Annotated in this window: 448 protein-coding genes, 8 tRNA genes, 2 other RNA genes, 2 pseudogenes, 2 riboswitches and 6 other annotated features (2 of these 468 only partly in view); of the genes and pseudogenes, 345 read left to right on the forward strand and 115 right to left on the reverse strand. The window is 37.4% G+C overall.

Annotated features, from left to right (window positions below; translation table 11 throughout):
- From MHH64_RS11740 to MHH64_RS11750, 3 genes are all read left to right on the forward strand, one after another.
- Positions 1-643, forward strand: the 3' portion of a protein-coding gene (locus tag MHH64_RS11740; protein WP_095307416.1) for a bile acid:sodium symporter family protein. Its footprint begins 323 nt before the window's first position; only the last 643 of its 966 coding nucleotides appear in the window; its start codon lies off the left edge, out of view; it ends in the stop codon at positions 641-643.
- A 261-nt stretch (positions 644-904) separates the two neighbouring features.
- Positions 905-1,954, forward strand: a complete 1,050-nt coding sequence (locus MHH64_RS11745) for an aromatic acid exporter family protein (RefSeq protein WP_251659991.1) — start codon at positions 905-907, stop codon at positions 1,952-1,954.
- Positions 1,955-2,169: 215 nt separating this feature from the next.
- Positions 2,170-4,152 carry a methyl-accepting chemotaxis protein gene (locus MHH64_RS11750; RefSeq protein WP_340001813.1) on the forward strand — a complete coding sequence of 661 codons (1,983 nt, stop codon included), beginning with the start codon at positions 2,170-2,172 and terminating at the stop codon, positions 4,150-4,152.
- A 216-nt stretch (positions 4,153-4,368) separates the two neighbouring features.
- Here the strand turns inward: MHH64_RS11750 and MHH64_RS11755 are convergent, their stop codons facing one another.
- On the reverse strand, positions 4,369-5,031 hold the full coding sequence (locus tag MHH64_RS11755) for a GntR family transcriptional regulator (protein WP_340001814.1): 663 nt from the start codon (positions 5,029-5,031) through the stop codon (positions 4,369-4,371).
- A gap of 92 nt (positions 5,032-5,123) precedes the next feature.
- On the opposite strand from MHH64_RS11755, the gene MHH64_RS11760 reads away from it, so the two are divergent.
- From MHH64_RS11760 to MHH64_RS11790, 7 genes are all read left to right on the forward strand, one after another.
- The gene (locus MHH64_RS11760; protein WP_340001815.1) at positions 5,124-6,020 is read left to right on the forward strand and encodes a DMT family transporter; all 897 of its coding nucleotides are present in this window, start codon (positions 5,124-5,126) and stop codon (positions 6,018-6,020) included.
- 243 nt (positions 6,021-6,263) lie between these two features.
- Complete coding sequence (locus tag MHH64_RS11765; protein WP_095307411.1) at positions 6,264-6,494, forward strand: hypothetical protein; 231 nt, start codon at positions 6,264-6,266, stop codon at positions 6,492-6,494.
- Positions 6,495-6,822: 328 nt separating this feature from the next.
- Positions 6,823-7,140 (forward strand): hypothetical protein, encoded by a 318-nt coding sequence (locus tag MHH64_RS11770; RefSeq protein WP_118889019.1) that lies wholly within the window; start codon positions 6,823-6,825, stop codon positions 7,138-7,140.
- A gap of 161 nt (positions 7,141-7,301) precedes the next feature.
- Complete coding sequence (locus MHH64_RS11775; protein WP_340003276.1) at positions 7,302-8,141, forward strand: alpha/beta hydrolase; 840 nt, start codon at positions 7,302-7,304, stop codon at positions 8,139-8,141.
- A 36-nt stretch (positions 8,142-8,177) separates the two neighbouring features.
- Positions 8,178-8,720 carry an isochorismatase family protein gene (locus tag MHH64_RS11780; RefSeq protein ID WP_118889021.1) on the forward strand — a complete coding sequence of 181 codons (543 nt, stop codon included), beginning with the start codon at positions 8,178-8,180 and terminating at the stop codon, positions 8,718-8,720.
- A 100-nt stretch (positions 8,721-8,820) separates the two neighbouring features.
- Positions 8,821-9,315: a Cys-tRNA(Pro) deacylase gene (ybaK, locus tag MHH64_RS11785; protein ID WP_340001816.1), complete on the forward strand. Its 495-nt coding sequence runs from the start codon at positions 8,821-8,823 to the stop codon at positions 9,313-9,315.
- Between the two features lie 265 nt (positions 9,316-9,580).
- The gene (locus tag MHH64_RS11790) at positions 9,581-9,769 is read left to right on the forward strand and encodes a hypothetical protein (RefSeq protein ID WP_095307408.1); all 189 of its coding nucleotides are present in this window, start codon (positions 9,581-9,583) and stop codon (positions 9,767-9,769) included.
- 109 nt (positions 9,770-9,878) lie between these two features.
- On the opposite strand, the gene MHH64_RS11795 is transcribed toward MHH64_RS11790, so the two are convergent.
- The 6 genes from MHH64_RS11795 to MHH64_RS11820 form a co-directional block, all read right to left on the reverse strand.
- Positions 9,879-10,067, reverse strand: coding sequence for a hypothetical protein (locus MHH64_RS11795; RefSeq protein WP_303450133.1), 189 nt, complete (start codon positions 10,065-10,067; stop codon positions 9,879-9,881).
- 111 nt (positions 10,068-10,178) lie between these two features.
- Complete coding sequence (locus tag MHH64_RS11800) at positions 10,179-10,634, reverse strand: YndM family protein (protein WP_095307406.1); 456 nt, start codon at positions 10,632-10,634, stop codon at positions 10,179-10,181.
- Between the two features lie 144 nt (positions 10,635-10,778).
- The gene (locus tag MHH64_RS11805) at positions 10,779-12,248 is read right to left on the reverse strand and encodes a sodium:solute symporter family protein (protein WP_340001817.1); all 1,470 of its coding nucleotides are present in this window, start codon (positions 12,246-12,248) and stop codon (positions 10,779-10,781) included.
- Positions 12,248-12,433: a hypothetical protein gene (locus MHH64_RS11810; RefSeq protein ID WP_095307403.1), complete on the reverse strand. Its 186-nt coding sequence runs from the start codon at positions 12,431-12,433 to the stop codon at positions 12,248-12,250. Before MHH64_RS11810 ends, MHH64_RS11805 begins: the two co-directional genes overlap by 1 nt.
- Before the next feature lie 368 nt (positions 12,434-12,801).
- Positions 12,802-12,936: a BA3454 family stress response protein gene (locus MHH64_RS11815; RefSeq protein ID WP_095307402.1), complete on the reverse strand. Its 135-nt coding sequence runs from the start codon at positions 12,934-12,936 to the stop codon at positions 12,802-12,804.
- A gap of 276 nt (positions 12,937-13,212) precedes the next feature.
- A complete protein-coding gene (locus MHH64_RS11820; RefSeq protein WP_095307401.1) occupies positions 13,213-13,527 on the reverse strand; it encodes a PepSY domain-containing protein in 315 nt (104 codons plus the stop codon).
- Positions 13,528-13,721: 194 nt separating this feature from the next.
- Between MHH64_RS11820 and MHH64_RS11825 the strand changes: the two genes are divergently transcribed.
- Positions 13,722-14,786, forward strand: coding sequence for a M42 family metallopeptidase (locus tag MHH64_RS11825; RefSeq protein WP_118889025.1), 1,065 nt, complete (start codon positions 13,722-13,724; stop codon positions 14,784-14,786).
- Positions 14,787-14,831: 45 nt separating this feature from the next.
- On the forward strand, positions 14,832-15,350 hold the full coding sequence (locus tag MHH64_RS11830) for a DUF84 family protein (RefSeq protein WP_251660005.1): 519 nt from the start codon (positions 14,832-14,834) through the stop codon (positions 15,348-15,350).
- Positions 15,351-15,430: 80 nt separating this feature from the next.
- Here MHH64_RS11830 and MHH64_RS11835 read toward each other — a convergent pair whose 3' ends face one another.
- Positions 15,431-15,871, reverse strand: coding sequence for a YtoQ family protein (locus MHH64_RS11835; protein WP_095307397.1), 441 nt, complete (start codon positions 15,869-15,871; stop codon positions 15,431-15,433).
- 840 nt (positions 15,872-16,711) lie between these two features.
- On the opposite strand from MHH64_RS11835, the gene MHH64_RS11840 reads away from it, so the two are divergent.
- The 17 genes from MHH64_RS11840 (at position 16,712) to MHH64_RS11920 (ending at position 40,595) form a co-directional block, all read left to right on the forward strand.
- The gene (locus MHH64_RS11840) at positions 16,712-17,497 is read left to right on the forward strand and encodes a 2,3-dihydro-2,3-dihydroxybenzoate dehydrogenase (protein ID WP_303450116.1); all 786 of its coding nucleotides are present in this window, start codon (positions 16,712-16,714) and stop codon (positions 17,495-17,497) included.
- 54 nt (positions 17,498-17,551) lie between these two features.
- On the forward strand, positions 17,552-18,727 hold the full coding sequence (dhbC, locus tag MHH64_RS11845) for an isochorismate synthase DhbC (protein ID WP_303450239.1): 1,176 nt from the start codon (positions 17,552-17,554) through the stop codon (positions 18,725-18,727).
- A gap of 49 nt (positions 18,728-18,776) precedes the next feature.
- Positions 18,777-20,390: a (2,3-dihydroxybenzoyl)adenylate synthase gene (locus MHH64_RS11850; RefSeq protein ID WP_303450113.1), complete on the forward strand. Its 1,614-nt coding sequence runs from the start codon at positions 18,777-18,779 to the stop codon at positions 20,388-20,390.
- 28 nt (positions 20,391-20,418) lie between these two features.
- Positions 20,419-21,330 carry an isochorismatase gene (locus MHH64_RS11855; RefSeq protein ID WP_095307394.1) on the forward strand — a complete coding sequence of 304 codons (912 nt, stop codon included), beginning with the start codon at positions 20,419-20,421 and terminating at the stop codon, positions 21,328-21,330.
- Positions 21,331-21,352: 22 nt separating this feature from the next.
- Positions 21,353-28,507, forward strand: a complete 7,155-nt coding sequence (locus MHH64_RS11860; RefSeq protein WP_340001818.1) for an amino acid adenylation domain-containing protein — start codon at positions 21,353-21,355, stop codon at positions 28,505-28,507.
- A gap of 14 nt (positions 28,508-28,521) precedes the next feature.
- A complete protein-coding gene (locus MHH64_RS11865; RefSeq protein WP_095307392.1) occupies positions 28,522-28,743 on the forward strand; it encodes an MbtH family protein in 222 nt (73 codons plus the stop codon).
- A gap of 2 nt (positions 28,744-28,745) precedes the next feature.
- Positions 28,746-30,167 carry an MDR family MFS transporter gene (locus tag MHH64_RS11870; RefSeq protein ID WP_340001819.1) on the forward strand — a complete coding sequence of 474 codons (1,422 nt, stop codon included), beginning with the start codon at positions 28,746-28,748 and terminating at the stop codon, positions 30,165-30,167.
- A complete protein-coding gene (locus MHH64_RS11875; RefSeq protein ID WP_303447445.1) occupies positions 30,160-30,861 on the forward strand; it encodes a 4'-phosphopantetheinyl transferase superfamily protein in 702 nt (233 codons plus the stop codon). Before MHH64_RS11870 ends, MHH64_RS11875 begins: the two co-directional genes overlap by 8 nt.
- A gap of 335 nt (positions 30,862-31,196) precedes the next feature.
- Positions 31,197-31,721 (forward strand): hypothetical protein, encoded by a 525-nt coding sequence (locus tag MHH64_RS11880; protein WP_095307388.1) that lies wholly within the window; start codon positions 31,197-31,199, stop codon positions 31,719-31,721.
- Between the two features lie 77 nt (positions 31,722-31,798).
- Positions 31,799-32,116 carry a thioredoxin family protein gene (locus tag MHH64_RS11885; RefSeq protein ID WP_095307387.1) on the forward strand — a complete coding sequence of 106 codons (318 nt, stop codon included), beginning with the start codon at positions 31,799-31,801 and terminating at the stop codon, positions 32,114-32,116.
- Positions 32,117-32,145: 29 nt separating this feature from the next.
- Positions 32,146-32,955, forward strand: a complete 810-nt coding sequence (locus MHH64_RS11890) for a DUF1444 domain-containing protein (RefSeq protein ID WP_340001820.1) — start codon at positions 32,146-32,148, stop codon at positions 32,953-32,955.
- Positions 32,956-32,960: 5 nt separating this feature from the next.
- Positions 32,961-33,566, forward strand: coding sequence for a YtpR family tRNA-binding protein (ytpR, locus tag MHH64_RS11895; protein WP_340001821.1), 606 nt, complete (start codon positions 32,961-32,963; stop codon positions 33,564-33,566).
- A gap of 489 nt (positions 33,567-34,055) precedes the next feature.
- The gene (locus MHH64_RS11900) at positions 34,056-36,422 is read left to right on the forward strand and encodes a DNA translocase FtsK (protein ID WP_340001822.1); all 2,367 of its coding nucleotides are present in this window, start codon (positions 34,056-34,058) and stop codon (positions 36,420-36,422) included.
- A gap of 240 nt (positions 36,423-36,662) precedes the next feature.
- Positions 36,663-37,778 carry a nicotinate phosphoribosyltransferase gene (locus MHH64_RS11905; protein WP_095307382.1) on the forward strand — a complete coding sequence of 372 codons (1,116 nt, stop codon included), beginning with the start codon at positions 36,663-36,665 and terminating at the stop codon, positions 37,776-37,778.
- 136 nt (positions 37,779-37,914) lie between these two features.
- A complete protein-coding gene (murC, locus tag MHH64_RS11910; RefSeq protein WP_095307381.1) occupies positions 37,915-39,225 on the forward strand; it encodes a UDP-N-acetylmuramate--L-alanine ligase in 1,311 nt (436 codons plus the stop codon).
- A gap of 449 nt (positions 39,226-39,674) precedes the next feature.
- Entirely contained in the window at positions 39,675-40,082 is a 408-nt protein-coding gene (locus MHH64_RS11915) for a DUF948 domain-containing protein (protein ID WP_118889031.1), read from the forward strand.
- A gap of 21 nt (positions 40,083-40,103) precedes the next feature.
- Positions 40,104-40,595: a YtxH domain-containing protein gene (locus tag MHH64_RS11920; RefSeq protein WP_118889032.1), complete on the forward strand. Its 492-nt coding sequence runs from the start codon at positions 40,104-40,106 to the stop codon at positions 40,593-40,595.
- Positions 40,596-40,646: 51 nt separating this feature from the next.
- Here the strand turns inward: MHH64_RS11920 and MHH64_RS11925 are convergent, their stop codons facing one another.
- Complete coding sequence (locus MHH64_RS11925; RefSeq protein WP_340001823.1) at positions 40,647-42,779, reverse strand: cell division protein FtsA; 2,133 nt, start codon at positions 42,777-42,779, stop codon at positions 40,647-40,649.
- 233 nt (positions 42,780-43,012) lie between these two features.
- Between MHH64_RS11925 and MHH64_RS11930 the strand changes: the two genes are divergently transcribed.
- From MHH64_RS11930 to motP, 3 genes are all read left to right on the forward strand, one after another.
- Positions 43,013-44,086 carry a bifunctional 3-deoxy-7-phosphoheptulonate synthase/chorismate mutase gene (locus MHH64_RS11930; RefSeq protein ID WP_095307376.1) on the forward strand — a complete coding sequence of 358 codons (1,074 nt, stop codon included), beginning with the start codon at positions 43,013-43,015 and terminating at the stop codon, positions 44,084-44,086.
- A gap of 373 nt (positions 44,087-44,459) precedes the next feature.
- Positions 44,460-45,461, forward strand: coding sequence for a catabolite control protein A (ccpA, locus tag MHH64_RS11935; protein WP_095307375.1), 1,002 nt, complete (start codon positions 44,460-44,462; stop codon positions 45,459-45,461).
- A 132-nt stretch (positions 45,462-45,593) separates the two neighbouring features.
- A complete protein-coding gene (gene motP / locus MHH64_RS11940) occupies positions 45,594-46,418 on the forward strand; it encodes a flagellar motor protein MotP (RefSeq protein WP_118889034.1) in 825 nt (274 codons plus the stop codon).
- A 98-nt stretch (positions 46,419-46,516) separates the two neighbouring features.
- On the opposite strand, the gene MHH64_RS11945 is transcribed toward motP, so the two are convergent.
- From MHH64_RS11945 to MHH64_RS11960, 4 genes are all read right to left on the reverse strand, one after another.
- Positions 46,517-47,674 carry an acetoin utilization protein AcuC gene (locus MHH64_RS11945; protein WP_303447436.1) on the reverse strand — a complete coding sequence of 386 codons (1,158 nt, stop codon included), beginning with the start codon at positions 47,672-47,674 and terminating at the stop codon, positions 46,517-46,519.
- On the reverse strand, positions 47,674-48,321 hold the full coding sequence (locus MHH64_RS11950) for an acetoin utilization AcuB family protein (protein ID WP_340001824.1): 648 nt from the start codon (positions 48,319-48,321) through the stop codon (positions 47,674-47,676). Before MHH64_RS11950 ends, MHH64_RS11945 begins: the two co-directional genes overlap by 1 nt.
- Position 48,322: 1 nt before the next feature.
- A complete protein-coding gene (locus MHH64_RS11955) occupies positions 48,323-48,976 on the reverse strand; it encodes a GNAT family N-acetyltransferase (protein WP_340001825.1) in 654 nt (217 codons plus the stop codon).
- A 181-nt stretch (positions 48,977-49,157) separates the two neighbouring features.
- The gene (locus MHH64_RS11960; protein ID WP_340001826.1) at positions 49,158-52,067 is read right to left on the reverse strand and encodes a transglycosylase domain-containing protein; all 2,910 of its coding nucleotides are present in this window, start codon (positions 52,065-52,067) and stop codon (positions 49,158-49,160) included.
- A 190-nt stretch (positions 52,068-52,257) separates the two neighbouring features.
- Positions 52,258-52,548, forward strand: a binding site (T-box leader).
- A gap of 132 nt (positions 52,549-52,680) precedes the next feature.
- Between MHH64_RS11960 and tyrS the strand changes: the two genes are divergently transcribed.
- From tyrS to MHH64_RS11985, 5 genes are all read left to right on the forward strand, one after another.
- Positions 52,681-53,949, forward strand: a complete 1,269-nt coding sequence (tyrS, locus tag MHH64_RS11965) for a tyrosine--tRNA ligase (protein WP_340001827.1) — start codon at positions 52,681-52,683, stop codon at positions 53,947-53,949.
- Between the two features lie 110 nt (positions 53,950-54,059).
- Positions 54,060-54,635, forward strand: a complete 576-nt coding sequence (locus MHH64_RS11970) for a GNAT family protein (RefSeq protein WP_340001828.1) — start codon at positions 54,060-54,062, stop codon at positions 54,633-54,635.
- Positions 54,636-54,666: 31 nt separating this feature from the next.
- Positions 54,667-55,134, forward strand: coding sequence for an SRPBCC family protein (locus MHH64_RS11975; protein ID WP_340001829.1), 468 nt, complete (start codon positions 54,667-54,669; stop codon positions 55,132-55,134).
- 278 nt (positions 55,135-55,412) lie between these two features.
- Positions 55,413-57,116: a methyl-accepting chemotaxis protein gene (locus tag MHH64_RS11980; RefSeq protein ID WP_340001830.1), complete on the forward strand. Its 1,704-nt coding sequence runs from the start codon at positions 55,413-55,415 to the stop codon at positions 57,114-57,116.
- A gap of 416 nt (positions 57,117-57,532) precedes the next feature.
- Positions 57,533-58,243: a hypothetical protein gene (locus tag MHH64_RS11985; protein WP_095307364.1), complete on the forward strand. Its 711-nt coding sequence runs from the start codon at positions 57,533-57,535 to the stop codon at positions 58,241-58,243.
- 219 nt (positions 58,244-58,462) lie between these two features.
- Here MHH64_RS11985 and rpsD read toward each other — a convergent pair whose 3' ends face one another.
- Positions 58,463-59,065: a 30S ribosomal protein S4 gene (gene rpsD, locus MHH64_RS11990; RefSeq protein ID WP_095307362.1), complete on the reverse strand. Its 603-nt coding sequence runs from the start codon at positions 59,063-59,065 to the stop codon at positions 58,463-58,465.
- Between the two features lie 479 nt (positions 59,066-59,544).
- A complete protein-coding gene (locus tag MHH64_RS11995) occupies positions 59,545-60,027 on the reverse strand; it encodes a GAF domain-containing protein (RefSeq protein WP_095307361.1) in 483 nt (160 codons plus the stop codon).
- 427 nt (positions 60,028-60,454) lie between these two features.
- On the opposite strand from MHH64_RS11995, the gene refZ reads away from it, so the two are divergent.
- From refZ to MHH64_RS12025, 6 genes are all read left to right on the forward strand, one after another.
- Positions 60,455-61,087, forward strand: a complete 633-nt coding sequence (refZ, locus tag MHH64_RS12000; RefSeq protein WP_118889043.1) for a forespore capture DNA-binding protein RefZ — start codon at positions 60,455-60,457, stop codon at positions 61,085-61,087.
- Positions 61,088-61,417: 330 nt separating this feature from the next.
- The gene (gene ezrA / locus MHH64_RS12005) at positions 61,418-63,115 is read left to right on the forward strand and encodes a septation ring formation regulator EzrA (protein ID WP_340001831.1); all 1,698 of its coding nucleotides are present in this window, start codon (positions 61,418-61,420) and stop codon (positions 63,113-63,115) included.
- A gap of 114 nt (positions 63,116-63,229) precedes the next feature.
- Complete coding sequence (locus MHH64_RS12010; protein ID WP_340001832.1) at positions 63,230-64,369, forward strand: cysteine desulfurase family protein; 1,140 nt, start codon at positions 63,230-63,232, stop codon at positions 64,367-64,369.
- A 7-nt stretch (positions 64,370-64,376) separates the two neighbouring features.
- Positions 64,377-65,579 (forward strand): tRNA uracil 4-sulfurtransferase ThiI, encoded by a 1,203-nt coding sequence (gene thiI / locus MHH64_RS12015; RefSeq protein WP_095307355.1) that lies wholly within the window; start codon positions 64,377-64,379, stop codon positions 65,577-65,579.
- 149 nt (positions 65,580-65,728) lie between these two features.
- Complete coding sequence (locus MHH64_RS12020) at positions 65,729-65,926, forward strand: alpha/beta-type small acid-soluble spore protein (protein WP_095307354.1); 198 nt, start codon at positions 65,729-65,731, stop codon at positions 65,924-65,926.
- Between the two features lie 182 nt (positions 65,927-66,108).
- A complete protein-coding gene (locus MHH64_RS12025) occupies positions 66,109-67,698 on the forward strand; it encodes an amidohydrolase (protein ID WP_095307353.1) in 1,590 nt (529 codons plus the stop codon).
- Between the two features lie 50 nt (positions 67,699-67,748).
- Here the strand turns inward: MHH64_RS12025 and MHH64_RS12030 are convergent, their stop codons facing one another.
- Positions 67,749-68,549 carry an NAD kinase gene (locus MHH64_RS12030; RefSeq protein WP_340001833.1) on the reverse strand — a complete coding sequence of 267 codons (801 nt, stop codon included), beginning with the start codon at positions 68,547-68,549 and terminating at the stop codon, positions 67,749-67,751.
- 143 nt (positions 68,550-68,692) lie between these two features.
- Between MHH64_RS12030 and MHH64_RS12035 the strand changes: the two genes are divergently transcribed.
- The 5 genes from MHH64_RS12035 (at position 68,693) to MHH64_RS12055 (ending at position 72,926) form a co-directional block, all read left to right on the forward strand.
- Positions 68,693-69,289 (forward strand): DUF2953 domain-containing protein, encoded by a 597-nt coding sequence (locus MHH64_RS12035; RefSeq protein WP_340001834.1) that lies wholly within the window; start codon positions 68,693-68,695, stop codon positions 69,287-69,289.
- Positions 69,289-69,759 carry a GerW family sporulation protein gene (ytfJ, locus tag MHH64_RS12040; protein ID WP_095307349.1) on the forward strand — a complete coding sequence of 157 codons (471 nt, stop codon included), beginning with the start codon at positions 69,289-69,291 and terminating at the stop codon, positions 69,757-69,759. The genes MHH64_RS12035 and ytfJ overlap by 1 nt, the downstream gene beginning before the upstream one ends.
- Positions 69,760-69,909: 150 nt before the next feature.
- Positions 69,910-70,410 (forward strand): thiol peroxidase, encoded by a 501-nt coding sequence (gene tpx / locus MHH64_RS12045; protein ID WP_303447426.1) that lies wholly within the window; start codon positions 69,910-69,912, stop codon positions 70,408-70,410.
- 254 nt (positions 70,411-70,664) lie between these two features.
- Positions 70,665-71,648, forward strand: coding sequence for a class I SAM-dependent methyltransferase (locus MHH64_RS12050; protein WP_340001835.1), 984 nt, complete (start codon positions 70,665-70,667; stop codon positions 71,646-71,648).
- 93 nt (positions 71,649-71,741) lie between these two features.
- Positions 71,742-72,926 (forward strand): acetate kinase, encoded by a 1,185-nt coding sequence (locus tag MHH64_RS12055; protein WP_118889045.1) that lies wholly within the window; start codon positions 71,742-71,744, stop codon positions 72,924-72,926.
- A gap of 206 nt (positions 72,927-73,132) precedes the next feature.
- Here MHH64_RS12055 and MHH64_RS12060 read toward each other — a convergent pair whose 3' ends face one another.
- Positions 73,133-73,561 carry a universal stress protein gene (locus MHH64_RS12060; protein ID WP_095307345.1) on the reverse strand — a complete coding sequence of 143 codons (429 nt, stop codon included), beginning with the start codon at positions 73,559-73,561 and terminating at the stop codon, positions 73,133-73,135.
- A 136-nt stretch (positions 73,562-73,697) separates the two neighbouring features.
- Between MHH64_RS12060 and MHH64_RS12065 the strand changes: the two genes are divergently transcribed.
- Both MHH64_RS12065 and ald read left to right on the forward strand, forming a co-directional pair.
- Positions 73,698-73,856: a hypothetical protein gene (locus MHH64_RS12065; protein WP_168927288.1), complete on the forward strand. Its 159-nt coding sequence runs from the start codon at positions 73,698-73,700 to the stop codon at positions 73,854-73,856.
- Between the two features lie 196 nt (positions 73,857-74,052).
- Entirely contained in the window at positions 74,053-75,174 is a 1,122-nt protein-coding gene (gene ald, locus MHH64_RS12070) for an alanine dehydrogenase (RefSeq protein WP_095307343.1), read from the forward strand.
- A gap of 236 nt (positions 75,175-75,410) precedes the next feature.
- On the opposite strand, the gene MHH64_RS12075 is transcribed toward ald, so the two are convergent.
- Entirely contained in the window at positions 75,411-76,508 is a 1,098-nt protein-coding gene (locus MHH64_RS12075) for a Xaa-Pro peptidase family protein (RefSeq protein WP_340001836.1), read from the reverse strand.
- 268 nt (positions 76,509-76,776) lie between these two features.
- Between MHH64_RS12075 and MHH64_RS12080 the strand changes: the two genes are divergently transcribed.
- On the forward strand, positions 76,777-77,442 hold the full coding sequence (locus tag MHH64_RS12080; RefSeq protein ID WP_095307341.1) for a PspA/IM30 family protein: 666 nt from the start codon (positions 76,777-76,779) through the stop codon (positions 77,440-77,442).
- 335 nt (positions 77,443-77,777) lie between these two features.
- On the forward strand, positions 77,778-78,458 hold the full coding sequence (locus tag MHH64_RS12085) for a metal-dependent hydrolase (protein ID WP_095307340.1): 681 nt from the start codon (positions 77,778-77,780) through the stop codon (positions 78,456-78,458).
- A 146-nt stretch (positions 78,459-78,604) separates the two neighbouring features.
- On the opposite strand, the gene MHH64_RS12090 is transcribed toward MHH64_RS12085, so the two are convergent.
- The gene (locus MHH64_RS12090) at positions 78,605-79,435 is read right to left on the reverse strand and encodes an STAS domain-containing protein (RefSeq protein ID WP_095307339.1); all 831 of its coding nucleotides are present in this window, start codon (positions 79,433-79,435) and stop codon (positions 78,605-78,607) included.
- A gap of 180 nt (positions 79,436-79,615) precedes the next feature.
- Between MHH64_RS12090 and MHH64_RS12095 the strand changes: the two genes are divergently transcribed.
- The 6 genes from MHH64_RS12095 to MHH64_RS12120 all read left to right on the forward strand — a co-directional run bounded on the left by MHH64_RS12095 (position 79,616) and on the right by MHH64_RS12120 (position 86,656).
- A complete protein-coding gene (locus MHH64_RS12095; RefSeq protein WP_095307338.1) occupies positions 79,616-80,377 on the forward strand; it encodes an A24 family peptidase in 762 nt (253 codons plus the stop codon).
- Positions 80,378-80,699: 322 nt separating this feature from the next.
- The gene (locus tag MHH64_RS12100) at positions 80,700-81,260 is read left to right on the forward strand and encodes a glycerol-3-phosphate acyltransferase (RefSeq protein WP_340001837.1); all 561 of its coding nucleotides are present in this window, start codon (positions 80,700-80,702) and stop codon (positions 81,258-81,260) included.
- On the forward strand, positions 81,257-82,876 hold the full coding sequence (locus MHH64_RS12105; protein WP_340001838.1) for an aminotransferase class V-fold PLP-dependent enzyme: 1,620 nt from the start codon (positions 81,257-81,259) through the stop codon (positions 82,874-82,876). Before MHH64_RS12100 ends, MHH64_RS12105 begins: the two co-directional genes overlap by 4 nt.
- Positions 82,864-84,717: an LTA synthase family protein gene (locus MHH64_RS12110; protein WP_340001839.1), complete on the forward strand. Its 1,854-nt coding sequence runs from the start codon at positions 82,864-82,866 to the stop codon at positions 84,715-84,717. The genes MHH64_RS12105 and MHH64_RS12110 overlap by 13 nt, the downstream gene beginning before the upstream one ends.
- A 332-nt stretch (positions 84,718-85,049) precedes the next feature.
- Positions 85,050-85,277, forward strand: coding sequence for a hypothetical protein (locus MHH64_RS12115; RefSeq protein ID WP_095307334.1), 228 nt, complete (start codon positions 85,050-85,052; stop codon positions 85,275-85,277).
- Between the two features lie 71 nt (positions 85,278-85,348).
- Positions 85,349-86,656, forward strand: a complete 1,308-nt coding sequence (locus tag MHH64_RS12120; protein ID WP_095307333.1) for a DRTGG domain-containing protein — start codon at positions 85,349-85,351, stop codon at positions 86,654-86,656.
- A gap of 54 nt (positions 86,657-86,710) precedes the next feature.
- Here MHH64_RS12120 and MHH64_RS12125 read toward each other — a convergent pair whose 3' ends face one another.
- The gene (locus MHH64_RS12125; protein WP_095307332.1) at positions 86,711-87,007 is read right to left on the reverse strand and encodes a YtpI family protein; all 297 of its coding nucleotides are present in this window, start codon (positions 87,005-87,007) and stop codon (positions 86,711-86,713) included.
- A 118-nt stretch (positions 87,008-87,125) separates the two neighbouring features.
- On the opposite strand from MHH64_RS12125, the gene MHH64_RS12130 reads away from it, so the two are divergent.
- Positions 87,126-88,073, forward strand: a complete 948-nt coding sequence (locus MHH64_RS12130; RefSeq protein WP_095307330.1) for a bifunctional oligoribonuclease/PAP phosphatase NrnA — start codon at positions 87,126-87,128, stop codon at positions 88,071-88,073.
- 44 nt (positions 88,074-88,117) lie between these two features.
- Here the strand turns inward: MHH64_RS12130 and MHH64_RS12135 are convergent, their stop codons facing one another.
- The 3 genes from MHH64_RS12135 to MHH64_RS12145 all read right to left on the reverse strand — a co-directional run bounded on the left by MHH64_RS12135 (position 88,118) and on the right by MHH64_RS12145 (position 89,260).
- Positions 88,118-88,315, reverse strand: coding sequence for a hypothetical protein (locus MHH64_RS12135; protein WP_095307329.1), 198 nt, complete (start codon positions 88,313-88,315; stop codon positions 88,118-88,120).
- A gap of 109 nt (positions 88,316-88,424) precedes the next feature.
- A complete protein-coding gene (gene ytrI / locus MHH64_RS12140; RefSeq protein WP_095307328.1) occupies positions 88,425-88,928 on the reverse strand; it encodes a sporulation membrane protein YtrI in 504 nt (167 codons plus the stop codon).
- A complete protein-coding gene (locus MHH64_RS12145; protein WP_095307327.1) occupies positions 88,928-89,260 on the reverse strand; it encodes a YtrH family sporulation protein in 333 nt (110 codons plus the stop codon). The genes ytrI and MHH64_RS12145 overlap by 1 nt, the downstream gene beginning before the upstream one ends.
- 140 nt (positions 89,261-89,400) lie before the next feature.
- Here MHH64_RS12145 and dnaE point away from each other — a divergent pair, with 140 nt between their 5' ends.
- The 8 genes from dnaE to MHH64_RS12185 all read left to right on the forward strand — a co-directional run bounded on the left by dnaE (position 89,401) and on the right by MHH64_RS12185 (position 100,820).
- The gene (gene dnaE / locus MHH64_RS12150) at positions 89,401-92,751 is read left to right on the forward strand and encodes a DNA polymerase III subunit alpha (RefSeq protein WP_340001840.1); all 3,351 of its coding nucleotides are present in this window, start codon (positions 89,401-89,403) and stop codon (positions 92,749-92,751) included.
- Positions 92,752-93,071: 320 nt separating this feature from the next.
- Positions 93,072-94,307, forward strand: a complete 1,236-nt coding sequence (locus MHH64_RS12155; RefSeq protein WP_095307324.1) for a malic enzyme-like NAD(P)-binding protein — start codon at positions 93,072-93,074, stop codon at positions 94,305-94,307.
- A gap of 28 nt (positions 94,308-94,335) precedes the next feature.
- Positions 94,336-94,989 (forward strand): GntR family transcriptional regulator, encoded by a 654-nt coding sequence (locus tag MHH64_RS12160; RefSeq protein WP_095307323.1) that lies wholly within the window; start codon positions 94,336-94,338, stop codon positions 94,987-94,989.
- 428 nt (positions 94,990-95,417) lie between these two features.
- A complete protein-coding gene (accD, locus tag MHH64_RS12165; RefSeq protein ID WP_095307322.1) occupies positions 95,418-96,272 on the forward strand; it encodes an acetyl-CoA carboxylase, carboxyltransferase subunit beta in 855 nt (284 codons plus the stop codon).
- A gap of 2 nt (positions 96,273-96,274) precedes the next feature.
- Positions 96,275-97,231 carry an acetyl-CoA carboxylase carboxyl transferase subunit alpha gene (accA, locus tag MHH64_RS12170; protein WP_095307321.1) on the forward strand — a complete coding sequence of 319 codons (957 nt, stop codon included), beginning with the start codon at positions 96,275-96,277 and terminating at the stop codon, positions 97,229-97,231.
- Positions 97,232-97,484: 253 nt separating this feature from the next.
- The gene (gene pfkA, locus MHH64_RS12175) at positions 97,485-98,444 is read left to right on the forward strand and encodes a 6-phosphofructokinase (RefSeq protein ID WP_095307319.1); all 960 of its coding nucleotides are present in this window, start codon (positions 97,485-97,487) and stop codon (positions 98,442-98,444) included.
- Positions 98,445-98,517: 73 nt separating this feature from the next.
- Complete coding sequence (gene pyk, locus MHH64_RS12180) at positions 98,518-100,278, forward strand: pyruvate kinase (protein WP_095307318.1); 1,761 nt, start codon at positions 98,518-98,520, stop codon at positions 100,276-100,278.
- Positions 100,279-100,430: 152 nt separating this feature from the next.
- Positions 100,431-100,820, forward strand: coding sequence for an FxsA family protein (locus MHH64_RS12185; protein ID WP_303447414.1), 390 nt, complete (start codon positions 100,431-100,433; stop codon positions 100,818-100,820).
- A 5-nt stretch (positions 100,821-100,825) separates the two neighbouring features.
- Here MHH64_RS12185 and ytvI read toward each other — a convergent pair whose 3' ends face one another.
- Positions 100,826-101,932, reverse strand: a complete 1,107-nt coding sequence (gene ytvI / locus MHH64_RS12190; RefSeq protein ID WP_095307316.1) for a sporulation integral membrane protein YtvI — start codon at positions 101,930-101,932, stop codon at positions 100,826-100,828.
- Between the two features lie 407 nt (positions 101,933-102,339).
- Here ytvI and citZ point away from each other — a divergent pair, with 407 nt between their 5' ends.
- The 20 genes from citZ to MHH64_RS12290 all read left to right on the forward strand — a co-directional run bounded on the left by citZ (position 102,340) and on the right by MHH64_RS12290 (position 123,827).
- Entirely contained in the window at positions 102,340-103,461 is a 1,122-nt protein-coding gene (gene citZ / locus MHH64_RS12195; protein ID WP_095307314.1) for a citrate synthase, read from the forward strand.
- A 67-nt stretch (positions 103,462-103,528) separates the two neighbouring features.
- Positions 103,529-104,803: an NADP-dependent isocitrate dehydrogenase gene (icd, locus tag MHH64_RS12200; protein ID WP_095307313.1), complete on the forward strand. Its 1,275-nt coding sequence runs from the start codon at positions 103,529-103,531 to the stop codon at positions 104,801-104,803.
- 317 nt (positions 104,804-105,120) lie between these two features.
- Positions 105,121-106,059, forward strand: coding sequence for a malate dehydrogenase (gene mdh, locus MHH64_RS12205; protein ID WP_095307312.1), 939 nt, complete (start codon positions 105,121-105,123; stop codon positions 106,057-106,059).
- 361 nt (positions 106,060-106,420) lie between these two features.
- Positions 106,421-107,113: a response regulator transcription factor gene (locus tag MHH64_RS12210; protein WP_095307311.1), complete on the forward strand. Its 693-nt coding sequence runs from the start codon at positions 106,421-106,423 to the stop codon at positions 107,111-107,113.
- Entirely contained in the window at positions 107,113-108,477 is a 1,365-nt protein-coding gene (locus MHH64_RS12215; RefSeq protein WP_340003277.1) for an ATP-binding protein, read from the forward strand. Before MHH64_RS12210 ends, MHH64_RS12215 begins: the two co-directional genes overlap by 1 nt.
- Before the next feature lie 263 nt (positions 108,478-108,740).
- A complete protein-coding gene (polA, locus tag MHH64_RS12220) occupies positions 108,741-111,383 on the forward strand; it encodes a DNA polymerase I (RefSeq protein ID WP_303447410.1) in 2,643 nt (880 codons plus the stop codon).
- A 14-nt stretch (positions 111,384-111,397) separates the two neighbouring features.
- The gene (mutM, locus tag MHH64_RS12225; RefSeq protein ID WP_095307307.1) at positions 111,398-112,225 is read left to right on the forward strand and encodes a DNA-formamidopyrimidine glycosylase; all 828 of its coding nucleotides are present in this window, start codon (positions 111,398-111,400) and stop codon (positions 112,223-112,225) included.
- A gap of 13 nt (positions 112,226-112,238) precedes the next feature.
- On the forward strand, positions 112,239-112,838 hold the full coding sequence (gene coaE, locus MHH64_RS12230; RefSeq protein WP_095307306.1) for a dephospho-CoA kinase: 600 nt from the start codon (positions 112,239-112,241) through the stop codon (positions 112,836-112,838).
- 181 nt (positions 112,839-113,019) lie between these two features.
- The gene (locus tag MHH64_RS12235; RefSeq protein ID WP_340001841.1) at positions 113,020-114,051 is read left to right on the forward strand and encodes a glyceraldehyde-3-phosphate dehydrogenase; all 1,032 of its coding nucleotides are present in this window, start codon (positions 113,020-113,022) and stop codon (positions 114,049-114,051) included.
- A gap of 291 nt (positions 114,052-114,342) precedes the next feature.
- Complete coding sequence (locus MHH64_RS12240; protein WP_251661414.1) at positions 114,343-114,741, forward strand: cytosolic protein; 399 nt, start codon at positions 114,343-114,345, stop codon at positions 114,739-114,741.
- A gap of 28 nt (positions 114,742-114,769) precedes the next feature.
- The gene (nrdR, locus tag MHH64_RS12245) at positions 114,770-115,234 is read left to right on the forward strand and encodes a transcriptional regulator NrdR (protein WP_303447406.1); all 465 of its coding nucleotides are present in this window, start codon (positions 114,770-114,772) and stop codon (positions 115,232-115,234) included.
- 230 nt (positions 115,235-115,464) lie between these two features.
- Positions 115,465-116,805, forward strand: coding sequence for a DnaD domain protein (locus tag MHH64_RS12250; RefSeq protein WP_340001842.1), 1,341 nt, complete (start codon positions 115,465-115,467; stop codon positions 116,803-116,805).
- Positions 116,806-116,831: 26 nt separating this feature from the next.
- Positions 116,832-117,758 (forward strand): primosomal protein DnaI, encoded by a 927-nt coding sequence (gene dnaI / locus MHH64_RS12255; RefSeq protein WP_340001843.1) that lies wholly within the window; start codon positions 116,832-116,834, stop codon positions 117,756-117,758.
- Between the two features lie 206 nt (positions 117,759-117,964).
- Positions 117,965-118,813: a putative sporulation protein YtxC gene (gene ytxC / locus MHH64_RS12260; RefSeq protein ID WP_095307292.1), complete on the forward strand. Its 849-nt coding sequence runs from the start codon at positions 117,965-117,967 to the stop codon at positions 118,811-118,813.
- A 450-nt stretch (positions 118,814-119,263) separates the two neighbouring features.
- Positions 119,264-121,207, forward strand: coding sequence for a threonine--tRNA ligase (gene thrS, locus MHH64_RS12265; protein WP_340001844.1), 1,944 nt, complete (start codon positions 119,264-119,266; stop codon positions 121,205-121,207).
- A 157-nt stretch (positions 121,208-121,364) separates the two neighbouring features.
- Positions 121,365-121,493 (forward strand) — a sequence feature (ribosomal protein L20 leader region).
- A gap of 64 nt (positions 121,494-121,557) precedes the next feature.
- Complete coding sequence (gene infC / locus MHH64_RS12270) at positions 121,558-122,061, forward strand: translation initiation factor IF-3 (RefSeq protein ID WP_118889054.1); 504 nt, start codon at positions 121,558-121,560, stop codon at positions 122,059-122,061.
- Positions 122,062-122,138: 77 nt separating this feature from the next.
- Positions 122,139-122,333, forward strand: a complete 195-nt coding sequence (rpmI, locus tag MHH64_RS12275) for a 50S ribosomal protein L35 (protein ID WP_095307287.1) — start codon at positions 122,139-122,141, stop codon at positions 122,331-122,333.
- Between the two features lie 64 nt (positions 122,334-122,397).
- Entirely contained in the window at positions 122,398-122,754 is a 357-nt protein-coding gene (gene rplT, locus MHH64_RS12280) for a 50S ribosomal protein L20 (RefSeq protein ID WP_095307286.1), read from the forward strand.
- Positions 122,755-122,855: 101 nt separating this feature from the next.
- Complete coding sequence (locus MHH64_RS12285) at positions 122,856-123,134, forward strand: DUF1294 domain-containing protein (protein WP_095307284.1); 279 nt, start codon at positions 122,856-122,858, stop codon at positions 123,132-123,134.
- A 93-nt stretch (positions 123,135-123,227) separates the two neighbouring features.
- Positions 123,228-123,827, forward strand: a complete 600-nt coding sequence (locus MHH64_RS12290) for a VTT domain-containing protein (RefSeq protein ID WP_095307283.1) — start codon at positions 123,228-123,230, stop codon at positions 123,825-123,827.
- A gap of 63 nt (positions 123,828-123,890) precedes the next feature.
- Here MHH64_RS12290 and MHH64_RS12295 read toward each other — a convergent pair whose 3' ends face one another.
- A complete protein-coding gene (locus MHH64_RS12295) occupies positions 123,891-124,286 on the reverse strand; it encodes a sigma-w pathway protein ysdB (protein WP_095307282.1) in 396 nt (131 codons plus the stop codon).
- Positions 124,287-124,530: 244 nt separating this feature from the next.
- Between MHH64_RS12295 and dut the strand changes: the two genes are divergently transcribed.
- From dut to MHH64_RS12330, 7 genes are all read left to right on the forward strand, one after another.
- On the forward strand, positions 124,531-124,968 hold the full coding sequence (gene dut, locus MHH64_RS12300) for a dUTP diphosphatase (protein WP_095307280.1): 438 nt from the start codon (positions 124,531-124,533) through the stop codon (positions 124,966-124,968).
- A 169-nt stretch (positions 124,969-125,137) separates the two neighbouring features.
- On the forward strand, positions 125,138-126,223 hold the full coding sequence (locus MHH64_RS12305) for a M42 family metallopeptidase (protein ID WP_340001845.1): 1,086 nt from the start codon (positions 125,138-125,140) through the stop codon (positions 126,221-126,223).
- 209 nt (positions 126,224-126,432) lie between these two features.
- The gene (locus MHH64_RS12310) at positions 126,433-127,416 is read left to right on the forward strand and encodes a ring-cleaving dioxygenase (protein ID WP_118889055.1); all 984 of its coding nucleotides are present in this window, start codon (positions 126,433-126,435) and stop codon (positions 127,414-127,416) included.
- A 220-nt stretch (positions 127,417-127,636) separates the two neighbouring features.
- The gene (locus MHH64_RS12315; protein WP_303447399.1) at positions 127,637-128,185 is read left to right on the forward strand and encodes a hypothetical protein; all 549 of its coding nucleotides are present in this window, start codon (positions 127,637-127,639) and stop codon (positions 128,183-128,185) included.
- A 98-nt stretch (positions 128,186-128,283) separates the two neighbouring features.
- The gene (locus tag MHH64_RS12320; RefSeq protein WP_095307275.1) at positions 128,284-128,463 is read left to right on the forward strand and encodes a hypothetical protein; all 180 of its coding nucleotides are present in this window, start codon (positions 128,284-128,286) and stop codon (positions 128,461-128,463) included.
- Positions 128,464-128,762: 299 nt separating this feature from the next.
- Positions 128,763-129,716: a calcium/sodium antiporter gene (locus tag MHH64_RS12325; protein ID WP_303447397.1), complete on the forward strand. Its 954-nt coding sequence runs from the start codon at positions 128,763-128,765 to the stop codon at positions 129,714-129,716.
- Between the two features lie 294 nt (positions 129,717-130,010).
- Positions 130,011-130,205 (forward strand): hypothetical protein, encoded by a 195-nt coding sequence (locus MHH64_RS12330; RefSeq protein WP_095307273.1) that lies wholly within the window; start codon positions 130,011-130,013, stop codon positions 130,203-130,205.
- A gap of 201 nt (positions 130,206-130,406) precedes the next feature.
- Here the strand turns inward: MHH64_RS12330 and MHH64_RS12335 are convergent, their stop codons facing one another.
- The 6 genes from MHH64_RS12335 to sspI all read right to left on the reverse strand — a co-directional run bounded on the left by MHH64_RS12335 (position 130,407) and on the right by sspI (position 136,402).
- On the reverse strand, positions 130,407-131,051 hold the full coding sequence (locus tag MHH64_RS12335) for a lytic transglycosylase domain-containing protein (RefSeq protein ID WP_303447396.1): 645 nt from the start codon (positions 131,049-131,051) through the stop codon (positions 130,407-130,409).
- 65 nt (positions 131,052-131,116) lie between these two features.
- Complete coding sequence (locus tag MHH64_RS12340; RefSeq protein WP_340001846.1) at positions 131,117-131,788, reverse strand: ABC transporter ATP-binding protein; 672 nt, start codon at positions 131,786-131,788, stop codon at positions 131,117-131,119.
- Positions 131,781-132,914 (reverse strand): ABC transporter permease, encoded by a 1,134-nt coding sequence (locus tag MHH64_RS12345; protein WP_303447394.1) that lies wholly within the window; start codon positions 132,912-132,914, stop codon positions 131,781-131,783. The genes MHH64_RS12340 and MHH64_RS12345 overlap by 8 nt, the downstream gene beginning before the upstream one ends.
- Positions 132,911-134,134: an ABC transporter permease gene (locus MHH64_RS12350; RefSeq protein ID WP_340001847.1), complete on the reverse strand. Its 1,224-nt coding sequence runs from the start codon at positions 134,132-134,134 to the stop codon at positions 132,911-132,913. The genes MHH64_RS12345 and MHH64_RS12350 overlap by 4 nt, the downstream gene beginning before the upstream one ends.
- 59 nt (positions 134,135-134,193) lie before the next feature.
- Positions 134,194-135,777, reverse strand: a complete 1,584-nt coding sequence (locus tag MHH64_RS12355; RefSeq protein ID WP_340001848.1) for a DUF6583 family protein — start codon at positions 135,775-135,777, stop codon at positions 134,194-134,196.
- A 397-nt stretch (positions 135,778-136,174) separates the two neighbouring features.
- Positions 136,175-136,402 (reverse strand): small acid-soluble spore protein SspI, encoded by a 228-nt coding sequence (gene sspI / locus MHH64_RS12360; RefSeq protein ID WP_118889061.1) that lies wholly within the window; start codon positions 136,400-136,402, stop codon positions 136,175-136,177.
- A gap of 96 nt (positions 136,403-136,498) precedes the next feature.
- Here sspI and MHH64_RS12365 point away from each other — a divergent pair, with 96 nt between their 5' ends.
- The 3 genes from MHH64_RS12365 (at position 136,499) to pheT (ending at position 141,133) form a co-directional block, all read left to right on the forward strand.
- Positions 136,499-137,236 (forward strand): RNA methyltransferase, encoded by a 738-nt coding sequence (locus tag MHH64_RS12365; RefSeq protein ID WP_340001849.1) that lies wholly within the window; start codon positions 136,499-136,501, stop codon positions 137,234-137,236.
- Positions 137,237-137,642: 406 nt separating this feature from the next.
- Positions 137,643-138,677, forward strand: a complete 1,035-nt coding sequence (gene pheS, locus MHH64_RS12370; RefSeq protein WP_340001850.1) for a phenylalanine--tRNA ligase subunit alpha — start codon at positions 137,643-137,645, stop codon at positions 138,675-138,677.
- A gap of 26 nt (positions 138,678-138,703) precedes the next feature.
- Positions 138,704-141,133, forward strand: a complete 2,430-nt coding sequence (gene pheT, locus MHH64_RS12375) for a phenylalanine--tRNA ligase subunit beta (protein WP_340001851.1) — start codon at positions 138,704-138,706, stop codon at positions 141,131-141,133.
- A 207-nt stretch (positions 141,134-141,340) separates the two neighbouring features.
- Here pheT and MHH64_RS12380 read toward each other — a convergent pair whose 3' ends face one another.
- Together MHH64_RS12380 and rnhC are read right to left on the reverse strand one after the other, a co-directional pair.
- Complete coding sequence (locus MHH64_RS12380; protein ID WP_303447387.1) at positions 141,341-142,036, reverse strand: uracil-DNA glycosylase; 696 nt, start codon at positions 142,034-142,036, stop codon at positions 141,341-141,343.
- Positions 142,037-142,059: 23 nt separating this feature from the next.
- On the reverse strand, positions 142,060-143,001 hold the full coding sequence (rnhC, locus tag MHH64_RS12385; protein WP_095307260.1) for a ribonuclease HIII: 942 nt from the start codon (positions 142,999-143,001) through the stop codon (positions 142,060-142,062).
- A gap of 128 nt (positions 143,002-143,129) precedes the next feature.
- On the opposite strand from rnhC, the gene zapA reads away from it, so the two are divergent.
- The 12 genes from zapA to uvrC all read left to right on the forward strand — a co-directional run bounded on the left by zapA (position 143,130) and on the right by uvrC (position 156,816).
- Positions 143,130-143,393, forward strand: a complete 264-nt coding sequence (zapA, locus tag MHH64_RS12390) for a cell division protein ZapA (protein WP_095307258.1) — start codon at positions 143,130-143,132, stop codon at positions 143,391-143,393.
- 3 nt (positions 143,394-143,396) lie between these two features.
- Positions 143,397-143,948 (forward strand): CvpA family protein, encoded by a 552-nt coding sequence (locus tag MHH64_RS12395; RefSeq protein ID WP_251661400.1) that lies wholly within the window; start codon positions 143,397-143,399, stop codon positions 143,946-143,948.
- Between the two features lie 151 nt (positions 143,949-144,099).
- Positions 144,100-145,818: a DNA polymerase/3'-5' exonuclease PolX gene (gene polX, locus MHH64_RS12400; RefSeq protein WP_095307256.1), complete on the forward strand. Its 1,719-nt coding sequence runs from the start codon at positions 144,100-144,102 to the stop codon at positions 145,816-145,818.
- Between the two features lie 194 nt (positions 145,819-146,012).
- Entirely contained in the window at positions 146,013-148,358 is a 2,346-nt protein-coding gene (locus MHH64_RS12405; protein ID WP_340001852.1) for an endonuclease MutS2, read from the forward strand.
- Positions 148,359-148,485: 127 nt separating this feature from the next.
- Positions 148,486-148,893 (forward strand): DUF350 domain-containing protein, encoded by a 408-nt coding sequence (locus MHH64_RS12410; protein WP_095307254.1) that lies wholly within the window; start codon positions 148,486-148,488, stop codon positions 148,891-148,893.
- Between the two features lie 241 nt (positions 148,894-149,134).
- Positions 149,135-150,838 carry an AMP-binding protein gene (locus MHH64_RS12415; protein WP_340001853.1) on the forward strand — a complete coding sequence of 568 codons (1,704 nt, stop codon included), beginning with the start codon at positions 149,135-149,137 and terminating at the stop codon, positions 150,836-150,838.
- An 81-nt stretch (positions 150,839-150,919) separates the two neighbouring features.
- Positions 150,920-151,558 carry a TetR/AcrR family transcriptional regulator gene (locus MHH64_RS12420; protein ID WP_340001854.1) on the forward strand — a complete coding sequence of 213 codons (639 nt, stop codon included), beginning with the start codon at positions 150,920-150,922 and terminating at the stop codon, positions 151,556-151,558.
- A gap of 47 nt (positions 151,559-151,605) precedes the next feature.
- Positions 151,606-152,379: an enoyl-CoA hydratase gene (locus MHH64_RS12425; protein ID WP_340001855.1), complete on the forward strand. Its 774-nt coding sequence runs from the start codon at positions 151,606-151,608 to the stop codon at positions 152,377-152,379.
- A gap of 32 nt (positions 152,380-152,411) precedes the next feature.
- Positions 152,412-153,185, forward strand: coding sequence for an electron transfer flavoprotein subunit beta/FixA family protein (locus tag MHH64_RS12430; protein WP_095307246.1), 774 nt, complete (start codon positions 152,412-152,414; stop codon positions 153,183-153,185).
- Positions 153,186-153,402: 217 nt separating this feature from the next.
- Positions 153,403-154,374: an electron transfer flavoprotein subunit alpha/FixB family protein gene (locus MHH64_RS12435; protein ID WP_340001856.1), complete on the forward strand. Its 972-nt coding sequence runs from the start codon at positions 153,403-153,405 to the stop codon at positions 154,372-154,374.
- Positions 154,375-154,626: 252 nt separating this feature from the next.
- Complete coding sequence (trxA, locus tag MHH64_RS12440; protein ID WP_095307243.1) at positions 154,627-154,941, forward strand: thioredoxin; 315 nt, start codon at positions 154,627-154,629, stop codon at positions 154,939-154,941.
- 96 nt (positions 154,942-155,037) lie between these two features.
- Positions 155,038-156,816, forward strand: coding sequence for an excinuclease ABC subunit UvrC (gene uvrC / locus MHH64_RS12445; protein WP_095307242.1), 1,779 nt, complete (start codon positions 155,038-155,040; stop codon positions 156,814-156,816).
- An 85-nt stretch (positions 156,817-156,901) separates the two neighbouring features.
- Here uvrC and MHH64_RS12450 read toward each other — a convergent pair whose 3' ends face one another.
- Entirely contained in the window at positions 156,902-157,339 is a 438-nt protein-coding gene (locus MHH64_RS12450; RefSeq protein ID WP_095307241.1) for a YslB family protein, read from the reverse strand.
- A 385-nt stretch (positions 157,340-157,724) separates the two neighbouring features.
- Between MHH64_RS12450 and MHH64_RS12455 the strand changes: the two genes are divergently transcribed.
- From MHH64_RS12455 to MHH64_RS12470, 4 genes are all read left to right on the forward strand, one after another.
- Positions 157,725-158,345: a succinate dehydrogenase cytochrome b558 subunit gene (locus tag MHH64_RS12455; protein WP_095307239.1), complete on the forward strand. Its 621-nt coding sequence runs from the start codon at positions 157,725-157,727 to the stop codon at positions 158,343-158,345.
- 41 nt (positions 158,346-158,386) lie between these two features.
- Positions 158,387-160,138: a succinate dehydrogenase flavoprotein subunit gene (gene sdhA / locus MHH64_RS12460; protein WP_095307238.1), complete on the forward strand. Its 1,752-nt coding sequence runs from the start codon at positions 158,387-158,389 to the stop codon at positions 160,136-160,138.
- 16 nt (positions 160,139-160,154) lie between these two features.
- Positions 160,155-160,919 (forward strand): succinate dehydrogenase iron-sulfur subunit, encoded by a 765-nt coding sequence (gene sdhB, locus MHH64_RS12465; RefSeq protein ID WP_095307236.1) that lies wholly within the window; start codon positions 160,155-160,157, stop codon positions 160,917-160,919.
- A 705-nt stretch (positions 160,920-161,624) separates the two neighbouring features.
- Positions 161,625-162,092, forward strand: coding sequence for a thioesterase family protein (locus MHH64_RS12470; protein ID WP_251661408.1), 468 nt, complete (start codon positions 161,625-161,627; stop codon positions 162,090-162,092).
- Positions 162,093-162,151: 59 nt separating this feature from the next.
- On the opposite strand, the gene MHH64_RS12475 is transcribed toward MHH64_RS12470, so the two are convergent.
- Positions 162,152-162,376: a response regulator transcription factor gene (locus MHH64_RS12475; protein ID WP_010651078.1), complete on the reverse strand. Its 225-nt coding sequence runs from the start codon at positions 162,374-162,376 to the stop codon at positions 162,152-162,154.
- A 415-nt stretch (positions 162,377-162,791) separates the two neighbouring features.
- On the opposite strand from MHH64_RS12475, the gene MHH64_RS12480 reads away from it, so the two are divergent.
- The 17 genes from MHH64_RS12480 to MHH64_RS12560 all read left to right on the forward strand — a co-directional run bounded on the left by MHH64_RS12480 (position 162,792) and on the right by MHH64_RS12560 (position 180,584).
- Positions 162,792-163,250, forward strand: a complete 459-nt coding sequence (locus tag MHH64_RS12480; RefSeq protein ID WP_095307233.1) for a MarR family transcriptional regulator — start codon at positions 162,792-162,794, stop codon at positions 163,248-163,250.
- Between the two features lie 21 nt (positions 163,251-163,271).
- Positions 163,272-164,096 carry a glutamate racemase gene (racE, locus tag MHH64_RS12485; RefSeq protein WP_095307232.1) on the forward strand — a complete coding sequence of 275 codons (825 nt, stop codon included), beginning with the start codon at positions 163,272-163,274 and terminating at the stop codon, positions 164,094-164,096.
- A gap of 165 nt (positions 164,097-164,261) precedes the next feature.
- Positions 164,262-165,329 (forward strand): GerMN domain-containing protein, encoded by a 1,068-nt coding sequence (locus MHH64_RS12490; protein ID WP_095307230.1) that lies wholly within the window; start codon positions 164,262-164,264, stop codon positions 165,327-165,329.
- A 185-nt stretch (positions 165,330-165,514) separates the two neighbouring features.
- Positions 165,515-166,270, forward strand: a complete 756-nt coding sequence (gene rph, locus MHH64_RS12495; RefSeq protein WP_095307229.1) for a ribonuclease PH — start codon at positions 165,515-165,517, stop codon at positions 166,268-166,270.
- Positions 166,271-166,283: 13 nt separating this feature from the next.
- A complete protein-coding gene (locus MHH64_RS12500) occupies positions 166,284-166,877 on the forward strand; it encodes an XTP/dITP diphosphatase (protein WP_095307225.1) in 594 nt (197 codons plus the stop codon).
- A gap of 39 nt (positions 166,878-166,916) precedes the next feature.
- Complete coding sequence (locus MHH64_RS12505; RefSeq protein WP_303447381.1) at positions 166,917-167,426, forward strand: metallophosphoesterase; 510 nt, start codon at positions 166,917-166,919, stop codon at positions 167,424-167,426.
- Positions 167,427-167,611: 185 nt separating this feature from the next.
- Positions 167,612-167,685: transfer RNA gene (locus MHH64_RS12510), tRNA-Gly, on the forward strand.
- 10 nt (positions 167,686-167,695) lie between these two features.
- A tRNA-Arg gene (locus tag MHH64_RS12515) sits at positions 167,696-167,769 on the forward strand.
- Between the two features lie 354 nt (positions 167,770-168,123).
- Positions 168,124-169,128, forward strand: coding sequence for a metal-binding protein ZinT (locus tag MHH64_RS12520; RefSeq protein WP_251661677.1), 1,005 nt, complete (start codon positions 168,124-168,126; stop codon positions 169,126-169,128).
- 1,042 nt (positions 169,129-170,170) lie between these two features.
- On the forward strand, positions 170,171-171,151 hold the full coding sequence (locus MHH64_RS12525) for a tetratricopeptide repeat protein (protein WP_340001857.1): 981 nt from the start codon (positions 170,171-170,173) through the stop codon (positions 171,149-171,151).
- A 135-nt stretch (positions 171,152-171,286) separates the two neighbouring features.
- Entirely contained in the window at positions 171,287-172,576 is a 1,290-nt protein-coding gene (gene tig / locus MHH64_RS12530; RefSeq protein ID WP_095307220.1) for a trigger factor, read from the forward strand.
- 488 nt (positions 172,577-173,064) lie between these two features.
- Complete coding sequence (gene clpX / locus MHH64_RS12535) at positions 173,065-174,342, forward strand: ATP-dependent protease ATP-binding subunit ClpX (protein ID WP_118889074.1); 1,278 nt, start codon at positions 173,065-173,067, stop codon at positions 174,340-174,342.
- 532 nt (positions 174,343-174,874) lie between these two features.
- Complete coding sequence (lon, locus tag MHH64_RS12540; RefSeq protein ID WP_303447379.1) at positions 174,875-177,205, forward strand: endopeptidase La; 2,331 nt, start codon at positions 174,875-174,877, stop codon at positions 177,203-177,205.
- Positions 177,192-177,779 (forward strand): ribosome biogenesis GTP-binding protein YihA/YsxC, encoded by a 588-nt coding sequence (yihA, locus tag MHH64_RS12545; protein ID WP_340001858.1) that lies wholly within the window; start codon positions 177,192-177,194, stop codon positions 177,777-177,779. Before lon ends, yihA begins: the two co-directional genes overlap by 14 nt.
- 513 nt (positions 177,780-178,292) lie before the next feature.
- On the forward strand, positions 178,293-179,102 hold the full coding sequence (locus MHH64_RS12550; protein ID WP_340001859.1) for a transporter substrate-binding domain-containing protein: 810 nt from the start codon (positions 178,293-178,295) through the stop codon (positions 179,100-179,102).
- A 61-nt stretch (positions 179,103-179,163) separates the two neighbouring features.
- Positions 179,164-179,826, forward strand: a complete 663-nt coding sequence (locus tag MHH64_RS12555) for an amino acid ABC transporter permease (protein ID WP_095307208.1) — start codon at positions 179,164-179,166, stop codon at positions 179,824-179,826.
- Between the two features lie 17 nt (positions 179,827-179,843).
- Positions 179,844-180,584 (forward strand): amino acid ABC transporter ATP-binding protein, encoded by a 741-nt coding sequence (locus MHH64_RS12560; protein ID WP_303447375.1) that lies wholly within the window; start codon positions 179,844-179,846, stop codon positions 180,582-180,584.
- Between the two features lie 34 nt (positions 180,585-180,618).
- Here the strand turns inward: MHH64_RS12560 and MHH64_RS12565 are convergent, their stop codons facing one another.
- Positions 180,619-181,104, reverse strand: coding sequence for a DUF5668 domain-containing protein (locus tag MHH64_RS12565; protein WP_285844516.1), 486 nt, complete (start codon positions 181,102-181,104; stop codon positions 180,619-180,621).
- 498 nt (positions 181,105-181,602) lie between these two features.
- On the opposite strand from MHH64_RS12565, the gene hemA reads away from it, so the two are divergent.
- From hemA to MHH64_RS12605, 8 genes are all read left to right on the forward strand, one after another.
- Entirely contained in the window at positions 181,603-182,976 is a 1,374-nt protein-coding gene (gene hemA / locus MHH64_RS12570) for a glutamyl-tRNA reductase (protein WP_303447374.1), read from the forward strand.
- Positions 182,977-183,086: 110 nt separating this feature from the next.
- Positions 183,087-183,896, forward strand: a complete 810-nt coding sequence (gene ccsA, locus MHH64_RS12575) for a cytochrome c biogenesis protein CcsA (RefSeq protein WP_303447372.1) — start codon at positions 183,087-183,089, stop codon at positions 183,894-183,896.
- A gap of 32 nt (positions 183,897-183,928) precedes the next feature.
- Complete coding sequence (hemC, locus tag MHH64_RS12580) at positions 183,929-184,858, forward strand: hydroxymethylbilane synthase (protein WP_340001860.1); 930 nt, start codon at positions 183,929-183,931, stop codon at positions 184,856-184,858.
- Positions 184,858-185,613: a uroporphyrinogen-III synthase gene (locus MHH64_RS12585; protein WP_095307202.1), complete on the forward strand. Its 756-nt coding sequence runs from the start codon at positions 184,858-184,860 to the stop codon at positions 185,611-185,613. The genes hemC and MHH64_RS12585 overlap by 1 nt, the downstream gene beginning before the upstream one ends.
- Positions 185,614-185,619: 6 nt before the next feature.
- Entirely contained in the window at positions 185,620-186,606 is a 987-nt protein-coding gene (gene hemB, locus MHH64_RS12590; RefSeq protein WP_095307201.1) for a porphobilinogen synthase, read from the forward strand.
- A 15-nt stretch (positions 186,607-186,621) separates the two neighbouring features.
- A complete protein-coding gene (gene hemL, locus MHH64_RS12595) occupies positions 186,622-187,911 on the forward strand; it encodes a glutamate-1-semialdehyde 2,1-aminomutase (protein WP_340001861.1) in 1,290 nt (429 codons plus the stop codon).
- A gap of 301 nt (positions 187,912-188,212) precedes the next feature.
- Positions 188,213-189,358, forward strand: a complete 1,146-nt coding sequence (gene spoVID, locus MHH64_RS12600; RefSeq protein WP_118889081.1) for a stage VI sporulation protein D — start codon at positions 188,213-188,215, stop codon at positions 189,356-189,358.
- Positions 189,359-189,422: 64 nt separating this feature from the next.
- The gene (locus tag MHH64_RS12605) at positions 189,423-190,430 is read left to right on the forward strand and encodes a phosphotransferase (RefSeq protein ID WP_118889082.1); all 1,008 of its coding nucleotides are present in this window, start codon (positions 189,423-189,425) and stop codon (positions 190,428-190,430) included.
- Here the strand turns inward: MHH64_RS12605 and MHH64_RS12610 are convergent.
- Complete coding sequence (locus tag MHH64_RS12610; protein WP_095307196.1) at positions 190,427-190,615, reverse strand: hypothetical protein; 189 nt, start codon at positions 190,613-190,615, stop codon at positions 190,427-190,429. The genes MHH64_RS12605 and MHH64_RS12610 overlap by 4 nt on opposite strands.
- A gap of 150 nt (positions 190,616-190,765) precedes the next feature.
- Positions 190,766-191,000 (forward strand) — a binding site (T-box leader).
- Between the two features lie 60 nt (positions 191,001-191,060).
- On the opposite strand from MHH64_RS12610, the gene MHH64_RS12615 reads away from it, so the two are divergent.
- Entirely contained in the window at positions 191,061-193,706 is a 2,646-nt protein-coding gene (locus tag MHH64_RS12615; protein ID WP_118889083.1) for a valine--tRNA ligase, read from the forward strand.
- Between the two features lie 48 nt (positions 193,707-193,754).
- On the opposite strand, the gene MHH64_RS12620 is transcribed toward MHH64_RS12615, so the two are convergent.
- Together MHH64_RS12620 and MHH64_RS12625 are read right to left on the reverse strand one after the other, a co-directional pair.
- Positions 193,755-194,606, reverse strand: coding sequence for an ATP-grasp domain-containing protein (locus MHH64_RS12620; RefSeq protein ID WP_340001862.1), 852 nt, complete (start codon positions 194,604-194,606; stop codon positions 193,755-193,757).
- Positions 194,603-195,493: a RimK family alpha-L-glutamate ligase gene (locus MHH64_RS12625; RefSeq protein WP_303447363.1), complete on the reverse strand. Its 891-nt coding sequence runs from the start codon at positions 195,491-195,493 to the stop codon at positions 194,603-194,605. Before MHH64_RS12625 ends, MHH64_RS12620 begins: the two co-directional genes overlap by 4 nt.
- A 56-nt stretch (positions 195,494-195,549) precedes the next feature.
- Between MHH64_RS12625 and MHH64_RS12630 the strand changes: the two genes are divergently transcribed.
- The 26 genes from MHH64_RS12630 to yajC all read left to right on the forward strand — a co-directional run bounded on the left by MHH64_RS12630 (position 195,550) and on the right by yajC (position 216,934).
- Positions 195,550-196,821, forward strand: a complete 1,272-nt coding sequence (locus MHH64_RS12630) for a folylpolyglutamate synthase/dihydrofolate synthase family protein (RefSeq protein ID WP_303447362.1) — start codon at positions 195,550-195,552, stop codon at positions 196,819-196,821.
- 125 nt (positions 196,822-196,946) lie between these two features.
- Positions 196,947-197,813 carry an SPOR domain-containing protein gene (locus MHH64_RS12635; RefSeq protein WP_158586222.1) on the forward strand — a complete coding sequence of 289 codons (867 nt, stop codon included), beginning with the start codon at positions 196,947-196,949 and terminating at the stop codon, positions 197,811-197,813.
- A 203-nt stretch (positions 197,814-198,016) separates the two neighbouring features.
- Positions 198,017-198,700: a DNA repair protein RadC gene (gene radC / locus MHH64_RS12640; protein WP_095307212.1), complete on the forward strand. Its 684-nt coding sequence runs from the start codon at positions 198,017-198,019 to the stop codon at positions 198,698-198,700.
- A 224-nt stretch (positions 198,701-198,924) separates the two neighbouring features.
- Entirely contained in the window at positions 198,925-199,962 is a 1,038-nt protein-coding gene (locus MHH64_RS12645) for a rod shape-determining protein (RefSeq protein WP_095307189.1), read from the forward strand.
- Positions 199,963-199,978: 16 nt separating this feature from the next.
- Positions 199,979-200,860, forward strand: a complete 882-nt coding sequence (mreC, locus tag MHH64_RS12650) for a rod shape-determining protein MreC (protein WP_118889088.1) — start codon at positions 199,979-199,981, stop codon at positions 200,858-200,860.
- Positions 200,860-201,399 carry a rod shape-determining protein MreD gene (gene mreD, locus MHH64_RS12655; protein ID WP_187393142.1) on the forward strand — a complete coding sequence of 180 codons (540 nt, stop codon included), beginning with the start codon at positions 200,860-200,862 and terminating at the stop codon, positions 201,397-201,399. The genes mreC and mreD overlap by 1 nt, the downstream gene beginning before the upstream one ends.
- A gap of 70 nt (positions 201,400-201,469) precedes the next feature.
- Positions 201,470-202,156 carry a septum site-determining protein MinC gene (gene minC, locus MHH64_RS12660; protein ID WP_095307185.1) on the forward strand — a complete coding sequence of 229 codons (687 nt, stop codon included), beginning with the start codon at positions 201,470-201,472 and terminating at the stop codon, positions 202,154-202,156.
- On the forward strand, positions 202,149-202,949 hold the full coding sequence (minD, locus tag MHH64_RS12665; protein ID WP_095307184.1) for a septum site-determining protein MinD: 801 nt from the start codon (positions 202,149-202,151) through the stop codon (positions 202,947-202,949). Before minC ends, minD begins: the two co-directional genes overlap by 8 nt.
- Before the next feature lie 163 nt (positions 202,950-203,112).
- Entirely contained in the window at positions 203,113-203,883 is a 771-nt protein-coding gene (locus MHH64_RS12670) for a M23 family metallopeptidase (RefSeq protein WP_303447358.1), read from the forward strand.
- Positions 203,870-204,730 (forward strand): M50 family metallopeptidase, encoded by an 861-nt coding sequence (locus MHH64_RS12675; RefSeq protein ID WP_095307181.1) that lies wholly within the window; start codon positions 203,870-203,872, stop codon positions 204,728-204,730. The genes MHH64_RS12670 and MHH64_RS12675 overlap by 14 nt, the downstream gene beginning before the upstream one ends.
- A gap of 177 nt (positions 204,731-204,907) precedes the next feature.
- Positions 204,908-204,978, forward strand: a sequence feature (ribosomal protein L21 leader region).
- Positions 204,979-204,991: 13 nt separating this feature from the next.
- Positions 204,992-205,300, forward strand: a complete 309-nt coding sequence (gene rplU / locus MHH64_RS12680) for a 50S ribosomal protein L21 (RefSeq protein WP_095307180.1) — start codon at positions 204,992-204,994, stop codon at positions 205,298-205,300.
- Between the two features lie 11 nt (positions 205,301-205,311).
- Positions 205,312-205,641, forward strand: coding sequence for a ribosomal-processing cysteine protease Prp (locus MHH64_RS12685; RefSeq protein ID WP_118889089.1), 330 nt, complete (start codon positions 205,312-205,314; stop codon positions 205,639-205,641).
- Positions 205,642-205,654: 13 nt separating this feature from the next.
- Entirely contained in the window at positions 205,655-205,945 is a 291-nt protein-coding gene (gene rpmA, locus MHH64_RS12690) for a 50S ribosomal protein L27 (RefSeq protein ID WP_095307178.1), read from the forward strand.
- A gap of 216 nt (positions 205,946-206,161) precedes the next feature.
- Positions 206,162-206,698, forward strand: coding sequence for a Spo0B domain-containing protein (locus MHH64_RS12695; RefSeq protein ID WP_095307176.1), 537 nt, complete (start codon positions 206,162-206,164; stop codon positions 206,696-206,698).
- A 17-nt stretch (positions 206,699-206,715) separates the two neighbouring features.
- Complete coding sequence (obgE, locus tag MHH64_RS12700; protein WP_095307175.1) at positions 206,716-207,996, forward strand: GTPase ObgE; 1,281 nt, start codon at positions 206,716-206,718, stop codon at positions 207,994-207,996.
- A gap of 33 nt (positions 207,997-208,029) precedes the next feature.
- Entirely contained in the window at positions 208,030-208,881 is an 852-nt protein-coding gene (gene pheA / locus MHH64_RS12705; protein WP_095307174.1) for a prephenate dehydratase, read from the forward strand.
- A 237-nt stretch (positions 208,882-209,118) separates the two neighbouring features.
- Complete coding sequence (gene safA / locus MHH64_RS12710; RefSeq protein WP_118889091.1) at positions 209,119-210,066, forward strand: SafA/ExsA family spore coat assembly protein; 948 nt, start codon at positions 209,119-209,121, stop codon at positions 210,064-210,066.
- Positions 210,067-210,242: 176 nt separating this feature from the next.
- Complete coding sequence (gene nadE / locus MHH64_RS12715) at positions 210,243-210,983, forward strand: NAD(+) synthase (protein WP_118889092.1); 741 nt, start codon at positions 210,243-210,245, stop codon at positions 210,981-210,983.
- A 67-nt stretch (positions 210,984-211,050) separates the two neighbouring features.
- Complete coding sequence (locus tag MHH64_RS12720) at positions 211,051-211,608, forward strand: YhcN/YlaJ family sporulation lipoprotein (RefSeq protein WP_095307170.1); 558 nt, start codon at positions 211,051-211,053, stop codon at positions 211,606-211,608.
- Positions 211,609-211,723: 115 nt separating this feature from the next.
- Positions 211,724-212,455 (forward strand): YebC/PmpR family DNA-binding transcriptional regulator, encoded by a 732-nt coding sequence (locus MHH64_RS12725; protein ID WP_340001863.1) that lies wholly within the window; start codon positions 211,724-211,726, stop codon positions 212,453-212,455.
- A 161-nt stretch (positions 212,456-212,616) separates the two neighbouring features.
- Positions 212,617-213,222, forward strand: a complete 606-nt coding sequence (gene ruvA / locus MHH64_RS12730) for a Holliday junction branch migration protein RuvA (RefSeq protein ID WP_095307168.1) — start codon at positions 212,617-212,619, stop codon at positions 213,220-213,222.
- 17 nt (positions 213,223-213,239) lie between these two features.
- Positions 213,240-214,241: a Holliday junction branch migration DNA helicase RuvB gene (gene ruvB / locus MHH64_RS12735; RefSeq protein ID WP_340001864.1), complete on the forward strand. Its 1,002-nt coding sequence runs from the start codon at positions 213,240-213,242 to the stop codon at positions 214,239-214,241.
- Positions 214,238-214,438: a DUF2905 domain-containing protein gene (locus tag MHH64_RS12740; protein ID WP_168927290.1), complete on the forward strand. Its 201-nt coding sequence runs from the start codon at positions 214,238-214,240 to the stop codon at positions 214,436-214,438. The genes ruvB and MHH64_RS12740 overlap by 4 nt, the downstream gene beginning before the upstream one ends.
- 21 nt (positions 214,439-214,459) lie before the next feature.
- Positions 214,460-215,488, forward strand: a complete 1,029-nt coding sequence (gene queA, locus MHH64_RS12745; protein WP_251659050.1) for a tRNA preQ1(34) S-adenosylmethionine ribosyltransferase-isomerase QueA — start codon at positions 214,460-214,462, stop codon at positions 215,486-215,488.
- 16 nt (positions 215,489-215,504) lie between these two features.
- A complete protein-coding gene (gene tgt, locus MHH64_RS12750) occupies positions 215,505-216,644 on the forward strand; it encodes a tRNA guanosine(34) transglycosylase Tgt (RefSeq protein WP_095307163.1) in 1,140 nt (379 codons plus the stop codon).
- Positions 216,645-216,673: 29 nt separating this feature from the next.
- The gene (yajC, locus tag MHH64_RS12755) at positions 216,674-216,934 is read left to right on the forward strand and encodes a preprotein translocase subunit YajC (protein WP_095307162.1); all 261 of its coding nucleotides are present in this window, start codon (positions 216,674-216,676) and stop codon (positions 216,932-216,934) included.
- A 172-nt stretch (positions 216,935-217,106) separates the two neighbouring features.
- Here the strand turns inward: yajC and MHH64_RS12760 are convergent, their stop codons facing one another.
- Complete coding sequence (locus MHH64_RS12760; protein ID WP_095307161.1) at positions 217,107-217,487, reverse strand: TIGR04086 family membrane protein; 381 nt, start codon at positions 217,485-217,487, stop codon at positions 217,107-217,109.
- Between the two features lie 149 nt (positions 217,488-217,636).
- Between MHH64_RS12760 and MHH64_RS12765 the strand changes: the two genes are divergently transcribed.
- Positions 217,637-218,929, forward strand: coding sequence for an ArsB/NhaD family transporter (locus MHH64_RS12765; RefSeq protein ID WP_095307160.1), 1,293 nt, complete (start codon positions 217,637-217,639; stop codon positions 218,927-218,929).
- A 33-nt stretch (positions 218,930-218,962) separates the two neighbouring features.
- Here MHH64_RS12765 and spoVB read toward each other — a convergent pair whose 3' ends face one another.
- Positions 218,963-220,513 (reverse strand): stage V sporulation protein B, encoded by a 1,551-nt coding sequence (gene spoVB / locus MHH64_RS12770; protein WP_340001865.1) that lies wholly within the window; start codon positions 220,511-220,513, stop codon positions 218,963-218,965.
- Positions 220,514-220,628: 115 nt separating this feature from the next.
- On the opposite strand from spoVB, the gene MHH64_RS12775 reads away from it, so the two are divergent.
- The 7 genes from MHH64_RS12775 (at position 220,629) to dtd (ending at position 229,419) form a co-directional block, all read left to right on the forward strand.
- Positions 220,629-220,931, forward strand: coding sequence for a post-transcriptional regulator (locus MHH64_RS12775; protein ID WP_095307157.1), 303 nt, complete (start codon positions 220,629-220,631; stop codon positions 220,929-220,931).
- A 54-nt stretch (positions 220,932-220,985) separates the two neighbouring features.
- The gene (secDF, locus tag MHH64_RS12780) at positions 220,986-223,238 is read left to right on the forward strand and encodes a protein translocase subunit SecDF (protein ID WP_340001866.1); all 2,253 of its coding nucleotides are present in this window, start codon (positions 220,986-220,988) and stop codon (positions 223,236-223,238) included.
- A gap of 122 nt (positions 223,239-223,360) precedes the next feature.
- Positions 223,361-223,678, forward strand: coding sequence for a lipopolysaccharide assembly protein LapA domain-containing protein (locus MHH64_RS12785; protein WP_095307155.1), 318 nt, complete (start codon positions 223,361-223,363; stop codon positions 223,676-223,678).
- 56 nt (positions 223,679-223,734) lie between these two features.
- Complete coding sequence (gene recJ, locus MHH64_RS12790; RefSeq protein WP_340001867.1) at positions 223,735-226,050, forward strand: single-stranded-DNA-specific exonuclease RecJ; 2,316 nt, start codon at positions 223,735-223,737, stop codon at positions 226,048-226,050.
- Positions 226,040-226,552, forward strand: a complete 513-nt coding sequence (locus MHH64_RS12795; protein ID WP_095307153.1) for an adenine phosphoribosyltransferase — start codon at positions 226,040-226,042, stop codon at positions 226,550-226,552. Before recJ ends, MHH64_RS12795 begins: the two co-directional genes overlap by 11 nt.
- A 181-nt stretch (positions 226,553-226,733) precedes the next feature.
- A complete protein-coding gene (locus MHH64_RS12800) occupies positions 226,734-228,935 on the forward strand; it encodes a bifunctional (p)ppGpp synthetase/guanosine-3',5'-bis(diphosphate) 3'-pyrophosphohydrolase (protein ID WP_095307151.1) in 2,202 nt (733 codons plus the stop codon).
- A 37-nt stretch (positions 228,936-228,972) separates the two neighbouring features.
- The gene (gene dtd, locus MHH64_RS12805; protein ID WP_303447342.1) at positions 228,973-229,419 is read left to right on the forward strand and encodes a D-aminoacyl-tRNA deacylase; all 447 of its coding nucleotides are present in this window, start codon (positions 228,973-228,975) and stop codon (positions 229,417-229,419) included.
- A gap of 80 nt (positions 229,420-229,499) precedes the next feature.
- On the opposite strand, the gene MHH64_RS12810 is transcribed toward dtd, so the two are convergent.
- On the reverse strand, positions 229,500-230,555 hold the full coding sequence (locus MHH64_RS12810; protein WP_340001868.1) for an N-acetylmuramoyl-L-alanine amidase: 1,056 nt from the start codon (positions 230,553-230,555) through the stop codon (positions 229,500-229,502).
- Positions 230,556-230,669: 114 nt separating this feature from the next.
- On the opposite strand from MHH64_RS12810, the gene MHH64_RS12815 reads away from it, so the two are divergent.
- The 4 genes from MHH64_RS12815 (at position 230,670) to ssrS (ending at position 234,622) form a co-directional block, all read left to right on the forward strand.
- On the forward strand, positions 230,670-230,843 hold the full coding sequence (locus tag MHH64_RS12815) for a hypothetical protein (RefSeq protein WP_158586224.1): 174 nt from the start codon (positions 230,670-230,672) through the stop codon (positions 230,841-230,843).
- A gap of 46 nt (positions 230,844-230,889) precedes the next feature.
- Positions 230,890-231,111 (forward strand) — a binding site (T-box leader).
- A gap of 63 nt (positions 231,112-231,174) precedes the next feature.
- Complete coding sequence (hisS, locus tag MHH64_RS12820) at positions 231,175-232,458, forward strand: histidine--tRNA ligase (RefSeq protein WP_118889094.1); 1,284 nt, start codon at positions 231,175-231,177, stop codon at positions 232,456-232,458.
- A gap of 1 nt (position 232,459) precedes the next feature.
- Positions 232,460-234,235: an aspartate--tRNA ligase gene (gene aspS, locus MHH64_RS12825; RefSeq protein ID WP_303447337.1), complete on the forward strand. Its 1,776-nt coding sequence runs from the start codon at positions 232,460-232,462 to the stop codon at positions 234,233-234,235.
- A gap of 192 nt (positions 234,236-234,427) precedes the next feature.
- Positions 234,428-234,622, forward strand: a non-coding RNA gene (ssrS, locus tag MHH64_RS12830) — 6S RNA.
- A gap of 60 nt (positions 234,623-234,682) precedes the next feature.
- Here ssrS and MHH64_RS12835 read toward each other — a convergent pair.
- Both MHH64_RS12835 and MHH64_RS12840 read right to left on the reverse strand, forming a co-directional pair.
- Positions 234,683-235,348: an RsfA family transcriptional regulator gene (locus tag MHH64_RS12835; RefSeq protein ID WP_340001869.1), complete on the reverse strand. Its 666-nt coding sequence runs from the start codon at positions 235,346-235,348 to the stop codon at positions 234,683-234,685.
- A gap of 314 nt (positions 235,349-235,662) precedes the next feature.
- Positions 235,663-236,940: a replication-associated recombination protein A gene (locus MHH64_RS12840; protein WP_095307144.1), complete on the reverse strand. Its 1,278-nt coding sequence runs from the start codon at positions 236,938-236,940 to the stop codon at positions 235,663-235,665.
- Positions 236,941-237,071: 131 nt separating this feature from the next.
- Here MHH64_RS12840 and MHH64_RS12845 point away from each other — a divergent pair, with 131 nt between their 5' ends.
- The 16 genes from MHH64_RS12845 to MHH64_RS12920 all read left to right on the forward strand — a co-directional run bounded on the left by MHH64_RS12845 (position 237,072) and on the right by MHH64_RS12920 (position 253,948).
- The gene (locus MHH64_RS12845; protein ID WP_095307143.1) at positions 237,072-237,491 is read left to right on the forward strand and encodes an Rrf2 family transcriptional regulator; all 420 of its coding nucleotides are present in this window, start codon (positions 237,072-237,074) and stop codon (positions 237,489-237,491) included.
- Between the two features lie 142 nt (positions 237,492-237,633).
- Positions 237,634-238,776 carry a cysteine desulfurase family protein gene (locus MHH64_RS12850; protein WP_340001871.1) on the forward strand — a complete coding sequence of 381 codons (1,143 nt, stop codon included), beginning with the start codon at positions 237,634-237,636 and terminating at the stop codon, positions 238,774-238,776.
- A gap of 110 nt (positions 238,777-238,886) precedes the next feature.
- A complete protein-coding gene (gene mnmA / locus MHH64_RS12855; protein WP_095307141.1) occupies positions 238,887-239,999 on the forward strand; it encodes a tRNA 2-thiouridine(34) synthase MnmA in 1,113 nt (370 codons plus the stop codon).
- A 15-nt stretch (positions 240,000-240,014) separates the two neighbouring features.
- The gene (locus MHH64_RS12860) at positions 240,015-240,683 is read left to right on the forward strand and encodes a tetratricopeptide repeat protein (RefSeq protein ID WP_095307140.1); all 669 of its coding nucleotides are present in this window, start codon (positions 240,015-240,017) and stop codon (positions 240,681-240,683) included.
- A gap of 180 nt (positions 240,684-240,863) precedes the next feature.
- Entirely contained in the window at positions 240,864-243,182 is a 2,319-nt protein-coding gene (locus MHH64_RS12865) for an ATP-dependent RecD-like DNA helicase (protein ID WP_340001872.1), read from the forward strand.
- A 66-nt stretch (positions 243,183-243,248) separates the two neighbouring features.
- The gene (locus MHH64_RS12870) at positions 243,249-243,437 is read left to right on the forward strand and encodes a hypothetical protein (protein ID WP_095307137.1); all 189 of its coding nucleotides are present in this window, start codon (positions 243,249-243,251) and stop codon (positions 243,435-243,437) included.
- Between the two features lie 56 nt (positions 243,438-243,493).
- Complete coding sequence (locus MHH64_RS12875) at positions 243,494-244,561, forward strand: AI-2E family transporter (RefSeq protein ID WP_095307136.1); 1,068 nt, start codon at positions 243,494-243,496, stop codon at positions 244,559-244,561.
- Between the two features lie 42 nt (positions 244,562-244,603).
- Positions 244,604-244,812 (forward strand) — a binding site (T-box leader).
- Between the two features lie 209 nt (positions 244,813-245,021).
- The gene (alaS, locus tag MHH64_RS12880; protein ID WP_340001873.1) at positions 245,022-247,667 is read left to right on the forward strand and encodes an alanine--tRNA ligase; all 2,646 of its coding nucleotides are present in this window, start codon (positions 245,022-245,024) and stop codon (positions 247,665-247,667) included.
- A gap of 149 nt (positions 247,668-247,816) precedes the next feature.
- Positions 247,817-248,083: an IreB family regulatory phosphoprotein gene (locus MHH64_RS12885; protein ID WP_095307133.1), complete on the forward strand. Its 267-nt coding sequence runs from the start codon at positions 247,817-247,819 to the stop codon at positions 248,081-248,083.
- An 11-nt stretch (positions 248,084-248,094) separates the two neighbouring features.
- Positions 248,095-248,508 (forward strand): Holliday junction resolvase RuvX, encoded by a 414-nt coding sequence (ruvX, locus tag MHH64_RS12890; RefSeq protein WP_095307132.1) that lies wholly within the window; start codon positions 248,095-248,097, stop codon positions 248,506-248,508.
- 12 nt (positions 248,509-248,520) lie between these two features.
- The gene (locus MHH64_RS12895; protein WP_095307131.1) at positions 248,521-248,802 is read left to right on the forward strand and encodes a DUF1292 domain-containing protein; all 282 of its coding nucleotides are present in this window, start codon (positions 248,521-248,523) and stop codon (positions 248,800-248,802) included.
- A 290-nt stretch (positions 248,803-249,092) separates the two neighbouring features.
- The gene (gene mltG, locus MHH64_RS12900) at positions 249,093-250,211 is read left to right on the forward strand and encodes an endolytic transglycosylase MltG (RefSeq protein WP_340001874.1); all 1,119 of its coding nucleotides are present in this window, start codon (positions 249,093-249,095) and stop codon (positions 250,209-250,211) included.
- 84 nt (positions 250,212-250,295) lie between these two features.
- Positions 250,296-250,937, forward strand: coding sequence for an O-methyltransferase (locus MHH64_RS12905; RefSeq protein WP_340001875.1), 642 nt, complete (start codon positions 250,296-250,298; stop codon positions 250,935-250,937).
- Positions 250,938-250,953: 16 nt separating this feature from the next.
- A complete protein-coding gene (gene udk / locus MHH64_RS12910; RefSeq protein ID WP_095307127.1) occupies positions 250,954-251,580 on the forward strand; it encodes a uridine kinase in 627 nt (208 codons plus the stop codon).
- Positions 251,581-251,911: 331 nt separating this feature from the next.
- Entirely contained in the window at positions 251,912-252,388 is a 477-nt protein-coding gene (greA, locus tag MHH64_RS12915) for a transcription elongation factor GreA (protein ID WP_095307126.1), read from the forward strand.
- Positions 252,389-252,649: 261 nt separating this feature from the next.
- Positions 252,650-253,948, forward strand: coding sequence for an aminotransferase class V-fold PLP-dependent enzyme (locus tag MHH64_RS12920; RefSeq protein WP_095307125.1), 1,299 nt, complete (start codon positions 252,650-252,652; stop codon positions 253,946-253,948).
- 46 nt (positions 253,949-253,994) lie between these two features.
- On the opposite strand, the gene MHH64_RS12925 is transcribed toward MHH64_RS12920, so the two are convergent.
- Positions 253,995-254,960 (reverse strand): LysR family transcriptional regulator, encoded by a 966-nt coding sequence (locus MHH64_RS12925; RefSeq protein WP_340001876.1) that lies wholly within the window; start codon positions 254,958-254,960, stop codon positions 253,995-253,997.
- A 248-nt stretch (positions 254,961-255,208) separates the two neighbouring features.
- Here MHH64_RS12925 and MHH64_RS12930 point away from each other — a divergent pair, with 248 nt between their 5' ends.
- The gene (locus MHH64_RS12930) at positions 255,209-256,423 is read left to right on the forward strand and encodes a pyridoxal phosphate-dependent aminotransferase (RefSeq protein ID WP_340001877.1); all 1,215 of its coding nucleotides are present in this window, start codon (positions 255,209-255,211) and stop codon (positions 256,421-256,423) included.
- 264 nt (positions 256,424-256,687) lie between these two features.
- On the opposite strand, the gene MHH64_RS12935 is transcribed toward MHH64_RS12930, so the two are convergent.
- Positions 256,688-258,109 carry a hypothetical protein gene (locus tag MHH64_RS12935; RefSeq protein ID WP_303447313.1) on the reverse strand — a complete coding sequence of 474 codons (1,422 nt, stop codon included), beginning with the start codon at positions 258,107-258,109 and terminating at the stop codon, positions 256,688-256,690.
- Between the two features lie 611 nt (positions 258,110-258,720).
- Here MHH64_RS12935 and MHH64_RS12940 point away from each other — a divergent pair.
- The 18 genes from MHH64_RS12940 to mtnN all read left to right on the forward strand — a co-directional run bounded on the left by MHH64_RS12940 (position 258,721) and on the right by mtnN (position 275,561).
- On the forward strand, positions 258,721-259,848 hold the full coding sequence (locus MHH64_RS12940; RefSeq protein ID WP_340001878.1) for an AAA family ATPase: 1,128 nt from the start codon (positions 258,721-258,723) through the stop codon (positions 259,846-259,848).
- Positions 259,841-261,085, forward strand: coding sequence for a CpaF family protein (locus MHH64_RS12945; protein WP_240033757.1), 1,245 nt, complete (start codon positions 259,841-259,843; stop codon positions 261,083-261,085). The genes MHH64_RS12940 and MHH64_RS12945 overlap by 8 nt, the downstream gene beginning before the upstream one ends.
- 4 nt (positions 261,086-261,089) lie before the next feature.
- Positions 261,090-262,037: a type II secretion system F family protein gene (locus MHH64_RS12950; protein ID WP_095307119.1), complete on the forward strand. Its 948-nt coding sequence runs from the start codon at positions 261,090-261,092 to the stop codon at positions 262,035-262,037.
- Positions 262,038-262,043: 6 nt separating this feature from the next.
- Positions 262,044-262,907, forward strand: coding sequence for a type II secretion system F family protein (locus tag MHH64_RS12955; RefSeq protein ID WP_095307118.1), 864 nt, complete (start codon positions 262,044-262,046; stop codon positions 262,905-262,907).
- Between the two features lie 47 nt (positions 262,908-262,954).
- Positions 262,955-263,143, forward strand: coding sequence for a Flp1 family type IVb pilin (locus MHH64_RS12960; protein ID WP_118889101.1), 189 nt, complete (start codon positions 262,955-262,957; stop codon positions 263,141-263,143).
- Positions 263,144-263,164: 21 nt separating this feature from the next.
- Positions 263,165-263,830 (forward strand): TadE family protein, encoded by a 666-nt coding sequence (locus tag MHH64_RS12965; protein WP_095307116.1) that lies wholly within the window; start codon positions 263,165-263,167, stop codon positions 263,828-263,830.
- A 12-nt stretch (positions 263,831-263,842) separates the two neighbouring features.
- Entirely contained in the window at positions 263,843-265,987 is a 2,145-nt protein-coding gene (locus tag MHH64_RS12970; RefSeq protein ID WP_118889102.1) for a DUF5702 domain-containing protein, read from the forward strand.
- Between the two features lie 21 nt (positions 265,988-266,008).
- On the forward strand, positions 266,009-266,668 hold the full coding sequence (locus MHH64_RS12975; protein ID WP_303447306.1) for a DUF4352 domain-containing protein: 660 nt from the start codon (positions 266,009-266,011) through the stop codon (positions 266,666-266,668).
- Positions 266,669-266,753: 85 nt separating this feature from the next.
- Positions 266,754-267,329 (forward strand): TadE family protein, encoded by a 576-nt coding sequence (locus MHH64_RS12980; RefSeq protein WP_118889104.1) that lies wholly within the window; start codon positions 266,754-266,756, stop codon positions 267,327-267,329.
- Positions 267,330-267,364: 35 nt separating this feature from the next.
- Positions 267,365-267,877 (forward strand): prepilin peptidase, encoded by a 513-nt coding sequence (locus MHH64_RS12985; protein WP_118889105.1) that lies wholly within the window; start codon positions 267,365-267,367, stop codon positions 267,875-267,877.
- A 63-nt stretch (positions 267,878-267,940) separates the two neighbouring features.
- Positions 267,941-268,459, forward strand: a complete 519-nt coding sequence (locus MHH64_RS12990) for an A24 family peptidase (protein WP_340001879.1) — start codon at positions 267,941-267,943, stop codon at positions 268,457-268,459.
- A gap of 234 nt (positions 268,460-268,693) precedes the next feature.
- Positions 268,694-270,199 (forward strand): DUF6382 domain-containing protein, encoded by a 1,506-nt coding sequence (locus MHH64_RS12995; protein ID WP_340001880.1) that lies wholly within the window; start codon positions 268,694-268,696, stop codon positions 270,197-270,199.
- On the forward strand, positions 270,196-271,140 hold the full coding sequence (locus MHH64_RS13000) for a protein phosphatase 2C domain-containing protein (RefSeq protein WP_251659040.1): 945 nt from the start codon (positions 270,196-270,198) through the stop codon (positions 271,138-271,140). Before MHH64_RS12995 ends, MHH64_RS13000 begins: the two co-directional genes overlap by 4 nt.
- A gap of 18 nt (positions 271,141-271,158) precedes the next feature.
- Positions 271,159-272,067 carry a serine/threonine-protein kinase gene (locus tag MHH64_RS13005; RefSeq protein ID WP_251659039.1) on the forward strand — a complete coding sequence of 303 codons (909 nt, stop codon included), beginning with the start codon at positions 271,159-271,161 and terminating at the stop codon, positions 272,065-272,067.
- A gap of 25 nt (positions 272,068-272,092) precedes the next feature.
- Positions 272,093-273,472, forward strand: a complete 1,380-nt coding sequence (locus MHH64_RS13010) for a type VII secretion protein EssB/YukC (RefSeq protein WP_095307104.1) — start codon at positions 272,093-272,095, stop codon at positions 273,470-273,472.
- A gap of 105 nt (positions 273,473-273,577) precedes the next feature.
- Entirely contained in the window at positions 273,578-273,820 is a 243-nt protein-coding gene (locus tag MHH64_RS13015; protein ID WP_095307103.1) for a hypothetical protein, read from the forward strand.
- Positions 273,821-274,187: 367 nt separating this feature from the next.
- The gene (locus MHH64_RS13020; protein WP_095307102.1) at positions 274,188-274,847 is read left to right on the forward strand and encodes a YrrS family protein; all 660 of its coding nucleotides are present in this window, start codon (positions 274,188-274,190) and stop codon (positions 274,845-274,847) included.
- A gap of 24 nt (positions 274,848-274,871) precedes the next feature.
- Positions 274,872-275,561 (forward strand): 5'-methylthioadenosine/S-adenosylhomocysteine nucleosidase, encoded by a 690-nt coding sequence (gene mtnN / locus MHH64_RS13025; protein WP_095307101.1) that lies wholly within the window; start codon positions 274,872-274,874, stop codon positions 275,559-275,561.
- An 85-nt stretch (positions 275,562-275,646) separates the two neighbouring features.
- Here mtnN and sigK read toward each other — a convergent pair whose 3' ends face one another.
- Complete coding sequence (sigK, locus tag MHH64_RS13030; RefSeq protein ID WP_095307099.1) at positions 275,647-276,351, reverse strand: RNA polymerase sporulation sigma factor SigK; 705 nt, start codon at positions 276,349-276,351, stop codon at positions 275,647-275,649.
- Positions 276,352-276,846: 495 nt separating this feature from the next.
- Positions 276,847-276,953: riboswitch (SAM riboswitch) on the forward strand.
- Between the two features lie 120 nt (positions 276,954-277,073).
- Here sigK and MHH64_RS13035 point away from each other — a divergent pair.
- From MHH64_RS13035 to MHH64_RS13045, 3 genes are all read left to right on the forward strand, one after another.
- Positions 277,074-277,739 (forward strand): carboxymuconolactone decarboxylase family protein, encoded by a 666-nt coding sequence (locus MHH64_RS13035; RefSeq protein ID WP_095307098.1) that lies wholly within the window; start codon positions 277,074-277,076, stop codon positions 277,737-277,739.
- 68 nt (positions 277,740-277,807) lie between these two features.
- Positions 277,808-279,175 carry an LLM class flavin-dependent oxidoreductase gene (locus tag MHH64_RS13040; RefSeq protein ID WP_340001881.1) on the forward strand — a complete coding sequence of 456 codons (1,368 nt, stop codon included), beginning with the start codon at positions 277,808-277,810 and terminating at the stop codon, positions 279,173-279,175.
- Between the two features lie 104 nt (positions 279,176-279,279).
- Positions 279,280-280,776: a sodium:pantothenate symporter gene (locus MHH64_RS13045; RefSeq protein WP_118889113.1), complete on the forward strand. Its 1,497-nt coding sequence runs from the start codon at positions 279,280-279,282 to the stop codon at positions 280,774-280,776.
- A gap of 234 nt (positions 280,777-281,010) precedes the next feature.
- On the opposite strand, the gene MHH64_RS13050 is transcribed toward MHH64_RS13045, so the two are convergent.
- The 9 genes from MHH64_RS13050 to MHH64_RS13090 all read right to left on the reverse strand — a co-directional run bounded on the left by MHH64_RS13050 (position 281,011) and on the right by MHH64_RS13090 (position 288,866).
- Positions 281,011-282,489, reverse strand: a complete 1,479-nt coding sequence (locus MHH64_RS13050) for a UDP-N-acetylmuramoyl-L-alanyl-D-glutamate--2,6-diaminopimelate ligase (protein WP_340001882.1) — start codon at positions 282,487-282,489, stop codon at positions 281,011-281,013.
- Between the two features lie 191 nt (positions 282,490-282,680).
- Positions 282,681-283,022 carry a monovalent cation/H(+) antiporter subunit G gene (gene mnhG / locus MHH64_RS13055; RefSeq protein ID WP_316246654.1) on the reverse strand — a complete coding sequence of 114 codons (342 nt, stop codon included), beginning with the start codon at positions 283,020-283,022 and terminating at the stop codon, positions 282,681-282,683.
- Positions 283,015-283,290: a Na(+)/H(+) antiporter subunit F1 gene (locus MHH64_RS13060; RefSeq protein ID WP_095307093.1), complete on the reverse strand. Its 276-nt coding sequence runs from the start codon at positions 283,288-283,290 to the stop codon at positions 283,015-283,017. The genes mnhG and MHH64_RS13060 overlap by 8 nt, the downstream gene beginning before the upstream one ends.
- Positions 283,290-283,766 carry a Na+/H+ antiporter subunit E gene (locus MHH64_RS13065; RefSeq protein WP_095307092.1) on the reverse strand — a complete coding sequence of 159 codons (477 nt, stop codon included), beginning with the start codon at positions 283,764-283,766 and terminating at the stop codon, positions 283,290-283,292. Before MHH64_RS13065 ends, MHH64_RS13060 begins: the two co-directional genes overlap by 1 nt.
- A 5-nt stretch (positions 283,767-283,771) precedes the next feature.
- Complete coding sequence (locus tag MHH64_RS13070) at positions 283,772-285,256, reverse strand: Na+/H+ antiporter subunit D (protein ID WP_340001883.1); 1,485 nt, start codon at positions 285,254-285,256, stop codon at positions 283,772-283,774.
- Entirely contained in the window at positions 285,249-285,587 is a 339-nt protein-coding gene (locus MHH64_RS13075) for a Na(+)/H(+) antiporter subunit C (RefSeq protein ID WP_095307089.1), read from the reverse strand. The genes MHH64_RS13070 and MHH64_RS13075 overlap by 8 nt, the downstream gene beginning before the upstream one ends.
- Positions 285,587-286,021: a Na(+)/H(+) antiporter subunit B gene (locus MHH64_RS13080; RefSeq protein ID WP_095307088.1), complete on the reverse strand. Its 435-nt coding sequence runs from the start codon at positions 286,019-286,021 to the stop codon at positions 285,587-285,589. Before MHH64_RS13080 ends, MHH64_RS13075 begins: the two co-directional genes overlap by 1 nt.
- Positions 286,018-288,435, reverse strand: a complete 2,418-nt coding sequence (locus MHH64_RS13085) for a Na+/H+ antiporter subunit A (protein WP_095307087.1) — start codon at positions 288,433-288,435, stop codon at positions 286,018-286,020. The genes MHH64_RS13080 and MHH64_RS13085 overlap by 4 nt, the downstream gene beginning before the upstream one ends.
- Before the next feature lie 290 nt (positions 288,436-288,725).
- Positions 288,726-288,866 carry a sporulation histidine kinase inhibitor Sda gene (locus MHH64_RS13090; RefSeq protein ID WP_095307086.1) on the reverse strand — a complete coding sequence of 47 codons (141 nt, stop codon included), beginning with the start codon at positions 288,864-288,866 and terminating at the stop codon, positions 288,726-288,728.
- A gap of 445 nt (positions 288,867-289,311) precedes the next feature.
- Here MHH64_RS13090 and MHH64_RS13095 point away from each other — a divergent pair, with 445 nt between their 5' ends.
- The 11 genes from MHH64_RS13095 to MHH64_RS13145 all read left to right on the forward strand — a co-directional run bounded on the left by MHH64_RS13095 (position 289,312) and on the right by MHH64_RS13145 (position 298,338).
- Positions 289,312-289,827, forward strand: coding sequence for a YqeG family HAD IIIA-type phosphatase (locus MHH64_RS13095; RefSeq protein ID WP_095307085.1), 516 nt, complete (start codon positions 289,312-289,314; stop codon positions 289,825-289,827).
- 2 nt (positions 289,828-289,829) lie between these two features.
- On the forward strand, positions 289,830-290,930 hold the full coding sequence (gene yqeH, locus MHH64_RS13100; RefSeq protein ID WP_095307084.1) for a ribosome biogenesis GTPase YqeH: 1,101 nt from the start codon (positions 289,830-289,832) through the stop codon (positions 290,928-290,930).
- A gap of 18 nt (positions 290,931-290,948) precedes the next feature.
- Positions 290,949-291,794 carry a shikimate dehydrogenase gene (gene aroE, locus MHH64_RS13105; RefSeq protein ID WP_095307083.1) on the forward strand — a complete coding sequence of 282 codons (846 nt, stop codon included), beginning with the start codon at positions 290,949-290,951 and terminating at the stop codon, positions 291,792-291,794.
- Between the two features lie 5 nt (positions 291,795-291,799).
- Complete coding sequence (yhbY, locus tag MHH64_RS13110; protein WP_095307081.1) at positions 291,800-292,090, forward strand: ribosome assembly RNA-binding protein YhbY; 291 nt, start codon at positions 291,800-291,802, stop codon at positions 292,088-292,090.
- 57 nt (positions 292,091-292,147) lie between these two features.
- Positions 292,148-292,726: a nicotinate-nucleotide adenylyltransferase gene (locus MHH64_RS13115; protein ID WP_095307080.1), complete on the forward strand. Its 579-nt coding sequence runs from the start codon at positions 292,148-292,150 to the stop codon at positions 292,724-292,726.
- Positions 292,704-293,291, forward strand: a complete 588-nt coding sequence (gene yqeK / locus MHH64_RS13120) for a bis(5'-nucleosyl)-tetraphosphatase (symmetrical) YqeK (protein WP_095307079.1) — start codon at positions 292,704-292,706, stop codon at positions 293,289-293,291. Before MHH64_RS13115 ends, yqeK begins: the two co-directional genes overlap by 23 nt.
- Complete coding sequence (gene rsfS, locus MHH64_RS13125) at positions 293,281-293,637, forward strand: ribosome silencing factor (RefSeq protein WP_095307078.1); 357 nt, start codon at positions 293,281-293,283, stop codon at positions 293,635-293,637. The genes yqeK and rsfS overlap by 11 nt, the downstream gene beginning before the upstream one ends.
- Positions 293,638-293,639: 2 nt before the next feature.
- Positions 293,640-294,392: a class I SAM-dependent methyltransferase gene (locus MHH64_RS13130; RefSeq protein WP_095307077.1), complete on the forward strand. Its 753-nt coding sequence runs from the start codon at positions 293,640-293,642 to the stop codon at positions 294,390-294,392.
- 127 nt (positions 294,393-294,519) lie between these two features.
- Positions 294,520-295,116 carry a helix-hairpin-helix domain-containing protein gene (locus MHH64_RS13135; protein WP_303447276.1) on the forward strand — a complete coding sequence of 199 codons (597 nt, stop codon included), beginning with the start codon at positions 294,520-294,522 and terminating at the stop codon, positions 295,114-295,116.
- A 238-nt stretch (positions 295,117-295,354) separates the two neighbouring features.
- Positions 295,355-295,918, forward strand: coding sequence for a ComE operon protein 2 (locus tag MHH64_RS13140; RefSeq protein WP_095307075.1), 564 nt, complete (start codon positions 295,355-295,357; stop codon positions 295,916-295,918).
- Between the two features lie 107 nt (positions 295,919-296,025).
- On the forward strand, positions 296,026-298,338 hold the full coding sequence (locus MHH64_RS13145) for a DNA internalization-related competence protein ComEC/Rec2 (RefSeq protein ID WP_340001884.1): 2,313 nt from the start codon (positions 296,026-296,028) through the stop codon (positions 298,336-298,338).
- A gap of 80 nt (positions 298,339-298,418) precedes the next feature.
- On the opposite strand, the gene MHH64_RS13150 is transcribed toward MHH64_RS13145, so the two are convergent.
- On the reverse strand, positions 298,419-298,550 hold the full coding sequence (locus tag MHH64_RS13150; protein WP_095307072.1) for a YqzM family protein: 132 nt from the start codon (positions 298,548-298,550) through the stop codon (positions 298,419-298,421).
- Positions 298,551-298,872: 322 nt separating this feature from the next.
- Here MHH64_RS13150 and holA point away from each other — a divergent pair, with 322 nt between their 5' ends.
- Complete coding sequence (holA, locus tag MHH64_RS13155; RefSeq protein ID WP_251659033.1) at positions 298,873-299,895, forward strand: DNA polymerase III subunit delta; 1,023 nt, start codon at positions 298,873-298,875, stop codon at positions 299,893-299,895.
- Between the two features lie 141 nt (positions 299,896-300,036).
- Here the strand turns inward: holA and rpsT are convergent, their stop codons facing one another.
- A complete protein-coding gene (rpsT, locus tag MHH64_RS13160; protein WP_095307068.1) occupies positions 300,037-300,297 on the reverse strand; it encodes a 30S ribosomal protein S20 in 261 nt (86 codons plus the stop codon).
- Positions 300,298-300,538: 241 nt separating this feature from the next.
- Here rpsT and gpr point away from each other — a divergent pair, with 241 nt between their 5' ends.
- The 39 genes from gpr to MHH64_RS13355 all read left to right on the forward strand — a co-directional run bounded on the left by gpr (position 300,539) and on the right by MHH64_RS13355 (position 343,140).
- Complete coding sequence (gpr, locus tag MHH64_RS13165) at positions 300,539-301,633, forward strand: GPR endopeptidase (protein WP_340001885.1); 1,095 nt, start codon at positions 300,539-300,541, stop codon at positions 301,631-301,633.
- 127 nt (positions 301,634-301,760) lie between these two features.
- The gene (locus MHH64_RS13170) at positions 301,761-302,936 is read left to right on the forward strand and encodes a stage II sporulation protein P (RefSeq protein ID WP_340001886.1); all 1,176 of its coding nucleotides are present in this window, start codon (positions 301,761-301,763) and stop codon (positions 302,934-302,936) included.
- Positions 302,937-302,948: 12 nt separating this feature from the next.
- A complete protein-coding gene (locus tag MHH64_RS13175) occupies positions 302,949-303,260 on the forward strand; it encodes a hypothetical protein (protein ID WP_095307062.1) in 312 nt (103 codons plus the stop codon).
- 233 nt (positions 303,261-303,493) lie between these two features.
- Positions 303,494-305,302 carry a translation elongation factor 4 gene (lepA, locus tag MHH64_RS13180; RefSeq protein ID WP_095307060.1) on the forward strand — a complete coding sequence of 603 codons (1,809 nt, stop codon included), beginning with the start codon at positions 303,494-303,496 and terminating at the stop codon, positions 305,300-305,302.
- A 96-nt stretch (positions 305,303-305,398) separates the two neighbouring features.
- Positions 305,399-306,565, forward strand: coding sequence for a radical SAM family heme chaperone HemW (gene hemW / locus MHH64_RS13185; RefSeq protein ID WP_095307058.1), 1,167 nt, complete (start codon positions 305,399-305,401; stop codon positions 306,563-306,565).
- A gap of 435 nt (positions 306,566-307,000) precedes the next feature.
- Entirely contained in the window at positions 307,001-308,041 is a 1,041-nt protein-coding gene (gene hrcA, locus MHH64_RS13190; RefSeq protein ID WP_095307057.1) for a heat-inducible transcriptional repressor HrcA, read from the forward strand.
- A 207-nt stretch (positions 308,042-308,248) separates the two neighbouring features.
- Positions 308,249-308,827 (forward strand): nucleotide exchange factor GrpE, encoded by a 579-nt coding sequence (grpE, locus tag MHH64_RS13195; protein ID WP_251659031.1) that lies wholly within the window; start codon positions 308,249-308,251, stop codon positions 308,825-308,827.
- A gap of 33 nt (positions 308,828-308,860) precedes the next feature.
- Positions 308,861-310,693 carry a molecular chaperone DnaK gene (gene dnaK / locus MHH64_RS13200; RefSeq protein ID WP_095307055.1) on the forward strand — a complete coding sequence of 611 codons (1,833 nt, stop codon included), beginning with the start codon at positions 308,861-308,863 and terminating at the stop codon, positions 310,691-310,693.
- A 148-nt stretch (positions 310,694-310,841) separates the two neighbouring features.
- Positions 310,842-311,969 carry a molecular chaperone DnaJ gene (gene dnaJ, locus MHH64_RS13205; protein ID WP_095307054.1) on the forward strand — a complete coding sequence of 376 codons (1,128 nt, stop codon included), beginning with the start codon at positions 310,842-310,844 and terminating at the stop codon, positions 311,967-311,969.
- A 113-nt stretch (positions 311,970-312,082) separates the two neighbouring features.
- The gene (prmA, locus tag MHH64_RS13210) at positions 312,083-313,021 is read left to right on the forward strand and encodes a 50S ribosomal protein L11 methyltransferase (RefSeq protein WP_118889122.1); all 939 of its coding nucleotides are present in this window, start codon (positions 312,083-312,085) and stop codon (positions 313,019-313,021) included.
- Between the two features lie 31 nt (positions 313,022-313,052).
- Positions 313,053-313,823, forward strand: a complete 771-nt coding sequence (locus MHH64_RS13215; protein WP_118889123.1) for a 16S rRNA (uracil(1498)-N(3))-methyltransferase — start codon at positions 313,053-313,055, stop codon at positions 313,821-313,823.
- Entirely contained in the window at positions 313,811-315,166 is a 1,356-nt protein-coding gene (gene mtaB, locus MHH64_RS13220) for a tRNA (N(6)-L-threonylcarbamoyladenosine(37)-C(2))-methylthiotransferase MtaB (protein WP_095307050.1), read from the forward strand. The genes MHH64_RS13215 and mtaB overlap by 13 nt, the downstream gene beginning before the upstream one ends.
- A gap of 23 nt (positions 315,167-315,189) precedes the next feature.
- Positions 315,190-315,861 carry a deoxyribose-phosphate aldolase gene (gene deoC / locus MHH64_RS13225; RefSeq protein ID WP_118889124.1) on the forward strand — a complete coding sequence of 224 codons (672 nt, stop codon included), beginning with the start codon at positions 315,190-315,192 and terminating at the stop codon, positions 315,859-315,861.
- A gap of 155 nt (positions 315,862-316,016) precedes the next feature.
- A complete protein-coding gene (rpsU, locus tag MHH64_RS13230; RefSeq protein ID WP_010650937.1) occupies positions 316,017-316,193 on the forward strand; it encodes a 30S ribosomal protein S21 in 177 nt (58 codons plus the stop codon).
- Positions 316,194-316,208: 15 nt separating this feature from the next.
- Positions 316,209-316,655, forward strand: a complete 447-nt coding sequence (locus tag MHH64_RS13235) for a GatB/YqeY domain-containing protein (RefSeq protein WP_095307048.1) — start codon at positions 316,209-316,211, stop codon at positions 316,653-316,655.
- Positions 316,656-317,091: 436 nt separating this feature from the next.
- Positions 317,092-318,435: a nodulation protein NfeD gene (locus MHH64_RS13240; RefSeq protein ID WP_118889125.1), complete on the forward strand. Its 1,344-nt coding sequence runs from the start codon at positions 317,092-317,094 to the stop codon at positions 318,433-318,435.
- A gap of 34 nt (positions 318,436-318,469) precedes the next feature.
- Entirely contained in the window at positions 318,470-319,462 is a 993-nt protein-coding gene (floA, locus tag MHH64_RS13245) for a flotillin-like protein FloA (protein ID WP_340001887.1), read from the forward strand.
- 144 nt (positions 319,463-319,606) lie between these two features.
- Positions 319,607-320,128 (forward strand): hypothetical protein, encoded by a 522-nt coding sequence (locus tag MHH64_RS13250; RefSeq protein WP_095307045.1) that lies wholly within the window; start codon positions 319,607-319,609, stop codon positions 320,126-320,128.
- Between the two features lie 412 nt (positions 320,129-320,540).
- A complete protein-coding gene (yqfC, locus tag MHH64_RS13255) occupies positions 320,541-320,822 on the forward strand; it encodes a sporulation protein YqfC (protein WP_340001888.1) in 282 nt (93 codons plus the stop codon).
- Positions 320,823-320,847: 25 nt separating this feature from the next.
- Positions 320,848-322,077, forward strand: coding sequence for a sporulation protein YqfD (gene yqfD / locus MHH64_RS13260; RefSeq protein WP_118889126.1), 1,230 nt, complete (start codon positions 320,848-320,850; stop codon positions 322,075-322,077).
- 2 nt (positions 322,078-322,079) lie between these two features.
- Positions 322,080-323,039 carry a PhoH family protein gene (locus MHH64_RS13265; RefSeq protein WP_095307041.1) on the forward strand — a complete coding sequence of 320 codons (960 nt, stop codon included), beginning with the start codon at positions 322,080-322,082 and terminating at the stop codon, positions 323,037-323,039.
- A 255-nt stretch (positions 323,040-323,294) separates the two neighbouring features.
- On the forward strand, positions 323,295-325,427 hold the full coding sequence (locus MHH64_RS13270) for an HD family phosphohydrolase (RefSeq protein ID WP_095307040.1): 2,133 nt from the start codon (positions 323,295-323,297) through the stop codon (positions 325,425-325,427).
- A complete protein-coding gene (ybeY, locus tag MHH64_RS13275; protein ID WP_095307039.1) occupies positions 325,427-325,891 on the forward strand; it encodes an rRNA maturation RNase YbeY in 465 nt (154 codons plus the stop codon). Before MHH64_RS13270 ends, ybeY begins: the two co-directional genes overlap by 1 nt.
- Positions 325,881-326,243, forward strand: coding sequence for a diacylglycerol kinase family protein (locus MHH64_RS13280; RefSeq protein WP_340001889.1), 363 nt, complete (start codon positions 325,881-325,883; stop codon positions 326,241-326,243). Before ybeY ends, MHH64_RS13280 begins: the two co-directional genes overlap by 11 nt.
- Before the next feature lie 428 nt (positions 326,244-326,671).
- On the forward strand, positions 326,672-327,580 hold the full coding sequence (era, locus tag MHH64_RS13285; RefSeq protein WP_095307037.1) for a GTPase Era: 909 nt from the start codon (positions 326,672-326,674) through the stop codon (positions 327,578-327,580).
- Positions 327,581-328,039: 459 nt separating this feature from the next.
- Complete coding sequence (locus MHH64_RS13290) at positions 328,040-328,180, forward strand: YqzL family protein (protein ID WP_095307036.1); 141 nt, start codon at positions 328,040-328,042, stop codon at positions 328,178-328,180.
- A gap of 184 nt (positions 328,181-328,364) precedes the next feature.
- Entirely contained in the window at positions 328,365-329,108 is a 744-nt protein-coding gene (gene recO, locus MHH64_RS13295) for a DNA repair protein RecO (protein WP_095307034.1), read from the forward strand.
- Positions 329,109-329,568: 460 nt separating this feature from the next.
- Complete coding sequence (gene glyQ / locus MHH64_RS13300) at positions 329,569-330,447, forward strand: glycine--tRNA ligase subunit alpha (RefSeq protein ID WP_095307033.1); 879 nt, start codon at positions 329,569-329,571, stop codon at positions 330,445-330,447.
- On the forward strand, positions 330,448-332,532 hold the full coding sequence (gene glyS / locus MHH64_RS13305; RefSeq protein ID WP_340001890.1) for a glycine--tRNA ligase subunit beta: 2,085 nt from the start codon (positions 330,448-330,450) through the stop codon (positions 332,530-332,532). It abuts the gene before it with no gap.
- A gap of 378 nt (positions 332,533-332,910) precedes the next feature.
- Positions 332,911-333,540, forward strand: coding sequence for a helix-turn-helix transcriptional regulator (locus MHH64_RS13310; RefSeq protein WP_340001891.1), 630 nt, complete (start codon positions 332,911-332,913; stop codon positions 333,538-333,540).
- A gap of 35 nt (positions 333,541-333,575) precedes the next feature.
- Positions 333,576-334,379 carry a pyruvate, water dikinase regulatory protein gene (locus MHH64_RS13315; RefSeq protein ID WP_095307030.1) on the forward strand — a complete coding sequence of 268 codons (804 nt, stop codon included), beginning with the start codon at positions 333,576-333,578 and terminating at the stop codon, positions 334,377-334,379.
- A 448-nt stretch (positions 334,380-334,827) separates the two neighbouring features.
- The gene (gene dnaG, locus MHH64_RS13320) at positions 334,828-336,642 is read left to right on the forward strand and encodes a DNA primase (protein WP_340001892.1); all 1,815 of its coding nucleotides are present in this window, start codon (positions 334,828-334,830) and stop codon (positions 336,640-336,642) included.
- A 31-nt stretch (positions 336,643-336,673) separates the two neighbouring features.
- On the forward strand, positions 336,674-337,789 hold the full coding sequence (rpoD, locus tag MHH64_RS13325; protein WP_095307028.1) for an RNA polymerase sigma factor RpoD: 1,116 nt from the start codon (positions 336,674-336,676) through the stop codon (positions 337,787-337,789).
- 83 nt (positions 337,790-337,872) lie between these two features.
- Positions 337,873-338,424 carry a hypothetical protein gene (locus tag MHH64_RS13330; RefSeq protein WP_340001893.1) on the forward strand — a complete coding sequence of 184 codons (552 nt, stop codon included), beginning with the start codon at positions 337,873-337,875 and terminating at the stop codon, positions 338,422-338,424.
- Positions 338,425-338,513: 89 nt separating this feature from the next.
- Positions 338,514-338,897 carry a cytochrome c550 gene (gene cccA, locus MHH64_RS13335; RefSeq protein ID WP_095307025.1) on the forward strand — a complete coding sequence of 128 codons (384 nt, stop codon included), beginning with the start codon at positions 338,514-338,516 and terminating at the stop codon, positions 338,895-338,897.
- A gap of 140 nt (positions 338,898-339,037) precedes the next feature.
- Positions 339,038-339,775, forward strand: a complete 738-nt coding sequence (locus MHH64_RS13340; RefSeq protein WP_340001894.1) for a tRNA (adenine(22)-N(1))-methyltransferase TrmK — start codon at positions 339,038-339,040, stop codon at positions 339,773-339,775.
- Positions 339,756-340,871, forward strand: a complete 1,116-nt coding sequence (locus MHH64_RS13345) for a Nif3-like dinuclear metal center hexameric protein (protein ID WP_095307023.1) — start codon at positions 339,756-339,758, stop codon at positions 340,869-340,871. Before MHH64_RS13340 ends, MHH64_RS13345 begins: the two co-directional genes overlap by 20 nt.
- A 31-nt stretch (positions 340,872-340,902) precedes the next feature.
- On the forward strand, positions 340,903-342,216 hold the full coding sequence (locus MHH64_RS13350; protein WP_095307022.1) for a DEAD/DEAH box helicase: 1,314 nt from the start codon (positions 340,903-340,905) through the stop codon (positions 342,214-342,216).
- A 30-nt stretch (positions 342,217-342,246) separates the two neighbouring features.
- Entirely contained in the window at positions 342,247-343,140 is an 894-nt protein-coding gene (locus MHH64_RS13355) for a deoxyribonuclease IV (protein WP_340001895.1), read from the forward strand.
- 30 nt (positions 343,141-343,170) lie between these two features.
- Here the strand turns inward: MHH64_RS13355 and MHH64_RS13360 are convergent, their stop codons facing one another.
- Positions 343,171-343,455 (reverse strand): DUF2624 family protein, encoded by a 285-nt coding sequence (locus MHH64_RS13360; protein WP_095307020.1) that lies wholly within the window; start codon positions 343,453-343,455, stop codon positions 343,171-343,173.
- 275 nt (positions 343,456-343,730) lie between these two features.
- On the opposite strand from MHH64_RS13360, the gene MHH64_RS13365 reads away from it, so the two are divergent.
- Complete coding sequence (locus MHH64_RS13365) at positions 343,731-344,105, forward strand: hypothetical protein (RefSeq protein WP_340001896.1); 375 nt, start codon at positions 343,731-343,733, stop codon at positions 344,103-344,105.
- A 374-nt stretch (positions 344,106-344,479) separates the two neighbouring features.
- On the opposite strand, the gene MHH64_RS13370 is transcribed toward MHH64_RS13365, so the two are convergent.
- Complete coding sequence (locus MHH64_RS13370; RefSeq protein WP_340001898.1) at positions 344,480-344,806, reverse strand: hypothetical protein; 327 nt, start codon at positions 344,804-344,806, stop codon at positions 344,480-344,482.
- 73 nt (positions 344,807-344,879) lie between these two features.
- Here MHH64_RS13370 and MHH64_RS13375 point away from each other — a divergent pair, with 73 nt between their 5' ends.
- The 12 genes from MHH64_RS13375 to phoU all read left to right on the forward strand — a co-directional run bounded on the left by MHH64_RS13375 (position 344,880) and on the right by phoU (position 353,490).
- Entirely contained in the window at positions 344,880-345,509 is a 630-nt protein-coding gene (locus MHH64_RS13375; protein WP_340001899.1) for an NfeD family protein, read from the forward strand.
- Positions 345,510-345,733: 224 nt separating this feature from the next.
- Complete coding sequence (locus MHH64_RS13380) at positions 345,734-347,359, forward strand: Na/Pi cotransporter family protein (protein ID WP_340001900.1); 1,626 nt, start codon at positions 345,734-345,736, stop codon at positions 347,357-347,359.
- A 312-nt stretch (positions 347,360-347,671) separates the two neighbouring features.
- A tRNA-Asn gene (locus MHH64_RS13385) sits at positions 347,672-347,746 on the forward strand.
- Between the two features lie 3 nt (positions 347,747-347,749).
- Positions 347,750-347,826: transfer RNA gene (locus MHH64_RS13390), tRNA-Met, on the forward strand.
- 21 nt (positions 347,827-347,847) lie between these two features.
- Positions 347,848-347,923 (forward strand) — tRNA-His (locus tag MHH64_RS13395).
- 18 nt (positions 347,924-347,941) lie between these two features.
- Positions 347,942-348,018: transfer RNA gene (locus MHH64_RS13400), tRNA-Ile, on the forward strand.
- Positions 348,019-348,027: 9 nt separating this feature from the next.
- A tRNA-Ser gene (locus tag MHH64_RS13405) sits at positions 348,028-348,120 on the forward strand.
- 42 nt (positions 348,121-348,162) lie between these two features.
- Positions 348,163-348,235 (forward strand) — tRNA-Phe (locus tag MHH64_RS13410).
- 188 nt (positions 348,236-348,423) lie between these two features.
- Positions 348,424-349,035 carry a superoxide dismutase SodA gene (gene sodA, locus MHH64_RS13415; protein WP_095307014.1) on the forward strand — a complete coding sequence of 204 codons (612 nt, stop codon included), beginning with the start codon at positions 348,424-348,426 and terminating at the stop codon, positions 349,033-349,035.
- A gap of 95 nt (positions 349,036-349,130) precedes the next feature.
- Positions 349,131-350,402 (forward strand): MFS transporter, encoded by a 1,272-nt coding sequence (locus tag MHH64_RS13420; RefSeq protein WP_340001901.1) that lies wholly within the window; start codon positions 349,131-349,133, stop codon positions 350,400-350,402.
- A 155-nt stretch (positions 350,403-350,557) separates the two neighbouring features.
- Positions 350,558-352,684, forward strand: a complete 2,127-nt coding sequence (locus MHH64_RS13425) for a penicillin-binding protein 2 (protein ID WP_340001902.1) — start codon at positions 350,558-350,560, stop codon at positions 352,682-352,684.
- A gap of 152 nt (positions 352,685-352,836) precedes the next feature.
- The gene (gene phoU, locus MHH64_RS13430; RefSeq protein ID WP_095307010.1) at positions 352,837-353,490 is read left to right on the forward strand and encodes a phosphate signaling complex protein PhoU; all 654 of its coding nucleotides are present in this window, start codon (positions 352,837-352,839) and stop codon (positions 353,488-353,490) included.
- Positions 353,491-353,535: 45 nt separating this feature from the next.
- On the opposite strand, the gene MHH64_RS13435 is transcribed toward phoU, so the two are convergent.
- Positions 353,536-354,159 (reverse strand): hypothetical protein, encoded by a 624-nt coding sequence (locus MHH64_RS13435; RefSeq protein WP_340001903.1) that lies wholly within the window; start codon positions 354,157-354,159, stop codon positions 353,536-353,538.
- A gap of 21 nt (positions 354,160-354,180) precedes the next feature.
- Positions 354,181-354,417: a hypothetical protein gene (locus MHH64_RS13440; protein ID WP_095307008.1), complete on the reverse strand. Its 237-nt coding sequence runs from the start codon at positions 354,415-354,417 to the stop codon at positions 354,181-354,183.
- A gap of 177 nt (positions 354,418-354,594) precedes the next feature.
- Between MHH64_RS13440 and rpmG the strand changes: the two genes are divergently transcribed.
- The 4 genes from rpmG (at position 354,595) to MHH64_RS13460 (ending at position 357,430) form a co-directional block, all read left to right on the forward strand.
- The gene (gene rpmG / locus MHH64_RS13445; RefSeq protein ID WP_017797039.1) at positions 354,595-354,744 is read left to right on the forward strand and encodes a 50S ribosomal protein L33; all 150 of its coding nucleotides are present in this window, start codon (positions 354,595-354,597) and stop codon (positions 354,742-354,744) included.
- Positions 354,745-354,814: 70 nt separating this feature from the next.
- Positions 354,815-355,384, forward strand: coding sequence for a 5-formyltetrahydrofolate cyclo-ligase (locus MHH64_RS13450; RefSeq protein ID WP_340001904.1), 570 nt, complete (start codon positions 354,815-354,817; stop codon positions 355,382-355,384).
- 34 nt (positions 355,385-355,418) lie between these two features.
- Positions 355,419-355,718 carry a hypothetical protein gene (locus tag MHH64_RS13455; RefSeq protein ID WP_303447177.1) on the forward strand — a complete coding sequence of 100 codons (300 nt, stop codon included), beginning with the start codon at positions 355,419-355,421 and terminating at the stop codon, positions 355,716-355,718.
- Positions 355,719-355,882: 164 nt separating this feature from the next.
- Positions 355,883-357,430: a rhomboid family intramembrane serine protease gene (locus MHH64_RS13460; RefSeq protein ID WP_340001905.1), complete on the forward strand. Its 1,548-nt coding sequence runs from the start codon at positions 355,883-355,885 to the stop codon at positions 357,428-357,430.
- A gap of 28 nt (positions 357,431-357,458) precedes the next feature.
- Here MHH64_RS13460 and MHH64_RS13465 read toward each other — a convergent pair whose 3' ends face one another.
- On the reverse strand, positions 357,459-358,322 hold the full coding sequence (locus tag MHH64_RS13465) for a hypothetical protein (protein ID WP_340001906.1): 864 nt from the start codon (positions 358,320-358,322) through the stop codon (positions 357,459-357,461).
- Positions 358,323-358,523: 201 nt separating this feature from the next.
- On the opposite strand from MHH64_RS13465, the gene MHH64_RS13470 reads away from it, so the two are divergent.
- From MHH64_RS13470 to MHH64_RS13480, 3 genes are all read left to right on the forward strand, one after another.
- Entirely contained in the window at positions 358,524-358,730 is a 207-nt protein-coding gene (locus MHH64_RS13470; protein ID WP_095307002.1) for a YqgQ family protein, read from the forward strand.
- Positions 358,731-358,733: 3 nt separating this feature from the next.
- Positions 358,734-359,705, forward strand: a complete 972-nt coding sequence (locus MHH64_RS13475; RefSeq protein WP_251658914.1) for an ROK family glucokinase — start codon at positions 358,734-358,736, stop codon at positions 359,703-359,705.
- A 385-nt stretch (positions 359,706-360,090) separates the two neighbouring features.
- Positions 360,091-362,028 carry an LTA synthase family protein gene (locus tag MHH64_RS13480; RefSeq protein ID WP_340001907.1) on the forward strand — a complete coding sequence of 646 codons (1,938 nt, stop codon included), beginning with the start codon at positions 360,091-360,093 and terminating at the stop codon, positions 362,026-362,028.
- 175 nt (positions 362,029-362,203) lie between these two features.
- Here the strand turns inward: MHH64_RS13480 and MHH64_RS13485 are convergent, their stop codons facing one another.
- On the reverse strand, positions 362,204-362,404 hold the full coding sequence (locus tag MHH64_RS13485; RefSeq protein ID WP_095306999.1) for a DUF2759 family protein: 201 nt from the start codon (positions 362,402-362,404) through the stop codon (positions 362,204-362,206).
- Positions 362,405-362,723: 319 nt separating this feature from the next.
- On the opposite strand from MHH64_RS13485, the gene MHH64_RS13490 reads away from it, so the two are divergent.
- The gene (locus MHH64_RS13490; protein ID WP_340001908.1) at positions 362,724-363,347 is read left to right on the forward strand and encodes an MBL fold metallo-hydrolase; all 624 of its coding nucleotides are present in this window, start codon (positions 362,724-362,726) and stop codon (positions 363,345-363,347) included.
- A gap of 78 nt (positions 363,348-363,425) precedes the next feature.
- On the opposite strand, the gene MHH64_RS13495 is transcribed toward MHH64_RS13490, so the two are convergent.
- From MHH64_RS13495 to comGA, 9 genes are all read right to left on the reverse strand, one after another.
- Positions 363,426-363,668, reverse strand: a complete 243-nt coding sequence (locus MHH64_RS13495) for a DUF2626 domain-containing protein (protein ID WP_095306996.1) — start codon at positions 363,666-363,668, stop codon at positions 363,426-363,428.
- Between the two features lie 74 nt (positions 363,669-363,742).
- Positions 363,743-364,441 (reverse strand): helix-turn-helix domain-containing protein, encoded by a 699-nt coding sequence (locus MHH64_RS13500; RefSeq protein WP_303447172.1) that lies wholly within the window; start codon positions 364,439-364,441, stop codon positions 363,743-363,745.
- A 95-nt stretch (positions 364,442-364,536) separates the two neighbouring features.
- The gene (locus MHH64_RS13505; protein WP_095306994.1) at positions 364,537-364,905 is read right to left on the reverse strand and encodes a hypothetical protein; all 369 of its coding nucleotides are present in this window, start codon (positions 364,903-364,905) and stop codon (positions 364,537-364,539) included.
- Positions 364,880-365,329 carry a ComGF family competence protein gene (locus MHH64_RS13510; RefSeq protein ID WP_340001909.1) on the reverse strand — a complete coding sequence of 150 codons (450 nt, stop codon included), beginning with the start codon at positions 365,327-365,329 and terminating at the stop codon, positions 364,880-364,882. Before MHH64_RS13510 ends, MHH64_RS13505 begins: the two co-directional genes overlap by 26 nt.
- A complete protein-coding gene (locus MHH64_RS13515) occupies positions 365,277-365,621 on the reverse strand; it encodes a type II secretion system protein (protein ID WP_158586265.1) in 345 nt (114 codons plus the stop codon). Before MHH64_RS13515 ends, MHH64_RS13510 begins: the two co-directional genes overlap by 53 nt.
- Positions 365,608-366,045 (reverse strand): competence type IV pilus minor pilin ComGD, encoded by a 438-nt coding sequence (comGD, locus tag MHH64_RS13520; protein ID WP_187393157.1) that lies wholly within the window; start codon positions 366,043-366,045, stop codon positions 365,608-365,610. The genes MHH64_RS13515 and comGD overlap by 14 nt, the downstream gene beginning before the upstream one ends.
- The gene (gene comGC, locus MHH64_RS13525) at positions 366,029-366,340 is read right to left on the reverse strand and encodes a competence type IV pilus major pilin ComGC (protein WP_118889652.1); all 312 of its coding nucleotides are present in this window, start codon (positions 366,338-366,340) and stop codon (positions 366,029-366,031) included. The genes comGD and comGC overlap by 17 nt, the downstream gene beginning before the upstream one ends.
- Before the next feature lie 15 nt (positions 366,341-366,355).
- Entirely contained in the window at positions 366,356-367,405 is a 1,050-nt protein-coding gene (comGB, locus tag MHH64_RS13530) for a competence type IV pilus assembly protein ComGB (RefSeq protein ID WP_340001910.1), read from the reverse strand.
- On the reverse strand, positions 367,371-368,378 hold the full coding sequence (gene comGA, locus MHH64_RS13535; protein ID WP_340001911.1) for a competence type IV pilus ATPase ComGA: 1,008 nt from the start codon (positions 368,376-368,378) through the stop codon (positions 367,371-367,373). Before comGA ends, comGB begins: the two co-directional genes overlap by 35 nt.
- Before the next feature lie 145 nt (positions 368,379-368,523).
- Here comGA and MHH64_RS13540 point away from each other — a divergent pair, with 145 nt between their 5' ends.
- Positions 368,524-368,709 (forward strand): YqzE family protein, encoded by a 186-nt coding sequence (locus MHH64_RS13540; RefSeq protein WP_095306986.1) that lies wholly within the window; start codon positions 368,524-368,526, stop codon positions 368,707-368,709.
- A 137-nt stretch (positions 368,710-368,846) separates the two neighbouring features.
- On the opposite strand, the gene MHH64_RS13545 is transcribed toward MHH64_RS13540, so the two are convergent.
- Positions 368,847-369,626: a YqhG family protein gene (locus MHH64_RS13545; RefSeq protein ID WP_340001912.1), complete on the reverse strand. Its 780-nt coding sequence runs from the start codon at positions 369,624-369,626 to the stop codon at positions 368,847-368,849.
- Positions 369,613-371,280, reverse strand: coding sequence for an SNF2-related protein (locus MHH64_RS13550; protein ID WP_340001913.1), 1,668 nt, complete (start codon positions 371,278-371,280; stop codon positions 369,613-369,615). Before MHH64_RS13550 ends, MHH64_RS13545 begins: the two co-directional genes overlap by 14 nt.
- A 137-nt stretch (positions 371,281-371,417) precedes the next feature.
- Positions 371,418-371,505, forward strand: a riboswitch (glycine riboswitch).
- A gap of 178 nt (positions 371,506-371,683) precedes the next feature.
- Between MHH64_RS13550 and gcvT the strand changes: the two genes are divergently transcribed.
- From gcvT to gcvPB, 3 genes are read left to right on the forward strand one after another with little or no spacing between them, the layout of a single operon-like run.
- The gene (gene gcvT / locus MHH64_RS13555) at positions 371,684-372,799 is read left to right on the forward strand and encodes a glycine cleavage system aminomethyltransferase GcvT (RefSeq protein ID WP_340001914.1); all 1,116 of its coding nucleotides are present in this window, start codon (positions 371,684-371,686) and stop codon (positions 372,797-372,799) included.
- Positions 372,800-372,810: 11 nt separating this feature from the next.
- A complete protein-coding gene (gcvPA, locus tag MHH64_RS13560; RefSeq protein ID WP_303447166.1) occupies positions 372,811-374,160 on the forward strand; it encodes an aminomethyl-transferring glycine dehydrogenase subunit GcvPA in 1,350 nt (449 codons plus the stop codon).
- Positions 374,153-375,610 (forward strand): aminomethyl-transferring glycine dehydrogenase subunit GcvPB, encoded by a 1,458-nt coding sequence (gcvPB, locus tag MHH64_RS13565; RefSeq protein ID WP_095306980.1) that lies wholly within the window; start codon positions 374,153-374,155, stop codon positions 375,608-375,610. Before gcvPA ends, gcvPB begins: the two co-directional genes overlap by 8 nt.
- Before the next feature lie 46 nt (positions 375,611-375,656).
- Here gcvPB and MHH64_RS13570 read toward each other — a convergent pair whose 3' ends face one another.
- Positions 375,657-376,031, reverse strand: coding sequence for a rhodanese-like domain-containing protein (locus MHH64_RS13570; protein WP_340001915.1), 375 nt, complete (start codon positions 376,029-376,031; stop codon positions 375,657-375,659).
- A 390-nt stretch (positions 376,032-376,421) separates the two neighbouring features.
- Here MHH64_RS13570 and MHH64_RS13575 point away from each other — a divergent pair.
- From MHH64_RS13575 to MHH64_RS13585, 3 genes and pseudogenes are all read left to right on the forward strand, one after another.
- A pseudogene (locus MHH64_RS13575) lies at positions 376,422-376,646 on the forward strand (hypothetical protein); the annotation flags it as partial.
- A 149-nt stretch (positions 376,647-376,795) separates the two neighbouring features.
- Complete coding sequence (mntR, locus tag MHH64_RS13580) at positions 376,796-377,218, forward strand: transcriptional regulator MntR (protein WP_095306978.1); 423 nt, start codon at positions 376,796-376,798, stop codon at positions 377,216-377,218.
- Between the two features lie 249 nt (positions 377,219-377,467).
- Positions 377,468-378,361 carry a patatin-like phospholipase family protein gene (locus tag MHH64_RS13585; protein WP_095306977.1) on the forward strand — a complete coding sequence of 298 codons (894 nt, stop codon included), beginning with the start codon at positions 377,468-377,470 and terminating at the stop codon, positions 378,359-378,361.
- Positions 378,362-378,457: 96 nt separating this feature from the next.
- On the opposite strand, the gene MHH64_RS13590 is transcribed toward MHH64_RS13585, so the two are convergent.
- Entirely contained in the window at positions 378,458-378,835 is a 378-nt protein-coding gene (locus MHH64_RS13590) for an SA1362 family protein (RefSeq protein WP_095306976.1), read from the reverse strand.
- 277 nt (positions 378,836-379,112) lie between these two features.
- On the opposite strand from MHH64_RS13590, the gene MHH64_RS13595 reads away from it, so the two are divergent.
- The 24 genes from MHH64_RS13595 (at position 379,113) to spo0A (ending at position 399,365) form a co-directional block, all read left to right on the forward strand.
- Positions 379,113-379,622, forward strand: a complete 510-nt coding sequence (locus MHH64_RS13595; protein ID WP_095306974.1) for a YqhR family membrane protein — start codon at positions 379,113-379,115, stop codon at positions 379,620-379,622.
- Positions 379,623-380,005: 383 nt separating this feature from the next.
- On the forward strand, positions 380,006-381,067 hold the full coding sequence (locus MHH64_RS13600) for a Xaa-Pro peptidase family protein (protein ID WP_095306973.1): 1,062 nt from the start codon (positions 380,006-380,008) through the stop codon (positions 381,065-381,067).
- Between the two features lie 23 nt (positions 381,068-381,090).
- Positions 381,091-381,648, forward strand: coding sequence for an elongation factor P (efp, locus tag MHH64_RS13605; RefSeq protein ID WP_095306972.1), 558 nt, complete (start codon positions 381,091-381,093; stop codon positions 381,646-381,648).
- Between the two features lie 218 nt (positions 381,649-381,866).
- Complete coding sequence (gene spoIIIAA / locus MHH64_RS13610; protein WP_095306970.1) at positions 381,867-382,844, forward strand: stage III sporulation protein AA; 978 nt, start codon at positions 381,867-381,869, stop codon at positions 382,842-382,844.
- Positions 382,789-383,301, forward strand: coding sequence for a stage III sporulation protein SpoIIIAB (spoIIIAB, locus tag MHH64_RS13615; RefSeq protein WP_095306969.1), 513 nt, complete (start codon positions 382,789-382,791; stop codon positions 383,299-383,301). The genes spoIIIAA and spoIIIAB overlap by 56 nt, the downstream gene beginning before the upstream one ends.
- A gap of 22 nt (positions 383,302-383,323) precedes the next feature.
- Positions 383,324-383,524: a stage III sporulation protein AC gene (spoIIIAC, locus tag MHH64_RS13620; protein ID WP_095306968.1), complete on the forward strand. Its 201-nt coding sequence runs from the start codon at positions 383,324-383,326 to the stop codon at positions 383,522-383,524.
- Positions 383,525-383,536: 12 nt separating this feature from the next.
- The gene (gene spoIIIAD, locus MHH64_RS13625) at positions 383,537-383,929 is read left to right on the forward strand and encodes a stage III sporulation protein AD (protein ID WP_095306966.1); all 393 of its coding nucleotides are present in this window, start codon (positions 383,537-383,539) and stop codon (positions 383,927-383,929) included.
- Between the two features lie 36 nt (positions 383,930-383,965).
- Positions 383,966-385,144, forward strand: coding sequence for a stage III sporulation protein AE (gene spoIIIAE / locus MHH64_RS13630; protein WP_118889642.1), 1,179 nt, complete (start codon positions 383,966-383,968; stop codon positions 385,142-385,144).
- Positions 385,145-385,155: 11 nt separating this feature from the next.
- A complete protein-coding gene (spoIIIAF, locus tag MHH64_RS13635; protein ID WP_095306964.1) occupies positions 385,156-385,785 on the forward strand; it encodes a stage III sporulation protein AF in 630 nt (209 codons plus the stop codon).
- Positions 385,782-386,396, forward strand: a complete 615-nt coding sequence (spoIIIAG, locus tag MHH64_RS13640) for a stage III sporulation protein AG (RefSeq protein ID WP_095306963.1) — start codon at positions 385,782-385,784, stop codon at positions 386,394-386,396. The genes spoIIIAF and spoIIIAG overlap by 4 nt, the downstream gene beginning before the upstream one ends.
- Positions 386,397-386,408: 12 nt before the next feature.
- Entirely contained in the window at positions 386,409-386,975 is a 567-nt protein-coding gene (locus MHH64_RS13645) for a SpoIIIAH-like family protein (protein ID WP_095306961.1), read from the forward strand.
- A gap of 378 nt (positions 386,976-387,353) precedes the next feature.
- Positions 387,354-387,839, forward strand: a complete 486-nt coding sequence (gene accB, locus MHH64_RS13650; protein WP_095306960.1) for an acetyl-CoA carboxylase biotin carboxyl carrier protein — start codon at positions 387,354-387,356, stop codon at positions 387,837-387,839.
- A 13-nt stretch (positions 387,840-387,852) separates the two neighbouring features.
- Positions 387,853-389,211 carry an acetyl-CoA carboxylase biotin carboxylase subunit gene (accC, locus tag MHH64_RS13655; RefSeq protein WP_095306959.1) on the forward strand — a complete coding sequence of 453 codons (1,359 nt, stop codon included), beginning with the start codon at positions 387,853-387,855 and terminating at the stop codon, positions 389,209-389,211.
- A gap of 27 nt (positions 389,212-389,238) precedes the next feature.
- On the forward strand, positions 389,239-389,634 hold the full coding sequence (locus MHH64_RS13660; RefSeq protein WP_095306958.1) for an Asp23/Gls24 family envelope stress response protein: 396 nt from the start codon (positions 389,239-389,241) through the stop codon (positions 389,632-389,634).
- Positions 389,635-389,889: 255 nt separating this feature from the next.
- Complete coding sequence (gene nusB, locus MHH64_RS13665; RefSeq protein ID WP_095306957.1) at positions 389,890-390,270, forward strand: transcription antitermination factor NusB; 381 nt, start codon at positions 389,890-389,892, stop codon at positions 390,268-390,270.
- Positions 390,271-390,286: 16 nt separating this feature from the next.
- Positions 390,287-391,147, forward strand: a complete 861-nt coding sequence (folD, locus tag MHH64_RS13670) for a bifunctional methylenetetrahydrofolate dehydrogenase/methenyltetrahydrofolate cyclohydrolase FolD (RefSeq protein ID WP_118889640.1) — start codon at positions 390,287-390,289, stop codon at positions 391,145-391,147.
- The gene (xseA, locus tag MHH64_RS13675) at positions 391,137-392,492 is read left to right on the forward strand and encodes an exodeoxyribonuclease VII large subunit (RefSeq protein ID WP_095306954.1); all 1,356 of its coding nucleotides are present in this window, start codon (positions 391,137-391,139) and stop codon (positions 392,490-392,492) included. Before folD ends, xseA begins: the two co-directional genes overlap by 11 nt.
- The gene (locus MHH64_RS13680; protein ID WP_095306953.1) at positions 392,482-392,712 is read left to right on the forward strand and encodes an exodeoxyribonuclease VII small subunit; all 231 of its coding nucleotides are present in this window, start codon (positions 392,482-392,484) and stop codon (positions 392,710-392,712) included. The genes xseA and MHH64_RS13680 overlap by 11 nt, the downstream gene beginning before the upstream one ends.
- A 3-nt stretch (positions 392,713-392,715) precedes the next feature.
- Positions 392,716-393,600, forward strand: coding sequence for a polyprenyl synthetase family protein (locus MHH64_RS13685; protein ID WP_095306952.1), 885 nt, complete (start codon positions 392,716-392,718; stop codon positions 393,598-393,600).
- A 136-nt stretch (positions 393,601-393,736) separates the two neighbouring features.
- On the forward strand, positions 393,737-394,558 hold the full coding sequence (locus tag MHH64_RS13690; protein WP_095306951.1) for a TlyA family RNA methyltransferase: 822 nt from the start codon (positions 393,737-393,739) through the stop codon (positions 394,556-394,558).
- Positions 394,559-394,652: 94 nt separating this feature from the next.
- Positions 394,653-395,102, forward strand: coding sequence for a transcriptional regulator ArgR (gene argR / locus MHH64_RS13695; RefSeq protein WP_095306950.1), 450 nt, complete (start codon positions 394,653-394,655; stop codon positions 395,100-395,102).
- Between the two features lie 68 nt (positions 395,103-395,170).
- Positions 395,171-396,871: a DNA repair protein RecN gene (gene recN / locus MHH64_RS13700; RefSeq protein WP_095306948.1), complete on the forward strand. Its 1,701-nt coding sequence runs from the start codon at positions 395,171-395,173 to the stop codon at positions 396,869-396,871.
- A gap of 218 nt (positions 396,872-397,089) precedes the next feature.
- Positions 397,090-398,346, forward strand: coding sequence for a SpoIVB peptidase (gene spoIVB / locus MHH64_RS13705; RefSeq protein WP_118889634.1), 1,257 nt, complete (start codon positions 397,090-397,092; stop codon positions 398,344-398,346).
- Positions 398,347-398,585: 239 nt separating this feature from the next.
- Positions 398,586-399,365, forward strand: coding sequence for a sporulation transcription factor Spo0A (gene spo0A, locus MHH64_RS13710; RefSeq protein ID WP_095306945.1), 780 nt, complete (start codon positions 398,586-398,588; stop codon positions 399,363-399,365).
- Between the two features lie 132 nt (positions 399,366-399,497).
- On the opposite strand, the gene MHH64_RS13715 is transcribed toward spo0A, so the two are convergent.
- On the reverse strand, positions 399,498-400,844 hold the full coding sequence (locus MHH64_RS13715; RefSeq protein ID WP_095306944.1) for an aspartate kinase: 1,347 nt from the start codon (positions 400,842-400,844) through the stop codon (positions 399,498-399,500).
- 109 nt (positions 400,845-400,953) lie between these two features.
- Positions 400,954-401,196, reverse strand: coding sequence for a DUF2627 family protein (locus MHH64_RS13720; protein WP_118889632.1), 243 nt, complete (start codon positions 401,194-401,196; stop codon positions 400,954-400,956).
- A 141-nt stretch (positions 401,197-401,337) separates the two neighbouring features.
- On the opposite strand from MHH64_RS13720, the gene MHH64_RS13725 reads away from it, so the two are divergent.
- The 11 genes from MHH64_RS13725 to MHH64_RS13775 all read left to right on the forward strand — a co-directional run bounded on the left by MHH64_RS13725 (position 401,338) and on the right by MHH64_RS13775 (position 413,154).
- Complete coding sequence (locus MHH64_RS13725) at positions 401,338-403,389, forward strand: sigma-54-dependent Fis family transcriptional regulator (protein ID WP_095306941.1); 2,052 nt, start codon at positions 401,338-401,340, stop codon at positions 403,387-403,389.
- A gap of 176 nt (positions 403,390-403,565) precedes the next feature.
- Positions 403,566-404,660, forward strand: a complete 1,095-nt coding sequence (gene bcd, locus MHH64_RS13730) for a branched-chain amino acid dehydrogenase (RefSeq protein WP_095306940.1) — start codon at positions 403,566-403,568, stop codon at positions 404,658-404,660.
- 114 nt (positions 404,661-404,774) lie between these two features.
- Complete coding sequence (buk, locus tag MHH64_RS13735) at positions 404,775-405,860, forward strand: butyrate kinase (protein ID WP_095306939.1); 1,086 nt, start codon at positions 404,775-404,777, stop codon at positions 405,858-405,860.
- A gap of 15 nt (positions 405,861-405,875) precedes the next feature.
- Positions 405,876-407,297 (forward strand): dihydrolipoyl dehydrogenase, encoded by a 1,422-nt coding sequence (lpdA, locus tag MHH64_RS13740; RefSeq protein ID WP_340001916.1) that lies wholly within the window; start codon positions 405,876-405,878, stop codon positions 407,295-407,297.
- A 70-nt stretch (positions 407,298-407,367) separates the two neighbouring features.
- A complete protein-coding gene (locus tag MHH64_RS13745) occupies positions 407,368-408,363 on the forward strand; it encodes a thiamine pyrophosphate-dependent dehydrogenase E1 component subunit alpha (RefSeq protein WP_118889630.1) in 996 nt (331 codons plus the stop codon).
- Between the two features lie 18 nt (positions 408,364-408,381).
- Positions 408,382-409,365 carry an alpha-ketoacid dehydrogenase subunit beta gene (locus tag MHH64_RS13750; protein WP_095306935.1) on the forward strand — a complete coding sequence of 328 codons (984 nt, stop codon included), beginning with the start codon at positions 408,382-408,384 and terminating at the stop codon, positions 409,363-409,365.
- A 21-nt stretch (positions 409,366-409,386) separates the two neighbouring features.
- Positions 409,387-410,637 carry a dihydrolipoamide acetyltransferase family protein gene (locus MHH64_RS13755; protein ID WP_118889629.1) on the forward strand — a complete coding sequence of 417 codons (1,251 nt, stop codon included), beginning with the start codon at positions 409,387-409,389 and terminating at the stop codon, positions 410,635-410,637.
- A 104-nt stretch (positions 410,638-410,741) separates the two neighbouring features.
- On the forward strand, positions 410,742-411,173 hold the full coding sequence (locus tag MHH64_RS13760; protein WP_095306933.1) for a BrxA/BrxB family bacilliredoxin: 432 nt from the start codon (positions 410,742-410,744) through the stop codon (positions 411,171-411,173).
- A gap of 98 nt (positions 411,174-411,271) precedes the next feature.
- Complete coding sequence (locus tag MHH64_RS13765) at positions 411,272-412,264, forward strand: aromatic acid exporter family protein (RefSeq protein ID WP_340001918.1); 993 nt, start codon at positions 411,272-411,274, stop codon at positions 412,262-412,264.
- Positions 412,265-412,441: 177 nt separating this feature from the next.
- Positions 412,442-412,597, forward strand: a complete 156-nt coding sequence (locus tag MHH64_RS13770) for a DUF1540 domain-containing protein (protein ID WP_095306931.1) — start codon at positions 412,442-412,444, stop codon at positions 412,595-412,597.
- Positions 412,598-412,728: 131 nt separating this feature from the next.
- Positions 412,729-413,154, forward strand: a complete 426-nt coding sequence (locus MHH64_RS13775) for a YugN family protein (RefSeq protein ID WP_095306930.1) — start codon at positions 412,729-412,731, stop codon at positions 413,152-413,154.
- Between the two features lie 51 nt (positions 413,155-413,205).
- Here MHH64_RS13775 and MHH64_RS13780 read toward each other — a convergent pair whose 3' ends face one another.
- Both MHH64_RS13780 and MHH64_RS13785 read right to left on the reverse strand, forming a co-directional pair.
- Positions 413,206-413,640: a DUF2383 domain-containing protein gene (locus MHH64_RS13780; protein ID WP_118889628.1), complete on the reverse strand. Its 435-nt coding sequence runs from the start codon at positions 413,638-413,640 to the stop codon at positions 413,206-413,208.
- Between the two features lie 103 nt (positions 413,641-413,743).
- Positions 413,744-415,543, reverse strand: coding sequence for a DNA ligase D (locus MHH64_RS13785; RefSeq protein WP_340001919.1), 1,800 nt, complete (start codon positions 415,541-415,543; stop codon positions 413,744-413,746).
- 104 nt (positions 415,544-415,647) lie between these two features.
- Between MHH64_RS13785 and MHH64_RS13790 the strand changes: the two genes are divergently transcribed.
- Positions 415,648-416,484, forward strand: a complete 837-nt coding sequence (locus tag MHH64_RS13790) for a Ku protein (protein ID WP_118889626.1) — start codon at positions 415,648-415,650, stop codon at positions 416,482-416,484.
- A gap of 49 nt (positions 416,485-416,533) precedes the next feature.
- Here MHH64_RS13790 and MHH64_RS13795 read toward each other — a convergent pair whose 3' ends face one another.
- Positions 416,534-416,884, reverse strand: coding sequence for a helix-turn-helix domain-containing protein (locus MHH64_RS13795; protein ID WP_095306924.1), 351 nt, complete (start codon positions 416,882-416,884; stop codon positions 416,534-416,536).
- Between the two features lie 162 nt (positions 416,885-417,046).
- Between MHH64_RS13795 and MHH64_RS13800 the strand changes: the two genes are divergently transcribed.
- Positions 417,047-418,105, forward strand: coding sequence for an LLM class flavin-dependent oxidoreductase (locus MHH64_RS13800; RefSeq protein WP_340001920.1), 1,059 nt, complete (start codon positions 417,047-417,049; stop codon positions 418,103-418,105).
- Between the two features lie 12 nt (positions 418,106-418,117).
- Entirely contained in the window at positions 418,118-418,684 is a 567-nt protein-coding gene (locus MHH64_RS13805) for an NADPH-dependent FMN reductase (protein ID WP_095306922.1), read from the forward strand.
- 349 nt (positions 418,685-419,033) lie between these two features.
- Here the strand turns inward: MHH64_RS13805 and MHH64_RS13810 are convergent, their stop codons facing one another.
- Positions 419,034-419,732, reverse strand: a complete 699-nt coding sequence (locus MHH64_RS13810; RefSeq protein WP_118889623.1) for a Crp/Fnr family transcriptional regulator — start codon at positions 419,730-419,732, stop codon at positions 419,034-419,036.
- A gap of 86 nt (positions 419,733-419,818) precedes the next feature.
- Here MHH64_RS13810 and MHH64_RS13815 point away from each other — a divergent pair, with 86 nt between their 5' ends.
- Positions 419,819-420,589 (forward strand): HAD family hydrolase, encoded by a 771-nt coding sequence (locus MHH64_RS13815; RefSeq protein ID WP_118889622.1) that lies wholly within the window; start codon positions 419,819-419,821, stop codon positions 420,587-420,589.
- Between the two features lie 557 nt (positions 420,590-421,146).
- On the opposite strand, the gene blaI is transcribed toward MHH64_RS13815, so the two are convergent.
- Complete coding sequence (gene blaI / locus MHH64_RS13820) at positions 421,147-421,527, reverse strand: penicillinase repressor BlaI (protein WP_095306918.1); 381 nt, start codon at positions 421,525-421,527, stop codon at positions 421,147-421,149.
- 67 nt (positions 421,528-421,594) lie between these two features.
- Positions 421,595-423,364, reverse strand: coding sequence for a BlaR1 family beta-lactam sensor/signal transducer (locus MHH64_RS13825; protein WP_118889621.1), 1,770 nt, complete (start codon positions 423,362-423,364; stop codon positions 421,595-421,597).
- 315 nt (positions 423,365-423,679) lie between these two features.
- Here MHH64_RS13825 and bla point away from each other — a divergent pair, with 315 nt between their 5' ends.
- Together bla and MHH64_RS13835 are read left to right on the forward strand one after the other, a co-directional pair.
- A complete protein-coding gene (gene bla / locus MHH64_RS13830; RefSeq protein ID WP_187393160.1) occupies positions 423,680-424,597 on the forward strand; it encodes a class A beta-lactamase in 918 nt (305 codons plus the stop codon).
- A gap of 28 nt (positions 424,598-424,625) precedes the next feature.
- Positions 424,626-426,659 (forward strand): penicillin-binding transpeptidase domain-containing protein, encoded by a 2,034-nt coding sequence (locus MHH64_RS13835; protein WP_340001921.1) that lies wholly within the window; start codon positions 424,626-424,628, stop codon positions 426,657-426,659.
- A 245-nt stretch (positions 426,660-426,904) separates the two neighbouring features.
- Here the strand turns inward: MHH64_RS13835 and MHH64_RS13840 are convergent, their stop codons facing one another.
- Positions 426,905-427,768, reverse strand: coding sequence for a DUF3307 domain-containing protein (locus MHH64_RS13840; RefSeq protein WP_340001922.1), 864 nt, complete (start codon positions 427,766-427,768; stop codon positions 426,905-426,907).
- The gene (locus MHH64_RS13845) at positions 427,768-428,544 is read right to left on the reverse strand and encodes a hypothetical protein (RefSeq protein ID WP_095306912.1); all 777 of its coding nucleotides are present in this window, start codon (positions 428,542-428,544) and stop codon (positions 427,768-427,770) included. Before MHH64_RS13845 ends, MHH64_RS13840 begins: the two co-directional genes overlap by 1 nt.
- Positions 428,545-429,035: 491 nt before the next feature.
- Between MHH64_RS13845 and MHH64_RS13850 the strand changes: the two genes are divergently transcribed.
- Entirely contained in the window at positions 429,036-429,665 is a 630-nt protein-coding gene (locus MHH64_RS13850) for a LysE family transporter (RefSeq protein WP_118889618.1), read from the forward strand.
- Here the strand turns inward: MHH64_RS13850 and MHH64_RS13855 are convergent.
- Both MHH64_RS13855 and MHH64_RS13860 read right to left on the reverse strand, forming a co-directional pair.
- On the reverse strand, positions 429,662-430,981 hold the full coding sequence (locus MHH64_RS13855) for an amino acid permease (protein WP_118889617.1): 1,320 nt from the start codon (positions 430,979-430,981) through the stop codon (positions 429,662-429,664). The genes MHH64_RS13850 and MHH64_RS13855 overlap by 4 nt on opposite strands.
- Positions 430,982-431,425: 444 nt before the next feature.
- Positions 431,426-432,202, reverse strand: coding sequence for a YqcI/YcgG family protein (locus MHH64_RS13860; protein WP_118889616.1), 777 nt, complete (start codon positions 432,200-432,202; stop codon positions 431,426-431,428).
- Positions 432,203-432,473: 271 nt separating this feature from the next.
- Here MHH64_RS13860 and MHH64_RS13865 point away from each other — a divergent pair.
- Positions 432,474-432,695 (forward strand): annotated as a pseudogene (locus MHH64_RS13865) (alpha/beta hydrolase); the annotation flags it as partial.
- A 657-nt stretch (positions 432,696-433,352) separates the two neighbouring features.
- On the opposite strand, the gene MHH64_RS13870 reads toward MHH64_RS13865, so the two are convergent.
- Complete coding sequence (locus tag MHH64_RS13870; protein ID WP_118889615.1) at positions 433,353-434,417, reverse strand: citrate synthase/methylcitrate synthase; 1,065 nt, start codon at positions 434,415-434,417, stop codon at positions 433,353-433,355.
- A gap of 327 nt (positions 434,418-434,744) precedes the next feature.
- Between MHH64_RS13870 and MHH64_RS13875 the strand changes: the two genes are divergently transcribed.
- Positions 434,745-435,401 (forward strand): substrate-binding domain-containing protein, encoded by a 657-nt coding sequence (locus tag MHH64_RS13875; RefSeq protein WP_340001923.1) that lies wholly within the window; start codon positions 434,745-434,747, stop codon positions 435,399-435,401.
- Positions 435,402-435,448: 47 nt separating this feature from the next.
- On the opposite strand, the gene MHH64_RS13880 is transcribed toward MHH64_RS13875, so the two are convergent.
- Both MHH64_RS13880 and MHH64_RS13885 read right to left on the reverse strand, forming a co-directional pair.
- A complete protein-coding gene (locus tag MHH64_RS13880; protein WP_340001924.1) occupies positions 435,449-436,975 on the reverse strand; it encodes an FAD-dependent oxidoreductase in 1,527 nt (508 codons plus the stop codon).
- A gap of 171 nt (positions 436,976-437,146) precedes the next feature.
- Positions 437,147-437,386 carry a ferredoxin family protein gene (locus MHH64_RS13885; RefSeq protein WP_303449252.1) on the reverse strand — a complete coding sequence of 80 codons (240 nt, stop codon included), beginning with the start codon at positions 437,384-437,386 and terminating at the stop codon, positions 437,147-437,149.
- A gap of 143 nt (positions 437,387-437,529) precedes the next feature.
- Here MHH64_RS13885 and MHH64_RS13890 point away from each other — a divergent pair, with 143 nt between their 5' ends.
- On the forward strand, positions 437,530-438,720 hold the full coding sequence (locus MHH64_RS13890; RefSeq protein ID WP_340001925.1) for a M14 family metallopeptidase: 1,191 nt from the start codon (positions 437,530-437,532) through the stop codon (positions 438,718-438,720).
- A 94-nt stretch (positions 438,721-438,814) separates the two neighbouring features.
- Here the strand turns inward: MHH64_RS13890 and MHH64_RS13895 are convergent, their stop codons facing one another.
- The 12 genes from MHH64_RS13895 to MHH64_RS13950 form a co-directional block, all read right to left on the reverse strand.
- On the reverse strand, positions 438,815-439,375 hold the full coding sequence (locus MHH64_RS13895; protein ID WP_340001926.1) for a histidine phosphatase family protein: 561 nt from the start codon (positions 439,373-439,375) through the stop codon (positions 438,815-438,817).
- A 267-nt stretch (positions 439,376-439,642) separates the two neighbouring features.
- Entirely contained in the window at positions 439,643-439,852 is a 210-nt protein-coding gene (locus MHH64_RS13900; protein ID WP_095309084.1) for a DUF6501 family protein, read from the reverse strand.
- A gap of 40 nt (positions 439,853-439,892) precedes the next feature.
- Complete coding sequence (gene msrA / locus MHH64_RS13905; RefSeq protein WP_095309082.1) at positions 439,893-440,852, reverse strand: peptide-methionine (S)-S-oxide reductase MsrA; 960 nt, start codon at positions 440,850-440,852, stop codon at positions 439,893-439,895.
- Between the two features lie 155 nt (positions 440,853-441,007).
- Positions 441,008-441,286, reverse strand: a complete 279-nt coding sequence (locus tag MHH64_RS13910; protein ID WP_240033789.1) for a YqfQ family protein — start codon at positions 441,284-441,286, stop codon at positions 441,008-441,010.
- Positions 441,287-441,704: 418 nt separating this feature from the next.
- Entirely contained in the window at positions 441,705-441,917 is a 213-nt protein-coding gene (locus MHH64_RS13915) for a YozE family protein (RefSeq protein ID WP_095309077.1), read from the reverse strand.
- 11 nt (positions 441,918-441,928) lie between these two features.
- Positions 441,929-442,696 (reverse strand): twin-arginine translocase subunit TatC, encoded by a 768-nt coding sequence (gene tatC, locus MHH64_RS13920; RefSeq protein ID WP_095309075.1) that lies wholly within the window; start codon positions 442,694-442,696, stop codon positions 441,929-441,931.
- Positions 442,697-443,182: 486 nt separating this feature from the next.
- Positions 443,183-443,365: a twin-arginine translocase TatA/TatE family subunit gene (tatA, locus tag MHH64_RS13925; RefSeq protein WP_095309073.1), complete on the reverse strand. Its 183-nt coding sequence runs from the start codon at positions 443,363-443,365 to the stop codon at positions 443,183-443,185.
- An 18-nt stretch (positions 443,366-443,383) separates the two neighbouring features.
- Positions 443,384-443,596 carry a twin-arginine translocase TatA/TatE family subunit gene (tatA, locus tag MHH64_RS13930; RefSeq protein ID WP_095309071.1) on the reverse strand — a complete coding sequence of 71 codons (213 nt, stop codon included), beginning with the start codon at positions 443,594-443,596 and terminating at the stop codon, positions 443,384-443,386.
- 108 nt (positions 443,597-443,704) lie between these two features.
- Positions 443,705-444,193 (reverse strand): dihydrofolate reductase, encoded by a 489-nt coding sequence (locus MHH64_RS13935; RefSeq protein WP_340001927.1) that lies wholly within the window; start codon positions 444,191-444,193, stop codon positions 443,705-443,707.
- A gap of 17 nt (positions 444,194-444,210) precedes the next feature.
- The gene (locus MHH64_RS13940) at positions 444,211-445,167 is read right to left on the reverse strand and encodes a thymidylate synthase (RefSeq protein ID WP_095309067.1); all 957 of its coding nucleotides are present in this window, start codon (positions 445,165-445,167) and stop codon (positions 444,211-444,213) included.
- A gap of 299 nt (positions 445,168-445,466) precedes the next feature.
- The gene (locus MHH64_RS13945; protein ID WP_340001928.1) at positions 445,467-446,057 is read right to left on the reverse strand and encodes an HD domain-containing protein; all 591 of its coding nucleotides are present in this window, start codon (positions 446,055-446,057) and stop codon (positions 445,467-445,469) included.
- A complete protein-coding gene (locus tag MHH64_RS13950) occupies positions 446,057-447,727 on the reverse strand; it encodes a formate--tetrahydrofolate ligase (RefSeq protein WP_303449239.1) in 1,671 nt (556 codons plus the stop codon). Before MHH64_RS13950 ends, MHH64_RS13945 begins: the two co-directional genes overlap by 1 nt.
- Positions 447,728-448,038: 311 nt before the next feature.
- On the opposite strand from MHH64_RS13950, the gene MHH64_RS13955 reads away from it, so the two are divergent.
- Positions 448,039-448,239: a cold-shock protein gene (locus MHH64_RS13955; RefSeq protein ID WP_095309061.1), complete on the forward strand. Its 201-nt coding sequence runs from the start codon at positions 448,039-448,041 to the stop codon at positions 448,237-448,239.
- A gap of 378 nt (positions 448,240-448,617) precedes the next feature.
- Here MHH64_RS13955 and MHH64_RS13960 read toward each other — a convergent pair whose 3' ends face one another.
- The 3 genes from MHH64_RS13960 to MHH64_RS13970 form a co-directional block, all read right to left on the reverse strand.
- Entirely contained in the window at positions 448,618-449,079 is a 462-nt protein-coding gene (locus tag MHH64_RS13960; protein WP_095309059.1) for an SRPBCC family protein, read from the reverse strand.
- Positions 449,080-449,410: 331 nt separating this feature from the next.
- Positions 449,411-449,710 carry a helix-turn-helix transcriptional regulator gene (locus MHH64_RS13965; protein ID WP_340001929.1) on the reverse strand — a complete coding sequence of 100 codons (300 nt, stop codon included), beginning with the start codon at positions 449,708-449,710 and terminating at the stop codon, positions 449,411-449,413.
- Positions 449,697-450,128 carry an SRPBCC domain-containing protein gene (locus MHH64_RS13970; protein ID WP_340001930.1) on the reverse strand — a complete coding sequence of 144 codons (432 nt, stop codon included), beginning with the start codon at positions 450,126-450,128 and terminating at the stop codon, positions 449,697-449,699. The genes MHH64_RS13965 and MHH64_RS13970 overlap by 14 nt, the downstream gene beginning before the upstream one ends.
- A gap of 413 nt (positions 450,129-450,541) precedes the next feature.
- Between MHH64_RS13970 and MHH64_RS13975 the strand changes: the two genes are divergently transcribed.
- The 3 genes from MHH64_RS13975 (at position 450,542) to MHH64_RS13985 (ending at position 452,903) form a co-directional block, all read left to right on the forward strand.
- On the forward strand, positions 450,542-450,679 hold the full coding sequence (locus MHH64_RS13975; protein ID WP_095309051.1) for a cytochrome c oxidase subunit 2A: 138 nt from the start codon (positions 450,542-450,544) through the stop codon (positions 450,677-450,679).
- Between the two features lie 29 nt (positions 450,680-450,708).
- Positions 450,709-451,212: a cytochrome c oxidase subunit II gene (locus tag MHH64_RS13980; protein ID WP_095309049.1), complete on the forward strand. Its 504-nt coding sequence runs from the start codon at positions 450,709-450,711 to the stop codon at positions 451,210-451,212.
- A gap of 80 nt (positions 451,213-451,292) precedes the next feature.
- Positions 451,293-452,903: a b(o/a)3-type cytochrome-c oxidase subunit 1 gene (locus MHH64_RS13985; protein WP_240033790.1), complete on the forward strand. Its 1,611-nt coding sequence runs from the start codon at positions 451,293-451,295 to the stop codon at positions 452,901-452,903.
- A 50-nt stretch (positions 452,904-452,953) separates the two neighbouring features.
- Here the strand turns inward: MHH64_RS13985 and MHH64_RS13990 are convergent, their stop codons facing one another.
- The 6 genes from MHH64_RS13990 to MHH64_RS14015 all read right to left on the reverse strand — a co-directional run bounded on the left by MHH64_RS13990 (position 452,954) and on the right by MHH64_RS14015 (position 456,438).
- Positions 452,954-454,081: a class I SAM-dependent RNA methyltransferase gene (locus MHH64_RS13990; RefSeq protein ID WP_095309045.1), complete on the reverse strand. Its 1,128-nt coding sequence runs from the start codon at positions 454,079-454,081 to the stop codon at positions 452,954-452,956.
- Positions 454,082-454,389: 308 nt separating this feature from the next.
- Positions 454,390-454,763: RNase P RNA component class B (gene rnpB, locus MHH64_RS13995), an RNA gene on the reverse strand.
- A gap of 82 nt (positions 454,764-454,845) precedes the next feature.
- Positions 454,846-455,154 carry a cell division regulator GpsB gene (gene gpsB, locus MHH64_RS14000; RefSeq protein ID WP_095309043.1) on the reverse strand — a complete coding sequence of 103 codons (309 nt, stop codon included), beginning with the start codon at positions 455,152-455,154 and terminating at the stop codon, positions 454,846-454,848.
- A 195-nt stretch (positions 455,155-455,349) separates the two neighbouring features.
- Positions 455,350-455,751 carry a cytidine deaminase gene (locus tag MHH64_RS14005; protein WP_095309041.1) on the reverse strand — a complete coding sequence of 134 codons (402 nt, stop codon included), beginning with the start codon at positions 455,749-455,751 and terminating at the stop codon, positions 455,350-455,352.
- A gap of 57 nt (positions 455,752-455,808) precedes the next feature.
- Positions 455,809-456,159, reverse strand: a complete 351-nt coding sequence (locus tag MHH64_RS14010; RefSeq protein WP_095309038.1) for a DUF1798 family protein — start codon at positions 456,157-456,159, stop codon at positions 455,809-455,811.
- Between the two features lie 81 nt (positions 456,160-456,240).
- Positions 456,241-456,438, reverse strand: coding sequence for a hypothetical protein (locus MHH64_RS14015; protein WP_340001931.1), 198 nt, complete (start codon positions 456,436-456,438; stop codon positions 456,241-456,243).
- A 655-nt stretch (positions 456,439-457,093) separates the two neighbouring features.
- On the opposite strand from MHH64_RS14015, the gene recU reads away from it, so the two are divergent.
- Together recU and MHH64_RS14025 are read left to right on the forward strand one after the other, a co-directional pair.
- Entirely contained in the window at positions 457,094-457,678 is a 585-nt protein-coding gene (gene recU / locus MHH64_RS14020) for a Holliday junction resolvase RecU (protein WP_095309034.1), read from the forward strand.
- 18 nt (positions 457,679-457,696) lie between these two features.
- Positions 457,697-460,438 carry a penicillin-binding protein 1A gene (locus tag MHH64_RS14025; protein ID WP_303449223.1) on the forward strand — a complete coding sequence of 914 codons (2,742 nt, stop codon included), beginning with the start codon at positions 457,697-457,699 and terminating at the stop codon, positions 460,436-460,438.
- An 83-nt stretch (positions 460,439-460,521) separates the two neighbouring features.
- On the opposite strand, the gene nth is transcribed toward MHH64_RS14025, so the two are convergent.
- Both nth and MHH64_RS14035 read right to left on the reverse strand, forming a co-directional pair.
- The gene (nth, locus tag MHH64_RS14030; RefSeq protein ID WP_095309029.1) at positions 460,522-461,175 is read right to left on the reverse strand and encodes an endonuclease III; all 654 of its coding nucleotides are present in this window, start codon (positions 461,173-461,175) and stop codon (positions 460,522-460,524) included.
- 4 nt (positions 461,176-461,179) lie between these two features.
- Positions 461,180-461,373: the final stretch of a DnaD domain-containing protein gene (locus MHH64_RS14035; protein WP_340001933.1), read on the reverse strand. It continues 496 nt past the right edge of the window; only the last 194 of its 690 coding nucleotides appear in the window; its start codon lies off the right edge, out of view — the gene reads right to left on this strand; it ends in the stop codon at positions 461,180-461,182.

Consider the following 461,373-nt stretch of genomic DNA (forward strand, 5'->3'; position numbering starts at 1 on the left):
TCCTGGGGGAACAGCATCGAATGTTATGACATTTATGGCGAAAGGTAATACGGCATTATCGGTTACAGTTACTTCTGTTTCAACTTTGCTTGCACCGATTATGACACCCTCACTTACATTTTTACTTGCAAGTCAATGGCTTCCAGTATCGTTTGGTGATATGTTTATGTCGATTGTACAGGTCGTATTATTGCCGATTGTGCTAGGAGTAATCGTTCGTCTTTTATTTAGTAAACAAGTAGATAAAAGTGTCTCAGTTTTGCCATTAGTTTCAGTTATTGGTATTGTTGCAGTGGCTGCTGCTGTTGTCGCGGTAAACAAAGGCTCGATTGCTGAGACAGGACTGTTAATATTTGCTGTTGTAGTCTTGCATAATTGTTTGGGTCTCCTTGTGGGCTATGTTATTGCGAAGTTGTTTAAGTTAAATTTTAAAGATCAGAAAGCTGTTTCAATCGAAGTTGGAATGCAAAATTCAGGACTTGGCGCCGCATTGGCACTGACGCATTTTGCACCAATCGCTGCAGTACCAAGTGCAATTTTTAGTGTATGGCACAATATTTCTGGTCCTATTTTAGCAACATGGTGGGGAAAGCGAAGCATCGAACAATCGAATAAATCGGAACAAACGAAGGAAGCTGGTTAAATTAAGTACTTCGTATAAAGTCATTCCTGTTTGCATAAGTAAGACTATACCGTTTGCTCGAACCTCTCATAACTGATGTTACGAGAAGTTGATTCATCTACACAACTGAAGTCGCGAATATTCGCTACTAATGATAAAAGGCTTGTAAGCAATTAATTTTCATAACAATCTTTCGTAATAAAATTGTAAAAAAATTGCCGAAAACCTAATAGTGACAGTTATAGATGAAAAGGGTATACTACTGCTAGAGAGGTGCAAAGAATGGAATTTAATATTGGGCCCCGTATGGTAAAAACCGGCCTTGCGGTGGCTTTGACATTACTCGTTACCGGTTTAATTGGATTAGAGTTGGAGCTTGTAGCAGCAATTGCGGCTGTACTAGCGATGCAGCCATCTATCATGCGTTCGTTCAAGTATATTAAAGAAGTAGTTATTTCAAACAGCGTGGGAGTGGCGTTTGCTTTAGCTGGATTGGTATTGCTTGGTAATCATCCAATCTCTGTTGCCGCAGTTGTTATTATTTCCATTGCGATTAACATACGGCTCGGTTTGAATAAGACGGTTAGTTTAACAGTGCTGACTATTGTAACAATTATGCTAGTCAGTGACGCTGGAATTAACTTCATTTACATTATTGAACGTTTATCACTTGTTGCAATTGGTGTGCTATCCGCATTTATCGTTAATGTGCTTGTATATCCACCAGACCATCAGAAAATCTTGTTTTCGATGATAAAAAATGCAAGTGAGAAAACGAATTTCCTTCTCCGGGTTATTCCGAATCAAACAATGAGCGTTCCGCAAATGAAGGATGAAGATAAAGAATTAGAGAAGATGATCCAGCGTACACGAGATTATTATGAAATTATTTCCGATGAACGAAATAGCTTGTTCATTAAGAAGCGTCCGGATTTCTTACGAACAATTATTCTTTATAAGCATATGATTAAAGTTTTACGAAAAAAACATACATTGATTCAGCACCTGGAGAATAATTTTAAAAATATCGAAAATATATCGAGTGCTAAATTTCACTTAATCAAAAAGTTGGTTATTGAAATTAATGCTTACAGCGAAAATGTTTTATTAATGTATGAAGATAAGGTTATTTTGGATAAGGATTTGCAAAAAGAAACGAAAGTAGCAATGCAGGTTACCATTAACAATATCATTGATGCCCTGCAAGGATCTGACTTTGAAAAGTGGACGTACGTTTTTCCAATTGCGAATAGTATTATTGAGTTATTTTATGAGCTTGATAAATTAGAGCGTCTGGTTCGAATTAATCAACAAAGACGAAATAAGAGCTAGGGCTTTGATTCAATTTTTTTATATGAATCGAAATGGGATGTAAAAAAAGAGGCTGTGACCAAAATAAAATGGTCATAGCCTTTTTGGTTTTTACTGTTTCTAATTATATGTTTTTATGAAATGAATTAAAACAACCATTCCGCTTCAATTTTTTGTTTGTTTACCGATACTATAATGGGTGCAATATTCTAAAAGAGGTTGAGAGGGAGCATTGAATGAGAAAGTTTTTAAGGATGGACAGTTTAAAAAAGAAACTATTAACGATATTTTTGGTATTAACGATTGTACCGATGTGGATAACCATAACGGTCATCTGGATAACAACGAACAGTGGGTTCAATGATTTGATTGATGACCAGCAGCAAACGATGGAGCATATTATTCAATCAGAATTTGATAACATTGCAGAAGAGCTCCAAAAAATAACGGAAATCTATTCACAAGATTTGGAGTTCGTACAAGCTTACCATCAACGAGACCGTGAAACATTAGTAGATCTTGTAAATGACATTTATTCACGACTGTTTTCAGAGCATGGGATTGACAAAATTGAGTATGGCGATACAGATGGAATTGTATTTCTAAGGGGTCATGAACCGACTCAGTATGGGGATGACAAAAGTAATTTGGAAGCAATTCAATATGCGTTGGATGGCGAGTCTATTTCTGGTTTTGAATTTGGGACATCTGGACTTTCGGTAAGAGCCTTTGTTCCGATCTCTTATCAACAGGAAATTATCGGAACGTTGCAGATGGGTGTCGATGATCATTTTCTAGAAGCATTACAAGAAAAACTAAAGGGCGTTACCATTAATTTGTATAATACGGAAGGTACAATTGTGGAATCCTCTGAAGAAGAAAATATTGAAAGAACGATGAGCGATGCTTCTATTCTAGCTAATGTGATGAATGGTCAAAAGATTTCACACCATAATGAGGAAACATTGGAATCCTATTTACCAATGCTTAGTCCAACAGGAAATGAAATAATTGGTGTCATTGGCATCTCACAAGATATATCTACAATTGGTGCAACAAACAGTCAGCTTTCCTGGATTAGTGTAATCATGGTTGTCGGCTTTATTATTATCGCTCTATTTGTATCAATTCGCTTCAGCAAAACGATAGCGAATCCGATACGGAGAATCTCAGAGCTTATGCTAGAGTTATCGAAAGGCAATTTACGAATAGCGATTAAAGATAATCAGCAAGAAGATGAAGTTGGACAATTAACACGTGCAATGCAAACCATGCGTGACAATTTGCATGCTACTTTATCAAAGGTAGCTGAAGCATCAGAAAATGTTTCGGCAAAGAGCGAAGAAATGACACAATCATCGCAGGAGGTAAGAACTGGCTCCGAGCAAATTGCAATTACTATGCAGGAAATTGCTGAAGGTACTGAAAAACAAGCAAATAGCGCAAGTGAGCTTGCAAGTGCGATGGGAAGTTTTGCTTCTAGTGTCCAAGAAACGAATCAACAAGGAGAACAAATTCGAACTGTTTCCCTCGATATAATAGACATGACAGAAGAGGGCATGCAATTGATGGCATCCTCGGATTCTCAAATGGTGAAAATCGATGCCATTGTCCAAGAAGCGGTTACAAAGATGGAAACGTTGGATAAACAATCGCAGGAAATCACAAAGCTTGTCGAAGTAATTCAAGATATTGCCAGCCAGACAAATTTACTTGCTTTAAATGCTGCGATTGAAGCGGCAAGAGCAGGAGAATCAGGAAAAGGATTTGCCGTTGTAGCTGATGAGGTGAGAAAGCTGGCTGAGCAAGTATCAGAGTCGGTTTCTGATATCACCGGTTTTGCAACGAACATACAACGCGAATCCAGCGATGTTGCAAATGCGTTAATGACGGGATATCAAGAGGTTGAAGCTGGAACAGCGCAAATTAAGTCAACAGGAGAAACATTCCATAAAATCAGCGCTTCTGTAACGGATATGGCTGAAAATATTCAAGCAACAGCAGAAAACTTGTCTGCAGTAGTCGCAAGCAGCCAGGAGATGAATGCTTCAATCGAAGAGATTGCTTCTGTTTCAGAAGAAGTAGCTGCAGGAGTTGAAGAAGCCGCAGCAACCTCGGAGCAATCAAGCAGTTCGATGGATGAAATTGCTGCAGGATCATCCCAGCTTGCTAACCTAGCAGAAGAATTGAATGGGCTTGTACAGAAATTTAAATTATAAGTCTGTGGCTTCCAGGTGTTGTTTTGAGGAGCATTTACGAAATTACTAGACAAAGGATAATATGACAAAAGAAAGCCATCTACTTAGATGGCTTTCTTTATTAGATGTCAAGGATCTTATGTAGTATTCTTAACAAATAATAATAAAAGGTTTATCTCAATATCCTTTAAAGCGAGGTGTGTTCCGACTTATTCATAGTTTGTTTCACCTCTTAAACTACTTATCTTCAGATAATATGTTTTTAAGGCTATTCAACCAATTATTTTTAAGCGTGTCTACCGCTTCTTCTTTATATTTCTTATTTTCCAACCCATCAATAATCATATCATGCTCATTAATAGACTTTTGTTTTGGGATGGCATTATGAAAGTAGAATGATTCTATTCTTATTATTTTCTCTTTTAATTTAGTTAATAGCTTTTCAAGCTCTTTATTCTTAGACATTCTAACAATATGCCCATGAAACTCAATATCGTATTGGAGACATTTTTTGGCGTTGCTTTCTTCAATAGCACTCTTATAAAGGTTATTTATTTCTGCAAGCTGCTTCAATTGTGAAGGAGTGGTGTGAATGAATGCTTCTTGTAGTGCAAGTGATTCCAGAGCAATAACTATGCTATAAGTTTCTTTAACCTCCGTAATGTTAATAGGTGCAACCATGGTGAAACTATTCGGTTTGCTAACAATAAAACCCTCATCCTCTAACCTTAACATAGCCTCTCTTATTGGTGTCCGGCTTATACCTAATTGCTCTGATAATTCCTTATCCTTAATCTTCATCTCAGGTTTTAATTCACCAGATATAATGGCATCTTTAATGATTTCATAAGCATTATTACGCATCGATACACGATTAATTTTATTCCCTTTTAAATTCATTTTATCACCCGCAAAAAAGTATTTACTTTTTGATATTTAATATGTAATATATCAGTTATGATGAGTTTATTCAAGTCTGGAGGGGAATTTATATGAAGCCGAAAAACATAAATGTTTTACTTGTTATTACAATTGTTTGTATTTCTTTATCAGCTATTTTCGTAAAATTATCTAATGCACCTTCTACCATTATGGTTATGTATCGGATGTTTTTAGGATGTCTGTTATTATTGCCGTTTGTTCTAAAGTATAGAAAAACACTAAAACAGATTACAAGAAAAGAATGGCTTGCTATTATCTTCGCGGGTATGTTTTTAGCGGGTCATTTTGGATTGTGGTTTGAATCACTTAATCATACATCTGTTGCAAGTTCTACTTTGATATTAGCATTACAGCCAGCGATAGCACTAATTGGAGGGCTTATTTTCTTTAAAGAAAAAATACATTTACGTACACTTTTAACTTTGGGCATTGCTTTTTTTGGAGTTGCTATTGTTGGAGGAGGTAACCTTGGGTTAGGCAGAGATGTATTATTTGGAAATATATTATCACTACTATCTGTTTTTTCTGTAGTATTTTATCTGTTAATTGGTCAAAGAAACGTGAAATCAATTAATCATTGGGTTTACAGCTTTCTAGTTTTCTTTTTTGCGGGTACAACCATGATTATTTTTAATATCATTGGTGAAATTCCTCTTAACGGTTATTCAGCTAATGATTGGATGGTATTTATATTACTTGCCATTTTTCCAACTGGGGCACATATCATATATAACTTATTGTTGAATTATGTAAATACAACCACTGTATCTATGAGTACTTTAGGTGAACCTATCGGTGCTTCATTATTAGCTATTGTTTTCCTGAATGAAATGTTAACATTTGTAGAGATATTTGGCGGCTCTTTAATCATTATTGGGATTTATCTGTTCTTAAAATGGCAAAGTGGTACAAACAAGGTCTTATCAAAACAAGCAAAAAATGCTTAATGACTGATTAATCCCACAGATAAGAATTTGAATATTAAAAGAGCATAATTTAAAAGTTGATTAGACATTTTGGGTTAATAACCTTTTTTTTGGTTTTTTAAGGATTCGTATTAAGTTATTAAAATAACAGGAATCCTTATCAAGAAACTCGAGCGACTATTCAATTTACGTTGATCGGATGTTTTTACCATGGTAAAAAAGGGCAGTTTATTTGGGAGGTAATTGGAAAGGATATGATTTTACGTGAGATTATACGATAAGCCGATTAAAGCATATTTACATAACGATTTAAGTGCTGTTGAGGAACATGGTAGGCAACTCATATACTTTTTTGAAAAGGGGTACGTGACAGTTCTCGGTGAATTTGAATGTGAGAAATATATTGGAAAAACAGCTTATATTATTTTTAATCAGGAGGATGTTATATCTGTTGGTAAAGGAATGCTGCGATTTGTTGATGGCGAGGACAAATAAATCGTTCGTACTGCATGATGATAGGACTCTTCTTGAAGTCATTGGTGAAAGTGTTAAGTAAGGCGATCATTAATTTGGTCGTCCTTTTTTTAGGGTGTATTAATTGAATATTATGGTATTATTTAAGAAGGAGATATTGCTTAAACGGCAAAGTAGCTAAAGAGTCCAATTGGATTGTGTTCAACAATCGAGCCATGCTGTTAAAGACCTAGCAATAACGAATAAGCAAATATTGGGATTGACTACTAGCATCTTTTTCTTTGACGAAGGTACAGGTTTGTTCTGCGGAATTAGAAAATTAAAAAGTTTTAAACGAGGGAGTTTGAAAATGGAAAATGAAGAAGTAAAAATGTTAAAAAGGGAACTGCACAAAGAAATTATTGTTTTGAAAAACGAACAAAAATCATTCAAGCGACGTGTCAGCACTATTGCAAACATAATTATTCCTGGAATTGGATTTGTCTTCTATGGTAGCTCTTTTTTAAAAGCTCTTATCTTTTTTCTTCTTTTCTTCTCCTATAACATTATATATTTTAATAATCTTTACCCTCTAATTGGTGGTATAGGTATTGCTATTATATATTATATTCCAGCAGTAATAATTTGGTTTGTCAGTACAATAATGGTCGCCAGTCTGGACGATTGAATTTTTCACGGGTGGGTGCATTCTGATTATCTTTACAACAATCCGGCAAGATTGGTGAAGTAAATTTAGAGGTAAATTTAGAGAAGGTGCGCTTTATTAATAAGAAACTTAAAACAGAAAGTAATTGTTTGAAAACACAGACGAGAAAAGAGGTAGGTATGGTGTGGAAACAGAGCTTTATTGAGACAAGCCGAGGAAGATTTGAATATTTTCAAAAGGGAAACGGAGAGCCACTATGTGTAACTCACCTGTATAGCGAATATAATACAAATGGAAATACATTTGCCCAACCATTTACGGATCGCTATACGGTTTATTTAGTGAATTTGAAAGGATGCGGTAACTCGGTGAAAGCAGTGCATGAATCAGAGTATCGTATGTCTGAAACGGTTAAGGATTTAGAGGCAATTCGGGAAGCATTAAACATTGCGAAATGGGGATTTGCAGGGCATTCAACAGGAGGAATGCTTGCATTAATGTATGGAGCAACAGCACAGGAGAGCCTAACAAAAATAATTGGCGGAGGGCTATGCGCATCAGCTGCATATATGGATCACCCAGGAAGTATCTATTGTAAAGAGAATCCGAATAACGCTCGTATAATTGAAATTTTACGCTTGCTTGATTCACCAACAACCCCGATTGAAGAAAGAAGAGCATTAAATAAAGAGTGGTTTTTAATGTCTATCTTCGACTACGAACAGTACGAAGAAATTATAAATCGTCCAAACAGTGGAAAAGCGGTCAGTCCACGTCTCAACTATTTTTCATACCAAGAATTGAAAACCTACGACGTCAGACCCTTGTTACCTAGTATTCAAATTCCTGCATCTATTTATTGCGGGCTTTATGATGCGCAATGTCCGCATGTTTTTTCAAAAGAAGCAGCAGATTTAATGCCAAATGCAAGTATGACAACTTTTGAGAGAAGCAATCATAATCCATTTGTAGAAGAGGAAGAGTCGTTTGTTCAGTTTGTTCAAAGTACGGTAAGCAATTAGGTTAACTATTTAGAATATAAATTAGGTGGTGTAATAATGAGAGCTCTGCTCGTAATCGACGTGCAACATGCTATTGTAGAATGTAAAGATTTCCAGCAAGAACTGAACAATATAGAATCTATTATTCGTGATTTTAAAGAAAATGAGGAGCCCATAATTTTTATAAGACATTTAGAAGGTGATGAAAAAAGTCCATTTTATAGGGAATCCCCAAGCTCAGAATTGCATCATGCTTTAAAAAAATATGCAGATATTGTAATTGAAAAGAAGACGCCAAGTTCCTTTTTTCAGACAAATCTGAGTGAAAAGTTAGATCAACTCGGAGTAAATCATCTCTTTATAACAGGATTCGAAACAGAATTTTGCTGTCAATTTACTGCAATCGCTGCTTATGACAGAGGCTATCGGGTAACGTTTATTGAAGATGCAACTGGGACGGTTAATGACGAAGCTACTTATGAAATGAAAGGATTGGATATAAGAGATTTCGTTGGAACTGTATTGCATTGGTCAACTGTTATAGAAGTACTCGACCAAGAGGAGTATGTGGGGAAGTATCAATCTTCAACCAAAGCTTAAAAGATAGAACCTGTACGTGAATGGGCAGTTTCCTATAGGGAACTATCAGATTTATGATAAGATGATTGTATACAAAATCGTTAAAGAAGGTCACTACCCAATGAAGAAAAAAAAGATACAAAAAACGAATGCCATCCGCTTGTTGGATAAAGAAAAAATTGACTATACCATTTATGAATATCCGTGGAACGAGGAGCAGTTAGATGCTCGGACTGCTGCGGAAAAAGTAGGTATGCAACTTGATAAAATATATAAAACCTTAGTGACAGTCGGTGATAAGACTGGTGTGACGATAGCCTGTATCCCAGCTGAAAATGAACTCGATTTAAAAGCATTAGCAAAAGTAAGTGACAACAAAAAGATGGAAATGCTACCGATGAAGGATTTAGAAAAAACAACAGGCTATATACGTGGTGGCTGCTCACCGATTGGAATGAAAAAAAGTTTTTCAACGTATCTTGCTACTGAAGCTAAAACGATGGGAAGAATCGTTGTCTCAGCTGGAAAAAGAGGGATGCAAATCGAATTAGCACCATTTGATTTGATAACTGTAACAAAAGCAGCCTATGCAGAAATTGCTTCAAGAAATAGTTAAATAATTTATTACCTTAGGAATCAATTCACCCTATAAGTGGATTGATTTTTTTTCCTATTACCTAGTTATCTCCTTTAACTTCACTAAAAGAAAAAACATTGCATCTACATCATACACCTTTCAACACAACCTAGAAAAAATTCGTAATGAGACAACCTTGCACTTTCATACACTATAATTGGAGTTTTTTTCGTGATTCACCGGTATGATTCACCATTCTTAAGGAAAGAATAATTTAATATACACAAAGAGAGGGAAATGAGTTATGAACCAGTATTTAACACATACGGAATTAGAGAACTTACATTATTTGATAGGTGAACATCAGAAAATTGCCAATCAGTTAGAAGTGCTTGCACAAACTTCAGCAAACCCTAAAATCAAATCGAATCTGAAAATAGCTGCAGAATCTGCGAAAGCAGCACATAATCAATTGTTATCATCTTTTCGTTAATGAGCCTGAGTATAAACTACTCGGGTTTCTTTATTTACCGATTCCAATCAGGATATGATGTTATCACTTAAAAAACCTGTCTCACTGATCCGCGAGACAGGTTTCCGTATTAACGATTGTTGTTATTGTTTCTGTTACGTTTATTATTGTTATCGTTGTTGTTATTGTTGTTGTTGTTATTGTTATCTAAATCATCTAGAAATTCGTTCGCGAACTCAACGTTATTAACTTCCTGGTTATTATTGTTATGATTGTTGTTATTGTTGTTTCTATTGCGGTTGTTCTGTCTGTTATTCATGTTATTCCTCCTAGGATTTGTTTGTAAAAACAATTCACTACATCATAAAGTGGCTTTTACAATCCATATTGTGTACCATTTTATAAAAAATACTCCTACAAATACAAAATATTATTTTTCATCTTGATTTGTTGGATCATTTGGTTTATCTAACTCCGAACTAAACTCTGTTTGGAAATATCGTTTTGGAAGGTAAACAACTTTGTTCTCCGTATTTTTTAAATTTCGTAACACTTCTCGCCTCATATATTGATGGAAAAATACTTCCCCAACGGTGATGACGGCGGCAGTTATAAATGCTGCTGAACCAATTGGAACGGATGCGTTAAAGAGCATATTTCCAATAAAAAGCACAACTACCCATGCAAGGATAAAATCGCTGATTAATGCCATGCTTTTTTCAATCAATGGTATAACAAACACATCACCAAGAAAAGCCAGTCCAGTAAGAAGCACACTTGTTGTTATTACTCCTGCAAAAGAAACATTGAAAAAGAGTCCAAGGACAATGCTTACAATGACAGTTGTTAAAATAAATTTAATGATTAACGGTTTGATATATTTCATAGAATCCGCATCCTCTCTATAGTGAACATACTTTTTATAGGTTATCCCATTCTAAGAGAAGTCATTCATTGGAAAATAAACATGGTGAGTTAACTATTCATGACAATAAAAAAGACCCCTTCAAAATTGAAGGGACTCAACTTCCTAGCTTTCTTTTTTTAATGCTTGGCGGATATAGGTAAGAAATTCATTTGCTTTTGCTTCGGGAGCTTTTGTTAGTAAACTAACTTCAATAAAAAGAATCGTTGAAATTCCAATTCCCCAAAGTCCCGAGGCAAGTCCAAATGGTTTCACTTGGAAAAACTCGAGAAGAATAACAATAATCCCAGCAACTAAAACACTGGAAAGAACACCTGCTGCACTTCCTCTTTTCCAAAAGAAGGTTCCAATGATTGCTGGCACAACTACAATTAATCCAGCCGAGGAAGCTACAGAAAGCACTGCAATTAAATTCAGTTGCATTTCAGCAAAAAGATAGGCAAGGAGAGCGATGATTGGAATAACAATTTTTCCAACTCGAAGCTGTAACCTGTCACTCGTATTCTTTTTGATATTTCCATAAACATCCTTAGCAAAAAGGGATGATAACGTTAATAAAATCGAATCGATTGTTGAAATTGCCGCCGCCATGATCCCAACCATGACGATAACTCCAAGGACAGGAGGTACTAAATCTGAAGAAAGCACCAATGGTGTTGCAAGATCAGCGTTTTCTAAGTTAGGAAACATGATTGCAGCAGAGTAGCCCCAGATAATAGCAACAAAGGTATAAATAAAACCAAATACAAGAAAGCCCATCAGCATATTTTTTAAGCTTTTTAAGGATGCTGGCATATACAAACGTTGACTGACTTGTGGATTGGAAAGACTAAAGAAGAACCAAGGAATCGTTAATCCTAGAAATGTAAGAAAACTAAAAAATCCGTTACCTGGAACCGTTAATAATTCAGGTTGCGTCGTTTCAATCGTTTCAAAGAATGTAGTAAACCCACCTAATCCGTTCACAAGAATAAGTACAACCACTGTAGAGCTAACAATCATAAACAATGCTTGAAGGGAGTCTGTCCATGCTACAGAACGAATACCGGCAATGTATGTAAAAACAATCGCAAGTAGTGTAGCAATAAGGACACCTGTCGTATAAGGAATAGCATTATTCGTAACACCTTGCAATAAGTAACCGACACCTGAAAGCTGAACAGCACTGTACGGTATAAGAAACAAACAGTTTGTAACCGCAACAACAATTGCAACATATTTATTATCATAACGATCACCAAGCATTTCAGATGGTGTCACATACCCATACTTTTTCCCCACCACCCAAAATCGAGGACCAAAGAAGGCAACTAATGAAACACCCATCAAGTATATTAGTTCAAACCCGAGTGCTCCTACACCACCACTATAGGTTAGACCAGCTAGCCCCACGAGCATAAATGCACTGTAAGTGGTAGCGCTGTAGCTAAGTGCTGAGACAAATCCACCCATTTTTCGGTCGCCGAGAAAATAGCTCTCCATATTATGCTGTTTGCCCGTTCTGGATAGAAATGCAATAACGAGGGCCAGCAAGACGTAAATCGAAATAGCCCACCAAACAAGAGAAGTTGTCATTATTTTTTACCCCAATTCTTTGTCAAGAAATAATTCATGATAATTGTAATAAGTGCCAAAGCAATCCATAACAAGAAGCTTCCATACCATTTTGTAACATTCGCGAGCACGGTATAGGGAAGGATAAATGCTAGTAAAACAATAACCAAGATAAGTAATGCCCATGTTAACTCATTTGTTTTCATCAAATACCTCCGAAACATGTAATCAATAATCTATTTTGCCACTGAAAGATAAGGTCATCCGTAAATCGTTTACAAATTGTCGTTGTCTAATTAAAGCATGAATATGATATTTAATGTGAAAAAATTCACATTAAAAGGACTACTTAGTATAAATTTTGGACAAACCTCCTATATCAACATTTAAAATATATAAGAATTATCATAGCAAATAGATTTAATTTTTGCCATATTTTATTTGAATTTATAATAGGTTTTATTTAAGTGGATATTGGAGTTGGGGGGGAGAATCTTGAAATAGTTATACAATAGACGATCTATGGAGGAAATTAAAAAAAGCAGGTATCGTTAACAGATGCCTACTTATGAAATCATTCTTTCCATTGCTGTTCAATTTGTGAAATAGCTATTTGCAATATTTCTTCATCACTTGTATCGTTTGTTGTGATTACATTCGTGTTGTAGAGCTTACCGTCATAGTCGATGGTAAGATTAATTTGAATCATTTTGTGTCCTCCTGTCAAAAAAATGAAATTAATGTCGAATTGACTAAATATTATATCAATTACATTTATTATACGATAAGTTTACCTGTTTGTATAGGTAATTGCCTGCAATTTTACAAAAACTTAGTATGGAATTAATATGAACGTTTGCTGGTTAGACTGTGACTAGTCCGGGGAGGGGAATTGATGCAATGGCTTTAAGCGGTAAAGATAACTTGAAGACAATAAAAGCTACCTTAAAAGTAATTATCTTCTAAAGTAGCTTTTGTTGTCTTCTTATACAGTTTGTTTCGTGTCGATAATCCCACCAGTTTCTACATCTACATAAAATTCATATTGCTTATTTTCACCATCGATATTACGGGTAATGCCGCCGCGATAGGCATTATAAAGAAGGCCATTACGTTCGACTTCCTCTGGTTTCATATAAATCCATGATCCACTAATTGGCCCTTTGCGTTTAAACATTTCTTTTGCATGATTTAAAGCTTTCTCTGGAGTTACTTTTTGATAGTGGTTGACTTGTTCCCTTGCCAAGTATCCGATTGCAAAACCGAATGCAGCGGCAAGAATCACTTTTCTTCTGCTCAATACGTTCACCTCTTGAAAAAGATTAGTAGACTGTATATGAAGTGCGTGTTGAACACCTCTATTATGTGCAAGTATACAGGATTATCGCATAAAATGAAAACGATAGTGCGTGATAAGTGGAAAGTTTTCGACGGTTTCAGTTATACTAAAATTGGATGTTCTAAATCGTTTATACCTATTTGGAGGGAAATAAGATGAAACAAGTTACACTTGAGCTATTTAAAAATCTGACAGAGCTGCAAGGTGCGCCGGGGAATGAGCATCTTGTCCGTTCTTTTATGAAAAAAGAATTAGAAAAGTATGCAGATGAGATCATTCAGGATAACCTTGGTGGCGTTTTTGGTGTAAAGCATGGAGAAGGACCGCGCGTTATGGTGGCAGGCCATATGGATGAAGTCGGCTTTATGGTGACGCAAATAACAGACAATGGTATGCTTCGCTTTCAACCACTTGGTGGCTGGTGGAATCAAGTAATGCTTGCGCAGCGTGTCCAAGTAATGACGAAAAACGGTCCTGTAATTGGTGTGATTGGTTCAATCCCGCCACATCTTTTAACAGAGGCACAACGTAAGAAGCCGATGGAAATTAAGAATATGCTCATTGATATCGGTGCAGATGATCGGGAGGATGTAGAGAAGATTGGCGTACGTCCAGGAGATTCCATCGTCCCAATCACACCTTTTGAGCCGATGGCAAACAATAAAAAAATTCTTGCTAAAGCTTGGGACAACCGCTACGGCTGTGGGCTTGCTATCGAATTAATGAAGGAATTACAACATGACACATTGCCAAACCAATTGTATTCTGGTGCAACTGTACAAGAAGAAGTTGGGTTACGCGGAGCACAAGTAGCAGCGAATATGATTGGACCAGATATCTATTATGCACTGGATGCTTCACCAGCAAATGATGCATCAGGCGATAAAAAAGCGTTTGGTCAATTAGGCAAAGGCGCATTGCTTCGTATTTTTGACCGGACGATGATTACACATCGCGGTATGCGTGAATTTGTTTTGGATACGGCAGAGTCGAACAACATTCCATATCAATATTTTATTTCGCAAGGTGGAACAGATGCCGGGCGTGTACACCTGTCTGGTGATGGTGTGCCGTCAGCAGTTATTGGAATCTGTTCACGTTACATTCATACGTCTGCATCCATCATTCATGTAGACGATTATGCAGCAGCGAAAGAATTGTTAGTGAAGCTAGTTAAAACGACAGACCAAAACATGCTTGAAGTAATAAGAAAGGCGTAAAGGAGTTTCGAGTTTATTGTTTATACAAGCACGAGGTGAATGAGGATGAAGATTAAAATTGGTTCAAAAAACCCAACGAAAATTAATGCAGTTTCCGAAGTTTTTCCAGATGCTTCGATAACTGCTTTCAATGCAAGTTCTGGCGTATCGAAACAGCCATTTTCAGACGAAGAAACAATGCTTGGAGCAGTAAATCGAGCAACGCAATGTGCGGAAGTTGAAGACATAGCAATTGGCATCGGACTAGAGGGCGGTGTCATGTACGTCGACAGCAGGTTATATTTATGTAATTGGGGCGCACTTGTTACACCAGAGGGCCAGATATTTACGGCTAGTGGTGCTCGAGTTGCTTTACCAAAAGAACTAGAAGCTGGATTGCGTGATGGTGCAGAGCTAGGCGATCTAATGGATCGCTATGCAGAAAAGCAAGCAGTACGGACTCGAGAAGGAGCGATTGGAATTTTCACGAATGATCTGGTATCGCGACAGGAAATGTTCGTGCATGTTGTGAAGCTGTTACGCGGTCAATGGGAATACTGGAGTGAAAAAAAGAACCGAAAGTAAGGGAGACCCCTTACTTTCGGTTCTTTCGTTCGGAGCGCAGTCGGTACATCGCTAATCAGGCACTTGCGCTTTTGTTCTTCTTATTCATAAATATATGCTAATACCTCTAATGCCTGATCGACTGTTTCTACTGTAACATTCGCTTTATTGGAAAGCTCTTTCAACGGATGAATTAAAGATTCTGGACGAATAATAATAGTTGGTTTATTCATTGCAATGGCAGCACTTGCGTCCATTGCAGTGTTCCATTGCTTATACTGCTCTCCAAATAGCGCAATCACAACATCCGATTTCTGCATTAATACTTGTGTACGGAAGTTATTTACACTGGAAGCGGCGTCGTCTTTATACAACTTGCCAGGCTGTTCACCTAAAATATCCTCTCCAATATCATCCGAACGGTCATGATTGGTTTGTGGTGCAACAAATTTTAATGGAAGATCTCGTTCCTTTGCTTTTTGTTGTACCTCATCACGCCAATCTGTATGAATTTGCCCCGCTAAATATACAGTTAGTTCCATTTTTATCCCTCCCAAGATTGATTCTACTATTAATAGTAACGAATTTTAAACTGATTGCAAAGGAATCGCTGTTGAAATTTTATTTTCCAGAAGTAATTCTCCTATCGGATAAACTATTACGCGTTTCTCGCAATGCAAACCTTGAATAGCAGTGCCAGCAATGATAATTTCAGGGAATCCGAAATCAAGAACTCTGCTTCTGGGAAAGAAAATATATTCCATGCTGTTATGCCTAGTGCAATGTCATTAACAGCATCTTTCTTAAAGTGTATATATACCCTTTTTTTATGAAATAAATTCTTCACGAAAATAGTTAACAACAAAATATGGAGTCTCACAAATTTCAGGTAGTCTTTGAAAATAAGCCCTAAATTACTAAAAAAAAATTCATTCATGTCTTAAGGCTGATTTTGTTTTATTACACATAATCAATTTTACTTATCCATTAATAAATGACCTTTATAGTACTCGAAAAAATAAAGCATTACCTTAGCAATAGGAACAGAAGAGCAAATAACATAAACGATGGAAAAACACTTGATTTTTAAAATTTTCAAGCCTATCATATATCTTTAGTTGATATTGATAATCATTTTCAATTGTGTTTTATTGTAAAAGTACAATATTTTACGTTTTTAAAAAGTGATAAACAAAGAAAAAACTATGTATTTATACTTAAGAAATACAGGTGTAGTACAAAATTACCAAATGATAAAAAATTAAGAAAAATAGTTGATTTTCACGTTAATAGCGTCTATGATGGGTGTCGATAATTGATAATGAAAATCATTCTCAATTATTTTTTTCACCCAGAACCAATTATTCGAAAGGAATGGTGCTATGAATGTGAGTGAAATCAATGGGAAAATTGCTGTCGTTACTGGGGCGGCAGGAGGGATGGGACAAATTATTTCCGAGAAGCTTGCTGAGAATGGTGCAGTAATTGCGGCAATCGATACAAATAGTCAAGTACTGAAAAAGTGCGTAAAAGAATTGCAGGATAAAGGCTATCAGGCTACAGGTTTTTCAATAGATATCAGCAATTTAGATGCTGTTGAGGAAGTTGTTGCTTTTATTGAATCCGATGTCGGACCTATCGAGATCCTAGTAAATGCGGCTGGTATGCTGCGATTAGGAGAGATCGATGTGCTCGATAAAGAAGATTGGAATGCAAGCTTTGCTGTCAATGCTACCGGCGTGTTTCATGTATCAAGTACTGTTTCTAGGCGCATGATCCCTCGTAAAAGTGGAGCCATCATTACGGTAAGCTCTAATGCGGCTCATATGCCAAGAATGGCAATGGCTGCATATGGAGCTTCTAAAGCGGCCGCAACAATGTTTACAAAATGTATGGGACTAGAGCTCGCCCAGTATAACATTCGCTGTAATGTTATTTCTCCCGGTTCCACGGAAACAAGTATGCTGAAAAAACTTTGGAAAGATGAACACGGTGCCCAAAAAACGATAGAAGGCCAATCTGAGGCATACCGAGTTGGAATTCCTCTGGGTAAGCTAGGCAAACCAAAGGATATTGCTGAAACGGTACTATTTTTAGTTTCCGATCATGCATCCCATATAACCATGCACGATATGGTTATCGATGGAGGAGCTACTTTAGGCATATAACATGGAGGAGGTAATTAGAAAGTGAGTAAAACAAGTGTTGCAAAACATAAATCGATGCTAGATGAGTATGCAGCAGGAGATTTCTTCCTAGCATCGCCAAATCAAACGATGGTAGGAAAAGGTATATTTTCAGTTATTGAGAAGGCAATGGAAACTGAAAATCAATTATTTAGCCTACCATCACGTGTAGAGGCTGCTCTCAATCAAGCGAAGCAGGCTGGACACCCTTATCCTGTTGCTGTGGGAGCAGTACCTTTTGATTACTCGGAAGATTCGGAAATAATTATTCCTGAGAAAGTGGATGTTTCCGAGCCTTTAGATATAGACGAAGAACAGCAGGAATCTTTATTCGACATGTATCCATATGAAATGCAGCCTATACCAGAACCAGAGGAATATATGAATGGTGTTAACCAGGGGTTGAAGAAGATTGCAACAGGACATATCGACAAGATTGTTGTTTCCAGGGCTTTGCATTTTAGCACAGTGGAGCAGGTTGATGTTAACCAGCTTTTAAGAAATCTGGCGCTACATAATAAGCAAGGGTATACATTTGCAGTCGATTTAACGGATGAAAAACCGACCAGAAAACAAAAGGAATCTAAAGGAAAACGTACGCTAGTTGGCGCAAGCCCAGAACTGCTTGTATCCAAATGCGGACATACTGTATTTGCAAATCCCCTTGCAGGTTCCCGTCCTCGCAGTGATGATTCAGTCGAAGATCAAAGGCGGGCCAACGAGCTGCTAGATTCGGAAAAAGACTTATATGAGCATGCTGTCGTAGTTGACATGGTGAAGGAAGCACTTGCTCCTTTCTGTGAAACAATGGAAGTGCCAGAGTCACCGTCCTTAGTGAAGACAGAAGCAATGTGGCATCTCTCGACAGAGATACGTGGAACTTTAAAACAGCTCGAAACATCTTCGCTGGAACTCGCTATTGCACTGCATCCGACACCAGCTGTTTGTGGTTATCCAACAGCATTAGCTCGTGAAGCTATCTATGAGATAGAGCCATTTGACCGAGGTCTCTTTACCGGAATGGTCGGTTGGTGTGATGAAAACGGGGATGGAGAATGGATTGTAACAATACGCTGTGCCGAAGTAAAGGAACGTTCTATACGGCTGTTTGCAGGTGCGGGAGTGGTAGCTGGTTCAAAAGCAGAAGAAGAATTGAACGAGACTTCAGCCAAGTTTCGAACGATGCTCCAGGCAATGGGTATAAAAGACTGATAGAAGTTTTGCAGGAAACTATAAACGAACGAGCAGGGAGGAAACTATTTTGTTAGATGGATGTCAACCTTGGCCCCATGAAATTGCCGCATTTTACCGTGATACAGATTGCTGGCGGGGTGAAACATTTGGGCAAATATTGCGTGATAGAGCCGCTATGTATAGTGAGAATATTGCTTTAACGTATGGTGAAGAGCATGTGAGCTATAAAACATTGGATGAGAGAGTAGACCAATTAGCTGCAGGATTTCAGCGAATAGGATTAAAAAAAGAAGACCGTGTTGTCGTTCAATTACCAAATACAATTGCATTTTTTGAGGTTTGTTTTGCATTGTTTAGGCTGGGTGTATTGCCAGTGTTTTCACTTCCGACGCATCGATATAGTGAGATCCAATATTTCTGCGCATTTTCGGAAGCGAAGGCGTATATTATGCCAGATCATTTCAATGGCTATAATTATTTCGACATGGCTCGGGAAGTACGTGAAAATACACCTTCCTTGCAGCATGTTATTACACTTGGTGAATCAGAGGATTTTATGAAATTAGCCGATTTATATATCGATGATCAATATATACAGCCTGAAGTATCACCTAGTGACATTGCTTTTCTACAGCTTTCAGGAGGAAGCACAGGGCTTTCTAAACTGATACCGAGAACACATGATGAATATATTTATAGCTTGCGCAGGAGCAATGAAATATGCGACCTAAACGAGCAGAGCGTCTATTTGGCCGTTTTGCCGATTGCGCATAATTATCCGTTAAGTTCACCGGGGGTGCTTGGCGCACTTTATGCTGGTGCCAGGATTGTTCTTTCCCCTGGTCCGAGTCCAGATGAAGCCTTTCCACTGATTGAAAAAGAGAAAGTAAGTATTACAGCACTTGTTCCGCCACTAGCAATTATTTGGCTGGAAGCTGTCAAAACACGTTCTTGCGATTTCTCCAGTCTTCAGGTTATTCAAGTCGGTGGTGCACATTTCAGTTCAGAAACTGCTAAAAGAATTCAGCCAGCATTTGATTGCAAATTGCAGCAGGTTTATGGGATGGCTGAAGGTTTAGTGAATTATACCAGATTAGATGATCCCGATGAAATTGTCATCCATACCCAAGGGCGTCCGATGTCCCCTTACGATGAAATCCGGATTGTTGACGAGGAAGATCGTGAAGTAGCACAAGGAGAAGCCGGAGAATTGTTAACTCGTGGCCCATATACAATCCGGGGATATTATAAAGCAGATCACCATAATGCAAAAGCATTTACTTCAGATGGATTTTACCGTACAGGGGATTTAGTGAGTTTAAATGAAGCAGGATATATCGTTATGGAAGGCCGAGTCAAAGATCAAATTAACCGTGGTGGTGAAAAAATAGCAGCAGAAGAAGTGGAAGATCATCTGATTGCACATCGTCATGTATTAGATGTCGCGATTGTCTCCATGCCTGATAAATTTCTCGGTGAGCGGTCTTGTGCATTTATTATCCCATTTGAGCAAACACCGTCTGCCGCTGAAATAAAGGCGTTTCTGCAAAAGAGAGGGATTGCAACTTATAAAATTCCTGATCGAATCGAGATCGTTAATTCCTTTCCGCAAACACCTTTCGGGAAAGTCAGTAAAAAAGCTTTACGTAAGATGATTACAGAAAAATTAGCAAATGTATAAAATCAAAAATATGAAAGGAAGTGTTTTAATGGGTATTCCTAAGATTCCATCTTATTCAATGCCGAATGTATCGGATTTTCCAGAAAATAAAGTTTCATGGCAGGTGGACCCGGACAGGGCTGTTCTGCTTATTCATGATATGCAAGATTACTTTTTAAATTTTTATGACAGAGGTCAATCACCGGTGACGGAGCTGGTAGACCATATTGAATTACTGAAAGCACAATGTAAAAAACAATCTATTCCAGTAGTTTATACAGCACAGCCAGGTGATCAGAATCCTGAGGATAGGGCACTGCTAACAGATTTCTGGGGTGAAGGGCTTTCGGATGATCCAGCGCAGACTAGCATCATTGATGCACTCACACCCGAGGAAAATGATTTAATGCTTACGAAATGGCGGTATAGTGCATTTAAAAGATCAGACTTTCTGGATATTATACAGAAACAAGGGCGTGACCAGTTAATTATTTGTGGTGTTTATGCACATATCGGGTGTCTTCTAACTGCAGCTGAAGCATTTATGTATGATATACAGCCTTTCTTTGTTGCTGATGCAGTTGCAGACTTTTCATTGGATGAGCATAAAATGGCGATCGAATATGCAACAAAACGATGTGCAGCTACAACTTCTACTGCTGACATACTGCGAGAATTGCAAGTGATTGAGGGGAGCAATACAAAGGAAGAAACAGACATGACAGGATCATTTACTTTTGAAGCAATGCGCCAACAAGTTGCCGAACTTCTGGATTTGGAGGCTGAAGAACTTTCAGATACTGATGATCTGTTCGATTTAGGGCTTGATTCCATTCGGCTGATGAGTTTGGTTGAATCGTGGAGACAAAACGGATTAGAAGTTAATTTTATCAGGTTGGCAGAAAAAGGTAACTTATCAGCATGGTGGAATTTAATCGATAGGGTAAGTGACAAGGTATAAATGAAAAAGGAGGTTCAAAGATATGCCTAGATCGATAGTGGCGCACCATTCATTGACTGGTGCTCAGGCCGGTATTTGGTATGCACAACAACTGGAACCAGAGAATCCTATTTATAATACGGCTGAATATGTTGAGATTAACGGTAGTCTACAGCTCGAACACTTTGAAAAAGCACTACGGCAGGCAATCGAAGAGGCAGATTCGCTACATACCAGGTTTGGAGAGAGTGAAGACGGTCCATGGCAGGAAGTTCGTGAACAGAGAGATTTTTCCTTTCATTTTATAGATGTAAGTGGGGAGAAAAATCCGCGACAAGCTGCTGAAAGTTGGATGAAGGTCGACCTTGCTGAAGCAATTGATCTGACGCAAGATTTGCTGTTTAAGCAAGCCTTATTTAAGGTGAGTTCGGATCAGTATTTCTGGTATCAGCGTATTCACCATATTGCTGCGGATGCATATGGGTTTGCGCTCATCGCACAGCGAGTGGCAGATATTTATACATCACTTGTATATCGCCATCCTGCTGTAGACAAGCTGGGGTCATATCAAGATGTGTTAGAGGAAAATGAGGCATATCTAACTTCAGAGAAATACATGCATGATCGCACTTTCTGGATGAACCGTTTTAGCGATCAACCCGACGTAGTAAGTTTCGCAGATACTTCGTCGCGATTATCAAACCAGATCATCTATCAGACAGGCTATGTACCAACTGATACAGTGGATCAATTGAAACAAATGGCCAATAGAGGAAGTTTGTATGAAGTAATTGTTGCGGCTGTAGCTGTTTATATGCAGCGTTTAACGAGTGCTGAAGATGTTGTTCTCTGTTTACCGATGATGTGCCGTATGGGCACATCATCGGTAAAGGTACCTGCAATGGTAATGAATTTGCTGCCATTACGTCTTGCGGTGCGTCCAGGTATGACTTTTTCAGAATTAATGCAGCACGTGCAGCGAGAAATGCATGAAGTTCGTTTGCATCAGAATTACCGACATGAAACATTACGGCGAGACCTGAAATTGGTGGGTGGAAATCAGCGATTATTCGGTCCGCAAATTAATATGATGCCGTTTGATTATGAATTAAATTTTGCTGGAAGTATAGGGAAAACGCATAAGCTTCATACAGGACCAGTCGATGATCTTTCTCTAAATATTTATGATCAGCGTGATGGCAAAGGGCTAAGAGTCGATCTTAACGCGAATGCAGATATTTATAGTGAACAGGAAATAGAACTTCATCTCAGGCGTCTTTTACATGTAATAGAAAATATTGCAATGACAGAAGCAGATGTGAACGTTTCGAAAATGAATGTCCTTTTACCAGAGGAAAAAGATAATGTCTTATACAGATGGAATCGTACTTCGTTAGAGCAAGAGCAAGTAACTGTACAGGAAATGTTCGTAAGACAGGCGATATCTACACCGAAGTCTCAAGCGTTGATATTTAATGAAAAGACGCTTACGTATTCTGCATTGAATGAGAAAGTTAATTGTCTTGCCCACTTACTAAAAGAACATGGGCTGGGACCTGAGAAATTTGCTGTATTAGCACTGCCGCGATCAGAAGATATGGTTATTGCCATCTTAGCTGTTCTAAAAACGGGAGCAGCCTATTTACCGATTGATCCGGATTACCCATCTGATCGTATTGCTTATATGCTGGATGATGCCAAGCCTATGTGTATACTGACACATCAGTCAATACAGTATGGTTTGCCAGAAAGCGAAGTTCCGAATCTCGTGTTAGATGATTTAGTTGTTCAGGAAAGGTTAGCTGCCTATGCTAATATCGATTTTCCTTGCGTACCAATAGCACCTCATCGGCCAACATATATGATCTATACATCTGGTTCGACTGGTCGTCCGAAAGGGGTTGTTGTGACCGCGGAAGCCTTGATGAATTTCCTTCATTCGATGCAAAACAGATTTAAATTAGGGGAGGAGGATCGACTTTTAGCTGTTACAACAATCGCTTTTGATATATCGGCACTGGAAATGTTTCTCCCGCTTATTAGCGGATCAAGTTGTGTTATTGCAGAAAAGGACGTAGTTAAAGATCCCGTTTTATTAGCGCATCTGATTGAAGAAAACAGTATTTCTGTCATGCAGGCAACACCAACTCATTGGCATGCCCTCGTCTCGTCATTCCCGCAAAAATTACGGGGACTACGGGTGCTTGTCGGTGGAGAGGCGCTTACAGCTAATCTAGCAGAAGCACTTAATGAACTTGATTGTGAAGTAACAAACCTTTATGGACCGACAGAAACAACGATATGGTCTACAGCGATGACCCTTAATCAGAAGCAAACAGGTATTCCTTCCATCGGGTGCCCGATTGGAAATACTCAGGTATTTGTGCTGGATTCCAGCTTGCAGCCTGTGCCCCCTGGAATGAGCGGAGATTTATATATAGCTGGAAAAGGACTGGCACGAGGATACTTTAACAGACCTGATTTAACTGCGATAAGCTTCATTGCCAACCCATATGGGTCACCAGGAGATCGAATGTATCGGACTGGCGATGTTGTCCGCCGGAGAGCAGATGGCAGGCTTGAATATATAGGTAGATCAGATCATCAGATTAAAATAAGAGGTTTTAGAATAGAGCTTGGGGAAATTGAGGCTTTTCTTGCAAAAGACTGCACTGTTAATCAGGTAGTAGCTGTCGTTCGGGAGGATCAGTTAGGGGATAAGCGTTTAATTGCTTATCTTGTGCCAGAGACAGGGGAAGAAATTAATCTTACTGAACTTCGCCAATCTGCACGAAATAAGCTGCCCGTCCATATGGTTCCTTCCGCATTCGTTATATTAGATGACTTGCCATTAACACCTAATAAGAAAATTGATCGAAAAGCGTTACCGGAACCGGATATCATGAAAGGCGATCAAAGCCGAGAGCCAAGAACCCCACAAGAAGAAATATTATGTGATCTTTATAAACAAGTTCTAGGTGTTTCGCAAATAGGCATTGATGATAGTTTCTTTGATCTTGGTGGACATTCGCTGCTCGCTGCCCAGTTAGTTAATCGAATTCGTGAAGTGTTTGAGGTTGAGATCGGCATTGGAAAAATTTTTGAGACTCCGACTGTTGCAACTCTTGTTAAGCAGCTGGACAAGGGTAAGCAAGTAAGACCACCTATTGAGAAGGCAGAAGCTCAAGAAATGATTCCATTATCATTCGCACAACGACGTTTATGGTTCCTATACCAGCTGGAAGGACCTAGTCCAACTTATAATATCCCAGTTGTCGTTCATTTAAAAGGAATATTAAATTACGATGCATTACGGGATGCGCTCGTGGATGTGGTTGAGCGGCATCAATCTTTAAGAACAATTTTTCCGGAAGAAGCTGGGGCCTCCCAGCAACTGATATTGGATACCGAGGCGGCCAAACCTGTACTGCATGTGCATCAAATTGAAGAAGTGAAATTAAATGATCAATTGAACAAAGCTGTAAGGTATTGCTTTAACTTGGCAGAGGAGCCAGCATTTCGGGTTGAACTTTTTGAAGTAGAAGCGGATAAGTATGTGCTTCTCCTATTACTGCATCACATTGTGGGTGACGGATGGTCGCTCACACCATTAACAGAGGATCTAAAGCGGGCATATGTCAGTCGTTGTCAAGAAGAAGCCCCAAAATGGACAGCATTACCCGTGCAGTATACAGACTATGCGCTTTGGCAAGAAAAACTGCTAGATAACAAACAGGATACCAAAACTTTAGCTGATGAACAGCTCGCTTACTGGCAAGAAACATTAGCAGACTTGCCTGACTACCTAGAATTACCGACAGACTATTCCCGCCCATTGGAGTCTAGCTATCAGGGAGAGACATACCAATTTACGATTCGTCCGGAACTGCATCAGCAGTTGCTGGATATCGCTGCACAAAACGGGGTCAGTTTATTTATGACATTACAAGCAGGGCTGACAGCATTGCTGACAAGACTGGGAGCAGGAACGGATATACCTTTAGGAAGCCCTGTAGCGGGAAGAAATGATGATACGCTAACCGACCTTGTTGGTTTATTTATAAACACATTGGTATTGCGTACAGACACATCCGGTAATCCAAGTTTCCGGGAATTGCTCGACAGAGTGAGAACGGTCAATATCAATGCTTATGAAAACCAAGATCTACCGTTTGAAAGATTAGTAGAGGTACTAAATCCAGTTCGTTCGAGATCAAAGCATCCATTATTTCAAATTATGCTCGCACTACAAAATACAACTGCTCCAGACCTGAATTTACCTGATCTAGAGAGTGATCTATCGATTTATAGTGTAGGGGCAGCTAAGTTTGATTTTACGTTAGAGTTTCGTGAACGTTTTAATGACATTGGAAATGCAGATGGTTTAGATGGTTTCCTGGAATTTAGAACGGATCTTTTTACGGAAGAAACGATCGTATTGATGGTAAGACGGCTTATCCTGTTATTGGAATCAGCTGTGAAGGATCAGGGGCAACCGATTGGGCGTCTTGAAATATTGGAACAGGAAGAAAAGCAAAAGTTGCTTACACTTGGAAGTGTGAAGGAAGATATGCAAGAGCTGTCCTTGCCATCACTATTTGAAAAGCAAGCGATGCTTCATCCAGAAAACATTGCACTCGTAATTGAAAACGAAAAAATGAGTTACCAAACATTGAATCAGAAAGCGAATCAGCTTGCACATTTATTAATAGCTGAAGGTGTTGGCCCGGAGCAGTTTGTCGCACTTGCTCTACCAAGGTCATTTGAAATGATAATCGGTTTATTAGGGATATTGAAGGCTGGAGCAGGATATGTACCGCTCGATCCGAATTATCCAAGTGAACGTATCGCATTTATGCTGGAAGATGTAAAGCCGAAGTTTATTATTACAAATGAAGCATATGCTGCCAAACTTCCGGAAACGGATGTGACTCCAAGTATTGTCTTGGACAAAAAAGAAATTGTAGAAAAGTTAAATGAAAATAAGGTTACAAATCCGACAGATCAACAACGAGTCCAGCCGTTGATGCCGCTTCATCCAGCTTACATTATTTATACTTCCGGCTCAACGGGTCTTCCAAAAGGGGTTGTTATTCCTCACCAAAATGTTCATCGTTTGCTTACAGCAACTGATGAATGGTTCCAATTTAGAGCAGATGATGTATGGACGCTGTTTCACTCTTATGCATTCGACTTTTCTGTTTGGGAGATGTGGGGTGTTCTATTGTATGGAGGCCGTCTTGTCATTGTACCGCATACGATTAGCCGTTCACCTGCTGACTTTCTGCGGTTGCTTGTTCAAGAAGGAGTTACCGTATTAAATCAGACACCTTCCGCATTTTATCAGTTAATGCAGGCAGATCGTGAACAGGAAGTAATCGGGCAGAATCTAGTATTAAGGTATGTCATTTTTGGAGGGGAAGCACTCGAACTAAGTCGATTAGACGATTGGTATGAAAGACATGCTGATGATGCACCGAAACTAATCAATATGTATGGTATTACAGAAACAACTGTTCATGTTACGTACATGGAGCTTAGCAAGAGAACACTTTCAGCACGAGCAGCTAGTATCATTGGCCAAGGTATAGCGGATCTTGATGTATTTGTATTGGATAATTTTCTCCAGCCGGTTCCATTAGGTGTCGTAGGGGAATTATATGTATCCGGTCCTGGATTAGCGAGAGGTTATTTTGGGCGTCCTGAATTAACTGCAGGTCGCTTTGTCGCTAATCCCTATGGGGAAAGAGGTGCAAGAATGTATCGCACCGGGGATTTAGCTTGTTGGAAAGACTACGGGGTCCTGGATTATTTAGGCAGAGCCGACCAGCAGGTTAAAATAAGAGGATTCAGAATTGAATTAGGAGAGATTGAACATGTGCTTTCTGAACATCCTCAAGTAGAGCAAGCAACCGTGATAAGCAGGGAAGATCAACCGGGTGATCAACGGCTTATAGCTTATGTTGTCTTAAAGAGAAACGAAAATGGAGAGCATGTTGATTTACGGCATTGGGTTGCGAAACATTTGCCTGATTATATGGTTCCATCAGCGTTTGCAGTGATCGGCGAATTTCCATTAACACCTAATGGCAAACTCGATTACAAGGCATTGCCTCAACCTGACTATACAGCAGAAATGAACGGACGTGGGCCAAGAACACCACAAGAAGAAGTCCTTTGTAACCTATTTATGGAAGTACTTGAAGTGCCATATGTAGGGATCGATGATGAGTTTTTCCATCTTGGTGGTCATTCTCTGCTTGCTGTACAGTTGATGACGCGAATTAAAGAAACGTTCGGCATAGAGCTTAGTATTGGTAATCTCTTTGAATCTCCGACTGTTGCAGGGCTTGCTGAACGATTGGAAATTGGTGATGATCATAACGCACTTAACGTGTTGCTGCCACTGCGTAGAAGCGGAAGTCTTCCACCGATATTCTGCGTACATCCTGCAGGAGGGCTTAGTTGGTGCTATGCGGGGCTGATCAAAGCATTAAGGAAAGATTTTCCGATATACGGCTTACAGGCACGAGGAATTTCGGAGCCAGGCAACTATCCGAAGTCATTGGATGAAATGGCTGCAGATTATATTGAGCAGATACAAAGTGTTCAGCCTGAGGGTCCTTATCATTTGATTGGATGGTCATTAGGTGGAAATGTTGTTCAAGCAATGGCCACAAAACTTCAACAACAAGGGGAGGAGGTTGCACTTGTCGCTATGCTGGATGCATATCCAAATCATTTTCTGCCGATAAACAATATGCCTGACGAATCAGAAGCACAGATTGCTTTACTTGCCTTGGGAGGATATGATCCTGAAAGTTTTGGGGAGAAGCCATTGGAATTGGAGCATGTAATTGAGTTGCTTAAGAAAGACGGTAGTGCATTAGCAAGCCTTGATGATGCTGTGATTATGAACTTGAAGAAAACATATGTACAGTCTGTACATATTTTGAGCCAATCAGAACCGGAACTATTTGTTGGTGATATTCTCTTTTTCCGGTCGACTATTATTCCAGAGTGGTTTGAGCCGATACATGTCAACGCATGGGAATCTTATGTTCATGGGACCCTTGAAGCGTATGATATTCATTGCCGTCATAAGGATATGTGTCAGCCGGAACCGTTGGCGGAAATCGGAGAAATTATTTCTGAAAAGCTAAACAGTATGTATCGACGTATCTTAATAGATTCATAGAGGAGAGATAGATGATGAGCAATCCTTTCGAAAACCCGGATGGAATTTATGTAGTCTTAATCAATGAGGAAGGCCAGTATTCACTCTGGCCCGACTTTCTGGATATACCATCAGGATGGGAACATGTTTACGGAGCAGACAATCACGAAAAGTGCCTGGATTATATTAAATCACATTGGCATAATCAGATGCCAAATAGTTTGAGAGTATCTGAAAGCATTGGTTCCAGGGCTTAGGAATGAAGCAATATTTTAATGCTAGAGTAGCAGTTGTCATTGTTTATGTACTTGCTATGTTTATGTCTGCTCTTGATAGTACCATCGTTAATGTAGCATTACCGGCAATTGGGGAAGCGTTCGACGTTCCCCCTTCTGCTACTGGAACAATCAACATCGGCTATCTCGTTAGCTTAGCAATGTTTCTTCCAGCAGCTGGTTGGTTTGGTGACCGTTTTGGAACGAAACGTGTATTTCTAGCCGCGCTTGCACTATTTACGATTGCATCAGCATTATGCGGAATAGCTCACAATATGTTTACATTGAATCTGTATCGAATTTTGCAGGGCATAGGGGCAGGTTTTCTTACCCCTGTTGGTATGGCGATTTTATTTAGAACGTTTACCCATGAAGAACGGCCAAAGCTTTCACGTATACTAATTATACCAATCGCACTTGCACCTGCACTTGGCCCGGTAATTGGCGGATTGCTTGTAGATGTTCTTTCCTGGCGATGGATATTTTATATGAATATTCCAGTTGGCATACTAGCCTTAGTAATTGGGAAGGTATACTTGCAGGAACATCTGGAGGAAGCGGTAGGGAAATTTGATTATAAAGGTTTTTTACTGTCGCTATCAGGTTTTTCGATGTCAATTTATGCACTCACACAAGGTACGATAAAAGGTTGGACTTCTCCGGAAATTCTAATTACTGGTCTTGTCGGTATTTCTTTCATGATTGCGCTCGTTCTTGTAGAACTTCGTATCGACAAACCGATGATCAATTTAAGCCTCTTGAAAGATCCGATGTTTCGCATAATGAGTCTAATCAGTCTCTGTTCAGCGGCTGGTTTATTGGGGATGCTTTACGTATTTCCGCTCATGTACCAAAACGCATTAAATGTAAGTGCTTTACACACAGGACTAACAACATTTCTAGAAGCGCTTGGATTAATGGCAGCTTCTCAAATCATGCCTTGGACCCTGAAAAGACTTGGATTGCAGCGTCTGCTAGTCTTTTCACTATTAGGAACCATTATTGTATTTATACTCATTGCACTATCGGCATCATCAAATCCATGGTTGCTCAGAGTATTGATGTTTGGTATTGGCTTTTTCCTGGGCCAGACCGTAGGAGCTGCACAAATTTCTGCATTTAAACATATCGATTCTGCTTCTATGAGCAGAGCAACAACATTATTTAATATGCAGAACAGACTAGGCTCTGTACTTGGTGTAGCTATATTGTCCAGTGTACTCGGTGCATCGGATGCAGCAGGGGCTGAACATATTGGATTATTGAACTACCAGTATGCATTGTTCGGCGCTGCTATATTTCTAATTATCGCATGGATCATTGCAATGAGATTTAAAGAAACGGAAAATAAGCGTAAGCCACAGTTGCAATCGGAAGATGTGGAAAGGAGCAAAGGGATTGGTTGAAGTTTATATTTGTCAATTACCCGAACAAAAAAGCCAATCAGAGCTAACATCCATGCTGGCATATGTATCTGGCGAAAGGCAAAAACGATTAATGCAATTCTTTCACCTCGCAGATGCTTACCGTACACTGGTCGGTGAACTGTTGATTAAGCATGTGCTTTATAAACAGTCAGGGAAGCGAGCGAAGGATATTACAATAGAAAAAAATGCATATGGTAAGCCATATTTTCCAGATTATCCTTCTTTACAATTCAATATTTCACATTCTGGTGATTTTGTTGTCTGTGCGGTGCACGATCAGCAGGTGGGCATTGATGTAGAAGAGGTAAGGGTATTTGATTTATGTATGGCTAAGCAGCTTTTTACCGAGTTTGAATATTGGGAAATACTTGCAGCAGAGAATAAAAGCCTTGTATGCTTTGATATTTGGACAATGAAAGAAAGCTATGTGAAGGCATTAGGAAAAGGGTTGGCTATTCCTCTTGATTCTTTTCGGGTGAAAAAAATAAAGATGGACCAGGCTGTTATTATAGATATGGATAGAAATGAAGAGATTAAGGGCTTCATGCTAAAGCAATTTACAATTGCAAAAGACTACAAGCTTGCTGTATGTGCACATGGTGCAAGTGAATATAACTTTTGTAAATATCCGGATCAGATAAGTTTTCACCACTTATGTAACGATGTTATGTAGAAGTCAAAAGCTTTGGAAAAGGATAACCTATAATAGCATACAAATTGTTTTTATAAATTATAAAACGTGAGCGGTGGTCCTCTACTGCTCACGTTTATTTTGGGTGAACTGATTATAACCAAATAGACTCTAAAGTGTTATTGGTTCTTTAGCTGTTTTCATCGACTGCCTCCAGTTTTATCACCTTTCAAAAATGTTCGATTTATCGAACTCCCAAAAATATGGATGAAGTTCGTACGTTGCTAACTGGGCACAGCCGCTTTTGTTCTTTAAAAATAAATCATTTCATAGTATCATGAACAATGGCTAAAAAGTACGTACTAGGAGGAAGCGTCGTGAAAAATTTAATCGTTACGCTATCTGTAACAGCTTTAGCTATTATATTGCTTGCTGGGTGTGGATTTAAATCAGAGGAAGAAGCAGTAGCTGATGCAAAAGAAGCGGCTGAAGCGGTATTTTATAGTGATACACCGGTTGAAACAAATTATGAAATGGAAAGTAATTCTATTTATATACCTGATCGTTTAGAAGTAGAGAGCAAAGATGAAAGTAATTTGATTCTTGTTGATGGGAAGCAAACATACATCGTTTTTTATAACGAATTTGAACCCGCTTCAAGTGAGTTGAATTACGAGGCTGCTCAGTCAGATCAAGCACTGGTGCTGGATTCGTACAGTGATGGTGATAAATTTGGGTATATGCGAATTCTGCCTGACGATGGAGAGGGCTACGAATTACAAATTGGCATTGGAGGCGCTAAAATCACCACATATACCCAAAAGTCTAGAATCAAGAATGATGCAAGTGAGTTAATGAACATTGCAAAATCAATTGCTATCGAGCAGGAGAGCATAGAGTAAACACATGTTCAACCCTTGATAATTGAATCATACTTGAAACAAAGCTATGATAGTAAAGGAAAGGGAGTTGAGACGAAATGAAACAGTTAGAAACAGTTGAGCAATTTAATGATTTAAAAGATAATGAACGTGTTATTTTTATATTTTCCGCTGGCTGGTGCCCAGATTGTCGTGTTATTGAGCCGATATTACCTGAAATTGAACAAGCCTATTCACAGTATCAATTTGTCGAAGTAAATCGAGATAATTTTATTGAACTTTGTCAGGACTACGATATATACGGCATTCCAAGCTTCTTAGCTTTCGTAAACGGCAAGGAAGCTGGTCGCTTTGTTAGTAAGGACCGGAAAACAAAAGAAGAGATTGAGCAATTTATTAACGGACTATCGGTATAAGCTCAAGTGGTACAGGAGGTGACGATTGCATGAAAATGACGAGCTTTAAAATGAAAAAAGTATTGGAAGAACGTTTTGCGAATGAATATTTTAAGACTTCGTTTAATCGTGATAAAGATACATTCAGAGTAGAATGGAAGGAATCGAACCAAGGAATTACAATTACATTACCAAATGTAATCGTAAAATACAATCAGCGTGGAGAAGTGGCTATTGATGAGCTGGAGGAGCATGTGAGAGAGGCGCTCCGAATTATGAATGAGGAGCATCAGCTTGCGGGAATGGAGAAACATATATACCCTGTTATGCGTTCACCGTCCTTTCCAACGGAAACCAAAGCCGGTACAAAGCTTGTCTATAAGGATCATACAGCAGAAACGCGTGTTTTCTATGCGCTAGATTTAGGTAAATCCTATCGGCTGATAGATGAAAAGCTTCTTGAACAAGAAGGTTGGACTGCTTCACGCATTGATGAAATAGCAACATTTAATGTACGTTCCTTGAGTCTTGATTATAAGCACGACCAAGTAGCTGATAATGATTTTTATTTTGTTGCAACACAGGATGGCTATGATGCAAGCAGAATATTAAATGAAGCTTTCTTAGAAGAGATGAAGGCGAATGCCAAAGGTGATTTAACTGTAGCCGTTCCCCACCAAGATGTGTTAATCATAGCTGACATTCAAAATAAAATGGGGTATGATATTTTAGCGCAGATGACAATGAAGTTCTTCGCGGAAGGACGTATACCAATTACCTCTCTTCCATTTATTTATGAAAATAAGAAGTTAGAACCAATCTTTATACTTGCAAAAAATAGACCTGAAAAGAAAGGATGAATGTAATGGATGTTTTTTACAATCCAGATGGTATTGGTGACGTGTTACTGATTCCAATCAAGGATGGAGACCGTTATGAAATCGAACACGAAAGATTCGGTCCAATTACAAAAATCACTTCAAAAAAAGGTGAGGTGCTTGGCTACAATATATTTGAAGCTTCGAAGCATTTTGATTTAGCAGAAAAGGGAAAGATAAAGTTGACGGAATCCTTCTTACAAGAGATTAAGCAATTATTCGCGGTAAATCAACTTAGTGATCAGCTTGATTTTGACTTGAGTCCAAAATTTGTAGTTGGCTATGTAACAAGTAAGGATAGCCATGAAAATGCCGATAAATTGAGTGTTTGCCAAGTTGACGTGGGTACCGAAACATTACAAATTGTATGTGGAGCACCGAATGTGGATGCAGGTCAAAAAGTAGTCGTGGCTAAAGTTGGCGCAACAATGCCAAGTGGTTTGAAAATCAAACCTTATGAATTACGAGGAGTACCATCAAATGGTATGATTTGTTCACAAAAAGAATTAGGGCTCCCGAATGCGCCAGCGGAAAAAGGAATTTATGTATTGGATGATTCTTATTCAGTAGGAGAAGAATTTATCACGCATTAACGGGCTGGTCGACTTAGATCGCGACGTCCTGTGCGTTGTGATACCCACCCTCTTTGCGTAAGAAATACAAAAATGTGAAGGTGGGAGGGAGATAAATATCCCGTAACTCCAGATTCTGTTCAACTAACATTCAGTAAGGGAGGAAAAGAACCTCCTTTACTGAATGAAGTTTTACTTTATCGTTTAAATAAGGCAAAAGGACAACCTTTCACATGTGTGCGAGGTTGTTTTTTTCATTTACCTGCCTACTTTTAATTAAGTTTTTTCATCTTCATCAAGTTACATAGATAATCGACATTGCTTGAGACCCAGAGAAGATGATGGTAAACCAGGTAATTCAACTTATGTTTTCTTACATACGTTTCAAAAAAACCTAAAAACTGCTAGAATAGAAAATGATTAACTATAATGTTATACCATTATTGTATGGGGATAGGCAGGAAAGGTTTCTATTTTCCTGTCCGCTAAAGAAAAGAAAGAGTGATAGATATGTTTGAACAATGGAAGAAAAAATTAAAAAATATATTTACAGAAGAAGTAGAAGTGGAAGTTGAAGAAATTGTGGAGATTAAGGCAAACCCTAGCCTTCATAATAAAGAAAATAAACAAGTTGAAGCGAGAATGATGTATCAGTATCCTGAGAAAAATTCATTTCGTTTTCCTGTTATACCTGATGTGCCAACAAAAAAAACGGTAAACCGGCCAGCTGAAAGTAAAGTTGATTATGAAACGTCTGCGCCCACATTTAAAAAGGAGAAGAAGCGGGAAGAAAGAAAGTTTGAAGAACCGATAAGACATGACAGGAAAGTATACAAAAAGAATCCTGACATTCCATTCGAGCCGACAGACGTACCATCGCCAATTTATGGCTATCAAAAGAGGCAGAAAGAGAAGGAAATAGAAAATGTTCCTGCATATAAACGGAAGGATCAAATACAGGAAGAAAAACGTAATGAAGAACAGATTCCTATCTTCTCAAAGATAGAGGAACGCAAACAAAAATCTGCGTCACCAATAGAAGTGAAAAACAAGGCAGTTGAAAGTATTACAAAGGAATCTTCTCTTAATAAAGAAGAGACAAGCCCTGTAATCGAGGCAGAGAAAGAGGCTGCAGCTACAGAAGCTCCTCTAGAAAATGTAATAAAAACAGAAGATACGAGTTCCGAAGTGCAGGAAAGAAATCGAAAAGAAAAAATTAATCCGATTAGCACACAACAGAATCAGCGAGTATCGGAAAGAAGAAGTGAAAGAAAGTCGGAACCATTTAATGTTATCATGACACCTCGTGATAAAAAACGACTTTATGACCGAAAACGTAATGAAGTATGGAAGCAACAGGCAGCGACAATAGAAAAGATGGAAACAAAGGAAACGCAGCAGGAAGAAGAACCTGTAACTCAACAAGGAGCAGTGGAGCAGGAAGTTATTGATATCATACAGCAACAAGAGCTTGTACGGGAAGTCCCTGTTCACTTACTCAATGATCCGGTAGAAAAAAACAATGACGACAAGCTTTGGGTAACAGAACAACAACAGTTGCTAGAACAAACGCTAAAATATTTTAATGTACGTGCACGTGTCGTAAAAGCGACACAAGGACCATCTGTTACAAGATTTGAAGTTCATCCAGAGTTAGGCGTTAAGGTAAGCAAGATTAAAAATCTTTCCGATGATTTGAAATTGAACATGTCTGCAAGAGATATCCGTATCGAAGCCCCGATTCCGGGGAAAAATACAGTTGGAATTGAGGTGCCGAATCTGAAAGCAGAGATGGTAGGCTTGCAAGGTATTTTTGAAACGGAAGAATTTAAAGAAAGTAAATCACCGCTTAGCATTGCACTCGGCTTAACGATTGAAGGAAATCCAAAGATCACAAATATCCAAAAGATGCCACATGGTTTGATTGCAGGTGCAACAGGTTCCGGGAAGAGTGTTTGTATTAACACGATTTTAATTAGTCTCATCTACAAAGCAAATCATGAGGATGTTAAATTTTTGCTCATTGACCCGAAAATGGTCGAGCTAGCACCTTACAATGGCATTCCACATCTAGTTGCACCAGTTATAACAGATGTGAAAGCTGCAACACAAAGTTTGAAGTGGGCAGTGAATGAAATGGAAGACCGTTACGAGAAATTCGTTCAGGAAGGTGTGCGAGACATTGAACGCTACAACCAGAAGGTAATCAAACAAGGTCGTAGCAGTGTAAAAATGCCGTTCATCGTAATTGTGATTGATGAGCTTGCTGACTTAATGATGATGTCACCGCAGGATGTGGAGGATTCAATTAGCCGAATCGCCCAAAAAGCGAGAGCATGCGGGATACATTTATTATTGGCCACACAGCGTCCATCTGTTGATGTTATTACAGGACTAATTAAAGCAAATATCCCAACACGGATTGCATTTAGTGTATCGTCCCAAATTGACTCGCGGACTATTATTGATTCTAGCGGGGCGGAAAAGCTTCTTGGAAGGGGCGACATGTTATTTGTAGAGAATGGTGCTGGTCAAAGTGTCCGTCTACAAGGTCCGTATGTCTCCGACGAGGAAATCGAACGGGTAACAAGTTATGCTAGAAGCTTAGCTGAGCCGAACTATCTATTTGAACAGGAACAATTGCTGGAGCAAATTACCGTAGATGAGGATGCGGATGAATTAATGGATGAAGCAATTCAATTTGTTATGAATCACCAAAGTGCAAGCACATCGCTCTTGCAGCGTCATTTTAAAATTGGCTACAACCGGGCAGCACGCTTGATTGATGCACTAGAGGAACGAGGTATTATTTCTGGACAAAATGGAAGTAAACCGAGAGAAGTATTAATTAGTCCATCCCAACTAGATGAAATGTAATTTACCATGCATTTGCGAGCTTAACACCTCCACCTTAAGTGTGAGAAAAGCAAAAACGTGAAAGTGGGGTTAACATCCCGTAAATTCCTGATTCTATTCAAAGGCCTGCGGGTCTCCCTTGTGGTGCTACCATTTAGTGGAGAAAGGACCCCCACAAAATGAAATTTCACTTTATTTGTCTAGTTGGGGAATTTTCTATATGATAAAAGAACGAATTGTTACTGATAAGGAGAGCCTATTATGAAAGAAATTGAACAAAAGCTAGAAGGTAAAATTAAACGATTAACGAACAGAACCTTTAAATTTGACGAAAGAATCCGTGAGGGATGGTTTTCAGCCGTTTACTTTCTTAAAACGAAAAAAATTGCAGAGGAAAAATTAGCAAATAATTATGTAACGATGCAATTTTTTCAAAAGGAGCATGCTGTATTATGTGGAACTGATGAGGTAATTGCATTGTTACATACATTTGCAGACCGTCCAGAAACGCTGAAAATCCACTCGCTAAAAGATGGAGATAGAATCAGTCCGTACGAAACAGTTCTCACAATTTCTGGGTCTTATCAGCAATTTGGCTTTTTAGAAGGAATTATTGATGGAATCCTTGCAAGAAGAACATCTGTAGCGACAAATGTATACAATGTGGTAAAAGCTGCACGAACCTCCGGGGAGCAAAAACCAGTTGTTTTTATGGGAGATCGTGATGACCACTACACGACTCAGGCAGGGGACGGATATGCTGCATTTATCGGTGGGTCCACTGCACAAGCTACGCACGCCATGAATGAATGGTGGGGTAAAGAAGGAATGGGAACAATGCCGCATGCATTGATTCAAATGTTCCGTGGAGATACCGTAGCAGCTGCTAAAGCCTATCATGAACTATTTCCTGAAGATGATTTGGCTGCGCTTGTTGATTACAATAACGATGTGATAACAGATTCATTAAAGGTTGCCAGAGAATTTGGAGATGCTCTTAAATCCGTTCGTCTCGATACATCCCGTACATTAGTGGATAAGTACTTTTTAAGAAACCATCATTTAATGGGAACTTTTGATCCAAGAGGTGTGAATCCCGAATTACTTTTTGCATTAAGAGAAGCATTGGATGATGACGGCTTCCAGCATGTTAAAATAATGGTTACTGGCGGATTCACAGAAGAACGGATTACCGAATTTGAAAAAGCTGGAGTACCTGTAGATATGTATGGTGTTGGAAGAAGTTTACTACGCTTAAATGTTGGGTTTACAGGAGATTTAGTACTGCTTAATGGAAGTCCGGAAGCGAAAGAGGGACGCAGATATAGACCAAATCCACGATTGGAAAAGGTTGACTATAACGCTCCAAACGCATGATACAGCCGTGCTTTCGAAAATAAGAGAAAAGTATTTGAATCTATATCAATTTTTGCTATAATGAATCGGTGTGAATATCCTTTCATACAATTATTTGCAGATGTAACGTTTGTATGAACAAGTTGGAGGTTCGTTTATGACAACTTACCATTTTATTGGTATTAAAGGGACAGGAATGAGTGCTCTTGCGCAGATCCTTCATGATTCGGGTGAAAAGGTGCAAGGGTCTGATTATGAGAAAAAATTTTTTACGCAGGAAGCACTTGAAGAAAAGCAGATTCCAATTCTTGCTTTTTCTGAAAGTAATATTAAAAAAGAGTTTACCGTTATTGCCGGAAATGCATTTTCAGATGAGCATATAGAAATTCAGGAAGCGAAAAGATTAGGCTGTACATTTTACAGATATCATGAATTCCTTGGCGAATGGTTGAAGCAGTATACAAGCATTGCCGTCACAGGTGCACATGGGAAAACATCAACAACTGGGTTATTAGCCCATGTGTTAGATGAAACATTCCCTATTTCTTATTTAATAGGTGATGGTACAGGCAATGGTCATGTTGACAGCCAGTATTTTGTTTTTGAAGCTTGTGAGTACCGTCGTCATTTCTTAAGCTATGAGCCTGATTATGCGATTATGACAAATATTGATTTTGACCATCCAGATTACTTTACGAGTCTTGATGACGTAGTCGATGCGTTTCAATCCATGGCAGACCGAGTAAAAAAATGTATTATTGCATGTGGTGATGATGAAGAACTGCAAAAGATTCATACGAAGGTTCCGGTAATTTATTATGGGTTTGCTGCAACAAATGACTTCCAAGCTCAGAATGTGCAGGAAACAGAAAATGGAACGCAGTTTGACGTGTTTGTAAGAAATACGTACTATGAAACGTTTACGATTCCGATGTATGGAAATCATCATATTCTAAATGCGCTATCTGTCATTGCGATTTGCCATTATGAAGGTATTCAAGCAGCAGATATTAAAAATCTATCTACATTTAAAGGGGTTAAGCGCCGCTTTAGTGAAAAAGAAATTGCTGGTCAAGTAATTATTGATGATTACGCACATCATCCAAGGGAAATTACGGCTACAATTGAGTCTGCGAGAAAGAAATACCCGAATAAGCAAATTGCAGCTGTTTTTCAACCACATACATTTACAAGAACAAAAACATTCCTGCAAGAGTTTGCTGATAGCCTAAATGAAGCAGATCACGTTTATTTATGTGATATCTTCGGCTCTGCTCGAGAAGAATCGGGTCAGCTGTCAATTAATGACTTACAGCAATTAATTTCAGGAAGTGAAATCCTCGAATTAAATCAAACAGAAGTGTTACAGCAGTTTAAAGACAGTGTTCTAATTTTCATGGGTGCTGGTGATATTCAAAAATTCCAAAAGGCGTATGAAGAGACGCTAAAAAACTCAATAAAAAACTAATGCCGTAAACCATCAATTCTAGTAATTGGTGGTTTATTTTTTACTTGTAATAAAATCAAAGTATTTTAATTAGACCACGTTTATACGGTTGAGATAAAATGATAGAAATTTGCTGTTTATGTTTACGGAATAAATTATATGGGAAAATAAGCTATACAAGTAAGATATATTTTTCATATGAGTAGGCAGGAATTCTATCATATTTGTCGAAATTGTTAAAGGAAAGGGTTATACTATAAGGGCAAAGGAATGAAGTGGCAAGCCGCTATGGAATAGAAGGTTTTGTGCTTTATTGTACTTATTCAGCGCGTTTCTTCGCTCATACATAGGTTTACCCTTTATAATTTGGGGTATTATTTTAAAAAGTGTATGATTGTATTAATAAAGAAATGCTCTTATTAGAACCAACACAATAGCAATACTACACGAAAAAGGAGCTGATTTTAGAAATGGAAGTTATATTATATATTGCCGCACTTCTTGCAGTTATCGCATTTATCGTGCTGGTAGTATATGTAGTTATCACATTAAAAGCAACAAAAGAAACGCTAAACAACGTATCAAATACAATGCAAGGACTAGAAAAACAAATACAAGGTGTTACAACGGAAACAACGCAGCTTTTGAATAAAACTAATCGTTTAGCTGACGATATCAATCATAAATCTGCAAAGTTAGATGGTCTATTTGAAGGTGCTAGTGGTATTGGTGATACAGTCAAAGATTTCAACCAAACATTGCGACAACTTTCCAATACAGTTTCCCGATATTCTAAAGAAGATCAGGAAAAGGCTGCACAAGCAGTGAAATGGGGAGCTTCCATATTGGAATATTGGAATAAAAGAAAAAGAAAATAATTAACTCTAGGAGGAATAAGGATGCCAGAAAACAATATTAATACGAAAGATTTTATTATCGGATCATTAGTAGGGGCAATTATTGGTGGATCAACAGCATTGCTGTTTGCCCCAAAATCAGGAAGAGAGTTAAGAAGTGATATTAACCAAGGTGCAACACAAGTTAAGGATCGTGCCAGCGGATTCAAGGATGCAGCCCAAGAAAAAGGAATGGAATTGAAAGATAAAGCATTCGCTACAAGTGCTGACCTGACTAAGAAAGCTGTTGATACGACATCACAACTTACTAAAAATGTTGCACAAAAGTCTCAGGAATTAAGAGAGAATGTTGCTCAAAAATCACAAGAATTAAAAGAAAATGCTTCTCAAAAAGCGAATGAAGTGAAAAAAGATGCTGCAGAAAAGGCTGAGGAAGTAAAAGCAGATGCCGAGCAGAAGGCAGAAGAAGTAAAGGCAGATGCATCGAGCAAAAAAGAAGAGGTTAAAAAAACTGCAAAAGCAGCAACAAAATAAGATAAAAAGGCTGTCACAAAAAAGTGACAGCCTTTTTAAAACCTTTTTTATTTAGTCTTCCCAGCGAATCTCTAGCTTATCTCCAGTGATAATTTTCTCATCAAACGAGGTGGGGAGATTATTCTTCAACAATTTAAACTTTCCGTTTGCCTTGGTTAAATCGATGTGTACATAACGAAAAACATCCTGAAAAATGAATGGCTCTATTTTTCTTTCTTTCAGCGTAAGTACATCGTGTGGCTGAATAGGGTCCTCTATACTTAATAAATCCTCATCTCGCTTGATTCTAACAAGAGGTTGTGTCAATATAACCTTTTCATCATTAAACGTGACAGTGACCTTATTTAAAGCTTTTTTATCAAGCTGCTGTAACAGATCATGGACGGTCGGTTGCTTTGCTAGTATGACTTCTATTCGATCATTTTGTTTTAAGGTGTCATCTAACGCTGATTCTTCATTGTTGACCAAAATTCTAGTTGTCCCAGTAGTTAGCGTGATAGAATGGTTATTGAGTCGTATTGTAAATGGTTTTGTAGTGATACTCGGAACCAAATTTCGCTCTTGTAAAAATGCACGGATTGTTCTTGTTTGTTTCCAGGTGACTTTGTCGCCATCTTTTATACTATAATTTGAGTTTTTAATACTGCCATTTACATAAAAATCTGTTTGCAGCTTATAAGGCTTTTTGTTATAGAAGATAGTCATAGATGGAGCTTCACCTATAAGTTCCTTTAAGGTCGTCTGTACTGGCTTTCCATCGGCACCAGCAACAAATTCAATATCATCTCCATCTATAATTAAGTCATCAACGTGGGCGGCGTTATTGTTTAAATAGATTTGCGGTGCTTTGCCAAAGCTGCCAGGTAGTGTTATTTCTTTACCATTTACAGTAACAATAGAGGCTAACCCTGGTTTTCCATAAAGCTTATTCAATTTGATCCCAGCTTGAATCAAGCAATCGCCAATAGTAAGTTGCTTCATCTCAAATAGTCGAATGACTTGCTTGTTCACTGTTACACTCACATAGTGCACAGGATTTTGTCTGGCGGCAATTGCAATACCAATTGGCGTAACAAAGTCAGGACCCGTTGGGACACCTTCATGACGTAAATTTTGGATTGCGTCGCTTCCACGAATAGCAACCCGATTATGCGGAAGATCCATTTTATCTGCAAGATTTGTTGTTAAGTTTGGTGTTAAGCTTCCTCCACCAACAAGCATGATTGCACGCGGAGCTTTTGCATTTAACTGAAGAATTTCAGTAGCTATTGCTTCAGCCAGACGCTCGACAGATGCTGCAATATCTTTGGCAAGTGTCTCATAGGTGATGACAGATTCAAAACCTAGTATATCTGCAACCGTGTATTCCCCGTTATTCACGATTGCTCGTTTCGTTTCCTCAGCCTTAGGAAAATCAAGTAAGTAATGATCACTTATCGCTTCAGTCACTTCATCACCAGCGATAGGTACCATTCCATAGGCTACAACAGTACCTCTATCCGTGATTGCAATATCACTCGTTCCTGCACCAATATCAACAAGCGCTACATTCAGTCTGCGCATCGACTCGGGTATTAACACATGGATCGCTGCTATTGGCTCTAGTGTTAGAGCCTCCATATCCAGATCTGCACGTCGAAGGGCCGCTAGCAATGATTCGACAACTATTTTAGGAAGAAACGTAGCAATTATTTCAACTGTAGCTTCTTCACCGCTCTGGTCAATGAGCGAGCCGATTTGTTCTTGATCTAACTTATAATTTAGAACAGAATACCCAACACAGTAATAGTTATTGTAATCATTATTTTTATCTTTTTTCGCTAGCGTTTGCTGTGCGTGTTGAACAGCAGTGAGCTCTAAATGCTTGATAACATCTAAATCTGTAATTGGGTGATGATGCAATGAAATGGAAGCACTTGCTTCCACTGTTTTTAATGATCTTCCGGCTGCGGCAACACAGGTTTTGGTAAACGGGCTACCTGCTCTTTCTTCAAGTTTTTCTTTGACCTCTTGAATGACTTGAGCAACCGCTACTACATTATGTATTTGTCCATCACGCATTGAGCGTTCTGTATGTTCTTTCATATAATAATCAATAACTTTGAATTTGTTATCGAGACTCTCCAATATAATGCCAGTAACGGAACGAGTGCCAATATCGAGGGCAAAAATAGGTTCTCCCATCGCTTAAACTCCTTCCTTTTAATAGTATGATAGTTTTTTACAATCTTATCCGTCCGGTGTCATGCCAGGCAGTTGTGCTTCTTAGTGCCTGATCTCAGTCTCTCCAAAACGGGTCTCAAAAAAGAGAATAGTAAAAAGATATCTATTATATTATAAACTTATTGGTGACAAATAAAAGAATTTTAGCTATAATTGTCTCTAATTATTAAAAAATGACTTCAGGGGGACTGGAAATGAGTAATGAAATGGAACAGCTTAGAGTTCAGATGGATGATGTGAATTTAGAAATTTTGGAATTAATAAACCGTCGTGCAGAGATTGTTCAGCAAATCGGTCAGTTGAAAACAAAGCAAAGTATCAAACGATTTGATCCAGTACGTGAAAGAGAAATGTTGGATAAAATTAAGGATAACAATAATGGTCCTTTTCAAAATTCAACACTGGAGCATATTTTTAAAGAAATTTTTAAAGCGAGTTTGGAATTGCAGGAAGATGATCATAGTAAAGCATTACTCGTTTCTCGAAAAAAGAAACCTGAAAATACAGTGATTGACATTAAAGGTGCTAAAGTAGGAAATGGTAACACTAGCTATGTTTTTGGACCGTGTGCAGTTGAAAGCTATGAGCAGGTGGCTGCAGTTGCGGAATCTGTAAAAAGTAAAGGACTTAAATTACTGCGTGGGGGAGCGTTTAAGCCTAGAACTTCACCTTACGATTTCCAAGGACTTGGCGTAGAAGGACTCCAAATTTTAAAACGAGTTGCTGATGAATATGATTTAGCGGTAATTAGTGAGATTGTAAACCCAGCACATATTGAAGAAGCTGTTGATTACATTGATGTGATTCAAATTGGTGCAAGAAACATGCAAAACTTTGAATTATTGAAGGCCGCAGGGGATACAAATAAACCAGTACTATTAAAACGTGGTTTATCGGCAACGATTTCTGAATTCATCAATGCAGCAGAGTACATTATTTCCCGTGGTAATGGGAATATTATTTTATGTGAACGTGGTATCCGAACATACGAAAAAGCAACACGTAACACATTAGATATTTCAGCAGTTCCAATTTTGAAACAAGAAACACATCTTCCGGTAATGGTTGATGTTACACATTCGACAGGAAGACGTGACTTACTACTACCGACTGCAAAGGCAGCACTTGCAATTGGAGCTGATGGTGTTATGGCTGAAGTACATCCAGATCCTGCGGTGGCGTTATCCGACTCTGCACAGCAAATGGACATTCCAACATTCGATATATTCTTTGAAGAGCTTAAAGGTATCGAAAATCGATTGAAATAGATAATAGTAGAAGAAAGGCTGCAATTATGCAGCCTTTCTTTTTTTTGGAGGAGGTAATGAAAATCCTCCTTTCGTTATAATAATGAGTGCCATTAACATTGTCGACTATCACTGACGCTTATATAATGATATGCTTATGAAGCCGTATGATCGTATAGCATTTTTGGAAATGTATTTTCATAACTTTCACTTCAGTAAGTAATAGAAGTATGCTAGTATTGTTTTTTGTTAAAACTAATAGTGGATGAACTCGCATTTGTGTACATTTTAGGACAATTTCTTGGTTTTTAAGATTTTTTTTGTAATTTTTTTCATCCTAGAGTATTATATAAAGAATAGAAGTCGATTTGTAATATTAGGAGGTAGACTTTAGATGAACATAACGATATATGATGTAGCTCGTGAGGCGAATGTTTCAATGGCTACAGTGTCTCGTGTTGTTAACGGAAATCCGAATGTAAAACCAACAACACGTAAAAAAGTATTAGCAACGATTGAACGATTAGGCTATCGTCCAAATGCAGTGGCTAGAGGATTGGCAAGTAAAAAAACAACTACTGTAGGAGCGATTATTCCAGATATCTCGAATATCTTCTTTTCCGAACTTGCCCGAGGAATTGAAGACATTGCAACGATGTATAAATATAATATTATTTTGAGTAGTTCGGATCAGAACAAAGATAAAGAACTGCAACTCATCAATACGATGCTAGAAAAACAAGTGGACGGAATTTTATTTATGGGAGGCAGCATCGACGAGGATCATATCCAACAATTCAAAACGTCTTCTGTACCAGTTGTACTTGCAGCTACGTATGATCCCGCAGATCAGATTCCTTCAGTAAATATCGATTATGAACTCGCGGCATATGAAGCGACTAAACATTTGATCGATAAAGGACACAAACACCCTGCATTAGTTGCAAGTAATTTAGATTTTGGTGTTAATACATTAAAATATAATGGATACGTTCGTGCGCTCAAGGAAGCTTCTATTGAAATTAATGAAGAATTCATTTACAGAGGCGTTTATGCTTATCAAACGGGATTAGATGCAGTAGAATATTTCGCAAACTTGGATGAAAAACCGACTGCTATATTTGTAACTTATGATGAGCTTGCACTAGGTGTTATTCATGGAGCACAGGACAGGGGATTAGATGTACCAAATGATCTCGAAGTATTTGGCTTTGATAACACAAGACTTGCAACAATGGTGCGACCTACATTGACTACAGTTGTACAACCAACCTATGATATTGGTGCAGTAGCAATGCGTCTGCTTACAAAATATATGAATAAAGAAGAAGTAGAAGATAATAATGTTGTATTACCACATCGACTTGAATTAAGAAACTCAACATTAGAAAAATAATACCGATATAAATAGTAAATTAGATAGATGTTCAAAATGTTACCAACCAATTTGAAGAGCTTATGCTGCGGAAATAGGTAACCTTTTGAACTCTTCTTGTTTTAGTAAAGTAACATAGGGAGCTAAATGAATATGAGAAAACGCGATTTCCTAACTCCAATTGGTATTACTCTAGGTTTTATTATGCTTATGTTAGCAATTATGACGAATAGTGGTACGGAGGGGGTTGCATCGTTTGCTGACATACCTTCCGTATTTATTGTACTCGGAGGCTTAGTTGCTTCCATGCTGGTCACATTCAAAATGGACCAAATTAAATTAACAGGTAAGATCATGAAGGAGGCATTTCATAAAAATGATATGCAGCTTCCTGAACTAATTAAACTATTCGTGCGTCTTTCAGAGCGGGCGAGAAGGGAAGGCATTCTCGCATTGGAAAATGAGCTCGAGGAAGTTGAAGACCCATTTATTAAAAAGGGTATACTGCTTGCGGTAGATGGTATTGATCCAGAGGTTATTACTGATATTATGAATGCTGAAATTACAGCTTTGGAAGACCGACATTACAAAGGGAGAGTACTTTTTGAAAAGGCAGGAGATTATGCACCTGCATGGGGAATGATTGGAACATTAATCGGTCTTGTTCTCATGCTGAATACGTTAGAGGATCCTGGAACGTTAGGTCCGAGTATGGCAGTAGCGCTCCTTACGACCCTTTATGGAACTGTACTGGCTAATCTGTTTTTCCATCCTATGGCTAGCAAGCTTGAAGCAAAGACAGAGGAAGAGGTTTTTACAAAGCAAATTATTATTGAAGGTATTATTGGTGTTCAATCGGGACAAAATCCGCGAATTTTAGAAGAGAAGCTTAGTGCCTTTCTTTCAAATGAAGCAAAAGAAAGAAAAGATGTTGGGCATAACGAAAGCTTCGTTGGAGAGCGTATAAATGAAGCGTAAGGATATGAAGATCAGAATCTAATATCGATTCACGAGGCAAGAAGCTGTCCAGAATGGACAGCTTCTTGCCTTACTTATAGGAATCTAATTTTCGATGTCTACCGAATTGGTTTCGTATACTTTAATAGACTTTTTAATAATTGTTCATTTTTCTCTGAGATCTCAGCCTTTCTAGGAATCTCTGGAATAGCTTCTTCACTATCATGCCAGTTGGCTGGTAGCCTGACAGGAGATTCGTTTTGCCACTTCTCTATCCATTGAACTGGAATAGCTCCTGCTGCTGGTTTGCCATGCTTCATCACATTCCATATTTGTGCCCAGGCACGCGGAACAACACGCCACATATCATACCCTCCACCACCAATTGCAATCCATTTTCCATTACAGTACTCGTGTGCCAATTCATGTGCCACGAACGGTATTCGATCATAAATTGCCATTGTGCCACAAAGGTGTGTTAAAGGATCAAAACAATGCGCATCAGCCCCATTCTGGGTCACAATGACATCCGGCTTGAAAAATGCTGCAATTTCTCTTACTGCAGTTTCATAGACATGCAGAAAGGATTCATCCTGTGTAAAGGCATCAATTGGAAGGTTAAAGGAATACCCATGCCCTTCCTTAATACCACGCTCATTCACATTTCCTGTTCCAGGGAAAAGGTATCTTCCTGTTTCATGAATCGAGAAGGTACATACATTTGGATCATCATAGAACGCCCATTGTACGCCATCACCATGGTGGGCATCGGTATCAATATATAACACTCTTAATTTGTATTTTTCACGAATATATTTGATTGCAACTGCACTATCGTTGTAAATGCAAAATCCAGAAGCCTTTCGCTCAAAACCATGATGTAACCCACCTCCAAGATTAAGCACATGATCTTTGTTGCCGCTAATCACTTCATCAACAGCGGTTAATGTACCGCCAACTAAAAAGCTACTTGCCTCATGCATATTTTTAAAAATCGGTGTGTCTTCCGTTCCTAAACCATACTCCTGTCCTGCTTTTTCGTTTAACCCGCCTCGCCCAGCTCGTTTCACCGCATCGATATAATCATAATCATGAAATAGTGCAAGCTCTTCATCCGTTGCCATCCTTGCAGGAATAATATCCTGATTTGTTAAAGCACCACTCAATTCCAATAATTCCTTCGCTAATTGCACCCTTTTGTGGTTAAAGGGGTGATCTTTATGAAAATGATAGGTAAGATAATCATTGGAAAAGACAAAGGCCGAATTGTTTCGCATTATGTCAGCCCAAGCCCATCGTTTGGCCACAGCAATTCATAGCCAGCATTGCGCAAGTCTTGGATAATAGGCATTGGATTCATTGTCTGGATACGGAATACGAGAACTTTATAATCTAAATCACTTTTATACGGATAAACTAAGACCGAGGCAATATTCGTTTTTCTTTTTCCGAAAATAGCTGTAACTTCAGGCAGAATTCCAGGTCTGTCAGGAACCTTTACTTCAATTAAGGAACTTTGAACATGGGTGCCTGTTAATTGGATCAATGTATAAAGCATGTCTTTTTCTGTAACAACCCCAACTAAACGATTATTACGGACAACTGGAAGACAAGCAATTTCTTTATCATAAAAAATCGAAGCAATTTCTTCGACAAAATCCATTGGATGAATCGTAATCACGGGATGACTCATAATTGTTTGGATTTCATTTTGCAATTCACTGTTATCTGCATCTTTAATAAATGTTGATGGACTAGCATCACGTACATCGCGGTCGGAAACAATTCCAATCACCTGGTTAGCATCATCCACGATGGTAATATGACGGATGCGATGCTTTTCCAGTAGCTCTAATGCGTTTGCAATAGTTGCTCCAGGCTTGAGTATTACGACTTCCTTTTTCATAATCTCTTCAACATGCATATTACAAACCTTCTCTCATGTCTCGATATTTATTTCGTGCTAAAAAGCGAAGTTTATCGAATTGTTGAATGGACTCCTCGTGGACATTTTCCCCGATTCGAACCATTAAACAGTTTGCGGGGTGAGAAATGATTTCAGGGTCATCAGTAGGTGCTGGAAGTAACCCACCTGCGGCCATCATTTTCTCCATGATTTTACGGTAATTCCAAATGCTTAATTTCGTTCCTTCTAAATCCCAGTGCCAATAATATTCGGTAGAGATAATGATATAGTTTTCCATATATTTGTCCATCATGGAGACCTTTAAAAGGTTTGAGGCAACTCTTTCGCCGCGATATGAAGGAATCATTTCAATTGCGCCTAATTCTATTAAGTCTTCCATATTAAACGTTGACCATCTTTCCAGCGGATCGGGATGTAAGTATGTGACATAGCCGACAATTGTATCTGTTGTTCTGGCAACTATAATTCGTCCCTCTGGAAATTCAGCTATCTCAAGGAGGGCTTCGAATTGTTTTGCTGCAGGCCGGAAAGCGGTCAGTTGTTCATGGAAATAGTACTGGCTTAACTCGTTTGCAGATAATGGTCCTTCAATAATGATGGTTCCTTGAGCGGTCTCGTAGGAAATACTGTGAAAAGTCTTTACATGCTCCATTTGTTCACCACCTGTATTTAATCCGCTTTCATACATCTATTATACAGCATTTCAATTACTATTTTTAGTATTTTGTGAAAGTTTATCGAAAAGAATAGGCTGGCATTTAGAGGCATAGTAGGGGAGGTGGAGTGATAAAAAAAGAGAGAGCTAAAAAGCTCCCTCAAAAATATATCATCCATTAATCATCATCTGATTTGTTTTTATTATTGCTGTCATTTTTTTTATCTTTATTATCCGTTGCTTTTTCATCCTTGTTATCATCGTCTTTATCCTTATTGGATGTATTATCATCCTTTGGTTTGTCACCAACCGTAAATTCAGACGATGCTTTGGATTCATTTCCAGAGTAGTCGATTGCTTTTATCGTATATACAGCATTTTCATCGCCAATATTATATTCGGTTTGACTGGAGTTGCCGACCAGTTTAAAATCTCCGCCGGATGAGTTTGCGCGATAAATACGGTAACCAACAATATCGTTATTATCAGGCTTACTCCAAGTTAGCTTATTACCTGACTTTTTAACTGATGTTGGTGCCCCAGGTGCTTTGCCATCATCTTCGATCGAGCTCCCCGCAGACCCACTAGGAATGCCAATTTTCCTCCACTTCTCTCCATCCTCACCTCTAGGGTACAGGACAGAAAGATCACTGAGTTTATCAAATCCATTTCGTTTTAACCATTCAGGATTAAAGGTAACTCCATTGCCATTCGTAAATTCACTAGGTGTATTGGAACCAGCTTTTACTGATTTTCCATCGACAAGCACTTGGTTTCCAGAAATAAGACTATCATCCTTTTCGGTAGGTACGAATTTTTCATTAAATAAATCAGTTTTTACTAATCCAGCTTTTTCACATAATTCCGATGGAAGCATTCCGGAAATAGAACAGTAGCTACGCTCGACGATTCCACCAGGACGTTCGAATTTATCCTTCGGTGCAACAAGCTCTGGTTTGATATCTGATGCTGCATTAATAAATTCGGACCAAAGCTTCATATTACGCTGGCTATAGTTAAGTGGATAGCTTGGATCATAAACGGATGCTGGAGTCTTATACCCAATCCAAGTACCAAAGGTAACGTTAGGGTTGATGGCAACAAACCAGGCATCCTTATAATCGTTCGATGTTCCGGTTTTACCTGCCCAATCAACTCCACCATGTTTTAATTGTGAGTTTAGGTATGCCCCGGTACCTGATGTAATGACATCGCGCATCATATCAAGTGTTAAATAACTTGTTTGAGGCGTAAACACTTCTACCGGATCGGATTTATGTTCATATAGGATATCTCCATCTTTTGATACGATTTTTTCGATCATATAACCGTCCGAAAAATTACCGTTATTACCAAGTGTACTAAATGCATTGATATTTTCTTCTACGGTTACACCTCGATCCATTCCTCCTAAGGAAAGGGAAGGTTGGACGTAATCACCGGATGTTAATGTAGTGATCCCCATTTTCTCTAAATATTCTTTAGCAGGATTGTCCTGAATTATTTTCATATACGTATCCACTGCTGGGATGTTGTAAGAACCAGCTAATGCTCTCCGTGCAGAAACCATTCCATAGCTGGCGTTACCATAGTTGCTTACTTCATACGGTGCGCCTCCAGGGTTTGGGAATGTTCTTGGGTAATCCGCTATCGGAGTTCCAGGTTGGACGGCACCTTTTTCAAGTGCTGGTGCATAATCCAGTATAGGCTTGATCGTACTTCCGTTCGAACGGACTGCACGAGTAGCATAGTTATAATGATTATCTAAGCTTGGAGCACGATTACCAAAGAAGCTAATAATTCTGCCTGAATTGTTTTCAATCATCATTCCGGCAGCCTGTACTTCCTCTGTCCAGCTCGTTGTTTCACCCGTTTCATCATCCGTTACTGTAAACGTATGATCGCGCCCATAGTGCTCATAATTTTTACCGATTTCCTGGAAAGCATCGTAAATTTCTTTGTCAATTGTGGAATGAATTTCATAACCGTTATTTCTTAGCGCACGTGATGCAAGCTCTTCATATTCCTTGTTTAAAGCTTCATTTTTATTAAGATCCCCTGATGTATACCCATCTTCTTCAGCGAGAATTTTTTTAATGAGCTTGGTCGCTCTTTCCTCAATTTCAAAGGTTAATACTGGATATGTTTCCCTTGGAGATGGACTTTTTTCAGAGAAATCTGCGACAATATCATATTCTAATGCTTCTTCGTATTCTTCCTTTGTAATGTACTCCATATCATACATGCGATTAAGTACTGTTTTCATTCGGTTTATTCCTGGTTGGATACCTGCTTCATCCTTTAGACCACCACTATTGACAAACGGTGTGTAGGATGAAGGGCTTTGGGGTAGTCCAGCGAGATATGCGGCCTGAGGAAGATTAACTTCATCAGCATCAATACCAAAAATCCCCTTTGAAGCTGTTTGAACACCAGCAATATTTCTGCCTGAAGCATCCCTGCCATACGGCACAATGTTTAAGTAGGCTTCCAGAATCTCCTCTTTTTCAAAAAATCTTTCTAAGCGCAGCGCGAGCAACATTTCAACTGCTTTTCTTTCAAAAGAAACCTCATCAGTAAGAATTTGGTTTTTAATCAATTGCTGTGTTAATGTACTCCCACCAGTTTGGATAGAAGAATTGGTAACTTCCTGAACCATTGCACGAAGAATTGCCTTTGGTACAATTCCTTTATGCTCATTAAAATATTCATCTTCTGTAGCAATAACGGCCTGCGTTAAAATTGGTGAAATATTCTCTAATGTTGTTTCTTCACGATGTATATCGGAGTTTATATCACCAAAGTAAACATCATCAGCAAAGTATAGTTTCGATGTTTCTGAGTAATCATAAATATCCTGAGCCATCGTCTCATAGCTACGAATTGGTTCATCCTTTACAAGCGATGCGAAATAGCCCGCTCCAACAGCTCCTGCAAAAATAAATCCAATAAAACCTATAACAAGAACGAATAAAATAACATTCCACACCACATCGTAGGTAACGCGTGATGAACGCTGGATTTTCCCTGTTTTCCATAGGGTCGACAGCTTCTTCTTATATTCGAGCATTTTTTCTTTAAATTCCATTTGTGAACCCCCTAAATTTCATATATATTATAGCATATGAGTGTTTTTTGTTGTATCGTATTTAGAAATTAAATATTGCAATTGCATTACAGATGTGTTATGAATGTATATAATACATATTGCATGTTCAAGAACAAGGATAAATATGAATTTCTCAATTCTATTTAGCTGCTTGTTGAGCATCTTTTGATATGATGTGATGAAAGATCGCAGTAGCTTAGCAAATCCCTATTAAAGAGAGCTGGCGGAAGGTGCAAGCCAGTATACATTTGCAAGTGAATTACAATCTGGAGCATTTCTTTCGGTAGGAGCAGTGCATCTTTTAAAGAAGGATAAAAAGGCCCAACGAAGAAATTCGAAGTGTCATTTTACCTGACTTTGTACTTCTATACGGAAAGAACGGTGGAGACATCGTTAACAATCCCAAGTGGCTATTTTTTTAGCAACAAGGGTGGTACCGCGTGTTCAGCTCGTCCCTTTTTTTAGGGGCGAGTTTTTTGGTTTGCAGATAAGAAAGTGTGAAACTGCCTTATCTGCATAAGTGAACTAAGGTATTTGCTAAAAGGATTGCAAATGCCAGGTTTTTTAATAAAAAAGTAATGGAGTGTGGAGAATGGACATTTTACAAGATCTTGAAAACCGAGGGCTGGTCCATCAAGTAACGGACCGAGAAGGGCTAGAAAAGCATTTGAAAGAAAACCAAATTACATTATACTGTGGCTTTGACCCAACAGCCGATAGTCTGCATATTGGCCATTTAGTGCCATTAACCATGTTAAAAAGATTCCAACAAGCTGGACATAAGCCGATTGCGCTTGTAGGTGGAGGAACAGGAATGATTGGCGATCCAAGCGGAAGGTCCAGTGAACGTTCCTTGAACACGAGCGAGGTTGTCCACGGGTTTACAGAGAAAATCAGAGAGCAAATTAGTAAACTAGTTGATACTGATCAAGGTGATAATCCGGTACAGTCAAGAAATAACCATGACTGGCTTGGCAATATGACAATTATTGATTTTCTGCGGGATGCAGGAAAACATTTTGGAATCAACTACATGCTTGCAAAGGAATCTGTTTCTGCCCGAATTGAACAAGGAATTACATTTACCGAATTCAGCTATATGATTTTGCAGTCGCTTGACTACCTTAAATTGTACGAACAGGAAAATTGTACTTTACAAATTGGCGGTAGTGACCAATGGGGAAATATCACTGCAGGGATGGAACTTATCCGCCGTTCCAGAGAAGATGAAGACGAACAAATAAAAGTATTCGGACTAACAGTACCACTCATTACAAAAGCAGATGGTACAAAATTCGGCAAAACAGCTGGAAACGCGGTATGGTTAGACCCAGAAAAAACGACACCATATGAATTTTACCAGTTCTGGATTAATACAGATGATCGTGATGTTGCTAAATTCTTACGTTATTTCACATTTTTACCTGAGGAAGAAATTGCAGTCCTTGAGCAAGAAGTAGAACAGCATCCGGAAAATCGTGTTGCTCAAAAACGTCTTGCAGAAGAAATGACAAGATCGATTCATGGCGAAGCAGCGCTGAATCAGGCCATTAAGATATCAGCAGCATTATTTAGCGGTGACTTGAAGGAGTTATCCGCAAGTGATATTGAGCAAGGCTTTAAGGATGTACCAACATACGAAGCGGAAAAAGAGGATATTAACTTGGTGGACCTATTAGTGCAAGCTTCCATTTCTTCATCGAAACGCCAAGCAAGAGAAGATATTGGCAATGGAGCTGTATCTATTAATGGCGAACGACAACAAGATGTTAATTATGTGGTAACAGCGGCTGATCGTATTGAAGACCAGTTTACAATCATTCGCCGTGGAAAGAAGAAATATTTTCTTGTGCAATTTTAAAGAGAACGAATACTTGGCACGGATGTAATGACATTCGTGCCTTATTTAATTTAGCTGCTTTAATATTCGAAAAAATCCTTTATAATGAGTAGAACGAATGGAGGGTTTCGATGATTAAAGAAGACACTTATAGTGATTTGCCAAAAATTGAAACAGAACGTCTCATACTTAGAAAAATAACGAAACTAGATGTACCAGATATGTATGCATACTGTTCAGATCCAGAGGTAACAAGATTTGTTACGTGGAACCCGCATCAATCGCTAGCAGATACAGAAGCGTTCGTCGAATTCATCTTAAACAATTATAAAAAGAAAAGTTTAGCACCATGGGGGATGGAATATAAAAAGACAGGAAAGATTATAGGAACGGTTGACCTTGCATCTTGGAACCCAACTCATCAAAGTGCAGAAATTGCATATTGTATCCACCAAGACTACTGGGGATGTGGTTTAACGACAGAAGCGGCTAAGTCAGTCATAGCATTTGGATTTTCCAATATGGATTTAATCCGAATTCAAGCAAGGTGCTTTGTCGCAAATATCGGTTCCGAGCACGTAATGGAAAAGCTCGGAATGACGTTTGAAGGGATTATCCGTAAAGGGATGCTAGTAAAGGGAGAACATGAAGACTTAAAGCTGTATTCGATTTTGAAGGAAGAATTTGAATTAATAGAAATGAATTAGTTTATGAAACGATTCGAGGGAGGAAGTTCATTTGAGTATTCGATTTCAAGTGCATCGAACCATTCATGCATCACAAGAAAAAGTTTATGAAAGCCTGATCGATCTAGATGATGCAAAAGAGTGGATGCAGGGCTTTGGAGGAATTGAGCGATTAGATGAGGGCCCAGTTCAAGAGGGGAGTCAGTGGCTGGAAACAAGAAAAATGTTCGGACAAAAAGCGACAGAGCACTTTGAAGTTGTTCAGCTAGTACATCCAGAGAAAATCGTTCTTCGCTGTGATGGCACAAAAGGAACAACAGGGAAGGGAGAGTTTATTTACACGTATAATCTCTTTTCGGAAAACGATATGGATACGGATGTTACGTTATCTGGAGAAATTAATGAACTAACTGGCATGGCGAAATTCTTCGGTAAAATGATGGGTGGTACGTTTAAAAAAGCTTGTGCGAAAGATTTGGATGCGTTGAAACAATATATAGAAAATGGGTTAAATGATTAATGTGAGTCAATGTATGGAAAAAACATGAACCTCGTTATAAATAGACCTCAAATTCTTGAGAGACAAGGATTTGAGGTCTATTATTATAAGGAAATAAACAGTTATCATAATAATTAGAATGGTTAATTCTCTGTAAAATTAGGATAACCACTTAAACTATTTTTGAAGTAATACGATATAGAATAGAAAGAGCTATATATTTATCAAGTTGATTTCGGAAAAGGAGTCAATAGAAGAAATATAGTAGACTACTATTATATAGAATGGGGTATCACAGCATGAAGAAGTTTTCAAACCTATTTAGTTTTAAAACCTTACGAGCTAAAATATTATTTTGCTTTTCTGTTGTTATTGTATTAACTATCCTTTTAAGTGGCTTTACCATTTATTCGATTAATGAAATAAACAGTGATTTAGAAGGGATAATCGATACGGAGCTTGAGCTGTTAATTGTAGACGAAGGGCTAGCATATGATATGGTCGAGCGTGAGAGTTTGATTCGTGGGTATTTATTATTTGATAGCCAACAATATAAGGATGATTTTCAAAATGGAATTGAAGCAAGCATTGCTTTAGAGAATCGTGCATTGGAGTTAAGTGATTCAGATGAGCTGCAAGTATTAATCGATAAAAAAATAGAGTGGGGAACGTTAACAGATGAGGTTTTTGCTGAATTCGAAAATGGGAATGAGGAAAGCGCAACAGAAATCATGGAAAATTCCGTACAGCCACTCGGTAATGAATTAATTGCTGGTTTTAATGAATTGGCGAGCGAAAGAGAAGTCATTATACAAGAATTAGGAGATACGGTAAAAGCAAACGGAGATTTCATCATGATACTTGGGATTGTTATTTCCGCGTTAGTTATCGTTTTAGGCATTATCGTTGCCATCGCTACAGCTGCATCCATTACTAGACCTTTACGGATGGTAATGAATCGCATGCAATTAGTTGCTAATGGTAACCTGAATCAAGAGCCGCTTCAGGCAAAAACTACTGATGAGATTGGTCAGCTTGTGACAGCTACCAATGATATGAGTGAAAGCATGCGAAACATTATGGTTAAGATCAATGATGTATCTACCACTGTAACTGCCCACAGTGAGGAGCTTACACAATCAGCGAATGAAGTACGTTCAGGAACAGAGCAAATATCCACTACGATGGAGGAATTGGCATCCGGTTCAGAAACGCAAGCAAATCAGTCAGGCGAAATATCTAGCATGATGGCAATCTATACAAAGCAACTAGAGGAAGTAAATGAAAATGCAGACCAAGTACAAGGGGAGTCTAGCCAAGTAATACAGATGACTAGTGAAGGTTCTACTTTAATGGACTCATCCATGAATCAAATGGAAAGTATTGATACCATTGTGCAAGATGCAGTACAAAAAGTACAAGGTTTAGACGTTCAATCTCAAGAAATTTCGAAGCTAGTAGTTGTGATTCGGGATATTGCCGATCAAACAAATTTATTAGCTTTGAATGCAGCTATTGAAGCGGCGAGAGCTGGTGAACATGGGAGGGGCTTTGCTGTTGTTGCAGATGAAGTCCGAAAACTTGCAGAACAAGTCGCGCATTCCGTAACAGATATTTCCGGTATCGTGGATAATATCCAAAATGAATTTAGTATCGTTACGACTTCACTAAATAGTGGATACGAAGAAGTTAAACATGGAACACAGCAAATACGATTAACAGGAGAAAAATTTACAGGAATTCAAAAATCGGTAAGTGAAATGATAGACAATATAAATAACATTACTGCAAATGTTTCTGAAATAGCATCAAACAGTCAGAAAATGAATCATGCCATTCAAGAAATCGCTGCTGTATCTGAAGAATCAGCAGCAGGTATTGAGCAAACATCAGCATCTTCACAACAAACAAGCAGTTCAATGGAGGAAGTTGCAGGAAGTGCAGATGAATTAGCTAAGTTAGCAGAGGAATTGAATGGGTTGGTAGGGCAGTTTAAGCTATAGATGGTTGTTAAAACAGGGTCGTTCTACTGATGGTGAACGATCCTGTTTTCTGGTTTTAGCCCAAGGACATTTTTATTTGTAAATGAAAAATGGTTACAAAGAACACTTTCGTTTGTCATTAAAATTTTAGTTCATTTTGTAATAGTGAAAGATGATTTAATCTCAATCTGGATACCAGGATTAGCAACATTAATAATTAATATTTCAATAGGCACTGTCTTAACTACATTAGGTAACATTGCTTGAAGATATGAGGGATAATAGCAGAAAAATAGCATAAGCATCTGAATAACCTTCAATTTTAAAGGATTCAGCAGGAAAAGAGAAACATTGTTACCAAAGAATAGTTGAAATAAAAGCAAACTGGTAATTCTAAGATTGTTTGTCGAAATTTAATAGTTGAGGAGGAAGTGTATATGAATTCCGGGTGGACAAATAAAGATTGGAAATGGCTAACAAGTATTCTCGTTGCAGTTATAATACTATCTATTTCTTTTTGGCTAAGTGATTACAGTATTAATTTTAATATAATTTCCAGTTCCGTGTCTATAGCTTTAGCTATAGTTGCTATATCAATGTCCATGCAACAAAGTAAAGATAACCAGCGTACCTTAACATCTGTAGCTGATATGAGAAATGAAGTAATAAATCATATAAAAGATGTAGGTATAAAAGTAGATAAAATATCGATGACCGATATAACAGATTTGGTCCAAATTCTGGATAAAAAAATGAACGATGGTGGTGGTAAGGAAAAACAACACGAACAAGATAAACAAGAAAACGTAGTGCAAGGAGAAAAAACAAAAACATCAAAAGAGGAAGAGGAGAAGATAAAATTATACAACAAGTTTCTGGAATTTAGTACATTAGGTGAGAGTAACCGCAAATATAAATACCAATTTAAAATTCGAGTAGAGAATAGTGAAGAAACAATGGAATTCATAAGTAAAGTTATTGCTAAACATTTTAAAGGTGAAAACATCCTATACAACAAAGTGGGAAAGTATGAATATGAATTTGTTTTTGTTTCAGATATTCCAGAATTATATTTACTAGGTGATTGGATAAATACAGTATTACAACATCAAAGCACAGAAGTATTAGGAATCTTTCAAATAGGATAACTTAAGACACCTTAAAAAGAGGTGAACGTTTTAAAATTGCTCACATGTATCGTCTCATGTTATTGATTGGCGCCTTTCTACAAAATATAGGGAAAAAAACGCCCAAAAATCACCAACTTTAAATACATTAATCTACACTATAAAAAAAGAAAACCCCTAGAACACTTGATAAAACAAGGTTTCTAGGGGTTGAAACACTATTGATTATAAGCACTTGGCTTAACGAGAGTAGAACTCAACGATAAGTTGTTCGTTAATTTCAGCTGGAAGTTCAGAACGCTCAGGTAAACGAGAGTAAGTTCCTTCCATTTTCTCAGCGTCAAATGTAGTGTATTCAGGTACGAAGCTGTTCACTTCAATTGCTTCTTTAACGATATCAAGCTTTTGTGATTTTTCACGTAAGCTGATTGTTTGACCTGTTTTTACAGAGTATGACGGAATATCTACGCGCTTGCCATCAACTAACACGTGACCGTGGTTAACTAGCTGACGTGCTTGTCTGCGTGTGCGAGCAAGACCAAGACGGAAAACTAAGTTATCTAGGCGAGATTCAAGTAAGATCATGAAGTTTTCACCATGGATACCTTTCATTTTACCAGCTTTGTTGAATAGGTTGCGGAATTGACGTTCGTTTAACCCGTACATGAAGCGAAGTTTTTGCTTCTCTTGCATTTGCAAGCCATATTCAGACATTTTTTTGCGTTGAGTTGGTCCGTGTTGACCAGGTGCGTAAGGGCGTTTATCTAATTCCTTACCAGTACCAGTTAATGAAATGCCAAGACGGCGTGATTTTTTCCAGATAGATCCAGTATAACGTGACATAGGACATATCTCCTTTATGTTTTATTTGCATAAAATAAAACGAGCGTGTCCGGGTCGTTGTTCATTTTGTTTTCATGTACCATCGCTCCAGCAGCAGAGAGTTACACGATACACCTTGGGAGGCTAGTGCCACCGCGAAGGAACAAAATGAGTGCAAGCGTCGGTTCACTTAGGCTACTTAATTATTTTACACAAAGGATAGTATATAATTATTAGAGATGAAAGTCAAGGAGAAATTGCAAAATAAATGAAGGCAGGGAGTAAATCAGGCTATGAATGCTGTTTCTGGTAAAAAAGCTGATATTCAAGCAAAATTGGCTGATAATCAAGAGAGAAAAGCTGATATTCAGGTAATAAAGACTGATGTTCACTGATGTTCACAATTAGCCGTACAATAAATTGTCCCAGCACTGAGTCGATCCTTTTAGTAAAAACAAAACTAGCAGCTTGGATTTGCTGCTAGTTTTGTTATACTAAGGTTATTGTAAATGCTTTTCTAAAGTAGTAACAAATTTTTCTAAGTAAGTTTGATCGATTTCATCAAATCGATTCTTAATAGGGCTGTCAATATCAAGTACACCGTATACTTTATCATTGATTATGATTGGTACTACAATTTCCGATTGGCTCGCACTGTCACATGCGATATGCCCTGGGAATTGATGGACATCGGCAATGCGTTGTGTTTGTTTTTCTTTTACAGCAGTACCACAGACACCTTTACCGAAGCCGATGCGAATACAAGCTGGGAGTCCTTGGAATGGGCCGAGTACAAGTTCATTATCCTTCCAAACGTAAAAACCAACCCAGTTTACCTCTTTTAAGAATTGATTTAATAGTGCTGATGCATTGGATAAAATAGCAACCTCATCCTTCTCACCATCTGTTAAAGCATCTAATTGTTTAATTAATAGTTCGTAACTTTTTACTCTGTCGTCTGAATAAGTTGTAGCCTGAAACAAAATAAATTCCCCCTTTCTAAATTTAAAAAATACAAGTTCTTACGTCCAGCTCCAGCGCCCAGCGACTAGCGAGACTTCCCTCACCTCCGTACGATAAAGAAGACTTGCCGACTGGCTGTGCCAGAGGCTTAGTCGCACTTATACCCTTGTGGTGAAAGTCAACATCGGCTCTTGGTAAAGGATGGCCGACTAAAACCAGGCTGCGCCTAACGTCGGCATACCCCTAAAGGGGCATGTTTCCTTTATCTCCTGCGTAAGAATGTTCGACAAGTCGAACCACCCCAAAGTACGGGGCGCAGTCCGTACGTCGCTAACCAGGCGCTTCTGCTTTTGTGCAATTTCGACATGCATACAATTTTTGTCGAGCGAAAATTGCAGGAAAGACAAGGTTCTTTGTCGTATTACTGATGTAAGGAGATGAGAATTAATGAAAAAGAACCCAACCAAACAAAAAGTAATTGAGGCAGCGTCTTCCCTGTTTTTCCAAAAAGGTTTTCATGGAACTTCCGTACGTGATATAGCAGATAAAGCAAGTGTTAACGTGTCATTGATCAGCTATTATTTCAAAAGCAAGCAAGGTCTTTTGGAATATGCCGTTACGAATTATTATGAAGAATACCTGAAAACAGTTGAAGAATCATTGGAAAATGCTGCTAATCTATCTCCATTAGAAAAGCTGAATGGACTAATTTTTACTATTATACAGTATAAACAAACTAATCATCAATTGACATGTTTCATTCAACGCGAGCTATCTTTAGATTCTGTATTCGTTCGAGAGATGGCTGTTACGTATTTGGCAAAGGAAAACTTTTATATTAAGCAAACGTTCTTTGAAGCGTTAAATGGTAGAGTAAAAGGAGATACACGTGAGTATATGCTAATGCAATTGAAAGGACTCTTAATAACGCCTTACATTTTACACAACGATTGGAAGGAACAAGTTGTCGGGGCGTATTCACATCAAGCTTTTGTAAGGAAATATGTTAAAACAATGCAAAATTGGCTTGATTTTATAATTGAGGGAGCTTCCACGAAACGGAATCAATTTATAAAATGAAGCTTTATTCATTGGGACCCTCCATATTCAATGGCTTTAGTTCCCGCACTTTTAGATATGAGGGTATTACAGCACGCTGATGTGTGGAAAAAAACAGAACTGAACCGCTCCAGTTTTTTCATCATATTGTGATAAAATGAAAAAACGTGGCGAATCTGCAATTAATTTGTATTTTTTTAGCCAAAAATGCTCATTCCATGGTATCATATGTATTATATTTACGAAATGAATATTCCAATAAAAAAATAAGACCATTTATAAGTGATTTTTTTATAGAAATAGAACTTTTGACAGGGAAACCTCTTATTGAAACTGGTTGGGAGGCATAGTATGGGGTACATCATCGGAGCGATTTTGGCAATCATCGTATTAATTATCATTGGACTTATTTACCGGAAACGAATTTATGACAGGGTGGATCAATTAGAGAGCTGGAAGATGGATATTATGGAGAGAAATGTCGCATCCCAGCTGAGTAAAATTAAGAAGCTTAATTTATCCGGAGAAACGCAAGAGAAATTCGAATCATGGAAAGAGCGTTGGGAATACATCATTACAAAAGAACTTCCAAACATAGAAGAACATTTATTTGATGCGGAAGAAGCGGCTGATCGATTCCTTATCAAGAAGGCAAATGCGGTCTTGAGTAAATTGGAAGAGACACTTCAAGGAATAGAAAAAAGCATTGAAAGTATTTTAGGTGAGTTGGATGAATGGCTTAAAACCGAGGAATTAAGCAGGCAGGAAGTTGCTGATTTAACACCAGTGTTGAAGGCGTTACGGAAGAAACTCTCACAAAGTCGCTATCTCTATGGAAAAGCAGAGCTTCAGTTTGATAATAAGCTGGATGAGCTAGAAGACAAATTAGCTTCTTATCATGAATTGGTTGAGGCTGGTGACTATATGGAAGCGAGCCAAATTGTTCAACATGTAAAAGTTGAACTAACCGAATTAGAAGGGATTCTGAATGAATTTCCAGCAATCTACAAAAAATGTAAACACGATCTTCCTTCTCAATTCGATAATTTACTTGCAGGGATTAAGGAAATGAAAGAAGACGGTTATCGAGTCGAGCATCTTTCCTTAGAAAAAGAAATCTATACATATCAGGAAAGAATTTCGGACGTGCTGGAGCAGCTGGAAGCTGGTGACATGTCTGAAGCAGATGACCTCATCTCGGAAAGTGAAGAGAGAATTAAAGAAATGTATGAGCTTTTGGAGAATGAAGCACATGCGAAAAATTATCTCGAAGCACATATTCCTGAATATGAAAATTCCCTCGAAGAGCTTGGAGCAACTTTCGACGCGACGAAAATCGAAGTGGAAGAAATAAAAAAAGCTTATTATGTTGAAAATAATGATTTAGAACGATTTTTATCAGTTGGTAAGACAATTGCCAAGTTGAGTGAACAATTACAAAAGCTATCTGATAACATGGAAGAAGAAGGAAAGACGCATACAGAGTTACGTGAGCAGGTAGAGGATGGCTTTAAAAAAATAACAGAACTAGAAGAGAAGCATAAAGAGTTTAAGAAAAGCATCCATAATTTGCGCAAAGATGAGATGGAAGCTAGAGAAAAGCTTGCTGAGATGCGAAATCAAATTACGTACCTGAATCGCCGGTTAAAGAAAAGCAATATTCCCGGTGTACCAAACTTTATTTGGTCAAGTATAGAGACGGCTGTTGCTAAAAACGGTAAAGTTATTGAAGCGTTAGAGAAGCAGCCATTGGACATGGCGGCTGTACAGCAAGCATTAACAGAAGCGCAAAGTTCCCTGGAGCAATCTGCAGAACAAGTAGAAATTATGTTAGATCAGGCATATTTAACAGAACAGGTTATTCAGTATGCAAACAGATACCGAAGCAAGAATCCAGAACTTGCTGCTAAACTGAAAGAAGCGGAGCGTCTTTTCCGTGCGTGTGAATATGAATTATCACTTGAAAATGCAGCAAAAGCTATTGAAGAAGTAGAGCCAGGTGCTTTGAAGCGAATCGAAGCAAACCAAACGGCTGTTAATAGCAAATAACAAAGGTATTCCGCATAAGCGAATGAGGGCTGTCTTTAAGAAACGTTATTCAGTTTCTTAGGTCAGCCTTCCCTTTTTGTTTTTGTACTATCTATAAATGAGGAGTTTAATGAAATGATTTATTTAGACAACAGCGCAACAACAAAACCACATCCATCCGTGCTGGAAAGCTTTCAGCAAGTATCCAGCACGTACTTTGCTAATCCTTCGTCGATACATCAATTAGGTGGAACTGCGGAGAAACTCCTTTTGACTGCGAAAAAACAAGCAGCAGACATAATTGGAATCGGTGTGGATGAGGTTGTTTTTACTTCTGGTGGAACCGAAGGGAATAACACAGCGGTAAAAGGGATTGCCCTCGAGCATCAAGGGAGAGGAAAGCATATTATCACATCTTCTATTGAACATCCTTCGATATATGAGACATGTCAAAGCTTGGAAACATTAGGGTTTGAAGTTACCTATTTACCAGTAGATGAAAACGGAGTTGTATCTGTAACAGAATTGGAAAAAGCAATTCGTAACGATACGATTTTAATAAGTATTATGCATGTCAATAATGAAACAGGCTCAATCCAACCTATAGAAAAAATAGGTGAAATTGCAAAGAAATATCCGAAGCTATTCTTCCATGTGGACGCTGTTCAAAGTATTGGCAAGGTTCCGCTCAAGTTAAAAAATAGTGGAATTGATATATGTACCTTTTCTGGTCATAAGATTCATGGTTTGAAAGGTACTGGTATGCTCTATATAAACAATCGCACCAAACTGTTCCCGCTCCTTCACGGGGGAAATCAAGAGTACTCCATAAGATCAGGAACGGAAAACCTCGCTGGTTCTGTTTCGTTTGTAAAAGCATTACGTATGATAAAAGAACGTGAAAAAAATGAACACCATCATTTATTAAATATGAAAAACTACTTGTACGAAGAATTAAATGAGATGGATGGAGTAGAAGTAAACACTCCGGAACTTGCTGCAGCTCATATTATTAATATGTCTGTACCGGGTATTAAACCAGAAGTAATTATTCATATGCTTGGGGAACAGGAGATTTATATCTCGACGAAATCCGCTTGTTCATCTAAACTGAAGGATGAGAGTAAAGTATTAGCTGCTTGCGGTTATGGGCGTGAACGAACAACAACTGCATTACGCGTAAGCCTATCCTATGATAATACGATGGAAGAAATGAAGTTGTTCATTCAAGCACTAAGTAAAGCAATCAAACAATTTAAAGAAGCAATGGAGTAGATTATCTATGCAATATGATCATATATTAATTCGCTATGGTGAAATGTCATTAAAAGGTAAAAACATTAAGCAGTTTATTATTCGCTTGCAGGAAAATATTCAAGCGAAGCTAAAAGACTTTCCAAATGTAAAAGTTAAACGAACTCAAGGAAGAATGTTCGTTCTTTTACATGGAGAAGATCCGAAACCAATTATGGACAAGCTTCAAAAGATATTTGGCATTCACAGCTTAAGCTTGGCCATTATGGTGGACAATGATTTAGAAAAAATTAAAGAAGCAGCATTGTACGCGTTGAAAGAGAATACAGATGTAAAAAAATTCAAAGTGTCTGTTAAACGTATTAATAAAGATTTCCCTGTACGCTCACAGGAGCTTAATCAAATTCTTGGTGGACATTTATTAAAAAACACAGAAGATATTCTTGTTGATGTTCACCAGCCTGATTTGGAAATAAAGGTGGAAGTTCGATTAGAAGCAACGTATATTACTTCCAGTGTAATTCCTGGTCTAGGAGGGCTGCCTGTTGGAACATCAGGAAAATCACTTTTGCTTCTTTCGGGTGGAATTGATAGTCCGGTTGCAGGCTATCTAGCGATGAAGCGTGGTGTACAACTAGAAGCAATTCATTTTCACTCTCCACCTTTTACGAGTGAACGTGCGAAGCAAAAGGTATTGGATCTGGCAAAACAGCTGACGAAATATGGAAAAGCGATTAAAATTCATATCGTACCGTTTACGAAACTGCAGCAAGAGATTTTCCGTGAGATGCCTGACGAGTATGCGATGACCATCATGAGACGGATGATGTTCCGTATTAGTGAACGCGTATGCGAACAGGAGTCAATTCTATCACTGACAACAGGAGAAAACCTCGGCCAGGTAGCAAGTCAGACGATGGAGAGTATGCACGCAATAAACGAAGTAACGAATTATCCAATCATACGTCCGTTAGTTGCGATGGATAAGCTGGAAGTTATTTCGATTTCACAGGAGATTGGAACATACGAAACCTCAATACTGCCATATGAGGATTGTTGTACGATTTTTGTACCAAAGTCTCCAAAAACAAAACCGAAGCGGGTAAAGATCAATCATTATGAATCAAAGCATGATTTTGCAGCATCGATTGAAGAAGCAATTGAAAATATCGAGACCATAACGGTTTACGACAAAAAGGATATCGAAGAGTCCTTTAGTGATTTGTTTTAGTGTGTGTTCTCGATGTGTCATTTTCACCGGAATTTTGAACAACCGCTTTTAACAAATATTAGACAAAACTAACAGGAAATACCAATTTTATTTCTGCATGTTTTCCCTCCAGGTGACACATTCTATAAGTACCAAGGAGGTGAACTAACATGGCGACAAACAATTCAAACCAATTAGTAGTTCCTGGTGTTCAACAAGCACTAGATCAAATGAAGTATGAAATTGCTCAAGAATTTGGTGTACAACTTGGTCCAGACACAACTTCTCGTGCTAACGGTTCTGTTGGTGGAGAAATTACGAAACGTCTAGTTTCAATGGCTGAACAACAGTTTGGTGGTATGCAATAACAATAATTAAATAAAATTGGCTGGAGCTACTCTTGAATTCAAGGGTAGCTCTTTAGTATTATTCGAGGCTAACATTTTTAGGCATTTCTAAACTTGCAAGCAAAAAATGTTGCTTGCATTTTCCACTACCAATGCGTAGAGTTTTAAATAATCGAATACTTTACAGATCTAGGGGGAAAAACATGGGAGTGTTATGGTTTGGTGGACAGATTTATACGTTGGAAAATGAAGGTGAAGCTGTTGATGCAGTCTATACTGAAAAAGATGCAATTAAGGCAGTTGGTACATATGAATCGATACACAAGCAATTTGATAAACAAATTGAGCATGAAATAAATCTTCAAGGTAAAACGATGCTTCCTGGATTTGTTGATAGTCATCTGCATATCATTGGTCATGGTGAAAAGCTATTACGCCTGGATTTATCACAAATGAAGTCAGCAAGTGATGTCAAAGCTGCATTAAAGGGAAGAGTAGCGCAGCTGGCCGAGGGAGAATGGCTAATAGGAGAAGGGTGGAATGAAAATCAATGGGATGATCCAGTAATCATTCATAAATCAGAACTCGATGCAATCTGCCCAGATAACCCAATGATGCTTACTCGTGTTTGCAGACATGCATTGCTCGCTAATTCCAAGGCGATGGAGCTAGCTGGTGTTGATAATACAACCCCAGATCCAGATAGCGGAATAATAGTACGAGACGAACAAGGGGAGGCTACAGGATACTTTCATGATGCCGCACAAGACATCATAAAAGGAATGATGCCGGAAGTAACGGGGAGCTATTTAGAAAATGTAATTAAAATAGCGGTAAATGATCTCGTATCAAAAGGATTGGTTGGTGGCCATACGGAAGACCTTTTTTATTATGGAGGTTTCAAAAAAACTCTGGACGCATATTATCGTGCAATACACACTTCTAATAAATTTAAGGCGCATTTGCTTGTTCATCATGAAGTGATGGACGAATTATTTGCAGCAAATCTAGGTTTTAGGAGCGGAACTGAGTATGTTGAACTCGGAGCCATTAAGATTTTCTCTGATGGGGCTCTCGGGGGAAGAACAGCATGGCTCAGCCAAAGCTACTGTGATGATCCAGAAAATAGGGGTGTGCCAATGCATACGAAGGCAGATCTGGAAGGACTTGTTGCAAAAGCAAGATCCCGTGACCTACCAGTTGCAATCCATGCGATCGGTGATCAGGCACTAGAAGAGGTAATAGCTGTTATTGAAAAATATCCAATACAAGGGGAAAAGCGAGATCGGATTATTCATGGGCAAATTTTAAATGAATCCACATTGCAAAGGCTTAAATGTCTTCCGGTAGTGGTTGATATCCAGCCGACATTTGTTGCCTCCGATTTTCCATGGGTTATTGAACGAATTGGGTATCAACGTCTTCCACTTGCCTATGCTTGGAAAACATTACTCGATAATCACATAAGGTGTGCAGGTGGTTCAGATGCACCTGTAGAGCAGGTAGATCCCTTGCTTGGTATAGAAGCAGCAGTACGGCGTCAGTCTACATTTGATGGGAATATATACAACGGCGCTGAACAAATATCAGTCTTTGAGGCAGTACATCTATATACAACCGGCAGTTCATATGCTATCGGAAGGGAATCATCAAGAGGATTTATTAAAGAAAATTACAAAGCAGATTTCACTATTTTAGAAGAAGATATTTTTCAAGTAAAAGAAGATCAGATTCATGCGATTCAAATTGCGATGACAGTTATTGATGGGGACATTGTTTACAGTCGTATGTAGCATATCCAAAAATCCTTCTCGGGAGATAACGAGAAGGATTTTTTAAGCTTTTATAAAAATGTTCGTTTTACGCGATCCCAATAAGAGTTATTTTTCAATTTTACGGTTTTGATGACGCAATCGTCCATCGTAACCTGAATATTATCGATTTGACGAATTGGATGTGCTTCATTATCGAGACTAATAATTGGATAATCATTTCCTGTTTGAAGTACATTAAGTCTTAAATGACGATTCTTATTTAAAATGAATGAGGAACCAAGTGTACGATACTGATTATTATTCAATGACGCAACTTCAGAAATTTGAAAGCATGCTGTTAATGGGTCAATAACGGCACCGTTGGCAGATTTCGTGTAGCCGGTGCTGCCAGTAGGTGTAGCGACAACTAGACCATCACCACGGAATGTTTCAAAATGGTTTCCATCAATTTCTACATCCATTACGATTGTTTTTACAATTGTCGAACGAATGGTTACCTCGTTAAGACAATAAAAGGAATTGCCATCATTAATCTGTGCTTTAATAATCGGAAATCGTCGTACCTCTAATTCATCATGTTGAAGGGAATGGAGCATCTGATCAAAGTTATCAATGTTGAAATCACAATATAACCCAGATTGCCCTTCACGCGTGATTCCAGTATAGAGACAGTCCTGTCTGAAGCCTGTTTTTCTCACAGCTTGCAGGAACGCACCATCACCGCCAACGCTCACGATAAGATTGGCATCCTTGTGGTTATCAACGATAGTGAATCCGTTTTCAATAGCTAAATTTTGTAAGGTTTCAACTTTATCATCTGTTTCTCCGTCTCTATTATAATAAAAAAACATGTTTCTGCGATTGTCCATTACTAAACCCTCCAATTGCTACCATTTTCTTTATCATAGCACTCCTTTTTTTAATATCCTAATAATCAGGCATTAAAACGTTTAAAAATATTGTAAATGCTACAGACTAGTGACAAAAGATTGTGTAAGAAAGTTGGCACGATATGCTGCTTATCATTTTACTGGTAATTATTCTGTTTTTATGGCTAATATTCCTATCTCATGTTTACATTTCCATGCAGTACATTTATGACCAGACGAAACAGTATGTTACTGTTTCTGTATTTATTTTGCGAATCAGATTGTATAAAAAATACTACGATCTCTCCAACATCAATGAAAAATCGAATACAAGCAGTGAAACTGATTTGAATTTCTTTTCAGGAAGAATAAAATCGTATCATCAAAAACTTCAAAAGGTTGATCAGCTTTTAAATACTGTTCTAAAGCCAATTTGCTTGCGTCATTTTACATGGAGTACAGTTGGGGGTACCGGAGATGCAGCTCTTACCGGCATCATGATTGGGGGGATATGGACAATTAAAAATACTGTGAGTCTCTATTTAATAAACAAATTACAATTGAAATGTAAGCCAATTATTCATGTTGAACCTAATTTTCAACATCGATTTTTATATACAAATCTAGATTGTATGTTATCGATGCGTTTAGGGAAAGCTATGTACGTTTTTACAAAGCGGAAGAAGTATCTTCAATTGATGAAGGAAGCTTTACAAGCTGATAAAGGAGGAAATGAATAATGGAAGAGCATCCAATACAAGGTTTAATGACAACCGCCATGGAGAATCTACAGAAAATGGTGGAAGTAAATACGATTATCGGAGACCCAGTTAAGTCGTTGGATGGGAGTTTGATAATCCCTGTATCGAAAGTAGGTTTCGGTTTTGCTGCTGGAGGTAGCGAATTTAGCCCGAATCAATCTAATGGTGACGCAGAGGCTACGCTGCCGTTTGGAGGTGGAAGTGGGGGAGGAGTTTCAATTACTCCAGTCGCCTTCTTAATTGTTAACGAGAAAGGCATTAAAATGGTTCATATGGATCAGCATATTCAACTGTACGAAAAGATGATAGACTTTGCTCCTCAAGTAGTTGATAAGGTGCAACAGTTCATGAAAGAATCTGCTAGTTCAAAAAAAGATAATAATAAAGAGGAAAAAGCAAAACAAAAAGATGAGCGACATGGGGATGGCCCGCTTCAATTTGATATCTAGAATAGGTTTTATCTCAAACTATTTTGGGTAATTGTATGATGAATGCCTCGTTCACATAAATTTAACAGTTTTTCAGCTCGAATTATTGGACAGGCAAAGTGGTTATCTTCATAATAATGGTAGGTTTAAATAAAGGGAGGAATACAAACGATGGTAAATGTTACTTTTAAGCAGGAGCCTGTTACGTTAGTTGGGACTGAGGTTAAAGTAGGAGATAAAGCTCCTGATTTTAAAGTGTTATCCAATGATTTAAAAGAGGTTACGTTAAAGGATTATAGTGGAAAAGTAAAATTAATCAGTGTTGTTCCTTCTATTGATACTGGCGTTTGCTCCGAGCAGACAAGACGCTTTAATGAAGAGGCAGATAAGTTAGATAATGTTGTTGTCTTAACGATTAGCATGGATCTGCCATTTGCTCAAAGTCGCTGGTGTGCTGCTAACGGAATTAAGAAAGTTGACACACTATCAGATCATCGCGATGCAGATTTTGGCCAAAATTACGGTGTATTAATGAAGGAATTGCGACTGCTTGCAAGAGCAATCTTTGTCGTTGATTCCAATGATGATGTCAGACATGTAGAATACGTTGAGGAAGTATCTACACACCCTGACTACGAAGCAGCATTGAAAGCTGCTGGTGAAGCAGAATAAGGAAAGAAAAATCTCTCCCGTTTTACGAGGAGAGATTTTCCTGGTAAAGGCTTGCTCAACAGTTCACCAAATAGTCTTTTTTTTAGAAGGATAAAAAGTAACAGTGAGATTTTTTACATAAAAGCAATGGGGGTCAGCCCCTATGTTATTTTAAATTTTGAGGTTTTTTAAGACTGATTACAATTTAGTTTACATGTTGTTGTATAATTTGTTACACTGGAAAAGTTGTGAAAGAATAGAATGGGGGATAGTTCATGGAAAAATCAAGTGTCGAAACATTATTCGGCTGGTTGGATGAAACAACGACAATCATTCAGCAGCACCTGAATGAACCGTATCTCGATAGCCTAACAGTTGCGATGGAATACTTATTTTATGAAGGTGCACCTGAAGACATGGACGATATTTTAAATCGAAAATTACATAGCGCTTTAGCAAACATAGATTTTCATTCTTTTGAAGTTGAAGATATCCGTAAGGCAGTTCAACTCGTAATCTTAAAAGGAATGAAAGACGCAACGCAAGAGCAACATGTGATGACACCAGAGTCAGTCGGGTTAATTGTAGGGTATCTTGCCGGCAAGCTCATAAAAGATAAAGAAGAGCTGCGTATTTTTGATCCGGCTAGTGGAACGGCTAATTTACTGACAACTGTTCTTGGTCAGCTCAAGCAAAATGTAAAAGCTTATGCTAGTGAAGTTGATCCAACCTTAATTCAGTTATCTGTTATTAATGCGAACCTACAGAAAAAGGAAATTGAGTTTTTTCATCAGGACAGCTTAAGACCATTCCTGATTGATCCAGTCGACTTAATTGTTGCCGATTTGCCAATTGGATACTATCCAGACGATATCGTAGCGAATGAGTACCAGTTAAAAGCAGATACTGGTCATTCTTACGCACATCACTTGTTTATCGAGCAAAGTTTGCGTTATACAAAAGAGGCGGGTTATCTGATTCTAGTCATCCCTGAATTTCTTTTTGACAGTGACCAATCAGATAAGCTGCATGCATATCTTCAAGAACATGCTCATATAATTGGGGTTATTCGCTTACCTGAATCAGCATTTAAATCAGAAAAGAATGCAAAGAGCATTCTCTTGTTGCAGAGAAAATCCGCAACAACAAGTGCGCCAAAACAGCCGCTACTTGTACAAATGCCATCTTTTAAGAATGCAAATGCGACAGCAGACATCCTAGGCCAAATGAACAGATGGTTTGAAAATTACCAAGCATAAATGGACTGTAAAAGCCCCAACCTCTAAGTGTGGGGAGAGGGATCCCGTCAAATGATTTCACTTTATCAACATTAATTTTAGGAGTTGACAGCAATGAGTAATGTATTAGCAATTAATGCAGGTAGTTCTTCATTAAAATTTCAATTGATAAAAATGCCAGAAGAAGTGGTTACGGCGATCGGATTAGTTGAACGAATTGGAATGAGTGATTCAATTTTTACAATTGAAGTAGATGGAAATAAGAATAAAACAGTAATCGATATTCCAGATCATGGTGTTGCTGTTAAGATGCTATTGGATTCTCTGATTTCTACTGGTGTGATTCAATCATTTGATGAGATTAATGCTGTTGGACATCGAGTTGTACATGGTGGGGAATTTTTCAGTGATTCTGTATTGATTACAGATGAAGTTATTGCAAAAATTGAAGAAACATCTGAGCTTGCACCATTGCATAATCCTGCGAATTTAACAGGAATTCATGCATTTAAAGAAATTTTACCGAACATACCAATGGTTGCTGTATTTGATACGGCTTTTCATCAAACAATGCCGAAATCTTCTTATTTATATAGTTTGCCACGTGAATATTATGAGGATTTTGGTATTCGCAAATATGGTTTCCATGGCACCTCACATAAGTATGTTTCGGAACGTGCAGCTGAATTAATGGATGTTCCACTTGATAATTTACGTTTGATTTCCTGCCATATTGGAAATGGAGCAAGTATTACAGCGATCAAAGATGGTAAGTCATTGGATACCTCCATGGGCTTCACTCCACTTGCTGGTGTAACAATGGGTACCCGCTCTGGTAACATTGACCCTGCGCTTATTCCGTATATTATGGACAAGACTGGTAAGACGGCCGATGAAGTTATTAATGTGTTAAACAAAAAAAGCGGAATGCTTGCATTGTCTGGATTCTCCAGTGACTTACGCGATATCGAAGAAAAGTCAGATACGGATCCACGTGCAGAGCTAGCATTGAAGGTTTTCGCAGACCGTATTCATAAATATATCGGTTCTTATGCTGCAAAAATGAACGGGGTAGACGCAATTATCTTTACTGCCGGTGTAGGAGAAAATAGTACAACCATTCGTGAGCAAATCCTAACTGGATTAGAGTTCATGGGAATCTATTGGGATCCTAAACTCAACGATGTTCGTGGGAAAGAGCAATTTATCAATTACCCACATTCACCAGTAAAGGTTATTATTATTCCAACCAATGAAGAAATAATGATTGCGAGAGATACCGTACGTTTAAGCAAATAAACCATTGAGGGCTTTGTCAAACTATTTATGACAGGTCCTTTTTACTCTCGATGAAATTGAGTATAAATCTGTCGGAACTTGAACACAATTACTATGAAAATAAATAAACATAGATATGGAAAAATAAAGCGCCTTGGGTTACCCCAAAGCGCTTTGTTTACGTCCAATCCAACAACTAGCGAGACTCTTCCCTTCCCCGCGCGTTATTATCTTACTACTAAAACATCACAGGATGCATATCTCGTAATGCTTTCAGATACACTTCCAATTAGAAAGCGCTCAACTGCATTCATACCAGTCGCACCACAAATAATTAAATCAGCATTAAAATTTTCAGCGATATCTTTCGCAATTTTTACTTTAGGAGAACCGTATTCCACACACCTAATTAAGTCAGTTAGTCCAGCAGCATTTGCATTCGCAACATATGCGTCGAGTAATTCCTTTGCATATTCCTCTGCTCGCTCTGATAATGTACGATCATATGCCTCTGCTGTTGCAAAACTACGGGAATCAACTACATGTGCAAGGATAAGACGAGCATTGTTACGTTTTGCGATATCTAATGATTTCTGAAACGCCTTTTCAGCAGCTTCTGATCCATCAACGGCAACAATTATATTATTATATTCCATAATTTATCTCTCCCTTCTATACTTAGTATATACCCAGATTTAGCTGAATGTAAGCGTGGTAATAGTAATTTGGTAATAAAAGTTATGCGGTTGTTACAGATTTTAGAACATACTATACCTATGGAGGTGAAATGCGATGTCGAAAAAGGCAGGGAAACATGAAAAGCTTTTTGAAGATAACGAAGGAGTTGCCGCTGTTCAGAACCAATTAAATGAAAGTTATCAAAGTGGTGTTATTGAAGACCAACTGCATAATAATAAAGGGATCTACACATTTAATAATCAAAAGAAGTAATAAAGGCTAACAACTGAAGATGTTTAAAAAGTCTGGTTCATCATCGTTCTTTTTGAACTCGCACTGATAGGGGAGAACGGTGAATTATCGATTCTCCCTATTAATCGGTGCTTTTTATACATGCATTTGATACAATTAGATTAGTGATTTGTTTGGATAATTTTGACTACATATAAAAGCATAAGGGGGGGTAATCATGAAAATTGGAATACCAAAAGAATTGATGAACAATGAAAATAGGGTAGCTATGGCGCCATCCGGAGTTCTCACTTTAAAAAATGCTGGACATGAAGTCTATGTTGAAACGTCAGCTGGGATGGGGTCAGGCTTTACAGACGAAGAGTATGTTGCAGCTGGTGCAGTCATTGTGAACACTGCCAAGGAAGCTTGGTCTCAAGAAATGGTGATGAAAGTAAAGGAACCGCTCCAAGAGGAATTTGAATATTTCATTGAAGGACAAATTTTATTTACCTACCTTCATTTAGCAAATGAGCCTGAGGTAACGAAAGCGTTAATTGCTAAAAAAGTTGTGGGGGTTGCTTATGAAACGGTTCAGCTGCCGAACCGAACACTGCCACTATTAACTCCAATGAGTGAGGTGGCTGGAAGAATGGCAACGCAAATTGGTGCACAGTTCTTGGAAAAGTCTAAAGGTGGCAAAGGAATCATTTTATCCGGAATCCCTGGTGTTAGTCGCGGTAAGGTTACCATAATTGGTGGGGGCGTTGTTGGAACAAACGCGGCGAAAATTGCGATTGGATTGGGTGCTGAGGTTACAATTATTGATTTGAACCCAGATCGTTTACGGCAGCTTGATGATATCTTCGGTTCCTCAATCAATACGTTGATTTCAAATTCATTGAATGTACAAGAAGCTGTGAAAAAGTCAGATCTTGTAATAGGTTCGGTTTTAATTCCAGGCGCAAGAGCACCGAAGCTTGTAACAGAAGAAACCGTAAGTGAGATGGAAGCCGGCTCTGTTATTGTCGACGTTGCGATTGATCAAGGTGGTAATTTTGAAACAAGTGATCGAATTACTACACATGATAATCCAACATTTACAAAGCATGGTGTACTACACTATACCGTTGCCAATATGCCAGGAGCTGTACCGCGAACATCGACGATTGGGTTAACGAATGTTACCGTACCATATGCATTGCAATTAGCAAATAAAGGGGTTAAGCGTGCAAGTCTAGAAAATGAAGCACTTTTAAAAGGGATTAATACTATAGATGGTTTTGTAGCGTATGAAGCAGTTGCAGAAGCACATAACTTAGCATACGAAGATGCTCGTGTATTGCTGCAAAAAAAATAAGAGCAATAGGCTCTTAAGTCAAGCGGCCGAACGCAGAGTTGATGGTGTCTCACCTCGTGGCACCATCATCCTGTATTCGCCATTTATGCTCCAAACGCAGAACATGGAACCGCACTTCTTCTCAATAGCGCCAAATCCAGAACTATGACACCATTCCACTTCAAAACAGCGCCAAAAACAAAATGATGAAGCTATTCTACAGCCCAATAGCTTCAACTGTCCCGACTACGTTTTACTTATTCAATAATTTGCAGCTCTTTTGGATAAGCGGTTAAGATATCCGGTCCTTTTTCTGTCATGAAAATCATATCTTCAATTCGTACACCACCAGAATTGGGAACGTAAATTCCTGGTTCAATTGTGTAGCACATACCAGATTTTAAGGATAGCTCATTATTGCTGTGCATGGATGGATATTCATGTGTTTCAATTCCTAGACCATGGCCAATTCGATGTGTAAAGTAATCACCGTAGCCAGCCTTCGTAATTGTCTCCCGTGCAGCTTGATCGATTTTTCCGACTGACGTATTCAATTTAGAAGCAGCAATGGCATCCAGTTCTGCAGCAAGCACGGTTTCATATATTTTTCGTTGCTCATCGCGAACGGATTTATAGGCTACCGTTCTTGTAATATCGGAGCAATAACCTTCAAAAATAACACCGAGATCAAATAGTACAAGGTCTCCTGGTGCAACCTTCGCGGATGCAGGTGTACCATGTGGAGAGGCCGTTTTTGCTCCAGTAAGTGCCATCGTTGTAAACGACATTTCTCGCACACCTTGTTTTTTGAGCTCATACTCTATTTTAGCAACAAGTTCAAGCTCAGTTATGCCTTCAGTAATTGCCTTTACACCAGTTTCAATCCCGAAGTCAGCAAGAGCCGCCGCTTGTTTTAATAAGGTATATTCCTTTTTATTTTTGATCACACGTAAGTTAGCCATGATTTCTTTTGCATCTACAATTGTGGTGTTCGGTAAAATTTGGCTTATTGCCTGTGACCGTTCCAATGTGATGTGATCATGCTCGATTGCCATTGATTTTGGAATCTTATTGTTTTTATTTAAGTAATCGGAAAATAGTTTCCATGGATCTTCGTGGTCGTAATAGCTGATCACAACACTAGACCAGCCAGCAGCTTTAGCGTCTTCCTCCTCCATCTTAGGCACGATCAGCACAGGATCAAGCTCCGCATTAACATATACACCAATCAAACGCTCATGTGGATCGGTATAATAATTGCTTAGATAATAGAAATTTGCTTTTGAAGTTATCAGGGCACTATCGATTCCTTCACTTTTTAACTCTGCTAATAAATTACTTAATCGTTCATTCATTTTTGTTTCACCTCGAAAAATAGACTACTCTTAGTATAGCAATGTGTTCATCTGTGTTCAAATAAAGGAAGATTATAAATTAATTCCATATGATACTGAAACTTTTCATCGTTTTACTCGTATTACAAAGGGAAGAGAAGTGACAAGGCGTTGGTAGTAAGAGAGTCAATGTACAAATGCACCCTATTATGAACCTAGTGAATGCAAACTTCTCGAAAAAAATGATAAGATTGTTATAACAAGTATAAATTTAAAAGGAGGAAGACTCATGTTTAAATTTTTTAATCGAATCAAGACAGTCGTAAGCTCAGAATTAAATGCTATGCTTGATAAGGCTGAGGATCCAGTGAAAATGCTTGATCAATTTATGCGTGAAATGGCAGCAGATATTCAAGAAGTGGAAGCTGCGGTTGCCAAACAAATAGCAAGCGAAAAAATGCTAAAACGTAAAGCGAATGACGCTGAAGCAATGATTGAAAAACGCACGCAACAAGCAGAACAAGCAATTGAAGCAGATAATGATGACTTAGCCCGTCGTGCTTTGGAGGATAAAAAAGGCCATGAAGCAACATTCAAAACATTAAATGAGTCATGGGAACGTACAAGTAAAGATGTTGATGCATTAAAAGAAAAATTAACCGAAATGAAAAAAGAATATCAAGAAATGAAATTGAAAAAGGATACATTAAAAGCACGTGCAGAATCAGCGAAAACCAGAACAAAAATGAATCGTACCATGTCCTCAATTGGAAACGATGAATCAAAGCGTGGGTTTGAGAGAATGGAAGAGAAAGTAATGCAGTATGAGGCAGAAGCTGAAACATCAGAGGATTTAGCTCAATCTGCCCGTACGTTAGATGATGAATTCAAGGAGTTAGCAAACAATGACGTGGACGACGAGCTTGCAGCCTTGAAAGCAAAATTAGGGAAATAATATATAGTAGGGGAGCAGATTATTCTGCTCTTTTCTAATCGCTTAGGAAACTATAAAATTTGAATGCTGTGGATAACTTAGTTACCGGAACAGCCACGTCCAGCTCCAGCGCCCAACGACTAGCGAGACTTCCCTCACCTCCGTACGATAAGTCAACATCGGCTTCCTACGGTCGCCGTGTTTCCTTTATCTCCTACGGCTCAGTCCAGTCCGTACGTCGCTAAACGGGCGCTTGCGCTTTTGTTCTGGTGTAAGAAATGTATCAAAAGGGTAAAGGAAAAAGAGATACTCTTGTCGAATAATTAGAGTAAATGAATAAAAAAGGAGAGATATTTGTGAAGGTATCGTATCATGGACATTCTGTAGTACAAGTGGTTACAGATAGTCATACCATCTTAATTGATCCATTTATTTCAGGGAATGAAGCATGTGACCTTGATGCGAACACGGCAAAAGCTGATGTGATTTTGCTGACACACGGTCATAATGACCATGTGGGTGATACGTTTGAAATTGCTAAAAGAAATGACGCATTGGTCGTTGCTCCAAACGAGCTTGCTGTTTATCTAGGTACGAAAGGGTTGGTTACACACCCAATGCATATCGGGGGAGCGCGTGAATTTGACTTCGGCAAGGTAAAATTCACACAAGCTTTCCATGGCTCATCTTATACGGAAGAGGATGGAACCGTCATTTACGGTGGAATGCCAGCTGGAATATTGCTGACTATTGATGGGAAAACAATTTATCATGTTGGGGATACTGCGTTATTTACGGATCTAAAAATGTATGGCGAAATGCATTCCATTGATCTTGCATTTATACCAATTGGGGATAATTTCACAATGGGACCAGAAGACGCACTTGTTGCAGCGGACTGGATTAATGCCAAGATTTCCGTTCCAGTTCATTACAATACTTTCCCAGTTATTGATCAAGATGCGAAAGCGTGGGCTGAACAAGTGAAAACTGGTGAAGGACGCGCACTTAATATTGGTGATGTAATCGAATTATAAAAATATGAGTTTCATCGAGGAATACATGTGTTTATATGATTTCGGTTTATTTGGAGTACTAATAAGACCAAATAAACCGAGATCAATACCTCATAAAATGTTTGACAATAGCAAGTGCTGCGATTGAAGCATAAACAAACCGCAGTTCACTTCGAATTGACTACCAAATAATCATTCAAAGCATGTTGTAACGTTCCTTTTATTTCAATGTCCTTCTCGATGCCCCATCCTAACTGGATCATCTTATTGGCAAGTTGTGGACTTAAGCCTGTGAGAATTGATTTAGTGCCCATCAACGTTACCCCGTTTAATACCTTTTGAAAATTAGAAATCGTATATTCATCCATCTCAGGTATTCCAGAGAGATCCATAATTAATACTGATGCCCGTAGTCTTGATATTTCATTTAATATCTTTTCTTTAATAATATCCATGCGATAGGAATCAAAGCTACCAATCATCGGCAATATTGCTATCGAAGCACTAACTGGTATAATCGGAACGGATAGATGCTCAACTAAATTTCGCTGTGTCATAATTAATTCATCTTTATATTTAGAATAGCTAATAAAAAAATTATTTAAGAATTCATCAATTCCATCATTAATATTCTGTTCGAGTTCGTAAAAATCGGTAAGAGATTTAGAATTGCTGTTTAAAGGATTATTTTCACGGAGCAAATGCCATAAAGTACGTCTAAGTGCATGAATCCATTCTAATTTAAGTGCCAGGGTTAATGAATGTTTAGCCCAAGATATTCCTTCCACTTCGGCAAAATCGATGAGCTCCTCTCTTTTGTTTCCCGCAACGAAGAGGGCAATCTTTTCTGCATTTTTTAATAAATCGATATTTCCTTCTTCTAAAATAGAATTAATTTTCGTAGCTACATTACTTGCCTCTGATAATAGTAAAGACTGGAATTCTTCTCTATTATTTAAAATATATTTATCAATTTTACTAGTTGTTGTCACATTCATTACCTCCTGTTTCAGAGCGCTTTTTTATTCGATATTACTTGAAATCTCCTTCTCATACTCTAATTATATCATATTATACTAAGTGATTAATGGACTCATAAATCTGCAAAAAAGAGTTGTGATGCGTTTTATAATACAATTATACTAGTTCTATATTACTGATAATAGGGAGTTATATTCATGGAAATTCTATTGATTATTTTTTTCTTCATTCTAGGCACTACGCTAGGATCTTTTTATAATGTTGTTGGACTCCGATTACCGAATAAAGAATCTTTTTATAAAAAGGGTGATCGCTCGTATTGTCCTAATTGCAAGAAACAGTTAGCTTGGTGGGAGCTCATTCCCGTTCTTTCTTATATGGTGCAAGGTGGAAAATGCCGAGGCTGTAAACACAATATCTCCTTTATTTATCCGACCGGTGAGCTGCTAACTGGATTATTGTTTGCGCTAAGTTATATTAGATTTGGCTTAGAAGTGGAGTTATTTATGGGAGTTTCCTTTGTATCTATGCTTATGATTATTTTCATCTCTGACATAAGCTACATGCTTATCCCAAATAAGATATTACTGTTTTTCTTACCATTCTTTATTATCGTACGCATTATTCAGCCGTTAGATCCTTGGTGGTCTTCCGTTACAGGTGCCGTTACTGGATTCGGATTGATTTTTATTATTATTCTCCTATCAAGAGGTGGGATGGGAGCAGGAGATATGAAACTTTTTGGTGTTTTAGGACTTGTGTTAGGCTTTGAAAAAGTAATATTAGCTTTCTTCCTCGCTTGTTTGATTGGAGCGTTTGTAGGAATTGTCCTCATGGTGTTGAAAATTGTCAAACGTAAACAGCCAATCCCATTTGGTCCATTTATTGTCATTGCAGCATTAATTTCTTATTTCTTTGGAGATGCGATGGTTGCTTGGTATGTTAGCTTATTAATTTAATTAACGAAAAATCAACAAATCTTTCTATGGAATATATTGTCATGGTAATGCTTAGGAAGACATCTACCTTCTTTCTAAAATGCTTAACTTAAAGCATACTTCTAGTTGAAATTGCAGTACCGCATGGTAAATTACTAAATCATTAAATAGAGATTGTTTTGCGGTTAGTCTTGTAGAAGAAGTAATTGATGCTATTTATATTATTACCGGGCGAACATCCAATTAACAATGGGAATTCCCTGTTTTATTAACAATTACACTCTTTCACATGATTCGAGGAAATGATAAAATAGCAAATAGTATGAATTACGAAAAGTAAGGGGTGAAACCTCTGTTTACTTTTATATTGATATTCCTGTCTTATTTATTCGGTTGTGTGAATGGAGCATACTATGTGGGGAAGCTAGCTGTTAATCAGGATATTAGAAAACTTGGTAGCACAAATGCCGGAGCTAGAAATGCAGGAAGGGTATTGGGGCGGAGTGCTTTTATTTATACGGTAATTATAGATGCTTTAAAAACAATTATCCCATTACTCATAGCCGGTTATGTGTTTACTGTCAGCAGTTTCTTATTGGGATGTGCAGCTTTAGCTGTTTTAGTTGGACATATCTGGCCAGTGCAGCTACAATTTCGTGGTGGTAAAGGCGTCGTTGTCTATTTGGCGGCAGCTCTCGTGCTTACACCTTTGACACTGATTGCAACCGGAGTGATCTTATTAATAGGCTTGTGTCTAAAAAGAAGCTTTACATTAGCCGGTCTAGCTGCCCTTGCCATTATTCCAATCACATTGTTAATCATTTCAGAATATATACTGTTTGGAATATTTTTATTGATGCTGATCATCGTTTTACTTCTACACAGAAAAGGGGAACCAAGATGAGTCAATCAACACCTACTTTATATAAAATTGCAGAACTTGCTGATGAAATAGAGCAAATTCATCAACTGAATTATGAAACGTTTGTGGAGGAAATTCCACAGCACAATGCAAATAATCAAAAGAAATTAGTCGACCGTTTTAATGACGAGAATACATATATCATTGCAAAAAAGAATAATGAGGTCATCGGGATGATTGCTATCAGAGGAAACCGACCTTTTTCACTCGATCAAAAGCTTGATCATCTTGAAACCTATTTGCCTGAAAAAGCGATACCCTGTGAGATTAGACTGCTTTCAATAAAACCGGCTTATCGAGGTGGACGTACTTTTTATGGATTATGTGAAAAGCTTGTCTCCTATTGTCTGGAAAAAGGGTATAACATGGCTTTAATCTCCGGAACAACAAGGCAAACAAAGCTGTACAGGCATATCGGATTTGAGGCATTTGGACCACTTGTCGGTACAGAGAAAGCTCCCTATCAGCCCATGTATTTAACAAAAAAGAACTTTGAATTAGCATCCAGGCTTTTCGAAAGACTTATTCATAGAGAAGAGAAGAACTTCTATCATAATTTTCTTCCTGGCCCTGTAGAGATTTCTGAAAATGTGAAAAAAGCATGGGGTAAACCAGCAATTTCTCATCGTTCTGCTAGTTTTAAAAAGGTTATGAATGACGTGCAACAAGGCCTTTGTCAGCTCACTAATGCTAAGCACGTGGAAATAGCGGTGGGTACAGGAACACTAGCAAATGAAATGATTGCAGCACATTTGTCCAACACCCGCTCAAGGGGGCTGATATTGGCCAATGGTGAATTCGGGGAAAGGTTAATTGATCATGGAGTCAGATGGGGACTTTCTTTTGAACAAATAACAAAGAAATGGGGGACTGCTATTGAACTGGATGAAATTGAAAATGTATTAGAGCAAAGTCCCGATATTCAGTGGCTTTGGACAGTTCATTGTGATACGTCTACTGGATATGTATATCCCCTCAAAGACTTGCAGGAAATCTGTAAAAAAAATCGTGTGAAACTCTGTCTTGATGCATGCAGTACGGTCGGTGTTCTACCGGTTGACTTCGGTGGGGTGTATATGGCAAGTACTGTTAGCGGAAAGGGACTGGGATCTTATCCCGGACTTGCTATTCTTTTTCACCAGGAGGAAATCTTTCCGAATAAACAGATCCCGGCTATTTTGGATATTGGCACTTATCAGGCTTCAGCAAGTGTACCTTTCACGCATTCATCCAATGGACTGGCTGCGTTACAGGCAGCATTACGTAATCTCGAGCCAGTAAGCGAGGAATTGGCTATGGAGATTTGCCGTGTTTTCAAAGCTTCAGGTATGACAGTACTTCGAGGGAGGGAATATTCACCTGGAATTATAACAGTAAGCTTGCCAGAGAATATGGCATCAAAGGATTTTGGCGATCAGTTAAAAACACTTGGTGTACACGTAAGCTATGAAAGCAGTTATCTAGTAAAAAGAAATTGGTTCCAGATAGCTTTAATGGGAAAACAAGAACCCGCAAAAGTTTGGAAAGCTATTGAAATTATTAAGCAGCAATTTGATTATTTTTTAAAAGAAAAAGGGCAACCGCAATGCGCAAAATAAAAATATTATTATCTAATCATATAATAGCATCAGCAATTATTTTTTTATGGCTAAAAACTGTCCTTGTCATGGTGTTTGGATTTAGTCTGTCGTTCATATCCTGGCTGGATATCATCCTTTTGTTCGTCAGTCCTATAGGAACGCTCATGCTGTTCATCGGATTCAGTTTTCTATTCAGCAAAAAGGTTCACCCGTTAGGTTTAATGGTTATTTATATTCTGATCACAGGACTTTTGTATGCAAATTTACTTTATTATCGTTTTTACATTGATTTTGTAACGGTTTCTGTTTTGTTGCAATTAAATAATGTTGGCGGACTTGGGGCAAGTACGTTGGAACTGTTTTCTCCGTTCGATATTTTATTGTTTATTGACATTTTTGTGGTTGCGTTTGTATTATTTTCGAAAAGAAAAAAACAAATTAACATGCCAAACAAAAGAAAATACGGACTTGCCAGCATTGGAATAATAGTTCTTACCGTTATTATTGGCATGATGCAAAATCAATATTTATTCAAAACGGCGTATGATAGGGAAGGTCTTGTTCAATCGCTTGGATTGTATAATTATCAGGTAGTCAATATGATCTTTGGAGCAATGGCACCGATTGAAAAGGCTTTTTCAGATGAAGTTGATGCGAATACGGTGAGCAGTTATCTCAAGAAGGAGGAAAGAAAGCAAACTGAATTATTTGGAATTGCAGAAGGAAAAAATGTAATCATGATCAGTATGGAATCCACACAGAATTTTGTTGTAAATGAAAAAGTAAATGGGGAAGAAATTACACCATTTTTGAACGATCTTATTCAGGATAGCTTTTATTTTTCCAATATTTATGACCAGACAGCACAAGGGAAGACATCTGATGCAGAGTTTATGATCGATACTGGATTATATCCGCTTCCAAGTGGGTCTGTTTTTGTGCGCCGCCCTAAAAATGAATTTGAATCACTGCCTAATATTCTGCAGGAGTATTCCGGTTATAAAGCATATACCTTTCATGGAAATGATGCCAGCTTTTGGAATCGCAAACAAATGTATGATAATTTTGGCTATGAGCATTTTTTTGCCAAAGAAAACTATGACGTAACTGAGGAAAACTCGATAAATTATGGGATTAAGGATATTGCTTTTTTTGAACAATCGATGGAAGACCTCATCTCATTGCCTGAGCCGTATTTGGCAAAATTCATTACATTAACAAATCATTTCCCTTTTCTGTTAGAAGAGGAGGATCAGTTGATTGAGCTAGCTGAAACAGGAGTTGATGTTGTAAATCGGTATGTTGCTACAGTCAGATACCAGGACATGGCATTGGAACGTTTTTTTGAAATGGTTAAAGAAGAAGGATTGTATGAAAATGCAATTTTTGTGATTTTTGGCGATCATTATGGTATTTCGAAAAAATATGAAGCTGGTGTCCATGAATTGCTTGGGCAGGATAATACACCGCTTAATCATTTGGAACTGCAGCAGATACCAGTTGTCATTCATGTACCGGGACAACAGGGGGAAACAATTGAGGCAAATGGCGGTGAAATTGATATTCGGGCAACACTCCTTCATCTGCTAGGTGTTCCTACTGAAAACCGGTTATCCTTCAGCCGGGATTTATTCACAAGAGCTGCAGACATGCCAGTTGTTTTCAGGAATGGGGATATGATCGCAGAAAGTTATGCATTTACAAATAATGTTTGTTATGAGAGAGATTCTAAAAAGAAGGTAAGCAATAAAAACTGCTCTTCCTATCTGAAAACAGCACGTGAAGAACTGGAGCAATCGGATAATATCATATTTGGAGATTTATTTCGGTTCATTCCACATGCAGGGGAGGAAAGTTAGAAATATCAACACAATTCATTTTCACTGTATAAGTATTATTAATTACGTTTGAAAATATAATAGAATTGAAGTAACTCCATGTTTTGTACTGACTCACTATAAAGTATTTGGTGGAGCTGTTGACATCATAGCAAATTTTGCTGGAAATTTGGGAGCAAATATCATGGCGACACGAGACCATTATTATCTGGAAATGAATTTGCCCCATAATTTATCAAGCTGTTTCATAGGAAAAACCAGAATAAATAATAACATAATTCACTAGTCTATCTTAAGTTCTTAATCCATCCTTCCTCACATAAACTAATACAAAACCAAAAGGAGGATATCCCATGCGACACTACGCTATACTAAGACTACTATTAGCAGCTTTTTTCCTATACATTGCTTGGCCAGTAATTCCATCAGCTTCTACGAATACAGAGCTAATTTTCTGGGGAGGTTGGTTGCTATTTCTAGTGTTAGTAATTGGAGCAAATTTAGCAACGCTTTTACAAATGACAAGCCCTCCAGTTATGGAACAGGAACAATATAACGAGCTGAGACGGGATAATTATTGAGTTTCTGCACTTTCAACTGTATAATAAATAATAATAAGTGATATAGTACAGTTGAAAGCTGGTGAAATAAAATGACAACTAAACATGAGCAGATTATTCAACATATTATTTCGTTGTCGGTTGGCAGTAAAATTTCGGTGCGGCAAATAGCGAAAGATTTGAATGTAAGTGATGGAACGGCATATCGTGCGATTAAAGAAGCGGAGAATCAAGGGATTGTCAGTACAATTGAGCGTGTAGGTACGATTCGAATTGAACGTAAGAAGAAAGAGAACTTTGATCGCCTTACGTTTGCTGAGGTCGTTAATATCATTGATGGACAAGTATTGGGTGGCCACGACGGATTATATAAAACATTGAGTAAATTTGTAATCGGTGCCATGCAGTTAGAAGCTATGATGCGCTATACTCAAGCGGATTCCTTATTGATTGTCGGAAACCGAATTAAGGCTCATGAACTGGCATTGAATGCTGGTGCGGCTGTACTAATAACAGGTGGATTTGATACAGAAGATTATATTAAGAAACTAGCAGATGATAAAGAAATGCCAATCATTTCAACGAGCTATGATACGTTTACCGTTGCTGCTATGATTAACCGAGCGATCTATGACCAATTGATAAAGAAAGAAATTATTTTTGTTGGTGATATTGCTACACCTTTTGAAGAATCCCATTATTTACGTTCAAAGGATACGATTGAAGCGTGGTACAAGCTGAATAGTTTATCCTCACATACACGTTTTCCAGTTGTAGATGATAAACTGCAAGTTATTGGGATGGTCTCTTCAAAGGATATTGTTGGGAAGGACAGAAGCATTGTAATTGATCGCGTGATGAGTAAGAAACCACAAGTAGTTCTAAGCAAGACTTCGCTCGCCTCTGTAGCACATACGATGGTTTGGGAAGGCATTGAGCTTATTCCTGTTGTGGATCAGTCCTATCAGTTGCAGGGTGTTGTATCACGACAGGATGTATTAAAAGCCATGCAGCAAATTCAACGACAGCCACAGGTTGGTGAAACCATAGATGATATAGTTTCCAGAAATTTAGAAACAAGTGAAGATGATGAGAATGTTTTCGAATCGATGGTTATTCCGCAAATGACGAATCAATTAGGGACGCTATCAAATGGCGTGTTCACAACATTGATTACAGAGGCAAGCAGTCGTTTGCTGAAAAAAGTGAAAAAAGCAGATGTTACCATTGAAAATATAACCGTCTATTTCAGCAAGCCCGTTCAAATCGACAGTAAACTAATTATTAAACCGCAACTACTTGATGTTGGACGACTTTATGCAAAAATGGATGTAGAAGTATTTAATGAGCGTAATTTAGTAGGAAAAGGATTAATTATGGCTCAGCTAATTAATCGTTAATAAAAAAAGAAATCGGCCGAAACAGCCGATTTCTTTCATTCTTGCACGATTCAGTTATTCACTCGGGTTTAGGCGACGCCATTCACTGCGATAATGTTTTGCCTCCATAAGACCTCTGTAAAATTGAAGCCCTCCGAGAATAAGGAAAACAATCCCTATAAATAAAGACAGCTGTGTTTTATAGAAAATATATTGGTTAATTCCAAACACGAAAACAAATGTACCAAGACATATACGTGCTTTTGCGTTAAAATAGCGTTGAATAAGTTCATCTTTGCTTTTAAGAATGGCAACTTTATAATAGATAAAGAGAACAGCTGCGACAACAATGATGGCAGGGAAAATAAACATGGAATCTCTCCTAAATTAATTTAAAGTTTATGTAAGTAAAATTCTCATATAATTGTAACTTGTTTTTATAAATAAATCTAGAGAAACCAAACAAGATTAAAGGAGTAGGAGCAAAAATATGAAATGGACACAGATTATTGAAGCGATTAAGGAAAACGATACGATTATTATTCATCGGCACGTTAGACCGGATCCAGATGCACTTGGGTCGCAGGTTGGTTTAAAGGAAATCATCAAGCACTCCTTTCCGAACAAGCACGTTTATGCGGTAGGGGAAGATGAGCCTACATTAACGTTCTTGGCTAAGATGGACAATGTCTCCGATGATGTATATGAAAACGCGCTTGTCATCGTATGTGATACGGCTAATAGGCCGCGAATTGATGACCAGCGGTATACGTTTGGAAAGCAGCTTCTTAAAATAGATCATCATCCCAATGTAGATGAATATGGTGACGCGAGTGTTGTTGATACAGCTGCAAGTTCTGTGAGCGAGATGATTTTTGAGTTGTATGATCAGGGGAAGGAAGAAGGATTTAGCTTAAATGATGCTGCTGCACGTTTATTATATGCTGGAATTGTTGGCGATACGGGAAGGTTTATGTTTCCAAGTACAACGAAAAAGACATTTCAGTTTGCAGCTGAATTGGTAACCTATGACTTTGACAGACCAGCATTATATGCTGAATTGTATAGTGTGGAAGATAACATTTCTCGTTTGCAGGGGTACATTTTGCAAGAGTTTGAGCTTTTACCATCAGGGCTTTGTACAATCAGGCTAACAAAGGAAATATTAGAGAAGTTCCGTGTTTCTCCTGATGAATCTGGGCAGCTTGTAAATATATTAAGTAACATGAAAGGTATAAAAGCATGGGTGTTTTTCATTGAGGAGGAAGATCAGATTCGTGTCAGATTACGTTCGAAAGGTCCAGTAATTAACGAAATTGCCGCAAATTACAATGGCGGGGGACATCCATTGGCTTCAGGGGCAACGATCTATTCATGGGAAGAAGCAGATAACCTGACAAATGAACTGGAATCAGCTTGTCTTGCATTTATGCGATAAGCTAGAGATTATGCTGGAGACTGCCATCAAGACAGTCTCCAGCTTTAATTCGTTTTACTCGTTGTTAATGGGATAAACCAATAACCAGAGTCAGTTTCATCGCACTGGACAGGCATTTTCTCTTTTTCAATTGCTCGTTTCATTAAACGGACAAGTTCTTCTGATTCTGCGTATGCATTTTGCCCTTTTCTTAATTGATTCATTTTTTCATCACGTATTCTTCTTAGGTTGATAGGCAACACGGACATCGACTCCCTTCAATATATGGAGTGTAACTGCTTTCATTACTATTCTATGATTATCGACAAAGGAAATCCATACGATTGTTCGATGTGTCACGAAAAATACAAATTAATTTGACAATTGCGGGATTATCTCTATTTTTAAGTCCGTTGAAATCGTTAATTTCTTCACCTCAAAATAGTAGGTGAAATCATCAATGGTAAATCCTTTATTCTCTATTGTAGATTGAAGCAATTGATCGCTCTTATCTATAATCGAAATTTCTTGTCCAATTATATGGCTAATTTGTTCCTTAACCATCTCCTCCAGCTGATGTTCAATGAGTCGGTCCAGCTTCAGTCTCTCGCCATCAACAATCGTAACGGAAATAGAGTTAATGGTTAATGGCTCTTCGGATTTTTCACTTAAATCTTCCTTGTCTTGCAGCAATGCTGCATTCTGTTCTTTCAAGTCATTTACTTGCGATGACAGTTCGAGATTTTCCGCTAATAATTCCTCGTACATCGTGCCGTACATATAAATCAGGATGAAGTATGCAATAATACCCCCAATGAATGCACCTGCGAAAAAAAGTTGCCAGGAAGGCTTTTTATGATATGGTGGAATATGCATTACGGGCTCCCCTTTTGTAAAAACCAATCAATAATGATGATGCCAGTTTTTACACCACCCATAGCAGACAGAATAAGTAAAACTTGCTTAACGAAATCGATTGTAGATCCATCTGTTAATCCCTTTTCAAAGTTTGCAATCGCATCAAAGGTACCTCCAATTGCCGCAACAATAGCCCAAATTCGCAAGCGGTCAGCAATTCGTCCCATTGATGTAAGTGGGGCATCGCCCGTTGCGAAATCCCCGATACTGCCGATGAAAGATCCTCCAATAATTACACCGAGAGCAATAAAAAAGCACGAAATAAATGCAGCAAAAAACCGTTCTTCCATTATTTATGCACTCCTTTGAGGCATGGTCTATACATTTTATGATTGTCTCGGACGAGTTATGCTAAGAAAAGAATGCAAAAGCGTATGCATGTTCGAAAATGGTTGTTATAATAATAGTTAGAAAGAAAAGGCGGGATAGTATGTCATACACACATTTACAGGTTAAAAGCGGCTATAGTTTGATGAATAGTACAATAACGATTCCTAAATTGGTCGAGCGGGCACATAAATTAAATTTTAATGCGCTTGCATTAACGGATGAAGAAGTGCTGTATGGAATTATTCCATTCTATCGTGCATGTAAGAGCTATGGAATTAAGCCAATTATTGGAATGTCTGTACGACTACTGGACAATGAGGAAGAAGTTATTCCATGTATCTTATTAGCGAAAAATAATGCTGGTTATCACCAGTTAATCAAACTTAGTACAACTATTCAGCAGGATTCTATAAATGGCATCGACTTAGGGGCAATACAGCAGGCAGCTGGTCAATTGATTTGTATTGTACCAGTTCAACATGATAAAATAACGCAGCTTTTTCAACACCAAACACATGCAGGTATTGCCGGTTATTTCAAAAAGTGGCAAGCATTATTTGCCCAAGGTGACTTCTACCTTGGTTTGCAGGAGAGAGACGAGTCGATATTTACACTGGTAAAAGAATTTCATAAAGTATCCCGTATTCCGGTTACGGCGATTAATGATGTCATTTATCTTGATGAAAAGGATGCCATGGCTTTTGATTGTCTCCAAGCGATGAAAACGGGAAAACAGTGGGGAATGAAGATTGCGGATTCCACCATTAAAAATAGACATCTTCGTTCCGAAACGGAAATGGAAAGTTTATTTGGTTCCTTTTGGCCGGAGGTGCTTGCTGAAACAGAGGCAATCGCAGGGAAGTGTAATGTTACGATCGATTTTGAACAGCGTCTGCTGCCATCATTTCCTGTACCTGAAGAAATAAGTGCAGCTGATTATCTAGAGAAATTATGCTGGGCAAAAGTAAAAGAAAGGTACCAATCTTTAACCGATCCTATAAAAAAGCGACTTTCCTATGAGCTCCGTGTGATTCAATCCATGGAATTTAGCGATTATTTTCTGATTGTAGCGGACTTTATTGGATATGCAAAAGCAAATCAGATTGTTGTGGGACCTGGTAGGGGCTCATCAGCTGGTTCGATTGTTGCCTATATACTAGGTATTACAGACGTCGATCCAATGGAATACGGTCTATTATTTGAACGATTTTTAAACCCTGAAAGACAAACAATGCCAGATATTGATGTCGATTTTTCAGATGCGAGGCGTGATGAGGTTATCACGTATGTCCAAGAAAAATATGGCAGGGAACATGTTGCGCAAATCATTACATTCGGTACCTTTGCTGCCCGTTCATTAATTCGAGAATTAATAAAAACAATGGATGTGGACGGGCAGGATGCTAGCTTTATGCTAAGAGAAATTCCGCTGCAGTCAACAAAAAGAATCCCAGAGCTCGTAAAGGAATCGGAAGAATTGTATCGTTATGTCAAAACATCTCCTAAATTAAAGCTGTTATTTGCTGTAGCTGTGAAGCTTGAAGGACTGCCACGTCATATCTCGACCCATGCAGCAGGCGTGGTTATTAGTGAGAAACCGTTAAAGGAACATGTTCCACTAACAATAGGTGCAACCGATACACATCTTACCCAATTTCCAATGAATGATTTAGAAGCAATTGGCTTATTAAAAATGGATTTCCTTGGGCTTCGGAATTTAACCTTATTGGAGAAGGTTATTCAGTCGATAGCTTATACAGGTGCTAACCCGATTTCACTTGATGAAATTCCTGAAAACGATACCCGTACCTATGAATTATTACGAAATGGGCAAACAAATGGTGTGTTTCAGCTTGAATCCCAAGGAATGAAACAGGTACTAACTGAACTTTTGCCTAGCAGTTTTGAAGATATAGTAGCAGTCAACGCCTTGTATCGCCCAGGTCCAATGGATTTTATTCCGGTATATATAGCGCGAAAACATGGGAAGGAAGAAGTGACCTACCCACATCCTGATTTAAAGCCAATTCTTGCCCATACATTTGGTGTGCTTGTTTACCAAGAGCAAATCATGCAAATTGCTAATCGAATTGCAGGTTTTACATTTGGTGAGGCCGATATGCTGCGTCGTGCAGTAAGTAAAAAGAAGCAAGATGTTATGGATGCACAAAAAGAAGCATTTATTCAAGGTTGTCTAAACAATGGTTACGAGCGAAGTGTTGCTGAAGAGATATTTAGCTGGATTGTTAAATTTTCAAATTATGGATTCCCAAGAAGCCATGCGGTTGCCTATAGTAAGATTTCTTATCAGCTCGCCTTCTTGAAAGCACATTATCCAGCAAGCTTCTTTGCGGAATTATTAAGTGCTTCTCGAAGTCAATACGATAAACTGCATCTCTATATGCAAGAACTAAAAGCGCTTGGACTTGAACTATTACCACCTAATATTAATCGGAGCTTCGGGAAATACAGTGTGGAGAACAAAAAAGTTCGGATGGGACTTACCTCGATTAAGTCGGTAGGTAATCAAGCAATTGGCGAAATTATTCGCGCGCGAAAAGCAGGACCATTTAAAAATATATTCGATTTCTGCCTTCGTACCTCACCAAAGCTCGTTAATCGAAAAACACTCGAAAATCTTATTATTGCTGGGGCATTTGATGAAACGTATTCCAATCGCGCAAGTTTACTTGCTTCAATAGAACAAGCGATGGAGCAGGGAGAGCTTTTTAAAGAATTTTTTGGTGGGTCTAGTCTTTTTGAGGATCAAATCGAGCTAGATGCCAAATATGTTGAGATCGATGACTTTAGTCAAGTTAAGAAATTAGCAGATGAAAAAGAGCTGCTTGGCATGTATGTTTCGAGTCACCCGATAAAGGAATTTAGGAAGCAGCTGCGAGCTAATGGTCATGTCACACTTAGACAAGCAGCTAAAATGCTTGGAAAGCGAAATTTAGACGTAACGGTAATTATTCAAGCGATACGAGTTATTCGAACAAAACGAGGGGATAAAATGGCATTTCTGACGATTGATGATGAGCAGGCGGAAATGGAAGCCGTTATTTTTCCTGATGTATTCCGAGAGATAAGCTCCTGGCTGCAAGAAGAAATGCTCGTTTGTCTGGAAGGGAAAGTAGAATCTAGAAATAATAAGCTACAAATGGTAATCAATTCCGTCAAGCCATTTCATCAAGAAACATTACAGTCAGATTATAAACAGCGTCTATTTATTAAAGTGGTGAACATGACGAATCAACAAGCACTGCAACTTATCGAGAAGGTAGCGGAACGTTATCCTGGTGGCGCATCGATTATTCTTTATGATGAACAAAAAAAACAATCTTATCAGCTAGCAGAATCTTATTGCCTCTATCCCGACAAAAGTTGTTTAAATATGCTAAAACGGTATTTTGGGAATGAAAATGTTGTTTTGCAAAATCGAGAAGTGTGAAGTAGTTTGAGATTGTAAGTATTTATGGCATTGAAATGGATGCTAATTATAGGAAGCACTTAAAGCATCGTTTCAGTGCTTAGCTTGTTTAGGGTCTCACCGTAACGCATGATTATCACTTTACAGGTGAGATGCATCTGTTATAATAGAGGAGTTATTGGTGGTCTGACCACTATTGAATCAAACAAAAGCCAGCAAGCTTATTAAAGGCAATTATTCTACTTTATTTTAGCTGGTTATGTTTGTTTGGGATATTATACAACAAGACATACTGAGGATATAATACAATTTCTACATCAAAAAGGAGAGAGTAATCTAAAATGGCAAGCTTGAGAGATGAAGCGTTACATATGCATAGGGTAAAGCAAGGGAAATTGGAGATCCAATCAAAGGTTCCTGTTAATAATGCGGCAGATTTGAGTCTAGCGTATTCCCCTGGTGTAGCAGAGCCTTGTAAAGAAATTTATGAAAGTAACGATCGAGTCTACGATTACACAATGAAAGGGAATATGGTCGCCGTAGTAAGTGATGGCTCAGCCGTGTTAGGCCTTGGTAATATTGGACCTGAAGCTGCAATGCCAGTAATGGAAGGGAAAGCTGTGTTATTTAAAGGATTTGCAGGTGTAGATGCATTTCCGATTTGTCTCGCAACACATGATGTAGATCAAATTGTCCAAACTGTTAAATTGTTAGAACCAACATTTGGTGGAGTAAACTTAGAAGATATTGCAGCACCAAATTGCTTTATTATTGAAGAACGCTTAAAAGACGAAACAAATATCCCGATTTTCCATGATGACCAGCATGGAACAGCTATTGTTACAGTTGCAGGTTTAATCAATGCATTGAAGCTTGTTGAAAAGGATTTCTCTGAAATTAAAGTAGTAGCAAATGGTGCAGGTGCAGCTGGCATTGCAATAATTCGCTTATTAGAGAGCTTCGGTGTAAGGGATATGATTATGTGTGACTCAAAAGGAGCTATTTTTGAAGGTAGAACCTATGGTATGAATAGTGTGAAAGATAGAGTTGCTAAATTTACGAATATCAATAAAGTAGAGGGATCATTGGAGGAAGTTCTAGTGGGTGCTGATGTCTTTATTGGTGTATCTGTTGGCGGTGCGCTTACAAAGGAAATGGTTTCTACAATGAATAGAGATGCCATTATTTTTGCGATGGCTAATCCCGATCCAGAGATTCTGCCCGAGGATGCAAAAGCGGCCGGTGCACGCGTGGTTGGTACAGGAAGATCGGATTTTCCAAACCAGGTGAATAATGTGCTTGCGTTTCCTGGTATTTTCCGAGGTGCATTAGATGTGCGAGCAACAAGAATAAATGAACGAATGAAGGTTGCTGCTGCAAATGCAATAGCATCCCTAATTGAAGAAAATGAAATCACAGAGGATTACGTGATTCCGTCACCATTTGATGCGCGTGTTGCCCCATTAGTGGCAGCAGATGTTGCAAAGGCTGCAATGGACTCAGGTGTAGCTCGAATCAAGATAGATCCGAATGAAGTAGCTGAAAAAACGCGAAGTTTAACCGGAGTTAAGAAATAGACGGTTTTCTAGGAGTGGAGTGTTATTTTTGTCCTTTTCAATTAAACAAAAGGTATATCAGGAAGTAATCAAGGAATTACAACGATATATTGAGAGAAATAATCTAAATCCGGGGGACAAGCTTCCATCTGAACGAGAGCTTTCTGAAAGACTTAATGCTGGCAGGTCATCTGTTAGGGAGGCATTACGGGCGTTAGAGCTTATTGGTCTTGTAGAAACGAGACATGGCGAAGGCACCTACTTAAGGGAATATCGCTCCTTTCAAACTGTAGAGTTATTATCATCCTTTATTTTAAGGCAAGATAATATGAAAGATGATTTAACTTTTACGAAGAAAATTTTGGAAAAGGAAGCAGCAAAGTTAGCTTTTGCCCGAATCAGTGTATCTGATATACAGGAATTAAAAGCAATACTTGATGTAAATAGTAGTAATCCACTTACAAAACATCGTGCCTTTTTTAAATATTTATTTGAGAAAACGGAAAATCTATTGTTAATGAAAATATGGTCGCTAATGGATGAGTTTTCACATGCTGTTTGTGTATACCATTTTGAGGAATCTTTCTATAATACTTTACTTAAACACTACAGTGAAAGAGATTATGAATCCATTGATCCATTATTTTCGGGGCCAAGTGAAGGTGAACAGTTGAGAGGAATTTTTTCCCTCGACTGTTTTTGACACTCTTTTTAACTACTAGCCGTTATGATGAATAAAATGATTTAAATAGGTATGTATATGCGTGTTCAAAAAAATGATGAAATGGATCGAGGTCAGCTAAATTCGCAACGTCCAGTGGCTGCGATTGCTCTTCCCATCAAAGTGCTTTATTGCAACGCCGACACTAGCACGTCCTGTACGTCGAAGTTCAAGGCGGCGAAGCTCCCCGTACCTGGCTTGCACAGGATGTGCTGACTTCTGCGTTGTCCACAGGACTTGTACGTTCTTAGTAGAGGTGGCTCTATCGTCAACGAGCTTCTACAGGATATGGTGATTATGTTAGCCGAAAGTAAGTCGAAGATCTGCTGTTCTCAGATGTGTCATTTTTACCAGACTTTTTGGACAAACTCTACTATTATGTTGATGTAAGTTGTGAAGGGGGAATAACCTTGCTTAAAGATTTTTTTGGCAAGAGAAGAAAATATGCAACCATTCCAAGTGAACAATCAAAAATCGATGTTCCAGAGGGACTTATGCAAAAATGCCATGGTTGTAATAAAATATATTATCGAAAAGAAATGAAGAAGTCTTTAAATGTTTGTCCAAATTGCGGCTATCATCACCCAATGACTGCTTGGGAGCGGATTGATAGTTTATTTGATGAAGGAACTTTCAGGGAATGGGACAAGGGTCTAACTTCAGGAAACCCACTCGATTTTCCGGGTTATAAAGAGAAGATTGCAAAGGACCGTGAGAAAACGACGTTAAATGAAGGAGTAGTCACTGGTAAAGGAATGATAGTAAATCATCCTGTTGCCTTTGCTGTGATGGATTCTAGCTTCCGCATGGGAAGTTTGGGATCTGCGATGGGTGAGAAAATCGCACGTGCTATTGAAAATGCGAAAGAAGAATCGATTCCCTTTATTATTTTCACAGCTTCTGGTGGTGCTCGGATGCAAGAAGGCATGCTTAGTTTAATGCAAATGGCGAAAACGTCGATTGCAATTAAACGATTCAGCGATGCTGGCGGATTAATGATTTCTGTTATGACCCATCCGACAACTGGTGGGGTTTCTGCTAGTTTTGCTTCCATTGGAGATTATAATTTTGCTGAGCCAGGTGCGTTAATTGGCTTTGCTGGAAGAAGAATCATTGAACAGACCATCCGCGAAAAGCTGCCGGATGATTTCCAAACTGCAGAATTCCAATTAAAGCATGGTCAATTGGATAAAGTGATCCACCGTCATGAGATGAAAGAATTGCTTTCCAAGCTGGTTGCAATGCACAGAAGGGAAGTGGAATAAAAGTGAATCAAATACTCGAGTTTGAAAAGCCAATCGTGAATTTAAGAGAAAAAATAAACGAATTGAAAAATTTCACAGCGAATAGTGAAATTGATTTAACAGCGGAAATTGAAACGCTGGAAAAGCGGCTGGCTATTTTAGAGAATGATATTTATGGCAACCTGAAGCCATGGGATCGTGTGCAGATGGCTCGTCATCCGATGCGTCCCACAACAATGGACTACATTGATAAGTTGTTCACCGACTTTATAGAATTTCATGGCGATCGATTTTTTGGAGATGACGAGGCGATTGTAGCTGGTATTGCATATTATAATGAAATCCCAGTAACCGTAATTGGTCATCAGCGCGGAAAAGATACAAAAGAAAATATTCGCAGAAACTTTGGAATGCCACACCCAGAAGGGTATCGAAAAGCATTACGCCATATGAAGCAAGCAGAAAAGTTTAATCGTCCAATCGTTTGCTTTATTGATACGAAAGGTGCTTATCCAGGTAAAGCTGCTGAGGAACGTGGACAAAGTGAAGCAATTGCAAAAAACTTAATGGAAATGGCTGGTTTAACGGTACCAATCGTTTGTATCGTTATCGGTGAAGGTGGAAGTGGTGGTGCGCTGGGACTTGGTGTTGGTGATCGTATACTGATGCTTGAGAACTCAACATATTCCGTTATTTCACCTGAGGGGGCTGCTGCGCTTTTATGGAAGGATGCAGGCCTTGCTCAGCGTGCTGCGGAAACAATGAAAATAACATCTTATGACTTGAAAAAATTAGGTATTGTTGACCATGTTATTCCAGAGCCAAAAGGTGGCGCACATCGAAACCTAGAACAGCAGGCAGCGTATATCGATGAGGTATTAAAGCAATCCCTTACAAATCTCCAGACATTGACAGATGATGAATTAATCGAGAATAGATGGGAAAAATATAAACAAATGGGTGAATTTGAAGTGCTTTAACTTTTGCTCAAACGGAAGCTGAAAAGGAGCAAGTAATTCGATACATCCTTTTTGCGGACTTTTGAACATCCATTTCTTAACTGTATTAGTTGAGACTGATATTTTATAGTATCAGTCTCTTATTGTGGTTGTAAAAATATAAAATATCTTTAATAAACAAGATATTAATTGCTATTTGCGCTGTTTTTATTTATCTTTAAAGGGTATAGTACAGTTATAGAGCAAATTTCGTTTGACATGAGGTGAACTAAACATGAAGAAAATAGGTGTGTTGACAAGTGGCGGAGATGCCCCTGGGATGAACGCTGCAATCCGTGCGGTTGTCAGAAAAGCGATTTATCATAATTTAGAGGTGTATGGGATTAAAAATGGTTTTCAAGGTCTCATGGAAGGTAATATAGAACAGATGGATCTTGGTTCAGTGGGAGATATTATTCAACGCGGCGGTACGATTTTATTCTCGGCTCGAAGTGAAGAATTTAAAACAGAAGAAGGTCAAATGCGAGGAATTGAGCAATTAAAAAAGTTTGGAATTGAAGGTTTGATTGTTATCGGTGGCGATGGAAGCTTCCGCGGTGCCCAAAAGTTAACGGAAAAAGGGTTTCCATGTATTGGTGTGCCTGGAACGATTGATAACGATATTTCCGGTACAGACTTTACAATTGGATTTGATACATCACTAAATACGATAATTGAAGCAGTTGATAAAGTGCGTGATACCGCAACATCACATGAGCGTACGTATATCATTGAAGTAATGGGTAGAGATGCTGGTGACCTAGCACTTTGGGCCGGTCTTGCTGGAGGAGCAGAAAGCATTCTGATTCCAGAGAAGAAAGAAGACTTTGAAGAAATTGTCGACCGACTTAAACGCGGTCATGACCGTGGTAAGAAGCACAGTATTATTCTTCTGGCAGAAGGCGTTGGAAGCGGGTTTGATTTTGGAGAGCGAATTCAAGAAACAACACAGCTTGAAACCCGTGTTACCGTATTAGGTTATATTCAGCGCGGTGGGTCCCCAACGGCTACAGACCGTGTTCTAGCAAGTAGATTAGGTGCTAAAGCAGTTGAATTGCTAATGGACAACGAGGGTGGCAAGATGGTAGGAATTCAAAATAACAATTTGGTAAGTTACCCGTTTGATGAAATCTTTGCACAATCCCATACAATTAATGAAGAAATGTACAACCTTTCGAAAGAGTTATCGATCTAATTAGGAAGGCTAAAGTTAATCGCATTGTTTGGTTATTTAAACTATGTAAAACGTTCAGGGAGGAAGAAAATTAATGAGAAATACGAAAATCGTTTGTACGATTGGACCTGCTTCTGAGTCAATAGAAACTTTAGAAAGGTTAATCGATGCAGGAATGAATGTAGCTAGACTTAATTTTTCTCATGGTGATTTCCAAGAGCATGGCGCTCGAATTAAAAACATAAGAGAAGCTGCCGAAAATAAAAATAAAACTGTCGCAATTTTATTGGATACAAAAGGGCCAGAGATAAGAACAGGGAATTTTAAAGATGGCTTTGCTGATCTTGTACAAGGAAATACGGTCGTTATTTCAATGCTCGAAGTAGAAGGGACTGCTGAGAGGTTTTCCGTTACTTACGACGGTTTAGTGCATGATGTACATCCGGGTTCGAAAATTTTACTTGATGACGGACTAATTGAATTAGAAGTTATCGAAGTAAATGCGAGTGCGGGTGAAATTGTAACGAAAGCATTGAACTCTGGTGTCATCAAAAATAAAAAAGGTGTAAACGTACCAAATGTTTCGGTGAACCTACCTGGGATTACGGACAAGGATACGGCTGATATTCTGTTTGGAATTGAGCAAGACGTTGACTTTATCGCTGCTTCATTTGTACGTCGTGCATCTGATGTCCTTGAAATAAAAGAAGTTTTAGAAAAAAACAATGGGTCACACATTCAAATCATACCTAAAATTGAGAATCAAGAAGGTGTCGACAATATCGACAGTATTCTAGAGGTCAGTGAAGGGCTAATGGTTGCACGTGGAGACCTTGGTGTAGAAATCCCAGCAGAAGACGTTCCACTTGTACAAAAAGAGCTTATTAAAAAATGCAACAATGCAGGTAAGCCAGTTATTACTGCTACACAAATGCTTGATTCGATGCAACGTAATCCTCGTCCAACAAGGGCAGAAGCATCTGACGTTGCGAATGCGATTTTTGACGGCACAGATGCAATCATGCTTTCTGGAGAAACGGCTGCTGGAGCATATCCGGTTGAATCCGTACAGACGATGAGTAATATTGCATTGAAGGCAGAGTCAGCATTGGAACATAAATCTATTTTAAATGAACGCTCGAAAAATGTAGATATGACCATCACAGAAGCAATTAGTCAATCGGTGACACATACAGCGATGAATTTGGACGTTGATACGATCATTACACCAACTGAAAGTGGACATACAGCAAGAATGATTTCCAAATATCGTCCAAAGGCTTCTATTCTAGCTGTGACATTTGCTGCACACGTTACGCGTCAGCTTTCTCTAGTTTGGGGTGTACACCCGGTGATTGGTAAACAAACAAACACAACAGATGAAATGCTAGATGTTGCAATTGATAAAGCGTTAAGCACGAACATGTGTAAACGTGGTGGAAGAGTGATTATAACGGCTGGCGTTCCGGTAGGTGAGAGTGGTACAACGAACTTGTTAAAAGTTCATGTTATTGGCGATGTAATTGCCAGAGGACAAGGTATCGGGAAACGTACAGCGTATGGTAGAGTTGTATTTGCTAAGTCAAATGAAGAAGCTCTAACAAAAGTAGAAGAAGGAGATATTCTAGTTACGTATGGCACAGAACGTGAAATGATGCCGGCAATTGAAAAAGCTGCTGCAATTATTACGGAAGAAGGCGGCTTAACGTCACACGCTGCAGTTGTTGGCTTGAGCTTAGGCATTCCAGTAATCGTTGGCGTAAAAGACGTCTTTACAGCACTTGAAGAAGGTTCTGACATTACAGTAGATGGTGCAAAGGGCGATATTTATAAAGGACATGCATCCGTACTGTAAACAGTTAGATGTTTTCGGATAACTCCATTCTTGAAATAGAAGCTGGCATAATGCCGGCTTCTATTTTTCTAAAGGCTGTTCATCTGCAAATCGTTTAGAAAAGAAGATTTTATAAATTCATGATAAAATAAGCTTAGAAGGGAGTGTTCTTTATGCGTTGGCTATTCCTATTACTTCTATTCATTCCAGCGATGGAAATCGGTGTTTTTATCTGGGTAGGTGGCATGGTCGGTCCATGGTGGGTTATAAGTATCATTATTCTGACTGGAGCTTTAGGAATCCTACTTGCTAAACACCATGGAATGGAGACGTGGAAGCGAGCCCAAGTAAGAATGAGCAAGGGCCAGGCACCAACTGAAGAACTAATGGATGGCATTTGTATATTGATTGGGTCGGTATTTTTATTTGCCCCAGGATTCATTACGGACACAGTCGGACTCATTTTAGTGCTTCCCTTCTCAAGAAAGCTATTTAAAGACTCGATTCGTGCATTATTGTTAAAATTGGCAAAAGGTGGAACAATCATCTACCGAAAATGGTAGATGAATTATCCTCTAATAAAATTCCACAGAGCTTGAAAAATCCCAGCTTGGTAGATCGCATTTCCTAAAACCGTCACTATTGGTGCCACAAAGAGTCCTGCAATCCCCCAAAGCTGCATTCCAAAAAACATCGTTGTCAGTACAATAAGTGGGTGAACACCAATACTCGATGAAAGAATTTTAGGTTCAAGAATTTGCCTTGAAATAATAACGACCATATAGAGTACGGTTATCCCAATTGTGAGGGAATAGTCAGATACAGCATATAAATAGATGATCCAAGGAATGAAGATGATGCCTGTCCCAAGATAAGGAATTAAGTCAACAGCGGCAGCTATAAGCGCAATCGTTAATGCATGTTCTACACGTAAAATCATGAGCCCAGTAAGGATAATACAAGCTGAAATAAAGATAAGCAATAGCTGTGCACGTAAATAGCCGGTAATGGCAAGTTTAACATGATGAAAAAAATCGTAAGTAGACCGTCTGACTGTACCAGGAAGTATACGCGAAGCAATCCGTTTAATGTTTTCTAAGTCATTGGTCATCATAAAAGTTGCTAATAGAATAAATGTCAGTGTTGTTAATGAACCAGGAACAACCGCAAGAATTTCAGGAATTTTAGCTAAACTATTTTGGAGCATGTCTGAACCGGTTGATGTTATAAAGCCTGTGATGGAGCTTATATAGTCTTGTATTGTCGTTTGCTGTTCATTATCAAGGGAATGAAAGAAAGAAATTATTTTTTCATAGAGTGGAAGAATGTTGGTATTGAAAAAGGCTTCAAAAAATGAAACGAATGTCTGTATATAGCTCGGAATCTTTACGGCTAAATAGGCAGTACCTTGATATACCTCTGTTATAACTAATAACACGATCCCAACAAAAAACAATAATAAACCGAGCATAACGACGGTTATAGCGAGTGGCCTTGGAAACTTTAGCTTAGTTTCAATAAAAACGACTAATGGGTATATTAACAAGGACAGGATACATGTAATAAGTATTGGATAGATAAATTTGAAAGTATGCATGAAAATAAGGTAGACTGTAAATAGAGCGCCAAGTACAATCAAAAATCGGATTAGTTGCAGTAGAATAAATTTTTGCATTGGAAAGCTCCCCCAATTTAACGACTAGAAATTGCAAATAGTTGAAAGCCTGTACTATAGTTACATATGATAAATGCTGTTGAAATAGACATGCATTTTCGAAATTCAAGTAAAATATTTAATTACCGACTAAATCCCGATAAATATCGGATGATTGAAGTCAAAAAATTTAAATGTTAAACGGTTTCAATTCACTTTCTAGTCATAATACTTTATAATAGATTTTGGGCTGGACAATAATAGAATTACTTTATTCAAATAGTAGATATATGTACTGGGGTGAATATAATCTGCTATTACCATTTAGTATCACAATAACTAGATTATAAGGATGGTTATTATTGTCGTTAACATTGTACATTTCAACCAAATGCTACAATTACTTTAAAAAAAGGAGAGGGTTTACTATGACAACATCTACAAAGGGGTTAGAAGGTATTGTCGCAACTCAATCGTCCATTAGTTCCATTATAGATGATCAGCTATCTTATGTAGGCTATCGTATTGATGATTTAGCTGAGCATGCAAGTTTTGAAGAGGTCATTTATTTACTATGGAATCTGAAGCTGCCGACAAAAGCAGAGTTGGAAAACGTAAAACAGGAACTAGCTAAAAACATGGAGATTCCAGAAGAGGTTATTGATCATTTACGCTCCTATGATTTATCAACTGTTCATCCGATGGCAGCATTGCGTACTGCTGTTTCTCTACTTGGATTGTATGATGATGAATCAGATATTATGGAACCAGAAGCCAATAAACGTAAAGCTATTCGCATTCAAGCCAAAATTGCTACAATTGTAGCTGCGTTTTCGAGAATCCGTAATGGTCAAGAGCCGGTAAAGCCGAAAGCTGACCTTGGCTATGCAGAGAATTTCCTGTATATGCTTAATGGAAAAGAAGCAGATGCGATTGAAATAGAAGCTATTAACAAGGCACTCGTCCTGCATGCAGATCATGAGCTGAATGCTTCTACTTTTACAGCGAGAGTATGTGTAGCAACTTTATCCGATATCTATTCAGGTATTACTGCTGCAATTGGCGCTTTAAAAGGTCCATTGCACGGCGGAGCAAATGAAAATGTAATGAAAATGCTGAGTGAAATTGGCGAAGAAGAAAATGCCATTCCATATGTTGAGAAAAAATTAGCAAACAAAGAAAAAATTATGGGTATGGGGCATCGTGTATATCGTAACGGTGATCCGCGTGCAAAACATTTAAAAGAAATGTCTAAGCAATTAACGACATTGACCAAGCAAGAGAAATGGTACAATATGTCTGTTAAAATTGAAGATTATATAAAAGAAAATAAAGGTCTCCCAGCGAACGTAGATTTCTATAGTGCATCAGTTTATCATAGCTTAGGAATTGACCATGACTTATTCACGCCGATTTTTGCTGTAAGCCGTACATCAGGCTGGTTGGCACACATTTTAGAACAGTACGATAATAATCGTCTGATTCGCCCACGCGCGGAATATATTGGTCCTGACTTACAGGATTATGTCGAATTAAACAAGCGTGGCTAATAATTAGATTAAGAATATAGCTGGGTAATCCGGCTATTCTTATTGAATATATTTAGGAGGTTTTTTTATGGCACAAGGAGAAAAAATTATCGTAGAAAATGGGAAAATGAATGTACCAAACACTCCAATCATTCCTTTCATCGAAGGAGATGGAACTGGTCCAGATATCTGGGCAGCAGCAAGCGAAGTTATTGAAGCTGCAGTTGAAAAAGCATATGATGGTGAGAAAACAATTGAATGGCTAGAAGTGTACGCTGGCCAGAAAGCCTTCGATAAAACTGGCGAATGGCTGCCGCAGGATACACTAGATAAAATTAATGAATATAAAATTGCGATTAAAGGGCCATTAACAACTCCAATTGGTGGAGGAATTCGTTCATTGAATGTTGCACTTCGTCAAGAGCTGGATTTATTTACTTGTCTTCGTCCGGTCCGTTACTTTGAAGGTGTTCCATCACCAGTTAAACGTCCAGAAGATGTAGATATGGTTATTTTCCGTGAGAATACGGAAGACATTTATGCTGGAATCGAGTGGCAAAAAGGAACTGACGAAGTTAAAAAAGTAATTGAATTTTTAAAGTCCGAAATGGGCGTCAATAAAGTTCGTTTTCCTGAAACATCTGGAATTGGTATTAAGCCAGTTTCTGAAGAAGGCACGAAGCGTCTTGTTCGTTCAGCAATTGAATATGCGTTAACAGAAGGACGTAAAAGTGTTACTTTAGTACATAAAGGTAACATCATGAAATTTACAGAAGGTGCATTTAAAAACTGGGGCTATGAAGTAGCTGAAGAAGAGTTCGGTGATAAAGTATTTACGTGGGCTGAATACGATCGCTTAGTTGAAGCAGAAGGCAAAGATGCTGCAAATAAAGCACAAGATGATGCAATCGCTGAAGGCAAGATCCTTGTTAAAGATGCAATTGCAGATATTTTCCTTCAACAGATTCTAACTCGTCCGAAAGAGTTTGATGTTGTTGCAACAATGAACTTAAATGGCGATTACATTTCTGATGCACTTGCAGCACAGGTTGGCGGAATCGGTATTGCGCCAGGAGCGAACATTAACTATGATACGGGACATGCGATTTTCGAAGCTACACACGGTACTGCTCCGAAATATGCAGGACTAGATAAAGTGAATCCTTCATCTGTTATCCTTTCAGCAGTCTTGATGCTTGAACATCTTGGATGGAGAGAAGCAGCTGATTTAATTACAAATTCTATGGATAAAACAATTGCTTCTAAAGTAGTAACATATGACTTCGCGCGTCTGATGGATGGCGCAACAGAAGTTAAATGCTCCGAATTTGGTAAAGAATTAATCAAGAATATGGCTAAGTAATGCACAAAAGCGAAAGCGCCCGGTTAGCGACGTACGGACTGGACTTTGCCGGAGGAGATAAAGGAAACACGGCGACCGTAGGAAGCCGATGTTGACTTTCACCACAAGGGTATAAGTGCGACTAAGCCTCTGGCACAGCCAGTCGGCAAGTCTTCTTTATCGTACGGAGGTGAAGGAAGTCTCGCTAGTCGATGGGAGCTGGAGCTGAACGTGATTTTGGTGGCGAATAGGGAGATGAATTCCCTGTTCGCCAATCCGCTATGAACGGGTGAAAAGTGATTCTAATCTGTTAATCTACAATAAAGGGGATATGTACGATGGGGTTACAAAGAAAAAAGATTTCAGTTATTGGGTCTGGTTTTACAGGTGCAACAACAGCATTAATGATTGCACAAAAAGAGCTTGGTGATGTTGTCCTAGTAGACATCCCAAACATGGAAGATCCTACAAAAGGTAAAGCGCTTGATATGGCAGAGGCAGCGCCTGTTCAAGGTTTTGATGCAAAAATTATTGGTACTTCAAATTACGAGGATACAAAAGACTCGGATCTTGTTATTATTACTGCAGGTATTGCGCGTAAACCAGGGATGAGTCGTGATGATCTCGTGAATACAAATGCGAAAATCATGAAAGCCGTTGCAAAGGATATTGTGAAATATTCTCCAGATACGACCATTGTTGTATTAACAAATCCAGTTGATGCGATGACGTACACTGTATTTAAAGAGTCTGGTTTACCGAAAGAGCGTGTCATTGGGCAATCAGGTGTACTTGATACAGCACGTTTCCGTACATTTGTTGCAGAAGAATTAAATCTATCTGTTAAAGATGTAACTGGTTTTGTACTTGGTGGACATGGTGATGATATGGTTCCACTAATACGTTATTCCTATGCTGGTGGAATCCCATTAGAAAATTTAATTTCAAAGGAACGCTTGGATGAAATCGTGCAACGTACACGTACTGGCGGCGGTGAAATTGTTAACCTATTAGGAAATGGTAGTGCATACTACGCACCAGCTGCTTCTCTAACAGTTATGGCTGAAGCAATCTTAAAGGATCAACGTAGAGTTCTTCCGGCAATTGCTTATCTAGAAGGAGAATACGGCTATGACGATATTTACCTTGGCGTACCAACAATTCTAGGTGGGAAAGGTATTGAAGAAATTATCGAATTAGATCTGACTGCAGAAGAAAAAGCAGCACTAGATAAATCAGCAGATTCTGTTAAAAACGTACTAGGTGTACTAAATTAAAACGATACTTAGAAAAAAGCTTTGGTTACCATCAAGTAGCCAGAGCTTTTTTTGCGTTTGATCTGCGAACTAGTTACCGTGTTTATTGTCCAATACAACACGCAATATTCCGGCTAAATCCCCCTGCTAAAAATAAAACACATAAAATAAGCTAATTATACGGAAACTATTGTAAAATTTTGTTTACAAACCTTTATTCGTTATGTGTTTTCTATTAATAATGATAAGATAAATAAGAATGTAAATATTATGGTTGGCAGAAAAGAAAATATACAACTCTCTTTTCTCGCATAAATGCAACTAAGCTATCGTCCAAAAGTCAGGCGATACTAAGTTTACTAACAAAATGGGGGATGTTCAAATGAGTCAGAAGGTATTAATTGTAGATGACGAAAAACCAATAGTAACGCTACTGGATTATAATATAAAAAATGCTGGTTTTCAGACGGATGTTGCCTATGATGGAAAGGAAGCAGTTATTAAATGTGAAACAAATGAATACGACCTAATCGTATTGGATTTAATGCTTCCGGAAATGGATGGAATGGCAGTATGTAAGCATCTAAGAATGAATAAAATCGAAACACCAATTTTAATGCTAACAGCAAAGGATGAAGAATTTGATAAAGTTCTAGGCCTGGAATTAGGAGCCGACGATTACTTAACAAAGCCATTTAGCCCAAAAGAAGTTGTCGCACGAATTAAAGCTATTTTAAGAAGAAGTACGAGAAATGATAAACCAAATTTTAGTTCACTGAAAATTGGTGAGTTGACAATTTATCCGGAACGCTATGAAGCAGAAATGAACTCAAATGTTATTACCTTTACAAGAAAAGAGTTTGAGTTATTGTTCCATCTTGCTAAAAACAAAGGAAAAGTTATCTCCAGAGACCAGCTGTTAAGCAGTGTTTGGGATTATGACTTCGTTGGTGATACAAGGATAGTCGATGTACATATTAGCCACCTAAGGGATAAAATAGAACCTAATACAAAAAAACCTGTATATATAAAAACCGTAAGAGGGCTTGGATATAAATTGGAGGATCCTACTTGATGAAAGTATTATTTTCGGTACCTATCCGGCCTTATATGTTTGCAGTTCTGTTAACTTTTATTACGATGGGCGTTATCCTATTTCAAGCAGCAGATGAGCCGATTATAATAATCGCAGTTCTTTTCTTTGGATTTATCATCATACAGATTATTGTGTTCCTTTTATATACGAATTACGTCAAGCCAGTGCAAAAAGCCACATACACGATTGACGAATTTATTAAAGGCAATTTTAATGCTAGATTTCATAATTCATCCAATGAAGCGATAGAAGAACTGAGCTATAAGATCAATACTTTAGCAAGGAATATGAGCGCGATATCGATGCAAGAACAGATGCAGTCGGAACAATTATCGACTTTAATTGATAGTATACAAAGTGGGCTTGTACTGATTGATGAAAAAGGATTTATCCATGTGGTAAACCGAAAATTCATTACGATGTTTGGCAAAACTGAAAAGGAATATCGGGGACATCTTTATTATGAGGTACTTGAAAATGAAACGATTCATGAAACAGTTCAAAAAACGTTTTTATATGAACGAAATATCAAAGAAACTTTCACACAAACACATGGAGTAGATAAAAGCTATTTCGAAATTGTTGGAGCACCAATGTTTAATGAACGCAATCTATTAAAAGGTGCTGTTTTAGTACTGCACGATATTACGGAATTAAAGAAAATGGAGAAGACTAGAAAAGATTTCGTTGCGAATGTATCACATGAGCTGCGTACTCCAATTACCTCCATCAAAGGTTTTACCGAAACATTGTTGGATAGTGGTGAAAATAAGGATGAAACGACGAAAGAATTTCTTGGTATTATTTACCATGAAAGTCATCGTCTTCAGTTGTTAATTGAAGACTTATTATCCTTATCAAGGTTAGAGAAAGATGGATTTCGACTCGTTCTTCATACTTTTAAGGCAAAAGATCTAATTGAAGAAGTAATTCCAGCATTAAAGCATAAAGCCATGGAAAAAAAATTGCAGCTTTTGATAAATGTTGATGAAGAAACTGAAATGAAGGCTGATAAGGAACGAATTAAACAAGTTATTGTTAATTTATTAGATAATGCTATTCACTATACACCAGAAAATGGAAAGGTTGAGCTTAGTCTAGATTCAACAGCTGATTTTATTCATATTAAAATCGCTGATACTGGAATTGGTATTGACGAAAAATCAATCCCACGGATTTTTGAAAGGTTTTATCGTATTGATAAGGCACGTAGCAGAAATACAGGGGGAACTGGCTTAGGGTTAGCGATTGTAAAACATATTGTTGAAGTGCATGATGGTAAGATAGAAGTTGAAAGTGAAGTAAATCAAGGAACAATAATTCATGTGTATTTACCGAAATAAACATCCTCATGTCATTGAGGGTGTTTTTTCGTAGAGCAAGGAATCACAGTAATACAGATGATCAGTACTAACTTATTTATGACTAACGACTTAATTTTTTCCTTTCTTTATTTACAATGATAAAATGAAAACAGCGAGTTATATATCACACAATAACGCAATGTAAAATCCCATTTATAAGCGTGTGGAAATTAAAAAAAGTGAAGACGGGAGAGGAAGGAACCTCCCCACTAAATGAAGATTCACTTTATTTGGAGGTTATCATGACAAAAAAATTAGTATTAATTGATGGCAACAGTATTATTTATCGGGCATTTTTCGCATTGCCTCTTTTAAACAATGATAAGGGTGTTTATACGAATGCAGTTTATGGATTTACAACAATGCTGTTGCGCATTTTAGAAGAAGAAAAGCCGACACACTTACTTGTAGCCTTTGACGCAGGGAAAACGACATTCCGCCATACTACGTACAAAGAATATAAAGGCGGTCGTCAGAAAACGCCACCAGAGTTATCGGAGCAGTTTCCAGTCTTAAAGGAATTACTCGACGCATTTCAAATTAAGCATTATCAGCTCGAGCAATATGAAGCGGATGATATTATTGGTACGTTATCAAATCAAGGAAATGAGGAAGGGTTTGAAGTAACGGTTATTTCTGGGGATAAGGATATGCTGCAGCTTGTTTCGGATCATGTTTCCGTATATGTAACGAAAAAAGGGATTAGCGATATAGAGAAGTACACTCCAAGCTATATGCTAGAAAAAATGGAGGTTACGCCAGAGCAGATTATTGATCTGAAGTCGCTTATGGGTGACAGCTCTGACAATATTCCAGGAGTACCGGGCGTTGGGCAAAAGACCGCAACGAAGCTAATCAAGCAATACGGTACATTAGAAGCAGTTTATGAACATTTGAATGATGTAAGTGGTAAGAAATTAAAAGAAAACCTTACAAATCATCAAGAGGATGCATATATGAGTAAAGAGCTTGTCACAATTAATCGCAATTCGCCGATTGAAATAGGAGTTCATGATATTTCCTATGATGGCTTTGACCAGTCTGCTGTTCGTACTGTGTTTAAAGAGCTTGGATTTCAGTCATTGTTAAATCGGGTTTCTGATGATGAGGTAGAAGCTGGTGAGGAACTGCAATCAGAAATGAATGAGATTACGTATACTGTTGCCGATGAAATAACGGAGTCTATCTTAGCCAATGAAACGTCATTTGTAGTGGAAATGCTTCATGACAATTACCATCAGGCAGAAATTATTGGATTTGGAATGGTGAATGAACATGGCGCTTATTTTATTCGGACAGAGGTTGCATTGGCATCCGATTTGTTCAAGCAATGGGCAGAGGACAGTACTAAAAAGAAAATTGTTTTTGATGCAAAGAAAACAATGGTTGCTTTACTGAGAAATAATATTCATATTCAGGGAATAACATATGACATGCTGCTTGCCTCTTATTTGCTCAACCCAGCCGAAAATAATCATGATATTCCAGCAATCGGTAATCGAATGGGAAAAACAGATGTTTTATTTGATGAGGAAGTATACGGAAAAGGCGCGAAGCTAAAAGTACCTGAAGTGCCTGTACTTTCCGAACATGTTGTCAGAAAAACGATGACGATGCATGTGATAAAGGATGAAATGATTAAGGAATTGAAAGAAAACGAGCAATACGAGCTGTTAAAAGAATTGGAAATGCCGCTTGCCATTATTCTTGCAGAAATGGAACATGTTGGTGTCCAGGTGGATATTAGTCGCTTAGAGGAAATGGGCGTCGATTTAAAGGAAAGACTGCAAACATTAGAGAATGAAATACATGAGCTTGCTGGTGAGAATTTTAATTTGAACTCTCCAAAGCAGCTTGGACCTATTTTGTTTGAAAAATTACAGCTTCCAGTGATTAAGAAAACGAAAACTGGCTATTCTACTGCTGCCGATGTATTAGAACAGCTGCAAAACGAGCACGAAATTATTCCAAAACTGCTTCTATATCGCCAGCTCGGAAAGCTTCAATCAACCTACATTGAAGGACTATTAAAAGTAGTTAGAAAAGATACGAATAAAATTCATACACGATATAACCAAGCATTAACACAAACAGGAAGACTTAGCTCCGTTGATCCGAATTTACAAAATATCCCGATTCGACTAGAGGAAGGGCGGAAAATAAGACAGGCTTTTGTTCCTTCAAAGGGAGGCTGGATTATGTTTGCTGCTGATTATTCGCAAATAGAACTAAGAGTACTTGCACATATTGCAAATGATGAAAAGCTAGTGAAAGCTTTCCAAGAGGATGTCGATATTCATACACAGACAGCAATGGATGTGTTTCATGTAGAGATGGATGAAGTGACATCGAATATGCGAAGACAAGCAAAAGCAGTTAACTTCGGTATCGTATATGGAATTAGCGATTATGGACTATCGCAAAACCTTGGAATCTCGAGAAAGGAAGCGAAGCAGTTTATTGATCGTTATTTTGAAAGTTATCCGGGCGTGAAGCAATATATGGAAGAAATCGTCCAAGAAGCAAAGCATAAAGGCTATGTGACAACCTTAATGAAAAGAAGAAGATATCTGCCTGAAATTACGAGCCGCAACTTTAATCTAAGAAGTTTTGCAGAACGTACAGCTATGAATACACCGATTCAAGGAAGTGCAGCAGATATTATTAAAAAAGCAATGATCGATTTAGATGGTAAATTAAAGGAAGAAAAGCTGCAAGCAAAAATACTATTACAGGTGCATGATGAATTAATTTTAGAAGCACCGAAGGAAGAAATAGAAAAATTGAAAGAAATCGTACCAGAAATGATGGAACAGACTGTTTCATTAAATGTTCCATTAAAAGTGGACTATGAATATGGAGCAAACTGGTTCGATGCAAAATAAGGAGAAACAGCGAGATGCCAGAATTACCAGAAGTAGAAACAATTAAAAATACACTCAAACGATTTGTATTAGATAAAACGATTGACACGATAGATATACAATGGCCAAACATTATTAAAGAACCAAATGATACCGAGCATTTTAAAACCTTGCTGCAAGGACAAACGATTCGTGAGCTTTCAAGAAAAGGAAAGTTTTTAATGTTTTACTTTGATGATGTTGTACTTGTTTCCCATCTACGTATGGAAGGGAAATATAGTGTATACGATTCAAGTGAACCAATAAAAAAACATACCCATGTTACTTTCCGTTTTACGAATGGAGAAGAGCTCCGGTACAATGACGTACGGAAATTTGGTACGATGCATGTCTATCCTAGAGGAAAAGAGTTTTTGAATAAACCGTTGAATCAGCTCGGACCAGAACCGTTCGATGAAGCATTTTCATTGGATTATTTCTATCAAAAGTTAAAAAAAACAGATCGCTATATTAAATCAACATTATTAGATCAGACCATTGTCACCGGGCTTGGTAATATATATGTGGATGAAACCTTATTCAGAGCCGGTGTCCACCCATTAAAAAGGGCAAGCAAGCTATCGAAGAAAGAAGTAAAAGCAATTCGCGAGCAAGCAATCAATACACTTGAAGAAGCTGTTCGAGCAGGCGGCACAACTATACGTTCCTATGTAAATGGTCAGGGCGATATGGGAATGTTCCAGCAAGAATTATACGTCTATGGACAGGAAAATAAAGCTTGTAAAAATTGCAGTAACACGATTACGAAAATGAAAATTGGTGGGCGAGGAACCCATATATGTACGTCATGTCAGAAGCTGTAAGAGGTGAAAAAAAGTGGCAATGGTTATTGGTCTAACAGGAAGTATTGCAACAGGAAAGAGCACTGTCTCACAAATGTTTAAAGACTTCGAGATACCAGTAGTCGATGCGGATAAAATTGCAAGAGAGGTTGTAAATCCCGGTGAAGAAGCATATGAGCGGGTTGTAAAAGTCTTTGGAGAATCAATTTTGCTTCCCAATCAGACGCTCGACCGAAAAGCACTAGGCTCGCTTATTTTTAAAGATGAAGCAAAGCGTAAGCTCCTTAATAGCATTATTCATCCAGCAATCCGTGAAAGAATCTTCGAGCGGAAAGATGCTCATATTAAAGCGGGAGAACAATGTGTCGTGCTTGATGTACCTTTATTATTTGAAGGGGACTATTCGAAAGTTGTTGATCGTACGATTGTTGTAGCTGTGGATGAAGCTGTTCAATTGGAAAGATTAATGAAACGTAACGAGCTCACAGAGGAAGAGGCGAGAGAGCGAATTAATTCCCAGCTTTCAATAAAAGAGAAGGCTAAGTTAGCCGATGCTGTCATTGATAACAATGGAACGATAGCACAATCTCGTGAGCAGTTGAAAAACCTTTTAAGTTTGTGGAACATACGTTAACAGAGAAGCCCGGGAAATGGACAGCCATTTTCCGGGTTTTAGTGTTCAAGACAATAGCATAAATGCAGAAATATATTTAAAAAACAGGGAAATTGTGCGACACAATTGTGTTATAATGTGATATACTATTTAATATAAAATAGATTAAAAGTATAACATATATGGGAGGAATAAGTTTCTTATGAACAAAACTCGTGTGGCCATAACAGGATTTGGTAGAATCGGGCGTATGGTATTTCGTCAAGCAATTGCAGATAATCAATTGGATGTAGTCGCTATCAATGCAAGCTATCCTCCTGAGACACTCGCACATCTTATTAAGTATGACAGTATTCACGGAATTTTTGATGGGGAAGTCGAAGCGCTTCATGACGGGATTGAAGTAAACGGAAAAAAAGTAACGCTTGTAAATTCTCGAGAACCAGAAAAGCTTCCATGGAAAGCTTTGGATATTGACGTCGTCATTGAAGCAACAGGAAAGTTCAAAACAAAGGAAAGTGCTGGACTGCACTTGAAAGCAGGAGCAAGAAAGGTTGTCATAACAGCGCCAGGAAAACAGGTGGATAAAACGATTGTAATTGGTGTAAATGAGGCAGCATATATGCCTGACGAGGATGACATTATTTCCAATGCCTCTTGTACAACAAACTGTCTTGCACCAATTGTGAAAGTGTTAGACGACAAGTTTTCAATCGATAATGGATTAATGACGACTGTACATGCTTTTACAGGAGATCAGAACAACTTGGATAACCCACATAAGGATCTGCGCCGTGCACGTGCATGCACACAATCGATAATTCCAACAACTACAGGGGCAGCAAAGGCATTAAGCGAGGTGTTACCACATTTAAAGGGCAGATTACATGGTATGGCTTTACGTGTACCAACACCGAATGTATCACTTGTTGATTTGGTTGTCGATGTGCATACTGCTGTTACGGCAGAGGAAGTAAATCAAGCTTTTAAAGAAGCTGCAGAAAACGAATTAAAAGGGATTGTTCACTATTCTGAGGACCCGCTTGTATCGATAGACTATACAACTACCGATTACTCAGCAATTGTTGATGGATTATCAACAATTGTTATGGGTGAGAATAAAATAAAAATAATTGCTTGGTATGATAATGAGTGGGGATATTCGAAAAGGGTACTTGACTTAACAAAATATGTTGGAAGCTATTTATATCAACGAGAAGTTAAAATTTCATAAAAAATGTTAACACCCGCTTCTCAAGTTGAAGCGGGTTTTTTTAGGTTGAAATCATAAGCTAGGACTTGATTGTAAAGTTTCATCGTGTAAAATAAAATTTTACTAGATGTTATTTATGAGAAAATCGATTTATATACAATCTTTTATTTTCATAGCTTTAAAAAAATATCGTTAATGACTTTCTTTCCATACGCTTTTTGAGTTCAACTAGTGGAATTATATAAAACATGTTAAAATAGAATGTACTACAAACACGTTCAAATAGAAAACTTACAGGTTGGGGTGCGAAAAATGTCGATTGGCAATACGTTGAAAAAGTATTTTAGTAATCATGCGGAAACAGCTGAGGCTCATTTTGATCCAGCTTTACGAACGCATTATTATAAGACAACGAAGGAAAAAGCACTTGCGATATTAGAGAACTATTTCAGTAATCATGGAACATATGAAGTAAATGCAATTTCTCAGGAACACGGGGAAATAAGTGTAAACCGCACGAAGGGAAAAAAGGTATTTATTGTGGCAACTGTGATTATGGTAAGACCATTTCATACAGCAATTGATTTTTCAGTTACGACTGAATCGATTATGCCATTTGATTTAGGATATAGTACGAAAGTAATTGCACAGCTATATGAAAAGGTGAATACGGAATTGCCCTTAATCGACGATAAGTATCGAAGAGCGTGAATGAACGGACGAATGGGGTTGAACGAAAATGCGATGTTCGAATTGCCAAAATAAGAATACAAAGGTTTTAGATTCCCGACCAATCGAAGAGGGAAGATCCATTAGAAGACGCAGAGAATGTGAGAAATGTGGTTTTCGCTTTACTACATTTGAACGGGTCGAAGAACTTCCACTAATTGTCGTCAAAAAAGATGGAGCAAGACAGGAATTTTCCCGTGAAAAGCTAACACGAGGTCTTATTAGAGCATGTGAGAAACGACCAGTGCCATTAGAAACAATGGAGGCCTTGGCTTTAGATGTAGAAAGAGAGATGCGTAATTCAGGCATGTCCGAAGTATCCAGTCATGAAATTGGTGAACTAGTAATGGAGAGATTAGCTAAGGTTGATGAAGTTTCCTATGTTCGGTTTGCTTCGGTATATAGGCAATTTAAGGACATTACCGTCTTTTTAGATGAATTAAAGGATATTATTAATACGGATAAAAACAAATAGCCCTTGGAAGGTTGCTCAAAAAGTCCGGTGAAAATGACACATCGAGATCAGTAGACCTTCGACTAAGTACCGACACGTCCTGTGTCGAACGTCGAACGTCGAAGTCACGACATCTTGTGGAAGCCCGGTACTCAAAGCGTCGCCGCCTCGAACTTCTCGGTCCTTTTCATCCTCCTTTTTGAACAGTTATTTGTAAGTTACTTATTTGTAAGTATAGAGGTGTGTGAAACATGAATTTTATTGGACAAATCTTGCCGGTGGACGGCTATATCGTATCACAAAAAGAAACGTTGCCGGTAGACTATGCCAAATCATTGACCCATCTGTATCAGCCATTGCTTGGTATAAAGGCGATAGCACTGTACCAAACCCTTTTGCATGACATCGATTTAAATCAGGAACAAGCTCCACAGACACATCATACGTTAATGAATTACTTGGACCTTCCTTTAGATGAAATCTTTCAAGCTCGATTGAAGCTAGAGGGGATAGGTTTGCTGAAAACCTATAAGCAAAATTGGGAGTCAAGTGATTTATATACATATGAATTACAGAGCCCATTTGCGCCAAGTAATTTTTTTAAAGATGCGATGCTTTCTCAGCTATTGTATCATCATTTAGGTGATCAAAAATTCGAGCTGTTGAAAAACTATTATGGAAGGCAAACAACACCAGGATATGGTGTAAATATTACAGCTGCCTTTAGTGAAGTATTTCAAACCTTTACGCCATCTGCAGAAATATTAGAAGTGGATGATAATAGGGGAGCAGAACCTAAGGAAGATACGGAAACAACTGATTTTACTTGGATTGAACAAATGCTGAAACAACGAATGGTTCCTCATGCAAAAGTATTAACCACGGAAAATCGTCGTTTGATTTCGCAAATGATGGTTTTATACGAATTAGATACGCATGAAATCGACAAGTCTTTACTTTGGGCGCTAAACGATGAAAATCGATTGGATACAGAAGAATTTAAAACAGCTTGTCATGATTTGTTTAAGGCAAAAAATAACCAAAAACCAATCCGACTTGCCAAAAAAGTTGACGTCTCAGAAACAAAGCAGATTTCGGATAAACCGAAAACCAAAGAGGAAATCCTCGTCGAAAGATTAGAGACGATGTCACCAAAACAGCTTTTAGAAGATTTATCGAATGGAAATCATGCCTCTGAACAGGATATGAAAGCTATTCGTGATGTTATGACAACTCAGGGTCTGCCTGGTCCTGTAATGAATGTACTCATTCATTATGTACTGCTACAGACGAACATGAAATTATCAAAGGCATACCTTGAAAAGATTGCTAGCCACTGGTCGCGAGCGAATATTCAAACTGCTAAAGAGGCAATGGTTTTTGCGAAGAAGGAGCAAGCAAGCTTCCAAAATGCTGTAAAACGTAAAACTGCTTATAACAAAAAGCCGGTTTCGAAGGAAGTAATACCAGATTGGTTTAAAGATAGAAAGCATAAGCAAGAAACACAACCAGCAGCAAATCAAAACGTCGTGATGACAGAAGAACAGAAGCGAATTGCTGCCCGACTTAGACAATACTCCAATGGAAATTAAATTTATGTAGTGTTAGGATGATGGCATTGAAACCAATACAATCCACATTAAAGGCATGGATGCAAAAGAATGAAAGCTTTAAAGATAATTATGTCAAAATAAGAAATGAAGTACTGAATGACCCTGAAATCAAGGAGTTTCTCTCCCTTCATCCCAATCTGTCACAAGAAGAGATTAATAAAAGCCTTATTAAACTTTATGAATATACAACACAATCAAAACAGTGTGACCAATGTGCTTCATATGGATCATGTAAAAATATGGTTCCTGGCTATTCGCCAATTTTACATGTGGAAAAAGATGAAATTAGACTATCTTATGAAAAGTGTCATAGCAGGGTTATGTATGAGAAGGAACGGGAACAGCAAAAATTGATTCAAAGTTTGCATGTTCCTAAAGAAATACTTCAAGCTTCAATGATAGATATTATCAATGATGAGAGTAGAATTGAGGCTATTGCAGAGTTGCTTGACTTTCTAGATCAAGCAAAAACAAAGCTTCCAAGCAAAGGTCTATATTTTCACGGTCAGTTTGGTGTAGGAAAAACATATTTATTAGGTGCACTCGCCAATGAATTGAAAAAGCTTGGTTTATCGTCAACACTTATCTACATGCCAGAATTTGTTCGAGAAATAAAAGCTTCTTTTAAAGATGACTCGACAAACGAGAAAATTGATTATTTTAAGAAAGCAGATGTGCTGATGCTCGATGATATAGGTGCAGAGCTGCAATCGGCTTGGTTCCGTGATGAAATTCTCGGTTCGGTTCTTCAATACCGTATGATGGAGCGACTACCTGTATTCTTTACGTCGAATTATGACCTCGAACAATTGGAATTACAGTTAGCCACAACCAAAAGTGGAGTAGAATCGGTAAAAGCCGGCAGAATTATAGAACGTATTAGACAGGTGAGTAAACCTGTGAAAATGGATGGGCCAAATCGGCGCTTATAAAGTCTGAGGAAATAAACCCTCGGGCTTTTTGTTTTTCAAGAGAATATCTCTAGCAACTAACACTCCAAGTTAAAATAAGACCTGTTATCAAGCCAGTAAACTGTATGATTTTAAATATTCCTGTTTTAAATTTCGCACTTTATTCATTTTTTCAATTGTTTGTCCATATAATGTAACAGTTTGGTCGTGGATGAGGGTGATATTGATTGCTGGAGGTATATTTTGAATCAGACAAAGAAGTAATTAGCTTTTGTGAACATTTATTTCGCAGTCATAAACAAATTGAGTTGAATTGGAAAACAGATGATAAGTGGGGGAATCATCTGCAGTTTAAGGAGCATGTAGCTACAAAGGAATTGATGGATGCCATTACAGATACAATGGCAAATGTGTTTATGACTCACCGGTTACGTACAATGGTAAATCGAATTATTCAGGAGCACTACTATTATACGAACAATGAAGAGATTGAGCGAATTCATGATCTGACTTATTGGATTATAACTGGTGAGGATGAAGAAAGTAAGCGGCTTCGAGAGAACAAAAATCATCATGCATTTTTAAAGTCTTTATTTACTGAAAGCTTAAAAGAGAGTTTTGTTATTCACTTTGATTCCATCGTGAATTTCCGTTTGAAACCATTTAAGGATAAACTTATTTATTTTGTTGGCTTAGCAATTGATGAATTCAGGCGAGAAGAAGACCATCAAGCGTTTGTGGACATGCTTCGGGCATATGTGGAGAAGAAAGAACCAGGTTTACCAGTTATTCATATATTACAAGGAAGTGACTTTGCCTTTTTTAAACAAAATGGGAAGCAGATGACAAACATAGAGCTACGGGTTTTAATGAAACAGGAGCCACTCTATATTGTTGGCCTGCATGACAATGAATTTAATCTTGCGCCACTAATTGCAATGGCACCTGAAAAGCTAAAAATTTATGGCGATGATCCGGCAGAACCGAAAACATTAACGGTAATTAATGTTTTCCAAGAAAAAGTGGATTTCGAACCAATTAGCAATTTTCCTTTTCCTTATTATTTGAATAAATGATTTATCTAGTACTTGATTTTCCTCGAATGTAAAGCTATAATACACATTATACAATTGGAATGAATGAAAAGTATTGAGAAGGACATGATTATTTGCATTCGTATAGCTATGAAGAGAAGGAAGTCAAAGGCTGGAAGCTTCCTCTATACAAACAAATAATTACCACCTTTGAACTCTGTCAGTGAACCTAAAAGTAATTGACAGCGTAGCTTCTGCGTTAAAGAATGAATGAAGCCGTAATTAAATTACGGGAATTAGGGTGGAACCACGATGTATCCAACACTCGTCCCTTTGCATTAAGTGCAGAGGGATGGGTGTTTTTTAATTTGTATCCAAAAAGCGGAAGTTCCTTTAGTTGCTGGGTGCTAGAGTGGACGTGGCTGTTTTGGCAGCTAAATTATTCGTATCATTCAAATTTATAGGTTTAAACGAGGAAAAGGAGTGTTTCAATTGGCAGAAATTATCATTACATTTCCCGATGGAGCTGAAAAGAGCTTTCCGCAAGGCACAACAGGGGAAGAAATCGCAGCATCCATTTCATCAGGGTTAAAGAAACAAGCATTAGCAATTAAACTGGATGGTGAGCTTGTAGACTTACGCCGTGGACTAGAATCTGGCGGGAAGCTTGAAATCATTACGTACAAAGATGAAGAAGGCATCGAAGTGATGCGTCATTCAGCTGCGCATTTGCTGGCACAAGCTGTGAAACGACTTTATAAAGATGTGAAGTTAGGTGTAGGTCCTGTCATCGAAGAAGGATTCTACTATGATATTGATATGGAACATACCTTAACTCCAGAAGATCTTCCGAAGATTGAAAAAGAAATGAAGCGTATCATCGATGAAAATTTAGAAATTAAGCGCGTAGAGGTATCACGTAATGAAGCCCAAGTTCGATTCCAAGCTATCGGTGATGACCTAAAGCTAGAATTAATTGATGCGATTCCTGAAGGTGAGCAAGTAACCATTTACGAGCAGGGTGAATTTTTTGACCTATGTCGCGGAATTCATGTCCCATCTACGAGTAAAATCAAGGCATTTAAATTACTAAGCATCTCTGGAGCTTATTGGCGTGGAGATAGTAACAACAAACAATTGCAACGTATCTATGGAACTGCATTTGAAAAGCCAAAAGAGCTTGAAGAACACTTACGTATTTTAGAAGAGCGAAAAGAACGTGATCATCGTAAATTAGGAAAAGAACTCGACTTATTTACGGTATCACAAAAGGTTGGTCAAGGATTACCATTATGGTTACCAAAAGGAGCAACTATCCGTCGCAACATAGAGCGTTATATTGTTGATCTGGAGGAGCGTTTAGGATATGATCATGTCTACACTCCAGTACTGGGAAGTAAAACATTATATGAAACAAGTGGACACTGGGATCATTATCAGGATGATATTTTCCCGCCAATGGAGATGGACAATGAAACGTTAATTCTTCGTCCGATGAATTGTCCGCATCATATGATGGTATTTAAAAATAATTTATGGAGCTACCGACAACTTCCTGTTCGTATTGCAGAGCTTGGTACAATGCATCGTCACGAAATGAGTGGAGCACTTGCAGGGCTTCAGCGTGTTCGTGGAATGACGTTGAATGATGCGCATATTTTTGCCCGTCCAGATCAGTTGAAAGATGAATTTGTCCGTGTTGTTGAATTAGTTCAAAAAGTATACAAGGACTTTGGTATTGATAATTACTATTTCCGACTTTCTTATCGCGATCCGGAAGATAAAGAGAAATATATCGATAATGATGAAATGTGGGAAAAAGCACAAGCAACTTTAAAAGAAACAATGGATGATATGAACCTTGAATATGTGGAAGCAGAAGGTGAAGCAGCGTTCTATGGTCCGAAGCTTGATATCCAGGTAAAAACTGCTCTTGGAAAAGATGAAACACTATCAACGGTTCAATTGGACTTCCACTTACCAGAACGTTTTGATTTAACTTATATTGGGGAAGATGGAAAAGAACATCGTCCAGTCGTTATCCACCGTGGTGTTGTTTCTACAATGGAACGTTTTGTTGCATTCTTAATTGAGGAATATAAAGGTGCATTCCCAACTTGGCTTGCTCCTGTTCAAGTGAAGGTTATCCCAGTTTCTCCACAAGTACATCTTGATTACGCAAAAGATATTGTAGACAAACTTAGATTACAAGGTGTACGAGTCGAATTGGATGAACGCGATGAGAAAATCGGCTATAAAATCCGCGAAGCACAGACACAAAAAGTTCCATTTGCCCTCGTATTAGGCGATAAAGAAGTTGAAGGAAATGCTGTGAGCTATCGCCGTTATGGAGAACAAAAAACAGAGTCTCTTGCATACGATGATTTTGAAGCACTTATTAAAGAGGAGATTGCAGAGAAAAAATTAAGAAAGTAAGGTATTTTCAGCGTAAAAGTTCTGTAGAAAACCTATTTCTTTGTATTGTACCTGCACTATGCTATACTAGAATTAATAGAAAATGTGTATCTTCAAAAAAAGTTGACATAAATGATAGATAATGATACACTAACAAAGTTGATAAATTGAATGATCTTAAGACAAGTAGAAGCACCCGCTTCTCACCTGATTGACGCCGTTATGGTAGTTGACGGGTTCCGAACTCTTTTTTATAAAGTTATTGGAGACGTGTGGGTGCATGAAGTGCCCACACTTTTTTCATGCATAAAATCTTGTCAAGATAGATCAGTAACAAAAATATTTGGAGGTGGCTGGCTATTAGCAAGGATATGAACGTCAATGAGAAGATTCGTGCGAGAGAAGTACGACTTATCGATTCAAATGGTGATCAGCTGGGAGTTAAAACACGTCAGGAAGCATTGGAAATTGCACAAACACGCAATCTCGACTTAGTACTTGTTGCTCCAAACGCAAAACCACCAGTGTGTCGTATCATGGACTACGGGAAATATCGATTTGAGCAACAGAAGAAAGAAAAAGAAGCACGTAAGAAACAAAAAGTAATTAATATTAAAGAAGTTCGCTTTACTCCAGGAATCGGAGATCATGACTTTGAAACAAAGTTGAAAAATGCTCGTAAATTCTTGGAAAAAGGGGACAAAGTGAAAGCAGCAGTTCGTTTTCGTGGGCGTGCAATTACGCATAAAGAACTTGGTCGTGAAGTGTTAGATCGCTTTGCAGAGGAAGTTAAAGATATTGCTACAATTGAAACGAAACCGAAAATGGAAGGTCGTAACATGTTCATGATGGTTGCGCCATTAGCTGAAAAATAATCTAGCTTATAGTAAAGTGTTCAAGTTAAAATCTTTTTAAGCTGAGGTGCTTGAACCAATTCAAGGAGGAAATTATTATGCCTAAAATGAAAACTCATAGCGGAACAGCGAAACGTTTCAAACGTACAGGTTCTGGAAAATTAAAAAGATCTCATGCATATACAAGCCATATGTTTGCAAACAAATCTCAAAAACAGAAGCGTAAATTGCGTAAAAGTGCAGTGGTTTCTTCAGGAGATTTCAAACGTATCAAAGCAATGATACCTAAATAAGTTAAAAAATAAACGAAACGATTGAATATATATTGTTTTACAATTGTACTAGGAGGGAATTATTATGCCACGTGTAAAAGGTGGAACAGTAACACGCAGACGTCGTAAACGCGTCCTTAAATTAGCTAAAGGTTATTATGGAGCAAAGAGTACTTTATTTAGAGTTGCAAAACAACAAGTAATGAAATCAGGTCAATACGCTTATCGTGACCGCAGACAGAAAAAACGTGATTTCCGTAAATTATGGATCGCACGTATTAATGCTGCTGCTCGTTTGAATGATATTTCTTACAGCAAATTAATGCACGGTCTTAAATTAGCAGGAATTGAAGTAAACCGTAAAATGTTGTCAGAGCTTGCTATTAATGATGAAAAAGCATTCGCACAATTAGTAAGTCAAGCAAAAGACGCTTTAAAATAATGATATTAAAGGGGCCAAATCCGAATTATGCTTGGATTTGGCCTTTTTCTCTTTATAACAGAATACATAGACAAAAACTCGAATATCAAGGAGGAACGAGAATGGAAGAACATAGCTCGTTTATTATGTATCTAATTAGTGTCAATATCATAGGCTTTATCCTAATGTATATTGATAAACGAAAGGCGATGAAAAAGCAATATCGCATTCCAGAGCGAACGTTTTGGGCATTGGCTATTCTTGGTAGCGCACTTGGAACATATATCGGTATGAAATTATTCCGTCATAAAACAAAGCATCGCTCCTTTATGATTGGTATGCCAATTTTATTCATTGTGAATATTGTTTGCTGTATCTATATTTTCTTCTTTATGTCATAAAGGCTCGTCTCTTGTCATATACATGTACTGTAAGCGGGGATGGTGCCGGGCATGATTTGGTTTCAGGTTGGTGCAAGACCAAGGAGGTTGTTTATGGAGTTATTTGGGAACTACGTACTGGCTTTTGTTGAGATGGGAGGTTTATTCGCACCGCTTTTCTTTATTTTATTCCATTTACTTCGGCCATTGTTTTTCCTGCCAGTCGTATTTATTTGTATCTCTGGTGGTGTATTATTTGGCCCGATGGCAGGTACCGTTTACTCCATTATAGGCATTACGTTATCTAGCATGTTTTTCTATCTAATGATTGACCGCATGCCGAAATCATTAGATCGGCTAATTCGTGTCAAACAGAAGCTATTGGGAAAGCATGGAGAATTGAACACGTCACAGGTTACCTTACTTCGGCTCATACCGTTTATCCATTTCCATCTGTTGTCACTTTGCCTTATTGAGGTTTCCTCAAGTTTCAAAGGGTATATGAAATCATCCTTATTATCCAATATTCCTTTAGCAGCGATTTATACCTTTATCGGTGGTTGGTTGTCCAACCTAACTCCACTTCATCTCTTCGTATTTTTAGTAACCTTATTACCACTGCTGTATATTTTAAGGAGCAAAGAAATTATTATTAAATGGCAGGATTTCTTCCCGATATCCGAACATGAAAATCACTCATCTATTAAAATATAGGTGAGTGATTTTTTTTGCCATGCATAAACGATCTGTAATAACCCCAATGAATGAAGTTTCACTTTATTCAATCGGTGTCAAAATTAATTCATTGATTGGATGTTTCCACGTGATTTTTGCATATGGATAATGAATCAGGATTTCTTTCTCTAAAAAATATAAATCATCTCTTGTAAAACCACGTAGCTCGATTGGATCCCGTACAGTAATATGGATATCAACTACTTCAAAAGAATCTTCTGTTGTTCCAAGATATTTTTCACCATCAAATAGGCAGCCTTTATAAACAAGCTGCAAGTTTCTCTTGTTATCATACGTATCATCGTGGAAAAAGAAGTCATTGGATTCCTTAGCGATCCGCACCCTTCTTTCAGGATTACGAATATATTGAATCCACGTATAGACGAGGAGAACTAAGGCAATTACAATTAAAACGCGGAATAAAAGAACTACAACCATGTCACATCGTCTCCCTGTTTTTACTTTTAGATACATAAAAAGCCTTTTAGATGTTCATACGAACTAAGGTCGAGATAGGTTTCACTTATTTTAAAAAAACATGATACAATATGGAAGCGTACTAAATCTAGCTTGAATCAGGACTTTCTTCTTTAAAAGATCTTACCAGTATACATATATGAAATAACATAACACGTTATATATAATTGACTGGCATAAAATATGAATAAAATGGGGGATAGAAATGACACATACATTAAAAATTAAGCTAATCCATGAAGATGCGAAAATGCCATACCGCGCGAATGAAGGCGATGCGGGCTTAGATTTATTTTCAATAGAGGAAGAAATTATCAAAGCTGGAGAAGCTGCATTAATACGTACAGGAATCCAGATGGAATTGCCGAAGGGGACAGAAGCACAGGTTAGACCGAGAAGTGGGTTAGCTTTAAAACATGCTATCACGGTATTGAATAGCCCAGGAACAATTGATGAAGGATATCGAGGAGAAATCAAGATTATTTTAATTAACCATGGAAAAGAAGATTTTAAAGTAGAAAAACAAATGAGAATAGCTCAGATGGTTATTGCTCCGGTCCTAAAAGTAAAACTAGTTCAAGAGGAGGATGCATTATCTAGCTCTGATCGAGACAGCGGAGGTTTTGGTTCTTCTGGTGTATAAAAGTAAAGCTAATAAAGATACCCCTATTTGACGTTGTTCGTTTGATACATACTTTTTTAAAAAAGAGATACATTAGTAGAAGTAGATAAAACATATTCAGGTTTGTGGTTTTCTTTATGAAGCGTATAATGAGTAGTACATAAACTAAACACGGGAGGTTTTTTTACATATGACCAAGTTAGATGAAACGCTAATCATGCTTAAAGCCTTAACGGATGCAAATGGCATTCCGGGTAATGAAAAAGAAGTAAGGGACGTATTTGAATCCTATATTCGTCCACTTGCTGATGAGGTAACAGTAGATAATCTTGGAAGCTCGATTGCTAAAAAAGTTGGCAAAGCGGATGGCCCGAAAATTATGGTTGCGGGTCACTTGGATGAAATTGGCTTTATGGTTACGCGCATTGATGATAATGGTTTCGTTTACTTTCAAACGGTTGGAGGCTGGTGGAATCAAGTTATGCTAGCACAGCGTGTTACCATTATGGGAAGTAAAGGAGATATAACAGGTGTTATCGGCTCAAAACCTCCGCATATTCTAAGTGCAGAAGCACGTAAGAAGCCATACGAAATTAAAGATATGTTTATTGATATTGGGGCATCCAGCAAAGAGGAAGTAACAGAATTTGGTGTGAAGCCAGGCGATTCGGTTGTACCTTATTTTGAATTTACACCAATGAAAAATGAAAAATTATTGCTTGCAAAAGCATGGGACAATCGAATTGGACTTGCAATTGCCATCGAAGTATTGAAGCGATTAAAAGATGAAGAACATCCGAATGTTGTCTATGGTGTAGGTACGATTCAGGAAGAGGTAGGCTTACGTGGAGCAAAGACTTCAGCTCATGCAATTCAACCCGATATCGGCTTTGGTGTTGATGTAGGAATTGCCGGAGATACTCCTGGAATTAAAGAGAGTGATGCAGATAGTAAACTCGGAAAGGGTCCACAAATTGTCTTATATGATGCTTCCATGGTATCCCATAAAGGCTTGCGTGATCTTGTTGTGAAAACTGCTGATGAGAAGAATATACCATATCAATTTACATCGATGGCAGGTGGGGGCACCGATTCCGGATCCATTCATTTAACAGGAAACGGAGTACCATCCTTATCTATTACGATTGCAACACGTTATATTCATTCCCATGCTGGCATTTTACATCGAGATGACTTCGAAAACGCAGTAAAATTAATTGTGGAAGTGATTAAGAAATTAGATGCAACCACGGTTAGAGAGCTTGCATTAGCATAAATAGATGGACTTTTTTATATACACATGCTTTTTGACTTTTGTAAACTCGGAACAGGCAGATTTAAGCCAGGTTCCGGGTTTTTTATTAGCAAATTACTCGTTAGTTATAATTTGTAACTATTGACAGTAAGAAATGTACATGTTATATTTATATTGAATTAAAGATGTTTTAATTACGATATATTCTTAACTACATGGAGGAATTATAAATGAACCAGTTACAAGGGATGCACCATGTTACTGCCATTACAAGCAGTGCGGAAAAGAACTATGAATTTTTTACTTTTACATTAGGAATGCGTCTTGTTAAAAAGACAGTTAACCAGGATGACATTCAAACCTATCATTTATTCTTCGCAGATGATGAAGGAAATGCTGGAACAGATATGACGTTCTTTGATTTTCCAGGAATACCAAAAGGAGTTCATGGAACAAATGAGATAGCTAAAACATCCTTCCGCGTGCCGAGTGATGCAGCATTAGAATATTGGGTAAAACGTTTCGATCGTTTAGAAGTGAAGCACACAGGTATTAAAGAACAATTCGGTAAAAAGACATTATCATTTATTGATTTTGATGAACAGCACTACCAGTTAATTTCTGATGAACATAATGCAGGGATTGCTTCAGGTACTCCTTGGAAAAATGGGCCAATTCCATTAGAGTATGCAATTACCGGATTAGGACCAATTTTTGTCCGAATTGCTCAATTTGATTATTTTAAAGAGGTGCTTGAAAAAGTATTCGGGTTTAAAGAAATTGCACAAGAGAAAGATTTTCATCTATTTGAAGTTGGAGAGGGTGGAAATGGAGCACAAGTAGTTGTTGAACATAATACCGTGCTTCCGGTTGCTCGTCAAGGCTATGGTACAGTACACCACGCTGCCTTCGCAGTAGAAGATCGCGCTGAACTCGATGAATGGAACAAACGCATGCAGGGATTTGGCTTCCAGACGTCAGGCTTTGTTGACCGTTTCTTCTTTGGATCGCTTTATGCTCGTGTTGCACCACAAATTTTATTTGAATTTGCAACAAAGGGACCTGGATTCATGGGCGATGAGCCATATGAAACACTTGGTGAAAAATTATCATTGCCGCCATTCCTTGAGAAGAAACGTGAACAGATTGAAAAAATGGTGCGTCCAATTGATACAGTGAGAAGCACTATTCAAATTGAAAAAGAATATGAATAAGAGTTGAGCACGGCTGTGATGCAGCCGTGCTTTTTACGATCTAATTTATAATTTTTAAAGTCAGTATAGCTGATAATGAATTGTAAAGATTAACAAAAATTCCTGTTCAACTTAGCATTTTTTATTAGAAAACGAGCATTTAGTAAATCTTTTAAAGGATTTTCTTAAATAAGTAGTTTAATGTAAACTGAATTTATATAGGAATGATGTATGGAGGTGTGTGAAAAATCTACTTAAATTAACGGAGAGAAGAGTTGAACATGGAAATATATTTTTTACAGTAGTTATTGGAGGTAATAAAGAAATGTCTGGAATTACATTTTTAGCGTCATCCAAACCTTTTATAATACCAGATGAAATTCAAGATTATAATAATCAGACTATTTTTGAAAAAATGGAAGATTGGGTAAGTCTATCGGTGAATGAAGTAGATAATTCTGTATGGGAGCAATCTGTAGTAGGACTTTTTACAATGCCTTACATTTATGAGATATCTGGTGCAAATAATAAATTGTTTTTATTATATCTTGAAAAGTATATGGAAGAAGGAGATGTTTTGGAACTTATAGATATTCCAGATCAACACGCCTTCGAATACTACAAGAGAAAGTTATTAGAAGAGACTGAACCGATTATAATTAATGTTGGAAGTTTCACTTATCAAAATAAAAATGGAAAATATCAGTTAAACCCTAAAAGGTGGGTAGAGGAATTAAGTTACAAAAATTACTTAACTCAATATGGTGTCACAACAATTGTAAAATATTAGGTCAATACTATCTGTCATACCGTATTTGGTTTTGATTTTGATTTTGATTAAGTATTATTTATATAAAGTAATTAAATTTGTTCTTGGAGGGATTAGAATTGAAGAGACCAATTAGAGTTCAGATAGAGGGCAGTATTTATGCAAATAACAGTGACGATTTAACACAAGAAGAATTTTTAGATGCGTTTATTGAATTTGTTGAAAATAGAGGTTGGAGTTTTGGTGGAGGTAGTTTCCAAATCGATGAGGAGGGAAACCATATAGATGATATCGAATAGATTGTTTCACTAACGGGTGCAAGAGTGAAGCAAGACTTGGTTTTTGCTGGTGTAGCAATTTGGTTATGGGCTAATCCGATTTATTTTTAAAAAAATAGAAGTAATAATCAAGGTATTGACGCCGTTCCACTATACCAGCTAACATCAGAAAAGATTGTACTGCAATAGCCTGTGCCCCTGAATTAGTGCGTCCTTTTAGAAGTAGTTTTACATTATCATTTTTAATTCCGTAATAATAGGGTATGTATTTATAGTAATTAGAAAAAATACAAACTGAACGAGATAGGGAGAACAAATATATGGCTTATATTTTATTAATTATTGGCTTTGCATTGTTGATAAAAGGTGCTGACCTTTTTGTTGACGGATCTTCCAATATTGCTAAACTGTTACGGGTTCCGTCTATTTTAATCGGCTTAACCATTGTGGCTTTTGGAACCAGTTCACCGGAAGCAACTGTCAGTATTATTGCAGCACTGGAAGGAAATGCAGATGTTGCACTGGGGAACGTAGTTGGAAGCAATATTTTTAACATTACCCTTGTTGCTGGCGTGGCAGCTTTCTTATATCCTTTGAGAGTTGAAAATGAGACTATTAGAAAAGAAATCCCATTTACCTTACTCGCAAGTGCGGCATTGCTAATTCTTATGAGTGATATTGCATTGCAAGGATCGGGTAGCAACTTGCTGACACGCAATGATGGATTTATCTTTTTATTGTTCTTATCCATCTTTATGTACTATGTAATTGAAATTGGACTTAAAAGCCGAAAAGATACAGCAGACGAACCAGTCACTGAGGAGATCAGCTGGGGTAAAAATATATTAATTACCATATTAGGGTTGGCTGCAATTATATTTGGAGGGGATCTGGTAGTAGCTAACGGTACAGAAATTGCTTACTCTCTTGGCATGAGTGAAACATTGGTGGGGTTAACGATTATTGCAATTGGAACATCCCTTCCTGAACTTGTTACTTCCGTCTCTGCAGCACTGAAAAAAGAAAGTGAAATCGCACTCGGCAATATTGTCGGGAGTAATATTTTTAATATCTTATTTGTGCTTGGTGCCTCGGCTTCTATCTCTCCATTAGCGGCAAATGATAAAATGTTTATTGATGTCATTCTTATGATTGCACTGACTATTATATTATTGGTATTCTCAAGAACCAGCTTCAAAGTTGGAAAGCGGGAAGGATTAGTGCTTGTCGCCGCCTACATTATTTACTTAGTGTATATTATATTACGGAATTAATGAAATAGCCGTTCATTTTTTATAGGCGTAGTTCTTGATATACATGCAAGATTGTTAGCTTACCCGGATAATATACTTATATAATACAAACGGACGCAAAAGTTAAACGAAGCGAATATTAGAACAGTCGCTTTTTTCTTCGAGGGTTATTGTTTGAATAGTATGCTATTATTACAAAAGGAGTTATCTTACTAGTGGGCAGAAGAGTTGAATACGACACCGACACAAGAGGAAATCTATAGTGTTGATTAGGCTTTTTAGATAGTATAGTGATATTCAAAGGAGAGAAAGCCCTTGGATAAATTATTAGTTTTCTTAATTATTGTAATAGCAGTGGTCTTCGATTACTTTTGGTTGGATAGGGAAGGAAAACGTTGGAGTTGGACGAAGAATTGGACCAAGTTTCAAAAAGGGTTATTGTTTTCTGCTTTTTTAATTCTAGCAGCAATAACCTACATGTTATCGTACCTCACAAGTTCTACACCATAACTACTCATTTCTTATAAGTGTTAACTTACACTAATAGGAGGAGCTATGAGCGTTCTTAAAGAATGGCCACCCAACTACCATTTGAAATGCTTGCTCTACAGGGAAGGTTTGTACTCGAAAGCATCTCCCCATAATACAAACCGATTCTCGGCAACATAAAAAAGGAAACTCCAAATCATCGGAATTTCCTTTAAAATAAATCTAAGCAAGATAACTCCCCATAACTTTTCGAACGTAATTTTGTGTTTCATTAAACGGTGGAATACCTTGATATTTTTCTACATTTCCTGGACCAGCATTATAAGCTGCTAAAGCAAGTTCAATGTTTCCGTTATAACGTGTAAGCATTTGGCTTAAATACTTTGTACCACCATCAATGTTCTGGCGTGCGTCATAGGAATTCGTTACACCTAAGCCTGCTGCTGTTCCTGGCATGAGCTGCATCAATCCTTGCGCGCCAGCAGAACTTTTTGCCATCGCATTGTAATTGGACTCATGCTTAATAACAGCGTGGATCAGGTTTTCATCAACCCCATATTTTTGTGCTGCTTCGGTTATATGCGCTTGATAATTCGTAGGACCTGGCTGATCACTATAGTTTGGTGCAGCAGCCACAACGTTATAACTAATATCTGGTTTTGCATTGTATATATTATATGGCATGTTGTTTCGATAATCTGTAGGTATGCTATTCAGTCGTTGCGCTTGATTTATTTTCTCTAATAATAACTGTTGAAAGGGTATCGCCGACGTTTGGCTGGGTTCTGATAACGTTGCAGCAGAATTACCTGACATAATCGATAGTGCTTGATATTGTATCATTTGCTGTAAATCTCGTATTTCCATCGGGAATCACTCCTTTCCAATCCTTCTATCTATTATTTTACGATTAGTGGACAGGTTTAGCAATACTAAAATGTGACAATTTGTTTATTTGCTTCCTTAAGCAGATTCTTATAAAATGCATCTTCTCCAATACAAATAATGCTATCACAAAGCGTGCTGATCTCATCCATATCATGAGAAGTATACATAATCATTTTATTTTCCTTTATCGCGAGATTTTTCAGGTGATTACCAATTTCCTTTCTGGATTTCAAATCGATGCCAACGGTTGGCTCATCAAGAAGCAACAGGTCGGGATCATGGATTAAACTAATCGCCATGTTCAGCTTCCGTTTCATTCCACCGGATAACGTTTTAACAGGTTCTTTCCATTTATCCAGCTCCATATCCAGACAAAGCTGTTGTAATTCTTGTTTCGACCTTCTTTTCCATGAAAGCTTTTCAAAAAAGACCATGTTTTCTTCGACGGAAAACTCTTCCCAAATTGCAATATCCTGAGGAACATAACCAATCTGCTTACGTACCTCTTTTCGTTTTTCACGGTATGACTTTTCATAAAGTACAATATTACCGTTTGTAGGACTTGCTAGGGTAGCCAGAATGTTTAATAACGTAGACTTACCCGCGCCATTTTCTCCAACAAGACCAATAATTTCACCGGGCTGCACGGAAAAGGAGATTTGGTTTAAAATTAGTTTTTTTCCATAGGATTTTGTAATCGATTGTACTTCAAGCATTTAATTTCTCTCCTTTTGCAATCCAGATACTAACTAGGGCAAGGGGGACTAAAAGCCATGGATTCCAGAATGTTTGATCCAAGAACGGTTGAATCGGGTTAACATCTAACAACCAGGGAAAACGTTTTGTCAGTCCATCGATAGGAAGTATAGCCCCGCTTAAAATAATTAAGAATAAGACTAGAATAAATGAAACACTGTAATAGAAGTAGCTGTTTTTAAACAGTAATGCTAGTAAAAAAGCACTTGTACTGATAAGAATTCTAAATGAAATAATTGCGCCAATCAGGTTGAAATCGATACTTTCACTGAGCAATTGTTTAAAAACAACGATACTTAAACCGTCAAATAACAAGAAAGCTATTACATAAAATCCAAGATTTTGGATTGCATAATTTTTATACGTAAAACGCATAAAAGCAAAACGCGGCATAAGTCCTGGACGCCGCTCTTTAATCAGCCAATCGGTCAATAAAAGCGTGGATAAGATGCTGAAAATCGCCCACAGTCCCCATGTATTTAAAATGGAGATGTCATTCTTCATTCCTACGCCTTCATCATTATAAAAAGAAAATGTCGTGGCAAGTAAATTTTCCTGTGCTTGAATTTCATTTGTTTTCGCAATAATTTCATCAAAAGAAACCATTGCTTCAGGTTGTAACCTTTCTTGCAAATCGGTAATGGTATGAGCTGCTTTCACTTTTCCCGTGTCCTGCTGCACATAGGAAATAAGCATTTCTCGAATTGGTGTATAGGCAAAAGAAAGGTTGGATTGATAGCTCGTTATAAGGCGATTACGACTGCCGCGTAAAATCTTTGCTTCATATCCGTCTTCTATTATAAATGCACTATCCAATTCATGACTTTCGATCTGACTGCGCGCTTCTGATTCGCTCAATTCATAGACGCGTAGAAGAGGGGAAGATTTCATTGTTTCAAGTAATGAATTTGCAAGCTCGCTATCTTCTTTAACTACCATACCAATCGGGATTTTACTATCCTCCTGTACTACATTTGTAATTTGTATCATACAAACAGTCGCAAGTATTGGAAGGAGAAACCAAAATAGATGGGAAATCCAGTGTTTCTTCCAGTGCATCAATCGAGTATGGATGATTGACATCATATGGCAACACGCTCCTTCCAAATTGAAATACTAGTCAATATGAATGCTGCAGCAGCGTTCATTAGAAGGAGGGGAATATAATCTGCATAGAGTCGGTTGTTTAATAAAATATCTTGTATCCAGCTTAAAGCTTCATATGAAAATAAATAGGGCAGCAGATTTTGAATCCACAATGGATAGTAAATAACTGGAATAATCGCACCGCTTATGATAATGGACACAAACGTGAATACGGATTGTACGAGTAATCGAAGCTTATGTGACTGGGTAAGTGATTCGATAATGGCAAGACATTGCACGAAAATTCCACTATATAACAATGTGAGTAACGTAATTCGAATGTAATCCTCCAGAATAACGGTTTCCACCAAGATAGTTTCTAAAGCGATAAAAGATAGCCCAGCAAAGGATGCTGTAACGATGATGGTAATAAACATTTTTGCGATTGTCTGCTGAATTTCGAGTACACCATAAAGTCGCATCCGATTTTTTAGACGTGTTGGATTTTCTTTTGTAAAAAAAATATAAATGGCTAAGAGCCAAATCGAAACAAGAATAAACCAGCTTCCGACAGTGAAATATTGAATGGGAGACGACGTTGCTAGGTTTGTGATTTCTCGTTCCATTAAAACGCGGTCACGTCCAACTGTATAGAATAAAAACTCCTTAAATTGCTCGAAAACAAAATCATTTCGCTCTTCATCATCCATATTGAATTCCCGTGCATAGGAATTAATTGCAAGAATATTTGCTTGTGAGGCACGTATGTGACGGGAAACACTTTCAATAAGCTCGTTTACCATAAAGCTTTCTGCATGTTGCTTTGCATTTCCGGTTACAGGAATCTCCACTGATTGCCCTTGCATTAGATGGCTTGTGAAATTATCCGGAAACGTAATGTAAGCACTGATTTCATTATTTTCTATGGCTATTTTAGCTTCATTTTCAGTCATACTATGTATTTCTATAAATGATCCCAGTTGGGAAGAATGTTCGATAAGCTGGACGATCAGCTCAGTTTGTTCATTTTCATCTAAATTGACTAAGCCTACTTGAACGGTTTCATTCTCTGAAGGTATAAAATATGTAATTATAATTGCAGCAGCTAACCCGACAATAATAACCGGAAACATGAAAAGAAGAGGAAGTGATGACCACTTCCTCCTTAGCTGCATTAAATGATTTTTTATAAATAATTGTATGTGTCTCATGTAATGCATTGTGGCACGCTCGTTTCGTGTTTATAAATTAAAGGTAGTTTAAAAGCCGTTAGAACTAATTAGAATCCCATTCCGCCACTAGACATAAGGCCGAACAGCCATTGCTGGAAGCTTGGTGCTACATCGTTTTCAAAGTATTCCTGTAGTTCTGTAGTAGACATGCTACCTAAATCCTTCACATTATCTTCACTCAATGTTTCAACAGAATCAATTGTTTGGCCTTCTGTATTCATATTTAATGTGAACATATCTTGACTTAAGTCTGGAGTCTCTAAAGAAATTTGATGTGCTGCATTCATTTTATCAGCTTCATATGTTGCATCTCCTGTCCAATGCAAGCTTCCGCCGCCGCTAGCAGGGTCTTCAACAGTGAACACACGATTAAATTCACGTGTACCATCTGCAAGTGTTTCTGTTCCGTCATAGGATAGAACAAAATCTTCAACTGTTAGGTTGATAGAATCTGTAGCTTCGTTACCCTTCCAGTTCAAATCACCTGTAATATTCATTGTTCCTTCTTCGTATGCATCTGAGAATGCAACGTCATAATCAAAGAATTGATTTTCATCTGTTAACAATTGTGAACCAGTAATAGAAATTTTCGCTAGTTCCTCAGCATTCGTTCCCATTTCAAGAACGAATTCACGTTGGACAATCTTATTGTCAGCAATCCATAGTGATGATGTTAATCCATTTGGAATCTGCAATTCTTCTATACCATCTTTTGCTTCTGTGATACTAGCTTCAAAATCTTCAGTAAATGTATCCAATTCATCTTCCATATAGATACCGCCAAACTGCTGGGCAACCATTTGTTCCTTGATGATTTCTTTTAGTTTATCATCCTTTTCCATCTTATCCAATACAGTAGTTAAGATGTCTTTAAATTGCTGCTCAGTAAGGTGTAACTCAATTTTTTCGGAATTAATAGATTCGCCATTAACTTCTACCGTTTCATCGCTGCTTGTAAATGCGTCATCTGGCAATTCATCATAAATCAATTTGAAGTATTCATCTTCTATATGTGTTTTGTATTCTTCAGGGAAGATTTCTCCTGCACTTTCAAACAGCGTATCTAACCCAAGTGTTTCTTCACCAGTAAATGTTGCTGGATCTACTTCATGAAGGAGTGGACCAAAATCTTGATCATTTAATTGTAAAACTTCTTCTAAGAAAGGCACCCCAACCATAACTTTCTCATCTGTTACAAAAACTTGAAGATCATTTATCTCCATCCCAGCGATATTAGCTGAAATCCCAGTATAAACTTGTTTGTTTTCCATATCGGTTTGAGAATCAAGCTTTATACTAGAGTTGTTGATTAATGTTGCAGGATCCATGCCGTATCCCATGCTTCCTGCTGCTGGATCATTGTATTCAGCAGTTAATTCAAGTGATGAAGCAGTTTTGTCAGTTTGCGTTTTTTCATACCAGTCAAATTCCGGTTGATAACGTTCCTCCGCTCGTTCCACCATGTATTCCCACGTATCTTTTTCAGCTAGAAAATATGCATTTTTCGGAGAATCCTTAATTAGCATAAATGCTAAGGCTGTTCCTCCGGCTAATACGACAATACCGACAATAAGTGCAATTAACCCTTTGGAAATTCCTTTTTTCTGCTGTTCATTCGTTGTACCTTCCACAAACTTACCCCTTTCTTTTCCTTCCTCTTACTTAGTTTATTATGAATCTCTGAAACATATAATAACAAACTGTTTCAACTTTTTATATCATTTAAAAACAAACTAGTCAAATGGTGCTAAAAAAAATACGAAACATCGTAATCCAAAAGGCTTTTGATCGTTTTAAATTCAAGATAATTTAGTAGGTAATTCAACTTATTGAAATGGTATAAAAAGTAAAAAACAATCTGTAAAACTAGAAGTAATTATAGGAATCTTACCACTGGTTAGGTAAAAATACTTATTTTTATTTGATTTTACAGTTTAAAGAAAAAGTCACAGTTGAGGATGTTCAAGGGAATATGATGGATTTTATAAAGGAGGGGGAGGCGATTGACAACCTCCTCCGAATAGTTTCTTATTGTAAATTTTGTGTCGCGGCTTTAACACCTTGTTCTAATGCATCAACCATTTCTTTTTTATCTTGCTCTTCCGATTGATTCCAAATTAATTCAAATAGCACACCAAGACCGGGAAGCATTTTTTCTTCACCGTTTTGTATAGCGTCAACAATCGTTGACTCCAGTTGCTGCTGATCGTTGGTTGCGATATTAGACAGAATTGCTTTTCGTAAATTTAAATCCATATAGACACTCCTCCACTTTTCAAATTATGGATAGTTTGACCAACGTATATAAAAATATGTATGATGGATAAAGAAATAATAAGAAGGATGAAACCAATGATTACGTCAGTAAAAAATGAAAAAGTAAAACAATGGAAAAGACTCCATAAGCGAAAAGAAAGAACACAGGCTGGTGCGTTTCTTGTAGAGGGATTCCATTTAGTGGAGGAAGCGGTAAAGAGTAATTGGACGGTTCGTGAAGTTATTATACAGGAGGGGGTCGAGCTGCCAAGCTGGACAGACAACTATCCAGTCGTTTCAATTAGCGACAATGTGATGGCATACATCTCCCAAACTGCGGCACCACAAGGAATTATTGCTGTTATTGAAAGTCGACAACAGACACAGCGCAGTGGCAATCATTTACTCCTTATTGATTCGATACAGGATCCTGGAAATTTAGGAACAATTATTCGAACTGCAGATGCTGCAGGGATGGATGGGATTATGCTTGGAGATGGAACAGTCGATCTTTATAATGATAAGGTCATTCGTTCAACGCAAGGTTCTATTTTTCATATCCCAATTATTCATGCAAACCTGGGAGAGATGGTTTCAGCATTAAAAGAAGAAGGCTTTACAATATGGGCAACAGCTTTAGAAAATGCGTCCAATTATAATGATATAATCCCAGGTAATAAAGTGGCGATTATATTAGGTAATGAAGGGGCTGGAGTACAAGCTGATTTGATTGAGCAAGCAGACAGGTCGGTAAAGATCCCAATCTATGGCCAAGCGGAATCATTAAATGTAAGTATTGCAGCAGGAATTCTTATGTATCACCTAAAAAGATAATCTTGCAAGTGGGTTCGAAATTATTTATAATGAATGTAATCTCAATATGTAAGCAAAGAAGGAGCTCGTTCCTATTTAGAATGTGATTCAGGGAGGAAATGCCTAAGACTGGGAGCATTTCTATCGCAATAATACGAACAATTCACTCTGGAGCTGGCACTTGGACCTTCAATCTGAAGTAAAGGTGTTCCGGATATAAATCCGTTATCAAGTTTAAGTTGGGCAGCAAACGTATGCTTTTCATACATACATTCTGTCAACAAGGGTGGTACCGCGAAATAATAGCCTCGTCCCTTTTTGGGATGAAGGCTTTTTTTATTTGTACAAAAGCAACAGGTATTCCACTTAGATGGCGTGGTCGACTTGCCAAGTTTTTAAAATCACATATTCAAGGAGGTAATTATCAATGAAAGAACAATTAGAGGCTCTACAGGTTGATGCATTGCAAAGAATTGCCGCAACGGAGACAATTCGAGAATTACAAGATATTAAAGTTGCGTATCTAGGGAAAAAGGGATCCTTAACGGGAGTTCTTCGTGGAATGGGCAAGCTTTCGAAGGAAGAGCGTCCAGTTGTCGGGGAAATTGCTAACCATGTAAGAACTGCAATCACAACGGCACTTGAAGAAAAAACAGAAAAGCTAGAACAAGCGGAACTGGAGAAACAACTTGAAGAAGAGACAATTGATGTTACATTACCTGGCCGTCCAGTGAAGGTAGGTGGTCCTCACTTATTAACGAATATCGTTCAAGAGATTGAGGATTTGTTTATTGGCATGGGCTACGAAGTAAGAGAAGGCCCGGAAGTCGAGACAGACTACTTTAATTTTGAAGCATTGAATTTACCGAAGAACCATCCAGCGCGTGATATGCAGGATTCGTTCTATATTACGAATGAATTATTGCTTCGTACTCATACATCACCAGTTCAAGCACGTACGATGCAGGAATATAACGGTGAAAAGCCTTTTAAAATGATTTGTCCTGGAAAAGTGTACCGCCGGGACACAGATGATGCAACACACTCTCATCAATTTACACAAATTGAAGGGCTTTATGTAGACAAAAATGTGCGCATGAGTGATTTAAAAGGTACGTTGGATAAATTCGCTAAGAAAATGTTTGGTGAAGACCGCGAAATCCGTTTGCGTCCTAGTTTTTTCCCGTTTACAGAGCCTTCCGTAGAGATGGATATTTCTTGTAAGGTGTGTGATGGAAAAGGATGCAGTGTGTGCAAAGGTACTGGATGGATTGAGATTCTTGGTGGAGGAATGGTTCACCCTAAAGTACTTGAAATGGGCGGATATGACCCAGAAGTATACAGCGGATTTGCATTTGGAATGGGACCTGAACGAATTGCCATGCTGAAGTACGGTGTGAATGATATCCGGAACTTCTATGCAAATGATATCCGATTCTTAAAACAGTACCATAAAGCATAAGTGAGATCACGAAGGAGGTAAAACAATTGTTAGTATCATATAACTGGTTAAAAAAATACGTTGATTTAGGAAATTTAACGCCTGAAGAGCTTGCCGCAAAAATTACGAAGTCAGGGATTGAAGTAGAGGGTGTCGAATATGTGGCAGAAAAGAGTACCAATGTTGTAGTCGGCTATGTAGAGTCATGTGAAAAACATCCCGATGCAGATAAGTTGAACCTATGCCAAGTTGATGTAGGTGAAGAGAAATTACAAATTATTTGTGGAGCACCGAATGTGGCACAAGGTCAAAAGGTTGCTGTAGCAAAGCCGGGAGCAGTTCTTCCAGGTAATTTCAAAATAAAAAAAGTGAAGCTTCGTGGAATTGAATCGAATGGTATGATTTGTTCCTTAAAAGAGCTGGGTATCGAAGAAAAATATATCCCAACCGATATTGCAGATGGTATATTTGTATTTCCAGAAGAGGCAACAGTCGGAGAACCTGTTGATGAGCTGCTCAACTTAAATGACGCTGTCCTTGAATTGGATGTTTTAGCAAATCGTGCAGATGCTTTAAGCATGCTTGGTATTGCATATGAGGTTGCAGCAATACTTGATCAGCCGGTAAAACTGCCGGATGAGGCAGTTCAAGTGGAAGAATCAGCAACAGTAGCAAATTATGTTTCCGTTGAAGTCGAAGCAGCAGAATTAAATCCCTATTACGGGGCATTTATGATAAAGGATGTGGAAATCAAACCATCTCCATTATGGATGAGAAATTACTTAATGGCAGCTGGCATTCGTCCAATAAATAATGTTGTTGACATTACAAATTATGTACTCCTCGAATATGGCCAGCCATTACATGCGTTTGATTATGATAGATTTGGCTCTGAAAAAATTGTTGTACGCCGGGCGAAACATGATGAGACTCTAACAACATTGGACGGACAAGAGCGAATATTAACTGACGAGAATCTTGTAATCACAAATGGTAAGGAACCTGTAGCATTAGCTGGTGTTATGGGCGGATTGGATTCAGAGGTTGCGAGTGAGACAACGAATGTTTTACTGGAAGCTGCTTATTTTGATGCCATTACAGTTAGAAAGACGGTAAAACAAACTGGTCTGCGCAGTGAGTCCAGTACCAGGTTTGAAAAAGGAGTCGATCCAAACCGTGTCCGTAAAGCAGGAGCTCGTGCTTGCTTACTGCTGCAGCAATATGCTGGTGGTAAAGTAATAGCTGGGACTGCTGAATTTGATAGGTTAGACCGAACAGAAAAAGTCGTCGAAATTGATACACCACATATTAACAATCGACTAGGAACAGAAATGACAACAGATGATATTGCTTCTATCCTTAAGCGACTGCAATTTGACTATAAGCAAGATGACGATCATTTCACGGTTCACGTACCTACTCGTCGTGGTGATATTACACTATTTGAAGATATGCTTGAAGAGGTTGCTCGAATTTACGGGTACGATAATCTTCCATTTACATTGCCAGAAGGTGCTGGACAGTCTGGAGGCTTGACCGTAAGACAGCAATTAAAGCGCCGGGTTAAAAACTTTGTTCAAGGTGCAGGTTTAATGGAAACATTAACCTATTCTTTAACAAATGAGCGGGATGTAAAACGTCTAATCAGCCCAGAGGTTGCAAGTTCAGCTGCGTCGCCTGTTGCTTTGGCAATGCCAATGAGCGAGGATCACAAATATCTTCGTCTTAGTATTTTACCGGAACTATTAAACGTTCTATCCTATAATCGCGCCCGTAGTCAAGTAAACCTTGGCTATTATGAAATGGGAAGTATTTTTATTTCGGGACAAAATGAACTATCAGAACAGCCAGATGAACAACTTCGTATCTCCGGAGCTCTAACTGGCACATGGTCGGAGCAAGCTTGGCAGCAAGAGAAAAAAGAGGTTGATTTTTATGTTGTGAAAGGAATTGTTGAAGGATTATTTGATTTTCTGCAAATCCCAGTGACATATAGTCAAACCAAGGTGACTGATATGCATCCAGGAAGATGTGCGGTAGTAAAAATTGCTGATAAAACTGTTGGGTTCATTGGTCAGCTGCACCCAACATTTCAAAAACAACTTGACTTAAAAGAAACGTATGTATTTGATTTAAATCTGGAAGAAGTCTTTGCGGCATATGATGCTGTACCATCCTTTACTGCAATTCCGAAGTATCCTTCCATTGCTAGGGACATTGCGTTTATTTTAGACAAGAATGTACATGCTGGAGACGTGAAAAAGGTTATTGAGGAAGTTGGCGCACCACTTGTTAATCGTGTAGATATCTTTGACCTGTATCAAGGTGACAACTTGGAAGAAGGTAAGAAATCCATAGCGTACAGCCTACTTTATCAACATCCAGAAAAAACGTTGAAGGATGAGGAAGTAGAAGAATCTTACCAAAAAATAATCGCAGCCGTTAACGAAAAATTCAACGCCTATGTAAGATCTTAAACAGATAAAAGGCTTTCCTGCTACTCGTTGTAGTGGGAAAGCTTTTTTCAGGTTTAAATAGAAACAAGCACCGGGAAGTATCAAAGCGTTCGTTGCTGCTCCAACACGCTACCCAGCCAACTCAAAACACGCTACAAAAAATAGAGCATACCAGACAGCACCGGAATGCTCCAATTCATTATACTACACCAATACATGCAGTAATTATCAATCGTTATAATTCTTTTTAGGTGGTAATTCCCAACTAATTTCATCCAGTCCGTTTTCTTGCAAGATAGCGTTCGTTTTTGAAAACGGCTTGCTCCCGAAAAAGCCCCTATGTGCAGATAATGGACTAGGGTGTGGTGCACGAATAATGTAATGCTTGTTTGTATCGATTAGTTTTGTTTTACTTTGTGCTGCACTTCCCCAAAGGATATAAATAACAGGATCTTTTTTTGTGTTTAACACATCAATTACACGGTCAGTGAACGTCTCCCATCCCTTGCCTCGGTGTGAGTGGGCTTCACCAGACCTCACAGTTAGAACTGTATTTAAAAGAAGTACCCCTTGCATTGCCCATTCAACCAGATAACCGTGTGCAGGGGGTGGCAGACCAAGATCAGCGTGTAATTCCTTGAATATATTTCGTAATGATGGTGGAATTTTCACCTCAGGCTGTACAGAAAAACTAAGCCCGTGGGCTTGATTTGGCCCGTGATACGGATCTTGTCCAAGAATCACAACTTTTACCTGACTAAACGGGGTGTAATGTAATGCATTAAAAATATTTTGCATCTTTGGGTAAATCGTATGTGTTTCATATTCTGTTTTCAAAAATGCTCGTAATTGCAGATAATATGGTTTTTGGAACTCACTTGCAAGTAAGGGTTCCCAGTCGTTTTGTAAAATGTTTTGCTTCATTATAAAACCCTTCCTATATAAGTCTATAAATAACGCTGAGCTTTTTTTGTGTTGGCAAAATGTGTCTTGGCGTATTTATCTAATATGGCAGCACCTTTTGTATTGATTACCTTTGCGATTGTTTGATCCACTTTAGCAGAGGCTCCTTTAGGAAGCGGGATACCAATGGCCTCAGAAAGCTTATCCATTTCTTTCACAAAGCTTGTTCTGGCAATAATAGATGCTGTAGCAACGGCGATTGAATGGCTTTCGGCTTTTGTAATAAAATATGTCTTTTCCGGCAGCTGTTGTTGTTCTGTGCCGATATGTCTACTATAGACAGCTGGTTCACAAAATTGGTCAATCAGGATGCCATCAAGTTCAACCTTACCAATTTTATTTAATAAATTTGTAATTGCGTGATGGTGAAGCATGGCCTTCATTTTTCCTTGTGACCAGCCTTTTTTCTGTAGCCTATTGTACTTTTCATTATGTAAAACAAGCAACGAGTATGGAATTTGAAGCTTGACGATATCCTTTGCTAATTTAGAAATAATCGGATCTGTAAGGTTTTTCGAGTCCTTTACTCCAAGCTCTTTTAGAGTGGCAAACTGACTTTTGTTCACATATGCTGCAGCAACGGTTATTGGACCGAAATAGTCACCAGTTCCAGCTTCATCCGAACCAATGTGACTACTTGTAAATAAGCTGGTATCCGGCGTATATCGTGTTTTGATTTGATTTTGGCTCGTCTTTTTTACTGTTTTAGTTGCTGAGGTACTCGAGCTTGTCTGCCATTTTCCTGCCTCTAATTCAGGTGCACTCCCTTGGAATAGAACCTTGCCAGATTTATAGGCTGTTATGACAGCAGCGCTTGTTTTCGCACGAAAGACAGCTCCAGGTGGGGTTTGTGTCAAAGCGCTTTTATAATGTAATTTCATTTCATTTATTGTATCTATTGGTAATACATGTACCTCTTGTCCCATCTACATCTCTCCAATCCTTGCATATATTGACTATAGCAAAATAGCTTTCATAATGAAATACTTCTTTTTAAAAGTACTTCGTGTTAATATTAAGTGAAGAATTTTTTGTTTGCAGGAGGTAACACCACATGGACGAGGGCGAAAAGCAACGTATTACAGTTGATATATATAATAGAACATATACAATAGTGGGACCAGAGTCAGAAAGTCATGTTCGATTAGTCGCAGGTCTTGTCGATCAGAAAATGAAAGAGCTGCATGAAATGAACCGGCAATTGGATACAACAAGATTAGCAGTCTTAACTGCTGTAAATACAATGAATGATTACCAAAAACTGAAAGAAGATTACGCAACCTTATTGGGGTCGCTTAGAAAGAAAGAGGATAAGTAAGTTATGTTAGACTTTATATTATTCATTATGTTGCTTTTCGGGTTTTTCATGGGCCTGAAAAGAGGATTTATATTACAATTACTCCACTTAACTGGATATATTATCGCATTTATTGTGGCAGTGAAGTATTATGATGTATTAGGTCCAAAGCTATCACTTTGGATTCCATATCCAGAACTGTCGGAGGAAAGTGCATGGGCAGTCTTTCTGCAGTCGTTACCACTTGAGACAGCCTTTTATAATGCAATTGCGTTTGCGATTATCTTTTTCGCGGTTAAAATTGCATTGCAAATCATAGCTTCCATGCTCGACTTTGTAGCATCCATACCCATTATTAAATCCGTTAATAAAATTCTAGGCTCCGTTCTGGGGTTTTTAGAAGTATATTTAATTATATTCATCTTGCTGTATATTCTGGCATTAACACCAGTTGAGACAATCCAGAATTGGATTAGCAACTCTTCAATAGCAGTTTTCATTATTGAGAAAACACCTTATTTCTCAGAAAAGCTATTGGAGCTTTGGTTTACCTATACAGGTGGGGAAGCAAGTTAAATTTAAATCGTTATGATTTGATTACCGGAGACTGATTCATCGTATTAGGGATACGCTTGTAAGTTCGGAGCAGGTGGTATGAACTAAATAGAATCAGTCTTTTTTTAGAGGTTGCAGTTTTATATGAATACTTATGGAATAGGTGATAGTTGTGGCAATTAATAAAAAAGATGTTATTCAATTATTAGAGAGAATAGCCATTTACTTGGAGCTAAAAGGAGAAAATCCATTTAAAATATCGGCATATCGAAAGGCAGCTCAAGGCTTAGAACAAGATGATCGGTCATTAGCTGACATTGAGGATTTTACAAAAATCAAAGGAATTGGTAAAGGTACAAGCAATGTCATTGTAGAATTTATTGAGCAGGGTGAATCTCAAGCTTTGAAGGAACTAGCTGAGCAAGTACCGCCTGGATTAATTCCGCTACTAAATCTGCCAGGCCTTGGTGGCAAAAAATTGTCTAAGCTTTATCAAGAGCTTGGAGTTATTGATGCGGATACATTAAAAGAGGCTTGTCTAAGCGGGAAAGTAGAAAATCTTGCAGGATTTGGCAAAAAGTCAGCAGAGAAAATTGTCGCTGCATTAGAGGAGTCAGGGAAACGTCCAGAAAGACTGCCAATAGCGATCATGCTTCCATTAGCAGAGAGAATTGAAGCATATTTAACTGAAATTGAAGAAATTGAATCCTTTTCACGGGCTGGAAGTCTTCGCAGAATGCGGGAAACAATAAAGGACCTTGATTTCATCATTGCAACTTCCAATCCATCCGCTGTAAGAGAGGCACTACTTGTCATCCCGAATTTAAAGGAAGTCATCGCTAAAGGAGATACAAAGGTATCGGTAACATTGGAGGATGTGTATGATATCAATGTCGATTTCAGGTTAGTTTCAAAGACAGAGTTTGCAACGACCTTGCATCACTTTACTGGCTCAAAAGATCATAATGTTGCATTAAGACAGCTTGCTAAATCAAGAGGAGAGAAAATTAGCGAATATGGAGTAGAAGTAGAGGAAACAAACGAAGTACGGACATTTTCAAATGAAGCAGAGTTCTTTCGCTATTTTGGACTCCAATTTATTCCGCCAGAGGTAAGAGAGAACACGGGGGAAGTGGAAGCATTTAAAGAAGAAAAAAGATTGATTGAGCTTGCTGATATAAAAGGCGATTTACATATGCATACAACCTGGAGCGATGGTGCGCAATCACTGGAAGAAATGGCGAGCCATGTTCGTGCCATGGGGTATGCCTATATGGCAATTACCGATCATTCCAAATACCTCCGCGTAGCAAATGGGCTAGATGAATCGCGCTTGCGCAAGCAGAGAGAGGAAATTGCAGCTTTAAATGAAAAGTGGACAGATTTTCATATTTTCGCAGGGGTAGAAATGGATATTCTACCAGATGGCTCACTTGACTTCTCTGATGCGTTTCTTCGTGAAATGGATTATGTAATTGGTGCCATTCATTCTAGCTTCAACCAATCACAAGAAAAAATAATGAAGCGACTATATTCAGCATTAGAAAATCCATATGTATCATTGATCGCCCACCCTACTGGCAGGCTCATTGGAAGACGAGCAGGTTACAATGTTAATGTAGAGAAATTGATTGAGAAGGCAAAAGAAACAAATACAGCATTAGAAATCAATGCCAATCCGAACAGACTTGATTTATCTGCTGATTGGGTGCGTAAAGCTCAGGAAACGGGTGTAACAATCGCAATCAACACAGACGCTCATAGCTACCAAATGCTCGACCATATGGCATACGGAGTAGGAGTAGCTAGAAGAGGATGGCTTGAGAAGGATACCGTTATGAACACGTGGTCTAAAAAGAAACTCATGGATTATTTTAATCGTAATAAATAAAGGAATTTTGAAAAATCCTTTTAAAATGACAAGTAGGAATCAGTTCAGCTAACAGCGGCTCCGTTCTGTGGTCAATTTCGAAAACAGCGCGTCTTGTGGTTACCGGGCGCGGAGAGCTAAGCTGATTGAACTCATCGGTTCTTTTTGAACATGTGATATTTAAATAAGAAGCCTATTTAAAGGAGTAATTAAGCATGAACGAACGAATTCTCCGTGTACTCGAATTTAAAAAAATAATAGAAAATCTATCCATGCACGCAGCTACAACATTAGGAAAGGATTTTGTATCTAAGTTAAAGCCTGCGACAGAATTAAAACAGGTTATCGAGCTGCAGAATGAAACAGACGAAGCGAGCCAAATTGCTCGTTTAAACAGAACTATTCCGTTAGGGGGCGTCACAGATATTCGCCCTAGCTTGAAACGAAGTGCCATCGGTGGTGTGCTTTCAACACATGAATGTCTTGATGTTGCCAATACGATTTATGGTGGAAGGCAGGTAAAGTTGTTTTTTGATCAACTCGAGCTTGAAGAAGAAATACCAATTCTTGAAGGATTGGTGGAACGAATAACACCACTTCGTGAACTGGAGATGGAGATAAAAAATTGTATTGATGACCGCGGCCACGTAATAGACAGCGCATCAGCAAGCTTACGCAGTATTAGAAGCTCCATCCGGACGTTTGAGAATCGGATTCGAGAAAGATTAGAGAGCTACACAAGAAATAATAGCAGTATGCTTTCTGATGCAATTATAACGATCCGAAATGATCGCTATGTGCTCCCAGTTAAACAAGAATATAGAGGAGCAATTGGTGGGATTGTTCATGATCAGTCGTCATCAGGTCAAACCTTGTTTATGGAGCCTAAAGCTATTGTAGACTTAAATAATCAATTGCATGGAGCGATTACAAAGGAAAAGCAGGAAATAGATCGGATTTTAAAAGAATTAAGCCAATCCATTGCAGTAGAAGAACATGATTTGGACCAAAATGTCATGCTGCTTGGTCAAATTGATTTCATATCTGCACGTGCTAGATTAGGTCAAGAAATGAAAGCAGCCCGACCAAAAATGAATGACCGAGGGTTCATTCAAATGAAGCAAGCAAGACATCCATTAATTCCAATTGATGAAGTGGTTGCTAATGATGTGGAGATTGGAAAAACGTATACCTCGATTGTAATAACAGGTCCGAATACAGGAGGAAAGACCGTTACACTGAAAATGGTGGGTCTTTGTACATTAATGGCGCAGTCCGGTTTACAAGTTCCCGCACTAGATGGCTGCGAGCTCGCAGTGTTCAAGGAAGTGTTTGCTGATATTGGGGACGAACAATCGATTGAACAAAATTTAAGTACATTTTCTTCACACATGACAAATATAGTAGAAATCATTAAGGAAGTAAATGATCATTCACTTGTGCTTTTTGATGAGCTTGGTTCAGGCACAGATCCACAGGAAGGTGCTGCACTAGCGATGGCCATTCTTGATGAAGTTGTTTCTCGCAATGCACGGGTAATTGCAACAACACATTATCCAGAGTTAAAGGCATATGGATACAATCGCAGCAACGTTGTGAACGCATCGGTTGAATTCAATGTCGAAACCTTGCAGCCTACCTACCGGTTGCTTATCGGAGTGCCTGGTCGAAGTAATGCATTTGAAATATCGAACCGATTAGGCTTGAATAATCATATAATTGAAAGAGCTAAAGGACTTGTAGGCGTTGATTCGAAAAGCGTTGAAACAATGATCGCTTCATTGGAAAAATCGCATTTAGAGGCGGAACGGGATTATGAAAAAGCACATGCAGTATTACTTGAAAGTGAGAAATTACGTGAAGACATCACAAAAGAATGGAAGCAATTAGAGCAAAAGAAGGAAGAGCTGTATAAAAAAGCTGAAGAAAAGGCAGAAAAAGCCCTGACGAAAGCTCGAGAAGAGGCGGAACGAATTGTAAACGAAATCCGTCAAATGAAAACAAATGTCTCACTAAAGGAGCATGAGTGGATTGAGGCTAAGAAAATGCTTGAGGAAGCTCAGCCACATTTGACCCAAAAGCAAAATAGACAGCCAGACAAAAAAGCTGCTGAACAAAGAGTACTTCAACCTGGTGATGAAATTAAGTTGCTAACTGTAAATCAGAAAGGTGAAGTTTTAGAAAAAGTAAATGATAATGAATTTTTAGTGCAGGTCGGAATCATGAAGGTTAAAGTGAAACGACATGAATTACAGTTTCTTGGTAAACCAAAGCAAACAATGGAAAAACCAATAGCAACGATAAAAGGATCGAATTATCATGTAAGTACAGAGCTGGATTTGCGTGGGGAACGCTATGAGGATGCCTTACTGAAACTAGAGAAATATATTGATGATGTTTTGTTAGCTGGCTATCCAAAAGCCTATATTATTCATGGTAAAGGTACCGGTGCTTTAAGAAAAGGAGTACAGGAATTCGTGAAGCGACATTCTCAAATTAAGAATGCGCAGCCAGGAGGAAGTAGCGAAGGTGGCAGTGGTGTAACTGTTCTTGAATTTTAATAAGCGGATACCTGTGCTTGTTACTAATTTAGTTAGGAAAGTATCTTACTTTCCTAACTGCATCTACAATTGATGCGTTGCTAAATGGTATGGCAAATTTCTAGAGAAGTAGGAGAGGTCGACTGTTATGGAAGGATTTTGGGAACATATCATCGTAGTTACAGCAGCCCGCTACAGTGTATTTGTCTTATGTACACTTGTCTTCTTAGCAATTTTTGAACTTGTAACATCTTATAAAAATTGGGAAGAAATAAGAAAAGGCAATCTTGCTGTTGCGATGGCAACGGGAGGAAAGCTATTTGGGATTGCAACGATTTTTCGCTATTCAATTGAACATAATGATTCTCTTTTGCAGTCAGTTGGATGGGGTGTTTTTGGTTTTGTTTTATTATTAATGGGTTATCTCATGTTTGAATTTCTTACCCCGCTTATGAAAGTAGATGAGGAAATCGGGAATGGAAATAAGGCTGTTGGCTTCATTTCCATGATTATATCCGCGGGATTAGCATTTGTAATCGGAGCCAGCATTGGATAAAGAGAGGGGAGATCAACAGTGGTATTAGATCGTTTAGCAAAAATATTAATTGTTGTGGCAGTGATTTTTGTAGTAGTAGGTATATTTTACTTAATATAAGTGGTTATTATATGACCAGCTTCTTATTCACTCCTCTTTTATTTTGTTACATAATAAAAAATCAAAAATTAATTAAAAAGATTTCAAAAAATAGAAATTAATCGGTATAATGGTTATAGTATAGTATAAAGGGGAGTGAAAAATGAAACCTAACCGAAAATGGCATGAACATTACCCGTCTGAAATACCTACGTCACTGAAGTATGAGAAAAAAGCCTTACATGTATACTTGGAAGAAAGTGCAAAAGCGTACAAAGAAAAGAAAGCGCTTTATTTTATGGGGAAGGAACTTTCCTATCATGAATTGTTTTTGAAATCAAAGCAAATGGCGAATTATTTACAGTCTCTAGGAGTGAGGAAGGGGGATAAAGTAGCTATAATGTTACCGAACTGTCCGCAGGCTGTTATAAGCTATTATGGTATTCTGATGGCGGGCGGAACGGTGGTTCAGACAAATCCACTGTATACAGAACGTGAATTGGAATATCAGCTAAATGATTCCGGCACTTCGGTAATTGTTTGTTTAGATATCTTGCTTCCTCGAGTTACAAAAGTAAAAGGAAACACAGAATTAAAACATACAATTGTTACAGGAATTAAAGATTACTTGCCATTTCCGAAAAACCTGATTTATCCGTTTATCCAGAAACGAGAGTATAACATGGTTGTTAAAGTAGAACAAAGTATAGATACGCATGTATGGCAATTAATGATGGAAAAGACACCGGCGGAATATTTGGAGCCTGAAATAGATCCAGTTGAGGACTTAGCATTATTACAATATACAGGCGGTACAACTGGTCATCCAAAAGGTGTTATGCTTACCCATTATAACCTTACATCGAATGTCGAGATGTGTGAAAGCTGGTTATATAAAACAGAGAATGGAAGAGAAATTGTGATGGGTGTGCTTCCGTTTTTCCATGTATATGGAATGACCACCGTCATGAATCTCTCGATTAAGCAAGGTTCAAAAATGATTCTCATGCCAAAATTCAATGCATTAGACGTACTTAAAGCAATTGATAAACAAAGGCCGACCTTATTTCCCGGTGCGCCGACCATCTATGTTGCTTTACTGAACCATCCAGATTTGAAGAAATATGATCTTTCATCGATTAAAGCATGTATTAGCGGCTCAGCTCCATTACCAACTGAGGTTCAGGAACAGTTCGAGAAAATAACGAATGGGAAATTAGTTGAAGGCTATGGATTAACAGAATCGTCACCAGTAACACACGCGAACTTTGTCTGGGAAAACCGAGTGAATGGTAGTATCGGTGTACCATGGCCAGACACAGATTGTAAGATTTTTAAGATGGATGCAATCGATGAAGAAGCAGAAGTTGGGGAAGTTGGAGAGATTGCGGTAAAAGGGCCGCAGATCATGAAAGGTTACTGGAATAACGAAGAAGAGACGAATAATGTATTAAAAAACGGATGGTTATTTACAGGTGATTTAGGTTATATGAATGAACAAGGCTACTTTTATATTGTTGATCGGAAAAAGGATATGATTATTGCAGGGGGATATAATATTTATCCACGTGAAGTAGAAGAGGTTCTTTATGAGCATGAAGGCATTCAGGAAGCGGTGGTAGCTGGTATACCAGATGCTTATCGTGGAGAAACAGTCAAGGCCTATATTGTTCTTAAGCAAGATTACAGTATCACTGAAGATGCGTTAAACGAATATTGCAGAAAGCATCTCGCAGCATACAAGGTTCCGAGAATATATGAATTCCGCAAAGAACTACCTAAAACTGCAGTTGGTAAGATATTAAGAAGGAAGTTAGTTGACGAAGAGGTAGCCAGACAGACAGAAGAGTCTGTAACATCTATTTGAGCCTTGTGCTCTTCTTTCTTTATTTGATTATGGACAAGGTATATTATTGACAGAATAGTCTGTAGCAGTTAAAATGAAATTATGAATGACTATTCACTCAGTTTGCAAAGTGAAACACATCTTAGGAGAAGACGCATGAAAAATAACAAACCCAAATATAACCAAATTATAGAAGCGGCAGTAAAAGTCATTGCAGAGAACGGCTATCATGGATCGCAAGTATCTAAAATTGCTAAAGCAGCTGGTGTTGCGGATGGTACAATCTATCTTTATTTTAAGAACAAAGAAGATGTGCTTGTATCTGTTTTTGAAGAGAAGATGGGTGAATTTATTAAGCAAATCGAAGAATCAACCAATCAAAAGCAAAATGCAAATGAGAAATTATTTACACTAATTAAAATGCATTTTGAACAGCTTTCTGCCGATTATCATTTAGCGATTGTTACCCAGCTGGAACTAAGACAATCCAATTACGACCTTCGCATTCAAATCAATAATGTTTTAAAGCGATATTTAACTGTATTGGATAATATCCTGAAAGAAGGAATACAGCAACAACTATTTCGTGATGATCTAACGATTCCATTGGTACGCCAGATGATTTTTGGTACTTTAGATGAAATCGTAACGAATTGGGTTATGAATGAGCAAAAATATGACCTGAATAAACAAGTTTCAGCTGTTCATGACTTGTTAATGAAAGGGCTTTCGGTAGATTGAATCGAATCAGATTAAATCTAAGTATATAGAAGGAGGATATAATTAAATTGACGATGATTATGTATGAAGTTGAAGGAAATGTAGCGTATTTAACCATTAAAAGTCTACCCGCAAATGCATTATCACGGGGTCTTCTAAAAGACCTAAGTGAACAGCTTAACCGAATCGAACAAGAAAATCGTGTAAAAGCTGTTGTGTTAAAAGGGGATGGTAGGTTTTTCTCCGCGGGAGCTGATATTAAGGAATTTACCGATTTACAGAACGCATCCGATTATGCATCACTTGCAACAAATGGTCAGCGTGTCTTCAGTCGAATGGAACAGTTCTCTGTACCGATTATTGCTGCTATTCATGGTGCTGCATTAGGTGGAGGGTTAGAACTGGCAATGGCTTGCCATATCCGTATCGTAACAGAAAATACGAAACTTGGGTTACCTGAAGTGAACCTTGGGATTATACCTGGTTTTGCAGGTACACAGCGATTGCCTAGATATGTAGGTGCAGCAAAAGCATATGAAATGATACTTACTGGTGAACCAATTAGTGGAAGTCAGGCAGCTGCATGGGGTCTCGCGAATAGCGTTGTCGCTGAAGAAGAGCTTTTAAGTGAAGCTACGAAACTAGCAAACAAGATTGCGGCTAAAAGTAAACCAGCTATTCAGCATATCATGCATCTTGTTTCCGTAGCTAAAACAGAGGCATTTTCCAAAGGGGAAGAAGAAGAAGCTAATGCTTTTTCGCAAGTTTTTGGAAATGAGGATGCGCGAGAAGGGATTCAAGCATTTTTAGAAAAGCGTCAAGCTAATTTTAAAGATAAATAAGATAATATTTAAATTGATTAGGAGGATACTAGATGAATATTTACGTACTTTTAAAGAAGACCTTCGATACTGAAGAAAAAATTAGTGTAGCTGGCGGAACAATTGAAGATGAAGGTGCTGAATTCATTATTAACCCTTACGATGAGTATGCGGTTGAAGAGGCAATTACACAGCGTGATGCTCATGGAGGGGAAGTAACTGTTGTGACAGTCGGAGATGAAGACTCTGAAAAACAGTTACGCACAGCCTTAGCAATGGGAGCAGACAAAGCAGTACTAATTAATACAGAAGAAGACTTGGATGAAGGAGATTCTTTTACAACTGTTAAAATTTTAGAGGCGTACTTTGAAGATAAAGAAGTAGATTTAATTTTAGCAGGAAACGTGGCAATTGATGAAGCAAGTGGACAGGTTGGACCACGATTAGCTGAATTACTTGGGTTTCCATATGTTACAACCATTACTAATTTGGATATCAAAGATGAAACAGTTACGATTGAAAAAGATGTAGAGGGTGATGTAGAGATTATTGAAACAAGCTTGCCTTTATTAGTAACTTGTCAGCAAGGCTTAAACGAACCTCGCTATCCATCACTTCCAGGAATTATGAAAGCAAAGAAAAAGCCGTTGGAAGAGCTTGAAATTGATGATTTAGATTTAGATGAAGAAGATGTGGAAGCGAAAACGAAAACAATCGATATCTATTTACCACCTGAAAAGGAAGCTGGAAGAGTACTAGAAGGCGAAATCTCAGATCAAGTTAGTGAATTAGTTTCCTTACTTAAAAACGAAAAGAAAGTGTTGTAAAGAAAAAATAACGAGTTTAAAAACGATAAAATGGACCGAGGTCTGCTAAATTTGAAACGTCATTGGACTGAGATTACTCAGCCCGATTTACACTGGACGTGATGACTTCGACGTTTAACAGGGACGTATCGGTTCTTAGTCGAAAATCTCTTGTGCAGATGTGTTAATTTACAGGACTTTTTGAACAACTTCCTTTATGGATGAAAGGGGAAATGACATGAGTGATAAATATATAGTAATTAGTGAAGTGAGAGATGGAGAATTGCGTCATGTATCATTTGAAGCAATTGCGGCAGCGAAAGAAATTAATGCTGATGCTGAAATCGTTGGTGTAGTTGTTGGTGATGGAAGTTTGGAAAGTTTGGCAAAAGAACTTATTTATTATGGTGCAGATCGAGTAATAAGTGTTTCTCATGAAAAACTGAAAACGTATACATCTGAAGGCTATGGGCAGTCGATAATGGCAATTATTAATGATGAAAATCCAACCGGTATCATTATGGGGCATACTTCGATTGGGAAGGATTTATCACCGAAATTAGCGAGCAAATTAGAGACAGGACTTATTTCAGATGCTGTTGCAATTGAAAAGGACGATGATCAGCCTGTATTTATTCGTCCAATTTATTCAGGGAAAGCTTTTGAAAAGAAGATTATTACAAACGGAATTACTTTTGTGACGATTCGACCGAATAATATTTCCGCATTAGAAAAAGATGAATCCCGTTCAGGAGATATAGAGACAAAAAACGTTGATATAGCAGATATCCGAACCATCGTAAAAGATGTCGTTCGTAAAGCTTCTAAGGGAGTAGACTTATCAGAAGCAAATGTAATTATTGCTGGCGGCCGGGGTGTTAAAAGCGAAGATGGATTTAAGCCATTATATGAGCTTGCAGAGGTGTTAGGTGGAGCAGTCGGCGCATCACGTGGGGCCTGTGATGCAGAGTATTGTGATTACGCTTTACAAATTGGGCAGACTGGAAAGGTTGTAACACCAGATCTCTATATTGCAGTTGGAATTTCAGGCGCTATCCAGCATCTAGCCGGGATGTCTAACTCCAAAGTAATTGTAGCAATTAACAAAGATCCAGAAGCAAATATCTTCAATATTGCTGACTATGGAATTGTTGGTGATCTATTTGAAGTTATTCCGTTACTGATTGAGGAATTTAAGAAAGTGAAATAATCAATTGGATCTGGTGATAATATTCATCAGGTCCCTATTTTTTATCACGTATTAAGAGGCTGTAATACCCCCCATTTCTATACGTAACGGAATCCAAAAGTAGTGAAAGAGGGAGGAACCAATCCGTAAATCCCTAATGAATGAAGTTTCACGTTATAATATGAAGCAAACTATTAGGAAGTATATACATCAGGTGATATACTCATAATAAGATTTATTCAATCTTGAGTTTTTATTAGGAGGTATATAATAATGGCAATTAAAAATGTATCAGATCAGAACTTCGCACAAGAAACTTCTAAGGGGCTTGTTTTAGCTGACTTTTGGGCACCATGGTGTGGACCGTGTAAAATGATCGCTCCAGTTCTGGAAGAAATAGATGGAGAAATGGAAGAAAAAGTACAAATCGTTAAGCTTGATGTGGACGAAAACCAAGAGACTGCTGGTAAATTCGGTGTAATGAGTATCCCTACACTATTACTGTTCAAAGATGGTAACGTAGTGGACCAAGTAGTAGGTTTCCAACCAAAAGAAGCTTTAGTAGACTTAATTAACAAACACGCGTAAAACGTGTATAATGAAATTAGAACAAATCCCTTGTTACGAATGTGACAAGGGATTTGTTCTAAAGAAAAAGGGGATACTTAAAGGATTTGAATGCAGATGAATGAGACAATAAAGGGTAAATTGGCTATATTGCCAGCACAGCCGGGTTGTTATTTGATGAAGGATAGGCATGGAATCATTATTTATGTTGGAAAGTCAAAGATGTTGAAAAATCGTGTTCGCTCTTATTTCAGAGGTGCGAATGACCAGAAAACACAACGTCTTGTACAAGAAATAGAGGATTTTGAGTACTTTGTAACTTCTTCTGAGATCGAAGCACTTATACTAGAGATGAACTTGATTAAAAAATATGACCCAAAATATAATGTGATGCTAAAGGATGATAAATCTTATCCATATTTGAAAATCACATCGGAAAGACATCCGCGCTTGCTCATTACACGTAAAGTTAAAAAGGATAAAGGCAAGTATTTCGGACCGTATCCAAATGTTTTGGCAGCAAGAGAAACAAAGAAATTACTGGATCGACTTTATCCGTTAAGAAAATGTAATAACCCACCAGGACGCCCTTGTTTATATTATCATATGCACCAATGCAAGGCGTGCAGCGAGAACCCCCCGTCAAAAGAGGAATATCAGTCCATTGTTCAAGAAATTGCTTCCTTTCTGCAAGGGGGATATAAAGAAATTAAATCAAACATAATGGCGAAGATGTATGAGGCTAGTGAACAGCTTCAGTTTGAACGTGCAAAGGAACTGCGTGATCAAATTCAGCATATTGAAGTCGTAATGGAACAACAGAAAATGACAATGAATGATCAAGTTGATCGAGATGTTTTTGGATACAGCTATAACAAAGGCTGGATGTGCATTCAAGTATTTTTTGTGAGACAAGGAAAGCTGCTTGAAAGAGATGTGACGATTTTCCCATTCTTTGATGAACATGAGGAGACCTTCATTAGCTTTGTTGGTAGATTTTATCTACATGAAAACCATTTAAAACCAAAGCAAATACTAGTGCCTATTGGTACACAAGATGAACTACTGCATAAGCTACTTGAAATCGACGTGCATACCCCATTGCGTGGAAGAAAAAAAGAACTGGTGCAGCTAGCTATGAAAAATGCAGAAATTGCGCTAGAGGAAAAATTTCTATTAATTGAACAGGATGAAGAAAGAACGATTCAGGCGGTTGAGAAGTTAGGGGAGAGACTTCACATTGAAACGCCGCGTCGTATTGAAGCTTTTGATAATTCCAATATTCAAGGGACAGATCCAGTATCAGCGATGATCGTGTTTGAAGATGGAAAACCAAATAAAAAAGCGTATCGCAAATATAAAATTAGAGATGTAAAAGGTCCAGACGATTATGAAACAATGCGAGAAGTAATCCGAAGAAGGTATACAAGAGTACTGAAAGAAAACCTGCCACTGCCCGATTTGGTAATTGTTGACGGTGGAAAGGGTCAAATGTCAGCAGCTCTGGATGTACTGGAAAATGAGCTTGGTCTTGATATACCGCTTGCAGGACTAGCTAAGGATGATAAGCATAAAACAAGTGAGTTGCTTTACGGAGATCCTCCAATTATGGTACCGCTGGAACGTCAATCTCAGGAATTCTACCTTGTGCAGCGTATTCAAGATGAAGTGCACCGGTTTGCTATCACATTCCATCGCCAGCTTCGTGGTAAAAACTTATTCCAATCGGAGCTAGATAAAATACCTGGAGTTGGAGAGAAGCGAAGAAAGTTATTGCTAACGCATTTTAAATCGGTGAATGAAATTCGGAACGCGAAAATAATGGATATTACAAAACTTGGCATACCTAGCAACATAGCAGAAATCGTAATTAGTCACTTGAATAAAGAAGATTAAAAGAAAGGCAGGAGCATGTTTCGTAAATGCTCCTGCCTTTCTTTGTGGATCCACACAATGCTGGTAAAATTATATTTTATGTAGTCTAGTTCGTTATAAAAACAGAAAATTCAATTTGGTGAATACGTTTGTTAATCTCTTCCACACATTCGCACTCAATTCCTTCTACTTGTTGAATGGCTTCTGCCAAAAATCCAGCTTCAAAGCGAAAGTCCACATTGAAAGGTGCATTTAACCGTAAAACAACGGAGTCGGATAGTAAGTGGAATACAAATACTTTTTTATTTTGTTTCATGAGATCCAATGTTCCCCAGCCAAGCTTGTCGAACAAGTATACAATGTCATCAAGTGTCGTTATTTCAAACTTACGTGCGAGATTTCTTCCCATAAAATATAGTATTGGTTCTGTATCTTGTCCAAGTAAATCAGGTAAGCTTACATATCTTAGGATGTCGTAGCCAGCCCCTGGTGTGTTTAATTCTTCAAGATGTGACAAATTTAATGGTTGATGCTTGTTTGACATCCTTTTCATCCTTTCCAACAAATCCAAAATAGTTTCCTTTCTCACATAAAGTACGATCAGAAGAACTACTCATATTATCTATTTAAATTGATAAAAAAACAAGTCATGTCATTCATTTTTTTCTTATTCTCAATTAAAAAAACAAGGATCTTTCCTTTGTTTTATTAAGGGTATGTAAACTTATTTAACTAGAAGTCTGGGTTTCTATTCTATTCTAATTGAGAATCTAGTTTTCTTGACGCTTTTTGTAGTTAGAAGTACAATAAATGTGTTACGAATTTGTGCTATTTTATAAAGTCTGCCTTTTTCAAATAAAAGCGCTTCATTACTTTGTGGATAGCTACATATTATCTTATATTATTGAACGAGACTAAGGGGGGTAAACATGGCAGAGCATCGTGAGTTTTTTTACAGAAGATTGCATTCGTTATTAGGTGTTGTTCCAATCGGCCTTTTTATGGTTCAGCATTTAGTAATCAATCATTTTGCTGTGTATGGAGAAGAGAGTTTTAATCGGGCAGCAGGATTTATGGCAGGGCTTCCATTTGTATTGCTTTTGGAGATATTTGTCATTTATCTACCAATTTTGTTTCACGCAATCTTAGGGGTATATATTGTTTTTGTTGCACGAAACAATACGAGAACTTATGGCTTCTTCCGTAACTGGATGTTTAGGCTACAGCGAATCACTGGTATTGTAACACTTGTTTTCATTGCATGGCATGTATGGGAAACACGAGTGCAAATCGGCTTAGGTAATGTAGACCTTGATTACAGCTTGATGGAAGGGATTTTAACAAATCCATTCATGTTTTGGTTCTACGTTATTGGTGTAGTTTCCGCAGTATTTCACTTTGCTAATGGTTTATGGAGCTTTTTGGTTACATGGGGCATTACGCAGTCACCAAAATCGCAGAAGATTGCTACATATGCAGTAATTGTTGTCTTTTTTGCAATCAGCTATCTCGGTGTTAGAACATTGATTCAATTTGCGTACGGAGTTTAATAGAACAACCTCTAGAAAGAGAATAGGAGTGAGCTAACAAAATGAATAATCGTAAAGTCGCTGTTGTCGGCGGTGGATTAGCTGGATTAATGGCTACCATAAAAGCAGCCGAGGCAGGCGTAAAAGTAGATGTATTTTCTATCGTTCCTGTTAAACGCTCTCACTCTGTGTGTGCTCAAGGTGGTATTAATGGCGCTGTTAATACGAAGGGAGAAGGAGATTCTCCGATGATCCACTTTGACGACAGTATTTATGGTGGGGATTTTCTAGCAAACCAGCCACCAGTAAAAGCAATGTGTGAGGCAGCACCTGGAATTATACATATGCTCGATCGTATGGGAGTTATGTTTAATCGTACACCAGAGGGGTTACTAGATTTTAGACGATTCGGTGGTACACAGCATCACAGAACAGCATATGCAGGTGCAACAACAGGGCAGCAGTTATTATATGCGCTTGATGAGCAAGTTCGTCGCTTTGAAGTAGAAGGCCTTGTAACGAAATACGAAGGCTGGGAGTTCGTAAAAGCAATACTTGATGAGAACGGTGTAAGTAGAGGGCTAGTTGCTCAGGATATTAAGACACATGAAATTAAAGCGTTTCGGTCGGATGCAACGATTTTTGCTACTGGGGGACCAGGAATTATCTTTGGTAAATCAACAAATTCCATGATTAATACAGGATCTGCAGCAAGTATTTTATATCAACAAGGAGCTAAATATGCAAATGGTGAATTTATTCAAATTCATCCGACTGCAATACCTGGTGATGATAAGCTTCGCTTGATGAGTGAATCTGCCCGTGGTGAAGGTGGTCGAGTTTGGACATATAAAGATGGTGAACCATGGTATTTCCTTGAAGAAAAATATCCAGCATATGGAAACCTTGTGCCAAGAGATATTGCAACACGTGAAATATTTGATGTATGTGTAAACCAAAAACTCGGTATTAATGGCGAAAATATGGTTTATTTGGATTTATCGCATAAGGATCCAAAAGAATTGGATATTAAACTAGGCGGAATTATTGAAATCTATGAGAAGTTTGTTGGAGAGGATCCACGTAAAGTACCGATGAAAATCTTCCCAGCAGTTCATTATTCTATGGGTGGTTTATGGGTTGACTATGATCAAATGACAAGTATTCCAGGAATATTCGCTGCAGGAGAATGTGATTATTCACAGCACGGTGGAAACCGACTTGGAGCAAACTCCCTCTTGTCTGCTATCTTCGGGGGAATGGTTGCTGGACCGAAGTCAATCGAATATATTGATAAACTTGATGTCCATGTCGATGATTTATCTGAAGAAATGTATGCTTCCTATGAAAGTGAAGAAAAAGCTAATTTTGAAGAGCTTATGAATATGGAAGGCACAGAAAATGCTTATCAAATTCATAAGGAACTCGGTGAATTGATGACAGATAATGTAACAGTAGTTCGGGAAAATGCGAAGCTCGAGAAAACTGACGAGAAAATAAAAGAGCTGCTCAAGCGCTGGAATAATATTAATATCAATGATACATCTCGTTGGAGTAACCAGGGCGTTATGTTTACACGTCAGTTGAAACATATGCTTCATCTTGCTCGTGTTATTACGATCGGTGCTTTAAATCGTAATGAGAGTCGTGGTGCACACTACAAGCCGGAATTTCCGGAACGTAATGATGAGGAATGGCTAAAAACAACAATTGCTGAATTTAACGCAGAGACCAAGTCACCGGAATTCAGCTACGAGGAAGTCGATGTATCGTTGATTAAACCTCGTAAACGTGACTACACTACAAAACACTAAGGGGGAGTAAGTAGTAATGGCTGAACAAAGTACAGTTACATTTATTATAACTAGACAAGACGGCCCGGATTCTGCTCCTTATGAGGAAACGTTTGAAATACCTTACCGGAAAAATATGAACGTTATATCCGGACTCATGGAGATAAGACAAAATCCAGTGAACGCAAAAGGGGAAAAATCAACGCCTGTTATGTGGGATATGAACTGTCTGGAAGAAGTTTGCGGGGCATGTTCCATGGTTATCAATGGAACGGCCAGGCAATCGTGTGCAGCTTTAGTGGATCAGCTCGAACAACCGATTCGTCTCGAGCCGATGTCAACATTCCCAGTTATTCGTGATTTGATTGTTGACCGGGAACGGATGTTTGATGCACTAAAACAAGTAAAAGCTTGGATTCCAATTGATGGTACACATGATTTAGGTCCTGGACCAAGAATGCCTGAAAAGAAACGCCAATGGGCTTATGAGCTTTCTAAATGTATGACGTGTGGGGTTTGCTTAGAGGCTTGCCCGAATGTTAATGACAAATCAAATTTCATTGGGCCTGCTGCAATCTCTCAAGCTCGCTTATTCAATGCGCACCCAACTGGTGAAATGAATCAAAGTGATCGTTTGAATGGATTAATGGAGGATGGCGGTATTGACGGCTGTGGAAACTCACAAAACTGTGTACAGGTTTGTCCAAAAGGTATTCCATTAACAACATCTATTGCAGCAATGAACCGTGCGACAAACATTCAAGCGTTCAAAAATTTCTTTGGAAGTGACAACGCACATTAATTACTAGGTTTATAGATTATAAATGACCCTCTCCGTATTGGTGGTGAGGGTCATTTGTTTAACCACGCGGATTTGACTCTAGGTACATTTAGATGACAAGACTTTTTTACGTGTATGTTGCAGCGCAATTGAAAGAAACTCCAAACTAATGATTATTTGCTTAATCTGTGGAACAATCGCCGTCCGGGATCGCTCCGGGCGGATGCTATCCGTGGGCATGGCTTCAGCCTCTTCGGAAGAAAACCACTTCCTGCGAGACTTCAGACACGTGCTGTTCCCACACAGGACAAGGAATGCTTCGACAGCTTTTACATCGCACGAATAAAATTGGTTTTTATTATGAGGAGTCACCGCCCTGCGCTCACCCGGACTGGTAGCGCATCGATATCGTTTTTATTAATTCCACAAGTAATAATTGGTGAGCATATACTAGCGGAGGAAATATACGTAGACTCCTGTGGGAAGAAGAGCATCGGTGAGACTACGCAGTGCGGCAGCACAAGGAGGCTCACCAGCTCCCCTTTGGATGCGGGAATTATATTTCCGGAGCGGGTAGACGCACAATCCATTTAAATACACTAATCCATAGTTTATATCAATTTGTAACTAAAAATATGTGTAAGTTAAGTAACTACCTACTCAATCTTGTTTATTCTACTTATGTGTATATAGAATTTTGATAGTAACCAGCTTGGAGGGGATCGTATGAAATCGGTTAATTATATTGATAATATGGATCAATGGCGTTCTGAATTTAGCTTTTTTACACCTATAAAAGTACGTTTTTCAGAAACGGATATGTATGGACATGTAAATAATGTTTCAGCATTCATTTATTTTGAAGAAGCGCGAGTCGACTATCTTAATTCGCTGGGTATTTTTAACAATCTCAAGAGCGAAGAAGAGGCAATTATAGTAGCAGATTTGCAATGTGATTACTTGCAGCAAATGTACTTCGATGAGCGTCTTAAAATGTATGTAAAAGTAGCAACGATTGGTAATACTTCGTTCGATGTACATTACATGGCTGTAAAAGACAACGAAGAAATTGCTCTAACTGGACGAGGACGAATCGTTTACATTAATCCGCAGAAAGGTCGTCCCACTCCAATGCCTGACGAAATGAAAAAGCTTTTAGGTGAATGTCCTAATTGCGCTTATGCAAATAAGTAAGTTTTCTTTCTTATTTGCCAAACAAAATCGACTCCCCTGTAAAAGGGAAGTCGATTTTTTCAAAGCTTTAATTCCCCCATGCGAAGAAGTTCAACTACGGCTTGAGACCGCCCCTTAACTCCCAGTTTCTGCATAGCATTTGAAATATGGTTCCGGACAGTTTTTTCGGAAATAAACAATTCTTGTGCTATTTCTTTTGTTGTCTTATCCTGCACTAATAGTTCAAACACTTCTTTTTCGCGTTTGGTCAGTAATTGCTTCGGTTTATACTCGTTGTCCTTCAAATGTTACCCCCTCCTTGCTCTATAGAGCTACAGTTATGAAGGGAAATTATTTAGTCAATAATAGCTTATGAAGACCGTCAGAATCGGTGCGTACATTTAATGGAAATATCGAATTAAAATATAATGACCGGTTTTAAACAATTAAAGGCGAAAAAAGATAACGTTACCATATATATGCTTTTTTATTGAAAAAGTAATGATTAGTTCCCAATTTAGCGGATATCGTTTAATATATAATAAAGTAATCCATAAAAAGTGTTTTTTTGATTAACTGACGGTTTCTTGGACAAGTAGGGATTTTCCTATGATAGGCAAAATTATTTTGTTTTGAATATACTATGCAAAGAATATATCCCTTATTTAGGGACATCATGTGATAAACTATTCGTTAAGGAAAAATCTAGGGGGTAAAACTTTGGAAAAAGAAGTATTAGAACCAGCTGAATCGATAAAAAAAATGGAGAAGCAGCTCCGTTATATATCTGGAATGATCAAACAGAATGGTCGAAAAATCTTAAATAATTATCCAATCACATCACCACAATTCGTTGCTTTGCAATGGCTGTTAGAAGAAGGTGATTTAACGATTGGAGAGCTATCCAACAAGATTAGTCTAGCCTTTAGTACAACGACAGATTTGGTTGATCGCATGGAGAAAAATGAACTTGTTGAAAGGGTACGTGATACTAACGATAGAAGGGTAGTTCGAATACATTTATTAGAAAAAGGGAAAACAATTATTCGTGAAGTAATTCTGGAAAGGCAGGATTATTTAGGCAAAGTTCTCAATAAATTCAGCGAAGATGAGAAACATTCACTAAATCAATTGTTAGATTTCCTCTATCAGGAAATGAAAATAGTGAATGAGAAATAACAACAAAGAGGAGAAACAATTTTGGATAGAGCAATTGGTGTAATCGACTCCGGAGTTGGTGGCTTAACAGTAGTTCATGAACTCATGCGTCAGCTGCCAAAGGAGAAGTTAATTTATTTAGGGGATACGGCAAGATGCCCATATGGGCCAAGGTCTGAAAAGGAAGTAAAGCAATTCACTTGGGAAATGGTAGAATTTTTATTAACAAAAAATATTAAAATGCTGGTAATTGCATGTAATACAGCAACGGCATTTACATTGAAAGATCTTAAGGAAAAATTGGATATTCCTGTTATTGGTGTGATTAAGCCTGGTGCAAGGGCAGCAATTAAATTTACAGAAAATAATCAAGTCGGGATTATCGGAACGGAAGGCACTGTAAAAAGTGGTGCATATGAGCTAGCTTTAAAGAAAATTAAATCTGATATTCATGTAACTGCACTAGCCTGCCCTTTATTTGTCCCGATGGTAGAAAAAGGAGTTCTTGCAGGGAACCAGGCAAGAGAAGTGGTGGAAGAATCGCTGGTTCCACTAAAACATGGTAAAGAAATGGATGTATTGATTTTAGGGTGTACCCATTACCCACTATTAAAAAATACGATACAAGAAGTGATTGGAAATCATGTAACCGTTATTTCTTCAAGTGAAGAGACTGCTAGAGAAACAAGTACCATTTTAGATGTTCATCATTTGTTGAATAAAGATGAACAATCACCTGTTCATCAATTTTATGCAACTGGTGACTTGGAAATTTTTATCGAAATTTCGAAAAGTATTTTTAAGGATTCAAACTTCCAAATGCTTACAATCAAAAAAGCGAACCTTAGTAAAAATCAGGTATTCTGAAAAAATCAGAGCCTGATTTTTTTTTGAAGAAGAAAATATCATATTTTCATTTGTGTAGAATGCGATTTGTCATCTACCCGAATATATTTTTTCTGTTATTGATTGGTCTATTTTCGTTGAGGGCTCGTATATATAATAGTACAAACCATCGTAGGAGGTAATGGCATGCATAAGCGAGCAAAGCTTTTGATTGGTACGATTAGTATTTCGGTGATTCTATCTGGCTGTTTTCAGGGAGAACAATCGATGGAAGAGATGGACCCACCTCCGAATGCTGAGGCAGTTGATAATTTGGAAAATATATCTGAGGAAGACGTTATGAATGAAGAAAATGCTGAAGGAGAAGTCGATCCGGAAGAAACAGTTGCAAGACAATTATTTTTAATTGATGCAAATGGAATGGTGGCACCTCAAACAATTGAATTGCCAAACACAAAACAAGTTGCTACCCAGGTGGTTGAATACCTTGTTAAAGGTGGTCCCGTGACCGAGATGTTACCGAATGGTTTTCAAGCTGTGTTACCTGAGGGAACAGAGGTGCTGGGGATAAATCTTCAAGAAGATGGCACAATGATTGTAGATGTATCAGAAGAATTTAAGGCATATGAGGCAGCGGATGAGCTGAAAATATTAGAATCAATTACCCACACATTGACACAATTTGAAAATGTATCAAAAGTGAAGCTTTGGATAAACGGACATCCACAAACAGAAATGCCAGTAAACGGTACGCCAATTGGTGAAGGATATTCGCGGACAAATGGTATTAACATTGCAGACACAGACACATTAGATTTACTTGAAAGCAGAGCTGTTACAATGTACTATCCTTCAGAACATGGCGAGAATCGCTATTACGTACCAGTCACACAACATATCGAAGTAACGGAGGAAAATGAATATAGCTCGATCGTTCAAGCGCTTATTGATGGACCAGGATATAAGACAAATGTTGTTCATGTTTTTAACCCGGATACACTATTAACAAATTCGCCTGATTTAAATGATGGTATACTCGAGCTTGTTTTTAGCAAAGATATTTTACAGGATTCGGAACAAGCTGTAATTGCTGATGAAGTAATGGAAACGTTGGTAAGGACATTAACAGAACAGGAGAACGTCGAGGCAGTTGATGTGAAAGTGGAAGATGTGGACCAGCTCGTTAATGAAAATGGTGAAGAGTATACGGAACCAGTAACTAAGCAAGCATTTACTCCAACAGAGAAACTTTAATCGAAAGAGGCTGCAACTTTTGCAAGCCTCTTTCTTAAATGATGGGAGATTTTTAGATTCAGCATGCAAAAAGCTGAAGCTTACACATGTTTTATGATTCAATAAGAGTATGTAATATTAAGTGTATCAGCGTGTTGCTTTTGCAAAAAATATGATAAGCTATTGTTGTAAGAGGAGGAATATTTATGAGAAATGATCAACGAGAAGTGAATAATTTAAGGCCAATAAAGATTACGAAAAACTATATTAGTCATCCTGAGGGTTCTGTCTTAATAGAGGTTGGAAATACGAAGGTGATTTGTAATGCAAGTATTGAAGACCGTGTTCCTCCGTTTATGCGAGGACAAGGTAAAGGATGGATTACTGCAGAATATGCGATGCTGCCGCGAGCAACTGCCCAACGTAATATTCGTGAATCTTCAAAAGGGAAGGTAAGCGGAAGAACGATGGAAATCCAACGATTAATTGGTCGAGCGTTACGTGCAGTTGTGGATTTAGATAAAATTGGTGAACGAACAGTATGGGTAGACTGTGATGTTATTCAAGCAGATGGAGGTACACGGACGGCATCGATTACAGGAGCATTTATTGCAGTTGTGCTTGCTTTTGGAAAGCTTCTGGAAACAAAAGCAATCTCAAAAATGCCAGTACGTGACTACTTAGCAGCAATTTCTGTAGGGGTTTTACCGGATGGTAAGGAAATATTAGATTTAAATTATGAGGAAGATTTCCAAGCACATGTTGATATGAATATTGTTATGACTGGCTCTGGTGAATTTGTAGAGATCCAAGGAACTGGAGAGGAAGCAACTTTTTCAAATAAGCAGTTACAGGCGATGCTAGGACTTGCTGAAGAAGGGCTCCAGCAAATCGTTGAAGTTCAGAAAGAACTAATTGGTAATTTAGCAGATCGTATAGGAGAAACAAATCCTGCAAAATAATAGGAGATCAATGATGAAACAAATTATAATTGCGACAAAAAACCAAGGAAAAGCAAAAGAATTCAAGGATTTTTTTGCTAAGAAATCAATCGAAGCATTATCATTACTTGATTTAGACCAATCGACCCCAGATGTGGAGGAAACGGGATCAACTTTTGAGGAGAATGCTGCCTTAAAAGCGGAGCAAATTGCTACACTATTAGACATACCAGTACTTGCTGATGATTCGGGTTTAATGATTGATGCACTGGATGGGCGTCCTGGTCTTTTTTCTGCCAGATATGCTGGAGAGCCGAAAGACGACAAGGCAAACATTAATAAAGTTCTAGAAGAATTGAAAGAAGTAAGTGAAGACAAACGCACTGCGCGGTTTATTTGTGTGTTAGCTGTAGCTATTCCTGGTGAAGCAACAACCTTCCGGACCGGATATTGTGAAGGCAAAATAACCTTTTCGGAAAAGGGAGAAAATGGCTTCGGATATGACCCGATTTTCATACCAGATGGATATGAAGTAACAATGGCAGAATTGAATCCGGAAGTGAAAAATCAAATCAGTCACCGTAGAAATGCGATTATTCAGTTGGAAAAATGGATACATACGTTATAAGTAGTTTTATATGCTTGCCTTTAAACTGGAGGTGATGATTTGGCAGAAGTATTAATTTTAAGTGATAGCCATGGTTTGACAAATGAAGTTGTTGCTATAAAAGAAAGACACGATGTGAAATGGTTAATTCATTGTGGTGACTCAGAGCTGGAATTTGATTCAGAGGAACTGCAAGGATTTTACCGAGTGGGCGGTAATTGCGATTTCGATGTTCGGTACCCAGATGAACAAACAATTGAGCTTGATGGCTTAACTTTTTATATTACACATGGACATCTATATGATGTGAAAATGAACCTTATTCGTTTATCGTACCGAGCGGAAGAAGAGAGAGCGCAAGTAGTTTGCTTTGGTCATTCACATATCGCTGGAGCAGAACAAGTTGATCATAAGCTTTTTATCAATCCAGGAAGTGTCCGATTACCTAAAAATAGAATGGAAAAAACGTATGCCATTATGAAATGGGATGACCCTTCTGATATAACAATTCATTTTTATAATTTAGATGGGGAACATGTGGAAGATTTAAAACAAAGTGCATCATTATAAAATTATTTTCAGGAAGTGTCTAGACACTTCCTGAAATTTTTAGGTGGAAAGTGTTGACAAAAGATTGATTCCTGCCTATAATAATTCTTGTCCGCTAAAAACAGCGAGAACAATCTATATTATTTTACATATACAGTTAAGTAGTGCATACTTTCACAACATATTCATACTTACAGAAAAAAGATGCGGGTGTAGTTTAGTGGTAAAACCTCAGCCTTCCAAGCTGATGATGAGGGTTCGATTCCCTTCACCCGCTCCAAAACATAATTGTCCCAGTAGCTCAGCTGGATAGAGCAACAGCCTTCTAAGCTGTGGGTCGCAGGTTCGAATCCTGCCTGGGACGCTTCTTAAAAGCCTTGTAAACATTTGTTTACAAGGCTTTTTTTATTTTAAAAATTGCATAGAGAACAGTTTAAGCTACTGATTAGGTATCAATTAATATCTCCCGTAAATAATTTACGACTTTCCTATACTAAAACTTAAAAAGCAGCATTGTTCATGCTCTATCATCAGTAATATTAACTTCAACGTTTTGCTGAGAATCTACTAGATTCAATCTTCTTATCTAATAAATATTTCAATTATATTTAAATATTTATATTGACGCACCTCAATCGAACTGTGTATAATCTAAATCGTAAACATTACGAATAGTAATGATTACGAATACGTTAAGTTGAAAAGGAGCGTGTTAGGAATGAGAACTTCATTTTCAAAAGGGTTAGGTATACTAACACTCAGTCTACTAGTATTGGTTGGTTGTCAGGAAGCTGAACCGCAAGAAGGAGTTGCAGAAGGGCATATGGATACATCCTCAAGTGCATTGCATGATCATAACAGCAGTAACGATCATCAAGTAGCCGAGGATGTTGACGTCCAGGGGGGAGCAGATCATTATCATACAGGTGATATTGTTGAATTAACAGCTGTATATGAAGAAGAAAGCGAGTCTGATCATTGGCACTGGTACATAAGAGATAATCAGGATGCTGAATGGAATCTTATCACAGAACAAAAAGGCAGCAGTTTTAAAGGCGAGGCAAATCGTAATGGTCAGCAGATAAAGGCAGTTCTATATAATGATGAACATGAAGCCTATGTACAATCAGTACCGATAGAAATTGTCATTGATGACCATGGTAGTCATGGTCATCATCCACATGATGAACAAATCTACAATGGCTATTTTGAAGACAGCCAAGTTAAAGATCGAGAACTCTCTGATTGGGAAGGAGACTGGCAATCTGTATATCCATATCTAAAAGATGGTACATTAGATGAAGTGTTTACTTATAAATCAGAACATAATGGAGATAGAACTGCTGAAGAATATAAGCAATATTACGCACAAGGATACGAAACAGATGTTGATCGTATCATCATAGAAGAGGATACTGTAACATTCTTAAAAAGTGACAAAGAGTTAACAGGTGAATATGCTTACGATGGTTATGAGATTTTAACATATGAAGCAGGAAATAGAGGGGTTCGATATATTTTTAAATTAGCAGAAGATAGTGATGAGCTCCCTCAATTCATCCAATTCAGTGATCATAATATTTATCCTACAGATGCTGGACACTATCATCTGTATTGGGGAAATGATCGTGAAGCATTATTAGATGAAGTAGAAAACTGGCCCACTTACTATCCAAAAGATATGGATGGAGCTAGTATCGTGCACGAAATGATTGCGCATTAGAGGATAAAATGGAATAGAAGGATTGGTGCGTTGAATTGGAATTATACGCACCAATCCTTATTTAGTTTTATAGTTCCCGTATTAATTTAACTCCCATACCCAGTAAAATGTTCATTTATACCAGACGGTTTGTACAATCAAACAACTCCATACAGCAATATATTATTAGTATGGCCGGCCGATTTATACGTTATGAGGGAGGGAAAAGTATGTGTTTTTTCGATAATTTCTTTTTCGGAGATGTAAGAGGTCGCAGAGATCGTGACCGTAATCGCTCAAGATTTGTTTGCGAATGCCGAGAATTGAGGGGAGATCGTGATCGGAACCGTGACAGGGACCGTGATAGACGAGATGGATGCAGGCGCAATAGCCGTAGACGTTCTCGAAGATGTGGAGGATTTTAGAATCCTATCGTTATAAACGTTAGACCATACTTTCTTCACATTTGGATATTGTATAGAGCAAAACAGTCACCCCCCACATCTCTTAATGTATTTGATCGAACCCTCGCCAAACTCGGCGGGGGACTTTTACTAAAATTTATTCAAAAAGTGCTACTTCGTACGTATATACTTTTTCTGAATTTTTTCCGTATGATATAATATAAGTAAAGATAAGAGTTGAGGAATTTGAAGATGGACTAAATCTATAGTGTCTATAGGTTCAAAAAGTACGAATCGATTTTAATAACGATCCCTCTTTCACAATACGCGCTGTTCGACGAGCTTCTATAGAACAACAATGGTTATTCCACCTCAAACCTTTTCTTTGAAAATTGCAATCATTCACATATTCATTTATACTTAAATGAGTAAAATTATTAAGCTTCGGAGCTGATTTTTTAAAAATCGAGTATAATAGTAGCGCTTACAATTGGGCGTCTAGAGTTTTATTGCTTAATTAAAATGCTGCTAAAGAGAAACCTATCATTGCAATTAGGTTTCTCTTTCTATATTGTTGTGTTTAATTTCTTTCAGTTTGGGTATTTATACAAATTAAAGAAATTCATATACTATATACTATAGAGAAAAGAGGTGAATCAATGAGTTCGAGATCAGAAAATGTAATACTCTTTCCGAAGCTTCAGAAAAGACTTGAGGAAGAAAGTTTATTTGCTTTACAAGAGAAACGCTATGAAGAGGCTTTAAGTAAGCTAAATCTCCTGTTAAGCTACCATATCGATAATCACGAAATTCTAATCGGAAAGCTAATTTGTCTAATGGAGCTAGGTCGAACAGCGGAAGCACAAGATCTATGCGAAGAATTGCTTCAATTCAGGAATGAAGATTATTATCACTATGTACATATTTACTTAACGATCCTTTTTCAGACGAATCAATATGATTTGTTAATGGAGCAGGTAGAATATGAATTTGAGAGTGGCGAGATTCCTGACTTGCTTGAGGAGCAATTTAGGCAGTTGTACGATATGAGTGAAAAAATGAAAATGGATTTAGCAGTAGAGAATAAAGGATCTATCATAGAAGAATTGTATGAAGCTATTAATCAGGATAATTATTTAGAACAATGGCGTATTGTAGATCGAATGCGGACTATGAAAGTGCAGCCTGATCGGGATGTTTCATTACTTTTAACAAATGAACATGTTCATCCTGTAATTAAAACGTCTCTTCTAATATGGTTGAAGGAAAATAATGTATCTGACGAAATAGAAATACATAAATTTAGTTTAAGCATGGGTATAGTACCTTTTGATTTAGAAGACATGAAGGACAATGACATCTATAACAAAATCCTATTTATTTTACGGGATATGGAGCAGGAAAACCCGACACTTTTTCAATTATTGAAGCAGCTTCTCTACCGCTATGTTTATGTTATTTACCCGTTTATGCCGCCCTTTGAAGAAGTTGACGAAATTGCAGAAGCGATTAAGAAAATAGGAAAGCAGTATTTACATATACCTACAAATAGTGACGAAGAAGTATCAGAAGCAATAGCACGAATTATGAAAGAGATTAGTATGTGTGATTCTTTATACTTAAGTATAATCGAAGAATAGATTAACGAAGCAGTAAATGCTTGAAAGCCGTACGAATTATGTTATAATGAGATGGTTGCAAATTCGAATATAACTATCATTCACACATTAGATTATGAAAATTGATTGATACAATAGATTTTGGAGGGATTTTGAATGACAGCAAAATGGGAAAAACAAGAAGGTAACAAAGGACAGTTAACGTTTGAAGTACCTGCTGAGGAATTTAATCTAGCATTGGACAAAGCGTTTAAAAAAGTATCTAAGGATGTACAAATTCCTGGTTTCCGTAAAGGGAAAATTCCACGCGGAATGTTTGAAAAACGTTTTGGTGTAGAGTCACTTTATCAGGATGCGGTAGATATCGTATTACCTGAGGCATATTCAAAAGCAATTGACGAAACAGATATTTTCCCAATTGCACAACCAGAAGTAGACATTGAGCAAATCGAAAAAGGTAAAGATTTGGTATTCACTGCGATTGTTGAAGTGAAACCAGAAGTTACGTTAGGTGACTATAAAGGACTTGAAGTAGAAGAAGAGTCTGTAGAAGTTACAGATGAAGATGTTGAAAACGAAATTAATACGATCCGTGAGCGTCACGCTGAACTTGTTGTGAAAGAAGATGGAAAAGTAGAAGATGGCGATACAGCAGTTATCGACTTTGAAGGATTCTTAGATGGTGAAGCATTCGAAGGCGGTAAAGGTGAAAATCATTCACTAGAAATTGGTTCAGGTTCATTTATTCCAGGATTTGAAGAAAAATTAATTGGTAAAGAAGCAGGAGAAGAAACAGAAATCGAAATTACTTTCCCTGAAGAATACCATGCAGAAAACTTAGCTGGTAAAGATGCTGTATTTAAAGTTAAGATCCATGAAATAAAATCAAAAGAACTTCCAGAACTTGATGATGAGTTCGCTAAAGATGTTGATGACGAAGTGGAAACACTTGATGAATTGAAAAAGAAAAAACGTGAAGAGCTTGAATCACAAAGAAAACAGGATGCAGATAATAAAAAACGCGAAGCTTTAATCGGGCAAGCATCAGATAATACGGAAGTTGATATTCCAGATGCAATGGTTGAGACAGAACTTGATCAAATGCTGAGAGAATTTGAACAGCAATTACAAATGCAAGGTATGACACTTGAAATGTACGCTCAATTCTCTGGACAAGATAAAGATGCATTAAAAGAGCAAATGAAAGAAGATGCAGCAAAACGTGTTAAAACAAATCTTACACTAGAAGCAATCGTGAAAGCTGAAAACATTGAAGCATCTGATGAAGATGTAAATGCAGAGCTTGAAAAAATGGCATCTATGTATGGCGTTGAAGCTGATCAATTAGTACAAATGCTAGGTGGAAGCAATGAAACAATTAAAAACGACTTAAAAATTAGAGCGGCAATTGATTTCCTTGTGGACAACAGTAAGGTTGCAAAGTAATAACATCAAATTATTAGTAAAACAAGGTGCGATTCATATCGCACCTTGTTTTACATTATTAGAGATGTAATTGTACGTTTAAAAAAGGTGGATAAGTAGGTCCAGTGAGACTTTCGCATGTTGCGATGTGATTTCGAGAATCCCGCACTTTGATTGTCAGCCGTCCGTTGACATAGCAAAGTGTCATCTTCACTGAGATTTCTGTGTAACCTCTGTAAATAAGTGAAATTTATCTTGTGTCTACATCATATAGTAACAATAACCAAAATGCTGAAGTTAAATTTATTGACTTTTTCTGTTAAATATCCATAATAGATAAAACAAGGTAAATTTATTTTTAGTTTGTTGTTTTTGAAAATAGAATCGTCGATTTACCGTATTTAGCTTGATGGAAAAAGTATATTGTTTTGTTTTTTAAATTGTATCTGATATGATGACTATAAAAGTTGAAAGCTGAATTTATTTAGCTCGTTTAGGGGTGAAATGGTATGTTTAAATTTAATGAAGAAAAAGGACAATTGAAATGTTCATTTTGTGGTAAGAGTCAAGAACAAGTACGTAAATTAGTCGCCGGACCTGGTGTTTATATATGTGATGAATGTATTGAACTTTGTACAGAAATCGTTGAAGAAGAACTAGGTACAGACGAGGATATGGAAATGAATGAAATTCCAAAGCCAAAGGAAATCTGTAATATTCTTGATGATTATGTCATTGGCCAGGATAAAGCGAAACGTAACCTTGCAGTTGCAGTATATAATCATTACAAACGAATTAACTCAACCAAGAGCACAGATGATGTAGAAATATCAAAAAGTAATATTGCAATGATTGGACCAACAGGTAGTGGTAAAACATTGCTTGCTCAAACGCTTGCTCGTATTATTAATGTTCCGTTTGCGATGGCAGATGCGACTTCATTAACAGAAGCAGGATATGTTGGAGAAGATGTCGAGAATATTTTACTCAAACTCATTCAGTCTGCAGACTATGATGTTGAAAAGGCAGAAAAAGGAATTATTTATATAGACGAAATAGATAAAGTCGCTCGTAAATCGGAAAACCCTTCGATAACAAGAGATGTATCGGGTGAGGGTGTACAGCAAGCGTTGCTGAAAATCCTTGAAGGTACAGTTGCAAGTGTACCACCACAAGGAGGACGTAAGCATCCGCATCAAGAATTTATTCAAATTGATACGACAAATATTCTATTTATCGTTGGTGGAGCATTCGATGGAATTGACCAAGTAATTAAACGTCGTCTAGGTAAGAAAGTAATCGGTTTTGGCTCGAACGAGAAGCAGGAAGATCTGGATATGGGTGAGCTGCTTTCCAAAGTATTACCGGAGGATTTATTACGCTACGGCTTAATTCCAGAATTTATCGGGCGTATTCCAGTAATCGGAAGCTTGACGCCATTGGACGAGGATGCGCTAATTGAAATTTTAACTAAGCCGAAAAATGCACTCGTTAAACAATATCAAAAGTTATTTGATATGGATAATGTGAATTTAGAATTCGAAGATGATGCACTTATTGAAATTGCTAAAAAAGCAATTGAGCGCAAAACAGGTGCCCGTGGATTACGCTCCATTATCGAAGGGATTATTGTTGACGTAATGTTTGATCTGCCTTCTCGTGAAGATGTGGAAAAATGCATCATTACGAAAGAAACAGTTACTGACGAAAACGGGAGCCCTAAGTTGGTTTTCCATGATGGAACCGTTAAAGAAGGAAATGAAAAGCATCCGAAAGAAAGTGCATAAGCTGAGGCTGATTGAGCAGGTACTACATTGTTAGAAAAACTAGGGCATTCGCCAGAATTTTTGGGAGTGCCTTAGTTGCACTTATGCAGTTAGTTTTTTTACTATTACTTAACTGCCTAAAAGGAACTGACTCAGTCAGCTCCTTTTTGTTTATAATTATAAACTTAGGTAATAATAAGCACAAAAGCGGAAGCGTCCGGTTAGCGACGTACGGACTGGACTGAGCCGTAGGAGATAAAGGAAACACGGCGACCGTAGGGAGTCGATGTTGACTTATCGTACGGAGGTGAGGGAAGTCTCGCTAGTCGTTGGGCGCTGAAGCTGGATGTGGCTGTTCCGGGAGTTACGATAACCTTTGTATTCTTGTTTTATTGCCTGTAAATAACGTTGAAATAAATAGAATACAGATTTAGAAATGAAACCATTTACAAGAGGAAGATTTTTCTATAAACTGAAGAAATACATAATGAATTTTTTAACACGAATGGTTTAAGATAACTAATTAAATACATATTTTATGGAGGTACAAATAATGACGAAAGAAAACATTCAAGTCCCCCTCCTTCCTTTACGTGGACTACTCGTGTTTCCGTCAATGGTTCTACACTTGGACGTAGGTAGAGATAAATCGATTGCTGCATTGGAAAAGGCAATGATGGACAATCAGCATATTTTCCTGGCAACCCAGAAAAAAGTGAGCTTAGATGATCCGGAACCAAGCGATATTTTTAATGTTGGTACATTGGCAAAAGTAAAACAGATGTTAAAGCTTCCAAATGGTACGATGCGTGTGCTTGTTGAGGGAATTTCGCGTGGAGAAATTCTCCGATATACGGAATCTCAAGATGAATTTTTAGTTGAAATCGAAAATTTGGAGGAAACGCATGGCGAAAAGCATGAAGAAGAAGCGTTAATGCGTTCCCTGCTTGAGCAATTTAAGCAATACATAAAGCTTTCCAGGAAGTTAACAGATGAGACCTATGCAACGGTTTCTGATATCGAGGAACCAGGTAGACTCGCAGATCTCGTCGCATCTCATTTAACGTTGAAAATAAAGGACAAACAGCAAATTTTAGAGATGATAAATGTGGCTGTTCGAATGAAGCATCTCATTAAAGTTATCTCCAACGAAAAAAAGGTTTTGGATTTAGAAAAGAAAATTGGACAACGTGTAAAAAACTCCATGGAAAAAACACAAAAGGAATATTATCTTCGTGAACAACTAAAAGCGATTCAAAAGGAGCTTGGCGATAAAGACGGCAAAACGAGTGAAGTAGATCAATTAAGGGAGAAGATTGAAAACTCCGATATGCCGGAGCATATCTTGAAGGTTGCTTTAAAAGAGTTAGGAAGATATGAAAAAGTACCACAAAGTTCTGCTGAAAGCTCTGTTATTCGTAATTACTTGGAATGGCTAATTCTCTTACCTTGGACAAAAAAAACACAAGATACAATTGAAATTAAACGTGCAGAGAAAGTGTTAAATCATGATCATTATGGTCTCGAAAAAGTAAAGGAACGAATTTTAGAGTATTTAGCTGTACAAAAGCTAACCAATACAATAAAAGGACCGATTCTTTGCCTTGTAGGACCTCCGGGAGTAGGAAAAACTTCTTTAGCAAAATCAATCTCCAAGGCGATTAATCGAAATTTCGTACGTATTTCATTAGGAGGAGTTCGGGACGAAGCAGAGATACGCGGACATCGCAGAACCTATATTGGAGCAATGCCGGGTCGTATTATTCAAGGAATGAAGAAAGCTGGAACGGTTAATCCAGTATTCTTACTGGATGAAATCGATAAAATGTCAAATGATTTTCGCGGGGACCCGTCTTCTGCGATGCTTGAGGTGTTGGATCCAGAACAAAATAGTTCGTTCAGTGACCATTTTATTGAAGAAAACTATGACTTATCTAATGTGCTTTTTATTGCTACTGCAAATAACGTAAACAGTATACCTGGTCCCTTATTGGATCGTATGGAGCTTATCTCCATTGCGGGTTATACGGAGGTAGAGAAGCTGCATATTGCAAAACAGCATTTACTGCCAAAGCAATTGAAGGAAAATGGATTGAAAAAAGCTAATTTACAAATCCGGGAAAACGCAATTCTTAAGCTGATTCGCAGATATACAAGAGAAGCTGGAGTTCGTGGGTTAGAAAGACAGCTGGCAAAACTATGCAGAAAAGCAGCCAAAATTATTATTTCCAAGGAAAAGGAAAAAGTAATTGTAACCGAAAAAAGCCTGGAAGATTTACTAGGGAAGCCAGTTTTTCGCTATGGCCTAATGGAGCAAGAGGATCAAGTAGGAACAGCAACAGGCTTAGCATATACATCTGCAGGTGGTGATATTCTTTCCATTGAAGTAACCCATTATCCTGGTAAAGGCAAATTAACGCTCACAGGGAAATTGGGCGGCGTAATGCAAGAATCTGCCCAAGCTGCATTTAGCTATGTACGTTCCAGAACAAAGGAATTTAATATAGAGTCCAACTTTTACGAGAAATATGATATTCATATTCACGTACCAGCAGGCGCAACGCCAAAGGATGGACCGTCTGCTGGAATAACAATAGCAACAGCTCTTGTATCATCTTTAACAGGCAGGGCAATTAGGAAAGAAGTAGGGATGACTGGGGAAATTACACTCCGTGGACGTGTGTTGCCAATTGGAGGTTTAAAAGAGAAATCATTGAGTGCACATCGAGCTGGATTAACAACCTTGATTATCCCAGAAGAAAATGAAAAAGATATAGAAAATATACCAGAAAGTGTTCGAAATGACTTAACTTTTATCACGGTGAATCACCTTGATCAAGTACTTGAGCACGCACTCGTGGAGGAGAAAAATGAAAGTAACTAACGCCGAAATCGTCATTAGTGCCGTTAGCAAGAAGCAATATCCAGGTGATATGCTACCAGAAATAGCATTAGCAGGACGCTCAAATGTAGGGAAATCGTCATTTATAAACAAGCTAATTAATCGGAAAAATTTAGCCCGTACTTCATCAAAGCCGGGGAAGACACAAACTTTAAATTTTTATAAGATTAATGAAGCCTTTTATTTCGTGGATGTACCGGGCTATGGTTATGCGAAGGTTTCAAAAAAGGAACGTGAAAAATGGGGAGGTATGATGGAGGAGTACTTTACGACAAGAGAAACATTAAAAGCCGCTATCCTTGTCACCGACCTTCGTCATGAACCAACAAAAGATGATTTGCAAATGTATAATTTTCTTAAATATCATGAGCTTCCAGTAATTATCATCGCAACGAAGCTTGATAAAATACCAAAGAATAAACGAGCACAGCATGTAAAACGAACAAAACAAACATTCGAAGTAGCACCAGATGATATTGTCATTCCATTTTCAGCTGAAACAGGTGAAGGGAAGGACGAATCATGGTCTGTCATTACCAATTATTTGAAAAACTAATGAAAAAAAATACCTTGTCTGGGATTAATCTCTGACAAGGTTTTTTGTCGTTCAGCCTAGAACTGTATTGTTCATTATCTTTGTCATATTATCGATCAGATTTAGGAAATAAACAATCGTATTTTATCCAGATCTTATTGCCTCAACCTTGGTAACGCATCTCACACCTAGTAACCGATCACAGAATATTAACATTCTGCTGCACATTCTCGAATTGCCAACCACATATTAGTGACAGTCTTGAAAACTTCTTGATTAGAAAGATTTTTTAGAAAACAGGAGTATATTTTAGAAAAGATGGGTATATGTATGCTGAAGGGAGTTATTATGCAGTAGGATCTGTAAATGTACATATACTGATGGATATCGTATTATAGCCAGTTCGTGTGCTATTTCAATTATTGCTATACTTTAATACATGGTAAAAGTGGAATGGTGGTGGCTGATACTATTTCAACTTACAGATCAGAGATGATAGCTGTTATTTAAATGAAAAAGGGGATGTGGAGAAAGATGAAAAAACTGAAAATTGCGTTATTTTTGATGGTATCTATGATCTTACTAGCAGCTTGTGGAAATAGCGAATCTGCTAATGGAGATTCAAATGCACCTGGTGATGGTGCTGCATATAATTTAGTTGAAGATGGCAAGTTAACATTTGCAGCTTCTGGTGAATTCAAACCATTTAGCTATATGGAAGGCAGTGATATGGTTGGTTATGATGTAGCTGTTGGAGAAGCGATCGCTGAAAAACTTGGCCTTGAGCCGAATCCCCAGCGGGCAAAATTTTCAGGCATTGTTACTGGAGTAACGGAAGGTCGTTATGATATCGCAGTTGCAAGTCATACAATAACAGAAGAACGTTTGCAGCAGGTAAATTTCTCTGAGCCTTATTACTATTCCGGACCGGTTATTTATACTAGACCTGATAGTAATATACAGACAGAAGACGACTTAGAAGGAAAAGAGATTTCTGTGGCCAGAGGTACAACATATCTTGAAGTGGCAGAGCAATATACTTCAAGCATACCTCAAGTAGATAGCGATGTAGTTGCTCTTCAATCGTTAGCAAGTGGTCATCACGATGCCGTAATCACGGATGATGTGACAGGATTTACAGCCATTGATGCAGGATTAGAAATTGAAGGGAAATTTCAGCTTGATGTCGCCGAGCAAGCAGTAGCGGTAAAAAAGGATAACACTGCATTGCTTGAAGCTGTAAATGAGGCCCTTGAGGAGATGAGAGAAAGCGGCGAGCTTGCCGCCTTATCTGAAGAATGGATTGGCGGTGACATTACCGAAGAGCCTGAGATAGAAGAATAAAACATGTGAATGTGCGCATCCGAGCATGCGCACATTCTTATCTAAAGGGGAGTTGAAGCACTTGGAAGACATACTGCATTTTTTTGATGTTTTCATTGGTAGTTATGATGTATTTCTCGATGGTTTATGGATTACGGTGAAGCTATCTGTTGTATCCTTATTAATTGCCATCGTTATTGGATTATTTGTAGCATTGCTTAAAATATCAAACATAAAAATTTTTGAATGGATTGCCGACGCTTACATATGGATTGTTCGTGGAACACCATTAATCGTACAAATTTTTATCCTATATTATGGTTTAACAGATATTTTATTAATTCCGATGTTCTGGGCTGGTGCTGCAGGATTAGCTTTTCATAGTGGAGCTTATATTGCGGAGATTATTCGCGGAGCCATCCAATCAATAGATAAAGGTCAGCGAGAAGCAGGTTTATCACTTGGGATGAATAAAGGTTTGACGATGAAACGAATTATTTTGCCGCAGGCATTCCGAAGAGCGGTTCCATCATTGGGAAATCAATTTATTATTGGAATTAAGGATTCATCCTTAGTTTCCTTTATTGGCATGCAAGATTTATTTGGTGTAGCAAGCACAATGGGCTCGAACACCTTTGACTATTTGCCTTACTACATGACGGTAGCCGTTTATTATTTACTAATCGTACTTGTATTGACGTTTATCGTGAATAAGATCGAAAAACGATTAGCAGTTAGTGATTAAGAAAGAGGGGAACCTAAATGAGTGAAGAAAGAGAAATGATTCGTGTAGAGCAGTTAAACAAGTCATTTGGTGAACTGCATGTTTTAAAGGATATCGATCTAACTGTAAAAGAAAGCGATGTTGTTGTATTAATTGGAGCTAGTGGTTCTGGTAAGAGTACGTTGCTGCGCTGCCTTAACTTTTTAGAAATAAAAAATAGCGGAAGTATTACTATTGATGGAGAACAAATTGAAAAAAAATCACATGACTTAAATAAAATCAGGCAAAAAGTTGGGATGGTATTCCAGCATTTTAATTTATTTCCTCATATGACAGTGCTTGAAAACGTAATTGAAGCACCGACACAAGTTAAAGGTGTGAAAAAAAGCGAAGCAATAAAAGAAGGAAAGATATTGCTTGATAAGGTCGGACTAGGAGATAAATATGATGTGTATCCATCTAAATTATCCGGTGGGCAAAAACAGCGTGTAGCCATTGCACGTGCGTTAGCGATGAATCCCGATGTGATGCTTTTTGATGAACCAACTTCAGCGCTTGACCCAGAGCTTGTCAATGAAGTGCTTGCAACGATGAAGGGATTGGCAGAAGAGGGCATGACGATGGTTGTGGTGACACATGAAATGGGGTTCGCTCGTGAAGTTGCGGATTGGTTGGTATATATGCATGAAGGAAGAATTGTAGAGTATGGTCATCCAGATGAAATTTTTAATAAGCCGAAAGAACAGCGAACTCGGGATTTTCTGAGTTCTGTATTGTAAAAAATCCCGGGGTCTCTTCAATCCCCGGGATTTTTTATTTACGTTTTAATAAGAAAAAGCCGATTATAATTAGGAGTACTGGCCAAAAGCGTTCCAATAAATCGATAACAGTATACAGCCAATCAAAATAGATTGGTAGATTGACAGAAAAAATTAAAAATACAGCTAGCGTGATAAGAATTAGACCAGTAAATAACCCTTTCTTTGTTTTAATAAATCGGACAAGAAAGGCAATCCCGACAATCAGTATGTAAACAGCCCAATGATCAATCCAAAAGGAATAGTGCTGGACACCATGTAAATGAATGCCAATTCCAAGTACAATTGTACCTGCCAGTAAATTTTGGTAATATTTTGAGCTGTATCCATGAATCAATAATGCAAGACCTATAATAATAAGTAAGGTTTGCCATGAATAAAAATTTGTTAAGATAGGTATTTTTAATTCGCGAAGCAGAAAATAAATCCCGATACCAATTAGTAAATAAGCAAGCAATGAATGTTGTTTTTTCACTTTCATAAAACCCCTCTACACCTGTGTTGAATTCTTGATTATCTGTGTGCAGTATGGTAAAGTACACACTAGTTATAATAATTATTATGTAGAAACTATTTTAATGCTATATTTTGAAAGAAACATTTCTTTAATACCTTTCTATACTAACATATTGTTTCCTTTTCTGTTCACAATTTCAGAAAATGGAAAAGGGAATGCATGTTATAATGGTAGGTGAGTTATTATATAGCATATACAATCGTTTATTAAGGAAATTCAACAAGTCCGGTAAAAATGACACATCGAATTTCTTCGTTGGCTTACTTTTCCGTTCCTCACGTATTAAGGGATATTCAATGAACTTCTGTTAAAACCGTCCACGTCCTGTGGACAACACAGAAGTCACCACATCCTGTGGAAGCCCGTTACGGGAAGCTACGCCGCTTCGAACTTCTCGGTCTTTTTTATCCTCCTTTTTGAACTAGGATTTAAACCGTGTAAATTATTTTGGGGGTAGACAAATTGCATATTTTAAAAGTTGGCTTCAATTATAAAACAGCCCCTGTAGAAGTTAGGGAAAAGCTTACATTTTCAGAGCAATCGCTTCACGAGGCGATGACTGAATTAAAAAAACGAAAAAGCATTCTGGAAAATGTGATCGTTTCGACATGTAACCGTACAGAAATATATGCGGTTGTTGATCAATTGCATACTGGCCGTTACTATATTAAACAATTTTTGGCTGATTGGTTCCATCTTGATAAGGAAGAATTCTCCTCCTATTTACGGATAACGGAAGATGATGGCGCCATGGAGCATCTTTTCCGTGTAACTACAGGTCTTGATTCGATGGTACTGGGAGAAACCCAAATTCTCGGTCAAGTGAAACAGGCATTTTTAACATCACAAGAAATGAAAGCAACTGGAACTGTATTTAATGAATTATTTAAACAGGCAATCACTTTTGGGAAACGCGCTCATAAAGAAACGGCAATCGGTGAACATGCAGTCTCCATTAGTTATGCTGCTGTCGAACTGGCTAAAAAAATATTTGGAGACTTACAAAATAAGCACGTAGCTATTCTTGGAGCCGGTAAAATGGGCGAACTTGCCGCTAAGAACCTGCAAGGGTCTGGAGCAACTAAAATAACTGTTATTAATCGTACATTAGCAAACGCTAAAGACTTAGCTGCGAAATTCCAAGCCAAAGCAGAGAGTATGGATAATTTATTACCTGTTATCCAAGAAGCGGATATTTTAATTAGTTCTACAGGGTCAGATTCAATCGTACTAACGAAAGACATGCTTGAACCAATTCAGAAAAAGCGTAAGGGAAAAGCTTTGTTCCTTGTGGACATTGCTGTACCTAGAGATATTGATCCAGACATTAGCAATTTAGACAATGTCTTTTTATATGACATTGATAATTTAAATCATATAGTGGATGAAAATTTAGAAACAAGAAAAGCAGCTGCAGAACAAATTGAAATTTTGATGGAAGAAGAAATCGTGCTGTTCAAGGAATGGCTGAAAACGCTTGGTGTTGTTCCGGTTATTTCGGCTCTACGTCAAAAGGCGCTATCTATTCAATCTGAAACAATGAAAAGTATCGAAAGAAAAATCCCGGATTTGACGGTGAGAGAAAAGAAAGTAATCAGCAAGCATACAAAAAGTATTATTAATCAGCTGCTGAAAGAACCTGTAACACAGGCGAAAGAGCTTGCAGGAACCGATAATGCCGATCAGTCCTTACAGTTATTCATCGATATTTTTGGTATTGAAGAAGAAGTAAAAGCAGAATTTGAAAAACAGGCAAAAAAAAATGAAACAATGGAGTTAATATCAAAAGAAGAGAAGTCCTCCTTTTCGGCTCAAAATAAGTTTACAACGGCGTAGAAAATCATAGCAATCGTTCTGGCGGTTGTATAGGGATTTTATGCTTCGTGGACGTTAATCCTTCAAAATTATAAACAATTCTATCTTCGCAGAAAGGATTATTACATGAGATGAAGTGGATCTACGAAATAATTTTGATTCTATTTAGCCTTAGTTTAATTGGTTTTTTTATCGATTTTATACATCACAACCGGAAAGCAAATAAAATTGCTTTCTGGTTGATTTGTATGGTTTGGTTATTGCAAACCGTTTTTTTCTTTTATGAAGTATTTGGTGAGAAAGGCTTTCCTGTTACGAATCTAGTGGATAGTCTATTTTTCTATTCTTGGGTATTGATTACACTATCCATAATCATCAATAAGCTTTTCAAAATCCGGTTTATTGTGTTTTTCATTCAAGTATTCGGCTTTTTTATATTATTATTATATTTTGCTGCGAGCACCACGCATAACCAATTGAATGACTCGATTCAATTTGTCCATGAAATATTAATTGCACATATTACGCTTGCAATTGTTTCCTATGGTTTCTTTACGGTTGCATTTTTACTCTCTATTATGTATTTAATTCAATATCGTTTCCTAAAAAGGAAAAAAGGGTTAAAATGGATGTGGCAATTAGGAGATTTGAAGCAATTGGATCGTTATAGTTTTATAGCCATCTCGATTGGGGTACCGCTATTATTAATTGCGATTATTTTAGGGGTAGTTTGGGCTTATTTCTCTGCCTCTGAATTTTATTGGTTTGACATGAAAACAATTGGCTCACTGCTTGTTCTAATTGTGTATGTCGGATATTTGGTTTTGCGCCTCGTTGTAGGATATGTTGGAAAGCCGTTAGCAACCTACAATACTGGAGCATTTTTAATATTGTTAGTGAATTTCTTTCTATTCAGCACGTTATCGAATTTTCACTTTTAAAGAACAAGAAATGTTAAGGAGGTACACAACGAATGCGGAAAATTATCGTTGGTTCAAGAAAAAGTAATTTAGCTTTAACACAGACAAAATGGGTGATTGATCAGTTGAAGGCAGCTGGTGTTAAAAATGAATTTGAAATCAAGGAAATTGTTACAAAAGGTGATCGAATTTTGGATGTAACATTATCCAAAGTAGGTGGAAAGGGTCTTTTTGTCAAAGAGATTGAGCAAGCTATGTATGATAAAGAAATTGATTTAGCAGTACATAGCATGAAGGACATGCCATCAGAGTTACCGGAAGGCTTAATGATTTCATCAATCCCGATAAGAGAAGATCATCGAGATGCTTTTATTTCTAAAAACAATGTGAAGCTAACTGATCTACCAAAAGGCGCAATAATAGGTACAAGTAGCTTACGTCGCTCAGCCCAAATTCTTGCAGAGCGTCCAGATATTTCGATCAAGTGGATCCGAGGAAATATTGAAACGAGACTTCGCAAACTGAACGAAGAAGACTATGACGCGATTATTCTTGCTGTATCTGGATTGAAACGTGTTGGTTTAAGTGAAGAGTTGATTACAGAATACCTTGATCCGGAAATCGTTGTTCCAGCTGTTGGACAAGGGGCGCTCGCAATTGAAAGTCGAGCAGATGACGAAGAGATTCAGGGAATCCTGCAAGCTATTAATGATGATTTGACAACGAGAACGGTTACTGCTGAACGAACGTTTCTACATTTACTCGAGGGTGGCTGTCAAGTGCCTATTGGAGGCTATGCCTACCTGGAAGAAGGTGAAGTCATATTAACAGCACTCGTAGGAACACCAGACGGTAAAACGATTTTAAAAGAAACGGTGCGAGGAACAGATCCGAAAGCTGTTGGAAAAGAAGCTGCGGAGGCTTTAATCAGCCAGGGTGCTAAGGAAATTGTAAATCGCGTAAAAGAGGAGCTCGACAAGTAATGGAGCAAACCTTACATGAAAGCAAAATTCTAATAACGAGAGAAGCAAGCCAAGCAAAAGAATTCTCGAAAAAGGTACGAGAGCTTGGTGGTATACCGATTGAGGTTCCTTTGCTTGCGATTTCATGTAAAGATACAGAAGCATCCCAGCACATCTTTTCCAAAATGGGTGAATTCAAGTGGATTTTTTTTACAAGTGCAAATGGGGTCCATTGTTTTTTTACCCTTGCGAAGAAATATAATATGAAACAGCTTCAAGGGCAACGATTAGCTGCTGTTGGTCATAAGACAGATTTAGCACTTAAAAAATATGGCTATCAAGCGGAGTTTATTCCGACAACATATCATGCTGAGGCAATGGCAGAGGAGTTTCTGCAGCAGTTCCCTAAGGCGGGAAAAATTTTGCTGGTTCGAGGGAATCTTTCGCGTGATACGCTTCCAGTGGAATTTACAAAGCACAACGTGCCACATGTTTTGTTGGAGGTTTATGAAACAGGATATAATTATGCAATGAAAGGTCGATTAAACGAACTGTTAACGGAAGACTTGATCGATTTTATTACTTTTACAAGTCCTTCAACAGTTGAGGCGTTTGTCAAAATGGTTGATACGATTCCAAAGAAAAACTATATTTGTATTGGAACAACAACCGAGCAGCGTGCGACTGAACTCGGAATCCAATCTATCACACCGCCTGAGGAATTTACAATTGAAGCGATGCTGGAAACGATATGTAACTACATAAAGAAAGGATAGATTACGATGTCACAATCAATCAATTTTAAACGTCATCGACGGTTACGCTCTTCAAATGCGATGCGTTCGATGGTGCGCGAACACCATCTGAGAACAGAGGATTTTATTTACCCGATTTTTGTTATTGAAGGTGAAAATATTAAGAGCGAAGTTCCTTCCATGCCTGGAGTTTATCAGCTTTCTTTTGATTTGCTGCTTGATGAGGTAAAAGAAGTTTTTGAACTCGGTATACGTTCAGTAATTTTCTTTGGCGTAGTATCAGAGAAGGATGAGATAGGAACGGGAGCTTTTGCTGAAGATGGTATCATTCAACAGGCAACAAGACTAGTTAAAAAGGAATTTCCAGAATTGCTTGTTGTTGCAGATACATGTCTTTGTGAATATACTTCACATGGTCATTGTGGCGTTATCCATAATCATGACGTCGACAACGATGAATCCTTGCAGCTTTTAGCAAAAACAGCTGTCTCACAGGCAGAAGCGGGAGCCGATATTATCGCACCTTCTAATATGATGGATGGATTTGTAGCTGTTATTCGACAGGCGCTTGATGAAGCGGGTTATTCACACATTCCGATTATGTCCTATGCTGTCAAATATGCTTCAGCTTACTATGGTCCTTTCCGTGATGCGGCAGACAGCACACCACAATTTGGTGATCGAAAAACATATCAAATGGATCCAGCAAATCGACTGGAAGCCCTTCGAGAAGCGGAATCAGATGTCGCGGAAGGTGCGGATTTCTTAATTGTAAAACCAGCTATGTCATACCTGGATATTGTGCGCGAAGTACGTGACAATTTTAATTTGCCGGTAGTTGCATACAATGTCAGTGGTGAATATTCCATGGTCAAAGCTGCAGCTCAGAATGGCTGGATTGATGAGAAAGCATTAGTAATGGAGAAGCTAACATCCATGAAACGTGCCGGAGCAGATTTAATTATTACCTATTTTGCAAAAGATGTTGCGAAATGGCTTAAAGAAGATAACTAGAGGAGGCGGACTAAAGTGGTAAGATATAATCAATCTGTAGATGCGTACAAAGAAGCAGTTGATTTAATGCCGGGCGGGGTGAACTCTCCTGTACGTGCATTTAAGTCTGTTGGCATGTCACCAGTATTCATGGAGTCTGGTAAAGGATCTAAGATTTATGACATTGATGGCAATGAATATATTGATTATGTGTTAAGCTGGGGGCCATTAATTTTAGGCCATGCTCCCGACCATGTTGTAACAAAGCTAAAGGAAGTCGCTGAAAAAGGGACAAGCTTTGGTGCACCGACGCTGCTTGAAAACAAGCTAGCGAAATTAGTGATTGATCGTGTTCCATCAATTGAAATGGTTCGAATGGTAAACTCAGGAACGGAAGCAACAATGAGTGCGATTCGTCTTGCTAGAGGGTATACCGGCAGAAATATTATTCTTAAATTTGAAGGGAACTACCATGGGCATGGAGATTCGTTATTAATTAAAGCTGGCTCAGGTGTTGCAACACTTGGATTACCAGATAGCCCGGGAGTTCCAGCGTCCATTGCTCAGAATACGATTACGGTTCCATATAACGATGTAGAAAGTGTTAAACTTGCCTTTGAAAAGTACGGGGAAGATATTGCAGCAGTTATCGTTGAACCAGTATCAGGGAATATGGGTGTTGTACCACCTAAAAATGATTTTCTGCAAAACTTGCGACAAATCACAGAGCAAAATGGTACACTCCTTATTTTTGATGAAGTCATGACTGGATTCCGTGTTGGTTACCACTGTGCACAAGGACACTTTGATGTTACGCCAGACCTGACTTGTCTTGGTAAGGTTATTGGTGGGGGATTACCTGTTGGAGCTTATGGTGGTAAACGCGAAATTATGGAAAGCATTGCTCCTGCAGGTTCCATTTACCAAGCAGGAACCTTGTCAGGAAATCCACTTGCAATGACAGCAGGTTATGAAACCTTATCTGCATTGACAGAGGAATCATATGAGGAAATAAGCAAGAAAATAGATCGACTTGTAGAAGGATTCAAGCAAGCTGCGGCGGAATATGATATTCCTTTACATGTTAATCGAGCAGGTTCAATGTTTGGTGTGTTTTTTACAAATAAAGAAGTCATCAACTTTGAAACAGCTCAGCAATCAAACTTGGATTACTTTGCCCAATATTATCGTGCCATGATGGAAGAGGGAATTTTCCTGCCGCCATCGCAATTTGAAGGATTATTCCTATCAACTGCGCATACCGATGAAGATATTGAAAAAACAATCCAAGCAATCCGAACAGCTTTTTCTAAAATTGAAAAGTAAAAAATCAATCGTGAAAACTCCCGGCTAGTGACATGCGGACTGGACGTGGCGTTCACATTGAGAAAAAATAAGCCATTCCAATGGGGACATCCTTATATTAGGATTGTTCCAGATTGGAATGGCTTTTTTCATGCATATCTCTGTAGGTGGATTCATATAGATTATAAAGACATATCGGCATATTGGTTATATGTTGGCAGAAAAGAAAGTATAAAACTTTCCTTTTTGCAAAAGTGCAGGCGAAGGCGTTCGCTCAAGGATATTAACGAATGCCAAGTTTTTTAAAGAGGAGGGAATTCATTTGGCAGGCGATTCCAAAGCATTCACTTTTGATCTAGAGGAATCACTCTATTTTGAAAAGGGACAGGAAGTTGCGGAGTTAAGAGGAATAGCATTAGAACCTGAAATATCTATCCAGCCCTATGAGGAATATATTTCGATTCGCGGGAATATTGAGCTTCAAGGAGAATACGAAAAAGTAGAGTCTGAGCAAGATGATCGCTCACTGGATTTTGAAGACTTTCAAGCGAAACGTTATGTAGAAAAGGTAATAGATGAGGAAGGATTAGCTGCATTTTCTCATCGGTTTCCGGTAGAAATTTCTGTCCCGCCTTATCGTGTAGCAGACTTGAATGAGGTTACGGTACATGTAGATTCTTTTGATTATGAAATACCAGAACCAAGTCACTTAAAGTTGTACGCAACCATTGAAATACACGGGATTAATAGTGAAGTAGAGCACCAGCGTCAAGAAACGAAGGAAGTTAAGGATACAGAAGAAAAAGAAGTAGATACAGTGGTGGAGGGTAATTCTGTCTCTGAATTAGACTCATTCGAATTTGAATTAAGAAAACCACAAGAAGAGGAACTAGCTCTTACCGATTTATCGGAGACAGAGCTTGATGCAGGACCATTAGATGAACAAAAAACTGTTGAAAAAGAAGAAATACAAACAAGAGAAGAGAAGGATTTCGTTCAAGTAGAAGAAACAGAGGAAGCAGCAGAAACAGTGGAGAATACCGGGGACATTAGGTCAGAAGAAGCGGAACAAGAAGATCATGATCCAGATCGATGGAAAAAGAAATCACAAACATTAGCAGAATTTTTCAAACAATTGTCAGATGAAGAGGCAGAGACAACGGATATAGAAGCAGAAGAGACAGAAGAGTTGGTCACTGAAGAGGATATTGTTGCAGCTGAAGTTAATGAAACAGATAATTATGAAGAGCGTGTTCCAGAAGATGCAAGTTTATTATCGGATATTTTTAGAGAAGCAAAAGAAGAGCAGTTTACGAAAATGAGACTTTGTATTGTACAAAATCAAGACACAATAGAAACAATTGCTGAACGATTTTCCGTAAGCCCACTCCAATTGATAAAACAAAACCAGCTTGAGGATGACTTTGAGGTCCATGAGGGACAGTTGTTGTATATACCTGTCAATTAATAATCGAAAATGCCCCCTGACACTTACGAAACAAGGGGGTATCTCCTTTAGTAGGTGGTGATAAATGATGGAAGTAGTGAAAGACATACTGCAGGCTTATCGAATCTTTCCAACTGAAATCGAAAAGGTTACCGATCGTCTCTATCACATTAAAGACAGTCGTCGTGACTATGCCTTAAAGAAAAGTACATTAAAGCAAGAGGATATTGCTGCATGGGAACATGTTTATTATGTAGCAAATGAGAAAAATCTGTCAGAAATTGTGCCCGTTTATCTAACAAAAGATGGCAAGCTATATGAAGATGTAGATGGTTTCGTTTACTACCTTAGCCCTTGGCTGCTTTTTGCGCCTCGTTCAAGCAGTGAAACATCGATTGAGCGAACGATGGGACTATTAGCACATATCCATGACAGAACTCAGCAAAGTCAACGGATTTCAAAATCCAGCTTAAATAAAAACTTTCATACATACCAAACGTTCTGTGAGCAGCTTCCAAATGAATTATATTCCTATGTGCTTCGCTTTGAACAACAAGCCTACATGTCTCCGTTTGAATTGCAGGTTTGCACGCATTATCGAGATATAGAAACTGCATTAAACCGGATAAATGGAGAGGTAAGTGAATTTCTTGATCAGTCAGAAGAAGAAATAACATGGAATCTTTCCCTTTGCCATGGAAATCTCGCGCTTGATCATGTTTTGAACAACCATATTATTAATTGGGAGCAAGCGCGTTATGATCATGTCGCAGTGGATTTAACAAACTACTTCCATCAGTTAACCGGTGAATACGATCAACCAAATGAGTTAATAATGGAAGGTTTCAAAGTATATAAACGAAAGTATGATCTTGAAATGTTTGATATGAAATTACTATCCATTTATTTACTTAATCCAGCTGATTATATGACGATCATCCGAGATTATGTGAAAAGTACAAAAGAAAAACCACTGACTTATCAAGTCAGTGCATTACAGAAACAATATCGCAAGCTTATTTTTGCATTAAAATGGACAGATTTTATAAAAGAAGAATATGAAACAATAAATTTTGATGATCTGTCAAATTAAATCCATTCCAAATAAAAAGCGATTAATAGTCCAATTAATACACCTAATAAAAGCACATCAAAAGTCGTTGGGATTAACAACGTGCGGATTAACTGGAATATCGTGATCGGTAAAAGAATTCTCTCGAAGACAAAAAGGCATTGTCTTGCCCATGGTGGAAGTTTGTAACGATAAAATCTTGCCACAGGTAGCACCTCTTTCCTTTCTAAGCACATTTACGCTCTTTTTCTATACTATGTATGAATACACCAAATTGGTGCGGATAACAATAATAATAGTTGACGATACTCTAAGTAAGCTATAAAATAATATATATAATTATGTGAAATTATAACGTAAACGCGATGATAGGGAAGAGTACAAAATAAACGCCTTTAGAGAGGGAAATCATGAGCTGAAAATTTCCTAGGTAGATTGTTTTGGAAGGTCGCCCTTGATGCAGTTTCTTTGAAATTAAAATTTAAAGTAGAAGAAGCCGGTATTGACCGTTATCAATCAATGAAGTGTACAAACAATTTTGGTTTGTAAACAAAGGTGGTACCACGGAATCTAACCCTTTTCGTCCTTTATTTTTAAGGATGAAAAGGGTTTTTTGATTTTTAGTGACTGTTAAAAATAGGAGGTAAAGCAATGAGCACAAATGAACAAACGTCCCTTCCGTCGAAATACAATCCGGAGGAAGTGGAAAAAGGTCGTTATCAATTTTGGTTAGAAGGGAAATATTTTGAAGCTACTGGTGATCCAGATAAGGAGCCATTCTCGATTGTTATTCCGCCACCAAACGTTACAGGTAAGCTGCATTTAGGTCATGCATGGGATACAACAATGCAGGATACTATTTCTCGCATGAAGCGTATGCAGGGCTATGATGTATTATGGTTACCCGGTATGGACCATGCTGGAATCGCAACACAGGCGAAGGTAGAAGCGAAATTAAAGGAGCAAGGAACAAATCGTTATGAATTAGGACGTGAGAAATTCCTGGAAAAATCTTGGGAGTGGAAAGAAGAATATGCAGACTTTATCCGTTCTCAATGGGAAAAGCTAGGTCTAGGACTGGACTATTCACGTGAGCGTTTTACGCTGGATGAAGGTTTGTCTGATGCGGTAAAGGAAGTATTCATTAAACTATATGAAAAGGGTCTTATTTATCGTGGAGAATACATTATTAACTGGGATCCGCAAACAAAAACTGCCCTATCCGATATTGAAGTAATTTATGAAGAGGTCCAAGGTAAGTTTTATCATATGCGTTATCCAATTAAAGATAGTGATGAAACAATTGAAATTGCGACAACACGTCCAGAAACAATGCTTGGTGACACCGCAGTTGCTGTACATCCGAAAGATGAGCGTTATAAGCATTTAATCGGCAAAAAAGTAGTGTTGCCAATAGTTGGTCGTGAAATTGAAATTGTTGCAGACGATTATGTAGATATGGAATTTGGCTCAGGAGCGGTTAAAATTACACCGGCCCATGACCCGAATGACTTTGAAATTGGTAACCGTCATAATCTAGAACGCGTTCTCGTTATGCATGAAGATGGCTCCATGAATGAGAACGCCGGTAAATATCAAGGGTTGGATCGTTTTGAATGCCGTAAGCAAATAGTGAAAGATTTGCAGGAACAGGGCGTTCTATTTGAAATTGAGGACCATATCCATCAAGTTGGACACTCGGAGCGCAGTGGTGCAGTTGTTGAGCCATACTTGTCAACACAATGGTTCGTTAAAATGGAACCATTGGCTAAAGAGGCGCTGGATTTACAACATGAAGAAGGTAAAGTTAATTTTGTACCAGAACGCTTTGAGCGTACGTACTTTAACTGGATGGAAAATATCCGTGATTGGTGTATTTCTCGTCAGCTTTGGTGGGGACATCGCATTCCAGCTTGGTACCATAAAGAAACAAAAGAAATATATGTTGGAAAAGAAGCACCGGCTGACATCGAAAATTGGGAGCAGGACGAAGATGTACTGGATACATGGTTCTCCTCTGCATTATGGCCATTTTCAACGATGGGCTGGCCGAATGAAGAATCTGCAGAGTTTAAACGCTACTTCCCAACCGATGTACTTGTAACAGGTTATGACATTATCTTTTTCTGGGTAGCGCGGATGATTTTCCAATCGAAGGAATTTACTGGTGAAAAACCGTTCAAGGATGTACTTATTCATGGATTAATCCGCGATGCAGAAGGTCGGAAAATGAGTAAGTCACTAGGAAATGGTGTTGACCCGATGGATGTTATTGAGAAATATGGTGCCGATTCATTACGTTATTTCTTGTTAACTGGATCAACACCTGGTCAAGATTTACGCTTCCATTGGGAAAAAGTGGAGTCAACGTGGAACTTTGCGAATAAAGTATGGAATGCATCTCGCTTCTCCTTAATGAACATGGAAGGCTTCACCTATGAAGATATTGATTTAACTGGAGAGCTAACACTAGCAGATAAATGGATTTTAACGCGTTTAAATGAAACGATTGATCATGTGACGAAAAACACAGCGAAATATGAGTTTGGTGAAGCTGGTCGTCATTTATATAACTTTATTTGGGATGAGCTTTGTGATTGGTATATTGAAATGGCAAAACTTCCATTATATGGTGACGATGAAGCGAAGAAAAACACAACCAGATCTGTACTTGCACACGTTCTTGATCAGACAATGCGGATGCTGCACCCATATATGCCATTTATTACAGAAGAAATCTGGCAGCAGCTTCCACATCAAGGGGACTCAATTACGATAGCAAATTGGCCAGTAGTTGAAGAGAAGTATCATGATGAAACAGCAGCTGCTGAAATGAAACGGCTCGTAGCAATCATAAAATCGGTTCGTAATAGCCGTGCAGAGGTAGATACACCGATGTCGAAGCAAATTCAAATGCTAATCCAAGCTGAAAATGAAGCCGTAATGCAAGAATTAGAAGGAAATCGTGGTTATTTAGAGCGTTTTTGTAACCCAAGCGAACTAACAATTTCTGTTAACCTTGATGTTCCAGAAAAAGCGATGGCTTCTGTCGTAACTGGCGCTGAAATATTCCTTCCTTTAGAAGGGCTGATTGATTTCGATAAGGAAATTGAACGGTTAGAGAAAGAGCTTACAAAATGGACGAAAGAAGTGGAGCGGGTTCAGAAGAAGCTTTCCAATCAAGGATTCGTTAGCAAAGCACCAGCCGCAGTTGTGGAGGAAGAAAAGCAAAAAGAAGCAGATTATCTTGATAAACAAGCAAAAGTGAAAGCAAGACTTGAGGAGTTAAAGGGTTAAATCAAACTAATGCAAAAATCGGAAGTCCAATTTGAGGACTTTCGATTTTTATCTAATGCGCTGTTTTATATGACCAACATATGTCTCAAGGATATTTATATCACTACACGCACTTAATGTTCTCGAGCCGACAACATCCTCAATCTCGTTGAACAGAAGCTTACCATCATGTCCAATTAAAAAGTCTATCCCAACCATACCGAAGTCAAAGTGATCGATAATTTTATGGATCAGTTTTCCCTCCGAGTCATTTAGTGAATAGAGTCTCGCGTCTCCACCTAATGTAAAATTGGCTCGAAAATCGGTCGTGCTTTCGCGTAATACTGCACCAATAATTTCTTTCCCAACGACAAACACACGAAGATCTTTCCCCATCTGAACGGCTGTTGGTTGCATGATAATGTTGCCCTGGATTGACTTTCTGCATGTCAGCCAATCCTGCTTGTTCGTTATATAAAAAACCTGCTTGCCGCCTCTGCCACTCACTTCTTTCACAATAAATGGATAGTCAAGTGACGGAATGTCCTGCATTAACTCTTTTTTACTGTATATCGTATCAACCATCGGTAATCCAAGCTGATTGATATGATGATGCGTAAGCGCCTTATCATTACAGATCGTAGCTACGGTAGAGGAATTAAAAACGGTAACACCCTTTGTCTCCAAATGAAGGTTCAATAAAGGCTCGATTGTCCTAACGATAGCGAAATCCGGCAGCTGTACGGGCTCGTTATGAATAAGCGCTTGCTGTTTATTTTGCATGATTCCGATTGTCAGATCTTCTCGGTGAACAAGCTGTAACGACAATTCTTGTAAACTTGCTTCCTCGATAAACCACTCAATAAATGCTTTGTTTCGGATGGCATCTTCTTCCTGATAAATGAGCCAACCAGTTTTCATGATAATACCCCCAAAATATGTTCCATGATGTAGTCGGCTGCATTAATACCAGTACAGTCTAGTAAGTTTCGGATATGTGCATTCGAGTTAATTTCACAAACAAGCCGTTTATCATCTGGACCAATTAATAAATCGACTCCTGCAAAATCTGCATTAATTGCTTTCGTTGCGGCAACGGCTAGCACTGCTTCTTCCTTCGTAGGCGTATACATGCTCATTGCCCCTCCAGATGTCACATTCGCGCGAAAATCATTTATATTAACTCGCTCCATCGCTGCAACAACTTGGTTGCCAACGACTTGTAGGCGTAAATCCTTTCCGTAACTGGAGGGAATAAATTGTTGGAATAAATAAGGTTTGCCTTGGATGGCATCGATTTTAGTAATAATCTCTTCTAGACTATGTAATAAATAGACCTGTTCTCCAAAGGACCCAAAGGCTTCTTTAATAATTAACGGTAGACCTAATTGTTCGATAGCTTTCTCGACTAATTTATGATCAATGTTTCCGGTTGTGAAGATTTTCGGTGCAACAATTGTTTTAGGCATCGGGATGTTGTGAGTTGCCATGTATTGATAGGAAGCGATTTTATCATCGCTAATTTCAATTGCTTTTGAGCTGTTAAAAACTGTTATCCCTAGTAATTCAAGCTGTCTTGCCAAATAAATATCTTTATCAGCAAAAACGACAAAATCTGGAAGCTCTGCTTTATCTAGTTGAACAATTCCAAGCTGATCTGTAGCTAATAGACTGAGTAATGCATTGTTTTTTAAAATTTTCATGTCAATGCCTTGTTTTGTTGCAGACTCTTGAATCATTTCCGCATAATCAAGAAATTTATTTCCTGGCAGGTTTCCATTGTAAATAATCCATCCATTTGGTTTCATTTGATTTTATCCTTTCTGCTATAATAACGTTACTTCTTATCGAAAGTGGTGTAATTATGTTTACGACATTTCCAGAAATTGAAGATTTTTTCAATAGCCGAAAAGCTTTTGGTATTAAGCCTGGCTTAGATCGAATTCATCGGCTGCTTGCATTATTAAATCATCCAGAAAAGAGCGCGCCTGCTATTCATGTGGCGGGCACAAACGGGAAAGGCTCGACAATTCAATTTATAAAAAATGCTTTACAAGCAAATGGTTACAAGGTAGGTGTTTTTACATCACCAAGCTTAACTGGATTAACTGGGCATATGAAGCTAAATGATTCTGAAATAACGGAGCAGCTATTTGTTGATCTATGTAATGAACTGTATCCTCATGTAATTCAGCTTGACCAAGAAAATGATCCTCCCACGGAATTTGAAATGATTACCGCGCTGGCTTTTCTTTATTTTTCAGAACGCGTTGATATTGCTCTGATTGAGGCAGGGATGGGCGGAAGAGAGGATACAACAAACTGTTTCCAACCAATCCTGTCCATTATAACAAATGTTGCAAAAGACCATACAGCTTTTCTGGGGAATTCTATTTCTGAAATTGCCTATCAAAAAGCAGGAATCATTAAAACGGGTGCTCCTGTTGTTGTTGGCCATTTAGAAACGGAAGCATTTACAGTGATTAAAGCGGAAGCTGAGAAACATTATACACCTGTCTATCAATTGGGGAAAGATGTTATTTATAATCACAATCAAGGTCAAAGCATGACATGGTATAGTAAAGAGAGAACGGTACATTTAAAGCTGCTGATGTATGGTGACTACCAGTTCCAAAATGCGGCGCTTGCTCTAATGGCACTCGAAAAGCTCAATGATGCTGGTTATCAAATTTCCTTTTCTAAAGCATCACCAGCAATAGAACAAACTAGGCTAGCGGGAAGATTTGAGATCGTAAATAAGAACCCGCTAATAATTCTTGATGGCGCCCATAATCCTGCTGGAGTTGCTGCGTTTATAAAAACCGTTAATGAACACTTTGCGGAAAAGGATAAGCAATTATTAGTTGCTGTATTTAAAGATAAAGAGCTTGATGCCATGCTTGAGCAACTGAGTACTTCGTTTACGTCAATTACGCTAACGACCTTTCAGCATCCACGTGCAGCAAAGGCAGTGGACCTATATCGCTTAGCCCCTGCAAAACAAAAGCGCATTGCTGATGATTGGAAACAGGAAGTAAATCAAATACTACAAGGCAAGGGTAACGGCGTGTGGTTTATTACAGGTTCTCTCAACTTTATTTCGCTTGTTAGAGAATATATCTTTTCGAGAAATTAAACAAAGGAAAAAGCCAAATTATGTTGAACGATTTTTTAATTGATTGTCATTTTTCGTCTTACTTTTTAAAAATCCTGTGCTAGAGTTATAGAAACAATCCATAACCGGTCACAGGAGGGGAAATTGTGGGAAAACATAAGGCAATTCTTGTAGAAAAAAATGGTGATCAGCTTAAATACAAGCTGCATGATAAAAAACACTCTTCTACAACAACTAAACAAACAGCAGCTTCCGTCGAAGATTCTGATAAATCAATTCCTGTATTAACCGGGTCTAGTAAATCAAAAAATGCTTTTAGTAAAAAGAGACCTGGGAACTTTCACACATTTAAACCACTAATAGTTGCAATTATATCTGCACTTATTATAGGGTCTGCACTTGGATTCTTCTTGCTTCGCTTATTTGTTGATGTAGAAGGACAAATAGCAGGCGAAGCGACAGACCATGTACCTAGTGCAGCATTAGCTGAAAATAACGCTCCTGCTGCGGATTCTACCGATGTTCAACTGGACTCGTTACAAGCGCATGTTTTACAGGCTGGTATTTTTTCGGAAGAAGCCAATGCAGTTGAATGGGCGGACAGCTATCTAGCAAAAGGGGTTCCAACCATGATTTGGGAGAAGGATGATCAGTATTTTCTTCTAGCTGGAATTGCGGCTACAAAGGAAGAGGCGGCACAGCTGGCAGATAGTTTGAAAGCAAAGGGTTCAATTGAAATCTATGTGAAGGAATGGAGTACATCAACTGGAGAAGTTCGACTAACAGAAAGTGAACAAGAGTGGATTCTTAAATTTCAGGAGGTTTGGAATAACGCTTTAGCTGGTTGGACTGGAGAACAAACCTTGTCAGCGGAGACCTGGAATGAACTAGCTGGTACTGCCCCTGAGAACTCTGAAACGTTAACACCGCTATTGTCGGCTATTAAAGACCCAGATGAACAAGCAACACAACTGTTGCAGATGATGTATTATTATGAACAACTTAAACAATAATCTGAAGTCAAAAAACAGGTGGAAAATTACCTGTTTTTTATTTTTTTAATCGTATTCACTAGTGAAAGAATTGTTTTCTATTTGGGAAAATAAGATTTTGTAGGCTGCTTTCCTTATTAAAATAGATTTTTACTAAGTTGTTGGCTTGTCTAGAAGAAGATATGATAATCCTAATCATAAAGAGAGGAGGAGCCATATTGAATATGCAAGAAATTATGATAAAAGATGTACCAAAAGAAGAACGACCACGGGAACGATTGCTAAGTCATGGAGCTGAGCCACTATCCAATCAAGAATTACTATCTATTCTTATTGGCAGTGGCACGAGAGATGAATCCGTCATGTCAGTTGCCAATCGTGTACTTATGCATTTTGAAGGGTTAAAGCTATTAAGAGGAGCTACGATTGAGGAACTAACTTCAATTAAAGGTATTGGTACAGCGAAGGGATTACTGATTTTATCAGCAATCGAACTTGGTCGACGAATGCATGCATATAAGTCGATTGATAAATATGTTATTCGTTCACCAGAGGACGGTGCAGATTACATTATGGAGGAAATGCGGAGTTTAAATCAAGAGCACTTCGTAGCCTTATTTTTGAATACAAAAAATCAAATTATTCACAGGCAAACAATTTTTATAGGGAGTCTGAATGCAGCAATTGTACATCCCCGTGAGATCTATCGAGAAGCTGTTAAACGATCAGCCGCATCAATTATCGTTGCCCATAATCACCCCAGTGGAGACCCCGAACCATCTCAAGAAGACATTCATGTAACAAGACGATTAGTTGAATCAGGAAAAATGATTGGAATCGATCTTTTGGATCATTTAATTATTGGAGATCGAAAATTTGTATCATTAAAAGAAAAAGGCTACTTATAACACTATCTATTTTGTGGATTTTTTCGTATAATTATAGAAGGATTTACTAGCAGCGCCATTTTTCAAGATTAGAATGAAAGTGGCGCTTCTTATGATTACGAGATGAGTGCAAGGTATGTCAGTTTTTTAATGTGGATTGGATGATAGGTTGCAACGGATAAGATGAATCGATATAGTTAGACTACATATGTAAAGCGAAAGGTGATTCGGAGAGGAAGATTTTATTGGGCATTTTTAGTTTTTCACAGGACTTTGGAATCGATTTGGGTACAGCTAATACATTGGTTTATGTAAAAGGAAAAGGTATTGTTGTGCGTGAGCCGTCAGTTGTTGCTCGTAATACAGAAACTGGCCAGATCGAAGCAGTAGGCAGTGCAGCAAAGAACATGATTGGAAGAACACCTGGCAATATTTCTGTTATACGCCCGATGAAGGATGGTGTTATTGCAGATTACGATACGACAGCAGCGATGATGAAATATTATATTAAAAAGGCAATGAAAAATCGTTCCATGTTTGCAAAAAAGCCGAATGTTATGATTTGTGTACCATCCGGTATTACGATGGTTGAAGAGCGTGCAGTTATTGATGCTACAAAACAGGCGGGGGCAAGAGACGCTTTTCCAATCTCAGAACCGTTTGCGGCAGCGATTGGAGCAGGGTTGCCGGTTTGGGAACCGACTGGGAGTATGATAGTTGATATTGGTGGGGGTACAGCAGAAGTAGCTGTCATCTCACTAGGTGGAATTGTAACGAGTCAATCAATTCGTATTGCAGGTGACAATATGGACGAGTCCATTATAAGTCACATACGTAAAAAATACAGCTTGCTTATTGGTGAGCGTTCTGCAGAATCGATTAAGATGGATATTGGGATGGCTCGTAAAGCAGATCCCGATGTTGAAATGGATATTCGTGGGCGGGATTTATTGACAGGTTTACCGAAAACCGTTACGGTAACAGCGGAAGAAATTTCCCTCGCTTTGGATGATACAGTTGATGCCATTGTTGATGCAGTAAAAGTTACACTGGAACGAACACCACCTGAACTTGCAGCTGATGTAATGGATCGTGGCATTGTCCTATCTGGTGGAGGAGCATTACTCAAAAATTTAGATCAAGTAATAAGTGACGAGACGAAAATCCCTGTTTTTGTTACAGAGGAACCTTTGGAAAGTGTGGCAATTGGTACGGGCAAATCACTGGACTATATTCAGCAGTTCCGCTCTAGCCCAAATGTCTCATCTCGTCCTTTAAATTAATAAGTAGGTGTCTTAGGTGCAATTTTTTCGTAATAAACGACTTTTTATTCTATTAATTGGTTTTATAGTTTTGGTAGCTTTGATAGGCTATTCACTAAATAATCGGGAAAATTTAAGTACTCCCGTAAAATTTATTAATGATGCGGTTGGGTGGACACAGGAAGTGATTCATACTCCAGTCAAATTCATTACGAATATTGTTTCAAATATTAATGATTTTAAAAACACATATGAAGAAAATCAATTATTGAAAGAACAGCTGTCACAATATCAAACATTGACTTATGAAGTTCAAGAAATCAAAAAGGAAAATGAAGAGCTCATGGCTTTATTGGAAATTGAGGACTCAGCTAGAGATTATAATCCGATTCAAGCAACGGTTATCTCTAGGTCACCTGAACGTTGGGTTGAGCAGGTGACAATCAATAAAGGTAGACAGGACGGTGTAGCCAATAATATGGTTGTTATCACCGCAGAAGGTATGGTAGGCAAAATTCAAAGTGCTTCCGAATTTACTTCAACAGTGCAGCTTTTAACTGGATTTGATCAGTTTAATCGTATTTCTGCAACAATCTCTAGAGGTGACGATGAGAAAAATATCTTTGGAATGATTGAAGGATTTGAAGAAGAAACAAATTCATTGCTGTTCCGGATCATTGAAGAGTCAGACAAAAATTTAGAAGAAGGAGAACTTGTTGTTTCTTCTGAGCTAGGCGGAGAATTTCCTGCTGGGCTTCCCATTGGGAAGGTCAAGGAAGTTGTATCTGATCAATATGGATTAACCCGTATTGCGATGGTTGAGCCAGCTGCTGATTTATACGAATTAGGTCACGTCATCGTTGTTGACCGTGCTTTGGAGTCAGCAGAGGGAAGCAATGATGAGGAGGAAGTTGAGTGATGAAACGACTATACATTCCTCTCATTCTTTTTCTGTTAACTATTTTAGAGGGTGTTGCACTAGATCTCTTGCCATCTGAACTTATAATGAGCGATATGCTTATGGTACCGCATTGGGTTTTTGCGTTTCTAGTATATATGGCAGTTTTCTATGACAATGATAATACGTACCATTCTGTCGTCTATGCATTACTTTTTGGATTATTAATTGATATTGTATATACGGGAATACTCGGTATTTACATGTTTACGTATGCATTAATAATTTATATAATTCATGGCCTTAAGAAAATGCTCCAGGGGAATTTTTATGTTTTATTGTTACTCGGAGCCGTTGGATTTATTCTAGTAGATCTTTCTATTTATGTTATTTACATGGTTGTAGGATTAACAGATATGGTCTGGGAGAACTATTTAACAGGACGTCTTCTGCCAACAGGCGCTTCAAATTTAGTGTTTTTACTAATTGTTTATCCTTTCATAGCAAAACGGCTTGCTAGATGGGGAAGAGAACAGTTAACTGGAAGTAGCACACTGTGAGTGAAAAAACTTACCTGTGTGTTTACATATGAAACTACCGCAGGCTATTTTGTAACGAGGTGAACTTGCTGTGCTTGACAAGAAGCAAATAATATTAATTAAAGGTACGAGAGAAGGGTTGAGTTTATTTATAGATGAATCAGCATCCTTCCATGATGTCATAAAAGAACTAAAAGATAAGATTATGGCAAGCAAGCCAAAGGAAAATGAACCAATTGTTTCTGTAAAGGTTAAATTAGGCAATCGACTTTTAAATGAGGAACAAGAAATAGCATTAAGAAACATTATAAGTGTTGATAATCGTTTTGAAATTACTGCGATTGAATCTGATTTAATAAGTAGAGAAGATGCTTTAAAATGGCGGGAAGAAAGTGAAATAAAAGCCATTAATCGAATTGTAAGATCTGGTCAAATATTGGAAGTTGAGGGAGACCTCCTATTAGTTGGAGATGTCAATCCTGGTGGAAAGGTAGTTTCTACAGGTAATATATATATTATGGGCAATTTATATGGAATTGCTCATGCTGGTGTAATGGGAGACCGGGAAGCTTTCATAACGGCTTCTTATATGAAGCCGACACAACTTCGGATCGCTGATTATATAAGTCGAGCCCCTGATTATGAATCGGATGGTGTGTACATGGAGTGTGGAATTATCGATGAAGAACAAGATAAGATCATTATTGATTCGTTAAAGGTTCTTTCCCGTAAGCGTAAGGAAATAAGCGGATTTGAAAGGAGAATAAATAATGGGTGAGGCAATCGTTATTACATCTGGGAAAGGTGGTGTCGGTAAGACAACGACATCAGCTAATATCGGAACCGCTTTGGCACTAATGGAAAAAAAAGTTTGTTTAATAGATACAGATATTGGTTTAAGAAATTTAGATGTCATTATGGGGCTGGAAAACCGAATTATTTATGATATCGTTGATGTAATTGAAGGGCGTTGTAAGCTTAAACAAGCATTGATTAAGGACAAGCGATTTGATTATCTATCATTATTGCCTGCAGCACAAACAAGTGATAAAACGGCTGTTACTACAAGCGGAATGAAAGAAATCGTAGCTGAACTGAAGCAAGAATATGATTATATCATTATCGATTGCCCTGCTGGAATTGAGCAAGGATTTCAAAATGCTGTTTCAGGCGCGGATCGAGCAATCGTTGTAACAACTCCTGAGAAATCTAGTGTACGTGATGCCGATCGAATCGTCGGATTACTAGAAAAAGAGGATATGAGTGAATCGCCCCGTTTAATTATTAATCGAATTCGAAACCATATGATGAAGAACGGGGATATGATTGATATTGAAGATATCGTACAATTGCTATCCATTGATTTGATTGGTGTGGTTATTGATGATGATGAAGTGATAAAAGCATCAAACAAGGGAGAACCAATTGCAATGAACCCTAATTCAAAGGCGTCTATTGCCTATCGTAACATTGCTAGAAGAATACTTGGTGAGACCGTACCTTTACAATCTCTCGAGGATGAAAAAGGTGTGTTTCAGCGTTTTAAAAAGTTCTTCGGCATGCGTGCGTAAATGAGCCATCAGCATAAAATGAAGCAAATTATTATACCTAATTGACGAAATATGAAATAAAAGCTGGAATGAAAACATTAATTTTCATTCCAGCTTTTTTGTTCATACTGCATTCCTAATGTACATATACATGTACAAATGACTTTGAAGGAATGTGAGGAAAATGGACAAAGATAAAGATATCAAAAAGGTTCGCAAGGCGATTGAACAACGAAAAAAAATGCGAGGACTTCCTTCTGGAGGAACAACAAAGCAATTACTTCCATCCATTCCAGGAGAGGAAGAAAAGCATGGTTACTACTCGATGTTCACTCATCATGAAGAAGTGTCTAGTCGTAATAATCGTGTTGTGACGAGTATGGCAATGAAGGGAATATTATCAGCCATGCTTTTCTTTGGAACAGCCTTGCTGTGGCAGACTGATACAACATTACTGGAGAAGCCCAGAGAATGGACAAGCCAAGTTATGAAGAATGAATTTCCTTTTGCAAAGGTAAATGTATGGTACAAAGAAACGTTTGGAAGACCTTTATCTCTTTCACCACAACCAGTTTTAGAAACGAATGAAGATCAGTCAATGGCGCTCCCTGTAAATGGTAACATTACGGAAACATTTCAAACAAATGGGACAGGAATTATGATCACCCCTGAAGAAACAACCAATGTAACTTCCATTCAGGAAGGTGTTGTTATTTTTGCAGGGAATGACAGAGAAACCAATAAAACGATAACAATACAGCATGCGGATGGAACTGTGACCAACTATGGAAATCTTAGTTCTATTGATGTACATCTCTATCAATTTATTGCAAGTAATCAACAAATAGGGAGCTTTACTCCGGAAGCAGACAATGAGACGGTGTTTTTCTCCATTGAAAAAAATAACGATTATGTCGATCCAGTCCAGGTGATTCAGGTTGATGAGCTTCCTTAACTATCTCCCGAAAATTCATATCCATCCGATCTTATTTATATTTATTGTCATTTCTTTTTTGACAGGTACATTTCTGGAATTATTTATTATCTTTGCTTTAGTATTGTTCCATGAGCTTGGACATTATATTGCAGCAAGGATGATGAAGTGGCGAATCAGATATATTGTACTTTGGGCATTCGGAGGGGTTATGGACACGGAAGAGCATGGAAATAAAACGATGAGGGAGGAGGCGTTTGTAACACTTGCTGGTCCTTATCAACATCTTGTCGTTTATTTTCTCTGCTTTCTTGTCGAGACCTTTCAGCTTATGCCGGCATCAATACTAGAATTGATATTATACTACAATACAATACTCCTTCTTTTTAATTTAATACCAGTATGGCCATTGGACGGAGGGAAACTGCTTTTACTTGCTGTTTCATATTTTTTTCCTTACAAAAAAGCGTACCAATTTACGCTCATATTTTCAATGGTCTTTATTACAATAGTACTTATACTTCAACTTTTATTTTTCCCATTTACGTTAAGTGTATTTTTTATATGGGTCTTTCTTTTTATGGAAAATAGAAGTGATTGGAAGCAGCGTTCGTATGTCTTTATGCGCTTTTTATTAAGGCGGTATGAAGGTGATGCAGCAGTTAAAGGAGTACTCCCGCTTACAGTTCCTTCTGACATCTCCTTTCTTGACTTATTCTCACGTTTTAGAAGGGAAAAGAAACATCCGATTTATATTGTGTACGCTGAAAATAATCGAAAATCTGTTGATGAATCAGATTGTTTGCAAAGCTATTTTTATGAAAGAGAATATAACCAATCCATTGGAGATGCATTTTTATATAAATAATTGTTCTGAAACAGAAGACTCCTTGCTTTGGAGTCTTTTTATGATGTAAGATAGTGTTATTATGAATTGCGTTGTATCATAAATATAAGATGCTAAAATCTTAGTATGTAATTATAAGCAAGTTCTTGACAAACAGTGTCAATACATGATAACATCAATACGTTATTGATCGTAGCACCCGTGCTACAACCGCGCAGAACAGGTTTTAAACTTTTTGAAGTACCTGTATGGCGAGTCTGAGACTATTAAGGAGGTGCAAGTATGTACGCAATTATTGAAACAGGTGGAAAACAAGTTAAAGTTGTAGAAGGACAAGAAATCTACGTAGAAAAAGTTGCAGCTGATGCAAATGAGACTGTTACGTTTGATAAGGTTCTTTTCGTTGGTGGAGATGATGTTAAAGTTGGTGCTCCATTCGTTGAAGGTGCAACAGTTACTGCTAAAGTTGAAAAACAAGGCCGTCAAAAGAAGGTTATTGTTTATAAATACAAACGCAGAAAAAACTATCATCGTAAACAAGGTCATCGTCAGCCTTATACGAAACTAGTAATCGAAAAAATTAACGCATAAGGGTTTTGAATATGATTCATGTTACTGTATTTCAAACAGACAAGCAAATTACTGCTTTTGAATTATCTGGTCATGCGGAGAGTGGCCCATATGGTTATGATCTTGTATGTGCAGGTGTATCTGCTGTATCAATTGGTGCAGTAAATGCAGTAATGGAATTATGTGATACAAATCTGGAAATTGAACAAGGAGCAGAAGGTGGTTACTTACACGTAACATTACCGAAAAGGCTACCATTTGAACAAATGGAAAAAGTCCAGCTCTTATTCAAGGGAATGCTTATTTCACTGAAATCGATTGAACTTGAATATAGTCAATTTATAAAAATCGAGAACAAGTAAGGAGGTGCAGTCCATGATCCGTCTAGATTTACAATTTTTCGCAACGAAAAAAGGTGCAGGTAGTACGAAAAACGGTCGTGATTCTGAATCTAAACGACTTGGCGCAAAACGTGCAGATGGTCAGTTTGTAACTGGTGGTTCAATTTTATACCGTCAACGCGGTACAAAAATCTACCCAGGTGAAAACGTTGGCCGTGGTGGTGACGACACACTTTTTGCTAAAGTCGATGGCGTTGTTAAATTCGAACGCTATGGTAGAGACCGCAAAAAAGTAAGTGTATATCCGGTTGCTCAAGAAGCTTAATGAAATTCATCAAACTCCAGTCAATCATTTTGGCTGGAGTTTTTGTTTATCGATAATATTTAACATCTTTATCTCATCAATGCTATGTTGCGTAAAATATACTAAAAATTTTTGGACTGCAATTTTTCTTCTGAAAAGAAATAGGTGGAAGCTTTATTGGCTTGCTTCCGCTTTTGGTTTATTTCTGCTATACTTTCATAATAATGGGGGGAGAGCATGATGGGGGAGCGGGTTGTACAAATCTTACAGCATTATCGTCATGATTTAATGAATCATTTGCAAATTGTCCAAGGATATGTTGGGATGAGAAACATAGAGAAAGCTGAGAAGAAACTTGGCGAAATTGTAGATTATTACAATGAAGAACGGAAACTAATGAGTTTGAATATGCCAGAATTTATGATTTGGATTATCCAATTTAATGTGCGTTATGAAAATTTACGGCTAACATATAAAGTTCATTCGGAGTATAAAAACCTGCATGTATCGGATTCTATACTTGTAAAACAGTTTCAGGATTTTATGGAACGATGTGTGGATATTCTTAATCCAGAAGAGCTTTATGAGGTTACTCTAGTCATAGAAGAAAGCTCGGATACAAGCATGAAAATAATGCTTTCAATCCCTTGCAAAACGGATGAAGCAGAACAATTAATGGAAAGCATCAAGAAAATGCAAAGAGATGGAGCTGCGGAAATAGTGATTGCTAAAACGATGGTTGGACTATGCTTTGGTTTAATTATTTCGCAGTAATAATGAGGTGAATCACAATGTTTGTAGATCAAGTCAGTGTATACGTGAAAGCTGGAGACGGTGGTAATGGTCTTGTAGCTTATCGAAGAGAGAAATATGTACCGATGGGCGGTCCTGCCGGCGGCGATGGCGGTAACGGTGCAGATATTATATTTAAAGTGGATGAAGGACTTAACACGTTAATGGACTTTAGATATAACCGCCACTTTAAAGGAAAGCGCGGAGAAAATGGAATGAGTAAGACACAGCATGGCAAAAATGCTGCGCCTCTAATTCTACCTGTTCCCCCAGGCACGACAGTTCTTGATGAAGATACTGAGGAAGTAATTGCTGACTTAACGGTGCATAACCAGCAAGCTGTCATCGTTCGTGGTGGGAGAGGCGGACGTGGGAACACGCGTTTTGCAACACCGAGAAATCCAGCGCCAGATATGGCTGAAAACGGAGAGCCAGGACAGGAAAGAAACATTAAAGTGGAGTTAAAGCTAATTGCGGACGTTGGACTCGTTGGGTTTCCAAGTGTTGGAAAATCTACCTTCTTGTCAGTAGTAAGTGCAGCTAAACCTAAAATTGCGGATTATCATTTCACAACACTGTCACCAAACCTAGGTGTTGTTGACACAGGTGATCAGCGAAGCTTTGTTTTAGCGGATCTTCCAGGGTTAATTGAAGGTGCATCGGTTGGCGTTGGCCTTGGCCATCAGTTCCTTAGGCATGTGGAACGAACACGTGTAATTGTTCATGTTATTGATATGGCAAGTATTGAAGGCAGAGACCCATATGATGACTATTTGAAGATTAATCAAGAATTAGAAGCGTATGACGCGAACTTATCAAAACGACCGCAGCTTATTGCGGCTAACAAAATGGACATGCCTGGAGCAACAGAAAATCTAGAGAGATTTAAAGAACAATTAGGGGAAGGTTTACCTATTTATGAAATTTCGGCATTGACAAGAGAAGGATTAAGAGACATTCTATTTGCAATCGCTGACCTCTTGGAAACGATACCTAAAAATAAGACAGAAATAGAGGATATCGATGAAACGGTTGTTTACCGTTATCAGAAAGAAGAAGAACCATTCCATATTACAAGAGATCCAGACGGTGCCTTTGTACTTTACGGAAATAAAATTGAAAAGCTATTTAAAATGACAGATTTTCAGCGAGATGAAGCTACACAACGCTTTGCAAGACAACTGCGTGGCATGGGTGTAGACAAGGCATTAAGGGAAAAAGGTGCAAAAGATGGCGATACGATTCGCTTATTAGATTTTGAATTTGAATTCATTGAATAAGCATAGTTTTGCTTTTAGGGGGAGGAACTGTTTTTGACGGAGATAGGCTATTTAGGACCAAAAGGGACATTTACAAAATTAGCAGTTGATACTGCTTTTGGCGATGAAGTGAAGCAAAGCTTTCAAACGATACCGGAATGTATTGATGCTGTCGATAATGGCGCCATTGATATTGGTGTTGTTCCCCTGGAAAATGCGATAGAGGGAACAGTGCAGATTACGGTTGATTATTTAATTCATCAGGTAAGGCTTCCAGTGGTTGCTGAAATCGTTGTACCAATTCAACAGCATTTGTTAGTACGAAAAGATTTTAATGGAAAACTATCGGATATTCAAGAAGTGCATTCGCATAGTCATGCGATAGCGCAGTGCCATCAATTTTTACATCAAAATTTGCCACATGCCAGCACTGTTTTCTCAACTTCTACAGGGAAAGCAGCTGAGATTGTAAGCGAGCAAAACGAACCGATCGCTGCAATAGGAAATAAGCTTGCCGCTAGTGAGTATGGCTTACAAATATATAAGGCTAACATACATGATTATCCAAATAATCACACGCGCTTTTTAGTGCTTACAAAGGACAGAGATTTGGTGCAAATTAAGCATGAAGCCCATTTGGAGCGCACAAGCTTACTAATTGGATTACCAAGTGATAAGCCGGGAGCGTTACATCAAATACTATCTGCATTTTCTTGGCGTAAAATGAATCTATCAAAAATCGAATCACGTCCAACGAAAACAGGACTTGGAAATTATTTCTTTATTATAGATGTTGACCAACCGTACGATAATGTACTATTCCCAGGTGTGAAGGCAGAATTGGAAGCATTAGGTTGTGAAGTAACCATTCTCGGTACATATCCAGTTTACCATATGAATATTTAGAAAAAAGTCAGGTCGAAAAGCCTGGCTTTTTTAGTGTTTTATTTTACCGAATGACCTTGATTGATTTAATTTTAGGGAATCGCTTTTTTATCTCTTTTGTAAAAATAGCTTACTTATTTAAATGATTTCCTGCAAAAGACTGTCATAATTCATGGGCAACTTTTATTCAAGTAGTGCATATGCTGATATAGAGTAATTAGCCCAGATTCTAAAGCAATGAAAGGAGTATGGTTCATTTTGAAAATACACATTGTACAAAAAGGAGACACTTTGTGGGAACTCTCCAAAAAGTATGGCGTTGATTTTGAAGAGTTAAAAGCAATGAACTCACAGTTATCAAGTCCAGATATGATTATGCCAGGAATGAAAATAAAAATTCCAGGAGATGCAAAATCTGTTAAAAAAGAAACAGTAAAGCAAGTCAAAAAAGAAGAAGTTAAGCAGCCGTATGTCGACATGTCACCAAAGCCGATGCCAGTAATTAAAGAAGACGATACGAAATTGCACCAAGTTGTAAAACCAGAAATGCCTGTTCCATCACTGCCGCAAATGCCAATTATGGATCAGGATATAAATCAATATACGACAATAAACTTTCAGCAGATGCCTTATCCCATGAAAGCACCTGAAGGAAAACCAAAGCAGGAGATTAAACCAAAGCAAGAAATGAAACCACCTAAACAGGAAATAAAGAAGGAGGTTAAAAAAGAAGTAAAGCAACCGATTCCTGAACAGAAACCAGTTATGGAGCCGATGCATCAGCCCATGATGGAACCAATGCATTATCAAATGCCAATGTATCATCATCCCATTCAACCGTGTTGCCCTCCAATGATCCCGATTTTTATCCATCCTTGTCCGCCTTCACCTTGTCATCATCATCATCACGGGGCACATCCTCATGGAGGGTTTATGGCACCTCAATTTATGCCTCCTCATCAAGGTGGACAGTATGCAGCTGATATGTCAGATTGCGGATGTGGATCAAGGGAGTTGGTGGATTACTATCCAGCAAATACAGCTGACATTTCTGGAGAAGAACGTTTTAAGCCAATCCAACCGTTAACGACTGGCCAAACGTATCCACCACAATTTGAGAGACAGAAGACAGATGGTATTACTTACCCGAAACCACCAATGTTCCCGCAGTTTAATTCAACAAATAATAACCATGAAAGTGAATAATCATAATTATATTTTCTAACGAGACGAATGCAGTTCGTCTCTTTTATTTTGCGTCTTTTTTGCTGCAGTATTTTGAATGCTCATTTGTCTTCATGGAACAGCATCCTTTAAATTGAAAAAAGTTAAATTAGTGATAAAATAAATGATAAACAGGCAATTTGCAAGGAGAGATTAGCATGGAAAATGAAGTAAATAAAATTGTTAAGTGGTTACAGGAGCAAGTAAAACAGGCTCAAGTAGACGGATTACTTGTGGGAGTAAGTGGCGGGCTTGATTCAGCTGTGGTTGCGAATTTAATTAAGCGCGCTTGTCCAGATAACTCTCTTGGTGTAATGATGCCAATTTATACATCAGATTCAAATCTTTATGATGCGCGAGATGTTATTGAACAAGCATCCATTGATTCACTAATCGTTGATTTAACGGATACACATCACGTAATGTACGAGCAAATTCAGAACCGTCTTAAAGAAAAGGGACAGTTCAATAAAGCGAATGATCAGCTTGCGGGTGCAAACCTCAGAGCAAGACTTCGTATGAGTACATTATATACCATTGCTACTAACTATAATTATTTAGTTGTAGGTACTGATAATGCAGCGGAATGGTATACTGGTTACTTTACAAAGTATGGTGATGGTGGCGTAGATATACTGCCGATCGTTGATTTTACAAAAACAGAAGTTAGAGAAATAGCTGCATTTCTTGGTGTTCCTGAACAAGTGGTTACAAAGAAGCCAAGTGCTGATTTATGGGAAAATCAGACAGATGAGAAGGAAATGGGAGTCGCTTACGATGTCATCGACGCTTATTTGAAAGGTGAAGAAATCTCGGCTGAAGATAAAGCAACAATTGAAAGAATGCACGAGCGAAGTGAACATAAACGTACAAGCTTACCGAAATATAATCGAAACTAGTTTTCCTTAATTTAACTGTGTAAATAGACCTCCATTATACAAACTACCTGTAAGGAGGTCTATGTTTATGAATAGAAGAAAATCGATATGCTTCATTCTGCTGTTTATGCTTCTCATCGGCTGTAATGCAGAAAATGAAACATCTGAGCAGCGAAAGGATGACGTCGTTCAACCAATCCATTTTGAGCCTAAGACGGATGCAAATAATCGTTATGAATCCAAACAGCCATCCATTGGCGAGCGGGGTGGATATCCACAAAGTAAGCAGGAGGGTGTTAACGCCTCTGACTTTACTCATTACTCGGATGCCTTTACGAACGAAGAGTCAGCTCGTATAACAGAAGAGTTAAGCAAACAAAAGGATATTATACAAGCACAGGTTGCATCGACAGAAGATCGTATTGTGGTTGCCGTCATACTTCGCGAACACTTTAACCATGATGTTACACAAAATATCAAACAAGAGGTTAGAGAAATTATACCAAATACTGACAAGCAAGTTATTGTATATACTGATGATATTGAATGGGACCGTATGAAAAACCTGGACGCAAGATTACGGGCGAAGAATAATGGAGATGATCTAGAAACGTTTATTGAAGACCTTTTTCAATTAAAAGACTAACTAATGAACCGACCTATATACTAACCTTGAAATATCCTCTATATGGTTTATTCTTTTCCTGCACTGCTTTTTTTGATATAGTAAGGAAAGAATTTCTAGAGAGGAGAATATCCGAGTGGCTGGTCATTCTAAATGGAAAAATATACAGAAAAGAAAAAATGCACAGGATGCAAAAAAAGGAAAAATCTTTATGCGTCATGCTAAAGATATTTATATAGCGGCAAAACAAGGTGGATCAGACTTGGATACAAATGCCGGGCTTCGAATGGCAGTTGAAAAAGCGAAAGCTGATAATATGCCGAATGATAATATTGAGCGTAATATTAAAAAGGCTACGGGAACACTTGATGGAGCAAATTATGAAGAAATTACGTATGAGGGTTATGGTCCGGGTGGTGTAGCTGTTATTGTTCATGTATTGACGGACAATAAAAACCGTACAGCCGCAGAAGTGAGGCATGCGTTTAAAAAGAATGGCGGGAACTTAGGTGAAAGTGGAAGTGTAGCCTTTATGTTCGACCGAAAAGGCTACATTGTTATTTCTAACACAGACGGTTCCATCGAAGAAGATGAATTAACTTTAGCTGTACTTGAAGCGGGCGCAGAAGATATCGAATCCCATGAGGATGCATTTGAGATTTATACTACACCAGATGAATACCAAGAAGTGGTCGATCACCTTATGCAAAATGGTTATGAAATTGCGGATAGTGAGGTAACGTTAATTCCACAAAATTATAACAAGCTTTCAACTAAAGATGAAGAAAAGATGATGACACTTCTTGATACATTAGAAGAGAGTGAGGACGTTCAGGATATCCATCACAATTTGGAAACGTCCGATTAAATCTGTGATAAACTTCTATTTCGATTAGGAATAGAAGTTTATCTTTGTGTTATGAATTCTGCTTATGACCTTAAGTCATAGGGTGACAACATTCGATAAGTAAGAAGGTAACCTCTCCAATGAATGAACTTTTATGTTAAAATAAGTGAAGGAATGATTATATGATAGCGTATATTAAGGGGCAGCTTGTGTCTGTTTTAAATGAGTCGGTTGTCGTTGATGTACATGGGATAGGTTATGAAATAATTTGTGCCAATCCATTTGCATTTCAATCTGCATTAAACAAAGAATTACTTATACATACATACCATCATGTCCGTGAAGATAGTCAAATCTTATATGGATTTAAAAATGAAGATGAAAAATATTTGTTTATTAAACTTATATCGGTCTCTGGTATTGGCCCAAAGGGTGCCTTAGCGATTCTTGCAGGTGTCGATATTTCTGAATTTGTAGCTGCTGTTGAAAGGGAAGACGACAAATTTTTGACAAGCTTTCCTGGGGTCGGAAAAAAAACAGCCCGTCAAATGATTCTCGATTTGAAAGGAAAACTAACTTCCGTATTTTCGATTCAAGTTGAGATTGAACAAGTTACAGCTTCAGCAGACTCGAATGCTGCAGTCTACAAGGAAGCAGAAGAAGCATTGCAAGCGCTAGGCTATACAGACCGAGAATTAAAAGCTGTAATTCCATTGCTAAGAAAAGAAAATATCTCCAATACAGATGAAATTATTCGAAAAGCACTAGGGTTACTTGTTAGAAATTAGGAAAGGTGGGACGGAAGATGGAGGATCGGATGGTAACTGGTGAATTACAAGAAGATGATACGTCGATTGAATTTAGTCTTCGTCCTGAAAGTTTAAAGCAATATATTGGACAAGATAAAGTAAAAGAGAATCTGAGCATTTTTATTCAAGCTGCAAAAATGCGGAATGAACCACTTGATCATGTATTGTTATATGGACCTCCTGGTCTTGGAAAAACTACCCTTGCAGCAATTATTGCAAATGAGATGGGGGTTAATTTTCGATCGACATCAGGACCAGCGATCGAACGGGCGGGAGATTTAGCAGCAATCTTGTCTTCCCTTGAGCCTGGAGATGTTTTATTTATTGATGAGGTGCATCGCCTGCCACGTTCGGTGGAAGAAGTATTGTACTCTGCAATGGAGGATTTCTTTCTTGATATCGTAATTGGAACCGGACCTAGCGCACGATCGGTTAAAATTGATTTACCACCATTTACACTTGTCGGAGCGACAACACGAGCAGGATTGCTGACAGCACCACTCCGTGATCGTTTTGGTGTGTTAAGCAGGCTGGAATTCTATGAAGCAAAAGATTTATGCGCGATTGTGGAACGAACAGCTGAAATTTTCCATACAACCATAACAAAAAAAGGTGCAATCGAGGTTGCACGGAGATCAAGGGGCACACCCCGAATTGCAAACAGATTGCTAAAGCGAATACGAGATATTTCCCAAGTAAAAGGGGAAGAGGAAATTTCGCTTGAAACAACAGATCAGGCACTAGGCATGCTTCAAGTAGATGATGCCGGACTTGATCATATTGATCATAAGTTATTAAAAGGTATAATTGATGGGTTCCAAGGTGGGCCAGTTGGATTAGATACAATTGCTGCAACGATTGGTGAAGAACCACAAACGATTGAGGATGTCTACGAACCATATTTACTGCAAATTGGATTTATTCAACGAACACCAAGAGGAAGAATTGTAACGGCTAAAGCATACCAGCATTTTGGCATAACAAAGCATGAGGAATGATAAAATTGGGTAAGCTTTTTATCGTAATCGGTATTTTATTTGTCATTATCGGGTTAGTCTGGACGTTTATTGGGAAATTACCGGGGGACATCGTAATTAAAAAAGGGAATTTTACGATGTACTTTCCGATTGTGACATCAATCGTGATTAGTATTATTTTATCCATTATATTTTTCATCTTCGGTCGATTCCGTTAAGATACAGTAAGGAGTTTCATTATGAATATTGAAGATTTTGATTTTGATTTACCTGAATCGTTAATCGCACAAACACCGTTGAAGGATCGTACGGCATCCCGATTGCTTGTGTTGAATCCGGCGACGAAGGAAATAACACATCAGCATTTTGCAGATATCAAAAATTATTTTAAAAAAGGGGATTGCCTCGTACTAAATGATACTCGCGTACTGCCTGCAAGGCTATATGGTGTTAAAAAAGATACGGGTGCTAATATTGAGGTCCTTTTATTGCATCAAGAAGAACAGGATACATGGGAAGTACTTACCAAGCCAGCTAAAAAGGTGAAAGTAGGCACAGAGTTAATCTTTGGTGATGGAAAGCTGAAAGCGACCTGTACTGGATTAAAAGAGCATGGTGGAAGAGAAATGAAATTTTCTTATGATGGTATTTTTTATGAAGTGCTCGATGAGCTTGGTGAAATGCCGCTTCCGCCTTATATTAAAGAACAGCTTCCAGAAAAAGAACGTTATCAAACTGTTTATGCAAAGGAAGAAGGATCAGCTGCAGCACCGACGGCAGGGCTTCATTTTACAACCGAGCTTTTAGAAGAAATTAAAGAGCTTGGTGTAAACATCGCTTTTATCACGTTACATGTTGGTTTAGGTACATTCAGACCTGTTAGCGTCGATGATATTGATGAACACGAGATGCATTCTGAATTCTATCAGATGACAGAAGAAACAGCTGCAACATTGAATGAAATAAAAGTAAATGGCGGTCGAATCATATCTGTGGGTACTACATCAACAAGAACGTTAGAGACAATCGCCAGGGACAATGACGGCAAGTTTGTAGCAAGCAGTGGTTGGACAGATATCTTTATTTATCCACCTTATCAATTTAAAGCAATCAATGGATTAATAACAAATTTCCATCTCCCAAAGTCAACATTAATTATGTTAGTTAGTGCACTTGCAGATAGGGAAACAGTTTTACATGCTTATCGAGAAGCGGTTAGAGAGCAATATCGATTCTTCAGCTTTGGAGATGCGATGTTAATTTTATAAAAGAGGTAAGAATAAAATGACACCAATAACATATGAATTAATTAAAACAGATAAACAGACAGGTGCTCGGCTTGGTCGAGTTCATACCCCACATGGTTCATTTGATACACCAACATTTATGCCGGTAGGAACACTTGCAACAGTAAAAACAATGAGCCCTGAAGAGTTGCAGCAAATGAATGCGAATATTATCTTGTCAAACACATACCATCTATGGTTACGGCCTGGGGAAGATATTATCCGTGAAGCAGGTGGACTTCATAAATTCATGAACTGGGATGGAGCGATTTTAACGGATTCCGGTGGTTTCCAAGTGTTTAGTTTGAGTGATATGCGTGAAATAACGGAAGAGGGTGTCCACTTCCGAAGTCATTTAAATGGGGACAAGCTCTTTTTATCTCCAGAAAAGGCAATGCAGATCCAAAACGCACTTGGGTCTGATATTATGATGGCATTTGATGAGTGTCCACCATATCCAGCTTCTCATGAATATATGAAAGCTTCTGTTGAGCGGACATCTCGCTGGGCAGAGCGTTGCCTAGAAGCGCATGAGCGAAAAGATGTACAAGGCTTATTCGGCATTATTCAAGGTGGCGAATATGAGGATCTCCGAAAGCAAAGTGCTCAGGACCTAGTATCGTTAGATTTCCCTGGTTATGCGATCGGTGGTTTATCTGTAGGTGAGCCAAAGGATATTATGAACCGCGTGCTCGAATCAACGACACCATTAATGCCTGCAAATAAACCACGTTACTTGATGGGGGTAGGTTCACCAGACTCATTGATTGATGGAGCAATTCGTGGAATTGATATGTTTGACTGTGTGCTGCCAACCCGAATTGCACGAAATGGTACATGCATGACTTCAAATGGGCGATTAGTTGTTCGGAATGCGAAATATGCACGCGATTTTGGTCCAATTGATGAAAATTGTGATTGTCATGTATGTAAAAATTATACACGTGCATATATCCGTCATTTAATAAAATGCAATGAAACGTTCGGATTCAGACTTACGACTTATCATAACCTGCATTTTCTGTTAAAATTAATGGAGCAAGTTCGAGCTGCTATAAAAGAAGATCGTCTTGGAGACTTCAAGGAGTCCTTCTTTGAGCAATATGGTTTAAATAAACCGAATGCAAAGAACTTTTAATGCTTAAGAATAGAAAGGGGTGAATGTTCATGGAAATGCTCGTTTCATTATCACCGATTATTTTGATGTTTGTTATTTTCTATTTCCTGCTTATCAGACCACAGCAAAAGCGTCAAAAGCAAGTTAGAGAAATGCAAAGCGATTTACAAAAAGGCGATGATATCGTAACAATTGGTGGGCTTCATGCAAAGGTTCATGCACTAGATGAAGGAACAGTTGTTCTTATCACAAATGATGGTGCCAAGCTTACGTATGACCGCTCTGCAATTCGTGAAGTAAAACAAGGGTAAGTGTATCCATGTTATAAGCTAAGGAACGTTGGTCTTTGGCTTATACAGATACATGTATTATGTATGAACGTACATAGAATAAACAAAATACTCAGCAGGCAGTTAAAAATAAAAAGAAGTTAGTGCAATTTGCATTAACTTCTTTTTATATGGATTTAATTGTGTAGCGTACCTATTCAACTTGACCGCCAATAAGATTGACTCCAATAATCCCGCCTACTAATGCAGCAGCTAGAAAGCCAAGATGATGGATTGACTGCTCTAATGAAAAACCTTGCTGGTATCCTAAATATTGCACTAAAAAAATCAGTAATGTAAAGCCTAGCCCAATGGTTGTACCGATTAACCATCCTTTTGATTTCCCTTTTGCTCCTGCGGTAATTCCGCCTAGAAATAAAGCGAGTATACCAATAATTAATGTAGTCCACTTTAATCCTGGTTCATCAAAAGCTGTAAACTGTAAGACAAGTGCTAAAACTACACTAGACAATAAAATAATACCAAGTACTACAATCCAGCCATACAACAATGCAGTTAATTGATTTTTTTGCATATTCCATTCTCCTCTCTCATGATTGTCTGCTTATGTCCATTTTATTCGGACAAATTGTATTTAGAAGAAAATATTTATAATTTTCCAAGCATACAATATTAGTACCCAGATCTCCAAATGCGAACAAATTATGTTGAAAGAGGGCTAATATGGATGTCATACTAGCAATAGTAATATTTATCGTCAGCTATTTTTTTATTATGACCGAACGAATTAATCGTGCAACAGCTGCACTATTTGGTGGAACGCTCTTACTATTAACAGGGATCTATACAACAGAGGATATATTTTTCCACTATATTGATTGGAATACGATTGCATTATTGTTTTCCATGATGGTGATCATATCAATTACAGAAAAGACAGGTCTATTTACGTTTATTGCCATTCGCTTTGCGCAAAGTGTACGAGGAGACCCTATGTTCTTATTAATCGGTTCGATAGTACTCACCGCAATAGGGTCTGCTTTTTTGGATAATGTAACAACGGTTTTAATTTTTGTTCCAGTCATGCTAAAAATCACAAAGCTTCTGAAGCTTCCGGCATTTCCTTACTTATTAATGATTATTTTCAGTTCGAATATTGGAGGGACGGCAACACTGATTGGTGATCCACCGAATATCATGATTGGACAGGCGGTAGAGCATTTTACATTCTTAACCTTTCTCGCACATACTGCACCAGTAGCACTATTTTTGTTAATTCTACTCATCTTGATTAGTTATCTTTTATTCCAAAGAAGATTAAAAACGTATCAGCCAAATCTAAGCGAACTCCTCTCCATTGATGCAAAAGAAAACCTGGTAGAGTCCACTATATTATATAAATCGGTCACAGTCCTAATTATGACCGTTACAGGCTTTCTTCTACACGCTGCAGTACATGTTGAAATGACCACAATCGCTTTAACAGGAGCAATTTTATTATTATTGCTAACAGAAAAAGATGTGAAAACAGAAGAAATCTTATCTAAGGTAGAATGGGTAACGTTATTCTTTTTTATTGGTTTATTCACAATTGTTGGAGGTCTGCAGCATACAGGTGTTATTGATGAAATAGCTAGATTAATTGTTGTTTCAACAGAAGGGGATTATGTGAAAACAACATTACTCATTTTATGGATATCCGGCTTTGCTTCCGGCTTTATCGATAATATTCCATTTGTTGCCGCGATGATACCAGTTATCCAAGAGTTTGAAACATATGGCATGGTATATTTAGACCCGATTTGGTGGGCGTTAGCGCTAGGATCCTGTTTAGGGGGAAATGCAACGCTTTTAGGTGCATCAGCAAATGTAGTTGTTGCTGGATTAGCAGAAGCTGATAATCAGAGAATTTCCTTTCTGCGTTTTATGAAATATGGAATTGTGATTGTCGTATTATCTTTAATCGTTTCAACAGTGTATATATATATTCGCTATTTGATTCCTTACATGGGATAAGAAAATGACACCTGTTATTCAAGTGTCATTTTTTTATTTCTTCTTATTGAAAAATGGTATTTGTCTAAGCTCATCTTTCGTAATAAATTTTAAAGCAAACAAAAGAATGATATAGATGGCTCCAAGTATAACTAAAACAGATAGAAAAAGAATTACATGTGGTTCCATCGTTTCATAGATACGTTTCAGAAAACTACCAAACAACCAAGTGAAAGCAAGAAGAACAATCATTTTACAAATATCTAGAAAAGGGATAGAATACCCAATTACTTTTCTCAGTACTGCCAAATGTAATAATGTAACCAGGACAACCCCTGTACATAATCCAATTGCTGCCCCCATAATTCCAAAATTTGGGTTGGAGGCAAGTATAACTAATACAACGGACTTTAGTGCAACACCAAAGAGACTATTCCACATGGCAGGCTTTGCAAGGTCGAGGGCCTGCAGTGCAGCTTGAAGCGGTGACTGAATGTAATGCAGTAAAAAGAATGGAGCCATCAGCACTAAATAATGGCTTGCATCTCCTGTTCCATACATATACGTAAGTAATTGTACGGCGAATATCGAGAGGACTACAGTTGAAATACCTCCAGATGCAAATGAGATACGGATTGATTGGTGAATCCGGTAATGAATTAAGGATATATTTTTCTTTGCTTCTGCTTCCGCAATAGATGGTACGAGTGCAACAGCAAGGGAATGGGTAATAAAAGTTGGGAGAAAAAGTAATGGCATCACATAGCCAGTTAGTTCTCCATATTGCTTCGTAGCGACAGCACTTGCAACCCCGGCAATTGCCAAGCTTTGGACAACGAGTATTGGTTCTAGAAAGTTCGAAATAGACCCAATCATTCTGCTTCCCATGCTTGGAAGGGCGATGGATAGCAGTTCTCTGACAACATTTTTACTTGATTTCAAATAAGAGAAAAAACGATGTCTTAATCGTAAGGTTTTCTTTCGCTTGAATGTATAAATCATATACATTAGGGATATAAATTCTCCAATGATGACACTTATCATTGCTCCAGCAGCAGCGTATTCAATGCCATATGGAAGTAAAAGATTTACGAAAAATGCAACACAGGTAATTCTTACAAGCTGCTCAATCACTTGTGCATAGCTTTGCGGCTTCATGTTTTGCTTGCCTTGGAAATAGCCTCTTAGCACAGCTGCAATTGCAGTAATCGGGATAATTGGGCTAATTGCAAGAATAGGGAGCATTGCCCGACTATCGGTTAACAAAGTAGAAGCGATGTATGGAGCGCCAACAGCCATTACAATGGTAAATACAATACTTGAGATAAAGGTAATCATGAGAGATATTACAACAATCTTTTTTACTTTTGCTTGGTCATTAGCAGCGTCTGCCTGGGCTACTCTTTTGGATATTGCAACCGGTAAACCAAGTTGTGTTAATGTCATTACTAAAAAGAGTGTTGGGAGAGCCATCATATATAAGCCAATACCTTCTTCTCCCATTAGCCTTGCCACAACAATTCGATTAATGAACCCCATAAAACGAGTAATCATTCCAGCAACGATTAAGATGATTGCCCCTTGTAGAAATGTTTGTTTGGTCATTTTATTCGACCCGCCTTCTCAAATAATAAAAATTACTATACAATGATATATATGCTAAATAGTGGACAAAGCATGACAAGCTAAAAAAGTATACGATAGGAATTGGTGGGATAACATGGAAATTATACAGGGCGTTAACGAGTGGAAGCAGGTCGTTCAACCGGCTTTGGAAAGTAAAGCGGATGAACTGGAAATGATGGGTTATTCGCAGGCAACACCTGATGATGTTTGGAATTGTCTCGTACAAAAAGTATGGAAAGGCGAACCGGATAAACGAATTCATGAAGTTATACAGGATATTTTTCATATGGCATCCAACACGTATTTAAGCTATTTAACAATAAGCTCATACCAAAACGAAGATTTGATGGCTTCAATTGCCGCACTAACTGGAGCAGGAGAGACGATAAAAGAATAAAATTTACATATACATATCGTAATAGTTATTGGTATAAAAGGAGGCACCAAATTAATGAAAAAGAGAGGCAGAATTGTTGCCTTTTTTCTAGTAGTTATTGCTTTAGCAGTGACGATTGGAACAACGGTACCAGGAATTACAAAAAATATTAATCTTGGTTTGGATCTTCAAGGTGGATTTGAGGTCCTCTACGAAGTGGAACCTGTTGATAGCAGTCAGGAAGTAACGAGAGGCTTAATGGAAGGGACGGTTCAAACATTAAATGATCGCGTGAATCGTTTAGGAATAAGTGAAGCAGTTATCGATATTGAGGGTGATGATCGAATTCGTGTCCAGCTGGCAGGAATTGAAAACCAGTCAGAGGCAAGAGATATGCTGTCCACCTCTGCTCAACTGTCCTTTCGAGATGTGAACGATCAAGAGCTATTAGATGGTACGGATGTAAAAGAAGGCAGCGCAAAGCAGGATTTCGATCCAAATACAAATGCTCCAATTGTAACTTTAGAATTAAAAGATGCAGCAAAGTTTGGAGAAGTGACAACCCAAATCAGCCAAATGAATATCCCTGACAACAAGCTTGTCATATGGATGGATTTCCAAGAGGGGGATTCGTATGAAGAAGAAGCTTCTAAGAGTGAGCCAAAGTTTGTATCTGCACCAAATGTTAGTGAACCGTTACATACAACAAATGTAATGATCAGTGGTGATTTTACAGTTGAATCTGCGAAACAATTAGCGGATATTATTAATTCTGGTTCATTGCCAGTGCATATGACAGAAATATTCTCGACTTCAGTTGGTGCGCAATTTGGAGAGCAAGCGTTAAATCAAATGATTTTTGCTGGAGCTATAGGGATTGGTTTAATTGTATTGTTCATGTTAGTTTTCTATCGATTCTCAGGCTTCATTGCAACCATTAATTTAGCCTTCTATATTTATTTGGTTATATTAGTATTTCAGCTCTTAAATGGTGTCTTAACATTATCCGGAATTGCAGCCCTTATATTAGGGGTTGGTATGGCTGTTGATGCGAATGTTATTACATTTGAGCGTATTAAAGAGGAATTACGAATTGGAAAATCTGTTAAAGCAGCATTCAAAGCAGGAAATAAAAGTTCCTTTATGACCATCCTGGATGCAAACCTAACAACAATTATTGCTGCAGTCGTATTATTTATTTTTGGGACAAGCTCTGTTAAAGGGTTTGCAACGATGTTAATCATCAGTATTTTGATTAGCTTTTTAACGGCTGTCTTAGGAACAAGAATACTTCTTGGACTCTGGGTGCAAAGCGGATTCCTTACAAAACGAAAAACATGGTTTGGTGTGAAAAAGGATCAGATAAGGGATATTGCAGAAGAAGAAAAAGAACCTAGACTGTTCAATCGAAAAGTTAATTTCGTTCAACACCGTAATAAATTTTTCATTGGAACATCTGTGCTTGTTATCCTAGGTGCCATTTCTATCTTAATATTTCAGATTAATCCCGGAATTGATTTTACAAGTGGTTCCAGAGTTGAAGTTGTTTCGGAAAGCAGCTTGACTGCAGAAGAGGTAGAATCTGGATTTGAAGAGCTAGGACATGAGGTTAAATCAATCGTCCTGTCCGGTGAAAATAGTGAGCTTGCAGTAGCAAGATTTGATGGTGTTTTATCGGATACCGAGGTGGAAGAGGTTCGCGTTTATTTTAATGAACGATATGGACATGAGCCTAGTGTCAGTGTCGTTTCGCCAATTGTAGGGCAGGAACTCGTAAAGAATGCTATCTACGCAGTTGGAATTGCAGCGATCTTCATGATTATTTATGTCACATTCCGTTTTGAATTTTTCTTTGCAATAACGGCATTATTGACACTTCTGCATGATGTGTTTTTTATGCTGGCTATATTCAGTGTTGCACAAATTGAATTCGATATTACCATTGTTGCGGCAATCCTAACGATTGTGGGTTATTCCATTAACAATACGATCGTTATCTTCGATCGAATTCGAGAGAACATACGTAAGAAGAAACGTGTCAAATCGTTTAAGGAACTTACAACTATTGTGAATACAAGCATTATCCAATCCTTTACAAGAACAATGAATACATCAATTACTACAATTGTTGCCGTAATCGCATTCCTAATACTCGGAGCTTCTTCTATCACAAGCTTCGCATTTGCATTAACAATTGGGCTTGTTGCAGGAACTTATTCTTCCTTATTGTTAGCTTCCCAGTTATGGCTCGTATGGCGTGGTAAATCAGTAAAAGAAAAACCATTAGATTTCACGAAGAAAAAAGCGGCAGAAGGACCACAGGTATAATTAGACGGAGAATCCCTTGTCTTTAGAGTTAATAGACAAGGGATTTTTGCTTTAAGTTGATTGAAGTTTACCAAGAAAGGGTAATCTAACAAAATAGATAGACACAAGAAGGGAGAATAGTTATGACAAAAGGACAAACCTACGTTATTTTATCCATTATTTTCGTTATTATTGTAGCTGTTTTTGCTGTTACAAATGTGGATGCAGTCGAGGTGAACTATTTATTCTGGACGCAGGAATCCCCATTAATACTTGTTATTCTATTTTCGGTGTTAATGGGTGGGATTATAACAGCTTCTGTGGGCGCAATACGATTTTATCGTATACAAAGGGAACTCAAGCGATTAAAGGCCGAAAATACGAGATTGCTTGCTAAATCAGAAGAGAACGGTCAAACGGCTGAGCGCAAAAAAAGAAGTGATTTAACGAAAACAAAATAATTCTAATTGCTACCCCTGCCTGTCTCTAGTATAATAGATTAGTCAGGGGTGAAATCATGTTACAAAGTAAAGCAAATTGGAAATATACGTCACTACAAGAAGCAGCAGTAGATTGGGAAGACGATGCAGTTGCATTATCTCCAATTGTCAAACAACTATTGCAGCAAAGAGGAATAACGAGTATTGAAGAAGCAAGACAATTTTTATCACCTGATATTAAAAATTTACACAGTCCGCTTAAAATTGATTCAATTGAAAGAGCAGCAGGACGTGTACATAAAGCGATAGATAATGATGAAAAAATCTTAATTTATGGAGATTATGATGCGGACGGTGTCAGTTCAACTACAGTTTTAATAAAAGCTTTGGAAGAGCTTGAGGCGAATTGTGATTTCTATATACCAAACCGATTTACAGAAGGATACGGGCCGAACGAAGCAGCTTTTCGAGCAGCAGCAGAAAATGGATTCACATTAATTATTACAGTAGATACAGGCATTGCGTCCGTTTATGAGGCGCATGTGGCGAAGGAATTAGGAATTGATTTAATCATTACAGATCACCATGAGCCGCAAGAAGAATTACCGGATTGCTTTGCCATCATTCATCCAAAATGCTCAGAAGGTTATCCATTCCAAGAGCTTGCAGGTGTCGGTGTAGCATTTAAATTTGCCCAAAGTCTACTCGGCTATTTTCCGAAGCACTTGCTAGAGTTTGCTGCAATTGGAACAATAGCAGACCTCGTTCCACTCGTGGATGAAAATAGAGTACTCGCATTTTATGGATTGCATGCATTAACGATATCGCAAAACCCAGGAATTAAAGCCCTTAAACGGGTTTGTAAAGTTGAGGGCAATGTGACGGAAGAAGATGTCGGTTTCTTGATCGGCCCAAGAATAAATGCCGTTGGCCGACTGGAAAACGCTGATTTAGCTGTTCAATTGTTATTAACAGATGACGATGAAATTGCACAGGAAATGGCAGAAGAAATTAATGTGATAAATGACGAACGCAAAAAGATTGTAAATAACATTTTTCAAGAGGCACAGCAAATCGTGGAATCCTCTGCAACACACGATGTAATTATCGTTGCGAAAGAAGGATGGAATGAAGGCGTGCTTGGAATTGTTGCGTCCAAATTAGTTCGAAAATATGATCGCCCTGCAATTGTCTTAACAATTAAACCAGAATTGAATACTGTTAAAGGTTCAGCAAGAAGCATACCTGCTTTTGATTTTTTCAAAAATGGGATGCGGATTAGAGAGTTATTTACACATTTTGGAGGACATGCACAGGCTGCAGGAATGACATTCCCACTTGATAATCTACCACTTGTACAAGAAAAGTTAGATACGTTTATTCGAGAAGAGCTTACAGAATCAGATTTTAAACAGGTAATTGAAATTAGTGCACAGCTAAAAGTGGAAGAAATCGATGAAGAACTTGTCCAAGAAATCGATAGACTCGCACCATTTGGTATGAAGAACCCTAAACCAGTCTTTGAATTGAAGGAAGCACCGGCTGATGCCAGGAAGATTGGTAGTGCAAAGAACCATCTGAAGCTTCTATTCAAAAAAAATGACCAAACACTAGATAGTATAGGCTTTGGTATGGGGGAATTGTACGAGCATATTTCTCCAAGTGCAGTATTATCATTAGTTGGAGAGCTTGGAATCAACGAGTGGAATGGTCATCGTAAAGCACAGTTTCTTATTGAGGATATGAAGATTGATGAATGGCAGTTATTTGATTATAGGGGAAAGAAAAATCGCAACGTGCACTTAGATACAAATAACGCATTTGTAATTACCACGTCCAGTGAACCTGTTTATGCAGATGTTGAGCAAATTAACTATGATACATCAATTCATGCTTTGGAGGAAAAGCAAACACTGTATATTTATGACCTGCCGGCTAACCTTGCACAGCTAAAGGCTATTATAAAGCAAACAAAGCCGGTTAATATAGTTGCGTGTTATCATATTGAAGACAGTGCGTATCTATCAGCTTTTCCATCTAGGGAAGAGTTCGTTTGGTTCTACGCACTTGTTCGAAAACGAAAAGTGCTTGATTTAAAAACAGAGCTACAGACTATTATGAACCATAAAGGCTGGAGTAAGGATCGAATTATCTTTATTTCAAACGTGTTTTTTGAACTGGGATTTGTTAAAATAGAAAATGGAGTTATTGAGTTGGAGACAAATCCGGAGAAAAAGGATTTAAGTGACTCGAAGCTATATCAAGAACGGTTGAATAGAGCGGATATTGAGAAACAGCTTTATTATTCGAATTATGAAGAATTGAAAATGTGGATGGAAAGCTGTATGGATTACTTGAATATCCCCGAGGAGGAAGTAGTAAATGGATTATAAGCAACATATAAAAATTGTTGAAGATTGGCCAAAAGAAGGAATTAAATTTAAAGATATTACACCATTAATGGCGGATGGAAAAGCATATAAAGCAGCAGTAGATGAAATCGTAACATATGCGAAAGAAAAGCAGATCGATATTGTTGTTGGACCCGAAGCTAGAGGGTTTATTGTAGGGTGTCCAGTTTCCTATGCACTCGAAATAGGCTTTGCTCCTGTTCGAAAGGAAGGCAAGTTGCCGCGTGAAGTAATTAAAGTAGATTATGGTCTCGAATATGGTACGAATGTACTGACCATTCATAGAGATGCAATCAAACCAGGACAACGGGTTTTGATTACGGATGATCTGCTGGCAACTGGCGGAACAATTGAAGCTACGATAAAGTTAGTGGAAGAGCTCGGCGGTATCGTTGTCGGCTGTGCTTTCTTAGTTGAACTCGGCTACTTAAACGGTAAAGAAAAGCTAAAAGACTATGATGTATTAACATTAATGACATATTAAATTTTTTATAAGGTCTGACGTCTATTTCTCGTCAGACCTCTTATTATAGAGATTTTACAATGGACACATTATACGGAAAAGCATATAATTAAAAATATTTAAGGGTTTCGTATTCTATGTGCTACAATTGTTGAAGAATATCAATTATTAAATAATGCAGACGGCTAGTAAAGGTGATTTCATGGCAAAAGACGAAAATGTAACAATTAATGACATTATCAATATGGCAACAAAGTATCTAGCTACTGAGGATGTGGCGTTAATTAAACGCGCTTATGACTTTGCAAACGAGGCACACCATAATCAATTTCGAAAATCTGGCGAGCCATATATTATTCATCCAGTGCAAGTAGCAGGTATTCTTACTCAACTCGAAATGGATGCAGAAACAATCGCAGGCGGATTTTTGCATGATGTTGTGGAGGACACGGAAGTAACTCTTGCCGATTTAGAGCAAGCATTTAATGTTGAGGTAGCCATGCTTGTAGATGGTGTCACAAAACTCGGAAAAATTAAATACGAGTCGAAGGAAGTTCAACAAGCTGAAAATCATCGAAAAATGTTTGTGGCAATGGCGAAGGATATTCGCGTAATTTTGATTAAACTTGCAGATAGACTGCATAATATGCGGACATTGAAGCACCTTCCTCCAGAAAAGCAACGTCGAATTTCTAATGAAACCCTGGAGATTTTTGCGCCGTTAGCTCATCGACTGGGAATTTCAACTATTAAATGGGAATTGGAAGATACGGCTCTACGCTACTTAAATCCACAGCAATATTATCGTATTGTTCAATTAATGAAGCAAAAACGTGAAGAACGGGAATCATATATTAAAGAAGTAATTCAGGAATTAGCTGTCGAATTGAATGATGTCAATATTGAAGCAGAGATGTCTGGTCGCCCAAAACATCTATATAGTATTTATCAAAAAATGGTCAAGCAAAATAAACAATTCAATGAAATATATGATTTATTAGCCGTTCGGATTATAGTGGAAAGCATTAAAGATTGTTATGCAGTTCTGGGAATTATCCACACAAACTGGAAGCCAATGCCTGGAAGGTTTAAAGACTATATTGCAATGCCAAAGCAAAATTTATATCAATCACTTCACACGACTGTGATTGGGCCGAAGGGTGATCCACTCGAGGTGCAAATTCGCACAAAAGAAATGCATGAAATCGCAGAGTACGGAATTGCTGCTCATTGGGCATATAAAGAAGGAAAGCAAGTGAAGAGTGGGAAGAAATCATTTGAGGAAAAATTAACGTGGTTTAGAGAAATTCTTGATTGGCAAAATGACACCCATGATGCAGAAGAATTTATTGAATCTTTAAAGATCGATTTATTTTCCGATATGGTCTATGTCTTCACACCAAAAGGCGAGGTAATCGAACTTCCTTCCGGTTCCATTCCACTTGATTTTGCTTATAAAATCCATACTGAAATCGGAAATAAAACGATTGGTGCTAAAATCAATGGAAAAATGGAACCACTGGATTACAAGTTGGAAAATGGCGATATTGTGGAGGTTATGACATCAAAGCATTCTTATGGACCTTCTCAAGATTGGCTGAAGATGACGCAAACTTCGCAAGCGAAGAGTAAAATTAAACAATTTTTTAAGAAACAGCGTCGAGAAGAGAATGTAATTAAAGGAAAAGAAGCTGTTGAAAAAGAAATTCGGGCATTGAATATTGAACCGAAGGAAGTACTTGTTCCTGAGAATATGCAGCGCGTGTTTGATAAATTCAATTTTACTGGCGAGGAAGATATGTATGCAGCAGTCGGTTACCAAGGAATTACAGCTGCATTAATCGCTACCAGGCTGACAGAAAAAATCAGACAGACAAAGCAGAAGGTACAAGATTTAGAAACAACGCTCGAAGAAGTTAAAACGGAAACTAAAACACAGCGTTCGCATAAACGGGATTCTGGTGTAAAAGTTGAAGGTGTTGATAATCTTCTAGTTCGACTCGCGAAATGCTGCAACCCGGTTCCTGGTGACGATATTCTTGGGTATATTACGAAAGGTAGAGGTGTATCGGTACACCGTTCAGACTGTCCTAACGTACAAACACAGGAAGCAAAGGAACGCTATTTGCATGTAGAATGGGAAGAAGGCAACTCAGATCGTAAACAATACCATGTGGATATTCAAATTACAGGATATGATCGGAGAGGTCTGCTTAACGAAGTCCTTCAGGTTGTCAATGAGATGAAGACGAATATGACACATGTAAATGGTAAGTCTGATCGCAATCGAATTGTCGTTATACAAATTACAATACTCATTCATAATACAGGACATTTACGTAAGGTTGTTGAACGCATTAAGCAAATTAGAGATGTATATACAGTAACACGAACTGTTCAATAAATTGTGCTGATTGATTGGATTAAGGGAGTTTTTGATAATGAAGGCAGTAATACAACGAGCAAAAGATGCCAGTGTAACGGTAAAGGGTGAAGTTATAGGTGAAATAACCGATGGATTTGTCGTGTTACTTGGGGTGACACATGATGATACCATTGAAGATGTTCAGTATCTTGTAAATAAAATTGTTCATTTGCGTGTCTTTGAGGATGAGAATGAAAAAATGAATTTATCATTAAAAGACATTGGTGGAAGTATCTTGTCGATTTCCCAGTTCACGCTGTACGGTGATACACGAAAAGGAAGAAGGCCAAGCTTTATACAAGCTGCGAAACCAGATTTTGCAAATGAACTGTACATGTCTTTTAACGCATCGATTAAAGAGCAAGGAATTCCTGTGGAGACAGGTGAATTTGGTGCAATGATGGATGTACAATTAACAAATGTTGGACCTGTTACACTAATTATTGATAGCAAGGATAAATAGAAAAAATAAGGGAGGCAATCTAATCTGCCATCCCTTATTTTTTTATTAGGGAATTCATTAAACTGAATTTTTTAATGCTGTTATTCTGCAAGGTATTTAGCTAGACCCTGCATAATACCGTGTACAAGCTGTTGCTGATAAGTTTGTGTTTGTAGCTGTGCCTCTTTTTCAGGATTAGATATAAAACCAAGTTCTAGCAACACTGAGGGTTTAAGGTTTTGACGAATTACATATAAGTCACCCTCATGTATACCTCTGTCTCGTTCTCCACTTTCTTCAATTATGCCCTGTTGAACTTTTTCTGCTAGATTTTCACCCTGATCTGTGTAATAGAAGGTTTCGATACCAGAAACATTTGGGAATTCAGGGATGCTGTTATAATGGATACTTAAAAATGCATCCGTGTCGAGAATGTTGGAGTAGGTGATCCTGCTAGCTAGTGAAATGAATTCATCTTCCTTCCTAGTGAGAAGTACATTTGCCCCTAGTGCTAAAAGTTCTTTCTCGAGTTCATGTGCAGTTAAATAAGCGATATCTTTTTCATAAGATTCGGATGCGCCAATCGCACCCACATCACGTCCGCCATGACCAGCATCGATAACAATCGTTTTATTTTTCCATATATTACTGTTTGATTTAGTGTCTTTAGATTCGACAAGACTTTTCTTAACAAAGCCAATAATCTCATCATTTGCAACTTCATACCAATTATTTGTAGCCGAAATAACTTCTAATTTAGTATCTTTTTCAGCAAAATGTACAATGGCATAATCCGTAGAAGGCCCTTCACGAAGCTGTGTATTATCATGCTGGATAATGATGCTATCCATATCACTATGTACTTCGCCTTCCTCTGTTTCATTCGATTGAGGTTCGGAAAGCGTAACGAATTCCAATGCAACCCAGCCGGTTTCATCTTCTAAATTAATTTCTACCCAATCGTTTTCTTGGCCAGTGACGGTAAATGTTTGACCAGAATCAAGTTTTCCAATGCTTTCATAGTCTGTACCTGGTCCACTACGGACATTTAAATTTGAAACATTTATGGTAGCTTCAGCTGCACGAACGTTAAATGGTTCCGATAGCAAGAAAAATACCGCTATAAATAAAAATAATATAATTTTTCTTGAATGCACGACGTTCCTCCCTAACCTTAAGTAGTTTATTTCATTTACTAAGTATAATAAAAATCTCATTTAAAGGCAAAGCTAGAGGTAAAGTGATGTACAATTATAAGGAGGAGTTCGTCCGTGCGAATGAATGAAAAACAATGGAACATTGGAAATCAAAAGGATATTTTATCTCCAGATTTACATCGATTTACCGAATTAGAAGGAAGGGGAACCAATCTGGAAATAGCAAGTGAGTTAGGAATTGCAATCGAAGATGTCAAATTATTAAAGAAAAAGCTGAATCGTGCTTGACAATCATTTCGGTTCCGCTTAATATAATAGACATTCCAATATATATTAAATACCGTTGAAGGAAAAAGTAATTGAAGTACCACTGGTGTAGAGAGAAAATGTCAATGGCTGTGAGCATTTTCCCAGATGGCTTAATGAAAGACACTCCTGAGGTTTTATATCGAAATAGAGTAGGTATGAACGTTTTGCAGGCGTTAACTGTGAAGAGCGGGTGCTGTTATTTTAGCATCAACTAGGGTGGCAACGCGGGAAAAATCCCGTCCCTTATTTTATATAAGGGACGGGATTTTTCTAATTTATTACAATTAATAAGGAAACAGGGGGTTTTGAGATGAGTATGAAGGCACCAAGAGGAACGGTGGATATCTTACCAAAAGACGCAGCCAAATGGCAATATGCAGAAAATAAAATTAAAGATGTGTGTGGTCGATTCCATTTTAAAGAAATCCGCACCCCTTTATTTGAACATACGGAAGTATTTCAACGCGGAGTTGGAGATTCTACAGATATCGTTCAGAAAGAAATGTATACTTTTGAAGATCGTGGAGGAAGAAGTCTTACATTACGCCCAGAAGGCACTGCATCCGTATCACGGGCATTTGTTGAAAATAAATTGTTCGGGGATCCAAATCAGCCAGTTAAACTATACTATTTTGCTCAAATGTTTCGTTATGAGCGTCCTCAAAAAGGGCGTATGCGTCAATTGAATCAATTTGGTGTAGAGGTACTTGGTAGTGCTGATCCAGCAGTTGATGCAGAAGTAATCGACCTTGCGATGACAGTATATAAAGAGCTCGGATTAACATCATTAAAATTAGTGATTAATTCACTTGGAGATAAAGAAAGTAGAGATAACCACAGACAAGCGCTTGTCAATCACTTTGAACCATATAAAGAAGAGCTTTGTTCGGATTGTCAAAAACGATTATCGCAAAATCCACTTCGTGTGCTCGATTGTAAAAAAGATCGTGATCACCCAACAATGAAAACAGCTCCTTCAATTCTTGACTATCTAAATGAGGCATCGAAAACCTATTTTGAGCAAGTTCAAGAATATTTAACGATAATGAATATCGATTTTGTAGTTGATCCAAATCTTGTTCGTGGACTTGACTATTATAACCATACTGCATTTGAAATTATGAGTGAAGCAGAGGGTTTTGGTGCTATTACAACGCTTGCAGGTGGTGGGCGATACAATGGTTTAATCGAGGATCTTGGAGGACCAGAAACCCCTGGAATAGGGTTTGGTATGGGATTTGAACGTCTGCTTATGGCACTTGAGGCAGAAAACATTGAAATTCCAATTGATGAGAGTCTTGACTGCTTTGTTGTTGCAACCGGATCAGGTGAAGTTGAAAAAGAAGCAACACGACTCGTACATGAACTAAGAACGAACGGAATCCAAGTGGATAAAGATTATCAAGGTCGAAAAATGAAAGCACAATTCAAAGCTGCTGACCGTTTCCAATCGAAATATGTTTTAGTACTTGGAGATGAAGAACTTGAAAAGAAAACCATTAATTTGAAAGAAATGGAAACCGGACAACAATTAGAAGTGCCAGTAGAGAATCTAATTGAAGAATTGCGAAAAAGGCTTTTAGGAGGAAAATAGAATGAATGAAAGAATTTATACAGAAAAATTAACAGAAGCAATGATAGACCAGGAAGTACTCCTAAAAGGATGGACACAGAAAAGACGTGATTTAGGTGGTTTAATTTTTATTGATTTACGTGATAAATCAGGACTAGTTCAAGTTGTCTTTAATCCAGATAACTCACAGGAAGCATTAGAAATTGCGGAGCGGATTCGTTCGGAGTATGTTGTAGAAGTACGAGGAACAGTTGTTAAACGTGATGAATCAACAATAAATCCGAATATGAAGACCGGAAACATTGAGGTTGTTGCTTCATCCGTGACAATTTTGAATAAAGCGAAAACACCACCATTTGCAATCCAAGATGAGACTGATGTTTCCGAGGATGTAAGGTTAAAATACCGTTACTTAGATCTTAGAAGAAATGAATTACAGGAAACGTTCAAGCTGCGTCACAAAACAACCCAAATCATTCGGAACTTCTTGAATGACCATGAATTTTTAGAAATGGAAACACCAATATTGACAAAGAGCACTCCAGAAGGAGCGAGGGATTATCTCGTACCTAGTCGCGTGCATTCAGGTGAATTTTATGCATTACCACAATCACCACAGTTATTTAAACAGCTCATTATGGTAAGTGGATTTGAAAAGTATTATCAAATTGCTAGATGCTTCCGAGATGAGGACTTACGGGCAGATCGCCAGCCTGAATTTACACAAATTGATATTGAAACCTCCTTCCTGACGAGTGACGAAATCATGGAAATGACGGAAAGCATGATGCAGAAGGTTGTTAAGGAAGTAAAAGGCATTGATATTGAACTTCCTTTGCCTCGATTGCCATATGATGAGGCGATGGAGCGTTTTGGTTCTGATAAGCCGGATACAAGATTTGGACTTGAATTAGTCCAAGTATCGGATGTTTTAGCGGACTCAACGTTCAAAGTGTTCCAAGGGGCAATTGAATCAGGTGGGAAGGTTGCACTCTTAAATGTAAAAGGTAAGGCTGCTACCTTCTCTCGTAAAGATATTGACAAATTAACGGACTTTGTAAAGGTGTATGGTGCCAAAGGACTTGCTTGGGTGAAGGTAGAAGGAGACGAATTAAAAGGACCTATTGCTAAATTCATCACGGAGAATGAAAAATCAAGTCTTTTGGAAAAAGCGGAAGCAACAGATGGAGATTTGCTTTTATTTGTAGCAGATAAAACCTCTGTCGTATATGACAGCCTTGGAGCACTACGCCTGAAGCTAGCTAAACAGCTTGAGCTTATCGATGAATCAAAATTCAACTTTCTCTGGGTAACAGATTGGCCGTTACTTGAGTATGATGAGGAATTAGGCAGATATTTTGCGGCACATCATCCATTTACATCGCCAGTTGAGGAAGACCTAGGTAAATTAGAAACAGACCCAGCTAATGTTAAAGCAAATGCGTATGATCTTGTGTTGAACGGTTATGAGCTAGGCGGAGGATCGATTCGTATCTATCAGAAAGAACAGCAAGACCATATGTTTAACGTGTTAGGTTTTACAGAAGAAGAAGCTCAAGAACAATTTGGGTTCCTGCTTGAAGCTTTAGAGTATGGAGCACCACCACATGGTGGCATAGCGCTTGGTCTTGATCGGATTATCATGCTGCTTGCTGGTAGATCGAACCTGCGGGATACAATTCTTTTCCCGAAAACTGCCTCTGCATCTGATTTAATGACAAATGCACCAAGTGAAGTTAGTCATGCACAGCTAGATGAACTTGCTATCAAGCTTTCAGAGAAAAGTGCAACTAAATAATTTACAAGCACTTTTACAATGAGTACGGATATTACGGAAAGCAATTAAGCAATCCTTCCTAGATTGACCATGGCTAACAAGTCATTTTCAAACTAGGAAGGAAGAAATGATGAGTTCAAATTTAATAGTTGTAAATATTGAAAAAAATCATCTGGTATGTTAAGATAAATTTACAAATCAGCAAATTTCATTTCAATCCTGATGTGTTCGTCTATTATAAGTATTTTGACCGAACAATTGTATACTTGGGAGCTCGTTCTTGTTTTTGTAGTGAATGCATGCCTTTATGATTATTCATTCCTGGAAGCATGATATCTATAAAACTGGGCACCCACCTGTCTGAAGCGGGATCAAAGCTCAAGATAGAACGGCACAATCGGGATTGACCGAATACATAAACGAGAAAGGAAAAAGGACCAAAGGGTCCTTTTTCCTTTCTCGTTTATATTAATTTGATCCATGAGCTAATTGTTCTAAGTTACCATTCTTATCCATTCGGAAGGTGGGAGCTGTACGACTTTCTTTATCATCGAGTACAGTCATTTTTCGGGCTCTGTCCATAATTTGAATGAAAGTCTGGTAATCTTCTTGAATTGAGACCAGTTGATCCTCTGTAGATGAAAGCTGTTTTTCTAGTTCTTGAACTTTCGATTTTAACAGGTTATTTTCTTTTTCAAGTGCCTCTGATACTGCTTTTGATTGAGAGGAAGCATTCGATTCCTTTTTTAATTCTCTTAAGTACTGAATCACCATATCAATGTTTAAGCTTGGTGCTTCTGCTGCAACAATAGAATGCGTATTAAGATTAGTTTCTACCACTTCTGTTACTGGAGACAATGAAATGGCAGGTACTCTTGTTTTCTTTGTCGAAGTATTTAATGCTCTTTTCTTTTCTTTTCGTTGTCTTTTTGCAAGATCGATAGCACTCTCATATTTTGACCTTACTTCGGCGTTCCAGCGGAAACCGCAAGCTGCAGATGTGCGATTTAAATGGTCTCCAACCTCATCAAATGCATTTAATTGTGTACTGCCCTCTCTAATATGGCGCAGCACTGTTTCTGCAAGTAGTAAATCATCTTCATGTGACCAAGCGTCTTGTCTAACTTTAACCAATATATTCAACTCCTTTTTCATAGTAGCACAACAATAGATTGCATGTTTTAAGTCTATTATTACCGCATAAAAAAGGAATTATACATATTGGGAAAATCTCTTATAGAGGTCGTTCAAAAAGTCCGGTGAAAATGACGCTTCGAGAACAGAGGATCTTCGACTAACTCCCGAGACGTCCTTTGTCGAACGTTGAAGTTACCACATTTTGCGGAAGGTCGTTGGCTTTCTTTACCTGTGTCAGATTGTCTGCTCAAAGCTACACCGGTCGAACTGCAGCTTACTTTTCATCCTTCTTTTGAATACGCACTTATAGGTTATTTCTTACTCTCACTCTGAATTTTATCATGAACCTGCTTTAATGCTTGTTCGAATTTACCACTACTTTTTGGTTGGTAGTAGTTTTTATTTTTGATAGAGTCAGGTAAATACTGCTGCTGAACCCAAGCCCCATCGTAATTATGTGGATATTTATAATCAATCCCTCGACCAAGCTTTGCTGCGCCAGTATAATGTGCATCTTTTAAGTGTGCTGGGATATCACCGCTTTTTCCACTTCGAATATCGGATAAAGCTGCGTCAAGCGCTTTATATGCCGTATTTGATTTGGGGGAAAGGGCAAGTTCAACAATCGCTACAGCTAATGGGATTCTAGCTTCAGGGAACCCAAGTCTTTCTGCAGCTTGAACTGCTGCAACAGCACGTGGACCAGCCTGTGGATTTGCAAGACCAATATCTTCATAGGCAATGACAATCATTCGACGGGCGATACTATCAAGGTCACCTGCTTCAATTAATCTGCCTAAATAGTGCAGCGCAGCATTCACATCGCTTCCACGAATTGATTTTTGGAAAGCAGAAAGCACGTCATAGTGTGCGTCGCCATTTTTATCATGTGAAAAACTTTTCTTTTGCATACATTCCTCAGCTGTGTCCAAATCAATTATAATTTTGTTATCCTTATTTTCAGGCGTGGATGCGACCGCAAGCTCCAGTCCGTTTAAAGCAGATCTTAAATCGCCATTAGCTGAATTCGCAATATGGTCAATTGCCGGATCTGTAATAACAATATCTTTATTTCCATAACCATTTTCACTATTTTCCAAAGCACGGTGAATCGCAGTTTTTACATTTTCTGAAGTTAAACCATGCAATTCAAATAAATGACATCGACTACGAATTGCTGGATTAATTGAATGATAGGGATTGCTTGTCGTACAGCCGATTAATGTTACTAAATTGCTTTCTAAATGAGGCAGCAGGAAATCTTGCTTTGCTTTATCTAAGCGATGTACTTCATCAAGTATTAAGACGACCTGTCCCATCATCTTTGCTTCTTCGACTACTATTTCCATATCTTTTTTCTTGTCAGCAACTGCGTTAAGCATTTTAACTGGAAGACCGACACTTTTAGCAAGTGCATATGCCATGGAAGTTTTCCCCGTTCCAGGTGGTCCAAAAAGAATCATCGATGCTAATTGGTTTGCTTGTACCATTCGATTTATGATTTTTCCTTCGCCGACAAGGTGTTCCTGTCCAATAATATCTGTAACTAATTCAGGTCTCATTCGAAATGCGAGAGGTTTTTGTTTCATTTATATCCCCCTTTATATATAATTAATTAATTGTATTAGGATTGCTAAAATGCAAGACCTACTCCATTCATGCTATAATAACAAATATTATAAACGAATGGGCGTTTGAAAGAAACAGAGGTGCATAATAGATGAAAATTTCAACTAAGGGTAGATATGGTTTAACCATTATGATAGCTTTAACAAAAAAGCACGGGGATGGTCCTTTATCGTTAAAGGCAATTGCCCAAGAAAATAACTTATCGGAGCATTATTTAGAACAACTTGCTTCACCGCTACGAAATGCCGGATTGATTAAAAGTATCCGTGGTGCATATGGTGGATATATTTTATCGAAGGAACCGAAGGAAATTACGGCAGGGGATGTTATCCGTGTTCTGGAAGGTCCCCTTACAATTGTGGAAGGAATTGAAGATGAGCAACCTGCACAGCAAGCGTTGTGGTTACAAATTCGTGATGCGGTAAAGAACGTTTTAGATAATACCACTTTAGAAAATTTAGCAAATCATGATGATGATGAAGTGCAGGATTCTTACATGTTTTATATTTAAGGACAAAAGCGGAAGCGCCGGGGTAACGATATATGGACTCCCCGTACTTAGGGGTAGTCTGGCTTGTCGATCATTCTTGCGGAAGTGAGGTCAGTCTCGCTTGTCGTTGGGCGCTAAGCTGGAAGCAGAAAGGAAATGTATTATGGAACCAATTTATTTGGATCATGCTGCAACAACGCCAATGGATGAGGAAGTTATTCAAGCAATGCTTCCAGTATATAAAGAAAGTTTCGGTAACCCATCAAGTGTGCATTCTTTTGGAAGAAAAGGACGTCAGATACTTGATGAGGCTAGGCGTGTTATGGCGTTAAGCATTAACGCGAATGAAAAAGAAATTACCTTTACAAGTGGAGGGACCGAAGCAGATAACCTCGCGCTTTTAGGAACGGCGTTAGCAAATCGGCAAAAAGGAAACCACATTATAACAACGGTACAAGAGCATCATGCAGTACTTCATACAGCTGAAGAGCTTGAGACCCTTGGTTTTGATGTTACGTATCTTCCGGTGTATGAAAATGGAAAAATACGGATTGAGGATGTACAAGCTGCATTAACAGAACAAACGATTCTTGTGTCAATAATGTTTGTCAATAATGAGACGGGAATTATTCAGCCGATTAAGGAAATAGGAGAACTTCTGCATAACCATCAAGCATATTTCCATACAGATGCCGTACAAGCATATGGTTTAATTGATATAGATGTGAAGGAATTGGGAATTGATATGCTTACGGTTTCTTCGCATAAAATAAATGGGCCAAAAGGTATCGGTTTCTTGTATGCAAATGAAAAAGTCATGTTAAAATCACTGCAACATGGTGGGGAACAGGAACGTAAACGTCGCCCAGGGACGGAAAATGTTGCTGGTGCTTTCGGTTTTCAAAAAGCTGTTGAGCTAGCAATGGAAAATAAATTGAGCAGGAAAGAACAGTATCAGGCATATAAAGAGCTATTTATTCGAATGTTAGAAGAAAATGGAGTACAATTTGAAGTGAATGGAGATATGCAAGCGGCTATAGCTTCGATTATTAACATTAGCTTTCCAGGAACAAATGTTGAAGCACTTTTAGCGAATTTCGACTTAGATGGAATTGCGGCTTCTAGTGGCAGCGCATGTACGGCAGGAAGCGTTGAACCGTCACATGTATTGACCGCTATGTTTGGAAAGGATAACCCATGCACAACGAATTCGGTTCGATTCAGTTTCGGCATTTTTAATACAGAGGAAAATGTGAAAGAAGCAGCTAAACGTGTTTCTCGAATCGTCAAACGATTAACAGCATAAAGTTAAATTTTGACATGGGGATCTTTACAACCTCATTGAATGTTAGTTGAACGGATTAAATCCGTAACCTCAAGTACTTGGAACAACCTCTATAAAGGATAGTGAAGAAAATGAAAAATAATAAAGATACACGTGTCGTAATTGGCATGAGTGGAGGTGTTGATTCATCTGTAGCTGCATTGCTTTTGAAAGAACAAGGCTACGATGTTGTTGGCATCTTTATGAAAAACTGGGATGACACAGATGAATTCGGTGTTTGTACGGCTACGGAGGATTTTGATGATGTCGTCCGCGTCTGTAATCAGCTGGATATTCCGTATTACTCTGTAAACTTTGAAAAGCAATATTGGGACAAAGTGTTCACATATTTTCTTGATGAATATAAAGCTGGACGTACACCAAATCCAGATGTTATGTGTAATAAAGAAATCAAATTCAAAGCGTTTCTCGATCATGCTTTGGCACTTGGTGCAGACTATTTAGCTACTGGTCATTATGCACAAGTACGTGAAATAGATGGACGTGTCGAAATGCTCCGTGGAGTAGATGACAATAAAGATCAAACATATTTCTTAAATCAATTATCATCCGATGTTTTAGAAAAAGTGATGTTCCCACTCGGCCATTTACCAAAATCCGAAGTAAGGAAGATCGCAAAGGAAAACGGTCTTGTTACGGCTGATAAAAAAGATTCTACTGGTATCTGTTTTATAGGTGAGCGGAATTTCAAAGAATTTCTTAGCGAATATTTACCGGCACAGCCTGGTGAGATGCAAACATTGGATGGCATGGTAAAAGGTCGTCACGATGGTTTAATGTACTATACAATTGGACAGCGTCAAGGTTTGGGGATCGGCGGTTCAGGGGATCCATGGTTTGTTGTGGGGAAAAATTTGAAAGAAAACATTTTGTATGTTGAACAGGGCTTCAGTCACGAAACACTTTACTCAGATGCTTTAGTTGCAACAGATGTTAACTGGATAAACCCGGATGTCATTACTGAAACGTTTACATGTACAGCAAAATTCCGTTATCGTCAAAAAGATAGTAATGTAACAGTTACTGTTCAAGAAAACGGAAACGTTTATGTGGAATTTGCTGAAAGCGAACGTGCGATTACTCCGGGACAAGCAGTCGTATTTTATGATGGAGATATTTGTCTTGGTGGAGCTACAATCGATCAAATTATAAAAAATAATCGCGCATTGGATTATGTTGGTTAAGTAAGGAGTTTTATCGTGGACAAGAATGCACAAGCAATACAATATATGAAAGAACAAAATTTTGAAGAAGCAGCAAAGTTATTCAATGAAGTGATTGAAAAGCATCCAAATGACGCAGTTGGTTATATAAATTTCGCCAATTTGTTAATGCAAGTGAATGAAAATGATCGCGCACTGCTTTTTTTAGAAAGGGCAGTTGAATTAGATCCATCGGCTGCTACTGCTTATTATGGATTAGGTAATCTATATTTTGAACAGTCTGCATTTCCAAAAGCGCAGGCCAATTTTCAAAAAGCAATTGAGTTAGGATTAGAAGAAAGTGATGTCTATTTCATGCTCGGTATAACTTTGCAAAGTCAAGAACAACCACGCCTAGCATTACCCTATTTATTAAGGGCAACGGAACTAAATCCGGATGATGAAGAAGTGCTTTTCCAATATGGGCTTTCGCTCGCACAAAGTGATAGTTTAGCTGATGCAGAGGCGATCTTTAAACGGGTACTTGAAATCAATCAGGCACATAGTGATGCCCATTACAATTTAGGCGTTATTTCATTGTTTAATGAAAAGGTGCAAGATGCATTGAAACATTTTGATGAAGCATTACGCATTCAACCAGACCATCTGCTTGCATTAAACGGTAAGCAAAACGTGGAGCAGTTTATAAACGAAAACAAGAAATAAAAGGTGTAGCTTCCAGTTTAGCGATTTACGAATAACTTCCTCATTTAGTGAGATTTGCTGTATCGACCGTCCCATCGAAGAAGATAGCGACCCAAAAAATTGTATGGTGTCGATGTTTGCATCATGGGACATGCGGTGAGGGGAGTCTGGAGCTGAAATAAGATAGTGGGGTTGTTTCAGATGGAACAGGATCAACAAACAATAGATGAACAAGGGTATATTAAAGGAGAAATATTGTATACCATTTTTCATAATGAAACAGAGCATTTTTCTATCATTAAGATCCGAGTTCAGGATACAAATGAAGATTTTAAAGAAAAAGAGATTGTTGCAAAAGGCTATTTTTCCAACCTCCAAGAGCAAACCCCCTATTTCTTTTATGGAACGTTTGAAAGACATGCCAGGTTTGGATTGCAGTATAAGGTTTCTTCCTATAAAACGATTGTACCAAATACAAAGGATGGTTTAGTAGCCTATTTATCAAGCGATCTCTTTTATGGTATCGGGAAAAAGACTGCGGAACGAATCGTTGAGCATTTAGGTGAAACAGCAATCACCCAAATTTTGAATGATGGAAGTATTTTGCAAGGTGTACCAGGACTTAAAAAGGAAACTGCTGAACGTTTAGCATCGAGTATACAGGAGAATCAAGGATTTGAACATGTTGCAGTTTATTTGGCCAACTATGGTGTTGGTTTAAAAATGGCACAGCGTATTTATAAAGAATATAAAGATGAAGCTATTGAAGTTTTAGAAGAAGATCCGTACCAGTATGTCTTCGCAATAGAAGGATTTGGTTTTCGGACAGCAGATGACATTGCAAGACAGAATGGATTATCGATGACACACCCAAATCGAATTGGAGCTGGGTGTATTTATATCCTGCAAAAATGTATTCAGGATGGTCATGTATATCTTCCTATAGAACTTTGTGTAGACCAAGTTGGAGAGCTACTTAGCATCCATTCCGAAGAGGTTCGTATTATTACTGAACAAATGGAAGAATTGAATAAAGAGAAGAAAGTTATCATGAAAGATACTAAGGTGTACCTACCTTCGCTTTATTATGCAGAAGATGGCTTTGCAGCGAATTTAAAACGGATTATGGAGAAGCCCATTAAAGATGAAACACCGCTAGCTGAAATGATGAAAATAACGGGTGATATTGAAGAATCGGAAGTACTTAGCTATGGGAAAGAACAGTTTTCTGCGATTAATCAGTCGTTGCATTCAAAAGTAATGATTCTAACCGGTGGACCTGGAACTGGAAAGACAACGGTTATTAAAGGGATTTTAAAAGCATATGCGACAATACATGATGTTTCACTTAATCCGAAAGATTATGATGATCCAGCTGAATTTCCATTCGTTTTAACTGCGCCAACAGGCAGAGCTGCAAAACGCTTGAATGAGTCGACTGGTCTTCCAGCACTGACCATTCATAGACTACTGGGTTGGAATGGGAGCAATGGGTTCAATAAGGATGAACAAGAACAGCTATCCGGAAAAATTCTAATTGTTGATGAGTTTTCCATGGTAGATATTTGGCTTGCGAACAGTTTATTTAAGGCAATTCCAGATGAAATGCAAGTATTGCTTGTTGGTGATGAAGACCAGCTTCCATCTGTTGGACCTGGACAAGTATTAACAGATTTATTAAATAGTAAATTACTACCGCTAGTTCGTCTGAATGAAGTATACCGCCAAAAAGAAGGATCGAAAATCATTCAGCTCGCACATGAAATAAAAAATAATCAACTGACAGTCCAATCGTTACAGAATGATAAAGATTTTAGTTTTATTGCATGTAATGAACATCAAATGCTTCAAGTAGTAACATCAATTTTCACAAAGGCTAAAGAGAAAGGACTTGATGTCAAGGAGATTCAAGTATTGGCTCCTATGTATCGAAGTCAGGCAGGGATCACGATGATTAATCAACAGTTACAGCAGTTGATTAATCCAAAAACAAAAACGAAGCGGGAAGTAAAGTACCATGATGTGGTTTACCGAGTTGGAGATAAAGTGATTCAGCTTGTCAATCAACCAGAGGATGGCGTATATAATGGCGATATTGGAGAAGTTGTTGCTATTTTTCGAGAGGAAGAGAATGTAGATAATGTAGAGCAGGTTGTGATTGCTTTTGATGATAAAGAAGTTGTTTATGAACGAAACAACTATATTAATTTTACACATGCTTATTGTATTTCGATTCATAAGTCACAAGGCAGTGAATTTCCAATTGTAATTCTTCCGGTTGTATCAACCTATTATCGAATGCTGCGAAAAAATTTATTGTACACAGCAATTACGAGAAGCAAAGAGTCTTTAATTATTTGTGGTGAACAACAGGCATTTTTAAAAGGGATTCAAACAATGGATACAAATAAACGCTATACGTCCTTGAAAGAGCAATTAAGTGGAAGAATGAAAGATTTGAAAATGGAAGAAGCCGAAGAAGTGGATGAGGAAGAAATCTCACCGTATGATTTCATGTAATGAAGGTATAAAAAATATACAAGCGGGCAAGTATAGTAGCGTAATACTCGAAAAGGAGTTAAAATCATGCTACGATGCCCGAACTGTAATGGAAAAGACATTGGAAAGATAGGAACACAGGATTATTATTGCTGGACTTGCTTTATTGAAATGACAGTGACAAGCAATGAATTAATGGTGCATCAAATCGAAGCTGATGGAAGCTTAAGCTCATTGGATGATTTGTTTACCAAAGAGGAAAGAAAATTACCATAAACACTCCCGGCTTAGGATAGCGAGATAATACAAAATGCCCCCGAGGAGTGTTTATCATGGTTGAGGACAAAAAGCGCTTTCGATTACTGTATTGGCTATTAATTGGGATTGTGTTATTTATATTTTCCTTTCTACTTGTAAAAACAATGCCATATTACGAAGCCTTTTTTTCATTTTTATGGAAGCTTTTCATTCCGTTTTTAATTGCAGCATTAATTGCATATTTGCTTCATCCATTAGTGGAAAAATTACATGAGTGGAATATCCATCGAGGTCTAGCGATCCTGTTAATCTATTTAATATTTTTTGGCGGGGTTGGTTATTTATTTTACAAAGGATATCCAGCTATTGTTCACCAGGTCCGTGATTTAAACGAAAATCTCCCTGAATTTATTCGCATGTATGAAAGCTGGATTTATCAAGTATACAGCTATACTTCGTTTTTACCTGAAACAGTACATGACAAAATTGATCAGCTGATAGCAACTTTAGAAACTTCCTTGGATAATTTACTTGGTAGGCTTGCCTTAGGCTTTACACGAATTTTCGACATGATTCTTATTATAACGGTTATACCAGTACTCGTTTTTTACTTCATCAAGGATTATGTGAAGATCGAATCTTTTTTTATGTGGTTTATTCCAAATAAATATAAGGATGAAGCGGCTGAATTATTGAGAGAAGTTGATAAAGGACTTGGAGGCTATATTCGAGGACAGCTGATCGTCAGTTTATTTGTTAGTATTGCATGTCTAATCATTTTTAAATTGCTTGATGTTAATTACGCGCTGCTATTAGCGATTGTAATGGGAGTTACAAATATTATTCCGTATTTCGGACCAATCATTGGTGCAATCCCTGTGGTGATGATTTCCTATACAATAGGGGGGAACACTGTAATATTTGTGATTATTGCTATTTTTGTCATTCAAGTAATCGAAGGGAACCTTTTATCTCCGTATATTATGGGGAAAACGGTTAAAATTCATCCTGTAGCAATCATCTTTGTTTTATTATTAGGTGGTCAATTATTTGGGGTCTGGGGTATGATATTGGCTGTCCCTGCATTAACGATTTTAAAAGTGATTGCCATACAGTTTGTTTCTCTACGGTCTAATCATTGACAATGCAACAAAAGTTTTTTATAATTACGCTATCATAATAAATGAAACGCGAAGAAGGCACAAAGTACATGAGCAGCTAGTTTAAAGAGAGGGGTTTCCTTGGTTGAAAGAAATCCTAAACATAGCCTCATGGAAAGCTAAGCTGGAGTACGGCTAATCCCCGTCGGTCTCATACCGTTACCATGTTTAAGTGATGAATGATTTTATCATTCATAATTAGGGTGGTACCGCGAACAAATCTCGTCCCTGCATTCAATGCAGAGAGGGGATTTTTTAATTTTATCACGCATTAACGAGCTGTAATCCCCCCATTTTTAAGTGTGAGGGAACCCGAATCGCGTGAAGGTTGGGGGAAACAGCCTGTAAATTCCTAATTTTGTTCAACTAACATTCAGTGGAGGAAGAACGAAAACCCCACTGAATGAAGTTTCGCTTTATAAAACGTTTGGAGGAATGATTCATGAAACAATTAAGCTCAGCAGAAATAAGACAACTCTTTATTGACTTTTTCAAAGAGAAAGGACATCAGGTAGAACCAAGTGCTTCTCTAGTTCCTGTCGAAGACCCAACATTATTATGGATTAACAGTGGGGTTGCAACATTGAAGAAATATTTCGACGGTCGAGTAATTCCGGAAAACCCGCGTATTGTGAATGCACAGAAGTCCATTCGCACAAATGATATTGAAAATGTTGGCTTCACGGCAAGACACCATACATTTTTTGAAATGCTAGGGAATTTCTCCATTGGTGATTATTTTAAAAAAGAAGCAATAACTTGGGCCTGGGAGTTTTTGACGGATGAGAAATGGATCGGTTTTGATAAAGAATTACTATCTGTTACCGTACATCCAGAGGATGATGAAGCATATGACATTTGGCTGAATGAAATTGGAATTCCAAAAGAGAGAATTATTCGCTTAGAGGAAAACTTCTGGGATATTGGTGAAGGACCAAGTGGACCAAATACGGAGATCTTCTATGACCGTGGTGAAGCATATGGAAATGATCCCAATGATTCAGAGCTTTATCCAGGTGGAGAGAATAGCCGTTATTTGGAAGTGTGGAATCTTGTATTTTCCCAGTTCAATCATAATCCAGATGACACGTACACACCGTTGCCAAAGAAAAATATTGATACTGGAATGGGCCTTGAGCGATTGACATCGATCATTCAGCAGGTACCAACGAATTTTGATACGGATTTATTTATGCCAATTATCCGTAAAACGGAAGCTATTGCAAATACTACCTATGGAAATAGTGATGAGGGTGATACGGCATTTAAGGTCATTGCTGATCATATCCGCACGGTAAGCTTTGCAATAGGTGATGGTGCGGTTCCATCAAATGAAGGCAGAGGCTATGTACTACGAAGACTCATACGACGAGCAGTTCGATTTGCAAAAGAAATTGGAATTGAGAAATCATTTATGTATGAATTAGTCGATACCGTTGGTGAAATAATGAAAGACTTCTACCCAGAAGTTTTACGTCAGCGTGAATTTATTCAAAATATTATCAAGGTGGAAGAGGAGCGTTTCCATGAAACGCTAAATGATGGATTGCATATACTATCATCCATTATGGATCGAGAAAAAGCTGCAGGAAATACGATGTTTCCTGGTGAGGAAGTATTCCGACTTTATGATACGTACGGTTTCCCGAAAGAGCTTACTGAAGAATATGTAGAACAACAAGGTTTCACTATTGATCAGGAAGGTTACGAACAGGAAATGGAAAAGCAACGTGAGCGTGCTAGAAATGCAAGACAAAAGGTAGATTCCATGCAAGTTCAAGATACAGTTTTAAGTGAAATCAAGATTGAAAGTGAATTTGTCGGCTATGATCAGCTTGAAGTGGATACAACGATAGCATCCATTATTGGTGGAAAAGAAGTTGTAAACACCATGAAAAAAGGTGATGAAGTTTTATTATTTTTAGATCGGACTCCTTTTTATGCTGAAAGTGGTGGGCAGGTTGCAGACCATGGTTGGATATACACAGAAAATGCATCTGCGTATGTACTGGATGTACAGAAGTCACCAAAAGGCCAGCATATTCATCGTGTTGAAATTAAAGAAGGTGAATTTCATGCAGGTGAGAGCGTAAAAGCAATGGTGGATGAGCGCTTCCGTACAGCAGTCATCAAAAACCACACGGCAACACATTTGCTCCATCAGGCGTTGAAGGACGTTTTAGGCACACATGTAAACCAAGCGGGTTCATTAGTGACACCAGAGCGATTACGCTTTGATTTTTCCCATTTTAATCCTGTAACGAAGGATGAACTGAAACAGATTGAACACATTGTTAATGAAAAAGTGTGGGAATCAATTTTCTTGTTTATAGATAATAAGAAACTGGATGAAGCAAAAGAGATGGGTGCAATGGCTTTATTCGGTGAAAAATATGGCGATGTTGTAAGAGTTGTTCAAATTGGTGATTACAGTCTAGAGTTATGTGGTGGTTGCCATGTGACGAACACTTCTGAAATTGGCTTATTCAAAATTGTATCAGAAAGCGGTATTGGGGCTGGTACAAGAAGAATTGAAGCTGTTACAAGTAAACATGCATATGAATACCTCAATGATAAATTAGAAGTATTTAGCAGATCTGCAAAGCTTGCTAAATCAAAAGAAGAACAGCTTCCAGAACGAATCGAAGGATTGCATCAAGAAATTAAAGGATTACAAAAAGAGAATGAGTCCTTAAGTGCGAAATTATCCAATTTAGAAGCTTCATCTATCTTAGATAAGGTAGAATCCATTCAGGATATAAGCCTTCTAGCTCAAAAGGTAAACGTGAAAGATATGAATCAATTACGTAAGATGCTCGACGAATTGAAGCAAAAGTTAGATTCTGGTGTCATTTTACTTGCGGCTGAAAATGATGGAAAGGTTCAATTAGCTGCAGGTGTGTCAAAAGATTTGATTGAGCAAGGCTTACATGCTGGGAACCTAATCAAACAAACTGCAACCATTTGCGGCGGTGGTGGCGGTGGACGCCCAGATATGGCACAAGCAGGTGGTAAAAATCCAGCAAAAATTGCAGAAGCACTAGAAGCAGCTAAACATTATATAATTGAAAATATTAAGCAGGCTTAAGCAACATTTTTGGACTGAAGTTCTAACGAAAAGTAGGGACAGTTTGTATCCTTCTTTGGAAAAAGATATAATAATTTGTATAAACATGTTAGAATATGAATTAGAAGCGATTGTATTATAACAAGGCAAACTTGGAACGAGGTGTCACGATGAGTTCAATAGATAAGACAATGAAATTTAATTTCTCAGAGGAACCATTCGACCAGGATATAAAAGATATTCTTCTGACGGTACATGAGTCTCTGCAAGAAAAGGGATATAATCCGATCAATCAGATAGTAGGTTATTTATTGTCGGGCGATCCAGCGTATATTCCAAGATACAATGATGCCAGAAATTTAATTCGCAAAGTTGAACGAGATGAAGTTATTGAAGAATTGGTTAAGTTTTATTTGGAACAGCATAAAGATAAGTAAAGGATAAGCAGATGAAAATTGTAGGATTAGATGTAGGTTCAAAAACGATAGGTGTAGCAGTGAGTGACGCTTTTGGTTGGACAGCACAGGGTGTAACAACGATAAAATGGGATGAAGCCGATATTCATTCAGCGGATGCTGAACTAAAATCAATTATAGAAACGCATGAAATCGGAAAAGCTATCGTTGGATTACCGAAGAATATGAATGGTACAATTGGCGAACGTGGTGAAGCATCAAAAAGATACGCACGTCATTTGGAAGAAGTACATGGTATACCAACCGAGTTGTGGGACGAACGGCTTTCAACCATCGCAGCAGAACGCGTACTTTTGGAAGCAGATATGAGTAGGAAAAAAAGAAAAAAGATAATTGATAAAATGGCAGCAGTGATGATACTGCAAGGCTATCTTGATCAAAAATAAAGGAGTGATAGTATGGGATTAGAAGAAAAGGAAAGAATTATTATACCAGATGAAAATGGTGAAGAGCATCTATTTGAAGTATTATTTACATTTGATGTAGATGAAACAGGACAAACATATATTGCAGTTGTTCCTGCTGAACAAGCAGATGATGAGGAAGTAGAAGTATATGCATTCCGATATGAGGAAACAGACGACTCCGACTTATCACTCTTCCCGATTGAATCAGATGAAGAATGGGACATCGTTGAAGAAATGCTAAACACATTAGCAGAGGAAGAAGATGAATCGTAAGTATTAATTTCATAAAAACGGAGCTGATGTCATTTTTGACATCAGCTTTTGCTTGATTGATGAAAGGTTTAAGACGTGCTATCTATATCAAAACGTTTATTTCAGAAAGGTAGGTCTTATCCAAACCAAATCATTAAAAAAGTGGAAGGATAAAAATCCGCTAAACCTTTTAAACTGTAAATCAACCTATTATTGCTATAGAACCGCATGTGCCTTTGTTGAATTCCACTATATTATGGATAAAAATATCATTTTTTAGTATAATATAGCGGATGAAAGGGGGATATTGGATGTCCAAAAAGAAAGGGTCAGGCAGTTTTAAGGACAACCTTATTACCAGAAGCCAAGAGGCAAGTACTGTAAGAAAGATTGTATTGATTATACTTGTTGCTTTGTTCCTGATATTAGCCATTGGTGCAATTTCAGGCTATTTATACGTGAAATCGGCTCTGGAGCCTGTAGATGCAGAAAGTGAAGAAGAAATTACAGTAGAAATACCAATCGGTTCTTCAAGCTCAAATATTGCTGCAATTTTAGAGGAAAACGGAATTATTAAAGATGGAAGAGTTTTTCGGTTCTATGTAAAATTTAATAATGAGTCTGATTTTCAAGCGGGTGAATATACCTTTACACCTGCCATGACATTTGATGAAATTATAGAGTCACTGAAAAATGGACGCGTAATACTGGATGCGGTCCATACTGTGACCATTCCTGAAGGATTAACAATTGATCAAATTGCTGAAATATATAGTGAGCGATTTGACTTTACAAAAGAGGAATTTCTCGAAACCGTTAATGATCGAGCTTATGTTAAAGAATTGATGGAACGATACCCAAATCTTTTATCAGAAGAAATACTCGATCCCGATATTCGAACACCATTAGAAGGCTATTTATTTGCTTCGACTTATGATTATTACGTCGAATCCCCAAGCATTGAATCAATCGTTGAGGGAATGCTTGATCAAACACAAAACGTAGTATCTAAATATATGCCAGCTATTGAGGAACTAGATTTTAATGTACACGAAGCACTTACATTTGCTTCACTCGTTGAAAGAGAAACGGCAAGCGAGGAACAAAGACAACAGATTTCAGGAGTGTTTTATAATCGCTTGGAAGCGGAGATGCCACTTCAGACAGACCCTACTGTTCTATACGCTTTAGAGGAGCATAATGAGGTTGTTACGTATGAGGATTTGGAAATAGATTCCCCGTACAACACATATAAAGTCACTGCATTGCCAATTGGCCCAATTGCCAATTTTGCGGAAAGCTCTTTAAACGCCGTAGTTGAACCAGCAGATACGGATTATATGTATTTCCTGCATGACAAAAAAGGGGAAATATATTATGCTGAAACGTACGAGGAGCATTTACAAAACAGGGATGAATATATGAAATAATTATCTGGGAATGTGAAATATCTATTTCACATTTCCCGTTTTTATAAGTATAAAAGGTACTATAACGAGCAAAGAGGTAAAAGAATGAACGAAGAAATAACTAAATATTTAACAGCTCTATTACCAGATCAAGAAGATTGGATAACTAAACTCGAATCGGAAGCCAAAGCTGATCAGGTGCCGATTATGGATAGGTCAGGCATGAACTTTGTAGCACAGCTCGTGCGATTAACACGTCCCGGGCAAATATTAGAAATAGGAACAGCGATTGGATATTCTGCTTTACGAATGCAAGCAGCGAGTTCGAATGCTTTCATTATAACAATTGAAAAAGACGAACAACGCTATCTTCAAGCAGTAAAAAACATTGAAGCATTAGGTAAACAAGAGCACATCGAGGTAATACAAGGGGATGCTCTAGACATACTTGTAGAACTAGCTGAACATGGAAAACGGTTTGACTTGATTTTTATTGATGCGGCAAAAGGTCAATATGAGCGTTTCTTTGAACTTGCTAACCCAATGTTAAATCCAAATGGCATTATCATTTCGGATAACGTGTTATTCCGAGGATACGTCGCGAACCCTCTTGATGTTCCGAAGCGTTATCAGAAGATGGTAGATAAAATAAGAAATTACAATGAGATGCTAACGAATCATCCCGACTTCAAAACAACGATTTTGCCAATAGGAGATGGAGTAGCAGTAAGTTATAAAATGAAATAAGGAGAGGTGCTTTTTCGTGCGGGACAAGCCAGTAGTTATCGGTGTAGCCGGTGGAAGTGGCAGTGGTAAAACATCTGTAACACGCTCCATCTGTCAACGCTTTACAGATAAAACCATTCTTGTTGTAGAACAAGATTATTATTATAAAGATCAAAGTCATCTTCCATTGGAGGAAAGGTTAAACACGAATTATGACCATCCATTAGCGTTTGATAATGATTTGCTAATTGACCATTTACGTGATTTAATGAATCATAAACCTATCGAAAAGCCTGTTTATGATTATAAAATTCATACACGATCAGATGAAGTAATACATGTAAAACCGAAAGAAGTAATTATTGTTGAAGGAATTTTAATACTTGAAGATCCACGGCTAGTTGATTTAATGGATATTAAAGTATTTGTTGATACAGATGCCGATCTTCGTATTATTCGCAGGTTATTAAGGGATATTAAGGAAAGAGGTCGCTCATTAGATTCCGTTATTGACCAGTATATTAATAGTGTACGACCTGCTCATTTACAATTTATCGAGCCTTCGAAGCGATATGCAGATATTATAATTCCTGAAGGTGGACAAAACCATGTAGCGATTGATATAATGGCTTCTAAAATCGAAACAATCTTAGCAAAAAAATAAAGTGTAGGTTCAAAAAGAAGGATGGAAAGGACCGAGCAGTTCGAGGCGGCGTAGCTTGGAGCGTGCGATTTTACACGCAGGAAAAGTAAGCCAACGAGCTTCTATAGCATGTGGTGACTTCGACGTTGACACAGGACGTGTCGGAAGTTAGTTGAAGGTCATCTGTTCTCGAAGTGTCATTTTCACCGGACTTTTTGAACGACCACTAAAACAAAAAGATTGAAAAACGGTTACAAATCTGCCATAGTAATCTTTAGTATATTTTTTTTATCGTCAGCATAAGCTTTAACGCTTATTTTTATTTGTATAGTGAAAAGAAGGAGTGTTTTGAATGGTTGTAGAGAAAAGTTATTATATGACACAAGAGGGGAAAGAAAAATTAGAGAAGGAATTACATTATTTGAAAACAGATCGACGTCAAGAGGTTGTGGAACGAATTAAAGTTGCACGAGACTTTGGCGATCTATCTGAGAACTCCGAGTATGATGCGGCAAAAGATGACCAAGCATTTGTTGAACAACGTATTACACAAGTGGAAAAAATGATTCGCAATGCAGTCATCATTGAAAATGATAATGATAATCCAGATGTTGTTTCTTTAGGTAAAACCGTAACTTTCATGGAATTACCTGATGGAGATGAAGAAACCTATACAATCGTTGGAAGTGCGGAAGCGGATCCATTTGAAGGAAAAATTTCCAATGATTCTCCAATGGCAAAAAGCTTATTAGGTCATGAAATTGGGACAGAGGTAGCAGTGGCAACCCCTGGTGGCGATATTCAAGTTAAAATTACGAAAGTGGAGTAGTAATTTATAAATCAATCTTACAATGAGTAGTGGATACTATGTTTAAATGGACATGGTAGCCACTATTTTTTATAGGTATACCCAACTTTTTATTCCCCGTAACAACATATTATGTATTTTTAATCCTAACACATTCGATCTTTATTAGATAATCATAGAGAAAAATGTATATCATTATAAACTTTTTCGTATTGGAGTTACCAATTTAGAAGTATTACTATTATTGTAAGACCTATTAGAAAATAATGGAGGTGCTACTAATTGGTTAAGCTGACGACTGAAACATTGTTTAGTAATGATTTACTAAGTCAAATCAGAGATAAGTTTGCATTTGTTGATATTGATCCCCATACACAGAAGAAGCGACTGTTTCTTGACAACGCAGGAGGATCCTTTCGACTGAAAAGCGCCAATGAAAAATTTGCGCAGTTCGATTTGATTCCAGATCATCCCGGACGTGACCATGAAACAGCAAAATTTTTATTTGAAATTGAACAACAAGGAATAAATGATACACGAACAATATTTAATGCGAAAGAAGGGAGCATTGCAACTTACCTAACTGCTTCCCAGGCTATGTTTGAAATTACTGGTGTGATTGCTGAGAATATTGAGGGATCAAATATTGTTACTACCGCATTAGAGCATCCATCTGCATTTGATGCTGCCAAGTTTTATGCAAATAAGTTAGGAAAGGAATTTCGTGTTGCTAACACTAACCCTGTAACAGGAGGAGTGGATGTAGATGAAATAACGAAACTTATTGACAGCGACACTTGTTTTTTGAGTGTTATTTATGCATCGAATATTTCAGGCGCCATTTTAGATATTGAGACAATTGTAAAAGAAGCAAGAAGAATAAAACCAGATTTATATATTATTATTGATGCTGTGCAGCATGCCCCACATGGTTTAATTGATATCGAAAAAACCCCTGTAGATGCGATGAATATAGCACCGTATAAATTTTTCGGAGTGAGGGGAAGCGGGATTGCTTATCTTTCTGAAAGAGCTGCAAAACTTCCACATCACCGCCTGTTTGGAAAGGATAACAGTGATTTACAACTTGGCAGTTCAACACCTGGACATTTTGCTTCCATCAGTGAGGTTGTAAATTATGTTTGCTGGATAGGAAGTAAATTTTCCGATGAGCATGATAGAAGAAAAATGTTTGTAGAAGGAATGAATCGGATTGCTTTACATGAACGATCTCTTCTTGAAGTTATGCTGGATGGAACAGATAAAGCAAAAGGGTTAAGAAATATCCCGGGCATCACCGTCTATCTTGACTATGAAGATTTGTCCAAAAGGGATTTTATCGTTGCTATTCGTATAGAGTCTTTTGACTATCATGAAGCGGTTAATCAATATGGAGCTGAAAACATTATTGTTTATGATCGTGTAGCATCAAGCATTTATTCCAAAAGAATGTTGCAATCATTTGGAATGGAAGGTGCAATTAGGATATCGCCTTTACACTGTAACACTGTAGAGGAAATTGAAGAATTCCTAGAAGTTACACAAAAAATCGTTGAAAGAAATATAAAAAGTATCATATGAAAGAGAAATAGAACAAATTTTTGAACGCTCATCTTGGAGTGAGCGTTTATTCTGATTTAAAGGAAGACAAACTCCTCTTATTTAAAAATGAAATAAAATCCATACCGGCTTTTGAAAGTGGTTGGGGCTTTTTATAATACAACATAATATTTTGATAAGCGTTTATATCATTAATTTTATAGAAAAATAATTTATCGGTTGCCTCTACGTAATGGGTAACTCCAGCACGTACAAAAGCAATCCCTTTTCCATTACAAGCAATATAATAGGAAGTAAGCATCTGATCTAGATACATGGTTACACTGGGTGTGAAACCTGCCTTTTTACACATCTTCAAACTTCTCTGGTACATATCGTTTCCCTTTTTTAGCAATAGGAAATTTTCTTTTTCAAATGCTTTTAGATTGACTTTCGGATATTTCTCACTCAAATATTGCCCATTTACAACATCTTTGAAAGTTAGACGATATTTTTCCAAGACATTGTTTATTTTATAATAGGAAGGAACAGCAAGTATAATATTTTCTCTTTCCCAAGCATAAGAATCGAATACTTTAGGATCTCCTTTCATTTCAACATCTATCACAATATCAACAGTGCCTGAACGCAGATCCTTCATTAAATCATCTGCATTAGCTTCGAGGAGATGCACCATATAATCTGGATATTTAAGTTTAAATTCCTGAACGACTGTTGGTAAAATATAAGTGCAGAAGAAGGAAGCTCCCCCAACATTGATAGACGTCTGTTTATGATCCGCTAAGCTATTAAAATAGGATCGCATTTCTTTTTCTAGATGCATGATGTACTCGATTGATTCAATATAATATATTCCTGCTGGTGTTAGTTGGATTGGATTACTACTCCTATCAAAAATAGGAAGACCAATTTCTGCCTCTACCTTCTTAATTGTCGCACTAAGTGCTGGCTGTGAAATATAAAGCTTTTCTGCTGCTTTTGAGAAACTTCTATTCAAATATACTTCATATACATAATCCATATTTTTGAGCATTAGAGTCCTGGAATCCCCTTTACTAAAGACGTACTTTAAAAATTTCCCTTTTATACTATTTTTAAAAAGAAGTATGTACATTCACTTTTTATGTACCATTTTATTTGGCATATAGAGAAAAGGATATATCATTATAAATGTTTTCGTATTGGAGTTGTAATCCTTAAAGAGCTACTATTATAACTATAGAGAATAATCAAGGATTATGCAAAGTGGTAAGGAATGACAAAGAGAGGGAGGGAATACGTATGAGCTTATTAGAAGAAAAGTTTTTAAAACTAGGTGCTGAATATGCGCCAGGACAAGAAGTACGACAGAATACCGTTGAGGTTGATATTCACAAGAAGAGAATGCTTGGGTCATCTGTTGATTTTTCACATGGTGATGTTGATGCTTTCGAGCCAATACCAGGATCATTGGACATTTTTATTGAAGGTGTAAATTCTGGTGGGAAACAGGCCTACACGGAGTATCGTGGAAGTAAAAATATCCGTGAGGATGCAGCAGAAAAGCTTTCGATTTTTGCGGGTACAACGATTAATGCAGAGCAGAATCTTATTATTACGCCAGGCACGCAAGGTGCACTTTTTCTAGCTATGGGAGCTTCTATTTCAAGAGGGGATAAAGTTGCAATTGTAGAACCAGACTATTTTGCTAACCGAAAACTAGTCGAATTTTTTGATGGTGAGGTTGTCCCTGTCCATATGGACTATTTCGATAATGACAATTCAGCAGGTTTGAACTTAACGCAGTTAGAGGATGCTTTCCGAGCTGGTGTTAGACTCTTTTTATTCTCTAATCCTAATAATCCTACAGGCGTCATTTATTCACAGGAAGAAATTTATGAGATTGCAGAACTGGCTCAAAACTATGGGGTAACAGTTATCGTTGATGAGCTGTATTCCCGTCAAATTTTTGATGGACGTGCGTATACACATCTTTGTGCACAGAATATCTTAAATCCCGAAAATATAATCACGATTATGGGTCCATCAAAAACTGAGTCGTTAAGTGGGTATAGGCTTGGAGTAGCATTTGGGTCTGCCAAAATCATCGATCGTATGGAGAAACTACAGGCTATCGTGTCCCTGCGTGCTGGCGGCTATAACCAAGCCGTATTGAAATCTTGGTTTTCTGAACCGAAAGGATGGATGGAAAAAAGGATTGCACAACACCAAGCAATTCGGGATGATTTGGTTAAAAAGTTCTGGAATGCGCAAGGCTTTAAGGTAAGAGCTACAGAGGCAGGGAGTTATCTATTTCCACAGTTCCCCGAATTAACTATTTCTATATATGATTTCGTGAAGGTACTTCGCGTTCAAGCAGCTGTTACAGTAACCCCGGGTACTGAATTTGGACCAAAGTTTAAAGATAGCTTTCGCATAAATTTCTCACAAAATCATCAGGTCGCAACTGATGCAATTGACCGTATTATTCAAGTAGTAGAGGAGTACCGTAAATGACTACCTCAGAAAAGAGAAACAATCCTATTCCACAGGGAACTATGTTCTGACAACACGATGAAGAAAAAAATGGTGTGTTGACTCAACGTGGGGAAGTGGGCATATTGAAGTCGATATGCTTTTCATAAAGATAAAAATGAATTGGGAAGTTTATAAAACATTATTATCCGGCATTTTTAGTTTAAATGCCAATTCAGCAGGAATAAAAGAAGAGGTGACAGATGTATATTTGGAACGTACATCTGTCACCCTTATTAAAATCATTTACTCCGCAATCTCAAATTCCTCAGCTTCAGAATCAACAATAATGAAGTATTCATTTACATTGGAATCAAGCTTCCATTCTCCTGCATTTTCGTCATAAATGACTGTTAGTTTTCTCGATCTCGTGTACTGATCCTCATCCCTATCCCGTAATAGCCATCCTAGGTTACTGTTTGGTTCATGAAACACATGGTGTACATAAAATTCAAGCGTATAAGCATCCTTGTTTTCGTCAAATTTCGGATCACTTACTTTTGATAGATCATAAGTAGTGTGAACTAGCTTTCCGGTATAATCTGGATCTTCCTTCTCGACGTCAGTAATTTGATCTTCTAATTTTTCTTTGAAATTCTCAGTAATACCATCTTTTAGTAGTGATGCATCTCTTTCAGAAAGTGCTATTTGATACTGTGCGATCGTTTCATTCAATTGTTCCATTAACGCATGGAGGGCTTCGTCATTTAGTGCATGTAGTTTGTTAAAATTCACGTGGTCACTATCAATTGTTATCTCTTCACTCTTTACAACTCCCCATGGATAATCTTTTCTAATATCCAAGGAAACAGAATTGTCATTTGGAAAGGTACCAATTGATTGTTCGCCTTCCGAAATCGTTATGTCAGTTTCTTTATCGTTAATATATAACGTAAAATCGTCCTCAAGTGCATGGACAGTAATCGGTGCAAGCGGAAGTTCAAATTCATGGAACCCTGCTTGCTGACGATTATTAAAAAGTTCAAGATCATCATGTTGCTCTGCCGTTACATATGTATTATCAAATAAAGCTTGCACAGAATAGACTCCAGGCATAAATGGACCGAAGCTTTCTTCAAAAGTTTCCTCTGTTGTAGTAGCAACCTCTTCTTCATTTATGGATAATGTAATGTTTTCATTTTCTGCTGCTAGGGTAATCATAGCAGGGATAACTTCAAACTTGTAATCGTCAAATAATGCCCAGGCCTTCCCATCATGGATAAGATTTAAAGTCGCATAAACATCATCCATGTATGCAGTGCCATTATTTCCATCGGTTTGGTTGATAAATTCTGCTTGACTATGAAACTTGGAAATAAGCTCATCTAGTGATTCGGGATTAGAATTAAGATAATTGATAAATGCACTTGTATTCTCATCGGTTATTTCAAATGATTCAACAGCTGGAACGAGTAAGGACTTAAGTTTTGCTGTATCTTCGTTAGCAACTGCATCTTCGAAAGCAGATATGCTTTGTTCTGTACCAAAAGACTTGTTTCCAACTACATATAAACTGATAACTGCAATGAATAATACTCCTACAATAGCTCCTATGACTAGAAATATTTTCTTATTTCTCGGTGCTTTTTGTTCTGAAACGTTAGACCCGCATTCCGGACAAAATTTCTTTACGCCAGAAAGATTGTGGCCACAATTCGGACACTTCATAAAAATAGTTCCTCCCTTTAATCTATGTAAGTATTTTCATATTATCATAAGACGAACGAAATAGGATGCTACTTATAGACTGTTTATTTCAATAGAAATTAGTATATTTAATATTAGTCGCACTCAAACTTTAGTTCGTAATATACACATATTTATTTATAAAGTACTATCAAAAAGCGATTTTTTGAAAGATGGAAAACGTTAACAAACATTTCATTATTATTACATTTACATTACATTCCCGAAAAAAGTCAGCTAATTATTTCCATCTAGTTATATTGATCTATGTCAATGCGATTATACAATTCCTTATTTTCCCAATCGGAAATATGAATAATTTTTTGAAAATAAAATAAAGCATTCTATTTTTTAATGATTCTTTCAAAAATAGACTAGAATACGAACGTTTAATCGAAATTGTCGATATATCATATGTATTTATCCAAATATCTTAAATTAAAACTATATCCTTATCTTAAATTCAAGATAATTCCCGAACTAAACCAGGACTATATAACTGTTTTTGGTAAAACCCCTTAAAATTATGTGACAGATTTAGTAATATTATGTGAGTAAAAAGTGAAGGCATAATTAATATGGTGGTGAATGAATTGAAAAAAATACGAATTGTCGTGGCAGACCATAATAGTAGCTATATGGAATCATTATCAGCCTTTTTGCGCATATCAGAGGAAGCGTCACGATTTATCGTTACATATTTTTCTGAACAAGGTAAACTGGAATCCTATTTAAAACGAGGAGACATAATCGACATTATGTTAATTAGCCCAGAGCTATATGATCCAATGCTAAATATAGCTCCTGAAACATGCATTATTCTACTCGAGGATGATCAGCTATCGACAAGGAGAGAATCGATGGAAGCTGTGTTTCGATACCAGCGGTTAAATCAACTTATTTCCAGTATCCTTGCAATCTATTATGAGCGAAATCAATCAGCAGGTAAGCTGCTTGCAAGAAGCAAGAAAACGAAAGTAATAACAGTTTATTCTCCAATAGGAGGATGCGGTAAGACGGCAATTGCTACAAACTTAAGTAAGCAGTTGGCACTTAATCATGCGAAAGTATTTTATTTAAATCTTGAGCTATTAAATACTACAAGACTATATTTTACATCTGCTGAAGATAATCCGTCATTGCAAATATTTTATTATGTAAAAGCAGAATCACCTCAGCTTTTGTCTAAAATTGAAGCGTTGAAAAAGTACGACGCATATTCAATGGTTGATTATTTCGACATTGAGATTAGTGCCGATGAGTTGCTTGAATTCAATGAGGCTGATGTAAAGCGATTAATTAATGGAATTGTTGAAACAGGTGCTTATGATTATATTGTTGTCGATCTTGATAGTTCCTTGCACGAAAGAAACATCGCAGCTATCAAAGAATGCGACCAGATCATCTGGCCAATTGCAAACGATGTGCAAAGTTTATTAAAAACAAAGTCGTTTTTTGAAGAAGAACTAAAGTTGATGGGTAAAGAAAACATCGTTAAAGATAAGCTAACAGTTCTTTTAAATAAGTATACTGGATCGATGGTAGGTACGATGGGGGAGTATGGGATATCCGTAGATGGCTACCTGCCATTTATAGAAAACTGGATCAACATGCAATCCAGCTCTGAAATATTAGGAAATGAACAATTTAATCAAGAGCTTCAATCCATTATTCACGATAAGATTATAGTCGAACTGGAGGGGGTTTCTACCATTGGTTGAGGAACAAATTGTGAAGAATCTCATTCGGCAGCTTAGAGAAACCTTAGATTTAATGCACTCGATTACGAATGATGAATTAAAGGAATATGTAGAGGCTGCAGTATTTGACTATGCGAAGGAGCAACATTTGAAGTCTACGGAGATTAAATATCTCGTTGAGCGAGTCTATAACTCATTTCGTGGTTATGACGTTCTACAGCCATTAATTGATGATAAGACAATTACAGAGATTATGATTAATAATCATAAAGAGATTTTTATCGAACGATTTGGTTCAACGACAAAGGTAGATATTCAGTTTGAAAGTGAGCAAAAATTAGAGGATATCATTCAATCGATTGTATCGAAAGTGGATCGTGTGGTTAATGAATCTTCACCAATTGTTGATGCCAGATTACAAGACGGATCTAGGGTAAATGTGGTTCTTCCACCGATCGCCTTAAAAGGCCCAGTAATGACGATTCGGAAATTTCCTGATAAACCACTGCTCATTGAGGATTTAATCAAATATGATTCGATTTCCGAAGAAGCAGCTGAATTCTTAAGGAAACTTGTCATCTCGAAGTATAATATTTTTATTGGTGGAGGTACGGGTTCAGGAAAAACAACATTTTTAAACGTACTTTCAAATTTTATTCCGCAACACGAACGAATCATTACGATTGAGGATTCTGCTGAGCTTCAAATTAAAAATGTTCCGAATCTTGTTAGTTTGGAAACACGAAATGCAAATACAGAAGGAAAGGGAGAAATTACAATTCGTGATTTAATCAAATCTTCCTTGCGTATGCGGCCAGATCGAATCATCGTCGGGGAAGTACGTGGTGCCGAAGCACTTGATATGCTGCAGGCGATGAACACTGGTCATGATGGTTCGCTTTCCACTGGTCATGCTAACTCTGTAAAAGATATGCTGAGCAGACTTGAAACAATGGTGCTGAATGGTGCAACCCTACCAGTGGAAGTTATTCGTAAGCAAATTTCTTCAGCGATTGATATTATGATTCACTTAATGCGCTTGCGAGATAATTCAAGGAAAATTGTCGCGATAAGTGAAGTGCTTGGTGTTGAAAATGGTGAAGTCGTTTTAAATCCACTTTATGAATTCGTGGAAGAAGGAGAAAAAGAGAATGGTGAAGTAATCGGAAAACTCGTTTCTACAGGTAATAATCTGGTTAACCAGTCAAAAGCGAATCTTGCAGGTATCGAAGTAGATCATGAAAAGGTAAGCGGGTGATGCTATGGCGGATATTATTTTAGTTATCCTATTGGTTGCTTTAGTAGCAGGGTATATTATCGCTGTATCAAAAAGAAAGAAACGAGAGGAAAACCAAACGGAACTGGCGGATGAAGTTGCCAAAAATACAGAGCTGGAACAACTAAAAAAGAAGCATTTTATGGAACGGATGCGTCATCGATCAGATAAGCAAATCGAGTCACATCTTGTCGATTACGCGGAGTATCACCTCTTGATGAGAGAGTATATCTTTTATGCAGCTCTTGCAATCATATTTTTCGCATTTATCGGTTATTTATTTTATGAAAGCTTTATAGCTGCGATTATCTTTGGGGCTGCTGGATTGTTTTATCCGAAAATCCAGAAGAAAACACTCTTAGAAAAACGCAAGGAAAAATTAAAATTACAATTTAAGGAAGCAATTGCCTCGCTGTCCTCATCGCTTGCAGCAGGTAGGTCAATCGAGAATAGCTTCAAAGAAGTTGTGTCAGATCTATATCTTCTATATCCAGATCCAAAAACAGAAATTATTCAGGAGTTCGAGATTATTAATCGGCGAATTGAAAATGGAGAGACAATCGAGAATGCAATTTTAGATTTCAGTATCCGTTCCGATATTGAAGATATTCAAAATTTTGCGGATGTTTTCATTACGTGTAAGCGGTCTGGCGGGAACCTCGTAGAAGTTATTCGAAGAACGTCAGATATTATTAGTGAAAAAATTGATATTCAGCAAGAAGTTGCCGTCATGATTGCATCCAAGAAATTCGAATCACGAATTTTAAGTGTTGCACCGGTAGGAATGATTTTATTATTGAAATACAGTGCAGAGGATTACTTAGCTCCAATGTATGATTGGAGTTCGGGCGGTCCGCTGATTATGACAGTTTGTTTGGGGATCCTTATTTTTTCCTATTGGTTTGGGCAACGAATTATGGATATTAAGGTGTGATGAAGTATGATGGTCTATGGCATATTGACCTTAGTGATAATTTTTATATATTTTGGAATTTCCGTTAAAGTTGGGAAGCAATATGATGTAGTTGTTGAGGACTTTAAAAACGACTATCCGCTAATGTTTATGGCTCCTGTATCATTATTTATTATTGATAATTTAAAGATTATGGAGCGGCTATACAGTCAAATTGCAAAAATACAACAAAAAATGATTAGTTTATATGGCAACAGAACAGCGTTGCAGCATACGAGAATGTATGTGGCACAACTAATTTCAACGTCACTTGTATGTTTATTAGGAACATTTTTATTTACGTTATTATCTGAAGGTGATGTGACGATCTTTATCGTTGGGATTTTATTCACTGTTCTAATTCCATATGCAATGATTAGCAAGCTCTCGAGTCAAGAAAAGGAACGGAAGGAAAAAATTCTTACGGAGCTCCCAGAAGTAGTGAATAAAATTATTTTGTTAGTGAATGCCGGGGAAACAGTGCAGCAAGCATTAATCCGATGTGTTACGCAAACAAATGACCCGAATTCTCCACTAATTAAAGAATTAACTGAAACAGTTAATAAAATGGTGAGTAATGAACCTTTTCATCAAGTATTGAATGATTTAAGTAAAAAATGTGGTGTACAAGAAATCTCGATTTTTACTACAACAATTTTATTAAATTATCGTAAGGGTGGTAATGATTTAATTCTTGCATTACGTGAATTGTCTCATGAGTTATGGGAGAAGCGAAAGTCCATTTCCAAGACAAAAGGGGAAGAGGCGTCATCTAAGCTCGTATTCCCGCTTATACTCATTTTTGTAGCGGTTATGATTATTGTTGGTTTTCCTGCACTTACCATCTTGTAAGTACAGGTTACAAAATATAAAACAAAAGAATTTTAGGAGGAAGAAAAATGAATATGATTAAAGAATCGATTAAGAACTTTTGGAATGATGAGGAAGGCTTACAGACATTGGAAATTATGTTGATTATAGCTGTTATTGTCGTAATTGCATTACTATTTAGAGATCGAATTATGGTTTGGATTGAGGATTTATTGAATTTCGGTGATAAGAATATTGGTGAATTCCAGCAGGAGTAACCTTTTGAGGGGACTTAAATTATGCAATTCATGAAAAAATATTTAAAAAGAATTAAAAAGGATGAGCATGGGGCATTTACGATCGAAGCATCAGTAATATTCCCGATATTATTACTTTTAACCTTAAGTTTTATCTTTTTTGCACTGGTAATCTATCAGCAATCCGTTCTCCACTACAGTGCAAATACAGTAGCAGAACGACTGGCATTTGTTTGGGATAACAGTGATAAAGATATTGATACTGGGGAATTTGATAAATATACTACTTTCCCTGGTGGAGATGGTCTCTACTGGAGATTAACAAGTGATCAGTACCTATCTCAGTTTGGAATTGATATATTCTCCAGAGGAAATGCAACCGTACAAATTGGTTCTGGCGGTGGTGGCAGTTTACCACAGCAGAAGCTGGGAAGAGCTACAACGGATATCCTGCCACCCGGAGCCACTGGTGAAGTGCAATACAACAATGGGTTAGCAGGTAGTGAAATCGTTGTTAAATTAAGAAGTCCCTTGAATTTGCCTTCCTCATTAAGCAGCTTGTTTGGTATAAATGAAATTGAGGCAGAGGCCAGTCATGTAGTTACAGAACCTACTGAATTTATTCGAACAACAGACTTGGTTATGTATGCTGTAAAATCAATAGCAGATTACTCCGGGTATATAACAAAATTTATATCTGGAAATTAAAGGAGGGTAATTTTGAAGAAAAGATTTAAAACAGCATTTCGGCACTTTATAGTGAATGAAAATGGAGCTGTTTCTATTTATGTTATTATAGTTACCCTCTTACTATTCTTATTTAATGCAGTATTAATAGATTTTGTTCGAATAATGGTGGCTGAGAATCAGGTGGAGCAGGCTTCTAAAAGCGCAATTCGTTCTGCATTCTCTTCCTACAATAAGGACGTACAGAATAAAGGATTGTTTATCATAAATGAAAATGCTGAAGATCCAGGAGAGATATTTGAGAAGGTATTTGAAAATAATTTACAAGTAGAAGAAGGTAGCTATTTCAGATTTGTAGATACGAAAATGGAGAGTACTAGCTTCGCACCTGATTCTGGGCGTACTTTTTCTAATAAGGAAATTGTTAAACACCAGATATTAGAGGATATGAAATACACTGCACCGATAGAGTTTGGGAAAGTTATACTAGATGGTATCCTGCCTTATTCCTGTACCATGCTGGAAGCAGAAATATATGTTGATATTTCCAAAGATGTTAACGATTTAGTTAAAGATAGAGATGCAGAAATGGAAAAAGCAATTAACCATATGAAGAATGCCTATAATCAATTAGATTCAGTTGATAATAAGGTTAATGGTACAAATGCATCTACATATCCTAACCTAAATAATCTTGGTAATGCGATAGATCATTTTCCAACATACATTGAAGATGAAGATTCAGAGTTTGAAGATGACCTCAGGAATTTATTGAAAGATATTCGGGATAATGCAAATACAAATAAAACCGAATTAGAAGCTGCAATTGTTGATTTGAACAATGCAAAGGAAATTAATGAAGCTATTCAGAAAAAAATTGATGATACAAGGGAAGAAGTTGAAGGAAAATATGGAGACCTTTCCGATAGTCAATGTAGTGATAGCTCCATGTCAGATGTTCAAAATGAAATAAGTGAATTAACGGATATGATAAACGATTATGTTTTGGATAGCTCTTTTTTCACAACAGCCCGTTCTAATATTGAAGAGGCTTTGGATAGTGTTGATGATGGCGGTCAACCAGGAGCATCGACAAGGCTTTTGCCATATGTAAAATATCAAATTGAAACATTATCTGAGATACTTGAATTTGATTTAACAGCTTTTCGTCCACCATTCAATAATATTATCAGTAAGTTTAATACAGCACTGAATGATACAGATGAGGCCAGAAAATATATTGATAATAATTATGAGGAAACAGACACTGGAGTTGATGGTGGAGAAGATAACAGTGGTCTTTCGGATGCATTGAGAGAACTTGAAAAAATAAAAGACATCTTTCAAAAAGGAATTGCTTTTACGCAGGATTTCCCAGTCTATACTGAACTAGAATCATTAGTTCAAACATATGGCAATGCTTCGTTGAACAACCCGGGAAACCTTGACTTGGAGGATCCTGAAGATAGTGCATCAGATGCATTTGATATCGTATCAAATTTATTTAAGAGTCTTGGGGACCTATCCACTGAAATTAGAAACAAAGCATATATAAATGAGTATATTCTTACGAGATTTGAAGCAGATGACAGTTTAGGTATAATGGAACCTGGCAGTTATCCGGAAAATTTTCTATTTATAAATAGAGAAGTGGAATATATTTTATATGGTCATCATGCACCGGGAATAAATTATGCAAATGCATTATTGGAATTATCAGCAACAAGATTTGCGTTTAATTTTATTTCATCATTTTCACAACCGCAAGTGCAAGCAGTAGTACTTCCGTTACCAAAATTTTTGGCCGCAGTAGGTTGGTCTTTTACCGAGACAGTAAATGATATTACAAAGTTGACTAAAGGTGAGGAAGTTCCATTATTGAAAATTAGGGGAGTTAGATCATTCTCAACAGATTACAAATTTTATTTAAGGCTTTTCTTGTTTCTGCATCCAGATCCGGATGATGAACGTATCACTCGAATTCAGTCTGTCATTGATCAGAAATCATCTGATGATTTAGAAAATGCACCCATCTATGCCACAGCAAATGCAGAAGCTTCGATTGATTTGTGGTTTCTTCCAGGAATCATTGATATGCTTGGAAGTACAAATATATTAGAAGGTCAGGTAAGAAATGGCAGATACTATATCGATACGGAAACAAACTACTCTTACTAAGTATGACAGGAGGAATATGAAATGAAAAAACTGTTTATGGGTCTGTTTTCTATTGCATTATTATCAAGCTTGCTCGTTGCTTGTAATAATGATGAACAAGATGAAGAAGTGGAGGACACTCCAGTTACGGAAGAAGAGACATCAGAAACACCTGAGGATGAGGCTACCGAGAATGAAGATGAAGATACTTCTGAAGGTGAAGAAAATAATCAGGAAGATGATTCAAATGAATCAGCATCAGAAAACAACGGGGAGTATCCTGAGAATCAAGAAGGTTTAGGTATTGGCGATACTGGACATATCGGCAGCAACTTTGGCGAATTTGAGATTACGTTAAATTCAGTGGAAATAAAAGATGAAGTTGCTAATGATCCATCACGAGAAGGGAATTATGTACTTGTAGACGTGACTGTTAAAAACCTGACGAATGAACCGATTCCTGGTGCAGATGCATTAGGTAATACATTCCTATCTACAGACAGGGAATCAACTGGATTTGGATGGTTTAATATGGATGGTGTTGCAGAAGAGTGGCCAGAAATAGCACCCGGTGAGTCACATACTGGAGTTTTATTGTATGATCTTCCAGTTAATGACTTGTATGTGTTAAATACCGGAAGAAATTTTTCTGGTCTATCCAATGTAGTAGCATTTGAATTTACACAAGACGAAGCTAAATAACATGGAAATATAGACGAACATACTGGGGCTATTCTTATAATAGTAAGAATAGTTCTGGTTTATAAGTCTGTTTGGAGGATGCAGAATGCGATTAAAAAGTGAAAATGGAAGTATTACACTGGAAGCTGCGCTAGTTTTACCGTTCTTTATGTTATTTATAGTTTTTATGGCTTCTATCATCCGTATCTCTGTAGCAGAAATTGCACTGAACAAGTCTGTATCTGAAACAGCACAAATCATTTCAACACATGCCTATCCGGCAACGATTCTATCAGATCAAGTCGAGAATCTTGCAAGCGATAAACTGTCTGGTATTAGTACCAATATTATTAGTTTGGAGGACGTTGAAAAATTAGTTGGCACATCGTTAAAAGAGCTTTTGGATTTTGATCCTTCAAGTTCAAATTATATAGACCAACTTGGAGCGTCAGTTGTAACTCCAATCGTTCAGGAGAAATTTGCAGATAATATGAATTCCAATTCCGCCACGGGATCTAATATAAATGTTGAAGTTGAATTACCAGGATCGATCAATGGTGGTGCTGACTCGTACATTGGCATTACGGCAACTTACGACTTAGATTTAACTGTACCATTTGTTGATAGGACGATAACAATTAAAAAGCAGGCATATGAACGTCTTTGGGTTGGCGGATACTAATTTGAAGAAGAATAATACGTAGGTAAGGTGAACACATGTTGCAAATGAATGATTATTTCCTCTTTTTATTTATCATAATTGCATTTTTATGGGATATCCGAATCCAAAAAATACCAAATTGGTTAACAGCAGGTGGGATGTTGCTAGCATTTATCTTGCATCTTATTACAAATGGTATTGATGGATTCCTGTTTTCTGTTTTTGGTTTGATCGTTGCAACTGTGGTATGCCTGGTACTTTATGGTTTTAAAGCAATTGGTGCAGGTGATGTGAAGCTATTTGCAGCAATAGGTGGATTTGCAGGGATTCAAATCGTATTATATATCCTTATGTATTCCATTGTTTGTGGAGGGGTAATTGGTATACTTCTATTAATAATTACTAGAACGAAGCTGTATATCTTGTATAATAAAGGAATCCTTTTTTTAAATAGAAAATGGGATAAACAATTTGCCATTATTGATAAAGAATCGAAAATTATTTCTTTCCCTTTTATGTATGCAGTCCTTCCAGGGGTTATATTAACTTATACCTTTCTATTCATTTAAGTATTCTTAATTTCATTTTTTGTATGTAAAGGAAGTTTCTAGTTACGAGAAAGGGAGAGTCAGATGCTCGGGGTTCATGATTATATACTTTTTCTATTTTTAATAATTGCTTTCATTTCCGATATTAAAAATCAAAAACTACCGAACTGGCTAACTGTCGGCGGGATAGTTGTCGGGATAATTTATCATTTCATTACAGATGGTTTTGGCGGTCTTTTATTTTCTCTTCTTGGGTTATTAACTGCTGGCGGGATTTTCCTGATTTTGTACATCTTTAAAGCTATTGGAGCTGGGGATGTTAAGTTATTTGGAGCAATTGGTTCTTTGGTAGGCTTCGATATGGTGGTTAATATGATGGTTCTTTCAATCGTTTTTGCTGGAATACTTAGTGCACTAATTTTATTATTAACGAAAACATTTATGAAAAAAATGATTGATGCGTTTTTTTATTTAAGAGATTCATTATATATGAAAGACTATCGTAAATTAGAGGATTATAAAAAAAACAAGGCTACAAGATTTCCATTTATGTATGCAGTAGTTCCAGCAGTTGTTATCACTTACATATATCCAATTATTTGATGCATGAAAAAATGAACAAACGCATTTTTCCAACACCTCATTTTCATATTAAATCGAGATTTTAGGAAGCTGTATGAATATAAAGTCACAAAAGCAACTTGTTTTCCTTTTAAGAATGCTGATGCACAGCAATAATAGTTGTGTCTATTAAAGATTAAGAATGGTATTTAAGGCTAGCTGGAAAACAATCAACTATTTATTTAAATAGTACATAATCATGTAGGAGGAAAAAGAATGGGAACAATTTACAATCTGGAATATGATTATTCGACAGAGAATGGTCAATCAATCGTATTTTCCAAAAAAGACAACAAAAAATTAACGGCAGATGATTTAAATGCGGTTCAATTGAAGATGATTCAGTCTAATCGAATACCACATATGCTGCCAATGTCATTGGAGCATATTGACCTGGTTACAAAGCTCCATTATGATATAAATTCAAAACAGAAGCTAATTTCCTACTTTCGTGATAATAAAGCGTCAATGAATGATTATTATCAGTTATTTCTTTCTCTTATCAATACACTTGAGGAAGCCAGTTCCTATATGCTTGATCAGAAAAATTATATCTTACAGATGGAATTTCTATTTATCGGGCAAAATGCGAGCGATGTATATTTAACCTATTTACCAGTTATTGACCTTGATAAAAATACTAGTGTAATAGAAGATATGAAAAAACTATTAACGGACGTCGCTGGTGAAATTGAAGGTCTACAAGGAAATGAATTTAAAAGTATTTTGAACTACATTAAAAATGAATCCTTTAGTTTAAGTGGGTTAAAAACATTATTATTAGAGTTGATTTCACTTCGTTCTAATGTCAACCAAATGTATTCGAACCATGACTATCTGAATGGTAACCAGATGGAAGGAAGCTTTACGGAAAATCAAAACGCGGCAGAGCAGACGCGTTCTGAGCCAATTGTTGCTGGCAGTCAAAGTATGACGAAGAAAAAAGGGAAAAAGAAGCTACCGCCATTGACTTCTAGAACGAAAGTATATCTAATCATGGGCTCATTATTAGCCATAGCTCTCATTTGGAAGCTTTACGACATGTATAGAAATCCAGCCGTACTGCTAACAAGCAGTATCTTAACATTTGCTGTCATTGTAGCCGTATTTGTATTTTGGAAAATCTGGCGACCAGGTGTTGCTGCAGTTGAGACAGAAGTACCACAAGCAATAGATCAACCAATACATAATCAATCAAATCCGGAACCAAAAGTAAGACAAAAGCAGCAAAGATTTAATGTACAGATACCGAAACAACAGTATCAAACACAGTTTAGTCCTTCAAATGTTGCGCCAGTTGCAGCAGCGCAGGCAGATACAACGTTATTAGCACCAGATAATGAAGATACAGTGCTTTTAGAGGAAGAATCTAATTTATCCGTTGCTACGATGGAGAAGGAAGTTGACATTTCGGCTACACTCATCCGTACGTCAGCAGATGAAGCATCACAAACGATTGCAATCCATACAAATAACTTCTTAATCGGCAGAAACGAAGAGGCAGTTAACTACCCTGATACAGCTGTTGGCGTTTCAAGAATACATGCTGAAATTATTAAAATTGATAGTTCAAGCTTTGGTATTAAGGATTTAGGCTCGAAGAATGGCTCTAAATTAAATGGAGATCCAATGGTTCCATATAAGGTCTACGCATTAAAGGAAGATGATGAATTCGAACTTGGAAAAGCACATTATACATTCAAGTGGAGCAGTTCACAATGAGCAGAAATTGGCAAACAGGTGTAGCTACACACCAAGGTATGAAAAAAAGTAAAAATGAAGATTCCTATTTACATTTGATGGAGAAAGATACAAATGGAAATGAAATTGCGTTATTTGTAGTTGCAGATGGCATGGGTGGCTATCAAATTGGTGATATTGCAAGTCGTTTTGCGATTGCAGAGCTGGAGAAATGGTGGAATAAGAGAATATCAAAGTTAATTCGAAGAAAAGATACAATCGAGCGTGTTTTAAAAGAAACTGAACATACATTGCAGCAGATTAATAAAGGAATTAAAGCTCTATCACAGCAAACAGGGAAGAAGATGGGTACTACACTTTCGCTGATTGTCATGTATCAAGGATCGTACGCAGTTATTCATATAGGTGACAGTAGAATCTATCATATGAAAAACTGGAATTACGGTCTTCAGCAATATTTTCAACAAGAAGCTGTAAACGAGCAATATCTGTCGAGTCTATTAGAGGAACAGCACACAGAAATTCTTGAAACAGAGCCTGAGCTTCTAAAGCTGACGGAAGACCACTCGTGGGTGCAGGCACAAGTAACAAATGGAATATTGAGTGAAGAAGAGGCAAGAAGCCACCCAAAAAGACATGTACTCACGCAATGTCTTGGAATTGAAAGTACAATTAATGTGTATAGCCATAAAGGAACTTATCAAGCAAGTGACCTTTTTCTAGTTTGCAGTGATGGATTTTACTCATTGTTCTCCAATGAAGAAATTAAGAATATGCTGGTTAGTTTGGAAAAAGAGTACACCAATCTTCAAGCGATCTGTGATTACTTAATTAATTTCTCTAATTTTTCCGATGCAAATGATAATATTACGCTCATGCTTATTCGTAATTTATATGTAAATACGGATTATGCAGCAGAAAAGAAAGGGTTCTTTTCATTCTTAAAAGGAACCAAATTGTGATAGACGAGGTGTTTTGCGATGAATAAACATAATATCCATATTAAGAAAGGCGATATTTTAAATGGAAAATACCACGTTCTGTCACATATAGCTTCAGGCGGTATGTCAGAAGTTTATCTCGTTGAGGAAGTGAACGATACAAATCGGCGCTGGGCGGTAAAAATTACAAATATGGAAAGTAAGCTAGCATCCAAATTAATTGACGAGACAAAGCTGCTAAGTGAACTAGAACATTCTAACTTGCCACGTGTCATTGATTTTTTCTCAACAGAGAATTATTTCTTCCTAGTTCAGGAATACATTGATGCAGTGTCATTATCGGATTACTTTCAGCTATACAATAATCAATTGTCAGTAGATATGATCATAAAAATTGGAGTACAGCTGTGCGATGTACTTCACTATTTACATACACAGAAACCATTTCCTATTGTTTATCGAGATATTAAACCAGGAAACATTATGATCAATAAGGATAGAGAGATAAAGCTAATTGATTTCGGAATTGCAAGGAAGTTTCAGCATAATCGGATGAAGGACACCGTTCAAGTTGGCACAGTTGGTTTTGCAGCCCCGGAACAATTTGAAAAAAAACAAACCGATACGCGAACTGATTTATTTTCACTCGGAGCATTATTATATTACTTATTATCCCAAGGGAAATATGTCTATATCGTTCAAAAGCCAATCAAAAAATTACATAAAAGGCTTCCCAAAAGTCTTGATAGATGTGTTACACAATTAGTTGAACTCCAGCCAGAAGATCGCCTTCAAGATGCTCGAGAGGCAAAGATATTAATGCTAAAAGCAAAAGAAGAATGGGAAAATAAAAGGAGCCAAAAGTGGGATTGGTCGATTATTCGTCCCATTTCAATTGTATCGATATCGATTGTATTAATTGGTTACATTATCATTTCATTTATCTAAACTAAAATTAGAGGAGGTAACATGCATGGCAGAGCAAGAAAAGCTGCAATTTGGAACGATTGAGGAAAAAGATGATGTCGTCGTATATGAAATACCAATAGCGGAAACGAATCTAGTAGAAGCAGAGCAGCTTGAAGAGTTGAAACGAAAGGATGCTTTGTTTTTTGAATGTCAGCATTATGTAGTTGAACAGCAAATCATTCGGATATTTTATAAAAAAGAAAGCAATTATAAAAAATTAAAAGATTATAGGCATGTATCCAATGAATTAAAGAAAAAAGCTGCATTGAACATGTTGAAGATAGAGAGCTTGATTGGTACCCAGTATACAACATTGGTTCATCCGGAAAATATTTATGTAAATGCAGAAGGTGATATTAAATTTGCTCACCGAGGAATTCGTTCTGTCTTTCCAAAAGAGGAAATGAATACAGCTGAGCTTTTAGAAGAACTGAAGAGGGTTTTGTTATACGTTTACAGTTCCTATCAATTTAATGAAATTAGCGAAAAGCTGGCCGGCCTGAAATTTAATGAGCCGATTGCAGAAAGTATTCGTCGCGTTCAATCAATAAGTGATTTAAAACAAATCCTTCATAAGGAACAAAGATCACCTGCACCGCCACCAATTAAGCAGCAAGCTGAAAAAACGCAAAATCCGAATAAAAAAATGACGCTCTTATCAGGAGTGCTTCTCGGTCTTATTATTGGGATGCTTGTCATTTATGTGATTCAAGTTATTCCACTTAACAACGAAGTAAATTCCGCAGCAGCTGAAGGGGAAGCGAAGTCGGCGGAGAATATCGAAATGCTAACTGAGAAAAATAAAGAGATTCAGCAGTTACTAGATGATAACCGAACCGTTATGCATGCATATCGTTCTACGATTGTAGGAGATACCGAAGAAGCAATTACGCAATTTGAATCAGCAAATCAACTGGATGAAAGTGCAGAACGTACATTAATGGAACAATATATTGAATTAGATACTGTTGAAAGTCTTACAGCTGCAGCTGGCCTGGGGGAAGCTTATCATAAAGAGGTTATAAAATCACTTGTTGCAAAGAATTCAGATAAGGCAAAAGAAGCAATTTTAGCAATTGAATCCAGTCTGGCCGAGGTACAAATTGAACAAGCTTGGATCAATAAATCTTATGAGGAAGTTGTAACGCTTCATGATGCATTAGCAGATAACAAGCGTGCAAAATTATTAGCAGCAAGAAGTTATATTCAATTAGATGATACAGAGGAAGCAATTAAACTAGCAAAAGATCTTGATAATAAAAAGCTTCACATTACAGCACTGAAAAGGGAAAAAAAGCTGATTGAAGCAAATGATGATTTGGATAAAGATGAAAAAGAAGAGGCAATCGATAAAATTGATGATCAGATTGATGATCTTAATTAATGTGTAAATCTGAATTTTACTGCGTAAATTGGTACTGATACATCGAGAAAGCTGTATAATATTGCATTATACAGCTTTAATTAATTTAGAAGGAGGGATTCATGAATGGCTGATTTTTTTGCAACCATAATTGATTTTGTCAGAGGTATAATTGAGCCTATCTTTCGCTTTATTTTTGAGTCAATACTATGGGTAATTATATTCTTTAGAGATCTATTGCTTCAAACAGGGATTGTTGACAGTGTAATAACAGCTACTGTCATACCTATTGTAGTGCTGTTAGGTATTTTCCTAGTATTGGTAGGATGGATATGGGGACCAATACGAAGAACTTATGGATCTGATTAAATGAATAATATATAACATATGCTCTTTTTCGCAAAGAACCACTGTTTTTCACGCAGATAATGCTGGAGAGGTTGCTTTTTTGTATACCTATCATTATTGTAATTTTAGTAGGTATATTTATCGTTCTGATATACAAAAGAAGTGGTTATCTGAAGGGTTTTTATCGACATAAGAAACGTAAAAGCAAAAAGTGATTGATGTATATGAATCAGCATATTATATATGGTATGATACTATAATAGAGATAGATGATGTTCAATAAACTATCAGTATGTCATTGGGAGTTCGGTTGATTTTCCCGTAACAGATGTAATAAACTTATGTTATTCTTTATTTTGAACATGAACTTTAGGAAGGGGGAAATGAAATGAGTGAATCAGACAAACATTCACGTTTAAACAAATTTGAAAAACGCAGAAAAAACACAAAATTAATTTCCATTTTCCTTATCGCTGGTGCACTTCTCATCATCATATTGCTTGGTATGTGGTTATTTGGCGGTGGCGATGATGAAACTGAAGAGCAAACAGGAAATAATGAAAATGAATCCTCAGATTTTCTAATCACGGAAGAGGATGAGGAGGACGCTGAGGGTAATAATCCTGAACAGGAAGAAAGCGAAAATGATTTAGCTTCAGACGAGGAAGCTGAAAATGAAAATGAAGAAAATAATGCTGATGAGGAAATTGAAACAGAGTCCGCTGAACCTTCAGATGATAATGTTGCAGAAGCATATACTGGGGATTGGTCACCTGTTGGAACTGAACAAGAAGGTCCACATACAACAACATTTGATGAAGGCTCACAAGATCGAATCGAAATGCGAAGAGCAATTACACAAGCTACTGGTTTAACCGGAGATGATATGATTGAATGGTGGATTGAAAATGGTGGCGATCAAAAGGTAATTGCTACTGTATCTGACACAGCAGAAACGGAAGTATTTCGAGTATTTCTATCGTGGGTTGATAATGAAGGATGGCAGCCTACGAAGGTTGAAATTCTAATTGAAAATGATAAAAAATAGAAGTAGATTGATGGAGGATATAGTATGACAATCGGAATTATTGGTGCAATGGATGAAGAAGTTGCACTATTATTAGACCAGATGACAGAAAAACAAGAACAAACAGTAGCAAATTGCTTATTTGTTCAAGGGAAATTACAGGATAAATCTGTAGTTCTGTTAAAATCAGGGATTGGGAAAGTGAATGCGGCAATGGCTACTACCATCATGCATGAACGTTTTGCACCAACACATGTTATTAATACAGGATCTGCTGGCGGTTTTGCTAGCAATCTGGAAGTGGGAGATATCGTCATTTCTACTGAGGTTGTCCATCATGATGTTGATGTAACTGCCTTTAATTATAGCTATGGACAGGTGCCTGGACTACCTCCAATGTACAAGGCAGATAAAACGTTAGTTGAAAAAGCAGTAGCTGCAGTAAAAAATATGGATATAAATTGTGAACAGGGAATTATTGCAACTGGTGATTCGTTTATGGAAGATGCCGAGCGTGTTGCATTTGTTCATGAAAAATTTCCGACGATGCTTGCTTCAGAGATGGAAGCAGCAGCTGTTGCACAGGTTTGCCATCAGTATAACAAGCCATTTGTTATTATTCGTGCATTATCTGATATTGCCGGAAAAAAATCGTCCATCTCGTTTGATCAATTTCTTGAAACAGCGGCTAAAAATGCAGCCCAGCTCATTATCGCTGTAGTTAAGAGTTTATAAACGAGAATTAAATAAAAAGCAAAAGCCCAGAGACAATGATAAATTCATGTTTCTGGGCTTTTTTATCATTTGGAAGCCTTCCAAATTAATTATTGCGCTCTTTTCGATAGTACTCATGAAACACTTTCATGAGCGCTCTTTTTTCAATTCGTGAGACATAGCTTCGTGATATGTTTAGCTTTTTCGCGATTTCTCGCTGTGTCATTTCGTTATAGTCATTTAATCCATAGCGATAAACAATTACCTCTCGCTCTCGTTTATCGAGAACAGAAAAATACTTTTGCATTTTGGCGATCTCCATATTCAATTGGATGTATTCAATTACATTATCATTCTCTGCCTCAAGAATATCAATTAGACTGATTTCATTGCCTTCTTTGTCTTGACCAATTGGATCGTGCAAGGAAACGTCTTTTTTCACTTTTTTTAATGCGCGAAGGTGCATCAATATTTCGTTTTCAATACAACGAGCAGCATATGTTGCCAATTTTGTTCCCTTATCTGTTGAGAAGCTTTCGACCCCTTTTATAAGACCAATGGTTCCAATTGAAATTAAATCCTCCATATCCTCACCAGTATTCTCAAACTTTTTTACAATGTGAGCAACAAGTCTTAAATTATGTTCAATAAGTTTGTTTCTGGCTGTTTCACTTCCATTTTGCATTTCCTCGATGTATTTCGCTTCTTCATCAGAGGGTAATGGTTGCGGGAATGCATGGTTTTTTACATAAGAAACAAAAAAGAGGGCTTCCTTAATTAGAAGAGCAAGCACAGATAAAATCCCGGACAAACGCAATCACCTCCTAAGTGAACAGTCTGCTTCAAGATTGGGCTTTTGCCTATATAACATCTTTATGACTTAAAGAGAGGATTCGTGTCTGTCCACGAAAATTTGTTATGGAAACAGGCTTTTTAAGGTTTTAGTTGATTTGATAACGGACTTATTCATCAAATACTTTGTGAAAAGATAAAGGTTGGTTTGTAACTCGTACCTATATTACATACTAGCGATAAGATTAAAAAAACGTTCATCGCATCCAATAAATGGGTGCAGTAGGTGGTCAAGAGGATTGGATTATTGGAGTAGCACAGGAGCTAGCAAAGCAATAGATTTTGACGATATAACTTTGGAATGAGCACGTTACAATAAATAGTTTCATATAGGTCAAATGAACGTCATCTTACGCTAAATATCTAACTTTTGTATTAAATTCAAAAAACAGAGTTGACATGATTCGTTACCAGGTGTATGATGTGAACAATTCCTATTAATTGAATATGATTTTTCTTATCAAGAGTCAGGGGAGGAACTGGTCCTACGATCCTGCGGCAACCGTTACAATGATGTAACAAGGTGCTAATTCCAGCAAGCAAATGCTTGAAAGATGAGATGAGTGATTTAGAACCTCTTCCTCATCAGAAGAGGTTTTTTCATTTGATTAAAAACCAAGTAATATCATGGGAAAGATTATATTGCGATGAATAGGTAAATTTGAAAAGGGAGCGAAGAAAATGGGTGTAACAAAAACAGATAGCTTGTACAGAAAGGATTATTTTGGAAGGCTTCAGGAACTAAAGAAATATGCACCAGATGCGTTCGAGTCATTTTTTGCTTTTAATAATCGAGCATTGGCTGAAGGGGAATTATCCGTAAAGTTAAAGGAATTAATTGCAGTTGCTGTGGCACACATTACTGGATGTCCGTATTGTATTGATTTACATGTGAAAAATGTCAAAAAGCAGAAAGCAAGTAAGGAAGAGGTGGCAGAGGCGATTTTCGTTGCAACAGCATTAAAGGCGGGATCAGCTGCGGCACATGGAGTAAATGCACTAAATGCTTACGATGGAAATAGTGACGAGGAATTGTATAAAGCATCGTATTTCAACCGAATAAAGGAATTTTCTAAGTTGAACGATGAAACCTTTAAGGCATTTTTAAATTTTGATCACCATTCCATAAAAGCAGAAAACTTAAGTGAAAAAGAAAAAGAGTTAATTGCAGTTGCTTGTGCACATACAACAGGTTGTGCGTATTGTATTAATTTGCATACGAAAAATGCAAAAAATACAGGAGCAAACTTAGCAGAGATTTCTGAAGCAATTTTTGTTGCTGTAGCACTGAAAGCTGGATCGGCAATCGCACATAGTGTAAATGCCTTAAACGCTTTTGACGAGTAGTATTGTTTCTGATAATCGTGCGAGCAGTAAAGCCATATCTAAGCAAATTTATAGGAGGAGTGTTCCAGTTGGAAAAACAAATTCATCTGAACGGCTTTGTACAAAATTCACCATCGCCTCATTCCATGGGGTTATGGAAACATGAAAAAGATAAGGGGGCTTTTCATAATCGAATTCATTATTGGACAGAAACAGCGCAAGTGTTAGAGCGAGGAAAATTTGATGCCGTATTTATTGCCGATGTGCTAGGCACGTATTCTGTTTATGGTAGTAATCATGATGCTGCAATTAAGCATGCTGTGCAATTGCCGGCACATGATCCATTAATGCCAATTGCAGCTATGGCAGCGGTCACAAAGCACATCGGATTCGCTCCAACGATTTCAGCAACCTATGCCCAGCCATACGCACTTGCACGCCAGCTTTCAACACTGGACCATTTGACCGAAGGAAGAATTGCTTGGAATGTAGTCACATCGTATTTAGAGAGTGAGGCAATTAATCTGGGCCTGTCAGGTAGATTGCCTAAAAATTTACGCTATGACCGTGCTGATGAATTTCTTGAAGTCGTTTACAAGTTATGGGAACACAGCTGGGAAGACGAAGCGGTTGTTTATGACAAGGAGACGGATACCTTTGCAGATCCTAAAAAAGTACATACGATCGATCACACAGGTGAATTTTATCATGTACCTGGTCCACATTTGACGGAGTCATCACCACAACGGACTCCAGTACTTTTTCAAGCTGGTGCTTCTTCGAGAGGAAGAGATTTTGCAGCCAAACACGCTGAAGCAGTTTTCACAAAGGGACATTCACTGGAAGCAATGAAAAATTACGCTGCAGATATTCGAAAACGTGCAGTAGAGCAGGGAAGAAATGCAACGGATATTCGTATTTTTCCAATGGTTCTTCCCATTATTGGTTCTACAGAGGAAGAAGCATTTGCTAAATACGAGAAATTAAAAAGCCTTGTTAGTTATGAGGGGACAGCTGCATTGCTTTCTGGGCATACAGGTATCGATCTATCTAAATATAATCCGGATCAGTATTTAGATGATATGGAAACAGAAGCAGTACAGGGGAATTTAGACATGTATACAAAGGATCCCCAAAAAAGGTGGACACTTCGTGAGGCACTTCAAAATCATGGTCTAGGCAATGGCACGGCAAAATTTATTGGCACACCAGAACAAATAGCAAATAAATTACAGAAATGGGCTGTTGAGGCTAACGTAGATGGTTTTAATATTGCACAATCGTATTCATTAGAAACTTTTCGGGAATTTGTTGACCATGTTGTACCTGAATTACAAAGGCGAGGAATATATAGAACAGATTACGAAGGTAATACATTAAGAGAAAATCTTTTTGAAACCAAAAGTCCATATTTGCCCAACAATCATCCGGCAAGAAAATTGAAATTACATGTATAAGGTGTGATGGTATTTTTAAATTCTTATACTTACATTCAAAAACCAAGCACATAGTGTTTTTACTACGATTAATTAGCTGATAATTCAGAGAAAGGGGTCAGTGCATGCAAGCTACCACATTATATACATGGATAGGTTTTTCACTCTTTCTTGTGGTTATGCTTTTTCTTGGTTATATTGGCGCCAGAAAAACGAAAAATGTCCGTGATTTTGCAACTGGAGGAACAACGTTAGGACCAGTCATCTTAGGCCTATCTTTTGCTGCAACCTATTTGAGCGCTGCAACCTTTCTAGGATATCCAGGATGGTCTTATGACTGGGGTCTATCTAACTTATGGCTTTTCTTAGCAATGATAGGTGGCGGCCCAATAGGAATGCTAATGGTTGCAAAAAAGGTAAGAAAGTTGAATACCAAACAAAAATCACTATCATTACCAGACTGGCTTGGCGATTTTTATAATAGTGATATTTTGCGAGTGGGAACAGGGTTAATTTTACTTTTTAATATTTTTTACATAGCTGCGCAATTTGTAGCTGGTGCAAGGATATTTGAGTATCTGCTTGGTATGAATTATTCAACAGGTTTGATTCTTATTACGGCTATTGTGGTGTTATATGTGTTTGCAGGTGGCGCACTTGCGGATATCTATACAGATGCTGTACAGGTAATTATGATGGCTATTGCTGGATTAGCAGTATTTATTTCAGGGATTGTTATATTTTGGGATGGGGGAGTCACTGCAACTTTTGCAGGTATTGTTGATAATTTAGCTGCGCAGGATGGTAACCTTGTTAAGGTTTTTAATCCGGAATCACTACATTTTTATTCAATCGGACCGGTAATAGGTGCCATAACAATCCAGTGGGCTTTTGCCTCGGCACCCCATTTATTTAATAAGGTATTGGGTTTGAAAAGAGAAAGTGATTTAGGAAAAATGATTTTAGTTTATGTTATAACAGCTTCCCTATGTGTGTTAGTACTGTTTGGTGGATTGTATAGCAGAGTAGCTATTGGTAGTGGAACAGAAACAACTGACTTAGCCCTTATGGAGTATATCGCATGGGCATTCCCAGCAATTTTTGTTGCGATATTTGGTGTAGTTATACTTGCTGCAGCTATGTCAACGACTGATGGGTTATTTGTATCGATTTCAACCGTATTTGCTAATGATATTTTTCTTAAATTTCTAGTGAAACGCGGATATGTAAATGTGAGTGAAGAAAAGGCGCAACAAATCGCTCTTCTCATTAGCAGATGGAGTGTTCCACTAGTCGGATTAGCAGCATTTCTGCTTGTGCTTAACCCACCAAGGTATATGGGGGACGTCATGTGGATTGGGATTTCAGGTGTAGCAGCGGGGACCCTCGGTCCAATCTTGTATGCTGTTTATGCTAAAAGGAAAGTATCTCCACGCGCAGCAGAAGGATCGATGTTTATTGGATTATTATCATATCTTATCTTATATTTTGGCGGGATCATCCCCAGTACAATGTCTGCCGGTGCAGTAGCAACATTTATTGGAATCGCAGTCATATTGATTTTGTCAAAAATCTTTAAGGAACCCGACCAAGAATATGAAAGTATACAAGAAGCAAAGTGAATGGATTAGAGAATGGGGGAGAAGCGATTGTTTGTTAATGAAATGTTAACAGTTTGGCTATATGGTCTAATTGCTATATATGCTATTGTTGGTTTTTCTCTTTGGAAATGGTACTTTGGAAAAGATTAACCTTTTCTTTAAATAACAAATTGCCCTGGGATCTTTGATAGAGCCTAAGGCAATTTGTTGTATGTTTGCAGTTTGAATGTAAATTAGTCCTTACTGATTCTAGATCTACACACTTAGATTATACTTAATCGAACAATTTCGTATTGCGATTTCCTTGTCACTATGCGGGTGTTTCTTATCTTCTGTGATTTGATACTTCTCAAGCCCTTTACCAGCAATGATAATAATATCTCCAGGTTCACTCTTGTCGATAACAAGGCTTATGGCAGCCTTTCGATTCGGAATGCAGATATAATTATTGTGCTTCATTCCTTGTTCCATATCCGTTAAGATAGCATTAGAATCCTCATATCTTGAGTCATTAATTGTTAAAATTACAAAATCAGCTACAGATGCTTTCTCAGCCATAATGGGACGTTTCGATTCATCTCGATCTCCGCCGGTACCAACCACTAATAGAATACGATTCTGCTTAAATGGTTGGACAGAAGCGATTACTTTTTCTATCGCATCTGGGGTATGTGCGTAGTCAATGTAAATTGATATTGGTGCTTCAAGGTCGAGCTTTTGCATTCTGCCATTTATGTGGGCTATATTAGCGAGTGAGCGGACTAACGTTTTTACAGAAATCATTGTTTTACTATATACGGTTGCGATTGCAGCTACTACATTATATACATTAAATTCGCCAATTAATTTTGTAGTGACGGGAAAATTCCCTTCTGGAGATCCTAATGTAAAGCAGGTACGGTCCTCATAGTAGATAATATTGGTTGCTCGAAAGTCAGCTTCGTTATAAATGCCGTAAGAAATTACTTCAAATGGTGTCATGCCATTATATATCTCATACCACGGATCATCCCGATTTAGAATAACATTTTTTTCTTCTGTCAAATTATTTCCAAGCTGCGCAAAAAGGAGACCTTTTGTGTAGCCATACTGCTCCATCGTCTTGTGATAGTCAAGATGATCCTGTGAAAGGTTTGTAAAAGTTACTACATCAAAATTAACTCCACGTTGCCTTCCTTGTGCGAGACCATGAGAAGATATTTCCATAACTATGTGACCCATTCCGTGCTCGGCTACTCTATGAAGTATTTTTTGATTCGTTAGTACATCACATGTGGTGTTATCACTTTCTACGGATTCATTTAGAAGATCAATTCCATTTGTACCAAGCAATGCAGCTTGCTGATTATTCTTTTCAAGTAACTGCTTAATTAGTGTTGTGACTGTTGTTTTACCATTTGTTCCAGTCACACCGTACACAGTCATTTTGTTTGAAGGATAATGATAAAACTTATTTGCAAGAATTGCCAGTGCTTTTGCAGTATCTTTTACAATAACTAAAGCAAACTTTGTAAGGTCAATAGGAAGTTTTTCTTCTGCAATAATAATTGTTGCTCCATTATGAATGGCTTGTGAATAATAAGAATGACCATCTGATCGGAAGCCTCTAATACAAACAAATAATGATTCTTTTTTAACTTTTCTGGAATCCTGTTCAATGGAATGGACTTCTTCTGGTAGTGCACCATATATTGATTTTATTTTTAAGCTGCTTAGTAACTCGTAAGTATTCAACGTGGAAAACCTCTCTATTCAGTGTTAACAAAACGAATAAATTCATCTAACCATAGGTATTCCCGTTTCTATTATTTTTTAATCGAGAATTTACATATGAAGCAGGAGAGGAAATTAAAAAATGGATCATCAGCTTGTGATGATCCATTTTTTAAAATTTAATTCTTTATCAATACGAATAAGATTTATCTTTATTCTTTATCTTGTTCAAATTTCTTTCTTAAATCGTCCTGTATACTGTTTTTAGCGAGAGGTACCCCATTGTAATATGCAGAACGATTAACCATCAACGCTGATAAAGGTGCTGTGATAAACAGAAATAGAATGGCTAGCAAAACCTTTCCGTTGATTATACCTGTCGGAATGAAATAGATGAACGTAGCTAGCATCAATGTGACAACCCCAAGGGTTGAACTTTTACCAGCAGCGTGCATTCTACTATATACATCCGGAAGGCGAATGACACCAATTGCGCTTAAAATAGTGAAAAACGTACCGATTAAAATGAATATGCTCGTAATAATCTCAATCACGGTCAAAGACAGCACCTCTTTCCATGAATTTTGACATGGCCACCGTTCCAACAAAAGCCAGAATACTTAACACAAGGATAATGTCGGAGTATGCAATGGTTTCTTGAAGGATCATGATAATCCCGATAAAACCAACTAATGTTACTCCAATACAGTCCAATCCAAGTATTCGATCTTGAGTGGAGGGACCTTTAATTATTCTTATTAAGAACAGAACCAAAGAAATTGATAATACTAAAAGTGAAAAATAAAGAATAACTTGAAACATTATTTCGTCACCTCCATGATCGCTCGTTCAAATGAGTTACGAATTTGTTCGATCATATCTTCCTTATCCGGTACATCGATAGAGTGAATATAAATAGTCTTTCCGTCGCTTGAGAAATCCATTGATACAGTACCAGGTGTCAAGGAAATAAGTGCAGCAAGTAAGGTTATTTCAACATTCGTTTCTAATCTCGTTTCTACTGCTACAATTCCAGGCTGATTATTAAGTTTTGGGCTTAGAACAATTTTAATGACATCAAGATTAGCTTTAATGAGCTCGATAATGAAAAGCATGATCAACTTAATAATTGCCCACACTCGATTCATATAAAAATTAAAAACAAGAAAACGGCGCAGGATGAACAATATAATAATTCCTATTATGTATCCAAAAAGAAAACTAGTAGCCGTGTAACTATTCTGTAGAAACATCCATGTAACGGCAATTATTATATTGACTAAAATTTGGAAAGCCATAGCAACTACTCCTTCAGAACAGATTCAATATAAATTGATGGATCCATGATTTGTTCAGCTACTTGTAACGAATATTGGAAAATAGGCTCAGCAGCAATACCTAAAATGATTGTTAGTGCTACGAGAGGCGCAATTGGTAATAAAAGTTTACCGATAGGCAGCTTTGATTGTTCATTTGTATGTTTTTGTTTTCCCCAAAAAGCATAACTAAATATCTTCATCATAGAGAAAAGGGTTAGTAAACCGACTAGTAAAGCAACACCGGAAATAATATATTGTTCTTCCTGAAAACCAGCTAAAATAATCGGGAACTTACTGAAAAAACCACTGAAAGGCGGAATACCAGCAAGTGAAATAGCACTAATAAAAAACAACCAAGATAATACAGGGTGCGTTTTAAGCAGCCCACCCATTTTCTTCAAATCCGTTGTACCAGTAACTCGCTCAGCAGCTCCTGCAAATAAGAAGAGAGCGGTTTTCACAATCATATGATGTACAATATAATAAATTGCACCGGCAACTGCTAGAGGGGTGAAGATTCCAAGTCCCATTACCATATAGCCAACCTGGCTAATGATATGATAAGAAAGTATTCGTTTGAAATCGAATTGAGAAACTGCACCTAACACTCCAAACAACATTGTAAATCCAGCAATTGTAACTATAACAGCTTTATGTGTATAGCTCGGTTCGTGGTAGAAAACCAATGTGAATACACGAATAATAGCATAAATACCAACCTTTGTTAGCAAGCCTCCAAACAGGGCAGCGATAGCAGCAGGTGGACCGAAGTATGATTTTGGAAGCCAGAAATAAAGTGGGAATAAGGCTCCTTTAGATGCGAATACAATAAAGAACATAATCGCAATGACATTTACCACTCCAGTTTGTTCAAGTTCAGCAATTCGTTCCGAAATATGAGCCATGTTTAGTGTGCCTGTCACAGAATATAGCCATGCAACTGCAACGACAAATAGCGCTGAGGCAAAAACATTTATAATGACATATTTAAATGACTCACGAAGCTGATATTTTGTCCCACCGTTAACAATAAGAGCGTAAGAGGACAACAGCATTACTTCAAAAAATACAAACAAGTTAAATATATCACCTGTTAAAAAAGCACCATTTACCCCAACCAGCAAGAAAAAGTAGAAAGGATAAAAGTAAAACTTCTCACGCTGTGGTGTAATGGTTTTAAATGCAAAGAATAAACAAGCTGCACTTAATAGACTGGTAAGTAAGATCATTAATGTTGCAAACATATCAGCAACCAGTACAATACCAAATGGTGCAGACCAATTTCCTGCTTCTAAAACAATAATCCCATTCTGATAGACAACAATTGCTAAATAGATTGACAGCAACAGCATCCCAACAGCAGTGAACCCACTCACCACTCGCTGAAGGCGATGGTGTTTTGGGAATATAATTAATACAGCTCCGATAATAAATGGAATAATTATCGGAAGGATAATTAAATTATTCATCAGCAGATCCCCTTAATTCTTCTAAATCATCTGTCTTATGTTCTTTATACGTCCGATAAGCCATTACTAAAAGAAACGAAGTAACTCCAAAAGCAATAACAATCGCTGTTAAGACGAGAGCTTGTGGCAATGGGTCTGTATAGGCATCGGCATCTAAATTTAATAGTGGTGGTGCACCACGCTGAAGTTCTGACATCGTGATCAGTAGTAAGTGCACACCATGAGATAACAGTAAAGTTCCTAAAATAACGCGTATGATACTTCTCGACAAGAATAAATAGACACTTACGGTAAAGATGATACCTATTACAATTGACATTAGTACTTCCATTATTTATCATCCTCCGCAATTGCTAAAATAATTGTTAAGGCAGCTCCGACTACAACGAGATACACTCCTAAATCAAATGGGAGTGCAGTCGTTAATTCTACCTCGCCAAAGATCGGAAATTGGAAATAATCAAAGAAATGTTTTAAGAACGGAAATCCAAATAACATGGATGCGACTCCCGTAAAAACAGCGAACAGCAATCCAACGCCGATCATGGTCGTGAAATTGAAAGGCATTGCCTTCTTAATTGTTTTCATATCAAAAGCTAAATATAAAACTAAAATAGCGCTTGCTGTCATTAATCCACCGATAAAACCACCACCTGGATTATTATGACCAGCCAAGAATAAGTAGAATGAAAAAGCAAAGATGATTAATGTTATGAGCCGCATAGAGACTTGTAACATCATATCATTTGGTCTCATTTGTTTCACACATCTTCACTCCCTTTTAGTCGCAATTTGATCATTGATACCACTCCAATAGCTGCAATTCCTAATACAAGGATTTCAAGCATCGTATCAAGTCCACGGAAGTCGACGAGAATAACGTTGACAATATTGTATCCACCAGCTAAAACCTTGGAATTCTCAATAAAATATGCTGCAATGGAAGTGAAATCTGTTTCACTGCCTAGAGCGAATGCACTCAGTGAAACGAGAGTTATCATAACACCTACAGCAATTGAAACAATTAAATTAATGAGTTTAAACGACGGTTTAATCTTCTCTTTACGAAGTTCAGGTAAGTGGTAGAAAACAAGCATAAACAAGATAACAGAAACTGTTTCTACTAATAACTGTGTTAATGCTAAATCAGGAGCACGGAATATCGTAAACATTAGTGCAACTAAGAAACCAGCAACACCCGCCACAATAATAGCTGTAATTCGATTATTAATAAATGGTACAGCAACAACAGAAATTACTAATAGAATCGCAACGATCCACATATAAGGATCAATTGGTGACAAGTTATCCGTATTGATTGCAAATGCATCGTAACGGAACATCGTATAACCGATGAGCAGGACGATGAACGTACACATATAAAGAAAATAATCCCGTAACATTCCTGTCATTTGTGCTCTGGTAAGTACTTGTGAACCTTTAATCAATCCATTATAGCCACTGTCATATACATGGTTAAATATATCCTGTTCACTTCTATAGAAAGCAGATTTTGACCATTTCTTCATTGTTAGGAAGAATATTGTACCGATAGCAATGACACCAATGGTCATCCACAACTCTAATTTAAACCCGTGCCAGTGGTAAATGTTCACATAAAATTGCTCTCCTGGCTCTAGAATACCTGGAAGAATGGCAGCCATAGCCGGTTCAATCAATGTGTAAGCAAGAATATTTGGGAATAAACCAAAAATAACTACAAGTGAACCGAGAATAATTGGACTGATCAGCATCCCAATTGGAGCCTCATGCACGTGTTTGACTGCAAGCTTTTCAGGCTGGAATTTTCCGGTGAACGTTTTAAAGAAAAGAATAGCACAATATAAAAATGTAAAGATGCTAGCAATCCACGCCAAAACAGGTAAAACTATTCCCCATGTTTCCACACTGAAAATGCCGTATTCAGTTACGTTTACCATTGCAGTAAAGAAAAGCTCTTTACTGAGAAAGCCATTAAACGGCGGTAGTCCGGCCATTGCTGCTAACCCGATTAAAGAAACAGTAGCAGTAATCGGCATGAGTGTCATTAAACCACCAAGCTTACGAATATCACGTGTACCTGTTTCGTGATCAATGATGCCTGCTGTCATAAATAAACTGCCTTTAAATGTCGCATGGTTTATTAAATGGAAAACAGCAGCTAAGATTGCAGTTGTATAGAGTGCATTATCTCCATCATTAAAATAATAGGCAACAGAGCCGACTCCAAGCAGACTCATAATCATCCCTAGTTGACTTACCGTAGAGAAAGCCAAAATAGATTTTAAATCCTTTTGTCTTACCGCTGAAATTGAACCCCATATGAGTGTTGTTAATCCGACAAGTGAAATAATCCAGAACCATTCGGCAGCACCGCCAAAAATAGGTGTCATTCTGGCAACTAAATATATCCCAGCTTTAACCATCGTTGCCGAATGCAGATAAGCACTAACAGGGGTAGGGGCTTCCATTGCATCAGGTAGCCAAATATGAAATGGAAATTGTGCTGACTTGGTAAATGCGCCGAGTAGTATTAAAATCATTGCAGGTAAGAATAGTGAGCTAGTTGCAACAAGGTCAACATTTGCAATAATTTCCCGAACACTAAACGTTCCTGTCATGACATAAAGCAGTGAGAATCCACCTAGCATGGAAAGCCCGCCAAAAACGGTAATATACATAGATTTCTGTGCTCCATATGTAGATTTCTCACGATGGAACCAATAGCTAATAAGGAGAGCCGATGAAATACTTGTAATTTCCCAAAATACATAAAGGACGATCAAGTTATCTGATAAAACGACTCCTAGCATTGCGCCCATGAATAACAATAGGTAAACATAGAAGTTATTGAGTTTTTCTTTATGTTTAGATAAGTAATAGATAGAATATAAAACTACAAGTGTACCTATTCCTGATATTAGTAATGCAAATAATAAGCTAAGCCCGTCTATGTATAAATCAAAGCTGATTCCAAGTGAAGGAACCCAAGGCACAGAGCGTAGAACAACGTCCCCATTCGCTGTTACAGGTAAAAAGGATAGAAAGTAAATAAATAAAACGAGCGGTAATATTAATACAAACCAGCCCGTATGTATCCTGCGTACATATTTGTACATGAACGGGATGAGAATGGCTAATAAAAATGGGGAAATCGTAGCCCAATGTAAAGCTGTCAAATAAAATTCCTCCTTTATTTAGAAATTGAACAACCGTTCTAAGTAGAATGAAATAAGGTCCAGATTTTTATATTTACTTAACAAATGTCGGATGAATTTTGACCCTTTTTACAGTATAACCTAATTTTAAGTGAGTTGCATGTCTTACAATGCGTCAATTTTCAGCATCTTACAGTTCCTTTTAAATAGGAAGAGATTTTAACAGAGGGTTAATAGTTTGGAAAATAAAAAATGGCCAGAACCCTTACATGAATAGGGTTGTGGCCTTTTATTTCTTATATTATGCTTTGTTAACCTGAACGTTTAATTTTTTGTGTTAGACATCTTTTGTGAATTTCTTCTTCAAATAGCGATAAAAAGTCAGGGCTTAAATTTAATTCACATGCTGTATAATAGGATTCTAATAGTAAATCATCTGATAAATTTTCCATAATACAGCCCTCCTAAAATTTAGAATTTGCTTGCTGAATCTATTAATAATTTAACATGATTATACAGTAAGAACAAGGCGCAAGTTATCTACATCGACCTGTAGATAACTTGTGTATAAGGATTTGTGAATGCTTGATGTTGCTAATATGAGAACAACAAATATTGTTGATAAAGTTATCCACAATTAGAAAATTGTATGAATTTGTCGAACGATTCTTTCGGATTTTAGCGATAAACAACGAATGCAAAGCAGGAAAACTTCATATAAATAATAGTTACACTTAAATGCGCAAACTAAACTGCTTGCGCTTTGAATGTCTGTTCAAAAGGGGGAGATTTTTTGAACAACTGCTTTAAATCTCTAGTAAGTTATTATACGATTAGGGTATAATGTGGTATTGGATAAAAAATGAACTGATTTGCAGTTATATTGAGGTGTAATGGATGTTATCGAATTTTTTGCCTAACGAACATGTAAAAAGCGTGTTCGACATACAACCAGAAATTCTGAAGCGAAAAGGTATCAAAGGGATTATTACGGACTTAGATAATACACTTGTAGCTTGGGATGTAAAAAATGCTACTCCTGAAATTATTCAGTGGTTTAAACTGATGAAAGATCATGATATTAAAGTGACTATTATTTCAAATAATAATCAAGAACGGGTACAGGTTTTCTCGGAGCCACTTGAGACACCCTTTGTGTATAGTGCAAGAAAACCATTAGGTCGTGCATTTAAAACAGTAGCAAAAGAGATGGGTCTGAAAAGAGAGGAAATTGTAGTAGTCGGGGATCAAATCCTGACAGATGTGCTTGGAGGAAATTTCGCTGGATTCTATACGATTCTTGTTGTTCCTATCGTTCAAACAGATGGAAAAATTACAAGGATTAACCGAAAAATCGAGCGGAGAATTCTAAATTACATGCGCAGAAAAGGAAAGATTAGCTGGGAGGAATAGATTTGGAAATTATTTATTGTCAAGGATGCGGAGCTGAAATTCAGACAACTGATCCAGAAAAGATTGGTTATACACCAGCATCCTCATTAAATAAAGAAATGGTATTATGTAAGAGATGCTTTCGTTTAAAGCATTACAATGAAATACAGGATGTTGCAATCACGGATGATGATTTTCTAAAAATGGTCAGCACGATTAGAGATGCAAATGGTCTTGTTGTTCATATGATCGATATTTTCGATGTTAATGGAAGCTTAATTAAAAGCCTCCCAAGAATAACAGGCGATAATCCAATTATATTGGTAGGGAATAAAGTGGATCTGTTGCCCAAATCAACGAACCAGAACAAGCTTACTCAGTGGCTGCGTTCAGAAGCGAAAGAAATAGGAATAAAAGTGAAAGATGTTTTCTTAATCTCTTCTGCAAAAGGATCAGGAATTGAAGAGCTCTCGCAGCAAATCGATGCCTATCGTGAAAATAAGAATGTTTATATTGTTGGAACTACCAATGTTGGGAAGTCTACTTTTATTAATCGTTTAATTAAACAATCAAGCGGATATACTGACGTCATTACAACTTCCTATTTCCCGGGAACCACATTAGGTTTTATCGAAATACCGCTGGATGATAGCAGCGCATTGATTGATACACCAGGGATTGTCAACAAACAGCAATTAACTCACTATTTATCGGATGAAGATTTGAAAATCGTTACGCCAAAAAAAGAAATAAAAGCCAGAATATATCAGCTTAATCATGGACAAACACTCTATTTTGGAGGGTTGGCTCGAATTGATTTTATTAAAGGAGATCGGCAGTCTTTTGTTTGCTATTTCTCAAACGAGCTTCCGATTCACCGGACCAAACTAGAAAATGCAGATGAATTGTATAAAAACCATGTAGGAGAATTATTATCACCGCCGAATCAGACCACGTTAGAGCAGTTACCAAAACTTACCGAGAGTACGTTTAAATTGAACGGGGAGAAAACGGATATTGTTTTTCCAGGGCTTGGCTGGGTAAGTATTTCAGGTAGTGACACGACAGTAGCTGCGCATAGTCCGAAAGGCGTTTCCGTTACAATTCGCAAGTCATTGTTGTAATCAAGGGGAGGGAGAATGATGGATTATCGCTTAAAGCTGATTGGTTATCCGATACAGCATTCCTTGTCTCCATGGATACATAATAAATTCCTGGAGCGGACACATCTAAAAGGAACTTATACGTTGCATGAGATTAGTCCTGATGCATCATTTGACGAAAATGTACTAACCTTAAAAAAAGAAAAAGTAGATGGTTTTAATGTTACAGTGCCATATAAAGAAGAGATCATTCCATATTTGAATATGCTTGATGATACAGCGAAGCAAATGGGGGCTGTAAATACGGTTGTATATCGAGAGGGAAAATGGATTGGCTATAATACAGATGGAATCGGATATCTGCGATCATTAGAAAGCAAATATCCTACCTTTTTTCAGAACAAATCAAAACGTATTTTGTTGATTGGTGCTGGTGGAGCAGCAAGAGGAATATACTATGCACTGGATAGAGCTGGGTTTGATTGTATTGATATCGCAAACCGAACGAAGGCAAGTGCAGAAGAAATAGCAAAGCTCGCCACCCTATCAAGTAATACGAAAGTTGTATCTTTAAAAGAGGCTGAAGAGGGAATAGGAAATTATGATTTAATTATCCAAACAACGTCCGTAGGAATGAAACCGAATGTTGATACTTCCATTCTTTCATTTAGCCAGGTGAAAGAAAATGCAATTGCCAGTGATATTGTTTATCAGCCGCTACAAACAAAATTTCTCAAAGAAGCAGAAAAGAATGGCGCTGCTATACACTATGGGCATACAATGCTATTGTACCAAGCACAATATGCTTTCGAAATTTGGACAAACCAAAAGGTACCTATGGATGATTTGGATTTACAACTACAAACTATTTTGGAAGGAAGATAATTTTTATGTTAACAGGTAAACAAAAACGTTTTTTACGAGCTGAAGCGCACCATCTGAAGCCAATATTTCAGGTTGGAAAAATTGGTGTTAATGATAATATGATTGAACAAATAGGAGAAGCATTAGAAAAAAGAGAATTGCTTAAAGTAAGTGTGCTACAAAATTGTATGGAAGATAAGGACGCTGTTGCTGAGCAGATTGCTGATGGGACGGAGGCTCATATTGTTCAAATCATCGGAAATCAAATTGTGCTTTATAAAGAGTCAAAGGAAAATAAACAACTAAGATTACCATAAGATCCAAGTGTTCGGTTTACTAACATTTGTCAAGAATGAACGGTAGAGGAGTTTGACATGGAACGGATTGGAATATTGGGTGGAACATTCGACCCCCCGCATTTAGGTCATTTATTGATTGCTGAGGAAGTAAGGTTAGCGATGGACCTTCAGGAAGTCTGGTTTATCCCTACTTATACACCTCCGCATAAAACAGCATCCAAGACAAGTGCACAGGATCGTATTCAAATGCTGCACTTAGCGACGAAGAGTAATCCTCACTTTAAAGTGAATACAATTGAAATAGAACGTACAGGTAAATCATATACTGTAGATACAATGAAAGAATTGCAAAAGTTGCACCCTGAAAAAGAGTTTTACTTTATTATTGGCGCAGATATGGTTGAATACTTACCGAATTGGCATAAAGTAGATGAATTATTTTCACTTGTACGCTTTGTGGGGGTGAAGCGATCGGGATATCAGCTTGTTACAGAATATCCGATTACGGAAATCGATATTCCAATGATTGATATCTCATCATCGATGTTGAGAAATTGGTTGCGTAGGAAGCGGTCGGTTCATTACATTGTACCAGAACCTGTCATTTCCTACATTAAGGAGAAAGATTTGTATGAATATAACAGAAGCAACTGAAAAAGTAAAACCCCATTTAACAGTGAAAAGGTTTGAGCATACGCAGCGTGTTGCAGAGACTGCTGTTAAGCTTGCTCATCTCTATGAAGCGTCACCAAAGAAGGCAGAGCTTGCTGCTATTCTTCATGATTATGCAAAATACCGTTCACTTGACGAGATGGAGCGCTGGATAAGGAAATCCACTCTTCCAAAAGATCTTCTCGATTATCATCATGAACTATGGCATGGACCAGTTGGGGCTATTTTGATAGAGAGGGAATTCGGTATTGTGGATAAGGAAATTCAAAGTGCTGTTCAGTACCATACGACGGGTAAGGCTGGGATGAGCAAACTTGACAAGATTATTTTTCTTGCGGATTATATCGAGCCGGGCAGATCTTTTCCGGGAATAGACAAAGTTAGAGGTATTGCTGAGCAGAATCTAACACAGGCGTGTTGGATGGCATCCAAAAATACAATAACCTATTTAATGTCTAAAAACGTAACCGTTTATCCAGATAGTTTTCATGCGTATAATGATTTAACAAGACAAATTACTGGAGGTAGTTCCTTATATGAAAAATAAAGAAATTATCGATTTAATTGCTGAAGCTTGCGATGATAAACGAGCTGAAGATATTATTGCTTTAGATATGAATCAAGTATCATTAGTGGCGGATTATTTCTTAATCTGTCATGGTAACAATGAAAGACAGGTGCAGGCAATAGCACGTGGAATCAAAGATGTGATGGATGAAAATGGAATTCAAGTTAAGCGAATAGAAGGATTTGAATCCGCACGCTGGATTCTTGTCGATGTTGGAGACATTGTTTGTCATATTTTTCACAAGGATGAACGGAATTATTATAATTTAGAACGTCTATGGGGAGATGCTTCTCGCGTAGCCTTACAACTTGGTCAGGAAGGCTAATCATGGCATATCAGCAAATGGCTTCCTTGTATGATCAATTGATGGTAAACGCTCCTTATGATGCGTGGGTTTCTTTCACAGAAGAAATGATAAAGCAAACTGGAAAAGAAGCTGAAAGGATAGCTGACCTTGGATGTGGTACTGGAGAAATTGCAACAAGATTAGCAGAACGTGGCTATCATATAACTGGTGTAGATTATTCGACAGAAATGCTTACGCATGCAGCACATAAAGCAGAGGAAAAAAATCTTTCTATACAATGGATACATCAGGATTTAACGAAACTTACTGGTTTATTCGAGTATGATGTAGCTATCAGTTATTGTGATGTTATGAATTATATAACAGAACCAATGGATTTGCAGAAATCCTTCCATAATATAGCGAATTGCTTAAAGGAAGGTGGGCTTTTCATTTTTGATGTTCACTCCTTGTCTCATGTAGAGAAAAATTATATGAATCAAACATTTGCTGAGGTAACTGATGAGGCTTCTTATATTTGGTTTTGTTCAGCTGGAGATGATCCTGGTGAGATGTTTCATGATTTGACATTCTTTGCTTTAGAAGAAGAAACATATAAACGTTTTGATGAATTTCATCATCAAAAAACGTATCCGGTAACATTTTACAAAAAAATATTAAAAGAGTCAGGCTTTGAAAACATTAAATTGTTTGCTGATTTTTCAACAAAAGTGAATAATGTAGATGAAAATTCAGAGCGAATTTTCTTTTTAGCTGAAAAAAGGTCAGGATAATTGAGATTCCTGATCTTTTTTTATTAGCAGGATTTTATAAAATGATGAAGAATATATCTATAACTACAGGAATTATCTTCTGTAGAAACGCCTCCTACTAACTATTATAGAATGGATGTGAAAAGGGTTGTTAAACCTTCTTAAAAAATCCTCGTTTTTCATTGCCTTAACGATTTTAGTTGTTTTATTCCTCATTTTCACTCGTGATGCGACCGAAGAACAAGAAACGATTCTAGATTTACAAGCTGTTTCATCCACAGAAGATCCATTTGATAAACAAGCAGAAGCAATTCAAGACTCAAATACAGCTGCAGTTGTTGATATCAAAGGTGCAATTGCAAAACCAGGGGTTTATGAAGTATCACCAGATGCAAGGGTGAATGATGTTATTTTAACAGCAGGAGGGTTTACTTCTGATGCTGACCAAAGTCAAATTAACCTCGCGCAAAAAGTGCAGGATGAAATGATTATTATTGTGCCTAAAATTGGGGATGAGATTGAGAGTGGAGCAGGTTCTGTTGAAAGTAATGGAAAGATTAAAGTAAATATGGCCACGCAGGAGGAAATCGAACAGCTTCCAGGAATTGGTCCAGCCAAGGCACAAGCAATTATTCAACACCGAGAGGAGCATGGTTTATTCAATTCGATTGAAGATTTGCTAAACGTTTCAGGAATTGGTCAAAAAACATTGGAGAACATGCAGGACACCATACAAATTCCGTAAAATGAAACTTTAAATAAAGTTGTTTTTTCTTTCCAGCTGATTGCCAGCACTACAAGGGAAACCAGCAGGCTTTGTTCAGAATCCGAAATTCATGGGAGTTTCCCCTCACCTTTTTGTCTTTTGGTTTACTTATTCTACAGATATGGGGTTTATAGCCGGTTAATCTATGATTTTGATAATTGACGAAAATTCACTTTGGAATGTACACTAGGGGGAGAATACGCAAAGGGGAATACATATGGAAAGAATTTCATGGGATCAATATTTTATGGCACAAAGTCACTTGCTTGCGCTTCGTAGTACTTGTACAAGACTAATGGTGGGAGCAACAATTGTCCGCGACAAGCGGATAATAGCAGGTGGCTATAATGGAAGTGTATCTGGCGGTGTTCATTGTATTGATGATGGTTGTTATGTTATTGATGGTCATTGTGTACGAACTGTTCATGCAGAGGCAAATGCACTCTTACAATGTGCAAAATTTGGTGTTGCAACAGATAATGCAGACATTTATGTAACGCATTTTCCATGTCTACAATGTACAAAGCAGTTAATTCAAAGTGGTATCCGAACGGTTTATTATGCGGAGGACTATCACAATCATGAATATGCCATTCAATTATTTAAAGAGGCAGGCGTTCAAACGAAAAAAGTAGAACTTGATTATCTTGCTGTAGATACAAACTATCAGGAAAAAGCAGAGCTGATGAAAAATGTGCTGGATAAACTAGATACAGTAGCAGGAAATGATAAGGAAGCACATGTACTTCGAGAACAAGCTGAAAAACTGTTTTTAAAATAGCTTAATCAAATGCAGAAAAAAAGCTTAACTCACCTATTCAGGTTAGATAGGTGAGAAGCTCTCTGCCTAAAGAACAATTTCATAAACGGAAATAGGTGAATTTTCAATTGAAAGGATATTGGCATTTTGCTGCGCTCGCAGTAGGTGCAGCGATTGTTAGAATTTATTTCGCTAATGATTGGATAATTATTGTTTTCTTACTTTGGATATCGTACTTATACTTTCATGGAAGATTAAAGAAAGTTCCGATTTTCATTTCATTAATCATGTTCTTCTTTTTTTCACTTTATATCCCTCCACCGACTAGTCAATCCTCCACAGCATTATCAAGTGAGACCGCGCATTATATTGGTGAAATTGTATCCCCTGTCCAGTTAACACAAGACAAGCTGGAATTTGTCCTAGAAGAGCAACATTCAAAACAAAACATCCTCATTCTTTATTTTCCTGATAATAATAAACAAACGGCCGAGATTGAACCCGTCCTAGATAGCTTCAAGTATGGCGCAAGTTGTGTGGTAAGTGGCAGTGTGGAACTTCCGAATAAAAGCAGAAACCCCGCCCAGTTTGACTATCGAGAATATTTATTGAAAAGCGGCATAACCTACCAGCTTATACTAGAAGATTTAACACACGTAGAATGTGGCGGCTCTAAGTTTCTTGAACGTTTTTATATGCTGCGCGAACAGCTGCTAACTCATGTAGAAAGTCGGTTTAGTGCATATACTGCTTCATGGTTAACTGCTATTGTGTTTGGTGATGATTCAAAGATGGATTCGGAAACAGAGGATATTTTTCAACGTTGGAGTCTATCGCATATTATCGCTATTTCTGGCTCCAATATCGGTTTAATTGTTGCGTTGTTTTATTTTTTACTTGTAAAGCTAAATCTGCTTACACAAGAAAAAGCGCAATGGCTTATGGTTTTCTTTTTACCTGTTTATGCTCTGTTAGCAGGTGGTGATCCTTCTGTATGGAGGGCATCGATCATGGTGGTGCTGTTCATTCTGCTAAATAAATTTAACTTTCGTTTTAGTTATACAGATATATTGAGCATTGTGTTTATTTTACTCATATTTCTTGATAATACTATTATGTATCATGTAGGATTTCAATTATCTTTCCTCGTAACGTTTGCCATTCTTTTATCGAAGAATTGGGTTGGTGGAACGAAATCTCCCTTCTGGCAATTACTACAAATTAGCTTCGTCTCCCAAATGGTTATTATTCCAATTCAATTTAATTACTTTTCTATTTTCCAACCTTTATCCATTATACTTAATTTAATTGTGATTCCTTATTTTACCGTTTTTGTTATTCCGTTGATGTATATACTTGTTCCGTTAAGCTTTTTGCCGAATGTATTTATCAATTTATTGGATTCATTATTTTTTCTTATTCATCAAATGATTATTGCTTTTATTGATTTAATCGATTCTGTTCTTTACTATCCATTTTTAACCTCAGGATTTCCGTTTATCGCGATAATTATTTATTTTGGGTTGTTCCTTTTGTTTATGCATGATTTGGAACGAGGGATGTTGATTAAAGCCTTTCGTTCAGGCTTGTTAATGACGTTGTTGATAATGGGTATCGTTGCTAGACCGTATTTTTCCTCGGAGGGAACCGTAACAATGTTCGATATAGGCCAAGGAGACGCGTTTTTAATTGAACTGCCATATCGGAAAGGCGTCATCATGATTGATGCTGGTTCTCGATTTTCTTTTGAAGATATGAATCCTACAGATAGTGTTTATCAGCAGATATTACGACCCTACTTTTATTCTCGCGGTATTAGAGAGCTCGATTCACTTATACTTACACACGAGGATACGGACCATATAGGGAGCGCTGAATTTATTTTCAAAGAAATGGAAGTTGAACAATTAATTGTAAGTAGATATTTTGATTTATCTGTGTTGCAAAAATGGTCGCAGATACGAAAGAAACCGGAATTGGTTCTAGTGAAGGGTGGAGATATAATTACGGTTTCCGATCAACAATTACATGTGCTTGCCCCAGAACAAGATCGTGCATCATCAAATGAAAATTCCATTGTAGTATTTACCGAATTTGGTGGAGTACGCTGGTTATTTACAGGTGATATTACAAAAACGGAAGAAAGCGTGTTAATACAAAACTATCCTAATTTGTCGGTGGATGTATTAAAGGTTGCACATCATGGGAGCAGTACATCTACAGATCAAGACTTTATTGAAACGACTGATCCAAGATTTGCTCTCATTCCTGTTGGGGTAGATAATTCCTACGGGCATCCGACACCAGAGGTTTTAGAAACACTTGAAAAGTTTGATGTGGAAATATTACGAACCGATCAACATGGCGCGGTACAATTTAAGTACGATGATGGAGGAACATTTTTCCCGTTTTTACATAAACTACGTGGAGAAGACAAATGAAATGAACAAAGAGACTGTGGGATACAGTCTCTTTCAACAAATTTTAGGTAAAAGGTAACGATTACATGTACAGCCTGCTATTATCCGAAGAAACTAATTGCCGCTCCGACCGCAAAGATTAAGAAAAAGAAAACGAATGAAAAAACAAATCCTAGAGCGGAGTCAACTACATCATTTCCTTTATACTGCACATCTTTCTCAAATTCATTCACAATATACCCCTCCTATGTCATCAACATTAGTATAAATTAAATGATAAAAAAAATCTACTTAATGCTAAAAAGGTGTTTTTAAAATTATTCATCACCATATTTAGTAAGACTTAACATCTATACTTTTGCTGTGTCAGTATAAGCTAATGACAAGTGAAAATATCGTCTGCTGTACAGTTTCTAGAGCTGAATATCAGGCGTTTATATAGATGCATTTAGAGGTGCTTTCGATATGAAGGCATCTCTATTCAAACAAAAGTTCTTGCCATTCCATCTGTTCCGATTTACCATTATAACTATATTAAGTTGGAGTGGATTATAGATGTCTTATATAGAAGTAGTCAAGCAATTAAAGAAAAACCAAATTTCCTCTGTTTATCTTGCGTATGGTGTAGAGTCGTTTTTCTTGCAAAATTTAAAACAGGAATTAACTAAACGTGTCTTGAATGGAGAAGAGGAGAATCTGTCGTTATACGATCTTGAAGAAACGCCGATTCAAGAAGTTGTTGCCGATGCAGAAACCTACCCGTTTTTTGGAGAAAAAAAACTAGTCATTGCCACCAACCCTGAATTTTTAAAGGCCAAGCCCGGTAAATTACCATTTGAGCATAGACTGGAATCTCTAGAGCGTTATCTAAGTGAACCAGCATCGTATTCTGTGCTTGTGCTTATGGCGCCGTATGAGAAAATCGACGAACGGAAAAAAATCAGTAAGCAATTGAAAAAGCATGCAACGATCGCAGTTTGCAACGAAGTGAAAGAGCAAGAGTTAACACAGTGGATTAATACTTTAGCAAACCAACTACAAATAACAATTGATCGAGATGCATACGAAATTTTCGAAACTGAATTGTCTACAAATCTTCATTTGCTGGAAAATGAATTATCGAAGTTAGCTCTATATGTTGGAGAGGGTGGTGTAATTACCAAAGAAGTCGCTGAGAACCTAGTCTCACACACCTCAAGCAGCTCATCATTACGACTGGTAGATGCTGTTATGGAGCGGAATTTACATAAGGCAATTGCTATATTTAAGGATTTAGAAAAAATGAAAGAAGAACCAATTGCCTTGATTGGTCTGCTTGCTTTTCAATTTCGAACTATACTGCGCGTCAAGCTATTGAAGCAGAAAGGTTATGGACAATCCCAAATACAAAAAAGCATCGGTGCCCATCCATACGTCGTAAAAATTGCTTTAAGCAGAGAAAGACAATTTTCTACTCAAAAACTTCAGGATGTTATCCGGAAATTGGCAGATACAGATGCAGTAATGAAGCAAGGTAAAATGGAAAAGGACCTCGCTTTTGAACTTCTGCTTTATGATCTAATTCAAACGGCTTCGTAGTGCAAAAAAGGAAAGTTCTTGAATAGCAGTGTGTAGAGGTGGACGTGGCTGTTTCGGCAGCAAAATCAACAGCATTCATATTCATATTTAATCTTTCTGAGCCATTAAAAAAACGATCCATGAAGGATCGTTTTTTACGTTTTATAGGCTGTTTACTTTTTTAGTAAGACGGGATTTTTGACGATCTCCAGCATTTTTGTGGATAAGTCCTTTTTGAACAGCTTTGTCAATACGTTTTACAGTATTTTTTAATGCAGCTTTTGCGTTTTCCACGTCATTTGCCTCAACTAAATTTTCTACACGACGGATTTCAGAACGCATTTCTGTTTTTTGTGGTCCGTTATTCGCACGTTTTTTATTGTTAACCGTTACACGTTTGATTGCAGATTTAATATTAGCCATTTAATTCACCTCCTAAAAATGAACGAAATTCTAAGCGTTTCGTAATAATGTTCAATAATCCTATCAAAGTCAATCATTACATTCGTTTAACTTTCAATGTGGACAAAGAGTATTTTACCAAAGGAACAGGATGTTTTCAATAAAATTGTTAGAACATGGAACATTTCGTATGTTTTTTTGTCAATGGTTCATTCTATTACTGATAAGTATTGTAAGTATTGAATGAAGGGAAGACAAGCTAATGGCTGATGAAAATAAGGTGTTCCAGGTACGGACAGATTTAGCGGTTGAAGCTAGGGATATGTATACAGAGACAGTGGAAAAAGAAAGTGAGTTAAAAGGTGTTACGTTTAAAGAAAGACACGAGGCCGATATAAAAATTTCTTACGTTGATATTGATGAAACAGGAGCAAAATTGCTTGGGAAAAAACCAGGAAATTATGTAACGATTTATGCTGATGGTGTTAAAAAACAGGATACAGCTAGACAAGAAGCTGCTGCCAAAGTACTTGCGAAGGAAATTGAGCAACTGCTTGTTCGCAATAATATACCGACCGATGCCACTGGATTAATTGTTGGTCTTGGAAATTGGAATGTTACACCAGATGCTTTAGGACCAATGGCTGTTGAAAAAATACTTGTTACAAGTCATTTATTTAAACTTCAGCAGGAGACAGTAGCTGAAGGGTATCGTGAAGTCGCAGCTGTAACCCCCGGAGTAATGGGAGTTACAGGTATTGAAACAAGTGATATTATTTTTGGGATTACGGAAAAGTATCAACCTGATTTTGTTATTGCAATTGATGCGCTTGCTTCCAGATCAATTGAGCGGGTGAATGAAACCATACAGCTTTCCGATACTGGAATTCATCCTGGATCAGGTGTTGGAAATAAAAGAAAGGAAATAAGCAAGGAAACATTGGGTGTACCGGTTTTAGCAATTGGTGTACCAACGGTTGTTGATGCTGTAACAATTACTAGTGATACAATCGATTTTCTATTAAAACACTTTGGACGTGAATGGAATGAGAAAGATAATCCGTCTAAATCTCTAGCACCGGCGGGAATGGCATTCGGCGGGAAGAAGTTAACAGAAGCTGATTTGCCGAATGATGAGCAGCGTCAAACCGTTTTGGGGATGGTTGGTGGACTTTCTGAAGATGAGAAACGAAAGCTTATTTCAGAGGTATTAACACCTATAGGGCATAATTTGATGGTTACGCCAAAAGAAGTTGATGGGTTTATGATTGACATGGCGAATGTCATTGCTAATGGTTTAAATGCTGCCCTTCATGAAAATGTGAACGTCGATAATTTTGCTTCATACAGTCGATGAATTAAAAAGGGGGCCGATTACTCTATTAATTGGCTCTATTTTTTAGAAACATGGTTCTACCTTCCACATTTAACTCATAGATTTAAAACAAGAGTTAACTGTCAGGAAGGTGGGATCATGTATTTTTATGAAAAACAATCACCTAAATCGAAATGGGCATAGCATATATAGGAAAAGTGGTCTTTATCTTATTAGTATCCTTATCCTATTTATCAGTATAGGAATTTTAACAACTGTACAGCCGGCATACCGTTTCTCATCCAGTCTATTAACAGAATGGACAAGAGATATTGATGGTTTTGTATTTTATAACTTGCTAAGTATGGAAAATCGAGCTTTTAAACAAGCATTTCCGGAGGATCGCCAACTACCTAAGCTTTCAAGTGTGCTCTTTCAGGTTGCTACGAATTTAAAGCCGGATGATCCAAGGAGTCTATTGGGAAATGAAATTCCTGGATTTTCTATCTATGATAGGCAAATATTAATTGCTGGTGAAGGAACAAACTATACAAACCTGCCTTTTGAATCGTCACCACCTCTTGAAGAAGTTTTGAGAGACCGTGAGGCTTTAATCGATGAACCGAATGAGGAGAAGGATCAAAAAGAAGAGGATAAAGAAGGTAGTGAAAATAAAACCCCAACAACAGATAGTAGAAAAGTGGTTTATATTTATAACACACATACACGTGAATCATTCTTACCACATTTACCAGACGTTACAGATCCAGATCTCGCTTTCCATGGTGAGGTGAATATTACAAAGGTAAGTGACCATCTCGCCAAAGCCCTTGAGGCAAAAGGGATTGGGGCTGAGGTAGAAGATACGGATATTGACAAAGTACTTAATGATAAAGGTATGAAGCGCTCGCAAGCTTATGATGCCTCTCGAGAATTTGTAGAAGAGGCAATAGCAATGAATGATGAAATCCAATTTGTATTTGATTTGCACCGGGACTCAGCTCGTAAAGATGTGACAACAAAAGTGATAAATGGTGAATCGTATGCCAGAATTATGTTTGTTGTTGGAATGGAGCACCCTGAACATGAGAAAAACATAAAAATAGCTTCTGAGTTACATGACTTGATTGAAGAAAAGTATCCAGGCATAAGCAGAGGTGTTGTCCAGAAAGAAGGTTCAGGTGTTGACGGCATTTATAATCAAGATCTCTCAGATAATGCGGTTCTAATTGAATTTGGCGGTGTTGACAATAATTTAGATGAATTATACCGAGCGGCAGATGCAGTTGCAGATGTATTTAGTGATTATTATTGGGATGCAGAAGCAGTACAAGCAAATCCATAGGAGGTACGGTCAATGCGATTTATTTTAATTCTACTTTTACTCGCAGTTTTCTTTCTATCAGGGATAGTATATGGGATGAACAAAGAAGCACCCCAAACAGCAGAGGAAGACGACGCTGTTGTTGAAGTAATAGAAGATACAGAGGAGCAAGCATCTACTGCTGAAACAGTTACGATACCAGTAAGTCAACCGATGGCTGATGCGGGCAAGGACACTGCTGTGCAATATACTCAAAATGCCGCATCTATATTAGGGGCTGGGGTTAAAGGCTTTTTTGAACTATTAATGCAAGTGTTATATCAAACTGCTCAATTATTTTTCTAGGTTATAAAGATTAAGTGATGATATCGGTGGTTTATCAAAACGTATTGGAAATCATCCAAAGGGATGTAATCGTACTGCATCTCATTCAGATTGATATAAATCTGGCCGTTTATGCGTTTGTTCTTGAATATAACAGCCTCTATTGCTATAATCAACCTAGTATTTATTGGCTTTTATTTTGAAACTTTCACCCGGATAGTGGATTGAAAGTATTGTAGGAGTGAGCAACACGAATGGTGAAAAAACAACGAAAAGTACGTAATTTTTCGATTATAGCTCATATTGACCATGGGAAATCAACTTTAGCAGATCGAATTTTAGAAAATACACAAACTGTTACAAAACGTGAAATGAAGGAACAGCTACTGGATGGAATGGATTTAGAACGTGAACGTGGGATTACTATTAAGCTTAATGCTGTTCAATTGTCATATACGAGCAAAAGTGGAGAGGAATTTATCTTTCATTTAATTGATACGCCTGGACATGTCGATTTTACATATGAGGTTTCCAGAAGTCTCGCTGCTTGTGAGGGAGCTATCCTTATCGTGGACGCCGCGCAGGGGATCGAGGCTCAGACCTTAGCTAATGTTTATTTGGCATTGGAAAATGAATTAGAGATAATTCCTGTCATTAATAAGATTGATTTGCCAAGTGCAGATCCAGAACGTGTTAAAAAGGAATTAGAAGATGTGCTTGGTATTGATGGCGATGAAGTAATTCTTGCTTCAGCAAAAGCAAATATTGGAATTGAAGATATATTAGAAAGAATTACAGAAGTTGTACCAGAGCCCGCTGGTGACTCAGAAGCACCATTAAAAGCATTGATATTCGATTCTTTATATGATTCCTATCGTGGGGCTATTTCCTATGTATGTGTTAAAGAAGGAACGATTAAAGTCGGAGATAAAATTCAAATGATGTCATCTGGAAAACAGTTTGAAGTAAACGAAGTTGGTGTATTTACCCCAAAAGCACTTGCTAAGAATGAACTAACTGTCGGAGATGTAGGCTATATAACAGCATCGATAAAAAACGTTGGAGATACACAGGTAGGAGATACAATAACACTTGCGAATAGACCAGCTGATGAAGCACTACCGGGTTATCGAAAGTTAAATCCTATGGTGTTCTGTGGGCTATATCCAGTTGACTCAAATGACTATAACGATTTACGAGAAGCATTAGAGAGATTGGAATTGAATGATTCTTCCTTGCAATATGAACCGGAAACCTCTCAGGCACTAGGATTTGGTTTCCGTTGCGGTTTCCTTGGCTTGTTGCATATGGAAATTATTCAGGAACGAATTGAAAGAGAATTTAATATTAATCTCATAACAACTGCACCAAGTGTTATTTTTGAAGTAGAAAAGACGAATGGTGAAGTTACAACGGTCGATAACCCATCCAAAATGCCTGATCCACAAGTGATCCAGGAAATTCGGGAACCGTATGTAAAAGCGACCATAATGGTACCGAATGATTATGTTGGTGCAGTAATGGAAATTGCTCAGAAGAAGCGTGGGCAGTTTATTGATATGCAGTATTTAGACGATATTCGTGTGAATGTTATTTATCATATCCCGCTTTCTGAAATCGTTTATGATTTCTTCGATCAGTTAAAATCGCATACAAAGGGATATGCTTCATTTGATTATGAACTAATTGGCTATCAGCCTTCCCAGCTTGTGAAAATGGATATTCTGCTTAACGGTGATACAATTGATGCTTTATCATTTATCGTCCATCGTGATTTCTCTTATGATCGTGGAAAACAAATCGTCGATAAAATGAAAGAGCTAATACCGAGGCAGCAGTTTGAGGTTCCTGTCCAAGCAGCAATTGGAAATAAAATTGTTGCACGTTCGACGATTAAAGCGGTACGTAAGGATGTAACAGCCAAGTTATATGGTGGAGATATTTCACGTAAACGTAAATTACTTGAGAAACAAAAAGAAGGTAAGAAACGAATGAAGATGGTTGGATCTGTGGAAGTGCCGCAAGAAGCGTTCATGGCTGTACTTCAAATGGGTGACGATTAATTAATAGAATTGTGTCTTATGGGAGAACTTGAACACAGCTTTTCTGTGGGATGGTTTTCCTTTTTGACTTTTTCGTTTACGGGAGTTGAACAATTTATGGAATCCATACAATCGGTTTATATTCATATTCCATTTTGCAGACAAATTTGTCATTACTGTGATTTTGTAAAGTTTTTCTATAATGAGGAACTAGCTACAGAATACCTAGAGGCTTTATTTCAAGAAATAGATACTGCTTTGCCAGGCGACAAGCACAAGATGAGAACAATGTACATCGGTGGTGGTACACCAACAGCCTTGACGATGAAACAATTACACACTTTATTTCGATTTTTAAATAAAAAATTTGATTTTTCAAGTTTTGAAGAGGTTTCGATTGAAATAAATCCAGGCGATATTGATGCGGATAAAACCAAATTATTAAAGGACTATGGTATCACTCGAATATCATTTGGTGTACAAGTAATGGATGATAGGATGCTTGAACAGCTTGGTCGTGTGCATCGTGTGAAGGATGTTTATGATACAGTGCATCTACTGAAGCAGCGTGATTTTGCAAATGTGAGCCTTGATTTGATATATGCTCTACCAAATCAAACGGTTGAGCAATTCCAAGCTTCGTTGGATGAAGCCCTTTCTTTTGGGCTGCCACATTATTCCACGTATGCTTTGCAAATTGAACCAAAAACTATTTTTTATCAAAAGCATAAAAAAGGACAGCTCCATCGTCCGCCGGAAGACGATGAGGTAATGATGTATGAAATATTAAAGCGTACGATGAAATCGAAGGGCATTCATCAATATGAGGTAAGCAACTTTTCTTTGCCGGGATTTGAAAGCAAACATAATCTAACCTACTGGAATAACGATTATTATTACGGTTTTGGTGCTGGGGCACATGGTTATTTACCTGGAAAACGAGTTACAAACATTCGCCCACTGCCAGCTTATGTAAAAAAAGCATTTGCAGATGGAAAACCAATATTGCAAGTAGATAAGGTTAGCATAAAAGAAAGAATTGAAGAAGAAATGTTTCTAGGACTTCGAAAAATAAACGGAATTGACAAGAAACATTTTCAAGAGCGGTTTGGAATCGAAATAGAACGGTTATATAAAAAAGAGCTTGAAAATCTACTGAATAATGGTTTGATTTACGAGGATGTTCAATCGATTCGGTTAACAGAACAAGGGATGCTTCTTGGAAATCGCGTCTTTGAAAAATTCCTGCTGGACAGAGATCCTACAATAGAAACAATCTCCTAAGAGAGGTTTTTCAAAAAAACCGGTGAAAATGACAAAAATCGAAATCAGTAGACCTTCGACTGAGTATCGACACGTCCTTTGTCGAATGTCGAAGTCACACATCCTGTGCAAGTCCGTTCCGCACGTATTAACTGCATACGTTCCGCTCCTTGGAAAAGAAAATCACTTTTTCCTGCGTGCAAGATCGTCTGCTCAAAGCTACACTGCCTCGAACTGCGACGCACAGGACGTGCTAGTGTCGGCATCGCAACAAGGCTTTTCTAGGGGTAAGTAATCGCAGCCCCATGACATTGCGACTTTAGACGACCTCGGTCTTTTTCATCCTACTTTTTGAACACGCATTAAGACGTTCTAATTGACAAAAAAATAGTCATTTGATAATTTTATAGTAGTATTAGCACTCGGGTACATAGAGTGCTAACAGGAGTGATCATCATGCTAACAGAGAGGCAACTTACAATTTTACAAGTCATAATTGATGATTTCATTGATTCAGCGCATCCAATCGGGTCACGAGCACTTTCTAAAAAAGAAAACCTTCCATATAGTGCAGCAACGATTAGAAATGAGATGGCTGATTTAGAAGAACTGGGTTTCTTGGAAAAAACTCATACATCTTCCGGGAGAGTTCCATCAGAGAAAGGCTACCGTTATTATGTAGACCATTTGATTGGTCCGATTATAAGTCCGAGCCCAAATGAAGTAACGATTATTAAAAATATTATCGACGATGGCTTTTTTGAATTTGAACAAATCGTGCAAATGTCTGCAGAGGTTCTATCGAAGCTTACGAGCTATACATCGATTATTCTCGGTCCAGAAATGTTTGAAACGAAACTGAAACAAATCCAAATTCTTCCGCTTTCAGCGCATACCGCTGTAGCTATTCTGGTTACAAATACAGGACATGTGGAGCACCGTTCATTTTCAATACCTGAAAAGGTCCGTGCTTCGGATCTAGAGAAAATGGTAAATATAATGAATGATAGCCTTAAAGGAGTGCCGATTGTTCAATTGCAAGAGAAATTAGCAACAGAGGTTGCTCAACTGATGAAGATGTATATTGATGATTTTGATACATCGTTTGACTATTTGAAATCTGTTTTCTTGAGTGAACATCCTGTCAAACTATATATTGGAGGTAAATCCAATATATTGATGCAACCTGAATTCAACGATGTTGATAAAATTCGCTCATTCTTTAACATGATGGAAAAAGAAGACGAGATAGCTAATTTACTCAAAAACACGAAAAGTGGTATTGAAGTAACGATTGGTAATGAGAACGAAGTAGAAGCAATTAAGGACTTAAGTTTGATAACTGCTTCTTATCACATGGAAGGGGACCATATGGGAACTATTGCATTACTTGGTCCTACGAGAATGGAGTATAGAAAAGTCATCACTCTACTAAGAGGCTTATCAAATGAAATGACAGACGCATTGTACATGTGGTACAAAAATGATGATGCATAAATGAATCAATTAATTAACCTTAGGTCTTAGCATCTATGCTAGTTCAGTAACCAATATAGTTTCATTAAAATGCTATTCATGATATAGTCTTACTTGGTAAATAGGAAAGTAATACTTTTCTATTGACAATGCACAGGTGAAGTCATTTGCTGAAAGCCTTGGCGAATGTAATTTTTCTAAGAATTTTTTAATATGGAGGTGGCATTGGTGGAAGATCAAAATAAAGATACAATAACAGATGAGAGATCCATCACCAATGATGAAGTTGAAGTGATTGATTCTGCCGATCAAGAGACAACGGAATCAACCGAAACTGATTCAGCTAGCACGGAAGAGCTAAAAACAGAGAATGAAGCACTGAAAGCGGAAAAGGATGAAGTATTCAACCGATTGCTTCGCTTACAGGCTGAATATGATAATTTCAAAAAACGCTCGCAAAAAGAGAAAGAAGCAGAACGTAAGTATAAATCACAAGATTTAATCAATGAACTGCTTCCTGCTCTAGATAATTTTGAAAGAGCTCTACAAGTAGAAGTTACGGAAGCAAACGCAAGTCTTTTTGATGGAATTACGATGGTATATCGTCAATTTCAAGATGCATTAAAGTCACAAGGTGTTGAAGTGATTGAAACAGAAGGAAAAGCTTTTGATCCTACTTTACATCACGCAGTAATGCAAATCGAAGATGAAGAAATCGAATCGAATACTGTTGTAGAAGAATTACAAAAAGGATATCTGCTCAAAGATCGCGTAATCCGTCCAGCAATGGTTAAAGTGAATAAATAATCGGATAGGTAGTTTAAGGAGGATATTGTAATTATGAGTAAAATTATTGGTATTGACTTAGGAACAACGAATTCATGTGTAGCAGTGATGGAAGGCGGCGAAGCGGTAGTTATTCCGAATCCGGAGGGGAACCGTACAGCTCCATCTGTTGTTGCATTTAAAAATGGTGAAAGACAAGTGGGGGAAGTTGCAAAACGTCAAGCAATTACAAACCCAAATACAATTCAGTCCATTAAACGTCATATGGGAACAGATTACAAAGTTAAAATTGAAGATAAAGAATATACACCTCAAGAAATTTCAGCTATTATTCTACAATATATTAAATCTTATGCAGAGGATTATATTGGTGAAAAGGTTGATAAAGCGGTAATTACTGTTCCAGCTTATTTTAATGATGCTGAGCGTCAAGCAACTAAAGACGCAGGTAAAATTGCTGGATTAGAAGTTGAGCGTATTATTAACGAACCGACTGCAGCAGCCTTAGCATATGGTATTGATAAAGATGATCAAGACCAAACAATTTTAGTGTATGACCTTGGTGGTGGTACATTTGACGTATCCATTCTAGATATTGGTGACGGTACATTTGAAGTAATTTCAACTGCAGGGGATAACCGCCTAGGTGGAGATGACTTTGATGATGTTATCATTAACTATATGGTAGAAGAATTTAGAAAAGAAAACGGAATTGACTTGTCGAAGGATAAAATGGCTACGCAACGTTTGAAAGATGCTGCAGAGAAAGCGAAAAAAGATCTTTCTGGTGTATCTCAAACACAAATTTCATTACCATTTATCACAGCTGGTGAAGCAGGACCGTTGCACTTGGAAATGAATTTAACACGTGCGAAGTTTGAAGAATTATCTTCTGATCTCGTTGAACGCACAATGATTCCAACTCGTAAAGCACTATCAGATGCAGGGTTATCAACAAATGAAATTCATAAAGTAATCCTTGTTGGCGGTTCAACTCGTATCCCAGCTGTTCAAGAAGCTATTAAAAAGGAAATTGGTAAAGATCCATCTAAAGGAGTTAACCCAGATGAGGTTGTAGCATTAGGTGCTGCAATTCAAGGTGGAGTATTGCAAGGTGACGTAAAAGACGTTGTCCTACTAGACGTTACACCACTTTCATTAGGTATTGAAACAATGGGATCTGTATTTACAAAATTAATTGAGCGTAATACAACAATTCCTACAAGTCATTCTCAAGTGTTCTCAACTGCTGCTGATAATCAAACAGCTGTTGATATCCACGTTCTTCAAGGGGAACGAGAAATGGCTGCAGATAATAAAACATTAGGACGTTTCCAATTAACGGATATCCCGCCAGCACCAAGAGGAATTCCGCAAATTGAAGTTTCCTTTGATATTGATGCAAATGGTATCGTTAATGTTCGTGCAAAAGATATGGGTACGAATAAAGAACAATCTATTACAATTAAATCATCTTCAGGTCTTTCAGATGAAGAAGTAGAAAAAATGGTACAGGACGCTGAAGAAAATGCAGAAGCTGATAAAAAGCGTCGTGAAGAAGTAGAATTACGCAATGAAGCAGACCAATTAATCTTTACTACAGATAAAACAATTAAAGATCTTGGAGATAAAGTTTCTGAAGAGGATAAGCAAAAAGCAGAGTCAGCAAAAGAAGAACTAAAAGCTGCAATTGAAGCGAATGATATCGATCAAATTAAAGAGAAGAAAGAAGCATTACAAGAACATGTACAACAGCTATCCGTAAAATTGTATGAGCAAATGCAACAAGATTCACAAGCTCAGCAAGGTCAGGAAGCAAATGATTCAAGTGATGATGTTGTTGATGCAGACTACTCTGAAGTTGAAGATGACAACGAAAAAAAGTAAGTAATGAATAAAGGATAGACCTAACCAAAAGTCAAAGTCAGGATTCTCTTGACTTTGACTTTTTTAAAGAAAATCATGATTTGCTATAAAGCAATCATTGATGATATGATAAAACCTATGCTATAGTGTGTCGGGAGAGTGAAGAAGGTTGAGCAAGCGAGATTATTATGATGTACTTGGAGTCGAAAAAGGCGCTTCAAAAGAAGAAATTAAAAAATCGTATCGGAAATTGGCAAGGAAATATCACCCAGATGTGAATAAAGCAGACGATGCTGCCGATAAATTTAAAGAAGCTAAAGAAGCATATGAAGTATTAGGTGACGATCAGAAACGTGCACAATATGATCAATTTGGTCATGCTGGAGCTAGTGGTCAGGGCTTTGGTGGTTTTGGCGGTGGAGCACAAGACTTCGGTGGCTTTGGCGATATATTTGATATGTTCTTCGGTGGCGGTGGTCGTACACGTGATCCAAATGCACCACAACAAGGAGCAGATTTGCAATATACGATGGTATTAGATTTTGAAGAAGCAATTTTTGGGAAAGAAACAGATATTACAATCCCTAGTGAAGAAGAATGTGATACATGTAACGGTTCTGGTGCTAAGCCAGGCACAAGCAAGAAAACATGTTCACACTGTAATGGATCTGGTCAATTGAATCAAGAACAGAACACGCCATTCGGTCGTGTTGTTAACCGTAGAGTATGTCATTACTGTAATGGAACTGGTAGTATCATTCCAGATAAATGTAATACATGCGGTGGAACTGGAAGCGTGAAAAAGAACAAAAAAATTCATATCAACATTCCTGCTGGTATTGATGAAGGTCAACAAATTCGCGTAACTGGAAAAGGTGAGCCAGGTAAAAACGGTGGACCTGCTGGTGATTTGTATGTTGTCGTTCAGATTAGACCACATGACTTCTTTATACGTGAAGGAGATCATATTTTCTGTGAATTGCCATTAACTATTACCCAAGCAGCATTAGGTGATGAAGTCGAAGTTCCTACTGTACACGGAAAAGTAAAACTGAAAGTGCCTGCTGGAACTCAAACCGGGAAAACCTTCCGTCTTAAAGGGAAAGGTGCACCGAATGTACGTGGACGTGGTCAGGGAGATCAGCATATTAAAGTGAAGGTAATGACTCCTACACAATTGACTGATAGACAAAAAGAACTGCTTCGTGAGTTCAATGAAATTGGTGGAAATGAATCTACTGATGAACAGGACGAAAATATTTTCCAACGTTTTAAAAAAGCGTTTAAAGGTGATTAACGATGCTGTTCAGCAGCATCGTCTACATAATTTTCAGGTGAGCATCTTGAAGGATAAGAAGCACAGTATATATCCAAGAGAGTCACTATCCAATGAAATGGGTGAATAATATAATGAAATGGTCTGAAGTTTGTATTCATACGACAAATGAAGCAATTGAGCCGATTTCTAATATTTTACATGAAACGGGTGCAAGTGGATTAGTCATTGAAGACCCGCAGGATTTAATAAAAGTACGTGATAATGTTTATGGAGAAATTTATGATTTAGATCCAAATGCATATCCTGAAGAAGGTGTGCGAATCAAGGCTTATTTACCGATGAATAGCTTTCTCGGTGAAACGGTGGAACAAATAAAACAAGCCATCAATAATTTATTGATTTATGATATCGATCTAGGCAAAAACCATGTTTCCTTAAGCGAGGTTAATGAGGAAGAGTGGGCAACTGCGTGGAAGAAATATTATAAACCTGTGAAGGTTTCCCAAAAAATAACCATAACACCAACGTGGGAAGAGTATACACCAGTTTCCAGTGATGAAATCATTATTGAACTAGATCCTGGCATGGCTTTCGGTACGGGCACACATCCTACAACAGTGCTAAGCATGCAGGCGTTAGAAACCTATTTAACAAGTGATGATGCAGTTATCGATGTTGGTTGTGGCTCGGGTGTACTTAGTATTGCTGCTGCAAAGCTTGGCGCAAAAGAAGTCTATGCATATGACCTGGATGAAATAGCTGTAAAAAGTACACAGCAAAATGCAAAGCTAAATGGGCTTGATAACCAGATTGTTGTTGCTCAGAATAATTTACTTGACCACGTAAACAAACAAGTAAATGTCATTGTTTCCAATATACTGGCAGAAATTATCGTTCGTTTTGTGGACGATGCATGGGATAATCTTGTAAGTGATGGATTATTTATAACATCAGGAATTATTCAGAATAAGAAGCAACTCGTCAAAGATAAACTTACGGAACAAGGTTTCGAAATTATAGCTGTAAATGAGATGGAAGATTGGATTTCCATTGTAGCTAGAAAAAAATAAAAAAAGTGACATACATGAAGTGGGTGTGCAAATGCAAAGATATTTCGTTCCATCTTCTCATTTTCAAGACAAGCTAATTCGAATTACAGGTGATGATGTTCATCATATTACCCGTGTCATGCGATATAATATTGGGGATAAAATTATTTGTAATAGCGAATATGGTAAGGCTGCCCTCTGTCAGATTTCACAAGTAACAAGTGATGAAATTCAAGCTACAATTGAAACTTGGCTTGACGAAAATGCAGAATTACCAATTAATGTTACAATTGCTCAAGGTATCCCTAAAGGCGATAAATTTGATTTAGTCCTGCAAAAAGGAACGGAGCTTGGTGCGTATGCATTTATTCCATTTCAAGCTAAACGCTCGATAGCAATTTGGGATCAAAAGAAGGCAGAAAAAAAGCAACAACGATTTGAAAAAATCATTAAAGAGGCAAGTGAGCAAAGTCATCGTAATATAGTTCCTCATATGAAAAAACCAATGTCGATTGAGATGTTGATTGAAGAAAGCAAAAACTATCATGTGAAACTTTTTGCATATGAGGAAGAGGCAAGGGTTTCGAACCCTAATACTTTTGGTAATATAGTTAATAGATTTGAAGCTGGACAAAACATTCTAGTTTGTATCGGTCCAGAAGGTGGGTTTTCTGAGAAAGAGGTAAACATACTAAAAGAAAACGATTTTCTTCCCGTTCGGCTAGGTCCTAGGATTTTAAGAACAGAGACTGCCGCGCTTTATGCGCTCGCAAGCATATCGTATCATTTTGAAGAAATGAGGTGTTCGGAATGCCAACAGTAGCATTTCATACATTAGGCTGTAAAGTGAACCATTATGAAACAGAAGGAATTTGGCGGATGTTTATGGAAAAGGGCTATGAACGTGTTGATTTTGATCACGATTCAGATGTCTATGTTATTAATACCTGTACAGTTACCAATTCCGGAGATAAAAAGAGCAGACAAGTAATACGAAGAGCAATTCGGAAAAACCCGAATGCAGTTGTTTGTGTAACGGGCTGCTATGCTCAAACTTCACCAGGTGAGATTATGGAAATTCCTGGTGTCGACGTTGTAGTAGGAACACAGGAAAGAAAAAATATCTTTACGTATATTGAAGAACATCAAGAAACGAAAGAACCGGTTAATGGTGTTTCTAACATTATGAAAAACCGTGTGTTTGAAGAAATGGATGTACCTGTTTTTACAGACCGTACCCGAGCATCCTTGAAAATTCAAGAAGGCTGTAATAATTTCTGTACATTTTGCATTATCCCATGGTCACGTGGATTACTCCGTTCAAGAGAACCTGAGAATGTAATCAGACAAGCAGAGAAATTAGTGGAAGCTGGTTATAAAGAGCTTGTCCTCACTGGTATCCATACGGCAGGTTATGGTGAAGATATGAAGGATTATAACTTTGCAATGCTTCTTAGGGAATTGGAACAAGTAGAAGGATTGAAACGGATTCGTATTTCTTCCATTGAGGCAAGTCAAATTACAGACGAAGTGATTGATGTATTGGATAAATCAGAGAAAATTGTCAGGCATTTACACATTCCATTACAAGCTGGCTCTGATTCTGTTTTAGCAAGAATGCGCAGAAAATACTCAACAGCTTTCTATAAAGAGAAGGTAAGTAAAATTCGAAAAGCGTTACCTGGCTTGGCAATTACATCAGATGTTATTGTTGGATTCCCAGGCGAAACGGAAGAAGAATTTATGGAAACGTACAATTTTATAAAAGAGATTGGTTATTCAGAGCTTCATGTATTCCCGTTTTCAAGAAGAACTGGTACCCCAGCTGCACGTATGGATAATCAAGTAGATGATGAAGTGAAAGAAGAGCGTGTTCACCGCCTTATTTCATTGTCTGACCAATTAGCGAAAGAATATGCTTCCGGGTATGAGAATGAAGTTCTCGAAGTTATTCCGGAAGAGCGTATCCTGGACGAGAACCACCCTGAATTGCTTGTAGGTTATACAGATAATTATATGAAAGTGCAATTTGAAGGCACTGCAGACATGATTGGCAAGATTGTTCGTGTGAAAATCACGAAATCTGGATATCCATATAATGAAGGTACATTTGTTAGGGTTATGGAACATGCAACACATGCTGGTGAAAAGATAGTTAATCAATAACGTATTTAGAAAGGAAGTTTAAGGTGAGTAATAAATTAGCTAAATATATTGATCATACACAATTAAAGCCGGATACAACGAAGGAACAAATAAAGAAATTGGTTGAAGAAGCGAAGGAGTACGATTTTGCATCTGTATGTGTCAATCCGCATTGGGTTGCTTATTGCTTTGAGAACTTAAAAGAAACAACAGTAAAGGTTTGTACTGTAATTGGTTTTCCACTGGGAGCTAATTCAACGACTGTTAAAGCTTTTGAAACAGAACAAGCAATCAAAGACGGTGCAACAGAAGTGGATATGGTCATTAATGTTGGAGAATTAAAGTCTGGGAATGACGATCTTGTAAAAGCTGATATTCAAGCTGTTGTGAATGCGGCTAAAGGGAAAGCTTTAACAAAAGTAATCATTGAAACAGCTTTGTTAACTGATGATGAGAAAGTTCGTGCTTGTCAATTAGCAAAAGAAGCAGGTGCTGATTTTGTTAAAACTTCTACAGGCTTTGCAAGTGGCGGTGCAACGGTTGAAGATGTTCAACTGATGCGCGAGACAGTTGGTGCCGAAATGGGGGTTAAAGCATCTGGCGGTGTTCGTGATTTAGAAGGAATGAACGCAATGATTGAAGCAGGTGCAACCCGCATTGGTGCTAGTGCTGGAGTCGATATTATCAATGGAATTACAGGCACTGACGATTATTAATTCAGCAAAATTAGTAATAAAAGAAGTATTTACTAGTATAATTAGTTAAATAATCGTTGACCAGATTGTAGGAATATATTATACTTTAAAAAGGCATGAGAAGGTAGTCATGTCGGTATAAATTGGTTTTGTGCTTCGGAGGGAGGGAAATTAGCATGTCAAATACAACTCGCGTTCGTAAAAACGAGTCTCTTGAGGATGCTCTTCGTCGCTTCAAACGCAGTGTGTCAAAAAGTGGTACACTACAGGAATATCGTAAACGTGAACACTATGAGAAACCTAGTGTTAAACGTAAGAAGAAATCTGAAGCTGCTAGAAAGCGTAAATTCTAAAGAGGGTGCAAGCGTATGACGTTACTTGATCGATTGAACCAAGACATGAAGCAAGCTATGAAGAACAAGGATAAAGAAACGCTAAGCGTTATTCGCATGGTGAAAGCTTCTATCCAGAATGAATCGATTAAACTTAGTAAAGATACACTATCTGAGGACGAAGATCTAACAATTTTATCCAGAGAAGTTAAACAACGGAAAGATTCCCTCCAAGAATTTAAATCTGCTGGACGTGAAGATTTAGTTGAAAAACTTGAAAATGAATTGGTAATTTTACAAAAGTATTTACCGAAGCAACTTTCGGATGAAGAACTACTTTCAATTATCCAAGTAACGATTCAGGAAGTAAATGCTACATCAATGAAAGATATGGGTAAAGTGATGGGCGCTGTAATGCCTAAGGTTAAGGGCAAAGCAGATGGCTCTCAAATAAAAAAACTTGTACAACAAGAATTACAATAATAAGTTAAAGAATCTCAAGTCATTAGGCTTGGGATTCTTTTCTTGTTCGTAAGTAAACGAAAAAATTTGAATGCTGTGGATAACTTAGTTATCTAAACAGTTACGTCCAGCTCCAGCGCCCAACGACTAGAGCGAGACTTGCCTCACCTCCGTACGTCGCTAACCGGGCGCTTGCACTTTTATTCAATATGAAAATTATAAGCCTTTTAGAAATGTGGAAGATAAGCACCATCAAAGTTTCTCAATGGATAAGATTATGATAGTATCTAATTATGACATAACTCCTGTTAGAGAACTACTAGTCGCTAGGTCTTTGGTCGATACGTTGGTGCATTTGTGCAAATTGAAATGATGTATACTTTTCTATTTGCTAAAAATTGAAACCAATCCCATACCACTTCCGTATTAATTGATAACAGGCTGAGGGAGGTGAATAATGATGTCGAGGAAACGACTCAAACAATACATACTCATAATTGCAGCCATCTCCATAGCACTTATTTACCTTGTTTTGGATAATATTTCAATTGCTAGTGCCGAGGAACAAGGTGGTGGAAAGTCAGTTTATGTTATACCGATTGAACGAGAAGTAGAGCGTGGGCTAGAGGCTTTTTTAGAGCGCACAACTTCGGAAGCGGTTGAAGCTGGTGCCGATCATATTATTTTTGAAATTGATACTCCAGGCGGGAGGGTCGATGCAGCAGGTCAAATCGGTCAAATTATCCAGGGTCTACCAATCCCGACAACAGCATTTATCGTTAATGAGGCATTATCAGCTGGTTCTTATATCGCGTTATTTTCTGAAACCATTTACTTCAAGCCACATGCAACAATGGGTGCAAGCGGTGTGATTAATTCTGATGGTACAGCAGCAGATGAAAAAGCGCAATCAGCTTGGTTTGCGGCAATGAAAAGTGCTGCTGAATCTACTGGGAGAGATCCACTTTATGCATTAGCTATGGCCGATAGTAGTATTGACCTGCCTGAATACGGGGCACCTGAAGGAAGGTTTTTAACACTTGGCCCAGCAGATGCTGTAGAAGTCGGTTATGCGAATGGAATTGTGGATGATCGAGTGGAATTGCTGCATGAACTTGGTTTGTCGAATGCTTCCATAATTGAGACAGAACCGACTGTCGCAGAGGAAGTAGCACGATTTCTAACAAACCCAATTGTAATCCCAATTCTTCTATCTGTGGCAAGTCTTGGCTTAATCGTGGAATTGTATTCTCCTGGATTTGGAGTACCAGGAATAATGGGGATTGTTTCTTTATTATTATTTTTCTACGGTCATATCGTTGCAGGACTAGCAGGTATGGAAGCTGTCATACTACTAGTACTAGGTATTATTTTGATTGTAGCTGAATTTTTTGTCCCAGGTGGGATTTTAGGACTCCTTGGAATTGGTGCCATCATCGGTTCATTATTTATGTCAGGATACGATTTAGGTCATATGTCGATGAGTATCGGAATTGCATTTCTTGTTACGCTAATTGTTGCAATTATTCTTTTTAAACGAATTGGCATGGATAAAGGGGTTTTTCGACATATTATTCTTAGGGATAGTACTGCAACAGAGCAAGGATATGTATCATCCACAAATCGGTTGGAGTTAATCGGTATGGAAGGTATTACTGCCACCCCTTTACGACCATCCGGCATTGGAGAATTTGACGGTGAACGAATTGATATTGTCTCAGAAGGAAGCTTTATTGATCGTAATAAGTCTGTTAAAGTGGTAAGAGTTGAAGGAGTTCGTGTCGTAGTTAGAGAAGTATAATGCTATACATGAAAATCATAAGGAGGAATTTTTAATGTCATTAACAGAATTAATGCCGCTTATTATTATTGCGGTAATCTTAATTGCAGTTGCAATTTTATTCACGTTTGTACCAGTGGCGCTATGGATTAGTGCTTTAGCTGCTGGAGTAAAGGTTAGTATTTTTACACTAATTGGAATGCGATTACGTCGAGTTGTTCCAAACCGTGTAATTAATCCTTTAATCAAAGCACATAAAGCAGGTTTAAACGTCAAAACAAACCAATTGGAAAGTCACTACCTAGCGGGTGGTAACGTAGATAGAGTAGTAAATGCTTTAATAGCTGCGCATCGTGCAAATATTGAGCTTCCATTTGAACGCGGGGCTGCTATCGACTTAGCAGGGCGTGACGTATTAGAAGCTGTTCAAATGAGTGTAAATCCGAAGGTAATTGAAACTCCATTTATTGCTGGTATCGCGATGGATGGTATCGAAGTAAAAGCACTTGCTAGAATTACTGTACGTGCAAACATTGATCGACTTGTCGGAGGAGCCGGGGAAGAAACAGTTATCGCTCGTGTTGGTGAAGGTGTTGTAAGTACAATTGGTAGTTCAGACACACATGCAAAAGTATTAGAAAATCCAGATTCGATTTCACAGACAGTATTAAGTAAAGGCCTTGATTCAGGAACAGCTTTTGAAATTCTGTCGATTGATATTGCCGACGTGGATATCGGTAAAAACATTGGAGCTATCCTACAGACAGACCAAGCTGAAGCTGATAAAAATATCGCACAGGCAAAAGCCGAAGAACGCCGTGCAATGGCGGTTGCTCAAGAGCAAGAAATGGTTGCAAGAGTTCAAGAGATGCGTGCGCATGTTGTGGAAGCTGAAGCAGAGGTTCCAAAAGCACTTGCCGAAGCATTACGCACAGGAAAAATGGGTGTTATGGATTATATGAATTATAAAAACATTGATGCTGATACTGGTATGCGTGATACAATTGGTAATTTAACTAAAGATAGCAGTGAAGATGATCAAAAATAATGTTCATCAATAAAAGCGGAAGTGCCCGGTTAGCGACGTACGGACTGCGCCCCGAACTTTGGAGTGGTTCGACGAGTCGAACATTCCTACGAAGGCTAGTCGCTGGGCACTGGAGCTGGATCATGAAATTGAAGGAGGGGTCTGATGGGCTGGATTTTCGATAACCTCTTCATAATTATCATTATTATTTCAGGGATTATCGGCTTTTTTAACAACTCGAATGAGAAGCAGAAACAACAAGAAAAAGAGAAGAAAAAAGCACCTCCACAAAGGCCGGGAAGAACAGTGTCAGAAGGAACTCGAACTCCAGAACGCAAGCCGCAGCCTGTAGCAGAGCAAAGAGTATATCGTGAAGAAAGATCACGAGATACGGTTTCAACTGCCTCAATTGCAGAGCAGCAAAAGCAGCAAATGGAGAAGCTGGCTAGTAAGTATAGCACTATTTCAAATTCAAAAATTGAGGATTTGAAGTCACAGGCGGATAGTGGAAGTATTTTACTTGAGCCTGAGAAGGAAACAAGTAAAAAACAAGAAAGACTGAAGAAACAAGTAGTTGGCAATCTTGGTGCAAAAGGATTAGTTAATGGCATTATCATGTCTGAAATACTAGGACCACCGAGAGCTAAAAAGTCATATAAAAATGTTTTAGACGATCGAATCAAATAAGTTGAATCTTAACCACTGCTACATAAGCTTAATTGCTTATATAGCAGTGGTTTTTTATGATTTTATCTCATTTGCAAGGAAACTGCGACGAAACTTACAAATATGTGCAATAATACCCCTCCGAGATTGCTACGGGCGAATGCTTTCCGTGGACAGGTGTCTGAAGCCTCATCCGGACTAGTTAGTGAAAAGTACTGTTTCTGTTTCAATCAACTATGTTAGTGAAAATCAGTGAGCCCATTCTGGCGTAGTGTTTCCACAGCGGATAAATCCACAATTCCTCAATGCACATTAGTGTGAAGTTTATATTTTATATAAATCATCAGACCACATAAAACCCACTTTTTTCTCAAGCATTTTGTTCTTATGTATTAAGCACCTTCATACATATGTATGTGAGGGGGGATCATCATTGGCTAAATGGCAACAAAGATTACGCACCTTGTTAACAGAACAATTCTCTCTTCCTTCTGATATAATCCTTGAAATGCCTAGAATTACGGTAATTGGAAACATACACATATACATTGAAAACCATCAAGGCTTGGATGTATATTCCGAAAATGAACTAAAGTTAAAAACCAATAATGGCTATGTTCAAATTAGGGGTACTTCCTTTGTGCTAAAAATGATGCTTCCTAAAGAAATTTTACTCGAAGGAACTATTTCTGAAGTGAAATTCTTAGGAAACTAAAGCCTTGAACAAGAGGAGGATACAATTGAAGCATTTAAATAGTAAAGCAGTAACTGGCTATGTAACAATTCTAGTAAAAGGTACAGCTCCTGAGATGTTTTTTCAAAAATGTGCGAATGCTGGAATTTCAGTTTGGGATGTAAAAAAAAGAGACACCGATTTATGTGAAGGTAATATAAAGCTCTCCGATATCAAACAAATGAAACATATCAGAAGGAAAACAATTTATAAAATTACGTTTACTGGTAAGAACGGTTATCCATTTTTAATTAGACGATTTTTAAAAAAGAAGCCATTGGTACTTGGGTTATTTTTCAGTGTACTTCTCTTCTTTTTTTTATCGAATATTATTTGGGAAGTTAAAATTAGTGGTGTTCCAAAAGATATTGAAGAAAAGATAGACAAGCAGTTAGTTAGTTACGGAATTCATCCAGGGGCTTGGCTTTTCTCCCTGGATCCTCCAACAGCGATTCAACAAAAACTAATGAAGGATGTGCCTGAACTTCTTTGGGCTGGCGTGGATCAAAAAGGGACAACCTTCTATTTAGAGGGAGTAGAAAAGGTTGTCGTTGAAGAAGCGGATCCAAAACAACCCCGAAATTTAGTTGCTGCGAAAAAAGGCGTTATTACAAATTTATATGTATCAAAAGGGACCTCTCATGTACAAGTGAATGATTATGTGGAACCTGGTGATCTCTTGGTTTCTGGAATATTGAAAGGACAAGTGGTAGAAGACGAAGAAAATGAATCGGAAGAACGACAGGAACAAGCTAAAGAGCTAGTGGCTGCTGAAGCTGAAATTACAGCAAATACCTGGTATGAGGTTTCCGTTACGGTACCGCTTGAATTTAATTATGAAGAGATAACAGGAAACCAAAAAAAGAAATATTATCTTAAAACAGGAGAATTTCAGTTGCCAATTTGGGGATTTGGAGAGCCTGATTATAAAGAAATTCATCGAGAATCAAATGGTAATAACCTACGTTTTTTTAAATGGGAGCTCCCGATAGAAATTGTTGAAACCATTTTAAGTGAGAAGACGTATAATAAAGTGAGCCGAACAAAAGAAGAAGCTATTGAAGCAGGAATTGATCAAGCTATTATTCAACTACAAAATGAACTAGGTGCTGAGGCAACAATATTGTCTGAAAAAGTTTTGCATGAAAGTATCGAGCATGGTAAAGTAAACTTAACCCTATTTGTTTCAGTTGAAGAAAATATTGTAAGAGTAGAACCATTAAATCAAGGAGACTGATTATGCCAGGTAACTTAATTGAAATTGAATTGCATTTAACAGGTACGAATGAAGCGCTCGCATTATTCGGCATAAACGATAAGCATCTGAAGCAGCTAGAAAATCTTTTAAACGTGTCCATCGTATCTCGTGGAGAAGCTGTTCGAGTTTCTGGTTCGGAGGAAGCGATTGCGCTTGTCCAAGAAATTCTTCTCACTCTTTTATCGGTTATTAGAAAAGGGCAAACCATTTCTGAACGAGATGTCGTTTACGCTGTTGACTTAGCAAAAAAAGGTGAAATTAAACAACTAGAAGCGCTTTTCGAAGACGAAATTACGAAAAATGTAAAAGGCAAATCAATTCGTGTAAAAACGCTTGGTCAAAAAAACTATATCGCTGCGATTAAGGCGAATGACCTTGTCTTTGGAATCGGTCCAGCCGGAACCGGTAAAACATATCTCGCTGTAGTAATGGCAGTGCATGCATTAAAAAATGGACTTGTTAAACGAATTATTCTAACGCGCCCAGCTGTAGAAGCTGGTGAGAGCCTCGGATTTTTACCTGGGGACTTAAAGGAAAAAGTAGATCCTTATTTACGTCCTCTATATGATGCACTTCATGATGTGTTAGGGGCGGAACATACACAGCGTTTGATCGAGAGAGAGACAATTGAAATTGCGCCACTTGCTTACATGCGTGGACGGACGCTGGATGATGCATTCGTTATTTTAGATGAAGCGCAAAATACAACACCAGCCCAAATGAAGATGTTTTTAACCAGATTGGGCTTTGGCTCAAAAATGGTTATCACTGGTGATATTACCCAAATTGATTTGCCTAAAGGGGTTAAATCGGGTTTGCATATTGCACAGCAGCTATTAGCTTCTATAGAGGGAATCTCATTGATACATTTGAATCAAACGGATGTTGTAAGGCATCCACTAGTTCAACGTATCATTGCAGCATATGAAACTGAAAACTAGAAATAGAATAAAACAGGAAAGACCCTAGGCTATACGGGTCTTATTTCTGTATAGATGCTTGATAAAGTGAAACCCCGTAAAGTAGCGTTTCACTTTCCTCCCCATTGCTTGTTAGAAATACAAGGGAATGAGCTAAAGACCATTAAACAGAATAAGGAATTCACGGGACTGTTTCCCCCGCCCTTTACATATTTGGTTTCTAAAAATAGAGCGGGGATACAGTACGTTGATGCGTGATAAATTGGGGTGATACGAATGAAAGAGCGAATAAGTAAAAAGCTCGAGTCGTTAGGGAAAAAACATAATTGGCTATTCATATTATTACCAGTAGTTTTATTAGGTGTCTTTTTCTTTTTTATAACGCTAAATAATGTTCAAACAGAAATCTACGATATTGAACGATTCAGTAATGCAAGTGAAACGATTCGTTCTCCTATCACAATTGAGAATGAACAAGAAACGGAACGGAAAACAAGGGAGACCGTTCAATCTGTGCAAGATAGATATAGCATATCCAATGAAGTTACGATGGAGCAAGTAAGTTTTGTGGAGGAAATATTTGACGGTATTTTCAAACTAGAAGAAGAAAGTGAAGGTAGGCGTGATGAAGAGGAAACACCTGCACCTCTTACAGATCAAGAAAAAGTAATCCAATTAAAGCAAATTTTATCTGATGAAATAAGCAACTCTGTAAAAGACGGTACATTGATCCACCTTCTACAATTCAGTGAAGACGAATTGGATGCGGGAAAAGAGATACTGGCAGAAGCACTTGAGGAAACATTAAACAATGGTGTACGTACAGAGAATTTGGAAACTGCAAAGGCAAATGTCAATCAGTATATTGAATATGCGGATATAGAAGAAACGTTGAAGGAACCATTAATGGAGCTCACAAATTTTGCTGTGGTTGAAAATTCTTTTTTTGATGTGGAAAAAACCTCAGAGGCAAGAAAAGAGGCTGCAAGCAGTGTTGATCCAGCTATGATTCGTGCTGGTGAGGTAATTGTTAGAGAAGGACAAACGATAACGAATGAAATTTATGAAAAGCTGGATCTTGTTGGATTGCTGGACGAGCAGAGTAATATTTATCCAGTAATCGGGCTTGCTTTGCTTATTATCATGATTTGCAGCTTTATAACTATAGAGATGCATCACCTATCCAAGCAAAATAAATGGAGCTTGGAAAAAATGCTTGCAATCTTTTTTATTAGCATGATTGTCGTTTCTTTAATGAAGATAATTAGTGTTTATACAACACAGTCCAACCAGCTTTTTTTCGTTACCCCAATTGCCACGGGGGTTATACTAATTAAAATGTTAATCAATGAAAGATTAGCTATTGTGATGTCTATACTTTATGCTATTTTAGGAAGTGTTATATTTAATGGGCAAATAGCAGGTTCTTTAAATGTGGAAGCTGGGATTTACTTCCTTGTCAGTCAATTAGCTGGGATTATCTTTTTAATGAATGTGAAGGATAGACTAACCATTTTAAAGACTGGGCTTGGTGTAGCTCTTGTCAATATTGTTACTGTATTACTATTTTTATTTCTTTCCTTTGAAAAATATTCCTGGTTTGACCTTTTTGTACATACAAGCTTCGGACTAACGTCAGCAATTCTAGCAACAGTATTAGCTATTGGTTTACTTCCATTTTTCGAAACGATACTTGGAATTCTTTCAGATATAAAATTATTACAGCTTTCTAATCCAAATCAACCACTTTTGAAAAAATTATTAACAGAATCACCTGGAACTTACCATCATTCAGTTATGGTTGCAAACATAAGCGAAACAGCTTGTGAAGCGATTGGTGCAAACGGATTGCTGGCTAGAGTTGGTGCCTATTATCATGACTTAGGTAAAACGGCCCGACCACATTATTTTATAGAGAATCAATTATCTGTTCGGAATCCCCATGATTTTATCGATCCGAAAAAAAGTGCCGAGATTATTATACGACACCCATATGACGGAGCTGAATTGTTAAATAAGCATAAAATGCCTAAAGAAATTATTGATATTGCCAAACAACACCATGGCACATCCTTATTGAAATTCTTCTATTATAAGGAGAAGGAAAAGAATCCGGATGTGGAAGAATCCGTTTTTAGGTATCCGGGACCTAAGCCGCAAACAAAAGAAGCAGCTATTATTTGTATTTGTGACTCGGTTGAAGCAGCAGTCCGATCCTTAGAAGAGCCTACAACCGAAAAAATTGAAGATATCGTAGCCTCCATCGTAAAGAGTCGACTCGCTGATGGACAATTAGATGAAAGTCCTTTAACATTAAAGGAGCTACATGTTATTCACCGAACCATTATTGAATCGTTAAAAGGAATATTTCATTCCAGAATTCAATATCCATCGAAGGAGGCAAAATAATGTACATTGATTTTCATGATGAAACAAATACTGTGACAAGTGACTATGTTGATTTATTAGAACGTTTACTTCAATTCGCAGCTGACAAAGAGGGTATATCTAAAGAAGCGGAAATGTCCGTTAATTTCGTTGATAATAAAGAGATCCAAGCGCTTAACCGTAATTATCGCGGGAAAGATGCACCTACCGATGTTATTTCTTTTGCGATGCAGGAATCGGTTGAAGGGGAGATTGAAATAGTTGGTGAGGATATGCCGTTAGCACTTGGAGATATAGTTATTTCCGTAGATAAGGCGAAGGAGCAAGCAACCGAATATGAGCATTCCTATGAAAGAGAACTTGCATTTTTGACGCTACACGGTTTCTTGCACTTGTTGGGATATGACCATATGAATAAATCAGATGAAGCGAAAATGTTTAAAAGACAAGAAGAAATACTAGGTGCGTTCGGAATTGAAAGATAAGAAACGTAAAATTGGATTTAGTTATGCCTGGAACGGGATCAAGGAGATCGCGCAAACAGAACGTAATTTTAGAATACATTTGTTAGCAACGTTATTGACAATAACTGCCGGGTTTCTATTTAAGCTAACAATGGTAGAGTGGGCTATTATTGTTCTAACCATTGGACTGGTACTTATGGCAGAGGTAACGAATACCGCTATTGAGAAGCTTATTGATTACTTAAGACCGGAGATACATCCTGCAGCTAAAATAATAAAAGATGTTGCTGCTGGTGCTGTATTAATTGCCGCTATTATTGCTGCGGTTATTGGATTGCTTATATTTTTGCCAAAATTGTATAATTTTTTCTAGAAGAGGCCGGGATATAACGAAAGTGTTTAACTTTAAAGGCGAACCGTGCACAAACTTAGTGACATAGACTTCTGCGGGAGAGAAGGTGATAGGTGAGACACCGAAGTGCGATAGCACAGGGAGCTCACCAGTTACCTCTAAATGTGTGAAGTGTATTTCTAGAGTTGGTTGTTCGTATTTTTCCTATGTTAAAATACTTTTGCCCCAGCCTCTTCTTTTTGGCGTGTTTTACTTTCATATAATACGGGTAAGAGAAGGTTAAGTTTACATATTTTTATGTTAATCTTTGCATTTGGAATTTATTGTGGTACTTTAGGTGAAAAGATAATCTTTTTAAAGCTTTTGTCGATTGAATGAAAGCTTGCATTATTTGTAGTATTATAATGTAAAGAATCACATATCAAAGAAATCGTCGCGGAGGACACAGCATGGAAACAAATCATCAGTTTAAATCAGGATTTATTACAATAATTGGAAGACCCAATGTTGGTAAGTCAACATTTATGAATCGTGTTATAGGGCAAAAGATTGCTATTATGAGTGATAAGGCACAGACAACCAGAAATAAAATCCAAGGTGTGCTTACAACAGAGGATGCACAGCTTATATTTATCGATACCCCGGGGATTCATAAACCGAAGCATCGACTGGGCGATTTTATGGTAAACGTAGCAGAAAGTACACTTAATGAAGTGGATGCTGTTTTGTTTATGATTAATGCAAAGGAAGGTTATGGAAAAGGTGATCAGTATATTCTAGATCGTTTGCAAAAAGTAAATAGCCCAATCTTCTTAATCATTAATAAGATAGATTTGGTTCATCCTGATGAATTACTGGCCTTGATTGATCAGTATAAAGATAAGTGTAAATTTGAAGAAATTATTCCAATTTCTGCCTTGGAAGGAAACAATGTAAATCATTTAGTCGATGTTCTGAAAAGTCACATACCTGAAGGTCCTCAATACTATCCAGAAGATCAAGTAACCGACCATCCGGAACGCTTTATTATTGCTGAACTAATTCGGGAAAAAGTATTGCATTTAACAAAAGAAGAGGTACCTCATTCGATTGCAGTTGCAATTGAAAATATCGAAAAAAGAGAGCAAGAGAAGCTGCTCGTTCAAGCAACAATTATTACAGAAAGAAGCACACAAAAGGGTATTTTAATTGGTAAGCAAGGAAGTATGCTTAAAAATATTGGGAAAAATGCCAGGAAAGATATTGAAGCTTTACTGGGCTCTAAAGTATACTTAGAGCTTTGGGTTAAGGTTAAGAAAGATTGGCGGAATAGACAAAGTCAACTGCTTGAATATGGCTATCGCAGTGATGAGTACTAAATAAATGCTCGAAAAGAGGATAAAAGGACTGAGGTCTGTTATGGTTGCAATCTCCATAGCAACACTAATAATGCATCTGACGTTGCAGATTTTCAGCACTTGACGTGTCATTTTTACCGGACATTTTGAACAACCTTTAAACTTGGTAATTTTTAATACTAATGAATTTCAGCTAAAGTGCCACTCTAAATAGTAAGTTACATTTTCATTATAGTGTGTTTCAAAAAGGAGGATAAAAAGGACCGAGAAGTTCGAGGCGGCGAAGCTTTGAGTACCGCACTTCCCCAGGATGTGGTGACTTCTGTGTTGTCCACAGGACGTGGACGGTTTTAACAGAAGTTCATTGAATCCCTTGATACGTGAGGAACGGAAAGGCAAGCCAACGATGAAATTTGACGTGTCATTTTTACCGGACATTTTGAAAATCCTATTAAACATTAAAGAAAGGTGGGGTTTCTTGTGATCGAACTAACGTGGAAAATATTTAGTCAGACAGGAAACATTGAAACCTATTTATTATTAAAGGAAATAGAAAATGCAACATCGCAACAAGAGTTTGGACAGACTGAAACAGAAGTAACACTAGATGCAAAAATATAACATTATCGAATACCATGAAGGTTTGAACTGAAGGAATGGTTGTGTGAGTAAATAGGCTGACAGAACCATTCCACCAATGAGAAGCAATAATCAATAATCTTAACCGAAGCTTTCATCTTCATAGGAGGAGATGAAATAATCTGCATCTGTGGTTCTTTTTGTACAAGAAAAAGGGTGAAGCTGTGTGCTAGAGAAAATAGATGGAATCATCATTAAAACAAGGGATTATGGAGAAACCCATAAGCTTGTAACAATCCTTAGTAAAAACATTGGAAAATTCACAGCGCTTGCTAGAGGAGCTAAAAAGCCAAAAAGTAGGATGGCTGCGGTTATACAGCCGTTTATACGCGCTCAACTATTTGTATATGTGAATCAAGGCTTGAGCACGATTCAGCAAGGAGAAATCGTTAATTCCTTTCGTCCAATTCGGGAGGATATTGTTAAAACCGCTTATGCAGCTTATATGACAGAGCTTACAGATAAATTACTGGATGAAAAAAGTCCAGATCCATACCTGTTTGATCAATTTGTTCAAACCATGACTTGGATATCTGAAAATGAAGAGGCCGAGATACCATTAATGATGTATGAGTTGAAGTTATTCGAAAAAGGAGGATTTGCTCCTACTGTTGACCGTTGTACCAATTGTGGCAATCGACAAATGCCATTCGCATTTTCAATTGCTGAAGGTGGAATGCTCTGTACCCGCTGCAGGTACATTGATGGGGAGGCAATCGGGCTTCCAGATACGATCGCTAAATTACTTTTTATGTTTTCATCAGTTGGTTTAGAACGTATCGGAACTATCTCCATCAAGCCAGAAAATAAGGAGCTTCTTCGAAATTTATTAAATGCATATTATGATCAATATGGTGGATTTTATTTAAAAACAAGGAAATTTCTAACACAGCTTGACAAATTAATGTAGCTAACGATTGACAGAATGAAAAGGATAAAGTATGATTTTTACATATTTCAATATTAAATAATGATTTGCGAAGATGGAGATAAGTACCAGTTCCAATTCTATTTAAAGCGAGTCCAGGATAGTGTGAGCTGGATAACTAGATGTCTGGGAAAGGAACTCCTGAGCAAAGAAAATAAAGTGGCTCTAATACAGATTGTTCAAAAAGGCAGATGAAAATGACACAACATAAGGGTGTTGATCTTTGACTAAGACGAAACTATCAACACGTTCTGTGTCGAGTATCGAAGTCATCACAACTTGTGGAAGCTTGCAGGCTTGCTATTCATCCTTTTTTGAACACGCAATTATATGGAGCAAATAGGGTGGAACCGCGGTAAAAACCGTCCCTATGTCTATAACATGTAGACATAGGGACGGTTTTTTAACGTTTTAAGATTAATGAATCTGGAGGTAATTTTTAATGAATATCCAAGAAATGATTTTAACATTACAAAAGCATTGGTCAGATCAAAATTGTATTTTGATGCAAGCGTATGATACGGAAAAAGGAGCAGGAACGATGTCACCAATGACATTATTACGCAGTCTTGGACCAGAACCATGGAATGTTGCTTATGTAGAGCCATCAAGAAGGCCTGCAGATGGACGATATGGTGAAAATCCAAACCGTTTGTATCAGCATCATCAATTTCAAGTGATTATGAAGCCATCTCCAGCTAATATTCAACAACTCTACTTAGATTCTTTAGTAAAGCTTGGAATTAATCCGCTTGAACATGATATTCGCTTTGTCGAGGATAATTGGGAAAATCCCACATTAGGTGCTGCTGGACTCGGTTGGGAAGTATGGCTTGATGGTATGGAAATAACCCAATTCACATATTTCCAGCAAATAGGTGGACTTGAAGCAAATCCAGTAACCGTCGAAATAACTTATGGAATTGAACGTCTTGCTTCCTACATCCAAGATAAGGAAAATGTGTTTGATTTAGAATGGAATAACGGTGTAACGGTGCGTGATATCTTTTATCAGCCGGAGTTCGAGCATTCCAAATATACGTTTGAAGAATCTGATACTGAAATGCTCTTCCAGCTGTTTTCTATGTATGAGAAAGAAGCAGAGAGCACGATGAATAAAGGACTTGTATTTCCTGCATATGATTATGTTTTAAAATGTTCGCATACCTTTAACTTACTTGATGCCAAAGGTGTTATATCTGTGACCGAACGGACTGGTTACATCTCACGAATCCGCAACTTAGCCCGCAGTATCGCCAAAACCTATGTTGCAGAACGTGAGAAGTTAGGATTTCCAATGCTTGAAAAGGAGGAAAATTAAATGGCAAGAGATGTATTATTTGAAATCGGACTAGAAGAGCTACCTGCACGATTTATCGATGATGCAGAGCAGCAATTATTATCAAAAACAGAAGCGTGGTTAAAAGGACTTCGAATTCCTTTCGGCTCGATTACTTCATTTGCAACACCGAGACGTTTAGCTGTCTATATTCACGAAATGGAAGAATTCCAAACCACAATTGAGGAAGAAGCTAAGGGGCCTGCTGAGAAAATCGCTAAAGATGAAAATGGCGATTGGACAAAAGCAGCTATTGGTTTTACAAGAGGCCAAGGGAAAACACCTGACGATATTTATACGAAAGAGATTAAAGGTATATCCTATATTTTTGTGAAAAAGCATATCGAGGGGAAGCCTGTTCAAGAATTGCTTCCTGATTTCAAAGCAATACTAGAGTCGATTCAATTTGGCAAAAATATGCGCTGGGCAAAAGAAACACTTCGTTATGCCCGTCCGATTCGTTGGCTTGTTGCATTATTCGGGAGCGAAGTTATTCCGTTTGAAATCACTAGCGTACAAACAAGCAATATAACATATGGTCATCGTTTCTTAGGGAAAGAGATCCGTTTAGCTACAGCTTCTGAATACGAGTCTTCCTTGCTTGACAATTATGTAATTGTAAATCCTAAAAAACGTGAGGAAATGATTATTGAAGGTATTAAAACACTTGAAGAGGCCAATAATCTGTTGATTCCGGTTGACGCTGATTTACTAAATGAAGTAAGGAACCTTGTTGAATATCCAACAGTATTCATAGGGGCATTTGAAGAAGGTTTTCTAAATTTACCATCAGAGGTTCTCATTACTTCTATGAAAGAACACCAACGGTATTTTCCTGTAACAGCTACAGACGGGCAATTATTAGCACGTTTTGTTGGGGTTCGAAATGGAGATGTACATGAACTTGCGACTGTAATTCGAGGAAATGAAAAAGTTCTCCGTGCACGATTAGCAGATGCAGAGTTTTTCTTGGAAGAAGACCTTAAACAATCCATTGATTTTTATCAGAAAAAATTAGAACGTGTTGTTTTCCAGAAAGAATTAGGAACGATTCATGATAAAGTGGAGCGAGTTGTTCATATAAGTACAAAGATAACAGATTTAATTGGACTCGATGGTGATCAAAAGGAAAAAGTAGTAAGAGCTGCAACAATAAGTAAATTTGATCTTATGACAAATATGGTTAATGAATTTACTGAACTACAGGGAACTATTGGCGAAAAATACGCACTTCATTTTGGTGAGGATTCACTTGTTGCTGGAACAATACGCGAGCATTATTTACCAAAGCAAGCAAATGGAGAGCTTCCTAAAACATTAATTGGTTCGATAGTAAGTATTGCCGATAAGCTGGATACAATTGTGGGATGTATCTCTATAGGTTTAGTTCCAACGGGTTCCCAGGATCCGTATGGACTTCGCAGACAAGCAACAGGTGTATTACGTATCATAGCTGATAGAAAATGGGATATTTCACTGGAAACCCTGCTAGAGATTGTTACTTCTTTATATCAAACATTAGATATTGAGCTGGAAAACCAAGAAAAGGTAGCGATAGAGCTTAAAGAATTTTTCCAACTTCGCGCATCTTATTTGCTTAAAGAATTAAATGTCGAGCAGGATGTGATTAATGCGGTTGTACATCGCGCAATAGGAAACTTTGATTATACAATTGCAAAGGCAAAACTTTTATCTGAAAAGCGTAATGATGAAAACTTTAAGCATGTCCAAGAGGCATTAGTTCGAGCCCTTAATTTATCTGATAAAGCAGAGGGTACAACTGTACGTACAGAACTATTTCAAACAGAATCTGAAGTAGCACTATTTTCGCAATATAACGTGGTTCGCGACACATTCAATACGTACAATAAGCAAAAAAATGCGGTTAAGGCATTAGCATGCTTAGAGGAATTAGCTATTCCAATCCATACATTCTTTGACAATAATATGGTAATGGCAGATGAAGAGGATATACGTACGAATCGTCTTTCGCTTATCAATGTACTTTCTATGTTGATTAAAGAATATGCTGATCTACGATTAATACAATGGAAACAGCACTTTTAAGCACAAGAGCGGAAGCGCCCGGTTAGCGACGTACGGACTGCGCCCCGAACTCTGGGGTGGTTCGACGAGTCGAACATTCCTACGGAGGAGATAAAGGAAACATGCCCCTTTAGGGGTATGCCGACGTTAGGCGCAGTCTGGTTTTAGTCGGCCATCCTTTACCAAGAGGCGATGTTGACTTTCACCGCAAGGGTATAAGTGCGACTAGGCCTCATGTCTTAGCCAGTCGGCAAGTCTTCTTTATCGTACGGAGGTGAGGGAAGTCTCGCTACAGCTTTAGCGCTGTAGCTGGACGTAATCAAAAGTATAACGTATTTTCCCTTTTTGCTATATAATATAAAGAAATAGTATGACATATTGTTTTCGGGTGGTGAAAAGGTGGAATTATCCAAAAGACAGGAACAAATCATTGAAATAGTTAAAGGTAACGGTCCAATTACAGGAGAACATATTGCAGATCGATTAAATTTGACACGAGCTACCTTGAGACCGGATTTAGCAATCCTAACCATGGCCGGCTACTTAGACGCCCGCCCGCGTGTCGGTTATTTTTATACGGGGAAAACTGGTTCGGAATTACTTACAGAGAAAATAAAAAAATTCAAAGTACATGAATTTTTACAAGTACCTGTCGTTGTCAAGGATAGTGTGTCTGTATATGACGCCATATCTACAATGTTTCTTGAAGATGTCGGAACATTATTTGTTGTAGATGATAACTCCTGTTTAACAGGAGTGCTATCCCGCAAAGACTTGTTGCGAGCAAGTATTGGGCAACAGAATTTAAGTGCTGTCCCTGTACATATAATTATGACAAGGATGCCAAATATTGCAGTATGTCGAAAAGATGACCTGCTAATTGATGCTGCTCAAAAATTGATAACAAGACAAATTGATGGATTGCCAGTTGTTAAAGAAATAGATGCTGGGTTTGAGGTCGTGGGCAGAGTGACGAAGACGACAATGACAAAAGCATTAGTAGAGTTAACAATAGGTGACCATGTGTAAGAAAACTTCAAAAGGGATGGAGGAGAGTTGTCGTAATGAATACTCAACCAATTGTTTTTGTATTATCTGACTCTGTGGGGGAAACTGCTGAATTAGTGGTAAAGGCAGGTCTAAGTCAGTTTACGAATGGGGATTACAAAATACAGCGTGTACCATATGTTGAGGATAAAGAAACAATCGATGAATTCCTGCAAATCGCGAAAGAAAAAAGAGGAATGATTGGGTTTACACTTGTTGATCCTGAGTTAAGAAACTATTTGAACGAACGATCAAAGTTAATGCAAGTAGAAGCTATTGATATAATGGGACCAACACTTGAAGCAATGGAGCGTGTATTTGATAAAAGTCCCCGACAGGAAGCAGGACTGATACATAAGCTTGATGAGGACTACTTTAAAAAGATAGAAGCAATTGAGTTTGCTGTAAAATATGATGATGGAAGAGATCCCCGGGGGATAGCTCGTGCAGATATTATTTTAGTTGGTGTCTCTCGTACATCCAAAACACCATTATCTCAGTATTTAGCACATAAACGCATTAAGGTGGCTAATGTACCGATTGTGCCTGAGGTTGACCCTCCAGAAGAATTATTTGAAGTTGACCCAGCGAAATGTATTGGACTTCGTATCACTGCTGACAAATTAAATGGCATTCGAAAAGAAAGGTTAAAGGCTTTAGGATTAGGTGATCAAGCGACATATGCAAATATGGATCGTATTCATCAAGAGCTTGATTATTTTGATAAGGTAATTAACAAGATTAAATGTCCAGTAATAGATGTTTCCCACAAAGCAGTAGAAGAAACTGCGAATCTTATCATGCGTATGATTCAAAAATAATTGAATTGGATTATGCAAAACGTTCTGCTCCTATACACGAGCAGAATGTTTTCTGTTCTTAGGAAAATAAGTCATTATAATAGATATCTTTTATAAAATGTATTATAATAAATCTTTGTGTAAACATATACGTAAAAAAGCTATCCTCTACTGTTATTCTGAAAAATAAAACATTCATTAACAAGAAGGATTTTAGGGTGATTATGTAGAATTACTTTATTAAAGATAGCTCTACTATTGTTAAAATCTCAATAGTTGGTTATTCGTTAGTTTATATTTTAGCTGCAGGAGGTACAATAGTAATTAAATATGGAGTAGATGGAAATGACCTTCTTAGACTTACCGATCGTAACAGAGGGTAATTTTTTTCGGTTTTGAAGAAAAAAATGTCGAAACATGAAGGATTTTTTTAATCCGTCACGAATATTAGTATAGTATGGTGGTTAATATGGCCAATCAAATACCAGAAGAGGTTATTGAAGAGATTAGAAAGTCCAATGACATTTTAGATGTTGTTGGCGAGTACGTACAATTAAAGAAGCAAGGTAGAAACTACGTCGGTTTATGTCCATTTCATGGAGAGAAAACACCATCTTTTACGGTAACTCAGGAAAAACAGATTTTTCATTGTTTTGGATGTAGTAAAGGTGGGAATGCTATAACTTTCATGATGGAGATCGAGAGTTTTTCCTTCTATGAGGCTTTGAAATTCCTCGCCGATAGAAGTGGGATTACGCTTCCAGATAGTGGGATGAATAAGGAATCATCAATGTCTTTAGAAAGCCAGAATGTTTTATCGGCGTATGACTGGCTACGTAAGCTTTATCATCACCTTTTACGCTTTACAAAGGATGGAAAAGAAGGGTATCACTATCTGAAGGAAAGAGGAATGGATGACGAAACAATTGAAGCCTTTCAGTTAGGGTTTGCACCTAATGCACAAGACTTCATTGCGGAATTTCTTGCTAAAAAAGGATTTCAGCAACAATTATTAGTAAAAGCTGGCATTATTTCCGAGCTCGATAACAATCGGGTTACGGACCGATTCAGAGGAAGAGTAATTTTTCCAATCCGAAATCATATTGGAAAAACTGTAGCTTTCGGTGGGCGCTCGATAACAGATGAGCAGCCGAAATATTTAAACAGTCCCGAGAGCGAGCTATTTCAAAAAGGCAAGCTACTATATAATTTTGACTTAGCCAAAAAACATATTCGCAAGCAAAATGAAGTTGTTTTATTTGAAGGGTATATGGATGTCATTTCAGCATATCAAGCTGGGGTGAAAAACGTAGTGGCCACACTTGGAACATCATTGACCGAACCTCAGGCAAAACTTTTAAATCGTTATGTTGATACGGTCGTTATTTGCTACGATGGTGACAAAGCGGGTCAAGCAGCAACATATAAGGCTGCGAATTTATTACGAAGTGTTGGCTGTGCAATAAAAGTAGCAAACCTTGATGAAGATATGGATCCTGACAGCTTTATTAAAAAGCATGGATCAGAGGCTTTTATGAATCAGGTCATAAAAGCAAGTGACACGTATATGAGTTTCTATATGCGCTACCTCCAAAAAGATTATAATCTGAATTTGGAAGGGGACCGCATATCCTATATAGAAAATATATTGAAAGAGCTTGCCATGATTGAGAGCCCTATTGAAAGGGAATATTATTTAAATGAATTGAGCGAAGCACATCAGATTTCTATTGAAACTTTATCAGCGGAAATGCAAGGCTACAGGCATAAACAAGAAAAGCTTGAGGATAAGCCGGGAAAGAACAGATATACTAATAACACAGCATTCAAACAACGTAGTAAGAAACTTCTTCCAGCTTTTTATAACGCAGAGAAAAAATTAATAGCATATATGTTGCAGAACTCTCATATTACAGAGAGGGTACAAAATGAATTAGGTGCAAGATTTAATGTTGATGACTATAAAATTATTGCCACCTATTTATATGCTTATTATGAAGAAGGACATTCGGCTGATATGAGCTTATTTATTGAAAGGCTTCATGATGACCGATTGAAACAGCTTGTAGCAGAGATCGCTATGACATCGATAAGAGAAGAAATAAGTGATAAGGAAATTAATGATTACATTCGGATTATTCAACATGAATCGAATGACTCTGTTAATATCAAATCACTGAAAGAGCAGCAAAAGATTGCTGAGCAGCAAAATGATCCCTTAAAAGCAGCTCAAATAGCAATGCAAATTATTAATCTTCAAAAGCAATTGAAAAATACAAATTAATTATCTAATTAGTCAAGAAGGAGGGGGACTCATGACCGACAAGAAGCCTTCGCAAACAAAGGAAACTGAAATGACGCTTGACCAAGCAAAGGAAAAGCTTGTTGAAATGGGTAAAAAACGCGGTACGTTAGCCTATGAAGAGGTGGCAGACCGTTTATCCAACTTTGATATTGAATCCGATCAGATGGATGAATTCTATGAGTACCTGGAAGAACAAGGTGTAGAAGTGATTGGTGAATCTGATGAAGATCCAAACATGCAGGAGATCGCAAAAGAAGAGGAATTTAATTTAAACGACTTAAGTGTTCCTTTAGGAATTAAAATAAATGATCCTGTTCGTATGTATTTAAAGGAAATCGGAAGAGTAAACCTATTATCGGCTGCTGAAGAAATTGAGCTCGCATCAAGAATTGAAGAAGGCGATGAAGAAGCAAAACGTCGCTTAGCAGAAGCTAACTTGCGTCTAGTTGTAAGTATCGCAAAACGCTATGTAGGTCGAGGTATGCTTTTCCTTGATTTAATTCAGGAAGGTAACATGGGTCTGATTAAGGCTGTCGAAAAATTTGACTATCGTAAAGGCTTTAAATTCAGTACGTATGCAACATGGTGGATTAGACAAGCAATCACACGAGCAATAGCTGACCAAGCTAGAACTATCCGGATTCCTGTTCATATGGTAGAAACGATTAATAAATTAATACGGGTGCAGCGTTCCTTATTGCAGGATTTAGGCCGTGAACCAACACCAGAAGAAATTGGTGAAGAGATGGAGCTTAGTCCTGATAAGGTTCGTGACATTTTAAAGATTGCCCAAGAACCTGTTTCACTTGAGACTCCTATTGGGGAAGAGGACGACTCACACTTAGGAGATTTTATCGAGGACCAGGAGGCGGTATCTCCATCCGATCATGCTGCATATGAGCTATTGAAAGAGCAGCTTGAAGATGTGTTGGATACTTTAACGGATAGAGAAGAAAATGTTTTGCGTCTTCGCTTTGGCCTTGACGATGGGCGTACAAGAACACTCGAAGAAGTTGGTAAAGTCTTTGGTGTAACAAGAGAACGCATCCGTCAAATCGAAGCAAAAGCACTTAGAAAATTAAGACATCCAAGCCGTAGCAAACGATTAAAGGACTTTTTGGACTGATAGGTGTGGTCATTATTCGCAAGTACTGTGAATGATGACTATCCTGGCTTCCATCCTATCCATCCTGCATAGGGGTGATACTTTTGGCGGCAGAACGAATCGCTGTTATTGTTAAAGAAATTAAGTATTGGAAAGAAAACCGCTTGCTTCCTGAAACCTACTGTGATTATCTTCTTGCATTATACACAAATGGTGCAGCCTTCTCAGAAGAGGCGGATAACAATATTAAAATAAGACAATGGACAGTATTAGATGTAACACATTTAATATTATCATTGCTCATGATACCGTTTTCACTTCTTGTCTTATATTTTACTGAATTTGCTTCCGTTTTGCAACTCGGCATTTTACTGTTATTCTTTAGCTATTTAGTATGGATAATGAATTATTTTCGTAAAATTGGGCATCCTTATTTACACGTACCGCTTATTGCGTCACTATTAGTATTGCTATTATTTACTACGTTTATCTCGAAATTAATCCTGGATAGTAATATGCTACAAATTACAGTTTTAATTAGTAATTTTATCTATTGGTTTATAGTAAGTAAGCAAAGAAAAATAAAATATCTACAAATAATTAGTATTTTAGCGATAATATTTACTTTGCTGTATACTGGTTTTCTATATTTATAACTTATTCCTTTAAAAAAAACCAATTTTCGAGTAAACTATATAATGTATGTATAAATATATAATGGGGAGTACATAAGGAGGAACTACAAATGAGAAGAAACCCAGTTGTACCGTATGCAATTATTGCAATTTTAGGGGTACTAACAGTAGTCATTATTTCATTTGTCGGCTTGAATCAGCGTGCAGATATTCAAGTTGCTGAAGAGGGCGGATCTGAACAAACAGAAGAATCACAAGAAGGGGAAACTACAGGCGGAGACCCTGAAGCAGTTTTTCAGGCAAACTGTGCGGCGTGCCATGGTGGTGACTTATCTGGTGGAATGGGACCTGCTTTAACAACTGTAGGATCCACTCATTCTGCTGATGAGATTGCAGACATCATTCAAAATGGTATCGGTTCGATGCCAGCACAATCCCAAGTTGCTGGTGAAGAGCTAACAGCCCTTTCTGAATGGCTTAGTGAACAAAAATAATGAATGAGTAAGATGAAGTCTAAGCTTTCTGCTAAAACAGAAAGCTTTTCTTTTTTACATAGGAATTTGCTTTTAGAAATATGACTTTAGGTAGATTCAAATTCTAGAGGTGTTTAAACATCCTCTAAAAGGAGAATACGATGATAAATACATTAAAACTATCAGAACGTTTAAAGAAGGTTTCCTCATTTCTTCCGGAAGGAGCTCATTTTGCTGATATTGGTTCCGACCATGCTTATCTGCCATGCTATGTATGCTTACGTGATCAAAAAGCAAAGGCTGTAGCAGGTGAAGTCAATATAGGTCCATTTAATAGCGCAAAATCAACTGTAGAGGCCTATCAACTTTCCAATCGCATTGATGTAAGACTTGGTAATGGGTTAGAGGTGCTGGGTGACGATACAGATATTAAGCAGGTTGTAATAGCGGGTATGGGAGGCTCCTTAATTAAGACAATTTTGGATGAAGGAAAATCCAAATTATCAAGTGTACAACGAATTATAGCCCAACCGAATGTGGATGAGCGTAATGTACGCAGATGGCTTTTAAAAGAAGGGTTTATTGTTATCGATGAAACTATTATGGAAGAAAATGGACATCGTTATGAAATAATTGTAGCAGATAAAAAAGGAACGGATGAACTTATAGATCCTTATACGAAAAAGCAACTAGAAAGACAGTTACTGTTTGGCCCTATATTGTTGAAAAATAAAACTGGTATATTTCATGAGAAATGGCAATCAGAATATAAGAAGCTATCAAGAATTATTAGTCAAATGAAAGAAGCGAGTAATGTCGATAACGAAAAAATTGAACGATTTGAAAAAGAATTATTATGGATTAAGGAGGAATTACAGGATGAAGAACAACGTAACTAATTCAGATGTTTTTCAGCTTATGGAACAATGGGCTCCAAAGGAACTTGCCTATGACTGGGATAATGTTGGATTACAAATTGGTTCCTATCATAATCCTGTAACAAAAGTTCTTATCACACTTGATGTAATGGAAAATGTTGTAGATGAAGCAATTGAAAAGGGAGCAAATCTGATCATCGCACATCATCCATTCTTGTTTAAACCCATAAAACAGGTTAATATAGACACACCGCAAGGAAGAGTTATTCAGAAATTGCTAGAAAATCATATCTCTGTTTATGCAACACACACCAATTTGGATATTGCTCCTGGTGGTGTGAATGATATGCTAACTGACGCACTAGAATTGGAAGAAAATGATATGCTAGTAGAGACAGACAGAGAAAAGCTGTATAAAGTAGCGGTATATGTTCCAGAAACACATATTGATGAGGTAAGAGAGGCATTCGGTGAAAGTGGCGCTGGACATATTGGTAACTATAGCCATTGTACATTTCAGTCAAAAGGACAGGGAACTTTTAAACCGTTAGAAGGTAGTCAGCCATTTCTTGGAGCAAAAAATGAGTTAGAATTGGTAAATGAAGTGAAGATGGAAACAATTGTCCCTAAAGCAATCTTGCATAAGGTGATAAATGCTATCGTTGCTGCCCATCCCTATGAAGAAGTGGCATATGATGTTTTCCCGCTGGAAAATGAAGGGAAGCGTTACGGGATTGGCAGAATTGGTTCTTTGAAGAATAAAACAGATCTAAATAGCTTTTGTGAATATGTAAAAAAAGCACTTGATATTCCGGCTCTTCGCGTTACAGGTGACCTGAATAAAAAGATTCAGAAGGTAGCTGTTCTTGGCGGTAGTGGTGAAAAGTATATTCATCATGCAAAGAAAAAAGGAGCAGATGTCTACATTACTGGAGACATGACTTTCCATATGGCGCAGGAAGCCAGTCTTATGGGCCTTGGGGTTATTGATGCCGGCCACTATATTGAGAAAATAATGAAGCAATTTACGGCAGCATATTTGAAGGAACATTTGGATAAGGAAAATTTAACCATTCTTGTCTCCGAATCGAATACAGATCCTTTTCAGTTTGTGTAAAACAGAAAAAGACAAAAGGAGTATTACAACTATGAAAAAAAATAACTTTGACCCTTTCGCTTTCGAGCCTCCATTAAATCATGCTATTGAGAAGCTGAGATTTAACCAACCAACAGAAATACAAAGCAAAGTAATACCTGCAATTCTAAAAGGAGAAAGTGTAATTGGTCAATCGCGCACTGGATCTGGGAAGACACATGCCTATTTACTTCCACTTTTTAATCGAATTAATACGAATAAACGAGAAGTTCAATTTGTGATAACAGCTCCTACACGAGAACTAGCAACACAAATTTACAACGAAGTAAGAACAATTATTGACTTTGCGGAAAAAGAAGGCACATGGGTTGCGAAGCTATTAGTAGGTGGAACTGATAAACAAAAAATGGCGGAGAAATTAAAAACACCACCACATATAATTGTCGGCACACCAGGTAGAATTCTCGACCTTGTTAAGGATGAGGCGATTTCAATTTATTCAGCGACTTCTTTCGTAATTGATGAAGCAGATCTAATGCTGGACCTTGGTTTCATTGAAGACGTGGATCAATTACTAATCCGGTCGCAAAAAGATATTCAATTAATGGTATTTTCAGCGACAATTCCGCAACGTTTACAGCATTTTTTCAAAAAGTATTTGGAAAATCCGTTATATGTTAAAATAGATGAGCATTTCTCGCCGGAAACGATGGAGCATCGATTAATTGCGCGTAAACATCGTAATGAAGCAGATATTATTTATGATATATCAGAAGCAATCCAGCCATATTTGGCAATTGTTTTTACAAATGGAAAAAAACAAGCAAACGAACTAGCTGATTCATTACAGGAAAGAGGGTTAGACGTCGGCTTAATTCATGGTGGGCTAACACCCAGGGAGCGAAAACGTGTCCTGAAGGATATTCAAAATTTACGCTATCAATATGTCGTTGCAACAGACTTGGCAGCCAGAGGAATTGATATTAAAGGAGTCAGTCACGTCATTAACGCTCAAATACCAAAGGAAGAGGAGTTTTATATTCATCGCGTTGGCCGAACTGCAAGAGCTGGAATGGAAGGTACAGCAATCAGCATCTATGATGAAGCGGATTTGGCATTAGTTGAAAAACTCGAACAAAAAGGACTAACCTTCACCTATATGGAAGTGAAAAATGGAGAATGGAAAGAAGCAAAGTCCTGGAACGAACGGCACTTACGCACAAAAACAACCACGAATATTGAAAAAGAGGCTTGGAAACAGGTTCGTAAAGCGAAAAAGGTAAAGCCGGGCTATAAGAAAAAAATGAAAAAACAGCAAGAGTCCATTAAACGTCAATTATCAAAGCGTACTAAATATAAGAAATAGATTTTATAGAAATAGGGAGAGGTGCAACAAGTGTTAAAAATTGGATCACATGTATCAATGAGCGGAAAAAAAATGTTGTTAGGTTCAAGTGAAGAAGCTTTAGCATATGGAGCAAATACTTTTATGATTTATACCGGTGCACCACAAAACACGAGAAGAAAGCTAATTGATGAATTAAATATAATGGCGGGTCGTGAACATATGGAGCAGCATGGTATGTCGGATATCGTTGTACACGCACCATATATTATTAATATTGGAAATGCGATAAAACCTGCTACATTTGAACTTGGTGTCAATTTCCTGCGTAATGAAATTGACCGCACTGCAGCTATCGGAGCAAGTCAAATTGTGCTACACCCAGGTGCCCATGTTGGTGAGGGGTCGGAAGTTGGAATAAAAAAGATTATTGAAGGGCTAAATGAAGTGCTTGAAAAAGATAGCACAGTCCAAATTGCATTAGAAACTATGGCTGGCAAAGGCTCAGAAGTAGGACGTACATTTGATGAACTAGCAAAAATAATTGATGGTGTCACACATAATGAAAATCTTTCTATCTGTATGGATACATGCCATATTCACGATGCAGGTTATGACGTTGTTAACGATTTTGATGGTGTCCTGAATGAATTTGATAAAATTATTGGAGTGGACCGGATTAAAGTTGTTCATGTAAATGACAGTAAAAATGAACGCGGCGCTCATAAAGATCGACATGAAAATATTGGTTTTGGACATATTGGTTTCGAAGCATTACATTATGTTGTTCACCATCCACAGTTAACCGCATTACCAAAAATTCTTGAAACACCGTATGTAGGAACAGATAAAAAGGATAAAAAAGCTCCATATAAGCTGGAAATTGATATGATTCGCAACGGATTGTTTGTAGAGGATTTAAAAGAGAAAATTATGAATTCATAATAAAGGAATAGCGCCTGCGCTATTCCTTTATTATTGAAATAAATGTTCTAAGCCATAGGATTGAACTAATGTATACAATAATTGCTCTGCTTTAGTAGCCGTTTGTTCATCAGTTATTGTTGCTAAATGTTTAAACATTTCTTGACGTGCTTTTTGATTAAATGGGTCACGTGTATTCTTACGTAAGTATATGGCGATTTGCTGTGCTTGCTTTTCGGTTAATTGGAATCCATACTGTTTACTGTAGTGTAGAAGCTCTTCAGCTGAAAGGTTCTTTAGTTTGTTTTTTATCATTTCCTTAATAAATATTGACATGCATTCATCCTCCTCATAATTACTCCTTATTCTATGCCCAGTTGTTCAATTGGTGAATTCAAATTTAATCATTTAACCTCTTAGAAGGCGTCTTTGCTTTACTTAGAAGTCCTTGATACTCTAAAGTACAAGCTTTTGGGCGGATAGCACAATGGCACTCATCAGATAAAAAAGAGTTATATTTTCTTATCTGCCAATAAATAACACCTTTATAAATTGATTCTTTCCATAAACTATAATTGCACCTCATTAATGGATAAGGAGGTCTTGAAGATATGGACGAAATGAACAGACGTACAGATAAAACGACACCAGCTCCAAATCACGGAGAACATACCGAAGACCAGGATTTTATCGGGATTGAGTCAGATAGTATAAGGAATGAGGAATTTGCTGCCGAATTTACAGCAGATGATTACGAACTGCAATCTGATGACCGTAGTCATGAAGGTGCAACAACTGTTTACGGATGGATTGGTATAGCACTTTCTGTAATATCCTTCTTTATGTGGCCAGTGGTTCTTGGAGTCGCTGGAATAATCTTCGGTTTTGTATCCAGAAGTCGTGGCGCAGATACACTAGGAAATATAGCAATTGCAGCTGGAGCAATATCCATTTTAATCACACTTTTTATATTACCATTCTTTTAACAAAACGTATGAGGCTGATTTCTTCAGCCTCTTTTTATTACCTTGATTCTTATTTACGGAAATTAACATTACTACCAATAAATAATCCTTTTAACTGCGAACTAACCTAATTGCTTTGTATGAGCAACTATTGCCGTCCGGTTCGCTTCGGATGCACGCCTCAATGCACGGATTCAGCCTCACCGAGAGAAGAGCCGGTGAGATTTCAGACATGTGCTGTTCCCGCAGGATAAGGAATGTTTCGTCAGCTTTTATATTGCACGAATAAAATTGTTTTTTTCGATTAATAACCGCCCTCCGCTCACTCGGAATGGTTAGAGCGACGTTTTAGTTTTTGATAACGGTCATGGTTTAACAGGACTTCATATAATGATTCATTGGTATAAGGGAAAGTAGTAAAATGTATCAGGTTTTAGTTTGTGTGGGTCTGTTGTTGGGTTTAATTCTTTAAAATGCTTGATTATATCCTCTGAATGAAACATTGAAATGCTATCTTCATTCAGCGATTCAACAATTGAAAAAATGGTATCTCCAGGTAGAACTTTTACATGTGCAATTGTATATTCATTACTGGAGGAAATCTTTATTTGTTCAGCGTCATGTTCAACATTCCTGCTGTTGCTAACCATTAAGTCTTGAAAAATACTTATAATCAGCAATATAATGAGTGTATAGAGTATAAGCCTTTTTAGTGTATACATAAAAATTCTCCTTTTGGGTGAAACCATTTACAATTCCATACGTATGATTAAATTAGAGAGGGGGAAATAAAAAATGGATATCTTTGATCTCCAATGGATAGGATTTGTTATAACATTTTTAGCTACACTTTTTCTAATTGGTGAAGTTTTAGTTAATATGCGAGGTTTTTTTGGACTGCTAGGTATTGGATTTATTACCGTATACTTTGCAGCTTACGTTGGAAGTAGTTCTTTTATTCTTATGCTTATTATATATTTTGTAGGATTATTACTTATCATAATTGATGGCAAGCTACTGAATGATGGAACACTTGCAACTATTGGTCTTGCAAGTATGCTAACGTCTGTTGCTTTGGCTGCAGATAATCTTACTTCGGGATTATACGCCGTTTTAGGGGTATTAGTAGGCACTGGTGCTTCCTTCTTCTTCTTAAAAGTATTTAAACGGAGAGAGATGTGGACAAAGCTTGCTTTGAAAGACCAGTTAACAAAAGAAGCGGGCTATAACTCTATGAATATGGAATATGAGCAGTTAGTTGGTAAAGAAGGAATTACGTTAAACGACCTGAGACCTGTTGGAACTGTAAAAATAAACAAAAAAGATTATAGTGCGGTATCTGACGGACAATGGATTCCGAAGAATAGTAAAGTTAAGGTTACACAAGTAGATGGGACAAAAATATTAGTTGAAAAAATATCATAGATGTTCTAAAAGACAATTTCCTAGTACTAGGAAATTGTCTTTTTTTTGAGAAAAAAAGAATGAAAAACCTATGTTAAGGGTAGTTACTAAATAGAAGAAAAATCATTATGTAAATTTAATGTAAATTATTCAACTTAAACCTTTACAAATGGTTAACAAATCATTAATAATGGGAGAGGCGCAAGCGACAAGATTCAACATAGAATGAAGGGATGAAAGCAATAGTGGATATCGATTTACAAACGTTATTATTCGAGTTTATTGGTGGTTTAGGAATATTCTTACTCGGTATAAAATTTATGGGAGACGGGCTTCAAAAGTCAGCAGGCGACCGTCTGCGCAATATATTAGACCGGTTTACCACCAACCCATTTCTAGGCGTTTTAGCAGGGATTATCGTAACATGTTTGATTCAGAGTAGCTCGGGAACAACTGTACTCACGGTTGGATTAGTTAATGCTGGATTTATGACGCTAAGACAAGCAATTGGAGTCATCATGGGTGCTAATATCGGTACGACAATAACCGCGTTTGTTATCGGGCTTGACATTGGCGAATATGCTTTACCAATTCTTGCAATAGGTGCATTAATTTTATTCTTCTTTAAAAATCAAAAGGTTACCGCGGTCGGACAAACTATCTTTGGTTTCGGAGCATTATTTTTCGGTTTAGAATTAATGAGTAGTGGAATGTCCCCATTACGTTCTCTTGAGGCATTTCATGAATTAACAGTAAGTATGGCTGCAAGCCCAGTACTAGGAGTAGTAATTGGTACAGTATTTACATTAATTGTACAGAGTTCAAGCGCAACAATTGGTATCCTTCAAGGATTATTCTCAGAGGGTGCGATAGCATTAGAAGCAGCCATTCCAGTTTTATTTGGAGATAATATTGGTACTACCATTACAGCGATCTTGGCAGCAATAGGTACAAGTATTACAGCAAAGAGAGCTGCATTAACACATGTTATTTTTAATCTTGTAGGAACAATCATTTTCCTTATATTCCTAGGATTATTTACAAGTTATGTCGGCTATTTACAGGCGAGCTTAAATTTAAATCCTGAAATGACTATCGCCTTTGCACATGGTAGTTTTAATATTATTAATACGTTGATTCAAGTTTGGTTTATTGGTGCCTTAGCATGGATTGTAACAAAAATTATTCCAGGTGAGGATACAATTATCGAATATAATCCAAAACACCTAGATCCTATTTTTATTCAACAGTCATCAACACTAGCATTGGATCAAGCAAAAGCAGAAATTATTCGGATGGGTGAATATGCACATCAAGGCTTAGAGGAAACGAATCTGTACGTTACCACACAAAACCAAAAACATTCGGAAATGGCGATGCAGGTTGAAGGCGCACTAAATAACTTAGACCGTAAAATAACGGATTATCTCGTTAATATTGCAGCTGGATCATTATCTGATGCGGAAAGTGTAAAGCACACTTCATTAATGAATTCAGTTCGTGATATTGAAAGAATTGGCGATCATTATGAGAATATTATTGAGTTAATTGATTATAAAATATCGAATAAAGTTAACTTAACAGAGCAAGCACTGGAAGATTTAAATACGATGTTTGATTTAACACTCTTAACGGTTAAGCAAGCAGTAGAATCACTTGATAAAATGGATCGGGAAGCGGCATTAGAAGTTATCCAAAAAGAAGATAAAATCGACAAAATGGAGCGCCAATTCCGCAAAAAGCATATCATTCGTATGAATGAAGGATTATGCAGTGGGTCAGCTGGTATCGTTTTTGTAGATATTATCAGTAACTTGGAACGAATTGGTGATCATGCAGTTAATATTGCCGAAGAAGTTTTAGGTGAGTAAAGAAAAAGGGGGGAGACCTCCTTTTTTTATTATATAAAATTAAAATTTTCTACAAAAAAAAACAATTTATCCATTTATGTGTTGAAATAAATTTTAGAACGTGATATTATAAATCTCGCAGTCGCAGAAAAGACAAGTACATAAAAATTTTGCGTTTGATTATAAAGTTTTGGGTTGTGCAAAAAAGTATTGACAGCAAATCTAAAACATGGTAAATTATATTTTGTCGCTAATAACCTATAAGAAGTAATAATTACTAAAAAGTTAAAATTACAAATAGAAATAAAAATTTCAGACATGTTTTCTAACTATTCCACAGTAGCTCAGTGGTAGAGCTATCGGCTGTTAACCGATCGGTCGTAGGTTCGAATCCTACCTGTGGAGCCAAGTGGCGGCGTAGCTCAGCTGGCGAGAGCGTACGGTTCATACCCGTGAGGTCGTGGGTTCGATCCCCTCCGCCGCTACCATACATAATTAATTGCATAATGGCGGTCGTGGCGAAGTGGTTAACGCACCGGATTGTGGCTCCGGCATACGTGGGTTCAATCCCCACCGGTCGCCCCATTATTTAACAAAATTCCAGGACCCTTAGCTCAGTTGGTTAGAGCTATCGGCTCATAACCGATCGGTCGCAGGTTCGAGTCCTGCAGGGTCCACCAAAAAAATACGGAGGTATACCCAAGTCCGGCTGAAGGGATCGGTCTTGAAAACCGACAGGCGGGTCAAACCGCGCGGGGGTTCGAATCCCTCTACCTCCTCCATTTAGTATTTTATAAGCAGACTAGATTTTATAATTACATAACGGCTCGGTAGCTCAGTCGGTAGAGCAACGGACTGAAAATCCGTGTGTCGGCGGTTCGATTCCGTCCCGAGCCACTTTCCAAACAAGCAATATGCTTGTTTTTTCTTTTGCATAAATTAAATAATTTAATCTACCAAAAAATGATAAGATTCTTGTATTTTATAAGGCAAAAAATTTGCATGAATAGCAAAGCTCTGATAACCTTTTAATTAAAGGTTCGACAAACCTTAATAACTTGGATTCATTTAAGGAGGAAAAAATTATGGCAAAATTTGAACTACCTGAGTTACCTTATGCATATGATGCATTGGAACCAACTATTGACAAAGAGACAATGAATATTCATCATACGAAGCACCACAACACGTATGTTACCAAATTAAATGAAGCACTAGAAGGACAAACAGATCTTCAAGGAAAATCAGTTGAAGCACTTATTAGTGATTTAAATGCAGTTCCTGAGAACATTCGCACTGCAGTACGTAATAATGGTGGAGGACATGCTAACCATAGCTTGTTCTGGAAGCTTCTTTCATCAAATGGCGGGGGCGAGCCAACTGGCGAGCTTGCAGATAAAATCAACGCTAAATTTGGTGGGCTAGATGCATTTAAAGAACAATTTGCAGCAGCTGCAGCAGGACGTTTTGGTTCAGGCTGGGCATGGCTCGTATTAAATAATGGTGAATTAGAAATCACAAGCACTCCAAACCAAGATTCTCCATTAATGGAAGGAAAAACACCATTATTGGGCTTAGACGTTTGGGAGCATGCATACTATCTAAACTACCAAAACAGACGTCCAGATTACATTTCAGCATTCTGGAATGTTGTTAACTGGGATGAAGTGGCAAAAAACTATAACGAAGCAAAATAAATGAAGAAAAACACGCGGTTAATTCCGCGTGTTTTTTTGGTATATCTGTTACTCCTTCGTTCACACTAAGAGAGACGCAAAAGGAGTAATCGACTATGCAAAAAGTGATCCTGTTTTTTCAAAATAAAATGGAAAGCAATCGTGACTTATTGATTTTACTGCTCATTGGTGGCCTCTATTCACTGGGAATTTTTCTATCCAATACGTTTGTAAATATATACTTATGGAAACAATCAGGGGACTACATTACAATTGCTAATTATAATTTAGCGATTTGTCTATTTCAGCCAATTACTTTTATACTTGCAGGAAAGCTCGCAAAAAAGGTAGATCGGATTATTGTATTGAGATTGGGCGTTATTTTTCTATGCGTATTTTTCTTAAGTGTTCTTCTTATTGGTGATCAAGCTTCAAAATATAACTTCTTACTCGGTAGCTTATTGGGAATTGGTTATGGTTTTTATTGGCTAGCTTATAATGTATTAACCTTCGAAATAACAGAACCTGATACGAGAGATTTTTTCAATGGATTTCTTGGAATTTTGCAGTCTTTAGGTGGAATGACAGGTCCGCTTTTAGCTGGGGCAATTATCGCTAAAATGACCAATAATATTGGTTATACGGTTATATTTGGGATTTCCTTCGCTTTATTTGCCTGTGCCGTTGGAATTAGTTTTCTATTGAAACGCCGAGGTGCAGAAGGAGTTTTTCGCTTTAAGCGAATTTTAGGGGAAAGGCATCGTAATAAAAATTGGAACAGAATTCTTCATGCACATTTTTTTCAGGGGTTAAGAGAAGGAATTTTTGCTTTTGTTATTTCAATCTGGGTTTTCTTAGTAACAAAAAGTGAATTCGCGCTTGGAACATTTAACATGTTTCTATCGGGTCTATCTGCAGTTTTTTATTTAATTGCTACGAAATTTATTAAACCTTCCATGCGCAAAAAGGCGATACTCGTTGGAGCAATACTTCTTTACTTTTCCCTCTTTATTATCATTATCGAGATAAACTATCTCTTACTCATGATTTATGCAATTGTAATTGGAATAGCGTACCCGGTAATAAATGTACCTTATGTATCACTTACCTTTGATGTAATCGGTAAGGCTTGGAAAGCTGGAGAAATGCGTGTAGAATATATGGTTGTTCGTGAATTGTTTCTAAATAGTGGACGAGTTCTATCAATAATCGTTTTTCTTGCAGGCGTATATTTCTTTCGGGCGGAGGAGGTTATTCCCGTTTTACTTGCGATTTTCGGTGCAGGTCATTTTATGATTTACTTTGCAGTACGTAAGATTTATTTAGGTAGCCCAATAAAGAAAGAGATTTTATTAAAAGAGCAAATTACAGACGAAAAAAATCGTTAAATATGGTAAAATTAGTGATAAGGTTGTTGATCAGATAAGATAGCATAAAAATTTCTTAAAAATTTCTTATTTGATCAACCAGGACATTTACCTAAAGGCTTAAAATCGCCAAATTTACTAATGAGAAAATTATTATTTTCACTGGGGGAAAATAAATGAGTAAGAAGAAAAAAAAGAAGAGAGCACAGCTGCCCTTTCGGATTAATATGTTGTTTTTTGTTGTGTTTTTATTGTTTTCCGTATTGATTCTGCAACTAGGAGTTGTTCAGATTTTAAATGGGGAGGACTTCCAGCAGGAAATCGAACGGACGAACTTGGATACAACTAAAATCCCTGTACCCAGGGGTAAAATATATGATCGAAATGGTGATGTTATCGTTGATAATGAAGCATTATATTCGATAACGTACACACCGCCAAAAGGAGTACAAGCAGAAGATCGTCTAGAGCTTGCAGAGACGTTAGCGGAATACATTAAGATGGATGATGAAAAGACGCTTAAAGGGATTACCGAAAGAAATCGTAAAGAATACTGGTATTTGTTAAATAAAGAGGAGGTAGATGAACGACTTTCAGCTGAAGAAAAAGAAGACATGTCTAATGCAGAAGTATATCAAGCTACACTCGAACGAATAACCGAGGATGAAATCCAGGATTTTTCAAAACAAGAGCTAGAAGTAATAGCAATTAAGAAGGAATTGGATAAGGCTTATTCTTTAACACCTCAGATTGTAAAAAATGAAAATGTAACTGCAGAGGAATATGCAAGAATTGCAGAGAATTTAGATAAACTACCAGGAATAAATGCTACAACAGACTGGAATCGAAAATATCCATATGGTTCTTCATTAACGAGTCTGCTTGGTAGCATAACGACACAAGAGCAAGGAATACCAGCTGAAGAAGAAGCAAATTATTTAAGTAAAGGCTACAGCAGAAATGATCGAGTTGGTAGAAGTGGTTTAGAACAACAATATGAGGATCTATTACGCGGCAGGAAGGAACAAATTCAATACACGACGACAAAAAACGGAACGCTTATTGGCTCGGAAACAATTGTTGAAGGTGAACGCGGAAAAGACCTTGTTCTAACCATTGATATGGAGTTCCAAGAAGAAGTGGACAAAATCGTCCAAAAAGAATTGCAGACAGCGATCACAAAGTATCCACATACGAATCGTTATTTGGAAGATGCTCTTGCAGTAGTGATAGATCCTCAGACAGGCGATCTTCTAGCTGTTTCAGGAATTCACTATGATCGGAAAAATGGTGAATACGAAGATGCTGCATTTAAAACCTTGTCAGATGCACATGAACCAGGGTCGGTTGTTAAGGGAGCAACTGTGTTGGCTGGTTTACAATCCGGAGTAATTACACCAGGGCAGAGCTTTTATGATAGTCCGATTAAGATTGCGGCGACACCAGCTCTGAGATCGTGGTCAACCGGACTCGGAACGGTTAATGATATAACGGCATTACAGAAGTCCTCAAACGTGTATATGGGGTATATTGCATTAAAAATGATGGGAGAAAACCGTTACCCGTATCCGGAAAATGCTCCACCTTCACTTAATGATAACTGGCGACAGGGCTTTCAGGAAATGCGTAACTACTATAGACAATTTGGATTAGGCTCAAGCACAGGCATTGATTTTCCACATGAATCGACCGGTTTAGAAGGGAATATTGTTACGCCGGGTCAGTTGATGTATAATGCGATAGGCCAGTTCGATACTTATACAACCATGCAATTAGCACAATATACAGCAACGATTGCAAACGATGGCTATCGTGTACGGCCACATTTTCTGAAAGAGGTTCATGATCCAATCGCTTCCCAGGATGAATTAGGCCCATTATACAGTTCGGTGAATACAGAAGTGCTAAATCGAATTCAAATGAGTGATGATAATATTCAACGTGTTCAAGATGGCTTCCGTCAGGTATTTCAGACACCTAACGGAACAGCGTATAGTAATTTTGGTAATTCCCCATACAATCCAGCAGGGAAAACTGGTACTGCTGAAACGGCTGTATATAGAGATGGACAAAAACTTGCTGACACACGAAATTTGGCATTAATTGGTTATGCACCGTTCGACGAGCCTGAAATCGCATTTGCAATTCTTACACCATTTACTGGAACAGAGAATAATCACAATATACCACAACAAATTGGTAAACAAATACTGGAAACTTACTTTGACCTAAAAGAAGAACGTGATAGAGCTAGTGATGAGGATTCTGAACAAGAAGAGACAGAAGAAGAGGAACAAGAATAAATATTTGCCTAAAATTTCATAACGTGAGATTTTAGGCTTTTTTATAATATAAATTACAAAAGGTTAACATTATCTTAATACTATTGCTATATAATAAGACTACGACATTCCACTATTCGTGCAGAATGCAATATAAAAAATGGGGGATATGGATGACAACTCGTGAACAGTTTCAAAGTGAACTTAACGCATTGAATGAAGACATTATTAAACTGGCCAACGCAGCAGGCCAAGCTTTAGATGATGCGGTTGATGCGTTATACAGTCAGGATATAGAGCTTGCGAGGCAGGTAATTGCCAATGACAAAAAAATCGATCGCAAAGAACTTGAAATGAACGATAAAACGATTTTATTGATTGCAAAGCAACAACCAGTAGCGACCGATTTAAGAAGGGTAATTACAGCGTTAAAAATTTTAACGGATATTGAACGAATGGCTGATAATGCTAAAAACATTGCAACTGCCACGATTCATTTAGGAGAAAATGCATCGATCATTCCGAATGATATAAGAAAAATGTATAACATGACAAAAGATATGATGTACACTGCTATACAAGCTTACAAATATGAAGATATTACAGTTGCAAGAAAGTTAGCGGTGATGGACGATGAGGTTGATCACTTGTATAAAACAATTGTTAGTGAATTATTAGGAGAAACGGCAGTAAATCCTGATAGAATTCAATACGTTATGCAAGTTGCATTCTGTGCAAGGTATTTAGAGCGATTTGCTGATCATATTACGAATATAGGAGAAAATATACTTTATTTGGTTAAAGGCGAAAACTATAACTTAAATTAAAAAATGCTGGCAACGGGAATCACTTCCTGCTGCCAGCATTTTTATTTATCGTGCAATTCGTTCTGCAATTTCGTAAAAACTCATATCATTCGATACTTCAAATGTTCCAATCTGGACGTGAAGACTATACTCATGCTCGTCCAAATAACTGTTAAATTCTGAAGCATTGTCAACAATATTTTGTTCAGCTAGAAGTGCACTAATATCAGAGGAAGCCATTCCTGGGCTAATTGTTAACGTGTACTGAACAACGTTATTTTCAGGTTCTTTCTCTACATTTTCTTTATTATCTTCTTTTTTGATTTCATCATCTGAATCTTCGTTTGAGTCATCAGATTCATCAGACGTTTCTTTCTTTGATTTATCTTGTGATTCTTGTTTTGATTCAGCTTTTGTTTCTTTCGAGGACTTATCCTTCGTGTCGTTTTTAGGTGAATCGGATTTTTCTGTTTCTGCATTTTCTGCTTCTTGTTTTTTCTGAACGCTATATGAAATATATTCTTGTTGATCAAGGACGGCATATCCTTCACTTTCCACGTGTTCAATCATTTCCTCAACATCGATTTCCTCCACACTTTTTACAGAGTCTTCGACAAAATAAAAAATGATGAAAAGGATAACAGCGCTCGTCAATAATCCAACTGAAAAAGCACGTACAGTATGTTTCATAATTTTCTCCTTCTATACTTGTTAATTTGATACACTGTTTTTTTCATCATTTGAATGTACATCCTGGGTTAAATCTGCAGGCATAAGCTCTTCTTCTAAGATCTTTATTTGTTTCTTCATTTGATATGTATCCTGCATCGACGTAATCGAAAGTTGTTCAAGCTGTGTTTCCAGCTCTTCGAATTTGTCACGCATGAAGTAGGATAAAACAAATAGAACAACTGCAACAATTATAATGGAAATTATTGCAACTAACATGGCATTCCCTCCTTTTGCATACATTAATAGTTATATCATAGTTTATCACATGAGAAAACCATAATTTTTTTAGTTACATTCTTGCTAAGTTTAAAAAACTCTGCTATTATAATTAAAGTCTGTACGTAATAATATGTATGATAAAAAAGCAAGTTGTTAAAGTTTGGAGGGAAGATCATGCGCGTAAACATTACTTTAGCTTGTACTGAAACAGGAGATCGTAACTATATTTCTACAAAGAACAAACGTACGAACCCTGAACGTATTGAGCTTATGAAATATTCACCACGTCTTAAAAAACACACTTTGCACCGTGAAACAAAATAAATGAAATTAAATGAAAAAACTCTTATCATATATATGATAAGAGTTTTTTATATGTGAAGGAGGGAAATCTTTGGACAAAACTAAGTTAAGAAAGGAAGCAATCGATCGTTTAAAAAAAATAGCAATGCATGAAAAAAAAAAAATTGAAGACCAATTAAAGGAAAGATTGCTTTCATCAGAACTATGGAAAAATGCAAATACAATCGGGATGACAATAGCTCAGGATTTTGAATGGGCAACCGGTTCAATTATCGAAGCTGGCTGGAAACAAAACAAAAGAATAGTTGTACCAAAATGTATTCCCGTTGATAAACAGCTGCATTTTTATGCAATTAATACCTTTAATCAGCTTGAATCCGTATACTTCGATTTGCTTGAACCAATTCCAGATAGAAAGCGATTCGTTGCAAAAAAAGATATTGACCTTCTAATTGTTCCAGGAATATTATTCGATAAGCACGGTTACCGAATCGGTTTTGGTGGAGGTTATTATGATCGATTTTTAGTCGATTTTAATCAAAAAACGGTTTCTTTATGTAGCGATGAACAGCTAGTCGATCATATTCCAAAGGAAAAGCATGATCTTCCAGTCCAATATGTTATTACAGCTAATAAAATCATACATACGCAAGAATCTTGATCAACGTATAATATTACTTGTTCGGAAAAAAACTATGAATACCATTTGGAAGGAAGGTGGGTTCATTGCGAACAGGAATAGTCTTAGTTCTGCTGTTGATATCAACTATGTTTTTCTATCGATCGAGGTACAAAATATTAGATGCTTTATTGAACATTGGGTTCATCAGGAAAAAAGCGGTAGTATTGTCTATGAAGATCCCAAGTCTACGATCGAAAATGTTACAGAATATGTTTTCGGTTTCAGAGGTGTGATGTATGAAAAGAGGCAGCGTAATTGCAGCTTCTTTTTTATTGGCAAGAAAGAAAGTATAAAAACTTTCCTTCTTGCATAAGTGCAACTAGGGCATGCTCCTAAAAGTTTGACGAACGCCAAGTTTTCTAAGAACCACCAATACAGTTTAGATATAGCTTATCTAACTGCTGTAATTGGCTTTTATGCATCGTTCTGTGAAAACGGCTGTTGTTCTGCTATGATAATGAAGAGGAAGGTGACTATATGTATCTTGATGATCAATATAAGCTTTATCATATGGCATACGAACTAGTAGCCAATCAGCAATTTGATATTCTGCATATCGACCATAATACGAATGAGATATGGCTCGAAAAATATGTAAATAAAAGATCTAACGTAATACGTCTTATACAGAAGGGCTTTGATTGGAAGAATCATTTGAAACGAGATATTGCAATTGTGTTCCAGAAAGCAAAGGCAATGAAAAAATTATTAGCAGGTAAACATATAGAATTATACAATGTTTACATATCCTCACACGCACCAGTAGATGACTGGGAAAGCTTAAAGAAACCGATGCAGCTAAAAGAGAAGAATCCAATAAAAATGAAAGTATATTATTTAGATAATGAAGGTTCTATTGAAGAATTCGACAGACTTCAGACTGATTTAGATGTACAGCTCAGGACAATTCCAGAAAATGTTGACGAAGAGCAACAAGAGCAGGATATTCAAAATAAAAAGAGGTATTTAACAGAAGTACTTGAGAACAAACATAAGGAAGTTGAAAAGGTTTTCTCATTTGGTAAGCCATATTTTACATATTTATTAATTGCAATTAATCTTGTTTTGTTTATTTTGCTTGAGTTGAATGGAGGCAGCACTTCGATTAATACTCTTATCGAAATGGGTGCAAAATATAACCCGAGTATAATTGAAGGGGAATGGTGGCGAATTGCAAGCTCGATGTTTCTTCATATTGGTTACCTTCATCTATTAATGAACATGCTCGCAATCTATTATTTAGGAACAGCAACGGAACGGATTTTTGGGAGAACCCGATTTCTTTTTATTTATTTCCTAGCTGGAATTGGTGGTGGCTTAGCAAGCTTTGCATTTACAACAAACGTGTCTGCTGGAGCATCAGGAGCAATTTTTGGATTGTTTGGTGCATTGCTGTTTTTTGGTATTATTTATAAGCGGATTTTCTTTCAGACGATGGGGAGCAATATACTAATTATACTTCTCATTAATATTGTTCTAGGATTTTCCGTTGAGCAGATTGACATGGGAGCACATATTGGTGGACTACTAGCAGGATTTCTTGCATCAGCGATGATGCACCTACCTAACAAGAAAAATGTACGAACCCAATTAATTGGATTTATTGCTTATGTTATGCTTATAACAGGGCTTGTCATCTTTGGATTGAATAGTAATATGAATAATCAATCAAATTATTTAATGCAAATAGAGCAATTATTATTGGATAATCAATTTGAAGAAGTTGTAGAAGTGGCAACGGAAGCACTAGACCTTGAGGGTGATATGCAGGGTCCAATTTTATTTCAACGTTCCTATGCATATATTGAATTGAATGAGCTAAATTTAGCGGTCGAGGACTTAGAGCAGAGTATATTACATGAGCCAGTGCTGCCTGAAGCGTATTATAATCTGGCATTATTGTACGACAGTAACGGTCAAATAGAAGAAGCAAAAGAAATGATAACGAAAGCCTATGAATTGAATCCGGATGAAGAATCATTTGCAGAGGTTTATAAAAAAATCACAGGAGAATCACCTGAATAAAAGCGCCAATTAAGGCGCTTTTATTTTATTAATTCTTTATTTCAGGGATGCGTTGAATTAGTTGCTCACGTCCACCATTTAATTCGAAAAGAACGTATAAATGTGTATTTTGTTTATCGATTAAAATTAAAGGTATGTAGCTTTCAAGTTGATTTTCTGATGACTCAGAAGCCGGAATAACATAATTTTTATATATCCCCTCCCAAAGCCTTCCAATTAATACGTCTGTTTCTTGTTGTGACATATTTGGGAGTGGTTTATTGTTGTATTTATATAAATCCACCAACGGAATTGCTCGATAATTTTCTGGGTTGATTTGAAAATACTGGATCAATAAATGCCATTGAAAAAGTAATTGCTGCTTGGAAGAACGGTCAAGCAATTCTTTCCATTCGGATTCAAACGGTGTAACAGGTTGTTTAAAAGCTTTAATAGGTGTTGTGGGAGAGTCAATAACATATAATTCATCATATGTCATTGCTTGTACACTTTTAATGTCTTCTCCACCATAGTGATTTTCGCCATGGTGGAAGGAAATACTTTGAAAATGACTGGAGTCCTCACTCGCAACAGTTTCATCCATATGAATTTGGTCTGTGTTTTGAACCCACTTACTACGTACACCACGAAGAATACCATTATCAAATAGCAGTGAAACATCTTGTCTGAGATACATACTCTTATCGCTTGATGAATTTATACTCCATCCAATGTTATATGAGTCTGATCCCGTTACAGACTCTAATGTTAACGAAGTATTTGCCTCATCTATAAAACTTTTCTCATCTAACGGAAAAAAACTTATTGTAGGAACTGTGTTTGCTCTCAGTATGAATAAACCTCCAATAGTTAGGATTGTAAAAAATATCAGCATTATTTTCCACTTTCTCATCATCTGTCATTCCTTTTATTCATGACTTGTCTATAAAAAATATGAGCAATGGAGAGGATTTATGTTTAAGTTTCCTGATTATCTTAGTTAGCACAGTCCGTTATTTAAATAATTGATTCGCAGGAAATCATAAATTACATTATATGGATTTATGATTCCTCAATTCTCAATTCTTTGGTATAATGAGAAATGGTGGTTCTAATGAAAAATGTTTATGATATACAACAATTATTGAAACGTTATGGTTCGTTCATCTATACTGGTGATCGTTTAGGCGATCTGGAATTAATGGAGATGGAATTGGATGAATTGTATCAGATGAAATTTGTGCAAATCTCGGAATATCAAAATGCAAAAATGGTATTAAAAAAAGAAAAACGGCTCATTATGGACAAAAGGGGCGAGTAAGTTATGGAAAAATTACTATTGGGGATAGATATTGGGGGAACATCTGTAAAAATTGGTATCATCAATCAACAGGGTGAAATTCTAGAAAAATGGGAGGTACCAACAAATAAATTAAATGCCGGTATTACAATAGTCGATGAGATTTGGGCTTCTATTGAGCGTAAATTGAGCATATTACATCTAAGTATAAGTTCTTTTTTAGGTGTAGGGGTTGGAGCTCCAGGATTTATTGATATGGATTCAGGGATAGTATCTGAAGCGGTGAATATCGGATGGAAGGATTTCCCTTTAGCAGATCAATTAAAAGAAAAATCAAGCTTACCTGTGTTTGTTGCCAATGATGCTAATATTGCTGTCCTAGGAGAGAACTGGACAGGTGCAGGTAATCAAGCAAAGAATTTGGTTGCTTTGACACTTGGAACCGGAGTAGGTGGAGGTATTATTGTTAATGGCTCCATACTTAATGGAATAAATGGAATGGCTGGTGAGCTTGGTCATTTAACCATTGAAAAAGATGGCTATCCATGTAATTGCGGAAATAATGGATGCCTTGAAACAATAGCATCAGCAACAGGCATCGTACGTCAAGCTATGGATAAAATAGCGAGTTATCCTGATAGTAAGCCTGCAGAAATTTATAAAAAATATCAAGCAATTACAGCAAAAGACATCTTTGATTTGGCCAAGGATGGAGACGCTATTGCAATTAGCATTGTAAAAAGGACTGCAGATGTACTAGGTCAAGTGATAGCCAACCTGGGCGTTATTATTAATCCTTCCAAAGTTCTAATTGGTGGCGGCGTTTCAAAAGCGGGCGACTTGCTTGTTAATGAGATTCGAATCGCTTTTAGAAAATATGCTTTACCAAGAGTATCCGATGCCTGCGAAATTAAAATCGCACAACTTGGAAATGATGCAGGAATTATCGGAGGGGCTTCTTTAGTATTGGAAAAGTTGAATAACGACAATAGTTAGACTTGATTTTTTTCCGATTTCTATTAGAATAATAAGCTACTAAATATAAATTAAATGTAAAATAGTTGAAACCTTTTATAAGACCTAGACGTCTTATATAGTACTAACTTTGTAAACAAATGTTTACAGTTCCATCATAAAGGGAAATAGGGTGCAAGTGATGTTTCATCTATTAAGCTAGACGTGAAAAGATATTTTTTACTAAAAACCTCGGAATTGAACAAGTTCATGTGCTTTGCAAGTGTTAGATTAGAAAAATAAATGGAAAAAGTCTCTTCTGTAACGATGTTACACATCCTTAATGGAATAGTTACAGAACAGCAAAAACATTCCACGGTTAAAACATACAATAGGAATGAGTTTTACTATTTTAGGAGGAAGCAAGATGAAGTTTAAAAGACCTACCATCCCCTTATATATAATGGCAGCATTATTATTTGGGCTAAAAACTTACTTTGTTTATCGATTTATGTTTGATATTGAATTGGATAATTCAATGCAGGAGTTAATATTATTAATTAACCCGTTTGTATCGGCATTTCTTGTTTTTGCGATTAGCGTATGGTTTAACAAACGTTCTCGTCAAATGAAATTTCTAAGGTACACAGCCTTTATAGGTTCATTTGTCATTTTCGCAAATCTCGTATTCTATCGCCAATTTACCGATTTTATCACAATTCCGCAGCTGTTCATGGGAAGTAACATGGCAGATTTAGGTTCGAGTATTTTAACCTTGATTAAGCCTTATGATATTCTGTTTTTTGCTGATGCAGCTCTAATTTGGTATTTAAATAAAAAACAAGAAACGAAGCTATCGGTAGCATATCCGAAAAGCGGCAAGGTATTTGCATTAGCAATGTCACTAGCACTTCTTGCGGGTAACTTCTTCTTGGCAGAAATGGAAAGACCGCAGCTATTTACTCGAGCTTTTGATCGTGAATATTTAGTGAAAAATATTGGTTTGTTAAACTATCATGTTTACGATTTAGTTGTTCATTCAAAAACGGAATCACAGCGTGTTTTTGCAGACGGAAACGAGATTCCGGAAATTCAAGAGTATATCGATGAAAATGTGAAGATCACTGGGAATTCAGATATGTTCGGGGCAGCCGAAGGTAAGAATGTAATCTTTATTAATGCTGAATCACTACAACAATTCGTAATTAATAATGAGGTAAATGGGGAAGAGGTAACACCGTTCTTAAATAGCTTGACCGAAGATGAAGATACGTATTATTTTGAGAATTTTTATGAACAGACAGGTCAGGGAAACACTTCTGACTCTGAGTTTTTAATAGAAAACTCGCTTTACCCACTATCTAGAGGGGCAGTATTCTTTACCCATGGCGGTAATGAGTATCATGCACTTCCAGAGATAATTAAAGAAGAAGGTTATACATCATCCGTTCTCCATGCAAACAACAAAAGTTTTTGGAACCGCGATGGCATGTATAAGAGCTTAGAAATCGACCATTTTTATGATGAAGCAGCTTATGAAATTACGAATGAGAACACAGTTGGCTGGGGTTTAAAGGATAAGCCATTCTTTGAACAATCTATTAAATATTTACAATCAATGGAACAACCTTTCTATACGAAATTTATTACCCTAACCAATCATTTTCCATTTGAGCTAGAAGAAGATGATACGTCAATTGAGCCATATGATTCAAATTCAAATACGCTGAATAACTATTTCCCAGCTGTAAGGTATATGGATGAAGCACTAGAAGACTTCTTTGATCAATTGAAAGAAGCTGGTATATATGAAGATTCCATCATTATAATCATGGGAGATCATATTGGAATTAGTGCGAATCACAATCGTGCAATGAGTATGTACCTGGATAAAGAAGAAATAACGCCTTATGATCAAGTGCAATTGCAGCGAGTGCCAATGTTTATTCATATTCCTGGTGATGGAAATGGTAAAGTAATGTCTGAAGTAACTGGTCAAATTGATATGAAACCAACAATTCTTAGTCTGTTAGGTATTGAGGCTGAAGATGATCTTTACTTTGGAAACGATGTGTTCGCTGATGAACGAAAAGGATATATTGCGTTAAGAAATGGCGATTTTATCAGTGATGATTATATTTCTACCTATGGGATGTGCTATGATCGTGAAACTGGTGAGCCGATAGAGGAAGACAGTGAAGAATTGGATGCAACTGGTGAAGAAAAGGCACAGTCAAGTACTGAAAATGCATGTAGTCCAATTACTGAAAAAGTTGAAACAGAGTTGTCCTATTCTGATAACTTGATTTATGGTGACCTGTTCCGCTTTATTGATTTTGGTGATAAGGAAGCAGCAAGTAACTAAAAGTTAAAAAGTCTATAGCCGTCAACAGTATTAATTACTGTTGACGGCTATTTTAAATGTGTTTAGGTGCAAGCTCTAGTTATGTATTTCTAATTTAAAGGTATTTCTAGTTGTTCAAAATAAAAAAGTTAACTCCGAAAAGTTAACTTTTTGCTTCTATGGATGTTTGATTAAGTTATCCAGCGATTTCTGATATAATCGTTGCAATGGAGAAGAATCCAAATGCTAATGCTGTCAAAGCTGAAAATGCTAATGCAAATAGATTTTTATATTTCAGTTGACGAATAACTGAAACTACTGCAAGTAATGCGACGAATAATAATACGATTGCTAAAATAAGATGTCCCACAACTATTATCCTCCTTTGAAGCTTCATTGTTCCTAAAGTTACAATTTGAATTAGGAATTGGTTTTATATTATTATGTAACTAAGACATTATATTATTTATTCTAAAACATTAAATTGTTTTTGTCGAGTAATTGTAAAACGTTTTCTTACACAACAGGGTGTAATACACCCTCTTCTATGTGTGCGGGGACGAAAACATGTGTGGTGGGGAGGCAAAGCCCGTAAATTCCTGATTCTCTTAAGGTCCAGCAGGGCTCCTTATCAGTACTAACATTTAGTTGGGGGTGAAGCGAGCCCCACTAAATGAAAAAGTGATTTCATTCAGAATTGAATTGGAGGTTTTTTAATGAATGTAAAGGGGATGGCATTAGGTCCAATCGGAACAAATTGCTATATTGTTTATGATAAAGGAAAAGCGTTATTAATCGACCCAGGTGCAGAGCCTGATAAAATTGCCGAGTTTTTAGAAAGAGAGGGACTAAAAGTTCAAGCAATCTTATTGACACATGCTCACTTTGATCATATCGCTGCACTAGATGAAATACGAGAGACTGTAGATACAGATGTATATATACATGAAAATGAGCTTTCTTGGTTGTCAGATCCACAAATGAATGGTTCCAGTAAGCTAATAGGAAATGAAATCGTTATGAAGCCAGCTGAATTCACTTTTAAAATGGGTCCAATGGAAATAGGGGACTTTCTCTTTGAAGTTATTCACACGCCTGGTCATTCGCCTGGCAGTGTCAGTTTTCTATTTGATCAAAATGAATTCATTATTAGTGGTGATGTTTTGTTTTATCATGGTATTGGCAGAACTGACCTTCCAGGTGGAAATATGGCAGAGATTGAAGCTACAATCCAAAATAAACTATATCAATTGAAGGAATCCCTCACTGTTTATCCTGGGCATGGACCACATACAACAATTGGTGAAGAAAAGCAGAACAACCCTTTTGTTCGTGCATGAAAGTATTAGCTGGATTTAGTTAATTTGAAGATGGAAAAACCCCTGCAATAGTTTAGGTTGCAGGGGTTTTCAGCTTTTTTAATGTCCGAAACCAGGTACAAGAATAAATTCGGAATACCATGTAAAACCAATCATGAAAACGGTACAATACGCTCCAAATAAATACATGTACATGCGTTCAGATAACTTTAAATAACTTACTGTAAGGAAAAATGCCGTTTGAGCCAGGAATAGTAGTGCTGTATTCGTCATATCACCGATATAAAACATTACTGTAAAAATACCTGTCCAAAAGGCAAGAACACGAAACATTCGATCCATGTCTTCCCCCTCCTTTTAGGTAGCCTTTTCATTGTTATTATATATGAGGAATTGCGTATTGTAAACGAATGTCATTAAACAATTGAGAGATTAGCTAGATAAGTGCAATTTCCGCAATTGTTTGTAAACATATTTTCTTCGAATGTTAAAGTCGACCCTTCAAATAATACATCGAATATACCTTTTAGGAATAAATAATGCATATGACAAACTACTGTTTGGTTTTTCATCACTAATTCCTTAAATGGGCAGTTATTCACATGAAAATGAATGTTATTATTTCCTTCATCATACGTAAAGGAAGGAAAGAGTCCTAATTCTTCTGTTGCCCTCTCAAGTATATCAAGTTTTTCCTTGATGGACAGCTTATTGAAATGATGTATTTTAAAATCGTCTATAAATTGGTGCCCATACTTTTTCCCTGTTGCATACAATGCTTGCTCACCAATTTCACCGAGTTCCAACAGCGCTTCTAATGCAATTGAAGAAAGGGTCTTATAATCCCTCGATGGGAAGCTTAATTCGATTACACTTTCCGATAGTCGGTACATTTTGCTTGGTCTTCCGCCTTTTCCGCTTCTCTTGAAATATGTTGTAATAAGCTTTATTTCTTCAAGCTTAGATAAATGCAGTCTAGCTACATTTGAATGGATGTCAAAATGGTTTGCAATCTCAATCACACTAACATCTTTATGTTTTTTTAGTATATATTGATAAATATGGTACCTTGTTGGATCACTTAATACATTTGTAACTTTTAACGTATTGTCCACATAAATCACCCCAGTAGCTTTAATACCTTTATTATAGTATTTAATTTGACTATTTAGTGAGAAAAACAAAGTTTGTTAAAAAATGTACAAACTTATTATTCTGCTATATGTGTTTTTGTGAACGTATAAATTGTATCATATTCGTTTGTTTTGATTGAAAAGGATAATTGATACATTGTATCTGCTGCAGGTGTTATAGAAATTTTAACGTCACCATCAGGAAAATGATAGCGTACAACAGGAGGAGGCTCTTGTTCTATTATTTCCGATTTTACTGTTTCATATCCCATTTGAAAAAGCGTCTCTATTTTTATTTGTTGAATGTGTCTATGGGTAAGCGCAGTATCATGTCGATAACTATGAATTGCAGTCATTATAAACATGCAAATGAATGCCGTTATAAAAAGTACATACGGTAGTATTACTCCATGTTCATTCTTAATAATAAGCGAACTTTTTTTCATATCTTTCCTCCGAAGTAGTAATAACGGTAACTTGAACCCCGTAGGGTAGGGGAGTGAAGGAAATACCTTCAACATCCCTCAGATAGATTTCATGTCCTTTTCCATTGACTTGTCTTCTAACAAGTGTGCCATACAATTCGAGTGTTGCTGTTTTATTTTCATGCGGCTTAACTAAATAAAGTTTTCTATTTGTTACGTAGATGTTCGTTGCATCAATGATGTCATCTCGCATAAATTGAAAAAATTGCTGTACTGAAATTTCACTGTACGTTGATTTCGAGTTCATGCTTTGCAGCAAATAGCCCAAAAGCGGTAAACTGACGGAAAGGATAACAATACTACACAAAACAGTTATAAATGTAAATCCTTTCTCATGCTGCTTGTAATCCATAAAAACAGAGCTGTTCTTCTGTATTTTTCGCATTATTCCATTCAGCACATCCTTTAATGAACTCATTTTCAATCTGGAAATCAAATTGAACCTCCATATAAGAATCGACCGTTTTTGTGAAGGCCACAGGGAGTAAGGTATTTGAACTCCAAATAAATTGTTGTAACTCGTCGTGGAGCAAGTAAGCTAGTTTTCGACGATCGCTTAATACTTTTTGTTCTATATCAAGCGTTGAGATAATTGGCATAAATGTAGCAATTGCGGTGAATATGATACCGGAAGCAATTAATACTTCTATTAATGTAAAACCATTACGATTCTGCAATATAAAACCTACCTTTCCCGAACTGGAAGACAATTCGATATTCGCTATATGTTGTTTTTATATGAATCGTTCGCGGGTATAAAAATGTACCTTTCCCATTAAATCGAATATCACTATTTTGTCTATAATCAACCGTCCATCCAGCAGGATAGACTTGCTCTGCAATTATTTCATTGTCCTGAAAGACTTTATAATTATCCTTGTAGAAACGAATAAATATCTCCTCACCTGTAGTCAAATAGGACATGTTTTGAACATATAAAACATCGATTTTCAATGTATCTAGAAATTGTTTGTCCTTTTGTTTTTCAATGCTTTCAAATTGAAAGGGAGGGAAAATTACCATAATAATTGAAAAGACAGCAAGAACAAAGAGGACTTCCAGCAATGTAAAACCATGATTATACTTAAGGTGCTGATACAATACCTTTATTTCCATCTACTGAATAGTTTAAAGCCTCTTCATTAGGACAGGTGAGTTGATCTTCGTTTAAGTAATCAGGAACTAATGCACTTAAAGTATTCGGATACGAATTATTTTCCATATAATAAACATCTACTTGTCCCTGAACGATGGATACTAGTGCTGTACATCCTTTGCTGTGGACCTCACTGCTCCGGTCACCGAGATTCGGAACGATAAGGATGATTAAGACGGATATGATTAATAGAACGATAAGCATTTCGATCAATGTGAAGCCGCGGTTATTGTTAAACATAGCAAAGCTCTCCTTTTAGATTGTTTTAATTAGCTGGAACATTGGCCACATCAACGTTATATAAATAAAAATGATGAAGCCAGCTAAAATTGTAAAAAATACCGGTTGAACGAATGTAATAATTTTCACGATTTTTCTTTGGATTTCTTCCATTAATAGCTCTGCATAGATACTCAAGTCTTTTTCAAGTGCTTGTGCGTCTGCATTTTTACTGAATATAGTTGTCAATTGTCCTTCTAGAAAAGTAAAAACAGTAAGTAAACTGGCGATGTGGACACCTCTTGATAATTCTGAAGTCATTTGCTGGGCGTAATAGGAGATAATAGGTAGTTTCTTCTGTCGGGTCATATGGTCAAGTATTTCTTTGAAAGACATTCCGGTTTTAAGCAGTGAACTGAAATGTGTAGCGAAGTAAAAGGACGTCTGTAGCTTAAGGAAGCTTCGGTAAAGTGGAATTGTGCGATATACATTTAATTGCTTTTCAATTGGCAACTTACCCTTTGTTAGTAACCATACAAAAAGTAAAATTCCCAAAACAAAGATTAACACAAAAGTAATGGTGGTAAGCATTTCAATTAAAATAATGGACACCTGGACGGTTGATGAAGCGGACATACTTGCTTGAAAAATATCTTGAAAAGACGGGAGGACACTTTGTTTTATAAAGTATAGCAGCAAGGAGAAGATAAACAATAGAATAAGTGGGTATCTGGCAGCTTGTTGAAATTTATTTGTATTTTTTATTCGATATTCATACATTGCAGCACATTTTTTGATGCTACCCTCAAGATCTCCATTTCCTTTTACAAAATAAAGATATGAAGTAATCAGCGGATGAAATTTCGCCTGATCAAATGCTTCATCAATAGACATACCGTCTTTAAGGCACGTTAAAATGCGGGTTGCAGGTTTTTCTAATTCTTTATTCCATTTTACTGTTTCAATTGCATCTAGCAATGGGTAGCCATTCGTTAATAAACGATGTAATAATTGTAGGAATTGAAGCTGCAGAGGGCTAGCCAGCATTTTTCTACGACTGATAAACCCTTTCAGATATGAAGCCATATGCATAAGCCTTCTTTCTTAAATACTCAAATGAATGAAATGTATCAAGTTCTGTTAATTCGTTCCCCTCAATGGTATTCTCTAATAATGTACCTTCGAGTAGTTCAAGAATCGCTGCTCTCCTTGCGAATTCGGATTTCACCTGCAATGGAAGTAATTGAAGCGCAGCAACCGCGATAAGTGATTGTTTCATATCACTTCGTTTGATACCCATATCGATTAAACGATGAATTGTTCCTATAGCATTTTTTGCATGTAATGTGCTCAGAACCAGGTGACCTGTTAAGGATGCTTCAAATGCAAATTTGGCTGTGTGCTTATCGCGGATTTCACCAACCATAATAATATCTGGGTCATGTCGTAACGCTGCTTTTAAGCCTGTCTGATACGTAATTCCAGCTTTTTCATTGACTTGCACTTGTAGAATATTGTCCATGTTTTTCTCAATTGGGTCCTCTAAAGTAATGGTTTGATACGACTTTTCCTTTAAGATGGATTCCAGTAAAGCATATAATGCTGTGGTCTTGCCACTTCCGGTTGGCCCGGTCAGAAGGATGATGCCAGCACGATTGGACATCCATTCCTTCATTTTATTTAGTTGGCTTTTAAAAAGAAAAAGTTGTTCAAGAGTGAGTTTTGTTTCTTGTGGAAGGATCCGAATTGCTAAACTTTCTGTTTGATGGAGAGGAAGTGTCGATAATCGCAATGAGAATAAATTGGACGTGGTCTTATGTTGAATGGTGCCATTTTGCGGCTTTCTTGATTCACCAATATCCATTCCAGCTATAAATTTGTAGTAGGTGAGCAGTTGTTCATATTGTTTAAGTTTTATGTGGCAATGTTTTACTCGTTTTCCATGGATTCGAAAAAAAATATCTGTATAGTCATGGAAAGGATAGAAGTGAATGTCTGAAGCGTTCTCTTTAATCGAAGCGTTGAGCAGGTTATCTGATAAAGTTGCAGTGGGATTCAAGGTTGTTTTCACCTCCTTTTATTTTGCAACAGTATACTTTATTCGACGTTTTTTGATTAAACCCTTCTTTTTTATAAAAATTTTTGTATATATTTTTTTTGATTTGCAAAAGATAAGTGTGAGACATGGAATCGAGGTGGTAGTAATGTCAGGAAATGATTATTTGAAGTTTATGACCGAACAAGTTGTTTCATATATAGACTTACCATCTGAGGAAAGAAAGAAACGAAAAGAAGCGCAAAGGAAACAAAATTCCTTATACACCACCAGATGGTTTGGTATGCTTCCATTCACATTAAAAATAATGTTCCAGAAGGAGAATAGCAGATAAATTTACCTGCTATTCTTTATTTATGGAGGTTGTTCAAAAAGTATGAAATGTGACTACATTAAACTGCTGGGACTAGCATAGTGCCGAACAAGGCTTTTTTTATCTCAGCCTCTAACCCTGCACAAGTGATTTTACTATTATAATGCATGTTGTTCGAGATACACGATACCTCCATTGATTACGTCCAATGTTACCTTTGGATGATAACGTTTTGTTAATTCGTCTTGTTCTTTTTTCATCTGTTCACTTTCTAAGTCGTCCTGATAAAAATGCTGTAACGTTTGAATTTCTTCCTGTAACAATTCTAAAGATTTCTTAGCCCACGTATGTTCTTGCTCTTCAATATAGTTTGACAGAACAGTTTCCATTCGTAAGTAACCACTTTTTATTTTAATCATTGGAGACAATGTAAAGCAATAATCAGAAATTGTTGTTTGTAATGAAAACTTCCTTAACAGATTCATCATATCTAACTTCATCATGCCGTTAACTAAATGTAAACCGATAGAAATGATTTCATCCTTTTTATGCTGCCCTTGATAACTAATTTTAAAGTTTACAACTAGCCATGGATGTAAGGGCGTCTTTTCGGTTGCATGAATTAATTGAAATAGCTTTGTAAATTTTTCCTTTTCTTTTAAATGATTCATAATTTGCTGGAGGCGAGGACTGCCAAAGTGAATCCAGTCTCCTTTTGCATCCCGTTGTTTTGGATTTGTAATTAGCGTAAGTTGCATTGGATCGCCGGTACGGCCAATTTTTTTAATGTAGTGCCAGTAAAATGGTCGGTTCATCAATTCACGATCCATCTGTTCATTTAATTGTATTTGTATCACACCATCATGATTGGAAATAATTTCGCAATCCTTAGCAGTAAAGTAATCTGTCAAAAATTCATTTAAATTAGTAATTGCCATAAAGTCTCTCCTCCGTTTCCGCTGTAGAATCATTTTTTGCACCTTGAATAATGGAAGAAAGGTTATTTAGTTTAATTCGTACCTCCCCTGCGGAGGTGGATTCATTATAGATAGACTCCATCTCTGACTCGATACTTGAAATGTTCAGCTCAGCTAAAATATCATCTAGGTTGCCAATTACCTTTTCAAATAGGTTTATCTTTTCGTATAAAAGTGTCAGAATATGTTCTTCTATCGTGTTGCGAATAACAAGATTATAGATGTGTACATCCTTTTCCTGTCCGAAACGGTGGATACGTCCAATCCTCTGTTCAAGCCGCATTGGATTCCATGGTAGATCGTAATTAATTAGGTGGCTGCAAAATTGAAGGTTAATTCCTTCACCTCCAGCCTCAGTAGCAATCAAAACCTGCGCATGATCTTTAAACAGTTGTTTCATCCAGTCCTTTTTACCACGTTTAAATCCACCTCGGAAGGGGACCGATGAGATACCATGTTGCTGTAAATACCATTGTAAGAAATATTGTGTTGCTCGATACTCTGTAAAAATAATAACTTTTTCATCACCTATTGATTTAATTAGCTCTACTGCTTTTTCAGCTTTTATGTGGTGAGGCAGCTCCTCAATTTTGCTAAGTAACGGTTTTAATACAGCTGCATTATTTTCATGCTCACTAATTTTAGATAATGACATATAACAAGCTTCTCGTGATGAACATATCTCACGGAGGTACGTAATTTTCGAAAAAGTGGAGAACGCGATTGTAGTATTGACAAGATCGTCATATACTTCGCGTGCTTTATCAGGAAAATCAATCCATAAGGTCTCAATCTTCCGTTTAGATTCAGTGAGTTTTGTTGCTTTTCTCGTATTTCGAATCATTACTTTTTGAATCAATTGTTTTAAATAAGGATCTTGTTCCAGCTTACTTCGATCCTTACCATATTTTTCGATAAAGGAATCACAATTTCCTAGATGACCAGGTCGAAGTATTGTAATTAAATTAAATATCTCAATTAATCGGTTTTGTACAGGTGTAGCTGTTAAAAGCAAGCAGTACTTCTTTTTAATTGCACGTACAAATTGATAGTTTTTTGTTTTATGATTTTTAAGCTTATGCGCTTCATCAATCAGAATAAAATCATATTCCGTGTCAATTATTTCTTCCCGGTTAGGAGAACGCTTTGCTGTATCAAGGGAGGAAATAATAATCGGATTTTCTTTCCAACTATAATTCTTCCGATGTGCAACTGCTGGTATATAAAACTTTTCATTCAATTCCTTCACCCATTGGTTAACAAGCGATGCAGGAACGAGAATAAGTGCATTTTTTACTAATCCCCGAATCATGTATTCTTTTAAAATAAGACCTGCTTCAATTGTTTTTCCTAATCCGACCTCATCTGCTAATATTGCACGACCATTCATCTTTTCAATTGCTTGTTCAGCAACATCGGTTTGGTGATCTAAAAAGTTAACATGTGGAAGATATTCTAATGCACGTAACCCATTAAAAGAAGGTGAACTTGTTGTTAACTCAGCTTGAAATGCCATCGAAAAGAGTTCCCAATTGGAGAAAGGACCCTCTTTGCTAATGGCTGTTTCTAAAGCATTGATAAAGGCTGAATCTTTTTGTAGTTCAATAGAATCCATATGTTGAACACACATCCTATTATTAAAATTTGGATTTCACTATAATTTTGCTTTTTGATATGTTATAATTCAAAGTGAAATAGAGTTCCTTACATTCTGATACATAGTATAACCAAATATAAATTTTTCATTAGCGGATGATTACAAGGGGAGAGCTTACATTATGTAACGCCGAAGGAGCAAGTTAAGAGCGAATCTCTCAGGCAAAAAGACTCTTGTAGGACGCAACTCTGGAGAGTGTTTACTTAGAATTAGTAAACCACCCACGAAGCAAATACTTATACAGTCATCCAACATTCGTATAAGTATGCAACTTTCTGGTTTAAGGACAGAGATTTCTTCGGTAAGGAAGGAATCTCTATTTTTATGCACTTTTTCAACAAAATTAGGAGGAGTGGATGGTATGAGCAAGTTGAAACGAACACCTATTTTTTCGGAATATGGAAAATACGGGGCGAAAACAATTGATTTTGGGGGCTGGGATTTACCAGTACAATTTACTGGGATCAAACAGGAACACGAAGCAACCAGAACAAAAGCAGGGCTATTTGATGTGTCACATATGGGGGAAATTGCTGTAAAGGGCCCTAAAAGCTTAGAATTTCTGCAATACGTTATGACAAATGATGTGACCAAGCTCGTGCCAAACCGAGCACAATACACGATTATGTGCTATGAAAACGGGGGAACAGTCGATGATCTAATTATTTATATGCTTGCAGAAAATGATTATTTGTTAGTGGTGAATGCAGCGAATACAGAAAAAGATTATGAGTGGCTGCTCCAGCATAACACATACAGCGAAAAGGAAGTAACGATTACCAATACCTCAGCTGATTATGTTCAATTTGCATTACAGGGACCGAATTCAGAGGAAATATTGCAGCAGCTTGCAAAAACCAATCTATCCGAGATCAAGTTTTTCCGCTTCGATGCAAATGTTCCGCTGGAAAATTCAGAACATACTGCAATTGTTTCGCGTACTGGCTATACTGGTGAAGATGGATTTGAAATCTATATTGACAAATCAGAAGGTCCTGCTTTGTGGAATCGGCTGCTTGAGGCAGGAAAAGACAAAGGGCTCGAGCCAATTGGACTTGGCGCGCGTGATACACTTCGTTTCGAAGCAGGTCTTGCATTGTATGGTCAGGAATTATCAAAGGATATCAGCCCAATTGAAGCGGGGCTTTCGTTTGCTGTAAAAGTGAACAAAGAAGCAGATTTTATAGGGAAATCTGTACTAAAAGAGCAAGTGGAAAATGGAACGACAAGAAAATTAGTTGGAATTGAAATGATCGATAAAGGCATTCCACGGCATGGATATACGGTATTGAAGGATGATCAAGTGATTGGGTTTGTAACATCTGGTACACAATCCCCAACTTTTAACAAAAATATTGGATTAGCACTTATTGATTCCGAGTTTGCAAATGAAGGTACAGAATTAGAAGTCCAAGTTCGAAAACGCAAATTAAAAGCAATTATTGTAAAGACACCATTTTATAAACGAGATAAATAGGGGGCATCGTAATGGAATTTCGTTATTTACCTATGACTGAAACCGATAAAGAAGAAATGCTGCAAACAATCGGAGTTTCAACCACAGATGAGCTTTTTTCAGACATTCCAAGTAGTGTACGCTTTCAAGGAGAATTGAACTTAAAAAAGCCAGCAAATGAATACGAATTAAAAAAAGAACTAACTGAAATGGCAAATAAAAATGCTAGTTTAAAACAATATACTTCGTTCCTTGGAGCTGGTGTGTACGATCATTTTATTCCATCTGTTGTTGACCATGTTATTTCCAGATCGGAATTTTATACAGCATATACACCATATCAACCGGAAATCTCCCAAGGTGAGCTGCAAGCAATTTTTGAGTTTCAAACGATGATTTCTGAATTAACTGGAATGCCTGTTGCCAACTCTTCGATGTATGATGGCGGAACCTCTTTAGCAGAAGCGGTTAATTTAAGTGCAGCACAAACGAAACGGAGAAAAGTGCTTGTTTCTCAAGCTGTGCACCCGGAGTCACGTGCTGTTATTGAGACATACGCAAGAGGACAGAATGTTGAAATCGTGGAAATCGGATTAAAGAATGGTTTAACGGACCTTGATCATTTAGAACAAGAGTTGGATGATACGATTGCTGGTGTTGTGATACAATACCCGAACTTCTTCGGTCAAATTGAACCGTTACAAAAGGTGGAGGAATTAATTAAGCAACAAAAGAAAACCATGTTTATCGTTTCCAGTAATCCATTGGCTCTTGGATACTTAACACCGCCCGGAGAATTCGGTGCAGATATCGTTGTTGGTGATACGCAAGTATTCGGGATTGCTGGACAATTCGGTGGACCTCACTGTGGTTATTTTGCAACGACCGAAAAACTAATGCGTAAAGTTCCAGGGCGTTTAGTGGGACAAACAAAGGATGAAGATGGTGTACGAGGCTTTGTATTAACATTACAGGCAAGGGAACAGCATATCCGTCGTGATAAGGCTACTTCTAATATTTGTTCAAATCAGGCATTAAATGCACTTGCAAGTTCAGTTGCAATGAGCTCAATAGGTAAACATGGATTGCGGAAAATGGCAGCTTTGAACATGCAAAAAACACGATATGCAATTGAACAATGTAAAGCAGCTGGTTTAGAAATCGTATATGAACATCCAAGCTTTAATGAATTTGTTGTAAAGCTTTCTAATTCCGTACCAGCTATAAATGATAAGCTGTTTGAAAAAGGAATTATTGGCGGATACGATTTGGAACGCAATTATCCTGAATTAACAGGGCATATGTTAATTGCTGTAACAGAAATTCGTACAAAAGAAGATATTGATACGTTTGTAAAAGAATTGGGGGATATCAATGGCTAATCAAGAGTTTCCATTAATATTTGAACGTAGCAAGGAAGGAAGAACAAGCTATAGCCTGCCGAATTTAGATGTTCCAGAAATTGATCTTAATGCTGAATTGGATGACGTATACGTAAGAAAGACTCCACCAGAGTTACCAGAGGTAAGTGAGCTGGAAATCATGCGCCATTACACTGGGCTTTCTAATCGAAATTATGGAGTGGACTCTGGATTCTATCCACTAGGATCCTGTACGATGAAATATAATCCGAAAATCAACGAAGATGTTGCACGCTTGGAAGGATTTAGCCATATCCATCCATACCAAGATCCCAAAACGGTTCAAGGTGCAATGGAAATGCTTTATGATTTGCAAACGGCTTTAAAAGAAATTACAGGGATGCATGAAGTTTCTTTACAATCCGCTGCAGGTGCTCATGGTGAATGGACTGCATTAATGATGATTCGCGCGTTTCATGAAGCAAATGGCGATTTTGGGAGAACAAAAGTGATTGTGCCGGATTCTGCACATGGCACAAATCCGGCATCAGCAGCAGTTGCTGGTTTTGAAGCAGTAACCGTAAAAACAAATGAAAAAGGACTTGTAGATTTAGAAGACTTAAAACGTGTTGTTGGTAATGATACCGCTGCACTCATGCTGACAAATCCAAATACACTTGGATTATTTGAAACAGAAATTATGGAAATGGCAGAAATTGTTCATGCTGCAGGCGGGAAATTATATTATGATGGCGCAAATTTAAACGCAATTATGGGTTATACACGTCCAGGAGATATGGGCTTTGATGCAGTGCATTTAAATCTTCATAAAACCTTTACAGGTCCCCATGGCGGCGGCGGACCAGGTTCTGGACCTGTTGGTGTATCGAAAGAGCTCGAACCTTTTCTTCCTAAACCGATTATTACGAAAAAAGAGGATGAATATGTGTTCGAATATGATAGACCTCAATCAATCGGTCGTGTTAAGCCATACTACGGAAACTTTGGAATTAATCTCAGAGCTTATACGTATATCCGAACAATGGGAGCAGAAGGTTTGAAAAAAGTAAGTGAATATGCGGTATTAAATGCGAATTATATGATGCGGAAATTGGAGAAGGCATATGAATTACCATATAACCAGCATTGTAAGCACGAATTTGTATTGTCAGGAAGCAGACAAAAGAAGCTTGGGGTACGTACTCTTGATATTGCAAAGCGACTATTAGACTTTAATTACCATCCACCAACCATTTACTTCCCATTGAATGTAGAGGAGGGCTTGATGATTGAGCCTACAGAGACTGAATCGAAGGAAACATTAGATGGTTTTATCGATGCAATGCTTCGAATTGCTGAGGAAGTAGAGAATAATCCTGAAGTCGTACAGGAAGCACCACATAATACAATTGTAAAACGAATGGATGAAACTACCGCAGCAAGAAAGCCTATTTTACGATATTATAAATAAAAAATAAGCCTTGAGGTAACTTTTAAACCTCAAGGCTAAATTTTTATTAATTTTTCGTTTTAATTTTACCGGTCCATTTCTTGAAACCGCCTTTTAAATGATAAATATCCTGATAGCCTTTTTTGTGTAGTAGCTGTGCCGCACGAGCAGAACGTGTACCGCTTTGACAATAAAGGTACACAGGCTTATCTTTTCGCATTTCTACTAAACGTTGACGCATTTGACTTACAGGAATATTTCTTGCTCCAAGAATATGACCTCTCTCAAATTCCTGAGGCTCTCGCACATCTACTAATTGAGCTTTCCGATATCCTTCCCGGAATTGATCTTCCGTTAATACCTTCAAGTAATTACGTTGTCTATAATAGCGGAATAAACCAACAGCAAGCAAGACAACTACGGCAATAATTAAAAACTCCATTTTACTTCCCCCGTCTGTCCAAAAAATGTTCATTATCTATTTTATTATATGGGTAGACGTGGTATATTTCAAAGTTTTTCTCTTTCCTATAAGAAAAGTTCACGATTTGCAGTTGCTTTATAGCTGATTTTTCATTTTAAATTACTAATTTCCGTGCCTGACAAAGAATACAACTATCAATAAAGCAGCTTATGGGGAACTCAACGGGCATTAGAACCTAAAGCATAGTGATAGTGCCTAGAAGATAATAGGTGAACATATGAAAGAATTATGGGCTTCCGATAGTCTATCTAGACAACGAATGATTGTGGGTCTAAAAAGGAGTGAAATAAAAAAGGGATATATCAAAACTCCAAGAGAAAAAAGAACGTGCGAAGAATGCATGGAAGAGAAGCAGAAGAAAACACCGTTGGTGAACAAACAGAGTTGTTCACAGATACCGAAAAACCTAAAGTTGTGTTAATGGATACAATCCAAGAGCTAGAATGAATCATTGTTACGATTGGTTCCGAAATCGGTGACACCTGTCCAGTTTGTCGAACGGATAGTGTAGAGGAGATTGGTGGTTGTAATACTTGTACAAGCTGTGGAGCACAGCTGAAATGTGGTCTTTAACTATAAGAAGAAGAGTCCCCGTAGCTCTTCTATTGTTTTTTACCGTCTAAAATAATATAACTTGTGTTAATTTGTCTTTTCCTGTATCCTCAAAGTAGAGAAACAGTTTTGCCCTAAACAAAAAATATTCTTGAAACGAGGAGATCTACATGCCTACTCCAAGTATGGAAGATTATATCGAACAAATATATAACTTAATTGAAACAAAAGGATATGCCCGTGTATCCGATATTGCAGAAGCATTAGAAGTACATCCATCTTCCGTGACAAAAATGGTACAAAAATTAGATAAAGACGAATACTTAAACTATGAAAAATATAGAGGATTTGTACTGACTGCAAAAGGAAAAAAAATTGGAAAGCGTTTAGTGTTTAGACACGAGCTTCTGGAAGAGTTTTTAGAAATCATCGGGGTAGAGAAAGATAATATTTACAATGATGTAGAAGGTATTGAGCATCATTTAAGCTGGAATTCAATCGATCGAATTGGCGATCTTGTCAACTATTTTAAAACAGATTCTGCAAGACAGGAAGAATTAAAAAAAGTCCAAGCGGAGAGTGTAAAAGAATAAGCATAAAAAACCATACAGCTCACGTGGATCTGTATGGTTTTTTCATGAATTAAAAGATTGGCCGAGTTTATTCTTCGGTGATTATGAGTCGCTCTAACATGTTCACAGTTCTCACGCTCCACGACAATTTTATCGACATTGTTCTATTCTTAGCGCTTTGCTTATATATATAAAGAGATTACCCTTTCATTTCGCTTACGAAGGTAGTTAAGCACACATCATGAAAAATGAGCGCGGGGGAGAGAGTGGATGAAGATTGATGCAGTTTTTTCTGGTGGCGGAGTTAAAGCATTTGCTTATATTGGTGTACTAGAGAGTCTGAAAGAACATCAACTTCAAGTAGTACGAGTGGCCGGAACTTCTGCGGGGGCTATTGTTGGGGCATTGGTAGCTGCAGGTTATGAAATAAACGAAATTGAAGAGCTTATACATGAACTTGATCTAACTGAATTTATCGACCCACCACTTTTAACAAGGCTGCTGCCATTTACGAAGTGGTTTTTCTTGTATAGTCAGCTGGGGATTAATAAAGGTAACAAACTGGAAAGTTGGCTAGAAGAACTTTTAGCAAGAAAGAATATTCGCACCTTTCACGATATAAAAGAAGGTTACTTTAAAGTTGTTGTCAGTGATCTTTCTTTAGGAAAGCTTATTGTCATACCCGACGATTTGGAACGCGTGTACGGAATTGAAGCAAATTATTTCCCAGTAGCAAAAGCTGTTCGAATGAGTGCAGGATTTCCCTTTTTCTTTATGCCAAAAAAGATGCCTGGATTGTACAAAAAGAAAAGCATAATGGTGGACGGTGGACTTTTAAGCAACTTTCCATTATGGATCTTTGATAATGGAGACAATACAAAGAAGAGGCCAATATTAGGAATTAAATTGACAGATGCAACTGAAAAGGGGATTGGACCAAGAGATATTAAAAATGCCCTGGATATGTATCAAGCATTATTCTCTACAATGAAGCAAGCACATGATGCCAGGTATATATCAAAAAATGATCAAAAGAACATTCTATTTGTTCCTGTTGCACATACAGGAGCAGTTAACTTTCATATTTCACAGGAAGTGAAGCAAGAATTAATCCAAAGCGGGAAAGAGAATGCTGATCAATTTTTAAAACGGTGGTCAACTTAAACATCGCTCATTGTCAAGCAGTCCTTTTGTCAGCTTCAATCTAAAGTGGAGAAATCCCTTTCAATATTAAAGAACGTCTAAAATAAAGAAGACCGGCTATAAAGAAGCTCGGTCTTTTCGTTTTGTTTTATTACCTTCAATTACTTTTAAATGTGTAGCACGTTTTGTTCGTTTTTTCTTTTGTGCTACAACGGGCTTCGTCTGTTTAGGAGCGGCATTGTATGAAGTTTGCTTGTATTTGGATTTAGATTGCTTTACTGCCTTCTTATACTTTTTCATATCATCGGAATTAGAAGGGGTTCTCTTGTTCAGCACAAAGTAATATAGCAGAGCGAAAACAGCCACCCCAATACCAAACATAATTAAAATGTTTGTTAGAAAGTTAATTGTATTTCCGAAAAGCTGTGAAATTAAACCGATAACTGCTAAGCCAATAATAATGTAAACAACAATAGAAAATTTACTACGGCCCATAAAAACTCCTCCTTCCACAGTCTTGTAATATAATAATAGTCTTTTACTATGTTATATACCACTAAAGCGCAAGTTTATATCCGTTTTTTGTAAATTAAATAAAAATAAGTTTTCTATTAGAAATTGTTTCCTAATTTGTACAAAAATATTCAGTACAGGATTTGTTTATCTTAATTCTATTTTACCCGAAAATACTGTTAACAACTAGCCTAATGTTTTAATACAATGATTTGTTTGCAAATGATTGGTAATAATAAAATCTGGAGGTGTCACAACAATGAATACAGAAAAACAATCACATAACACGAATTCTGAAGAACAGTTTTCAATATTGCCTAAGTCCTTATTCACCGGATTGGTGGGAGGTATAGCTTTAGGTTTTGCGTGGATCATCTTATATTATTTTAATTTTAGTGAAATATCACCTAAATCTTTTATTCTAAAGTCATGGACTAATGCAAATTGGGTTGACACATGGTTTGGAACACTTCTAACAATTATAATAATTGGACTGCTGTCCATTGTTACAGCTTTGATTTATCATGGAATATTTAAAAAAATATATTCGATGTGGATGGGAGTTGTATATGGAATCATTGTGTGGGGTTTTATCTTTGTCCTAATGCCGCCAATTTTTACGAATGTACCAAACATCACGGATATTACGTTTGATACAATCTTATCGACCGCAAGTTTATTTATCCTTTATGGAACTTTTGTAGGTTTTTCCATTTCATATGAATATTATGATATGCGAGTACAAATAAGAAAACGATCTGAAGAATAGCTCTATATTAATATAGCAGTAAAAATACTCAAATGAATTGATTTATGTTAGACTAATTGTACAAAAATAACAAATTGTATCCGTTAAAGTGCGTGTTCAAAAAGGAGGATGAAAAGGACCGAGCAGGTCGAGGCGGCGTAGCTTTGAGCAGACGATCTTGCACGCAGGAAAAGTGATTTTCTTTTCCAAGGAGCGGGAGCGTATGCAGTTAATACGTGAGCAGCGGAAAAGCAAGCCAACGAGCTTCCACAGGATGTAGTGCTTGACTTCGACGTTCGACACAGGATGTGTCGGTACTTAGTCGAAGGTCTACTGATCTCGATTTGTGTCATTTTCACCGGACTTTTTGAATAACCTCTTAAACGATTGAGGGGGAAAAACTGATGGAAAAACTGAATAAGCTGCGAGAAGCATTGGAAAAAAATAAGCTTGATGCAATTTTAATTTCTAGTCCAATCAACCGAAGATATGTGACCGGATTTACTGGCACAGCAGGTATTGCGTTGGTATCACGTGACGACGCCAGATTCATAACTGATTTTCGCTATACAGAACAAGCAAATGAACAAGCTAAGCACTTTAACATAATTGAGCATAAACAGTTAATTGAAGGGGAAATTTCAGATCAATTAAAACAAATGCAAATTAAACGGCTTGGTTTTGAAAAGGATTATGTGACATTCACTAAATATGAAAACTATCAGAAAAGCTTTGATGTGGAACTAATCCCGGTTAGTGGGTTAGTTGAAGAGCTGCGTTTAATTAAAACGAATGAAGAGTTAAATACGATGAAAAAGGCAGCTAAAATTGCAGACGATGCGTTTGTTCATATCCAAAAATTTATTAAACCGGGTGTTAAAGAAATCGACATTTCAAATGAACTCGAATTTTATATGCGCAAACTTGGTGCAACATCATCAAGTTTTGATACAATTGTTGCATCTGGATATCGTTCAGCACTGCCACATGGTGTTGCATCGAGTAAAGAGATTCAATCAGGTGAACTAGTTACACTAGATTACGGTGCATTATATGAAGGTTATTGCTCGGATATCACGAGAACTGTTGCAGTTGGTGAAATTTCAAGCGAATTACGTGAAATATATGATATAGTATTAGAGGCAAATCTTCGTGGAGTAAATGGGATTAAACCGGGAATAACAGGTAAAGAAGCAGATGCCTTAACGAGGGATTTCATTACAGAAAAAGGCTATGGCGATAATTTTGGACATTCTACAGGACATGGCCTAGGTTTAGAAGTTCACGAGGGCCCAGGATTATCGTATCGCTCGGATAAAGTTTTGGAAAAAGGTATGGTAGTTACAGTTGAACCTGGAATTTATGTGCCGGGACTTGGTGGCTGCAGAATCGAGGACGATATTGTACTAACAGAATCTGGAAACGAAAGACTAACCTTTGCTTCAAAAGAATTGATACAGCTGTAGGGATACATAAAGGAGGAAATGAAATGATTTCAGTTAATGATTTTAAAACAGGTTTGACAATTGAAGTGGACAATGGCATCTGGCAGGTATTAGAGTTTCAACACGTAAAGCCAGGAAAAGGTGCTGCATTTGTACGCTCTAAACTACGTAATTTAAGAAACGGGAATATTCAAGAAAAAACATTCCGTGGTGGAGAAAAAGTTGGTAAGGCGCATATTGAAAATAAAAAAATGCAATACTTATATGCATCTGGTGATGCTCATGCCTTTATGGACACAAACACATATGAGCAAATTGAACTGCAGACAAGTCAAATTGAAGAACAATTAAAATTTATGAAAGAAAACATGGAAGTACATGTAATCAGTTATGAAGGTGAAGTACTTGGGGTCGATCTTCCAAACAACGTTGAGTTGGAAGTAATTGAAACGGAACCAGGAATTAAGGGTGATACTGCAAGTGGAGGTTCAAAACCAGCTAAGTTAGAAACTGGTCACTCGGTTCAAGTACCATTTTTCATAAACCAAGGTGATGTTTTAGTTATTAATACATCCGATGGGAAATATGTATCAAGAGCTTAGTTGTATTATAATTCTATAAAAGCTGTGTTACAGAGGAAATTAATTTTCTCTGTAACACAGCTTTTTGCGTTATTAGAAAATAGAAATGCATATTTGATCATTAACACTACAACATTTTCTAATTTTTTATTTGTACGATGGAGCAGCGAAGGTCATAAATTATCTATTCCTACATACATTTACTATAAAGCAGCTTCAAAACAAAGCGAGGAATAATCATGGACGAGATTATGCGTTTGTTTCCAAATGACATGGGACAAGCTATACAATTTAAAGTTCAAAACAGGTGGCAAATGCTACAGGAAATCCGTGTTCGTTTAAACCGCCCTATTGAGTTAATATTTGATGACACGACAGAATGGGTGAAAAACCTTATCCCTCAGACGAAAGAGGCAACATTTTTAATCAATCAGCTTAGTCAATTTTCATTATATCGGTTAGAGGATGAGTTGCGAGAGGGTTATATCACTATAGAAGGAGGGCATCGGATTGGAATCGCTGGAAAGGTGACAACAACGGGAAGCAGTGTAAAAGCAATACAGAATATTACGTTCTTTAATATCCGTATTGCTAAAGAAAAACCCGGCGTTGCCTTACCTATTATCCCATATATATACAATGGCGACTATTTTAATACTTTAATCATCGGTCCTCCACAGACAGGTAAAACAACATTAATTCGAGATTTAACCCGGTTGATTTCCAATGGCTCGAAACAGACTAATCCGAAGAAGGTTGGCGTTGTTGATGAACGCTCTGAAATAGGTGCCTCAATTAAAGGAATTCCGCAGCACAATTTAGGACTTCGTACAGATGTTATGGATGCATGTCCAAAAGCTGATGGAATGATGATGCTCGTTCGCTCCATGTCACCAGATGTGATGGTAGTAGATGAAATTGGCAATCAACAAGATATTGATGCGTTGATGGAAGCGGTTAATACAGGGGTTACTGTAATTTGCTCCATACACGGCAGAAGTATCAGCGAACTGAAAAGACGCCCCTCTTTAGAACCGATTTTCAATCAACATATTTTCGATCGATATATTGTGCTAAAAAGAGATACAAGCCCTGGTCGTATTAGCCTTGTGCTCGACCATAATGAAAATAATTTGCTTCAAAAAACAAGGGGTGTGACAAATGAAGTGGATTGGAGCACTGCTTTTAATCGGAACAGCCACCTTGGCAGGATTTGAATGGAGCTCTAGGTTGACCAAACGGCCAAAGCATATTCGCGAATTGAAAAGCGCATTACAAATTCTCGAGGCTGAAATTATATATAGCCAAGTGGCTTTGTTTGATGCATTCTTATCCGTTTCTAGAAAAATACCAAATCCATTGCGAGGATTTTTTGCTTCTCTAGGGAAAGAAATGCAAGGTGAAGCAGTTGATTTCTTTACAGTTTGGGAAAGGCAAGTTGAAGTCTTAATTAAAAAGTCAAGTATGCACGAAACGGAAAAAGAAATATTAAAGCAATTCGGTCGAACCCTTGGTCAGCATGATATGAGTCAACAGCAAAAGCATATACAACTGACCATAGTTCACTTAGATAGAGAACTAGAGGAAGCCATTGATAACGACCGCAAATACGGAAAAGTTGCAAAAAGCTTAGGTATATTAAGTGGGGCTTTTATTGTGTTGTTACTCATTTGAAATGAAAGGAAGGAGCATTTTTATGTTCACAGATGCATCCATTCTCTTCCAGATAGCTGGAATAGGAATAATCGTAGCATTGATTCATACGATTTTAAAGCAAATGGGTAAAGAAGAGATTGCTCAATTTGCCACGCTGCTTGGGTTTATCATTGTACTTGTTATTGTAATCAATGGCCTTTCTGATTTGTTTCAGCAAATTAAATCGGTATTTTTGTTTTAGGAGCTAAATGGCATGGATATCTTGCAGATTGCTATATTAGGAGTAGTGGCTAGCATTTTATATATCGTTTTAAAAGATATTAATAAGTCCTTTGCCTTTTTCCTTATTCTGATTACAGGAATTATTATTTTTCTGGCAGTCATTCATCAAATCAGTGTTATTTTCCAGACAATTCAAACTTTAGGTCAGAAGGCAAATATCGAAGGTCTTTACTTGGAAACAATCTTAAAAATTATTGGGATCGCTTATATTGCAGAGCTAGGTGCGAATTTAACTAAAGACGCAGGGCTTGGTTCTGTTGCTCATTATATAGAGCTTTCCGGGAAGATTTTTATCTTATTGCTTGCAGTACCAATTATAACCGCAGTTATTGAAGCGATTATTAGCTTTTTACCATCTGTATAATTATTCATTACTGCTTGAAGGGAGCAAACGGGGTGAATGAAATCATATAACCTAATAATCCTAATTCTACTCACAATTATTTTTTTCTTTAGTGGACAGGCTACTGTTTCTGCTGCTACAGATAATGACATTCATTTTGATGAAAGCATCCTTCAAGAGATCTCCCTTGATGGTGTTGGAAGCTATTGGGACCAACTAGTTGAGGAGTATGGCGGTTATTTACCTGAGATTGAAAAAACGAGTATTTATGAATTTGTTAAAAATCAAGATTCCTTTTCACTAAAAAATACGATCGTTGCATTTCTCGAGTACTTATTCCATGAACTAATTGCAAACGGAAAGCTATTAGGAACTTTATTAATGCTCACCCTGTTTTCTGTTATTTTACAAACGATGCACAGCGCTTTTGAACGAAACGCAGTTAGTAAAATTGCGTATTTTGTCATCTATCTTGTACTTATTTTTATTGCCCTGAACAGCTTCTATGTTGCTGTATCTTATACGCAAGAAGCAATTGAAATGATGAAGGGATTCATGATTGCTTTACTCCCGCTTATGTTAGGGATGATGGCGAGTTTTGGGAATGTGATAGCCGTTTCTTTCTTTCATCCAATAATCATTTTCCTAATTAATTTCAGTGGAATTTTAGTTTCTACGTTCATTCTGCCATTACTGTTTCTTTCAGCAATGCTTTTAATAGTTAGCAGCTTAAGTGAAAATTATAAAGTGACACACCTGGCAAATCTATTTAAAACAGTTGGACTTGGAGCCCTCGGCATATTTTTAACCATTTTTTTAGGGGTCATTTCTGTTCAGGGTACAGCATCTGCTATTCAGGATGGTTTAGCAATGAAAACAGCTAAGTTTGTTACGGGTAATTTTATTCCTGTTGTTGGAAGAACATTTACAGATGCGGCTGACACAATATTAAGTGCTTCACTCGTATTAAAAAATGCTGTTGGTATGGCCGGACTGCTGGTCATATTGTTAATAGTACTCTTTCCCGCATTAAAAATAGCTGCGGTTGCATTGATATATAAGATAGCTGCGGCTGCTCTACAGCCAATTGGAGGTGGTCCAGTTATTACAGCTTTAAATACGATTAGTAATTACATTTTATATATTCTTGCATGCTTACTAGCAGTATCTCTAATGTTCTTATTGGCTATTGTGATTATCGTTTCTGCAAGTAATATAACTATTTTGCTGAGATAAGGTGATGTTCGATGGATGTAATTATACAATGGGTAACTCAGATTATTTTATTTGTCATTCTTGCTGCAATTATCGATTTACTGATTCCAGTAGACGCGATGAAAAAGTATGTCAAATTAGCAGTAGGACTCATATTAATTCTTATCCTTTTAAAGCCCGTATTCTACTTATTTGATGCAGATATTGAACAAGCTGTCGAAACATCTATTGACCAGCTAGATCAAGCTTATACGCAAGATGAAAATATAGAAAATCAAATAGAATTTCAAAAAAAAGAGATACAAAACAGTCAACATGCATATATTTTAGAACAGATGACTGTCCAACTGAAAAATATAGCTGAGGACCCCTTAAAGGAGGAATTCCAAGTGGAGATTACAAGCATCGATTTTACATTTGAAGAAGTGGAAAATCTGTCCTTTGAGGATTTAGTAGAAGTCATTGTTTATATAAAGGAATTAGAGAACGAGGAGGGAGCGGTGGATACAGTTGAAGAAATAGTCATTGATTCTCAGCATAACGATCAAGATAGTGAAGGGGAAAAAGAAGAAGTTGGAACAGAAATAGCAACACTGCTAATGGATGAATGGGAGTTAACAGATAAGAAAGTATCTATTTATTGGGAGGGAGGGACATCATGAAAAATTTCTTTCGACCAAAAAAAACGGAGGGAGGTAAGCCTCCATCGAAGAAAATCGGATACCTTATCATCTTAGGATTGACAGGGGTATTTCTAATTATCGTCAGTAATATTTTTTCATCAGAGGACGAGCCTGAACTTAACCTTCAGCCTCAAGGAGAAACGCAGAACATAGCAAAAGCCGATGATGGGGCAGAAATGTCTTCTTCAGATATAAGTCATGTAGAAGAAAGTTTAGGACAAGAATTAGCTGGAATGCTTAATAAAATTCAAAGTGTAACAGAAGCAGAGGTTATGGTTAATCTGAATGCAACGAGTGAGCAAGTTTACGAAAAGAACACCACGAAAGGTCAGCAAATTACTGATGAATCTGACCGGAATGGTGGTACAAGGAAGATTGAAGATAATACAGAAGACAGTCAAGTGGTAACAATACGAAAAGGTGATCAAGAGATGCCGTTATTAGTTCAAACAAAGCAACCAGAGGTTAGGGGGGTGTTTGTAGTAGCAAAAGGAGCTGATCAGCCCTCCGTCAAAAATCAAATTGTTGAAGCAGTTTCGCGTGTTCTTGATGTTCCAACCCATAAAATTTCTGTGATGCCAAAAAACTAGGAGGAAGATAGTATGTTAAAAAAACAAACGGTATGGCTATTGACTATGTTAAGTTTAATGATTGTGCTTAGTGTCTATTATATGCTTTCCCCAAATGGTGATGATTTAGCATATATAGAGGACGGACAACCAGCTAGCGAGAAAGCTTCTACGACAGCTGGAACAGGAGATACAGAAGATGCAGAAAATGCAGAAGTTGACGACATTACAAACCTTGGCCAAGATGAATTATTTGCAACAATTCGTATGGAAGTACAAGACGACCGCAGCAAGAAAATAAGTCGACTTACAGATGTAGTTGCATCCGCTAGCGCTAATGCAGAAGAAAAAGAACAAGCACTCAATGAAATCGATGTATTAGAAAATCTAGATGCAAAAGAAGCGATTCTTGAAGAACAAATTGTTGGTGCAACTGGCTATGAAGATGTACTTGTTCGCTCCGAAGCAGAAAAAGTGCATGTACATGTTAAAGTCGAAGAGTTAACAAATACAGAAGTTGTAAACATCATGCAAATGGTACGTGATGAATTTGGAGAGGATGTAAAAACGGAAGTAAACTTTCAACCAACAGGTAAATAGAAAATAATTAGCAATTCATAATAAAAGACCAATTCAATTATGCTTTCATAACTTATAAATCCAGACGTAACCAAGGGTCTGGATTTCTTTATTTTGATTTTAGAATTTTTTAGCGGGAAATAATCAGCACTGTATTTGTCTCCAACAATAGAACAAAAGCACGGCTATTAACACTTCTTTCAATTCGCATTGCTCCAGCAATACTGCTATAATTAAAAGTGCAGTAGCTTTTAAATTGTACTTAAATTTAACCAAAGCTTGATGTTTTACAATGTTTTATCGTAAAATGTTAGGAGGAATTATTAGTACCTAATATTAAATACTTGATATTGTACAAATAATGAGTAAACGATCTTGAAAATAAGAGGAGTGCGAGACATGTTAAAAGTACAAGAATTACGTGAGATTATTAAACTAATCGATCAATCTTCCATTACGGAATTTACTTATGAAGTAGAAGGTGCAAGTGTATCACTGAAGAAGGCAGGTAACGAAAACGCAGCGATTGTTTCAGAGGCTGGCGTACAACAGGCTAAACCTGCACAAGAAAAACCTCAAGCAGCAGTAGTAAATGAGCAACCGGCTAATTCTGAAGAACAACCAGCTTCAGCAAACGCGGTAAATTATGATCATGAAATTGTATCACCAATGGTTGGAACATTTTATGCTGCTTCTTCCCCAGAAAACGATCCATTTGTTACAAGAGGAAGTTCTGTAGAAACAAATACAGTCGTATGTATTGTAGAAGCAATGAAATTATTTAATGAGATTGAGGCGGAAATCTCGGGTGAAATCGTAGAAGTACTTGTTGAAAATGGTGAGCTAGTTGAGTACGGTCAGCCATTATTCAGAGTGAAGAAGTAAGGAGATGTCGCAATTGATTAAGAAGGTTTTAATTGCTAACAGAGGAGAGATTGCAGTTCGCATTATCCGAGCTTGTAAAGAACTCGATATTGAAACGGTTGCGATATACTCTGAAGCAGATAAAGAATCATTACACGTTCAATTAGCAGATGAGGCTTATTGTGTAGGACCAAAACTAAGTAAAGACAGCTATTTGAACTTCACGAATATTATTAGTGTCGCAACCATGACGAATGTAGATGCGATCCACCCTGGCTATGGATTTTTAGCTGAGAATGCTGATTTTGCTGAAATCTGCAGGGAATGTAACATTATCTTTGTTGGCCCATCACCGGAAGCAATTCAGAAAATGGGAATAAAAGATGTTGCAAGAGAAACGATGAAGCGTGCTGATGTGCCAATCGTTCCTGGTTCAGACGGAATAGTTGAAAATGAAGCAGAAGCAAAAGAAGTTGCTGCGGAGATTGGATATCCGGTTATTATTAAAGCTACTGCAGGTGGCGGTGGTAAGGGGATTCGGGTTGCACGTACAGAAGAAGAACTTGTTAAAGGAATCCAAGTAACCCAGAAAGAAGCAGAAACTGCATTTGGCAATCCTGGCGTATATATTGAGAAATTCATCGAAGATTTCCGCCATGTGGAAATTCAGGTTTTAGCCGACACGTATGGCAATACAGTTCACTTAGGTGAAAGAGATTGTTCGATTCAAAGAAGACTACAGAAACTTGTTGAAGAGACCCCATCTCCAGCGCTGACTCCAGAAATACGCAGGAAAATGGGAGAGGCTTCTGTAAACGCAGCTAAAGCTGTTAATTATTTTGGAGCCGGTACAATTGAATTCATTTTTGATCGCAAAAGCCAAGAATTTTACTTTATGGAAATGAACACTCGTATCCAAGTGGAGCATCCTGTTACAGAGATGGTTACAGGTATAGATTTGATTAAAGAACAAATTCGAATTGCCAACGGGGAGAAGCTATCCTTTGAGCAAGCAGACATTGAATTTGATGGCTGGTCGATTGAATGTCGTATAAATGCAGAAAATCCATTTAAAAACTTCATGCCTTCTGCTGGTGAGATTGACATGTATTTACCACCGGGTGGTCTAGGTGTTCGAATTGATTCTGCAGCTTATTCAGGTTATAAAATACCTCCATATTATGATTCCATGATTGCTAAATTAATTACGTATGCTCCTACGAGGGAAGAAGCAATAAAGCGCATGAAACGTGCGTTGGATGAATTTGTTATCGAAGGTGTGCATACAACAATTCCGTTCCATCGTTTGATTATGAGTAATGACGTGTTTATTAATGGGGATTTCAATACGAATTTCCTAGAAGAACATCCAATACTTAAAAACGAAAAGTAATTATTACCAGATTATAGGAGTGATAACATGAGTGAACAACCATTGTTAAATGTAAGTGACAATACTGCTTTAGGGAAAGTAGAGATTGCTCCTGAGGTTATAGAAGTGATTGCTGGGATTGCTGCTACTGAAGTAGACGGCGTTTATGCAATGCGTGGTAATTTCGCTACTGGTGTTGTGGAACGGTTTGGCAAAAAAGCGCATAATAAAGGCATCAAAGTGGAGCTTTTAGATGACGGAGTTTCCATTGATGTGTACGTTATATTAAACTTTGGCGTCTCTATTCCACAAGTTGCCCAGCAACTTCAAACAAATATAAGACAGACGCTGACAAACATGACGGCACTAGAGTTAAAAGAGGTTAATGTTCATGTAGTCGGTGTTCAAATGAATGGTAGAGAAGACGCAGAAGCGCAAGAATAGATGAAAGCATAAAACATGCACAGGCCGAGGCTACGAGGTCTGTGCTTTATTCATTCCTCAAGAAACTATAAATTTTGAAGGCTGTCTATATGTATTTCCTTTATCTTCTGCGCAGGAAAGCTTCGACGAGCTGCCCTCGAAAAATACGGGGGAGCATCGCTAACCAGCGATAGATTCTAGCATTGACTAATCAATCATGTTATTATTTGAAAGAGATATAATAATTTGCGGATGCATAAAAAGGAGTTATAAACGATGAAACGACATACCGCTAGAGAAAAAGCATTTCAACTGCTGTTTCAATTAGATATAAATGACAGTGATCCACAACAGTTGATCCATGAATTTTTAGAGAACGAAGAACCTGATGTTTTTTTAAAAGCATTAGTGGAAGGTGTTATTACTCAAAAATCTGTAATTGATTCGATTATTTCAGAAAATCTTCAGAACTGGACTTTAAATCGTGTTGCTTCTGTAGAGCGAACGATTTTGCGAATCGCTACATATGAATTACGTTATATGGAAGATATACCAAATAACGTTTCGATCAACGAAGCGGTAGAGTTGGGTAATACATATGGTGATGATAAATCAGGTAAATTTATTAATGGGGTTTTATCAAAAATAGTAGGCTAAGAAAGGACGGGGGAGCATGTCAGCAGAAGTTATCAACGGAAGAGAGTTATCTACAGCTTTAAAAGAAGAGATGAAAGTAGAGGTAGAAAAGCTAAAGGAATTCGGACTTACACCACATTTAACAGTTGTTCTAGTAGGAGACAATCCTGCTTCTAAATCGTATGTAAAAGGAAAAGAAAAAGCTGCTGCAGAAACTGGCATTTCATCATCTTTAATTGAATTGCCTGCATCGACTACAGAATCAGCATTGTTGCAATTGATTCAGGAACTAAATGATGATACGACTGTCCATGGTATACTTGTACAGCTTCCACTTCCAGACCAAATCAGAGAAGAGAAAGTAATTGAAGCAATACATCCTGATAAGGATGTCGATGGGTTTCATCCAATTAACATTGGAAAAATGATGACTGGGGAAGATACTTTTCTTCCGTGCACACCATATGGCATCATTACGATGTTAAAATCAAAGAACATTAAAATTGAAGGTAAGCATGCAGTTGTTATTGGTCGAAGCAACATTGTAGGCAAACCGGTAGGACAACTGTTGCTTAATGAAAATGCAACTGTTACTTATTGCCATTCGCGTACAAAGAACCTTCAAGAACTCGCAGCAAATGCTGACATTTTAATCGCTGCTATTGGAAAAGCCCATGCAATTACTGCAGAATATATTAAAGATGGGGCTGTCGTAATTGATGTGGGGATCAATCGCTTAGAAAATGGATCTTTAACTGGGGATGTCGATTTTGAAAGCGCAAAGGAGAAAGCATCCTATATTACACCAGTTCCAAGAGGTGTTGGTCCAATGACCATCACAATGTTATTGAAAAACACAATTAAAGCTGCAAAAGGATTGTCCAAAATTGAAGGATAAATATTTGACAGTCACTGCACTGACAAAATATATGAAGCGTAAAATAGATATGGACCCACATCTGCGAAATGTTTGGCTTCGGGGTGAAATTTCAAATTTTAAGCATCATAGCCGTGGTCATATGTATATGACCATTAAGGATGATCAAGCAAAAATACAGGCCGTGATGTTCGCTGGGAATAATCGGAACATGAAATTCCAACCAGAAAATGGCATGAATGTACTGATTAAAGGGGATATCAGTGTATATGAGGCTTACGGGCAATATCAGCTTTATATTGAGCAAATGGAACCTGATGGTATTGGGGCTCTTTATTTAGCTTTCGAACAACTGAAAGAAAAACTACATAAAGAAGGCCTTTTTGATCCGATTCATAAAAAAGGCATACCGACCTTTCCAGAACATATAGGTGTTATTACATCGCCAACTGGCGCTGCTATAAGAGACATTATTACGACAATTAAGCGACGTTACCCAAGTTGCGCAATTACTGTGCTTCCAGTACTTGTTCAAGGTCCAAGCGCAGCAACTTCCATAAAAAATGCGATTGAGACAGCAAACGAAAGAGGACATTTTGACACATTGATTGTTGGGCGGGGTGGCGGCTCGATTGAGGAGTTATGGAGCTTCAATGAAGAAATCGTTGCACGTGCAATTTTTGCATCGAGAGTTCCAGTTATTTCTGCTGTAGGACATGAAACAGATACAACGATAAGTGATTTTGTTTCAGACTTACGCGCGCCAACACCAACAGGTGCGGCAGAGCTTGCAGTCCCATCACAAGTCGAATTAGCAAATCGAATTCATACGCTTCGGAAATTTTTAATTAGAAACATGGAGCGAGAAATAATTAATCATAAGCAATATCTTGCAAGAATTCAACAGTCTTATGCATTTCGTTATCCAGAACAACTGATTAAACAAAAGGAACAGGAATTGGATAATCAACTGGAGCAATTACAACGTAGTATGCGAAAGAAAAATAACGAGCATGAACAAACATTTAGCTATCTGATTAAACGCCTTCAAGCACAGCATCCTAATAAACAAGTAGAGCAGGCACAGTCAAATTTAATTAAAGCGTTAAGGCAGCAACATTATTATATGACTCAAATAATGAAGCAGCATGAAATAAAATTAGCCAATGCTATAGACAAATTGACTTTAGTTAATCCACTAGAGATTATGAAACGCGGATTTGCTTTACCATATTCAACTGAAGGAGAAATGATTAAATCAGTTACGCGGGTAGATAAGAATGATAACATAACGGTTCGCCTGCACGATGGCCAGTTAAATTGCAAAGTTTTAGCGCTAGAGGAGGGATCTACAGATGAAAAATGAAGATATATCTTTTGAAGAAGCGATGGATAAGCTTGAAGCAATTGTTTCTAAGCTAGAGGAAGGGGACGTCCCTTTAGAAAAAGCGATTAATTATTATCAGGATGGAATGAATCTATCGAAAATATGCGGAGATAAACTAAAGCATGTTCAAGAAAAAATGACACAAATTATGAATGAACAAGGTGAATTGGAGCCATTCGATCTACAGGAGGAAGAATAACAAGTGAATGCAAACCTTTCAGAATATATAACGAAGTATAAAGCTATGATTGAAAATGAATTTGATCGCTATCTACGTAATTTAAACATGCATTCGCGATTAAAGGAATCCATGCTTTATTCCTTGGAAGCTGGCGGTAAAAGATTACGACCAATTCTTATGATTGCTAGTTACGAGGCATATGGTCAACAAATAAAGAAGGTTCTTTCTGCAGCTACTGCTTTGGAAATGATACATACGTATTCATTAGTGCACGATGACCTTCCAGCTATGGATGATGATGATTACAGACGAGGTAAACCAACGAATCATAAAATGTTCGATGAGGCAACAGCGATTTTAGCTGGAGATGCACTATTGACGTTTAGCTTCGAGCTTATCGCAAACGATCCTCTTCTTACTGCTGAAGAAAAGGTTAGCTTAATTCAAATGCTAGCTTCATGCAGTGGTCCAACAGGAATGGTTGGTGGACAAATACTTGATATGGAAGCAGAAAACAGGCCAATTTCTATAGAAGAAATGGAACGCATCCATGCATTGAAAACTGGAGAACTTGTTCGATCAGCAATTCTGTCTGGAGCTATGTTAGGTAAGGCAACGGAGGAACAGCTGGAACATTTAACAACATTTGCTTATTATTTAGGGCTCATTTTTCAAGTACAAGATGATATTCTAGATGTGACAGGTGACGAAGAAAAACTCGGAAAGCCGGTCGGCAGTGATGAAGATAATCAAAAAAGTACGTATCCTAAATTACTTGGTATTAAAGGTGCAATGAAACAAAAAGAAGCTTATGTTGAAAAAGCAAAAGAAGCACTGCAAAAAGCTGGGGCAGCAAATTCAGTTTTAATGGATTTAACGGATTATTTCAGTAATAGAGATCATTAAATCAACCTAGAAGGGCGCTACGAATTTATTTTCGTCGTCCTCTATTTAATGCGCACTATAATGGTTAAAATGGGTAATGTTTAAAGTGGTTGTTCAAAAACGAAGACAAAATTGTTACTAGTAAAGGATTTTAAAAATGGCTAAAAAAAGACTGGATGAATTGTTAGTCGAAAAGGAACTAATCGAAAACCTGGACAAGGCTAAGCGTGTTATAATGGCTGGACAAGTTTTTTCAAAGCAGCATCGTTTAGACAAGCCAGGAATGAAGATTGACCCCCATAGCCCTTTAACGATAAAAGGGAAAACGTTGCCTTATGTTGGTCGTGGCGGGCTCAAGTTAGAGAAAGCATTAAGCTATTTTTCTATTGACGCAAAAGATCGTATTTTTATCGATGTTGGCTCTTCTACAGGCGGCTTTACTGATTGTGCGCTGCAGCAGGGAGCTAGATTAAGCTATGCTATTGATGTTGGTTATAATCAGCTTGACTGGAAGCTAAGAAGTGATAAACGTGTTGTTGTTATGGAGCGAACAAACTTTCGTCATGTAACAGCAGATATGTTGAAAAAGGGTGTACCAAACCTGGCATCGATTGATGTTTCATTTATTTCATTAAAGTTAATTTTTCCTGTTCTTAGTGGATTATTAGCAGAAAATAGTGATGTGATTGCATTAATAAAACCACAATTTGAAGCTAAGAAAGAACAAGTAGGAAACAAGGGGATTGTTCGTGATCCACTTGTCCATCAAGATGTTTTAACACAAATTATCGACTTTGCTGAGAATGAAGGTTATCAATTACTTAACTTGACCTACTCCCCAATTACTGGAGGAGAGGGTAATATTGAATTCTTAGCCCATTTAGGTTGGAAAAAAGAGAAGGAAGTTGAGAATTACAAACCAATCTCAATTGATAAAACAGTGGAAAATGCACATCAAATCCTGTATCCTAACAGTTGATAAAAAGATCGAAGTCTCTAGATAATATTGAAGCAATAAATTGAAAAAGTTATTCAGTGAAAGCTCAAGTGACCTATAAAGGAGGTGCTGTACGATGAGTAAAGTTCAACGACATATTAAAATTCGAGAACTAATTACGGAGAATGAAATAGAAACACAGGATGAACTGGTAGCACAATTAAAAGCCGCAGGTTACAATGTCACACAAGCAACGGTATCAAGAGACATTAAGGAACTTCATCTTGTCAAAGTTCCAACAGCAAGCAATCGGTACAAATACAGTTTACCTGCTGATCAACGATTTAACCCACTGGAAAAGCTGAAGCGTCTAATAATAGATGCTTTTGTAAAAATTGAGCATGCTAGTCATTTTATTGTACTCCGTACATTGCCAGGAAATGCACATGCTGTCGGTGTGCTTATTGACAATTTAGATTGGGAAGAGATAATGGGAACGATTTGCGGGGATGACACGTGCTTAATTATTTGTAGAACTCCAGAGCAGGCAGAAGAAATAAAGGACCGATTTATTGATATGCTTTGATTGAGTTCTCTTTTTTTAGTGATTTATAAAGAGAGAATATCTTCTTATATTGGGGGGGACAATGAACCATGCTTACAGAGCTGTCTATTCGTGATTTTGCAATCATCGAACAGATTTCCATAACATTTAATGAAGGTCTTACCGTATTGACTGGAGAAACTGGTGCAGGAAAATCGATTATAATAGATGCTATACAGTTATTAGCAGGAGGACGTGGTTCTGTAGAATATGTAAGGCATCGAGCCAAAAAAGCTGAAATAGAAGGTTTATTTACAATAGAAAATAAAACCCATCCAATATATGATGTTGGGAGCCAATATGGAATAGAAATTTCTGATAATCAAGTAGTATTACAACGAGTTATTACAGGATCTGGAAAAAGCATTTGTCGTGTAAATAGCAAGCTAGTCACACTTGCAATACTGCGTGAATTTGGAAAGACACTAATCGACATCCATAGTCAGCATGAAACACAATCATTAATGGATGCAGAAAATCATTTGGATTTCTTAGACTTGTATGAACCACAATCAATAACAAAAGCAAAAGAAGCATACTTGGAGCACTATGATAAGTTGGTTCGCTTAAAAAATAGATATAAAAAGCTAAATGATAATGAGCAAGAGACAGCTCATCGTTTAGACTTATTAGAGTTTCAAATGAAGGAGCTTGAACAAGCAGAACTTAGTCCTGATGAGGATACACAGCTTGAAGAAGAGAGAAAAGCACTCGCGAATTATGAGCGGATTCACACTGCCCTGCATGATGCCTATCATGCATTATACGGAGAACAAAGAGGATTGGATTGGTTAAATCAGGCGCAGCTTAGCCTTCAGGAAAATAGTAAGTATGATGATTATATCGCAGCGAAATCAGAAGAGTTTTCCAATCATTATTATGCAATGGAAGAGCTAACTTATGAGCTGCGCAATCATATTGATACACTTCAATTTGATCCAGAACGTTTAAATGAAATTGAATCAAGATTAGATGAAATAAATAGGCTAAAACGAAAATACGGCAATACGGTAAATGATATTATTGAATATATGGCAACGATAGAAGAAGAGATAGAGCAGATAACGAACAAGGATTCTCATCTAAACGCTTTGCTTGAACAGATTGAAGAAACCGAAAAGGACGCGATGCTTGAAGCTGAGCACCTACATGAACTCAGAAAAAGTGCTGCAGATTGTCTAACAGAAGATATACATGCTGAGATGAAAGGACTTTATTTAGAAAAAGCTACTTTTGCAATTGCTTTTGATGATGAAAGTAATACGAAGGCTCATCTCCACAAAAACGGATTCGATCATGTACGTTTTCTTATTTCAACCAATCGTGGCGAACCGCTAAAGGATTTAACGAAGGTAGCCTCTGGTGGAGAGCTTTCACGAATTATGCTTGCATTAAAGAATATTTTTTCCAAGCATCAAGGCGTGACAAGCGTTATATTTGATGAAGTTGACACTGGGGTTAGCGGAAGAGTTGCACAGGCAATTGCTGAAAAGATTTATCAAATCTCAAATGATTCTCAGGTGCTATGCATTACACACCTTCCACAAGTGGCGGCTATGGCAGACACCCATAAATTTATTGAGAAAAACGAAAAAGATAACCGAACCGCAACAAGTGTAAAAGAACTATCTGAATTAGAACAAATAGAAGAATTAAGTCGTATGATTACGGGAACAAAATTGACAGAAACTGCGAAAGATCACGCAAAGGAAATGCTTGAACTTGCAAATGCATTTAAATCAAATTTATAAGGATAAAATTCTTGAAAAACCGGAAAATAAAAGAAACCGGTTTTTTGTTTTGCCTTTTTTTGCAATAATAGTAAGCCGATTTTTAAAAATCCCCTTTTAAAATACACTTATACACGATTTCCTTTTTTAGTAATAGGTAATGATACACATTTCTCTTATGTTTCACCAGTTTAAAAAGCACACTTACAGCTCAAATTAGGATTACGAACCAAGATTTGATGTGGGTTGGGAGGAGGAGAGTGGCACGATTGAAAAATCATCAAACAAAGTTTTGGCTAAGCAGTATTCTTTTGATTGTCTTAACTGTTTTTTCTTTCTTTGGTCCAAGTCAAAAGAATGCAGAAGAGCTGAACGCAATTGAAGCATTTAGTCAACAAGAAGCAATCGGACTTTCTAAAACAGAAAAAAACTCCCTTATGTCTAGTTCTCCAATTCGTACAGAGTTGTTAAAAGCGGCGGCAGTTTCAACGAAGCGTGTAAGTAATTCCGCTCTAGAAGATATTAAGGTATACCCTGGTGGACAATCGATTGGAGTGAAGCTCCAAACTCGTGGAGTGCTCGTTGTTGGTCATCATCTCGTTAAAGGAAATAGCGAGACAAAATCGCCAGGTGAGGATGCAAAAATAAATGTCGGAGATGTCATATTGAAAATTAACGGAGAGCCGATCAAAGAAATGAGTGACATAAAATCATATGTAGAAAATGCTGGGAAAAGCGAAAAAAGCCTTGAAATAACACTTAAACGCGGTAAAGAAATGATAGATACTTCTTTACAGCCCGTTTTAGATAAGCAGGATAATGCGTACAAAATTGGCTTGTATATTCGTGACTCTGCTGCAGGTATTGGAACAATGTCATTTTATGATCCAGTATCGAAAAAATATGGCGCTCTAGGGCACATTATTTCAGATATGGACACAAAAAAACCGATTGAAATCGATAATGGGACGATTGTCAATTCATCCGTTACTTCCATTGAGAAAGGTAATAACGGGATTCCAGGAGAAAAACAAGCTAGATTTTCAGCTGAACACGACCGAATCGGAACAATTACAAAAAATTCCCCGTACGGTATTTTTGGGGTATTGGATGAAATGATTAAACACGAAAAATATAACAAACCATTACCAGTAGCTTCTTCCAATGAAGTTAAAGAAGGACCAGCCAAAATTCTTACCGTTGTGAAAGATGAAAAAATAGAGGAATTTGATATCGAAATTGTAAGCAGTGTTCCTCAGAAGTTTCCAGCAACGAAAGGAATGGTAATTCAAATTACAGATCCTAAGCTATTGAAAAGTACCGGCGGGATTGTACAAGGTATGAGTGGAAGCCCAATTATACAAAACGATAAAATAATTGGCGCTGTAACACATGTATTTGTAAATGATCCAACATCAGGATATGGTGTTCATATTGAATGGATGTTACAAGATGCAGGAATTATTGAAGCGCAATCAAAGGAAAAAGCAGCATAAAAAAAGCTTGTGATGGAAGATTCCATTACAAGCTTTTTTATATTATACTAAAGTTAATATTTTTCGACAAATGCTGAATAAAATGTCATTTAAAATCGAAAATTATCGTAAATGGAAGTAAATCGAAGAAAAATATAGTTAATTCAAAAAAAATTAAAGTTTTTCAAATAAAAAGAGGATATTTCAACTTTTTGTAGAATATGTAAAAGAGTATAACAGAAATAAGGAGGAACATTACTTTGGATAAAATTTCAGTGTGTTTAGTTGATGACAACAGAGAGCTCATTCAGTTGATGGAAGATTATTTTGACGAACAAGATGATATTGAAGTTATTGGAACTGCATATAATGGCAGAGATTGTATCGCGATGATGGAGAGTTTGGAACCTGATGTATTAATATTGGATATTATTATGCCACATATCGACGGATTAGCGGTACTAAACACATTAAGAACAATGGATTTAGGAAATAGACCAAATGTTATTATGCTTACAGCATTTGGACAGGAAGAAGTCATGAAAAAAGCAGTTGATTTAGGAGCATCTTATTTTATTTTAAAGCCTTTTGATATGGATAATTTAGCAGATCAAATTCGTCAAGTTCAAGGAAATTCTCCAATAAGCCTTGCAACAAATAAACCGACAAAGAAAGATCGAAAAAAACAGGATCTGGAAGCTAACATTACAAACATTATTCATGAAATTGGTGTGCCAGCCCATATTAAGGGTTACATGTACTTAAGAGAGGCAATTACAATGGTATATAATGATATAGAATTATTAGGTTCAATCACGAAAGTATTATATCCTGATATCGCAAAGAAATTTAATACGACAGCATCACGTGTTGAACGGGCAATTCGCCATGCGATTGAAGTCGCATGGAGCAGAGGCAATATCGATTCCATTTCGGCATTATTCGGTTATACTATTAATATATCTAAGGCCAAACCCACAAATTCGGAGTTCATCGCAATGGTAGCTGATCGTTTACGTTTGGAGAATAAAGTGAGCTAAACGATTGGTTATTATGAATAGCTGGTTCCTACATATAATTATTGTAAACCAGTAGTGTTTGACTATTATGAACAAATATAACAAAAAGAAAGAATAATACTGCAGTGTATGCGGTATTATTCTTTCTTTACTTTATTCAAAAAATGTTTGATAGAGTGAACGGATTGCAGCGTCTATATCAGTATCTTTTATTCCGAACATCATGGACACTTCGGATGAGCCTTGGTTTATCATTTCAATATTCACATTAGCTTTAGCGAATGCAGAAGCAGCTTTTCCGGCAACTCCTACAGTATTTACAAGTCCCTCACCAACAACCATGATTACCGCTAAATCTCTATGTAAACTTACTGTATCTACTTTTAATTCATCTTTAATACGATCAACAACAATTTTCTCTTTATCTTTTGTAAAATTATTTACTCTAAATATAACAGACATGTCATCGATTCCAGATGGTGCATGCTCAAAGGAAATTCCTTCATCCTCAAAAATATTAAGCAACCTACGTCCAAAACCTACTTCACGGTTCATTAAATACTTACTTACATATAAACTACAGAAACCTGTATCACTTGCAATACCAACGACACATTTTTCACTGGCTTCTTTTTCAGCAATAATAAATGTTCCAGGAGCATCTGGATTGTTTGTATTTTTAATACATACTGGAATTTTTTCACGGAATGCAGGAATCAATGCCTCATCATGGAATACAGAAAATCCAGCGTAAGATAATTCACGCATTTCTTTATAGGTAAGTGTTGTTATTTCCTTCGGATTATTGACAATATTCGGATTAACAGAATAGACAGAATCAACATCTGTGAAATTTTCATAGATTTCAGCTTTTACTCCTGCGGCAACGATGGAACCGGTAATATCTGATCCACCTCTCGAGAAGGTTACTAATTTCCCGGTTTTTGAATAGCCGAAGAAACCAGGTATAACTAGGATATGATCTTTTTCTCGTAGTTTATAGAGGAGCTCGAAGCTCTCCGGTAAAATTTGCGCATTTCCTGGTTCCTCGCTAACAAATATACCGGCATCCTTTGGATTCATATATTGTGCTGAAATATTATTTTGATTTAAATAGGCGCTTAGTATTTTGGCGGAACTGTCTTCACCAATTGCTTTAATCGCATCCATTTTACTTTCAGGCTTACCCTCTACCCTTAGGGCCACCTTTATGTTATTTTCAATTTCGCTTAGTAAAGATAGGTCGATTTCTAAATCATTAATAATTTCTTGGAATCGCTCTAGTATAGCTACAAGAAAAACCTCATAGTTTTGTTGATTATGATAGGCGTTTCCAAGTTGGATTAACAAATCTGTAACTTTTGTATCATTTTTAAACCTTTTCCCTGGTGCTGATACGACGATAAATTTTCGCTTGGGATCACTTTTAATAATATTCCCAACTTTACGTAATTGCTCGGCATTTGCAACGGAGCTACCGCCGAATTTTGCTACTTTCATGATCGGATCCCCCTAAACAGAAACTTAATTTTCTTACTAATATACCATATTTATTCTTTAAAATCGTGTAAATATATAAAAAAAAGACGGAAATTCTCCATCTTTTTTTCTAAAGCGCTTTATTTTCACTTTTTTGTTTAATCTTTTGTCTTTTTCTATCTCGGTAGATTATAAATCCTCCTAAAAAAAGCAGCCCCAAAATAAAGAGGAGAAGCCCAATTGTGAATTGGATTCCAGGATAGAAGAAATAGGCATAGAAATCGTCAAAAATTGTATCGCGCATTAATTTAATTCCAATCGCTGCAATTATGCCCGGTATAAAAAGTAATAGTAATGCTAAAAATCGACCCATGTATGTTCCCCTTTAAATTCTATATTACATTCAAATAATAGTATAACAAAAGCGAAGCAAAATAGAAATCATTCTAGATTTGCCAAAATATGCAGGCTGACGTATGATAAATGTATGCAAAATAATGCAAGGTGGGATGGCATGAAACGTGTGTTGATTGTTGGGGCTGGTAAAGGGGGAAGTGCACTCTTCAATATTCTTCAAGCTACAGAGTCGATGGAAATAGCTGCAGTTGTTGATATTAACGAAGATGCAAACGGGTTAAAATTAGCACGTCGAGCAAAGATTCCGGTAAGTGTGGACTGGGAGCCATGGGTACATAATGATATTGATATTATTATTGAAGCAACTGGTGATGATCAAATCCTAGAACAGATAATTGAAAAAAGACCGCGGAGAACTGTTGTAATCCCAGGATCTGTTGCTTATATCATATCAGAGCTGCTTTTTGAAAAAGAAGCGTTGATGGATAAGGTGAAATACCAATCAAAAAATCAAGAGCTCATACTAAACCATATTCATGACGGTATGATCGTCATGAATAAGAATGAAAATATCCAGTTTATCAATAAAAGTGCGGAAAAAATAATTGGTAAATCAAGAAAACAGTATATAGGAACACATATAAAAGAGCTTATTACAGATTCGAGACTTCCTCACGTTTTACAAACACAACGAAAAGAAGTAAATCAAAAGCTAACACTACCAAATGGGAAAAAGATTATAACAACACGGATTCCCATTATAAATGAAATAGGAGAACTAATTGGTGCTTTTGCAGTATTTAAAGATATTACAGAAGTCATGAAGCTAGCCGAGGAAAATACGGACTTGAACGAGATCAAAACGATGTTGGAAGCAATTATCAAATCGTCTGATGAAGCAATTAGTGTCGTTGACGAGAATGGAAATGGTCTTATTATTAACCCTGCATATACACGAATTACAGGGTTGAAGGAAAAAGATGTAATTGGAAAGCCTGCAACCGTTGATATTTCTGAGGGAGAAAGTATGCATTTGAAAGTACTTCAAACACGTAGAGCTGTACGGGGTGTGCGTATGAAGGTAGGACCAGGTAAAAAGGAAGTCCTCGTTAATGTCGCACCGATTATCGTGAATGGAGTTATTAAAGGCAGTGTAGGTGTATTGCATGATGTATCAGAAATTCAAGCATTAACAAAGGAATTAAAGCATGCAAGGCAAATCATTCGAAACTTAGAAGCTCGTTATACGTTTGATGATATTATTGGGAGTTCATCGGAAATGAAACTAGCTCTTGAGCAAGCGAAGGTCGGAGCGAAAACCCCTGCAATAGTCCTATTAAGGGGCGATTCAGGCACTGGTAAAGAATTATTTGCCCATGCGATTCATAATGAGAGTGATCGGAAACACAATAAGTTTATCCGAGTAAATTGTGCAGCTATTGCAGAGTCATTACTAGAAAGTGAATTATTTGGTTATGTAGAGGGGGCTTTTACAGGTGCAATGCAAGGTGGGAAAAAGGGCCTCTTTGAGGAAGCAAATCATGGAAGTATCTTTCTTGATGAAATCGGGGAATTATCGTTATCCATGCAGGCCAAGCTCTTGCGTGTATTACAAGAAAATGAAATTGTTCGAGTCGGCGGAACAAAACCGGTTTCGATTGATGTACGAGTAATCACTGCAACAAATGTCAATCTTGAAAAGGCAATTATGAATAATACATTTCGAGAAGATTTATATTATAGACTAAATCGGCTTCCTATCTTCATTCCTTCAGTTAAGGAAAGACTTAATGATTTGCCAGATCTTATACAGCATATTATTCAGAAAATCAATCAAGACTATGGTCGTAATGTACAAACGATATCAAAAGAGGCATTAAATAAATTAAAGCAATATCATTGGCCTGGGAATGTACGCGAGCTAGAAAATGTTATTGGTCGTGCCATGATATTTATGGACATGAATGAAGAGGTAATTGACAAGAAGTACATCCCAACGTTACAAGCTTTGTCTCTACCGGCGAAATCATCTATTGATGAGAGAATTAAAGGAGAAAGTACGTTACAGGATGCGATTAATCAATTTGAAAAAGCGTATATTTCCAAAACATATGAACAAAATGAATTCAATAAAACAAAAACGGCCAAAGCTTTAAATGTATCGATTCGAAATTTATATTATAAGATGAAGAAATATAATCTCGAATGAATTATTAAGCATGCAATATTTTGCATGGTTAAAAAAGTTGCAGGCTTACATTTGTGGGTTTTAAGGCATTTCCGCACAGCTTTATAGTTGGCATGGTTTTTGCTGAATACTACTGATGGAATAATATATGCGATTAAGAAATTAGTGCTTAATTAGGTAATATAGGAGGAATTTATATGGAAATCTTTACTTATTTAGAAGAATACGATTATGAGCAATTGGTTTTTTGTCAAGATAAAAATTCAGGCTTGAAAGCTATTATTGCTATTCATGATACGACATTAGGCCCTGCATTGGGCGGAACAAGAATGTGGAAATATAATTCTGAAGATGAAGCGATTGAAGATGCTCTTCGTCTGGCTAGAGGAATGACCTATAAAAATGCTGCAGCGGGACTTGATCTAGGAGGAGGAAAAACGGTTATTATCGGTGATCCACGAACAGATAAAAATCCAGAAATGTTCCGGGCCTTCGGTCGCTATATACAAGGACTAAATGGACGGTATATAACTGCTGAAGATGTAGGAACCACTGTACAAGATATGGATCTCATTCATTTGGAAACAGATTTTGTAACTGGAACTTCATCCTATTCAGGGGCTTCAGGAAACCCATCACCTGTTACTGCTTATGGTGTCTATAAAGGAATTAAAGCATCAGCGAAAGAAGCTTTTGGCGATGAATCGTTAGAAGGAAAAACAATTGCAGTTCAAGGTATTGGAAATGTTGCATATGCGCTCTGTGAATATTTGCATAAAGACGGTGCACAGCTTATTGTAACAGATATTAATAAAGAGGCAGTAAACCGGGCTGTCGAGGCTTTTGGAGCTAAGGCTGTAGATCCTAATGATATTTATGATGTTGCATGTGATATCTACACACCTTGTGCGTTAGGAGCAACAATCAATGACAATACGATTCCAAGATTAAAAGCGAAAGTAATTGCAGGCTCTGCAAATAATCAACTAAAATCCACGGAACATGGCGACCTCATTCATGAAAAAGGGATTGTCTATGCTCCAGACTACGTCATCAATGCCGGGGGCGTAATTAATGTAGCCGATGAATTAATGGGCTTTAATGCGGAACGTGCAATGAAAAAAGTGGAAACCATTTATGATAATCTTGAACGTGTGTTTGAAATTTCGAAGCGTGATAATATTCCTACCTACTTGGCTGCTGATCGTATGGCGGAAGAAAGAATCGAATCGTTCCGAAATTCCAGAAGTCAATTTTTAAGGAATGGACATCACACATTAAGTAGAAGATAAGTGTTTTAATCATTTAGCAAAGAAGTGTAATCCAACATAACGGATTCTAAGAAAAAAATATATTTTAAAGAATTCCATTAACGAACGCTAAGTTTTTAAATGAGGTGACCGGTTTTGCAAGAGACGTATCGAATATTAGTTGTAAATCCTGGAACCACGTCAACTAAAGTAGGGGTTTTCGATAACGAAATATGCATCGTAGAAAAAACAATCGTACATCAGCAGGCAGAATTAGAAGCTCATTATCGTGTAATGGGACAATCGAAACTTCGTACGCAGGATATTCTTGAACAGCTAAAGTATGTAGGAATTAATATTTCCAGAATTCATGCAGTATGTGGGCGTGGTGGATTGCTGAGACCAATCGAAGGCGGTACGTATCAAGTAAATACCGCCATGCTATACGACTTGAAAACCGGTTATAACGGTGAGCATCCATCAAATCTTGGGGGAATAATAGCATTTGAGATTGCATCGGGGTTAAATATCGATGCCTACATTGTTGACCCTGTCGTTGTCGACGAGCTTGATGATGTTGCTCGATACTCGGGTATTCCCGAAATTCCAAGGAAAAGTATTTTTCATGCATTGAATCATAAGGCAGCGGCAAGAAAAGCTGCTGCAAGCTTAGATTTGAAGTACGAGGATATCAATGTGATTGTTGCTCATATCGGTGAAGGAATTACAATAGGGGCACATCGCAAGGGCATGGTTATTGATGTAAACAATGGGTTAGATGGAGAAGGTCCATTTTCCTGGAATCGAGCAGGAAGCACCCCAGTTGGAGGCTTAGTTGAACTCTGTTTTTCCGGAACATACAACTATGAAGCAATGAAGAAAAAAATAGTTGGTCATGGTGGTCTGATGGCTCATCTTGAAACAAATGATGTAAGTGAGGTAGAACAAAGAATTGAACAAGGTGAGATAAAAGCAAAAGAAGTATTTGAAGCAATGGCATATCAGATTGCCAAAGAAATTGGTGCAATGAGTACAGTCTTGCGTGGTGATGTTCATGCTATTATTTTCACAGGAAAGCATGCTTATCGAGAAAGTCTTACCAGTTCGATTACCAAACAAGTCAATTGGATTGCAGACACGGTTATAATCCCAGGCGAGAATGAACTACAGGCATTAAATGAAGGTGTGTTACGTGTGCTTCGAGGAGAAGAACAGCTTAAGGTCTATACGAATCTCGAGTAAAGGAGTGAATTTAAGATGACAAAAGAATATGATTTAGTTGTTTTAGGTGGTGGAACAGGAGGCTATGTTGCAGCAATAAGAGCTTCACAGCTCGGGATGCAAGTAGCGATTGTTGAAAAGGGTGAACTTGGAGGTACATGTCTTCACCAGGGCTGTATTCCATCCAAAGCATTATTGCGGAGCGCTGAAGTATATAGACAAACAAGTGAGGCAAGTCTGTTTGGTGTAGAAACAGAACGCATAGCTCTGAATTTTAGCAAAGTACAAGAAAGAAAGCAATCGATTATTAACACATTACATCAAGGCGTACAAGGCTTAATGAAAAAAGGAAAAATCGATGTAATTAATGGATTTGGACGGATACTTGGACCAAGTATTTTTTCACCTATGCCAGGTACTATTTCTGTTGAACATGAGAATGGTGAAGAAAACACAATGATCGTTCCAAAAAATGTGTTAATTGCTACAGGTTCAAAGCCAAAGACTTTACCAGGACTTCCAATAGATGGACATTTCGTAATGAGTTCAGATGAGGCGCTGCAAATGGAAAAATTACCAGACTCAATTCTTATTGTCGGCGCAGGTGTAATCGGAATTGAATGGGCGTCCATGCTCACAGATTTTGGCGTAACTGTAACAGTTGTTGAATACCTGAATCAAATACTGCCAACAGAGGACGAAGCAATTGCGAAAGAAGCTGAACGACTTCTTAAGAAAAAAGGGGTTACGTTTATTAAAGGAGCAAACATACAAACAGAGACTTTACATACTGATCAAGGCATTTCCATTGAGGTAGAAATAGATAATAAAAAACAGTCACTCCAAGCTGAAAGGATGCTTGTCTCAGTTGGCAGGGAAGCCAATACAGTAAATATAGGAATTGAAAACACAGATATTGTTCTCAGTAATGGCTATATTCAAACGAACGATTATTTCCAAACAAAAGAATCGCATATTTATGCTATCGGCGATGTTATTGGAGGTATGCAACTCGCACATGTTGCTTCCCGTGAAGGAATTGTCGCTATTGAGCATATGGCAGGAAAAGAAACATACCCAATTAACTACGAAAATGTTCCGACGTGTGTCTATTCCAGCCCGGAAATTGCAAGTGTTGGTTTAACTGAAAAAGCAGCAAAAGAAAAAGGGTATGATATTAAAGTTGGTAAATTTCCTTTTAAAGCAATAGGAAAGGCATTAGTATTCGGAGAATCAGACGGTTTTGTGAAAATTATTGCAGATAAAAAGACAAATGATATTTTAGGAATTCATATGATTGGCCCTCATGTTACAGATTTAATATCTGAGGCCGGTCTTGCTAAAGTACTAGATGCAACACCATGGGAACTATCACAATCGATTCATCCTCACCCAGCATTATCAGAGATTATTGGCGAAGCAGCACTTGCTGTAGAAGGTGAACAGATTCATGGGTAACAGCTATTCAAATTCTTGCTCAATAAGCAAGTGACTTATTAAATTTCGGAAAAAATAGGGAGGGAAAAGTATGACAAAAAAACGACATCAGGAACTAGGTTTAACGGATGAACAGGTTTTAGAGATGTATAAAACGATGCTTTTAGCTAGAAAGCTTGATGAACGCATGTGGTTATTGAATCGATCAGGAAAGATACCATTTGTTATTTCTTGCCAAGGACAGGAAGCAGCACAGGTGGGCGCAGCTTTTGCTTTAAATAGGAAAGAAGACTATATTGCACCATATTATCGAGACATGGGTGTTGTCCTTGCATTTGGAATGACTGCAAAGGAGTTAATGTTATCTGCATTTGCTAAAGCAGATGACCCTAACTCTGGCGGAAGACAAATGCCAGGGCATTTTGGTCAAAAGAAAAATCGGATTTTATCTGGTTCTTCACCAGTTACAACACAAGTACCACATGCCGTGGGAGTCGCTCTTGCCGCGAAAATGGAAAAGAAAGATGTTGTCAGCTTCGTTACATTAGGAGAAGGTTCCTCCAACCAAGGTGATTTCCATGAAGGATTGAACTTTGCTGGTGTGCATAAATTACCGGTCATAACCATGGTCGAAAATAATAAATATGCCATTTCCGTTCCATATGATCGCCAGGTTGCAAGTAATAATATTGCAGATCGTGCACAAGGCTATGGGATGCCTGGAGTAACCATTGATGGCAATGATCCATTAGCTGTATATCAAGCGGTGAAAGAAGCTCGAAATCGAGCAATTCGTGGTGAAGGTCCTTCATTAATTGAAGCTGTCTGCTATCGTCTAACTGCACATTCAAGTGATGATGATGATCGCACGTATCGTGAGAAAGGCGAAGTGGAAGAGGCTAAGAAAAATGATTCTGTTATTACGTTTGCAAGCTACTTAAAAGAAAATGAGATACTGACAGACTCGGTTGAACAACGTTTGAATGATGAGATCACAAAAATCATAAATGAAGCTACTGATTTTGCTGAAAATGCGGCTTACGCAGAAGCAGAAGATACACTTAAATATGTTTATGAAGAAAAGTAGTAGGGAGGGGAACCAAATATGCCAGTAATGTCTTATATTCAGGCAGTGACAACTGCATTAAGAGAAGAAATGCAGCGCGATGAAAAGGTTTTTATTCTAGGTGAGGATGTCGGCAAAAAAGGAGGCGTCTTTCGAGCAACTGACGGTTTGTATGAAACATTCGGTGAAGCTCGCGTTTTAGATACTCCTTTAGCAGAATCAGCTATTGCAGGTGTTGGGATTGGAGCGGCCATGTATGGAATGCGACCTGTTGCAGAAATGCAATTCGCTGATTTTATTATGCCTGCTGTAAACCAAATTATTTCTGAAGCAGCAAAGATGCGCTATCGATCAAATAATGACTGGAGTGTACCAATGACAATTCGTGCTCCCTACGGCGGAGGTGTCCACGGAGCGCTCTATCACTCGCAATCGGTTGAAGCTATATTTGCGAATCAGCCAGGACTTAAAATAGTAATGCCTTCCACTCCTTATGATGTGAAAGGACTTTTAAAAGCGGCTATTCGCGATAACGATCCTGTTCTATTTTTTGAACATAAACGAGCATATCGTTTACTAAAGGGTGAAGTTCCTGAAGATGACTATGTGCTTCCGATTGGCAAAGCGGATGTAAAGCGTGAAGGAGAAGATATTACAGTCATTACCTATGGTTTATGCGTGCATTTTGCATTACAGGCTGCCGAAAAGCTAGCAGAAGATGGGATCAATGCGCATATTCTGGACTTACGAACGGTCTATCCGCTTGATCAGGAAGCAATTATTGAAGCAGCAAAGAAAACTGGTAAGGTTTTACTTATAACAGAGGACAATAAGGAAGGTAGTATCATTGGTGAGGTTGCAGCAATTATTGCTGAACATTGTCTTTTTGATTTAGATGCACCAATTAATCGATTAGCAGGACCTGATGTCCCTGCAATGCCATATGCACCGACCATGGAAAAGTATTTTATGATGAATCCGGATAAAGTAGAAAAGGCAATGCGCGATTTAGCAGAATATTAATTACGAAGGAGGGAGAAGCAAATGGCTACTGAAAAAATTACAATGCCCCAGCTCGGCGAAAGTGTAACGGAAGGAACAATTAGTACATGGCTCGTTAAAGTTGGAGATCAAGTAACTAAATATGACCCAATTGCTGAAGTAATGACAGATAAAGTAAATGCAGAGGTTCCATCCTCCTATACAGGGATAATCAAAGAGCTTACTGCAGACGAGGGTGATACGGTTGCTGTCGGTGAGTTAATTTGCTATATCGATACAGAGGAACCGAGTAATCGTACCGAATCTACTGAAAGCAAACTAGCAGAAGCAGAGCCTTCCAAACCAACAGATGTAGATGATTCGATGAAAAAACGCTATTCTCCTGCAGTGCTTCGATTAGCACAAGAAAACGATATTAATTTAGAACACGTAACAGGTTCAGGTCGTGGAGGAAGAATTACAAGAAAAGACATCGAAAAAATAATTGCTTCTGGTGAAATTCCAACAGATATAGGTGAAATGAAAGAAACGATTCAAGGTTCGTCTAGCACGAGAGATGAAACAAAAAATGACATATTTGTAGAAACGAAAGCCGGTGATATTGAAATTCCTGTCAAAGGTGTTCGTAAAGTAATAGCTGAAAATATGGTCAAATCAAAACAGGAAATCCCTCATGCTTGGATGACTGTTGAAGTTGATGTAAGTGATCTTGTAACATATCGGAATAAAGTCAAGAATGCTTTTAAAAAAGATGAAGGATTTAGTTTAACTTATTTTTCCTTTTTCGTAAAAGCAGTTGCACAAGCCTTGAAAGAATACCCTCAATTAAATAGCATGTGGGCAGGCGATAAGATTATTCAGAAAAAGGATATTCACCTTTCGATTGCTGTGGCAAAAGAGAACGAGCTTTTTGTTCCAGTTATTAAGCATGCAGACGAAAAAACAGTTAAAGCAATTGCTCGAGATGTCCATGAACTTGCAATGAAAGCACGAAACGGCAAATTAACTGCACAGGATATGCAAGGTGGAACGTTTACTGTTAACAATACGGGTTCATTTGGATCAATTTCCTCAATGGGGGTTATTAACTATCCACAGGCTGCAATCTTACAGGTAGAATCAATCGTTAAACGCCCAGTAATTATTAATGACATGTTTGCAGCACGTGATATTGTAAATCTCTCCCTATCGTTGGATCACCGTATCTTAGATGGTCTTGTATGCGGCAGATTTTTATCAAGGGTTAAAGAAATACTTGAGAGTATGAATGAGCATACGATCAATTTGTATTAATGCTTTATACTTTCTTCAGATTTATAAATTGAAAAATAGGCCTAGACTTGATAAGCTAAAGAAGAATATTTATACAAATTAACGTAAAGGGATGGAGATGCTAAATGGATTTTAATTTATTCATGCAGGATGTTGTTGATGCTGCACGAAAAGATATAACCGAAGCAGGATATAAAGAGTTAAAAACTCCAGAGGAAGTAGATGCTGTACTTAGTGAAAAAGGAACAACACTCGTTATGATCAATTCAACATGTGGATGTGCTGGTGGAGTTGCACGTCCGGCAGCTGCCCATTCAGTTCATTTTGATAAACGTCCAGATAATCTTGTAACAGTTTTCGCCGGTCAAGACCGTGAAGCAACTGAAAAAGCACGTGAATACTTTGAAGGGTATCCTCCTTCTTCACCTTCATTTGCTTTACTAAAGGATGGCAAGATTGTAACAATGATTGAACGTCATGACATCGAGGGTCATAGCCCTATGGAAGTAACTACAAAATTACAAACAATTTTTGATGAGCATTGTACTGAACTTTAATTGATTTTAGAATAAAAAAGAGACTGTCATGTAAGTCAGTCTCTTTTTTATAACTTGAAATCAGCTGAACAGATTAATTTTTTCAAGGAGTATGAAAAATGAAGATTGGCTATCGGACGATTAAAACAGCTATTGGTACACCTTTAGCTATATCTATTGCTCAGCTATTAGGCTTGACGAACTTTGTATCAGCTGGAATTCTAACTATCTTGTGTATTCAGCCCTCTAGAAAGAGATCTTACTACAGCGCTTTGCACAGGTTTACAGCATGTATCATTGCTACACTATATGCTTACATTTTCTTCGAGTGGATCGCTTATCATCCTCTTGTCCTCGGTATTATGTTAATTGTTTTCATACCTACAACTGTTTTTCTTAAGGTAACTCCTGGTATAGCAACGAGCTCGGTTGTTATTTTAAACTTATACAGTGCTTCCTCCATAACATTGGCATCTCTATTCGATCAATTTCTATTAATTGTTGTTGGTATTGGCGTTGGGCTCTTATTAAATTTGTATATGCCGAGTCTGGATAAACCGTTAAAAGAAAAACAACAAAAATTGGAACAGAATTTCACGATTATTTTATATGAATACTCTCAGTACATTCGATATAAGCATACGACTTGGAAAGGAGACGAACTTGCGGAATCAGAGGATATTTTACTAGAAGCGAATACGCTAGTAGAACGTGATAGAGAAAATCATTTACTACGAAATAAACATCCATATCGAGATTATTTCCGAATGCGAACTAGGCAATTTGAGTTATTGAAAAAAATGCTTCCGCTTGTGTCGAGACTACCAGATGCTGACCCAATTGGTGAAAAAATTGCTGAATTTTTTGAAGGGCTTTCCAAAAATGTTCATCCAGGAAATACTGCAATTATTTATCTTGATCAATTAAAAGAACTACGATCCCAAATTAATGAGGAAGAACTCCCTAAGACCAGAGAGGATTTTGAAGCTAGGGCAAATTTATTCCAATTATTACATGAAATTGAAGATTACTTAATCATCAAGTTGAAATATAAAGAAAGTGATGTTAATGTGTTTAAACGTTTGAAAAATCAAAAAAAGACAAAAAATTAACATGCAAGCTGCAGGCCTTCAATCATTATTATAAAGGCAAAAAAGCAATGTGAAAGCTAATGTTTAACGCTTCATGACACAAATCTCGTGTTATGAAGCGTTAGTTTTTTCCATATGCGATAATAGCATGAATAACTCGAATTTGTTCATGATAACAAATAAGGGAGGTGGGTTTTGATGGCTAAGGATGTATTGTGTGAAGTAAATAGCTGTACGTACTGGGGACCTGGGAACAGATGTCATGCCAATGCGATTTATATTGTTAATCGTAAAGGAAAAGAAGCTTCAAATAGCGAGGAAACAGATTGCAAAACATTTGTCCCAAAAGTTTAATTTTAAAGGGTAACCAATATAATGGTTGCCCTTTAATTATGATATGACCGGTTACTTGCTAGAAAATTGTCCATCTGTAGGTATCTTAATTATGAAAAAGTGAATACTAGTCACCAAAGGAGTGAATTAAAATGCTTAAATTACAAACCGAAATTGAAGGAATGAAAGCATACTTTGGTGATGTACATAAAATATTTAAAACGAATGGATTTACCTTTTGCAGTAATTTTGACTATGATCATGGAAAGTTTGATATGGCGTTATGTCGAGAAGCAGGTGAAACAATTTACATCAGAATTCCCTTTAATGTCTTGAAAGGTGAATTAGATCGTCCCAGTGCATATATTGAATTTGGACAACCATATGTTATCAAACATGTTGTCAATACAGGACTAGATTGGGACGAAAGTTCATTATTAACGACTACCGGGTTCAATCAGTTTCAAAATCCGATTGATAAGGATGGAAACATAATAGATAAAAGTAGGTGGGAAGAAGCTGGAGAACAACACGTACATCGTATTTATCGCTCCATCAATGACTTGCAAATTTCCTAACATGAAAAAATCGGCCCCTCTCCAATAAAGGGTCGATTTTTTCTGTTTACGCTATTCATCCATCATTAATTGGTTTAATTGTTTTATATGGGCTCTGTCTTCATCTAAATTATGCTTAACAATTTCGAGACTTTTCGAGTCCATATCTCCTCGGATAATTTCCTCCACCTGGTGAATACCCATTTCTTGTCCTTTAAGTACACCTTTAATAATACCTTCATTATAGTCAGGGTAATCTTTCATACGCAACATCAATTCTTGCACAGATAACTTCATTCCGTTATCTTCTACGGCCTTACCACCCAGATTTTGGATTTGTTCGGCAGTCTTTGCAGCATGCTGTTTATGCTCTTGCTGAATACGCTGCAGTTCATTTTTAAGTTTTGGGTCATTGGTATGTTTAATGTAATGCTCATATGCGTGGATGCCCATATACTCTCCTTGTAAATACGCATTTAATTCCTTAACAATATCCTTATCGTTCATTTTGATGTAATCTCCTTTAATATAGTTGCCAAATAGATAGTTTTCAGCCTTATTTTGAGTAAGATACATAATTATATACAATTGGAATTTATGAAGTGAGTTCCTAATCTCTCACTAAATTTAAGACTTTATGCAGCTTCTGTATCATGGCCATTTCAAAATAATTATCAAATGGACAACCTAACTGTTGCACTCGCTCCATAACATTGTCAATTGTAAATAAGGTTGGATAAAGTTCTTCGTTAACTTCTTCCCAAAACAGCGGAGTAGCGACGGTCCCTTCTGTTGTCATCCTAGGGGAATATGGTGCAATCAACGTTTTATCTTTGCCATGTTGAACATAATCAATATATAAACGTCCTTTTCTTTTTTTCTTCATTCGCTCTGTTGTAAAGTATTTAGGATACGTATTCTCAATTGTAACGGCGATTGCCTTCGTGAAGGTTGCGGTTTCTTCGTACGTCATACTTCCGGGTCTTAATGGAATATGAATCTGTAAACCCTTGTTTCCAGATGTTTTAACAAAGGAGATAAGATCTAGATCATCTAATAAAGATTTTATAAGCTTGGCTGCACGAATAGCTAAATGAAAATGTTCTCTGTCAGGTGGGTCTAGATCAAAAGCGATTTCTGCTGGTACAGCGCTTCTGACATGCTGAAAAGGGATATGATATTCCACTGCGCCGTGATTCGCAAACCAGATCAATGCATCTAAACGATCGCAAACAAATGTCCGTTCATTTCCAGAAGGTACAGAAGTGATAAAATCAGGGGCATAGTCCGGTAAATGCTTCTGAAAAAAATGTTCTTTCTCGATACCATCCGGACACCGAATAACCGTTAGTTCCCGGTTTTGAAGAAAGGGGAGCATGTATGGAGAAATTTCCCGCATGAACAAAAGAAGATCCCCCTTTGAAAAATTAGCAGTTGGCCATAGCATTTTTTTCGTGTTAGTTAAATCAATTGTCTTAGGAAGCATTGCTAAATCTAGCTCCAGGTTTGCGAACGTACATTCTTCCGGTTTGCGTTGTGGTAATAGATCAGCAAATTCAGGTTCCCGTAACTCTTCTTTATATAAATCAAGTGTATGGATAGAAGCACAAATGGCTGGAGGCAATAGATAACGTTTTCCTTGTTTTTTCCCATTTGCCATAAATAATTGCTTTACCGTTTGAAACGATTCTCCGTCAAGTCCATGCTTACATTTACCAATTGTTCGTATTTGTTCATGATGAAAAACACCAATATCAAAATAATCGTTGCTCATATCATATGCTGTTAAAAATCCTTGAATTTCCCTCCAATTTTTAATTTTGTACCAATCATGATGTCGCTTTCCAATTTGATAAGTGCTTGTTCTCCTTTTCGCAACAATACCCTCTGCTTTTTGATCAAACATAATTGTGGTAATTAGCTCGTCGCTACGAAATGATTCGATTAGTCGTATACGCGATCCAGTCAGTTTACGGAATATAGCTTCAAGAGCTTTTTTTCTTACGTAAAGTTTTTGGGCTTTATATGAGTTCCCTCTTAACACCAGCAAATCAAACACAATAAATGTAGCTGGCCGAACACGTGCGGCACTTTGGATAGTTTCTTGATTCTTTAATCGTCCTCTCTTTTGGAGCAGGGAAAAATTGCTTTGGTAGTCAGTATTGCAGATAACAAGTTCTCCATCAAATGTTAAGGGTAAAGAAGATTTGATACTTGGATAAAATTTCTTACAAAACGAAGTTATCTCTGGGAAATTTAATGTTAAATCTGTATTATTTCTACTCACTAATGTAATTGTCCCATCCGCACTCCATGTAAACACGCATCTAAATCCATCATATTTCATCTCATAAATCCAATCTTCACCAAGTGGAATTTCAGAAGATATTCTAGGCTTCATAATATCCATTGGAAGCACCTCCATATTCATAAAGTGGCATATTTCGAGAAAATTAATCCATCGAATAGAATTTTAAAGTAACAGCAAACTAAAGAAAAAAGGAGGTTGTTACGATGCATACGATGTGGAAAGGAACTATCAGCTTTGGCTTGGTTAATATTCCCGTAAAGATGCACGCTGCTACCGAAAATAAAGATATTAAACTAAGACAGCTGCATAAGGAATGCAAATCCCCAGTAAAATATGAAAAAGTGTGTCCCATCTGTGAAAAAGAGGTTAAAAACGAAGACATTGTAAAAGCATATGAATATGCCAAAAATAAATTTGTTATCTTAGATGAGGAAGAGCTAGAGTCCTTAAAGAAAGAACAAGAGGACAAAGCTGTTGAAATTCTTGACTTTGTCCAATTAGAGGATATTGATCCGATTTATTTTGAAAAGAGTTATTATTTATCTCCAAATGAAGGAGGGGGTAAAGCATATGGATTATTGCGTAGCGCGCTGAGTGATACGGGGAAAATCGGGATTGCCAAAATGATCATTCGAGCAAAGGAACAGCTTGCAATTATCCGGGTTTACGAAAATGTACTCGTTGTAGAGACCATTCATTATCCAGATGAGGTAAGAAGCGTTCAGGATGTTCCGAACATCCCAGAAGAGGTTGAAATCGTAAAGAAAGAATTAGACACGGCTAAAATGTTGATCGATCAGTTAACGAACGACTTTGAACCTGAGAAGTATACAGATGATTATCGTACAGCTTTAATGGAATTAATTGAAGAAAAGAAAAACAATGAACAGACTGCTACTGGTAAGGAAAAAGCCGTACCAGATAATGTTACGAACTTAATGGATGCACTCCAAGCATCATTGGATAGAGCGAAAAAAGACAAACCAAAGCCAAAACAAGCAAAACGAAAAACAACAACGAAGAAAAAGGTTGCCACATAAGACATCTCCACTTGTTGGAGGTATCTTATGTGAAAACACCAATTCTTTATTACTGTATATTCTCTCGATTTTCTTTCTCCATTTTATGCAATGTGTGTTTCACTCCCCATTCATGCATTGCTTCTAAAATTGGTTCTAAACTTTTTCCATATTCTGTAATGGAATACTCCACTTTTGGAGGTACTTGCGGATAAACTTTACGCATCACAATATCCTCAGCCTCTAATTCCCGCAGTTGATTCGTTAACATCTTTTGTGTGATTCCTGGCATACTTCGCTTTAATTCGCTAAATCGTTTGGTTCCTTCTTGTAAAAGATTTAACAAAATAATTGGTTTCCACTTCCCAACCAATATTCCTAAAGCGTCTTCAACACGACAAAGTTCTGGTTTCTTTTCCATGTAATCCTCCTAAGTATCTTTTAGTATACTATGTACCATTAAAGTGCGTACTTACAATTTTTCGTTATATAAGACATAATAACATTATATAGAATGTGATGGAAGAAGATTCTTCTTTGTTAGAAGGCATTAGGACATTAGAAGTGAAAGGTTGAAGTATGTATGGAAAATTACCGTATCGATACAAGTAAAGGATTGGAGTTTGGACTATACACATTAGGCGATCATATTTCAGATCCACATACAGGAAAACGAATCTCAGCAGAACAGCGAATTCATGAAATTATTGAATTAGCGAAACTTGCTGAACAAGCAGGTATTGACTTTTTTAGTGTAGGTGAAAGCCATCAGGATTATTTCACAACACAGGCACATTCAGTTGTACTAGCGGCCATTGCGCAGGCGACGAGTAAGATCAAGATTGCTAGTTCCTCTACAATTATTAGCACATTGGATCCAGTTCGTGTTTATGAAGATTTTGCAACGATTGATTTAATTTCAAAAGGACGAGCAGAAATTATAGCAGGGCGTGCTTCTAGAATAGGACTTTTTGATTTATTAGGATATGATCTTCGTGATTATGAAGAATTGTTTGAAGAAAAGTTTGAACTATTACTTGAAATCAATAAAAATGAGGTTATCAATTGGAGCGGACAATTCCGTGCTCCACTAAACAACGCAAAGGTAATTCCACGTCCGAAAGAAGGCTCCCTGCCGATTTGGCGTGCAGTAGGCGGTGCACCTGCCAGTGCTATTAAGGCAGGATATGCAGGGGTCCCGATGTTCCTGGCTATGCTAGGAGGACCAGCGACAAGCTTCAAACGATCGATTGATGCATTCCGTGAAGCTGCGAGTCAAAGCGGGTTTGATCCAGCAGAGCTTCCGATATCAACAGCAGGATTCTTCTATGCTGCCGAAACAACTGGGCAGGCTCAGAGAGAATATTATCCTTATATAAATGAAGGAATGAAGCTAACGAATGGACGAGGCTATCCAAAGCAGCATTTTGCTCAAGGGGCTGATCCAAGAGACGTTATGAATATTGGAAGCCCGCAACAAATCATCGAGAAAATTCTTTATCAACATGAAGTGTTTGGCCACCAGCGTTATATTGGCCAAATGGATTTCGGTGGCGTGCCATTTGAAAAGTTAAAGAAAAACATTGAATTGATTGGCACAGAAATTTTACCGGCAATTAAAAAGCATACAGCAAGAAAATAGGAGGGAAGCAAAGTGAAGATTGTTGCTTTATCCGGATCAAAAGTTGGTACGAAAACAAAAACAGCGATGAATTACACAGTGAAATCAATAAACGATAAAATTCCAGAAATGGATGTGACACTGATTGATTTAGCTGACTATGATATTCAGTTTAGTGACGGACGTAACTATTTAGAATATGCAGGGGATACGAAGTATGTAGCAAAAACAATCATGGAAGCAGATATTATCATAATTGGAACGCCAATCTTTCAAGCATCAATCCCAGCTACATTAAAGAATATATTTGATTTACTGCCGATAAACGCATTTCAAGATAAAATAGTCAGTCTGCTTGTTACAGCAGGTTCTTCCAAGCATTATTTAATTGCAGAACAGCAATTAAAACCAATACTTGCATACATGCAAGCTCAAATTGTCCAAAAGTATGTATTTATAGAGGAGAAGGATTTTTATCGAAACGAAATAACGAGTGATGATGTGTTATTTCGAATCGATCGCTTAATTGAAGATACAGTCTTACTAGCAGAGACCTATATTAAAATCCGTAAAGAAAAAGAAGCAGCTTATGGATTTTAAGCCGGTTACTTATTTTTTCAAAGTCGTCTAAAAAAAGGCGGCTTTTTCTATTATCTAGAAAAATTTGCAATAAAGAATCAAAAAAATATTATTAAGTAGTAAAATAAGTGTGCCATTTGAAATGATAAATTCTAGAAATCATAAATTTTTCGTAAACCAATGAAACAGATCTGTTTTTAGAAATGCGTGTGGTCACGGAGGATTTCAGAAATTTCTGGTGAAGAAGCAACATAATGATTTGGCTGTTTTTACTAGGAGGACTTATCTTTTTTATTACTTTATAATCCAAAGTGAATCTAGGTACGTGAAGAAATCTTATTCTTTATTATTCATTCAGGTGTTATATACTTTATTTATACCGAATTCCATTTGCTGCCTTTTCTAATTCCTTCCAGTTTAATATTTGAATTGAGTTTTTTTGTCTTTCAATAATACCTTGCTCGATTAAAGAAGCTATTACACGGTTGAGATGTCGATAAGTCGTACCTAGCAAACTGGCTATTTCTTTAACGCTCGAGGTCTGTAATTCGATCCCGAATTCGTTATCCGCATCAGGAGACAGCGTAGACATTAGATAACTTGCAAACTTGTTTTCAACAGATGCTAATAAATTTACACGAGAAGCTGTTGTACATGTTTGAAGTTTAAAACTTACATGTTCTAAAAGCATATGTAAAAGTCTTGGGTTGTCTATTTCATATTTTTTGATGTAATCAAAAGGAATGCCGATCACTAAACATTCATCGACAGCTTGAACTTGTGACTGAACAGGAACATCTCGAATTAATTCAATATCACCAATAACAGAAAGGGGATAAATAAAACGTAATAACAGTGCTTTTCCGGTTTCAATACTTGATGTTATTCTAGCTTTACCATTGACTAAGAATAATAGGGAATTCATTTCCATCCCTTCAAAGCGTATAATTTCCCCTGAATGATATTGCTGCATATGATATGGCAGTTGTTTTGATTGATGAAACATTCTATTAATTTGAAATTCCTCTAAATATTTCTCCAATAACTCTGAATCTTGAATATTTCGCATGAAAATCTCCTTTTTTGGGACATATGTCCTTTTCATTATAAGATAAACTGATAATATGGACAATAAATGAAGAAAGAAGGGATAAAATGAAATTTGTATTCGATTTAGATGGGACAATCTGCTTTCACGGCAAGCCTGTCTCAGAAAATCTACTCACATCGATAGAAGATCTAAAAGCAAAAGGGCATGAAGTTATTTTTGCTTCAGCCAGGCCAATACGAGATCTACTGCCTATCTTGCATGAGCGTTTTCATCATTACCCCATGGTTGGTGGGAATGGATCTATGGTTGCAGCAAACGGAAAAATCATTTCAACCATATGTTTTAGTGAAGAAACAATGGCAGCTACGGGCCGCTTACTAGAAGCATTTAACATCACTTATTTAATTGATAGTGAATGGGACTATGCTTACACTGGACCAACTGACCATCCAATATTAAATAATCTGGATCCACTAAAGCGAGCTAAGAACGTTGAATTACATAAGTTATCATCCATTATAAAGATACTAATACTTACATCAGATGATAGAAAAGAAGTATTGAAACGACTTAGTAAAATGAAGGTGGTTGTGCACATCCATGGAGATGAGGGCATCTTCGATATTAGCCCTGAAGGTATAGATAAATGGAGCGGTTTGCAACAGTTGGGAGTGAAAGAAAGGGAATACATTGCATTTGGTAATGATTCGAATGATAGAACGATGTTTCAGCATGCTGGTCATACTGTAATGATAGGTGATAATCAGCAGTTAAAACCATTTGCATCAGAGCAATTATTCATCGAACAGGATATAGAACGCAAAATAATAAATAGATTAGATAAGCTAGCAAGCCCACATATGTTACAAATATAGCGTTTACAGAGAATTAACTTAGGCTAGTAAACCACCAAATCTTACTCTTTAAACAGGTAAGATTTAATGGAGAAAACCCTATAATAGAGGGGTTCCATTGCCATTTTTGTACCAGCTGTGTCTTCCAAGTTAAGCATACGGCATTATGTATATTGCCAATTTTGATTGTTGCTGCAACCGCCTAAATGAGCCCTAAGTATTATCTTCTTATATTTCCAATGACATGATTGAATTTATTGATGACGCTATTATCAATTATTCAAGGTGATTATCAATTAAACTGATTTAGTATAAAATTCCTCGGGTCTATATACTTCGTTATCAATAATTACTATAAATAAAAGGTCATTAGGTCGATACTTATGAACGAGAATAGTTAATATCTACGGGCTCGGGTATATTACAAGAGATTGATACTAGTCTTATGCACAAGTTGAACTATTCGAAGGGGCTTGATACATTTAAAGTCCTGGAAACTGTACAGGAAACCGAGTAAATTCTTTAACTTTGCGCTTCATTCTGTTAGGGACACCTCACAGAATGAAGCTATTTTAACATTATTTTTTTTGATTTTTATTCAAAATAGTCCTCAATTCTTTAATATCCTCTTCAGACAAAGATTCTTGTTCCATGAACTGAACGAGCATCGATTTTACCGTTCCGCCATAGATTCGCTTAATAAAAGAATGTGCTTCAGCTCGCTGACATTCTTCCTGAGAATAAATCGGATAAAAAGTATAGATTCTTTGATTTTTATTAATACCGACCACTTCTTTTTGCGCAAGACGATCAAGAAGCGTACGTACAGTTTTCGGTTTCCAGTCAGTTTTTGCCTGTAAAGAGGCTATCACTTCATTCGCTGTCTGCGGTGCTCTCTCCCAGAGCACGTTCATGACTTCCCATTCTGCTTCTGAGATATTAGGTATATGTTTAGACACTGCTACTAACCTCCCGATCATATTTGTTGTAAAGTATTTTGATTAAAGGTGAAATCGTAATTGATTCTTAATAGATGCCTTTATCGTTTAAAATTGATGATGTAATATCTGCAGCTGCACTTCCAGACGCATCCGTTTCGTTTTGTATATTTGTAGCAAAAAAGTATATATTTTCTCCTTTTTCTACGTAACCGATAAACCAACCATTAATATTTTTACCATTGACCGTACCAGTACCAGTTTTCCCGGATAAATAGAAGTCGTCTAATTCCTCTATTCGCAGCGAATCTTTAACAGCTTGCACATTCTTCTCATCAAACCCAAATTCATTGAAATAAAATGCTGTTAATAATTGAACCTGTTCAACTGGAGATATTTTTAAGGATGATTCTATCCAGAATTGTTCTCTGCCACCAGATACGTCGTAATTTCCGTAATGGATTCCTTTTAAATTCTCTTGGATATCATCAAGTGACATTGTTTTATCTAACTCACTAAAATACCAGTTTACTGAGTTTGACATGGCTGTAGATAAATTATGATCTTTATTCCAAGAATCAAAAGGATAGTCCTGGCCATCCCATTTGATGGTAGAATTTTCACTTGTTATGGCATTTGCCTGCAAACCAAACAATGCACTATAAATTTTGTAAGTTGAATTTGGAGGAACTCTTAATGTACTTTGATTTTCATTATAGATACTATATCTGTCAGCCTGTGCATCATATAATACAAAACTGCCTTCATAATCCTCAAAATATGCACTAAGATCCTCGTAAGTCACACGCTGGTGATTAAATTCGTATTGATCATCGCTGCTTGTCATAGCGGAAACAAATGGCAACTGACACGATATGATTATCCCAGCCATTAGAAAAATGAGTACACTTTTTAGTTTCAGCAGTTTAGACTCTCTTGTAAATGCAGCAATTTTGATAATACGTTTTTTAATTTGCTTCTTTGATCCATTTAAGTGATTTGCCAAAGCCAGATTTTTTAAGTGTGAAGTTTTCTCGGCAAAATTTAAGATTGTATTTCCGTAATTTACGGAATAGTGTTCGCCCATTGAATTTAACACAGCAATATCACATGCAATCTCACGATCCAATCTCATTTCTTTAAAGGCATACCAAACTAGTGGATGGTACCAGTATAAGATTTGGAAAAGGATAACGAAGTAATTGGTCAAGACATCTTTGTTTTTAAAATGATTTAATTCGTGCAGAAGAATGTATTTTATATCTTCCGTAGAGAGCCATTTATCTAAATTGGTTGGTAATACAATATAGGACTTAAACAAACCAAAAGCCATCGGAGATTTGTTTAATGAAGATTCTCTAAGAAAAAAAGGCTTAGATATATTTAAATGCTGCTTACATTGTTCAAATAGCGTTAGAAGTTCTTTATTTTTAATGGGCTGTGTTGTGCTTTTAATAGTCTTTAGCTTATACCAGGATTTTATGGTTAAGATGCCCATGAATAGTATTCCTGCAATCCATAAACAAGCGAAGATGACGTTTAAGAAATCAGGGCTTGAGCGATTGACAGATACAGAAAAATCATTCATCCAATTTCCGCTTTCAGCTTCCGCTTCTCCAAGATCAGTGCCGTGATTAGTAGCATTACCTTGAATGGAATCCAGTGAAATAAAATGACTATCAAACGTAATGAGATTTTGCGGTAAAAATGGAATAGCTAACGCGAATAATAACAAAAACCATAGATTATAATGCCATTTTGCTGATAGCTGCTTTTGGAATATCTTTTTAATCAGCATAATTACTGCAATTGTAAAAGTAGATAGGATAAAACTTATTACAAAATTAGTAAAGAACATAGCTTTCGACCTCAATTCTGACGTATCCAGTAAGTTATCAAGCATTAGGGCTAAAACATATAAGGTAAACTTTAACACTCAGCTAAGAAGGGGATTACCCAGAATGACTTTATCAACAATTCAGCGCACTCTGTTCCAAGTTAATATTACAAATGTAATATTATGATTCTAACATTCCAAATTAGCATTATCAATGTAAAAAAATGGATTAAAAAAATAATTGACAACAGAATGACTACAAATGTAGTATTGTATTACACTTGTAGTCTACAAGTTGAATTTTAAGGAGGGTTTATTTTGAAGAAGAGATTCAGTATGGTTTACAGCATGGGGAAGAGCAAATTCATGCTAGCAATTTGCTTAATGGCAATGGTTGCACTAATTGGGTGTGCAAAAGAAACGGATTCAAGCGAGTCAATGTCTCAATCCAATAACGAAGAAACCAATCAGACAACAGACAATGATTTCGCCCAATTAGAAAAGGAGTTTGATGCGAAGCTCGGTGTTTACGCGCTTGACACTGGTTCAGGAAAAATTATTGATTATCAAGCCGATGAGCGGTTTGCCTATACATCTACATTTAAACCATTAGCTGCAGGAGCGGTGCTAAAGCAGAACTCCTTTGAGGAATTAAACGAAACGGTTACTTATACGGAAGATGACTTGGTAACATATTCACCAATCACAGAGAAACATGTTGATACTGGTATGAACTTATTGGAAATAAGTGAAGCGGCTATTCGTTACAGCGATAATACTGCTGGTAATTTATTATTTAATGAATTAGGTGGTCCTGATGGTCTTGAGAAAGCAATGAGGGAAATAGGGGATAACGTTATAAATTCGGATCGGACAGAGACAAATTTAAATGAAGCAAAACCAGGAGATGTTCGTGATACAAGTACTCCTAAGGCACTTGCTACTAGCCTGCAAGCTTTCGCACTTGATGATCAGTTACTATCTGAGTCTAAGCAAGATATGCTACTGGAATGGCTCAAAACGAATACTACGGGTGATACTTTAATCCGTGCTGGGGTTCCTGAAGATTGGACAGTTGGTGATAAAAGCGGCGCAGGAGGATATGGAACTCGAAATGATATTGGGATTGTATGGCCGCCTGATCGAGAACCTATTGTCATCGCAATTCTTTCAAACCGTGATACAGAAGACGCAGAATATAATGATGATTTGATAAAGCAAGCAACTGAAATTACAGTAGATGCGCTTAAATAACCTTTTTAACAAAGAGTTATGGAAGGGATTGAAAAAGTTGAAACATTTCTGGCTGGGATTGACGATGATTTTTACAATCATCGTCTTTGTGACAGGCTGTTCCAATAAGGAAACACCAGAAGAAATTTTTAATGCCTATCTTTCCAATTGGCAGGAGATGAATTTTGCAGCAATGTATCAAAGTCTTTCTAAGGAAGCAAAAGCAGAAATCAGCCAGAAGGAATTTGTGGAAAGGTATGAAAATATTTACGAAGGAATGGAAATGAACAAGTTGCAAGTTGATACAAAAGTTGATCCAAACAACACCAAAAAGCAGCAAGATAAATCCTCTGTCAGCTATGATTATAAGGTAAAAATGGAAACATTCGTTGGACCTATTGAATTTACACATCAAGCGACTTTAATTAAAGAAAAAGGGGATTCTGAGCAAGAATGGTTTGTTGATTGGAATCCATCTCTTATTTTTCCCTCACTCGAAGATGGCGATAAAGTGGGAGTTCAAACGCTAAAGGCTTCTAGAGGGGAAATTCGCGATCGTAATGGCAGCGGCGTGGCTATCAATGACCATGCTGATGTGATCGGTATTGTTCCAAGTAAACTTGGTGATGAACCTAAAACATCCAAGGCAAAAATAGCTAAGCTGTTAGGGATTTCGATTGATGAGATAGAGCACAAGCTAGAGGCAGAATGGGTTGAGCCTGATGTATTTGTGCCACTAGTTACGCTGCCGATGGGAGAAACAAATCTGGATGCATTTTTAGAAATTCCCGGGGTGAAAATACAAGAAAAGACAGTTCGCACATATCCATTTGGAGAATCAGCGGCCCACATAACTGGATATGTTCGGGAAATTACCGCTGATCAACTAAGCGAATTAGAACAAGAAGGATATGCTTCAGGAGACGTTGTTGGGAATAGTGGACTGGAAAAAGTTTTTGAAGATAGATTGAGAGGAAAAGACGGAGGACATATCTATATCAAGCGTTCGGATGGAAGTTTTAAAGAAACTCTTGCTAAAGAAGAGGCAATCCCTGGAGAGGATATTGAATTAACAATTGATGCAGCCCTGCAGTTTGAAATTTTTGAACAGTTGAAGGAAGACGCGGGTGCGGCTGTAGCACTGGATCCTAAAACAGGTGCCATATTATCCTTAGTCAGTACGCCTTCATTTGATCCGAACACTTTTGTTAGAGGTTTGTCAGATAAGCAATGGAAGCAATGGAGTGAAGATCCCAACAAACCATTTCTGAATCGTTTTACGAATCGTTATTCTCCCGGGTCTGTCTTTAAGACGACTACAGCTGCAGTAGGATTAAAGACTGGTGTTACAAGTCAGGAAGAAGTTCGAAAAATTGTAGGTAAGCATTGGAAGAAGGATGATTCATGGGGTGACTATTATGTTACACGTGTTCACGATAAAAAATTAGTAACGTTGCGTGATGCAATTGTTTATTCCGACAATATTTACTTTGCTCAAGAAGCACTTGAAATGGGAATAGATTCATTTTCAAATGAAGTATATAAATTTGGTTTCGATGAAAAGCTGCCAATTCCATTTCCAATTGCGCCATCAACCCTTTCTAATAATGGGATTGATCGTGAAGTACAGCTTGCAGATTCAGCATATGGCCAAGGGGAAATCATGATGAGCCCACTTCATCTTGCTCTAACCTATACACCTTATTTAAACCAAGGTGACTTATTATATCCACATTTGCTTGAGTCAGAAGAACGTACTGTTTGGAAAAAGAGTCTGATTGAAGCCGGTATAGCCGAGCTTATAAAGGAAAGTTTAATTCAAGTTGTGGAAGATCCAGATGGGACAGGGTATCGTGCCCGTATCCCTGGTATGACAATCGGCGGTAAATCTGGTACTGCAGAAATTAAAGCAAGTAAAGGTGATGAAAGCGGGTCAGAGAATGGCTGGTTCATCGGTTTTACGACAGAGGAGGATTCTCCGTTATTGCTAACGATGATGGTTGAGGATGTCAAAGGAAGGGGTGGCAGTGGTTATGTGATCCCGAAAGTAAAACATATCTTTGAAACGATCCAAAATGATTAGAAATGAATATAAATGAGCTCCGTTGTTTTGATAGGTAGGGGAGGAGTATGAATAAAAGAAAAGAGCCATACTTTCTTATCGAGCAAATCTTATTTTCCTGGTTATGTTCATTTTATTTTTGGTTCTGATCCTCCAGCTAGGAATTGAAGCGCTTTGGAAAATTGAAGAACATAATAAAGTATTGCAGGATATGATCTCAAATGTTTAACTGAAAGTGGAGCCATTCGTTAATGGCTCCTTATCTTTTACATAATAATTCTCTGTACAACTAGACCGAGCACCAGACCTAAAAAAATAGAAGATAGTGTACCTAACAAGAAATATTCCGCCCAGTTTCGATCATCTAACTGTTTGAATCGGGCAATCGACTTTGCAGCAATAATAAAAGCTATCGACGGGTATGCACCAATCACTGTTAATGTAATAACAAGCAATCTTTCTATATAGCCAATGAGTTTTCCACGCGAACGAAGTGGGGAGGAGTATGTAAAGTAATGATATTCCTCTGTAAAACTATTTTCTGTCTTCGGTCGATTATTTTCTTGTCCAGCACTCAATTGATTTTTTAATGTCAGTTCACCTTCAAAGTTTGCAAGTTCTGATGGCAGCGAACCAATGATATATTTAACGATATGACCACTAACAGTTGTTGCCAAAATATAAATGATAATCATAAATAATACTATGTTGGGCAAGCTTAAACTACTTGTTCCATTCAAGTTTAAAAGACTCGCCGCTAATTCTGGGGCCTTCATATGAAAGAAAAGAATACAGGATATGATTATCATTATGACATGTAGTGCCTGGTCTAAAAGAAAGTATCCGAGTTTTTTCATATTATCTGTTGCACTTTTTGGAATGGAGTCTATTAATTTTATTTTTAATAAATCAATTAAAAGATGCGTGATAATAATAAAAATAAATGGCAGAATAAAATACTTGATAATATGTTGAAACGCGAAGTGATAACCCCATATAACGACAAGTGCGATTCCAGTTGTCAGCAGATGATGAAGCAGATGTTTTTTTAAATGTTTTATTTTATTTTTCACCATTAGATCTGTTTGAAGCCAAACCAAATGCGCCAGGAGCAGCAATAGTACAGGCATTATAATCTCCTTTCTCTCGGAAAGTAATCGTTTATATGGTTCATAATATTGTTTCGAATGGTTGATTGCAGCTTATCTGTTAAACGTTGCTCATTCTTCTGCGTACCTAATAAATCCAGCACCCTAACAATGTCATTAAATGCGTGCAAGATGACTTGCGTTTTACCCTGTTTCATATGATGGGAGATAGTACCTGTTGTTCTACCGAGATATTTGCTTACTTTATTTTGTTGACCGAGCATTAAATATAAAGAACATACTCGAGATTGTATATCGGTTTGTTCGTTTATTTGAACTTGCTTGAGAGTTAAACTTGTATTTATTAACGTTTCGAACTGTTTGCTGAAAACGGTGAAGCCTTGTTTATCTGATAAACGAGGTAATGCAAATCGAAATAGCAATCTGTTCTGTTGCTTTTTCAGGTAATCATTAGCATTTCTCGCTTGTTTCATTAATGGATGAATCCATGTTTCTATGTTTATTGTGCTTAAATCCTCTTGGATATTACCAAAGGATAAACCAAAATAAGGCTTGTGATCTGTGAACTTCCAGATACGGCTTATATAGAAAGCAAGTGTATATGCCGATGCATAACCACTGCTTATAACCACCAATTCATCACCAGCACGGTGACTAACCTTTGTCACGCCAACAGGTTGTGTCCACTCAGCAATCCTACTTTTTAATTGCTCTAGATATTCACTTAATTCATTTCCGATATTTTCTTTAGATGAATTACTTACGTCCATAATAAAGACAGAGACTTCATTTGCCATGTATAAACAGCTCCTTTCTTATCCAAAGAGCAGGGGAGTTTGATTATATAATCGAATATAACAAATGTTAGATGAAATAGTCAAACTTTATAGAAGTTAGATGATTTAGACTGATACGATGCAATCATTAACAGACTACCGTTCCCTATATGACAAGTTTATTATCATATTAACAAGTCACCTGAATAAAATTCATCATATTAAATAATAGACTCAGAGACACTTTACCTTATTATGCCAAATTATAATCAAGAAGGGTATCACATGAATAAAATTACTAAATCTCCCTTATCTGATGGTTTCTGTAACATAATAGATAAATTATCTAATTACCATAGTATTAAAAGAAATTTAATTCCTCTAATCCCTTAGTTCATGAGTATTCAGGAAATACACAAGTAATAAATATTCCCCTCCTTTCTAGTTGTACAAGCCCTCCTTTATGAATATAAATAAATAATTACATTGCAGTCATTGAAGGAGTGTTTATTTTGGGTGTCTTTTTTAGTTATATTCTTTTAGGCTTATCACTTGCAGCACCAATCGGACCAGTAAACGCAGCTCAAATGGATCGGGGAATTAAAGGCGGTTTTTTTCATGCTTGGTTTGTTGGACTTGGAGCAGTAACAGCTGATGCATTTTATATGCTAATCGTGTATATGGGGGTAGTCCATATCGTTGACACACCATTTATAAAAACATTCTTATGGTTATTTGGTGGATTTGTTTTAATTTACACAGGACTCGAGAGCATGATAAGCGCCAAAGAATTAAAAGCAAGTCATGAAAGGACTGCAGAACCCTTATATAAATCCTTTTTCGCAGGGTTTATCATGTCAATTTCAAATCCGTTAACTATTCTGTTTTGGTTAGGTATTTATGGTTCCGTACTTGCAAAAACTGCATCAAGCTATGGAACGCAAACCTTAATTCTATATAGTTGTGCAATCTTTATCGGTTTATTGACCTGGGACTTTATCATGGCTGCAGTTTCAAGTAGTTTCCGAAAACTACTAAATGAACGCATACTTACTGGCATCGCGTTTATTTCCGGTTTGGCACTCATTGGCTTCGGGCTATTCTTTGGATGGCAAGGGATTTTATTATTAATCCAGCATTAGCGGTCCTTAATCTTTCTTTTTCTATTCACAAAAAATGCAAAAACCCCTATTAGACCGACAATTCCTAGACTGATAAAAAGGCCAGGCCGATTAGTTTTATCGATCAATGTACCACTAATACCTGCAATTAGCAACATAATCCCAACGTAGTATTTAATTCGGTTTTTTAGTTTATCCTTCTGTAACTTTCTGGCGGATAAGATGATGAATAACCAGTTGTATAGGAGCATTAAACCTGCACCTGTTGTTATATAGGTATATATTTTGTCTGGAAGCGCCAGGGATAGCACGATGGACCCGGCAATCCCTAAAATAAGTAAACCTAAGGCAGGAAACGGTACAGCCAACTTCCCATCTTTTGCAAAAAAGGAAGGTGCATCTCCATCTTGGGCTAATGAAACGAGAATCGTAGTTACACCGTAGAAAGATCCAACCATGGTGGAGAAACCAGCAATAATCAATGCACCATTGAAAATATGTGGAACAAATCCTAAATCAAAGTCCTCAAGGGCAACGATAAATGGACTTTCCTTCGTATTAAAAACGTCCCATGGCACTAAAACTAATGCCAAAGCCAATCCTATCGTATAAATAGTTATTAGTGATAATATCATTACTTTGCCTGATTTCGGGGCTTCTTTAGGTTGCTTCAGTTGTACGGCCATAAGACCCATTACCTCAATACCTCCGAATGCATAGAAGGCAAAAATCAGACTTGCCCAAAATCCCGCGAATCCAGTCGGAAAAAGCTCGTCCATGCTACTGGGTATATGTAATTTTTCTACACCATCAAACATACCAAAAACAAATGACCCGGCTATAATGATAAACATGAGAATTGCAGCAAGTTTTATGACGGCAAATATATTTTCAATGCTCGTTAACTTCTTTGCGCCGACGAGCAATACAAAAAGTCCCAGAATCGCATATCCGATTGCAAATAACCACAAAGGGATATTAGGAAACCAAAAGCGTGAAAAAATTGACAGCGCGGTAAGCTGACTTCCCATTATTAATATTTCTGCAAACCAATACATCCATCCGATACTAAACCCGGCCCAAGGTCCATAGGCTTGTTTGGCATAGGAACGGAATGCTCCCTTTTCAGGATGGCTTGCCGTTAATTTGGCTAACGCATCGAAAACAATATATGTTGTGATTCCAGCCAAAACATATGCTATGACGATAGATGGTCCACCTTGCCCGATACCGATACTTGAACCTAAAAAAAAGCCGGTACCAATCGTACAACCCACGCCAAATAAAGATAATTGCCACCATTTCATATGTTTCTCATCTATTTTTGACCCTGCCATGTTGATCCTCCTTCACACGCATTCTATATAATCCCCAAGATTCAGAAATAAATGTTGGATATTATAATCAGTGAACTAGAAATACATAAGCAAAAGCTATATCTAATTTCTGCATGTTGGTATGAAATTTAACAGGAGCCATTTTGCGTGCTAACAAAATTCATACAAAATCGGCAATAAAACAAAAGCATCACAAACAGGTGAAATGGGTCAAATTGAATGGATAAAGAATGTGGAAAAGTAGGAAGTAATCAATCTGAAAAATCGTATTCCAGATACAGAAAGATTTTATAAATAAATTTAGACAATATAACATAGACGCAGAAATCAAAGGGGGCTTTTTTGCAGATATATCGGCTGAATTTGGTTGTGTAGATAAAGATAAGAGGTGGTTCATTAGACCACCTCCTAAGAAAACCAGTGCAATGCAAAGCAACAAGGTGATTACTTTTTTTCATTCCTGATTTCATTTGAACGAAAAGGGCATTGGCCGCTTCTTGGTTCTATGCCATCTGTAATAATATACTGTTTCCATTCTCTGTAACCTTCATTGCCGTATTCTCCTAAATCTGGATGAAAAGGGAGTTTTTCAATAGATTCCACCCTTGACCTAATTAAATTGATAGCATTTTTACCACGATTTGTTTTGTAAGAGATATCATTAAAAATTCTTCTCGGTTGGAAGATTAAGATAAGGCTGTTTCCAATGTTTCTCGTAATCCTGTGTTTATACCCAGGCATGTTGGCAGAAACAAAAATTGGTTCTCCATCAAAACAAAATTCCCAATTGGCGTCATCCGGATGTATTGAGATATCTTCACACCATTCCATCTCATCATTCACATGTAAATAATTTATAATATCCCAAAAATAAGATTCATAATAAGCAAAAGGTTTTTCTGGAATTTCTGGTTTTATAAAAATAACAAAGGCATGCCTAGTCCTAGTTCTTCTCGATAGATCGAGAAATTCCCTGAGGACATGGGGCAAAGAATGAAAATTATCATTTTCAACATAAAAATACCTTAAATGCCCATTTATTTCAGCAACTGTTCCAAATGGGCAAGGAAATTCTCTGTCAGAAACCACTTCTTTCCAATGGGCATATTCTTTTTTAAACCATTCGGGGATAGACTGATTATCCTCCTCGATAATTGTCTTCGTTAGTATAGTTGAAGGGGGTAACACTCTATATACATCTCCCTTGATTATTGATAGCATAAAAGACAAGCGCCTGCATTTTATAATTATGGGCTTTTGCTATATAGTATGGAAGAAGGTCCTTCACGGGTACCTTTTTTGCATGATTTTTCTCTCCATTATTTATTCTCCAGGTTGATTAACTACATTATAAAATGTTTCAACACGTTTTGATAAAATTGTAAAGAAGTGTAATTCAGCTAACGAAGCAGGATTGTTTTATAAGATAGGAAGATTTTGATGGGGATTTGGGAAAGAACTTTACTTAAAAACATCACGTGGTGTATTTGAAATATTTGTAAAGGGTACAGGAGAATCACTTTGTGTCACTCATCATTATTCAGAATTTAATCACACAGGGGATTATTTTGCAGAGACATTTACAAAAAACAACAATGTATTCTTGATAAATTTAAGAGAAGCAGGTAATTCAGACAAGGCCAATGAACCGTATCAATTAAGTTTCTTGGAGACAATATATGATATAGAAGCTATTCGAGAAGAATTAGATTTATTTTAAACGAGTAAATAATGATGAGCAAATTTTTCGTTTAGACTTTCATGTCTTAAAAGTTGTAGAAGAGGGGAGTTTAGAGTTTCTTGTCTTAATAATTTTGATTTTTATATCTTTGAACAGATAATTCATGTAAAAATACCATTTAATTATATTATTACGTAAAATTTATACGCATATTAACAATGATGATTTGAAAAATGGAAGAATATCTTTCCGCAAATATTAGTAGTAGAACATTAGTTTATTTCAAATGATTGCTAAAAACAGAGAATGCATCTCAATCAATTAATTGAAATTGGACTGAAAAATTTATTAGCACAAAATGAAATATCTTTTAATAGCCAAACAAGACCGGATGATCGGATTCAATTTAAAACGACTTATGATAAAGAGTTGTTAACTAATATAAAAAAATTTCCAAAGAGAATAATCTATTCATAAATGACGTGATAGAGGGTATAGTTTACATTTTATCAATTAAAAGGTTGTAGTAAACAACCTCTTTTCTTTAAATTTTTCCTAGTTTACATAATATATATTATAGGAAGTAAACTAGAAAATCGAAATTCCCATCTCATAATATAAGTATACTTGTGATATTGAGATAAAATAAAAAATTACGCTACAAAATATATTCATAGCGTAATTTTTTATTTAATTTCCTACGTATGTTGCATTTGGTCTAAAAATTACATTGTTATTTTTCTGTTCAATTGCATGTGCACACCAACCAACGATTCGGCTTGAACTAAATATAGCTGTAAATAATTCTGGATCTAATTCCAGTGATTTCATAATTGCTGCAGCATAATATTCTACATTCGTATATAGCTTTTGATTTGGTTTCAGTTCATTTAATATATCAATCGTTACTTTCTCAGTCTCAACTGCTAATTCAATCCATTCTGGTGACGATTCCAGTTTGTAAATGATTTGCTTTAATGCTTCTGCGCGTGGATCTACAGTCTTGTAAACCCTGTGACCAAATCCCATAATTCTCTCTTTATTTTTTATTTTATTGTGAATTACTTCACTTATTTGATCCTTTGTCGCGATTTCCTCTAATAAATCTATTACTCCAGATGGTGCTCCGCCATGTAATGGTCCTTTCATCGTTCCAATGGCACTTGTGATTGCTGAAACGAGATCACTTTCTGTTGAAATTGTCACTCTAGCTGCAAACGTCGATGCATTTAATCCGTGCTCCATTGTCATAATTAAATACGCTTCAAGTATTCTTGCGTTAGCTGTATTCGTTTCACCTGTTAACATATAAATAAAGTTCTCTACATGATTTAATCTTGGATTAGGTTCAATTACACCTAATTTTTTCATTACCCGGTAACGGTTCGCGATAATGGTTGGAATAATAGCGATTAATTGTATGGCCGTATCTTCTGCTTCTTCTTTTGCTGAAAGTGCTGAAATCGTTGTACGTAAAGCATCCATTATCGATTGCTCTATAGGAATGTTGGATAATATGTTCCTAATATAAGGAGGTAATTCCCTGTTCCCACGTAAAGCTGTTTGGAACAGCTGCAATTGATTTGGATTTGGAAAAACTCCATGCAGCAAGTAATATGCTATTTCCTCAAAGGAATAATTTTCTACCAATTTTTGTACTGAAATCCCTCTATACGTTAAATGACCATTTGCTCCATCAATATCACTTAATTTTGTTTCAACAGCTGTAACTCCTTTTAAACCTGGATAATACACGTAATCCTCCCCTTTCTCTTGTAATTATAAATGAACCGAATCATTATTAAAATTTTTAATTTTTTAGTATAATAATAAATAAGTTTTATCAATGAGGTGATTATAATCGACCAAAGAACCTTACAAACATTTTTAATGGCTGCAGAGGTTGAAAATTTTAGAATTGTCGCAGAAAAATTATTTATGACCCAGCCTGCAATCACGTCGAAAATGAAACTATTAGAAAAAGAACTTGGTGAGAGGCTCTTTATAAAACACGGTAGAAATGTACAGCTAACTGAGTTCGGAAGATTTTTTTATCAGGAGGCACAGGAGATCCTTTCTCAAATGGATAAAAGCTTGGAAGCTATCAATCGATATAAACAAGGATATCAACGAACGATTCGTATTGCTATTTCTCCCATGTTCACAGAGACTATTTTACCAAGTATATTACGAACATATATAGATGAAAATCCATATGTTGAAGTATCGATTCAAGTTGTTGAATCAATTGAAATTTCTTCTTTAATCGAAAATGGAGAAGTTGATATTGGCTTATCCTGTATTCCCGGGTTATCAAACGTAAAGTCAATAAAATTCCACGAAGAACCCGTAAGCCTTGTTTGTAATCATGATGGATATGATTTGGAAATTGGTCCTGTTATCGATGCGAAAGAATTATTAGAGAATCATATTTTATTTACAGATAATCATCCAAGTTATTGGAGCAATCTAAAAGAACAACTCAAGCAGCTCATCCCTGCTTTACGGATGATGAAAGTAAATCAAACACATGCTACAAAGCGTTTTGTAATGGAAGGCATTGGTATTAGCTTTTTGCCAAAATCAATAATCCAACGCGAACTGATGGAAGGAAGAATTTTAGAAGTTCCAATTGATTTTATAGACGTCCCTTCATCCAGTATGTACATCATTTGTAAGCCTGGACTTCCGATAGAAAAAGAATTTGTCCACTTTATTAAAAATTACCATTATAGTTAAATTCCAATTAAAAACATGGTCCTGTTCAATAGGACCATGTTTTTAATTTAATTTTTAATTCGTTTTAAAGGCTTTTTAGCAGGTCCGTCTAAAACCTCGCCTGTATAAGAAAATCGAGATCCGTGGCAAGGGCAATCCCATGAACGTTCACCGGAGTTCCACTCTACTTCACACCCTAAATGTGTACAAGTTGTATCCACCATATGGAGTTTACTATCTTTATCTTTATAAACACCAACTCGATTACCGTCGATCCTGGTAACTGTTGCGTCATCGGCCTTAAGGTCTTTAACCGTATCCTTTGTAAATTCTAGTTTTCCTTTTAACAAATGTTTCGCTACATCGGCATTTACCTCCATAAATTTCTTTACCGAAGGATCAGCTTGAAATCTTGATGGTTTAAATAGATCTGCATATGGATTTTCTTTACGCAAGATGGTATCTGACAGTATCTTAGCTGCAATTGTTCCATTCGTCATCCCCCATTTACGATAGCCTGTAGCAACAAGTACTGCATCCTCGTCTTTCATCGTTGGTCCGATATATGGCACTTTATCCAAGGTTGTTAAGTCTTGTGCTGACCACCTATAGTCAATTTTTTCGACTTGAAAGTGTACGTTAGCAAATTTCTGCAAGGCTTCATAATGCGCAATCGTAGAGTCGCCTTGACCTGTTTTATGATTTTCTCCACCAATGAGCACAAACTCCTTATCATCATGCAACTTTACAGATCTAATGGAGCGTGTTGGTGATTCCGCACTAATATACATTCCTCCTGGAAAATCATTTGGTGACTTTCCTGCGATAAGATATGATCTTTCAGAAAACATGCGAGTAAAATAAAAGCTTTCCCGGTCATAGAAAGGGAAATGAGAAGCTACAATTACATATCGACATGTTACTCGATGTCCATCCCTTGTTATGACACTAGGATGCTTATTATATTCAATATCTACAGCTGTTGTATTTTCATAAACAGTTACAGACTTTTGTAAGCTCTCTTCCACTAATGCTTTCAGATAGTTTAATGGATGAAATTGTGCTTGTGCCTGCATAACAAGAGCCGCTTTTATTGGAATATTAAGTGGTATGCTTTCGACTAATTTATTAGTTATTTTTAATTTGTCATATGCTTCTTTTTCCTTCTCTATTTTTTCCAAATATGTGTCATTGTTTGTGTAAAGATAAGCATCCTCTGTGGTGAGGCTGCATTCAATCCCCTTCTTACTTATTATGTCTTCAATAAACTGTTTCGCTTCTTCAGCAGCCTGATAATACAGGGATGCTTTTTCCAAACCAAAATGGTGAATTAATTCATCGTAAATCAGGCCATGCTGTGCTGTTATTTTCGCGGTAGTATGGCCTGTAGTTCCATTTAAAATGGAGCCTGCATCAAGTAATGCTACCTTAAGATTCTGTTTCGATAGTAAATACGCTGCAGTTATTCCTGTAATGCCTCCTCCAATAATGGCTACATCTGTTTTAATGGATTCATTTAAGGTCGAGAATTTCGGTAATGATAGATTTTCACGCCATATAGGTTCAGGAAATTGTGGTAATGTTGATTTAGCCAATCTGCCTCTCTCCTATCTATTTAGATAGAATCATTATTACCAATACAGGGAAATTTATGTACGACTTACAAAACGCATATAAAAATCCTACGATAAGAAACAGATTGTTAGCATAGTTAGCTTCATCAAGAAAAAAGCCGCAACCATGGTGGTATGCGGCTTACTGATTTGTTATCTGTCTTCAAAGAATGCACGGTTTAATGCAATATAAGGTGTTTCCTCTTCTGGGACCTCGTCTTCGATAAAAATTGCTTCTACCGGACAAACTGCCTCACATGCTCCGCAATCAATACAAATGTCAGGATCAATGTAAAACATATCTTTGCCTTCTTCTATACAATCAACAGGACATACTTCTACACATTCTCCTGCTTTTTCTGCTTTACAAGGTGATGTAATTACAAAAGCCAAACAAATCTCCTCCTTCGTACACAATGATGTATTATTACATGTATGTTTACCTATTATAGCGTATTATCTTAAAAAAATAAAAGATTCATCATTCTTTTCAATAAACATATGATGTAATATTCATGTTGAAAGGGAGAATGATAATGAAAATTACTGTACGTTTAGGTGATTCGCTTTGGTATTATAGCCAGTTATTTAACATCCCAGTAATCTTAATCGAAACCTCAAATCCCGGGATAAATGCATTACAAATTCAAGTTGGGCAAGAAATTAAAATACCAGGCTATTTACGAGAAAATTATACAATTGAACCGAATGATACATTTTGGACACTAGCAATCGAAAATAATATACCATTAGATTTGATAGAATTAATGAATTCGACAATTGATTCTTCACAGCTTCAGGTTGGCCAGACCATTTATCTGCCTCGGAGAGTTACTGAATTTGTAATTGATGATATAGCAAATTATACGTATGAAAGAATGGTAACAGATATAAATGAGCTGCTTTCCATTTATCCATTTATTATGAAAAGATCTATCGGTAGTTCTGTAATGGGCAAAGATATTACGGAACTGCAAATTGGTGCTGGACCAACTGAAGTTCACCTAAATGGATCATTTCATGCAAATGAATGGATTACTACTCCGATTATCATGCGATTTATTAATGAGTATGCTTTATCGCTTACAAATGGACTGCCTATCAATGACATTGCAACGTTACCAATGTACCAAGCAACGCTATTTTCAGCTGTGCCGATGGTTAATCCGGATGGAGTAAATCTCGTAATACAGGGAGCATCTGCAGCTGGTGACTATAGTAATTCTGTTTTAGCTATTAATCAGCAAAGTCAAGATTTTTCAGGTTGGAAGGCAAATATTAATGGCGTTGATTTAAATAATCAATTTCCTGCTTTATGGGAAATTGAAGCAGATAGAAAACCAACAATTCCACAACCTAGAGATTTTCCAGGAACTGCTCCATTAACAGAACCAGAAGCAATTGCAATGGCAAATTTAGCTGAAGAAAGAAACTTTAGAAGGATGAACGCTTTTCATACTCAAGGAAAAGTTATTTTTTGGGGATTTGAAGGATTAGAGCCACCTGAATCCGCAGAAATTGTAAATGAGTATGAAAGAGTCAGTGGCTATACACCTATTCAATATGTTGATAGTTATGCAGGATATAAGGATTGGTTTATTCAAGAATTTCGAAGACCTGGCTTTACAGTAGAACTTGGAGAAGGTGTCAACCCCCTGCCGATCGAGCAATTTCAGGAAATTTATGAAGACAGCTTGGGAATAATGTTAGCAAATTTATACTTATAATTCTTGTTCAAGATGAAAAGGACCTAAAGCAGGACGTGTCGGTAGCTAATCGAACGTCCTCTGTTCTCGATGTGTCATTTTTTTGAACAACCTCTTACAATTCATTTGGTCTCCAGACACATTCCAGCATACTGTCAGTATCATCAAACTGCAACAGATAGATATCTGGATTTCTTAATTCTTTCCATTGATTAAAGCCAAAGCGTTTATCAAATTGATGAAAAACATGGGATAATAAATTTCCATGACTGACTATAATAGCATGTTTAATAGAAGAGTCATTATAAAGAGGATTTAAAACCCCATTACATCGATGCAATAGATCTCGTGCAGACTCTCCACCTGGCAACGAAAAATGTTCATCCAAAAAGGATTGTTCCAGTCCATCCATCCAGTCTTCAACCGGCTCTTCACTAAGAATACGCTCTTTTAAACGTTCGTCAATTTGAATCGTTGAATCTGTTAATTCTGCATATGGCTTAATACTTTCAATCGCTCTTAAGTAAGGACTTGAAAGAATTAGATCAAACGTTATCGGCAGCTCATTAAAATATTCGGCTAGCTCTCTTGCTTGTTTAATTCCGTCTTTTGTTAACGGAGAATCCCTGTGTTGACCGTGAGCGGAACAATGTCTGACAAAATAAATTTTTTTCATGTTCGATCATCCCTCCAGTTTGGATGGTTCTCTACTAAGTCTACAGTTGGATAAGTTGTAAATGAGTAGATAAATTATAGCATCAAATGTTGGAATAGAAAACAATATATTCTAAAATTTAATGAAAATATAATGAACAAAAGCAAAAGCACCTGCATAGCGAGGTGTGACTGGTCGTGGTCGCTCCGAGATGAAGTTATCCACTGCATACAAACTATATAGTTTCCTGGCAGGAATAAAAAATAACAGGATTGCTCCTGTTATTTTTTAATTCTTCACTTCTTTAAAATAATCTTTCCTAAATCCTGCCATCCGGTTACTATTATCAATGATAAAGTAAAATTCATCCGATTCATTTTTTACATCATAGATTTTTCCTGGTGTAAGCTTATGATGAACAATAAATTTCTTAGCATCTGCATGAACACATTCAATTTTTTTTAGTGTTTCTCTATTTCCCCAATTTAAGTGAATCATTTTTTATACCTTCTTTCTGGTTTACATAATAATATTACCGTTAATTAAATAAATGTAGGTATTCCCCGTACCCTTCATCAGCCATTTTTTCTTTCGGGATAAAGCGCATTGCAGCAGAATTCATACAATAACGTAACCCACCAGCCTCCACTGGTCCATCTTCAAATACATGTCCTAAATGAGAGTTTGAACTATTACTTTTAACTTCTGTTCGTATCATCCCATGAGTAGTATCCATGTTTTCTTTTAGTTGATATGCGTCAATCGGCTTCGTAAAGCTTGGCCAACCACAGCCAGCATCATATTGATCTTGTGAGGAAAAAAGGGCTTTTCCAGACACAACATCAACATAAATGCCTTCCTTGTTATTATCCCAATACTCATTCTGAAAAGGACGCTCAGTCCCATTCTCTTGTGTTACATGATACTGGATTGGTGTTAACTTTTTCTTTAACGCTGCTTTATCATACTTCTCTTGCCAATTATCCTTAATAAAATCTTCCCTACCCGATCCTTTTTTATATAGCCGGTAATGGAACGATTGCTTTTTATAATAATCCTGGTGACTGTCTTCCGCACGGTAGAAGGGTTTAGCAGGAAGAATTTGTGTAGCAATCGGTTTAGAGAATTTCCCACTTGCTTCCAATTTTTGCTTTGATTTCTCGGCAATCTGCTTTTGTGATTCATCATGATAGAAGATTGCTGTTTGATAGGACTCTCCCCTATCATTAAATTGTCCCCCTGCATCTGTTGGATCGATTTGCTGCCAGAAAGTGTTTACTAGTTCCTCATAAGACATATAATTTGGATTAAATGTTATTTGCACTGCTTCCACATGTCCTGTGGTATTTGTGCAAACCTGTTCATATGTTGGATTTTCAACATGCCCTCCAGTATAACCAGAAACGATGCTTTCAATTCCAGGACGTTGATCAAAGGGTTCGACCATGCACCAGAAACACCCACCTGCAAATGTTGCTAACTTTAAATTTGTAGACATGTAAATACCTCCAGTATAAATTGAATTGCTCTTATCAAACTATATATACTCATATGAAAATTATCATCTTTATCAGATTAACTTAAAGTAATCCAATGGCTTATCTTTATTTTTCCCTTTTTATAGAGAAAAATCAAGTGGGGCGACTTAAAATGTTATATATACAATCTGGGTTTTGGAACATTGATTGTAGATGACCGTTTTGTTCTTGATGCAGCCGCACTTTCTTGTGATTCAGATGGTTTACTTTCATGCGTCTCAGTGACTTCTTCTTTATCATCACTTTTTTCTATTTCTTTAAAAACCTTTATCATTCGATACATTGCAGGTAGATTTTTTATCATTGGTCCGTATTCTTTCACAATCGGAGCTCCTGTTTGAACCATGTTTAGTACCTGCTGCACCCCGTCGAGTGTCTTTGAAAGACCGCTCATAACTCCTTTTCCTCCTACTTTAGTTGTCTTCAATTGGCTAGGTTGTATGCTACGCTGCATTGATCTGTTCATTGTGGAAGGATAGAACTGTCGTTGTCTTTGTTGCCTGGATGGAAGTAACATAGGATATCCCCTTTCAACATAAAATCCTCTATGATTAGTTTACGTTTATTTGCATTAATATGTGTAGGCAAATAAATAGGTGAGGAAATATTTCCTGGGAAACCGCAGGAATCAACAAATACTACACGATCTCTCATTCTAAATCAAAAAATAAGTCGTAATTTGTAATATTAATGCCACACTTAACATACATGGGATTTCTGATAATTGATCAAACGTTTGTTTAATTTTAGAATTTAACTAACCCCCTAGATACATTTCTAGGGGGTTGGTTAAGCGAGAAGTTTGGTCTTTTTTAATCGGATTGATAGATCTCCCACAATTCATCAAAAACATTTACTGCATTTGGAAAGGGGCTGTTCCATTCTAAATAATCACTTACATCATTATAATCCGTTGCTTGTTTAGGGAAATTATGATCTTTAAATGCCCAGTCTGCAAGTCTTGATTTTTCATCAGGTCTTGTTTTACCACGATAAGTCAATAAGAAATGATAAAAAGAACGCATCTAATCCCCCATTACGAAATGTTGTTTTCTTGCATAAAGGCTTCATTTTTCCGCAGCTTCTTTCGGTAAACGATTCGAGACATATAGATACTGATTTCATATAGAATTATTAACGGAATAGCCACTACAAGTTGTAAAACAAAATCTGGTGGTGTAATTAATACACCAATTACAATTAAAATAAAATAGGCATATTTTCTGTTTTTAGATAGGAAATCAGGAGTAATTACTCCTAAAGTCGTTAAGAACATTGTTATGAGTGGTAATTCAAATAGCAACGCAAACGGCAATGTTACCCGTAATAAGAATTTGAAATAGCGATCCACTGTAAACATGACATTAAACATACCATCGTTTAATGAAAGTAAAAATGGCATAATCAATTTAACAAATACGATATAGCCGAATACTAATCCACCAATAAATAGTAAAAATAGAGCTGGAATATAGGATAAAGATGCTTTTCGCTCATACGGCGTCAATCCAGGTTTAATAAATGCCCAAATTTCATAGGATAGAACTGGAATCGTACCAATGATTGCTACTAATCCTGCCATCGAAAAATAAATCCAAATAATTTCAGTTGGACTTATTACGGTTAATTCTAAGTCTATATCTTTACGAAAAAAAGAATAAATATCTTCTACAAATATAAACCCAACAATAAAAAAAACAATAAAGAAAACTGCTGTTATAATGAGTCTGTTTCTTAATTCGGATAAGTGGCCAACTAAATTCATATCCTTATCATTATTTACTTGTTGCTGGTCTTCTGTCATTCTAATCACTCCCTACCATCTATAGAACAAAAGCGCAAACGCCCGGTTAGCGACGTACGGACTGCGTCCCGAACTTTGGCGTGGTTCGATGGATCGAACATTCCTATGCAGGAGATTCACTCCAAAGTATAAGATGATCTATGACTTTCGCCTCTACGGGCGAGAGTCAAGTTCATCTAAAAAGACCCCTTTAGGGTATGCCCATGTTAGGCGTAGCCTGGTTTTAATCGCCCATCCTTTTACTAAAGTCAGGTGCCAGCTTTCACCGCAAGGGTATACGTGCGACTAGGCCTCGTGTATTAGCCAGTCGGCAAGTCTTCTTTATCCTGTCATGAGGTGAGGGAAGTATCGCTAACGCTTAAGCGCTGCAGCTGGACGTAGCTGTTTAGGTAACAATGTTATCCACAGCATTCAAATTTTATTGCTTCCTAAGTTAGCACAAAAGAAGATGTAAGGAATAGTCCCTACACCTCCATCACCGATCTATTAACTGTTTTTATCTTCGCTTTTATTTTCTTTATCGTTTACGATGCCCTGTGTAGCATTCTTAAATTCCCGTAGAGAGTTTCCAAAAGCCTTGCCGATTTCAGGTAATTTAGACGGGCCAAAAACGATTAATGCAACAATAAGTATTAGAATTAAACCAGGAATCCCAATGTTACCTAACATTTTGTATCACTCCGAAATTTATTTAGTTTCTTTGCTGTCACCATGAACAATTGCCTTTACTTCGTTTATTTCCCCTTTCGCATCTTCTGTTAGATTGCGAGTAGAGTTTTTGAATTCACGCAGCGTCTGTCCAGCAGCTTTACCAATTTCCGGGAGTTTCTTTGGACCAAATACAATCAATGCAAGTAAAACAATCAATATTAACCCAGGCACCCCGATATTTGCTAACATGTGTACACCTTCTCTATGCTAAAATTTAACTCATAAAATCAGCTGATTTTAGAATACAGCAAATTCTATCTATATTTTACCTCTTTATTCCCTATTAAACAAGCGCTGCTATTTTCTATCATATTGTAAAAAATAATAGTCATAAGGATTCGTTTCGTTTCTCTCACCTTTAACTTTAGCTGTTAATTCCCATTCACCTTCTGAAAAGCTCGGGAAAAAGGTATCCCCATCAAATTCTTCATCAATCCAAGTAATATACATTCGATCCGCTATATCAATTACTTGATTAAAAATATTTCCGCCGCCAATAATGAAATACTCTCTATCCGGATTGTCCGTATTCCATTCAACTACTGTTTGTAACTGGTCAATTACCTTCACATGTTCCGGAAAATCAGTTTTTGACTTCGTTAATACGACATTTTCACGATTCGGTAACGCGCCTCCCATGGAATCGTATGTTTTTCTCCCCATAATAATCGTATTACCAGTTGTTTTTTCTTTAAAAAAACGTAAATCTTTTGGAAGATGCCATGGCATTTCATTGTTTAGACCAATAACGTGATTGCGATCCATTGCGAGTAATAATGATATCATTTCTGTCCCTCCACTGCTTAAACTGCGATTGGTGCTTTAATACTTGGATGTGGATTGTAATCTACAATTTCAAAATCTGTAAGTTCAAAATCAAAAATAGATGATTTTTCCTGATTTATCTTTAAGCTAGGAAAGGCACGTACCTCACGCTTAAGCTGTGTTTGAACTTGTTCAACATGGTTTGAATAGATATGTGCGTCTCCAAGTGTGTGTACAAACTCCCCAACTTCTAAGTTACATTCATGTGCAATTAAATGTGTCAATAAAGCATAGCTTGCAATGTTGAATGGCACCCCAAGGAAAACATCTGCACTTCGCTGATACAACTGACAAGAAAGCTTGCCATCTGCAACATAAAATTGGAATAAGGTGTGGCAAGGTGGCAATGCCATTTCCGGAAGATCCTCTGGATTCCATGCCGACACAATATGCCTTCTGGAGTTAGGGTTATGACGAATGGATTCAATCACTTCCTGTACTTGATCGATTGTTTCATTGCGTGACGTTTTCCATTTACGCCACTGTTTTCCATAAACAGACCCAAGATCACCGAACGTCTTTGCAAATTCCTCATCTTTGCAGATTCTTTCCTTAAATAAGTTCATTTGCTCCTGATACAACAGATTAAATTCTTCATCCTCTTGGCTGCGGATTCCGAAATTTGTCATATCTGGACCGGTGTATTTTTCACTATGAATCCATTTTTCAAACGCCCATTCATTCCAAATATTATTATTGTTTTCCAATAGATAGCGTATATTCGTATCTCCCTTTAGAAACCAGAGAAGTTCACTTGCAACAAGTCGAAATGGTACTCTTTTTGTTGTTAATAATGGAAACCCTTCACTTAAGTCAAAGCGCATTTGATGTCCAAAAACAGAGTATGTTCCTGTATTTGTTCGATCTCCTTTTTTAAAGCCGTTATCAAGGATATGCTGACATAGATCCAAGTAGGCTTGTTCACCTTTTATCATGCTATCACTCCTAACCCCTATGCCTTGCATAAGAAACAGTATTTAAACATTAATTGTTATTATAACAGATTTTATTGAGGCTGAGCCAAAAGTATTTTTATGAAATAAAAACCGAACATGATTGGTGCAAATAACTCGCTCCGGATATATACTTCGCTAAGTTTATGCAACGTTCGTCTTTAACATTAAACACTTTTGTTATGTCCCAGCTTCCTCCTTTCTAGACATATTTCTAGAAATATACGTGACAGTTATTTATTGAATAAAAATAGAATGATCAAATTTCTTAAACTGCACGTTTACCATTCTTGAAAAAATTGTTTAAGAAACGATTCCATATATTGATGGCGTTCTTTCGCCATTTCTCTGGCTGATTCTGTATGCATTAAATCTTTTAACGTCAAAAGCTTATCATAGAAATGCTGAATGGATGTTGATTTACTGTTTGGGTGATACATTAGTTGCTGATTAGCACCCCCAAACGCAAACGTTCTCGCAATGCCAATTGCCCCAATCGCATCCAGTCGGTCCGCATCTTGAACAATTCTTCCTTCTAAAGTGTCTGGAACAGCAATTCCCTTACTAAAAGAAATTCCAGAAATAATATGATTAATTTCATTAATTTGGATTTTATTTAAAGAAATATCACATAAAAAAGTGTTCATTTCCTCTATAGCTTCATTTGGATTATGGAAGAGCTTCCTATCGCCAACATCATGCAACCAAGCAGCCGCTTCACAAAGAAAAACATTAGCCTGCTCCACTTCAGCAATCTTTCTAGAGATACGTGCAACACGTTCCATATGGAAATAATCATGACCTGATTCGTCAGCTTGAAACAATGTGAATACATAATCTCGAATGTGCTTAATTTGTACTTCTTTTTCCATTATGATAATCCCATAATTTTCCCGTTTGCATCTATATCCATGTGTAAGGCGGCAGGTGTCTTAGGTAATCCTGGCATTGTCATGAGATCACCTGTTAGAACAACTATAAATCCAGCTCCAATAGAAGCTTTTAACTCGCGAATAGAAATTGTAAAACCGCTCGGTCGGCCTAATAATGTTGGGTCATCTGATAAAGAATATTGTGTTTTGGCCATACAGACTGGCAGATTGCCCCATCCTTGTTTTTCAAAGAAAACAATTTGTTTCTTTGCCTTTAGTGATAATTCAATATCATCAGCACCATATACCGTCTGTGCTATTTTTCTTATCTTCGTTTCTAACGTATCATTAGCATTGTAAGTTCGAGTAAACTTGGTTTCAGACGTCATTGTTTTCGTCATAACTTTCCTAGCTAGCTCAATACCGCCAGCTCCGCCTTTAGCCCATACATCTGCTAATGCTACATCGATTCCTCTGGATTGGCACCAAGATTCGATAAAATCTGTTTCAGCACTTGTATCAGTTGGGAATTTATTAATGGCAATTACATATGGGAGCCCAAATCGTTCAATGGTATCAATATGTTTATTTAAGTTTTCCATACCCGCTTTCAACGCCTCGATGTTTTCTGTATTCAAATTCTCCTTTGTTACGCCGCCGTGCATTTTTAATGCTCTGACAGTAGCTACAATAACAATTGCATCAGGATGAAAATTACCTGCTTGCGTTTTTATATTCAGGAATTTTTCAGCACCTAAATCCGCTCCAAAGCCAGCTTCAGTTATAACATAATCACCTAATTTTGCAGCGGTTTTTGTAGCGATTATACTATTACAACCATGTGCAATATTGGCAAAAGGACCACCGTGGATGACAGCTGCCGTATTTTCGATTGTTTGTACGAGATTTGGCTTGAATGCATCCTTTAAAAGTAATGTTAAAGCTCCTTCTACTTCAAGATCTTTCACTGTAACTGGATGATCATCATATGTATAGCCAATAACAATTTTTGAAAGTCTTGTTTTCAAATCTTCCATGTTATCTGCTAGACATAAAATGGCCATTATTTCTGAGGCGGCTGTTATTGTATAGCCATCCTCTCTCGGTACACCTTGGGAAGAACCTCCTAGACCAACAACTACCTGTCTCAGCGCTCGATCATTCATATCAACAACCCGTTTCCACTCCACTTTTCTCGGATCAATATGTAACTTATTATCGCGGTGAATATGATTGTCGATTACGGCAGATAACAAGTTATTTGCACTCGTGATTGCATGGATATCCCCGGTAAAATGAAGATTAATTTCTTCCATCGGTAATACTTGGGAATAACCTCCTCCAGCGGCTCCTCCCTTCAATCCCATCACAGGACCAAGCGATGGTTCACGCAAGGCGATAACAGCCTTTTCTCCTAACTGATTTAACGCTTGCCCTAAGCCAACTGTTACGGTTGACTTTCCTTCTCCTGCAGGTGTGGGATTAATGGAGGTTACGAGAATTATTTTTCCGTTTGGCTTGTCTTTCCATTTTTCTAATAATTTATCGGAAAGCTTTGCTTTTGTATAACCATAAGGTTCGTAGTGATCCGTGGTTAAATCGAGCATTTTCGCAATTTCGGTTATGGGTTTTAATTTTGCCTGTTGGGCGATTTCTATATCTGTTTTCATATCGATGCTCCTTTTCATAGTTCTATAATATAGTTTAACCCTTTCCATTGCTTTTTTCATTAACAAATGGATAAATGTAAAGATTTGATAAATGCAGAATTTAAGTGTTAATTTCTTGACGAGTTGTTCCAAATAAGCTATATTAGGGGCAAGCAAAGAAGATGTACGGAATCATTGACGAAAAGGCAGCTTCTATAGAAGTGGATGCAATATGATCCTACACTTCTATAGAACCTGCCTTTTTTAATATATTCTGAGTCTATACTTTGTATTAACACGCATTTCACGTGGGAATTTGGGAGGAATAAGACATGGAAAACGGAGTAGTAAAATGGTTCAATGCTGAAAAAGGCTATGGATTTATCCAATTGGAAGAAGGTAATGATGTATTCGTCCATTACTCAGCAATCCAAGAGGAAGGCTTCAAGTCTTTAGAAGAAGGGCAAGAAGTTACTTTTGAAATTGTTGAAGGCGAACGCGGTCCACAAGCCGCAAATGTTGTAAAAAAATAAGCAAAACACATAGAAGTGAAAGCAGTGATTATTCACTGCTTTTTTATTGCCAGAAAATACGGATTAATAACGTTAACGAAATTACAAAAAGCCTAATTTTTCTTTATTAAAAATGAGAAATTGGGCTTTTAGTTACTCCTTTTTGGGAAACTTTAAACAAGCAAACACTGTCTGACACAATCGATCAGGTGAAAAATTACATTATTCGTCACCCTTAATACTCTCAATAATTCTGGCAACCTTAAATTCGAATATCTATTATCGGAACGAGGTCAAGTATATCTGAAGCATCAGAACCAATTAGAAAAACGCTATTCTTTCTTGCATATACAATAGTAAATCAAGTTCATAGGTTAGATTACAAACTATCTCTTACTATTAAATGTGATCATCAGGAGCTTTGTCTGCTACAACATTTAGAATGATGTTATGCTCAAGAAGTGCCTTTAGTGCACAAAGGACCATCGTGTATCCTCCCATTGATCCAATAGCATAGTTTACCATATCATCTCCATTGCCTGTAAACCCTGAGTTTGTAATTGAGACAAATGTTTCGTTTTCTGTTCGGGGAGTAAATATCCACTCAGTTTTAGTGCTGTCTGAGGATTCAATCCGAATTATTTTGTTTTGCTCGATTTCTTTTACAAAAAGGTCATCAGAAACGCCGTACATCTCCCATTCCCACTTTATATGCTTCCCCTCTTCTAATCTCCCACTGCTTTTGGTAAACCAAAATTTTGTAGTTATTTCCGGATTGATAAAAGCTTCAAATACTTCTTCAACCGGTCTGCGAATAAGCATTTCTGATTTTATAACCGGTATATGATTCAGTGTTATCATTTTAATTTCTCCTTTCATCATTTAAAATCAATTCCTCATAAGTCTCTTTAACTAACACTTCTACATCTTTCATTGCTTCAAACATTTCGATCCAAGCTTTTTTTGAGGTATATACCTCTTTCCTCTTAGAATGTACTTTATGTTTTATAGTTACATCTGAACTATTTTTGAGGGGGTAATCACAAGAGTTACATAATCTTGCATCAGGTAGGTCGTCCACTGCTGTATTTTTCAGGTTTATCCATTGTTGTATCGAAGATTATATGGGGTATGTCAGGTCGGAATTATTGTTTGTTTCTGCTACACGTTTAATCCATTCTAATTTTCTATCTCAATCCGCTGCTATATTTCCCATCCGCTTCGCTGCACTCGATAGTTGTTCCGGACACACTTTGTATCGAACTTCCCGCCCAACACGTTTGGAGGTAACTAATCCAGCATTATCCATAACTGCAAGGTGTTTAACAACTGCTTGACGAGATACAGTTACCTTAGTCGCAAATGTTGTTGCTGTTACTTGTCCTATAATTGCAATGTGGTCAAGCAGCTCACGGCGAGTTGGGTCTGCTAACGCAATTAGAACCTTTTCAAAATTTTTATTGTCTGCAGACGGCATATTACTGATCAGCAAGTTTTCGCACCGTTTCCAATTGATAAATCCATCCCTTGACATTTTCTTTAAAAAATTTATGTTTTTCTTCCTCAGAAACGGCAAGGCTGGAAAATCCACTTTCTACTACACTAAGCCAAGTACCCCCATCCTTTTCTTTCAGCATAAACTCAACGAGTGTAGAGTTATCTTCTCCTGGCTCTTCACCGGGAAATGAACTTGCCCACCGACATGAAAGGTAGTTAGGTGAATCTTCTTGTTCAATTAATACCGTGAATTTACCATACTTCGTATCCGCTACAATACGTGACCCGTTTACTTGTACCCTGTCTGGTCCTGGTGCATCACCCACCCACCATGCTGGTTGGCTTATCAACTCCCATACCGTTTGAACAGATGCATTAATAAAGATCTCTCGTTCAATACGATCATTATTCATTACCACTCCTCCTAACTTTAGGACGTGCAACCATAGGTTAGCACATATTTCTACTATGTCCAACTTTATAATTGCACTTAAATTTAGCGGTTGGCGATCACTTGGAGTGGTCGCTTTAGTCTTTATTATTAAATTGCCCTTATAGAGCGAACGGGCGGATAGTTTACTTCTTCGCATTTCTTCTAATCTAAAAAACCATACAGTAGTCCCGTTTATTGTCAAGATAAATAGGTATTTATTCATACTTATTTCACATACTTTTTATACTTAAAAGTTAGTAAAGTCCTAAGATATATAGTTACTAGCGTAATTGAACAAATTGTGAAACGTTAATTATTTCACTAATTTATGTTTCCACTTTGTGTATGATGAAAATATAAGTAACCGATAACATGATGGGAGGATGATATGCAGTGAAACAGAATGGGAAAACTTACACGAATCATGAGAAAGAGCCAAATTTAAAAGGTACATTATTATCGGTGGGAGCCTTAGGTTTATTTATTGTCATTAGTTGGACTGTTGTTTTTGCAATTTTCCTTTCAAGATAAGAAAGGAGATTAAAAAGGAGTGAGAAAAGATGCATTTCCATAAGTTTGAAAAAATATGGCTTACATTTGGTATCGGAGCATTAGTACTATTTTTGGTTATTCTTGGTTACGGAGCTTTTTATCTTGGTACTCACCCTCAAAGCCATGGTGTGACAATTGACCCTCAAAATGTAGAGGCCCATGAGGCTTTTAAGCCTGAAAATTTAGGGCTGACAAAAGTGGATGAAGACCGTTATATTGTCAATGTCGTTGCAAGTGCATTCCATTATGACTTTGGTGTTGATGCAGATGGCAATGCAATAAATCATATTGAAATCCCTAAAGGTGCAACTGTACTATTTCAAGTTGTAACAAAGGATGTAATTCATGGTTTTAATATTGCTGGGACAAATGTAAATATGATGGTTGAACCTGGTTATATCAGTAGTATGGAGGTTGAAATGAATCAAGCAGGTGAATTTACCTTACTCTGTAATGAGTACTGTGGTATTGGTCACCATATGATGTATACAACCGTGGAGGTGTATCAATAATGGCGCTTCGAAATGTCGTATTACCTAATGAAGATCCTAGACAATTGCTTGCAATTCCAAAACAAGAAGCAAAACTTTATATGTCTTTTATGTATGTAGCTTTTATATCTTTATTTATTGGTGGTTTAATGGGTTTGTTGCAAGTACTAGTTCGGTCGGGAAGTTTCACACTTCCATTTGGTATTGGTTACTATCAAATTTTAACAGTACATGGCGTTATCCTAGCACTTGTACTAACAACATTTTTTATTATCGGCTTTCAGTTTACGTTAATGAGTAAAACGGTTGGAATGTCAGTTAAACAACGTAAGGTATCATGGCTTGCCTTTTGGATTATGACGATTGGAACACTGGTTACAGCCGTAACTATTTTATTAGGCAAAGCGAGTGTACTCTATACGTTTTATGCACCATTAAAAGCCCATCCAGCCTTTTATATCGGTTTAGCTTTAGTCATCGTTGGTACTTGGGTTGCTGCCTTTGTAAATTGGCGCCAGCTCTACTTATGGAAGAAAGGTCATCCTGGAGAAAAATCTCCCTTACTAGCATTTATGGTAACGATTAATATGATTATGTGGTTTATTGCTTCATTGGGTGTTGCTGCAGCGGTACTAGTACAATTTATTCCATGGTCTCTTGGTTATGCGGAAACAATTAATGTTCTCGTTAGTCGAACATTATTCTGGTATTTCGGTCATCCATTAGTATATTTTTGGCTATTGCCTGCTTACATGGCGTGGTATGCGATTATCCCCAAGATTATTGGCGGAAAACTGTTTAGTGATTCTTTAGCCAGATTATCATTTGTGCTATTTCTGTTTTTTTCCATACCTGTTGGATTTCACCATCAGCTAACAGAACCAGGGATTGACCCTACATGGAAATTTATCCAGGTAGTTTTAACATTTATGGTTATCATTCCTAGTTTAATGACAGCATTTTCTTTATTTGCTACTTTTGAAATTACAGGCCGACGCAAAGGATATGGAGGTTTGTTTGGTTGGTTTAAGCATCTACCGTGGAAAGATGTTCGCTTCTTTGCTCCATTTGTTGGTATGCTAGCTTTTATTCCTGGGGGCGCAGGTGGAATAATAAATGCTTCTCATCAAGTGAACACGCTTGTCCATAATACGATTTGGGTTACGGGGCACTTTCATCTTACTGTTGCCACCACAGTTATTTTAACGTTTTTCGGCATTACGTATTGGCTTATCCCGCATTTAACAGGTAGGAAGCTTACAAAATCCGTTAATCGTTTAGGTATTTTTCAAACGATTGTCTGGGGAGTCGGTATGCTAATCATGTCCGGAGCCATGCATATCCAAGGTCTGCTAGGTGGACCGAGACGTTCTGCATATTCGGATTATGGCGGAACTGAACAAGCTGTCTCGTGGGGTGCTTATCAAATGGCACAAGCGATTGGAGGCACCATTCTTTTTGTCGGGATTATTCTCATGGTATATATTTTCATCAAGCTGACCTTTTTCTCACCAAAAGGAGTGGAAGAATTCCCAGTTGCAGAGGAAGAAGAAAATGCTGAGCCGACACCAAAGTGGATGGAAAACTGGAAGCTATGGATTGCCATCACGATAGCTTTAATACTTTTTGCATACACCATTCCGTTTGTAGATATTATACAGAATTCACCACCCGGATCAGTACCGTTCGACTGGCCAATTGGTAATTCCTAAAATAAAATGGAAGAAACAGCGATAACAGCTGCTTCTTCCATTTTATTTACTCATAATTTTCCACCAAAATATTGATAATAATTCGTTTGGATAAATCCGTTGAATAGTTTTCTTTTCTTTGTTGCCTGTGCACCATAATGTTTTTCAAATGCTTCAAAGGCAGTAATGATATAAACGCTCCAGGACGGATGGTTTTTCATTATATTTCCTAAATCTCGATACATCTCTGCAACAATGTCCTGGTCCCCAATACGCTGACCATATGGTGGGTTGCTAATAATATATCCATTCTCCTGGCGTAAAGTTAAATCACTTACTTGCATCTGCTTCCAGGTTATCAGATCTCCTAGCCCTGCTTCGATTGCATTGTCATTAGCAATTTGGATCATTTTATGGTCTATGTCTGAGCCTGTAATCATTAGCTTTTGGTCATAGTTTGCCTTGTCTTCTGCTTCTTCAAAAGCATCATCCCACAGCTTTCTTCTTACAAGCGTCCAATCCTCTGAAGCAAACTCCCGATTGAAGCCAGGTGCAATATTTTGTCCAATTAGGGCCGCCTCAATTGCAATTGTTCCGGAACCGCAGAATGGATCAATCAACGGATATTCGGGTTTCCAGTTCGTTAGCATAATCAGTGCAGCTGCTAATGTTTCTTTTAGCGGCGCTTCACCTTGTCCAACGCGGTATCCTCGTTTATGAAGGCCTGTACCTGATGTATCGATTGTTAATGTTACAGTATCCTTTAATATCGCAACTTCTGTTTTATAGAAAGCTCCTGTTTCTGGCATTTTGGTAGCCAGGCCATATTTTAGTTTTAATCTTTCTGCAATGGCCTTTTTTACAATAGCTTGACAGTCAGACACACTAAATAGCGTTGATTTCACAGATTTACCTGAGACCGGGAATTGGCCATCCTCTGCGATATAATATTCCCACGGTAATGCTTTCGTTGCTTCAAAGAGCTCATCAAATGTTGTAGCCTTAAATTGACCAACAATTAATTTAATTCGGTCAGCACTGCGCAACCATAAATTACAGCGCGGTATAGCTGAAAGTGGTGCTTCAAATATAACTTTGCCGTTGTCTACAGTTACTTCGTATCCTAATTGTTTTACTTCATGTGCAACTATTGATTCTAAACCCATTGCTGCAGTTGCGATTAATGTTACTTTTTGCATCCAACTATTCCCTTCAATTTAAGTTAGTCCTAGTTTACCATATTAGTGTGCATTCAAAAAGGAGGATAAAAAGGTCCAAGGTGGCTAAGAACACAACGTTCTGGGACTGCGATTACTCGCCCTATCGAAAAGCTTTGTTGCAACGCCGACACTAGCACGTGTCGGTACTTAGTCGAAGGTCCTCTGTTCTCGATGTGTCATTTTTTCCAGGCTTTTTCAAACAACTTCTAGAACTTAAAAATAAAAAAACCTTTCCTATACCGATACCGGCAAAGAAAGGTTTCTATTCGTAATCAGACCATTAAATGCTCGATAAGCCATGTTCTGTACCATAGTACTGCAAACGGTGGTCAACCTTGTACTCCGGTTGTAATCATCTATCTACAAGTTAAAACTTGTCCCTGTTTCGGTTGAATTCCCTACTAAAGGATGCCCCTACCATTATTTGGGTTGCTCACTCGTGGGGTTTACCTCGTTCCACCCAGAGTGTTTCCACTCCAGCTACGTCACTGTGGCACTTTAAAGAATAATTCCATATCATTTTTGACTTAGGAATGTTTTCTGCCGTTAGCATAAAAGCTACCTTGACTTATGAATTCATCAAGCACGAACACTACTGACATCTCAGTCTGTGTGAGCATGGACTTTCCTCTGCATTTACATGCAGCGATTACATGAGCATTTAATTACCGTACGTATAAGCATATCATACCTGTGAACATTTTTCAACAACTGCATAAAACTGCTTTAAACCTCGAGAAAAACTATTCACCTGATTCAACGAATTTTTTACCAAAAACTGCTTTTTCCAAATTAGATAGACGTTTCAATACGTCATAATTAACTTGACTAGTAGCTTGTGGTGCTCTTGATCTTGTTTGGTCAGTAGAATTTTTTCTGAGTTTTTCATTTTCGGCTTGTAATCGGTCGACTTCTTGCTTAAACAAATCATAATCTTGTATGATAATATCTAAAAACTCATCAACTTCTTCTTGATTATATCCACGCATTGCTGTTTTAAAATCCTTTTCCAAAATATCTTTTCCACTAAGTTGAACTCGATTTATACTCATCTCATCACCTCATGATCTTCATCTATACTATTTTTAATAGAATTAATTAGGTTCAATTATAAATGTATGAATCAAAAGAAGCTTTATTACCGAAATTATATTTTTATTATACCATAAAAAAGGAAACTGAATATCAGTCTCCTTTATTTTTCGTAAATAAGGAAAAATGACTACCTTTAGTAGGTATAATATTCTTTAATTTTTAAGTAAATCGTTCGTTTCAAACGAAAATGGCAGTAATTCTTCCATGGTAAACGATTTTATTTCTTTTTTTAGATTTGTTAAATGAATTGGCATCGACTTGTCAAAGAACTCACTCATTACTTGACGACAAGACCCGCATGGTGGAACAGGTCTTGCAGTATCCGCTGCAACAGCTAGCTCTTGAAACTTTGTCTCTCCTTCTGATATAGCTTTAAAGATTGCTACACGCTCAGCACAACACGCAACAGGATATGCTGCGTTTTCAATATTACATCCAGTATAAATTTTCCCTGATTCAGTAAGCAACGCTGCACCTACTTGAAATTTTGAATACGGGACATAAGCGCGTTCTCTTATTTTAATTGCTTCTTCAATTAGTTTATTCGTTGACATTCCACTCATCCTTTAGCTTTATTACAAGTTATTAAAGTTACTTCCAGGAAATATATATTACGGTATATCATCTAACAGTAAATCAAACACATACAAAATGGAAGTATATAGTTCCATATATCGTTTTCTACGTGCATCAATATAATAACTGTGCATTAAGAGAAGTTCCATATTTTCTTTTGTTGACGTTATTTGGTGGGGATGCACTTTTGCTTCTCTATTTTTAACAACTTTTAATGCAGATGCTTCCCATTCTTCCAACAATGTATACACTGGCAAGGTTTCTTCTTTTACTTTCAAAAAAAATGCCTTATCGCGACTGTCTGCAGGTGCCTCATTATGCTCAAATCTTTCCTTTAACTGGTTGAGATGATTTTTCAGACTTTCTGTTTGTTTTTTTAATTCCATGCTGTATTTCCGCCTTTAATTTGTTTATAACTGTTTATACCCTACTTTACCATTTTTATGTCAAGAAGGCATCTATTTCTTTCAGACCCTCATTTTCTCAATTGACGATTTGGTAAAGTCAATTTGATGAATCTCATTTTGAAAGTGCATCCACACTTCGCGGTCCACATGCACTTTTAGTTTTTGATCAATAAGTCTTAACTGATTCTCCATTTGTTGTAGTGTATGATGTGCCTTACTTTTGCTAATACCAGTTTGTTCTTTTAAAGGATAGGACATAATATCACCCTTAATTTTTTATTTGATAATGCTACAATTCTCCAACGAGAGGTTACTCCCCTTCTCCTTCGACAAAACTAGAAGCAATATTACAAAACTAGTGTAAAGGGTTATTTTTTCACTAAAATGAGACAGACTAGAACCAAAGGAGGTGTTATGGTTGAAACAATCGAAGAACGCACGCAAAAATGCAGCTGGTCGTGAAGAAAAATCATTAAAAACTGGTGATAAGAAACTGAATGGACCAAACCGCCCATCTACTTAAATAAAATAATTATTGTATGTAAAAGGATTTGTGTGGTTTATCAACACAAATCCTTTTACATACTTACATTACTATTGGAGAAATTAAATTGTTATTCTACCCATACAAAAATCCCTATCGTTACATTAATATTTCTTCTTATCACTGTTATAAACTTGAATCAATTGTGAAATTATGTACAATAAAGAATGGAAGGTGTCTGACGAAACAATCGTTAAATTGTCAATAATGTGGTCGGTTTTAAATTGTTATATCATGATATAATAAAGTACTAGCTACATATTTTATTTGCATGCGATACAAATAAAATAAGCTATTCTTTGTGGTTTAAAGTTATCATTTACCTCTTTTTCTGATATTATACTTTCATATGTTGGGAGGGAATATCTTTTGAACTATCCAAATGGGCAAAAAAAACTGATGCCAGTTAGGATAAAGCAAGATAAAAATACATTTAGCAACCGAGGGATGTCCTTAGAAGAGGATATTAATATTACGAATCAATTTTATCTTGATACAGGTAAAGCAGTCATTCACAAAAAACCGACACCTGTCCAAATTGTAAATGTCAATTATCCAAAACGAAGTGCAGCTGTTATTACAGAAGCATATTTTAAGCAAGCTTCTACTACAGATTATAATGGTATTTATCAAGGTAAATATATTGACTTTGAAGCAAAGGAAACAAAAAACAAAACGCTTTTTCCGTTAGCGAACATACATGATCACCAGATAGAACATATGAAAGCAATTGTTAATCAAGGCGGGATTTGCTTTATTATTATTCGGTTTGCAACCTACGATGAAACATATTTTTTAGAGGCAAAGAAACTTTTCCAGTTTTGGAACGACAAATTAAATAATGGGAAAAAATCTATTTCTTATGAAAAGATTCAGCAGGAAAGTTTTTTAATTCCATTCCATTTTCAAAAGCGTATTGATTATTTATCGATTATAGATAAGCTTTATTTTTAGAGACGGAGGTATTGAACGATGGCAGATAATAGCCAGAGTCGAGCAGCTAGAAGAAAACAAAAGAAGAAAACGAAAAAGAAACCTATTTGGAAGAAAGTACTATTTTCCTTTCTCCTGATATTTTTATTACTAGGAGTAGGAGGCGCAGCCTTAGGGGCGTATTGGATTGCAACAGCTCCAGAATTGGATCCAACAAAATTAGAAGATACTTTCTCCTCTACTGTTTATGATAAATATGGGGAAGAATTCGCAAGTCTAAGTGGAGATGAAAAACGAACAAAAGTATCTTATGAAGACTTACCTCAAGAATTAATAGACGCAGTAACTGCTACGGAGGATGCGAGGTTCTTTGAACATTCAGGTATTGACTTACGAAGACTTGGCGGCGCAATATTAGCAAATATTTCGGACGGCTTTGGTTCCCAGGGTGCTAGTACAATTACGCATCAGGTCGTTGAGAAATCATTTTTACCACCTGACAAGAAAATAAGTTTAAAAGTACAGGAACAATGGCTGGCATTACAGTTGGAAAGACAATATTCCAAAGAAGAAATCTTAGAATTCTATCTAAATAAAGTCTTTTACGGTAACAGAGCATATGGTGTAGCGGAGGCAGCGAAAAACTATTTTGGTAAAACGGATTTACATGAATTAACGTTACCAGAAGTGGCCATACTAGCCGGTTTACCCCAACGTCCAACTGCATATAATCCTTTTGAAAATCCGGATTTAACAGAAAAGCGAATGAATACGGTGCTAACATTAATGGTTAGACATGGGAAAATTACAGAAGAAGAAGCTGACGAAGCTAGAGAGGTAGATATCCCCTCCCTATTGGTTGAATCTCGTCCAGACCCAACACCGTATGAAGCATTCCTCCAACAGGTAGATAAAGAGGTTAGAGAAAAAGTCGGCGATGCAGATATCTATTCAGATGGCTTGAAGGTTTATACGACAATAGATCCAAAAGCACAGGAATACGTAGAATTTTTACTTACGGACAGTGAGGAGAATCCGATCAACTATCCTGATGATAACATGCAAGCAGCTATGACTGTTTTAGATACAAAAAGTGGTGCCATTCAGGCGATAGGTGGTAGCAGAAATAATGAAGGAGTTCAAGGATTCAATTACGCCATTCGTGATGGTAGTCAGATCGGATCAACAGCCAAGCCGATTATGTCATTTGGTCCAGCTATTGAATATAATAAGCTTTCGACCTATCATCAACTAAATGATGATGCACCATATGAAATTGCTGGTTCTTCTCCGGTTAGAAACTGGAATCGAAGCCATGCTGGTTGGATCACAATGCGCCATGCAATGAGCCAATCCTTGAACGTACCGACTTTGAAGTTACTGGATGAAGTTGGAATTGATAAGGCACAAGAATTTGCTGAAGGACTAGGAATCAAATTCCCTAATGATCAAATGAACATTCGAGATGCTATTGGTGGAACTGAAACAAATGTAACGCCACTTCAATTAGCTGGAGCATTCCATGCATTTGGCAATCAAGGAATTTATACAGAGCCTTATGCCGTAACAAGTGTTGAATTCCCAGACGGAAGAGTAGTTGATTTAACTCCAGATTCAACTGCAGCAATGTCCGATTACACAGCCTATATGGTTACGGATATGTTAAAATCAGTTGTTACGAGTGGTACTGCTACAGCAGCAAATGTACCTGGTGTTCCAGTAGCTGGTAAAACTGGTACGACAAACGAAAATCGAGATTCATGGTTTGCTGGATATAGTACCAATTATACGATTACAGCCTGGACTGGCGGCTATACAGAAGATGGAAAGCGGGCACCATTAAATGATACAAGTATCGCGCAGGCATTATTTAAAAACACCATGCAAAAAATATCCGAAGGAATTGAAACACCTGATTTTGCAAAACCCGATTCGGTTGTAGAGGTTACCGTTGAGAAAGGGTCTAACCCACCTGCATTACCGAGTGAGTATACACCAGACTCAGATAAAATTACCGAGTTATTTGTGAAAGGAACAGAGCCGAAACAAACATCAGAGAAATTCGATCAATTAGATTCAGTTTCCGGCTTAAACGCGGTTTATGATGAGGAATCGAACGCCATTCAGGTTGAGTGGAATTATAGTGCTGATGACGACGTTAGCTTTGAAGTAAGCGCAAGTGTAGACGGTGGTCAAATGCAAAACCTATCCTCTACAGAAGATACATCAATGGAAATTACTGAAGTGGAACCAGGGGCTTCTTATGAAATACAGGTTGTCGCAGTAAATGGTTCCATGAAAAGTGATCCAAGTACTACCTCTGTCACAGTTCCAGGAGAAGATGAGGAAGAAAATGAAGAGGAAGATATCCCGCCGGTTAGCGGCTTAACAGCACAGTATATTGCAGCATCTTCAATCATTGATGTAAATTGGAACTATGACGGACCAGATGCGTCCTTTGAAGTATCTGTAAACGGTCAGACACAAACTGTTCAATCGAATGGAATTGAAATCAGTGGTGCAGCACCAGGTCAAACCTACACAATTAATGTTACCCCAATTGGGGCGAATAATACTCGTGGTGATTCTCAAAGTACCACTGTTGAGGTCCCTGCGGAAGAAGAAGCTAATGAAAATGAAGCAGAAAACGAAGGCGTTGAGCCTGAAGAGGAAGAAAACGAAGAAGAGCCTGAACAAGACCAAGGTCAGGGAGAAGACCAAGATCAAGGACAAGGTGAAGGAGAAGACCAAGGGCAAGGCCAGGAAGAATCTGAAGAATAACGATAACGAAAAAGAGGTAAACTAGCAAAGTTTACCTCTTTTTTCGTTATTTAAAGCAAATTATTCATTTCGATTCCCTAAAATTACATGATCGCTTTTTTCATTCGCTTTTGCCCTTCTCTACAAAGCTCAAGCAGTGGACATTCTGGGCAATTTGGGTTTCTTGCCTTACAGTGGTATCTCCCGAAGAAAATCATACGGTGATGTGTAACACTCCATTCATCTCTTGGCACTTTACGCATAAGCGTCTCTTCTACCTGGATCACAGAATCCTTCCACCTGCATATTCCTAGCCGTTTGGAAACCCGTTCGACATGTGTATCCACAGCAATTGCTGGCTCATTAAATGCAATGGAAGCAACTACATTTGCAGTTTTCCTTCCTACTCCTGCTAACTTCATTAATTCTTCTTTTGTCTGTGGTACTTCCCCATTATAATTATCGAGTAAAACTTGACAAAGCTTTCTTATATTTTTAGCTTTCGTTCGGTAAAGCCCAATTGACTTTATATCTTGTTCCAGTTCTTCAAGTGTCACGTTAAGATAATCCTCTGGCTTTTTATATTTCTTAAATAAGTTTGCCGTTACTTTATTTACAAGCTTGTCTGTACATTGTGCAGATAGCAAAACTGCGATAACAAGCTCAAATGGATTGGAATGGACAAGCTCTCCTTCTGCGTTCGGAAACATTTCCTCCATGACATCAAGGCAATATCTTATTTGCTTTTTCGTTAACATTGTCTCAATCTTCCTCCTCTAGCCAATTATAGTAGAATGATGTGTCGCGTTTTGGTATATTTTCTTGATTGGAAGTTGATTGGGTTAGGTTAAATTTTTTGCTTGCGTTACGAGCTTGATCAACAGAATGAATCCCTTTCTTTTTCCATTCTCGAAGTATCCTGTCAATATACTTAAAATTAAGCTTCCCCATTAACA

Origin of the sequence: Oceanobacillus sp. FSL K6-0127, assembly GCF_037983385.1 — a bacterium.
Lineage (GTDB): Bacteria > Bacillota > Bacilli > Bacillales > Amphibacillaceae > Oceanobacillus > Oceanobacillus profundus.

Excerpts from the sequence above, each read along its gene's own strand:
- MHH64_RS12845 (WP_095307143.1), top strand. The coding sequence starts at position 237,072 with ATGAAAATTTCAACTAAGGGTAGATATGGTTTAACCATTATGATAGCT.
- ybeY (WP_095307039.1), top strand. The coding sequence starts at position 325,427 with ATGTACATTGATTTTCATGATGAAACAAATACTGTGACAAGTGACTAT.
- MHH64_RS13000 (WP_251659040.1), top strand. The coding sequence starts at position 270,196 with ATGAGCAGAAATTGGCAAACAGGTGTAGCTACACACCAAGGTATGAAA.
- MHH64_RS14005 (WP_095309041.1), bottom strand. The coding sequence starts at position 455,751 with ATGTCAACGAATAAACTAATTGAAGAAGCAATTAAAATAAGAGAACGC.
- MHH64_RS13825 (WP_118889621.1), bottom strand. The coding sequence starts at position 423,364 with ATGTTCTTTACTAATTTTGTAATAAGTTTTATCCTATCTACTTTTACA.
- MHH64_RS11890 (WP_340001820.1), top strand. The coding sequence starts at position 32,146 with ATGAAAATGACGAGCTTTAAAATGAAAAAAGTATTGGAAGAACGTTTT.
- MHH64_RS13475 (WP_251658914.1), top strand. The coding sequence starts at position 358,734 with ATGGAAAAATTACTATTGGGGATAGATATTGGGGGAACATCTGTAAAA.
- MHH64_RS12550 (WP_340001859.1), top strand. The coding sequence starts at position 178,293 with ATGAAAAAACTGAAAATTGCGTTATTTTTGATGGTATCTATGATCTTA.
- MHH64_RS13095 (WP_095307085.1), top strand. The coding sequence starts at position 289,312 with ATGTTATCGAATTTTTTGCCTAACGAACATGTAAAAAGCGTGTTCGAC.
- tatA (WP_095309073.1), bottom strand. The coding sequence starts at position 443,365 with ATGTTAGGTAACATTGGGATTCCTGGTTTAATTCTAATACTTATTGTT.
- MHH64_RS11795 (WP_303450133.1), bottom strand. The coding sequence starts at position 10,067 with ATGAATAACAGACAGAACAACCGCAATAGAAACAACAATAACAACAAT.
- MHH64_RS13490 (WP_340001908.1), top strand. The coding sequence starts at position 362,724 with ATGAATGTAAAGGGGATGGCATTAGGTCCAATCGGAACAAATTGCTAT.
- rpmA (WP_095307178.1), top strand. The coding sequence starts at position 205,655 with ATGATCCGTCTAGATTTACAATTTTTCGCAACGAAAAAAGGTGCAGGT.
- MHH64_RS12290 (WP_095307283.1), top strand. The coding sequence starts at position 123,228 with ATGGAGTTATTTGGGAACTACGTACTGGCTTTTGTTGAGATGGGAGGT.
- MHH64_RS12455 (WP_095307239.1), top strand. The coding sequence starts at position 157,725 with ATGGCAGAGCATCGTGAGTTTTTTTACAGAAGATTGCATTCGTTATTA.
- MHH64_RS12560 (WP_303447375.1), top strand. The coding sequence starts at position 179,844 with ATGAGTGAAGAAAGAGAAATGATTCGTGTAGAGCAGTTAAACAAGTCA.
- ytfJ (WP_095307349.1), top strand. The coding sequence starts at position 69,289 with ATGGAAGAGCATCCAATACAAGGTTTAATGACAACCGCCATGGAGAAT.
- MHH64_RS13875 (WP_340001923.1), top strand. The coding sequence starts at position 434,745 with ATGGATAAAAGCTTGGAAGCTATCAATCGATATAAACAAGGATATCAA.
- MHH64_RS11745 (WP_251659991.1), top strand. The coding sequence starts at position 905 with ATGGAATTTAATATTGGGCCCCGTATGGTAAAAACCGGCCTTGCGGTG.
- yqeK (WP_095307079.1), top strand. The coding sequence starts at position 292,704 with ATGAATATAACAGAAGCAACTGAAAAAGTAAAACCCCATTTAACAGTG.
- MHH64_RS12030 (WP_340001833.1), bottom strand. The coding sequence starts at position 68,549 with ATGGACAATCGCAGAAACATGTTTTTTTATTATAATAGAGACGGAGAA.
- MHH64_RS13505 (WP_095306994.1), bottom strand. The coding sequence starts at position 364,905 with ATGAAAAAAAGTTCGCTTATTATTAAGAATGAACATGGAGTAATACTA.
- MHH64_RS13815 (WP_118889622.1), top strand. The coding sequence starts at position 419,819 with ATGAAATTTGTATTCGATTTAGATGGGACAATCTGCTTTCACGGCAAG.
- MHH64_RS13585 (WP_095306977.1), top strand. The coding sequence starts at position 377,468 with ATGAAGATTGATGCAGTTTTTTCTGGTGGCGGAGTTAAAGCATTTGCT.
- trxA (WP_095307243.1), top strand. The coding sequence starts at position 154,627 with ATGGCAATTAAAAATGTATCAGATCAGAACTTCGCACAAGAAACTTCT.
- obgE (WP_095307175.1), top strand. The coding sequence starts at position 206,716 with ATGTTTGTAGATCAAGTCAGTGTATACGTGAAAGCTGGAGACGGTGGT.
- MHH64_RS12965 (WP_095307116.1), top strand. The coding sequence starts at position 263,165 with ATGCAATTCATGAAAAAATATTTAAAAAGAATTAAAAAGGATGAGCAT.
- sdhB (WP_095307236.1), top strand. The coding sequence starts at position 160,155 with ATGGCTGAACAAAGTACAGTTACATTTATTATAACTAGACAAGACGGC.
- MHH64_RS13915 (WP_095309077.1), bottom strand. The coding sequence starts at position 441,917 with ATGCGTTCTTTTTATCATTTCTTATTGACTTATCGTGGTAAAACAAGA.
- mreD (WP_187393142.1), top strand. The coding sequence starts at position 200,860 with ATGAAACGACTATACATTCCTCTCATTCTTTTTCTGTTAACTATTTTA.
- MHH64_RS11955 (WP_340001825.1), bottom strand. The coding sequence starts at position 48,976 with ATGGAGCATGTAAAGACTTTTCACAGTATTTCCTACGAGACCGCTCAA.
- MHH64_RS12685 (WP_118889089.1), top strand. The coding sequence starts at position 205,312 with ATGATTCATGTTACTGTATTTCAAACAGACAAGCAAATTACTGCTTTT.
- tig (WP_095307220.1), top strand. The coding sequence starts at position 171,287 with ATGACAGCAAAATGGGAAAAACAAGAAGGTAACAAAGGACAGTTAACG.
- MHH64_RS12435 (WP_340001856.1), top strand. The coding sequence starts at position 153,403 with ATGAGTGATAAATATATAGTAATTAGTGAAGTGAGAGATGGAGAATTG.
- MHH64_RS11800 (WP_095307406.1), bottom strand. The coding sequence starts at position 10,634 with ATGAAATATATCAAACCGTTAATCATTAAATTTATTTTAACAACTGTC.
- MHH64_RS11830 (WP_251660005.1), top strand. The coding sequence starts at position 14,832 with ATGAAGATTAAAATTGGTTCAAAAAACCCAACGAAAATTAATGCAGTT.
- MHH64_RS12975 (WP_303447306.1), top strand. The coding sequence starts at position 266,009 with ATGAAAAAACTGTTTATGGGTCTGTTTTCTATTGCATTATTATCAAGC.
- MHH64_RS12310 (WP_118889055.1), top strand. The coding sequence starts at position 126,433 with ATGAACCAGTTACAAGGGATGCACCATGTTACTGCCATTACAAGCAGT.
- floA (WP_340001887.1), top strand. The coding sequence starts at position 318,470 with ATGTCATTAACAGAATTAATGCCGCTTATTATTATTGCGGTAATCTTA.
- alaS (WP_340001873.1), top strand. The coding sequence starts at position 245,022 with ATGAAACAATTAAGCTCAGCAGAAATAAGACAACTCTTTATTGACTTT.
- bla (WP_187393160.1), top strand. The coding sequence starts at position 423,680 with ATGGTTTACAGCATGGGGAAGAGCAAATTCATGCTAGCAATTTGCTTA.
- nrdR (WP_303447406.1), top strand. The coding sequence starts at position 114,770 with ATGCGATGTTCGAATTGCCAAAATAAGAATACAAAGGTTTTAGATTCC.
- MHH64_RS13980 (WP_095309049.1), top strand. The coding sequence starts at position 450,709 with ATGCATTTCCATAAGTTTGAAAAAATATGGCTTACATTTGGTATCGGA.
- MHH64_RS12800 (WP_095307151.1), top strand. The coding sequence starts at position 226,734 with ATGGCAAAAGACGAAAATGTAACAATTAATGACATTATCAATATGGCA.
- MHH64_RS12865 (WP_340001872.1), top strand. The coding sequence starts at position 240,864 with ATGGAACAGGATCAACAAACAATAGATGAACAAGGGTATATTAAAGGA.
- MHH64_RS13760 (WP_095306933.1), top strand. The coding sequence starts at position 410,742 with ATGGATTTTAATTTATTCATGCAGGATGTTGTTGATGCTGCACGAAAA.
- citZ (WP_095307314.1), top strand. The coding sequence starts at position 102,340 with ATGACAACATCTACAAAGGGGTTAGAAGGTATTGTCGCAACTCAATCG.
- MHH64_RS13020 (WP_095307102.1), top strand. The coding sequence starts at position 274,188 with ATGAGTGAATCAGACAAACATTCACGTTTAAACAAATTTGAAAAACGC.
- MHH64_RS13935 (WP_340001927.1), bottom strand. The coding sequence starts at position 444,193 with ATGATATCATTATTACTCGCAATGGATCGCAATCACGTTATTGGTCTA.
- MHH64_RS12210 (WP_095307311.1), top strand. The coding sequence starts at position 106,421 with ATGAGTCAGAAGGTATTAATTGTAGATGACGAAAAACCAATAGTAACG.
- tatA (WP_095309071.1), bottom strand. The coding sequence starts at position 443,596 with ATGTTAGCAAATATCGGGGTGCCTGGGTTAATATTGATTGTTTTACTT.
- MHH64_RS13770 (WP_095306931.1), top strand. The coding sequence starts at position 412,442 with ATGGCTAAGGATGTATTGTGTGAAGTAAATAGCTGTACGTACTGGGGA.
- MHH64_RS13765 (WP_340001918.1), top strand. The coding sequence starts at position 411,272 with ATGAAGATTGGCTATCGGACGATTAAAACAGCTATTGGTACACCTTTA.
- MHH64_RS12470 (WP_251661408.1), top strand. The coding sequence starts at position 161,625 with ATGAAATCGGTTAATTATATTGATAATATGGATCAATGGCGTTCTGAA.
- MHH64_RS12840 (WP_095307144.1), bottom strand. The coding sequence starts at position 236,940 with ATGAAACAAAAACCTCTCGCATTTCGAATGAGACCTGAATTAGTTACA.
- phoU (WP_095307010.1), top strand. The coding sequence starts at position 352,837 with ATGACAACTCGTGAACAGTTTCAAAGTGAACTTAACGCATTGAATGAA.
- nadE (WP_118889092.1), top strand. The coding sequence starts at position 210,243 with ATGGAAAATGAAGTAAATAAAATTGTTAAGTGGTTACAGGAGCAAGTA.
- MHH64_RS12365 (WP_340001849.1), top strand. The coding sequence starts at position 136,499 with ATGATTACGTCAGTAAAAAATGAAAAAGTAAAACAATGGAAAAGACTC.
- MHH64_RS11980 (WP_340001830.1), top strand. The coding sequence starts at position 55,413 with ATGAAGAAGTTTTCAAACCTATTTAGTTTTAAAACCTTACGAGCTAAA.
- tatC (WP_095309075.1), bottom strand. The coding sequence starts at position 442,696 with ATGACAGAAGACCAGCAACAAGTAAATAATGATAAGGATATGAATTTA.
- MHH64_RS13985 (WP_240033790.1), top strand. The coding sequence starts at position 451,293 with ATGTCTTTTATGTATGTAGCTTTTATATCTTTATTTATTGGTGGTTTA.
- MHH64_RS12340 (WP_340001846.1), bottom strand. The coding sequence starts at position 131,788 with ATGCTTGAAGTACAATCGATTACAAAATCCTATGGAAAAAAACTAATT.
- MHH64_RS12060 (WP_095307345.1), bottom strand. The coding sequence starts at position 73,561 with ATGGAATATAATAATATAATTGTTGCCGTTGATGGATCAGAAGCTGCT.
- MHH64_RS12625 (WP_303447363.1), bottom strand. The coding sequence starts at position 195,493 with ATGAAACCAAATGGATGGATTATTTACAATGGAAACCTGCCAGGAAAT.
- MHH64_RS13790 (WP_118889626.1), top strand. The coding sequence starts at position 415,648 with ATGCATACGATGTGGAAAGGAACTATCAGCTTTGGCTTGGTTAATATT.
- MHH64_RS11840 (WP_303450116.1), top strand. The coding sequence starts at position 16,712 with ATGAATGTGAGTGAAATCAATGGGAAAATTGCTGTCGTTACTGGGGCG.
- dut (WP_095307280.1), top strand. The coding sequence starts at position 124,531 with ATGACACATACATTAAAAATTAAGCTAATCCATGAAGATGCGAAAATG.
- MHH64_RS12885 (WP_095307133.1), top strand. The coding sequence starts at position 247,817 with ATGAGTTCAATAGATAAGACAATGAAATTTAATTTCTCAGAGGAACCA.
- MHH64_RS12025 (WP_095307353.1), top strand. The coding sequence starts at position 66,109 with ATGGGAGTGTTATGGTTTGGTGGACAGATTTATACGTTGGAAAATGAA.
- MHH64_RS13215 (WP_118889123.1), top strand. The coding sequence starts at position 313,053 with ATGCAAAGATATTTCGTTCCATCTTCTCATTTTCAAGACAAGCTAATT.
- sdhA (WP_095307238.1), top strand. The coding sequence starts at position 158,387 with ATGAATAATCGTAAAGTCGCTGTTGTCGGCGGTGGATTAGCTGGATTA.
- minD (WP_095307184.1), top strand. The coding sequence starts at position 202,149 with ATGGGTGAGGCAATCGTTATTACATCTGGGAAAGGTGGTGTCGGTAAG.
- MHH64_RS13375 (WP_340001899.1), top strand. The coding sequence starts at position 344,880 with ATGGATATCTTTGATCTCCAATGGATAGGATTTGTTATAACATTTTTA.
- folD (WP_118889640.1), top strand. The coding sequence starts at position 390,287 with ATGTCAGCAGAAGTTATCAACGGAAGAGAGTTATCTACAGCTTTAAAA.
- spoIIIAD (WP_095306966.1), top strand. The coding sequence starts at position 383,537 with ATGGATATCTTGCAGATTGCTATATTAGGAGTAGTGGCTAGCATTTTA.
- MHH64_RS13075 (WP_095307089.1), bottom strand. The coding sequence starts at position 285,587 with ATGGAAGTACTAATGTCAATTGTAATAGGTATCATCTTTACCGTAAGT.
- spoIIIAG (WP_095306963.1), top strand. The coding sequence starts at position 385,782 with ATGAAAAATTTCTTTCGACCAAAAAAAACGGAGGGAGGTAAGCCTCCA.
- MHH64_RS12080 (WP_095307341.1), top strand. The coding sequence starts at position 76,777 with ATGTTTAAATTTTTTAATCGAATCAAGACAGTCGTAAGCTCAGAATTA.
- MHH64_RS13090 (WP_095307086.1), bottom strand. The coding sequence starts at position 288,866 with ATGGAAAATTTATCAGATGATTTACTATTAGAATCCTATTATACAGCA.
- MHH64_RS13485 (WP_095306999.1), bottom strand. The coding sequence starts at position 362,404 with ATGAAGCTTCAAAGGAGGATAATAGTTGTGGGACATCTTATTTTAGCA.
- MHH64_RS13590 (WP_095306976.1), bottom strand. The coding sequence starts at position 378,835 with ATGGGCCGTAGTAAATTTTCTATTGTTGTTTACATTATTATTGGCTTA.
- MHH64_RS13010 (WP_095307104.1), top strand. The coding sequence starts at position 272,093 with ATGGCAGAGCAAGAAAAGCTGCAATTTGGAACGATTGAGGAAAAAGAT.
- MHH64_RS12020 (WP_095307354.1), top strand. The coding sequence starts at position 65,729 with ATGGCGACAAACAATTCAAACCAATTAGTAGTTCCTGGTGTTCAACAA.
- MHH64_RS13890 (WP_340001925.1), top strand. The coding sequence starts at position 437,530 with ATGAAAATTACTGTACGTTTAGGTGATTCGCTTTGGTATTATAGCCAG.
- MHH64_RS13370 (WP_340001898.1), bottom strand. The coding sequence starts at position 344,806 with ATGTATACACTAAAAAGGCTTATACTCTATACACTCATTATATTGCTG.
- ytvI (WP_095307316.1), bottom strand. The coding sequence starts at position 101,932 with ATGCAAAAATTTATTCTACTGCAACTAATCCGATTTTTGATTGTACTT.
- mutM (WP_095307307.1), top strand. The coding sequence starts at position 111,398 with ATGCCAGAATTACCAGAAGTAGAAACAATTAAAAATACACTCAAACGA.
- radC (WP_095307212.1), top strand. The coding sequence starts at position 198,017 with ATGCAAGAAATTATGATAAAAGATGTACCAAAAGAAGAACGACCACGG.
- MHH64_RS12760 (WP_095307161.1), bottom strand. The coding sequence starts at position 217,487 with ATGCAAAAAAATCAATTAACTGCATTGTTGTATGGCTGGATTGTAGTA.
- MHH64_RS13465 (WP_340001906.1), bottom strand. The coding sequence starts at position 358,322 with ATGAGAAAGTGGAAAATAATGCTGATATTTTTTACAATCCTAACTATT.
- spoIIIAE (WP_118889642.1), top strand. The coding sequence starts at position 383,966 with ATGAAATCATATAACCTAATAATCCTAATTCTACTCACAATTATTTTT.
- MHH64_RS12090 (WP_095307339.1), bottom strand. The coding sequence starts at position 79,435 with ATGAATGTGACAACAACTAGTAAAATTGATAAATATATTTTAAATAAT.
- MHH64_RS11970 (WP_340001828.1), top strand. The coding sequence starts at position 54,060 with ATGATTAAAGAAGACACTTATAGTGATTTGCCAAAAATTGAAACAGAA.
- MHH64_RS11920 (WP_118889032.1), top strand. The coding sequence starts at position 40,104 with ATGCCAGAAAACAATATTAATACGAAAGATTTTATTATCGGATCATTA.
- MHH64_RS13545 (WP_340001912.1), bottom strand. The coding sequence starts at position 369,626 with ATGGCAATTACTAATTTAAATGAATTTTTGACAGATTACTTTACTGCT.
- MHH64_RS13035 (WP_095307098.1), top strand. The coding sequence starts at position 277,074 with ATGGGTGTAACAAAAACAGATAGCTTGTACAGAAAGGATTATTTTGGA.
- MHH64_RS13860 (WP_118889616.1), bottom strand. The coding sequence starts at position 432,202 with ATGCTATCAATAATCAAGGGAGATGTATATAGAGTGTTACCCCCTTCA.
- hisS (WP_118889094.1), top strand. The coding sequence starts at position 231,175 with ATGAGTATGAAGGCACCAAGAGGAACGGTGGATATCTTACCAAAAGAC.
- hemB (WP_095307201.1), top strand. The coding sequence starts at position 185,620 with ATGTCACAATCAATCAATTTTAAACGTCATCGACGGTTACGCTCTTCA.
- MHH64_RS13140 (WP_095307075.1), top strand. The coding sequence starts at position 295,355 with ATGGAAAGAATTTCATGGGATCAATATTTTATGGCACAAAGTCACTTG.
- mltG (WP_340001874.1), top strand. The coding sequence starts at position 249,093 with ATGTCCAAAAAGAAAGGGTCAGGCAGTTTTAAGGACAACCTTATTACC.
- murC (WP_095307381.1), top strand. The coding sequence starts at position 37,915 with ATGACAACTTACCATTTTATTGGTATTAAAGGGACAGGAATGAGTGCT.
- MHH64_RS13945 (WP_340001928.1), bottom strand. The coding sequence starts at position 446,057 with ATGGAAAAAGAAGTACAAATTAAGCACATTCGAGATTATGTATTCACA.
- MHH64_RS12250 (WP_340001842.1), top strand. The coding sequence starts at position 115,465 with ATGAATTTTATTGGACAAATCTTGCCGGTGGACGGCTATATCGTATCA.
- MHH64_RS12695 (WP_095307176.1), top strand. The coding sequence starts at position 206,162 with ATGATGGGGGAGCGGGTTGTACAAATCTTACAGCATTATCGTCATGAT.
- MHH64_RS11860 (WP_340001818.1), top strand. The coding sequence starts at position 21,353 with ATGCCTAGATCGATAGTGGCGCACCATTCATTGACTGGTGCTCAGGCC.
- MHH64_RS13750 (WP_095306935.1), top strand. The coding sequence starts at position 408,382 with ATGCCAGTAATGTCTTATATTCAGGCAGTGACAACTGCATTAAGAGAA.
- MHH64_RS11770 (WP_118889019.1), top strand. The coding sequence starts at position 6,823 with ATGGAAAATGAAGAAGTAAAAATGTTAAAAAGGGAACTGCACAAAGAA.
- nusB (WP_095306957.1), top strand. The coding sequence starts at position 389,890 with ATGAAACGACATACCGCTAGAGAAAAAGCATTTCAACTGCTGTTTCAA.
- MHH64_RS12075 (WP_340001836.1), bottom strand. The coding sequence starts at position 76,508 with ATGAATGAACGATTAAGTAATTTATTAGCAGAGTTAAAAAGTGAAGGA.
- spoVB (WP_340001865.1), bottom strand. The coding sequence starts at position 220,513 with ATGACCAAACAAACATTTCTACAAGGGGCAATCATCTTAATCGTTGCT.
- MHH64_RS12765 (WP_095307160.1), top strand. The coding sequence starts at position 217,637 with ATGGATGTCATACTAGCAATAGTAATATTTATCGTCAGCTATTTTTTT.
- aspS (WP_303447337.1), top strand. The coding sequence starts at position 232,460 with ATGAATGAAAGAATTTATACAGAAAAATTAACAGAAGCAATGATAGAC.
- MHH64_RS12145 (WP_095307327.1), bottom strand. The coding sequence starts at position 89,260 with ATGGAAGAACGGTTTTTTGCTGCATTTATTTCGTGCTTTTTTATTGCT.
- MHH64_RS12115 (WP_095307334.1), top strand. The coding sequence starts at position 85,050 with ATGCGACACTACGCTATACTAAGACTACTATTAGCAGCTTTTTTCCTA.
- MHH64_RS13480 (WP_340001907.1), top strand. The coding sequence starts at position 360,091 with ATGAAGTTTAAAAGACCTACCATCCCCTTATATATAATGGCAGCATTA.
- sspI (WP_118889061.1), bottom strand. The coding sequence starts at position 136,402 with ATGGATTTAAATTTACGAAAAGCAATTCTGTCTAATATCGCAACCAAC.
- rsfS (WP_095307078.1), top strand. The coding sequence starts at position 293,281 with ATGAAAAATAAAGAAATTATCGATTTAATTGCTGAAGCTTGCGATGAT.
- MHH64_RS13005 (WP_251659039.1), top strand. The coding sequence starts at position 271,159 with ATGAATAAACATAATATCCATATTAAGAAAGGCGATATTTTAAATGGA.
- MHH64_RS13910 (WP_240033789.1), bottom strand. The coding sequence starts at position 441,286 with ATGAGCGGTCTTTCAAAGACACTCGACGGGGTGCAGCAGGTACTAAAC.
- MHH64_RS12720 (WP_095307170.1), top strand. The coding sequence starts at position 211,051 with ATGAATAGAAGAAAATCGATATGCTTCATTCTGCTGTTTATGCTTCTC.
- MHH64_RS13240 (WP_118889125.1), top strand. The coding sequence starts at position 317,092 with ATGATGTCGAGGAAACGACTCAAACAATACATACTCATAATTGCAGCC.
- MHH64_RS13660 (WP_095306958.1), top strand. The coding sequence starts at position 389,239 with ATGAGTGAACAACCATTGTTAAATGTAAGTGACAATACTGCTTTAGGG.
- MHH64_RS13795 (WP_095306924.1), bottom strand. The coding sequence starts at position 416,884 with ATGGAAAAGAAACCAGAACTTTGTCGTGTTGAAGACGCTTTAGGAATA.
- rnhC (WP_095307260.1), bottom strand. The coding sequence starts at position 143,001 with ATGGGACAAGAGGTACATGTATTACCAATAGATACAATAAATGAAATG.
- bcd (WP_095306940.1), top strand. The coding sequence starts at position 403,566 with ATGGAAATCTTTACTTATTTAGAAGAATACGATTATGAGCAATTGGTT.
- MHH64_RS13715 (WP_095306944.1), bottom strand. The coding sequence starts at position 400,844 with ATGAAAGTAGCAAAATTCGGCGGTAGCTCCGTTGCAAATGCCGAGCAA.
- uvrC (WP_095307242.1), top strand. The coding sequence starts at position 155,038 with ATGAATGAGACAATAAAGGGTAAATTGGCTATATTGCCAGCACAGCCG.
- MHH64_RS11760 (WP_340001815.1), top strand. The coding sequence starts at position 5,124 with ATGAAGCCGAAAAACATAAATGTTTTACTTGTTATTACAATTGTTTGT.
- hemC (WP_340001860.1), top strand. The coding sequence starts at position 183,929 with ATGCGGAAAATTATCGTTGGTTCAAGAAAAAGTAATTTAGCTTTAACA.
- refZ (WP_118889043.1), top strand. The coding sequence starts at position 60,455 with ATGAAAAAGAACCCAACCAAACAAAAAGTAATTGAGGCAGCGTCTTCC.
- MHH64_RS13785 (WP_340001919.1), bottom strand. The coding sequence starts at position 415,543 with ATGGATATTATGAAGCCTAGAATATCTTCTGAAATTCCACTTGGTGAA.
- MHH64_RS12875 (WP_095307136.1), top strand. The coding sequence starts at position 243,494 with ATGGTTGAGGACAAAAAGCGCTTTCGATTACTGTATTGGCTATTAATT.
- pfkA (WP_095307319.1), top strand. The coding sequence starts at position 97,485 with ATGAAGAAAATAGGTGTGTTGACAAGTGGCGGAGATGCCCCTGGGATG.
- MHH64_RS12095 (WP_095307338.1), top strand. The coding sequence starts at position 79,616 with ATGGAAATTCTATTGATTATTTTTTTCTTCATTCTAGGCACTACGCTA.
- MHH64_RS12105 (WP_340001838.1), top strand. The coding sequence starts at position 81,257 with ATGAGTCAATCAACACCTACTTTATATAAAATTGCAGAACTTGCTGAT.
- ytrI (WP_095307328.1), bottom strand. The coding sequence starts at position 88,928 with ATGCATATTCCACCATATCATAAAAAGCCTTCCTGGCAACTTTTTTTC.
- cccA (WP_095307025.1), top strand. The coding sequence starts at position 338,514 with ATGAGAAGAAACCCAGTTGTACCGTATGCAATTATTGCAATTTTAGGG.
- dhbC (WP_303450239.1), top strand. The coding sequence starts at position 17,552 with ATGCTAGATGAGTATGCAGCAGGAGATTTCTTCCTAGCATCGCCAAAT.
- MHH64_RS12630 (WP_303447362.1), top strand. The coding sequence starts at position 195,550 with ATGTTTACGACATTTCCAGAAATTGAAGATTTTTTCAATAGCCGAAAA.
- MHH64_RS13755 (WP_118889629.1), top strand. The coding sequence starts at position 409,387 with ATGGCTACTGAAAAAATTACAATGCCCCAGCTCGGCGAAAGTGTAACG.
- MHH64_RS12670 (WP_303447358.1), top strand. The coding sequence starts at position 203,113 with ATGGACAAAGATAAAGATATCAAAAAGGTTCGCAAGGCGATTGAACAA.
- MHH64_RS13250 (WP_095307045.1), top strand. The coding sequence starts at position 319,607 with ATGGGCTGGATTTTCGATAACCTCTTCATAATTATCATTATTATTTCA.
- thiI (WP_095307355.1), top strand. The coding sequence starts at position 64,377 with ATGCAATATGATCATATATTAATTCGCTATGGTGAAATGTCATTAAAA.
- MHH64_RS13345 (WP_095307023.1), top strand. The coding sequence starts at position 339,756 with ATGAAGAACAACGTAACTAATTCAGATGTTTTTCAGCTTATGGAACAA.
- MHH64_RS13690 (WP_095306951.1), top strand. The coding sequence starts at position 393,737 with ATGGCTAAAAAAAGACTGGATGAATTGTTAGTCGAAAAGGAACTAATC.
- MHH64_RS12325 (WP_303447397.1), top strand. The coding sequence starts at position 128,763 with ATGGCTTATATTTTATTAATTATTGGCTTTGCATTGTTGATAAAAGGT.
- rpmG (WP_017797039.1), top strand. The coding sequence starts at position 354,595 with ATGCGCGTAAACATTACTTTAGCTTGTACTGAAACAGGAGATCGTAAC.
- MHH64_RS11865 (WP_095307392.1), top strand. The coding sequence starts at position 28,522 with ATGAGCAATCCTTTCGAAAACCCGGATGGAATTTATGTAGTCTTAATC.
- secDF (WP_340001866.1), top strand. The coding sequence starts at position 220,986 with ATGAAAAAGAGAGGCAGAATTGTTGCCTTTTTTCTAGTAGTTATTGCT.
- MHH64_RS12930 (WP_340001877.1), top strand. The coding sequence starts at position 255,209 with ATGAGCTTATTAGAAGAAAAGTTTTTAAAACTAGGTGCTGAATATGCG.
- MHH64_RS12050 (WP_340001835.1), top strand. The coding sequence starts at position 70,665 with ATGGAAAAATCAAGTGTCGAAACATTATTCGGCTGGTTGGATGAAACA.
- MHH64_RS12110 (WP_340001839.1), top strand. The coding sequence starts at position 82,864 with ATGCGCAAAATAAAAATATTATTATCTAATCATATAATAGCATCAGCA.
- sodA (WP_095307014.1), top strand. The coding sequence starts at position 348,424 with ATGGCAAAATTTGAACTACCTGAGTTACCTTATGCATATGATGCATTG.
- lpdA (WP_340001916.1), top strand. The coding sequence starts at position 405,876 with ATGACAAAAGAATATGATTTAGTTGTTTTAGGTGGTGGAACAGGAGGC.
- MHH64_RS11780 (WP_118889021.1), top strand. The coding sequence starts at position 8,178 with ATGAGAGCTCTGCTCGTAATCGACGTGCAACATGCTATTGTAGAATGT.
- MHH64_RS13800 (WP_340001920.1), top strand. The coding sequence starts at position 417,047 with ATGGAAAATTACCGTATCGATACAAGTAAAGGATTGGAGTTTGGACTA.
- MHH64_RS12215 (WP_340003277.1), top strand. The coding sequence starts at position 107,113 with ATGAAAGTATTATTTTCGGTACCTATCCGGCCTTATATGTTTGCAGTT.
- mnmA (WP_095307141.1), top strand. The coding sequence starts at position 238,887 with ATGAAAAATAATAAAGATACACGTGTCGTAATTGGCATGAGTGGAGGT.
- MHH64_RS11945 (WP_303447436.1), bottom strand. The coding sequence starts at position 47,674 with ATGCGAAACAATTCGGCCTTTGTCTTTTCCAATGATTATCTTACCTAT.
- MHH64_RS11755 (WP_340001814.1), bottom strand. The coding sequence starts at position 5,031 with ATGAATTTAAAAGGGAATAAAATTAATCGTGTATCGATGCGTAATAAT.
- MHH64_RS12785 (WP_095307155.1), top strand. The coding sequence starts at position 223,361 with ATGACAAAAGGACAAACCTACGTTATTTTATCCATTATTTTCGTTATT.
- MHH64_RS13470 (WP_095307002.1), top strand. The coding sequence starts at position 358,524 with ATGAAAAATGTTTATGATATACAACAATTATTGAAACGTTATGGTTCG.
- gpr (WP_340001885.1), top strand. The coding sequence starts at position 300,539 with ATGGCTGATGAAAATAAGGTGTTCCAGGTACGGACAGATTTAGCGGTT.
- MHH64_RS12155 (WP_095307324.1), top strand. The coding sequence starts at position 93,072 with ATGGCAAGCTTGAGAGATGAAGCGTTACATATGCATAGGGTAAAGCAA.
- ccpA (WP_095307375.1), top strand. The coding sequence starts at position 44,460 with ATGAACATAACGATATATGATGTAGCTCGTGAGGCGAATGTTTCAATG.
- MHH64_RS12350 (WP_340001847.1), bottom strand. The coding sequence starts at position 134,134 with ATGCATTACATGAGACACATACAATTATTTATAAAAAATCATTTAATG.
- polA (WP_303447410.1), top strand. The coding sequence starts at position 108,741 with ATGACAAAAAAATTAGTATTAATTGATGGCAACAGTATTATTTATCGG.
- ruvB (WP_340001864.1), top strand. The coding sequence starts at position 213,240 with ATGGAGGATCGGATGGTAACTGGTGAATTACAAGAAGATGATACGTCG.
- MHH64_RS14025 (WP_303449223.1), top strand. The coding sequence starts at position 457,697 with ATGGCAGATAATAGCCAGAGTCGAGCAGCTAGAAGAAAACAAAAGAAG.
- MHH64_RS12185 (WP_303447414.1), top strand. The coding sequence starts at position 100,431 with ATGCGTTGGCTATTCCTATTACTTCTATTCATTCCAGCGATGGAAATC.
- MHH64_RS12055 (WP_118889045.1), top strand. The coding sequence starts at position 71,742 with ATGAGTAATGTATTAGCAATTAATGCAGGTAGTTCTTCATTAAAATTT.
- MHH64_RS12380 (WP_303447387.1), bottom strand. The coding sequence starts at position 142,036 with ATGAAGCAAAACATTTTACAAAACGACTGGGAACCCTTACTTGCAAGT.
- nth (WP_095309029.1), bottom strand. The coding sequence starts at position 461,175 with ATGTTAACGAAAAAGCAAATAAGATATTGCCTTGATGTCATGGAGGAA.
- spoIVB (WP_118889634.1), top strand. The coding sequence starts at position 397,090 with ATGTGGGTTGGGAGGAGGAGAGTGGCACGATTGAAAAATCATCAAACA.
- MHH64_RS12520 (WP_251661677.1), top strand. The coding sequence starts at position 168,124 with ATGAGAACTTCATTTTCAAAAGGGTTAGGTATACTAACACTCAGTCTA.
- rph (WP_095307229.1), top strand. The coding sequence starts at position 165,515 with ATGAGAAATGATCAACGAGAAGTGAATAATTTAAGGCCAATAAAGATT.
- MHH64_RS12620 (WP_340001862.1), bottom strand. The coding sequence starts at position 194,606 with ATGAAAACTGGTTGGCTCATTTATCAGGAAGAAGATGCCATCCGAAAC.
- MHH64_RS12240 (WP_251661414.1), top strand. The coding sequence starts at position 114,343 with ATGTCGATTGGCAATACGTTGAAAAAGTATTTTAGTAATCATGCGGAA.
- rpsT (WP_095307068.1), bottom strand. The coding sequence starts at position 300,297 with ATGGCTAATATTAAATCTGCAATCAAACGTGTAACGGTTAACAATAAA.
- MHH64_RS12870 (WP_095307137.1), top strand. The coding sequence starts at position 243,249 with ATGCTACGATGCCCGAACTGTAATGGAAAAGACATTGGAAAGATAGGA.
- MHH64_RS11855 (WP_095307394.1), top strand. The coding sequence starts at position 20,419 with ATGGGTATTCCTAAGATTCCATCTTATTCAATGCCGAATGTATCGGAT.
- rpsD (WP_095307362.1), bottom strand. The coding sequence starts at position 59,065 with ATGTCACGTTATACTGGATCTATCTGGAAAAAATCACGCCGTCTTGGC.
- spoIIIAC (WP_095306968.1), top strand. The coding sequence starts at position 383,324 with ATGTTCACAGATGCATCCATTCTCTTCCAGATAGCTGGAATAGGAATA.
- MHH64_RS12615 (WP_118889083.1), top strand. The coding sequence starts at position 191,061 with ATGAGCACAAATGAACAAACGTCCCTTCCGTCGAAATACAATCCGGAG.
- MHH64_RS12775 (WP_095307157.1), top strand. The coding sequence starts at position 220,629 with ATGGAAATTATACAGGGCGTTAACGAGTGGAAGCAGGTCGTTCAACCG.
- pyk (WP_095307318.1), top strand. The coding sequence starts at position 98,518 with ATGAGAAATACGAAAATCGTTTGTACGATTGGACCTGCTTCTGAGTCA.
- rplU (WP_095307180.1), top strand. The coding sequence starts at position 204,992 with ATGTACGCAATTATTGAAACAGGTGGAAAACAAGTTAAAGTTGTAGAA.
- MHH64_RS13960 (WP_095309059.1), bottom strand. The coding sequence starts at position 449,079 with ATGATAACACTGAATCATATACCGGTTATAAAATCAGAAATGCTTATT.
- MHH64_RS13780 (WP_118889628.1), bottom strand. The coding sequence starts at position 413,640 with ATGAACGATAAGGATATTGTTAAGGAATTAAATGCGTATTTACAAGGA.
- MHH64_RS13460 (WP_340001905.1), top strand. The coding sequence starts at position 355,883 with ATGTATCTTGATGATCAATATAAGCTTTATCATATGGCATACGAACTA.
- glyQ (WP_095307033.1), top strand. The coding sequence starts at position 329,569 with ATGAATATCCAAGAAATGATTTTAACATTACAAAAGCATTGGTCAGAT.
- MHH64_RS11985 (WP_095307364.1), top strand. The coding sequence starts at position 57,533 with ATGAATTCCGGGTGGACAAATAAAGATTGGAAATGGCTAACAAGTATT.
- MHH64_RS13130 (WP_095307077.1), top strand. The coding sequence starts at position 293,640 with ATGGCATATCAGCAAATGGCTTCCTTGTATGATCAATTGATGGTAAAC.
- MHH64_RS12740 (WP_168927290.1), top strand. The coding sequence starts at position 214,238 with ATGATAAAATTGGGTAAGCTTTTTATCGTAATCGGTATTTTATTTGTC.
- glyS (WP_340001890.1), top strand. The coding sequence starts at position 330,448 with ATGGCAAGAGATGTATTATTTGAAATCGGACTAGAAGAGCTACCTGCA.
- MHH64_RS12990 (WP_340001879.1), top strand. The coding sequence starts at position 267,941 with ATGCTCGGGGTTCATGATTATATACTTTTTCTATTTTTAATAATTGCT.
- yihA (WP_340001858.1), top strand. The coding sequence starts at position 177,192 with ATGAAAGTAACTAACGCCGAAATCGTCATTAGTGCCGTTAGCAAGAAG.
- MHH64_RS13045 (WP_118889113.1), top strand. The coding sequence starts at position 279,280 with ATGCAAGCTACCACATTATATACATGGATAGGTTTTTCACTCTTTCTT.
- spoIIIAB (WP_095306969.1), top strand. The coding sequence starts at position 382,789 with ATGAAGTGGATTGGAGCACTGCTTTTAATCGGAACAGCCACCTTGGCA.
- efp (WP_095306972.1), top strand. The coding sequence starts at position 381,091 with ATGATTTCAGTTAATGATTTTAAAACAGGTTTGACAATTGAAGTGGAC.
- MHH64_RS13265 (WP_095307041.1), top strand. The coding sequence starts at position 322,080 with ATGCCAGGTAACTTAATTGAAATTGAATTGCATTTAACAGGTACGAAT.
- mntR (WP_095306978.1), top strand. The coding sequence starts at position 376,796 with ATGCCTACTCCAAGTATGGAAGATTATATCGAACAAATATATAACTTA.
- MHH64_RS13340 (WP_340001894.1), top strand. The coding sequence starts at position 339,038 with ATGATAAATACATTAAAACTATCAGAACGTTTAAAGAAGGTTTCCTCA.
- aroE (WP_095307083.1), top strand. The coding sequence starts at position 290,949 with ATGGATTATCGCTTAAAGCTGATTGGTTATCCGATACAGCATTCCTTG.
- mdh (WP_095307312.1), top strand. The coding sequence starts at position 105,121 with ATGGGGTTACAAAGAAAAAAGATTTCAGTTATTGGGTCTGGTTTTACA.
- MHH64_RS13360 (WP_095307020.1), bottom strand. The coding sequence starts at position 343,455 with ATGTCAATATTTATTAAGGAAATGATAAAAAACAAACTAAAGAACCTT.
- MHH64_RS11950 (WP_340001824.1), bottom strand. The coding sequence starts at position 48,321 with ATGCATGTTGAAGAGATTATGAAAAAGGAAGTCGTAATACTCAAGCCT.
- MHH64_RS13425 (WP_340001902.1), top strand. The coding sequence starts at position 350,558 with ATGAGTAAGAAGAAAAAAAAGAAGAGAGCACAGCTGCCCTTTCGGATT.
- MHH64_RS13900 (WP_095309084.1), bottom strand. The coding sequence starts at position 439,852 with ATGATTCACTTAAATTGGGGAAATAGAGAAACACTAAAAAAAATTGAA.
- clpX (WP_118889074.1), top strand. The coding sequence starts at position 173,065 with ATGTTTAAATTTAATGAAGAAAAAGGACAATTGAAATGTTCATTTTGT.
- spoIIIAF (WP_095306964.1), top strand. The coding sequence starts at position 385,156 with ATGGATGTAATTATACAATGGGTAACTCAGATTATTTTATTTGTCATT.
- MHH64_RS13745 (WP_118889630.1), top strand. The coding sequence starts at position 407,368 with ATGACAAAAAAACGACATCAGGAACTAGGTTTAACGGATGAACAGGTT.
- gpsB (WP_095309043.1), bottom strand. The coding sequence starts at position 455,154 with ATGAGTATAAATCGAGTTCAACTTAGTGGAAAAGATATTTTGGAAAAG.
- MHH64_RS12235 (WP_340001841.1), top strand. The coding sequence starts at position 113,020 with ATGAACAAAACTCGTGTGGCCATAACAGGATTTGGTAGAATCGGGCGT.
- yhbY (WP_095307081.1), top strand. The coding sequence starts at position 291,800 with ATGTTAACAGGTAAACAAAAACGTTTTTTACGAGCTGAAGCGCACCAT.
- mtaB (WP_095307050.1), top strand. The coding sequence starts at position 313,811 with ATGCCAACAGTAGCATTTCATACATTAGGCTGTAAAGTGAACCATTAT.
- MHH64_RS13365 (WP_340001896.1), top strand. The coding sequence starts at position 343,731 with ATGGACGAAATGAACAGACGTACAGATAAAACGACACCAGCTCCAAAT.
- MHH64_RS12430 (WP_095307246.1), top strand. The coding sequence starts at position 152,412 with ATGAATATTTACGTACTTTTAAAGAAGACCTTCGATACTGAAGAAAAA.
- MHH64_RS11915 (WP_118889031.1), top strand. The coding sequence starts at position 39,675 with ATGGAAGTTATATTATATATTGCCGCACTTCTTGCAGTTATCGCATTT.
- MHH64_RS11835 (WP_095307397.1), bottom strand. The coding sequence starts at position 15,871 with ATGGAACTAACTGTATATTTAGCGGGGCAAATTCATACAGATTGGCGT.
- MHH64_RS11790 (WP_095307408.1), top strand. The coding sequence starts at position 9,581 with ATGAACCAGTATTTAACACATACGGAATTAGAGAACTTACATTATTTG.
- MHH64_RS13115 (WP_095307080.1), top strand. The coding sequence starts at position 292,148 with ATGGAACGGATTGGAATATTGGGTGGAACATTCGACCCCCCGCATTTA.
- ruvA (WP_095307168.1), top strand. The coding sequence starts at position 212,617 with ATGATAGCGTATATTAAGGGGCAGCTTGTGTCTGTTTTAAATGAGTCG.
- MHH64_RS12935 (WP_303447313.1), bottom strand. The coding sequence starts at position 258,109 with ATGAAGTGTCCGAATTGTGGCCACAATCTTTCTGGCGTAAAGAAATTT.
- MHH64_RS13970 (WP_340001930.1), bottom strand. The coding sequence starts at position 450,128 with ATGAATAATGATCGTATTGAACGAGAGATCTTTATTAATGCATCTGTT.
- MHH64_RS12605 (WP_118889082.1), top strand. The coding sequence starts at position 189,423 with ATGATGGAAGTAGTGAAAGACATACTGCAGGCTTATCGAATCTTTCCA.
- MHH64_RS12065 (WP_168927288.1), top strand. The coding sequence starts at position 73,698 with ATGTCGAAAAAGGCAGGGAAACATGAAAAGCTTTTTGAAGATAACGAA.
- MHH64_RS13720 (WP_118889632.1), bottom strand. The coding sequence starts at position 401,196 with ATGGGTCGATTTTTAGCATTACTATTACTTTTTATACCGGGCATAATT.
- accB (WP_095306960.1), top strand. The coding sequence starts at position 387,354 with ATGTTAAAAGTACAAGAATTACGTGAGATTATTAAACTAATCGATCAA.
- rpsU (WP_010650937.1), top strand. The coding sequence starts at position 316,017 with ATGTCAAATACAACTCGCGTTCGTAAAAACGAGTCTCTTGAGGATGCT.
- MHH64_RS13595 (WP_095306974.1), top strand. The coding sequence starts at position 379,113 with ATGAATACAGAAAAACAATCACATAACACGAATTCTGAAGAACAGTTT.
- MHH64_RS12850 (WP_340001871.1), top strand. The coding sequence starts at position 237,634 with ATGGAACCAATTTATTTGGATCATGCTGCAACAACGCCAATGGATGAG.
- MHH64_RS13955 (WP_095309061.1), top strand. The coding sequence starts at position 448,039 with ATGGAAAACGGAGTAGTAAAATGGTTCAATGCTGAAAAAGGCTATGGA.
- MHH64_RS12285 (WP_095307284.1), top strand. The coding sequence starts at position 122,856 with ATGGAAGAACATAGCTCGTTTATTATGTATCTAATTAGTGTCAATATC.
- zapA (WP_095307258.1), top strand. The coding sequence starts at position 143,130 with ATGGACGAGGGCGAAAAGCAACGTATTACAGTTGATATATATAATAGA.
- MHH64_RS13315 (WP_095307030.1), top strand. The coding sequence starts at position 333,576 with ATGAATACTCAACCAATTGTTTTTGTATTATCTGACTCTGTGGGGGAA.
- msrA (WP_095309082.1), bottom strand. The coding sequence starts at position 440,852 with ATGTCTACAAATTTAAAGTTAGCAACATTTGCAGGTGGGTGTTTCTGG.
- motP (WP_118889034.1), top strand. The coding sequence starts at position 45,594 with ATGAGAAAACGCGATTTCCTAACTCCAATTGGTATTACTCTAGGTTTT.
- icd (WP_095307313.1), top strand. The coding sequence starts at position 103,529 with ATGGCACAAGGAGAAAAAATTATCGTAGAAAATGGGAAAATGAATGTA.
- prmA (WP_118889122.1), top strand. The coding sequence starts at position 312,083 with ATGAAATGGTCTGAAGTTTGTATTCATACGACAAATGAAGCAATTGAG.
- ybaK (WP_340001816.1), top strand. The coding sequence starts at position 8,821 with ATGAAGAAAAAAAAGATACAAAAAACGAATGCCATCCGCTTGTTGGAT.
- MHH64_RS12950 (WP_095307119.1), top strand. The coding sequence starts at position 261,090 with ATGGCGGATATTATTTTAGTTATCCTATTGGTTGCTTTAGTAGCAGGG.
- MHH64_RS13440 (WP_095307008.1), bottom strand. The coding sequence starts at position 354,417 with ATGTTAGTTGCAATAATTTCCATTATAATTGTTGCAGTTGTTCTATTT.
- MHH64_RS11825 (WP_118889025.1), top strand. The coding sequence starts at position 13,722 with ATGAAACAAGTTACACTTGAGCTATTTAAAAATCTGACAGAGCTGCAA.
- MHH64_RS13940 (WP_095309067.1), bottom strand. The coding sequence starts at position 445,167 with ATGATAAAAGGTGAACAAGCCTACTTGGATCTATGTCAGCATATCCTT.
- MHH64_RS13070 (WP_340001883.1), bottom strand. The coding sequence starts at position 285,256 with ATGAATAATTTAATTATCCTTCCGATAATTATTCCATTTATTATCGGA.
- MHH64_RS12335 (WP_303447396.1), bottom strand. The coding sequence starts at position 131,051 with ATGGAAATACGAGATTTACAGCAAATGATACAATATCAAGCACTATCG.
- MHH64_RS13065 (WP_095307092.1), bottom strand. The coding sequence starts at position 283,766 with ATGGCTTTCCAAATTTTAGTCAATATAATAATTGCCGTTACATGGATG.
- tgt (WP_095307163.1), top strand. The coding sequence starts at position 215,505 with ATGACACCAATAACATATGAATTAATTAAAACAGATAAACAGACAGGT.
- gcvPA (WP_303447166.1), top strand. The coding sequence starts at position 372,811 with ATGGAATTTCGTTATTTACCTATGACTGAAACCGATAAAGAAGAAATG.
- MHH64_RS13540 (WP_095306986.1), top strand. The coding sequence starts at position 368,524 with ATGTCAGGAAATGATTATTTGAAGTTTATGACCGAACAAGTTGTTTCA.
- MHH64_RS12795 (WP_095307153.1), top strand. The coding sequence starts at position 226,040 with ATGGATTATAAGCAACATATAAAAATTGTTGAAGATTGGCCAAAAGAA.
- pheS (WP_340001850.1), top strand. The coding sequence starts at position 137,643 with ATGAAAGAACAATTAGAGGCTCTACAGGTTGATGCATTGCAAAGAATT.
- MHH64_RS12995 (WP_340001880.1), top strand. The coding sequence starts at position 268,694 with ATGGGAACAATTTACAATCTGGAATATGATTATTCGACAGAGAATGGT.
- spoIIIAA (WP_095306970.1), top strand. The coding sequence starts at position 381,867 with ATGGACGAGATTATGCGTTTGTTTCCAAATGACATGGGACAAGCTATA.
- queA (WP_251659050.1), top strand. The coding sequence starts at position 214,460 with ATGAATATTGAAGATTTTGATTTTGATTTACCTGAATCGTTAATCGCA.
- MHH64_RS14015 (WP_340001931.1), bottom strand. The coding sequence starts at position 456,438 with ATGTCCTATCCTTTAAAAGAACAAACTGGTATTAGCAAAAGTAAGGCA.
- greA (WP_095307126.1), top strand. The coding sequence starts at position 251,912 with ATGGTTGTAGAGAAAAGTTATTATATGACACAAGAGGGGAAAGAAAAA.
- infC (WP_118889054.1), top strand. The coding sequence starts at position 121,558 with ATGAACGTCAATGAGAAGATTCGTGCGAGAGAAGTACGACTTATCGAT.
- MHH64_RS13550 (WP_340001913.1), bottom strand. The coding sequence starts at position 371,280 with ATGGATTCTATTGAACTACAAAAAGATTCAGCCTTTATCAATGCTTTA.
- MHH64_RS13435 (WP_340001903.1), bottom strand. The coding sequence starts at position 354,159 with ATGAAACATACTGTACGTGCTTTTTCAGTTGGATTATTGACGAGCGCT.
- rpmI (WP_095307287.1), top strand. The coding sequence starts at position 122,139 with ATGCCTAAAATGAAAACTCATAGCGGAACAGCGAAACGTTTCAAACGT.
- ruvX (WP_095307132.1), top strand. The coding sequence starts at position 248,095 with ATGAAAATTGTAGGATTAGATGTAGGTTCAAAAACGATAGGTGTAGCA.
- ald (WP_095307343.1), top strand. The coding sequence starts at position 74,053 with ATGAAAATTGGAATACCAAAAGAATTGATGAACAATGAAAATAGGGTA.
- MHH64_RS12980 (WP_118889104.1), top strand. The coding sequence starts at position 266,754 with ATGCGATTAAAAAGTGAAAATGGAAGTATTACACTGGAAGCTGCGCTA.
- lon (WP_303447379.1), top strand. The coding sequence starts at position 174,875 with ATGACGAAAGAAAACATTCAAGTCCCCCTCCTTCCTTTACGTGGACTA.
- MHH64_RS11900 (WP_340001822.1), top strand. The coding sequence starts at position 34,056 with ATGTTTGAACAATGGAAGAAAAAATTAAAAAATATATTTACAGAAGAA.
- MHH64_RS11885 (WP_095307387.1), top strand. The coding sequence starts at position 31,799 with ATGAAACAGTTAGAAACAGTTGAGCAATTTAATGATTTAAAAGATAAT.
- MHH64_RS12035 (WP_340001834.1), top strand. The coding sequence starts at position 68,693 with ATGCTGCTTATCATTTTACTGGTAATTATTCTGTTTTTATGGCTAATA.
- MHH64_RS13350 (WP_095307022.1), top strand. The coding sequence starts at position 340,903 with ATGAAAAAAAATAACTTTGACCCTTTCGCTTTCGAGCCTCCATTAAAT.
- comGC (WP_118889652.1), bottom strand. The coding sequence starts at position 366,340 with ATGTTTAACAATAACCGCGGCTTCACATTGATCGAAATGCTTATCGTT.
- MHH64_RS12125 (WP_095307332.1), bottom strand. The coding sequence starts at position 87,007 with ATGTTTATTTTCCCTGCCATCATTGTTGTCGCAGCTGTTCTCTTTATC.
- MHH64_RS13645 (WP_095306961.1), top strand. The coding sequence starts at position 386,409 with ATGTTAAAAAAACAAACGGTATGGCTATTGACTATGTTAAGTTTAATG.
- MHH64_RS12420 (WP_340001854.1), top strand. The coding sequence starts at position 150,920 with ATGAATGACTATTCACTCAGTTTGCAAAGTGAAACACATCTTAGGAGA.
- MHH64_RS13855 (WP_118889617.1), bottom strand. The coding sequence starts at position 430,981 with ATGGCAGGGTCAAAAATAGATGAGAAACATATGAAATGGTGGCAATTA.
- mtnN (WP_095307101.1), top strand. The coding sequence starts at position 274,872 with ATGACAATCGGAATTATTGGTGCAATGGATGAAGAAGTTGCACTATTA.
- dnaE (WP_340001840.1), top strand. The coding sequence starts at position 89,401 with ATGTCATACACACATTTACAGGTTAAAAGCGGCTATAGTTTGATGAAT.
- MHH64_RS13990 (WP_095309045.1), bottom strand. The coding sequence starts at position 454,081 with ATGCAAAAAGTAACATTAATCGCAACTGCAGCAATGGGTTTAGAATCA.
- gcvPB (WP_095306980.1), top strand. The coding sequence starts at position 374,153 with ATGGCTAATCAAGAGTTTCCATTAATATTTGAACGTAGCAAGGAAGGA.
- MHH64_RS12010 (WP_340001832.1), top strand. The coding sequence starts at position 63,230 with ATGATTTATTTAGACAACAGCGCAACAACAAAACCACATCCATCCGTG.
- MHH64_RS12305 (WP_340001845.1), top strand. The coding sequence starts at position 125,138 with ATGACCAAGTTAGATGAAACGCTAATCATGCTTAAAGCCTTAACGGAT.
- hrcA (WP_095307057.1), top strand. The coding sequence starts at position 307,001 with ATGCTAACAGAGAGGCAACTTACAATTTTACAAGTCATAATTGATGAT.
- MHH64_RS13420 (WP_340001901.1), top strand. The coding sequence starts at position 349,131 with ATGCAAAAAGTGATCCTGTTTTTTCAAAATAAAATGGAAAGCAATCGT.
- ytpR (WP_340001821.1), top strand. The coding sequence starts at position 32,961 with ATGGATGTTTTTTACAATCCAGATGGTATTGGTGACGTGTTACTGATT.
- MHH64_RS12955 (WP_095307118.1), top strand. The coding sequence starts at position 262,044 with ATGATGGTCTATGGCATATTGACCTTAGTGATAATTTTTATATATTTT.
- MHH64_RS13270 (WP_095307040.1), top strand. The coding sequence starts at position 323,295 with ATGAAAGAGCGAATAAGTAAAAAGCTCGAGTCGTTAGGGAAAAAACAT.
- MHH64_RS13680 (WP_095306953.1), top strand. The coding sequence starts at position 392,482 with ATGAAAAATGAAGATATATCTTTTGAAGAAGCGATGGATAAGCTTGAA.
- MHH64_RS13170 (WP_340001886.1), top strand. The coding sequence starts at position 301,761 with ATGAAAAACAATCACCTAAATCGAAATGGGCATAGCATATATAGGAAA.
- hemW (WP_095307058.1), top strand. The coding sequence starts at position 305,399 with ATGGAATCCATACAATCGGTTTATATTCATATTCCATTTTGCAGACAA.
- MHH64_RS12450 (WP_095307241.1), bottom strand. The coding sequence starts at position 157,339 with ATGTCAAACAAGCATCAACCATTAAATTTGTCACATCTTGAAGAATTA.
- MHH64_RS11960 (WP_340001826.1), bottom strand. The coding sequence starts at position 52,067 with ATGGAATTTAAAGAAAAAATGCTCGAATATAAGAAGAAGCTGTCGACC.
- rplT (WP_095307286.1), top strand. The coding sequence starts at position 122,398 with ATGCCACGTGTAAAAGGTGGAACAGTAACACGCAGACGTCGTAAACGC.
- MHH64_RS12925 (WP_340001876.1), bottom strand. The coding sequence starts at position 254,960 with ATGCTCAAAAATATGGATTATGTATATGAAGTATATTTGAATAGAAGT.
- MHH64_RS13725 (WP_095306941.1), top strand. The coding sequence starts at position 401,338 with ATGAAACGTGTGTTGATTGTTGGGGCTGGTAAAGGGGGAAGTGCACTC.
- MHH64_RS11925 (WP_340001823.1), bottom strand. The coding sequence starts at position 42,779 with ATGGGAGAACCTATTTTTGCCCTCGATATTGGCACTCGTTCCGTTACT.
- MHH64_RS12345 (WP_303447394.1), bottom strand. The coding sequence starts at position 132,914 with ATGATGTCAATCATCCATACTCGATTGATGCACTGGAAGAAACACTGG.
- MHH64_RS13235 (WP_095307048.1), top strand. The coding sequence starts at position 316,209 with ATGACGTTACTTGATCGATTGAACCAAGACATGAAGCAAGCTATGAAG.
- yajC (WP_095307162.1), top strand. The coding sequence starts at position 216,674 with ATGGAAATGCTCGTTTCATTATCACCGATTATTTTGATGTTTGTTATT.
- tyrS (WP_340001827.1), top strand. The coding sequence starts at position 52,681 with ATGGACATTTTACAAGATCTTGAAAACCGAGGGCTGGTCCATCAAGTA.
- MHH64_RS13060 (WP_095307093.1), bottom strand. The coding sequence starts at position 283,290 with ATGTTTCAAGTTATTCTTTATTTTTCACTTTTAGTATTATCAATTTCT.
- MHH64_RS12675 (WP_095307181.1), top strand. The coding sequence starts at position 203,870 with ATGAGCTTCCTTAACTATCTCCCGAAAATTCATATCCATCCGATCTTA.
- MHH64_RS13455 (WP_303447177.1), top strand. The coding sequence starts at position 355,419 with ATGAATACCATTTGGAAGGAAGGTGGGTTCATTGCGAACAGGAATAGT.
- era (WP_095307037.1), top strand. The coding sequence starts at position 326,672 with ATGGAAACAAATCATCAGTTTAAATCAGGATTTATTACAATAATTGGA.
- tpx (WP_303447426.1), top strand. The coding sequence starts at position 69,910 with ATGGTAAATGTTACTTTTAAGCAGGAGCCTGTTACGTTAGTTGGGACT.
- MHH64_RS12905 (WP_340001875.1), top strand. The coding sequence starts at position 250,296 with ATGAACGAAGAAATAACTAAATATTTAACAGCTCTATTACCAGATCAA.
- MHH64_RS12895 (WP_095307131.1), top strand. The coding sequence starts at position 248,521 with ATGGGATTAGAAGAAAAGGAAAGAATTATTATACCAGATGAAAATGGT.
- holA (WP_251659033.1), top strand. The coding sequence starts at position 298,873 with ATGTCTTATATAGAAGTAGTCAAGCAATTAAAGAAAAACCAAATTTCC.
- MHH64_RS13840 (WP_340001922.1), bottom strand. The coding sequence starts at position 427,768 with ATGCCTGTACTATTGCTGCTCCTGGCGCATTTGGTTTGGCTTCAAACA.
- MHH64_RS12985 (WP_118889105.1), top strand. The coding sequence starts at position 267,365 with ATGTTGCAAATGAATGATTATTTCCTCTTTTTATTTATCATAATTGCA.
- dtd (WP_303447342.1), top strand. The coding sequence starts at position 228,973 with ATGAAGGCAGTAATACAACGAGCAAAAGATGCCAGTGTAACGGTAAAG.
- MHH64_RS12500 (WP_095307225.1), top strand. The coding sequence starts at position 166,284 with ATGAAACAAATTATAATTGCGACAAAAAACCAAGGAAAAGCAAAAGAA.
- MHH64_RS12410 (WP_095307254.1), top strand. The coding sequence starts at position 148,486 with ATGGAAGGATTTTGGGAACATATCATCGTAGTTACAGCAGCCCGCTAC.
- MHH64_RS11810 (WP_095307403.1), bottom strand. The coding sequence starts at position 12,433 with ATGAAAACAAATGAGTTAACATGGGCATTACTTATCTTGGTTATTGTT.
- MHH64_RS12120 (WP_095307333.1), top strand. The coding sequence starts at position 85,349 with ATGACAACTAAACATGAGCAGATTATTCAACATATTATTTCGTTGTCG.
- MHH64_RS13495 (WP_095306996.1), bottom strand. The coding sequence starts at position 363,668 with ATGGATCGAATGTTTCGTGTTCTTGCCTTTTGGACAGGTATTTTTACA.
- MHH64_RS12585 (WP_095307202.1), top strand. The coding sequence starts at position 184,858 with ATGGAGCAAACCTTACATGAAAGCAAAATTCTAATAACGAGAGAAGCA.
- MHH64_RS14010 (WP_095309038.1), bottom strand. The coding sequence starts at position 456,159 with ATGGAATTAAAAAAACAAACAGAAAGTCTGAAAAATCATCTCAACCAG.
- comGB (WP_340001910.1), bottom strand. The coding sequence starts at position 367,405 with ATGGCTTCATATCTGAAAGGGTTTATCAGTCGTAGAAAAATGCTGGCT.
- dnaK (WP_095307055.1), top strand. The coding sequence starts at position 308,861 with ATGAGTAAAATTATTGGTATTGACTTAGGAACAACGAATTCATGTGTA.
- MHH64_RS13895 (WP_340001926.1), bottom strand. The coding sequence starts at position 439,375 with ATGAAAAAAATTTATTTTGTCAGACATTGTTCCGCTCACGGTCAACAC.
- MHH64_RS11815 (WP_095307402.1), bottom strand. The coding sequence starts at position 12,936 with ATGATTCAAATTAATCTTACCATCGACTATGACGGTAAGCTCTACAAC.
- MHH64_RS13600 (WP_095306973.1), top strand. The coding sequence starts at position 380,006 with ATGGAAAAACTGAATAAGCTGCGAGAAGCATTGGAAAAAAATAAGCTT.
- MHH64_RS12395 (WP_251661400.1), top strand. The coding sequence starts at position 143,397 with ATGTTAGACTTTATATTATTCATTATGTTGCTTTTCGGGTTTTTCATG.
- MHH64_RS13175 (WP_095307062.1), top strand. The coding sequence starts at position 302,949 with ATGCGATTTATTTTAATTCTACTTTTACTCGCAGTTTTCTTTCTATCA.
- ccsA (WP_303447372.1), top strand. The coding sequence starts at position 183,087 with ATGAAGTGGATCTACGAAATAATTTTGATTCTATTTAGCCTTAGTTTA.
- MHH64_RS12565 (WP_285844516.1), bottom strand. The coding sequence starts at position 181,104 with ATGAAAGTGAAAAAACAACATTCATTGCTTGCTTATTTACTAATTGGT.
- MHH64_RS12405 (WP_340001852.1), top strand. The coding sequence starts at position 146,013 with ATGAACGAACGAATTCTCCGTGTACTCGAATTTAAAAAAATAATAGAA.
- rpoD (WP_095307028.1), top strand. The coding sequence starts at position 336,674 with ATGACCGACAAGAAGCCTTCGCAAACAAAGGAAACTGAAATGACGCTT.
- MHH64_RS13810 (WP_118889623.1), bottom strand. The coding sequence starts at position 419,732 with ATGCGAAATATTCAAGATTCAGAGTTATTGGAGAAATATTTAGAGGAA.
- dnaG (WP_340001892.1), top strand. The coding sequence starts at position 334,828 with ATGGCCAATCAAATACCAGAAGAGGTTATTGAAGAGATTAGAAAGTCC.
- gcvT (WP_340001914.1), top strand. The coding sequence starts at position 371,684 with ATGAGCAAGTTGAAACGAACACCTATTTTTTCGGAATATGGAAAATAC.
- MHH64_RS12960 (WP_118889101.1), top strand. The coding sequence starts at position 262,955 with ATGAATATGATTAAAGAATCGATTAAGAACTTTTGGAATGATGAGGAA.
- MHH64_RS11930 (WP_095307376.1), top strand. The coding sequence starts at position 43,013 with ATGAGTAATGAAATGGAACAGCTTAGAGTTCAGATGGATGATGTGAAT.
- MHH64_RS12490 (WP_095307230.1), top strand. The coding sequence starts at position 164,262 with ATGCATAAGCGAGCAAAGCTTTTGATTGGTACGATTAGTATTTCGGTG.
- MHH64_RS13845 (WP_095306912.1), bottom strand. The coding sequence starts at position 428,544 with ATGGCAAATGAAGTCTCTGTCTTTATTATGGACGTAAGTAATTCATCT.
- MHH64_RS13570 (WP_340001915.1), bottom strand. The coding sequence starts at position 376,031 with ATGGAGTTTTTAATTATTGCCGTAGTTGTCTTGCTTGCTGTTGGTTTA.
- MHH64_RS13015 (WP_095307103.1), top strand. The coding sequence starts at position 273,578 with ATGGCTGATTTTTTTGCAACCATAATTGATTTTGTCAGAGGTATAATT.
- ezrA (WP_340001831.1), top strand. The coding sequence starts at position 61,418 with ATGGGGTACATCATCGGAGCGATTTTGGCAATCATCGTATTAATTATC.
- recN (WP_095306948.1), top strand. The coding sequence starts at position 395,171 with ATGCTTACAGAGCTGTCTATTCGTGATTTTGCAATCATCGAACAGATT.
- MHH64_RS12295 (WP_095307282.1), bottom strand. The coding sequence starts at position 124,286 with ATGGTTGTAGTTCTTTTATTCCGCGTTTTAATTGTAATTGCCTTAGTT.
- MHH64_RS11905 (WP_095307382.1), top strand. The coding sequence starts at position 36,663 with ATGAAAGAAATTGAACAAAAGCTAGAAGGTAAAATTAAACGATTAACG.
- MHH64_RS11870 (WP_340001819.1), top strand. The coding sequence starts at position 28,746 with ATGAAGCAATATTTTAATGCTAGAGTAGCAGTTGTCATTGTTTATGTA.
- argR (WP_095306950.1), top strand. The coding sequence starts at position 394,653 with ATGAGTAAAGTTCAACGACATATTAAAATTCGAGAACTAATTACGGAG.
- MHH64_RS13775 (WP_095306930.1), top strand. The coding sequence starts at position 412,729 with ATGCTTAAATTACAAACCGAAATTGAAGGAATGAAAGCATACTTTGGT.
- lepA (WP_095307060.1), top strand. The coding sequence starts at position 303,494 with ATGGTGAAAAAACAACGAAAAGTACGTAATTTTTCGATTATAGCTCAT.
- MHH64_RS12130 (WP_095307330.1), top strand. The coding sequence starts at position 87,126 with ATGAAATGGACACAGATTATTGAAGCGATTAAGGAAAACGATACGATT.
- MHH64_RS13510 (WP_340001909.1), bottom strand. The coding sequence starts at position 365,329 with ATGCGAAAAATACAGAAGAACAGCTCTGTTTTTATGGATTACAAGCAG.
- MHH64_RS11805 (WP_340001817.1), bottom strand. The coding sequence starts at position 12,248 with ATGACAACTTCTCTTGTTTGGTGGGCTATTTCGATTTACGTCTTGCTG.
- MHH64_RS12415 (WP_340001853.1), top strand. The coding sequence starts at position 149,135 with ATGAAACCTAACCGAAAATGGCATGAACATTACCCGTCTGAAATACCT.
- MHH64_RS12525 (WP_340001857.1), top strand. The coding sequence starts at position 170,171 with ATGAGTTCGAGATCAGAAAATGTAATACTCTTTCCGAAGCTTCAGAAA.
- recJ (WP_340001867.1), top strand. The coding sequence starts at position 223,735 with ATGTTACAAAGTAAAGCAAATTGGAAATATACGTCACTACAAGAAGCA.
- MHH64_RS11750 (WP_340001813.1), top strand. The coding sequence starts at position 2,170 with ATGAGAAAGTTTTTAAGGATGGACAGTTTAAAAAAGAAACTATTAACG.
- MHH64_RS13950 (WP_303449239.1), bottom strand. The coding sequence starts at position 447,727 with ATGAAAACAGATATAGAAATCGCCCAACAGGCAAAATTAAAACCCATA.